The following is a 461373-nucleotide window of genomic DNA, read 5'->3' as shown; positions in this document are numbered from 1 at the left end:
TTACGACGGCCCGCGCGGCAACAACGAGCTGATCCAGCGCATGCGCGACACGCTGTGGCAGACGGTGCGCGAGAAGCTGCCCGCAGGCGCGCGGTTGATCGACCTGGGCTGCGGCACGGGCATCGATGCGATCGAGTTCGCCCGCAGCCGCTTCCACGTCACCGCGACCGACTGGTCGCCGCGCATGATCGAGCGCACGCGGGCACGCGCCGAGGAGGCCGGCGTGGCATCGCGGGTGGACGTGCATCACCTGGGCGTGCAGGAGCTCGACCGGCTCGAGGGCGAGTTCGACGGCGCGTATTCCAACTTCGGTCCGCTCAATTGCGCGCCCGACCTGCGCGAGACCGCCGCCCAGTGCGCGCGCCTGATCCGGCCCGGGGGCACCCTGGTGTTCTCCGTGATCGGGCGGATCTGTCCGTGGGAAGTGGCGCACTATACGTTGCGCGGACGCTTTCGCCGGGCCTGGGTGCGTGCCTCGCGCGGCGCGACGGCCGTGGGCATGAACCGCCACACGATCTGGACCTGGTACTACCTGCCGCGTGAGTTCTATGCCGCGTTCGCCGAACACTTCTCGCTGGTGGACTACCGGGCGCTGAGCCTGTTCATGCCGCCGCCGTACATGGTGGATCGCTATCGCAAGCGACCGTCGTGGTACGAGCGCCTGGGACGCATCGACGATCGGTTCGGGCACCTGCCCGTGCTGCGCGACATGGGCGACCATTTCCTGATCGTGATGCACCGGCGTTGAGGCCGCACGCATGGACGTGACGCTGCACGGTGCCGGTATCGTGCGACAGGAGCGCCCGGTGCGCGGGACGCTCCACCTGCGGGCCGGCCGTGTGGCGGACACGTCGGCGGGCGGTTTCGCCGTCGACCTGCGCGATCACCTGGTCTTTCCCGGGCTCATCAATGCCCACGAGCACCTGCATGTCAACACCGTGCCACCGTTGCCGATGGATCGGCCATTCGCGAACAGCTACGACTGGATGGCCGCGTTCCAGGCCCATTTCGACGAACCGGCGGTCAAGGCCGCGCTCGCGCGGCCCAAGGCGTGCCGCATGCGCCACGGCGCCCTGAAAAATCTGCTCGCCGGCACGACGGTGGTCGCGCACCACGATCCATGGGACACGTCGCTCGACGACGCGGACTTCCCGGTGGCCCTGCTGCGTGGACACGGCTGGGCTTACACGCTGAACGGTCCCGCGTTCGGCCCCGACGTGCGCGCGAGCTTTCTCGCCACGCCGCCGTCGCGTCCATGGATGATCCATCTGGCCGAAGGTACAGACGAGCGTGCCCGCCAGGAGTGGGCCCAACTCGACGCCATGGGCTGCCTGGCCGCCCATAGCGTGCTCGTGCATGGCGTGGGACTCGACGCCGAAGGCATCGATGCCGTGATCGCGCGTGGCGCGTCCGTCGTCTGGTGCCCGGCGAGTAATCGCCGCCTGCTCGGCCGCACGCTCGACCCTCGTCGGCTGCACGCTGCCGATCGCCTCGGGCTGGGCAGCGATTCGCGCGTGTCCGGGTCGCGCGACCTGCTCGACGAGCTTGGTGTCGCCGTCGACGCCGGGCTGACGCCTCACGAGGCCTGGGTGCTGGCCACCGCAGCAAACGCACGCATCCTGCGCATGCCGTGGCGGGGGCATCTTGGCGTGGGCGCGACGGCGGACCTGGTCATCGTCGCGGATCGCGGCGACGCGGCCCGATCGCTCGTCGGCCTGCGCCGAGCCGACCTGCGCGCCGTGGTGCGCGAGGGTCGTCCCTGCGTGGCCGACCCCGACTTCGCGCCGTGGTTCGAGGCGGCCGGGGTCGACGCCGTCGCGATCGAACTCGATGGCCGCCCGAAGCTGCTCGACCGCCGCTTCGCCGACCCGACGCTGTTCGCCCTCGAGCCGGGGCTTGTCGGGGAGCGCGTGCATTGATCGCCACGGAAGCCCCCGTGCTTGACCCGGTGCGGGCATACGCGCTGTGGGCCGCGTCGTATCCCGCCCACGCGCACAACCCGCTGATGCATGCGGAAGAACGCGCCATGCTCGCCGCGATGCCGTCCACGCTCACCGGCATGGCGGTGGTCGACGCCGGTTGCGGTAGCGGTCGCTACCTTCGGCACGTGCTGGCGCGGGGTGCCCGTCACGCGACCGGTGTCGACCTGTCGCCGGCGATGCTGCGCGGCGCGCACGGGTGGCTCGGCCAGAGCGATCGTCGTCGCATGGCGCTCGTCGAAGGCAGCGTGACGGCGCTGCCGCTGCGCGGCGACTGCGCCGACCTCACCGTCTGCGGCCTCGTGCTCGGGCACGTGCCGGACCTGGCGGCCGCGCTCGGCGAGTTGTGTCGTGTCACCCGGCCGGGCGGGACGATCCTGTGCAGCGATTTCCATCCGGTGGGGCAGGCGCTCGGATGGCGACGCGATTTCCGCGCGGACGGGCGCCGCTACGCCGTGCGCCACAGCACCCACACCTACAGCCACTGGCATGCCGCCTGCGCCCGGCTGGGCCTGCTCATCGACGCGGTCGAGGAGCCGATGCTCGATCCGGCCGACATACCGCCGGGGGCGCGCTTCGACCCGATCGCGCTGGAGGTGCCCGTCGCCCTCGTCTTCCGCCTGCGTCGTTCCGTCCTATCGCGGTCATGCCCATGAATACGTCGCCCCACACCCTGCTGGTCAATCCCACCATCACCTCGCGATCCAGCGCGCGTTTCCCGCTTTCGTTGCTGCATCTCGCGGCGGCGCTGGATCGCCACGGCCGAAGCACCGTGGTCGACGGCAACGTCGATCGTGACGTCGTCGACGCCACGCTGCGCGCGCTCGACGTCGATCGTTTCGATGCCGTCGGCATCAGCGTGATGGGCGGCCCGCAGATGGCCCCGGCGATCGCCGTGTCCCGCGCGGTCCGTGAACGTCATCCCGGCCTGCCGATCGTGTGGGGTGGCTACTTCCCCACGTTGTACACCGACACCGCGCTGGGCGCGTCCTACGTGGACTATGCGATCCGCGGCCAGGGCGAGGAGACCCTGCCCGAGCTGCTCGCCGCGCTCGCGCGACCGGATCGCGATGTCTCGCGAATCGCCGGGCTCTCGTGGAAAGACACCGACGGCCACCTCGTACACAACCCCAATCGCCGTTTCACGATGGACGATCCGGGCGTGGTGCTGCCGTACGACAAGCTCGGCGATCCGCGCCGCTATCTGGCGCGCACGTTCCTGGGCGAGCGCACCGTCGCCCACCAGGCGGCCATTGGCTGCCGTTTCCGCTGCACGTTCTGCGGCGTGGCGGCCATGTTCGGCGGAACGACCCGGTTGCCCGCCGTGGCTCGCCTGGATCGCGACCTGACTTATCTCAAGCACCACCTGGGCGCGGATTCGATCCAGTACGTTGACCACAACTTCTTCGATCGCGAAGAGGAGATGATCCCGCTGCTCGAGGTAATGGCCCGCCATGAGCTGCCGTGGTGGTGCTATGCGCGGTCCGACGCGCTGCTCAAGCTCCAGGAGAGCACCTGGAAGCAGGTGCGCAAGAGTCGCCTGCGCATGGCCTACATCGGCGCGGAGTCGCCCAGCGGCGCGATGCTCAAGGAGATCCGCAAAGGCACGCGGCCGGACCAGACCCTCGAAGTGGCGGAACTCTGCCGACGGCACGGGGTGATTCCCGAGCTGTCGTTCATGGTGGCACCGCCTGAGAACACCGAGGAGGAAACCGCACAGACCTTCGAGTTCATCCGCGAGTTGAAGAAGATCAATCCCGCGGCGGAGATCATCGTCTACGTCTACACGCCGTTACCCGAGACCAGCCGGCACGAGAAAGACCGGGGCAAGCGGCCCTCGACGCCGTTGCGCGATCGCCATGGCCAACCGGTGGTGTTCCCCACCACGCCCGAGGCGTGGACCGAAAAGCGTTGGGTCGACTACGCCTGCCATGCCGATGCACCGTGGGTGAGCGACGACCTGCGCCGGCGCATCCGCGATTTCGTCACGGTGCTGCGTTGCCGCTACCCGACGGTGCAGGACATGCGCTCTCCCGCCTGGGCCAAGCGAGGGCTCAGCGCCATGGCCTCGTGGCGCTACCGTCGCCGCCGCTACGACACGCCTTGGGAACTGAACCTCGCGAACCGGCTCGTGCGCCTGCGACTGCCGCAGGCGTCGGGACTCTAGGCATGCGTGCCGTGCAGCTGAACCTGCATCCCGCGCCAGCGGATGCCGCGCCGCGGGAGCTGTTCGCGCGCTGGCCCTCGCTGGCCGATATACCCGAGGCGGTAGCCTCGGGCAGTACCCGCGTGACGATGGTACAGGCCGCGGCGTGCGACGATCGCTTCCGGCAGCGCGGGGTCGATTATCGGTTCGTCGACCTGCGTGGTATGGATTCGGGCTCCGCCCGCGCGCGCCATCTCGTGCCCTTGCTGCGCGAACTGCGTGCCGACGTTCTGCATGTGCACAGCCTGGCGCGCGGCGAGGACGCCGCGGCGATCGCGCGACTGCTGCCGGCGATGCCGATCGTGGTGCAGGATCACGCCGACCGCGTACCGCACTGGTGGCAGCGTCCCGCGTGGCGGCGACATTACCTCGCCGTGGATGCGGTGGCGTTCACCGCCGCCGCGCTGGCCAACCGGTTTACGCGGACCCGCGCGTTCCCGTCTGGCATGCCCGTCGTGGCGGTGCCCGAAAGCAGCAGCCGCTTTACGCCGGGCGATCGCGACGAGGCACGGGCAGCGTGCGGTCTCGATGGTGACCCGGGCGTGCTCTGGGTTGGCCACCTGTGCTCGGGAAAGGACCCGCTCACCGTGCTGGAAGGGTTCGCCCGCTTCGTCGAGCGTGCGCCGGAGGCACGGCTGCATTGCGCGTTCGGCAGCGCGCCGTTACTGGACGCGGTGCGTGCGCGCATCGCGGGCGATCCCCGGTTGCGCGGTCGCGTGACGTTGCACGGCCGTGTGGATCACGCGCGGGTGCAGGTGCTGATGCGCGCGGCCGACCTCTTCGTCGCCGGCAGTCGCGCTGAGAGTTGCGGTTTCGCCTTGCTCGAAGCCATGGCCAGCGACCTCGTGCCGGTGGTTACCGATATCCCGTCGTTTCGAGAACTGACCGGCGCGGGCAGGGTGGGTGCGCTGTGGCCGGTCGGCGATGCCGGCGCGCTGGCGGAGGCGTTGCGGCGCGTCGTTTCGGCGCCACCGCCCCGGGGCCGCATTCGCGCGCACTTTCAGGTAGAGCTGTCGTTCGCCGCGCTCGGGCGCCGCTGGGCCTCGATCTACGCTGGCGTCGCGGCGGGACGGAGGCGGCGCGCATGAAGCTCGCCCTGGTGCTGCCGGGTGGGGTCGATCGCGGGGGCGAGCGACGGGTGATTCCCGCCTTTGTGGCGTTGATCGAGCGCCTCGCGGTGCGCCATGACGTGCACGTGTTCGTATTTCACCAGGAATCGCAGCCCGCGCGGTGGTCGCTGCGTGGTGCGACGATCCATAACATCGGCGAGGGCCGCACCCAGGCACGAGCGATCCGGGCGATTCGCGCGGAGCATCGCGTGGGTGGCTTCGACGTGGTCCAGGCCTTGTTTTCCGGATCGTGCGGCTGGGTGGCGGCGGTCGCCGGCCTGAGCCTGCGCGTACCGTATACGGTGCACATCGCCGGCGGCGAACTGGTCGCGCTGCATGGCATTGATTACGGCGGTCGCCGGCGCTGGCGCAGTCGTATGCGCGAAGCCTTCGTGCTGCGCGCCGCGGCGGCGGTCAGCGCGGCCAGCGCGCCGATCGTGGAGGCACTGGCCGGGCTGGGCATCCGGGCGCAACGTATTCCGCTTGGCGTGGACCTGGCTCGCTGGCCGGTGCGTCCGCCGTGTGTGCGACGGCACGGGACGCTGCGTCTGTTGCACGTGGCGAGCCTGAACCGAGTAAAGGACCTGCCGACCGCGTTGCGTGCGCTGGCGTTGTGCAGGCGGCGTGGGTTCGACTTCGTGCTGGACGTGGTCGGCGTCGATACGCTCGGCGGGGAAGCACAGGCGCTGGCGCACCAGCTCGATCTGGGCGATCGGGTGCGCTTCATGGGCTTTCGCACGCAGCAGGAACTGCGTCCGCTCATGGAGTCGGCGGATCTGCTGGTGATGTCGTCGTTGCACGAGGCCGGTCCGCTGGTCATTCTGGAAGCCGCGGTGGCCGGTGTTCCCGCGGTGGGCACGGCGGTGGGGCATTTCGTCGAGTGGTCGCCGCGCGCCGCGCTGGCGGTGCCGCCGGGCGATGCGGTGGCGCTGGCCGACGTGATCGAGCGCGTGGCGCGGGACGAGGCGCTGCGCATGCGCCTGGCGACCGAGGCACAGCGTCGGGCGGTCGAGGAGGATGCCGACCACACCGCCAGCGCGTTCGAGGATCTGTACGACGTCCATCGTCGTTGACGCGGACACGGTCCGCTCCCACCGGACCGAGGCGACGACCGTTTCTACGCGTCCCACGCACCGCGCACCACGTACAACGTGTCCATCCGCGGTACGGGCCGCGTCAGCGCCGTCATCACGCGTCGCAGATGCCCCTGCCGCACCCACGCCTGGCCCTGCAGCCATACCTGCGTGCGCACCATGTCGGCCCGCTCCTGGCGACTTTCGCGCGACGGGCGGATGCGCTGCATCAACAGCGTCGCCATATCGGTCGGCGAACGCACCCACTCGATGCCAGGCAACCGTTGCAGCCACAAATCCGAACACGACACGCGGACCAGGGTCTGGCGATCCGCCGCGCGTCGCAATCCGATCGGGCACTCGCGGCGAAGCCGATCGAGTACGGCACGCGGCACGCGTCCGGGCCAATGGCGTTCGACCCGCCGAAGCGGGCTATACGCCCACCACGGTGCCTCCTTGCCGTGCCACAGAACGGACCACTCCGCCTCCGGCATCCGCTGGGCGAGCTGTGCGATGTCGTGCAGGTGAAGCAACCGCAGGCTGCGGCCGCAGACATTTCCCGCCGCGTGCAGCAACAGGTGCGTCATGAGCGCCCCCAGCGAGGGATACGGGCACATACCCGGTGTCGCGTCGCGCGGCCACACCGACGCGGTCACGTCGACGGTCCGCACCGGCAAGCGCTCCTGGATGCAGGTATGCAACTCGATGTTGACCGGCGTATCCCGGTGCTCTCCGAAGCCGGCGAAGGGTCGCGCGCCGACGGGCTTGAACACGCCGTGTTTCCACTGTCGGAAACTCTCCTCGTATCCCAGTACCCGCAGCAACGCCGCCGCTGCCTCGACGTCACCCGGCCGCACGAGCAGGTCGATGTCGGCCATCGGCCGCTCGCCGGCCACGTAGAGGCCCAGCGCGTGGAGCGCGCTGCCCTTGAGCGCCATCATCGGCAGGCCGCGCTCGCGCGCCAGTGCATCCAGCCGCGAGAGCAAGGTCGCGATGCGTCCCTGGCGGGATGCCACATGGTCACGTTGCGCCGAGAGAAACGCCTGCCAGCGTCGCGACGGCCACGACGAACGATCGGCCAGCAGCGGCGCGACGCCATGGGCCACGGCGACGGCCGCCGCGATGCGCCATGTCCCCTCGTCCCATTCAGGCGTAGCGGTCGCGCCGTCGTGGGCCACCGCATCGGCCAATGCCTCCGTCGTGCGGTGCAGGTCGGTCCGGATCCGTTCCAGCGGCGGCAGCATCGGTCAGCTCGCGTTCGCGCGGCGGACCAGCGCGACCGGTTGCGCGTTGCGGTGATCGCGCTCGCGTGCCACCAATGCCTGCCACCCGGCATCCACCGATGCGTCGCCGTCCACCTGCCGATGCAGCAGGTCGCGCACCTCGCGATAGAACGCCGTGTCGTATGCGCCCTGGAACATCATCGCCAGGTCATCGCTTTCGTCCCAGTGGGTCTTGTGGCCCAGTTGGGCGCGCACCTCCTCGTAGAAGCGCGTGCCGGGCAGGGGATACGACACGCTTACGCCGACGTCGTCGGGCGCGGCTTCTTCCACCAGGGCGCGCGTGGCGAGGATGTCCTCCAGGGCTTCGCCGAGGTAGCCGAGCTGGATGAAGAAGCCCACGCGGATGCCCCGGTCGCCCAGGCGCCGTCGCGCCGCGATGAGGTCGGGCACCTTCGTGCCCTTGGTCATGCGATCGAGCACCCGCTGGCTGCCGCTTTCGGCGCCGATCCACGCTTCGCTGCAGCCGGCCGCGGCGAGCGCCTCGACCATGCGTTCGCTGGCCAGGTCGGCGCGGGTCTGGATCATGAAGGGAATCGAGCCGTCGCTCCGGGCCAGGTGTCCGGCCAGTTCGGTGACCCAGTCCACGTGGAAGCCGAAGATGTCGTCGGCCATCCATAGATGATCCGGCCGGTAGGTGCGTTTGAGGAAGGTCATTTCCGCGGCGACGTCCGCGGCCGGCCGTTGGTTGTAATGGTTGCCCCAGATCGGCTTGGCGCACCAGTTGCAACGGAACGGGCAACCGCGCGACGCGGCCATGTTCAGGCTGAAGTAGCCATGGCGCTCCAGCCAGAACGACCGGTACGCCTCGACATCCACGAGATCCCACGCGGGCAGGCCGGCGATGCGCGGGTCCGGCGGCACCGCGCCCAGCCGGACAAGGCGCGTGTCGTCCCGCGCCGAGGTCGCGACGCCGGGCAAGCCCTCCGTCCAAGCGTCGGCGTCGATCGACGGGTTGCGCGCGAGGCGGTCGACCAGCGCCATGAGGGCACCGATGCCCTCACCGGTGAGCACCGCGTGGGCCCCGGCGGCAAGGAACGGCGCGGGATGGTCGGACGCGTCCGAGCCCGCGACGAGCACCCGCGCACCACGTGCCCGTGCCTCGCCGATCATCCGGCACGCGGCCTCGCGCATGCGTCCCAGGCACATCTTGGTCAGGAAGTTGAAATTGTCTTCGTAGAAGACCACCAGCTCCGGCGAGGCCGCATGCAGACGCGGCGCGTAATCCTCGACGCCCTGGGCGAGCATGGCGTCGAACAGCGACACCACGTGGCCCATGCGTCGCAGCAGCGCGGCGATCTGGAGGGTGGCCAGCGGCGGATACGGTTTGCCCCGTTCCCACTGCTTGCGGTCGTAGCGCAGGAAGTAGCAATGACCGACCTGGATGTTGAGCATGTGACGGAGCCTTTCGCGTCGTACGGCTCTGGTAAGTGCCGATGAAGCGAAGCGAGGTTGCGCAACCTTTCGCTCGTCGCGCCGCACCCACGGCGCATGACAACGACGACGGACGCCACCGATCCCACCGCCGACCCGTTCGGCGAAGGCGCGCCGCTCGCGCACGCCGCGCGCTGGACCGTGCTCGGGGCGTGCTTCCACGTGGTGTCGGACAGCGCCGCCCTGCTGGCGCTGGCGGCGCAGGCCTGCGCGAGCCTGCCCGCGCACCGCTTCGGTGCCGTCGCGCCGATGTTCCACGTCGAGTTGCGCCTCGGCGCCCCGCGCGACACGGTGTACGCGTTGCCGCCACGGGTACGCACCCAGGCGGGCGCCGGGGTGCTCTGTGGCGTGATGGACGCGGCCAACCACGTGGTGGTGTCGCCCGGCCAGCGCCGCGCCCTGGTGAGCGTCTCGGCCGACATGCTCGAACGGCATCCCTACCATGTGCGTTACGAGATGATGGAATTCGCGCTCTACCTGCTCGCCGCGCGCGGACAGGATCTCGTGCCCCTGCATGGCGCGTGTTTCGGGTTCGGCGGACGCGGTGTTCTGGTGCTTGGGCCGACGGGCGCCGGCAAGTCGACGCTGGCCTTGCACGCCTTGCTGGAGGGCTTGGACTTCGTCGCCGAAGATGGCGTGTTCGTCGAGCCGAAAACGATGCGCGCGACGGGCCTGGCCAATTACCTGCACGTGCGCGACGACGCGCTCCACTGGGCCGAAGGCGCGCCGCATCGCTGGCTGGCGTCGTCGCCGGTCATCGTCCGGCGCAGCGGTGTCGCCAAACGCGAGGCCGATCTGCGCATCGGACCGGGCCGGCTCGCGACGGCACCGCTCGATCTCGCCGCCGTGGTGATGCTCAGCGACCAACCGGCCAGTGGCCCGGCACGACGTTCGCTTCCTCGCGATGAGGCCGTGGCGCGCTTGCATGCCGACCAGCCCTACGCGGCGGGCCAACCGCACTGGCAACGGTTCGTCGATGGCGCGGTCGAGCGCGGTGTCTACCGGCTCGACCGGCAGGCGCATCCGCGCGACGCGCTGCGGGCGTTGCGGCCGTTGCTGGACGCCGACGCGGCGGTCGCCTGATATGTCGGCCGCGCTCGGTCCGCGCGCGCTCTGGCGGATGATGCCGCGTGGCGAGGCGACCGCGTTCGCCGTCTACGTTGTGCTGTCGGTGGCCGCCGCGCTCGCCGGCAGCCTTTCGGCGGTGCTGCTCGTGCCCCTCATCCGTGACGGTGGCCTGCTCGCGCCTTCGGCGGACGCCAGCGCGGCGTGCTTCGCGCTCAGCGGCGTGATCTTCGCGCTCACCCGTTGGCAGGCGTCGCGGCTGGGCGCGCGCCAGGTCGCCCGGCTCGGCCACCACCTGCGCACGCAGGTGCATGCGCGCCTGCTGGGGGCACCGTTGCCCGCGCTGGCGCCGCTGCGTTCGGCGGAAATCGCCAACGTGCTCACCCACAACGGCGAAACCCTCGTGCAGGCGTTCAGCGCGATGCAGCAACTGGCGGTGGCGACGATCACCTCGCTGGTAAGCCTCGCCTTCGCGCTGTGGATCTCACCCCTGTTGATGCTCGCGATGCCTTTGCTGCTCGTCGTGATCGTGGTGACCTCCCGGCTCAGCGGTCGCGAACACGCCCGGGTGAGCCGCCGCTACGTGACTGACATGACCGGCCTGTTCTGGCACAGCGAAGACGTTCCCCGCCGTTTGCGTCACGTACGCTCGTTCGGTCGCGAGGCGGCGGAGCGCGACAGCTACGGCGACGTATCGGCGGGCCTCGCCGGCGGCTACCGCCGCCAACTGGAGCTGGTGGCCTCCAGCCGCCTCGTGCTCGAGCTGGTCGCGGCGACAGGGATTCCCGCGGCGTTCGTGCTCGCGCGACGCTGGCCGGCGATCGATGGGGCGTCGCTCGTCGCGGTGGGCCTGTTGCTGGGCCGCCTTCTCCCCTACCTGACCTCCACCCGCCAGGCGTTCCAGCAATGGCGCTCGGCCGCCCCGGCGTTTGCACTGTGGCAGCGCTACATGGCTTTACCCGTGCGCCCCGCCCCCGGGGTGGCGGGGGCGGGCGCGTCGAGGCTCGGCGTGCTGTTCATCCGGCGGCTGCATATCCGCCCGCCACGCGAGGGTCTTCGGGTGGAAGGCCTGCGCCTGGCTCCCGGCGAACTCGTGCTCGTTTGCGGCGATTCGGGCATCGGCAAGAGCAGCTTCGTCGATGTGCTGGCCGGGATGGCCCCGGCCGAATCCTTCGAGGTGGAGCACGACGGCGTACCCGTCGGCCTGGACGCCTACCGGCGGCTGATCGGTCGCGGCGCCTACGTCGGGCAGAACGTGCGCCCGTGGCAGCGCACGGTACGCGCTTGCCTGGCCTGGGCCGCGCCGGAAACGGACGACGCGACGATGTGGGCGGCCCTGGACGACGTGGGCCTCGCACCGCGCCTGACGGAGGGTGGGGCCGGCCTGGACACCTCCGTGGACGACGCGGCTGGGCGCCTCTCCGGCGGCGAGATGCAGCGGCTGCTCGTGGCGCAGGTGATCCTGCGGCGCCCGGTGCTCGCGATCCTCGACGAAGCTACCAGCGCGCTGGACGCCGCGGCGGAGATGGCCGTGCTCGGCGCGCTCCGCCGCCGCTTGCCCGGCAGCATCCTGCTGGTGGTCTCCCATCGCCCGGCGGTGGCCGCGCTCGCCGACCGCGTGGTGCGTCTGGACGCGGGCGACGTGACGATAGGCGAGGGCGTGCCGGCCGTGGCCTGAACGGGCGTACGATACGTCCATCGACGACGGCGGGCCGGGGGGCCGTGTGGAACTGGACGTGTGGGAACGCAAATACCATCTCGCGCTCGAACGCATGGAGCGCGACGAACGCGACTTCCGTCTCGTCGAAGACGCCCTACGCAAGCTGGCGACGCGTCTCGCCACCTTGGCGAGGGGGCAGGGCGAGGACGTCGACCGCTGGCTCGACCGCGTCGGCGAGCAACTCGGCGGCAACGTCGTGCCCGAGCGCGTGGACGTGCTGCTGGACCAGCTCTCGGCCATCGTGGCTGCGCTGGATACCCGCAGGGATATCGCCGGCGACGGCGTCGACACCGAAACCGTGGCCGCCTTGCGCGAGGACATCGCCCGCCTGCAAGGCCTTCTCGCCGATCTGGGGGCGCCCTTGCGGGACATGTTGCGCCTGGTCGCCGACGCCGACGCCGGCAGCGATGACGGCCGCGTCCTGGACGCGAGCGTCAGCGCCGAAGTGCGCGCCATCGGCGAACAGCTGGCCGCCGCGACCGACCTGGCCGAGCTGCGCGCACAGGTCAGCGAGCGGCTGACGATGATCGACCGCCACTTCGGCGAGCACCGCGAGCGTGAAGAGGCGCGGATGTCCGCCTACCGCGACCGTGCGCGTCGGATGCGCGACCGCGTGGAAGAACTGGAGGTGCAGGCGACGTCCCTGCAGGATTCGTTGCGTCGCGAGCACGCGCTCGCCCTCACCGATCCGCTCACCGGCCTGCCCAACCGCCTGGCCTGGGAGCGCCGCATGGCCGACGTCGAAGGCGACATCCGCGCCGGTGGCCGGGCCTGCATCGCCGCCTTCGACATCGACCATTTCAAGACGATCAACGATACCTTCGGCCACGCCGCGGGCGACGCCGTGCTGCGCATCGTCGGCGGCACGCTCGCGCGCGAGGTGGGCAAGGCTGCCTTTGTGGCCCGTTATGGCGGCGAGGAGTTCGTGGTGGCCTTTCCCGGCCTGTCGACCGACGCCGCGCTCGCACGCGCCCAGGCGCTTTGCGTCATCGTCGAGGGACTGGCCTTCCACGCCAGCGGGCGTCCGGTGAAGGTCACCATGTCCGGCGGCATCGCCTGCTTCGGTTTCGCGACCGAATCGGGCGGATCGGTGTTCGATCGGGCCGACCGGGCGCTGTACGCGGCCAAGCGCGAGGGCCGCAATCGCTGCGTGGTGCTCTGAGCCGCCGCGTCGCGCAAACGTGGACCCTTTCACCGCCCGCATGCGGCAACGCGTCATAATGAGGGCTTCGTCAGACCGCAGGTTCTCTCGTCATGGAATCCGCCGCCGCGCAGCCCGAAGCCACCATCGAGCGAGGCAACGTCCGTTTTACCGTGCTCAGTCCCCGGCTCATCCGCCTGGAGTGGAGCGCCGATGGCCGATTCCGCGACGGGCGCACCCAGGTCGTCGTGCATCGCGCGGTCGACGTCCCACCGTTCCGCCTCGTTGAAGACGCCACCACCCTGCACATCGACACCGGCACGCTGCACCTGCGCCACGTGAAAGGCACCGGCCGGTTCGATGCCGCCAACCTGGAGATCGCGGTGCGGCGCCATGGCGGCGGCGACATCGTGTGGCGTCCCGGCGACGTGCAGCTGGCGAACCTGGGCGGCACCTATCGCACGCTTGACCGCTACGACGGCGACACCTGGCAGGACGGCACCCGTTTGCCGCTGGAAGAAGGCCTCATCGCCCGCGACGGCTGGCACGTGGTGGACGACACGGACAGCTTCGGCCTCGACGACGAAGGCTGGGTGCTCGAACGGCCCGACGGCGAGCGGCAGGATCTCTATTTCTTCGGTTACGGTCTCGACTACCGCGCGGGCCTGGCCGACTTCGCGTCCATCGCCGGGCCGCAGCCGATGCCGCCGCGCTTCGTCTTTGGGTATTGGTGGTCGCGCTACTGGAACTACTCCGACGACGAGCTGCGCACCCTGGGCGCGCGCTTCGAGAAAGAACGCATCCCGCTCGACGTGCTCGTGCTCGACATGGACTGGCACACCACGCCCGGCCTGTCGTTGCGGCCGGGCCTGGAGCAATACGACGTTTTCGGCCAACAGAGCGGATGGACCGGCTACACCTTCAACCGCAGCCTGTTTCCCGATCCCGCCGCGTTCATGCGCTGGGCGCACGGCGAGAACCTGCGCATCACGCTCAACCTGCATCCGGCATCGGGCGTGCTGCCGCACGAGGCGAAGTACGACGCCATGGCACAGGCGCTGTCGTGGGATACCTCCACGCGTGCGCCCATTCCTTTCGAGGGCACCTCGCAGCCCTACATGCGCGCGCTGTTCGACACGATCCTGCATCCGCTCGAGCGCGACGGCGTCGACTTCTGGTGGCTCGACTGGCAGCAGTGGCCCGAGTCGAGATCGCATCCCGGACTGTCCAACACCTGGTGGCTCAACCACGTGTTCTTCACCGAGATGCAGCGCGACGACGACCGCCGCGGACTCATCTACCATCGCTGGGGCGGGCTGGGCAATCATCGTTATCCCATCGGTTTCTCCGGCGACAGCGTGATCTCGTGGACCTCGCTGGCCTACCAGCCGCATTTCACCGCGATGGCGTCGAACGTGCTCTACGGTTACTGGAGCCACGATATCGGCGGTCACACGTTCCACAAACATATCCCGCGGGCGGAGCGGCACCTCGAGCCGGAACTCTACGCGCGCTGGATGCAGTTGGGCGTGTTCAGTCCCGTGCTGCGCACCCACTCGGCAAAGGAGGCCAGCCTGCACAAGGAGCCCTGGCACTTCGGGCCGCCCTGGGGCGACGCGATCTTCGCGGCGATCCGCCTGCGTTATCAGCTGGCGCCGTACATCTATGGTGCCGCCCGGCAGGCCTACGACACCGGCACCTCGATCGTCCGTCCGATGTACTACCACTGGCCCGAACTCGACGAGGCCTACCTGCATCCGTCGCAGTACCTGTTCGGCGACGACATCCTCGTGGCGCCGGTGACCGAGCCGGTGGGCGAGGATGGCACCGTCGTCGCGCCGGTGTGGTTGCCGCCGGGCGTGTGGTACAGCCGCGACGGTGCGGAGGCTTTTGAAGGCGGGGGCATGCTCGAGCGTGCGTACGCGCTGGAGGAGATTCCGATTTTCGTCCGCCCCGGCAGCGTCGTGCCCTTGTATCCCGAGGGGCTGCGCGACCTGGCCAGTGTCCCCGACACGATCATCCTCCAGGTGTTCCCGGGCCACGAAGGCAGCACCACGCTTTACGACGACGACGGCACCAGCCAGGGCTACCAGCGCGGCGAATTCGCCCGTACCCGCGTACGCAGCCGCCGGGGCGATCGTGCCCATCGCGTGCACGTCGACGCGATGGACGGCGATTATCGCGGACGCCCCCGCACGCGCTCGTACATCGTGGAGCTGCTCGACGCCGGCATTCCGGAGCGGATCGAGGTCAACGGCGAGGCGCTGCCTTACAGCGCCTCGCCCGCGCCGCGAACGTGGTTGTTCGACACCTCGTCGCTCAGCATCCGCGTCGACCTCGGCACCGTGCAGCTCGACACGGCGCACGACGTGGTCGCGCGTTTCGCACCGGAGCACGCGCTGCCGAAGGGGCTGCTGCACCGTATGCGCCGCGCGGAGTTCGCCGTGCGTTACCTCAAGCAGGTGTGGGGCGACATCTCCGCCTTGCCGGAGGACGTGAACCTTGCCGGGCAGGCCGACCGCGTGCTCGCCTATGCGGTGGAACACGGCGGCGACGACGGGCGTGCGCAGCGTTTCACCGAGGCGGTGCAGGCGTTCGAATCGCGCTTCGCGGGCCTGGCTGCGAGCGTGGCCGCCACGCCGATCGACGACGCGTTCAAGCGCACGTTCGCCGACCTCGTGGGTCGTTGAGCGTTGCGCCGCGCACTGGCCGCCCTGCTGCTGGGCCTCGCGGCTTGCACGGGGCACGCGCAGGCCGTGCGCGTCGGCTCCAAGGCGGACAACGAGGGCGCGCTGCTCGGGCAGATCGTGGTGCAGGTGTTGCGCCACCAGGGCATCGACGTGGTCGATCGCACCCAGTTGGGGCCGACCTCGATCGTGCGGCGTGCGCTCGTCAACGGCGACCTCGACGTGTATCCGGAATACACCGGCAACGCCGCGTTCTTCTTTCATAGGGAGGGCGATCCCGCGTTCCGGGACGCCGCGCGGGCCTACGCCAGTGCCGCGGCTCTCGACCTGGCGGCGCACCGGTTGGTCTGGCTTTCGCCCGCACCCGCCGACAACCACTGGGCCATCGGCGTGCGCGGCGACGTCGCCCGCGCGGCGGGGCTGCGCACGCTCGACGACTTTGCCCGGTGGGTGCGCGCTGGCGCCACGGTGAAGCTCGCCGGGTCGGCCGAGTTCGTCGAAAGCGATGCCGCGTTGCCGGCGTTTCAGCGGGCATATGGCTTCACCCTCCGCGGCGACCAATTGCTCGTGCTGGCCGGCGGCGATACGTCGGCGACGATCAAGGCCGCCGCCGAAGGCATCTCCGGTGTCAACGCCAGCATGGTCTACTCCACCGATGGCGCGATCGCGGTGACGGGACTGGCGGTACTTGACGATCCCAGGCACATCGAGATGGTGTACCAGCCCGCGCCCGTGGTGCGCGACGCGGTGCTTCGCCGGTATCCCGCGATGCGTCCCGCGCTGGAGGCCGCCTTCCGCCCGCTCACCCTGCAACGGCTGCGTGCGCTCAACGCGCGCACGCAGATCGACGGCGAGGATGCCTCGTCCGTGGCTTCGGCGTACCTGCGCGAACAACGGCTGGTGCCGTGAGCCGGGCCCCCCTGCTGCCCGTGCTGGTGCTTTGCGCGATCGGCGCCATCGCCGCCGCGACCTTGCCGTTCGCGCATGTCGCACCGAACCGGCTGCTCAGCGGTATCGCGCAACGGCCGCATCCCTGGCTTTTCGCCGCGTTATGGGGCGCCCTTGCGGTAACGGCGTGGCCGCGCGCGCCTCGCGGGCTGGCGATCGGGTGCGTGGCCCTCGTCATCGTGGCACTGCCGTGGTGCCTCGCGCACGAGGCGACGACCTGGCTGGCCGGCGCACGGGCGACCACCCGGGTGCAGGCCGGTGCGGGCTTCTGGACGATGTGGCTGGCCGCCGGGCTGTTGCTGCTCGACCGGCTGCGCGAGGTGGGAAGGGGATGGCAGGTCGTCGTCTGGGTGGCGGTGACGGGCGCCGTGGTGGGCTACGCCGTCGCGGGCGGTTTCGACGGCATCGCCGTGGTGCGCGAATTCCACGCACAGCACGACGCGTTCGTCGAAGCGCTGTTCACGCACCTGCGCCTGTGTGTGCTGACGCTGTCGCTTGCCCTTCTCATCGGTGCGCCACTGGGGTTGCGCACGTGGCGGACGCGTCGCGGCGACGGCGTGCTGCTGGGCGTGCTGGCTTTTTTTCAGACCGTGCCGTCGCTGGCGTTGTTCGCCCTGCTCATCGGTCCGTTCGCATGGATCGCGACGCGTTGGCCGGTGCTGGGCGCGTGGGGTTTCGGCGGTACGGGTGCCGCGCCCGCCGTGTTTGCCCTGGTGCTGTATGCCTTGCTGCCGGTGGTCCGCTACACCATCGGCGGGCTGGAGGCCGTGCCGGCCGACGCGCGCGACGCCGCGCGGGGGTTGGGCATGAGCCGCTGGCAGGTGCTCGTGCGCGTACAGCTGCCGCTGGGCTGGCCCGTGCTGCTGGCGGGTCTGCGCATCGTTGCCGTGCAGACCATCGGGCTGGCGGCCGTCGCAGCGTTGATCGGTGCGGGCGGCCTGGGCCGTTTCGTGTTCCTCGGCATCGGGCAGGGCGCGACCGACATGGTGTTGCTGGGCACGCTGGCGATCATCGGCCTGGCGTTGCTCGTGGATCTCCTGTTCCAGGGGGTGTTGGCATTGACGGAGCGTCGCGCATGATCGTGTTCGAACACATCCGCAAGGAATTTGGCGGGCGTACCGTCATCGATGACGTGTCCCTGCGCGTGGAAGAGGGCGAGTTCTTCGTGCTGGTCGGACCGTCCGGGTCGGGCAAGTCGACGTTGCTGCGCATGGTCAATCGGCTGGTGACGCCGGATGGCGGAACCGTGCGCGTGGACGGTACGGATATCGCCACGCTTTCGGTCGAGCCGTTACGCCGCGGCATCGGCTACGCGATCCAGTCCGTGGGGTTGTTTCCTCACCGCACGGTGGGGGACAACATCGCCACCGTGCCGCGCCTGCTGGGCTGGACGAAGGCCGCTATCGACGAGCGCGTGGAGGCGCTGCTGGGGCTGCTTCATCTGGACGAGCCGGGGATGGCGTCGCGGTATCCACGCACGTTGTCGGGCGGCCAGCAGCAGCGCGTGGGCGTGGCGCGTGCGCTCGCCGCGCGGCCGCGCATCGTGCTGATGGACGAACCCTTCGGTGCGCTCGATCCGCTCACGCGGGAGTCCCTGCAGGTGAGCCTGAAGGCGATCCAGCGCGAGACGAAGACGACGATTCTCTTCGTGACGCACGACATGGACGAGGCCTTCGGGCTCGGCGACCGCGTCGGCCTGATGCTCGGCGGACGGCTGGTGCAGACCGGCACGCCGACGGAGTTGATTCGCGCGCCGGTCGACGACGTGGTGCGGGAATTCGTCGGCGGCGCGCGGGCGCGTCTGCGTGAACTGGCGTTGCACCCTGTGGCGGAGCGCGTTCGTCCGGGCGATACCTGCGACGGCGAGCCGGTCGATGCCGCGGCAAGCCTGCAGGATGCGCTCGGGGCGATGCTCAGCCAGGGGCGCGATCGTTTGCCGGTGATGCGCGATGGGCGTCGCGTCGGCACGATCGCGTTGTCGGACATGGTGGAGCGGGCCCCGTGAGAGCGCTGCTGCCGGCGGCCACGCTTGTTCTGCTGCTGCTCGGCTTGCCGCATGCGGCACCGTGGTTCCACGCGGGCTGGCCGTCGCTGTCGCATCCGTTGTACGTGCGCACCTCGTTCGTCGCGCTGACGGTGTCGCACCTGCTGCTTGTGGTGTCGGCGACCGCGTTGGCGACGGCCGTCGGTTTGGCACTGGGGATTCTCGCGACGCGTCCGGCGGGGCGCTCGCTGCTGCCGACGGTGCGCGCGGTGGCGGTCGTGGGGCAGACGTTTCCGCCGGTCGCGGTGCTGGCGATCGCGGTCCCGCTCCTGGGCTTCGGCGCGGCACCGACGTTCGTGGCCTTGGTGTTGTACGGCGTGTTGCCGGTGCTCGGGCAAACGGTGGCCGGCCTGGATGCGGTACCCGCCGCCGCGCTGCACGCGGCCGACGGGATGGGCTACGGCCGCTGGCGGCGGCTGATCGATGTCGAGCTTCCGCTGGCTGCCGGGCCGATCATGGCGGGCATCCGCCTGTCGGCGATCGTCAGCGTGGGCACCGCGACCATCGGCTCGGCCGTGGGCGCGACGACGCTAGGCTCGCCGATCGTCGAAGGCCTGGTCGGCAACAACACGGCGTACGTGGTCCAGGGCGCCCTGCTCGTGGGGGCGCTGGCGTTGACGGTGGATGGACTGCTGGCGATGGCGGCGCGTGGGGCGGGGCGGTAAGGATCGGGTCACCTCACCCCCGTCGTCCCGGCGCAGGCCGGGACCCACGGCGATGCCGTCGGTGGTCGCGAGAGCGCTGCATCGGAAGGGTGCTCGCGATAACCGACCACCGGGGCCGTGGGCACCGGCCTGCGCCGGTGCGACGTGCGATTACCAGATCCGGACGCGCTGTTTCGGGTCCAGGTAGAGCGTCTGCCCGGGCTGAGCCTTGAACGCGTCGTACCAGGGGTCGAGGTTACGCACGGTTTGCGCGCGGAACGCACCCGGTGCGTGGCCATCGCCGATCACCTGCTGCCGTAGCGCCGCGTCGCGCGTCTTTTCGCGCCAGCTCTGCGCGAAGGCGAGGAAGAAACGCTGGTCGCCGCTGAGGCCGTCGATGACTGGCGCCGGTTTGCCGCCGAGACTCTCCTTGTAAGCCGCGTAGGCGATGGTCAGGCCCGACAGGTCGGCGATGTTCTCGCCCAGCGTCTGCTGGCCGTTGATGTGCAGGCCGGGGAGCGGCTCGTACTGGTTGAACTGCTGGACGAGGCGTTGGCCCGCCTCTTTGAAGTGCTTTTGATCGGCCTGCGTCCACCAGTTGGCCAGGCGCCCCTGGGCGTCGAACTCGGCGCCGGTGTTGTCGAAGCTGTGGCTGATCTCGTGGCCGATCACGGCGCCGATGGAGCCGTAGTTGGAGGCGGCGTCCGCCTTCGGATCGAAGAACGGCGCTTCCAGGATGGCGGCGGGGAAGTTCAGCGCGTTCTGCAATGGCAGGTTCACCGCGTTGACCGTCTGTGGCGTCATCCACCACTCGTCGCGGTCGACCGGCTTGCCCAGCTTCGCGACCTGATGCCGATATTCGGCAAGTTCGGCGCGGTAGTGGTTGCCGAAGGCGTCGTCGGGGCGGACCTCCAGCCCCTTGTAGTCGCGCCAGGTGTCGGGGTAACCGACGCCCACCTTGATCGTGGCGATCTTGGCCTTGGCTTTCTGGCGGGTGGCGGGCGACATCCATTCCAGCGTGTCCACGCGCTCGTCGAAGGCCTTCAGGATGTTCTTCACCATGGCCTGCACTTCCGCCCGCGATGAGGCCGGGAAGTATTTCTTCACGTAGATCTGGCCCACCGCGTCGCCCAGGTCGGCGTTGGTCAGGCCCAGGGCGCGTTTCCAGCGGTCCCGCTGCTTCGGGGTGCCCGTGAGCGCCTTGCCGTGGAAGTCGAACGAGAGCTGGTCGAAGGCCTTGGGCAGCACGAACGCGCTTTCGTCCAGGGCGTGGAAGCGCAGCCAGGCCTTCCAGGTGTCCAGCGGCTCGCTTGCCACGAGGGCGGAGAACCGGGTCACCGTCGCGGGCTGCCAGACCATGAAGGTGGGCTGGTCGTCCAGGCCGGCGGCCTTGAAGTAGGCGTTCCAGTCGATGCCCGGCGCCTTGCTGGCGAACGCGGTGCGCGGCCAGGGGTTGTTGGCCTTGTGGATGTCCTCGCTCTCCACGATGGAAAGCTGCGCCTGGGCCAGCTTGGTCTCCAGCGCGAGGATGGCTTTGGCCTTGGCGGCGGCATCCGGCGTGCCGGCCTTTTCGAGCAGGGCCTGCACGTAGGTGGCGTACTGCGTGCGCGCCGCCACCATGTCCTTGTCGTTGTTCAGGTAGTAGTCGCGGTTGGGCATGCCCAGGCCGCCCTGCAACAGGTAGGGGTAGTTCTTCGACGGATCTTCCAGCCCCTGGGCCACGAACAGGCCCAGCAGGTGGCCGGTGTCCAGGCGGGTGGCGTTGATCGGGTCGACATCGGCACGCAGCTGCGCGCCCAGCGCGGTGGACAGCGCCTGGCGGTCGGCGATCGCGTCGATGGCCTTCAGCTGGGGTGCGATCGGGGCCAATCCTGCCTTTTCGATGCCCGCCTCGTCCATGAAGGCCTGGTAGTAATCGGCGATGAGGCGCTCCTGGGTACCGGGCGCGGCGTGGGCGGCGACGGCCGCCTTCACCAGCTCGGCGTTGCGGCGCTCGGCCTTTTCGAACACTTCGAGGAAAACGCCCGTGCTGGCGCGGTCCGCCGGGATCTGCGCGGTCTTTTCCCAGGCGCCGTTCGCGTAGCCGTTGAAGTCGTCGCCGGGCTTCACCGAGTGATCGATGCCCTTCAGATCGACACCGACGGGCGCGCCGGCGGCCAGGGTCAGGGAGGAAGCCAGCGAGCAGGCGATGGCCGAGGCGAGCAGCCGGTGGAGGGTGACCATGGAGACGGATTCCTTGACGAGGACGTGGGCGCCAACGATAGCCCCAGCCCATCCCCCTTTGTCCATGACCGATGGACTAGCCACCGTCTCGTCCGGCGCTTGGCGGGCGGTGTGCCCTAATGAGGGTCCGGCCCCGCAATGGGGCTGGCCAGAGCGGGCCGCGGGATGCCCCGGTCCGCCCGGACCCTCCCAACGCAGATCTTCAGGAGATCGCTTCTATGAACGCACGTTTCGAACTGACCGGCCCCCAGACCGACATCGCCAGCTACCCGCGCTGGACCCAGGACATGGTGGCCGACTGCGCCGACGCCCGGCAGGCCATCGTGAGCCACGCGATGTGGTCGGCCATGTGCGCGGCCACGCTGGACGCCGAGACCACCCGGCATTTCATGGTGGGCGTGTGGCCGGTGATCGAGCGTTTTCCCGGCTACATGTCGCACAGCCTGCTGAAAACCCGTTACGGCCGCAGCCCGGGCGACGACCTCGCCCGCCGCTGGCTGGTGCGCAACATCCGGGTGGAGCAGAATCACGCGGAGTACTGGCTCAACTGGGCCGAGAGCGCCGGGGTGTCGCGCGAGGAGGTGCTAGGCGGTGAGCCGCCCAAGGGCTCCCAGGCCCTGGCCGCCTGGTGCGAGGACGTGACCCGCAACGATTCGCTGGCCGCCGGGATCGCCGCCACCAACTATGCCGTGGAGGGCGCCACCGGAGACTGGTCGCAGATCGTGTACGACAGCCAGACCTACGCCGAAAGTCTGCCGATTACCGGCCGCAAAGCCGGACTGCGGTGGCTTCAGCTTCACGCGGCCTATGACGATACTCATCCTTGGGAGGCCCTGGAGATCGTTTGCACCCTGCTGGGCGGCAATCCTCCGGTGGACCAGGTGGAGCACATCCGGGAGTGCGTTCGCCGTAGTTACGTCAGCATGAGCATCACGCTGGACCGCTGCATGGACGGGCTGGCCTCGGTTCGCCGTTTGAGCGACCAGGCCGCCTGAGCCGGGACGGAAGACCACGTGGCGCATCACCATCAGGCAACCACTCACCGGGCTATCCATGCGATCCGCTGAAACCAGCCAATCCGTGCCCCTCGCAAGGCGACTGATGCCGCTGGCCTACGCGCTGGTGGCCGTGGTGGGACTGGTGCTGGCCCTTACCTGGGGTGCGCTGCAGATCCAGGTCACTCTCGCCGGTTTCCTCAACGGCGAGAGTCTGTGGTCGAAGGCCCAGAAGCAGGCGGTGATCGACCTGGACACCTACGCCTCGCATGGCCGGCCGGACGACCTCGCGTCGTTCCGGCGCAACTACGCCGTGGTGATGGCCGACCGGGAGGCTCGCGACGCGATCGCCAGCGGGCGCTTCTCCCATGCGGCGGTGGAAGACGCCTTCGCGCGGGGCGGCGTCATCCCGGAAGCCATCCCGGGCATGGTCTTCATCTTCGAATACTTCGACGGCATGCCCTTCGTGCGCGAAGCGGTGACCGAATGGCGTTCGGTGGACGGCAGCATCGCCGAGCTCAGGCAGATCGCCGACCGGCTTGAAGGCACCTACGCCCGTGACACCCCGTCACGCGAGCAGGTCGACGCGGAGCGTGCGCGCATCGGCGCGCTCAACGCCTATATCGAGCCGCGCGCGAAGGCGTTCTCGCTCTACATCGCCAATGGCGCGTCCTGGCTGGGCCGGGTGCTTTTCGTGATGGTGCTGGGCGTGGCCGCGCTCGCCTCGCTGCTCTGGCTGCGCATGGCCACGCGCATCCTCGCCGGCATCCGCGGCACGGAAGAACGCTACCGGCTGCTGTTCGACAGCGCGGCCGACGCGATCTTCATGGTCGACAACGCCTCCGGTCGCATCCTCGACGCCAACCGGCGAGCCGCGACATGGATCGGCTGTTCGCGGCACGAACTGGCCGGCATCCAGCTGTCCAGCCTGTTCGCGGAAGGCTCGGCCCATACCGGCGTAGGCACGCTGCGCGGTGCCGACGGGTCGCTGCGCCCGGTGGAAACCCAGAGCAGCCTCGTCGCCTGGGGATCGCGCCAGGTCTCGCAGGCCATCGTGCGCGACATTTCCGACCGCGTGGTGATGGAGCGCGAGCGCAAGATCGCGGCCGAGGCCCTCGCCAGCATCGCCGAGGGCGTCATCATCGCCGACGCCGATCGCCGCGTGACCACCACGAACGATGCCCACGCCAAGCTCACCGGCATCGCGCCGCACGAGTTGCGCCGTACGCGCCTGGACGCCACCCGCACGCTGCCCGACGGGCGCCCGCTGCCGGCATCGCTGTGGGAAGCCGTGGCGGCGGGCAACAACTGGCAGGGTGAAGTGGAAAGCCGCCGCGCCGACGGCACGACCTATCCGGAGCTGATGAGCATCAGCGCCATCCGCGACGCCGACGGACGGCCGCAACATTACGTGGCCGTGGTCACCGACATCACCGCGCGCAAGGCCGACCGCCAGCGCCTGCAGCACCTGGCCACGCACGACCCGCTGACGGGCCTGGCCACGCGTGCCGAATTCGAGCGGCTCTGCGCCGAAGCGATCACCCGCGCGGCACACACCCGCGGTGCCGCGGCCGTGCTGTTCGTCGACCTCGACGCGTTCAAGGTCATCAACGACAGCTACAGCCACGCCATCGGCGACGCGTTGCTCATCCGCGTGGCCGAGCGCATTCGTGCCCAGTTGTCGCCCAACGACGTCGCCGGCCGCATCGGTGGCGACGAATTCACGGTGCTGCTCGGCGAACTGCGTTCCCGCGAGGAGGCGCTGTTGGTGGCCGAGGCCCTGCTCGCCGCGCTGGCGCGGCCGTTCTCCCTGGACGACTACGAACTCTACGTGAGCGCGAGCATCGGCATCGCCGGCTACCCGCTGGACGGCAACGACCCCGTCACGCTGATCGCGAACGCCGACGCGGCCATGTACGTGGCCAAGACCGAAGAGCGCAACGCGCTGCGCTTTTATACGCCCAAGATGCACGCGGACGCGCGGCGTCGGCTCAAGCTCGCTTCCGAACTGCGCCAGGCGCTCACGCGCAACGAGTTCCAGCTGCTTTACCAGCCCAGCGTCGAGATGCGCACGGGGCGCATCGTGGCGGTAGAGGCACTGGTCCGCTGGCGCCACCCCGAGCGCGGCAGCGTGCCGCCGGACGAATTCATCCCCATCGCCGAGAGCCTCGGCCTGATCCGCCAGATCGACCAATGGGTCATGGAAACCGCCTGCGCCCAGATGGTGCTGTGGGATCAGATGCGCCTGCCGCCGCTACGCATGGCGGTGAACGTCTCGGCGGGCACGTTCGCCCATCCGGATTTCCTCCCTGGCATCAGCCAGGCCCTCGTGCAGGCCGGCGTGCCCGCGAACCGGCTGCTGGTGGAACTGACCGAGAGCGCGATCCTGCGCCTGGGCGAGGACACCGAGCGGGCGATGCAGTCCTTGCACAAGCTCGGCGTCGGCGTGGCGATCGACGACTTCGGCACCGGTTATTCATCACTGGCCTACCTGAAGCTTCCCGCGGTGGCTTACCTGAAAATCGACCGCTCGTTCATCGCCGGCCTGCCGTCCAACGGCAACGACGTGGCGATCACCGAAGCGATGCTGGCGATCGCCCGCAGCCTCGAACTGCACACCATCGCCGAAGGCATCGAGACCGAGGCGCAGCACGAGTTCCTGTTGCGCGCGGGGTGCCAGGAGGCGCAGGGGTATCTTTATTCCCGGCCGCTGCCGCCGGACGAGATCGAGCGTTTGCTCGCGCCCCGCGCGTCGCAGTCGGGCAAGCGCCTGTCGCTCGTGCCACCGCGACGGGCCTAGTGGACGCCGCCGCCCGACCCCCTATGATGTCCATCGCTTTTCGACGAAGGACTTCCTGCCTGTGGCTTCCCGTGATCCCCTCGTTTTTCTTTTCGACGTCGACAACACGCTGATCGACAACGACCGGTTCAGCGCCGACCTGGCGGAGCGACTCGAACGTGATTTCGGGGTGGAGGGGCGCGAACGCTACCAGGCGATCGACCGGCAAACCCGCGACGTGGTGGGCTACGCCGATTACCTGGGCGTGCTGCAACGCATGCGCGGCAAGGACAGCGACCGTCGGTTCATGGCGATGTCGTTCTTCCTGCTCGACTATCCGTTCGATGAGCGTCGTTTCCCGGGCGTGCCGGAAACCATCGCGCACCTGCGCGCGCTCGGCCGACCCGTGATCATGTCCGACGGCGACACCGTGTTCCAGCCGCGCAAGATCCGCCGCGCCGGATTGTGGGACCTGTTCGACGGCGAGGTGCTGATCTACGTGCACAAGGAAGACATGCTCGACGATATGCAGGCGCATTACCCCGCCGACCATTACGTGATGGTGGACGACAAGCCGCGCATCCTCGTGGCGATGAAACAGCGGTTGGGCGAGCGGGTGACGACGGTGTTCGTGCGCCAGGGCCACTACGCCGAACGCGCGGACGACGTCTTCGGCGACACGCCGCCGGACATCACCGTGAACGCCGTGGCCGAGCTGGCGACGATGCGGCGCGAGGCGTTCGTCTCCGGCCGTTGATCGGGTCGTACCGTCGTATGCCTACCGGTGGATGCCGGCCGGCTCGGCGGTTCATGGCTCGAACGCTCCCCGGATCCACTCGACCCGCTCGCCTTCGAACGCCATCACGTCGAACCGGCACGGCCGCCGCGCGTCGTGCGGCCGTGCGGATAGCCAGATGTGCGCCGCGCTCACGATCCGTCGCCGCTTGGCGGCCGTGATCGACGCCGCCGCACCGCCGAATGCCGCGCTGTGTCGGTAGCGCACCTCCACGAAGACCACGGTGTCGCCTTCGCGCATCACCAGGTCGATCTCGCCGTGGCGGCAGAGGAAGTTGCCGTGGACGAAGCGCAGCCCACGGACTTCCAGAAACGAACGCGCCGCGCCCTCGAAGCGATCTCCGGTGGCGCGGCGCGCGGTGGTGTGGCGGGGATTTTTCAACGCGGACTCCATGCCGCGCCGGGGTGGGGGAGGGATCAGGCCCCGCCGTTCTCGACGTTGGGGGCCGTGGCCGGCGCTTCGAGCTCGAGGCTACCCGCCACCGGGTGCGCGACGCCGTCGGTGAAACGCGCCCAGATGAGTACGCGACGCACCCGGCCGAACTCGTCGGCCACGAGCTGACCGGTGGCACCGGGCAGGTAGCTGCCCGGATGGCCGCGCATCCAATCGATGTAGGGCACCAGGCCCCAGGCGTCCATGCCGAACGCGAACAGTCGCGCGGCGACGCCCTTGGTCGCCGGGAACGCGGCGCCCAGGTCGGCGCGGCGGGCCAGGCCCGGCTGCGCGTCGAACAGCCACGGGGCATCGCAGAACTCCACGCCTTCGAGGTCGCGGTCGGCGGCGGGATCGTCGGTGCCCGCGTAGACATGCGAGGTCGCGAACACCGGCAGCGTGTTCTTCGCCAGGCGCAACTGCGGCAGCAGCAGGCGGGCCTGCTGCGGCTTCATGCTGATGAACACGCCGGCGTCGGTCTGGTCGTCGGGCGCATCGCCGACGTTGATGCCGGAGAGCTGCGACGCGAAATCGATGCTCGAGGCATCCAGCGTCACCTGACTCGACAACGTGCCCCCGCGGGCCTGCCATTCGGCCTTGAAGGCGTTGCCGGCACGGCGGGCGAAATCGTCGGTGGAGACGATGACCACGGCCTTGTGCAGGCCGCGATCGGCCATGTGGTCGGCGACCTGGGCGCCCTCGGTTTCCGGGAGCAGGCCGAACTCGTTGGCGCCGGAGGGCGGCAGGTTCTTGTTGTCGCTGGGATAATTGAGGGTGAGCATCGGGGCCGGGAGCGCACCCTTGGCGAAGATCGCCGAGACGCCCTCGCGGTTGAGCGGGCCCACCACGACATTCGCGCCGTCGGCCACGGCTTTCTCATACGCCGCCACGGCGTGCGCCGCATCGTTGCCCGAGTCGTACACCACCACCTTCGGGCGCGGCGCGTGCGTGCGCGCGGCATCGACATAATTGGTGATGAAGCCGTCGCGGATCGCGGCACCCGCGCCGGCCAGCGGACCGGTCAGCGGCAGCAGCAGCGCGACCTTGTCCGGCACTTTGTAGCCCTCACGCACGTTCTTTTCGCCGGTGACCGTGCCCACGGCCTGGTCGAGCACGGCGGGGCTGCGCGTCGCGCTGCCGAGCTGGGTCTGCGCCTCGACCACCCAGGGCCGCATCGGATCGTTGGCCGACATCGGCGCCAGGCGTTCGGCGAGCGGCTGCGCCCCCAGGCCAGTGAGCAGGGTGAGGATCTCGCGGCGATTTTCTTCGCGGTCGAGCCCGTGCAATTGGCCATCCATGTCCACGCGCGTCTGGGCCGCACTCCACGGGTCGCCGGACGCTGCCTGGGCACGGGCGCGCAATTCGGCGAGGCGCTGCGCGATCTGCGACGACACCCGGCCCGGCGGCTTGCCGGTCAGCGAGAGCGCGGTGGCCGGGTCGTTCTTCTTCAGGGCGATCTCGGCCCGCAGGGCGTCGAAGCGCAGCGCGTCCTCGCCTTCCAGCTTCGAGCGACGGATGTCGGCCACCACCGGCGCGGCGCGGTCGATGGCGCCTTCCTGTCGATAGGCTTCGGCGGCAAGCAGCCGGTAGTAGTCGCGATTGGCGTCGTCCTGGCTGGCGAGGGCGAGGTAAGCCTGCGCGGCCTGGTCGAACTGGCCCTTGGTGTAGAGCGCCTGCGCGGCCTGGGTGGCTTCGCCCGAGGGCGCCGCGCTGCGGGGCTGGCTGGTGCCGCCCGGCGTCACGCAGCCGGCGAGGCCAGCGGTCAGGAGAAGGCCAAGGGTGGTCACACGCATCGCTCGCATCGCGTTTTCCTTCGGTGGGGCGGTCGGACGCCCTCGCGGCGCCGAAACGTCCGGATCATAGCCGATCGATTCGCGAGGACGCCGTGAGCCGGTGCGGCGGCCCGGCTCAGGTACCGTAGAGGGCCTTGCGCGGCGCCCCGGTGATCGCCGCCGCCAGCTTCGCGGCTTTCGCCGGCGCAAGCTCGTCCTTGAGGATGGCGAACACGCGCCGTCCCTCGGCGAGGCGCTCGTCCTCACCGGCTGGACGGCCGGCCACCATCACCACGAACTCGCCCTTCTGCTGGTTCGGGTCGGCGCTCACCTGGCGCACCAGGTCGTCGAGCGGCGCGTCGAGCACGGTTTCGAAGAGTTTCGTCAGTTCGCGGGCCACCACCGCGGCGCGATCGGCACCGAAGATCTCGCGCATGTCCTGCAGGCACTCGACGATGCGATGCGACGACTCATAGAAGATGAGCGTGCGTGACTCGCCGGCCAGTTCGGTGAGGCGAGCGCGTCGCGCCCCGGCCTTCGCGGCGAGGAATCCCTCGAAGACGAAGCGATCGCTCGGCAGGCCCGCGACGGAAAGCGCGGCGATGACCGCGCTCGGCCCGGGTACGGGACTGACTTTGAGCCCCGCCGCGCGCGCGGCCCGCACGAGGCGGAAGCCGGGATCGCTGATGAGCGGCGTGCCCGCGTCCGACACCAGCGCCACGTCCGCGCCCTCGCGCATGCGTTCCACGAGCCCGTCCACGGCGGTGCGTTCGTTATGGTCGTGCAGCGCCACCAGCGGCGTATCGATGCCCAGGTGTTGCAGCAGTGGCCGGGTGTGGCGGGTGTCCTCTGCGGCGATGACCGCGACCTTGCGCAGCGTCTCGACGGCGCGCGCACCGATGTCGTCACGATGGCCGATCGGCGTGGCGACGACGTGGAGGGTGCCGGGGCGGGGAGAGGGCATGGGGTTGGGGTGTTTGGGCGGGGGGAAGGGGAGTGTAGTGGCTTGGGGTGGAGGTGGGGGTGGGGGACGGGAAGTGGGGGCGCGGGTTCGGCGGGCGGGTGAGGGGGCGGGGCGCGTCGCGCTGGCTTCGAGGCGCGCTGGGCGCTTCCGGTGCCCTCGGTCACTCGTCGTGCGCCCCCGCTTCCCATCCCCCATCCCCCGACCGGCTATACTCCCCAACGGAGTCGGCCGGACAGTCGCGTCGCGCCTCGTGCGCGTCGAGGAAAGTCCGGGCTCCACAGGGCAGGGTGCCAGGTAACGCCTGGGCAGCGTGAGCTGACGGCCAGTGCAACAGAGAGCAGACCGCCGATGGCCCCGCGAGGGGATCAGGTAAGGGTGAAAGGGTGCGGTAAGAGCGCACCGCGTGCGGGGCTAACGTCGCACGGCACGGTAAACCCCACCCGGAGCAAGACCAAATAAGGGAACCATGACGCGGCCCGCGTCGTTCCCGGGTAGGTTGCTGGAGCCTGGCGGTGACGCCAGGCCGAGAAGAATGACTGTCACGTCGCAAGACGCACAGAACCCGGCTTACAGGCCGACTCCATCTTTTCGGATCGTGACGGGGTGGCCGCGAGGTCGCCCCGTCGACGTTGGGGTACGGGGGTGCGGTCGGCCGCACGCGTAAGCGAGCGATCGGGTCGCGCCAGCCTGGCGCCAAGACCGGCGTGACGTAGCGGCCCCGTTGGCCGCTCACTGCGCGCCCCCAGTGCCCATCCGCCGGGGTCCCATTCAGGTTCACTCTCACCGTCCCGTCGCCGCGACGGCGACCTCCCGCAAAAAATCCCCGCGATTCAACCACCTTGCGTCAGTTCCTCATAAACGGCTGGAAATGATGATGAACCGCACCTTTCTCTTTGATTCACAAGAAAAAATTCCTTGACAGTCTCAGGGGGCGAGACTATCGTGGGTCCCGGTGTGAAATCGTGGGATTTAGTGGGGTAACCAGCCGAACATGTTCCAGGGCGAAACCGCCATCACGGTCGACGACAAAGGTCGTCTGACGATTCCGACCTCGTATCGGGATCTGGTGGCTAGTGCCTGCGGCAATCGTCTGGTGATCGCCTACAACCCCTTCGAGACGGGTTGCCTCTGGATTTTCCCGTATGCGGAGTGGGAGCAGGTCCGCGATCAGGTCAACGCGCTCCCCAGCGTCAAGGCCGTGCACCGCGCGCTGCAGATGAAGCTGGTCGGCGCCGCCGCCATCGTCGAGCCCGACGGTGCGGCGCGCGTGTTGCTGCCGGCGAGTCAACGCGCGGCCGCGGGTATCGAGAAAAAGGCCGTGCTTCTCGGCATGGGCAACAAGTTCGAGCTCTGGAGCGAACAGGCCCACCTCGCGAAGATCCGCCAGACGATCGGCGAGGACGAGATAAGCGACGACATGGCGGAGCTGCGGTTGTGACGACGAACTGAATTTTTCTTGGCTGGTGGACGGGAGCGGGATGTGGCGATGGCGGGGCGCGATGTGCACATCCCGGTGATGCTCGACGAAGTGGTGGAGGGCCTCGCCTTGCGCGAGAACGGGCGCTATCTGGATGGAACATTCGGCCGTGGCGGTCACGCCCGGGCCATCCTTTCGCGTCTCTCGGCCGACGGTCACCTTTTCCTCATGGACCGCGACCCCACCGCCATCGCCGTGGCCGAAGCCGGCCTCGCCACCGATCCGCGGGTGAGCCTGCGCCACGACAACTTCGCGACGATGGGTGACTGGTCCGCGCTCGACGGTGGCCTGGACGGCATCCTGCTCGACCTCGGCGTGTCCTCGCCCCAGCTCGACGACGCCAGTCGCGGTTTCAGCTTCATGGCCGATGCGCCGCTGGACATGCGCATGGACCCCACGCGCGGCATCAGCGCCGCCGACTTTCTCGCCCAGGCCGATGAGGCCGACATCGCCGACGTGCTGTGGACCTTCGGCGAAGAGCGCTTCAGCCGACGCATCGCCCGCGCCATCGTCGAGCGTCGCGCCACCGCGCCGATCGCCCGCACGGGTGAACTCGCTGAACTCGTCGCACGCTGCGTCGGTCGCCGGGAGCCGGGAAAGAACCCCGCCACACGCACGTTCCAGGCGTTGCGCATCCGCGTCAACGCGGAGCTGGAGTCGGTCGAGCGCGGGCTCGATGCCGCCCTCGAGCGCCTCAACGTCGGTGGTCGTCTCGCCGTGATCAGCTTCCACTCGCTGGAAGACCGCACGGTGAAGCAGTTCATCCGCTCCCACGAGGGGCGCGTGCAGGGCAATCGGCGCGCGCCGCCCGCCGAGGCGAAACCGGCGCGCCTGAAACCCGTGGGCAAGGCCATCTTTCCCTCCGCCGCCGAGATCGAGGCCAATCCGCGCTCGCGTTCGGCGGTGCTTCGCGTGGCGGAGAAGCTCGCATGAAGGCGGTCGGCGGCTTCTTCCTCACCCTGCTGCTGGTCGCCGTCATCGCCAGCGCGATCGGCGTGGTGTGGACGCGTCACGAAAGCCGGGTGTTGTTCGTGGAGCTCTCGCGCCTGCAGGGCCAGAAAGACGACCTCGGCGTCGAATACGGCCGCCTCGAGCTGGAGCAGGCCACGTACGCCGAACCCAGCCGCATCGACGCGGAAGCCCGCGCCCGCCTCGGCATGTTCACGCCGAAGCAGCAGGACATCCAGCTGGTGCGTCGATGAGGGCGCGCTACGGCAAAGCCATCGTCCCGAGCCGCCGCCGCGGCCAGGGCCCGAGCCCGCGCGGCCGCGTGACCGTGCTCGCGGTGATGCTCGTGCTGATCGCCACGGGCCTGGTGGTGCGCGCGTTCTACCTGCAGGTAGTGGGCAAGGCGTTCTACCAGGAGCAGGGCGATGCCCGCTTCCTGCGTGAAATGCCGATCGCCGTGTCACGCGGCACCATCTTCGACCGCAACGGCGAGCCGCTCGCGGTGTCCACCCCGGTCGCCTCGATCTGGGCCAACCCGCCCGAGGTGCTGGAAAACGCCGATCGCATTCCCGAGCTGGCGCATGCGCTGCACGTGGACGCCGACGATCTCAAGCAGAAGATCGAGGCGCGCGCCGACAAGGAATTCATGTATATCGCCCGGCAGATGCGCCCGGAAGACGCGCAGGCGGTGGTCGACCTCAAGATCCCCGGCATCGCCTCCCAGCGCGAATATCGCCGCTATTACCCATCGGGCGCGGTGAACAGCCACATCCTCGGCTTCACCAACATCGACGACCACGGCCAGGAAGGCCTCGAACTGGCGTTCGACGAATGGCTTGCCGGCAAGCCCGGGGCCAAGCGCGTGATCCGCGACCGCAAGGGCCACGTGGTGGAAGACGTCGAGCTGGTGCGCGAACCGCAGCCGGGTCGCGACCTCACGCTGTCGATCGACCGTCGCATCCAGTACCTCGCCTACAGCGCGCTGAAAGACGCCCTCGACAAGAACAAGGCCGACTCCGGCTCCATCGTGGTGATGGACGTCCACACCGGCGAAGTACTCGGCATGGCCAACCTGCCGTCGTTCAACCCGAACGCCGTGCGCGGCAGCACGCCGCAGGAGCGCCGCAACCGCGCCGTCACCGACGTGGTGGAGCCGGGTTCGACGATGAAGGCCTTCACCATGGCCGCCGCGCTCACCAGCGGCAAATACACCCCGACCTCGCCGTTGATCGAAACCTCGCCGGGAAGCTGGATGATCGGTGGCCATCCGGTGCGCGACACGCACAACTGGGGCACGCTGACGCCTACCGGCGTCATCACCAAGTCGTCCAACGTCGGCGCGGCCAAGATCGCGATGACGCTGGATACCGACTTCCTCTACACCATGTACAAGTCGTTCGGCCTGGGCAACAGCACCGGCAGCGGCTTTCCCGGCGAAGCCTCCGGCTACCTGCCGGTCGGTCGCACGTGGAAGCCGATCGAGAAGTCGCGCCTGGCCTACGGCTACAACCTCAACGTCACGCCGATGCAGCTTGCCGCCGGTTACGCGGCCATCGGCAATGGCGGGGCGTATCGTGCGCCGAGCTTCATCAAAGGCGCGGACAACCCGCCCAACCAGATCATCACCCCGGACGTGGCGCACGAACTGGTGCGCATGCTCGAGACGGTGCTCGCCCCGGGCGGCACGGGCTATGGCTTCGCTTCCGTCGCCAACTACAGCGTGGCGGGCAAGACGGGCACCTCCCACAAGAACTCCGCGGGCGGCTACTTCGCCAACAACTACATCTCGCTGTTCGTCGGCATGATCCCGGCCAGTGCGCCGCGCATCGTCACCGTGGTGGTCATCAACGATCCCAAGGGCGGACGCTACTACGGCGGCTCCGTCGCCGGCCCGGCGTTCGCCCAGGTGATGCAGGGCGCCGTGCGCCTGCTCGACATCCCGCCGGACAACGTCGGCCGCTGGTATGCCGGCGGCCCGAGTCAGGGCGGCATGATCAGCACCGGCAACGCGCCGCCGCAGGCGGACGACAGCGCGGCGGAAGAGGTGGTGCCATGACCCTGCGCCTGGCCGAACTGCTCGATGGATTCGCCGACGCCCAGGGTGCCGGCGATCTCGTCGTTTCCGGCCTCGCGATCGATTCGCGCGAGATCGAACCCGGGCAGGTATTCGTCGCGATGCGTGGCCTGAAGGGCCATGGCTTCGACTTCGCCGGTACGGCGGTCGAACGCGGTGCCGTGGCGATTCTCGCCGAGCCCCCCGTCGACGCGACCGACGTCGGGGTGCCGGTCGTCCGGGTGGACGGCCTGCGCGAACACGCCGGCGCCATCGCGGCGCGCCTGCACGGCGAGCCGTCGAAGGCGCTCGATCTCATCGGCGTCACCGGTACCAACGGCAAGACCTCCACGGTGCAATTGATCGCGCAGGCGCTGGCCTTCCTCGGGCGCAAGCCGGCCACGATCGGGACGCTGGGCGCGGGGTTGCATGGCGAACTCGTCGAAGGCGAACGAACCACGCCCGACGCCCTCAGCATGCAGGGCCTGCTCGCCGGTTTCCGCGACGCCGGCGCCACCCATGTGGCGATGGAAGTGTCCTCGCACGCGCTCGAACAGGGCCGGGTCAACGCGATCGCCTTCGACGTCGCCGTGTTCACCAACCTGACCCGCGACCACCTCGATTACCACGGCACCATGGAAGCCTACGGTGCGGCCAAGGCGAAGCTGTTCGCCTTTCCCGGCCTGCGCGCGGCAGTGATCAATGTCGATGACGCGTTCGGCGTGAAGCTCGCCAAGGGCCTGCCCGACGGGGTAACGAAGCTGCGCACGTCGATGGCCCACGATGCCACCGAAAAAGACGCCGAGATTCGCGCCGATATCGTGGTGACGTCCGCTCGCGGCCTGTCGTTCAACCTCACGACGCCCTGGGGCATGCGCACCGTGCGCAGCGCGCTGCTGGGCCGGTTCAACGTCGCCAACCTGCTGGCCGTCGCCGCCGTTCTCGGTGCGCTGGGCGAGCCGTTCGACCGCATCCATGCCGCCCTGGAATCGTTGCAGCCGGTGAACGGCCGCATGAGCCGGCTTGGCGGCGACGGCAAGAAGCCGCTGGTGGTGGTCGACTACTCGCACACGCCCGACGCGTTGAAGCAGGCGTTGCTGGCGCTCCGCTCGCACGCCAAGGGCCGCCTGGTCTGCGTGTTCGGTGCCGGTGGCGACCGCGACCAGGGCAAGCGTCCGATCATGGCGGGTATCGCCGAGCGCCTGGCCGACGCCGTTATCGTTACCGACGACAACCCGCGCAGCGAAGACGGCGACGCCATCGTCGCGCAGATCGTCGCGGGGTTTGCCCAGCCGCAGGACGTCACGATCGAACGCGACCGCGCACGTGCCATCGCCCTGGCCCTCGCCGACGCGAAAGCCGACGACGTCGTGCTCATCGCCGGCAAGGGCCACGAAACCTATCAGGAAGGTCCGCAGGGCAAGCAGCCCTTCGACGATCTGGTCGTCGCCAGTGAGGCGATGGCCACCCGCACCAAAGGAGTTCGCGCATGATGCGCCTTTCCGCCGTCGCCCTCTGGACACGCGGCCGCCTGCAAGGCGCCGATGCCGAGGTCACCGGCTTTTCCATCGATACCCGTTCGCTGAAGCCGGGTGAACTGTTCGTCGCCCTCCCGGGCGAGCGCGTCGACGGTCACGACTACGTGGCGCTGGCGACGCACAAAGGCGCCGCGGGCGCACTGGTCACCCGTCCCGTCGACGCGCCGATCGCCCAGGTAGTGGTCGACGACACGCAGCTCGCCCTCGGCGACCTCGCCAGCGCGGTCCGCGCGCAGCGGCCCGTGCGCGTCATCGGCATCACCGGCTCCAACGGCAAGACCACGGTGAAGACGCTCACCGCGTCGATCCTGTCGCGCCACGGCCGCACGCATGTCAACGCCGGCAACTTCAACAACGAGCTCGGCATGCCGCTGACGTTGCTGGCGATGCCCGCCGACACCCAATATGCGGTGCTGGAAATGGGCGCGGGAAAGCCCGGCGACATCGACTACCTCGCCGCCATCGCGCGGCCCGACATCGGCCTCATCACGTCCATCGCGCCCGCGCATCTTGAGCGCATGGGCAGCATCGAAGGCGTCGCTGAAACCAAGGGTGCGCTCTACCAGGCCCTGCCGTCGGACGGCGTGGCCATCGTCAACGCCGACGAGGAGCGTTTCCTGAGCTTCTTCCTGGGCCTGGCCGGCTCCCGTCACGTGTTGCGCTACGCGCTCGACCATCGGGCCGACGTCGGCGCCGACATCGTCGACGAGCGCATCGACGGTACGCATTTCGTGCTGACGACCCCGATCGGCGACGCCGACGTGCGGCTGCCTCTCGCGGGGCGGCACAACGTCGCCAACGCGCTGGCCGCGGCGTCCGTCGCCATCGCGCTCGACGTGCCCCTGGCGACGATCGTCGACGGCCTGGAGCAGGTGCCGCGCGTCGCCGGCCGGCTCAACCTCGAGCCCATGGCTGGCGGCTGGACGCTCATCGACGACAGCTACAACGCAAACCCGGGATCGGCCGCGGCCGCGATCGACACGTTGGCGCTCGCCACGGGCGAACGCTGGCTGGTGCTGGGCGACATGGCCGAACTCGGTACCGGCGCGATCGAGCTTCACGCCGGCATCGGCGCGCTGGCACGCGCCAAAGGCATCGATCGCCTGTTCGCCGTCGGTGCGAAGAGTGCCGCGGCGGCGAAGGCGTTCGGCGAAGGCGCCCTGCATTTTCCGACGCAGGAGGCGCTGGTGGAGGCCGCCTGCGCGCAGGTCCACGCGGGTGTGACCGTCCTCGTGAAGGGGTCGCGTTCCTCCGGCATGGAGCAGGTCGCGGCGGCGATGAAGAAATACGCTGAAGGAGCATCCCATGCTGCTTGAACTGGCGGAATGGATGGCTCGGCACTTCACGTCGCTGCATCTTTTCCAGTACATCACCTTCCGCGCGATCATGGCGGCGCTCACCGCGCTGGCCGTGTCGCTGCTGCTGGGCCCGGCGCTGATCCGCAAGCTGGCGGCGCTGAAAGCCGGGCAGGTGGTTCGCAGCGACGGTCCGCAGACGCACCTTTCCAAGGCCGGCACCCCGACCATGGGCGGCCTGCTCATCCTGTTCGCCATCGGCATCTCTACCCTGTTGTGGGCCGATCTCAACAACCGCTACGTGTGGGTGGTGCTGCTGGTCACGCTGCTGTTCGGCGTCATCGGCTTCTACGACGACTACCGCAAGCTGGTGCTGAAGGACAGCCGCGGCCTCGCCAGCCGCTGGAAGTACTTCTGGCAGTCGGTGTTTGGTCTGGGGGCCGCCGTGTTCCTCTACCACACCGCCCAGCTGCCGGCGGAGACCGCGCTCTACGTGCCGCTGTTCAAGCAGGTGGCGCTGCCCCTGGGCGCCCTGTTCGTGGTGATCGGCTATTTCATCATCGTTGGCTTCTCCAACGCGGTGAACCTCACCGACGGCCTCGATGGCCTGGCGATCATGCCAAGCGTGCTGGTCTCCGGCGCGCTCGGCATCTTCGCTTACCTCGCGGGCAACAAGCTGTTCTCCGAATACCTGGGCATCCCGTCGATCCCCGGCGCGGGCGAACTGGCCGTGTTCTGCAGCGCGCTCGCCGGTGCCGGGCTCGGCTTCCTCTGGTTCAACACGTATCCCGCACAGGTGTTCATGGGTGACGTCGGCGCGCTCGCCATCGGCGCGGCGCTGGGTTGCGTCGCCCTGATCGTGCGCCAGGAAATCGTGCTGCTCGTGATGGGCGGCGTCTTCGTGATGGAAACCGCCTCGGTGATGCTGCAGGTGGGCAGCTTCAAGCTGCGCGGCAAGCGGATATTCCGCATGGCGCCGATCCATCACCACTTCGAACTGAAGGGCTGGCCCGAACCGCGGGTCATCGTTCGTTTCTGGATCATCAGCGTGGTGCTGGTGCTCATCGGTCTGGCTACGTTGAAGGTGCGTTGACCCATCATGTTTGGCTTCGGCAACAAACAGGCACAGCGCCGCCAGGGCCCGCGGGGGAGCTTCGACGTGCCCCTGCTGCTCGCCGCGCTCGCCCTGGCCGCGATGGGCGTGGTGATGGTCACCTCCAGCTCCATTGCCGTGGCCGACGGTTCGCACGTGGGCGCCTTCTACTACCTGAAGAAGCACCTCGGCTTCCTCGCCATGGGATGCCTGCTGGCGGGCATCGCGATGCGCACCGAACTGAAGTTCGTCGAGAAGCACAGCACTACGCTTTTGCTGCTGGGCATCTTCCTTTTGCTGGTGGTGTTCGTGCCGGGCTTCGGCATGCGCATCAACGGTGCCCGCCGCTGGATCAACCTGGTGGTCACCGGCTTCCAGCCGGTGGAGGCCGTGAAGCTGATCCTGGTGGCCTATCTGTCGAGCTACCTCGTGCGCCACCGTGAGGGTGTCGAATACGAACTCGTCGGCGTGCTGAAGCCGCTGGGCATCGCCGCCATGATTGCCGCGCTGCTGCTGCTCCAGCCCGACTTCGGATCGGCCATGCTGATCCTGTCGACGTCGGCCGGCATGGTCTGGCTCGCCGGTGCCCGCAAGCGTTATCTCATCGGGCTGGCCTTCGTCGCCGTGATCGTGCTGGCCTATGTGCTGCTGTCGAAGGATTACCGCGTTCGCCGCCTCACGTCCTTCCTCGATCCGTTCGCCGACCCGTACAACGACGGCTTCCAGCTCAGCCAGGCCCTGATCGCGGTCGGTCGGGGCGAGTGGACCGGCGTCGGCCTGGGTTCGAGCGTGCAGAAGCTTTTCTATCTGCCCGAAGCCCACACCGACTTCATTCTCGCCGTGCTCGCCGAGGAGCTGGGCCTGGCCGGCATCGTGGGCGTGGTGGGCTTGTATATCGTCATGGTTGGCCGCGGCCTCTACCTGGGCCTGAAGGGCGTGGAACTGGGCCAGCGTTTCTCCGGTTACGTCGCCTATGGCATCTCGCTGATGCTCGGCCTGCAGGCCACGGTGTCGATCGGCGTGAACCTCGGCGTGCTGCCGACCAAGGGCCTGACGCTGCCGTTGATCAGCTCCGGCGGTTCGTCGGTGATGATGACCTGCGCCATGGTCGGCGTGCTGTTGCGCGCCACGTTCGAGATCAACCGCGCCGAAGACGCGCGACAGTCGGCCGTGCGCCAGCCGGCCGCGGCCGTGCCGACGTCCGCGCCGATCGGGGGCATCGCATGAGCGCTCCGGTCTTGATCATGGCGGGCGGTACCGGTGGCCACATCTTCCCTGGCCTGGCCGTGGCCGACGAACTGCGCTCGCGTGGCGTGCCGGTGGCGTGGCTCGGCGCCGAGGGCGGCATGGAAACCCGCGTCGTACCGGCGCACGGACTCGACCTGCATACCGTTGCCGTGCGCGGGTTGCGCGGCAAGGGCATGCGCACCCGCCTGATGGCACCCGTGATGCTGGTGCGCGCGCTGCTCGCGTCGCTCGCCCTGCTGCGCAAGATCAAGCCGCGCTGCGTGTTGTCGATGGGAGGCTACGTGGCCGGCCCCGCCGGCATCGCCGCGAGGCTTGCCGGCATTCCGCTCGTGGTGCACGAACAGAACGCCGTCGCCGGCTTCACCAACCGCAAGCTCGCATCGTTCGCCAAGCGGGTACTCACGGGTTTTCCCCACGTGCTGCCGAACGGCGAATGGGTGGGCAACCCGGTGCGCGCGCGCATCGCCGCGCTGCCGCCCCCGGCCGAACGCCTTGCCGGTCGCGCGGGGCGGCCGCGCCTGCTCGTGCTCGGCGGCAGCCTCGGTGCGCGCACGCTCAACCATGCCGTGCCCCGCGCGCTCGCCCGCCTTCAGGCGAAGGGCGGCCTCGCACCGGACGTGGTGCACCAGACCGGCGAACGTCACCTGCAAGACACCCTTGGCGCCTACGCGTCGGCCGGTGTCGCCGCCAACATCGTCGCCTTCATCGACGACATGGCCGGCGCCTACGAATGGGCCGACCTCGTGCTCTGCCGCGCCGGTGCGCTGACCGTGGCCGAACTGTGCGCCGCCGGCCAGGACGCCGTGCTGGTGCCGTTCCCGCACGCGGTCGACGACCACCAGACCGCCAACGCCCGGGCGATGGTCGAGGCCGGTGCGGCCCGCCTCGTCAGCGACGCCGCCCTCGCCGCCCACGATTCGCCGGATCTGCTCGCTTCGCTGCTCGACGACCTCCTGGGCGACCGTGCGCGGATCCTTTCCGCCGCCAATGCGTCGCGCACGCTGGCCAAACCCGACGCCGCATCCACGATTGCCCGTCACTGCATGGAGGTTTCCGCATGACGCCCGGTCGTTTGCGTGCCCACGACGATTTCATGACCTCGTTCCGCCGCGTCCACTTCATCGGCGTCGGCGGCGTCGGCATGAGCGGCATCGCCGAGGTGCTCGCCAACCTCGGCTATGACGTGTCCGGTTCCGACCGCGCGCCCTCGCCCACGACCGAGCGTCTCGCGGGCCTCGGCGTGGACGTGCGCATCGGCCACGATGCGTCGAACATCGACGGAGCCGACGTCGTGGTGACGTCCAGCGCGATTCGCCAGGACAACCCCGAGTTGGTCGCTGCCCGTGCGCAACGCATTCCCACCGTGCCGCGCGCCGAGATGCTCGGCGAGCTGATGCGTTTCCGCCGGGGCATCGCCATCGCGGGCACGCACGGCAAGACCACCACCACCAGCCTCGTCGCCAGCGTGCTGGCCGAGGCGGACTACGACCCGACCTTCGTGATCGGTGGCCAGCTCAATGCCGCGGGTGCCAACGCGCGCCTGGGCACGGGCCAGTACATCGTGGCCGAGGCGGACGAATCCGACGGGTCGTTCCTGATGCTGTCCCCGGTGATCGCGGTGGTGACCAACATCGACGCGGACCACCTCGAGAACTACAACAACGACTTCGCTCAGGTGAAGAAGGCGTTCCGCGACTTTCTCCATCGCCTGCCGTTCTACGGCATGGCGGTGCTGTGCATCGACGACGAGGAGACCGCCAGGCTCGCCGAAGACACCTCGCGGCGCATGGTTACCTACGGCATCGATCGCCCGGGTGCCGACGTCACCGCCTCGAACGTGCGTCAGGTCGGCTTCCAGATGCATTTCGACCTGCGCCTGCCCGGTCACGTCGGCGACCTTCCGGTGACGCTGAACCTGCCGGGCCGGCATAACGTGCAGAACGCGCTCGCCGCCGCCGCCGTCGGCTGGCAGCTCGGCGTGGAGCCGGAAGCCATCGCGCACGCGCTGGCCGGCTTCGAGGGCGTGGGTCGCCGCTTCCATCGTCGCGGCGATATCGCGCTGGACCAGGGCCACGCCTTGCTCGTCGACGACTACGGCCACCATCCGCGCGAGCTGGCCGCGGTGTTCGCGGCCGCGCGCGGCGGCTGGCCCGAACGGCGCCTGGTGGTGGCGTTCCAGCCGCATCGCTACAGCCGCACGCGCGACCTGCTCGACGACTTCGCCAACGTGCTGGCCGAGGTCGACGTGCTCGTGCTGACCGAGGTCTACCCGGCGGGCGAATCGCCGATCGCCGGTGCCGATGGCAAGGCGCTGGCCCGCGCGATCCGCGCGCGCGGCAAGACCGACCCGGTGCTGGTCGACCATCCGCGCGACCTGCGCGCGACGCTGTCCGCGCTGGCGCGCGACGGCGACCTGATCCTGCTGCTGGGCGCCGGTGACATCGGCGCCGCGGCCATCGAGCTGGCCCAGGCCGGCGACCTGAGGACCACGCACCGATGAGCACCACCCGTTTCCCCCGTCGCGTCAACGATCCCGCCGACTTCGGTCGCGTGGCCGTGGTGATGGGCGGCAGTTCCGCCGAACGCGACGTCTCGCTCAACTCGGGCCAGGGCGTACTCGCCGCGCTGCGCGCACGGGGTGTGGACGCTCACGCCATCGACGGCATCCCGGCGCTCCTCGACGCCGTCCGCGCGGGCCACTTCGCCCGGGTGTTCAACATCCTGCACGGTGCCGGCGGCGAAAACGGCGAGTTGCAGGGCGCGTTGCAGTCGCTTGGCATTCCTTACACCGGCTCGGGCGTGCTCGGCTCGGCGCTGTCGCTGGACAAGGTCCGCGCCAAGCAGGTGTGGCTCTCGCTCGGTCTGCCCACGCCCCGTTTCAAAGCGTTGCCGCGCGGCAGCGACGTCCACGCCGCGGCGCGCGAGATCGGCTTTCCGCTGATCGTGAAGCCGGTGTGGGAAGGTTCGAGCGTCGGCGTGACGCGCGTGTTCGAGTCCTCCGACCTCGACGCGGCCGTCGAACTCGCGCATCGCTCCCCCGGCGATCTGCTGATGGAAACCCTGATCGAAGGCGACGGCACCGAGGGCGGCGAATTCACCGTCGGCATCCTCGGCCGCGAGGTGCTGCCCACGATCAAGATCGTGCCGGCCAGCGCGTATTACGACTACAACGCCAAGTACATCGCCGACGACACCCAGTACATCTGCCCGGGCCTGGGCGGCACCGCCGAAGACGAGATGCGCGCGCTTGCGCTGCGCGCGTTCGATGCCCTGGACTGTTTCGGCTGGGGGCGCGTCGATATCATGCGCGACCGGCACGGCAAGAACTGGCTGCTCGAAGTGAACACGGCGCCGGGCATGACCTCGCACTCGCTGGTGCCGAAGGCCGCCGCGGTCGCCGGCCTCGACTACGAAGGCCTGTGCTGGCGCGTGCTGGAAACCTCGATGGAACGGGAGGGCGCCACGGCATGAAGGGAGCCGCCGCCACGCGGATCGTCGCCTGGGGCATCGCCATCACCCTGGTGGTGTTGCCCGTGGTCGGCGTGATGCAAGGCTGGTTCGCCGCCGGTCGCTGGCCGGTGACGCAACTCAAGGTCGAGGCCGAGTTCACCCACGTGAGCGCGGAACAGATCCGCAGCGCCGTGCTGCCTCGGCTGGGCAAGGGCTTTTTCGCCACGGACCTCGACGACGTGCGTCGCGCCATCGGTGCGCTTCCTTGGGTGGAGTCGGTGGAAGTGCGCAAGCGCTGGCCCGACACGCTGCTGGTGCGCATCTACGAGCGGCAGCCTTTCGCTCGCTGGAACGGCAATCGCCTGATCAGCCGCCAGGGCCAGGTGTTCGACGCGCCGGGCGCCGACCAGATGGGCGACCTGCCGCGGCTGTCCGGTCCGGATGCGCGGCTGGCCGAGGTCGTGAGTTTCTATGCGCAGGCGCGCAAGTCGTTCGAGGGCAGGGCGCAGATGTCCGTCGTGGGCGTGAGCCTGTCCGAGCGCGGCAGCTGGAGCGCGATCACCGACAGCGGGGCCGAGATCGTCATCGGCGACCGCGACCAGGCCGATCGGCGGCTCGCCCGGTTCCTCGACGTCTACCCGCAACTCATTGCGGGTCATCGTGGCGGTTTCGCCTACGCCGACCTGCGCTACACCAACGGATTCGCCATCCGGTGGCCGCAACAGGACACCACGGCCACCCCCAAGGTCGGAAGCTGAGCTATTACATGAGAAACAAGAACGACAAACAGCTCGTCGTCGGCCTCGACATCGGCACCTCCAAGGTTGTCGCGATCGTCGGCGAATACGAGCCCGGTGAGCCGATCGAAGTGATCGGCATCGGCACCCACGTGTCGCGCGGCATGAAGCGCGGCTCGGTGGTGGACATCGAATCCACCGTGCACTCGATCCAGCGCGCGGTGGAAGAAGCCGAGCTGATGGCCGGCTGCGACATCCGCTCGGTGTATGCCTCGATCTCGGGCAGCCACCTGGAAACCCGCAACTCGCACGGTACCGCGGCGATCCGCGACCGGGAGGTGACGGCCGGCGACCTCGAGCAGGTGCTTGAGGCGGCCAGCGCCGTGGCGATCCCGGCCGACCGCAAGGTGCTCTACAAGGAGTCGCAGGAATACCGCATCGACGGCCAGGACGGCATTCGTCATCCGGTCGGTATGAGCGGCGTGCGCCTGGAGGCCAGCGTGCACCTGGTGACGGGCGCCGCGAGCGCGGTGCAGAACATCTCCAAGTGCATCCAGCGGTGCGGCCTGTCGGTCGACGAGCTGGTGCCGGCCGCCGTGGCGAGCGCCAAGGCCGTGCTTACGGAAGACGAACTCGAACTGGGCGTGTGCCTGGTCGACATCGGTGCGGGCACCACCGACATCGCCATCTATACGCAGGGCGCGATTCGCTACACCAAGTCGCTGCCGGTCGGCGGCGACCAGGTGACGAACGACATCGCGTATGGCGTGCACACACCAACCGCTCACGCGGAAGAGATCAAAATCAAATACGCGTGTGCGCTTGCCCAGCTGGCTCATGCGGAAGAAACGATCCAGGTGCCGAGCGTGGGCGATCGCCCGCCGCGTCGCCTGGCCCGCCAGGCGCTCGCGCAGTCGGTGCAGGCACGCTACGAGGAAATCTTCGAAATGGTGCAGGACGAGTTGCGCCGCTCCGGCTACGAAAGCCTTGTGGCCGCGGGCATCGTGCTCACCGGTGGTGCCGCACGCATGGAAGGCGCGCTCGAACTGGCGGAAGAAATCTTCCACAAGATGGTGCGGGTCGGCGTGCCCCAGCACGTGTCGGGCCTGGGGGAAGTCGTATCCAGCGAATTGCATTCCACCGGCGTGGGCCTGCTGTTGCACGGGTCGCGCGCCAACGGCGGTAGCCGGTCGATGGGCTCGGCCGCGAGCAACGTCGGCAACGTGGTCGAGAAATTCCGCAGCTGGTTCACGAAGAACTTCTGACGGACGACGGACAGGTTTTATCGGTGCCCGACGGAAAAGGGGGGCGCCGGGGCAAGAGGATGGCCCGCCACCCATGGCCGGCAGGAGCCGGGTATGGGAATCAACCAAAAAAACTAAAAGTTCTGCGGAGGACGGGAAATGTTCGAACTGATTGAAAAGCTGGCACCCAATGCGGTCATCAAGGTCATCGGCGTGGGCGGTGGCGGCGGCAACGCCGTGGCCCACATGGTGAACTCCAACATCGAAGGCGTCGAATTCGTCGTCGCCAATACCGACGCCCAGGCGATGAAGACCTGCGGCGGTCGCACGCACCTGCAACTGGGCGGCAACGTCACCAAGGGCCTCGGCGCCGGCGCCAATCCGGAAGTGGGCCGCCAGGCCGCGCTCGAGGATCGCGAGCGCATCGAAGACATGCTCGAAGGCGCCGACATGGTGTTCATCACCGCCGGCATGGGCGGCGGCACCGGTACCGGCGCCGCGCCGGTGGTGGCGCAGCTGGCGAAGGAGAAGGGCATCCTGACCGTCGCCGTCGTCACCAAGCCGTTCCCCTTCGAAGGCCGCCGCCGCATGCAGGTGGCGCTCAAGGGCATCGAAGACCTGTCCCAGCACGTCGATTCGCTGATCACCGTGCCGAACGAGAAGCTTCTCTCGGTACTCGGTCGCGAAGTGACCCTGCTCAACGCGTTCAAGGCAGCCAACGACGTGCTGCTCGGCGCGGTGCAGGGCATCGCCGACCTGATCACGGCCCCGGGCCTGATCAACGTCGACTTCGCCGACGTGCGCACCGTGATGAGCGAGATGGGCATGGCGATGATGGGTTCGGGCACCGCCCGCGGCGACGACCGCGCGCAGGCTGCCGCCGAGGCCGCCATCAACAACCCGCTGCTGGAGGACGTCAACCTCGCCGGTGCCTGCGGCATCCTGGTCAACGTGACCGCCGGTCCGAACCTCACCATGCGCGAGTTCGACGAGATCGGCCGCGTGATCCACGACTTCGCGTCCGAGGATGCGACGGTGGTGATCGGCACCTCGCTCGATCCGGACATGCAGGACGACGTCCGCGTCACCGTGGTCGCCACCGGCCTCAACCGTGGCGTCGCCGCCAAGCAGCCGGTGCGCCAGCCGGTGCAGCAGCAGGTCGAGATGCGCCAGCGTCCGCGACCGGTGGTGCTGCGCACGGGCACGGGCAACGAAGTGGTGGACTACGCCCAGTCCGAGCCGGTACCGTCGGTCCGTTCGGAGCCGGCGCAGCCCGCCAAGAACGCCGAGCCGGCGATCGACTACCTGGACATCCCGGCGTTCCTGCGCCGCCAGGCCGACTGATCGCGTCTCGCCGCCACTGACACGTTAAGGACAACGTGGGGCAACGCCGGGCAGGACGCCCGGCTGCCCACCGCTCCGCCGCCGTTCCCGTCCGGGCGGCGGAGCGGGTTCGCGTCGACGAAGGAAAATGACCATTTTTCAGTGATTTGCGTGCGCCGCCGTGTCACGTGGCGCAGCCGGAACCTGAATGAGAATCGATGTCGACGATACTGAAGGGTTCGTGAAAGCCAATCTGGGCTGTACTACCCGGTTTGTTTATTCCGAGGTTAAGACTGTGTTAGCATGCGCGACACTCAAGGCTGCTGCCGGCAAGGTTTGACCCAACATGATTAAGCAGCGCACGCTCAAGAACATCATTCGCGCCACCGGCGTCGGCCTCCATACCGGCGACAAGGTCTACATGACGCTTCGTCCGGCGGCGCCGAACACGGGTATCGTGTTCCGTCGAGTCGACCTCCATCCCGTGGTCGAGCTGAAGTCGCGCCCCGAGAACGTCGGCGACACCCGTCTTTCCACCACGCTGATCGACGGCGAGGTTCGGGTCTCCACCGTGGAGCATCTGCTCTCGGCGATGGCCGGTCTCGGCATCGACAATGCCTATGTCGACCTCTCGGCGCCCGAAGTGCCGATCATGGACGGCAGCGCCGGTCCGTTCGTCTTCCTCATCCAGTCCGCCGGTATCGAAGAGCAGGACGCCGCCAAGCGCTTCATTCGCATCAAGAAGCCGGTGGTTGTCGAAGACGGCGACAAGTGGGCCCGCCTCGAGCCGTTCGACGGCTTCAAGGTCGGTTTCTCGGTCGAGTTCGACCACCCGCTGTTCAACAAGCGCAATTCGCAGGCCGAGATGGATTTCTCGACCACGTCGTTCGTCAAGGAAGTCAGCCGCGCCCGCACGTTCGGTTTCATGCGCGACATCGAAGCCCTGCGTGAGCGCAATCTCACCCTTGGCGGCTCGATGGACAACGCCGTGGTACTCGACGACTACCGCGTGCTCAACGAAGACGGTCTCCGTTACGACAACGAGTTCGTCAAGCACAAGATCCTCGACGCCATCGGCGACATCTACATGCTTGGCCATAGCCTGATCGGCGCCTATTCGGCGCACAAGTCCGGCCACGAGCTCAACAACAAGCTGCTCCGCCGCCTGATGGCCGATGCCACGGCGTGGGAAGAAGTCAGCTTCAAGGACCCGGCGAAGGCACCCATCTCTTACGCCCATCCGGCGCAGGCCGTGTAAGCCGCCCGGCGTCAGGCACTGCTGCTATAAAGGCCGCGAGCGATCGCGGCCTTTTTTGTGGTTCTTCGCGGAAGTCCGGCTACCAGGCAAAAAAAGGTTCATCGCGGAAGTGCGGGGATGCCGCAAGGATGCAGGCCTTGCCGCCGGCTCGGACGGTGAGGCCCGAGCCTTCGGCGTCCGCCCCCGCTGCTCGGGCAGTCCTCCGCGTCCGACAACGAAGGCCGCTGACGCGGCCCGTGTACCTGCTTGGCCTACGGCCGCTTCCTTGTGCTGAACTCGCCTCGAGGGTGGACACCGAAGGCTCTCCCCATGACTGGGGCGGCGTGTTGTGAGAGCCCATACGGCGCACCGCGGCAAACCAGTGAGCTTCACCTCGCCCCGCCCAACCGCGCCGGTTGGCTCGTCGCGACGTCAGATAGCCGTTGTCGGGTTGGCGTTTCACATATCGCGCAGCGCTTGCGCAGATCAGTCATCGAGCGCCTACCGCTCTCCTATCACCCGACCTCACCGCTCGGAAGAGACCTTGGTGTCCACCCTCGCGGCGAGTTCCGCACAAGAGAGCGGCCGCAGGCCAATGAAATACATGGGCCGCGTCAGCGGCCTTCCCTGTCGAACGCGAAGGACTGCCCGAGCAGCGAGGGTGGACACCAAGGTCTCCCTGCGACACCGCCCAGGTGCACCGCGCTCTGGCGCTGCCAGGTCGCAAGAGCGCCTCGATCGGGGCTCACGCCAGAGCGTGCGTGGGCGAAGCGCTACGTCGACGGTCTGCGTGTTCGGCCCGAAGATGCGGCTTTTCTGAACTCCATGGCGTGTCAAGGTGTTCGCGCCGCTTCAGTTAACTACCCGCCGGCCGTCAACTTTAGGTGTAATCGGCGTGTTCGCTCGCTTCATGCGTGCTATAAAGTTCGCCACCTTGGCCTGACCCCGACGTCTAAATGGGACAGGCACTGGGGTGTAAATAGCGGATAGTCATGGTTTTTCGGCCTTGGAGGCCAGTTCAAGGAAGAGCCCCCGCAACGCGGGGTCCGCAAGCGTCGCCGCGACCGTCCGGAGATGGCGCGCGGCGTCCGGCGAAAGTGGTTTGCGCAGATCGGGGACCGGCTCCTCGATCGGCAAAGGGGCTACTTTCACGGCGACGGTATGGGCTTGCGCGCCGAGGGCGCGGGCGGCCTCGAGGATCTGTGCCTGGTAAAGGCGCACCCGCGCGGCCCAGGCCGATGACGGCGCCAGGAAGACGAGACGGCCGTCGCGCAGGTCCGCGAAGCGGATCTGCTCACGCATCGACGCGGGAAACGCCGCGCGAAGCTGGCGGTCGAGCGCGGCGATGTCGTGTGCCTTCCGGGCCAGCGACGCGATCGACGTGACGTCCGTGATGGAGGTCAGTCCTCGGGTCGTGCGTCGGGGCGGTTGGGACGGCGGCGGCATGGACCGGCTTTGGCGATTCGAAGTGGAACGTATGCAGATCATACTCGTGTCACGCGGCCGCAAAGGGCCGACAACCCTGGACCTCAGCTGCCGGCGCCTGCGCTGCAAGCTGGCGGGGCTGGTGCTGGTGGGGCTCGTCGCCGTCGCGGGACTCGGTGCGGGCGTCGCCCTGGCCGTGGCGACGCCGCGGGGTGCCGTGGTATCGGCAACGGCGCCGACCCGCCTCGCCGCGGCGGATGCCGCCCGCCTCGACGCCCAGCGCCAACTCAATGCCCTGGCCGTGAAGCTGGGCCAGCTCCAGGCGCAGTCCGTGCGCCTCAACGCCCTTGGCGAGCGCCTCACCCAGGCGGGCAAGCTCGATGACGGGGAGTTCAATTTCGACGAAGATCCCGGCCAGGGCGGCCCCGAGGTGACCACGGGGACACCCGCCTACCTGAGGCCCGCCGCCCTGGGCCAGGACATCGACCAGTTGTCCGGGCAGTTCGACGTCCAGCAGGCCCAACTCGAGGCCCTCCGCGACATGCTCCTGGATCGCAAGATCGACTCCAGCCTGCGGCCGACCGGCATGCCGGTGAACGGCTATATCTCGTCGTTCTTCGGCGGCCGGCCGGACCCGTTCAGCGGGGAGGGCGCGCGCCACACCGGCATCGACATCGCCGCGCCGAAGGGCACGCCGGTGACGGCGGTCGCCGAGGGCATGGTCACTTTCGCAGGTCAGCGCAACGGCTATGGCGATGTCGTCGAAATCGACCACGGCAACGGCTACATGACCCGTTACGCACACAACAGCGCCCTTGAGGTGAAGCCCGGCCAGCGGGTCCACGTGGGCGACGTGATCGCCCGGGCGGGCTCCACGGGCCGTTCGACCGGATCCCACGTGCATTTCGAAGTCTGGTACCACGATCGTGTGGTCAATCCGCTGGCGTTCGTCCGCAGCCACCGCTGACCAGGCTTGAATCGGGCCCGGCGCGCCGCCATCCGGGAGGAAAGCCGGGGACGCACGTAGTATGATCGGTCCCTTCATGTGGGCGGCTTCCGCGTCGCTCGCACCCTTTCGTTTTCAGATCCGGATGATCGATGTTCAATCGTGCCCTGACGAGTATTTTCGGCAGCCGTAACGACCGCGTGCTGCGCGACCTCTCCAAGACGGTCAAGCGCATCAACGCCCTCGAGCCGGACTACGAGAAACTTTCCGACGACGCCCTGCGCGCCAAGACCGTCGAGTTCCGCGAGCGTCTCGCGGCTGGCGAGACGCTGGACAAGCTGCTGCCGGAAGCCTTCGCGACCACCCGCGAGGCGGCCCGGCGCGTGCTGGGCATGCGTCACTACGACGTCCAGATGATCGGCGGCATGGTGCTGCATTCGGGCCGCATCGCCGAAATGCGCACCGGCGAGGGCAAGACTCTCGTCGGCACGCTGCCGGTGTACCTCAACGCGCTCGAGGGCAAGGGCGTCCACGTCGTCACGGTCAACGACTACCTGGCCCGGCGCGACTCCGCGCAGATGGGCAAGCTGTATAACTTCCTCGGCCTCTCGGTCGGCGTGGTGTACCCGGGCATGGACCACGCGGATAAGCGCAGCGCCTATGCCGCGGACATCACCTACGGCACCAACAACGAATTCGGTTTCGACTACCTGCGCGACAACATGGCGCTCAGCAAGGAGCAGCGCCACCAGCGTGGCCTGCATTACGCCATCGTCGACGAGGTGGACTCCATCCTCATCGACGAGGCGCGCACCCCGCTGATCATTTCCGGCCCGGCCGAAGATTCCCCGCAACTCTACATCGCGGTGAACAAGGTCGTGCCGCACCTGGTCCGACAGGAGACCGAAGAGGGCGCCGGCGATTACTTCGTCGACGAAAAGCAGAAGCAGGTCCACATGTCCGAAGAGGGCATGGAACACGCCGAGCAGCTGCTGCGCCAGGCCGGCGTCATCGAACCGGACAGCGGGCTGTACGATTCGAAGAACCTGGCCGTCGTGCATCACCTCAACGCGGCCCTGCGCGCCAATGCCATCTACCAGCGCGACGTCGACTACATCGTCCGCGACGGCGAAGTGATCATCGTCGACGAATTCACCGGTCGCACGCTGGCCGGCCGTCGCTGGTCCGACGGCCTGCACCAGGCGGTCGAGGCGAAGGAGGGCGTGCCCATCCAGCGCGAAAACCAGACGCTGGCGACGGTCACGTTCCAGAACCTGTTCCGCATGTACAAGAAGCTGGCCGGCATGACCGGCACGGCCGACACCGAAGCCTACGAATTCCAGAGCGTCTACGGGCTCGAAGTGGTGGTGATTCCCACCCACAAGCCGATGGTGCGCGTCGACAACCCCGACGCGGTGTTTCTCGGCCCGGACGCCAAGTTCAAGGCCGTCATCGAGGATATCAAGGCCTGCCATGAGCGGGGTCAGCCGGTCCTCGTGGGCACGGCCTCCATCGACGTGTCCGAGCTCGTCTCGGGCCTTTTGAAGAAAGAGCGCATCCCGCACGAGGTGCTCAACGCCAAGCAGCATGAGCGGGAGGCGCACATCGTGGCCCAGGCCGGTGCGCCGGGCGCGGTGACCATCGCCACCAACATGGCCGGCCGCGGTACCGACATCGTGCTCGGCGGCAGCCTCGAAGCGGCCCTCGCCGCGCTGCCGCCTGACGCCTCCGACGCCGATCGCGCGAAGGTGAAGGCCGACTGGACCGTCCGTCACGACCAGGTGCTCGCGTCCGGTGGCCTGCACATCATCGGCACCGAGCGTCATGAGTCCCGCCGCATCGACAACCAGCTGCGTGGTCGCTCCGGCCGCCAGGGCGATCCGGGTTCGTCGCGGTTCTACCTGTCGCTGCAGGACAACCTCATGCGCATCTTCGGCGGCGAGCGCATCGGCCGCTGGATGCAGATGTTCGGCATGAAGGAAGACGAGGCGCTCGAGGATCGCCTCATCACGCGCCAGATCGAGAAGGTGCAGCGCAAGGTCGAGCAGCACAACTTCGATATCCGCAAGAACCTCCTCGACTTCGATGACGTCGCCAACGACCAGCGCAAGGTGATCTACGCCCAGCGCGACGAATTGCTCGACCTCGACGATATCTCGGACATGGTCGCCGACATCCGCGCCGACGTGGTGGATGGCCTCGTCCGTCGCTTCGTACCCGCGGAGAGTATCGACGACCAGTGGGATCTCCACGCGCTCGACCGCGAACTGGCGAGCGAATTCAATCTGCGCCTGGATATTCCCGCGTGGGTGGAGTCGCAGAAAGAAGTCGACGCCGAAGGCATCCTCGAACACGTGCGCGCGGCTGTCGACGCGTTGTTCGCCGAGAAGGAAGCCCAGATCGGCGCTGAAACCATGCGTTCCCTCGAGAAGCACGTGATGCTTTCGGTGGTCGACAACGCGTGGAAAGAACACCTCGCCAGCATGGATTACCTGCGCCAGGGCATCTACCTGCGCGGATACGCGCAGAAGCAGCCCAAGCAGGAGTTCAAGCGCGAGTCGTTCGAGCTGTTCTCGGAGATGCTCGACCGCATCAAGACCGAAGTGGTGCAGATGCTTGCCCGCATCCGTATCCGCAGCGAAGACGAAGTGCTCGCGATGGAAGCCGAACAGCAGCGCGCGGCGGAAGCGCAGCGCCTGCAGTTCCAGCACGCCGACGCCCAGGCGATGGGACAGGGCGGTGCGGAAGAGCCGACCCCTCTCGCGCCCGTGTTCGCCGAAGGCCCGAAGGTGGGCCGCAACGATCCGTGCCCCTGCGGCTCGGGCAAGAAGTACAAGCACTGCCACGGTCAGCTGACCTGATAAAAAAAACCGCCGAAATGAACTGACCCCCGGAAGTTGGGCAAGATCCCATCTTCGGGGTCAGTTCAAAAGGCGGTTTTTTTGGTTCATCGCGGAAGTGCGGGGATGCCGCATGGGTGCAGGCCGGCCGCCGGCTCGGACGCTGAGGCCCGAGCCTTCGGTGTCCATCCTCGCTGCTCGGATAGGTCCTCCGCGGTCGACAAGGACGGCCGCTGACGCGGCCCGTGTCCCTGCGTGGCCTACGGCCGCTCCCTTGTGCGGAACTCGCCTTGAGGGTGAACGCCGAAGACTCTCCCCATGACGGAGGCGGCGTGTTGTGAGAGCCCGTACGGCGCACCCCGGCGAGCCAGTGAGCGTCACGTCGCCCCGTCCGACCACGCCGGTCAGTTCGTCGCGACGTCGGATACCCGTTGTCGGGCTGGCGTTTCACAGCTCAAGCATGGCTTACGCAGCCCAGCCATCGAACGCCTTCCGCTCTCCCATCACCCGACCTCAGCGTCCGGAAGAGACCTTGGTGTCCACCCTCGAGGCGAGTTCCGCACAAGGGAGCGGCCGCAGGCCGATTAGCCCATGGGCCGCGTCAGCGGCCTTCCCTGTCGAACGCGGAGGACTGCCCGAGCAGCGGGGGTGGACACCAAGGTCTCCCCGCGACACCGCCCAGGTGCAACGCGCTCTGGCACTACAAGGTCACCACAGCACCACGACTCGCGGGTGGGCCACGTCAGTGGCCATCCCTGTCGAACGCGAAGGACTGCCCGAGCAGCGAGGGGGACACCAAGGTTTCCCTGCCAGACGCCCAGGTGCAACGCGCTCTGGCGCCACAAGGTCGCGACAGCCCCACGGCTCGCGGGATCGAACCATCCACCGGGCCATAAGATCGATCGCTGGGAGGGTCGCCGGAAATTCGTGAAAAACGTTTTTGGTGTGGCGTGGAAAACGCGTCGCATGGACGCGATGGGCGTGGCCCCTAGTCCCCGCCGCCCTTGGGTTTCTGTCGGTGCGACTCGGCTTGCACGGTGATGTACGAGGGCTCCTCGGCGTCGATGCGTAGCGCCGTGAGTTGCCCGCCCCAGACGCAGCCGGTGTCGATCGCATAGACGCCCAGCCCGGCGAAGCGGCCCAGCGCCGACCAGTGGCCGCAGACGATCTTCGTCTCGCGTCGACGCATGCCTGGCACTTCGAACCACGGATACATGCCCGGCTTCTGCGTGCCGGGCGTGCCCTTGCCTTCGAAGTCGATGCGGCCGTTGACGTCGCAATAACGCATGCGGGTGAGCGTGTTGATCGCGGCGCGATGCCGTTCCACGCCTTGCAGGCGCTGGGTCCAGCCGGGCGGTCGGTTGCCGAAAAGGTTCTTCAGCAGCCGCTGGTAGCGCGGGCCGCCGAGTTCGCGCTCGACCTCGAGGGCGGCACGCTGCGCCTGGCGAAGGGTCCAGCTCGGCGCCAGGCCGGCGTGGATCATGGTCCAGCCCAGGGTCTCGTCGTGGTGCAGCAGTTTCTGCATTCGCAGCCACTCGAGCAGCACCGGCGCGTCATCGGCGAACAGCACTTCGCGCAATTCCGGGTTTACCCGCGCCTGCGCGTCCTCACGGCGCTGACCGATGGCCAGCAGTGAGAGATCGTGGTTGCCCAGCGTGATGACGCTCTGCTCGCGCAGCGAGTGGATGAGCCTCAGGGTGGCGAGCGACTCGCCGCCACGGTTGACCAGATCGCCGCAGAACCAGAGGCGGTCGTTCGCGGGATCGAAGCGGATCTTCTCCAGCAGGCGCTGGAGTTCGGGGTAGCAACCCTGGACGTCGCCGATCGCGTAGACGGCCATCAGTCGAGTCGCTCCATGGCACCGTTGCCGGCGTGCGGGCTTTCCATAGGTTCGATCCTAGTGCAGCGTGCGTGGGATCGATAGCACGAAGGCGGGAATCTTCGCGTCGAAGTGAGTGCCGTCGTCGGCCACCATGCGGTAGCTGCCTTCCATCGTGCCGACGGAAGTCTCCAGGACGGCGCCTGACGTGTATTGATAGGTGTCGCCCGGACGCATCCACGGCTGCTCGCCGACGACGCCATCGCCGCGAACCTCTTCGACCTTGCCGTTCGCGTCGGTGATGATCCAGTGACGGGCCATCAGTTGCGCACCCGCGTCACCCGCGTTGCGCAGCGTGATCGTGTAGGCGAACACGTAGCGGTCGTCGTCGGGTTGCGACTGGTCCGGAACGAAGCGGGTTTCGACCTCCACGTCGATCGTGTAGGGAGCTTTGGAATTCATGCACCGATTGTCGGGGACGGAACGGGGGTGGGCAAGTACGACCGTGGCCGTCTTCACATGGCGTTGGCAAGGCGGACGAAATCGCCTGGCGCAAGTGTCTCGGCGCGCGCGCGAGGGTCGATGCCGAGCTCGCGGATGGTGGCCTCGTCGACGAGTCCCTTGAGCGTATTCGACAGCGTCTTTCGCCGCATCGCGAACGCGGCCTTCACGACCGCGTGAATCCGGCCGGGATCGCCGACCGGTCGCTTTTCGGGCGGTAGCGGTACCAGCCGGACCACCGCCGAATCCACCTTCGGCGGCGGACGGAACGCTCCGGGCGGCACCGTGAAGAGCGGCGTCACCGTGCACGCGAGTTGCAGCATGACGCTGAGGCGTCCGTACACCTTGCTGCCCGGCTCGGCCGCCATGCGATCGACGACTTCTTTCTGCAGCATGAAATGCATGTCCTGGATGGCCGGGGCATGCTCCACGCAATGGAAAAGAATGGGGCTGGAGATGTAGTAAGGCAGGTTGCCGGCGATGCGCAGGCGCTCGGCGCCGAGTTCGCGCGCGAGCGCCGTGAAATCGACCTTGAGTACGTCCGAGTGCACGATCCGCAACTCGCCGACGGACGCAGCGCGCGCTTGCAGGCCCGGGATGAGGTCGGTGTCCAGCTCGATGGCGGTCATCGTCTTCGCCACCGCCAGCAGCGGGAGTGTCATCGCCCCTTCGCCGGGACCGATCTCCACGACGGTGTCGCCGTCTTTCGGCGCGATGGACGACACGATGCGGTCGACATAGCGCCGCTCGTGCAGGAAGTGCTGGCCGAAGCTTTTCTTGGGACGTGCGTTCATGCGTGGTCCCCGCGCCGGGCGAGGTCGATGGCGAGGCGCGTCGCGGCGAACAGGCTCGCCGGATCGGCGCGGCCGGTGCCGGCGAGATCCAGCGCGGTGCCGTGGTCGACGGACGTGCGGATGAAGGGAAGGCCGAGCGTGACGTTGACGGTACGGTCGAATGCTTCGCTCTTGAGCACCGGCAGGGCCTGGTCGTGATACATCGCCAGCACGGCGTCGTAGCGAGGGCGCATCGCCGGTACAAAGGCGGTGTCGGCGGGCAGGGGGCCCAGCAGGTCCATCCCCTCGCCGCGCAGGCGCTCGAGCAGCGGGATGATCGTGTCGATCTCTTCGCGCCCCATGTGCCCGTGTTCGCCCGCGTGCGGGTTCAGCCCCAGCACGGCGATCCGGGGGGCGGCGATGCCGAAGCGCCGCACCAGGGCGTCGCGAACGATCCGCAGGGTGCGTTCGAGCAGGGGCGCGGTGATCGCCACGGGCACGGCCGCCAGGGCCAGGTGCGTGGTGGCGAGCGTAACGCGCAGCTCGGGACTGGCGAGCATCATCACCACGTCGGCACCGGCGCGCTCGGCGAAGAATTCGGTATGCCCGCGAAAGGGCATGCCGGCGTCGTTGATGACGGATTTCTGCACCGGACCCGTCACCATGGCGTCGAAGCGGCCCTCAAGGCAGCCATCGGCCGCCGCACCGAGCACGTCGAGCACGTGGCGCGCATTGGCGGGGTCGGGCGTGCCGGGCCGTTCGGTGGCGCCCAGCGGTACATGGCGCAGGCGGAGGCTACCTGGCGTCCGGTACGCTTGCCGGGTGCCGTCGTCCTCGAGGATCGTGAGGTGCAGGCGGCACGCGGCCGCGGCCCGCTCGAGCAAGCCGCGATCGGTGATCGCGACGAGGTCGGCGGGGAGGTCGCTCGCGGCGAGCCGGGCGAGCAGTTCGGGACCGACTCCCGCGGGCTCACCGGCGGTGACGGCGAGCCTCGGCAGGGTGGTCGCGTTCATCCGTCTTACGGCGCGGGCTGCGCCGTCGCCGGGGACTTGTCGTCCGGATCTTTCAGCTCGGGCACGCGAATATCGACGTACGAACTGGAACGCAGTTCGCGCAGATAGTTCTCGTAGGCCTCGTCGGCCTTGCGATTACCGATCGCCTGGCGAGCCTGGTCGCGCCTCAGCTGGTCGGTGAGGTCGCTCTGGCGGGTGCCGAGGCGCTGCAGCACGATCCAGCCAGCGTCGGTCTGGATGGGATGCGAGACCTCGTTGTCCTTAAGCTGATCGATGCTGTTGCCGATGGCGGCACCCCAGGCATCTTTGGCGAACCAGCCCATGTCGCCGCCGTTGTTCGCCGTGGTGTTGTCCTTGGACTCGTCCTTGGCGATCTTCGCGAAGTCTTCGTGCTTGTCGACAAGGCGGGTGTAGATGTCATCGGCCTTCTTCTCGGCCTGTTCCGGCGTGACGATTTCGGACGGCTTGATGAGGATCTGGCGAGCGTGGTATTCGGTGACGATCTGGCGGCCCGGGTCACGCGTTTCGACGAGCTTGAGGATGTGGAAACCCGTCGGGCCGCGCAGCGCCGCCGTGGTTTCGCCCGGCTTCAGCGACGACACGGCATCGGCGAACGCCGGCGGCACTTCGTCGAGGCGGCGCCAGCCGAGATCGCCGCCGTCGAGCGCGTCGGGCGCGTCGGAGAAGCGGATGGCCGCGGCGTTGAAATCCATGCCGCCCTTGATCGCCTTGATGGCGTCCTCGGCCTTGGCCTGGGCCTGGGCGATGTCGGACGCACTGCCGCCGGCCGGGGTGCTGATCTGGATGTGCGCCAGGTGCACCTCACCCGCCTTGTAGGTGGGGCTGGCCAGCAGGTTGTTGACCTCGGCGTCGGTCACGGTGACCTGGTCGCGCACCACGCTTTCGTGAAGCTTCTGGGCGATGATCTGGTCGGCCAGCTGCTGGCGGAACCCGGCATAGCTGTAGCCGTCCTGCTCCACGGCACCGCGAAGCTGGTCGAGCGACATCTTGTTCTGCTGGGCGACGTTGGCGGCCGCCTGGTCGATCTCCTGGTCGGAGACGTGGATGTTCTGATCGTTGGCGCGCTGGACCTGCAGCTTCATCAGGATGAGGCGGTCGAGCACCTGGCGGGCCAGGACGTCCTTGGGCGGCAGCTGGCCGGGGTTGGACGCGTACTGGCGCACGATGGCGTTGATGGCCTCGTCGAGTTCGCTCTGCAGGATGACGTCTTCTTCCACCACCGCGACGATGCGGTCGAGGGAGCCGTTGCTGACGCTCATGTCCTGCCCGGGCTGGGCGGACGGCAGCAGCTGGGCCTGGGCGGCCGGGACCACCGCGAGGATGGAAGCCGCGAGCAGGGAATAGGCGAGGATCTGCTTCATCGAGTAAGGATGCCCGGGGCCATTGCCCCTCTTATTGATAGCCAAGGATAGCACGGCGCAGGTAGGCGCCCGATTGCGGGTTCAAGGAGCCCAGGCCCTTGAATTCCACCTCGAACATGATGGCGTTGGCCGTGGAGCGGGTGTAGTCGTGCACGTAATGCCGGCCGAGCACACGGAACGCGACGCAGCAGCTGTCGTACTCCACGCCCACCGCCGCATCGAGGGTGCGATGCGAATAGGTGAAGGTGTTGAACGGATTGCCACCGTTGAAGCCGGCCACCGTGACCGGCAGCACGTCGCGACGGGCGAACACCCACCGCGCCAGGGCACGCCAGCGCTCGGACACCGGGTAGACCACCGAGGTGTCGAATTGTTCCATCACGTTGCGGCGGTAGCGGTACGAGAAATTGATGATGCCGTCGCCCTTGATCCGGCGCTGGATCTGCACCGTCGCCAGGTCGGTGTCACGCCCCTGGTCGAAGGGCTGGCCCTGGGGGTCGAGGTAGGGGCTGGCCTTCTTGTTCGGGTTCCACTGGTATGAACTGTTCAGGCGCCACTTGTCGTTGAACTGGATGCCCAGCTGAGCCACATAGTCGGACTTGTCGAACGTGGTCGCCGGGGTGAACGGCGAGGCCTGGACGCGCTGGTCGCTGAAATAATGGATCTGGCCGATGCTGGCCGACAGCCGCTCCACGCCGTTGTCATCGAGCAGGCGCGTGGTCAGCGCGGCGGTCAGGTTGTTGGCGTCCATCTGCCGGTCGGCGCCGGAGAAGCGGTTGGTGCTGAACAGCTGCCAGAAGTCGAACGACATTTCGCTGGTGTCGAACAGTGGCAGGTTGTTCTGGTTGCGATAGGGCACGTAGAGGTAATACAGGCGCGGCTCGAGCGTTTGTGTGTAGCCGTTGCCGAACAGGCTCGTCTGGCGATCGAAGATCAGGCCCGTATCGAGGCTGGCGATGGGCAGCGAGCGCGACGGCGTCTTCTGCGCGTAGTTGAAACGCTGGTAGTCGCTGTCGAGCTCGTAACCGGTGTAGCGGTATTCCACGCGCGGGCGCACGAACCACGATGAGCCGGAGAAATCGGCCGCCAGATAGGGCGCGATGTCGAGGCGGTTGCCGTCGACCTGGCCCGGCACGCCCGGCGACACCGGCGCGGTATCGATCTTGCGGAATGCCACGGCTTCGGTATCGAGGCCGACGTCGAGCCAGTTGTTGGCCGGCGCGTTGAAGTTGAACGTGGCACGCGGCCAGCGGCGGTACGGCACCACGTAGTTCGGCAGGCCCGCGTCGACGTTCTGGTAGTCGTCCACGCCCAGCGAGGCGCTCCAGTACTTGCCGCCCTTGGACACGTAGACGCTGGAGGAAAGCAGGCCGATGGCCGAGGAATACAAGTCGTTGCTGAAATCGCGGAAGTACTGGTTGTCCGACGCGTGGTTGATGTTCGCGCCGAGACTGAAGCCATCGCCCAGGTTGGTCGAATTGGTGATCTGCACCAGGTAGCGCTGCGTCGAACCGTCACGATCGCTCGTGCCGCTGATGTCGTCGTCCGGCCCCTTGTCGTGCGCCATGTACTCGAAATACACCCGGCCGTTCGTGCGCGGCTCGAGGTAGCGGAATTCACCGCCCAGCATGAAGCCGCGATCGGAGTAGTAGCGCGGATCGATCGTAGCGTCGTAGTTCGGCGCGAGGTTCAGGTAGTAAGGCGTGGACAGGTACGCGCCCGAGTGGCTCGACGAACCGAACGTCGGATAGAGGAAGCCCGACTTGCGCCGGTCGTCCAGCGGGAACGTGAAGTACGGCAGGTACATGAACGGCACGTTCTTGAAACGCATCGTCGCGTTGCGCGCCACGCCGACGCCGGTTTCCTTGTTGAGGTTCAGCGTTTTCGCGCGGAACTCCCACATGTGGCTACCCACGTCGCAGGTCGAGTACGAGGCCATGGTGAAGCGGCCGTGCTGCGGGTCCATCACCTTCGCGTGCGCGGCGACGCCGTTGCCGCGCGACTGCAGCAGCTGGTAGCGCACGTTGTCGGCGTCGCCCTGGTTGGGCGTGGTGGTGCCGGTCATGTGATCGGCGGAAACGAGCATGCCCGCTTCCTGGTAGCGCACGTGGCCACGCGCGTCGTAGGCCGTGGAGTCGGAGTTGTAGGTGACGTCGTCGGCGCGCATGACCTGGTCGGCGCGTTCCAGACGCACGCCACCGGTCATGTGGTAGAGGTCGGGCTCGGGGCTTTCCACCTTCACGCCGCTGGTGTTGCCGTCGTCAATGCCCGAGTGGATGTCGGTCACCGCCGTGTCGCGCAAGGTGGTGTCCTTGGTGATCCACGGCTCGTAGAAGTCGAGCATCGCGTTCGGGCGGCAGAGCGCATAGCTCAGCGGTCGCGGCGGACAGATGAACGAGCCCAGCGGGCAGGTTTCGGCGACGGCGGCGGGTGCCGTGGCGCCCGAGGCGCTGGCCGCGGTGGCGGTCACGGGAGACTGCGTGGGAGCCTGGGCGGCCCAGGCGGAGCCCGATACCACGAAGGCGATCGCGGTCGCCAGCAGGCGGCGTTTAGGCTGGATGCTGATGCGTGACGTCACGGGCGGGGGTCTTATCCGTTCAAAGGGCGCCAACTTAGCAGAATCCCCGTGCCCGCCGCACGAGGCGCCTTACGCCGGCGGACGGACCGAGCTTACCCTGCGCCGCGGGGGCGGCGCTCGTGCTGCCACAGCACTTCGCCATGGCCGCTGCGCCGGGCCAGCACGCGGGCCACCACGAAGAGCAGGTCCGAAAGCCGGTTGAGGTAGCGCTGGGCCTCGGGGCGGACGTCTTCGACCCGGCTCAGAGCGACCACCTCGCGCTCGGCGCGGCGGCAGATGGTGCGGGCGAGATGGCAGGTGGAGGCGGCCATGCCGCCGCCGGGAAGGATGAAATCCTTCAGCGGAGGGAGGTCGTCGTTGAACCGGTCGAGTACGGCCTCGAGGCGGTCGATGTCGCGCCCGTGGATCATGGCCATGCCGGGGATGCACAACTCGCCCCCGAGGTCGAACAGCTCGTGCTGCACCTGGACCAGGGCTTCGCGGACATCGTCGCCGACGCCGCCCGCCGCCAAGGTCATGCCGATCGCGCTGTTCAGTTCGTCGACGGTGCCGTACGCGGTGACGCGCAGGGAGTCTTTGCCGGTGCGGCTGCCGTCGCCCAGGCCGGTGCTGCCGTCATCGCCGGTGCGCGTGTAGATCTTGGAAAGTCGATTGCCCATGCGGCCGATTCTAGCCGGCGCGGCCCTCGACGCGGCAGGGGTTATCATCCGGACATGACGACCTCCTCCCCCATCCTCATCGCCGGTGGCGGCCTCGTCGGCGCCAGCCTGGCCATCGCCCTGGATGCCGCCGGCATCCCCGCCGTCCTGGTCGAAGCCGCCGCCCCCCGCGTGGGCGAGCAACCCAGCTACGACGAGCGCAACCTTGCCCTGGCCCGGGCGACCGTCAACGGTCTCAAGGCGATCGGCGTGTGGGATTTCGCCGCCGACCGGGCCACGCCGATCGTGCACATCCGCACCAGTCGCGCCGGCGACTTCGGCAGCGTGCGCATGGGTGCGGCCGACGAGGGCGTCGATGCCCTCGGCTGGACCCTGCCGGCCCGTGAGCTGGGCGAGGCCTTGCTCAGGCGGCTCGACCGCTGCCGCCTGCTGACCCGCATGGCGCCCGCCCGCGTCGACGCCATCGCGGCGGCGGACGGCGGATGGACGGTGACGGTGACCGGGTCGGACGGCATCGCCCGCGAGGTGTTCACGCCGCTGCTGGTCGGCGCCGACGGCACCGGCTCCGGTGTTCGCCGCCAATTGGGCATCCCGGTCCGTGAACACGACTACGGTCAGTCGCTCTTCGTCTGCACGATGACGCCCGAGCGCGATCCGCAGGGGCGCGCGTACGAGCGTTTCACCGACGCCGGCCCCGTCGCGGTACTGCCGTTGGCCGAGCGGCGCGTGGGCGTGGTGCTGACGGTGGACGCCGCACAGGCCGACACCGTCGCCACGATGGACGACGCGGCGTTCGCCGCGTTCGCCCAGGCGCGTTTCGGTTGGCGCCTGGGGCGGCTCTCCCGCCCCGGCAAGCGGTCGCCGTACCTCATTCGCCGTGTGGCCGCCGACTCGGTCGTCGGCGATCGCGCCGTGCTGGTCGGCAACGCCGCGCAGACCGTCCATCCCATCGGCGCCCAGGGCTTCAACCTCGGCCTGCGCGATGCCCTCACCCTCGCCGAACTGGTGACCGGGGCTACCGATCCGGGCGATGCCGCGCTGCTGCGGGAATACGCCCGTCGGCGCGCGCCCGATCGCGAAGGCACCATGGCCATGAGCCATGCACTCGTGCGCCTGGCTTGCCTGGAACAACCCCTGCTCGGTCCGCTGCGCTCGCTGGCGATGCTGACCCTCGATCGCGTGCCGCCCCTGCGCCATGCCCTCAGTCGCCGCGGCATGGGATTTCGTGCGCATGCCCCCCTTGCCGTTCGGGAGACAACGCCATGACCACGTCCTGGCATGAGATACCGCGCCGCCGCGGCGGCCTGCTCGATGTCGCGGTCGTCGGCGGCGGCATGGCCGGCGCCACCGCCGCGCTCGCCCTGGCGCGCGACGGCTTCGACGTCGCCCTCGTGGACACGCGTCCCCCCGCGTCCTGGTCGGCGGCGGACGACATCGACCTGCGCGTTGTCGGCCTTGCGCCGTCGTCCATCCGCCTGCTCGAGGCCATGGGCGTCTGGTCGCGCATCCGCGACGCGCGGGCCTCCGCGTACGAGCGCATGGTGGTGTGGGATGCCGAAAACGGCGCCACGATCCATTTCGACGCGGCCGACGAAGGCCGCGACGTGCTCGGCTACATCGTCGAGAACCACCTCGTGCAAGCCACCCTCTGGCAGGCGCTTGACGCCGCCGGTGTGCGCCGGGTGGTGCCGGGTGAGGTCGTGGGCTGCGAGACGCACGACGATCACGCCCGTCTCGCGCTGGCCGACGGGCAGGCCCTGTCGGCCCGGCTGGTGGTCGCCGCCGACGGGGTCGATTCGCCGTTGCGGGCGCTGGCCGGCATCGGTACCCACGGTCGCGATTACGGCCAGCGCGGCGTCGTCGCCCACGTGGAAACCACGCTGCCGCACCGGCGCACGGCCTGGCAGCGCTTCCTGCCCACCGGGCCCCTGGCGCTGCTGCCGCTGAGCGACGGGCGCTGCTCCATCGTGTGGTCCTTGCCCGACGCCGAGGCCGAGCGCGTATTGGCCCTCGACGACGACCCCTTTCGCGACGCGCTCGGTGTCGCCAGCGACTTCCGGCTCGGTCCGATCGGGGCCGTGACCCGGCGTGTCAGCTTTCCGCTGCGCCTGAAGCTGGCCGACCGCTACCAGTCCGGACGCATCGTGTTGCTGGGCGACGCCGCGCACACGGTGCACCCGCTGGCCGGCCAGGGCGTGAACCTCGGCCTGCGCGACGCCGCCGAGTTGCGCGACACGCTCGTGGCCGCCCGTGAGGCGGGCCGCGACATCGCCGCGCCGCACGTGCTGCGTCGCTACGCGCGTCGCCGGCGCAGTGCCGACGGGCTCGACGCCTGGTCGTTCGATGCGCTCGGCCGGGTCTACGCGTGGCAGGCGCCCCCGCTGGTGGCCGTGCGCGGCCTGGGCATTCGCCTGCTCGACGGCCTCGCGCCGCTCAAACGGCAACTGATGCGGCACGCTGCCGGCGGCTGAGCGGGTCGTGGCAAGCGATGGGGCGTTTCGTCTATCGGAACCGCCCCGTCGCACCTATGCTCTGCGCATCGTCCCAGGGAGTCACTCCGATGCGCCGTCCGTTGCTTGCCCTGTTCCTGCTCGTGTTCGGTTTCGCTGGCGCTACGCAGGCCGCCATGGTCGCCAAGCCGGTCCAGTGGACCGACAAGGGGGTCACGTTCAAGAGTTTCCTCGTCTACGACGACGCGGTTACCGCCCGGCGGCCGGGCCTGGTGATGGTGCCGAACTGGTTCGGCGTGAACGACATGGCCGTGGCCAAGGCCAAGGAGATCGCGGGCAAGGATTACGTGATCCTGCTCACCGACATGTACGGCGAGACCATTCGCCCGACCAACGAAAACGCCGCCATGGCGGCGGTCAAGCCGCTCTACGGCGATCGCCAGCTGATGCGCGACCGGGTCAGCCGCGCACTGGCGGAGCTGAAGGCCCAGGAAAAGACGGCGCCGATCGATCCGGCCCGACTGGCCGCGATCGGCTTCTGCTTCGGCGGCTCCAGCGTGCTCGACCTCGCCCGCGCCGGCGCCGACGTGGCGGCGGTGGTGAGCTTCCACGGACTGCTGGCGGACGACTCCCGGCTGCCGGTCACGATCCACGCCCGCGTGCTGGCGCTCAACGGCGCTGACGACCAGAACGTGCCGCCCGCGCAGCGCGAGGCGTTCGAGAAGGAGATGGACGGCGCGAAAGCCGATTGGGCGTCGGTCGATTTCGGTGGCGCGGTGCATTGCTTCACCGAGAAGGAGGCCACCACGCCCACCGGTAATTGCCGCTACGACGGCAAGGTGGCCAAGCGCGCCTATGCGTCGATGCGCGCGTGGCTGAACGAGGCATTCGCGGCCAAGGGCTGAGCCGGCGCGGGCAGCCCCCTGTAGGCGCTGGCCTGCCGGCGACGCCGACGAAGCGGTGCGCTAGAACCGCCGCTCCACCGCGTAATCGGCCAACGCCAGCAACGCGTCGCGATGCGCCGACGGCGCCAGCGCCGCCAGCGCGTCGCGCGCCGCCACCGCGTGGGCCGTGGCCTTGGCGTGGGTGCGCTCCAGCGCGCCCGAATCGCGGATCGAGGCGACGATCCGGTCCAGCGAATCCAGGCCGCCGTGTTCGATGGCGTGGCGCAACGACGCCAGCTGCTCGGCGTCGGCCGACTGCATCGCATAGATCAGGGGCAGGGTGGGCTTGCCCTCGGCCAGGTCGTCGCCGATGTTCTTGCCCAGGGTTTCCGCGTCCGAGACGTAGTCGAGCAGGTCGTCGGCGATCTGGAACGCGTAGCCCAGCTCCATGCCATAGCGCCGCAGTGCCGCCGTCTGGGTGTCGTCCAGGCCGCCCAGCACGCCGCCCAGTTCGGTGGCGGCGGCGAACAGCACCGCCGTCTTGCGCTCGATCACCGCCAGATAAGCTGCCTCGTCGACGTCGGCGTTGCCGATGTTCAGCAGCTGCAGCACCTCGCCCTCGGCGATGGTGTTGGTCGTGTCGGCGAGGATGCGCATGATGCGCATGTCGTCGAGCTCCACCATGAGCTGGAACGAACGCGAATAGAGGAAGTCGCCCACCAGCACGCTGGCGGCGTTGCCCCACAGCGCGTTGGCCGTCTTGCGACCACGGCGCATGTCCGATTCGTCCACCACGTCGTCGTGGAGCAGGGTGGAGGTATGGATGAACTCGATGATCGCGGCGAGCTTGGCGTGTTCCTTGCCGGCATAGCCGGCGGCGCCGGCCGCGAGCACGTGCAGCATCGGGCGCAGGCGCTTGCCGCCGCCAGCGATGATGTGGTCGGCGATGCGATTGATCAGCACCACGTCGGAGGCCAGGCGGCTGCGGATCAGCGCATCGACCTGGGCCATGTCATCGGCGGCGAGGGCGCGAACGCCGGCGAAATCGAGCGGGGTCTGGCTTTCGGCGATGGAGTGCATGGGGCCTTGGGATGGGAGACTCGGCGGATCGATCTGCATTATAGGGGTAGCCGGTTGGGGGAGCGTTCATGGGACCCGCCCCGGCAGGGTGCCGCCCTCCCCGTGACGACGGCGGGAGCCGGTTCGTCGACCTTGGGTGTTTACGGCAGGAGCCCCATCACCGAAACTAGCCGGTCCGACCCCGCCCCGCGGCACCTCGCTGCCGATACCATCGGGCGACGGCGCCGCCGGCCCCGCGGGCGGTCCAAGACACGCATCACGAGGGAATTCCATGGCACGCGGCATCAACAAGGTCATCATCGTCGGCAATCTCGGCGCGGATCCGGAAACCCGCTACACCGGCAGCGGCACGGCGATCACGTCCTTGCGCATCGCCACCTCCGAGGCCTGGACCGACAAGCAGTCCGGCGAAAAGCAGGAGCGCACTGAATGGCACCGCGTGAAGCTGTTCGGCAAGCTCGCCGAAATCGCGGGCGAATACCTGAAGAAAGGCCGCCAGGTCTACATCGAAGGGTCCCTGCGCACCGATAAGTACACCGACAAGGACGGCGTCGAACGCTACAGCACCGACATCATCGCCAACGAGATGCAGATGCTCGGCGGCCAGGGCGGCGGCGAAGGCGGCGGTTTCGGCGGCGGGCAGGGCGGCGGTCGCCCCCAGGCGTCGCGCGGCAACGCGGGCGGCGGCCAGGGCGGCGGTGGCGGCAACTGGGGCGGCGGCGGTGGCCAGCAGCGCGGCGGCGGCAACTTCGGCGGCGGCTCGCGCGGTGGCGACGATTACGGCCAGCAGCGTGGCGGCGGCGCGCCGCAGCGCTCGGCACCGCCGGTCAACGAAGGCTTCGACGACGACGATATTCCGTTCTGACGACGGCCTCGCCCGCGAGACACCCAAGGCGCCCCGCCATGCGGGGCTTCTTTTTGACCGCGCGCCGGTTGACGGCGGCAAACCCAGTCAAGACAATGCCCGCGCCTCGCGCCGCTGCGTGCGAGCCACGCTGTCCAACCACACGAAGGCCTATGGACGTTTACCCCAGTAGCCACGCCGGTTCCCGGATGCATCGGGCATCGGTCGTGCGACATCATCGGGCGTTTACCGGCGACCGCGCCGGGCCGGCTGGCGCTTTCCGCTCCTGAGGAAACCCGGCCCCTCCTCGCGGCCGTCGCGGACGCCGTCACCAGGAGATGGGCTGTGAAGCTCTTTCGTTATCGTTCGGCCCGGAGCGCGTCATGACCGGCGTGTTCAGCCTCCTCGATCTTTTCGGTTACGTGGCCCTGCTGCTGTGGGGCACGCACATGGTGACCAGCGGCGTGCTGCGCGGTTACGGCAGCGCGCTGCGCCGCTGGCTCGGCCGCTACCTCGCCCACCGTCCCGCCGCGTTCGCCTTCGGCGTCTGCATCACGGCGCTGTTGCAGAGCAGTACGGCGACCGGCCTGATGGCCACCTCGTTCGCCGCCAACGGCTTCCTCGGCCTCGCGCCGGGACTGGCGGTGATGCTCGGCGCCAACGTCGGCACGACGCTCATCGTGCAGGTGATGTCGTTCGACATCTCGGTCGTGGCACCGGTGCTGATCCTGCTGGGCTTCGCCGTGCATCGCCGCACCGACGACGCTCGCTACGAAAACCTCGGCCGCGTCGCCATCGGCCTGGGCCTGATGCTGCTCTCGCTGCACCTGCTCGTCGGCACGCTCGCGCCGGTGGAGAATGCGGCCTTCCTGCGGGTGATCGCGCAGAGCCTTGCGTCCGAGCCGGTGCTGGCGATGGGCGTGGCCGCGCTGCTGACGTGGATGTTCCATTCCAGCGTCGCCATGGTGCTGCTGGTCGCCTCGCTCGCCCACGCCGGCGTGGTGGATGCGCCCGGTGCACTCGCCCTCGTGCTGGGCGCCAATCTCGGCGGCACGCTGCCGGCGCTGGTCGAGGCGGACACGCCGGTGGCCCGTCGCCTGCCGCTGGGTAACCTGATCGTACGCGGGGTCGGCTGCGTGCTGTGCCTGCCGTTGCTCCATCCCATCGCCCAGCTGCTCGCACCGCTGGGCGACTCCGCCGCTCGCGTCGCCGTCAATTTCCATACCGCGTTCAACCTCGCGCTCGCGGTGATCTTCCTGCTGCCGGTGGAACGGATGGCCGCGCTGCTGGTACGCCTGCTGCCGGACCCGCCGCGGCCGGATGACCCGGGCGTGCCGCAGTACCTCGACGCGGGCGCGCTGGATTCGGCCAACGTGGCGTTGGCGAACGCGACCCGCGAGGCGATGCGCATGGCCGATATGGTCGAAGGCATGCTCAAGGGCGTGGTCGAGGTGTTCGGCAAGGACGACCGCTCGCGCGCCGCGGCGATCGGGCGCATGGACCCCTGGCTCGACCGCCTGGGCATGGCCATCCGCGACTACCTTACCGATCTCGGCGGCGAAGCGCTCAACGAGGAAGACGCGCGGCGCAGCCAGGACATCCTCGCCTTCGTGATCAACATCGAGCACATCGGCGACATCACGGCCAACAACCTGATGGAGTTCGCGGCGAAGAAAGCCCAGCGCGGCCAGGATTTCAGCGCCGACGACATTCAGGACCTCGCCCTGATGCACGGCCAGGTGATGGAAAGCCTGCGCCTGGGCTTTGCCGTGTTCATGCACGGTGACCTGCGCGCGGCGCAACGCCTTCTGTCGCGCAAGGAGGCGATCTGGCGGCTGGAGAATGAGGCCGCCGACCGCCACCTGCGCGCCCTGCGCGAGCATCGCGACGCCAACGCCGGCGGCGATGTCTACCTGCGCATCCTGCGCGACCTCAAGCGCATCCACTCGCACGTCGCCGCGTTCACCTACCTGCCGCTGGAGCGGGCGGGGATGTTGCAGGATCGACTGGTTCGCTAGTCGTCCGGGCATCCCGCACGAAATCGACGAACGCGCGCAGTGGCGAGGGCAGGTGCCGCCGGCCGGGGTAATACAGGAAGGGCCCGTTGAAGGCCTGCCACCACGGCTGCAGCACGGGCACCAGCGTCCCGTCGTCGAAGTACGGCTGCAGCCAGTCTTCGAAGAGGTGCACGATGCCCAGGCCGCCGACGGCGGCCTGCACCGCCAGGTCAGACGCCGATCCGGGGCGAACGAGCAACGGCCCGGTCGGGTCCACGCGGACGACCTCGCCCTCGCGCTCGTATTCCCACGGCGGCTTCGCGCCGCCGGCGAACTGCACGCGCAGGCACGCATGGTCGAGAAGGTCGCCGGGGTGGATCGGCATGCCGCGCCTGGCGAGATAGGACGGGGCGGCGGCGGTCACCAGGCGTTGCGAGCGCGGGCCGATCGGCAGCGCGACCATGTCCTGCTCGAGGCGCTCGTCGTAACGGATGCCCGCGTCGCAGCCCGAGGCGACGAGGTCGACGAAGCTGTCTTCGGTGACGACCTCCACCCGGACGTCGGGGTAGGCCGCCAGGAAGGCCACGAGGATCGGTGCGAGGACCGTGCGGGCGACGTTGGCCGGCACATTGAGGCGCAGGGTGCCCGTCGGTCGGTCGCGGTAGGCGTTCACCACGTCCAGCGCGGCCGCCATCTCGCCCAGCGCGGGCGCGAGGCGTTCGGCGAGGCGAGCGCCAACCTCGGTCGGTGCCACGCTGCGGGTCGTGCGGTTGAGCAGGCGTACGCCGAGGCGCGTCTCGAGCCGCCTCACCGCGTCGCTCAGACGCGACGCGGAGGCGTCGTTGGCGCGCGCCGCCTCGCGGAAGCCGCCCGCGCGCACCACGGCGACGAAGGCGATGAGATCGTGCGGATCGGCGTCCATTGTTCGGTATCCCGTACAGCCCGTGCCGATTCGAGCGGATTATCGGGCACCCGGTCAATCCCTATGCTTCCCACACCCTCTGACGGAGAAGCAACATGAGCCCTTCCGATACGTTCGTCCTCGGCGACCGCCGCGTCCGTCGCATGGGCTACGGCGCCATGCAACTGGCCGGACCCCAGGTGTTCGGCCCGCCGAAGGATCGCGCGGCTGCCGTGGCCGTGCTGCGCGAAGCGGTGGCCTCGGGCGTCGACCACATCGACACCAGCGACTTCTACGGGCCGCACGTCACCAACCAGATCATTCGCGAGGCGCTGGCGCCGTATCCCCGTGAGCTCACCCTGGTGACCAAGGTCGGGGCGGTGCGTGGCGACGACGCGTCGTGGAACGTGGCGGCGCGCCCCGACGCGTTGCGCCGCGCCGTCGAGGACAACCTGCGCCATCTTGGCGTCGACGTACTCGAGGTGGTGAACTTCCGCGAGATGGGCGACGTGCACGCACCGAAGGAAGGCTCCATTGCCGAGGCCTTCGGCACGCTCGCCCGGTTGCGCGAGGAGGGCAAGATCCGCCACCTCGGCCTGAGCAACGTCACGCTGGCGCAGGTCCGCGAAGCGCAGGACATCGCGCCGGTGGTCTGCGTGCAGAACCAGTACAACCTCGTGCAGCGCGACGACGACGCGCTGGTCGACACGCTGCGCGACATGGGCATCGCCTACGTGCCGTTCTTTCCGCTGGGTGGCTTTTCGCCGCTGCAGTCGGAGGCGCTTTCGGCCGTCGCGGCAAGGCTGGAGGCAACGCCGATGCAGGTCGCGCTGGCCTGGTTGCTACACCGCTCGCCGAACATCCTGCTGATTCCCGGCACCTCGTCGTTGGGTCACCTTCGCGAAAACCTCGCCGCGGCCAACCTCGCGCTCGACGAGGCGGTGAGGCGCGAACTGGACGCGATCGGCACCCGTTCCTGAGGGGCGCTGCCGATGACGCCACCGCCACGCAAGACCGCTTTGCATGGCGGTGGGTGTCGCATGAGGCGGCCGACCGATACAGTCCGTCGATGCATCGTCCGACCGCCACACCCTGGCTTCCCGCCCTCGCCCTGCTCGGCTCGATCACTGCGCTGTGCATCGGCACGTCGTTCGCGAAGCGGTTGTTTCCCCTCGTCGGCGCCGAAGGCACGTCGGCCCTTCGCGTGGGGTTTTCCGCCCTGGTGCTGCTCGCGCTCTGGCGGCCGTGGCGCTGGCCGTTGAGCCATCGCGACGCCGGCCACGTCATCCGCTACGGGCTCACCCTCGGCGTGATGAACCTGCTCTTCTACATGGCGTTGCGGACGATCCCTTTCGGTATCGCGGTGGCCATCGAGTTCAGCGGCCCCCTCGCCGTGGCGATGCTCGCGTCGCGCCGCGCGGTGGATGCCGTCTGGCTGGCCCTGGCCGTCGCGGGCCTCGTGATGCTGTTGCCGCTGGCCGCCGACGCGGCGCTCGACCGCACGGGCGTGCTGCTCGCGCTGGGTGCCGCCGTGTGCTGGGCGCTCTACATCCTGTTCGGCAAGCGGGCGGGCCATCTCCATGCCGGGCATGCCGTGTCGCTCGGGCTCGTCGCCGCGAGCGTGGTCGTGGTGCCGGTCGGGGTCGCCCACGCCGGCATGGCGTTGCTCGATCCGCGGGTGTTGCTGGCCGGCCTGGGCGTGGCCGTGGTGAGCAGCGCCTTGCCCATGTCCCTGGAGATGATGGCGCTCAAGCGCCTGCCGAGCGAAACCTTCGGCATCATGGTGAGCCTGGAACCGGCGGTGGCCTCGTTGCTCGCGCTGATCGTGCTCGGCGAGCGACTGGCGCCCTCCCAATGGCTGGCCATCGGCTTCATCGTGGCGGCCTCGGTCGGCAGCACGGTGACCGCCCGTCCTTCGCGTCCGCCCGGGGCAGACGCCCTTGGATAGACCGCGTCTGGCGCGGCCGGGGGTTTCTTGGCAACCAGGACGTGGCGAGTCTCATGACGATCTCATGGCGCTTACGTACCCCGGCCGGGGCCGTGAACCGCGCCTGTACGCGATTCGCCGCATCCGCCACGGCGGTCAACCTCGCACACGGGTCGGGTGTTTTTCACACGGGCGGCGCGGGTATCGCCTCTGCAGCGCCGGTACACGGGCCCGATCCTTGGCATGGCGGGGTATGAATTGCAACTTTTAAATGACAAAATAATCCGCGGGCCGCGTGCGCGACGGCGCGATTCCTCAGAAAATGTGCAGGAACGTGTCTTGCCCATTGGCCGGGCCCGCTTCACCGCTGTTTTGTCCTCCGCGTGACCGTCTCCGATGGACGCGCCCAGGGGTGTTACATTGATCCGCCGTCAGGCGCGGCGATTACGCCGTGGAAGGGTCTCGTCGTTTCGACGGGGTTCCGACGTCGCGCCTGCCTTCATACATAACAAATGAGGAGTCTCCCATCATGAAGCTCGCTTCGATCACCGTCCTTGCCTTCGCCGCCGCCGCCATGCTTTCGGGCTGCAACAAGAGCGACGATTCGGCCAACGCCCCGGCCGCCGCCTCCACCGCTCCGGCCGCCGCCTCGACCGCCGCCGCCGCCGCTCCGGTCGACACCACCCCGGCCGCCGCCTCGACCGCCGCTCCGGCTGCCGCCGGCACGGCTGCTCCGGCTGCCGCTTCGACCGCCGCCCAGCAGTAATCGCTTCATCCCAAGCCCGCCGCGCCCCCGGGTGCGGCGGGCTTTTTCATGCCTGCGGGCATGACCGATGGCCTAGGTGGCGCCGCGCGGGATAGGGCAGGCTGGGAGGGTTTTCTCTCCCTCAGGAAGGTCACCATGCCGGTTTCCCGCCGCCCCATGCTCGTTTCGCTCGCGCTTTCGCTGGCGATCGCCTCGTCCTTCGCCGCCGCGCAGACGGCGCCGATGACGCCGGACATCCCGGCGCGCTTCGACGCGCCGACCACGGCCAACGATTACGTCAAGCGTACCGTCGAGATCCCGATGCGCGACGGCGTCACGCTGCATACCGTCATCGTGGTGCCCAAGGGCGCAAAGCACGCGCCCATCCTGCTCACCCGCACGCCGTACAACGCCGATGCCCGCGCGGCACGCAGCGACGCGGCCCGCATGCGCGACGAGCTGCCCGAAGGCGACGAGGTCTTCGTCGACGCCGGCTACATCCGCGTGTTCCAGGACGTCCGCGGCAAGTACGGTTCGCAGGGCGATTACGTCATGACCCGCCCGCTGCGCGGTCCACTCAACGACACCAAGGTCGACCATTCTACCGACGCCTACGACACGATCGACTGGCTGGTGAAGAACGTGCCCGAATCCAACGGCAAGGTCGGCATGATCGGTTCGTCGTACGAAGGCTTCACCGTGGTCATGGCGCTGGTCAACCCGCATCCGGCGCTCAAGGTGGCCGCGCCCGAAAGCCCGATGGTGGATGGCTGGATGGGCGACGACTGGTTCCACTACGGGGCCTTCCGCCAGACCAACTTCGACTACATCGCCGGCCAGAACGCCAAACGAGGCAAGGGCGAGGCGATCACCCGCGAAGGCTACGACGATTACGCCAACTTCCTGCGCGCCGGCTCCGCCGCCGACTACGCGCGGGCGGCGGGGCTCGACCAGCTTCCGTTCTGGCGCAAGATCACCGAGCACCCCGCGTACGACGGGTTCTGGGAAGGACAGGCGCTCGACCGCGAGATGGCAAGGCAACCGCTGAAGGTGCCGACGATGTGGATCCAGGGCCTGTGGGACCAGGAAGACATGTGGGGTGCGATCCACAGCTACGAGGCGATGGAGCCGAAGGACCGGCACAACGACATGAACTACCTGGTGATGGGCCCGTGGCGGCACAGCCAGGTGAACTACAACGCGTCGTCGCTGGGTGCGCTGAACTGGAATGGCGACACGGCGTTGCAGTTCCGGCGCGACGTGCTGCTCCCGTTCTTCAACCAGTACCTCGTCGACGGCGCGCCCAAGGCGGACACGCCGCCGGTGTTCATCTACGACACGGGCGCCGACCGCTGGGACCGCTTCACCGCGTGGCCCCAGGCCAAAGCGACCCGTCCGCTCTACCTCGAGGCGAACGGCGGGCTGTCGTTCGACGCGCCCACCGACGGTGCGTCGACGTACGACGCTTACGTGTCCGATCCGGCCAAGCCGGTGCCTTACGTGCCGCGCCCGGTACATTTCGCCGACCGCCAGTCGTGGACGACGTGGCTGGTGCAGGACCAGCGTTTCGTCGATGGGCGGCCTGACGTGCTCACCTACGTTTCCGAGCCGCTCAAGGCACCGTTGCGCGTGGCCGGTGCGCCCCAGGTGAACCTTTTCGCGTCCACGAGCGGTACGGACAGCGACTGGGTGGTGAAACTGATCGACGTGTACCCCGATACGGATGCGTCGGCGCCGACCATGGGTGGCTATGAACTCAGCGTCTCGATGGATATCTTCCGCGGCCGCTATCGGGAGAGTTTTTCCACGCCCAAAGCCCTCACGCCCAACACGCCGTTGGCCTACCGCTTTGGCCTGCCGACAGTGAACCATACGTTCCAGCCCGGGCATCGGGTGATGGTGCAGGTGCAGTCGTCGTGGTTCCCGCTCTACGATCGCAATCCGCAAACGTTCGTGCCGAACATCTTCTTCGCGAAGCCGGGCGATTACGTCAAGGCGACGCAGCAGGTGTGGCATACCCCGGGGATGGCGAGTGCGATCGAGTTGCCGGTGGTGGAAGGGAAGTAGCGCCACGGCGCTCACCTTGTCGCTTTGCGAGGCGCTCGCGCAAGCCGTGTATCCGGGCGCGGTGCGACGCTCCGACGCGTCGTCCCGGCGCAGATCTGGATCGGTTGTCGCGCGGCGTCGCATTGAAGGCGTGACCGGTATTCCCGCGGATTTTGCATTACATCGACACCCGCGACGCCATGCTCGAATCCCAGTGACACCGAGGATCGTCCCATGGCTCGTCCCATCTGGACCGGAACGCTGTCGTTCGGCCTGCTCAACGTGCCGATCCGCCTGATGTCGGGCGAGCGCCGAAACGACCTGCACTTCCGCATGCTCGACCAGCGCAGCAATACGCCGGTCCGCTACGAGCGGGTTAATGCCGACACCGGCGAAGAGGTGCCCTGGAAGGAGATCGTCAAGGCCTTCGAATACCAGAAAGGCAGCTACGTGGTGCTGGAGGAAGAGGACATCCGCCATGCCTCCAGCGACGCGCACGAAACGGTGGAGATCGACGCCTTCGTGGACGGCAAGGACATCTCCCCCGCTTACTACGAGAAGCCCTACGTGCTCGTGCCGGCGAAAAAGGCCGAGAAGGGCTACGTTCTTTTGCGCGAAACGCTGAAGAAAACCGGCAAGGTCGGCATTGCCCGCGTGGTGATCCGCACCAGGGAGTACCTCGCTGCCGTCTATCCCCAAGGAGATGCGCTGCTGCTCAACCTGCTGCGCTACGCTGCCGAAATCGTCGACGTCGGCGAGTATGGGCTTCCCGACAAGGCCGCCGCCGATTACCGCATCTCGCCGCGCGAGATGGACATGGCGGTCGACCTCATCGAATCGATGTCGGGCAAATGGAAGCCCACCGACTACCGGGACGAGTTCCGGGACAAGTTGCGCAAGGCGATCGAGAAGCGCCTCAAGAGCAAGGGCGTCACCACGACGGTGGACGACGACGACGAGCACACGCCCGAGAACGCGACCACTAACGTGGTGGATTTCATGGCCCTGCTCAAGAAGAGCATCGGCGCCAAGGAGCGGACCCCGGCCACCAAGACCGTGACCGCCAAGGCACCCGCCAAGGCGTCCGCCAAGAAGAGCCCGGCGAAGAAGGTGGCGAAGAAAGCGGCCGCCAAGAAGACGACGTCGCGCAAGGCGCCCGCGAAGCGCCGTCGGGCGAGCTGACATGGCGACGCTTACCGTAGCCGGCGTGCGCGTGACTCACCCCGAACGCGAGGTGTTTGGCCCCGGCGGCCCCACCAAGGGCGAGGTGGCGGGCTATTACGAAGCCGTGGCGCCCTGGATGTTGCCCGAGTTGTCCCGGCGGCCGCTCTCGCTGGTGCGCTGTCCCGGTGGCCTCGGCAGCGCCTGCTTCTTCCAGAAGCACCACGCGGACACCCTTGGCGCCCACGTGAAGCCCGTGACGCTACTGGAAAAGGACGGCGACCAGGCGCGCTACATCTACGTGGAGGACGTGGCGGGCGTCGTCGAACTGGTGCAGATGAATACCCTCGAGTTCCATCCGTGGGGCGCCCGGATCGACGATCCGGACAAGCCCGACCGACTGATCTTCGACCTCGACCCGGCCCCGGGCCTGTCCTGGGAGGCCGTGGTCGCGGGCGCGCGCGACATTCGCGTGCGCTTGGGCGATGCCGGCCTGGACAGCTTCGTGCGCACCTCGGGCGGCAAGGGCCTGCACGTGGTCGCGCCGTTTCGCCGGGGGCCGTCGTGGGACGGGGTGAAGACCTTCTGCGAAGGCGTCGCCGACGCGATGGTGGCCGATGCGCCGGATCGCTACATCGCCCAGGCGAGCAAGTCCCGCCGCGAAGGGCTGATCTTCATCGACTGGCTGAGGAATACGCGGGGGGCGACGAGTGTCACCGGTTGGTCGTTGCGTGCCCGCGATGGCGCAACGGTGGCGATGCCCGTGCGCTGGGACGACATCGCCCGACTGGGGTCAGGCGCCGCGTTCGACTGGAAGAAAGCGCTCAAGCGCGCCAGGGCGTTGAGGGCGGATCCCTGGGCCGCGATGGCTACCCTCGACCAGACGCTGCCGCGCTGATCGAGGCTAGCCCGTGGGCATCGGCGCGGGCCTGGCCACGCCGATGGCAAGGGATCAACCCTTGCCCTGCATCCGGCGCAACGAAGCCATGACTTCGTAGCACGCGCCCATCGTGTGGTAGTCGGTCTTGCCGGCGGGGCTCTTCTGGTCGTCGTACTTCTCGTTCTTGCGCGTGAGGATGCGATACCAAGCGCCATAACGATGATCGACGAAGTGCTCCCAGCTATAGGCCCAGATGGTTTCGTACCACTGGTCGTACCGGGGATCGCCGGTGGTTTCGAACAGCAACTGCGCGGCCGCCAGCGATTCGGCCTGCACCCAGAAATACTTGTCGTCGTCGCAGACCTCGCCGTCGGGCGCGAAGCCGTAGGCGATGCCGCCATGGTCCTTGTCCCAGGCGAATGCGAGGGCCTGGTCGAACAGGTGGCGCGCCGTCGGTACCAGCCAGTCGCGGTGCCGCGGCGTGCCCTTCGTGTAGCGCTCGAGCATCATCAGCAGCTTGGCCCACTCGGTCTGGTGGCCGGGCTGGAAGCCCCAGGGGCGGAACAGGTGCTTGGGATTGTCGAGGTTGTATTCCCAGTCGATCGACCAGTCCGGGTGGTAGTGCTCCCAGATCAGCTTCTGCGGGGTGAGGCCCGCCTGGCGCTGGGTCATGTTCCCGGCCAGCAGCATGGCCCGATCGAGATAGCGATCGTCGTGGGTGGCTTCCCACGCGGCGATCATCGCCTCGGTCATGTGCATGTTCGCGTTCTGGCCGCGGTAACCGGTGAAGTTCCAGTCTTTGTCGGCCTCGTCACGGTACAGGCCGTGCGCCGGCTCCCAGTATCGCTGCTCGAGCAGGTTCCAGATCTCGTCCTGCCAGGCGCGGGCTTCGTCGAAACCCACCTTCACGCCGCACGAGTAGGCCAGCAGCATAAACGCCAGGCCGTAACAGTGGTTCATGCGGTCGTCGGGCTGGCCGTCGCGGATCGTCCACGCGTAGCCGCCGGTCTGCGGGTTGCGGTGCACGTCACGCAGGTAGCGCAGGCCGTGCATCGCCAGGGCCTTGTCGTCGTCCTTGTGGAACTCGAGGTAGGCCATCGCGTGGTTGAACACGAAACGCGTGCTCGACACGAGGTGGCGATGACTGCGGTCGTAGACCGAGCCGTCGTCCTTGAAATACTGGAAGAAGCCGCCGCTCGGGTCGACTTCGTTCGGCGCGTAGAACGCCATGGTGGTCGCCACGTGCTGGCGGAGCACGTCGACATCATGGAAATCGGGGAGGGGAACCTTCGTCATGCGTGCTTCTCCATGAAGGCCATGACCTCGGCCTGGTTGGGAATGGCGGTGAACGAGCCCTTGCGGGTGGCGGTGATCGCGCCGCAGGCGGCGGCATAGCGGATCAGGCCGACCAGGTGCGCTTCGTCGGCGGCCAGCGCGTCCAGCCCGGCGGGCGTGACGCCCGCCGCCGCGAGGCGGGCGAGCAGGCCGCCGACGAACGCGTCGCCCGCGGCGGTGGTGTCGACCGCGTCCACCCGATAGCCCTGGATGATGCCGTGGCCCGCACGGGTGTACCAGCGCATCGGCCCGGCACCATCGGTGACCAGGAGCAGGCGGGCGTGGCCTTCCCACAGCCGACGGAGCACCGTGGCGTCGTCGGCCATGCCCTCGTGCACCGCGGCGAATTCTTCCGCGCTGAGCTTGACGATGTCGGCCTCGCCAAGGGCTTCCCACAGCCGCGGGAGCGGATCTTCGCCCTGGGGCCAAAGCGCCGGACGCAGGTTCATGTCGAAGCTCACCAGGGCGCCGGCGGCACGCGCGCGGCGCATGCCTTCGACGGTGGTGGCCGCGATCGCCGATTCGGTCAGCGAGTTGGAGCAGACGTGGAAGACCGCCAGCCCGTCGAACGCGTTCGCCCGGAAGTGCTCCGGGCGGAACAGCAGGTCGGCCGCGGGCGGACGGTAGAAGCTGAAGCTGCGATCGCCCTTGTCGTCGTGCGCCACGAAGGCCAGCGCGGTGCGCGCCTCGTCCGTGCGGGCGACGTCCTCGGTGCCGACGCCCAGGTCGGTGAGGCTCTTGAGCAGGAAGTCGCCGAACATGTCCCGCGCGAGCATCCCGGCGAAGCGGGCCTGGCCGCCGAGCAGGGCCGCCGCGACGGCGACGTTGGCGGGCGCGCCGCCGGCGAACGGAACGAAGGCGGGAGGCTGACCGGCGCCGCCCTGGGGCTGTGCGTGGAAATCGATCAGCGCCTCGCCGAAGCAGAGGATGGAAGACATGCGAACGGCGTGTCCTTGGGGCGAGGGTGGAGAAAAGCGCGGCGGCCGGCAGGATGCCGGCCGCCGACGTGCGATGGGATCAGCGGGTGGCGACGGGCAGGTTGCGGATCTTCGAACCGCTCAGACCGTAGAACACGATGTAGGCGTAGCAGATGAGCGGGATGAAGAAGGCATGCTGCACGCCGATCGCGTCGGCGACGATGCCCTGCAGCCAGGGGATGATCGCGCCACCCACGATGGCCATGATCAGCAGCGACGAGGCCTTGCCGGTGAGCGGGCCCATGCGCTCGATACCGAGCGAGAAGATCGTGGGGAACATGATCGAGTTGAACAGGCCGATGGCGACGATGCTGTACACCGCGACGGTGCCGGTGGTGCTCATGGTGGTGATGACCAGCAGGCCGTTGACGACGGCGAACGCGGCCAGCAGCAGGCGCGGCGAGAACTTGGCCAGCAGCGCCGAGCCGATGAAGCGGCCGACCATCGCGCCGCCCCAGTAGAACGCCACGTGGCTGGCGGCGACTTCACCGCTCATGTTGCCGATGTCCGGCAACTGGAGGTAGTTGATCATGAAGCTGCCGATCGACACCTCGCCGCCCACGTAGAAGAAGATGCCGAGTACGCCGAAGAACACGTGCGGGGTCTTCAGGGCGTCCATCAGCGAGTGCTGGCTGTCGTCCGACTTCTCGGTGGTTTCTTCCAGCGCCGGGAGGTTGAACAGGTAGACGCCGACGGCCAGCAGCACGAGCACCACGGCCAGGCCGATGTAAGGGCCCTGCACGGCGGAGGCTTCCTGCGCGCGGTAAGTGATCTGTTCGGCCGCGCTCAGCTTGGCGATGTCGGCGCTGCTCTTGACCTGATTGGACAGGATCAGGAAACCGCCGAAGAAGGGCGCCAGGAAGGTGCCGAACGAATTCAGTGCCTGGGCCAGGGTGAGGCGGCTGGAGCTGGTCTTTTCCGGACCCAGCAGCGCGACGTAGGCGTTGGCGGCCACCTGCAGCACGGTGATGCCCGTGGCGAGGATGAACAGGGCGCCCAGGAAGAACGCGTAGACGCGCATGCCGGCGGCGGGCCAGAACAGCGCCGCGCCGATGCCGGCGATGATCAGGCCGGCCACGATGCCCTTCTTGTAGCCCAGCGCGGCGACGAGCTTGCCGGCGGGGAGCGACATGATGAAATACGCGCCGAAGAACGTGAACTGGATCAGCATCGCCTGGGCGTAGTTCAGTTCGAACACGGCCTTCAGGTGGGGGATGAGGATGTCGTTCAGGCAGGTCAGGAAGCCCCACATGAAGAAGATCGTGGTCATCACGCCGAGGGCGAGCGGGAAATAGGTGTAACGGGTATCACCCGTACCCGCGGAAGATGGCGTGCTGTGCGAAGGCAATGGGCCGGTGGCCATGGGGGCGCTCCTTTATCGGTTTTAGGGTGAGGCCGGGGGGCAGCTGCTTTCGCGAACCACCAGCCGGACCGGGGCGATCGTATAGGCCGTATCCGTATCGGGATTGCCCAATCGTTGCAGGATCAGTTCGGCGCTGCGCCGCCCCAGGCCCCGGGGATCCACCGCGACGGTGGTGAGGGGCGGAACGCAGACCGAGGCTTCGGCGACGTCGTCGAAGCCGGTGAGGGCAAAATCTTCGCCGGGGCGGCGTCCGCGCCGCGTGAGGCCGAGCATGAGGCCCAGCGCGACGGCGTCGTTGTAGCAGACCGCCGCCGTCGGCGCGGGGTCGCGCGCAAACAGGGCGCCGGTCTGGCGCGCGGCTTCCAGGCGGGTGGGTGCGCTTTCGATGAGCCAGCCCGGGTCCACCGCCAGGCCCGCGTCGCGCATCGCGCCCAGGTAGCCGCGACGGCGCTGTTCCACCGAACTCGAATCGCGGTGGCCGCCGAAGAAGGCGACGCGGCGGTGGCCGAGCCCGAGCAGGTGCTCGGTGGCCAGGCGCGCGCCGTGTTCGTTATCCATCTCCAGGGTGTCCCAGCGATGCGTGCCATCGTCGTCGGGCAATTCGCGGTTGAACACGAGCAGCGGCGTGTGCATGCCCACGGCGGCCAGCACGCGCTCGCCGTCGCTGCCCTCCGCGGGCGAGAGGATGATGCCGGCGGGGCCGTGCTCGACCAGCGAGGTGAGCACCGCCTGCTGCCGCTCGGGCGATTCGCCGGTGTTGCCCAACAGGGTGACGTAGCCAGCCCGGGCGAGGGCCTCGTCGGCGCCCGCGGCGAATTCGGCGAAGAACGGGTTGCCCAGGTCGTTGACCACCAGGCCGATGCTTGAGGACGTGCGGCGGCGAAGGTTGGCGGCGGCCCGGTTATAGACGTAGCCCTGGCGCTTCAACTCGGCTTCCACGCGGGCCCGGGTGGCGGAATTCACCAGCGGGCTGCCGCGCAGCACCAGCGAGACGGTGGCTCGCGACACATCGCAACCCTGGGCGATATCGGCGAGCGTCACCTTGCGGTGCTGTGGGGTGGTCCGGGGCATCGTTACTTTCCTTCAAACGATCTAAACCGCGTGATGATCGCGCGGCGGCGGGCTGGATACATCACGCAGTGCAACATGCGCCAGGCGCGCATCTTTGCTAGTTTCCGGGTGTTTGTCACGATCCAAACGACGGCGGCCGTCCGCGCCGCGTCCCATCCGGGGGAGCCCACCATGCCCAATTCGTCCCGCGCGCGCCGAGGCCTGCTCGCCGCCGCCTTGACCCTCGCCCTGCCGGCCCTTGCCCTGGCCGCGTCGCCGGACAAGGGCACCGCGGCCTTCGAGTCGGTCGATCCGATGATCGGCACCGGCGGCGACGGGCACACCTTTCCCGGCGCGACGGTGCCGTTCGGCATGATCCAGCTCTCGCCGGACACGGCCATGCCGGACGTCAAGCACGCCTACAAATGGGCCGCGGGCTACCAGTACGGCGACAAGAGCATCCTCGGGTTCTCCCATACGCATTTCTCCGGCAGCGGCCATTCCGACCTGGGCGACGTGCTGGTCATGCCCATTGCCGGCGACGTGAGACTGGACCCCGGTTCTCCCGATCAGCCCGGCAGCGGTTACCGTTCGCGTTTCGACCACGCGAGCGAAAAAGCGCAGGCAGGGTACTACGCCGTCACCCTGGCCGACTACGACGTCCGCGCCGAGTTGACCGCCGGCCGCCGCGTCGGCTGGCATCGCTATACCTTCCCCAAGGGCAAGCCGGCCCATCTGCTGCTCGACCTGCGCCCGAGCATCTACGACTACGACGGCAAGGTGCTCTGGTCGTCGCTGCGCGTACGAACGGACGGCACGGTGACCGGCGGTCGCACCACCCGGGGTTGGGCACCGGGTCGCCAGCTGTATTTCGCCATGCGCTTCAGCCAGCCGATGGTGTCGCGGCTGCTCAAGAATCGCGAAAAAGACGTGGCCTACAAGGGCTTCTCCGGTCCGGGCAACCGCGCCGACGACACCGACGGCATGAGCGGCCGTGCCCTGGAAGGTGTGTTCGATTTCGGCAACCTCGATCGGCCTCTGGTGGTGAAGGTCGCCATCTCGTCGGTCAGCGAGGACAACGCGATCGCCAACCTCGACGCCGACGGTGCCGGTTTCGACTTCGACGCCCGCCGGGCCGAGGCCCGCCAGGCCTGGGAGAAGACCCTCTCCGTCGTCGACCTCCAGGCGCCCGCGCCGGACCGGAAGACGTTCTACACGGCGCTTTACCACGCCATGCTGTCGCCCACCCTGTCGATGGACGTCGACGGCCGCTACCGCGGGCCCGACAACCAGGTGCACCAGGCGAAAGGGTTCGACTTCTACTCGACCTGGTCGTTGTGGGACGTCTATCGTGCCCAGCAACCCCTGATGACCCTGCTCGAGCCGGACAAGAGCAACGACTTCGTCAGTTCGTTGATCGCCGCGCGCGAGGCCAGCCCGTTCGGCATCCTGCCGGTGTGGGCGTACCAGGGCATGGAGACCTGGTGCATGATCGGCTACCACGCGGTGCCGGTGATCGCCGATGCCTATATGAAGGGCATCCGTGGCTACGACGCCGGCAAGGCGCTCCAGGCCATGGTCGCCAGCGCCACGTATGGGCCCTACGGTGGCCTCGGCGACTACATGAAGCTCGGCTACGTGCCGATCGACCGCCAGCCCGAAGCGGCGTCCAAGACCGTGGAATACGCCTTCGACGACTGGTCGCTCGCGCAGATGGCCAAGGCCATGGGCAAGGACGACGTGGCCGCCACCTTCATGAAGCGCGCGGGCAACTGGAAAAACAGCTTCGATACGAAGACCGGCTTCCTGCGGGCGCGCAAGAGCGATGGGTCTTACCGCGAGCCGTTCGATCCCTCGTCGGCCGCCTACGGCAGCGACTACACCGAAGGCAACGCCTGGCAGTACTCGTGGTACGTGCCGCAGGACGTCGCCGGCCTGATCGATGCGCTCGGCGGCCCCGATGCGTTCGTGAAAAAGCTCGACGAGGTGTTCGATGCGAAGGTCGACCCGAAGTCCTTCGCCCACGTGGAAGACATCACCGGGTTGATCGGCTGGTATGCCCACGGCAACGAGCCGAGCCATCACGTGGCGTACCTCTACGACTACGCCGGGCAGCCCTGGAAGACCCAGGAGCGCCTGACCGGGATCATGAAGAGCCAATACGCCCCGACGCCGACGGGGCTCGTTGGCAACGACGACCTCGGCCAGATGTCGGCGTGGTACATCTTTACCGCCCTGGGCTTCTACCCGGTGGCGCCGGGCAGCAACCAGTACGTCATCGGCCGCCCCTTCGTCGAGAAGGCCACGCTCAACCTCGCCAACGGCAAGCGTTTCACCGTCTCCGCCGATCACCTGGACGCGAAGCATCCGTACGTGGGCAAGGTCACCCTCGACGGCAAGCCGCTGGATCGGGTCTTCCTTCGCCACGAAGAAATCGTCGCCGGGGGCGAACTGCATTTCTCGATGCAGGCGACGCCGGCCCGGGATTGGGCCACGGGAGCGGACGCGATGCCGTATTCGATGAGTCGCCAGCCCTAGGGAAAACAGACGATCCGTCACGCGGTTTTCACGGACGTAAACCGCCGCGCGTCTACACTATCCGTCCTGGCTGGGACGGAGACGGAGACGTTGTGGGGATGACGAAAGCATGATCGAACGCATCGGATTGCGCTGGCGCCTCGTGGGCCTGCTAGCCGCCGTTCTCGTCATCGTCGCGCTGCCTTACGTGGTCACCCGGTCCAGCGTCGAGGACGCGCTGAATTCGCGCGACTGGGTCACGCACACCGCCGACGTCAAGGCGAGCGTCTATCGCCTGGACGCGATCCTTCGCAGCGGCGAGGCTGCCACGTATGCCCTCGTATCAGGCGCGGAAGACACCCCCGAGATCGACGAACGCGTGCGTTACCCGCGCGAGACGGTGCCGGGCATCCTGGCCTCGCTGCGGGTGATGCTGCACGACAATGCCGATCAGCTGACCCGGCTGGCCGCCATCGATGCCATCGCGAGCGGTCGTATGGCGCTTGCCGGGCAGGCGATTGAGCGGCTCAAGGCGGGCGATCGCCAGGGCGCGCTGGCGTCCATGCAGGACGCCCAGCGCATGTTCCCGATGCGCGCGAAGGTGAAAGAGCTGCTCGACGAGGAGTCGCAGCTGCTCAACCTGCGTCGTGAGCAGGCGCAGTCGCTTGCGTCCAACAACCGGCTGGTGCTGCTTGTCGCGGCGCTCGCGCAGATCGCCCTGCTCGGTATCGTGGTGATGGTCTCCGAACGGCAGATCGCCATCCGTCTGGCGGCAGAATCGCGGGTGGCCGAGGCGGTGGTGCGCTCGCAGCTGATCGTGCAGGCGGTGCGAGAGCCGATCGCGCTGCTCGACGGCGACCTTCGCACGCTTCTGGTCAACACCGCGTTCGCCGAGCTCTACGGCTTCGATCCCGACGACGGCGGCAACCGGCGCCTGGACGAGATCGGTCACGGCGCGTGGTCGGACACCGCGTTGCTCCAGCGCCTGACCGACGTGGTGGCGCGCGATCGCGAACTGTGGGATTACGAGCTCACCCAGCGCACCGTTGACGGCGTCGATCGCTTCGTGGTGATCAACGCACGCCGCATCCAGCAGCCCGACAGCGTGTCGCCGGCACTCCTGCTTACCGTGAGCGACATCACGGCGCGTGCGCTCGTGGAGCAGAAGGTCACCGAACTCAACCGCCAGCTCGAGGGCAAGGTGGAGCAGGTGTCCGACGTGAACCGCGAGCTGGAGGCGTTCAGCTATTCGGTGTCGCACGACCTGCGCGCCCCGCTGCGACATATTTCCGGCTTCGCCACCAAGCTGGAGAGCCACCTGGGCGATCGCGCCGACGATCGCGTGCGCCACTACGTCGACGTCATCGGCAGTTCGTCGCGCCGCATGGCCCAACTCATCGATGACCTGCTGGTGTTCTCTCGCCTGGGCCGCGGCGCCCTGCGCCTGCAACCGGTGGACATGCAGTCGCTGGTCGAGGAAGCGCGCTCGCTGGCCGAGCCGGACGTCGGCCAGCGGCACGTCGACTGGCGCATCGCGCCCCTGCCCATCGTGGTGGGCGACGAAAACATGCTGCGCACGGTGTGGCAGAACCTCATCGGCAACGCGGTGAAATACACCGCGCGCCGCGAACGCGCATCGATCGAGGTCGGCGTGGACCGGACCGCGGTGGGCGATTACGAGTTCTACGTGCGCGACAACGGCGCCGGCTTCGACATGCAGTACGCGAGCAAGCTGTTCGGCGTGTTCCAGCGCCTGCATCGCGCTTCCGAGTTTCCTGGCAACGGCATCGGCCTTGCCAACGTGCGCCGGATCATCGCCCGCCACGGCGGCCGTACCTGGGCCGAGGGCGAGATCGACCAAGGCGCCATCTTCCACTTTTCTCTGCCGGCGTCCGACCTTCCGGCCGCCCGAACAGGTGATGCATGAACAAGCGCGACCTTCGCACCATCCTCCTCGTCGAAGACTCGCTGGCCGATGCCGAAATGGCGATCGACGCCCTGCGCGAAGCGAAACTGGCCAACCCCGTCGTGCACGTCGAGGACGGCGTGGAATGCCTCGACTGGCTGCATCGGCGCGGGCGCTTCGCCGGCCGCGCCGAAGACGAGCCGGCGGTGATCCTGCTCGACATCAAGATGCCGCGCATGGACGGCCTGGAGGTGCTCCAGGAGCTGCGTAGCGAGGAAAAATGGAAACGGCTGCCCGTGGTCATCCTCTCCTCCTCGCGCGAAGAGAGCGACCTCGCCCGCAGCTGGAACCTCGGGGTCAACGCATACGTGCTCAAGCCCGTCGACGTGGATCAGTTCTTCAAGGCGGTGCAGACGCTCGGCCATTTCTGGGCCGTGCTCAACCAGCGTCCGGATGGCGAGTGACGGGCAGGGAACGGCGGACATCGGCATGAACGGCCAAGCGCAAAAAATCAGGATCCTCCAGGTCGAGGACAGTCCCCTCGACGCGGAACTGCTGTTGACGGAACTGGACCACGACGGCCTCGACTACGAAGTGCACCTGGTCGACGACGAAAAGGCCTACGTCGACGCACTGGATACGTTTCACCCCGATATCGTGCTCTCCGACCTGAGCGTGCCGGGCTTCGGCGGCGAACGCGCGCTGGAGATCCTTCGGCTTCGCGGGCCGGACACCCCTTTCATCTTCGTCTCCGCCACCCTGGGCGAAGAGGCGGCGATCGAAGCGCTGCGCAATGGCGCGACCGATTACATCCTCAAGCAGAATCCCGCGCGCCTGGCGTCCGCGGTCCGCCGCGCGCTGCGCGAGGCCGAGGAGCAGCGCGCCCGTGCCCGCGCGGAGCAGGAGCTCATCCGCGCGCAGCGCTTCGAAAGCCTCGCCCTGCTGGCCGGCGGGCTCAGCCACGACCTGCGCAACCTGCTGCAGCCGCTGCTGCTGGCAGGCGACACGCTCGAAGACTATGCCGACGACCCGCGACTGGCCCGTCTCGGCGCGCTGGTGCGCGACTGTGGCCGGCGTGGCCTGGAGATGGTCTCGTCGATGCTGTCGTTCGCGCGCGGCGCGCGCCGTGCCGAGCAGGTGCGACTGGGCGCCCTGCTCGACGCGCTGAAGCTGCTGATGCAGGGCAGCGTGCCGCGCAACGTGCGCATGGAGGTCGACGTGTTCGATCCCGACGTGTCGTTCGAGGGCAACCACACCGAGCTGCAGCAATGCCTGCTCAACCTTTGCCTCAATGCGATCCAGGCGATGCCCGACGGCGGCACGCTGCGCATCGAGACCGCGCAGGTCAACCTGGCCGACGATTTCTTCGCCGACAGCGAGGCCGTGCAGGCCGGCCGCTACCTGCGTCTGTCGGTGATCGATTCGGGCGCCGGGATGCCGTCCGCGGTGCTGCAGCGGCTGTTCGAACCGTTCTTCACCACCAAGGAAGGGGGCACGGGACTCGGCCTGCTGTCGTGCAAGCGCATTGTCGCCAGCCACGGTGGCCTGATGCGCGTACGCAGCCGGGAAGGGGAGGGCACCCAGTTCCACCTCTACCTGCCGCTGGCGCTGGAACACGACGACGCTGACGGCCTGCCGGCGATGGAGTCGACGCTGCAGGGCGAGGCCGAACGGGTGCTGGTGGTGGTCGAGGAGGCGATGCAGCTCTCGCTGCTCGTCGACACCCTCGATGCCTACGGCTACCAGGCGGGGGCGAGCCAGAGCGGCACGGCCGCGCTCCAGTGGATCGAGGCCCATGGCGTCCCCGACCTCGTCGTCATGGACGCCGACATGAACCTCTTCACCGGCGTGCGCACGCTCGCGGCGCTGCTCGACCACGGCTACGCCGGTGCGGTGCTGCTGCTCGCCCGCCCGGAGTCGCCGCCGAACCTCGACGAGCTTCCCCAGCTCGAACGCCTCTACGTGCTGGACAAGCCGATCCAGTCGCGGGCGTTGTTGCGCAAGGTCCGCGAGGCCCTGGGCTAGCGCCGCGGGCCCGCCCGGCTGGCCGGGGCCCACGGCGCCAGTGGTCGGTCTTCGCGAGCATGCTTCTGATGTAGCGCTCTCGCGACAACCGACCGCATCGCGGTGGGCCCGGCCTGCGCCGGGACGACGGTAGTTGGTGCCTTCCATCCGTACCCGCCAGCTCGTCCACATATCCTTCACGCCTAAAGATTCGTTTTGTGACGCCGATCACGTTTAAGAGTTAAAATGCCGAATCAGCGCACACCCCCGGGTGTGCGCTTTCAAGCGTGACGGGGGGTTCCATCGCTCTTCGCCCGGCCGACCGGCTGGGGCGCTCCCGTGCCTGCGCCCCATCGAAGAGGTCGACGAATGAACCGGATCTACCGTCTGTGCTGGAATGCCGCCACGTCCCAGTGGGTTGCCGCGAGCGAACTGGCCATGGGACGCCGCCCCGCCGCTCTCGTCTCGGGCGGCGCGCGCGCGCCACGCGCCGCCGCGGTCGCTGCCGCGATCGGGCTGGCGCTGGGCGCTCCGGGGGCTGCGCGGGCAGGGCAGACGGGCGGGCAGGTGGTCGGCGGTAGCGGCAACATCCAGGTCAACGGACCGGTCACCACCATCCATCAGGACAGCCAGCACCTTTCGCTGAACTGGTCGACGTTCGACATCGGCCCCAACGAGACGGTCAACTTCGTCCAGCCCGGTCGCAGCGCCATCGCCGTGAACCGCATCCTTGGCAACGAGGCGTCGGATATCCAGGGCCACCTCAACGCCAACGGCCAGGTCTGGCTGGTCAACCCCAACGGCGTGATCTTCGGCGAACACGCCCAGGTCAACGTGGGCGGTCTCGTGGCCTCCACGCTCGACACCCCGGACGCCAGCCTCGCCTCGGACACGCGGACCTTCAGCGGCCCGGGCAAGGGCCGCATCGTCAACAAGGGCCAGATCCACGCTGCCGACGGCGGCTACGTCGCCCTGCTCGGTAACCAGGTCTCCAACCAGGGCACCGTGACGGCACGGCTCGGCACCGTCGCCATGGGCGGTGGCAGCAGCGTCACGCTGAGCTTCGACGGCAACCAACTGGTCAATGTGCAGGTCGACCGCAGCACGCTCGACAACCTGGTGGAGAACCGCCAGCTGGTGCAGGCGGACGGTGGGCGGGTGATCATGACCGCTGGCGCCCGCGACTCGCTGCTGGCCAGCGCCGTGAACAACACCGGCGTGGTGCGCGCGCAGACCGTGGAGAACCGCGACGGCCAGATCGTGTTGCTGGGCGGCATGACGGCCGGGCACGTGAACGTGGAAGGCACGCTCGACGCCACCGCCCCCCACGGCGGCAACGGCGGCACCATCGAAACCTCGGCGGCCTTCGCCACCATCGGCAAGGCCCGGGTCGACGCCGGCGCGGCGCGGGGCAAGGCCGGCACGTGGATCGTCGATCCGTTCGACCTGACCATCGACAGCAATGCCGCCTCGACCATCTCGTCGTCGCTGGCCACCACCAGCGTGACCGAGCAGACCACGGCCAGCGGCACGAGCGGCCAGGGCACGGTCGCCAGCGGTAGCGGCACCATCACCGTCGCCGCGCCGATCAGCTGGTCCAACCCCAACACCACGCTGACCCTCGACGCCTACGCCAACATCGTGGTCAACGCCGGCATCACCGGCGCGGGTTCGGTGGTGATGAAAGCCGGCAGCAGCGGCACCGGCAACGTTACCCTCAACGCGGCCGTCAGCGGCAACGCGGGCGTCACCGCCAGCATGCCCGGCACGTTCACCAACAACGCGGGCGCCAACGCCCTTGCCGTCGGCAGCGGCGCGCGCTGGCTCGTCTACGCCGGCGCGCGATCGGCGAGCACCGGCGGCCTGACGCCGAACTTCATCCAGTACAACGCCACCAACGGCAGCACCGTGCAGGGCACGGGCAACGGGTTCCTCTACGCGCAGGCGCCGACGGTGGCGCTGGGCGCACTGCAGGGCACGGTGGAGAAGGCCTACGACGGCACCACGCAGGCCGCGCTGACCGGAGCCAACTTCAATGCCAGCGGCCTGGCCAACGGCGACAAGCTCGCCACGGGCACCGGCACCTACGCGAGCAAGGACGCCGCCAGCGGCATCGGCGTCACCGCCGCCAACAACGGCTATACGTTCACCGACAGCACCGGCCTGGTGCCGGTCTACGGCTACGTGGTCAGCGGCGGCGGGGTGTCGGCGAACATCGGCGTGATCGATCCGAAGCAGCTCGCGATCCAGATCGTCAATAACCCGACCAAGACCTACAACGGCACGACCACCGCCACGCTCACCTCCGGCAACTACCAGATGAGCGGCGTGGTTTCCGGCGAAGGCATCAGCTTCAGCCAGCCCAACTCGGTGGGCTACGACGCCAGCGACGCCGGCGCGCGGACCGTGACCGCCAACTTCGTACCGTCGAACTTCGTCGCCGCCAGCGGCACCAACCTCGCCAACTACGCGCTGCCGACCAGCGCGACGGGCGCGGGCACGATCAACAAGGCGCCGGTGCAGTTGTCGGGCCTGATCGGCAGCGACAAGACCTACGACGGCACCACCGCGGATGCGCTGGACAAGAGCCACGCGAGCATCTTCGGCGTGATCGCGGCGGACAACGGCAACGTCACGCTGGATACCAGCAACGGCTCGGGTCAGTTCGCGGACGCGAACGTCGGCAACGGAAAGTCCGTGACCGCGGTCGGCTTCCAGCTGCAGGGCACCAAGGCGAGCAACTACGCCCTCGTGCTCCAGGGTGACATCACCGGCTCGATCAACCCGAAGGCCCTCGGCATCACCGGCGTGAGCGCGCTGGGCAAGGTCTACGACGGCTCGACGCTCGCCCAGCTCGCCCTGTCCAATCCGCAGCTCACCGGCGTGGTGGGCGGCGACAACGTGTCGCTGTCGACCACCAACGCCACCGGCCAGTTCGCCACGCGCAATGTCGGCAACGGCATCGGCGTCACCGCCAGCGGTTTTGCCCTCACCGGCTCGGGCACGGGCAACTACACGCTCGTGCAGCCCACGGGCCTGAGCGCCAACATCACGCCGGCGACGCTGTCGCTGTCGATCACCGGCAACCCGACCCGCACCTACAACGGCGGCAACAACGCCAGCCTCGCGACGAGCGACGTCACCATCACCGGCTGGGCCCAGGGCGAGTCCGGTTCGCTCACGCAGAACGCCGGCGCCACCTACGACAGCGTCAACGCGGGATCGCACACGGTCACGGCGATGATCGAGGCCTCCGACTTCACCCTCGGCAACGGCACCTCGCTGTCCAACTACACCTTCCCCACCTCCATCGCCGGTGCCGGCACGATCGCCCGGGCGCCGCTGAAGTGGACGATCGTCGGTAACCCGAGCAAGACCTACGATGGCACCACCGGCGTCACCCTCGGCACGTCGAATTACCAGGTCTATGGCTTCGTCGGCGGCGAAGGCGCGAGCGTCAGCCAGACCCAGGGCACCTTCGCTTCGCCGAACGCGGGCATCCAGTCTGTCAGCGCCAACGTGAGCCCCGGCGACTTCGTGCCGCTCCAAGGCACCAACCTCAACAACTACGTGCTGCCCAGCGTCATCAGTGGCTTCGGTTACATCAGCAAGGCCGACGGCAGCAAAGTCTCGGTGGTGATCATCGGGCGTCCGACGCGCGCCTACGACGGCACGACCAACGCCACATTCACCTCCACCGATTTCCAGGTGATCGGTAACTTCCCCAACGGCGAAGGGTTCACCATCACCAAGACCACGGGCAGCTATGCGGGCAAGGACGTCGGGGCGCAGCCGGTATCGGTGCAGCTGGCGCAGAGCGACTACCAGCCGATCGGCAATACCAACCCGAACAACTACACGCCGTTCTCCACGATGGCGTACGGTACGGGCCAGATCAACCCGGCGCTGTTGACCACGTCGATCGTCGGTTCGCCGACCAAGGTCTACGACGGCAGCACGTATATCGCGCTCACGCCGTCCAACTACCAGATCAATGGTTTCGCCAGCGGCGAGGGTGCCGACATCGTGCCGTCCAAGTCGGTCGCGTTCGACGACTCGAACGTGGGCAACGGCAAGACCATCACTGCGCAGATGGCGATTACGTCCTATACCCCGCATTCGGGCACGGACCTGTCGAACTACACGCTCGACCTGCAGGCGACGGGCACCGGCTCGGTCACCCCCGCCCCGTTGACCATCGTCGGCGTGTCGGCGCAGAACAAGACCTATGACGCGACGACCAGCGCCACGCTCAACAGCGGCGGCGCACGACTGATCGGCCTGGTCAGCGGCGACGCGGGCAACGTGACCCTCACCACCAGCACCACCGGCACCTTCGATAGCGCGGATGCCGGCGTGCGCAACGTCGCGGCCAGCGGCTTCTCGATCAGCGGCGCGGCGGCGGCCAACTACGCGCTCCAGCCGCTCGCCGGTCTGACCGCGACCATTTTCCAGCGGACGCTGACGATCTCCGGCATCTCGGCGCTCGACAAGGTCTACGACGGCACCACGCAGATCGCCCTGAACACGAGCGGCGGCACGCTGGGTGGCGTGCTGTCGCCGGATAACGGCAACGTCTCGCTCGATGCTTCCTCGGCCACGGCCAGCGTCCGCGCGGCCAACGTGGCCAACGGTCTGGCCGTGACCACGCAGGGTTTTGCGCTGGGCGGTTCGCGTGCGTCCAACTATCGCGTCGATCCGGTGACCGGCCTGACCGCGTCGATCACGCCAAAGGCGATCACGGCGGTGATCACGGGTAACCCGACCAAGCCCTACGACGGCTCCAACTCGGTGACGCTGCTCGCCAGCGACTACTCGCTGAGCGGCTTCGTCAACGGCCAGGGTGCGTCGATCCCGCAGTCGTCCACCGCGAGCTATAACGGCGTCAACGCGGGCAACCATGTCGGCCTCCAGTCGACGCTCTCGGTGTCCGACTTTGTCGCCCAGGCAGGCACCAACCTCGCCAACTACACGCTGCCCACCTCGGCGTCCGGCACGCTGGGCACGATCACCCCCTTCGTGATCAACCTGCAGGCCTCGCGCGTCTACGACGGCACCACGGGCGCCGTGGCGTCGCTGTTTACCGATGGCAACGGGCTGGTGAAGGGCGTGAACGGCGAGCGCCTCACGCTGACCGGCACCGGCGACCTCACCACCAAGAACGTCGGCAGCCGCTGGTCGTTCGCCGACTTCGGCACCCTCGCCCTCGGCGGTTCTAACGGCTCCTCCGTGGCGAACTACACGCTGACCGGCGGCATCGACTGGGTGACGATCACGCCCAAGGCGCTCACCGCCTCCTTCAGCGCCAACGACAAGACCTACGACGCCACCACCGCCGCCACCCTGAGCGGCAACGCGACGCTGGTGGGCCTGATCGGTGGCGACGACGTGACGCTGCAGAACCCGTCCAGCGCCCGTTTCAGCGACAAGAACGTCGGCAGCGGCAAGACGGTGACCGGCGTGATGTCGGTCACCGGCAACGACGCAGGCAATTACAGCTTCACCCAAGGCACCGCCACCGCATCGATCACCGCCAAGCACGCGACACTGACCGCGACCGGTGCCAACAAACAGTACGACGGCGGCGTCAACGACGCGGGCGCCACCGTGCAGAGCAGCGATGTCATCGCGGGCGACGTCGTGACGTTCACGCCGGGCTCGGCCGTGTTCGGCGACAAGAACGTGGGCAACGGCAAGACCGTCACGGTTTCGTCGGTGACCAAGAGCGGAACCGATGCGGGCAACTACACGTTCGACAACACCAGCCTCAGCACCACGGCGAACATCACGCCGCGCCTGCTGAACCTGGTCGGTTCGCGCGTCTACGACAGCACCACGACTGCCGACGCCTCGTCGTTCACCAACGGAAGCATCGCCACCGGCGTCGGTAGCGAAACGCTGTCGCTGACCGGCAGCGGCACCACGGCCGACAAAAACGTGGGCACCAACAAGGCCGTGTCGCTCGGGTCGCTGGCGCTGCAGGACGGCACCAACGGCGGCGCCGCGTCGAACTACACGCTCAATACCGCAAAGTTCAACATCACGGCGCGCCTGCTCACGGCGACGTTCGCGGCCAACAACAAGACCTACGACGGTACCACCGCCGCCGTGCTGCAGAACGCGACGCTGGAGACCGCGAACGGTTCGCGTGGCTACATCGCGGGCGATGCCGTGTCGCTGACCAACCCGACCGCAGGCACGTTCGATACGAAAATGGTCGGTACCAACAAGACGGTGACCGGCACCATGGGCATCGCCGGCGCCGATGCAGGCAACTATGCGTTCACCAACGGCACGGCCCTGGCCAACATCAGCCAGGCCACGCTGACGGTCAACGCCCAGGGCAGCAACCGGGTGTATAACGGCGGCACCGGCGCGACCGTTACCCTGAGCGGCGGTGTGGCGGGCGACCGCCTGACCTTCGCCAGCGGTGGCGCCGCCTACGACGGCAAGGACGTCGGCCAGCACACCATCAACGTCACGGGCATCACGGTCGGCGGTGCCGATGCGGGCAACTACATCCAGGCGAACACGACGGCGGCCACCACCGGCAACATCACGCCGGTGGTGCTCAACCTCGCGGGCACCCGCGTCTACGACGGGACGGCGTCGGCGTCGGCTTCGCTGTTCGGCAGCGGCGGTACGCTGAGCGGCGTGAACGGCGAAACCGTGTTGCTGGGCGGCTCCGGCCAGGTGGCGAACAAGAACGTCGGCAGCAACAAAGCCTTCAGCAGCCTGGGCACGCTGGCGCTCCAGGACGGCAGCAACGGCGGCCTGGCGCAGAACTACACGCTCATCGGCGGCACCGACACGCTTACCATCACGCGGAAGGCGCTGACGGTACTCACCACGCCGCAGAGCCGCAACTACGACGGCACGCGCAACGTGACGCTCACCGGTTCGGCGCTGTCGGGCAACGTGGCGGGCGACGCGCTGACGCTGGGCAACGCCGGGATCGGCACGTTCGCGGACAAGACCGTGGGGGTCAACAAGGCCGTGACCACGGCGTTTACCCTCGGGGGTGCGGACGCCGGCAACTACCTGTTCACGCAGCCGACGGGCCTCATGGCGACGGTGAATCCGCTGGCGATCACGGTCACGGCGACCGCGGCGAACAAGGTCTACGACACCGGCACTGGCGCCACCCTGACGTCGCTGGGCAGCAGCGGCGTGCTGGCCGGCGACGTGGTGAGCTTCGGCGCGGGCGGGGCGACGTTCGGCGACGCCAATGCGGCCAACGGCAAGACGGTTACCGTCACCGGCATCACGGCATCCGGTGCCGACGCGGCCAACTACACGATCAACACGACGACGACCGCCTTCGCGAACATCACGCCGGTGGTGCTCAACCTCGCGGGCACCCGCGTCTACGACGGCACCACGTCGGCCTCGGCCTCGCTGTTCGGCAGCAACGGCCTGCTGAGCGGTATCGCCGGACAGACCGTGCAGTTGGCTGGCGCGGGCCAGGTGTCGGACAAGAACGTCGGCAGCAACAAGGCCTTCAGCAGCCTGGGCACGCTGGCGCTCCAGGACGGCGGCAACGGCGGCCTGGCGCAGAACTACACGCTCATCGGCGGCACCGACACGCTCACTATCTCCCGGAAGGCGCTGACGGTACTCACCACGCCGCAGAGCCGCGACTACGACGGCACGCGCAACGTGACGCTTAGCGGTTCGACGTTGTCGGGCAACGTGGCGGGCGACGCGCTGACGCTGGGCAATGCCGGTATCGGCACGTTCGCGGACAAGACCGTGGGCGTCAACAAGGCCGTGACCACGGCGTTCACCCTCGGGGGTGCGGACGCCGGCAATTACCTGTTCACGCAGCCGACGGGCCTCATGGCGACGGTGAATCCGCTGGCGATCACGGTCACGGCGACCGCGGCGAACAAGGTCTACGACACCGGCACTGGCGCCACCCTGACGTCGCTGGGCAGCAGCGGCGTGCTGGGCGGCGACGTGGTGAGCTTCGGCGCGGGCGGGGCGACGTTCGGCGACGCCAATGCGGCCAACGGCAAGACGGTTACCGTCACCGGCATCACGGCATTCGGTGCCGACGCGGCCAACTACACGATCAACACGACGACGACCGCCTTCGCGAACATCACGCCGGTGGTGCTCAACCTCGCGGGCACCCGCGTCTACGACGGCACCACGTCGGCCTCGGCCTCGCTGTTCGGCAGCAACGGCCTGCTGAGCGGTATCGCCGGACAGACCGTGCAGTTGGCTGGCGCGGGCCAGGTGTCGGACAAGAACGTCGGCAGCAACAAGGCCTTCAGCAGCCTGGGCACGCTGGCACTCCAGGATGGCGGCAGCGGCGGCCTCGCGCAGAACTACACGCTCATCGGCGGCGCCGATACGCTCACCATCACGCCCAAGGCCATCGGCCTTGCGGCCGTCGCGGCCGACAAGGTCTACGACGGCGGCACGGCGGCCGTGGCGACCGTCACCGGCGTGGGCGTGCTGGCGGGCGACGACCTGCGCTTTGCGCCGGGTGCCGCCGCGTTCGCATCGCCCAACGCCGGGCAGCAGGTCGGCGTGGGCGTGAGTGGTATCACCGCGAGCGGCCTGGATGTCGGCAACTACAGCTTCGGTAACGCCGCCACGACGTTCGCTGCGATCACGCCGGTCGTGCTGAACCTCGGCGGCGCCCGTGCCTACGACGGCACCACGGGTGCCGATGCGAGCCTGTTCGGCGCTAACGGGACCCTCTCGGGCATCGGCGGCGAGACCGTGCGACTGACCGGGCGTGGCCAGGTCGCGGACAAGAACGTCGGCACGAACAAGGCGTTCAGCAGCCTCGGTTCGCTGATCTTGCAGGACGGCGGCAACGGTGGCCTGGCGCAGAACTACACGCTACTCGGTGGCACCGATACGCTCAGCATCACGCCCAAGGCGATCGTCATCGGTGCCACGGGCAGCGACAAGACCTACGACGGCAACACGACCGCGTCGGTCACGGTGGCGGGGCAGGGTGTGGTGCAGGGCGACGACGTCCGTTTCGCGCCGGGCACGGCGACCTACGCCATGCCGAACGCGGCCACCGGCATCGCGATCGCCGTCGGCGGCATCACGGCGACGGGCGCCGATGCCACCAATTACGCGTTCGCGTCCACCGCCGCCACCCAAGGTGACATCACGCCGGTCGTGCTCAACCTCAGCGGCACGCGGGTCTACGATGCCACCACCCGCGCGGACGCCAGCCTCTTCGGCGATCGCGGTGTGCTCACCGGCGTGAACGGCGAAACGCTCACGCTGTCCGGTGCGGGCACGCTGACCGACAAGAACGTGGGCGTGCAGAAGGCGTTCGCCACGGGGGGCCTCTCGGGTCTCTCGCTCACGGGCAACGGATCGGCGCTCGCCGGCAACTACACCCTGGTGGGCGGGGTCGACTGGCTGACGGTGACGCCGGCGACGCTGGCGGTACTGGGCACGCAGGCCACGAGCCGCGCCTACGATGGCACGCGAGTGGACCCGCTCACCGGTGCCACGTTGTCGGGCGTGCTCGGCCAGGACGTGGTGGTGCTCGGTCACGCCGACACGGGCCTGTTCGCCGACAAGAACGTGGGCAGCGGCAAAACTGTCGCCACCGCCATGACGATCGACGGCGCGGACGTGGGCAACTACGTGCTGCGTCAGCCCGATCGCCTGGTCGCTGACATCACGCCGCGCCAGATAGCGGTCACGGCGGCGGGCAGCAACAAGTTCTACGACGGTAACCGCGCCGACGGGGTAACGCTCGCCTCGACGGGCGTCCTGGGCGGCGATGCGGTGGGCTTCACCGCCGGCAACGCGACCTTCGCCGATGCCGCCGCGGGCCTTGCCAAGCCGGTCACGGTGACGGGCATCCGCGCCACGGGTGCCGACGCGGGCAACTACGCCGTGAACGACGTGGCGATGACCTCGGCGGACATCATGCAGAACCCGTCGCAAGGCGCATCCGGTACGGCCGTCACGCAGATCGACGCGGTGCTCGCGCCCGAGTCGATCGCCACGCCGTACGGCGTGGCGCAGAACCTCAGCGTCGGCCAGTTCTCGGGCAACCACAAGAAGACGCGCAAGGCGGTCGAAAAGAACGTCCGGCGGGCCGACTTCACGTCCGGCCTCTCGCTGCAGGTCGTCGACGGTGGCGTACGTGCCCCGGCGGATGCGATGCAGTGAGGCATCGCATCCGCGTGGCAAACCCTTTCGTTTTCCCTTTCAAGACTTCGACGATGACTCCTTCGACCCCGCGCGCCACGCTGCTCGGCGCCTGCATCCTTCTCGCGCTGGTCCCTGCCGCGCACGCCCAGGTGCGGCCGCCGCAGTCCGGCGACCTGATCAACCAGTTGCCCCCTCCGCCGCAGCCGGAGAAATCCGACGAGCCGGCGCTCTCCATGCCGGCGGCCCCGGCGGAGGCGCAGGGTGACAGCGCGCCCTTCCACGTGGCGCGCATCGAGGTGACCGGGGCCACGGTGTTGTCCGCCGAGGACCTCCATGCGCTGGTGGCGCCCAGCGAAGGTCGCGACCTGACGTTGGCCCAGCTCAACGCCGTCGCGATGCGTATCACCGACGCCTATCGTGCCAAGGGGTATCCGCTGAGCATGGCGTACGTCCCCGCGCAGACGCTCTCCGGCGGCACGGTGCGGATCGCGGTGCAGGAAGCGCGCCTGGGCAAGGTGGTGCTGGAAAACCACTCCTCCACGCACGACCGTATCCTGCAGGCCACGCTCGATCCGCTGAAGTCCGGCGAGGCGGTGTCGCAGCACGCGTTCGACCGCAGCCTGCTCCTGCTGGGCGACGTGCCGGGCGTGGGCGAGACCTCGGTGCTGCGTCCGGGTGACACGCCGGGCACGTCCGACCTCGCCGTGCGTACCGACGATCGCCAGCGCTACACCGGTCTCGTCGCGCTCGACGATTTCGGCAACCGTTACACCGGCCGCGCCCGCGCCACCGGCAACTTCACCGTCAACAGCCCGTTCCACCAGGGCGACGCGCTCGACGCCACGGCGGTGACCGCGGGCGAGAACATGAACTACGGCCGCCTCGCGTACCGCTACCTGCTTAACGGGCAGGGCACCGTGGTCGGCGCGGCGGTGTCGTCGCTGCACTACAAGCTCAAGGGCGACCTTCGCGACCTGGACGCGCACGGTACCGCGTACGTCGCTAGCGCCTGGATCAGCCATCCGTTCATCCGCGCCACCAACGGCAATCTCTACGGTCAGCTGGGCTACGATCGCCGCCGCCTGGACGACGACATTGACATCGTGGGCATCCGCACGCGCCGTCACACCGACGCGTGGACGGGCACGCTGGCCGGCGATCAGCGCGACGCGCACGGTGTCACCAACGTCAACCTCGCCGTCACCTACGGCCGCCTCGGCTTCGACGACGAGTTCGCCCAGTTCGTCGATGACATCGGCGCGAAGACGAAGGGTCGCTATCTGAAATACACGCTCTCCGTGGCGCGCCTGCAGAAGCTGTCAGACAACAATGCGCTTTACCTCGGCTTCCAGGGCCAGTGGGCCAACAAGAACGTGGACACCGCCGAGCAGTTCTACCTGGGCGGCGCCAACAACCTGCGTGGCTACGACACCGGCGCGCTCGCCGGCGCGGTAGGCCAGATGGTGAACCTCGAATACCGCCGTACCCTCAACGTTGGCATGACCGGCACCTGGGTAGCGACCGCCTTCGCCGACGCCGGCCGCGTGGACGTCTACAAGGATCGCTTCGCGCCGGGCACCAACAGCGCGCACATGCAGGACGTCGGCGTGGGCCTGCGCTGGCAGGGCGACGACCAGTGGAGCGTGAGTGCCGACGTCGCCCACCCCGTGGGGGCGCGACCGCGAATCGTGGGCGAGACACACGACGTGCGCGCGTGGGTACAGGTGCAGAAGGGCTTCTGAGCCGCAGGTAAAAAAGGCGCGGCCCGCGGGCCGCGCCTTCATGGACGGTCGGCGACCGCCCGGGTCAGTCGATACCGAGTTTCTTCAGCTTGTAGCGCAACGCGCGGAAGGTGATGCCCAGCTTCTTGGCCGTGGCGGTCTTGTTGTAGCGGGATTCTTCCAGCGCCTTGATGATCGTGTCGCGCTCGATGTTCGAGATGAAGTCTTCGAGCGAGCCGTCGTGCCCGGCCGGCGCGACCGGGATACCCGCCGCCGCGGCGAGCACCGACTCGGGCGTGGCCTGGGCCGTCGCGGGGGGCATCGCCGTGGCGGGCGACCGCTGCGGCAGCATCAGGTCGTCCGCCTCGATGACGTCGCCGTCGCACATCGCCATGGCGCGCTCGAGGATGTTTTCCAGCTCGCGCACGTTGCCGGGGAACTGGTAGCCCTCCAGGGCCGCCATGGCCTCCGGGCGCAGACGATTGGGCGGCATGCCGGCCTCGGCGGCGAGCTGGCGGAGGATGAAATCGGCCAGCTTCGGCACGTCGCCGCGGCGTTCGCGCAGCGGCGGCACGCGCAGTTCGATGACGTTGATGCGGTAGAAAAGGTCCTGGCGGAACAACCCCTGCTCGACCAGCGCGGCGAGGTTCTTGTGCGTGGCCGAGAGGATGCGCACGTCGACCGGAATCTCGTCGCGGCCGCCGATCGGGCGCACGGCTTTCTCCTGTATCGCGCGCAACAGCTTCACCTGCATGTGCAGGGGCAGCTCGGCGACCTCGTCGAGAAACAGCGTGCCTCCCTGGGCGGCCTGGAACAGGCCCTCCTTGTCGGCGTGGGCGCCCGTGAAACTGCCCTTGCGATGGCCGAAGAACTCGCTTTCCATCAGCTCGGACGGGATGGCGCCGCAGTTGACCGGCACGAACGCGCCGGTGGCGCGCGGGCCCAGTTCGTGGATGAGCCGGGCGACGAGCTCCTTGCCCACGCCCGATTCGCCGGCGATGTAGACCGGGGCCTGGTTGCGCGAGAGCTTGACGATCTTGCCGCGCACCTCGGTCATCGCGGAGGAGTCGCCGATGAGACGGTCGGCCCCGGGCGCGGCGAGCTTCGCGCCGGCTTCGGCCTTGCGCTCCTCGGACAGGCGCAGGGCGGTACGCACGAGGCGGCGAAGCAGGTGGATGTCCACCGGCTTGGAGACGAAATCGAAGGCGCCGGCCTTCAGTGCGTTCACGGCGGCATCCACGTTGCCGTAGGCGGTGATCATCGCCACGGGCATGTCCGGGTGGCTGGCCGCGATCAGTTCGATGATCTCCTGGCCGCTGCCGTCGGGCAGGCGCATGTCGGTGAAACAAAGGTCGTAGCGCCGCGACGCCAACGCGCTGCGCGCCTCGTTGACGCTGCCCACCGCGTCGACGTCGAGTTCCATTCGACCGAGGGTGATGGTCAGTAACTCACGGATATCCCGCTCATCGTCGATGACCAGTACGGTCTGCTTGCTCATGGGGTCCGAAAGGTTCGGTAAAGGATCCCAATGTAACCGCCCCGGCCCGGCGCGCAAAGGGTGGACCTCATGCCTGGGCCACCGCGGGCAGGGCGGTCGCGCTACGGGCGGGCGGGGTGAGGCTCACCCGGAAGCAGCTGCCGCCGCCAGCCACGCGCACGTACTCCAGCGCCGCCTGGTTGGCCTCGCTCATCTGCCGGGCCAGGTAGAGGCCCAATCCCGTGCCGTATTCGTGCGTGGTGAAGAAGGGCTCGAAGATCTGCGCCGCCACCTTGGGCGGGATGCCCGGCCCGCGGTCGATCACCTCGACGATGGGCACCCCGGCCTCCGAATGGCGCGCCACGAGCATGACCCGCGCCGGCTCGCCCGGCAGCCGTCCGTAGCGCAGGGCGTTCTGCACGAGGTTCCAGATCACCTGCTGGAGGTGCTGGGGGTCGGCCACGGCGACCACCGGCTCGCCGCCGGAGACCGCGCGCAGCACGTCGGCGCCCAGGTCGTTACCCTGCTTGTACTCGGTCACGAAGTGGTGCACCCAGCGGCTGAGGTCGAGCGTCTCCGGGCGCGAACGCTCGCGCCGGGACAACTGGAGGATGTTCTCGATGATCTCGTTGAGGCGCGAGCAGTGGTTGTTGATGATCTCGACCATGCGCAGGTCGGCATCGTTCATGTCGGTGGATTCTGCCAGCAGCTGGGCCGAGTAGCGGATGGCCGCGAGCGGATTGCGGATCTCATGCGCGATCGAGGCGGAAAGCCGGCCGAGCGAGCTGAGGGTGAGTTCTTCGGCACGGCGCGACACCAGGGAGGTGTCGTCGAGGAAAATCAGCACGTGCGAGTCGTCGTTGGGGGCCAGCCGTGAAAACCGGGGCACCACCTCGGGCGTGCCGTCGGCGAGCATCGTGGCGCTCTCGTCGAGCTTGCCCGAGGTGCGCCAGTGGTAGAGACGGCGCGACAGCTCGGGCGCCAGCGTGCCGAGGTCGCGCTGGTCGGCCGACGGATTGCCCATCAGCATCCACGCCGATTCGTTGAGCTGGTGGATGCGATTGCTCTCGTCCACCAGCAGCACACCGGTCTTCATCCGGCGGATGATCAGCTCGTTGACCTGGGAGAGGTTGGCCAGGTCCAGGCCGCGTTGCTCGGCCAGCGCCTCGGAGGCGCGGATGTTGCGGCCGAGCACGTAGCAGAGCGAGGCGCAGGCGAAATACGCCGCCCCGAACAGGCCGTATTCGACCAGCTCGCGATCGGAACTGCCGGGTGTCTCGGTGAGGTCGAAGAACGAGTGGCCTAGCATGCCCAGGGTGGCCAGGGCCGCGAAGAACATCGACAGGCGAAGGGGCAGCAGCAGGGCGCCGGTGGCGATGTTCACCGCGAGCATCATCGAGATGCCCATGCGCACGTCGTGCATGAGCACGAGGGCGAACAGGGCGGCCACGATGTCCAGCACGAGGCCGGCGCAAACCACCAGCACCGGCCGGTGCTGCGACTGGCGTGTGCGGGCCACCATCACCAGGGCTGCGAGCAGGTAGGCCATGCCCAGCAGCCGGGCGAACAGGGGCTCGGGAAGGGCGGGCCAGACCATGTGCTCCGGACGGAAGGCCAGGGCCGTGTAGACCGCCGCCTGCCCGAGCCGGAAGTAGTTGAAAAAGAACAGTTCGTGACGCGGGACGGCCGGCGCTGCGCCGGCCCTGGCTACCTTGCTCGGCACGGGCTTGGACACCTGGCTGTTCTCCGCGGGCGGCCCGGGTGGGCCATCGGTGACCGCCAGTATAGGCGCGACCCGGCCCGCGGCAACCGGCGGTAGCGGCCCGTGACGACGGCGCCCGCCGCGCCATCCGCCCCCGTATGCGGCGGCGCCCCTTTCCTTCCGGGGCGCCATCCGGGAAAATACGCGGCCGTATTGCGTGAAAAAGGCGCAATCGCTCCACCTCCCCACTCCCGTGCGAGTCGTTCGCGGCCGCGCGCTTTTCTCACGAGTTTTTCCCGTTCGCTCGAGGTATCGAATGAATTTCCACGAGTACCAGGCCAAAGAACTGTTCGCGAAGTACGGCATCACCGTGCCCCCGGGCAAGGTCGCCAACTCTCCCGACGCCGCCGTCGACGCCGCCAAGCACCTGGGCGGTTCGCAGTGGATGGTCAAGGCCCAGATCCATGCCGGTGGTCGCGGCAAGGCCGGCGGCGTCAAGTTCTGCCGCAGCCTGGACGACGTCCATGCCGCCGCCAAGGGCATGCTCGGCACCCAGATGGAAACCTACCAGTCGGCCGGCCGCGCGCTGCCGGTGAACCTGGTGCTGGTGACCGACGCGACCGACATCGCGAAGGAACTCTACCTTTCGATCCTCACCGATCGCGACACCAAGGCCATCTCGTTCATCGCCTCCAAGCACGGCGGCGTCGACATCGAGCAGGTCGCCCACGACACGCCCGAAGACATCCACACCCTCGTGGTGGATTACGTCGAAGGCCTGCAGCCCTACCAGGCGCGTGAGCTCGCGTTCAAGATGGGCCTGGAAGGCAAGCAGGTGAACCAGCTGGTCAAGATCATGCTGGGCCTCTACAAGCTCTTCAACGAGAAGGACCTCGCCCTCGTCGAGCTGAACCCGCTGGCGATCCTCGCCGACGGCAACCTCGCCGCCCTCGACGGCAAGGTCAACTCCGACGACAACGCCGAGTTCCGCCACGCCGATCTCGCCGCGATGCGCGACCTCACGCAGGAAGACGCCGCCGAAGCGGCCGCCGTGCAGCACAACCTCAACTACGTCACGATGGACGGCTCCATCGGCTGCATGGTGAACGGCGCGGGCCTGGCCATGGCCACGATGGACGTCATCAAGCTGGCGGGCGGTGAGCCGGCCAACTTCCTCGACGTCGGCGGCGGTGCCACCAAGGAGCGCGTCACCGAGGCGTTCAAGCTCATCCTTTCCTCCGACAAGGTCAAGGCCATCCTGGTCAACATCTTCGGCGGCATCGTGCGTTGCGACCTCATCGCCGAGGGCATCATCGCGGCGGTGAAGGAAGTGGGCCTGCAGATTCCGGTGATCGTGCGCCTGCAGGGCACCAACGTCGACCAGGGCCGCGAACTGCTGGCCAACTCGGGACTGGCGATCACGCCGGCCGACGATCTCAACGATGCGGCCCAGAAGGCCGTGGCCGCCGCGGCCTGAGGAGCGAAGCACCCATGAGCGTCCTGATCAACAAGAACACCAAGGTCATCGTGCAAGGCTTCACTGGCCAGCAGGGTACCTTCCACGCCCAGCAGGCGATCGACTACGGCACCCAGATCGTCGGTGGCGTGACGCCGGGCAAGGGCGGCGCCGAGCACATCGGCAAGCCCGTCTTCAACACCGTGCGCGACGCCGTCGACCAGACCAAGGCCGACGCTTCGGTCATCTTCGTGCCGCCGCCGTTCGCGGCCGATTCGATCCTCGAAGCCATCAACGGTGGCATCAAGGTCATCGTCGCGATCACCGAGGGCATCCCGGTACTCGACATGATGCGCGTGAAGAACGTGCTCAAGTCGCACCCCGACGTCGTGCTCGTCGGTCCGAACTGCCCGGGCGTCATCACCCCGGGTGAGTGCAAGATCGGCATCATGCCAGGTCACATCCACAAGCCGGGCAAGGTCGGCATCGTTTCGCGTTCGGGCACGCTCACGTATGAAGCGGTGTTCCAGACCACGAACGAGGGTCTCGGCCAGTCCACCTGCATCGGCATCGGCGGCGACCCGATCAACGGCCTGAACTTCATCGACTGCCTGAAGCTCTTCCAGGACGATCCGCAGACCGAAGGCATCATCATGGTCGGCGAAATCGGCGGCAGCGCCGAAGAAGACGCGGCCGAGTTCATCGGCCAGTACGTCAAGAAGCCGGTCGTGTCGTTCATCGCCGGCGCGTCGGCCCCTCCGGGCAAGCGCATGGGCCATGCCGGTGCGATCATCTCCGGCGGCAAGGGCACGGCGGCGGCGAAGTTCGCCGCGCTGGAGAAGGCGGGCGTCACCACGGTGAAGTCCCCGGCCGACCTCGGCAAGACCCTCGCCGGTCTGATGAAGTAAGCCTCGCGCCATCCGCTCAGGAAAAGCCGCGGCCTTCGGGCCGCGGTTTTTTTTTGGGTTCGTTACGGATGACCCGGGGCGATCCCGGCGATCGACCTGAAGGCACGGCGGATGGTTCGATCGGGCGATCCGTGGTGGTGTTGGCGGCCTGGTACCGCCAGAGCGCGTTGCACTTGGGCGATGTCGCGCGGAGACCTTGGTGTCCACCCTCGCCGCTCGGGCAGTCCTCCGCGTTCGAGAGGGAAGGCCGCTAACGCGGCCCATGGGCTTGATTGGCCTACGGCCGCGCTCTTGTGCGGAACTCGCCTCGAGGGTGGACACCGAAGACTCTGGCCTCAACGCCCCACGACCCCACGGCCTCGCCGTCCGGGCCAACGACGGGCCCTGCCTCCATGCAGCACCCCCGACCTTACGAGAAGCGCCATTTTTCATGGCGCGGCGCGTGAGGCGATACGCTCAGTCTTCGATCGGCGTGGCGCCGGCGAAGACGGACTCCGGCCCGGCGATCGCGTAGTTGCGGATGCGTCGCTGGTTCTCCCGGGTGTACGCGTAGCATTTCGAACGCAGTTGGAAGACGACCGGGTACATGTTGCTCTCGCACCACCAGCCGCCGCGGTAGAGCACGGCACCGTCGTCGTGTTCCGCGCCGAACAGGTGCCCCAGTTCATGCGCGACCACGCGGTATGAGCCGTCGACGGAAGCGATCGCAGCTGCGCCCCGCTGGTAGGCCATGCCGTCGATGTTGCCTTTGAGTTCGCCGCCGACCAGCATCACGAGCTTGTTCAGGTGCGCATCCGCCGTACCGTCCACGCGTGCGAACATCACTTCGGCGGCGTCGGCAACCACCTGCAGTGCGTTGGCATTGCGCAGGTCCAGGCGCATGATGCCGCCGGGCATCATGTGGGACGGTGAGCCTTCGGCCTCGGGCATGTCCGACATGTGGTAGTGCACGACGATGCGCATGAAAGGCAGGATGGTTTTCGTCATGTCCTTCAGCCACCAGGCGACGTAGTCGTGGTGGATGTCGTCGGCCGTGAATCGCTCCCGCAGGTTCTCGTGAAGCAGGAAATGCACGTTCACCGTGCGTGGGCTGCCATCCTGGGCAAGAGCCTGCGCACGTCGGTTACGTGTCGCGTGCGGGGTGGGCGTCATGTCGGTCACGCGACGCGTGAGGTGGCGTTCGTCGTCGAGTTCGACGTGCCCGTCGTGACGCGTTGCGACGATGTCGTGCCCGTCGAGCGTGCCGGCGTACATCGAGCCCGTGGTGCCATCCGGAAAGGCCAGCTCGACGGGAAGCCGTTCGTCGATCGTCATCAGGGAGGATGTCCCTTCGTCGCCATCGACCGCGCGATGATGGATCGCGAACGTGGTGGGAAGGCCTTCGGCGACGATTCGTTCGAATCGGGTGGCCACGTCGTCGGCACGCGCGGTGGTCGTGAGTGACAGCGCGATGGCGATGCCCAGGCAACGCCGGGCGAGAGAGGTTGGGATGATCACGGGTATCACGTCCTTGTGGAGTGGGGGCGCGACTGTAGTCGAAGCGGTGGCGGCGTGCCTGGCGTCGCCCTCGTGCGCGACGCAGGACTACGCAAGCGGATGGCCGATTCCTAGGACGGACGCCTTTGGCCATCGATAAACGATCGGCATTGCGATGTCTTTCATTTGGACGCCTAAACGCTTGACACCCCGTGCCGCGTGTGTGCTAGCTTTGACGCAAAGCAGCATGTGACGAAGGGGTCCATCATGCGCCGTTCCGAATCGTCCCGCCTGCATCGCCGGGCCAGCGCGCAGCCCGCGCGATGTCCGTGGTTGTCTTGATGATCACCCGCGCCGGGTAGCGTCCTGCCCGGCGTCTCGCCGAACCGATTCCACGATCCACGCCTCGCCGGCGCGACGGGCGCTCATGCCCATCGCGAGCGTTGCCCGATGACCTGTCACGCCTCGCCGTGGCACGGGTGCGGCTGTCCTCACGTTCATGCATCCAGGAGTGCCATGGTGTCCCTTTCCCGCACGTTGCTCGTCACTGCCCTGCTTGGCGCGTTGTCTCCCGCGGCGATCGCGCAATCCACCACCGGATCGATCTACGGCCAGGTCGATGGTGCCGCCGGCGACATCGTTCGTGTCTCGAGCGATACCGGCGTCTCGCGCGACGTGCCGATCGATGCCCGCGGCCGCTACAGCGCCGCGCAGTTGCCGCTGGGCACGTATTCCGTGTCGGTGCTTCATGCCGGTGCGGTGACGCGGTCACGCGACAACGTGAGCCTGCGTGTCGGTTCGGGCGTGGAGGTGTCGTTCGCCGCCGCCGATGCCACCGATCTGGGAGGCGTGAACGTGCGGGCGAATGCCCTTCCGTCGATCGACGTGTCCACGGTGGATTCGCGCACGGTCGTGACCTCGCAGCAACTGGCGAAGCTGCCGCTGGGGCGTAACGCCGAAGCGATCGCCCTGTTGGCGCCGGGCGCGGTCAACAACAGCGGAAGCTTTACGAGCGCGACCGGTAATTCGCTCGTGTCGTTCGGCGGCTCCGCCGCCAGCGAGAATGCCTATTACGTCAACGGCTTCAACACGACCGATCCGTTGCGAGGCTTCGGTGGCATCTCGTTGCCGTACGGTGCGATCGAGCAGGAGGAGGTATATACCGGCGGCTACAGCGCCCAGTACGGCCGATCCGACGGCGGCGTGATCAACGTGGTGGGCAAGCGCGGCACCAACGCGTGGCATGGCGGGGCACAGCTTATCTGGGAGCCGAACGCGCTGCGCGCGAACGAGCGCAACAGCTACTACACCAACGGCCTGCCGCCGCAGCCGGTCGCCGGTTCGCTCTACCGGCTCAACGACGTCAACGCGCGAACCTCCACCACGGCGAGCCTCTACGGAGGCGGCCCGTTGGTGAAGGACACCCTCTATCTCTTCGCCGCCGCCGAAGTCGAGCGGCAGAGCGGCGCGCTCACCAGCGACGTGACGCAGTCGACGCCTTACCGCGCGTATCGCTACCAACTGCCGCGCTGGTACACCAAGCTGGACTGGAACATCGACGACAGCAACATCGTCGAAGTCACCGGTGCCTCCGACAAGACCGAGCGGTCCGGCACCATCTATGCCTACGACTATGCCGACGGTCATCGGGGCCCGCGGCTGTCGGGAGCAAACAACGAAAAGTTCGGTGGCGACGTCTACACGGCAAAATACACCGGCTACCTCACCGACCAGCTCACGGTGAGCGCGCAGTACGGCAAGATGCGCACGCAGAACTACGTGTCGCCCTCGGGCTACGACCCCAACGCGGTCTACATCGGCGACGCGCCCTCGCAGAACCCCGCGCTCACCGGAGGCACGCCACGCACGTCGGGGCAGACCGTCACGTCGTTGTCGGACCCCGGACGTGGCAACGAGACGACCAACACCCGCCTCGACCTGCATTACGCGCTTGGCGACCACGCGATCACCCTCGGCATCGACAACCAGCAGGCGCGTGCCCGCGACCAGGGCACGTCGACGTCCGGGCCGGGTTACTCATGGGACTACAAGCAGGGTGATCCCGACCTGCCCATCTCGACGGGATTGGGCGTGGCCGCGCCAGGCGGGTATCCGGGCGGCGAGCAGGGCTATTACGTGGTCCGTGGCGTGTCCTCCAGTCTCGCCACCGTGCGTTCTAGCCAGCGCGCCCAATATATCGAAGACGCATGGCAGGTCTCGGATCGCTGGCTGCTCACGCTCGGCCTTCGCAACGACCAATTCACCAACTACAACGCCAATGGCGAAGTCTATATCCGGCAGACGTCGCCGCAGTGGGCGCCCCGGCTCGGCTTCAGCTGGGACGTGAACGGTGACGCGAGTTTCAAGGTTTACGGCAACGCCGGGCGTTACTACCTCGCCTTGCCGCTCAACCCCGCGCTCAACGCGGCGGGTGGTGCGCTCAGCACCTCGCAGTACTTCACCTACCAGGGCATCGCGGCCGATGGCCAACCCACCGGCCTCACGGCCATCGCCCCGGGCGTGCCGGTTTCCCCCAACAACAACTTCGGTCAGCTGCCCGATCCCAAGACGGTCGCGGCGCGTGGCATGAAGCCGGAGAACCAGGACGAATACATCCTCGGCTTCACCAAGACGTTCGCCACGTCATGGATCTACGGCGCCAAGCTGACCTATCGCACGTTGCGCAACGCGATCGACGATTACTGCGACATCGGGCGCATCGTGGCCCAGGGCCGGGCGCTCGGGCTCGACATCGACACGGCGCAAGCGAACAGCTGCTACCTGTTCAATCCCGGCCAGGCCAATACGTTCGTGTTGCTGGATACGGCCGGCAACCACGTCGACGTGCCGGTGACGAACAAGGACCTCGGCTTCGACCGGCTCAAGCGGTCTTACTACAGCCTCGAACTGTTGCTGGAACATCCATTCGACGGTACGTGGTACGCCCGGGCCAACTACGTCTTCTCGCGTAGCTACGGCAACACCGAAGGCCAGCTCCGCTCGGACCTCAACCAGACCGCCGCGTCGACCAGCGAAGACTGGGACAACGCCTACATCATGGAGCACACCAACGGTCCGCAGAGCAACGACCACACGCATCAGTTCAAGCTCTTCGGGTATTGGCAGGTCGCGCCCGAATGGCTCGTGTCGGGTAACGTGAGCGTGGTATCCGGTACGCCGCGGCACTGCCTGGGCTATTACGGGCCCGACCGGGAAGATCCCGGTAGCTACGGCGGAAGCTACCACTACTGCAACGGCGAGCCGTCGCCGCCGGGCGCGCAGGGCCGCACGCCCTGGATCCGCCAGATCGACCTGGGGGTGAGCTGGCGGCCCGGCTTCGGCGAAGGTCGGCTGGCGTTCAACGCGAACGTGTTCAACCTGCTCAACGAGCAGCGCGCCCTGCAGCAGTATCCGTACTCCGAATCGGGTCCGGGCGTGCCCGAGCCGCGCTTCGGTGCGATCACCCAGCGCCAGGCACCGAGGTATGGACGGCTGAGCGTGACCTACGACCTCTGACCACGTGACTCAAGGCGCGGGAAGGTTCCAGGTGTCGCGCAGGCGCGCGTACTCGGCCCGGGGAAGGAGAACGAACACGGGGTGCTTCTTCGGGTCGAGCCAGGCGAGCAGGTGCTCCATCGTGGCGTCGGTCATCGCCGTGCACCCCGCCGTCGGTGACGTCGGCGAGGCCCACAGGTGGGCGAAGATGCAACTGCCCGCGCCACGCTCGCCGGCAGGGTTGTGCTCGATGACAAAACCGAGGCGGTAGGCGTGATCGCCGTGGAAGTGAAGGTCGCGGCGCATCGCTTCGGTGGCCCCCGCGACGGCCTGGGCGCCGACGGTCGCTTCGTCGACCAGCTGGTTGTAGTAGGGCGAGCGATCCACGTCGACGCAGTAATCCGAGGCGGTGAGCGCCATGTAGGGCATCGCGGTCGGCGTGCGTTCGGCGTAGCCGAACGCCTTGCCGACGCGGAAGACGCCGGCGGGGCTGCGGCCGTCGCCTTCGCGCTTCTGCGGGCCGTCATGCTGTGGTGGGTGCAGTCCCACGCCCCACGCACTGCCCTGGCGTCCGAGCGTGACATCGCTGGCCGTGCCTTCGGCCTTCCAGCCGGCGCCGTCGCGTACGTAGGTACGCAGGGTGCCGCGGTCGCTGTTCCAATCGGTCGTGGTCACCACGATCATCTGTCGCGACACCGACCACGCCGCGGGAGCTTCGAAGGCGGGGGCCGCGGCCGTCGCCAGGCAGGCGAGCATGGCCACGACCGCCCGTAGCGGCACCCATGGACGGTAGACGCGGTGGGATGTCGGCATCATCTAAAGGGCCTCCAGGCCATGAATCCGGCGAATGCCCAGTCCGGGCGCGTCGGACAGTGTGATCGTCGACGCATCGAAGCGGGCGCCGCCATCGACCGGATCGTCGACGCATAGCGACGGCGCGTCCAGGTCGACCCGGGTGATGACGTCGGCGCGGGCGACGGCGAGGTGCGCGGCCGCCGCGACGCCGATGCTGGATTCGAGCATGCAGCCGATCATGCACTCCACGCCATGCAGGGCGGCGAGGTCGGCGATACGCAGCGCGTTGGAGAGGCCACCGCTCTTGGTCAGCTTGATGTTGATGATATTGGCGGCCCGCCGCTGGATCAGCGCCAGCGCTTCGCGAGGGCCGAACACGCTCTCGTCGGCCATCACGGGTGTCGCTACCCGTTCGGTCACGTAGCGCAGGCCGTCGATGTCGTGGGCTTTCACCGGCTGCTCCACGAGGTCGAGCCGCACGCCGGTGTTCTCCAGCGCGTGCAGCGCTCGCACGGCCTCTTTCGCCGACCAGCCCTGGTTGGCGTCCAGGCGAAGGCTTGCGCGGTCGCCTACCGCGTCGTGGATGGCGCGCACGCGTTCGATGTCGACGTCGATGTCCTTGCCGACCTTGATCTTCAGCGCGTCGAAGCCGCGATCGATGGCGGTCAGCGCGTCGGCGACCATCGTCTCGATCGTGTCGACGCTGATCGTGAGGTCGGTGCGGATGACCGGGGTGCCGCCGCCGAGCAGGCGATACAGGGGCGCGTCGTAGTGCTGGGCCCACAGGTCGTGGACGGCGATCTCCACGGCCGCCTTCGCGTTGCCGTTGCGTTCGATCGCGCCCTGGATGCCGCCCAGGAGATGACGGAGGTCGGCGATGTCCTGACCGATCACGCGTGGCGCGATGTAGCGAGCGATTGCCTCTCGCATGGACCCGTGGGTGTCGCCGGTGATCACCGCCGTGGCGGGCGCGCTCCCGTAGCCGATGCGGCCATCGTCCGCGTGCAGCATGACGACGAGGTCTTCCACGGCATTTACCGTGCGCAGCGCGGTCTTGAACGGGGTGCGCAGGGGCGCGCGAAGCATCCCGAGGCGGAGGTCGACAATCTTCATGGCGTGGAGGCCGGGCGGATGCGGACGATGCTGGTCATGCGGTCGACGAACGACGTGCGCTCGTCGTACATCAACGGCAACAGCGGCGTGACCGACACGGCGTTGAGTTTCACATGGCGCAGCGTGCCATCCGGTCCACGGTAGCGGATGCCGCTCACGTCATGGATCACGTAGGGCTGGCCGTCGATCCGGCCGATCACCATCATCACGTGACCGGGGATGTAGACCAGGTCGCCCACGTCCAGCGCCATCGCGGCGGCGATCCGCGCGTCGTGGGTGTCGTTGGCCGTGTAGATCGTGTGGTCGAGACCGGGGCTCCTGGCCTGGTCGCCCGTGTTCCTGGGCATCTGCACGCCCATGCTGCGGTAGACGTCGGAGACGAACCCGCTGCAATCGCGCCCGTCGTAGGCGTGTCCCCAGCCGTAGCGTTCGCCCAGGAAACGGAAGGCCTGGCGGATCACGTTGGCCCGGGTCAACGGCAGATAGTCCGGCGCGGTCTCGGTGTTGCGCTGGAGCAGGGCCGGTTGGAACGCCAACGTACCGGCCGCGTCGCGCACGGGGAGGCTCAGCGTCCACGAGGTGTAGGCGGTCTGGCCGTTCACCGGCTGGTCGGGCGGCCGTGTCGTGTCCAGCGGCACGCGGGTGCCCATGTCCAGCGACAACTGCGACAACGTCGGCGCCTCGGGCGTAAACACCGTTTCCACACGTGCCCCGGTGACGACGCGGTAGGGCGTTGCGTCGACATGCGCGAAGATCGCCGCTGGATCGCCGTAGGCGATATCGTCGGCATGCACCCACGCCGCATAGCGGGGACTCACGACGAACACCCAGCGGCCATCGCGGCTCGTGTGCACCGCTACCAGGGGATCGCCCGGGAACAGCGTGCTCTCCTGGAAGCGGTCGATGTCCGTGTCGTCGGCATGGCTGAAGACGCGCAGGTCGCTGGGGTAGCCGCGAAGGGGCGCGCGACGCACGGCCATGCCATAGCGCGGCGTGACCTGCGCCGGCACGGCGTCGAGCGCCGCGTTCGCGAGGATGGCGTCGAGCGTCGTGCGTGGCACGGGTTGTCCATCGACGTCGAACAGCGCCGTCGACGGCGGGCGGGTGAGCGCCCGTATAACGCCGTCGACCGTGTCGTGCGACAGCGTGGTATCGAGGTGGCGGATGTCGTGCATCGACGGATCGCGTTGGGCCACCCGCGCGTTGAGTGCGTCGATGGCGGCCCGGTCTAGCACGACCGCGTCGGCCTGGGGCAGCCGCTTCACCCAGAAGGCGGGATCCAGCTGCGCGTCGGTCACGCCAGGCACGCCCGACGGCGCGATGGCCAGATCGTTGGCCGTTGCGTAGGGCGCCCAGGCGAGGGTCGCGGCGAGCAGGGCGGTGCGAAACAGGTTCATGCAAAGGTCCGGGTCAGGTGGCCATCGACGACAGCACGGCAGCGACGAGCAGGCCGAAGCCGGTGCCGAGGATGTAACCGAGCAAGGCCAGCAGCACGCCGACCGGCACCAGCGAGCGGGAATACGTGGCCGCCAGCACGGGCGTGGCCGCCACGCCGCCGATATGGGCGAGCGACGAAATGCCGCAAAGGTAGAGATCGAAGTGGAACAGGCGCGCGAAGAGGCACAGGAAGACGGCGTGCAGGGCGATCACGGTGACGCCGCAGAGGATGTACCTCGGCGCGGCGGCGATACCGTCGAAGCTGCCCTGCGACGCGAGTACGGCCACCACGGCGATGAGCAGCGCGCTGGACACGGCCTGGGCGCCAGGCAGGCGGGCGAGGGGCGTCTGGGCCGCGACGAGGCCTGCGACGGTCGCGATCAGGATCGTCCAGGTGGTCGCCGACACCATGCTGCCGACGGGCAGCGACGCGCCCAGCCGGGTCGACAGGGCCGCCACGCCGAGCGCGATGCCCAACCACAGCAATACGCTATCGCCGGTCGCCGGCGCGCGCGGTCCCGTGTCGGCCACGGTCATGCCTGCGCTGGACGTGGCGCGGGTCCAGCGGTTGAAGGCGGGGGCGAGGCGTCCCGCGGCGAACAGCACCACGACCCACATTGAGTAGCAGAGCGCGTCGGTGAGCAAGGACGTCGCCAGCGGCGCATCGGCCATGCCGATGGCCTGTTTCACGGCAATCATGTTTGCCGTGCCGCCCATCCAACTCCCCGACAGTGCGGCCAGCGGCTTCCATCCGTCGGCCGGCAACCCGGCACGGAACATCGCGAACGCGACGATGAACGCGGCGAACAGGCTGATTGCGGTGCAGGCGAACACGCCCAGCACGCGCGGCCCCAGGGCGACGATGGCGCGGAGGTCGCCGTTGATCATCAGCAGGAAAATCAGCGCGGGCACCAGGCGCGCCACGATGGTGTCCTGCACGGCGTGGATCGCGGGCGTGGCGGTCCACGCGCCCGCGACCGCCAACGCCGTTACGCTGAGGTAGGTGAGCACGATGGGCGGCAACACCTCGAACACCTTGCCGCCAACCCGGCGTTCGATGGCCGGCCAGAAACCCGCCGCTAGCAGCATTACGGCCAGGTAAGGCCAGACCGACTGGATCAAGCGTCGCCCTCCGCGGTGGTTGCGCCCGGCCGTGTCACCCGTGACCGGCGTCCACCGGCATGGTACACAGCACGAAGGCAAACCACGAAAGCAGCCAGGCCGGTGAAGATCGTTCTCCGGCGCCTCTGCGGCGCCATGCTCGTCGTCGCGACCGCCGCCACCGTCGCCGCAGTGCCCTCGCCCGACGCGGCGAGCGCGGGGCTGGTCGATGCGCGCACGCGCGTACCCGACCTCGACGAAGACATGCGTTACGCGGGTGCGGACAACTTCACCGGCGCGCCCGTCGATGGGTATCGCGCGCCGGTGTGCCTGCTGCGCCGCGCGGCCGCGGACGCGCTCGCCGCGGTGGAGGGCGAGTTGCGTGCGCAGGGCTATCGCCTGCGTGTGTGGGACTGCTACCGGCCCGCGCGGGCCGTGGCGGCGTTCGTGCGCTGGGCCGGCGACCTGGCCGACACCCGGACGAAGGCGGCGCACTACCCGCATCTGGAGAAACGCCAGTTGCTGGGCGAGTACATCGCGCCGGTCTCCGGGCACAGCCGCGGTGCCACCGTCGACCTCACGCTCGTGCGCTGCGATGGCGGCACGTGCGCGCCCGTGGACATGGGCACGGACTTCGACCTGTTCGATCCGCTCGCCCACACGGACGATCCCCGTATCACGCCCGCGCAACGCGCCAACCGCCAGCGCCTCGTGCGGGCGATGGCGGCCCACGGCTTCGTCAACTACCCGGCGGAGTGGTGGCACTACACGCTGCCGGCGGCCGCGGCGCCGACGATCCTCGACGTGCCGGTGCAGTGAGGCGGGCGCCGGGTCCGGCGCGGCACGGTATCATGGGCGATCCCCGCGACCGCACGGATTCCCCATGTCCCTCTTTCGCTTCGCCCTGGCCCAGTTCGATTTTCCAGTCGGGGCCACGGCCGGCAACGCGCTGAAGGTCAAGGCGCTGGCCGACGAGGCGCGCGACCGCCTCGGCGCTTCGCTCGTCGCCTTTCCCGAACTGACGCTGTCCGGCTACCCTCCCGAAGACCTGCTCCAGCGGCCGAGCTTTCTCGTGGCCTGCCTGAGCGAGCTCGACGCGCTCGCCCCGCGCATCGAAGGCATCTCGGCGGTGGTCGGCCACCCGGATACGCAGGGCGAGGTGTACAACGCCGCGTCGCTGATCCGCGAGCGGCGGATCGAGTGGACTTACCACAAGCAGGCGTTGCCCAATTACACGGTGTTCGACGAGAAGCGTTATTTCCGGCACGGTAGCGCGACCCGCGTCTTCACGGTCGACGGCGTGCGCGTCGGCATGCTCGTGTGCGAGGACATCTGGGAGGCCGAGCCGGCCGCCCTGGCCGCCCGCGCCGGGGCCGAACTGCTGCTGGTGATCAACGCCTCGCCTTACGACCGGCGCCAGGCCGCCACGCGCGAGGCGCTGCTGCGCGAGCGCGCCACCGAGAACGGCGTGGCCATCGCCTACGTCAACCTCGTCGGTGGCCAGGACGACCTGCTTTTCGACGGCCATTCGCTGCTGGTGCAGCCGGACGGCACGATCGCGGCGCGCGCGCCGTCGTTCGAAGAGATGCTGCTCGCGGTGGACTACGACACCCACACCCGTCGCCTCACGCCGGTGGACTGGCCGGTCGATCGACCGGCGGACGGCGAGGCCATCCTGTACGCCGGCCTGGTGCGCGGCGTGCGCGACTACGTGGGCAAGAACGGGTTTTCCGGCGTGCTGCTGGGGCTGTCCGGCGGCATCGACTCGGCGCTGACCCTCGCCATCGCGGTGGATGCGCTGGGCAAGGACAAAGTCACCGCGGTGATGATGCCCACCCAGTACACCTCCGAGCTCTCGCTGCGCGAGGCGAAGGCACAAGCCGAGCACCTGGGGGTGGAATACCACGTGCTGCCGATCGAGGGCATCTACCAGTCCTTTACCGACACGCTGTCCCCGGTGTTCGCCGGGCGCGCGCCGGATATCACCGAAGAAAACCTCCAGTCGCGTTCGCGTGGCGTGCTGCTGATGGCGCTGTCGAACAAGACCGGTCGCCTGTTGCTCTCCACGGGCAACAAGAGCGAGATGGCGGTGGGTTACGCCACGCTGTATGGCGACATGTGCGGTGCGTATGCGCCGCTGAAGGATCTCTACAAGACGGTGGTCTACGGTCTGTCGCGCTGGCGCGCGTCCATCGACGGGGCCATTCCCGAGGCGGTGATCGATCGGCCGCCGTCGGCCGAGCTGCGCCACGACCAGACCGACCAGGACTCGCTGCCGCCTTACGACGAACTCGATGCGATCCTCGAGCAGTTCATCGAGGGCGAGGCGTCCGCCGAGGACATCATCGCCGCAGGACACGACGACGCCACCGTGCGCCGGGTGATCCGCATGGTGTTCATCAACGAGTTCAAGCGCCGCCAGTCGGCCCCGGGACCGAGGGTCACCACGAAGGCCTTTGGCCGTGAGCGGCGCTATCCGATCACGTCCGGCTGGCGCTGAGGCGGCGGACCGTGTCCGCGAATCCTCGGGTTAGCTCGGGGGAATGAGGCCATGAACGCCATCGGAGCCATGCCGGCTGCCGCCGGATCGCCGATGCGATCGGCTCTTACCCCTTCGGTAGGACCTTAACCGCGTCCGGCGCCTGTCCCATAAAAAAACGCCAGCCGGCGGCCCGGCTGGCGTTTGGGTTCCACCCCGCGACGCGGGTGCGCTCGACTCAGTGATGCCCCGAGAAGGGGATCGCCTTGCGCAGCGTCGACGGGTGATGGGGCCAGTTCGGATCGGTGAGGTACGGGTGATCCGGGTAGTTCAGGGCCAGCACCGAGCGGGTCTGGTCGGCCAGCGGCTTGCGGCCCAGGGCCAGGTAGCTGCGGGTCAGCACCGCCAGCGCGTCGGCGGTTTCCGGCGACTGCTGGTAATGCTCGATCACGTACTGCGCGCGGTCCGCCGAGGCGATATAGGCCTTGGTGCGCAGGTAGTACTCGGCCACGTTCACCTCGAACCGGGCCAGCTGGTTGCGCAGGAAGATCATGCGCTGGCGGGCGTCGGTGGCGTAGGCGCTGTTCGGATAACGGCGGGTGAGCTGGCTGAAATCGTCGAACGAGGTCAGGTTGAAGCCCTGATCGCGACGCGTGGAGGCATCCGAGCCGCGGTTGAAATAGCGCTCGATGAAGCCGCCGGTGCGGTCGAAATTGATCAGGCCGCGCAGGTAATAGGCATAATCAGCGTGCTTGTGGGTCGGAAACGTCTTGATGAAGCGGTTGATCGTCGAGTACGCGTCGTCCGGCTTGTTGTCCTTGTACTGCGCGTAGGCCAGTTCGATCTGGGCCTGTTCGTTGATGTCGCCGGACGGGAAACGCGCGATCAGGCGCTGGTAGGCCTTTTCCGCCGCGGCGTAGTCGGCATGCTCTAGCGAGTCGTGGGCGTTGGCGTACAGCCGGTCGACCGGCATGGTATCGATCGTTTCCTTCTTGCTGCGAAACATCGAGCAGGCGCTCATCGACAGGGCGAGGAAGAGCAGAATGGTGATCTTGGTTGCACGCATTGAGAGAGTTCGGATGCTTGAGCGAAAGGGCATGATAGCCGAAACCGGCCGTGGGCCGGGTGAGGCGCTATGACGACGGTAAGACATGAGGCCACGGTGCCCGTGGCGGCGGCGGGACGGCGTTTCGACCAGTCCCTGGCCGAGATGTTCCCCGACTACTCCCGATCCCGCCTGACGGGCTGGATCAAGGAGGGCAAGGTGACGCTGGACGGCGCCGTGGTGGCCCCCCGGCACCTGGTCCGGGGCAACGAGCGGGTGGTCCTCGAGGCCGAGCTGGAGGCCGAGGTCGACGCCCAGCCCGAGGCCATCGCCCTGAGCATCCTCCACGAGGACGCCGACCTGATGGTCATCGACAAGCCCGTGGGGCTGGTGGTGCACCCGGGGGCGGGCAACCCGGCGGGTACCATGCTGAACGCGTTGCTGCATCACGACCCGGCGCTGGCCGAGATACCCCGAGGGGGTATCGTCCACCGCCTGGACAAGGACACCTCGGGCCTGATGGTGGTAGCAAAGACCCTGGCCGCCCAGACCGCCCTGGTCGGCATGCTGTCCCGCCATGAGGTGCATCGCCAGTACGAGGCCGTGGTCCTGGGCACCCTCGTGGCCGGCGGCACGGTGGACGAGGCCATCGGCCGCCACCAGCACGATCGGCTGAAGCAGGGCGTGCGCGACGTGGAAATGGGCGGCAAGGAGGCGGTCACGCACTACCGCGTGCGCGAGCGGTTTCGGGCGCACACGGTGCTCCAGTGCAACCTGGAAACCGGCCGCACGCACCAGATTCGCGTGCACCTGTCCCACATCGGCCACCCGTTGGTCGGCGATCCGCTCTACGGCAACGGCCTGCGCCTGCCCCGCGGGGCGAGCCAGTTGCTGATCGACGCCCTGCGCGGCTTCCGCCGCCAGGCGTTGCACGCCGAGAAGCTGGCGTTCGAGCACCCGGTGACGGGGAACTACCTGGCGTTTGAATCACCGCGCCCGGCCGACCAGGAGGCGCTGCTCGAGGCCTTGCGCGCGGACACGGCCGAGCACCCGATCGAGGATTGAGCATGTGGATCCGGCCCGACTGGGTCGCGCCCGTGGGCGCGGCCGTATCGACCCGCCACGGACCTGGCGTCTCCGAAGGCCCGTACGCCCGGTTCAACCTGGGCCAGCGTTCGGGTGACGACGCGGCGGCGGTGCGCACGAACCGGGCGGCGCTGGTCAGCGCCCTCGGCCTGCCATCCGAGCCGCGGTGGCTGCGCCAGGTGCATGGCACCGCGGTCGCGACCGACGACCTGCCCGACGGTCAGGAGCCCGAGGCGGACGCCGCCGTGGCCTCCGGGCCGGGCAGGGTGCTGGCGATACTCACGGCCGATTGCCTGCCGGTGCTGTTCGCATCCGCCGACGGCCAGACGGTCGGCGCCGCTCACGCTGGCTGGCGCGGCCTTGCGGCCGGCGTGCTCGAACGGACCGTGGAGCGCATGCCGGCCGACGGGTTGCAGGCGTGGCTGGGGCCGGCGATCGGTGCGGCCTCGTACGAAGTCGGCGAGGACGTGCGCGCGGCGTTCGTCGACGGCGACGCGGGAGCGGCCGATGCCTTTCGCGGCACGCGTCCCGGACACTGGCTCTGCGATCTTGAAACGCTCGCGCGTCGTCGGCTGGCGGCCGCAGGCGTCGGCCGGGTGTCGGGGGGGCGCTTCGACACCTTCACCGACGAGCGGCTGTATTCCTACCGCCGGGACGGCGCGAAAAGCGGGCGCTTCGCCTCGCTCATCTGGACGCGGTGACATCGTGACCCTGACGGCCCACCGTAGGAGCCGACAGGTGACGCGATCACCTGTCCCAGGGATCAGGGCATCACTGCCGGCGTCGGCACGTAGATTTCCGGCTTCACCCGCGGCGGCTCGGACAGCGCATGCAGGAACGCGTTGCGCCACGCCGTGATGTCGTTGCGCTCCAGCACGTCCATCATCGACTGCCAGCGCATGCGCCGCTCTTTCAGGGGCATCTCCAGTGCCCGCTTGAGCGCCTCGGAGACCTCGTCGAGGTCCGACGGGTTCACCAGCAGGGCCGCATCCAGCTCCTGGGCGGCGCCGGCGAAGCGCGAAAGCACCAGCACTCCGGGATCCTGGGGGTCCTGGCAGGCCACGTATTCCTTCGCGACGAGGTTCATGCCGTCGCGAAGGGGTGTCACCAGGCCCACCTTGGCCGTGCGGAAGTACCCCGCCAGCACCTTGTGACCGAATGACTTGTTGACGTAGCGGATCGGAACCCAGTCCGGCTCGGCGTACTGGCCGTTGATGTGCCCGGCGCTGCGTTCCAGCTCGCGACGCAGCGAACGATATTCCGGCACGTCCGAGCGGGATGGCGGAGCGATCTGCAGCAGGGACACCCGCCCGCGCAATTCCTTGTGGTCGCGCAACAACCGGGCGAAGCCCTCGAACCGCTCCGGAAGACCCTTGGAATAGTCGAGCCGGTCCACGCCGATGATCAGCGCACGATCGTCGATGGAGGCCTTGAGCTTCGCCACCGCGCCCGCGTCCTCCGCGCGATGGGCCAACTCCACCGCTTCGGCGGTGTCGATGCTGATCGGAAACACGCCGGCCCGGAAGATGCGCCCATTGGCCGCGCGGATACGACCGCCGGTCCGCATGGCCGCACCGAGCTCGTGGAGAAAATAGTCTTCCAGCGCGCGCAGGTCGCGCTGCGTGTGCAGGCCCACGAGATCGTAGGACGCCAGCGGTTCGAGGATTTCCTGATGGCGGGGCAGGGTGATCAGCAGCCCGGCGGCCGGAAGCGGCGTATGCAGGAAGAAGCCGATCCGGTTTTCGACGCCCAGTTCGCGCAGCATCGCGGCGAGCGGAATCAGGTGGTAGTCGTGCACCCAGACGATATCGTCCTTGCGCAGGAGCTTGGCCACGCGCTCGGCGAAGATCCGGTTGACCCGCAGGTAGCCTTCCAGATGATCGCGCCGGTAGTCGACGAGGTCACCGCGATAGTGGAACAGCGGCCAGAGCGCCCGGTTGGCGAAGCCGCTGTAGTAGTCGTCGTGATCCGCCTTCGACAGATCGATCGTGGCGTAGCTGATGTGCCCGTCTTCGACCTCGTGCAACTCGGTACCGGTCTGCGCGGCGAGGTTGCCGCTCCAGCCGAACCACAGGCCTCCCATCTCCTGCAGGGCGGCGTTCATCGCGGAGGCCAGCCCGCCGGTCTGCGTCTGCTTGGGCAGCGCGACGCGGTTCGATATGACGACTAGTCGGCTCATGTGGCGTTTGCGGCTCCCTGCATCAAATGGGTCTTCACGGCGTTCAGCCAATCGTGGACGGCGTTCGGGCTAGACAATGTGAATGTCGCGTGTGTCGGTGTTCTTTCACCCACGCGAATGGCGATGCCGCCGCGCTCGCGAACGGCGGCGAACGCATGTTCGTCGGTGAGGTCGTCGCCGAGGTAGATCGGCGTGCGACCGCGAAACGGCCGCTCGTCGAGGAACGCGCGCACCGCGACGCCTTTGTCCATGCCGCGCGGCTTGAACTCGAACACGCGGTTGCCCGGCTGCAACTCGAAACCCGGGAAGGCGGCAACCAGCGCCGGCGCGCGTCGCGCCAGTTCGGCTTCGTGCTCGGGGCGTTCGCGGCAGTGCAGGGCCACCGACCAGCTCTTGTCCTCCACGCGCACGCCAGCCAAGGCCTCGCCCGTGGCGTGCACGACGGCGCGGAGCCGGGCCAGTTCGTCCGGGTCGACCGGCACGGTGGCGAATCGGCCCGCGCCATCGCGGCGTTCGAGGCCGTGCTGTCCCGCGGCGGGCCACGCCGGTCGGCCGAAGATGCGATCAAGCCCCTCGACAGGACGGCCGCTGACGAGCGCAAGCGCGCCACCAAGCGCCTCATGCAGCCCATCCAGGGTGGCGATCATGCCCGCGGGAGGCGCCACGGCCTCCGGATCGTCCGCGAAATCGAGCAGCGTGCCGTCGGCATCGAGGAACAGCGCGCTCCCGGTCCCGACGAGTTCCGGTGGCGGTGGCGGCAGTGGGTCGGACACATCGATTCCTGGCAAGGTAACAGGCTGAGCATGGGTGGCGCGGGGTGAAGAAAGGGTGGGGGTATGCCGGCGGCATCCGTCGATGGCCCGAGGATGCGAGAGAGCCCGCCCGCTGGACTCGCCCCTGCCCTCAAGCGACCGTCCCTTGCGCCCCCACGTTCTATCCCCCATCCCCACGTCCGCAACCAATGACGACAACTCCCGCTAGCACCCGTTGAACCCACCCGCCCCCACCCGCATTTCCCGTGGCAGAGGCGGTCGCGGGGGAGGGCCCCGGGGGCGCCGGAATCTTTGGAGACATCACCATGCGAATGGACAGACTCACGTCGCGGTTCCAGCAGGCGCTGGCCGACGCACAGTCGCTGGCCGTCGGCCGCGACCACAACATGATCGAACCCGTGCACGTCATGGCCGCGCTGCTCGACCAGCAGGGCGGTTCGACCGCGCCGTTGCTCACCCAGGCCCAGGTCAACGTGCCGGCCCTGCGCCAGCGCGTGGGCGAGATCCTCGACCGCCTGCCCAAGGTGAGCGGCCAGGAAGGCAACGTGAGCATCGGTAACGACCTCAGCCGCGTGCTCAACCTCACCGACAAGCTCGCCCAGCAGCGTGGCGACCAGTTCATCGCCAGCGAGCTGTTCGTGCTGGCGGCGCTGGACGACCGCGGTGAACTTGGCGGCGCGATGAAGGCGGCCGGTGCCACGAAGCCGCGCCTGGAAGCGGCCGTGGATAAGCTGCGCGGCGGCGAGAAGGTGCAGTCGGAGAACGCCGAGGACCAGCGCCAGGCCCTGGAGAAATACACCATCGACCTGACCGAGCGTGCGGAGAGCGGCAAGCTCGATCCGGTGATCGGTCGCGACGAGGAGATCCGCCGTACGATCCAGGTGCTGCAGCGGCGCACCAAGAACAACCCCGTACTCATTGGCGAGCCCGGCGTCGGCAAGACCGCCATCGTCGAGGGCCTCGCCCAGCGCATCGTCAATGGCGAGGTGCCTGAAGGGTTGCGCGACAAGCGCGTGCTCTCGCTCGACATGGGGGCGTTGATCGCGGGAGCGAAGTTCCGCGGCGAGTTCGAGGAACGCCTCAAGGGCGTGCTCAATGACCTCTCCAAACAGGAAGGCCGGGTCATCCTCTTCATCGACGAACTGCACACGATGGTCGGTGCCGGCAAGGCCGATGGCGCGATGGACGCGGGCAACATGCTCAAGCCCGCGCTCGCCCGCGGCGAGCTGCATTGCATCGGCGCGACCACGCTCGACGAATACCGCAAGTATGTCGAAAAGGACGCCGCGCTCGAACGTCGCTTCCAGAAGGTGTTCGTCGGCGAGCCGAGCGTGGAAGACACCATCGCCATCCTGCGAGGGCTGAAGGAGCGCTACGCCGTACATCACGGCGTGGAGATCACCGACCCGGCGATCGTCGCCGCGGCCACGCTGTCGGCGCGCTACATCCCGGATCGCCAGCTGCCCGACAAGGCCATCGACCTGATGGACGAAGCGGCGTCGCGCATCCGCATGGAGATCGACTCCAAGCCCGAGGAACTCGACCGCCTCGAGCGCCGCCTCATCCAGCTCAAGATCCAGCGCGAGATGCTGAAGAAGGAGCATGACGACGAGTCGAAGCAGCGCCTGGCCGCGCTCGAGGCCGACATCGAAAAGCTCGACCGCGAATTCTCCGATCTCAACGAAGTCTGGAAGTCCGAAAAGGCCACCCTGCAAGGCGCCACGAAGATCAAGGAACAGATCGAACAGGCCCGTGTCGAGCTCGAGGCCGCGCAGCGCCGCCAGGATTACGGCGCGATGAGCGAGATCCAGTACGGCCGGCTGCCTGCGCTGGAGGCGCAACTGGCCGCGGCGCAGCAGGCGGAGAAGCAGGACTTCACCCTGCTCCAGGATCGCGTCACCGCCGAGGAGATCGCCGAGGTCGTCGCCCGCTGGACGGGCATCCCCGTGGCGAAGATGCTCGAGGGCGAGCGCGAAAAGCTGCTGCACATGGAAGACGCGCTGCACGCGCGGGTGGTCGGCCAGGAGGAGGCCGTGCGGGCCGTGTCCGACGCGATCCGTCGGGCGCGGGCCGGGCTGTCCGACCCCAACCGTCCGTACGGCTCGTTCCTGTTCCTCGGCCCGACCGGTGTCGGCAAGACCGAGCTGTGCAAGGCGCTGGCCGATTTCCTGTTCGATACCCAGGACGCGATGGTCCGCATCGACATGAGCGAGTTCATGGAGAAGCACTCCGTGAGCCGGCTGGTCGGCGCGCCCCCGGGCTACGTGGGCTATGAGGAGGGCGGCTACCTCACCGAGGCGGTGCGGCGCCGTCCTTACAGCGTGATCCTGCTCGACGAAGTCGAAAAGGCCCATCCGGATGTCTTCAACATCCTTTTGCAGGTGCTCGACGACGGTCGCCTCACCGATGGCCAGGGCCGCACGGTGGACTTCCGCAACACGGTCATCGTCATGACCTCCAACCTCGGCTCCAACCTGATCCAGGAACAGGCCGGCGACAGCGAGGCCGATTACCTCCAGATGAAGGCCTCGGTGCTGGGCGTGGTACAGGCGCACTTCCGCCCCGAGTTCATCAACCGTCTCGACGACCTCGTGGTGTTCCGCCCGCTGGACAAGACGCAGATCCGCGCCATCGCGCGCATCCAGCTCGATTACCTGCGCAAGCGCCTGGGCGACCGGCAGCTCGGTTTGCACGTCACCGACGCCGCCCTCGACCTGCTGGGCAGCGCGGGCTTCGATCCGGTGTACGGCGCCCGCCCGCTCAAGCGCGCGATCCAGCAGCAACTGGAAAACCCGCTGGCGCAGCGCATCCTGCAGGGGGCGTTCGCGCCCGGTCAGACGGTGACGGTCGACGCGGACGGCAGCCGCCTTCGCTTCGACGCCGCCTGACGAAACCCGGTGCGCCCTGCGTGCGGTCGGCGGCCCCGATCGCGCGCTGGGCGCGGTCCTACGGGATAATGTCCCGCTGACGCCTTTGCGAGATCCCTCCCATGCCCATCTACGAATTCCAGTGCCAGGCCTGTGGCCACCGCTTCGAGCGCCTGCAGAAGATCTCCGATGCCGATCCGTCCACGTGCCCGAGTTGCGGCGAACCGCGCGTGGGCCGCCTGCTGAGCGCGCCCCAGTTCCGCCTTGCCGGCGGCGGCTGGTACGAGACCGACTTCAAGAAAGACGGCGACAAAAAGCGCAACCTCGCCGACAGTCCGGGCAGTGCCGCCGCGCCGGCACCCGCGGCCGCCCCGGCGCCGGCACCCGCTCCCGTCCCATCAACGTCGTCCGCCGACTGAACGTCCGTTCGGACCGCAAGAAAGCGTTCAATCCGCGTTGCGTTTTCTTGCGATAGCTTACGCCCCGACGATCCGTCGCATCTGACATGGGAGTAGGGGTATGCGTGCTTTTCTGTATGGCCTTGCCGTCGCGGCGCTGGCCGTCGCGGCGGGTACGGCGTCCCCGGTGGCGCAGGCGCAGGGCTACGGGTATGGCGGCGATACGCGCGATTGCGGCAGCGGCGACAACCGTCCCGGCAGCTGCCGGGTAGGCTGGCGCGACGCCCGGCTGGTCCGGCAGGACTCCCGCGCGCCCTGCATCCGCGGGCAGACCTGGGATATCGAAGACGGCGTGATCTGGGTCAACCAGGGCTGCCGCGGCATTTTCGCCGCGGCCGGCGGCTGGGGTGGCGGTCGCCCCGGATGGGACGGCGGTCGCCCGGGTTGGGGCGGCGACCGGCCCGGCTGGGGTGGCGATCGACCGGGTTGGGGTGGAGGCCGTTACCAGGAAATCGATTGCGGCAGCCATGACAACGGTCGCGGTTTCTGCCCGGCCGATACCCGCGGTGGCGTGCGCCTGCTGAGGCAGAACTCCGACGCCCGCTGCGCCGAAGGCTACAGCTGGGGCGCGACGCGCGACGGCATCTGGGTCGATCGCGGTTGCCGTGGCATCTTCGGCGTGGGCGGTCGCTGAGGCACCCATGGGCGCGAGGAAAAGCCCCGGATCTGCTACGATCCGGGGTCTTTTCCCCACGCCATTCACCGCCTTGGGGCGGCCGGAGCTTCAAGCGCATGCGCACCCATTTTTGCGGCCTCATCGACGAGTCGCTGATCGGCAAGGACGTGACCCTCTGCGGCTGGGTCAACACCATTCGCCTCCAGAGCCATACCGCCTTCGTCGACCTGCGCGACCATGAGGGCATCGCCCAGGTCGTGATCGAGCGCGACAACGCCGCCGCCTTCGCCATCGCCGGGGAGCTGGGCTACGAATACGTGGTAAAGGTCACCGGCCAGATCCGCCGGCGCATCTCGGTCAACGACAAGCTCAAGACCGGCACGGTCGAGCTTCTCGCCGAGCGCGTGGAGATCCTCAATGCCGCGCGCGACCTGCCGTTCGCGCTGCACGAGACGCCCAACGACGACATGCGGATGACCTACCGCTACCTCGACCTGCGCCGTCCGGAGATGCAGCACATGATGCGCACGCGCACCGCGTTGGTGCGTGCCCTGCGCCGCTACCTCGACGCGGCCGGCTTCCAGGACATCGAAACGCCGATCCTCACCAAGGCCACGCCCGAGGGCGCACGCGACTACCTCGTGCCCAGCCGCGTGCATCCGGGCCAGTTCTACGCGCTGCCGCAGTCGCCGCAGCTGTTCAAGCAGATCCTGATGATGGCGGGCTTCGACCGCTACTACCAGATCGCCCGCTGCTTCCGCGACGAAGACCTGCGCGCCGATCGCCAGCCGGAATTCACCCAGCTCGACCTCGAGTTCGCCTTCGTCGAAGAGCATCATGTGCAGGATTTCGTCGAAGACCTCATCCGCCACGTGTTCCGGGAGGTGCGTGGCGTCGAGCTCGACGCCCGGTTCCCGCGCATGACCTATGAAGAGGCCATGCGCCGCTTCGGCTCCGACAAGCCCGACCTGCGCAACCCGCTCGAACTGGTCGACGTGGCCGAGGCCGTGAAGCACATCGACTTCAAGGTGTTCGCCGAGCCGGCGAACGACCCCGCCGGCCGCGTGGCCGCCCTGCGCGTGCCCGGCGGCGCCGAGCTGTCGCGCAAAGACATCGACGGCCTCGCCGAATTCGCCGGCAAGTACGGCGCCAAGGGCCTGGCCTGGCTCAAGGTCGACGACCTCGCCAAGGGCCGCGAAGGCATCAACTCGCCGGTGGCCAAGTTCCTCGACGACACGGCCCTGGCGCAGGTGCTGGCGCTGACCGGCGCCGCCAACGGCGACATCGTGTTCTTCGGCGCGGGCCGCTGGAAGACCGTCACCGACTTCATGGGCGCGGTGCGCCTGAAGGTCGGTCGCGATCGTGGATTCGTCGAAAACGCCTGGAAGCCGCTGTGGGTCACCGACTTCCCGATGTTCGAATACGACGACGAGGCGCAGCGTTTCGTCGCGCTCCACCACCCGTTCACCGCGCCCAAGGTCGATGACATCGCCGACCTGCGCGCCAACGCCGCCGTGGCGGTGAGCCGCGGCTACGACATGGTGCTCAACGGCAACGAGATCGGCGGCGGGTCGATCCGTATCCATCGCCCCGAGATGCAGAGCGCCGTGTTCGATCTGCTCGGCATCGGCGCGGACGAGGCCGAGGCCAAGTTCGGTTTCCTGCTCAAGGCGCTGCGCCTGGGCGCGCCGCCCCACGGCGGCCTGGCATTCGGCGTCGACCGCATCGCCGCCCTCATGGCGGGCACCGAATCGATCCGCGACGTCATCGCCTTCCCCAAGACCACCAGCGCGCAAGACCTGATGACCGACGCGCCCTCGGCGGTCTCCGAGCCGCAGCTGAAGGAACTGCACGTGCGGGTGGCCGCGGAGGCGCCGAAGGCCTGAACGGCCGGTCCCCGATGAATGCCCCGACGCCCATCGACGTACTCCTGCTCCACGGCCTGTGGATGCGCGGGTTCGCGATGGCGATGCTGCATCGCCGCCTGCGCGACGACGGCTTTCGCGTGCATCAGTTCGAATACATGAGCGTCGCGGCGCCCCCGGAGCAGGCGATCGAACGTCTGCGCCGGCGTATCCGCCAACTCGCGCCCGGCCCCGTGCACGTCGTGGGGCACAGCCTGGGCGGCATCCTCGCCCTGCTGGCGTGTCGCGACGACGACCTCCCCGTCGGCCGCATCGTCTGCCTCGGCTCTCCGCTCAACGGCAGCGGCGCCGCCCGCGGCCTCACCCATAGCTGGGGCGGCGACATGCTCCTGGGTCGTTCGCGCGAGCTGCTCGAGCACGGCCTCGAACGCTGGGATGGCCCACGCGAGGTGGGCATGATCGCGGGCCGTCAGCCCATGGGACTCGGCGCCCTGGTCGGCGAACTGGGCGACCAGCACGACGGCACCGTCGGCGTGGAAGAAACCCGCCTGCCGGGATTGGCCGCCCACTGCGTGCTCGAAACCAGCCACACGGGCATGCTCGTCTCGGCTGACGTGGCGCGCCAGGTAGCGGTGTTTCTGCGGGAAGGGCGGTTCGATGCGTGAGGTGGCGGGGGCAGTGCGGCGGCCAGCGTGAGCCGCGTCAAGGGCGCACCGAGGGCGCGTCCAGCGCCCGACGCCAGCCCCCCAGCGCTGGCGAACGTCGGGAGCGGTCGCCCCGCTTCGCTCCTCCCATCCCCATCCCATCACACACTTCCGCTAGAATCGCGCCCCTGTCCGTCCGGTATCGCCAGGAATCGAACATGGGTAGAGGCCCGTCCATCGAAGGTCGCAAGAACGCCGAAGACGCCAAGCGCGCCAAGGTGTTCACGAAGCTGATCCGTGAAATCACCATCGCCACGCGTGGCGGGGTGCCCGACCCTGCCGGCAACCCGCGCCTGCGCGCGGCCGTCGACAAGGCGCTGGCCGCCAACATGACCAAGGACACCATCGAGCGCGCCATCAAGCGTGGCTCCGGTGCCGACGGTGGTGCGGACATGCACGAGATCCGCTACGAGGGCTACGGCCCGGCCGGCACCGCGCTGATCATCGACTGCGTCACCGACAACCAGACCCGCACCGTCGCCGACGTGCGCGCGGCGCTGACCAAGCTCGGCGGCAACATGGGCACCACCAATTCGGTGGCGTTCCAGTTCACCCGCGTGGGCCAGGTGGTGGTGCATACCGGTGGCGACGCCGACGTCGAGGCCAGGCTCGAAGAAGCCGCCATCGAAAGCAACGCCGAAGACATCGTCATCGAGAACGGCATGGGCACGGTGCTGCTCGCGGCGGATCCGATCGCGGTGGAGGCCATGCGCAAGGCCCTGGCCGCGGCGGGTTTCGACGTCGACGGCTCCGACGTGGTGATGCGCCCCAACGGTCCCCTCGTCACGCCCACGGGCGAGGCGCTGGAGCAGTTCCTCAAGCTGCTCGCCCGCCTGGATAGCCTCGACGATGTCGACGAGGTCTACCACAACGCCGTGCTACCGCAGGACGCGGACGACGAGTGAGGCCGTCACGGCCTCCTTCGTACCCGCCCGTGTCACGCCCTTAAGTCATGACCCGCATCCTCGGCATCGACCCGGGCAGCCAGCGAACCGGCGTCGGCGTGATCGACGTGGCCGACAACGGCGCGCTCACCCACGTATGGCACGGCGCGCTGACGGTCACGGGGGAAGACACCTTTCCCCTGCGCCTGAAACGCATTTTCGACGAGCTCTGCGCGGTCATCGGCACGCACGGCCCGGCGGAAGCCGCGGTCGAGCGCGTGTTCATGTCGCGCAACGCCGACTCGGCCCTCAAGCTGGGCCAGGCCCGCGGCGCCGCCATCTGCGCGATCGTGAGTCAGGGCATCGGCGTGCATGAATACGCCGCGACCGAGGTCAAGCAAGCGGTGGTCGGCACCGGTCGCGCCGACAAAACCCAGGTCCAGCACATGATCGGGATGATCCTCGGCCTGAAGGGTCCGCTGCAGGCGGACGCAGCCGACGCGCTGGCGATCGCGATCGCCCATGCGCATACCCGTTCCAGCATCCAACGCGTGGGCATCCCGCGCACCGCATGGAGACGTCGCCGATGATCGGTCGCCTGCGCGGCATCCTTATCAGCAAGCAGCCGCCCTCGCTCCTCATCGAGGTGGGTGGCGTGGGTTACGACGTCGACGCGCCCATGTCGACCATCTACGACCTCCCGGCCACGGGCAAGGAAGTGACCCTGCTTACCCATTACGCGGTGAAGGAAGATGGCGTCGCGCTCTACGGTTTCCTGCGCGAAACCGAGCGGGCGATGTTCCGCAACCTGCTCAAGGTCAGTGGCATCGGCGCGAAGATCGCCCTGGCGGTGCTCTCCGGCGTCGCCACCGACGAGCTGTCGCGGCTGGTGCACGCCGGCGACGTGGTCGCGTTGACCAAGATCCCGGGCATCGGCAAGAAAACCGCCGAGCGCATGGTGGTGGAACTGCGCGATCGCGTCGATGCCGTGGGCGTGCGCCTGCCCGCGTCGACGGTCCACGGTGAGGCCTTGCCGGCCGATCCCGCGGGCGAGGCCACCGTCGCGCTGCAGCAACTGGGCTACAAGCCACCCGAAGCCGCACGCCTCGTCGCCAAGGTGGCGGCGGAAGGCGATTCGGCCGAAACCATCATCCGCAAGGCGCTTCGCGCCGCGCTGGGGAGTTGATTCCATGGGCATGACCCACCAGGACGAACTGCGCAACGCGCACGGCAAGAAGCTGGCCACGCTCGCGCTGGGCGCCATCGGCGTCGTGTTCGGCGACATCGGCACCAGCCCGCTCTACACCATGAAGGAAACCCTCGGCACGCATGGCATGACGCCGCACCCGACGGCGGTGCTGGGCGTGTTGTCGCTGATCTTCTGGTCGCTGCTGATCGTGATCTCGCTCAAGTACGTCACCTTCGTGATGCGTGCCGACAACAAGGGCGAGGGCGGCATCATGGCGCTCATGGCCCTGGCGCAGCGCAGCGTCGCCGGATCGGCGCGCGCCCGTTGGGTGCTGGCGGCCATTGGCATCTTCGGCGCCTCGCTGTTCTATGGCGACGGCGTGATCACGCCGGCCATGTCGGTGCTGTCGGCGGTGGAGGGCCTGGAGGTGGCGGCACCCGACCTCGACGCGTGGATCCTGCCCATCTGCCTGGTGATCCTCCTGGCCCTGTTCGCGATCCAGCGCCACGGCACGAACCTCGTGGGCAAGGCCTTCGCGCCGGTCATGTGCGTGTGGTTCGTGGTGCTGGCCGTGCTCGGCATCCACCAGATCGTCATGCACCCGCAGGTGCTGCTCGCGCTCAATCCGACCTACGGGGTGGCGTTCTTCATCGACCACGGCAAGCAGGCCTTCATCGCCCTGGGCGGCGTGGTGCTCGCCCTTACCGGCGGCGAAGCGCTGTACGCCGACATGGGTCACTTCGGCAAGCGGCCGATCCGCATCGCCTGGTTCGGCTTCGTGCTGCCCGCGCTGCTGATCAACTATTTCGGCCAGGGCGCGCTGCTTTTGCACGACCAGACCGCCATCGAAAACCCGTTCTACAAACTGGTGCCCGAAAACCTTCTCTACCCCATGGTGGCCCTGTCCACGGCCGCGGCGGTGATCGCCTCGCAGGCGGTGATTTCCGGGGCCTTCTCGATGACCCGCGAGGCCATGCAGCTCGGTTACTCGCCGCGCATGGCCGTGGTGCACACCTCGCGCGAGATGTCCGGGCAGATCTTCGTGCCCTGGATCAATCGCCTCCTGCTGGTGCTGGTGGTGCTTGCGGTGCTGGGCTTCCGTTCGTCGAACAACCTGGGCGCGGCCTACGGCATCGCGGTGACCGGTACGATGACGATGACCACGCTGCTCGCGCTGGTCGTGGCCAAGCGCCGCTGGAACTGGAACTGGCCCGCCGTGATCATCGTCGGGGCGATCTTCCTCGTCGTCGATCTCGCCTTCTTTGGCGCGAACGCCCTGAAGATCGCCCATGGTGGCTGGTTCCCGCTCGTGCTGGGCGTGGTGATCTTCGCGGTGATGACCACCTGGCGCCGCGGCCGCGACCTCGTGGTGCGCGAGATCAAGCAGTCCGGTCTCGCGCTGGAGCCGTTCGTGGCGAACATCGCCGACCATCCGCCGCTGCGCGTGCCCGGCACCGCGGTGTTCCTCACCGCGAACCAGAACGCGGTGCCGCACGCGATGCTGCATAATCTCAAGCACAACAAGGTGCTGCACGAGCGCAACGTGCTGCTCACGGTCGAGATGCTCGAAACCCCGGTGGCCGAGCACGACGAGCGCATGGAGCTGATCGACTACGGCGGCGAGTTCTACGGCCTGCAGCTGCGCTATGGCTTCGCCGAAGACCCGAACATCCCGCTCTCGCTGACCCGGGCCAGCGCGTTGGGAATGGATTTCGACATGATGGACACCACGTTCTTCCTGTCGCGCGAAAACATCGTGGCCGACGCCCGCCGGCCTGGCATGGCCCTGTGGCGCGACAAGCTGTTTGCCTTCCTGGCCCGCAATGCCTTGCCCGCGACGGCGTTCTTCCAGATTCCGGGAAACCGGCTGATCGAACTCGGGGCGCAGGTCGAGATCTGACCCAGGCGTGACGCGCCCGGGAGCGCGCCTTGCGCGCAACCGGGCGTGCCATAATCGCGCCATGTCCGAGCACCGCATCATCTCCGCCGCCGCCGCCATGGACGACGAGGCGCTGGAAGCCAGCATCCGCCCGAAACGGCTCGCCGAATACCTCGGCCAGCAGGCGGTGCGCGAACAGATGGCCATCTACATCGAGGCCGCCAAACGGCGGGGTGGGGCGCTCGACCACACGTTGATCTTCGGACCGCCGGGCCTGGGCAAGACCACACTCTCGCACGTCATCGCGAACGAACTCGGGGTCAACGTGCGCTCCACCTCGGGGCCGGTGCTCGAACGCGCGGGCGATCTTGCCGCGCTGCTGACCAACCTCGAGGCGCACGACGTGCTCTTCGTCGACGAGATTCATCGCCTGTCTCCCGTGGTGGAGGAGGTGCTGTATCCGGCGATGGAAGACTTCCAGATCGACATCATGATCGGTGAGGGCCCCGCCGCCCGCTCGATCAAGCTCGACCTTCCCCCCTTCACGCTGATCGGCGCCACCACCCGCGCCGGCCTGCTCACGGGGCCGCTGCGCGACCGTTTCGGCATCATCCAGCGCCTGGAGTTCTACAGCGTCGACGAACTGGCCGCGATCGTCCGCCGCGCGGCGCGCATCATCGGTGTGCCGTGCGACGTGGACGGCGCGATGGAAATAGCCCGCCGCTCGCGCGGCACGCCCCGCATCGCCAATCGCCTGCTGCGTCGCGTGCGCGACTACGCCGAGGTGCGCGGCGACGGCCGTGTCGACCACGCCACGGCGCGTGCCGCCACCGACATGCTCAAGGTCGACGCCCAGGGTTTCGACGACCTCGATCGCCGGCTCCTGGGCACCATCATCGAGAACTTCGACGGGGGGCCGGTCGGCGTCGAGTCGCTGGCCGCCGCACTCAGCGAAGACCGTGGCACGCTCGAGGATGTGGTCGAGCCCTACCTCATCCAGCAGGGATACCTGATCCGCACGGCGCGGGGTCGCATGGCGTCGGCCAAGGCCTGGCGCCACCTCGGCCTGACCCCGCCGCCACGGCAGGCCGCCACGCCCGACCTCTTCGCGGGCGATCCATGAGCCGCTTCACCTGGCCGGTGCGCATCTATTGGGAAGACACCGACGCGGGCGGCCTGGTCTATCACGCCAACTACGTGCGCTACATGGAGCGTGCCCGCACGGAATGGATGCGCGCCCAGGGCATGGACCAGCGGACCTTCCGCGAGACCACCGGCCTGGCCTTCGTCATCCGCGACATGCAGCTCGATTTCTTGCGGCCGGCCCGTCTGGATGATGAACTCCTGGTGAGCGTCGACGTCAAAGAGCGTCGTTCAGCCAGTATCCTTTTCGATCAGGCAGTCGTTCGCGGGGATGCGGTCCTGGTGCGCGCCACGGTGCGTGCGGCCTGCGTCAACCTCGACACGATGCGCCCGGCGCTGGTGCCGGACGGCCTGTTCCTGTCCTGATTTCCTGTTACCTAAGCCTTTGAATTACTGGCGGAGAGCCTTCTTGCGATGAACGGTGGACTCAATATTTTCAAGCTGGTCGCGGAAGCGAGCCTGCCTGTGCAGCTGGTCATGCTGCTCCTGCTGGTGTTCTCGTTCCTCTCGTGGGTGATCATCATCCGCAAGTACGCCCAGCTCAAGGAAGCCCACGCCAACGCCGAGGCCTTCGAGGACCGCTTCTGGTCCGGCGCCGACCTGGCCGCCCTGTTCCGCGAGGTGGGCAACCGTGACGGCCAGCACGGCATGGAAAACATCTTCGAGGCCGGCTTCCGCGAGTTCGCACGCCAGCGCCAGCGTCGCGTCACCGACGCGAACCGCATCATGGAAGGTTCCGAGCGCGCCATGCGCGTGGCCGGCACCCGTGAGATCGGCAAGCTCGAGCAGAACCTCGAATTCCTCGCCAACGTCGGTTCGATCAGCCCCTACGTGGGTCTGTTCGGCACGGTGTGGGGCATCATGGGCGCCTTCCAGGGCCTGGGCGAGATGAAGGACGTCACCATCTCGGTCGTCGCCCCGCACATCTCCGAAGCGCTCATCGCCACGGCCATGGGCCTGTTCGCCGCCATCCCGGCCGTGTGGGCCTACAACCGCTACGCCACCCGCGTCGAGCGCGTCGCCTCGCGCTACGAGGTCTTCCAGGAAGAATTCTCCTCGGTGCTGCAGCGCCAGATCCATACGGACGAGGCCTGAGCCCGGAGTTTCCCGATGCGTACTACCCACCGCAGGCATAAGCGGAAGCTCAAGTCCGAGATCAACGTCGTGCCGTACATCGACGTGATGCTCGTGCTGCTGATCATCTTCATGGTCACCACGCCGATGATGAATCTCGGCGTGGACATCCAGCTGCCCCAGACCAATGCCAAGTCCCTGCAGGACAAGAAAGACCCCGTCGTGGTCTCGGTCGACGCCGAGGGCCAGGTCTACCTGACCGCCAACGGCGCCAAGCGCGAGCAGGTCAGCATCGACGAGTTCAAGAAGAAGATCACCGCCTTCCACGACGCCAACCCCGAGCTGCAGGTGCTTCTGGCCGGCGACGACCGCGTGGGCTACGGCAAGGTCTACCAGATCCTCCCGATCCTCCAGGAAGCGGGCATTTCCAAGATCGGCCTCATGAGCCAGCCGCAGTCCGCGCAGAATGGAAAACCGTAACGGCACGTCCATCGCGGTCTTCTGGGCCGCGATCCTCCACATCGGCATCGCGGCCTTCCTCTGGCTCGCGGTGACCTCGTGCACGTTCTGGGAGGAGTGGGGCGACCGGCTGGGGATTCCGCGCGAGTGGAACCCGCTCAAGTGCGAGGCACCCATCCTGCTGCCGGGCCAGCCAATCGAGGCGACCCTCGTGGGGCCGACCGGCGCGCCGCCGCCCAAGCACACGCAGAAGCCGGTGCCTAACACGGTGCCTCCGCCGCCCGCCCAGCCCACGCCGACCCCGCCGCCGCCGGAGAAGCCCAAGGTCGAGACCTTGCCGCCGCCGCCGAAGAACCCGGCCCTGAAAGACCAGGAAAAAGTCGTCGACGACGCGGTGCAGAAGGCCGAGGACGCCAAGCGCCTGCAGGAAGAACAGCAGCGCCAGCGCCAGGCCGAGATCGACGCCCAGGAAGAAAAACGCAAGGAAAAACAAAAGCAGATCGACGACATCTTCAAGCAGCTGGACGCCGCCAAGTCGCAGACCAAACAGGCGGACACGAAGAAGAAGCAGGCCGAGCAGCAGCTTAAGGACCTCGCCAACGCTAAGGACGACGGGCGCGAGGACCTCCCCTTCGCCGAGAAGGCCCAGAGTGGCCAGAACGGCAAGGACGACAGCAAGCAGGCGGCGTACATCGCGGCGATCCAGAACGCGGTCACCCAGAACTGGCTGCGGCCGGAGAACATCGGCTCCGGTGCCTGCATCGTCCACGTGGTACAGATCCCGGGCGGCCAGGTGCTGAGCGCCAAGGTCGATCCGACCTGTCCGTTCGACGGCCCCGGCCGCGCCTCGCTCGAAAACGCGGTGCTCCGCGCCCAGCCCCTGCCGTACCAGGGCTTCGAGGATGTGTTCCAGCGCAACCTCACCTTCACGTTCAGGCCGTAATGATGCCCAGGCGCTCTCGCGACCCCGATCGGCGCGAGGGCATTCAGAAACAGGTCAGTCAGATGCATCGGAGCCCGCTTAACATTCGGGCGCCCCTTTCCCTACAGGTCGCAATGAATCAGCCCATGCGCAAGACGATCTTCCGCTTCGCCGCCGCCCTCGTGGCGCTGGCCGCCCTCGTGGCCGGTCCCGCCGTCGCCCAGTCGCTCAACGTGGAGATCGCCAAGGGCGTGGCCACGGCGACCCCGATCGCCGTGGTACCGTTCGCCCAGGCCGGCGGCGCACCGCTGCCCACCGACGTCGCCGACGTCATCCGGGCCGACTTCAACCGCTCGGGCAAGTTCCGCTCGCTCGACAAGAACGACATCGTCGAGACGCCCTCCAAGGGTGCGGACATCAAGTTCGCCACCTGGCGCCTGCTCAAGCAGGATTACCTCACCATCGGCCGCATCAGCGACGCCGGCGGCGGTATGGTCAAGGTCGAATACGAGCTGTGGGACGTGAACCGCCAGCAGAGCCTGCTGGCCCAGTCGTTCACCGCCCCCGTGGGCGACCTGCGAGGCGTGGCCCACCAGATCGCCGACCAGATCTACGAAAAGATCACCGGCGTGCGTGGCGCCTTCTGGACGCGCATCGCGTACGTCACCGCGGTGGGCACCGGCAACAACACCACCTATTCGCTGATCGTCGCCGACTCCGACGGCTACAACCCGCAGGTGGTCGCCCGTTCGCGCGAATCGCTGCTCTCGCCGGCCTGGTCGCCGGACGGCAGCAAGATCGCCTACGTGTCGTTCGAAAGCGGCAACTCGGCGGTGTACATCCAGAATATCTCGACCGGTTCGCGCAGCCTGATCGCGTCGCACCCCAAGGGCATCAACAGCGCCCCGGCGTGGTCGCCGGACGGCAGCAAGCTGGCGGTGAGCCTGTCGTACGTAGGTAACCCGGAGATCTTCGTGATCGACGTGGCGAGCAAGAAGGAAAGCCGCATCACCAACAACTTCGCGATCGATACCGAGCCCGTCTTCACCCCGGATGGCCAGAACATCATCTTCACCTCCGACCGTTCCGGCAAGCCGCAGCTCTACCAGACCTCGATCTCTGGCGGGAACGCCCAGCGCATCACCTTCCAGGGCGGATTCAACGCCAGCGCCGCCGTCAGCTTCGACGGCAAGCAGATTGCGATGGTGCAGGGCAACGGGAACGTGTATCGTATCGCCATCATGGACCGTAGCCTGGGCGATCAGGTGCGTTTCGTCTCCCCGGGTAACGTGGACGATTCGCCGAGTTTCGCGCCCAACGGCAGCATGCTGCTTTATGCGGCGTCGCAAGGTACGCGAGGCGTACTTTATGCGGTTTCGGCAGACGGTCTGGTACGCCAGCGTCTCGTGCTCTCGGACGGCGACGTCCGTGAGCCGGCATGGGGGCCCTATCGACAGCGCTGAGGGCGCGCCCGCAAGGGCAGCGACGTCGGCAACGTCCATGGAAGGGCGCGGTCCTACCGCGCCCTTTCTGCGGGCGTAAGGAATAATGGAACACCCGACGGTCACCTGTGGGCTGTCGGAGCGAAGGCGTAGGGTGCGGGACAGCGCCCCGTCGACGTGGAAGCAAGTAGAAAAACAGCCGGACAACCGGCGGTGCCTGTCCCGAAACCGTAATCGACTGTCGGAACTCAACTGTTGAAGGAACGTCCCATGAACAAGACCGTTACCATCACCCTGGCTGCCCTGCTCTGCGTGGGCGCGGCTGCTTGCTCCAAGAAGCAGGTCAAGACCCCGCCGCCGGCGGAGTCGGCCCCGGTCACCCAGACCCAGGCTCCCACCAACGATGGCAAGTATCAGCCGTCCGATCTCGACACCGACGCTTGCCTGCGTCAGCGCGTCGTGTACTTCGACTTCGACAAGAACGACGTCAAGCCGGAGTTCCAGCAGATCATCGCCTGCCACGCCAAGTACCTGCGTGACCGCCCGATGTCCGCCATGACCCTCGAAGGCAACACCGACGAGCGCGGCACCCGCGAGTACAACCTCGGCCTCGGCGAGCGCCGTGGCAATGCCGTCTCCAGCGCCCTCCAGGCCGCTGGCGGTTCGGCCGGCCAGATCAACGTGACCAGCTACGGCAAGGAAAAGCCGGTCTGCCGTGAGCACAACGAAGACTGCTGGGCCAAGAACCGTCGCGTTGAGATCGTCTACACCGCGAAGTAAGCAATGAAGAAGACACTGGCTAACAGTTTGACGGCCAGGCTTGGCGTGGCGGGCGCGATCGCGTCCGCCACGCTGTTTGCTCTGCCCGCCTCCGCCCAGGATCGCCTCAGCCTCGCCGACCGCGTGTCCCGGCTCGAGCAGCAGGCCCAGGCCAGCGCGGGCAGCACTTCCCTGGTCAACCAGGTGAGCGATCTTCAGCAGCAGGTCTCCCAGCTCCAGGGTCAGATCGAAGAGCTGCAACACCAGAACAAGCAACTCCAGGATTCCCAGAAGGCGCAGTATGCGGACGTCGATTCGCGTCTGAGCCGTCTCGAAAAAGCCGGCGCCTCAGCACCGGCAGCCGCCGCTGCTCCGGCAGCGGCCGCCGCTACGGCGTCGGCCCAGGGTGCCGCACCCGCCCCGACGGACAGCGCGCCCGCGGCCGCCCCGGCGTCCGCATCCAGCAGCCCCGGCCAGGCGTCGCCGGCCGAGCAGACCGCGTACGACGCCGCGTTCAAGTCGCTGCGTGGCGGCGACTACGTCACCGCGTCGCGCGGCTTCCGCGAATTCCTCACCAAGTACCCCGACAGCCCGCTGGCGCCCAACGCCTACTACTGGCTGGGCGAGTCGTACTACGTGACCATGAATTACCCGGTAGCGATCGAGGCGTTCCAGCGCCTGGTCAAAAACTACCCGCAGAGCGAAAAGGTCTCCGACGGCCTGCTCAAGGTTGGCTATTGCCAGATCGAGCTGAAGCAGCAGGATGCCGCGGTGGCCACGCTCAAGCAGGTCATCGCCAAGTATCCCTCCAGCAAGGCCGCCGGCCTCGCCCAGGAACGCCTGCGTCGCCTGCAGCGCCAGTCGGCCAACTGATCCGATGAACGGCAACACCGCAACGCCGGCGGCCGTTCCGCCGGTCGCTCCCGTCCCGGAGCGTCTGCGGATCACCGAGATATTCCACTCCGTGCAAGGCGAGGCCGATGCGATCGGCTGGCCCACCGTGTTCGTTCGCCTCACCGGCTGCCCGCTGCGCTGCGTGTGGTGCGATACGGAATACTCCTTCCACGGCGGCCAATGGCACGACATCGACGCCATCGTCGCCGAGGTGGCCCGCTACGGCGCGCGGCACGTCTGCGTCACGGGCGGTGAGCCGCTTTCGCAGAAGCGATGCCTGATCCTGTTGCGCAAGTTGTGCGACGCCGGCCACGAGGTGTCACTGGAGACCTCCGGTGCGCTAGACGTCGCCGCGGTCGATCCCCGCGTGCGCAAGGTGATGGACCTCAAGGCGCCAGACTCCGGTGAAAGCGCCCGCAACCTTTGGTCCAACCTCGACCACCTGCGTCCGCACGACCAGGTGAAGTTCGTCATCGCCAGTCGTGGCGACTTCGAATGGTCGCGCGACGTCGTGCGCGAACACGCGCTCGACACCAAGGCGATGGTGCTGTTCTCCCCCGTGTGGGGCAAGGTCGAGCCGCGCGAACTGGCCGAGTGGATTCTCGACGACCGTCTGCCGGTACGTTTCCAGTTGCAGCTGCACAAGCTGCTGTGGAACGACGCGGCCGGCCACTGACACAGGAAAGACACCCATGAATACCCCCAACGCGTCGCGCAAGGCCGTCATCCTCGTTTCCGGCGGCATGGATTCCGCGGTCACGATCGCGATGGCCCGCGAGCAGGGCTTCGAGGTGTATGCCCTGAGCGTTGCCTACGGCCAGCGGCACAGCTCTGAACTCGAAGCGTCCGCCCGGGTATCGCGCCTGCTCGGCGCGGTCACCCACAAGACCGTGCACGTCGACCTGCGCAGCATCGGCGGCTCCGCGCTCACCGCGGATATCGACGTACCCGAGGATGGTGGCGACGGCATCCCGGTGACCTACGTGCCGGCGCGCAACACGATCATGCTGTCCATCGCGCTGGGTTGGGCCGAAGTACTCGGCTCGTCCGACATCTTCTGCGGCGTCAACGCCGTCGACTACTCGGGGTATCCCGATTGCCGCCCCGCCTTCATCGAGGCATTCCAGACCCTGGCCAACGTCGCCACCAAAGCGGGTGTCGAAGGGGCGGGCTTGCGCATCCACGCACCGCTGATGCACATGGGCAAGGGTGACATCGTCCGCGAGGGCCTGCGCCTGGGCGTGGATTTCGCCGAGACGGTCAGTTGCTACCAGGCCGACGCACAAGGGCGTGCCTGCGGTCACTGCGACGCCTGTCGTCTTCGCGCCGAAGGTTTCGCCAAGGCGGGCGTGCCGGACCCCACGCGCTACGTCTGACGGCCCACGCCGCCGTCGCATGGGCGATGGCTGAACAGACTCCCGTGGAGTGATCGGCGGTCGGTCAACGACGTAGCACGTGCCTCGTTACCCGGCGAACATACCCACGCCGAGCGAGGCACCGATCCATGAAGCTGACGTCGAAGTCCACCCTGTTCGTGTTCGTCCTCGGTATCACGCTGGCCGCCGGGCAGGCAATGGCCCAGGCCGCCCCTCAGGCCAACGTGCCGGGACATCCCCGGGTCAACGAGGTCAACCAACGCCTGGACAACCAGCAGAACCGCATCGATCAGGGTGTGGCGAGCGGCACGATGACCCAGAAGCAGGCCGTCCGCGACGAAACGCAGGACGCCAATATCGCTCGCCGCGAAAGCGTGGACGAGGCCAGGCACGGCGGCCACCTGACCAAGGCCGAGCAGAAGCGCCTCAACCACTCGGAAAACCAGGACAGCAAGCGCATCTACCGCCAGAAGCACTGACGTCGACCTTCAAGCATGCCATTGCTGTCCTCCGCCACGTAACCGGGCGTCGGGTGTGGTCTGCTAGAACACCTGGGCGACCACGAGTGCGAAGAGCGCGGTCTTGCCTGCGACGGTGGGAAACCTGCGAACGTAATCGCAGGTTTCCTGTACGGATCGGGTAACGAAGGCATCCACGGTCTCCCCGACCGCGGGTTTGCAATACCACGTGGCGCAGGCCAGTTCGAATCCGTTGGCGGTGTTGTAGAACACGTCCCCACCTATCACCGCCACTCGTTCTCCGACGAGGGTCTGCGCCGCGGCGATCGCGTCGTCTGCTGTCAAAGCGATGTCTTCGGTATGAAAGGCTTCCATCATGGAAATGCCTTGCCCGGAAAGGATGCGCGAGTAAGCGGCAGGAAGGCTCATAACGAGTTAGTTGCGATGAATGGACCGTGTTTCGCCACGTTATACATGGGCGTTCGGCCTACGTGTTCGGTCGCGCGATGTCGTCCAAATATCGCGAGCGTACGAACCTATTTTGCGCAGCGGGAGGTGGTCGACGGGCACTACGCACGATGACCGCAGGCCACGGGCGCCTAGTTTGTGGAAAGGAGGATTTGTGTCGTCCGGGGAACCGTCTAGTCCGGGCGGAGCAGCCTTTTTCAGATCGGCACCTCCGAGCGCCGATGGTCCGGGCATGGAGAAGAGCCGGTATGAAAAACGCCCGCCAACGGGCGGGCTTCGCGTCGTTCACCAGAGGGCTTCACGCCTGACGGCGGAGGTCGCCAGCGAGAGAAGGTGTCTCGCTGAACTCCTTCTCACGCTGCTCGGCATACTCGAGCCGATCGGCCAGGATGGTCTTGATTTCTCCCGTGGCCCAGCGCTCCAACAGGTCGCGGATCATGGGCTGATATCCGACACCATGATACTTCGCGATTTCCTTCAGCACGCCCAGCAAGTGCTGCGGCAGGCGGATGGAGATGGGCTGCATATTGACGCCGGCAGCCTGGGCGATGGCCAGCGCGTCTTCACGACTGACCTGGTGGGCATGCTTCGCAACGTTGCCAAGCACGCCATTCTCCCAGTTCTCTGCGGATCCCGGGATTTTCTTACTCATCTTCTATTCCTCCAATGGCCAGCACGGCGGGAGCTTCCCGAGCTCCCTGTACAGGTCCAGATGCGATTGGCTGCTGGGTTCGAAAGCGGTCTTGATCTCGATATCGCCATTCTTCAGCATGAAACAGACCTTCAGCATTCGATCGCGGTTCGTGGGGGCCATGAACCACCGGGTGGGGGGATCGGTGCGGTGTTCTTCCCGATCATCCTCGAAGTACAGACCTTCGCCGTTGGCAAAGCACTCCATCACCTCTTTCTGGGTCACTCTGTGCTTATCGCGGAGCTTTTCGATCACGTCGGGGGAAAAGTGGAACCCCACGGGGCATGCCTCCTAGGTAGGTTGCTTATTGTATATACGCGACTTGACAGCTTCAACAGGTCAAATTGTGGAACGTATATACATCGTTTGCCCGTATATAGCGGTTGAGGTGCATCTTCACAATGGGGCTTGACCCTATCCATGTGTGCGTCTGGCCCTAAGTATCCGCGGGCGCGCCACCACCGATCTGTCCCAGGTGAGTACCGATGCTCGTTCCTGGCATCGACGGCGGCGGGGCGATCTAGGGAACACACGGGGCATCCCCTGGTCAGCACACTACGGCAAGGAAACGGTAGCTGCGCTTCGGCAGGCGGTTATCGGTACAGCCAGTGAACAAATCGAACTGAAATATCGCTGGCGCACGGGCACGCTTCCACGTGGAAGCCGCCCCTGCCGGATGGGAGCGGTCTCACCATGCGATGGGATGAATGGCGGGGTATATGCGGAATTTTGGCGCGAATAACGCTCGATATTCGGACGCAAGTGTTTGCATTGGTGGGTCGTGACGGACTCGAACCGTCGACCTACGGATTAAAAGTCCGCTGCTCTACCGACTGAGCTAACGACCCATGCGCATGTAGCCGGCTAGTTTAGTCGGCGGGGGGAGGGGGCACAAGTCGCGGCTCAGGTGGCGACGGCGATGGCTTGCACCGAGTGTCCCGAGGCACGCCAGGCGTCGATGCCGCCGGTGAGCGGGCGGACGTGTCCGAAGCCCAGCTTCGTGAGGCGTTCCGCCACCTTGGCGGCGGAGACCTCGTTCGGGCACGAGCAATAGATGACCACCGAGGTGTGGCGGGGCAGGGTGGCCAGGTCCGTGTCGGCGCTGGCGAAGTCGAACAGGCGGGCGCCGGGAATCACGAAGGGATCGTCGCGACGACTCGTCGCCGACCGCACGTCGACGATCAGGGCGCCGGGATCGCGCGCCAGGAGTCGCGACAGCTCGTCCACGGAAATGCGGCTGCGGCGCAGGCTGGCGATCAGCAGGGCACGGCGGACGAAGCGGAAGGCGATCCACAGCACGAGCCCCGTCACCGCGAGCGCGGCCAGGCCCACGCCGAACTGGCGCAGGAGGCCAAGCACCGCGTCGATCTGGCGGTAGAAGATCATCCCCGCCGACAAGCCCACGAGCACCCACAGCGCTGCTCCGGCCAGGTCATAGACCGTGAAGCGGGAAAACCGCGTATCGCCCGCGCCGGCGATCGGGATCGCGACCAGCGACAGGCCGGGCACGAAGCGGGAGATCAGGAGCAGCTTCACGCCGCGCTTCTCGAAGAAGCCGCTCGCGCGGCGCACGCACGTGTCTGGCGACAGGGACACCCGGCACAGCCCATCGAGCACGCGATAGCCGAAGCGCCGCCCCGCGAGAAACCAGGCCGCGTCGCCCGCGAAGGCGCCCAGGAGCGCGCCAAGGAAGGTGGGCACCACGAGCCACGGCGAGGGCGCGGCGGCGAGGCCGGCGCCGACGAGAATCAGGGTGGGCATCGCCGGCACGGGAAGACCGATCGCCGCCGCGAGCGTCCCCGCGAACGCCACCAGGGGCGCGGTATCCGACCAGTTGACGCTCACCACGACCTGAACCTCGACACATGCCCCTCGATCCGCGAACGATACCCCGGTCACGGTACTCCGCACAGGGGGCGCGATCCCCCGTCGGCGACGTGGGGTGGCGCGGCATGGCGTACTGGCCTTTCGGCCTAGGCCATCCGGATCGATCACTTACCCGAGAGGTAGGCAACCAGGCGTTCGTGTGCGTCGCGGAGCTTGCGCATCCGCGCCTGCCTCGCGGCGTCGCTCACCCATTGCGCGGTGCTGGCGCGGCGCATGTCCAGGCTGTACTCGATGTCGGCGAACGGCGTCAGCACGGTATCGGTGGCGGGGGCGAAGCCGCTGATGTCATGGATCCGCTTGAGGTTGGCCAACTCACGGGTCGCGTCCTTGCCCTTGCCGTACCGGGTGATGAAGGCGGCGATGCGATCCTGCCACGCCGGTGGAAGGTCACGGCGCACGACGATCACCGCATGTGGAATCAACGACGAGGTCCAGAGCACGTGCAGCCGTGCGTAGGGTTCGGGAAAACGCTGCTGGAACCGTTCGAGGTCGGCACTGTTGTTAGTCGCCACGTCGGCTTCGCCGTTGGCGACAGCCAGCGCGTTGTTCTGGTGGTTGTCCACGCGCACGCTCTTGAAGAACGTATCCGAGTCGAGGCCCCGCGCGGCGAACACTTGGGTCTCCGGCACGAGATAGCCCGACGCGGATAACGCCTCACCGCGCGCATAACGCCACTGGCCGGGATGCGCGAGCATCTGGTCGAGCGTGCGGATGCGTGAGTCGGCACCCGTCAGAAGCACCGCGCGATAGCCCAGCGAGCCGTCGCCCCGGGTGAGTTGCGCGATCACGCGCATGTTGTGCCGTGTGACCGCTTCCAGGGCGAGGCGCCCGGACAGAAACGCGATGTCCACGCGTTGTTCGCCGATCGCCTGGGCGATGCCCTCATACGACGACACCGACAACGGACGCACCGGACGCGCCAGCGAGGCGCTGAGGTCGTCGATCAAGGGCCGCCACGCTTCCAGCGACTCGGCCGGTCCGCCGATGGGCAGGATGCCGAAGGTCATCGGGGCGCCCGCGTCGTCATCGGCCAGAGCCGGTGTCGCCAGGGTGAAGGCGAGCTGCACCAGCACACTCCCGATGAGCGCACGCCATCCTCTGAAACCACGCATCGCCTGCCCCTGCCTCGGTCTAACCCCCGACCCCAGCGCGGGGTCGTGCGTGCTCAGTCGCCGAGGTTCTGCGCGGCGACCAGTGCTTCCAGGCGATTGCGCACATGCAGTGCGCGGAAGATCGCCGCAAGATGAATCTTCACCGTGCCCTCGCTGATGCCCAGGTCCCTGGCGATCAGCTTGTTCGGACGTCCCTTCGCCAGCAGCTTGAGCACGTCGATCTGACGGTCGGTCAGTACGCTCGCCAGGCGCTCCTTCGTGGAGAGGCCATCGCTGGCGGGCAGCGGAAACGGCGACGACGGCATCGCGCTTCCGGCGGGCTTCATGGCTTCGGGCGGCACGTAGACACCGCCGCCGACGACCAGCCGCACCGCGTTGAGGATCACGTCCGGCGGCGACGACTTGGGAATGTACCCTTGCACGCCCAGATCGAGCACGTGGCGGATCGCCGAGGAGTCTTCCGTACCGGACAGCACCACTACAGGTCGCGCGCGGGCCAGGCCCCGTTCGTCGCTGGCTTCCCGTAACCGCATCACGGCGTGCCGGATGTGCTCGGTGCCTTCGGCGCCCGGCATGGCCATGTCGATGAGCGCGATATCCGGCAGCGGCGATTCGGCGAGACGTTGATTCAACTGGGCCACGCTTTCGGCCTCGACGAATTCGACGTCGTCGCCGAGTTCGCGAAGCTTGAGCTTCACGCCCTCGATGATGAGCCGGTGATCGTCCGCGATCAGAATGCGCATTCCACTCCCCCCGCCCGCCATGCCACGGGCTCCCCGTAGCGCCCACCATAGTCGGCCCCCGGGACGTGGGCAACCCGGCCATAAGGCTCAGACGGCTGCATGATGGACAGACCAGACCGAAACCATTACGTCGAGCAGGCGCTCCGGGGAAACGGGTTTGTGCAGCACCGGCATGGTCGCCGTATCGACGTTGCGCAGGTAGTCGCTACGGGTCTCCCCGGTGATGAGCACCCGGGCGAAGGGAGGCGGGTCCCCCGGTCGGCGGCGGTAATAGCGATCGAGCAGGCCGATCACGTCCAGCCCGGTGCCTTCGCGCAGCCGCAGGTCGGAGATCACGACGTCGGGCGGCTGGATCCACTGGTGCACCGCCTCCATGGCCTGCTGGGCGTCTTCGGCGGTCATCACCTCGCAGCCCCAGCTGCCCAGCAGGTAGCTGATGCCGGCGAGGATGCTCGGTTCATCGTCGATCACCAGCACGCGCATGCCGGCCACGTCACGGCGCGGTGCCGGCTCGTCGGCTGCGGGGGGCGGTCGCGGTGCCTCGCCCGGCTGCACCCGGGGCAGCACGATGGAGAAGACGCTGCCACGCCCCGGCCGGGAGCGCACTGAGGCGTTCGTCTCCAGCAGGCCGGCGAGGCGCTGCACGGTCGACAGACCGAGCCCGAGGCCGCGCCGCGTGCTTTCCGGGCGGCCGGCCTCCGGCCCGTTCTCCACGCGATAGAACTCGTCGAAGATGTGCTTCTGGTGTTCCGGCGCGATGCCCCGGCCGGTGTCCCACACATCGATGCGCACCGTGCCGTCGCGGCGCCGCCGCGCACCCACGAGCACGCCGCCGCAGCGGGTGTAACGCAGGGCGTTGCTGACCAGGTTGTTGAGTATCCGGGCGACCATGGTGCGGTCGCTGCGCACCCAGAGGTCGGTGGTGCGTACCACCAGGCGCAGATCGTGCTGCTCCGCCACCATGCGGAAGTTGACGCTCACTTCTTCGAAGATCTCGTCCAGCGACAGGTCGGCGGGCACCGCGCGCATGGCGCCGGTCTCCAGCCGCGACAGATCGAGCAGTTCCCCGAAGAGGTGGTCCAGCGACTCGACGCACTCCTGGATGTGCGCGATCCGGTTGAGCCGGACCGGATCGAACTCGTCGACGGCCAGGCCCGAGGAAAACAGCGTCAGCGCGTAGAGCGGCTGGCGCAGGTCGTGGGAGGCGGCGGCGAGGAAACGTGCCTTCGCCACGCTGGCCGCCTCGAGCGCGGCGTTCTTGCGGGCCAGCTCCTCGGTGGCCTGGGCGATCTCGCGCTCCATGCCGATCTGCGCGTGCAGCAGCTTGGACGCGGCACCATTGAAGCCGCGTTGGAGATCGCCGATTTCGGTGTCGTCGGTCACCGGCACCACCACGGTCCGGTCGCCCAGTCCAAGCTGGCGCACGGCGATGGCGAGGTTGCGCAACGGCGCACTCAGCCAGCGTGCCGTCGACCAGCCGATCGCCACGGCGATCACCAGGCTGAGCGCGAGCCAGAGCAGGGCGTTCTGCACGCCGGCGCGCTGCGCGGCGACGGCGGCCTCGACGCTCACCTCGACCGTCACCGAGCCGATCGCGACGTGTTTCACCGGATCGAGCACGTCGCGGGTCACGGTCAGGCTCTCGTCGTCGTCCACGGCCCCGTTGACGCGATCGGCGAGGATCTCGCCGTCCGGATCGCTGATCCGCACACGGGCCACCTGGGGAAGCTGCACGATCGACTGCGCGATGCGCCCGAGGTCTCGACGCTGGCCCTCCCGGAGGGCCTCGCCGGACACCGACGCGGCCTGCTGGGCGATGGCATCCGCGGTGGCGCGGCCCATGTCGCGCAGGCTGTCCATCTGGTGGCGGGTCAGCAGGGTCACGAGCAGCACTGCGCTGATGGCGGTCGGCACGAGCGCGACACAGGTCAGGCGCTGCACCAGCGAGGTGCGGCGCCAGAACTTGTCCAGCCACGAAACGGGTACCTCTCGCATATGCCTCCCCCTGCCGACGCCCGTCCAGGGCGGCGTGACCGACAGCCTAGCGCAGACGGCACGGGGCGGGCAGGCCCGCCAACGGCTTCGGCCAAGTGGCCGATCAGTAGCGGACGCCGGCCTCGCCGTAGGCGCGCAGCACGTCGCGGGCCTGGTCGCGCAGGATGTCCCGGCGCACGGCGATGCCGCGACGCTCGAGTTCGCCCACCCAGTCGGCCGGCAGCGGGCCTTCGTCGAACGGGGTAAGGGCTTCGACGTCTTCTGCGCGGGCGCCGATGAGCAGCGTATCGATGCCCGCCCACACGGTGGCCCCGAAGCACTGGCAGCAGGGCTGCGAGCTGGTGGCGAGCGTGAAACTGCCGCTGCGGTGGCCGTCGTTGTCGGTGTTGAGGCGGAAGCGCTGCATGCGCTGCTGCGCGATCATGTAGGCCATCATTTCGGCGTGGGCGACCGAGCAGGTGTGCGGCACCACGCGGTTCACGCCCACCGACACGATGCGGTCGTGCTGGTCGAACACCACGGCGCCAAACGGGCCACCCGTGGCGCGCTCGACGTTGAGCGCGGAGAGTTCGACGGCGAGGCGTATCTTTGCCTCATCGCCTGCGTAGGGGAGGTCGTTCTTCACCGCCTGGTGGACCCAGGCCGGAAGGGTAAGGTGCACCTGCGCGTACATCATGCCTGCCTGGCCCACGAATCGCGCAAGGTCACCACGCGGTTGAACACCGGTGCCTCCGGCGTGTGGTCGTGCATGTCGGCCACGAAATACCCCAGGCGCTCGAACTGCACGCGGTCCTCGCGCGCCGCACCCGCCGCGGCCGGCTCGACATAGCCATGGACCACGCGCCGCGACTGCGGGTTGAGGTGATCCTTGTAGGTCTTGCCGTCGCTGTCGTCGTCGGGATCGGTCACGTCGAACAGGCGGTCGTACAGGCGCACGGTGGCGGGTACGGCGTCGCGCGCGCTGACCCAGTGGATCGTGCCCTTCACCTTGCGGTCGGCGCCGGGCATGCCCGAACGCGTGTCGAGGTCGAGGGTGCAGCGAAGCTCCACCACCTCGCCCGCGTCATTCTTCACCAGCTCGTCGCAGCGCACGATACCGACGCCGCGCAGGCGCACCTCGCCCTCGGGCTTGAGCCGGTGGAAGCCCTTGGGGGGCACTTCGGCGAAATCGTCCTTTTCGATCCAGAGCTCGCGCGAGAAGGGCACCTCGCGCATGCCGAAGCGCTCGTCCTTCGGGTGGTTGGGGAAGGTGAGCGTTTCGCGGTGGTCTTCGCCGAGGTTGGTGATGACCAGTTTGAGCGGGTCGATCACCGCGAGACGGCGCGCCGCGGTGCCATCGAGGTCTTCGCGGATGCAGCCTTCGAGCACGCCCATGTCGATCGTGCTGTTCTGCTTGCTGACGCCGATGCGCTCCCAGAACAGGCGGATGCCCGCCGGCGTGAAGCCACGACGGCGCACGCCGGCGATGGTCGGCAGGCGGGGATCGTCCCAGCCGTCGACCAGGTTTTCGGACACCAGCGTGATGAGCTTGCGCTTGCTCATGACCGTGAAGTTGAGGTTGCCGCGCGAGAACTCGATCTGCCGCGGCTTGCTCGGCGTCGTGGGCAGGCCCGCCTCAACCAGCGGCTGCCACAACGCGGGATCGTTGGCGAGGTCGACGTGGTCCACGCACCAGTCGTAGAGCGGACGGTGGTCTTCGAACTCCAGCGTACACAGCGAGTGCGTGATGCCCTCCACCGCGTCGGAGAGCGAGTGCGCGAAGTCGTACATCGGGTAGATCGGCCAGGCGTCGCCGGTGTTCTGGTGATGCACCTTGCGGATGCGATAGAGCGCCGGATCGCGCAGGTTGATGTTGCCCGAGGTCATGTCGATCTTCGCGCGCAGGGTCTTGCTGCCGTCGGCGAACTCGCCGGCGCGCATGCGCTGGAAGAGATCGAGGTTTTCCTCGATGGCGCGGTCGCGATAGGGCGAGTTGCGGCCCGGCTCGGTCAGCGTGCCGCGGTAGTCGCGCACCTCGTCGGCCGAGAGGTCGTCGACATAGGCCAGGCCCAGGCGGATCAGCTTCAGTGCCGAGCGGTAGAACACCTCGAAGTAGTCGGAGGCATGGCGCAGCTCGGCCCAGTCGAAGCCCAGCCACGTCACGTCGCGCTGGATGGCTTCCACGTACTCGACGTCTTCCTTCGAGGGATTGGTGTCGTCGAAACGCAGGTTGCAGGTGCCGGCGAATTCGGCGGCGAGGCCGAAGTTGAGGCAGATCGACTTGGCGTGGCCCAGGTGCAGGTAGCCATTGGGCTCCGGCGGGAACCGGGTGTGGACGGTCGCGTGCTTGCCGGAGGCCAGGTCGTCGCGGACGATCTGGCGGATGAAGTGCTGCTGCAGGACGGGCGTATCGGTCGACATCTCGAAGAACTCGAAGGTGGGGTCGCGGCAAACCTCCGAGTTTACCGTGCTTGCGTGTCCGGCGCTTGCCGCCCGGCCGGCTGGCGCGGTAGCGTGGCGTCCATGCGGATCGCTTACCACGCCGAAAGCCTGATCGACGCTCACCTGGTGAAGGACGCCCTCGAGCGTGCCGACATCCCGGCCTTCGTGTCGGGCGAGTTCCTCATCGGCGCGATGGGTCAGCTGCCCGCGCGCGACTTCATCGCCGTGATGGTGCCAGAAGCGGCCGGCGAGGCCGCCGACGCCATCGTGCGCGGGGTCGAGGCGCAATTGGCGCAGGCCCGCGCGTGGGCGGCGGCCGACGACGATATCGACGCGGTGACGTTCCCCGCCTGATCCGCGTTTTCCCCTCTTCCAGGATTCACCATGCAGGCTATCCACGACCTCGTCCGCGACGTGCCGGATTTTCCGACACCGGGCGTGCTCTTCAAGGACATCACGCCCCTCCTGGCCGACGCCGCCGCGTTTGCCCAATGCATCGATGCCTTGTGCGAGCCCTGGCGCGGCGCGCCGGTGGGTGCCGTGTGCGGTATCGAGTCGCGCGGTTTCATCTTCGGCGCCGCCATGGCCCGTGCCCTCGGCGCCGGTTTCGTCGCCCTGCGCAAGAAAGGCAAGCTCCCGCCGCCCGTGCACGGCGTGGACTACGGCCTGGAATACGGCCGCGATCGCCTGGAAATCGGCCAGCAGACCCTCGCGCCGGGCGAACGGGTGATCGTGGTCGATGACGTGTTGGCGACCGGCGGCACCCTCGAGGCCGGGCGCCAGTTGGTCGAACGCCTGGGCGCGACGGTCATCGGTGCGGGCGTGGTGATCGAACTGGACGCCCTGGGCGGGCGGGCCCGGTGGACAGGCACCGCGCCGCTGCACGCGCTCGTGCGCTACTGACGCTCTTCGAGCCGCTCGATCAGCACGATTTCGCTGGACCCGGGGCCTTCGTCGTCGCGGGCCAGCGAGGTCGCCAGGTGCCAGCCGTCGTCGCGGCGCACGTCCACGAGCATGCCTTCGACGTGGATCACCTCGCCCGGACGCACCTCGCGAAGACGGGCCGCCATGTTGTCGTTGGCGGGCACCATGTGCATGTTGGCGCTGGACGATTCGATGGCCTTGCGGGGAATCGGGTAATCGTCGGTGTACCAGTAATAGAGCCGGTTCGACTGGGAAATGCGGATTCGCCGCAGCACCTTCCCCTCCGCCATCGGGCCCCAGCCCAGCGCCAAGTCGGTCGGGGCGAGCGGGGCGAGGTCGTCGAGTTGGTAATCTTCGCGCGAAAGCACGCGGGCGGTCATCGAGAAGCTCGCCCGCGGTTGCAGGGTGAAGCGGCCCAGTGCCACGGGTTTGGCGTCGCCGAGCGCGTGCTGCGCCGGCGCAAAGGCGGCCTGGCGGTCGTTCGCGGCCCCCGCACCGGCGTGCGGCCACCAGGCGTAGGCCGCCCAGGCGCACAACGGAATGATGAAGGCGGACCAGAGGCGCATTCGGCTAATTCGTGACGTGGATGACACCGCAACGGACGAGCCGCCTTACGGTTGACTTAGACCGTGGCAACGCGGCATCCCTCGGTGGTGAGGAGGTCGTGCGGCAGGGCGCGGATCAGCTCGGCCACCGCCTCGAAGAAGGGCGTCATCGCCGAACTCTTGCGCCACAGCATCGCGATGCGGCGGCTGGGCGGCGGCGCATCGAATGCCACCAGGCTGACGTTCGGCGACTGGGGCACCGGGGGCTTCACCGCCAGCGCGGGGAGCAGGGTGATGCCCACGTTGGCCGAGACCATCTGGCGAAGCGTCTCCAGGCTGGTCGCCCGGAAACCCGACTTTTCGCCCGCGCCGGCCAGGTGGCAGACCTCCAGCGCCTGGTCGCGCAGGCAATGGCCGTCCTCAAGCAGGAGGAGGTCCTGCTCGGCGAGATCGTCCATGCGCAGGTGCGGGCGTCGCGCCAGTTCGTGCCCCGCGGGCACGGCCAGGACGAACGGCTCTTCGAACAGGTATTCGACGTGGAGCGAATCGTCATGGATGGGCAGGGCGAGAATGCCGGCATCCAGGGTGCCTTCGCGCAGCATGTGCAGTACCTGTTCGGTCTTTTCCTCGCGAAGCAGCAGTTCCAGGCGCGGAAAGCGCTCGCGCAGGCGCGGCACGACGTGCGGCAGCAGGTAAGGCCCCAGGGTGGGAAAGATGCCCAGGCGGATGGTGCCCGACTCCGGATCCCGGGTGCGCTGGGCGATCGACTTGATCTCGTCGACCTGCGAGAGCACCGCGCGGGCCCGCCGGGCGATTTCACGCCCTGTTTCCGTGAGCAGCACCTTCCGCGGCGTACGTTCCACCAAGGCGACACCCAGTTCGTCCTCCAGCTTGCGGATCTGGGTGGACAGAGTGGGCTGGCTCACGAAGCTCGCGTCGGCCGCGCGGCCGAAATGCCGGTGTTCGGCCAGCGCCACGAGGTAGTGCAGATCCCGGAGATTCATGGAAGGGGCTCGTAGGGATTTTGATAGCCGCAGCCTATCACATTCATGCTCACAATCGATTTGAGATATGCGACAGGGGTCGCTAACCTTGCAGTCTCAGTCGCGTCACCAAGCGCGCGGATAGTTCCACCCAAACCCTGACTGGAGAGTCGAAATGCTGACCATTGGCGACAAGTTCCCCGAGTTCAACCTGCTGGCCGTTGACGGCGGCCCCCTGGCCAACAAGATCGAAGACGCCTTCACGACCATCTCGGATAAGTCCTACGAGGGCAAGTGGAAGCTCGTGTTCTTCTATCCGAAGGACTTCACCTTCGTCTGCCCGACCGAGATCAAGGGCTTCAGCGACCTGAACGAGCAGTTCAAGGACCGTGACTGCCAGATCCTCGCCGTCTCGACCGACTCCGAGTTTGTCCACCGCGCCTGGCGCATGGACCATGCCGACCTCAAGAACCTCACGTTCCCGATGCTGGCCGACATCAAGAAAGAGCTGACCACCGCGCTCGGCATCCTGACCAACGATGGCGTCGCCCAGCGCGCGACCTTCCTGGTCGATCCGAACGGCGAGATCCAGTTCGCCTACGTCACCGCCGGTTCGGTCGGCCGCAACCCGGACGAAGTGCTTCGCGTCCTCGACGCGCTCCAGACGGACGAGCTGTGCGCCTGCAACTGGAAGGCCGGCGAAGAGACCCTCAAGGTCGCCTGATCCACCCGTCGCAAGCCCCGCGCCGTTCCCCCGCACGGCGCGGGCACTCCGAGGCGGTGAAGCCAGCTTCACCGCCTCTTTCTTGAACCGAACCCGGTTTTCGCGTGAACCGGCCCTCGCGGCCGAGCCATTCCGCGCCCCATTCCCCCGTTTCCTTAGAAGGTGCATCCATGAGCGTCGCCGATCTTCGCAGCCTGATTCCCGAATACGCCAAGGACCTTAAGCTCAACCTCGACACCGTGCTGAGCGAGGCGGGCGCGCCCGGCCTCAACAAGGCGCAGATCGCCATGGTCGCGCTGGGTTCGGCGATCGCCGCCCGGTACAAGCCGCTGACCGAGGCGCTGGCCGCCTTTGCCGCGGAAAACGCCGCCCCCGAGCAGGTCGCCGCCGCCAAGGGTTCGGCCGCGATCATGGGCATGAACAACATCTACTACCGCTTCCAGCACCTGGTCTCGCATCCGGAGTACGCCAGCATCCCGGCGAAGCTGCGCATGAACGTGATCGGCCAGTACAAGGGCGACGCGAAGAACGATTTCGAGCTCGTGTCGCTCGCGGTGTCGGCGGTGAACGGCTGCGGCATGTGCATCGACTCGCACGACAAGGTGCTGCGCGATGGCGGCGTGTCCGTGCAGGGGATCCAGAGCGCGGTGCGCATCGCCTCGGTGATCCACGCCGTGGCCGTCGTGCTCGACCAGGCCGACGCGGCGGGCTGAGGCCGGCCCGGGCGGCGCGTTCTGACGCGCCGCCGCAAAAGAGGGGGTGTCTTCTGGCACTGTGTCGGAGGTCACCCCTGTTCGCAGGATGGGGGATCGTCCACCAGGGGTTCCCCATATGCGCCGTCTCGTACGCCCTCTCCTCTTTACCGCGCTCGCGGCCGCTTGCGGCACCGCGCTCGCCGCCGGCACGGATGCGCCGCCTCTGGGTCATTTGCCCACCTGGGCCCAGCCGGAGAGCTACCGGCTCTCGTTCAAGGTCGATCCCAAGCAGGAGACCTACACCGGCAAGACCGTCGTCAAGGTGAAACTGGGCCAGCCGTCCGACTTCATCTGGCTGCACGGCAAGGACCTGACCGTCTCCAAGGTGGTCGTCACCGACGCCGCCGGCAAGACCCACACGGGCAAGTACACCGTGGCCGCCGAAAAGGAAGGCGTGGCACGCATCGACCTCGGCGCGACGCTGAGCGGCGAGATCACCCTCGCGATCGATTTCACCGCGCCCCTCAACAAGCAGCTCCAGGGTCTCTACAAGGTCTCGCACGAGGGTATCCCCTATGCGATGACGCAGATGGAGCCGGTGTCCGCGCGTTACGCGTTCCCGGGCTTCGACGAGCCGAGCTTCAAGACCCCGTACGACATCAGCCTGACCATCCCCGCGGACGACCAGGGCGTGGCGAACACCGCGCAGGTCAAGGAAGAAAAGGCCGGCGCCGGCTGGAAGACGCTGACCTTCTCCACCACCAAGCCGCTGCCGACCTACCTGGTCGCGTTCGCCGTGGGCCCATGGGACATCGTGAAGGGCCCGGACATCACCCCGACGGCCTATCGCGCCACGCCGACCCCGCTGCGCGGCATCGCCGCCAAGGGCGAAGGCCATCGCATGCAGCACGTGCTGGGCGAGACCAACGCGATCATCCACACGCTCGAGGACTACTACGGCTTCGGCTATCCCTTCGACAAGCTCGATCTGCTCGCCGCGCCGGACTTCAGCGCGGGTGCGATGGAGAACGCCGGCCTGGTCACGTTCCGCGACTGGCTGCTGCTGATCGATCCGGATTCGGCCGCCCAGTACGTGCGCGGCTCGTTCAACGTCAACGCGCATGAGCTGGCCCACCAGTGGACCGGCGATACGGTGACCATGGCCTGGTGGAACGACCTCTGGCTCAACGAGGCGTTCGCCACGTGGATGCAGCAGAAGGTCACGCAGAAGGTGCACCCGGAATACCGCGCCGATCTCGATCGCGTGCGCGGTGCGCAGGGTGCGATGAGCAACGACAGCCTGGTGAGCGCGCGCAAGATCCGCCAGGAAATCACCGGCAACGGCGATATCGAGACGGCCTTCGACGGCATTACCTACCAGAAGGGCGCCGCGGTGCTGGGCATGTTCGAGGGCTACGTGTCCGAGCCGGTCTTCCAGAAGGGCATGCGCGCCTATATCCAGAAGCACAAGTTCGCCAACGCGACCGCCGACGATCTCGTCGACGCGATCGCCGAAGCGGCCGGGCAGGGCGATCAGTTCAAGAAGGCGTTCAACAGCTTCCTCGACCAGTCCGGCGTGCCCTACGTGGCGACCGAAGTGAAGACCCAGGGCGGCAAGACCGTGCTCGAACTCAAGCAGAGCCGCTACCTGCCGTTGGGCAGCACCGGCGACGCCAACCGCGTGTGGGGCGTGCCGATGTGCGTGCGCTATGCCACGGGCAACGGTGCCAGCAAGGTCAAGTGCGAGATCCTCGACAAGGCCACCGGCACCATGGTGCTCGATGGTGCGGCGAAAAACGCGTGGGTGATGCCCAACGCCGACGGTCGCGGCTACTACCGGTTTGCCCAGAACAAGGCGGACCTCGCCGCGCTGACCAAGGTGGTCGGCACGCTGACCGACGCTGAGCAGCTGGCGTATGCCGACGCCGTGCGTGCCAGCTTCCAGCACGGCGACCTCAACGCGGGCGACGTGCTCGCCGCGTTCAAGCCGCTCACCGCCTCCAAGGTGCGTGAGGTGTCCACCTCGCCGATGGGGACGATCGCCTGGATCCTGCAGAACGAAGCCGTCACCGACGCGCAGCGCGCCCGCGTGCGCCAGTGGGCGACCGACGCCTACCTGCCGACGCTGCGCGAACTGGGCTATCGCAAGAAGGCCGGCGAGCAGGACAACGACACGCTCACCCGCAACACGCTTGCCGCGTTCCTCGCGGGCGACGACGTGGCCAACGCCGAAGTGCGCGCCGAACTGCTCAAGCAGGGCGACGCCGCGCTCAGGATGAAGGACGGCCACCTCGATCTGGACGCTGCCGATCCCGACCTGCTGGCGACGTCGCTCGGCGTGGCGGTGCAGGAGCGCGGCGCACCCGCCGTGGATGCGCTCATCGCCGAGATCCCGAAGACCTCCGACCCGGCCAAGCGCAACGCCATGCTCGACGCGTTGTCCGAGGCCAAGAGCCCGGCGCTGGCCGACAAGGCGCGCAATTTCGCCCTCGGCAAGGACGTGAAGGTCGGCGAGATGGCGATGGTGCTTAGCGGTTCGCGTGACAGCCAGGCAGCCCGCGACGACCTGTGGAAGTGGTTCACCACGAACTACGACAAGATCGTGGCCCGCACCGGTAGCTTCGCCGGCGGCCGCCTGCCGGCGCTGGGGGCCGGTGGCAGCTGCTCCAAGTCCGAGGCCGACCGTCTGTCGGCATTCTTCGACAAGGATCGTCTGTCGAAGGTCAGCGGCGCCGAGCGCGGCCTGGCCCAGACCCGCGAGTCGATCCTCCTGTGCGCGGCGTTGAAGGACAAGCAGGACCCGAACACGATCGTCCGCTGATCCGGCGGACCCTCGTGGCATGACGAGCCGGGCGAGCGATCGCCCGGCTTTTTCGTCTCAGCGGCCGGGCGTGGCGTGGATGAACCGCATCACGTCGTCCATCACCGGCGCCGACCGATGCAGCGGACCGAGGGCCATCAACAGCGTGCGGTGGCCGAGTGTCGGGTAGAGCTTCAGCGCCACCGGTTCGCCCATCTGCCGGTAGCGGGCGTCCATGGCGATCGCTTCGGAAGGGTAGACCTCGGTGTCCTTCTCGCCCTGCAGTAACAGGGCAGGCGGTTCGTTGCCGTCGACGAAATTTACCGGTTGCGAGAGCGCCTGCTCGGCGGCGGTCGTGCCGAACATATCGAGGTAGGGTTTCGCATCGAGGGGAAGGAAATCGTACGCGCCAGCGACGCCGATCCATCCCGACAGCTGCGCCGGGGTCATGCCGACGCTGGCCAGCCAGGCCTTGTCGGTGGCGAGCATGGCCGCGATGTGGCCGCCCGAGGAGTGGCCCATCAGGAACAGGTGGGAGGAATCGCCCCCGAACATCGCCGCATGGTCGTGCGCCCAGCGCACGGCGTCGGCGCCGTCGGTGAGAAAGCCGTCCATGCGCACGGCGGGCCATTGCCGGTAGTCGGGAAGCACGGCGACCACGCCGTCGCGCGCGAGGGTTTCGCCGAGCCAGCGGTACCACTGGCGTTTGCCGAACCGCCAGTCGCCGCCATAGAAATACACCACCACGGGCGCATGGTCGGCATGGACCGGCGCGTAGACGTCGAGCGCGAGGCCACGGTCCGGCGCGAACGGGATGTCGCGATGCGCCACGACGCCGGACGACGGCTGCGTGGCGTTGACCGCGGCGAAGAAGGTCGCGTGGCAACCGGCGAGGCCGAGCGCGACAAGGAGGAGGGCGGGCAGGCGCATCCGTCGATTGTAGGGCTGCCACTACAATGCGGCGCATGAACGACATTCGCACGATCCTGCGCCAGGCCAGCGAACGACTGGGTGACCGCCTCGACGCCGAGGTGCTGCTCGCCCACGTGCTCGACGTGAATCGCGCCTGGTTCTTCGCGCACGCTGACGACGCGCCCCCCGCCGACGCGCTGGTTCGCTTCCAGGCGCTCGTGGATCGCCGCGCGGCCGGTGAACCCGTGGCCTATCTCACTGGTCGCCGCGACTTCTGGTCGCTGTCGCTGGCGGTGACGCCCGGCACGCTCATTCCGCGTCCGGAAACCGAACGGCTCGTCGAGCAGGCCATCGAACGGCTGCCGAAACGCGGTCGCCTGCTCGACCTGGGCACCGGCAGCGGCGCCATCGCGCTGGCGATCGCGAAAGAACGCCCGGATGCGACCGTTCACGCGGTCGACGCCAGCGACGCCGCGCTCGCCGTCGCGCGGGGCAACGCCGGACGCCTCGGTTTGCCGGTGACCTTCCATCGGGGCGACTGGTTCATGCCGGTGAACGGCGAACGCTTCGACGTGGTGGCGAGCAACCCGCCCTACATCGAGGATGACGATCCGCACCTGGGGCAGGGCGACCTGCGTTTCGAGCCGCGCTCCGCGCTCGCGTCGGGTGCGGATGGCCTGGACGATATCCGGCGCATCGTTCGCGATGCGCCGCCTCATCTCCGGCCGGGGGGGTGGCTGCTGCTTGAGCACGGCTGGCAACAGGGCGCCGCGGTGCGGCGCCTGTTCGATGCCTCGGTTTGGGCGGACGTCTTCACCGCCGTCGACCTGGAAGACCGTGACCGGGTGAGCGGCGCCCGCGTGCGGTAGCGCGTTGCGCGGAGACCTTCAGCCCGCGCTGGCGACCGGCGCGTCCACGAACTGCGGGAACCGGGCGCGGATGGCCTGGCGGATCTGCGGCAGGTCGAGTCCCGCCATCGTCAGCACTTCCTCGCGGCTGCCGTGGTCCAGGTACACGTCGGGCAGGCCGAGATGGAGGATGGGCAGGGTGACGCCGTGCGCGGCGAGGCATTCGGCCACGCCGGCACCGGCACCGCCGGCGATGGCGTTGTCCTCGATGGTCACGAAGGCGCCGTGCGTGCGCGCCAGTTCGAGGATCAGTTCCTCGTCGAGCGGCTTCACGAAGCGCATGTTCACCAGGGTGGCGTCCACTTCCGCCGCGATGACCGCCGCCGGCGACAGCATGGTGCCGAAGGACAGGATCGCCAGCCCATGGTGACCGCGACGGCGCACCTCGGCCTTGCCGATGGGCAGCGTGCCCAGGTCGGGCGACAGTCGCGCCCCCGGGCCCGTACCGCGCGGGTAGCGCACGGCGGCCGGGCCGACATGCTGGAACCCCGTGCTCAGCATCATCCGGCACTCGTTTTCGTCGGCCGGCGCCATGATCACCATGTTGGGCAGGCAGCGCATGAATGAGAGATCGAAACTGCCCGAGTGCGTGGCGCCGTCGGGGCCGACCACCCCGGCACGGTCGATGGCGAACGTGACATCGAGGTTCTGCAGCGCCACGTCGTGGATGGCCTGGTCATAGGCTCGTTGCAGGAAGGTCGAATAGATCGCCACGACGGGTTTGGCACCTTCCACGGCCATGCCCGCGGCCAGCGTGACGGCATGCTGTTCGGCGATGGCCACGTCGAAATAACGCTGGGGGTATTCGCGCGAGAAGCGCACCAGGCCCGAGCCCTCGCGCATGGCGGGCGTGATACCCAGGAGGCGCTCGTCGGCGGCGGCCATGTCGCAGAGCCAGTCGCTGAAAATGTCGGTATAGGTCGGCTTGGCCGGCGCGCCTTTCTTGACCAGGCCGGCGACCGGATCGAACGGCCCCACGGCGTGGTATTCGATCTGGGCCTTTTCGGCCGGCTCGTAACCCTTGCCCTTGGTCGTCATGACGTGCATCAACTGCGGGCCGGGAAGGTCTTTCACCGTCTCCAGCGCGTTCACCAGTTGCGTCATGTTGTGGCCGTCGATCGGGCCGGTGTAATGGAAGCCAAGCTCCTCGAAGAGCGTCGATGGCACGAACATGCCCTTGGCGTGTTCTTCCCAGCGCTTGAAGAACCGCCCGAAGAACGACTCGCGCGGCATGGCCTTCTTGGCGCGCTCGCGCCAGGCGTTGAGCGTGCGGCTGGACATCGCGCGCGCCATCATCTTGGTCATCGCGCCGACGTTTTCGCTGATCGACATGCCGTTGTCGTTGAGGATCACCAGCATGTTCGGCTCGACGTCGCCGCCGTGGTTCAGGGCCTCGAAGGCCATGCCCGCGGTCATGGCGCCGTCGCCGATCACGGCGACGACCTTCCGCGGGTCACCCCGGCGCTGGAGGGCGATGGCCATGCCCAGCGCCGCTGAGATCGATGTCGACGAGTGCCCCACCCCGAAGGTGTCGTATTCGCTCTCGTCGCGGCTGGGGAACGGCGCGAGGCCGTCCTTCTTCTTGATCGACGTGATGCGGTCTCGGCGACCCGTGAGAATCTTATGGGGGTAGCACTGGTGCCCCACGTCCCAGACCAGGCGGTCCACCGGCGTGTCGAACACGTGGTGCAGCGCCACGGTCAGCTCCACCACGCCCAGGCCCGCACCGAAATGGCCGCCCGACGAGGCGACGGCCTCGATCAGGTAGCGGCGCAGTTCGTCGGCGATCGCCGGCAATTCGTCGACGGGAAAGCGGCGAAGGTCCTCCGGCGAGTCGATCTGCGCCAGATAGGGGTAGCGGGAAAGGTCGTTCATCCCCGTATTGTTGGCCTACGGGCGTGTCGGGGCAAGGGACGGGGTGTGAATGGTTGGGGATGGGGGGTGGGAAGCGGGGGCGGCACGGCCGGCGATCGCACAAGGGTCTCGGGACCTCTGCGCTGGCGTTACGGCCAGCGCAGCGTCTTTCGCTCCCTCAGACGATCGCCGGCCGTGCCGCCCCCGCTTCCCACCCCCCCATCCCCGCCCTTACGCCCCCCGCCGCCGATCCCTCGGCAAATGACTCACCAGGAACTCCATCTGGTCGGCCAGGATGTTTCGGTTGGACAGGATCAGGTGTTCCACCCAGCTCGGCCGGTAAGGCACGGCCAGGAGCGGCATGTTGGCTTGCTGTGGCGTGCGGTTGCTCTTGCGCAGGTTGCACGACAGGCAAGCGCTGACCACGTTTTCCCACTCGTCGAGGCCGCGCTTGGACAGCGGCACGACGTGGTCGCGGGTGAGATCGTGGCGGGTGAACTGCTGGCCGCAGTAGAGGCACAGGTGGCGGTCACGGGCGAACAGCGCGGTGTTGGTCAACGCCGGGGCCGGATCGATGGCGTGTTCGCGGCAGTGGCCCGTGCTGGCCACGATCGGATGGAGTTGCAGGGTGCTCTGGGCGCCGCTGGCGCGGCTGATGCCGCCGTGGACGGTGACGCAGGGGTCGCCGAGGGTCCAGGCGACCACGCCGCGCACATAGAGGCATACGGCATCCTGCCAGCTGATCCAGTCGAGGATCCGGCCGCCGGCATCGAGCGACAGCACGCGGGTGGCGTGTAGAGCCGTCACCTTCGGCAGATCGTCTTGGTGCACATCCATCGTCATCGTGTCTCGTCCTTCACATAAGCGAAAGAGCGTTCCAGCAAGCCGAACTCCGTGCGGATCGGGGAGCGATCCGGCCTCCCGAGGGAGGCCTTGCGTCGAGCATAGCCCATAATTGCTACAGAAAAGCGCGGCGAAGGTACGCTTCTTGCGGGGCTGTGGCGGCCTGCGGCCGCTGCTATAGTGGGCGTTCGCAGCGAGCCCGACGGGTTTGGAAGGGGGGCCGGGGTGGCTTCCCAGGTCGGTCGGGTCCAAGAGGGATACACAGTGGCAGAAGTGCTTTTCTACGAGCGTCCGGTTCCCCTGAACCGCACGACGCACCGCGAACTCCGCCTGAAGGCGGTGAACAACATCCATTTCGCCGCCAAGGCGCATTCGGTGCCGCTCACCGGCGTCGAGTTCGCGCCGGCTTCGCGTGACTTCCCTATCCTCTTCGCCGGCGAAACGATGGAAACGGCGGGTCCGATGGCCCTCCTCGGCCTGCGCCAGAACGAAAACCTGCTCGTGGGCGAGAACGGCTTCTGGGAACAGGGGCTCTACATCCCGGCGTTCGTGCGCCGCTATCCGTTCGTGCTCGCCGAGAAGCCGGCCGGCACCGAGGGCGACGATTTCACCGTGTTCCTCGACGAGGCCTACGAGGGCTTCAACGAAACCGAAGGCGAGCGCCTTTTCAACGAGGACGGCACCGACGCACCGGCCCTCACGAACGCCGTGAACTTCCTGGGCGAGTTCCAGGATCACGTCGCCCGCACGCAGTGGTTCATGGGCAAGCTGCGCGAGCACGACCTGCTCGAGCCGCGCACCATCACCCTGCAGAAAGAAGGCAAGGGCATCAATCTCAACGGCCTGTTCGTCATCAACGAAGAGAAGCTGCGCAACCTCGACGAGAAGACGGCGCACGAATTCCTCCGCGAGGGCGCGTTCGGCTGGATCTACGCCCACCTCGTGTCGCTGGCCAACATCGACCGCATGGCGGCGCGCCTCGACGCGCGTGAGCGCACCGAAGACGGCGCCACGCCCAACGCGTAAGCCCGTCGCACGGTGTCCAAAAAAGGCCGCGAGTGATCGCGGCCTTTTTTACGCCTACCTTCGGCCTATTTGACCGGACGGGCCATCCGGACGAGATCGGTGTCGAAGCCGTGCCTGGCGTAGAGTTCCCTGGCCTTCTCGTTGCCGGGGAACACCGCGAGCGTCACGAACTGGCAGCGATGGTCTTTCGCCCAGCCGTAGGCATGGTCGAGCAGGAACGTGCCCACGCCGTTGCCTTCGTATTTCTCGGCCACGGCGATGTCCGAGATATGGCAGTTGTCGCGATGGGTAAAGAAGTCGCGCGTCTTTTGCAGGTGGATGAAGCCCACCGCGTCGCCGTCGTCGTTCTCGGCGATGAAGATGTAACTGTTGGACGGCTGCTCGTCGAGGTGCTTCACCAGGTCGGACTCGATGCCTTTCAGGCAATCGGTACGCGTTCGGCCGTTGGGCAGCGGGAAATGAATGAAGCGGGGCACGAGGCCAAGGATGAAGTCGTCGTCGTCGCTCTCGGCGAGGCGGATCAGATACGGAGCGTCGCTCATCGGGTCGGGAACCGTGGGTTGGGTGTCCGGGCTGGTTCCCTTCTACACCCGAAGGGCGGGCGGGAAAAGTCCCGTCCGCCGTTCGGGTGGCATCCCCGGGTCCCGCCGGTTCAGTCGCCGGCGATCTCGGGAAGCGTCGCCACACCCGCGTCGATGCCGGCCTTGTGCAGGTGGATGCGCGGCAGGATCCGGGCCATGTAGAACGCCGCGGTGTCGCGTTTGGCCTGGCGGGCGGAGGCCGACAGACGGGAGCGGTCCAGCGCGGCGACGCTGCGCGCCCAGAAGTAGGCCAGGGTGACGTAGCCCGAGAAGTAGAGGTAGTCCATCGCGGCGGCGCCGAGTTCCTCGGGGTTGGCCTGTGCGCGGGCGGCGATACCGCGAGTCAGTTCACCCCACGCGGTGGCCGCCGTCGCGACGGGACCGACCAGCGCCTTGAGACTGTCGTCGCCGGCGTGCTCGCGGCAGAACGTGCCGATCTCGTCGAGGAAGCGTTTCAGCCCCGCGCCCTGCAACTGCATCACCTTGCGGCCGAGCAGGTCGAGGGCCTGGATCTGCGTGGTGCCCTCGTAGAGCGTGATGATGCGCGCGTCGCGCACCAGTTGCTCCATGCCGTGCTCGACGATGTAGCCGTGGCCGCCGAAGATCTGCAGGGCCTCTTTCGTGCACTCCTGGGCGCTTTCGGTCAGCAGGCCCTTGGCGATGGGGATGAGGAACGACAGCAGTTCGCCGGCCTGCTGGCGTGTCTGCGCATCGGGATGGCGGGCTTCGATGTCGCTCTGCAACGACGCATACGCGGCGAGTACGCGGCCGCCTTCCACGAAGGCGCGCTGGGTAAGCAGCATGCGACGCACGTCGGGATGCACCACGATCGGATCGGCGGGCTTCTCCGGCATGCGCGGACCCGACAGGGCGCGCATCTGCAGGCGATCGAGCGCGTAACGCAGGCTACCCTGCAGGGCGGCTTCGGACAGGCCGAGGCCCTGTACGCCCACGCCCAGGCGCGCGGAGTTCATCATCGTGAACATCGCCATCAGGCCCTTGTGCGGGGCGCCGATGAGCCAGCCTTCGGCCTCGTCGAAATTCATCACGCAGGTGGCGGCGCCGCGGATGCCCATCTTGTGTTCGATGGCGCCCGCGGCGGCGCTGTTGCGCTCACCGAGGCTGCCGTCCTTGTTCACCTTGAACTTGGGCACCACGAGCATCGAGATGCCGCGGCTGCCCGCCGGTGCGTCCGGCAGGCGGGCGAGCACGAGGTGCACGATGTTCTCGGCGAAGTCATGTTCGCCGGCGGAGATGAAGATCTTCGTGCCGCTGACCCGGTAGCTGCCATCGCCGTTCGGCTCGGCGCGCGTCTTCAGCAGGCCCAGGTCCGACCCCGCCTGGGGTTCGGTCAGGCACATGGTGCCGGTCCAGCTGCCGTCGACGATGCGCTTGAGGAACACCTCTTTCTGCCAGTCGTCGCCGTGGTGCGCGATCGCGTCGATGGCACCATGCGAAAGCAAGGGATAGATGCCCCATGCGGTGTTGGCCGAGTCGATCATTTCCTTGGTGAGCGTACCCACGGCGGCGGGGAGGCCCTGGCCGCCGGCCTCGACGCTGGCGGTAAGGCCGGCCCAACCGTCCTCCGCGTAGCGACGGTAGGCTTCCTTGAAGCCCTTGGGCGTGGTGACGGTGCGGGTGGCCTTGTCGAAGTGGCAGCCCTCGGCGTCGCCGGAGGCGTTGACGGGGGCGAGCACTTCTTCGGCGAAGCGCGCGAATTCGTCGATCACGGTGTCGATGAGTTCACGGCTGTGCTCTTCGCCACCTTCCAGGCCGGTGAGCACGGCTTCGCCGTCGAGCACGTCGAACAGCGCGAAGCGCATGTCGTCGAGGGGAGCTTTGTAAGTCGTCATGAGGGCATCCTGGCGAGGGGATCAGCGGTAGGTATCGGGAATGCCGGGCACGGGCGAGAGCCAGTCCTTGCCGTGCACCGGAAACGTGCGGGGCTTGTCTTCTTTCTCGGGCGTGGCGGTGATCCGCCCGTCGATGACGTAGGGCAGCGAACCCGCGCTGCCCTTGGCGGCCAGTTCGGTGAGCGCCCGGGACATCTCGGGCGTGGGAAGGATGTCGATGCGCGTGACGTCGGCGGCGAACGAGGGAATGTCCTGGTCGATGTTCGCGTCGAGCAGCACGCCGCCCAACTGCGCGACCTGCAACGTGCCCTGGAACCGGCCGAACGACATGCCGCCGTAGCTGTCGTTGCGCACCCGCAGCGTCACGTGCCAGACGCCGCCGGGCTTGGCCGTGACTTCCTGCAGCGTGATGGCGGGCGGGAACACGCTTTTTTTCGCCGGGCCGCAGGCGGCGAGCAGTGCGATCAGGGCGAGGGCAGCCGCGCGGGGCGCGAGGGTACGGAGGATCGGTGTCATCCAGGGCTTCCGGCGTGTGACGTCGAAACAGCGTCCGATGGTAGCTCCCGGGCCCGTCGGGCGCGAGACGGGCGTTTGAAACGCGGTTCCCAACACGCGGCCGAGCAGGCATCATGGCCGGATCGTCTCGCTGGACCCTCGATTCACATGACCCGACGCATCGCCGCCCGCCGCTCCCCCATCCACGGAAACGGCGTCTTCGCCACCGCGCCGATCAAGGCGGGGGAACACATCGTCGAATACAAGGGCGATCACATCACCCACGCGCAGGCCGACAAGCGCTACGGCGACGGCGGCGAGACCGGGCATACCTTCCTGTTCACGCTCAACGAGAAATACATCGTCGACGGCAACAGCAACGGCAACACCGCACGCTGGATCAACCACAGCTGCGATCCGAACTGCCAGGCGCTCATCGAAGAAGCCGTCGAAGGCAAGCCGACCAAGCGCGACCGCGTGCTCATCGAAGCCCTTCGCGACATCGCCCCCGGCGAAGAGCTCACCTACGACTACGGCATCACGCTCGACATGCCCCACACGGCACGCCTGAAGAAGATCTGGGCCTGCCGCTGCGGGTCGCCCAAGTGCATCGGCACGATGCTCAAGCCCAAGCGCAAAACCAAGAGCTGATCCGCTCCGCTTTACCGCCGCTTTCACGTTTGCCCACGGCGCGCCGACGTTCACACGACGCGCCGGTCATTCGCCGCTTTCCATCCTTGGGGCCACCTTCCCCCAAGGAGACTCCCCCATGGCGAACACCACGCTTTCCGGCCGCCGCATCGCGGTACTGGCCACCGACGGCTTCGAACAATCCGAGCTGACCGAGCCCAAGCGCCTGCTCGAGGAAGCCGGTGCGAAGGTCGACGTCATTTCGCCCGGTGACGCGAAGCAGATCAAGGGCTGGGACAAGAAAGACTGGGGCCAGGCCGTGCCGGTCGACGTCTCGCTCGACAAAGCCGATGCTGGCCAGTACGAGGCGCTGGTGCTTCCCGGTGGGGTGATCAACCCCGACCAGTTGCGCATCAACGAAAAGGCCGTCAGCCTGGTCAAACGCTTCGCCGAGGCGGGCAAGCCGGTCGCTGCGATCTGCCACGGTCCGTGGACGCTGATCAACGCCGGCCTCGTGGAAGGCAAGAAGGTCACGTCCTGGCCCTCGCTGCGCCAGGATCTCAGCAACGCAGGTGCCCAGTGGGAAGACAGCCAGGTCGTGACCGACGGCAACCTCATCACCAGTCGTAAGCCGGACGATATTCCCGCGTTCACCGAAACCTTGATCAAGGCGCTCGCCGCCTGATCGCACGCCCACGGCGCACACCGTGTCAGGCGGTGTGCGCCACGACGGGCGCCAGTGTCGGGGAATCTTCCGGCATGGGTGTGGTCTGTGCCCCGGGGCTTACGTTGCATTTATCGCGGCGCCGCTATTCTCGCCATCTTTCCCTGGGACTTCCTGACGCGTGCACTACCCCGGCAAGGCGCCACCGCCGTTGGACGAAACGCACCGGCTCGCGCCGGAGGGTGGGCTGCGTGCACACGGGCCGCAACCGATCGACGCCGGTTCGCTCGCCCTGTTGCAGGCGATCAAGCGTCGGCCCCCGCCCCGGGATCGCCTGCGTTTTACGCTGGCGCTCGCGGCGGCCCTGATATTCCATATCGCGATGATTTTCGTGGTTCGCTACGAAATGGAGCCTCGCCCGCTCGTCGGTTTCGCCCCGATGGACGATAAGCCTGACGTGCTGGAAGTGCGCTTCATCGATCCGGCACCGCGTTCGCCCAGCGCCGATGTCACGCCGCCTCCCCCCGCGGTCGAGCTGCCGCCGAAGGTCCGGTCGCGCGAAGCGACCCGTCCCCCGGCGCCGCCAAAGCCGGTGGAGCCCCCGCCCGCTACCGCGCCCGAACCGGCGCCGGCGCCTGCCCACCCGGCGATCTTCGGCGCCGACGGCAGCATCGCCATGCCGTCGCGGCCTGCCCAGGCAACCGCACCCACGCAGGCCGATTTCGTCGCCCACAAGCCCACGGACGACGCGCACATCATGTCGCGGAAGAACCCCGTCACCTACAAGGAAACCCGTTTCGAAAAGGACTGGGCGCCGCGCGACGAAAACGCGTTGAGCGGCGGGATGCGCAAGGCGATGGAAAACACCACGTTGAAGAAGACATTCGACCTGGGCCATGGCGTGCGCGTGAATTGCGCCACCGTGCTGTTCGTGCTCCCCGTCGGGTGCCGTGGCGAAGACCCCTCCAAGGCGTCGGCCAAGGACGGCGACGCCCGCCTCAACATGGCCCCCGCCCGATCCCTGGCTGACGATCCCACGGCGCCCCCGCCGCCCACCGAAGCCCAATGCGTCGCCGCCTACCGCCGCGACGAGCGGGTCATGCAGGGTTGCCCGACCGATACGCCGTTGAAGGCGATGGATGAGGAGAATGCGGAGAGGGGGCGGCGGGTTGGTGGGTGAGTGAGCTTGGTGTGGGAGTGCGGATGGGACGTGGGGGCGCGATCCGACGAACGCTTGAGGGGGCCGGGAGCGGCACATGGGCATCGACGGTCTCGTGAGGCCACCAGCCCCCTCGGGCGCACGCCGGATCGCGCCCCCACTTCCCATCCCCCACCTCCCGCAACACCTCCAATTGTCCCCACCCCCCAAAGCGTAGACACTAACGCCAATGCCCACGCTGCCCCCGGATAGCGATCGATCGATCGCCTCATCGTCGCTGCCCGTCTCGCCACGCGAGGCTGCCATGCAGGCGCTTGTCTATCGTCGCGTGTTGCGGCAGGAGCCACGCGACAGCGCGCGGCGCATCGCGGCCTGGGTCGGCACGATCCTGATCCACCTGATCTTCCTGTTTGGCATGGTGCTCGGGCCCGCCTACGAGACGCTTCCGCCGCCGCCGGAGCGCGATACCGCCGCCGATGCGTTGCAGGTGCGATTGATCGACAAACCGCCGCCACCGAAGCCCCCGGCGATCGGCACCCCGTCGCGCGCGCCGGTCGTGCAGACGCTATGGAAAACCCGCCATTCGAAGGCCAGCGAGGCGTCCGGCGGTTCGCGCGCCACCTCGGTCGCCAGCGCGGCAAAGTCGCGTCCGGCCGTGGCCACGCCGGCGGCACCGACGCCGAAGGTCAAGCCGGCGCCGCGGGTCGCCACCCCGCCGCCATCGGTCGAGGCGGTCGCGGACACCCCGCTCGTGCAGCCCAAGGCGCCGCCGAAGCAGCCCGATCTCGAGCGGGTGCCTTTGCCGGCGCAGGCACCGCCTGATCTGGCGATGGATACGCCCCGGCCGGTGGTGGTGCCACCCCGTTTCCAGCCCGAACCCGTGCGTAAGGCGCAGGTGGAGGGAACGGCCGCGATGCCGCCGCCAGCGTCGCTGGCGCTGCCGCCGACGCCTGCATCGCAGGTGGCCGTGACGCCCGACGCGCCGCGGATCACATCCGATCGCACGGCCCCGGTGCCGACCACGGCGATCTCGCTCGCTCCGGTGCCGCGCCCGGAGGTGGCGGTGTCGTCGGCGCCTCCTACGCCGCAGGACACCCCGCTTCCGGTGATCGCGCAGGAGCCCACGGCACCGCCCGCGCCCCAGGTCGCCGCACCCGACCGTCCGGTGCCGCCCAAGGTCGCGGTGGAAGCGATCCGAGCACCTGCCGTCGAGGCCGACACCGAACTGGCGGCCGTGCCGCTGCCTGATGCGGCCGTCCGGCCGACCGTTGGCGCGCCCGACACCTCGTCCGACCGGCCGATCGTCCAGGCCCCGTCCATCGCACCGTCGGACCTCCAGCGTCCGGTAGCGGGTGCCGATGCCAGCCCGACGCCACCCGGCGAAGCGCCGGGCGCGAATGCCGCGGGGGAATCCACGGCCCAGGCGCCGGGCCAGCAAGGCAAGAGCGGCGAGCGGTCCACGCCCTCGCCCGCGGGATCAAGCGTGCCGTCCACGCCAGGGGTCGCCAACGTCGCAGCCTCGGGCTCGAATACGCCAGGCGCTGCCGCGGAAAGCGGCAAGCCTGGCGCGGTCCACGGCGTCGAAGACAGCAACCGCCTCACGGGCGCGAACGGCACCGCCGATCGCGCCGACGGCGTCGCCGGGGGGCAGGGCGACAAGACCGGCCAGGTCGGCGCGTTTGTCGAGCTGAAGCCCCGTGGTGACGTCACGTTGCATCCGGGGGCGCGCGTGCGCGTGGATTACCAGGCGACGCGTTTCGACAAGGACTGGACGCCGAAAGGCGACAGCTCGGTCGATACGGCCCTGCGCCGGGCCGCCGACAAGGCCACCGCGCATGTCACCGTACGGCTGCCGCTCGGCCTGCGCCTGAATTGCGTGGCCGGTCCCGGCAACGCCGGCGGCAAGATGAACGCGATCGCGCTGCTCTCGTTCGGTTGCGGCGGCGATCCACCGCCCACCCCGGATGCCACCAACGCGACCAGGCTGGTGAAGAACCAGACCATGGCGCCCGCCCGGCCGCTCGCCCCGGACCTGCCGCCCGCCAACGCGGCCACGGTGGCCGCGGCGCCCGTCGCCGTGGACAACACGGCGTTCTGCGCCACCGCCCGTATCGCGGGCGGACCGTTGCCGGCGGCCTGTGCTCCGTCGATCAAGCTCAACGTGCAGGCGGCGCCGTCGTCCGCCGGCTCGTGGGTGCCGGCCAGCGATCAGTTCAAGTAGCGATCCGGCGGATTTCCGTGCCGGCGATCCGGTCGTGCACGCCGCGCGCGCGACGGTCGACGAACGCCGGCAACAGCAGCACGAGCCAGCCGACCAGCGGTGCGAGAAGCGCAATCTTCAGCGACGTGACCGGGTAGATCAGCAAGAGCAGCAGGGGCAGGGCGCCGACGGCGAGCCGTAGCAGCCCGCGTCGCCCGCCCACCGCGTGCCCTTGCGCGTCGGTCACGCGGATGCGCCAGGGCCGCATGCCGAGCGTCTGTCCGCCGCGCGTCCATGAGAAAAAGAAATAGGCGCCGATGACCAGCCCCTGCAAGGGCTGGTACCACCATGCCACCAGGCGGCCCTTGTCGTCCGCGATGTGTCCGCCGGTGGCGAGCTGGGCGAGGAGCCCCACCACCATCACGATGGCAACCACCGCGAGCAGGTCGTAGACGAGGGCGGCGAAGCGGCGCCAGGCGGGAGCGACATCGTGGGGCTGGTTCATGGGCGACGGTAGGGTCCAGTGTCCGGCCATTATGCGATGAGCGGAAGGCATGCCGTGGGTTGCGTATGTCATGGTACCGCCGCGTCTTTGAGCCGCGAGGCGTGGACATGCGACCATCGGTGCATGTCCATCGCCGATCCTTCTCCCACCCCAGCGGCCGTGCTCGCCGCCGGTGACGCCCGCCTGATCGAGCGCTTCATCGAGCGCGTGTGGTCCGAAGACGGCCTGGCCGAGCGTACGCTCGAGGCGTATCGCCGCGACCTCGAGCAGCTGGCGCGCTGGCTCGCCGGGCGGGGGCGCACGCTGGATACCGCCGGACGCGACGACCTGTCGGCGTACCACGGCAGCCAGCCGGTATCGGTGCGCAGCATGGCGCGGCGCCAGTCGGCCTTTCGCCGGTTCTACGCGCAGCTCGCACGCGATGACGGGGGGCGGGAGGATCCCACGCTGCTGATGCAGCGGCCGCGGATGCCTCGCGGGCTCCCGAAAGCCCTGGCCGAGCGCGAAATCGAAGCCCTCCTCCTGGCGCCGGACACCACCACGCCGCTCGGCCTGCGCGACCGCGCCATGCTGGAGCTGATGTATGCGTCGGGCCTGCGCGTCTCGGAGCTCGTCGACCTGCCGCTGTCGGGCCTCAACCCCCGTCAGGGTGTGCTCCGGGTCACCGGCAAGGGTGGCAAGGACCGCCTCGTGCCGGTGGGCGAGGAGGCGCTGGCGCACATCGACGCGTACCTGCGCGACGCGCGCCCCGCGCTCGCCCGGGGGCATGGGCAGCCCATGGCACTGTTCCTCTCCCGGCGCGGCGACGCGATGACGCGGCAGATGTTCTGGACGCTGGTCAAACGGTATGCCCTGGTCGTCGGCATCGCACCCAAGCGGGTGTCGCCGCACGTGCTGCGCCATTCGTTCGCCACCCACCTGCTCAACCACGGGGCCGACCTGCGCGCGTTGCAGATGCTGCTCGGTCACAGTGCGCTCAGCACGACGCAGATTTACACCCTGGTGGCGAAGGAGGGCCTCAAGCGCCTTCACGCCCAGCATCACCCGCGCGGTTGACCTGCCGTGCCACAATCGGGGGAACCGATGGCGCGCGGCGCGTTCAAACCAGCCCGCCCGCGCTTCCTCCCCCGGTTACACATGGAGTCGTACCGATGTTCAAGACGTTCATCCCCGCGCTGATGTTGGGCGCGTTCGCCGCCACCGCCAGCGCCGCCGACGATGGCGGCAAGGCCGCCCGCGAGGCGGTCGAAGCCCTGGCGCCCGGTATCAAGGTCGAAAGCGTCACGCCCGCGCCGATGCCCGGCTTCTACCAGGTGGTGGCCACGGGCCGCATGGTTTACGTGTCGGCCGATGGCCGTTACATGATCAACGGTAACCTGATCGACCTGAAGGACAAGACCGACCTCAGCGCCGCCGCGTGGGCGAAAACCCGCAAGGCCGCGCTGGCCAAGGTGCCCGAGGCGCAACGGCTGATCTACGCCCCGGCCAATCCCAAGCACACGGTGACGGTGTTCACCGACGTCGACTGCGGTTTCTGCCGTCAGTTGCATGCCCACATCGACGAATACAACAAGCAGGGCATCGCCGTCGAATACGTGTTCTGGCCGCGCGAGGGCGTCAAGACCACGGCGGGCAACGACACGCCCTCGTACACCAAGGCGGTGTCGGTGTGGTGCGCCTCCGATCGCAAGAACGCCTTCAACCAGGCGATGACCGGCGCCAGCGTCAAGGCGGCGACCTGCGCCAACCCGGTGAAGGACGAATTCGAGCTCGGCGAGCGCCTCGGTGTGAATGGCACGCCCACCATCGTTACCGAGAACGGCGACGTGGTCGGCGGTTACCTGACACCGGCCCAGCTCCTGCAGGTGCTCACCGCCAAGGGCGGCTGAGCTCCCCCGAATCGCCGACACGATCGCTTCCCACCCCTTCGGCAGAAACGCTGCCATCGAAGGGGCGGAAGGCGATCGTATTGGCGGAGGGGCCGCCGGGCCCCGAGACATGCTGCCCCGCAACATCATGTAGAATAGGCGAATTCTCCCTGCGCCTTTTCCCCAAGCATGATCGCTATCGATGGGCAGAGCGCCCTTTCTCCTTTTCGCCTCGAACGACTGAACGCCCACCTGGAAGCCCTGCACCATGGCGTGCGGGTGCAGGCGGCGTGGTTCACTTACTTCGTGGACGCCGCTTCGCCGCTCGAAGGCGAGGCCCGCGCCCGGCTCCTGGCCGTGCTCGAGGCGAAGGACGCCGCGCCCGAAGACGCCACCCTCTGGGTCGTGCCTCGCCTGGGCACCATCTCGCCGTGGTCCAGCAAGGCCACCGATATCCTCCACGGCGCCGGTTTCGACGTGCGCCGGGTCGAGCGCGGCATGGCCTGGCGCGTCACCGGCATGCCTGCCGCCACGCACCCCGCCCACGCCACGGTCATGGCCGCCTTCTGCGATCCCATGGTGCAGTCGCCACTGGCACGCCTCGACGAAGCGGCCGGCCTGTTCCTCGCCGGCGAGCCCGGCCCGCTGGGCCATGTCGTCCTGGATGGCGATGCCCGCGCCGCGCTGGCGCAGGCCAACGGCACGCTGGGCCTGGCCCTCGCCGACGACGAGATCGACTACCTCGCCGAGCGTTACGCCGAGATGGGCCGCGCGCCCACCGACGCCGAATTGATGATGTTCGCGCAGGCCAACTCCGAGCATTGCCGGCACAAGGTGTTCAACGCCACGTGGACCCTCGACGGCCAGGCGCAGGATGCCTCTCTGTTCGGCATGATCAAAAACACGCACAAGGTGTCGCCGAATTTCACTCTGTCGGCCTACCACGACAACGCCGCGGTGATCGAGGGTTACGAAGGCAGCCGTCTGTTCGTCGATCCGGACGACGGCGTGTTCCGCTCGGTGAAAGAAGCCGCGCCGTACGCGATCAAGGTCGAAACGCACAACCATCCCACCGCGATCGCGCCGTGGCCGGGCGCCGCCACCGGTGCCGGTGGCGAGATCCGCGACGAGGGCGCGACGGGCCGCGGCGGCAAGCCGAAGGCTGGTCTGACGGGTTTCTCCGTGTCGCACCTGCGCATCCCGGGCCTGCCGCGCCCGTGGGAAAAAGAACGTCCGCTGCCGCCGCGCATGGCCACCGCGTTCGAGATCATGCGTGACGGCCCGCTCGGCGCCGCCGCGTTCAACAACGAATTCGGCCGTCCCGCCCTGGGCGGCTATTTCCGCACGTTCGAACAGGAGACCGGCGAAAAGGGCCTTCGTCGCGGTTACGACAAGCCGATCATGATCGCCGGCGGCCTGGCCGCCATCCGCGAACAGCATGTGCAAAAGCGCGACGTGCGGCCGGGCGACAAGGTCATCGTGCTGGGCGGTCCGGCCATGCTCATCGGCCTGGGCGGCGGTGCCGCATCGTCGGTGGCGTCCGGTACGTCCAGCGCCGAGCTCGACTTCGCGTCCGTGCAGCGCGACAACGCCGAGATGGAACGCCGCTGCCAGCAGGTGATCGACGCGTGCTGGGCGCGCGGCGAACGCAATCCCGTCGTCAGCATCCACGACGTCGGTGCTGGCGGCCTGTCCAATGCGATTCCCGAAATCCTCAACGACGCCGGCGTCGGCGGCATCATCGATCTGTCGAAGGTGCCCTGCGACGACCCCACGCTGTCGCCGATGCAGGTGTGGAGCAATGAGTCCCAGGAGCGCTACGTACTCGCGATCGGCGCCGACGACCTTGCCCTGTTCGAGTCGTTCTGCGCACGCGAGCGGTGTCCGTTCGCCGTCGTCGGCGAGGCCACGGGCGAAGCGCGCCTGGTCGTGCGCGATCCGCGCCGCGACCTCACCGTGATCGACCTGGGCATGGATGTCCTCTTCGGCAAGCCGCCGCGGATGCATCGTGACGCCTCGCGTCTGAAACCGCGCGTGGACCTCGTGGCCGACCTCACCGGCATCGGCATGGACGAGGCGCTCATGCGCGTGCTTCGCCTGCCGGTGGTCGGTAGCAAGAACTTCCTCATCACTATCGGCGACCGTACCGTCGGCGGCCTCAACCATCGCGATCCGATGGTCGGCCCCTGGCAGGTACCCGTCGCCGACGTGGCGGTGACGCTGACCGGTTTCGACGGTTACACCGGCGAGGCGATGGCCATGGCCGAGCGCGCGCCCATCGCGCTGCTCTCGAGCGCCGACGCCGCGCGCATGGCGGTGGGTGAGGCGCTCACCAACCTCGCCGCGACCTCCATTCGGCTCGACGAAGTGCGCCTGTCCGCCAACTGGATGGCCGCGGTGAACCATCCCGGCGAGGACGCGGCGCTGTTCGACGCGGTGAAGGCCGTGGGCATGGAACTCTGCCCGAGCCTCGATATCTCCATTCCGGTGGGCAAGGATTCGCTCTCCATGCAGACGGTGTGGACCGACGACGACGGCAAGAAGCAGAAGACCGTGTCGCCGGTATCGCTGGTCATCACCGGGTTCGCCCGCGTCGACGACGTGCGCCGCACGCTCACGCCGCAGCTGCGCCTCGACCGCGGCGATACCGACCTGTGGCTGATCGACCTCGGCGCGGGACGCGACCGTCTCGGCGGCTCGGCGCTGACCCAGGTATTCAACCGCGCCGGCGGCGTGCCGCCCGACCTGGACGACCCCAAGCGCCTGCGCGCGATGTTCGAGCTGATCCAGGAGGCCAACCGCGCCGGCCTGCTGCTCGCCTATCACGACCGCTCCGACGGTGGCGTCATCGTCACGCTGCTGGAGATGGCCTTCGCCGGTCACTGCGGCCTCGACCTGCGCCTCGACGGCTGGGCCGAGGCGACGCTGCGCGCCCTGTTCAACGAAGAACTCGGTGCCGTCGTGCAGGTGGCCTCGGCCAACCGCGAGGCCTTCGAGCAGCTGCTGGTCAAGCACGGCCTCGCCGGCATGACGCACCACGTCGGCCGCCCCAAGGAAAAACTCGGCATCAAGCTGCACCTCGGTGGCGAAACGCCGTTCAAGTGGAACTGGACCGAACTCTTCCGCGCGTGGAACGAAACCAGCCATGCCATGCAGCGCCTGCGCGATAACCCGGTCAGCGCCGACCAGGAAAGCGAATGGCGCCTCGACGATGCCGACCCGGGCATCTCGCCGAAGCTCACCTTCGACCCGGCCGACGACATCGCCGCGCCCCACATCGGTAGCGGTGCGCGCCCGCGCGTGGCGATCCTGCGCGAGCAGGGCGTCAACGGGCAGGTCGAAATGGCCGCCGCGTTCACCCGGGCGGGGTTCGACGCGGTCGACGTGCACATGACCGACCTCGCCAGCGGCCGTTACCACCTGAAGGATTTCCGCGGACTGGCCGCATGCGGCGGGTTCTCCTACGGTGACGTGCTCGGTGCCGGACGCGGCTGGGCCACCTCGATCCTCTACAACGACGCGCTGCGCGAGCAGTTCGCCCGTTTCTTCGAGGACGGCGCGAAGTTCGGCCTGGGTGTCTGCAATGGTTGCCAGATGCTTTCGCAGCTCAAGGACATCATCCCGGATGCAAAGCACTGGCCGCAGTTCCTGCGCAACCAGTCCGAGCAGTACGAAGCCCGTCTGGCGACGCTGGAGATCCTCGACTCGGGAAGCATCTTCTTCCGCGGCATGACCGGCTCGCGCATCCCGGTGGTGGTGGCGCACGGCGAAGGCCGCGTGCATTTCCCGAATGCCTGCAGCCCGTCGAAGAGCCACGGTGCCGCCCGGTTCGTGGACAACCGCGGCCGGCCCACCGAGCACTATCCGATCAATCCGAACGGCTCGCCGGGCGGCCTCACCGCGTTCACCGCGGCCGACGGTCGCGTGACGATCATGATGCCGCACCCCGAGCGCGTCTTCCGCAGCGCGCAGATGAGCTGGCATCCCGATCACTGGGGCGAGGATTCACCGTGGATGCGCATGTTCCGTAACGCCCGCACCTGGGTGGGTTGATGCTCACCAGCGTCGTCGTCGTGCTCGCGAACAGCGGTCCGCTGACGCGCGAGTGCGTCGCGTGCGCCCTCGCGAGCGACGTACCGGTCGAGGTCATCCTGGTCGACAACGGCTCCGCCGATGGCGTGCCCGAGTCCATTGAGCGTGCCCATGCCGGGGACGATCGCGTACGGGTCATCTACAACCGCGCCAACCTCGGATTCGGTCCCGCGGTGAATCGGGGTGCCGCGAAAGCGCGTGGCGAGCGTCTGCTCGTGCTCAACCCCGATTGCCTGGTGGCGCCGGATACCATCGCTCGCATGGCGACGCACCTGGACAGGCAGACGGCGATCGTCGGTGCGGTGGTCTGCGACGACGCGGGTCACGCCGACCCCGCATCGCGCCGCTACGACCCGCTGCTGCGTCGCGCGATCAATACCAAGCTGGGACGTGCCGGCGGCATCGACATCGCCGGTCCGTTGCCGTCGGGTGCCGAGGACGTCGAGATCGTGTCCGGGGCCATCCTCCTCATGCCGCGTGCGGCGTTCGAGCGCCTGGGTGGTTTCGACGAAACGTTCTTCCTGCACTGCGAAGACATGGACCTCTGCCGCCGTGCGCGCGACCAGGGCTATCGCGTGGTGCTCGCGGGCGATGTCCGCGTCCTGCACGGCAAGGGCGTCTCCAGCCGGCGCCGGCCGGTGTTCGTAAGCTGGCATAAGCACCGCAGCATGTATCTGTGGTTTCGCCGGCACGACCCGTCGGCCCGGCATGCGCCCATGCGCGCGGCGGTGTGGGCGGGTATCTGGGCGCATTTCCTGCTCAAGCTTCCCGGCCTGTGGATGCGCAGGCGTCGATGAACGGCGAGCCGGTCAAGGGCGCCACACCGGCGACGCTGGGCCTGCTGGCGGTCACCGCCGTATGGGGTTCGACCTTCGTCATGATCAAGGACGTCGTCGGGCGGATGCTACCGATCGATTTTCTCGCCGTGCGGTTCCTCATCGCCGCCGCCGTCATGCTGGTGTGCTTCGCGCGGCCGGTGCGTCGCCTTGGGCGTGCCCAGGCCCTGCGTGCGCTGGCGCTGGGAACGTTATACGGGGCGGCACAGTGGCTGCAGACCGAAGGGCTGGCCCTGACCTCGCCCAGCGTAAGCGGATTCGTGACCGGCATGTATGTCGTCATCACACCGATCCTGGGCTGGCTGATCTTCCGCCAGCGTCTCCCTGTCACGCTGTGGATCGCGGTGTGCATGGCCCTTGTCGGACTCGGCGTGCTGGCCCTGAACGGGCTCTCCGTCGACCTGGGCGTGTGGCTGACGCTGGCGTCGGCCGCGTTGTACGCCTTGCACATCGTCGGCTTGGGGCATTGGTCGCGTCCGGGCGACGCGTTCGGCATGTCGGCCGTGCAGATGGTCGCCATCGCCGTGGTATGCCTTCTCGCGACGCTACCCCACCACGGTCCGACGCTGCCGCCGGACGGCAGGGCTTGGCTCTCGGTGATTTACATGGCGCTGGTGGCGGGTGCATTCGCCATGCTCGTGCAGACGTGGGCCCAGGCCCACATGCCGGCCACCCGTGCGGCCATCGTCATGACCACCGAGCCCGTGTTCGCCGCGGGATTCGCGGTCGCGCTCGGCGTTGACGCGCTGACCTGGCGGATGGTCGCCGGTGGTGCGCTGGTGCTGGGCGCGATGTACCTGGTGGAGCTGGCGCCGCGTTTCCGTCGCCGGCGCCCCGCGGAATCGCTGCACCACGAGGTCTGAGGCGCGCTGCCCACACCATCGGTTCGCGGAAACGGTCCGCTTCCCCCTGCGTCAATGCGCTTTCATGACCGAAAACCGATATGTCATCTCATTGCGATAGGTTTCGCCCGGCATGAGTCTGGCCGAGCCGAACGCAGGTTGGTTCGGTGTATCGGGAAAGCGCTGCGGTTCCAGCGCGAAGGCGTCGCCTTGTCGATAGATCCGATGCGACTTGCCTGACGTGGTGCCGTCCAGGAAGTTGCCCGAATAGAACTGCAGCCCTGGCTGGTTCGACCACAGCGACAGCACCCGGCCGCTTTTGGGATCGGTCACGCGCGCCACTTCGCGCGGCGCACGGGCGGTCTGCCGTGAAATGACCCAGTTGTGATCGTAGCCGCGTCCGAATACGAGCTGCTGGTCTCGCGCATCGCGGATGTCGCGGCCGATGGGCTTGGCCTTGCGGAAGTCGAAATCGGTGCCGGTCACCGCACGTACCTCGCCGGTGGGTATCGCCGTCGCGTCGGTCGGCAGGTAGGCGTCGCCCGCGATCATCAATTGTTGATCCATCACGCTGCCGGAACCCTCGCCCGCGAGGTTCCAGTACGTGTGATTGGTGATGTTGACGATGGTCGGCGCGTCGGTGGTGGCCGTGTAGGCGATGGTCAGCTCGTTACGGTCGTCGAGCGTGTAGGTCGCGGTGGCCGTAAGCTTGCCCGGGTAACCCTGGTCGCCATCGGGGCTCACGTAGGTAAGGGTGACGCTGGGGCGGTCGCCGGACTGCACGCGGGTCACGGTCCATAACACCTTGTCGAAACCGGTCGTGCCGCCGTGGAGCGAATTGGGGCCGTCGTTGACCGGCACCCGATAGGTCTTGCCGTCGAGGGTGAACGTGCCTTTCGCGATCCGATTGGCGTAGCGGCCGACGGTGTCCCCGAAATACTGCGGCTTGGCGAACGTGCCAGCGAGGTCGGGATAGCCCAGCACGATGTCGCCTGGCGTGCCCTCGCGGTCGGGCACTTCGAGGGCATAGAGCGCGGCGCCGAGGTTGAGCACCCGGGCCGTCATGCCATGGCCATTGCGCAGGGTGATCACCCGCACGTCGTGGCCGTCGGGCGTGACACCGAAGGATGCCTCGTTGGCATCGCCCGCCAGCGCCACGGCGGGCAGGGCCAGGAAGATCGCGACGGCCAGCGCCGCGTGTCGCTTGCTCATCGTCCGCTCCTTTCGCCTAGGGAAGGATGGACGACAGCATTTTGTCGGACAAATCACAAGGTGCGGCGCGTCATGGCCGCCCGATCGGGACGGGCGTCACGCCGTGGGCAGGCCCCGTGCCGTAAGGAACGCCCGCGCCTCTGCGGCGTCGCGTTCGAACCACGCGCGCGTCGATCCCAGGCGATAGGTATAGCCCCAGCGGTCCATGTCGTCCATGAGTCGCGCCGAGCCGACCGAGGGCAGGTGCCCGGCCAGCACGATCTGCAGGTAGCAGGTGGCGTCCTCTTCTTCGATCGAGTCGGTGGCGTCGGTGTGCACCTGGGCCCGCTTGTCCGGCGGCAGCACGAGGAGGTGGCAGGCTTCGTGCAGCAGGGAATGGACGGGGGTGTCCGGTCGTGCGTAGACGGTGCTGCCGATGATCCCGGCTTCGGTGTCGCCCCAGTAGCTGCCGGGGATGGGCTCGCCGTCGGCGACCGCCAGCAGCGTGAGCCCATGCCTGGCGAGCAGCTCGCGCGGCTCGTCGAATCCGATGGCGCCGACGCGAAGTACCGCGTCGGCGGGATCGGCGGCGGTCATGGGGCCGGCTTGCCGTCCGGCAGGGCGACGGAAAGCTCCAGCACCTCGTGGCCGCTGTCGCGCTCGAGGTTGATGTTCACGGCCTCGACGTCGACGTTGACGTACTTGCGGATGACTTCGAGCAGCTCGTTGCGCAGCAGCGGCAGGTAGTCGGGGCCGCCGCGCGTCGAGCGCTCCTGGGCGACGATGATGCGCAGGCGTTCCTTGGCGACGCCGGCGCTCGGTTCGGGCTTGCGCTTCAGGAAATCGAGGATGCCCATGCTTAACCTCCGAACACGCGCTTGAGGAAGCCCTTCTTCACCGGCTCGAGGAAGCGCAGCGGCCGGTCCTGGCCGAGGATGCGGGCGACGGTATCCTTGTACGCATGGCCGGCGTTGGAGTTGTCGTCGAGGATCACCGGCACGCCGGCGTTGGACGCGGCCAGCACGTTCTCGGATTCGGGGATCACGCCCACGACCGAGATGCCGAGGATGTCCTCGACGTCCTTCACGCTGAGCATCTCGCCCGCTTCGACGCGGTTGGGGTTGTAACGGGTGAGCAGCAGGTGCTGCTTGATCGGCGTCTCGCCCTTCTCGGCGCGGCGTGTCTTGCTCGAGAGCAGGCCCAGGATGCGATCGGAATCGCGCACCGACGATACCTCGGGGTTGACCACCACCACCGCGTGGTCGGCGAAGTACATCGCCAGGTGGGCGCCCTTTTCGATGCCGGCCGGGGAGTCGCAGACCACGTAGTCGAAGCCTTCGGCCTTCAGTTCGTCGAGCACCTTCTCGACGCCTTCCTGGGTGAGGGCGTCCTTGTCGCGCGTCTGCGACGCGGCGAGCACGTACAGGTTCTCGTGACGCTTGTCCTTGATGAGCGCCTGCTTGAGCGCGGCCTCGCCGTGCACGACGTTGACGAAGTCATACACCACGCGCCGCTCGCAACCCATGATGAGGTCGAGGTTGCGCAGGCCGACGTCAAAGTCGATGACCGCGACTTTCTTGCCCTCGAGGGCCAGGCCGGTGGCGAGGGAGGCGCTGGTGGTGGTCTTGCCGACCCCGCCCTTGCCGGAGGTGACGACGATGATTTCAGTCAAGGGATGTCTCCGCAAAATACGTTGGGATCGGCGTCAGAGGCGCGCGATCATGAGTTTTCCATCGTCGAGCCAGCATTGCACGGCCTGGCCCTCGAATTCCTTGGGAATGTCTTCGAACACGCGATAGTGGCCGGCGATAGCGACCAGCTCGGCACGGAAATCGGTGCAGAAGATGCGTGCCGACTCGTCGCCCTGCGCGCCGGCCATGGCGCGACCGCGCAGGCCGCCGTAGACGTGGATCGAGCCGTCGGCGATCACTTCGGCGCCGTTGGCCACGGCCGCCATCACCACGAGGTCGCGATCGCGCGCGTAGACCTGCTGCCCCGAACGCACCGCGCCGCCGATGTGCTGCTGCGCCGTGGACGGCGCGCCGCCCTCCTGGGGCGCGGCGGGCGGCGCCGCGTCGGCAGGCGCCTGTCGCGCCGGTGCCGGGGAGGGTTGCGCCGGCGGCGCCTCGCCCTGGCCGGGTTCGTACTGCGCGCGGAACTTCGCGATCAGCGGCAGGCCCATGCGCTCGGCGAGCGCTTCGGTCTCGCTGGTGCCGTAGGCCAGGCCAACGGGCAGCATGCCCGCCGAGCGGATCGCTTCGAGCAGGGCATCGACCATGCCGTCGTCGGGCAGGCGCTGAAGGTGTGACAGGTCGAGCACCACGGCGGTGCGCGCGAACATCTGCGGCGCGGAACGCACGCGGCGTTCGAGTTCTTCCACCAGCGCTGCGGCATCGACGCGGCGCACGCGTACGCAGGCGATGCCTACCTGGCCGAAGCGCAGGTCGCAGGCGGCTTCGAGGGACTCGGCGCGGGCGCTCATGCGCGCACCTCCGCATGCTGGCGGCCGCGCAGCCAGTCGACGTCGGGCAGTCCGCCGTGGTCGAGGTAGCGTTCGCGCACGAAGGGAAAGCTGGGCAGTTCACGGGCCAGCAGGCTCACTTTCGGACCGGACTCGCCCATCTGCTGTTGCCCGACTTCCTGGAAGCCCATGGTGCCGTGGAACAGCACGGTCTGGTCGTTACGGGGTTCGAGGAACACCTCGCAGGTCAGGAGCGGCACGCGTACCTCGGCAAAACTCTGGACATCGCAGTAAAAAACCCGGCCCAGCCCATGGCCCCGCGACTCGGGCGCGATCACGATGCGGTCGATGTACACGAAGCTCTCGTAATGGGACTGGAACCAGCGGAAATTGGGACTGTCGTACACGGCCGTCTCGCGCATGGCGATGAGGAAGCCGAGCAGACGGCCATCCTGTTCGGCCACGCGGAAATAATCGGCGATGTCGTACAGGTGGCGCAGCCGGCTGGGATCCGTGGCGAGGATGCTGGTGCCGCCGGCGTTGTTGAGCGCCAGCACGGCATCCAGATCGTGCTCGCGCACGTCGCGGATGGCAGGTGCCATTCGTTGCTCCGCAAGGATTCTGGGAAGAAGACGGCCCCGGGCCGCCGTGTGCCCGCATTATGACACGGTGGGCTGGGGCGTGGCGCGCGCCCTGTGGGTTGTAAAGGGGAGGTAAAAAACGGCCTTGGGGAGGGGAAGCGGGGGCGGCACGGCCGGCGTGCGCACGAGGGTGCGTGCAACGCCGTGCCGGCCCCGCGGCCGCCGTCGCGTTCCTCCCCTCAGACGCACGCCGGGAACAGGCCCCCACGTCCCGTCCCCCACCCCCGCCCCCGTGCCATCCGTCAGGTGGCGACGCCCCACCAAAGCCCTATGATGCCGGGCATGTCGACGATCCAGCTCAATCACGTCCGCCTGCTGAGGTACGCCACGTATTTCGTGTTCCTCTGCGTGGGCCTGCCCCTGTCGATCCAGCGGGTGGGCAACGGGCCCAACCAGATCGGCGACATGGCGCTGCTGATGTGGACCGCCTGTTACCTGGTGTTCGGGCTGGTCTACTGGTTGTTCACCCGTGATCTCGGCTTGCGCGTCGACGGGCTCACGCGCCTGACGGTGCTGCTGATCCTCACCGGCACGGCGCTCGCCGTGGGCGTGATCAGCAAGAGCGGCCTGGCCGCGTTGCTGCTCACGATCGTGGCGTCGGTGGTGCCCTGGCTGGTAAGCATGCCCATCGGCATGGCCTGGATGGTGGCCGCGCACCTCGCGCTGGTGCCGATGTTCATGAGTTTCCAGCTCACCTTTATCGCGGCGATGATGCAGTCGTGCCTGTATTTCGGTTTTTCGGCGCTGATGTTCATCACCTCGATGGTGGCGAACCAGCAGGCCGAGGAGCGCGAGGAGCTGCGCCGCCTGAATTCCGAACTGCGTGCCACCCGCGCGCTGCTCGCCGAATCCACCCGCATCGCCGAGCGCATGCGCATCGCGCGCGACCTGCACGATCTGGTCGGCCATCACCTCACCGCGCTCAGCCTCAACCTCGAGGTGGCGAGCCATCTCACCAACGACACCGCGCGCGAGCATGTGCTCAAGGCGCAGACCACGGCCAAGCAACTGCTCGCCGACGTACGCGAAGTGGTCAGCGAACTGCGCCAGGACGACGCCATCGACCTGACCCAGGCCTTGCGCAGCCTGACCGAGGGCGTGCCGGGGCTGGCCGTCCACCTGGGTATTCCGCAGCGCTTCGGGGTGGAAGACCCGCGTCGCGCGCAGATGCTGTTGCGCTGCGTGCAGGAAGTGCTCACCAACACCGTCCGCCACGCCAACGCCCGCCACCTGTGGCTGACCTTCCGCCACACCGGCCCTGACGAGCTGAGCCTCGAAGCGCGGGACGACGGGGTCGGGCCAGGCGAGGTGCGGCCCGGCAACGGCCTCAACGGCATGCGCGAGCGCCTGGCCGAGTTCGGCGGTACGCTCGAGATCGGTTCGACCGAAAGCGGCGGTTTCCGCCTCGTCGCGCGCCTGCCGCTGGGCCAGGAATCCACGCTGGCGCATGCGCCCGCCCGACCGCCCCTGGACACCCTGCACGCCGAAGGGCGCGACGGGCGACCTGCCACTCTTACCACCCACGTCGAGGGTCACCCATGATTTCCGTCTGCCTCGTTGACGACCAGAACCTGGTGCGCCAGGGCATCCGTTCGCTGCTCGACCTCGCCGGCGATATCCGGGTGGTGGCCGAGTGCGCCGACGGCGCCCAGGCCGTGCAGACGATTCCACAGGTGCGTCCCGACGTCGTGCTGCTCGACCTGCGCATGCCCAACATGAGCGGCCTGGAAGTGCTCCAGGCGCTGGGCGGCCGCAACGAGCTGCCGCCGACCATCATCCTCACCACCTTCGACGACGACCAGCTGGTGCTCTCCGGGCTGAAGGCCGGTGCCCGCGGCTATCTGCTCAAGGACGTCTCGCTCGACCAGCTGGTGGAAGCGGTGCGCACCGTCGCCGCCGGCGGCTCGCTGGTCGCCCCGATGGTCACCCAGCGTCTGCTCGCCGGGGTGGGGCGCATCCAGAACCAGTTCACCAGCCTCGAGCAGCCGGACCCCCTGACCGAGCGCGAGACGGAAATCCTCCGCCTGCTCTCCGGCGGCTACAGCAACAAGGAGATCGCCAACTCGCTGCGCGTGGCGGAGGGCACGGTGAAAAACCACGTGTCGAACATCCTTTCCAAGCTGGGCGTGCGCGACCGAACCCGGGCGGTGCTCAAGGCGCTGGAACTGGGCATCGTCTGACCCCGGGCTGACCGGCGGCGCCATCCGCCTATCTCCGGCCGAAAATCGGCTTGTGCCAGCTTGCAAAAAAGGGCAGGGGACCCAATGGCGTTCCCCGCCGGGAGCAAGTACCATCAAGCCTTTCGGCGCGGGCGAACCCCTGCCACGGGCCGATTCTTCAGGGGTGACCGCCGGTGGCCACAACCGCGCGGGGAGCCTGTTCAAAGACGTTCGGAGAACCGTGGAATGACGCGTCTGCTAGAATTCATTGTCGCCATCGTGATCGTCGCCGTGTTCGGCGTCATCGTTGGCGTCGCCATGCCCTCGACCGGACACGTCGAGCGTGAAATGCTCATCAGCAAGGATTTGCGCCAGGTCTACGACGTTTTCAGCAACTTCCGTCGTTTCCCTGATTACACCGTCCTTCGCTCGTTCGACCCCAAGGTCCAGTTCGAGATGTCGGGCAAGGCCTATGGCCCGGGCGCCAAGATCGCCTGGACCGCCGCCGACAAGAAGGTCGGTGACGGGTCCCTCGAAATCGCCTCCATCGATCCCTCGTTCGCCACCGTGACGGATGCCGGCAAGGGCACCATCGTGTGGAACCTCGAGAACGGCTGGCGCGGTCACGACAAGAAGTTCACCATCACCCTCGAGCGCACCGGTCGCAGCCAGAAGCTCGTGAAGGTGAACTGGGCCTACGACGTCACCTACGGCTGGAACCTGGTCGATCGCTTCTCGAACCTCTACATTCATGGGGATCCCGACGCGCTGATCCAGTTCAGCCTGTCGAACCTCCAGAACCTGATGGCTTCGATCCCGAACATCGACTACAGCAAGATGGTGCCGTCGATCGTCGAGCAGCCGGCCAAGCCGATCCTCTTCGTCTCCACCACGGCTCCGCGCACGCTCGACGACGTCGACACCGCGTCGGACAAGGCCATGGCCGAGATCCAGGCGGCTGCGAAGAAGCTTGGCGTGAACATCGTCAGCCCGCGCATCACGTTCACGACGAACTGGGGCGACCAGAACTACACCTTCGACGTCGCCGCCGAGATCGACAGCACCACGCTGAAGATCAACGGCCAGGATGTCGCGCTCACCGCCGCCCAGCGTCCTGCGCTCGACGCCGCCGCCCCGGCCGAGGCATCCACCGCCGCCGCGCCGGCCGCCGACGCCGCCGCCACCCCGGGCAGCAAGGACAAGCTCGGTCGCGTGATCGTCGATGGCAACGTCAAGGCCGTGCTGGCCTTCGGCGGCAAGGCCCTGATGACCGAGTGGAACGGCACCGGCGCTGGCCTGCCGCAGACCCGTCAGATGCTTGAAGCCTACTCGCAGACCCATGGCTACAAGTTCGACGACGTCACCTACCGTCCGTACGACATCCAGGTGAAGGCGCCGACGAACAACCACGGCACCGTCGAGGGTTACGACGAGCAGAAGTTCCAGATCTACCTGCCGCTGCAGGGCGACAACCTCCCGGACCAGACCCCGGAGCAGGAAGCCGGCATGAAGCAGCCTGGCCTGGACGCGGCGCCGGCCGGTTCGTCCTCGGCCCCGGCCCCGGCGGGCACCGCCCCGGCCCCGGCCAGCACGGCCGCCGCGCCGTAAGCTTCGGTTTGCCGATGTGATGAGAAGCCCCGCCGGCGACGGTGGGGCTTTTTCTTTATCGGGGTTGGGGGATGGGAAGTGGAGGCGGCGCAGCCGTCGTGCGCCTGGGGCAGCCGGCACCGCTGCGGTGGCCTCGAGGTCAGCGCAGGCTATCGGTCACCTCATGCGCGCGTCGGCCGCTTCGCCCCCACTTCCCATCTCCTGCACTGCCCACCCCGCCTGCTCCCGCCACTCCCCGTCCGCTACACTCCCTGCCAATGATCGAAGCCGACCGACTGACCCGCTGCTACGGCCCGCTGACCGCGGTCGATTCGCTGAGCCTTCGTGCCGAGCCCGGGCAAGTGCTGGGCCTGCTGGGGCCGAACGGTGCGGGTAAGTCGACGGCCATGCGGATGATCGCGGGGTTTCTCACCCCCACCTCGGGCACGGCCCGCGTCTGTGGGCACGACGTGCGCAGGGAACCCCTCGCGGCCAAGCGTGCGCTGGGCTACCTGCCCGAGGGCGCGCCGAGCTACGCCGAGATGACGGTGCGCGAGTTCCTCGTGTTCATGGCGCGGGTACGCGGCCTTGATCGCGACGTGGCCTACCGCCGTTTCGACGAGGTGGTGATGCGGCTGGAACTCGACGAGGTGCTGGAGCAGAGCATCGGCACGTTGTCGAAGGGCCTGCGCCGCCGCGTTGGCCTGGCCCAGGCGATCCTCCACGATCCGCCCGTGCTCATGCTCGATGAACCGACCGACGGCCTCGATCCTAACCAGAAGCATTCCGTGCGCATGCTCATCGATGCCATGGCGCGCGAGCGCACCATCCTGATCTCTACGCACCTGCTCGAAGAGGTGCACGCGCTGTGCAATCGCGTGGCGATCATCGCCAACGGCCGGTTGCTCGCCGACGCGACACCCGCCGAGCTCGAAGCCCGCTCGCGCTACCACGGGGCCGTCTCGTTCAGCGCCGCCGGTAGCGCCATTTCGCGCGAGATGCTCGCGCGCATTCCGGGCGTGTCGATGGTCGAGGTCGATCCGCTGGATGGCCGCGTCACCGTGTTTCCCAAGGCGGGTCAGCCGATCCTCGATGACGTGCAGAGCCTCTTGCGCACGCAGAACCTCGAAGTGTCTGAAATCCAGCTCGAACGTGGCCGCCTCGACGAGGTCTTCCGCCAGATCACCACCGCGCCACGGGGAGGCCAGGCATGAGCGCGGTCTCGGCCATCGCCCGGCGCGAACTGGGTAGCTACTTCGTCACCCCGGTGGCGTACGTGTTCATGGTCATCTTTCTGGTGATGGCGGGGCTGCTCACCTTCTACACCGGCGATTTCTACGGGCGCGGGCTTGCCGACCTGCAACCGTTCTTCGACATGCATCCCTGGCTCTACCTCGTGCTCGTGCCCGCCTCGACCATGTCGATGTGGGCCGAGGAGCGGGCCTCCGGCACGATGGAGCTGCTGCTCTCGTTGCCGGTGACGATCTCGCAGGCGGTGCTGGGCAAGTTCCTGGCCGCCTGGGTCTTCATCGGCATCTGCCTGGCCCTGACCTTTCCCATGTGGATCATCGTCAACTACCTCGGCGACCCCGACAACGGGGTGATCCTGGCGGGCTACGTGGGCAGCTGGCTCATGGCGGGCGCGTTTCTTTCGATCGGCGCGTGCATGTCGACCGTGACGCGCAGCCAGGTGGTGGCCTTCATCCTCACCGCGTCCGTGTGTTTCCTGCTCCTGCTCATCGGCCAGCCGCAGGTGCTCGATTTCCTCCAGGACACGGTGCCGCCCAAACTTATCGGCGCGATGGGCCAGCTCAGCATCTCGCGCCACGCGGCGTCGATCGCACGGGGCGTGCTGGACCTGCGTGACCTCGTGTACTTTTTCGCGACCATCGTCGCCTGGCTCACCGCCAGCGTGGTGATGATCGACCTCAAGAGGACGCGCTGACGCCATGCGTAAGCCGCACCTCACACGCTCGTTTCTCCTGCGGCTGTCGCTGGCCGGGGTTGCACTGTTGTTCCTGGTGGTGATCGGCGTCAGCTCGCTGTCGCTGCGCACGGCCCGGGTCGACCTCACGGCCGACCGCATCTACACGCTCACGCCCGGCACGGAAAAGATCGTCGATGGCCTGCGCGAGCCGGTGACACTCACGCTGTATTTTTCCGAGCACGCCACGCGCGACCTCCCGCAGCTGCGCAGCTACGAGCAGCGTGTGCAGGAGATGCTTCGCGAGATGGCCGTGCGGGCGCATGGGCGCATCCGCTTCCGGGTGATCGACCCGGTGCCGTACTCCGACGACGAGGACGCGGCGCAGAGCTATGGGCTCACGCCGGCCACGGGCGGCAGCAACGGCGAGCGCGTGTTCTTCGGCCTCGTGGGCACGGGCGGGCAGGGCGAGGTACCGCCGCAGTCCATCGCATTCTTCGACCCCGCCCGCGAAGCCTTCGTCGAATACGACATCGCCAAGTTGCTCTACGAACTGGGCATGCCGAAGAAGCCGCGCCTGGGCATCGTCAGTTCGCTCCCGGTCGAGGGCAACCTCGTGATCGGCGAGCCCGCCTGGGCGGCGGTGCACCAGCTCGACCAGCTCGCCGACGTCGTTTCCATCGATCCGCAGGGACTGACCCGCATCGATCCGTCGATCAAGCTGCTTTTGCTCATCCACCCGAAGAAACTCTCCGACGACGCGCTCTACGCGATCGACCAATATGTGCTGCGCGGCGGACGTCTCGCCGTGTTCGTCGACCCCGACGCGGAGATGGATCCCGCTCCCCTGGTGGATTCCCATGGCGTGGTCGACGACCATGACTCCGATCTGCGCCGCCTCTTCGAGGCGTGGGGCGTGGTCTACGATCCGGCGAAGGTCGTGCTCGACCGATCGCAGGCCCTCACCATCGAGCTCAACGGCAATACGGTCGCCCACCCGGCGATGCTCGGCCTGGGCACGCAAGACCTCAACCACGACGATGTCGTCACCGCCAGCCTGCAGCGGGTGAACGTCTCCACCGCCGGCTTCTTCGACCTGGCGCCCGACACGCGGGCGCGCCTGCTGCCGCTCGTGCAGACCTCGGACGACGCCATGGTCGTGCCCGCGCAGCGTGCGCGCGAGGCCGCGGCCGATCCTTCCAGTCTGCTTGAAAATTACCAACCCACCCACGACCGCTACGTGCTCGCGGCGCGCCTGCGCGACGTCTTCCACACGGCGTTTCCCGAACGCCACGAGGCCGGCCACCTCAACGTCGCCGCGGCGCCCGGCGACATCGTGCTGGTGGCCGACACCGACATGCTCTCCGACCGCCTGTGGATCGACGTGCAGCCCCTCCTGGGCCAGCAGCAGCTGACGCCATTCGCGAACAACGGCGACTTCGTCGCCAACATCGTCGACAACCTCGGCGGGTCGAGCGAATTGCTGTCGATCCGCGGTCGGGCCAACCTGCAGCGACCGTTCACCAAGGTGCGGGCGCTCCAGGCGGCCGCCGACCGCAAGTTCCTGGCGAAGAAACGCGAGCTCGAAAACGAGCTGTACGAAACGCAGCGTCGGCTGTCCGAACTGCAGCCGGCCAAGGGCAATACCGCGGGCGCGGCGACCGCCGAGCAGCGCCGCGAGGTCGAGAAATACCTCCAGCGCAAGCTCGCCATCGGCAAGGAACTGCGCGACGTGCAGCATCAGCTCAACGCGGAGATCGATGCACTGGGCCTTCGGCTGAAGTTCATCGGCATCGTGTTGGTGCCGGCGCTCGTCGCGCTCGGCGGCCTTATCTACGGTTGGCGACGCTCGCGTCGCGGCCGGCGCACGGTGTAGCGGTGACCGCCGACCTGCTGAAGTGGATCGTGCCCTGGGAGTTCTCCTGGGTGTTCCTCACATGCTTCGCCGTCGCGGCCTACCTCTACGCGATCGGGTCGCGTCGCCTGCGCGTGCCCCTTTGGCGGCGAGCGACCTTCTGGGCCGGCATGGCCATGGTCTATGTGTCGCTGCACACCTATTTCGACTACTACGCCGAGCATGAGTTCTTCATGCATCGCATCCAGCAGGTGCTGCTGCATCACCTCGCGCCCTTGCTGATCATCGCCGCCTACCCCGGCACCGCGCTGCGCGCGGGCCTTCCCCTGCGCTTTCGCATCGCGCTGCGCCGTGTGTGCCGCAGCCTTGCCGGACGCGTGGCCTCCCGCGTGCTGTTGCATCCGGCGCTGGTCACGGTGGCGTTCGTCGCCTTCATCGTCGTCTGGCTCATCCCCGACATGCAGACGCTGGCGATGCTCGACTGGCGCATCTATCGCGCCATGAACTGGTCGATGGTCGCGTCGGGCCTGGCCTACTGGTGGCTGGTGCTCGACCACCGTCCGAAGCCGCCGGGGCGCCTGTCGCCCGGCCTCCGCGTGCTGTCGCCCGCGATCACGATGACCCCGCAGATCCTCGCCGGTGCCATCGTCACGTTCTCGCGCACCGATCTTTACCCGATCTTCGAGATCTGCGGACGCGCGTTCACCTTGAACGTGCTGACCGGCCAGCTGATCGGCGGCGTCATCATGTGGGTGCCGGCCGCGATGATCGAGAGCGCGGGCGGCCTGCTCGCCCTTCGGCAGTGGTTGCGCCTGTCGCGACGGGGGCGCCTGCCCAAGCGGACACCCCCGCGCCGGATCGTCGTCGCGCCTCAGTAGGCCTTCGGCACCTTCAGCGCTTTCACCTCGACCTTGTCCTTCTTCGGCTTGCCGTCCAGCGGCGGCAGCTCGATCTCGGCCTGCGGGCACATCGTGTCCGGCAGCTGGTCGAGCAGGTGCCGGATGAGGTTGAGACGGCCGATCTTCTGGTCGTTGTAGTCGGCGATGAACCAGGGGGCGTGCTTGCTATGCGTGCGTTCGATCATCGTGTCGCGCAGCTCGCTCATCTGGCCGTATTTCTCGCGTCCCTTGAGATCGACGGGCGATAGCTTCCAGCGCTTGAGCGGATCGTCCGCGCGCTCGGCGAAGCGTTCTTCCTGGATGTCCTGGTCGACCGTCAGCCAATACTTGAACAGCAGGATGCCGTCGTCGGTGAGGAGTTTCTCGAACGTGGGGCAGGCGTCCATGAAGGCGTCGTATTGGTCCGGCGTGCAAAAGCCCATGGCCGGTTCCACCACCGCCCGGTTGTACCAGCTGCGGTCGAAAAGCACGAGTTCGCCGGCCGCGGGCAGATGCGGCACGTAGCGCTGGAAATACCACTGGCTCTCCTCGGCCTGCGAGGGCTTGCCCAGCGCCACCACGCGCGCGGCGCGGGTGTCGAGCTTGTCCGTGATGGCCTTGATCGTGCCGCCCTTGCCGGCGGCGTCGCGGCCTTCGAAGATCACCACCATGCGCTTGCCGGTGGCGCGCAACCATCGGGTGAGACCCACGAGTTCGATCTGGAGGTCTTCCAGCGCGTGCTCGTACTTCTTCTTTTTCTTGCCCATCGGACCACTCCTCGAAAGAGGCGGTCACTATGCCCCAGGTCGCGTCACGGCCGGGTGGTCTCCTCGCCGGGCAAGGAAGCGGCCGCGGCTCAGCCGCCCGCCGTCAGCGTCTGCAACTCGTCGGCCTGGTGCTCGCGTGTCAGCGTATCGACCAGTTCGTCGAGGTCGCCCTGCATGACCTCGGCCAGCCGATAGAGGGTGAGGTTGACGCGGTGGTCGGTGATCCGGCCCTGCGGAAAGTTGTAGGTGCGGATGCGCTGGCTGCGGTCGCCCGAACCCACCTGGAGACGGCGCGATTCGGCCTGCGCGGCGCTCTGCTTGCTGCGCTCGGCGTCCAGCAGGCGCGCCTTCAGCAGGCTCATGGCGCGGGCGCGGTTCTTGTGCTGGCTGCGCTCGTCCTGGCATTCCACCACGGTGCCGGTTGGCAGGTGGGTGATGCGGATGGCGGAGTCGGTCTTGTTGACGTGCTGGCCGCCCGCGCCGGAGGCGCGGAAGGTGTCCACCTTGAGGTCGCCGTCACGGATCTCGATGTCGTCCACCTCGTCCTGCTCGGGGAGGATCGCCACGGTGGCGGCCGAGGTGTGGATGCGGCCCTGCGATTCGGTTTCCGGCACGCGCTGCACGCGATGCGTGCCCGACTCGAACTTCAGCCGGGAATACGCGCCGCGCCCTTCGATGCGTGCCACGATTTCCTTGTAGCCGCCGTGCTCGCCGTCGTTCGCGTTGAGGATTTCCACGTGCCAGCGCTGGCGTTCGGCGTACCGCGCGTACATGCGGAACAGATCGCCGGCGAAGATCGCGGCCTCGTCGCCGCCGGTGCCCGCGCGCACTTCGAGGAACAGGTTGCCCTCGTCCCGCGGGTCTTTGGGCAGCAGCAGGATCTGCAACTCGCCGTCGAGCTCGGCGAGGCGCCGCTCGATGCGTTCGATGTCGTCGGCCGCCATCTCGCGCATGTCCGGATCGTCCAGCATGGCCCGGGTGTCCGCCAGTTCGCGCTCGGCGGCGTCGTGTTCCTTCAGCGAGGCGGCCACCGGCTCGAGCTGGGCGTACTCCCGCGACAACTCGCGGAAGCGGTTGCCGTCGGCGAGCACGTCGGGCTGGGCCAGCAGCAGGCCGACCTCCTCGTGGCGTTCGGCGAGGGCTTCGAGTTTGCGGCGGATCGACGGGGTCATGGGCTGCACGAGGGACGGCGGTAGCCGCACATCATGCGGAAACCTCGTCGTCCGGGTCCAGTCCGTAGAGTCGGCCGGCGGCGTGCAGGAGCTCGAGGTCGCCCGACAGGGCGGCGTCGCGCAGGCGCGCGCTGGGTCCGTGCAGCAGCTTGTTGGTCAGGGTGTTCGCCAGAAACGCCAGGGCCTCGTCGGCGGTACGGCCCCGGGCCAGCATGGCCTGGGCCTTGGCGAGCACCTCGTCGCGCTGGGCTTCGGCGGCCGTACGCATGTCCACCGCCGGATTGCGCAGGGTGAGCGCGCGGCGCCAGGCCATGTAACGATCGACCTGGAGATCGATGATGGCGTCGGCCTCGCGGGCGGCCAGCTCGCGGGAGCGGCGGTTCTCGTCGATCACCTGCTTGAGGTCGTCGATGCCGTAGAGGTAGACGTCGTCGAGCTGGGCCACGTCGGGCTCGATGTCGCGGGGCACCGCGATGTCCACCATGAACATCGGGCGGCGCCGGCGCTCGGCGATCGCGCCGGCGACCATGCTTCGGGTGACCACGGGTTGTCGCGACGCGGTGGAGCTGATGACGATGTCGGCCTCGGCCAGGTGGCGGGGCAGGTCGGCCAGGGCGATGGCATAGCCGCCGTAGCGACCGGCCAGGTCGTGGGCGTTCTCCAGCGTGCGGTTGGCCACGAGCAGGCGGCGTACGCGCTTGTCCGCGAGATGGCGCGCGGCCAGTTCGATGGTCTCGCCCGCGCCGATCAGCAGCACGCAGGCGTCGCGCAGGTCGGCGAACACCTGTTCGGCCAGGCGCACGGCCGTGTAGGCCACCGAAACCGTGTTCGCACCGATGCGCGTGTCCGTGCGCACTCGCTTGGCCACGGCGAAGGTGTGTTGCAGCAGGCGCTCCATCGGGGCGCGCAGCACCTGCGCGTTGCGCGCCTGCTGGTAGGCATCCTTTACCTGGCCGAGGATCTGCGGCTCGCCCAGCACCATGGAGTCGAGCCCCGTGGCGACGCGGAACATGTGCCGCACGGCGTCCTGTTCGTCGTGCCGGTAGAGGAACTCGTCCAGGCGTTGCGGAGTCAACCGGTGCTGACGGGAGAGCCATTGGCCCGGCACGCCTTCGGCACCCTCGGCCACGCTGCAGTACAGCTCGGTGCGATTGCAGGTGGAGAGGATCATCGCCTCTTCGATGCCGGGCTGGCGGGCGAGGTCGCCCAGCGCGTCGGGTGCCGCCGCGGCGTCGAACGCCACCTGTTCGCGCAGCGTGACCGGCGCGGTGAGGTGATTGAGCCCGAGGGCGATGAGTGGCATGACGGGCTTGGGTCGGTAGCGTCGGCTAAGCTAAGGGCGCATTGTGCGCACACGGGGCGACCGCATCTTCAGACGGCGCCTGTGGAAAAACGACGGAGACTAGTGTGCTGAGCGGTCGGTCCAAGTTCAAGCGAGTGCGGCATTTTGTGGCCCTGTGGGTGCTCGGCGCGGGCCTTGCCGGTTGCGCCGCCACGGCCACCCGGCCCGAAGCGCCCAAAACGCTGCGCACCGGCGCCCAGCCCCTGGATCGCCTCCAGGTGGCGATCGTGCCGCCCGAGCGTGACCTCGAGGCGCAGGTCATGGCCGGCGACTTCGCCATCGCCAACAACGATCTCAGCGCTGCCGCGACGGCCTACGGTCGGGCTGCCGAGCTCACCGACGACGCCACCGTGGCCGCCCGCGCCGCGGAACTCGCCCTTGCCGTGCACGACCAGGATCTCGCTGCCAAGGCGCTCGACCGGTGGGCGAGGCTCGGGGCGAAGCCGCTCGAACTCGCCGAGGGACGCGCCCGCATGGCCCTCGACCGGGGCGACACGCCCGAGGCGGAGCGCCAGCTCAACGCGATGATCGCCACCGGCGACCCCGACGCGTGGCGCGAGTTCGGCCGCACCCTGGCGATGGCCCGCGACGCCGCCCAGGCCGGCCAGTTGCTCGAACGCCTCGCCACACCGCAGCGCCTGCCCAACGACTCCGCGGCCTGGGTCGCGATGAGCGGACTGGGCGAGACGCTGGGCCGGCACGACTACGCCAGGACCCTCGGTGAAGCGGCCCTGGCCCGCTTCCATGACGGCAACACCTACGCCTGGGCCGCCCAGCAGAAGCTCGGCGCGGGCGATCGCGCGGGCGCGAAAAAGCTGCTTGCCAAGGCCGTGGCGAGCGACCGGACGAATCCCCGCCTGCGCCTGGCCTACGCCACCCTGATCGCGCAGGACGGCGACGACAAGGGCGCCGCCCGTGTGCTGGCGGCGGGGCCGCAGGATCCCGACACCTACACGATGCGCATGGGCCTCGCGGCCCGCGCCAACGATAAGCCGGCGCTCGCCCGCCTCTATGACGAGATCCAGAATCGTCCCGACGACGTGCAGACGGCCAACGCGTATACCCTTGGCCAGTTGGCCGAGATCCTCGGCAAGCTCGACGACGCGCTCGACTGGTACGCCGCCGTGGGCGATGACGATCCCCGCGATTTCGACGCATCGGTCCGCAGCGCCGTGGTGCTCCACCGGCAGGGCAAGGACGACGACGCCCACGCCGTCGTCGCCGACCTTGAAACCGCCTACGCCGATCGCCCCGACGCGCTGCGCAAGGCGTTCGGTGTGGACGCCGAACTCTACATGGACAGCGGCCGCTACGCGGATGCCGCCTCCGCCTACGACAAGGCGCTGCGGGTCAAGCCGGACGATCCCGACATGCTCTACGGACGCGGCCTGGCATACGCGGAGGCCGGACAGACCGAGCAGGCGGTGACCGACCTGCGCAAGGTGCTGGCGATCAAGCCCGGCGACGTCGAAGCCAGCAACGCGCTGGGCTACACGCTGGCCGATGCGGGGCGCGACCTGGTCGAGGCACAGGCACTCATCGAGGCGGCGCGCGCGGCCCGGCCCGACGATCCGTCGGTGGCCGATTCCTGGGGGTGGCTGAAATTCCGCCAGGGCCAGCTCGACCAGGCCGAGAGTACCCTGCGCGGCGCGTGGACCCAGCGCAAGGACGCCGATATCGGCGTGCACCTGGCCGAAGTGCTCTGGTCACGCGGCGAGCACGACGAAGCCCGCAAGGTGCTCGACGAGGTGCGTCGCATCGATCCGAAAAACGCCTCGCTCGAGAAGACCGAGCGCAAACTCAACCCGTAAGGTCCCCCACCGGGATGCGGTCCCGTGCGCCGGCCGGCAGATGCATCTTTCGCCCCAGGCCGCCCGGTCGGCGGCCTCGGTGGCCACCGTGAAGCGATGATCCGAATGAGCCACGTCCGACACCTCCTGGCGGCCCTGCCGCTCCTGTTCCTCGCCGCCTGCGCGACCACCCGGCCACCGGTGCGCCAGCCCGGCGACGCGGTCACCCTCGGCATGCAGGAAGCGCGTGAACGCGGCCTGGGCGACACCGACCACTGGACCCTGCAGGGCCGTCTCGGCGTATCCGACGGCAAGGACTCCGGCTCGGGTAGCCTGACATGGCAGCAGGACGGCGATCGCTACGACTTCACCGTCCGCGCGCCGGTCACCGGGCGCAGCTTCCGTCTCGTGGGCGGTCCGGGTGGCGCCGATCTCGAGGGCCTCGACGGGGGCACCCGGCACGGGCCCGACGCCGAGACACTGATGGCCACGGCGGTCGGTTGGCAGATTCCCATGGCTGAACTGCGCCGTTGGGTGCTCGGCCTCCGCGCCGACACGGGGCCCGCCGATATCGCCTTCGGCGCGGATCGTCTCCCCTCGCGGCTCGTCCAGGACGGCTGGACAGTCGACTACAAGGATTGGGACACCACCCGCCAGCCGGCCATGCCCACCCGGGTCTTCGCCGAAAAGCCGCCCTTCAAGGTCCGGCTCTCCATCGAAACGTGGCAGCTCGCCCGGTAGCCTCCCCGCCAGCGGTGGCTTCCCTTGTCCCGATGTGCCCGAGGTTCGCCGGCGCGCCCACGCCGACGCCTCGTGGTTCCCGTGGGTAGGAGCGGACGCTGTCCGCGAATCTCCGGTATGTCAAAGGCGAACGAAGCCAGGCATCCATCCGGGCGGCGACCCACCACGCCGCCGTACCCGCCCGACGGTCCCCCGCCGGCGCGTATAATCGATGGCTTTCGCGCAAGGCCCGTCCCGCGATGCAAGCGACCCTTATCCGTGCCCGGCCCGAACACGCCGAGCGCCTGTGCGCCATCGAGCGGGCCGCCGTCGAGCTCTTTCGCGGCCACGAGGCCTGGGCGTCGTATTCGTCGATGTCGCTCCCGGTTGAGGTCGTGCACGCGCTGATCGCCCGCGGGCTGGTCTGGGTGGCCCTTGTCGACGGCGACCCGGTCGGCTTCGTCTGCCTCGACGCCACGGGCCTGGCCCCCGGGGCTATCGGCATCGCCGAGATCGACGTGCTCCCCGCCTTCGGTGGCCGGGGCATCGGCGCGGCGCTGCTCGAACATGCCTGCGACTGGGCCCGCGAAGCGGGCTACCGCCGGGTTGACCTCGGCACGCTCAGCGACGTGCCCTGGAACGCGCCGTTCTACGCCAGGCACGGCTTCGCCCCGGTCGACAAGCATGCGCCCGAGTTCGCCGAGGCCCTGGCCCGCGACCGCGACAATGGCTTCCCCGACCATCTGCGCGTATTCATGAGCCGTACGCTGGCGCCGCCGGCCGCCGACGGCTGGACCGCCTGGCCGGCGCCGGCCAAGCTGAATCTCTTCCTGCGTATCGTGGGGCGTCGCCCCGACGGCTACCACGAGCTGCAGACGGTGTTCCGCCTGCTCGACTGGGGCGATGAGGTGCGCCTGCGGGTGCGCCCGGACGGCGTCATCGCCCGCCCCCAGGCCATTCCGGGGGTGCCCGAGCACACCGATCTCACCGTGCGCGCCGCGCGGCTGCTCGCCGAGGTCACGGGTACGCGGCTGGGCGCCGAGATTGCCATCGATAAGCGCATCCCCATGGGCGGCGGCCTGGGTGGGGGCAGTTCCGACGCGGCCAGCGTACTCGTGGGCCTCAACACGCTGTGGCGCACCGGGCTCGACGACGACGCCCTCGCGGCGCTGGGCCTGGGCCTGGGCGCCGACGTGCCGGTGTTCGTGCGTGGCCGCTCGGCCTGGGCCGAAGGGGTGGGGGAGGCGCTCACCGCGCTGCGCCTGCCCCGGCGCTGGTATGTGGTGGTCGATCCGCACGAGCACGTGCCCACGGCGGCCCTGTTCGCTGCCCCCGAATTGACACGAAATGCCCCTGCGGCGACAATTTCGGCCTTTGTTTCCGGGGATTCGACGGAAAACGCCTTCGAGCCCGTGGTTCGGGTGCGTCACCCGCGGGTGGCGGCGGCGCTGGACTGGCTGGCGGGCTTCGGTCGCGCCCGGTTGTCCGGCAGCGGCGGCTGCGTTTTCCTGGAAACGAAAACCCATGAGGCGGCGCTTGCGGTCGCCTCGCGCTGCCCCGAAGGCTTCACGGCCCACGTGGCGGCGGGAGTCGATCCCTCTCCGCTGCTCTCGGCGCGAGGTCGGATCGGCGCCCGGCTTGCCGGGTCGTAAGGACGGGAAGGGCCGCGGGCCGCGGCAAAGCCAAACATTGTTGGGGCGTCGCCAAGCTGGTTAAGGCACGGGATTTTGATTCCCGCATGCGCAGGTTCGAATCCTGCCGCCCCAGCCACCGTTTTGCGGTGGCAAGCCGATCCAACCCATCTCGCCAGGAGTCACCCTCGTGGATACGTCCACCCCGATGCTGTTCAGCGGCAACGCGCACCGCGCGCTCGCCGACGACGTCGCCGCCCGCCTGGGCATCCCGTTGGGCAAGGCCCTGGTGGGCCGCTTCAGTGACGGCGAAGCCCAGATCGAAATCGAGGAAAACGTCCGCAAGCAGGAGGTCTTCGTCATCCAGCCGACGGGCGCCCCCAGCGCCGAAAACCTGTTCGACCTGCTGGTGCTCGTGGACGCCCTCAAGCGTGCCTCGGCCGGCACGGTCACCGCGGTGATGCCGTACTTCGGCTACGCCCGCCAGGATCGCCGTCCGCGATCGGCCCGCGTGCCGATCACGGCCAAGCTGGCAGCCAAGATGATCGCGACGGCCGGTGCCGACCGCGTCCTCACCATCGATCTGCATGCCGACCAGATCCAGGGCTTCTTCGACATCCCGGTCGACAACGTCTACGCCTCGCCCGTGCTGCTGGCCGACATCTGGCGTCACCACAGCATGGACGACCTGATCGTAGTCAGCCCCGACGTCGGCGGCGTGGTGCGCGCCCGCGCGCTGGCCAAGCGCCTCGACGACGCCGACCTGGCGATCATCGACAAGCGCCGCCCCCGCGCCAACGTGGCCACCGTGATGAACATCATCGGTGACGTCGACGGCAAGACCTGCGTGCTGGTCGACGACATCGTCGACACCGCCGGCACCCTGTGCGCCGCCGCGGCGGCGCTGAAGGAAAAAGGCGCCCGCAAGGTAGTCGCCTATTGCGTGCATCCGGTGCTCTCGGGCGCCGCCATCGACAACCTCGAGCGTTCCTCGCTTGACGAGCTGGTGGTCACCAATACCCTGCCGTTGCGCGATAACGCCCGCAACTGTGCGAAAATCCGCCAGTTGTCGGTCGCGGAACTGCTCGCGGAGACGATCCGCCGCATCGCCTTCGGCGAGTCGGTGAGTTCGCTCTACATCGACTGATCCACCGTTTTTTCGGGCTCTCCTGGTCGCGGGGGAGCCCTTTACCCACCGCCGCGAGGCGGTTTCACTTGAGGCAATACCATGTCCACCAACCATAAGCTTTCGGCCACGAGCCGCACCGTCGAAGGGAAGGGTGCGAGCCGCCGCCTTCGCGCTGCGGGCTACGTGCCGGCGATCGTGTACGGCGCGGGCGAAGCCCCGCAGGCGATCCAGGTCCTGCATAACGACGTCCTGCTCGGCTCGCGTTTCGAGTCCTTTTACTCCTCGGTCATCGAACTGACCGTCGACGGCAAGAAGCAGAGCGTCCTCATCAAGGACTGGCAGAAGCATCCGTTCAAGCAGCTCATGCTGCACATGGACTTCCAGCGCGTGAACGAGAACGAAGTCGTCCGCGTCGCCGTCCCCGTGCACTTCCTCAACCAGGAAAAGAGCCCCGCCGGCAAGACGGCCGGTCTGGTCATCTCGCATAACCTGACCGAAGTCACCGTCTCGTGCCTGCCGAAGGATCTCCCCGAGTTCATCGAGCTCGACCTGGCCGACCTCAAGGGTGGCGACATCGTCCACCTGTCCGACCTCAAGCTGCCGTCCGGCGTTGAAATCCCGGAACTGGGCCTGGGCAAGGAACATGACGTCGCGGTCGTCACCGTGGCGGCGATCCAGGAAGAAGTCGACCCGGTCGCCGACGAAGGCGACGCCCAGGCCGAAGAGAAGAAGTAATCGTCGACGGCCCGCGCGCGTTCGCGTGGCGGGCCGTCCTCGTCTTCCATGGCGTCCATCCGTCTCATCGTCGGCCTCGGCAACCCCGGGGCCGAATACGTCAGGACCCGGCACAACGCCGGGTTCTGGTGTGTGGACGCGTTGGCCCTCGACCAGGGCGAACGCTGGTCGTTCGACGGCAAGCTGCACGGCGAAACGTGCAAGCTGCGCCTCGGCGGCGACACGGTCTGGCTGCTCAAGCCGGCCACCTTCATGAACAAGAGCGGCATCGCGGTGGCGTCGGCGTTGCGCTACTACAAGATCGCGCCGGACGAATGCCTCGTCGCCCACGACGAGCTCGATCTCCCGCCCGGCACCGTCCGCATGAAGTTCGACGGCGGCCACGGTGGCCAGAACGGACTGCGCGACATCATGGCCCATCTGGGACATGGCAAATTCCATCGTCTGCGGGTCGGCATCGGCCACCCGGGACACAAAGACAAAGTCACCCCGTGGGTGCTGGGCCGCCCCAGCGCCGCGGACGAGGACGCCATCATGATCGGCCTCGGACGGGCCTTTGACGTGCTGCCCTTGGCGCTGTCAGGCCAGTTCGAGGAAGCGATGAAGCGGTTGCATACGGCCGTGTGACGCGCGAACGGCAAGGGCGGCGCAGAGGTTTCGTGCGACGCCCTCGGTTCACAGGTCGCATAGCGGTCGACTTACAGGGCCTTCAGGCCCGACTTGCGGAAGCCCAGCTCCGCAGGCATCACGTATCACGACATCATCGAGAGCATCGCCCATGGGCATCAAATGCGGCATCGTCGGCCTGCCCAACGTCGGCAAGTCCACCCTGTTCAACGCGCTGACCAAGGCCGGCATCGCGGCGGCCAATTTCCCGTTCTGCACCATCGAGCCGAACACCGGCGTGGTGCCCGTGCCCGATCCGCGCCTGGGTGAACTGGCGGCCATCGTCAAGCCGCAGCGCGTCGTGCCGACCACCATGGAGTTCGTCGATATCGCCGGCCTCGTCGCGGGCGCGTCGAAGGGCGAGGGCCTGGGCAACAAGTTCCTCGCGCACATCCGCGAGACCGATGCCATCGCCCATGTGGTGCGCTGCTTCGAAGACGGCAACGTCATCCATGTCGCCAACAAGGTCGACCCGATCGCCGACATCGAAACCATCGATACCGAGTTGGCGCTGGCCGATCTGGAGGCCGTGCTGAAGGCACTCGACCGCGCCACGCGCGCCGCGAAGGCCAACGATAAGGACGCCCTGGCACGCAAGCCGGTGCTCGAGAAGCTGGCCAAGGTGCTCGACCAGGGCAAGTCCGCGCGCACCGCCGGCCTCGACGCCGAAGAAAAGGCACTCGTGCGCGACATGTTCCTGATCACGCTCAAGCCGATCATGTACATCGCCAACGTGGCCGAAGACGGTTTCGAGAACAACCCCCACCTCGACGCCGTGCGAGCCCGCGCGCAGGAAGAAGGTGCCGAGGTGGTGCCCGTCTGCGCGGCGATCGAAGAAGAGCTTGCCCAGATGGACGATGCCGACCGCGACGAGTTCCTCCAGGACCTCGGTTTCGACGAGCCCGGCCTCAACCGCGTGATCCGCGCCGGTTACAAACTGCTCGGCCTGCAGACCTACTTCACCGCCGGCGTGCAGGAAGTGCGCGCGTGGCAGGTTCGCGCCGGTTCCACCGCGCCGCAGGCGGCGGGCGTCATCCACACCGATTTCGAACGCGGCTTCATCCGGGCCGAGACCGTCGCCTACGACGACTACATCAAGTACAAGGGCGAGCAGGGTGCCAAGGAAGCCGGCCGGCTCCGTCTCGAAGGCAAGGACTACCTCGTCAAGGAAGGCGACATCCTGCACTTCCGCTTCAACGTCTGATCTGGAGGCCCGGCTCACGCCGGGCCTCTTGCCATATGGGCTCGTGGCGTTACGCCGATAGGGCGCTTGAACACGTGAGGCGCACATAGCATCCTTCGGACTCGTCCAGGGAAACGACCATGCCGTTCCTGCAGCTTTCGGATTTCGCCGCGCGCCTCAACGACACCTTCCGGGTCACGATCGAAGGACAGGACGCCGTGTTCACCCTCGTGGAGGCCACGCCCATGCCGCATCATCCGGTGGCGGGCATGGTGCGCGAGCCGTTCTCGCTGCTGTTCCACCACGAAGCGGCCGTCGTCTTCCCTCAGCGCATCTATCCGATGCGCAACGACGGCATGGGCGAGTTCGGTATCTTCCTGGTGCCCATCGCGCGCGACCGCAGCGGGTTCATCTACCAGGCGGTGTTCAACTGACCCAACGCATCGGCAGGTAGGCGGCGTCGCCGCCGGGCGCTTCGATGAAGCCGAGTCTACGATAGAGCGCGTGGGCGCACGGGTTGAATCGGCTGACCTGCAGCGTGACGCCTTTGCCACGCGCGGACGCCTGGCGCATGAGCACGCGCATCAGGGCGGATCCCCATCCGTGCCCCTGGTCGGCGAGCGTCAGGCTGATATCGATCACGTGCAGGTCGCGTTCGCGCTCATCGACATACAAGCGGCCGATGGGCCTGGTACCTTCCATCACGATCAGGAACGCCGCGCACGCGTAGTGCGAGAGGTAGTGCGCGTGCTGGAGCGCGAACTGCGACGCGAGAAAGGCCTCGCGCGCCGCGTCGGGCCAGGGCACCGCGGCCATCTCGTCGTGACGCGATGCCGCGTAAAGCTGGCGCAGGAATGCCATATCGTCGTCCGTCGCCGGACGCAGGGTCAATCCTGTCGGCGCGGCGTCGAGGATCGACGCCGCGCGCAGTGGAAACGACGCCATGGCGGGCGTCACGAAAAGCTCGGGAAGACACCTTCGAGCGCGATGCAGTAGTTCAGCACGAGGTACGGTTGGCGATTTTCATGCGGCAGGCTATTGCCGGCGACGCTCAATGTCATCGGATGGAACGTCGTATTGGGGGTGATCGATCCACCCAGGAAACTCGACGCCCTCATCGAACTGGCCAGCGACGCGCCGGTCGTCGGCGCGGTCAGGCGGTTGTCGGCCTGGAGATACGCGCTGACGGTATGATCGTGATAGGGCATCTGCACGGTGTTGAGCGCCACGGTTTCCGATCCGTTCGTGTCGCCGGTCACCGTGGGCGGCAGGCCAGAACCGGTTCCCTGGCCCATCGGCGCGCGGCCGTTATAGTTGGGCAGGGCGAACGTGTTGACGCCGTCGCCGCCGAACTGAACGCCCAGCAACGCGTAGAGCGCGCTGTATTGCCGGATGGGCAGCAACTGGCCGTTGCAAAGGGCCCAGCCGTTGGTGGGGTAATCAAAGCCAAACAGCCTGATCTCGCCGAAATATGGATCCATGGGATGTCTCTCTGGGTCGTGACCGGACGGTCAGGACTGGCTGGGGAACACGCCGACGGTGGCGATGCAGAAATTCGCCGTCAGGGTGGGCATCATGTTGTCGTGCGGCTGGTTGCCACCCTGGCCCTGCACGGTATGTTCGGCCATCGTCACCGCGGCGACCGTCGTCGGGTTAACGTAGAACTGGTCGGCCGGCGGCGGGGAGGGCGGCGGCGCCGCGTTGTTCACAATGGCCGCAGTCATCATCGAGACGTTCGGCCCGTTCGAGGTCGCCGCTGCGGTCACCGCCGACATGGTGTGGTTATGGGTGGGCATCTGCGCCACGGTGAGGGTGACGGTCGTGGTGCCACCGTTCGATCCGAGGGGACGGGGGGTGAGGCCGAGGCCGTTGCCCTGGTGGACCGGCACCTGTCCGCGCAGGTCGGGCAGGCCGAACGTGTTGACGCCGTCACCGCCATACGTGGTGCCGAGCAGCACGTAAAGCGTTTCGTATTGCGAAATGGGCTGCAGGCTGCCGTCACAGGCCAGCCAGCCTTGGGGGATCCTCGGAAAACCGAAAAGGCGGATTTCGCCAACGTATTGATCGCTCATGGAAGGGTCTCTGCGAGGTCAGGTGCGCGAGGGGAAGATGCCTTGCAGCGCGATGGCGAAGCTGATCGTGCGGAACGGCTGCATGTTCGGGTGGCTCTGGCTGAGCCCATTGTTGCCGATGGTGTTGCTTGCCAGCGGTACCTGCGCGCTGGTCGGGGTTCCGTAGAGAAGTTCCGTCGGGTTATTCGCGAAAAACGCGTTGGCCGGGCTTTTCGCCTTTGCGGCCTGCGTCGTGGCCATCACCATGTGGTTGTGCTGGGGAATCTGGGCAGCGGTCAACGCGACGTTTTCGGCACCCGCGGCCTGGCCGATGGGATAGGTGGAGCCGCCCTGGAGCGCGCCCTGTCCCACCGGCGTGCGTCCCTGCAGGTTCGGCAGCATGAAGGTGGTAGTGCCGTTGCCACCGTAGGTCGTGCCCAGCAGGCTGAAGAGCGCCACGTTCTGCTGAAGGGGCAGGGTTTGCCCGTTGCAGAGCGCGTAACCTCGCGGTGCGAAGTTGAAGCCGGCCATCATGATCTGGCCGAGATATGGATCTGACATCGTTCTCCCCTTGAGACGCGTCGCCGGTTGGGACGCGAGCCGAATCTCTTCCTCGACACCATCAATTTCAAGTGCCATGTGAGCCAGCGCAGGCTGATCTTGCGCGGGCACGATCCGGCGTGTTGGTGCTCCGACGATTCGTGCGTTTCACACAAGTGAAGGCCTAAAGGTTTGCCGGAACTGCTTAGGCTGTCGCGTCTATCGTGCCGATGCTGCCTTTGCATCTACGATATGCTGACTTCAGGGGAATACGTTTCCCGCGACGTTGCCGCCGTTGGGGCGAGCCGTCGTGGGGACCAGCAGGGGAAATCCATGTTCAATCGGTCGTCGCTCGGCGCGCATGCGCCGCGCCAGGGTGCGCTTACGGCGCGGGCGTGGTCGTGGGCGCTCTTTGTCTTGCTGTGGATCGGCGTGGCCCAAGGGGCGGTGGCGGCGTGTTCGAATCCGCAGCAGGCGACCATCGCCAGCGGCGGTACGGCCACCTTCAATTGTTCGCCGGGCGGATTCGACGACGCCCAGGGCGCGCAACACGGCGCGGTCGACACGCAATCGAGCTTTTCGCTGATCTATCGAAACAACGGCGACGGTGCCACGTCGGACACCTTCACCGCGCTGGAAGACGACGGCATCACGCGGATCACGTTCCAGATCACGATCAATCCGCCGCCGTTCAACATCTCCAACACCAGCCTGCCGGCGATGACGTATAACCAGTCGTATTCGCAGCAGATCCAGGTATCCGGTGGTACGCCGCCCTATACCTATTCGATCGTCAGCGGTGCGCCGCCTGGCATCACCATCAGCAGCAGTGGCGGCGTCATCAGTGGCACGCCGATCCAGGCCGGGTCCTACAGCATCGCCGTGCGCGTGGTGGATTCGGCCAGCCCGCAAAATACGGCGAACAAGACGTTCGCGGTAACGGTGGCGACGCCCACGCTCACCATGGGCCCGGCCTCGCTGGCCACGGCCAAGCAGGGTCTTGCCTACGCAGCTCAGCTCACCACCAGCGGCGGCACGCCCGCGTACACCTACACGTTGCCTTCCGGCGGCCTGCCCGCCGGCCTGACGATGGACACGAACGGTGCGATTTCCGGCACGCCGACCCAGTCGGGTACGTTTACCTTCGTCGTACAGGTGACTGACAGCACGCCGAGCAACAACAACACGCCCGCGACCGCCCAGCGCAACTACACCTTGCAGATCACGCCTGCGCCGACGATTACCGTCAGCCCCGCGTCGATTGCCAACGCGACGTACGGGCAAGCCTATTCGCAGACGTTCAGCGCGAGCGGGGGAACCGGTCCCTATACGTTCACCCCTTCCGGTTCGATCCCGCCGGGCCTCACGTTTTCGGGCAACCAGCTCAGCGGCACGCCGACGGCGACGGGGACGTTCAATGTCACGATCCGCGCGACCGATCAGGATGGCTACACCGGGCAGACGGCCTATACGCTCACCGTGAGCCCGTCGGTGCCCGGTGCGCCGACCGGCGTCAACGCCAGCGCCAGTCCGGGCGCGGCAAGCGTCAGTTTCGCCGCGCCGGCGAACAATGGCGGTGCGGCCATTACCAGCTACACCGTGACGTCCAATCCCGGCGGCATCACCGCGACGGGATCGGGCAGCCCGATCCAGGTGACTGGCCTGACCAACGGCGTGAGCTACACCTTTACCGTGGCGGCGACCAACACGGCCGGTACCGGCGCGTCGTCGTCGCCGTCTCCTGCGGTCACGCCGAAAGATACCCAGAGCATCACGTTCAACAACCCCGGCACGCAGCTCTACGGCACGTCACCGACGCTCCAGGCCACCAGTTCCTCGGGCTTGCCGGTGACGTTCGGCTCGAGCACGACCGGGGTCTGTACCATCACCTCGGGCGGCACACTCACGTTCGTTCGGGGCGGCAGCTGCACGATCGTCGCCGACCAGGCCGGTAACGGCAGCTACGACGCGGCCCCGTCGGTGACGCAGACCTTCGCGGTGTCGTCGGTGGCGCCCGGCGCGCCGGTCATGGGCTCGGCGACCACGCAGCCGGCGCCTGCCGGCCAGACGACCGGTAGCGCGTCGGTCAGTGTCAGTGCGCCCGCCAGCGACGGCGGTTCGACCGTCACCGGCTACACGGTGACGTCAAGCCCAGGTGGCATCACCGCCAGCGGCAGCGGCAGCCCGATCGTGGTGACCGGCCTCACGCTCGGCACGGCTTACACGTTCACCGCTACGGCGACCAACGCCTCCGGCACCGGCCCGGCATCCTCGGCGAGCAACAGTGTCACGCCGATGGCGCAACAGGCCATCACCTTCAACGCGCCGGGCGACCAGGACTTCGGCACGACGCGCACGCTCACCGCGAGCGCCTCGTCTGGCCTGACCGTTACCTACGACAGCAGCACGACGTCGACCGTGTGCGCCATCGTCAACGGCAACCAGGTGCAGGCGAGGGCGCCGGGTACGTGTACCGTCACCGCGAACCAGTCGGGCAACGGTGCCTACGTCGCGGCGCCGGCAGTCAGCCGGAGCTTCAACGTCGTGGTACCGGGCGGCGCGGTGTCCATCACCACCACCAGCCTGCCGGCGCCGACCCGCGGCGTGGCCTATAGCCAGACCATCGCGGCACAGGGCGGCGCGGCGCCTTATACCTTCTCGCTCACGGGCGCGCTGCCGGCTGGCCTGACGTTCGCGAACGGCGTGATTTCCGGCGTCGCCACGGCGTCGGGTACCTATAACTTCAGCGTGCAGGTGCTCGATCAGGCGGGCCAGACCGCCAGCCAGGCCTACGGCTTCACGGTGATCTCGCCGACCTTCACCTTCGCGCCGGCCACGCTGCCGGCAGGCAAGGTGGGCGACGCGTATGCGCCGTCGACGATCGCGGCCTCGGGCGGTATCGCGCCGTACACCTACGCGGTCACCGCGGGCACCCTGCCGGCGGGGCTGACCCTGTCGCCGTCGGGCACGTTCAGCGGCACGCCGACGGCGTCCGGCGCGCGCTCGTTCACCGTGACGGCGACGGACGCCTACAACGGCACCGGCAGCCAGAGCTTCACGATCAACGTGGGCGATCCCACGCCGGTCGCCGTCGACGATGCGGCGAACGTTGCCGCGAACGGCACGGTAACCGTGCCGGTCACGGCCAACGATTCGGGCCCGATCACGTCCATCGCCGTGACGCAGGCACCGGCCCACGGCACCGCCACCGTCAGTGGCCTGAACGTGGTCTATGCCCCGGCGCATGACTATTTCGGCGCCGACACGCTCAAGTACACCGCCACCGGTCCCGGCGGCACGTCCAACGCGGCGACCGTCACCCTGACCGTGGCCGCCGGCGCGGCGCCGACGATCGTCGCGCAGCGTGCGACCGTGCTCGCCGGCAAGGCGGTGACGATCCACGCCTCGACCGGTGCGGCCAACGGGCCGTTCACCGCCGCGGCGGTGGTCACGCAGCCGGCCAGCGGCAGCGTGGCCGTGCAGGGCACCGACCTGGTGTACACGGCCGCGGCCGACGCGTCGGGCGACGTGACATTCAGTTACACCCTGAGCAACGCGTTCGGCACGTCGCCGCCGGCGACGGTCACCGTCACCGTCGATCCGATGCCGGTCGCGATGCCGCTGTCGGCCAGTGCCGTGGCGGGCCGTCCGGTGCAGGTCGACCTGACCTCGGGCGCGCGTGGCGGTCCGTTCACCGCCGCGCAGGTGGTCTCGGTCACGCCGGCGAACGCGGGCAGCGCGTCCATCCAGTCGTCCGCAGGCGGCTTCACGCTTGAGTTCGTGCCCGCGGCGGCATTCGGCGGCACCGCCCAGGTGGCGTACACACTGACCAACGCCTATGCCACCTCTGCCCCGGGCATGGTCAGCATCGCGGTAGTGCCGCGTGCCGATCCCACCAAGGACCCGGACGTGATGGGCGTGTTGTCCGCGCAGGCCGACGCGACGCGGCGCATGGCGACCGGGCAGATCGACAACTTCCAGCGTCGCCTGGAAATGCTCCATAGCGGTGGCCCCAGCGGGTTCACCAACGGCATCACCATGGCCTCGGCCAGCTCGCAGCGCGGCAAGGACGCATACGCCTCATTGCGCCGCTCGCAGGACGACGCCAACCGTCGCTATCTCGTGCAGCCCGATCCCGATTCGGCCGATGCCCAGGCCAACGCCACGTCGCAGCACGGCAGCCTGCCGGGTGACGTCTCGGTGTGGACGGGCGGCGCGGTGAACTTCGGCAAGAGCCAGGTCGGTACCAGCGCCAACGGTACGGACTTCACCACGTCCGGCGTGAGCATGGGCGTGGACAAGCAGTTCAGCGATCGCTTCGCCGCTGGCGTGGGCGTCGGCTACGGCCATGACCGCTCCGACGTTGGCCAGCACGACAGCCACAGCGCCGTCGACAGCTACAACGTGGCGTTCTACGGCAGCTACCGGCCCGCGGCGGCGTTCTATACCGACGCCCTCATCGGCTACCAGTGGCTGTCGTTCGACACGCGCCGTTACCTGACCGATACCGGCGGTCATGTGCAGGGCAGCCGCGACGGCCGACAATGGTTCGCCTCGCTGTCGGCGGGCTACCAGATGCAGGGCGAGAACTCGCAGCTGACGCCTTATGCCCGGGTTGACGTGGCGCGCGCCCAACTGGACGCCTTCACCGAACACGGTGACGACACCCGCTCCCTGGCCTACCAGGGACAGACGGTGAAGACCACCACGGCAACGCTGGGCGTACTGGCGCAGTGGTCGGTCCGGCGTGACTACGGCATCTGGTCGCCGCAGCTGCGCGCGGAGTTCGGGCACGACATGCAGGGCTCCGGCGCGGCGTCGATCCGCTACGCCGACCTGCTCAACGGTCCGCTGTACCGTGCCACGCTGTTCCAGCAGTCGCGCAATCACACCCAGCTCGGTGCGGGCATCGCGTTGCAGACCAACAGCGGCTGGATCCTTCGCGCGGAGTATCAGAACCAGCTCGACAACACCAGTCGGGACAACCAGTCGATCCTGCTTGGCGTGGAGAAGAAGTTCGGGCCGTGATCCGGTCCGTGTCACCAGACCCCCGGTGTCTTGCCGGGGGTTTGTTCCGATTCGTTCGCATGGATGCAGGCCCTTCCGTCGGCGCGGACGACGGGACGGTGAGGCCGTGAGCCCGTGAAACGTTGGGGCCAGAGCCTCCGGTGTCCACCCTCGCTGCTCAGACAGGTCCTCTGCGTCCGACAACGAAGGCCGCTGCCTTGTGCGGAACTCGCCTCGAGGGTGGACACCAAGGTCTCCCCGCGATACCGCCCAGATGCAATGCGCTCTGGCGCCACAAGGTCGCAAGAGCCCCACGACTCGCCGGATCCATCCATCACGCTAGCCAGAAGGATTACCGGCCATCCGCGACGAAGGTTTTTCACGGCGCAGTACGCAATTGAATCGCTTGCAAAGCAATCGGGGCGACCCTACATTCCTGCCATGAGCAAGGCCTCCCTCCCGCCCGGCATCGAGCCGCCCCGCACGCTCGACGGGCAGCTCTGCTTCGCGCTGTATTCGACACAGCTTGCGATGGGCAAGCTCTATCGCCAGCTCCTGGCCAGGCTTGAGCTGACCTATCCGCAATACCTGGTGATGCTCGTGCTGTGGGAGGGCGACGGCATCACGGTGTCCGACCTGGGCGAGCGGTTGTTCCTGGATTCGGCCACGCTCACGCCGTTACTCAAGCGTCTGCAGGCGGCGGGTTTCGTGCAGCGTACCCGCGGCACGCGCGACGAACGGCAGGTGATCGTCACACTCACCGACCAGGGCAAGGCGTTGCGCGAAAAGGCCGGCGACGTGCCGGTCGAGGTGTTCTGCGCCACCGGTTGCGACGTCGACCAGTTGCGCGGCCTCAAGGCTCAGCTGGAGACGCTGCGTGCCAGCCTCATCGCCGGCAGCGTCGACGCCTAGCCGCCCGGTGCCGTCATCTGACGCTGGATGTGATCGAGATACTGGTCGAGTTCCGCGACGCTGGCGAATACCTCGGCCACCGGCACCGCCTTGACGATGTCGAATACCTTCTTTACCTGCGGCTGCGGGTTGAGCAGCAACGTGCGCCCGTCGCGGTCGCGCATCTGCTTGCGCAGCAACGCGAGGCTGCGCAGTCCCGCGCTGCTGATGTAGTCGAGCGCGGAGAGGTCGAGCACCAGGGTGCCCCCGCTATCCACCATCGGCGTGACATCGCGCATGGCGTCGTCGAACTCAAGGTAGGTGGCGGCGTCGAGCCGGCCTTCGAGCCAGACCGTGCTGCGCGACGGTTGGGGGCTCTCGCTGCGGATGCTGAGACTCATCAGGGGCTCTCGTCGAAGGCTTGCGGACAGAAGTGCAGGATCACGCGATTGCCCTTGGGCCCGCGCGAATAGGTGAATGTGTCGGCGATGCTGCGCGCCAGGTGAAGGCCCAGGCCGCCGGCGTCGCGATCGGCGAGGTCGCCGGGCAGGTCGGGTGGCGCATGGCCGCCCGGATCAAACGCCTGACCGTCGTCGTTGAGTTCGAGTTCGACCCGTTGCGTCAGGATGCGCAGGTCGATGTCGATGTGACCGTCGCGGCCGTCCGGGTAGCCGTGTCGCACCGTGTTGACCAGCAACTCCTCCAGTACGAGGCGCACGTCGGCGCGGCAACCTTCGTCGACGTGGCGTGCCCGGCGGAGGGTTTCCTCCGCGAGGTGGAGCGCCGAAAAAACGTCTTCCAGGCGATTAGGAATGCGCAACCGCATCGAGCCGGGCTCCTTCCGTGCCGCTGTCGTGCCACGTGAGTGCGAGCACGGCGATGTCGTCGTAGGCCAGTGCGCCCTCGACGTAGTTGTCCACGTCGCGCAGCACGCGTTCGACGTAGGTTTCCGGCATGGCGTCGTCTTCCACGCGCGCGACGCTTTCCAGCAGCGCGTCGGTGCCGTAGAGGCGCTGGTTGCCCGCGTGGGCTTCGCTGACGCCGTCGGTGTACATGAGCAAGGTATCGCCCCCGAGCAACGAGAGTACGCGCACAGGGTAGCGCGCTTCGGGGTCGAGGCCGAGGGCCGGGCCCGTTTCCACGTCCACGAGCACGGCGCTGTCCCCCGCGCGCAGCACCGGTTGTTCGTGGCCCGCGCTGGCCAGGGTGAGCAGGCCGGTGCCGGTCTCGACCACGCCGCAGAGCAGGGTCACGAACATGCAGGTGTCGTTGCCCTTGCACAGCTCGCGGTTGAGGGCCTGGAGGATGTCGCTCGGCGAGCGGGCGTGGGTGGCGAGCGTGCGGGCGAGGGTCACCGTGCGCGCCATGAAGAGCGCCGCGGGAATGCCCTTGTCGGACACGTCGCCGACCATGACGCAGACGTGCCGCGCGCCGAGCGCGAAATAGGTGTAGAGATCGCCGCCGACGGCCGAGGCCGGGCGCAGCGCGGCATGCAACTCGATGCGACCGTCACCGTCGAGCCAATGCGGGGCGGGGAGGAGGGCGAGCTGGATCTGCCGGGCGATCTCCAGTTCGCTGGCGATGCGCTCCTGTTCCCGCGCGGTACGCCGGGCCGTATCGATGTGACCGGCCAGCTGGTGCCGCATCTGGTCGAACGCCCGGGTCAGCCGCCCTACCTCGTCGTCGCGGCGCACCTCGGGCAGGGCGAAATCGAGGTCGCCCTGGGCGACGTTCTCGGCGCGGTCGGCCAGTACCGTGAGCGGTGCCATCAGCCGGCGGGTGATGGCCAGGGCGATCAACGACACGCCCATGAGCGCGAGCATGCCGAGCACGAGATCCACCAGATAGGTTCGGCGCAGGTCCGCGAGCACCTCGCGTTCGGGCATGGTCAGGCCGATGGTCCAGCGCGTGCCGCGGATGGGCACGAATGCGACCCACACCGGCTCGCTCACCCGGCCGCCTTCCTCCGGCGTGATCCGCACCGGGGTGCGGCCCTCGGTGACCGCGGAGAGGAGGGGGCGACTCGCCCGGGTCCCGACGTAGGATGTCCAGTCGTGGGCCAGGAATTCGCCGTCGCGGTCGAGCACGAAGGCCGAGGCGTGGGCGGGTTTGTCCAGCGATCCGAGCAGGGCCTGCAGCCAGTCCAGGCGGATCGTCGCATCGACCACGCCCTGGACCGGCACGGCCTGGCCGGGAATGGCCATGCTATATCGCACCTGCGCGTCGAGCGGGATGCCACGTCGTTCCGGCGGCTGCCAGCAGCCCTCGTCGCAATTGAGACCCTGAATGAACCAGGGCGAGGTCCAGTAGGGCTGCGGATCGGTGAGGTGGCTGCCCATCACCACGGCACCGCCGACCTTGCGCCGTGCCGTGGGCGCCTCTCCGTCGCGTGCCTGGCCGGCGCGGGGGACGAAGGCCACCCCGATTTCGGCGATCTCGGGATTGACGGTCAGGGCATCGCGGATGAGGGTGGCCGCCTGCGCATGCCGGGTGCCGACCTGTCCCGCCAGCACGCGGACGACCCGCGCCACGCCGTCGATGCGGCCGTGGATGCGGCTGGAGGCCGACTCGGCGATGGCCGCGGCCTCGCGCCGGGTCTGCTCGAGCATCTGCTCCCTGGTATGCGACAGCATCAAACCCCCGGTGACGATCAGTACGATCGCCGACCCCAGGAGCACCCCCAGGGCAAGCCGCGAGGCGACGCTGCGCAAGACCATCGAAATGCTCCAGGGAGGGTGACGGGCAATCTATGCCGGGCGGGGGCGGCGCGACAAGCGCGTCACCGCCATAATGGGCTATTCCCCAGCAAGGTCGATCCATGTCAGGCACCCAGCGCGACGTCGAATTCCGCTTTCTGGCCCAGCCCACCGACGTCAATTTCGGTGGCAAGGTGCACGGCGGCATGGCCATGAAGTGGCTTGACCAGGCCGGTTACGCCTGCGCCGTGGGCTGGAGCGGGGCGTATTGCGTCACGGTGTCGGTGAGCGGCATCCAGTTCCTCGCGCCCATCCTGATCGGTGACCTGGTGACGGTGCGGGCCCGCCTGATCCATACCGGTACGTCGAGCATGCACCTGGCGGTGGACATCCTGGCCCGTGACCTGCGCAGCGGCGAGGACCGCCTGGCGACGAGCTGTGTGATGGTCTTTGTGGCCATGGACAAGGCCGACGGTGGCAAGCCCACGCCCGTCCCGCCCTGGAGGCCGGTGTCCGATCGCGATCTGCGCCTGCAGCAATATGCTCTGAAGCTGATGGACATGTCCAAGGCGATGGAGCCTCTCGTAGCGGCGACGCGGGAGGCCTGACTGGCACGTCTTCCGCTTCCCAACGCGTCGGCGCGCCTGTACACTTCGCGGCCCACCCACCGGCCACCCGTACCGGTGGGGTGTCGTGGCAAGCCGGCATGTCGTGCGCGTCATCGAAACGTGCGGAAGATGTTGACAGTATCCGGGGCGCTCGCGACAATAGGCGTTCTTTGTTGGAGGAATACCCAAGCGGCCAACGGGGGCAGACTGTAAATCTGCTGGCTTACGCCTTCGGTGGTTCGAATCCACCTTCCTCCACCAGTACGAGTTCCGCGTAGTGCGGGAGTAGTTCAATGGTAGAACTTCAGCCTTCCAAGCTGATTGTGCGGGTTCGATTCCCGTCTCCCGCTCCATTGTTCTCGCGCGCGCTGCGTTTCGTGCTCATGTAGCTCAGTCGGTAGAGCACTTCCTTGGTAAGGAAGAGGTCGCTGGTTCGATTCCAGTCATGAGCACCATCTTCGTCGTCCGCGACGGTTCCTTTTTTTCTATCTCATTGGCTCCAGCGGAGTTTAGCGCTCATGGCAAAGGGTAAGTTCGAACGCACCAAGCCGCACGTCAACGTCGGCACCATTGGCCACGTCGATCACGGCAAGACCACGCTGACGGCTGCCCTGACGAAGGTCGGCGCCGAGCGTTTCGGTGGCGAGTTCAAGGATTACGGCTCGATCGACGCGGCGCCGGAAGAGAAGGCTCGCGGCATCACGATCTCGACCGCCCACGTCGAATACGAATCGCCGACCCGCCATTACGGTCACGTCGACTGCCCGGGTCACGCTGACTACGTCAAGAACATGATCACCGGCGCCGCCCAGATGGACGGTGCGATCCTGGTGTGCTCGGCCGCCGATGGCCCGATGCCGCAGACCCGTGAGCACATCCTGCTCTCGCGTCAGGTCGGCGTGCCGTACATCGTGGTCTTCCTGAACAAGGCCGACATGGTCGACGACGCCGAGCTCCTCGAGCTCGTCGAGATGGAAGTCCGCGAGCTGCTTTCGAAGTACGAGTTCCCGGGCGACGACACCCCGATCATCTCGGGTTCGGCGCGCCTCGCGCTCGATGGCGACCAGTCCGATATCGGCGTGCCGTCGATCATCAAGCTGGTCGATGCGCTGGATACCTGGATTCCCGAGCCGGAGCGTGAAATCGCCAAGCCGTTCCTGCTTCCGGTCGAAGACGTGTTCTCGATCTCGGGTCGCGGTACGGTGCTGACCGGTCGCGTTGAGCGCGGCATCGTCAAGGTGGGTGACCCGGCGGAAGTCGTGGGCCTGCGCAACACCCAGACCACCACGGTGACGGGCGTCGAAATGTTTCGCAAGCTGCTTGACCAGGGTCAGGCCGGTGACAACGTCGGCGTGCTGGTTCGCGGTCTGAAGCGTGAAGACGTCGAGCGTGGCCAGGTGCTGGCCAAGCCGGGTTCGGTGACCCCGCACACGGACTTCGAGGGCGAAATCTACGTCTTGTCGAAGGACGAGGGCGGTCGCCACACCCCGTTCTTCAGCAACTACCGTCCCCAGTTCTACTTCCGCACCACGGACGTGACGGGTTCCATCAAGCTGCCGGAAGGCACTGAGATGGTGATGCCGGGCGATAACGTGAGAATCACGGTGTCCCTTGGCTTCCCGATCGCCATGGACGAAGGTCTGCGCTTCGCGATCCGCGAAGGCGGCCGCACCGTGGGTGCCGGCGTCGTCTCGAAGATCATCAAGTAATGAGTGACGCCAGCCCTTAGGGCTGGCGCCCAGTCGCAGGGCGGTCGATCCTGGATCGTCCGTCCTTGCGGTTTAGCCGTTTTACCCGTACGCCAGTAGCTCAATTGGCAGAGCAGCGGTCTCCAAAACCGCAGGTTGGGGGTTCGAGTCCCTCCTGGCGTGCCACTCCTGAGCGCGCATGAACACGAAGGCACAAGAAGCCAAGGGTATGAGCCCGGCCGATATCGGCAAGCTGGCGCTTGCGCTGGTCGTGCTCGCCGCCGGTATCGCCGGTTTCTACTATTTCTCCGACAACCCGTCCGTGCCGACGTTCGCGCGTGTGGCCGGGGTGATCGTCGCCGTCGCCGCCGCCCTGGCGATCGGTTCTTTCACGGTCCCGGGCCGTAAGCTGCGCGGTTTTATCGCTGAGTCGCAGTTCGAGTTGCGCAAGGTCGTCTGGCCGACGCGCGACGAAACGCTGAAGACCACGGGCATCATCATCGTGGTCGTCATCATTCTTTCGCTGCTGATGGGGCTCATCGACTGGTTGTTGAAGTCGATCGTGCTCGATTGGCTGCTCAAGCTCGGACATTGAGGTAAGGCATGAGCAAACGTTGGTACGTCGTTCACGCCTATTCGGGGTTCGAGCAGCAGGTTCGCAAGGCCCTCGAAGAGCGCGTCAAGCGCGAGGGCATGGAAGAAAAATTCGGTGAAATCCTGGTTCCGACCGAGGAAGTCATCGAAATGCGCAACGGCCAGAAGCGCCGTAGTGAGCGCAAGTTCTTCCCGGGCTACGTTCTGGTGCAGATCGAGACCGATACCAGTGGCAAGACGCCACGTATCGACGACGAATGCTGGCACCTGGTCAAGGAAACCCCGAAGGTCATGGGGTTTATCGGCGGCACCGCCGACCGCCCGCATCCGATCCGCGATGCCGAGGCCGACAACATCCTGAGTCGCGTGCGCGAGGGTGTCGAAAAGCCCCGTCCCAAGGTGCTCTTCGAGCCGGGCGAAATGGTTCGCGTCACCGATGGTCCGTTCAACGACTTCAACGGCGTGGTCGAAGAAGTCAACTACGAAAAGAGCCGGCTGCGTGTGGCGGTGCTCATTTTCGGTCGTTCCACCCCGGTCGAGCTCGAGTTCGGCCAGGTCGAGAAGGCCTGAGGCGGCAACCACCGCTTCGTGGCCCGGGTTTGCTTAACCTGGGCCTAATGCCTATAATGCCCGGTCCACGCTGGAGCTTTGTGCTCCGGCGTGCCCGTGTTTAAGGGGTTCGCAAGCGCGACCCCATCACCCCCAGGGACGGTCTACAGCGAGGAGCCGCAAGGCGCCAGCACTCGCGAGGAATATCAAATGGCAAAGAAAGTCATTGGTTACATCAAGCTGCAGGTGAAGGCCGGTCAGGCCAATCCGTCGCCGCCGGTCGGCCCGGCGCTCGGTCAGCGCGGTCTGAACATCATGGAGTTCTGCAAGGCCTTCAACGCCGCCACGCAGAAGCTCGAGCCGGGTCTTCCGATCCCGGTCGTGATTACCGCCTACTCCGATCGTACCTTCACCTTCATCACGAAGACCCCTCCGGCCTCGATCCTCCTCAAGAAGATCACGGGCGTGGCGAAGGGCTCGCAGAAGCCGAACACCGACAAGGTGGGTAAGGTCACCCGCGCCCAGCTCGAGGAGATCGCGAAGCAGAAGGAGCCGGATCTCACGGCTGCCGATCTCGATGCCGCCGTGCGTACGATCGCCGGTAGCGCGCGTTCCATGGGTCTGGTGGTGGAGGGTTAAGACATGGCAAAGCTCACCAAGCGTATGAAGGCCGCCTCGGCCGCCGTCCAGCCGGGCAAGACCTACGCGCTCGACGAAGCGCTGAAGATCGTCAAGGACAACGCCAAGGCCAAGTTCGCCGAGTCCGTGGACGTCGCCGTCCGCCTCGGCATCGACGCGAAGAAGTCCGACCAGGGCGTCCGCGGCGCGTCGCTGCTGCCGCACGGCACCGGTAAGACCATCAAGGTCGCCGTGTTCGTTCCCCCGGGCGAAAAGGCCGAAGCCGCCCTCGCCGCCGGCGCCGACGCCGTGGGTATGGACGACCTCGCCGAGAAGATGCAGGCAGGTGATCTCGACTTCGGTCGCGTCATCGCCACGCCGGACGCCATGCGCGTCGTCGGTAAGCTCGGTCAGGTACTCGGTCCCCGCGGCCTGATGCCCAACCCGAAGGATGGCTCGGTCACCGCCGACGTCGCCACCGCCGTGAAGAACGCCAAGGCCGGTCAGGTCAAGTTCCGTAACGACAAGGGCGGCATCATCCACGCCACCATCGGCAAGGCCAGCTTCGACGCATCGCAGCTCGCCGACAACCTGAACGCGCTGCTCGGCGACCTGCTCAAGGCCAAGCCGGCGGCCGCCAAGGGCCAGTACATCCAGAAGGTGGCGCTGTCGAGCACCATGGGCGTAGGCGTGCCGGTCGATACCTCGACCGTGACCACCTCGGCCAAGTAAGACGTTTGAACGACCCTCGCCGGCTCGCCGGCGGGGGCGCGTTTTTGAGGGCGGCCCGGCCGAAACGCCGTGGCAGCCGTCAAAGACCGCAGGCGCGATCAGCGCGCGACGGCGACGAGCAGGGAGCTCGTGTTGGCATGGACACGCCGTCGTCGATAGCGGGATCGCTTAATCGGATGCCTTCACGGGTCCAGCCGGCGTAGATGGTGCAGCCCCTTCTGGTTTCGTTTCGAATCTGGAAAGGCCACCACCCGGGGCGGAACCCCGCCCCCGACGTCACGGACGATGTCGCCCAGGACCGCAAGCGGCAGGAGTCGCAAGCGGAGTTCAATTGGAGGAGTGCAATGGCTCTCAATCTGTCCCAGAAGCAAGAAGTAGTCGCCGAGCTGGCAGAAGTCGCCGCGAAGGCTCACTCCTTGGTCGCCGCGGAATACGCGGGCACCACGGTCTCCCAGATGACCGCGATGCGCAAGAAGGCGCGTGAATCGGGCGTGTTCCTCAAAGTCGTGAAGAACACCCTCGCCGCCCGCGCCGTGGCCGGCACCGAGTTCGAGGTCGTCGCCGACGCCCTCACCGGTCCGCTGCTGTACGCGTTCTCGACCGAGGAACCGGGCGCCGCTGGCCGCCTGATCAAGGAATTCGCGAAGACCAACGACAAGCTCAAGCCGAAGGTCGTGTCCATCGAGGGCAAGCTGTTCGATGCCAAGCACGTCGACGTGCTGGCCTCGCTGCCGACCCGCGAAGAGGCCCTGGCCATGCTGGCCCGCGTCCTGGCCGAACCGGTCACGATGTTCGCTCGCGCCGTCCAGGCCGTGGCGGACAAGCAGGGTGGTGGCGAAGTCGCCGCCGAAGCCCCGGCCGAAGCCTGATCTCGTTGACTTTTTCTCATCGAAACCCATTTCAAAGGTAAGAAACAATGTCCACCCTGACCACCGAACAGATCGTTGAAGCCATCAAGGCCAAGTCCCTGACGGAAATCATGGAACTGGTGAAGTCGATCGAAGACACCTTCGGCGTGTCGGCTGCCGCTCCGGTCGCCGTCGCTGCCGCCGGTGGCGCCGCTGCCCCGGCTGCCGAAGAGCAGACCGAGTTCGACGTGATCCTGAAGTCCGCCGGCGACAAGAAGGTCGACGTGATCAAGGCCGTCCGCGCCATCACCGGCCTGGGCCTGAAGGAAGCCAAGGACCTCACCGAAGCCGGTGGCGTCGTGAAGGAAGCTGCGTCGAAGGAAGACGCCGCGAAGTTCAAGAAGGATCTCGAAGCTGCCGGCGCCACGGTCGAACTCAAGTAATCGGCGCCTTGCGCGCCCTTTATTCGATCTAGCGTCACGCAAGCCTGGGGGCGAGAGCCCCCGGGCTTTGCCCGTTCCAGAAGCTTTACCCGTTCCATGCCGTCGTACATGGGACATCGCGATTCGAGAGCGGCCACCCCGGCGCTCCGCGGTTCGAATCCCGATCTCCGATGTTCGATTCACCTTAAACCGTCGCCCCGCGCGGCGGTACTACTGAGACCGAGGCGGTAACCACCATGACCTACTCGTTTACCGAGAAGAAGCGCATCCGTAAGGACTTCGGCAAGCGGCCCCCCGTGCTGGGCGTGCCCAACCTGCTGACGATCCAGACCGACTCGTACAAGGAATTCCTGCAGGAAAACGTGAACGCCAAGGCGCGCGAGGAGAAAGGTCTCCACGCCGCGCTGAAGTCGGTGTTCCCGATTGCCAGCTACTCCGGCAACGCCGCCCTCGAATACGTCGACTATCGCCTCGGCGAGCCGGCCTTCGACGAGCGCGAGTGCCGCAACCGCGGCATGACCTTCGGTGCGCCGCTGCGCGCCACCGTGCGCCTGGTCATCTACGACAAGGACAGCCCGGCCTCGAAGAAGGCCGTCAAGTACGTGAAGGAGCAGGAGGTCTACATGGGCGAGATCCCGCTCATGACCGACACCGGCACCTTCATCATCAACGGCACCGAGCGCGTCATCGTCTCGCAGCTGCACCGTTCGCCCGGCGTGTTCTTCGACCACGACCGCGGCAAGACGCATAGCTCGGGCAAGCTGCTGTTCTCGGCCCGCGTGATCCCCTATCGCGGCTCCTGGCTCGACTTCGAGTTCGACCCGAAGGACGCTCTGTTCACCCGCATCGACCGTCGCCGCAAGCTGCCGGTCACCGTGTTGCTGCGCGCGCTCGGCTACACCAACGAAGAGATGCTCAGCATCTTCTTCGAGCACAACGTGTTCCACCTGGGCAAGAAGGGCGGCGTCACGCTCGATCTCGTCGCCGAGCGCCTGCGTGGTGAGACCCTGACCTTCGACCTCGTGGTCGACGGCAAGGTGCTGGTCGAGGCCGGCAAGCGCATCACTGCGCGCCATGTCCGCCAGCTCGCCAACGAGAAAATCGCCACGCTCGAAGTGCCGGACGACTACCCGGTCGGCCGCATCGTGGCGATCGACATGGTCGACAAGGACACCGGCGAGATCATCGCCGCGGCCAATGACGAGCTTACCGCCGAGCACCTCGAGCGCTTCCGTAAGGGTGGCATTGAGACCGTGCCCACGCTCTACGTGAACGACCTCGATCGCGGCGCGTACATCTCGAACACGCTTCGCATCGACAACACGCGCACGCAGCTCGAGGCCCTGGTCGAAATCTATCGCATGATGCGTCCGGGCGAGCCGCCGACCAAGGATGCCGCGCAGAACCTGTTCTTCAATCTGTTCTTCACCTTCGACCGCTACGACCTCTCGGCCGTCGGCCGCATGAAGTTCAACCGTCGCGTCGGCCGCAAGGACATCCTCGGTCCGGGCGTGCTGTACGACCACAAGTACTTCAGCGAGCGCAAGGAAGAAGAATGCCAGCGCCTGCTCGGTGAGCTGGGCGAGACGTCGGACGTCCTCGACGTGCTGCGCGTACTGATCGACATCCGCAACGGCACCGGCACGGTCGATGACATCGACCACCTCGGTAACCGTCGCGTGCGTTCGGTCGGCGAAATGGCGGAAAACACCTTCCGCATCGGTCTCGTCCGCGTCGAGCGCGCGGTGCGCGAGCGCCTGTCGCTGGCCGAATCCGAGGGCCTGACCCCGCAGGAACTCATCAACGCCAAGCCCGTCGCGGCGGCGGTGAAGGAGTTCTTCGGCTCGTCGCAGCTCTCGCAGTTCATGGATCAGAACAATCCGCTGTCCGAAGTGACCCACAAGCGCCGCGTCTCGGCGCTCGGGCCGGGCGGCCTGACCCGTGAGCGCGCCGGCTTCGAAGTGCGCGACGTGCACCCGACCCATTACGGCCGCGTCTGCACCATCGAAACGCCGGAAGGCCCGAACATCGGCCTGATCAACTCGCTCGCCGTGTACGCCCGCACCAACACGTACGGCTTCCTCGAGACGCCGTACCGTAAGGTCGAGAACGGCAAGGTGACCGACAAGGTCGACTACCTCTCCGCGATCGAAGAGGGCGACCACGTCATCGCCCAGGCGAACTCGCCGCTGTCGAAGGATGGCCGCTTCCTCGAAGACTTCGTCTCCTGCCGTTTCCGCGGCGAGTCGGAGCTGCGTCCGTCGGCCGAAATCAACTACATGGACGTCTCGCCCATGCAGACGGTTTCGGTCGCGGCGGCGCTCGTGCCCTTCCTCGAGCACGACGATGCGAACCGCGCGCTCATGGGCGCGAACATGCAGCGCCAGGCCGTTCCGACCCTGCGCAGCCAGAAACCGCTCGTCGGCACGGGCATCGAGCGCGCGGTGGCGCGTGACTCGGGCGTCACCGTGTCCGCCAAGCGCGGCGGCGTCATCGACCAGGTCGATGCCGCGCGTATCGTCGTGCGCGTCAACGAAGCCGAAGTGGGCGATGACGACGCCGGCGTCGACATCTACACGCTGACCAAGTACACCCGCTCCAACCAGAACACCAACCTCAACCAGCGTCCGCTGGTGAACGTCGGTGACGTGGTGGCGGTAGGCGACACGCTGGCCGACGGTTCCTCGACCGACCTGGGCGAACTCGCGCTCGGCCAGAACATGCTCGTCGCGTTCATGCCGTGGAACGGCTACAACTTCGAAGACTCGATCCTCATCTCCGAGCGCGTCGTGCAGGAAGACCGCTACACCTCGATCCACATCGAGGAGCTGACCTGCATCGCCCGTGACACGAAGCTGGGTGCCGAGGAAATCACCGCGGACATCCCGAACGTCGGCGAGCAGGCCCTGGCCCGCCTCGACGAGTCCGGCATCGTCTACATCGGTGCCGAGGTGAAGGCCGGCGATATCCTGGTGGGCAAGGTCACGCCGAAGGGTGAAAGCCAGCTGACGCCGGAAGAAAAACTGCTCCGCGCGATCTTCGGCGAGAAGGCCTCCGACGTGAAGGACAGCTCGCTGCGCGTGCCGCCGGGCATGGACGGCAACGTCATCGACGTGCAGGTCTTCACCCGCGACGGCATCGAGAAGGACAAGCGTGCCCGCCAGATCGAAGAGACCGAGCTGAAGCGGATCCGCAAGGATCTCGACGATCAGTTCCGTATCCTCGAGGGTGCGATCTACGCCCGTATGCGTACGCAGCTCGTCGGCAAGACCGCGATGAGCGGTCCCGGCGGCCTCAAGCGCGGCGCCGTCATCGACGACGCCTACCTCGACGGCCTCAAGAAGGACGACTGGTTCAAGATCAACGTCAAGGAAGAAGACGTCTCCGAGTTCCTCGAGCGCGCGGCCGAGCAGGTCAAGCGTCACAAGGAGAACTTCGACAAGCGCTTCAAGGAGAAGCAGGGCAAGATCACCCAGGGCGACGACCTCGCGCCGGGCGTGCTCAAGATGGTCAAGGTCTACCTCGCCGTGAAGCGCCGCATCCAGCCGGGCGACAAGATGGCGGGCCGTCACGGCAACAAGGGTGTCGTGTCGATGATCGTGCCGGTGGAAGACATGCCGTTCTCCGCCGACGGCCGTCCGGTCGACATCGTGCTGAACCCGCTCGGCGTGCCGTCGCGCATGAACATCGGGCAGATCCTCGAGGTGCACCTGGGCTGGGCCGCGAAGGGCCTGGGCCACCGCATCGAGGCGATGCTCGAGGCGCAGGAGAAGCCAGCGAAGCTTCGCGAGTTCCTCAACGAGGTGTACAACCACGGTAACGCCGGCGCCGAAGGCGCGGTGCGTCACGTCGACCTCGCGTCGATGGACGACGGCGAAATCATGAACCTCGCCGACAACCTGCGTGACGGCGTGCCGATGGCCACCCCGGTGTTCGACGGTGCCGAAGAGCACGAGATCAAGCACATGCTCAAGCTTGCCGGCCTGCCCGAGTCGGGTCAGACCATACTGTTCGACGGCCGTACCGGCGAGGCGTTCGATCGCCCGGTCACCGTCGGCTACATGCACATGCTGAAGCTGAACCACCTGGTCGACGACAAGATGCACGCGCGGTCGACCGGCCCGTACTCGCTCGTCACCCAGCAGCCGCTGGGCGGCAAGGCGCAGTTCGGCGGCCAGCGCTTCGGCGAAATGGAAGTCTGGGCACTCGAGGCCTACGGCGCCGCCTACACGCTGCAGGAAATGCTCACCGTCAAGTCCGACGACGTGCAGGGCCGCAACCAGATGTACAAGAACATTGTCGACGGCAACCACGAGATGGCCGCGGGCATGCCGGAATCCTTCAACGTGCTCGTGAAGGAAATCCGCTCGCTCGCGATCGACATCGAGCTGGAAGAGATCAACAAGTGATCGTCGCGGCTACCGGAGATTACGCATGAAAGACCTGCTCAATCTGTTCAACCAGCAGCGACAGACGCTGGACTTCGACGCGATCAAGATCGCCCTGGCTTCGCCGGAGCTGATCCGTTCGTGGTCGTACGGCGAAGTGAAGAAGCCGGAAACCATCAACTACCGTACGTTCAAGCCCGAGCGTGACGGTCTGTTCTGCGCGGCCATCTTTGGCCCGATCAAGGACTACGAGTGCCTGTGCGGCAAGTACAAGCGCATGAAGCATCGTGGCGTGGTGTGCGAGAAGTGCGGCACCGAGGTCACCCTGGCCAAGGTCCGTCGCGAGCGCATGGGCCACATCGAGCTGGCCAGCCCGACCGCGCACATCTGGTTCCTGAAGTCGCTGCCGTCGCGTATCGGCCTGATGCTCGACATGACGCTGCGCGACATCGAGCGCATCCTCTACTTCGAGGCGTTCGTGGTGATCGATCCGGGCCTGACCGCGCTTGAGCGCGGCCAGCTGCTCAGCGAAGACCAGTACCTCGAGGCCACCGAGGAGCACGGCGACGAGTTCGACGCCCGCATGGGCGCCGAGGCCGTCTACGAGCTGCTCAAGAGCCTCGACCTGCCGGGCGAGGTCATCCGCCTCAAGGAAGAGATCGCCTCGACCAACTCCGAGACCAAGCTCAAGCGCCTCACCAAGCGCGTGAAGCTGATCGAGGCGTTCCTCGAGTCCGGCAACAAGCCGGAGTGGATGGTCATGACGGTGCTGCCGGTGCTTCCGCCGGATCTGCGTCCGCTCGTCCCGCTGGACGGCGGCCGTTTCGCCACGTCCGACCTCAACGACCTCTACCGTCGCGTCATCAACCGCAACAACCGCCTCAAGCGCCTGCTCGAACTCGCCGCGCCCGATATCATCGTGCGCAACGAGAAGCGCATGCTGCAGGAGTCGGTCGACGCGCTGCTCGACAACGGCCGCCGCGGTCGTGCCATCACCGGCACGAACAAGCGCGCGCTGAAGTCGCTCGCGGACATGATCAAGGGCAAGCAGGGCCGTTTCCGCCAGAACCTGCTCGGCAAGCGCGTCGACTACTCGGGTCGTTCGGTCATCGTGGTCGGCCCGACCCTGCGCCTGCACCAGTGCGGCCTGCCGAAGAAGATGGCGCTCGAGCTCTTCAAGCCCTTCATCTTCGCCAAGCTCCAGGCCCGCGGCGAAGCGACCACGATCAAGGCCGCCAAGAAGCTCGTCGAGCGCGAAGAGTCCCAGGTGTGGGACATCCTCGAAGAGGTGATCCGCGAACACCCGGTCATGCTAAACCGTGCGCCCACGCTGCACCGTCTCGGCATCCAGGCGTTCGAGCCGGTGCTGATCGAAGGCAAGGCGATCCAGCTGCATCCGCTGGTGTGTACCGCGTTCAACGCCGACTTCGACGGCGACCAGATGGCCGTGCACGTGCCGCTCTCGATCGAGGCGCAGCTCGAAGCCCGCGCGCTGATGATGTCGTCCAACAACATCCTCTCGCCCGCCAACGGCGAGCCGATCATCGTGCCGTCGCAGGACGTTGTGCTCGGTCTCTACTACATGACCCGCGAGCTGGTGAACGCGAAGGGCACCGGCATGGTGTTCGCGAACATCGGCGAGGTGCGTCGTGCCTACGACAACCGCGCCGTGCAGCTGCACGCGAAGGTGAAGGTGCGCGTGCGGGTGATCGAGCAGGGTGAAGCCGGCGAAGACGTCTTCCGCAACCAGCTGGTGGACACCACCGTGGGTCGTGCGCTGCTCGCCGAGATCATTCCCGAGCGCCTGCCGTTCGCGCTGGTCAACGTCGAGCTCACCAAGAAGAACATCTCGCGCCTGATCAACCAGAGCTACCGCCTGCTCGGCCTGAAAGAGACCGTGGTCTTCGCCGACAAGCTGATGTACACCGGCTTCCGTTTCGCGACGCGCGCCGGTATCTCCATCGGCATCGACGACATGAAGATCCCGGTCGAGAAGAAGGGCATCCTCGAAGAAGCCGAGAAGGAAGTCGTCGAAATCCAGGAGCAGTACCAGTCGGGCCTGGTGACCGCCGGCGAGCGTTACAACAAGGTGGTCGACATCTGGTCGCGCACCAACGAGCTCGTGGCCAAGGCGATGATCGACGGTATCGGTACCGAGAAGGTGCCCGATGCCGAAGGCAACCTGGTCAACCAGAAGTCGATGAACTCGCTCTACATCATGGCCGACTCGGGCGCGCGAGGCAGCGTGGCCCAGATCCGTCAGCTCGCCGGCATGCGCGGCCTCATGGCTCGCCCGGACGGCTCGATCATCGAGACGCCCATCAAGGCGAACTTCCGCGAGGGCCTGAACGTCCTGCAGTACTTCAACTCCACCCACGGTGCCCGTAAGGGCCTCGCGGACACGGCGCTGAAGACGGCGAACTCGGGTTACCTCACCCGTCGCCTCGTCGACGTGGCGCAGGACGTGGTCATCACCGAGCACGACTGCGGCACCGAGGACGGCGTCATCATGTCGCCGATCGTCGAAGGCGGCGACGTCGTCGAGCCGTTGCGCGAGCGCGTGCTGGGTCGCGTCGTGGTCGAGGACGTCTACGCCCCCGGCGACGACGACGAGCCGATCGTCACCCGCGACACGCTGCTCGACGAATATCTCGTCGACAAGCTCGACAAGGCCGGCGTGCAGATGCTCAAGGTGCGTTCGCCGATCACCTGCCGTGCCAGTCACGGCGTGTGCGCCCTGTGCTACGGCCGCGACCTGGCCCGTGGTCACCTGGTGAACATGGGTGAAGCGGTGGGTGTCGTCGCCGCGCAGTCCATCGGCGAGCCGGGCACGCAGCTGACGATGCGTACGTTCCACATCGGCGGCGCGGCCTCTCGTGCGGCGGCGGTCGACAACGTCACCGTGCGCACCACCGGCGCGTTGAAGTTCAACAACCTGAAGTCGGTCGAGCACTCGGCCGGTCACCTCGTGGCCGTGTCGCGTTCGGGCGAAGTGAGCGTCATCGACGCGAACGGCCGCGAGCGCGAGCGCTACAAGGTGCCCTACGGCGCCACGATCTCCGTCAAGGACGGCGATCCGGTCAAGGCTGGCCAGACCGTCGCCAACTGGGATCCGCACACCCACCCGATCGTCACGGAAGTGGCCGGTGTGGTCCGCTTCATCGACTTCATCGATGGCGTGACCGTGCAGTCCCAGACCGACGAACTGACCGGCCTCGAGTCGGCCGTGGTCACCGACCCGAAGCGTCGCGGTACCGCCGCGAAGGACCTGCGTCCGATCGTTCGCCTGGAAGACAGCAAGGGCCGCGAGCTCAAGCTGCCGGGTACCGACATCGCCGCGCAGTACTTCCTGCCGGCCGGGGCGATCGTGTCGATCCAGAACGGTGCCGAAGTGGGCGTGGGTGACGTTGTCGCCCGTATCCCGCAGGAAACCTCGAAGACCCGCGACATCACCGGTGGTCTGCCCCGCGTGGCCGATCTGTTCGAAGCGCGCAAGCCCAAGGAGCCGGCGATCCTCGCCGAGCGCTCGGGTATCGTCAGCTTCGGCAAGGACACCAAGGGCAAGCAGCGTCTCATCATCAAGGACGTGGACGGCAACGAGCACGAGGAGCTGATTCCGAAGTGGCGTCAGGTCATCGTGTTCGAAGGCGAGCACGTGGAGAAGGGCGAAACCGTCGTGGACGGCGAGCCGAATCCGCACGACATCCTGCGCCTGCTGGGTGTCGAGCCGCTGGCCGCCTACCTCGTCAAGGAAATCCAGGACGTCTACCGCCTCCAGGGCGTGAAGATCAACGACAAGCACATTGAGGCGATCATTCGCCAGATGCTGCGCAAGGTCGAGATCGTCGAGCCGGGCGACAGCACCTACCTCCGTGGCGAGCAGGTCGAGCGCGTGCGCATCAACGAGGAGAACGATCGTGCCGAGGCTCGTGGCGAGCGTCGGGCCGATTTCGAATCGGTGCTGCTGGGCATCACCAAGGCCTCGCTGGCCACCGAGTCGTTCATCTCGGCGGCGTCGTTCCAGGAGACCACCCGCGTCCTCACCGAGGCGGCGGTCCGTGGTACGCGCGACACGTTGCGTGGCCTGAAGGAAAATGTTATTGTTGGACGGCTAATCCCTGCGGGTACGGGTCTGGCCTACCACGCATCGCGTCGTAGCCAGGGCGGCCTGACGGCCTCGGAGCTCGAAACCCTTTCGGGTTCGGCACCGGCCGTCACGTTCGAAGAGGCTCCCGCCGGGTCCAACGATAGCGCCGAGTGAGGCCCCGTACGGGCTTCGCCCGTACATACGAAATGAGGCGCATGGACGCGCCTCGTGTTCGGATTCAGGGACGATGGGCGCCGGTCCGCCAACCGGGCGGCGCACGTCAACAACGCTTATATGGCGGGCCGATCTATCGGTCTGCCTTTATGTTTCTCAGGAATAGCTTCGCATGACGACAGTCAACCAGTTGGTGCGCAAATCCCGCAGCCCGAAGGCGTACAAGAGCGCCTCGCCGGCCCTGCAGAGCAGCCCGCAGCGCCGCGGTGTGTGCACGCGCGTTTACACGACCACCCCGAAGAAGCCGAACTCGGCCCTGCGTAAGGTTGCCAAGGTGCGCCTCACCAACGGTTTCGAAGTCATCAGCTACATCGGTGGCGAAGGTCACAATCTGCAGGAGCACTCGGTGGTCCTGATCCGCGGCGGTCGCGTCAAGGATCTCCCGGGTGTCCGTTACCACACCGTTCGCGGCAGCCTCGACTGCGCGGGCGTGACCAAGCGTCGCAAGTCGCGCTCGAAGTACGGCGCCAAGCGCCCGAAGGGCTAAGTTGAAGGACAACAAATATGTCGCGTAAAGGTTCCCATCCCGCCCGTGTCGTCCTCCCGGACCCGAAGCACGGAAGCCAGCTCATCGCCCGTTTCATCAACATGGTGATGAAGTCCGGCAAGAAGTCCGTCGCCGAGTCGATCGTCTACGGCGCCCTCCAGCACATCGGCGAAAAGCACGCCGAACCGGTGCAGCTCGTCGAGAAGGCCCTGGGTAACATTGCCCCGGCCGTCGAGGTGAAGTCGCGTCGCGTCGGTGGTGCCACCTACCAGGTGCCCGTCGAAGTGCGTCCGGGTCGCCGCATGGCACTGGCCATGCGCTGGGTGATCGAAGCCGCTCGCAAGCGCGGTGAGACGTCCATGCCGCGCAAGCTGGCCGCCGAACTCCTCGAGGCTTCCGAGTCCCGTGGCGGCGCCGTCAAGAAGCGCGAAGAAACGCACCGCATGGCGGAGGCCAACAAGGCCTTCTCGCATTACCGCTGGTAATCCCCTTCCAGCTACAAGATCTGAGGAAAGACCGTGGCACGCACCACTCCCATCGAGCGCTACCGCAACTTCGGCATCATGGCTCACATCGATGCCGGCAAGACCACGACCACGGAGCGTATCCTGTTCTACACCGGTGTCAGTCATAAGATTGGCGAGGTGCATGACGGTGCCGCGACGATGGACTGGATGGAGCAGGAGCAGGAGCGCGGCATCACCATCACTTCCGCCGCCACGACGGCGTTCTGGAAGGGCATGGATCGTTCGCTGCCCGAGCACCGCTTCAACATCATCGACACCCCGGGACACGTCGACTTCACCATCGAAGTGGAGCGTTCGCTCCGCGTGCTCGACGGTGCGGTGTTCGTGCTCTGCGCCGTGGGTGGTGTGCAGCCGCAGTCGGAAACCGTCTGGCGTCAGGCTAACCGGTACAAGGTGCCGCGCCTTGCGTTCGTCAACAAGATGGATCGCACGGGTGCCAACTTCTACAAGGTCGTCGACCAGCTGAAGGCCCGTCTTGCCGCCAATCCGGTGCCGATGCAGGTGCCGATCGGTGCGGAGGATAACTTCGAAGGCGTGGTCGATCTTCTCAAGATGAAGGCGATCAAGTGGGACATGGAGTCCCAGGGCATGAAGTTCGAGTACGTCGACATCCCGGCGAACCTCCAGGACAAGGCCGAGGAAGGCCGTACCGCCATGATCGAAGCCGCGGCGGAAGCCACGGAAGAGATGATGGACAAGTACCTGGGCGGCGACGAGCTGACCGAGGCCGAGATCATCGAGGGCCTGCGTCTGCGCACGCTCAAGAGCGAGATCATTCCGGTCTTCTGCGGCACCGCGTTCAAGAACAAGGGCGTCCAGGCGATGCTCGACGCCGTCGTCAACCTGCTCCCGTCGCCGATCGACCGTCCGCCGGTCGAGGGCATCAACGAAGACGAGCAGCCGGATACGCGTCCGGCCAAGGACGACGCGCCGTTCTCGGCCCTGGCGTTCAAGATCATGACCGATCCGTTCGTCGGCGCCCTGACGTTCTTCCGTGTCTATTCGGGCACGCTGAACGCCGGTGACCAGGTGTACAACCCGGTCAAGTCGAAGAAGGAGCGCATCGGCCGCATCCTCCAGATGCACGCCAACGAGCGTCACGAACTGAAGGAAGTCCGCGCGGGCGATATCGCCGCCGCGGTCGGCCTCAAGGACGTCACCACCGGTGACACGCTCTGCGCCCAGGACCACATCATCACGCTCGAGCGCATGTCGTTCCCCGAGCCGGTGATTTCGATGGCGGTCGAGCCGAAGACGAAGTCCGATCAGGAAAAGATGGGCATCGCCCTCGGCCGCCTGGCTGCGGAAGATCCGTCGTTCCGCGTCCGTACCGACGAAGAGTCGGGTCAGACGATCATCTCGGGCATGGGCGAGCTTCACCTGGACATCCTGGTGGATCGCATGAAGCGCGAGTTCAACGTCGAAGCCAACGTCGGCAAGCCGCAGGTGGCCTACCGCGAAACGATCCAGGCGTCGGACGTCAAGTCGGACTACAAGCACGCCAAGCAGTCGGGTGGTAAGGGCCAGTACGGTCACGTCGTGATCGAAATGTCCCCGATCTCGGATGCCGATCGTGCGGACGAGAAGATCGCCGCGAACATCAAGGACGACTTCCTGTTCATCAACGACATCACCGGTGGCGTGATTCCGAAGGAATTCATCCCGTCCGTCGAAAAGGGCCTGCGCGAGACGATCACGTCGGGTCCGTTGGCCGGCTTCCCGGTGGTGGGCGTCAAGGTGAAGCTCGTCTTCGGTTCGTACCATGACGTCGATTCGTCGGAAATGGCGTTCAAGCTTGCCGCCTCGATGGCGTTCAAGCAGGGCTTCTCGAAGGCTCAGCCGGTGCTGCTCGAGCCGATCATGAAGGTCGAGGTCGTGACGCCGGAAGACTACGTCGGTGACGTGATGGGCGATATCTCGCGTCGTCGCGGCATGCTGACCGGTCAGGAAGAAACGCCGTCGGGCAAGACCGTCAATGCGATGATCCCGCTGGGCGAAATGTTCGGTTACGCCACGTCGCTTCGTTCGCAGACCCAGGGTCGCGCGACGTTCACGATGGAATTCGACCATTACGAGCCGGCGCCGAAGAACATCGCCGACGAGGTCATGAAGAAGTCCTGATAAGGGCTTCTTCTTCACACTTATAACGTTCTTTTAGAGGTTCAGAGTCATGGCAAAGGGTAAGTTCGAGCGCAATAAGCCGCACGTCAACGTCGGCACCATCGGTCACGTCGACCACGGCAAGACCACGCTCACCGCGGCGCTGACGAAGGTTGGCGCGGACCGCTTCGGTGGCGAGTTCAAGGGCTACGATGCGATCGATGCGGCGCCGGAAGAGAAGGCTCGTGGCATCACGATTTCGACCGCGCACGTCGAATATGAATCGGCCACCCGTCACTACGCCCACGTCGATTGCCCGGGCCACGCTGACTACGTCAAGAACATGATCACCGGTGCCGCCCAGATGGACGGCGCGATCCTGGTGTGTTCGGCGGCCGACGGCCCGATGCCGCAGACCCGCGAGCATATCCTGCTCTCGCGCCAGGTCGGCGTGCCGTACATCGTCGTGTTCCTGAACAAGGCCGACATGGTGGACGACGCCGAGCTCATGGAGCTTGTAGAAATGGAAGTCCGCGAACTGCTCTCGAAGTACGAGTTCCCGGGCGACGACACCCCGATCGTCAAGGGCTCGGCCCGTCTCGCCCTCGAAGGCGACCAGTCGGAGATTGGCGTGCCGGCGATCATCAGCCTGGTTGATGCGCTCGACACCTGGATCCCGACGCCGGAGCGTGACGTCGACAAGACCTTCCTGATGCCCGTCGAAGACGTGTTTTCGATCTCCGGTCGCGGCACCGTCGTAACCGGTCGTATCGAGCGTGGCGTCATCAAGGTTGGCGAAGAAATCGAAGTCGTCGGTCTGCGCGACACCCAGAAGTCCACCGTGACGGGCGTTGAGATGTTCCGCAAGCTTCTCGACCAGGGCCAGGCGGGTGACAACGCCGGTCTGCTGCTCCGCGGCCTGAAGCGCGACGACGTCGAGCGCGGCCAGGTGCTGGCCAAGCCCGGCACGATCAAGCCGCACACCCAGTTCGACGCTGAGGTGTATGTGCTGTCGAAGGACGAGGGCGGTCGTCACACCCCGTTCTTCAACAACTATCGTCCGCAGTTCTACTTCCGCACCACCGACGTGACCGGCGCCTGCAAGCTGCCGGAAGGCACCGAAATGGTGATGCCGGGTGACAACGTGAAGATGTCGGTCACGTTGCTGAAGCCGATCGCCATGGATGAGGGCCTGCGCTTCGCCATCCGCGAAGGTGGTCGCACCGTCGGCGCCGGCGTGGTGTCAAAGATCCTGGCGTAAGTCAGGCGGTTCCGCGAGGAACGAAGAGCGGGGGCGAAAGCCCCCGCTTTTTTTATGTCTGAGTGTGGCGGGGCTTCCTTTTTCCTCTCAGACCCTATATAGTCGACGGGCTATATACACCGGTCGCCTTTTGGGTGGCTGGATACCGCGAAATGAGGTGCATGGAATGCGCTTCGAGTTCGCAGGCAAGGAAGCCGGGTAGGGTGCATCGGGCGACAGGGCGTATACGCTCTGTTGACGCCGTATTTTGCGCGTCCTATACTTTTCTGTCTAAGCAGACCCTTGTTGTGGTCTGCTTGGCTTTTTCGGGTCGTTCCAGGCGGTTTTGTCCGCTGCGGGGCGGCCCGTTGCGGTACCCGTAAGTAGCACTGGGTTGTGCGGCGTGGCGAGAAGCCCCGCCGAATCACAAGAACGTTCTTTCGATAACAGGACACGGTTTTATGGCGAACCAAAAGATTCGCATCCGGCTCAAGGCGTTCGATCATCGTCTGATCGACCGTTCGGCCAGCGAAATCGTCGAGACGGCCAAGCGCACTGGCGCCACGGTCCTCGGCCCGATCCCGCTGCCGACCAAGATTGAGCGCTACACCATTCTGGTGTCGCCGCACGTCGACAAAGATGCCCGCGACCAGTACGAGACTCGTACCCACAAGCGCGTTCTGGACATCGTCGACCCCAACGACAAGACCGTGGACGCGCTCATGAAGCTCGATCTCGCGGCCGGCGTCGACGTCCAGATCAAGCTCGGCTGAGCGGACTAAAGGATACGAAGATGAGTATCGGACTGGTTGGCCGCAAGTGCGGCATGAGCCGGCTCTTCACCGAAGACGGCCGCTCGATTCCGGTGACGCTGATTGAAGCGACCCCGAATCGCGTGACGCAGGTGAAGACCGAAGAAAACGACGGCTACAGCGCCGTGCAGGTCACGACGGGCGCGAAGCGCGCCTCGCTCCTGACGGCTCCGCTGAAGGGCCATTACGCTAACGCCAAGGTTGAGCCGGGTCGCGGCCTGTGGGAATTCCGCGTCGCCGCGGAAGACGCGGGCAAGTACGCGATCGGCACCGAGATCAAGGCGGATGACGTCTTTACCGTCGGTCAGACGGTCGACGTCTCTGGCGTCTCGAAGGGTAAGGGCTTCCAGGGCACCATCAAGCGTCACCACTTCAAGATGGGCGACGCCACGCACGGTAACTCGCTGTCGCATCGCGCCCCGGGCTCGATCGGCCAGCGCCAGACGCCGGGTCGCGTGTTCCCTGGTAAGAAGATGTCGGGCCACATGGGTGCGGTCAACCGTACGCAGCAGGGCCTGGAAGTTGTCAAGGTCGACGCCGAGCGCCACCTGATCGCGGTCAAGGGCGCAGTCCCGGGCGCGCCGGGCGGTGACGTCGTGATTCGTCCGACGACCAAGGGTTGAGGAGAGACGCCATGGAACTCAATGTTATTGGCGCCCAGTCGCTCACCGTTTCCGACGATGTGTTCGGCGGCGAGTACAAGAAGGCCCTCGTGCATCAGGTCGTGACCGCCTACCAGGCGGGCGGCCGTGCCGGCACCAAGGCGCAGCTGTCGCGCGGTGAACTGTCCGGTACCACGAAGAAGTTCAAGAAGCAGAAGGGCGGCGGCGCCCGCCACGGTGACTACCGCGCCCCGATCTTCGTCGGCGGTGGTGTCACGTTCGCGGCCAAGCCGCGCAGCTTCGAGCAGAAGGTCAATCGCAAGGCTTACCGCGTTGCGATCCGTTCGATCATTGCCGAGCTGACCCGTCAGGGTCGTCTGAAGGTGGTCCCGGCCCTGTCGATCGACAAGCCCAGCACCAAGGGCATGATCGCCAAGCTCGCCGAACTCGAAGTCAAGGGTCGTGTCCTGCTGGTGTCGGAAGACTCCACCGAGGCGCTGTACCTGTCCGCCCGCAACATTCCGTACATCCACGTCGTCGACGTGCTGGCCCTGAATCCGGTCAGCCTGGTCGGTAGCGACTTCGTCGTCATGACGGTGGACGCGGTCAAGAAGGTCGAGGAGTGGCTCGCATGACCACCGAACGCACGCTCAACACGCTTCGCGCGCCGCACATCTCCGAGAAGTCGGCGCGCCTGGCTGAGAACAACCAGTACGTCTTCGTCGTGGCGCCCGAGGCGACCAAGGCCGACGTCCGCGCCGCGGTGGAAAACCTCTTCGACGTCAAGGTCGTGGATGTGAACCTCGTGAACACGAAGGGCAAGGTCAAGTCGTTCCGCTTCCGCCAGGGCAACCGCCAGGGCAAGCGCAAGGCTTACGTGCGCCTCGCCGACGGCCACACGATCGACGTGTCGGCCAAGGCCTGAGCCAGGAGTTGAATTGAGATGGCACTGATCACTCACAAGCCGACCTCCCCGGGTCGCCGCGACGCAGTCAGCGTGCGGACCGAGGGTCTGCACAAGGGCGCCCCGTACGCGCCCCTGACCGAATCGCAGGCGAAGACCGGCGGCCGCAACCATTTCGGTCGCATCACCACGCGTCATCGCGGCGGCGGTCACAAGCAGGCATATCGCATCATCGACTTCAAGCGCGACAAGGAAGGCATTGCCGCCGTTGTCGAGCGTCTTGAATACGACCCGAACCGCACTGCGCACATCGCGCTGCTGTGCTACGCCGACGGCGAGCGCCGCTACATCATCGCGCCCAAGGGCGTGGCGGTGGGCGATCGCCTGGTGTCCGGTTCCGACTCGCCGATCAAGGCCGGCAACTGCCTGCCGCTGCGGTCGATCCCGGTCGGTTCCACCGTGCATTGCATCGAGATGAAGCCGGGCAAGGGCGCCCAGCTGGCCCGTTCGGCCGGCGCGTCCGTCCAGCTCGTCGCTCGCGAGCAGGGCTACGCCACGCTGCGTCTTCGCTCCGGCGAAATGCGTCGCGTGCCGGTCGAATGCCGCGCCACCATCGGTGAAGTCGGCAATTCGGAGCACAGCCTCCGCAAGCTCGGCAAGGCCGGTGCGAAGCGTTGGAAGGGCATCCGTCCGACCGTCCGCGGCGTCGTCATGAACCCGGTCGACCATCCGCATGGCGGTGGTGAAGGCCGTACCTCCGGTGGCCGTCACCCGGTCAGCCCGTGGGGCACGCCGACCAAGGGTTACAAGACGCGCAACAACAAGCGCACCCAGCAGTTCATCGTGCGTCGTCGCAAGTAATAGGAAACGATCATGCCGCGCTCTCTAAAGAAAGGTCCGTTCGTTGACCTGCACCTCGTAAAGAAGGTGGAAGCCGCCGTTTCCGCCAACAACAAGCGTCCGATCAAGACCTGGTCGCGTCGCTCGATGATCCTGCCGGAGATGGTCGGTCTGACCATCGCCATCCACAACGGCCGCCAGCACGTGCCGGTGCTCATCAACGAGAACATGGTCGGGCATAAGCTCGGCGAGTTCGCGGTGACCCGCACCTACAAGGGCCATGCCGGCGATAAGAAGGGCAAGTGATGAGCACTGAAGCCAAAGCGATCCTGCGCAGCGCCCGCATCTCGGCGCAGAAGGCACGCCTGGTGGCCGACCTGGTCCGCGGCATGCCCGTGGGCCGGGCGAGCGACGTGCTTGCCTATACCAACAAGAAGGCCGCTCACCTCGTTCGCAAGGTGCTGCTCTCGGCCGTCGCCAACGCCGAGAACAACCTCGGCGCCGATGTCGACGAGCTGAAGGTCTCGCGCATCTTCGTCGACGAAGGTCCGGCGATGAAGCGTATGTACGCCCGCGCCAAAGGCCGCGGTTCGCGCATCCTGAAGCGCACCAGCCACATCACTGTGGTTGTGGGCAACTGACTGGGGTAAGACACGATGGGTCACAAAGTTCATCCCACCGGTATCCGCCTCGGCATTGCCAAGGACTGGAACTCGAAGTGGTACGCCAACAAGGGTGAGTACGCCCTGTATCTCGCTGCCGACCTCAAGGTCCGCGAGATGCTGCGCAAGAAGCTCGCCGCCGCCGGTATCTCGAAGATTCAGATCGAGCGTCCGGCCAAGACCGCCCGCGTGACGATCCACACCGCCCGTCCGGGCGTGGTGATCGGCAAGAAGGGTGAGGACATCGAGAAGCTCCGCAAGGAAGTCACCGACATGATGGGCGTGCCGACGCACATCAACGTCAGCGAAGTCCGCAAGCCGGAACTCGACGCCCAGCTCGTGGCCGAGTCGATCGCGCAGCAGCTCGAGCGTCGCATCATGTTCCGTCGCGCGATGAAGCGCTCGGTCGGTAACGCCATGCGCCTCGGCGCCCTCGGCATCAAGATCAACGTCTCCGGTCGTCTGAACGGCGCCGAGATCGCGCGCTCCGAGTGGGCTCGCGAAGGTCGCGTGCCGCTTCACACCCTCCGTGCCGACATCGACTACGGCACCGCCGAAGCCAAGACGCAGTACGGCATCATCGGCGTGAAGGTGTGGGTCTACAAGGGCGAGATCTTCGACCTCGCGGCCGCCACGGCCGAGTCGAAGGAAGAACAGCAGCCTCAGCAGTCGTCGCGTCGCGAGGGTGGTGACAACCGCCGCGATCGTGATCGCGCTGCGAAGTAAGGAGCCGGTGCCATGTTGCAACCGAAGCGTACCAAGTACCGCAAGATGTTTAAGGGCCGCAACGACGGTCTGGCGTTTAACTCGAACCTTGTCAGCTTTGGCGAGTATGGCCTCAAGGCCACGACGCACGGTCAGCTGACCGCGCGCCAGATCGAGGCCGCCCGCCGTTGCATCACGCGCTACGTCAAGCGTGGCGGCAAGCTCTGGATCCGCGTGTTCCCGGACAAGCCGATCACCCGCAAGCCCATCGAAGTCCGAATGGGTGCCGGTAAGGGTGGCGTCGAGTTCTGGGTCGCTCTGATCCAGCCGGGCCGCATGCTTTATGAAATCGAAGGTGTCGACGAAGCGACCGCGCGCGAGGCCATGCGTCTCGCGGCCGCCAAGCTCTCGGTCCAGACCCAGTTCGTGTCCAGGGCGGTGATGTAATGGCCATCAAAGAAATCAAAGAGAAGTCGGCGGAAGAGCTGAAGCAGCATCTGCTGGACCTTCGCAAGGAGCAGTTCAATCTGCGCATGCAGAAGGGCTCCGGTCAGCTCACTCAGCCGCACCAGCTGCGCCGCGTCCGGCGCGACATCGCCCGCACGAAGTTCGTGCTCGGCGGCAAGAAGTGAAGGTGGCTGATATGAGCGATAACCAGAAGGCGGCGCGTACCCTCGAGGGCCGCGTCATCAGCAACAAGATGACCAACACGGTCACGGTCCTGATCGAGCGCCAGGTGCAGCATCCGCTGCTCGGCAAGATCATCCGCCGTTCCACGAAGCTCCACGCGCACGATGAAACCGGCGCGAACGAGGGCGACGTGGTCCGCATCGCGGAATGCCGTCCGCTGTCGAAGACCAAGCATCACCGCGTGGTCGCCATCGTCACTCGCGCTGAAGTCTGAGGAGGGTGCAGCCATGATCCAGATGCAAAGCACGCTTTCCGCAGCGGACAACAGCGGAGCGAAGGAACTGATGTGCATCAAGGTGCTGGGCGGCTCCAAGCGTCGCTACGCCGGCATCGGCGATGTCATCAAGGTGACCGTCAAGGACGCCATTCCTCGCGGCAAGGTGAAGAAGGGTGAGGTGTACAACGCCGTGGTGGTTCGTACCGCCAAGGGTGTGCGCCGTACCGACGGTTCGCTGATCCGTTTCGACGGTAACGCGGCCGTGCTCCTCAACAACAAGCTCGAGCCGATCGGCACCCGTATCTTCGGGCCGGTTACCCGCGAGCTGCGCAGCGAGAAGTTCATGAAGATCGTCTCGCTCGCGCCCGAAGTGCTCTGAGCGGAGGCCAGACCATGAACCGTATCCGCAAGGGTGACCACGTCGTCGTGATCACCGGTAAAAACAAGGGTCAGCGCGGCGACGTGCTGCGTGTCGACGGCGACCGCGTGGTCGTGTCGAACGTCAACGTCGTCAAGCGTCACACCAAGCCGAATCCCCAGGCCAACCAGCCGGGTGGAATCGTCGAGCGTGAAGCCGCGATCCATATCTCCAACGTCCAGCTCTTCAACTCCGCCCAGAACAAGGGCGAGCGCGTGGCCACCAAGACGCTCGAGGACGGGCGCAAGGTGCGCGTGTTCGTCTCGGGCGAAGTGGTCGACGCGTAAGGAACCGAAGTCATGACCCGCCTTGAAACGTTTTACAAAGAGTCGGTAATGCAGAAGCTCACTGAGCGCTTCGGTTACCAGAACGTCATGCAGGTGCCGCGTATCACCAAGGTCACGCTCAACATGGGTGTGGGCGAGGCGGCCGGCAACAAGAAGATCCTCGACAATGCCGTGGCCGACATGGCCAAGATCGCCGGCCAGAAGCCGGTGACCACCAAGGCTCGCGTCTCGGTCGCGTCGTTCAAGATCCGCGACGGCTGGCCGATCGGCTGCAAGGTGACGCTGCGTCGCGCCCAGATGTGGGAATTCCTCGATCGCCTGATCAACATCTCGCTGCCGCGTACGCGCGACTTCCGTGGTGTGTCCGGTCGCGCCTTCGATGGCCGGGGTAACTACAACTTCGGCATCAAGGAACAGATCATCTTCCCCGAAATCGACTTCGACCAGGTCGACGCGCTGCGTGGTATGGATATCTCCATCACCACCACCGCCAAGACCGACGAAGAAGCCAAGGCGCTGCTGGAAGCCTTCAGCTTCCCGTTCCGCAACTGATCGGCAGAGAGAACACATGGCAAAGACCTCGATGATCGAGCGCGACCTCAAGCGCGCCAAGCTCGCCAAGAAGTACGCCGCCAAGCGCGCCGAACTGAAGGCGATCGTCCTGAGCGCCACCGCCTCGTACGACGAGAAGATGGATGCCCAGACCAAGCTGCAGAAGCTTCCGCGTGACGCGAGCCCGTCCCGCCAGCGTAATCGCTGCGCGTTGACCGGTCGCCCCCGCGGCGTGTACAGCAAGTTCGGTCTCGGCCGCAACAAGCTGCGCGAAGCCACCATGCGTGGCGACGTGCCGGGCCTGCGCAAGGCCAGCTGGTAAAACGCCCGCTGTCTTGCCCGCCAGGGCGGGACAGCGTCACCTGGACATCCCTTGTCCGGGTGGACACAGCCTGATATGATCGTCGGTCTGCGCAATGCAGACCGACGACTTGTCGGCTTTACAATTTGAAGATCTCCGGTCATTCGGATATCGGTGCACACTCAAGGGTTTTTTTATGAGCATGACTGATCCCATCGCCGATCTGTTTACGCGCATCCGCAACGCCCAGGCCACGGGTAAAGCGGTTGTCCGTATTCCGTCGTCGAAGATGAAGCTGGCACTTGCCAAGCTTCTCCAGAACGAAGGCTACATTCTCGACGCCCGCGTCGCCGACGAAGACGGCAAGCCGGTTCTCGAAATCAAGCTGAAGTATTTCGAAGGCCGTCCGGCTATCGAATCCATCGCCCGTGTCAGCCGTTCCGGTCTCCGCGTCTATCGTGGCAAGGACGAGCTGCCGAAGGTCCTCGGCGGCCTGGGTATCTCGATCATCTCCACCTCCGCCGGTCTGCTGACCGACGCACAGGCCCGTTCGAAGGGTCTGGGTGGCGAAGTCATCGGCCAGGTGGCGTAAGGAGTCCCGACATGTCACGTGTAGCCAAGAAGCCCATCACCCTCCCGAAGGGTGTCGAAATCGCGGTCGCCAACGGCACCGTTTCCGTCAAGGGTCCGAAGGGCACCCTGACCACCCACGAACTGCCGGGCGTTTCGTTCGCGCAGGACAACGGCGTGGCCACCATCGTCCTCGCCGAGGGCGCTGACGACAAGTTCGGCGGCACCGCCCGCGCGATCGTCGCCAACATGGTGCATGGCGTGTCCAACGGCTTCGAGAAGAAGCTCGAGCTGGTCGGCGTGGGTTACCGCGCGCAGATGCAGGGCAAGGCGATCAACCTGTCGCTCGGTTTCTCGCACCCGGTCGTCTTCGAAGCGCCGGAAGGCATCACCATCGAAACCCCGACGCAGACGGAAATCCTCATCAAGGGTTCCGACAAGCAGCTCGTGGGCCAGGTGGCTGCGAAGATCCGCGCGTTCCGTTCGCCGGAGCCCTACAAGGGCAAGGGCGTCCGTTATGCCGGCGAGACGATCATCCTGAAGGAAGCCAAGAAGGCCTAATCGGCCTATCCGCTTCCTGGAGACGAGACGATGAACAAGAACGAATCCCGCCTGCGCCGCGCCAAGTCGACCCGCGCCCACATCCGTGAGCTTGGAGTCCACCGCCTGAGCGTGCATCGCACCGGTCAGCATCTGTACGCCCAGGTCTTCGCGCCGAACGGCACGGTCGTGGCGTCCGCCTCGACCGTGCAGAAGTCGGTCGCCGAAGGCCTCAAGAGCAAGAAGAACGTCGAAGCCGCCGGCACGGTCGGCCGCATTGTCGCCGAGCGCGCCAAGGCCGCCGGTGTCGAGTCCGTCGCGTTCGACCGCTCGGGTTTTCGTTACCACGGTCGCATCAAGGCGCTTGCCGAAGCGGCGCGTGAGGCCGGCCTCAAGTTCTAAGAGGCGTCAGGCCACGACACCGGTCCCATGGGGCCGGTGTCGCCCGATGTACCTACAACTCCAAGCGGCGACCAAGCCGTAAACAGAAGTCCCGGAGTATCCGGGCTATCAGGAATAAGAGATGTCCTCGACAGATCGCGAAAATTCGGACGGCATGCTTGAAAAGCTGATCGCCGTCAACCGCGTGGCCAAGACCGTCAAGGGTGGCCGCCAGATGAGCTTCACCGCGCTGACCGTGGTCGGCGACGGCGAGGGTCGCGTCGGTTTTGGTTATGGCAAGGCCCGTGAAGTGCCGGTCGCCATTTCCAAGGCCATGGAGCGCGCCCGTCGCAACATGGTCAACATCGAACTGAACAATGGCACGCTGTGGTACGCCGTCAAGGCCAACCATGGCGCGGCCCGCGTCTTCATGCAGCCCGCTTCCGAGGGTACCGGCGTCATCGCCGGCGGTGCCATGCGCGCCGTGCTCGAAGTGGTTGGCGTGAAGAACGTTCTCGCGAAGGCCGTCGGCTCGCGCAACCCGATCAACCTCGTCCGCGCGACGATCAAGGGTCTGCAGGCCGTCGCCTCGCCGAAGCGCATTGCCGCCAAGCGTGGCAAGACCATCGAAGAGGTGTTGGGCAATGGCTAAGAACAACGAAAGCGCCGGCACCGTCCGCGTGCGCCTGGTCAAGGGCCTGCGCGGCGTGCAGGGCCGTCATCGTCTGAGCGTGAAGGCCCTTGGCCTCAACAAGCTCAACGACGTGCGTGAACTGAAGGATTCCCCGCAGGTCCGTGGCCTCATCAACACGGTCTACTACCTGGTTCGGGTCGAGGAGTAAGCAATCATGCGTCTTAACGACATCAAGCCCGGCAAGGGCGCCCGCAAGACCCGCACCCGCGTGGCGCGTGGTATCGGCTCCGGCCTTGGCAAGACCGCCGGTCGCGGCCACAAGGGTCAGCACGCTCGCGCCGGCAACACGCACCGCGTCGGTTTCGAAGGCGGCCAGATGCCCTTGCAGCGTCGTCTTCCCAAGGTGGGCTTCCGCTCGCTGAAGAAGGCTGACACCGAGCAGGTCATGCTCTATCAGCTCGCCTCGGTCCAGGCCGAGACCATCGACCTGATCGCCCTCCACGCCGCCGGCCTCGTCTCGAGCCGCGCCAAGAAGGTGAAGGTCGTGCTCAAGGGCGAAATCAATCGCGCCATCAAGCTGCAGGGTGTGCTCGCGACGGCCGGTGCCAAGGCCGCCATCGAGGCAGCCGGCGGCAGCGTGGAGTAATCACGTGGCTGGAGCGCAGGGCAATAAGCTCGGCTCGCTGGGCAAACTGACGGAACTGCGTCAGCGCATCCTGTTCCTCATCGGTGCGCTGATCGTCTTCCGCCTTGGCTCGTTCATTCCCGTTCCGGGCGTGAACCCCGAGGCGATGACGAGCCTGGTCGAGGGCGGCGGCGGCCTGCTGAACATGGTCAACATGTTCTCGGGTGGTTCGCTGTCCCGCTTCTCGGTGTTCGCCCTGGGCGTCGTGCCGTACATTTCGGCGTCGATCGTGGTCCAGATGATGGGCTCGGTGGTGCCGTCGCTGATGGCGCTGCGCAAGGAAGGTGAGTCGGGTCGTCGCAAGATGACCATGTACACGCGCTTCGGCACCGTGGGGTTGGCGGCTTTCCAGGCGTTCGGCATCGCCGTGGCGCTGCAGAAGCAGGTCGCCGCAGGCGGCAATCCGGTGGTTTACATGCCGGGTGCCGGCTTTGTCATGGCGTCGGTGGTGGGCCTCACGGCTGGCACGATGTTCCTGATGTGGCTGGGTGAGCAGATCACCGAACGCGGTATCGGCAACGGCATCTCGATGCTGATCTTCGCCGGCATCGTCGCCGGCCTGCCCGCCGCCATCGCCCACACGCTGACCATGGCCAACAACGGTGAGCTGTCGGTGCTCAAGCTGCTGATGGTCACGGTGGTGATCCTCGCGGTGACGGCGTTCGTGGTGTTCATGGAGCGCGCCCAGCGGCGTATCACCGTGAACTACGCGAAGCAGGGTGGCCAGCGCCAGTTCCAGCAGCGCCAGGTGTCTCACCTGCCGTTGAAGATCAACATGGCGGGCGTCATTCCGCCGATCTTCGCGACCAGCCTCCTGCTTTTCCCTGCGACCGCCGCCACCTGGTTCGGTTCCGCCAATCAGTCGCGCTGGCTGCAGTGGCTGACCACGGCGCTGAGCCCGGGTGAGCCGATCCACGACATCGTGTTCGCGGTGCTGGTCATCGGGTTCGCGTTCTTCTATACGGCGATCGTGTTCAACTCGCAGGAAACGGCCGATAACCTCAAGCGTTCGGGGGCGTTGATTCCGGGTATTCGTCCGGGTCGCTCCACGGCGGACTACATCGATGGCGTCATGACCCGCCTGACGGGTGTGGGCGCGATTTACATCGTGCTGGTCTGCCTGGTGCCCACGTTCATGCAGAACGCCTGGCACGTCCCGTTCTATTTCGGCGGCACTTCGCTGCTGATCGTGGTGGTGGTGGTGATGGATTTCATCGCCCAGGTTCAGGCCCATCTCATGAGCCACCAGTACGAGAGTCTGCTCAAGAAGTCCAATCTCCGTCGCGGCTGAGACGGAGATCCCAAGTAGGGCAAGCCTTGGCGCCCCGCGCCGCAGGACTTCCCGTTTAGGTTAATTCAGGTTAAAATTGCGCGTTTACCGCGCACGAAGCACATCGGAGACAGTACATCATGGCGCGCATCGCGGGTGTCAATTTGCCGGTCCAGAAGCATGTCTGGGTTGGCCTGCAGAGCATTTACGGAATCGGCCGTTCGCGGGCGAAGAAGGTCTGTGTGGACGCTGGCGTGGTTCCCACCACCCAGATCAAGTCCCTCAGCGAAGGCGAGGTCGAGAAGATCCGCGCCGAGATTGCCAAGTACACGGTCGAGGGCGATCTTCGCCGTGAGATCGGTATGGCCGTCAAGCGTTTGATGGATCTCGGTTGCTACCGTGGCCTGCGCCACCGTCGCGGCCTGCCGGTGCGCGGCCAGCGCACGCGTACCAACGCCCGTACCCGCAAGGGTCCGCGTCGTCCGATCAAGAAGTAACGGATACCGAATATGGCTAAGCCGGTTAAGACCAAGAAGAAGATCAAGCGTGTTGTCACGGATGCCGTGGCCCACGTGCAGGCTTCTTTCAACAACACCATCGTCACGATCACCGACCGCCAGGGCAACGCCCTGTCGTGGGCGACGGCGGGTGGCGCGGGCTTCCGCGGTTCCCGTAAGTCGACGCCGTTCGCCGCTCAGGTGGCCGCCGAAAAGGCCGGTCGCGCTGCGGGCGACTACGGTGTGAAGACCGTGGAAGTTCGCATCAAGGGCCCTGGCCCGGGCCGCGAGTCGGCGGTGCGTTCCCTGAATGCGTTGGGCTACAAAGTGCTCAACATTATCGACGTCACGCCGATTCCGCATAACGGCTGCCGTCCCCCCAAGAAGCGTCGCGTCTAAGGAGCATAACCATGGCCCGTTATCGTGGAGCTACCTGCAAGCTGGCGCGTCGTGAAGGTGCCGACCTCGGTCTGAAGAGCCCGGCTCGCGCGCTTGATTCCAAGTGCAAGCTCGAAAACAAGCCCGGTCAGCATGGCGCCAACAAGCGCGCCCGCCTGTCCGACTACGCCGTCCAGCTGCGTGAGAAGCAGAAGGTCAAGCGTATCTACGGCGTACTCGAGCGTCAGTTCAGCAACTACTACACCAAGGCTTCGACCCAGAAGGGCAACACGGGTGAAAACCTGCTGCGCCTGCTGGAAAGCCGTCTCGACAATGTCGTCTATCGCATGGGTTTCGCGGTCACCCGCGCCCAGGCCCGTCAGCTCGTGGCTCACAAGTCCGTGACGGTGAACGGCAAGAAGGTCAACGTCCCTTCGTACCACGTCCGTCCGGGCGACGAAGTGTCCCTGACCGAAAAGGCTCGTACCCAGCTGCGCGTTCAGGAAGCTGCGACGATCTATGACACGATGGACCTGCGTCCGTCGTGGGTTGAAGTCGACAGCAAGAAGTTCGCGGGCACGTTTAAGGCCGTTCCGGATCGTGGCGATCTGCCGGCCGACATCAACGAAGCCCTGATCGTCGAGCTTTACTCGAAGTAATCCACCGGAGCCTTGCATGGCAGTATCGTCTACTAGTGTGCTGCGGCCTCGTGGCCTCAGCGTCGAGCAGCTTGGAGCGAACCGCGCGAAGGTGGTGGTCGAGCCGCTCGAGCGTGGCTTCGGTCACACCCTGGGCAACGCGCTGCGTCGCGTGCTGCTCTCTTCGATTCCGGGTAGCGCGATCGTCGAAGTCGAAATCGACGGCGTGCTGCACGAATACACCACCCTCGAAGGTTTGCAGGAAGACGTCATTGAAGTCCTGCTCAACCTCAAGGACGTTGCCATTCGCCAGCACAGCGGTGACGAAGTCACCCTGACGCTGTCGAAGAAGGGCAAGGGCGTGGTTACCGCCGGCGACATCGCGGTCGACCACTCCGTCGAAATCGTCAATCCCGAGCATGTGATTTGCCACCTCACCAAGGATGTGGCCCTTAACATGCGCCTGAAGGTTCGTCGCGGCGTCGGCTACCAGCCGGCCAGCGCGCGCCAGCATCCGGATGACGAGACGCGTCCGATCGGTCGTCTCCAGCTCGACGCGTCGTTCGCGCCGGTGCTGCGCGTGGCTTACGAAGTGGACGCCGCTCGTGTCGAGCAGCGCACCAACCTCGACAAGCTCGTGCTCGACATCGAGACGAACGGTACGATCGGTGCGGAAGACGCCGTCCGTAAGGCGGCTGAGATCATCAACGATCAGCTGTCGGTATTCGGTGATTTTTCGCGTCGCGAGAGCGATTCGACCAAGGCGGAGAAGGGCGGTTTCGATCCGCTTCTGCTCCGTCCGATCGACGACCTCGAACTCACCGTTCGTTCGGCCAACTGCCTCAAGGCAGAGAGCATTTACTACATCGGCGATCTGGTTCAGAAGACCGAAGTGGAACTGCTCAAGACGCCGAACCTCGGCAAGAAGTCGCTGACGGAAATCAAGGATGTGCTGGGTGGGCGTGGTCTCGCCCTCGGCATGAAGCTCGAGAACTGGCCGCCGCCGGGCTTGTCCCACGGTATGCAGCTCGGCTGATAGCACTCGGGGCGATCGATCATCGATCGCCCCGATCCTTTGCAAGGCCGGCGGATGCCTCGGCATTTCCGTCGGATCGTTCGAGCGGTCCACAGAGACCGTGCTCTTATAACGGGGCGTTCTGACAGCCTCGAAAAGCGGGTAACCGCGGGAAGTCGGCTCATCCTGACCGGCTTTTCATAACAACAGACAAGAGAGAGTCATCACCATGCGCCACCAGAAATCCGGTCGCAAGCTCAACCGTACGAGCAGCCACCGCGAAGCCATGTTCAAGAACATGGCGTCGTCGCTGATCAAGCACGAGCTTATCCGCACCACCCTGCCCAAGGCCAAGGAACTCCGCCGCGTCGCCGAGCCGCTCATCACGCTTGCCAAGACCGACGGTGTCGCCAATCGCCGCCTCGCGTTCTCGCGTCTGCGCGACAAGCAGGCCGTGGGCAAGCTGTTCGTCGAGCTGGGCCCCCGCTACCGCGAGCGTCCCGGCGGCTACCTGCGCATCCTTAAGTGCGGCTTCCGTCCGGGCGACAACGCCCCGATGGCTTATGTCGAGCTCGTGGATCGTCCGCAGGGCGAAGCCGTCGACGCCGAGTAAGCGTCAGCCGGTTCAGCGAGATCCGACCCCGGCAGGGCGACCTGCCGGGGTTTTTCGTTTTCAGCGCTTCCTATCGGGAGGTTCGGAAGATTTTCCTTGCAACTCATAGACATGGTTGCAGAGGAAACTTCAACGTCGCTCTGGCAAGTCCTTGCACAAAGCGTTAACGTGGATGTCCCGCATCGCAACAAGCGCTCCATGAACCCTCGCACCTGGTCGTTCCGTACCCGCTATGCCGCTGGCTTCGTCGTCTGCGCGGCGCTGATGGGTTTCGCGCTCTACGCGCAATACGTCATGTATCTCGATCCGTGCCCGCTGTGCATCTTCCAGCGCATCGCCGTGTGCTTCATGGGTGTGTTCTTCCTCGTGGGCGCCTTGCATAGTCCTCGCACGCGGGCCCCGCGCGTGGTCTACGCGAGCCTGGTCGGTCTGGGCGGCCTGTGGGGTATCGCCACGGCGGGTCGCCACCTGTGGTTGCAGAGTCTGCCGGCCGATCAGGTGCCCGCATGCGGCCCGGGTCTCGGCTACCTGTTCGATGCCTTCCCATTTATGAAAATGCTCAAGCTCGCGTTCACGGGCTCGGGCGAATGCGCCAAGATCGAACCGATCCTCGGCCTCCCCATGCCGGGCTGGACCCTCCTGTGGTTCGTCGTCCTCATCGTCTGGGCCTTCGTGGCCGTCCGTCGTTCCGTTCGTTGATTTCCCGCGCCCCCGGGGCGCTCTTACGCAGGCACCGCCGTCATGAAGCACAACCTCAAAACCGTGGCATCCCCGTCCTCCGACTGGACGCCGGATACCTGGCGATCGAGGACCGCGCTGCAGCAGCCGACGTACGAGGATGCCGGTGAACTCGACAGTGCCCTGGCGCAGCTCGGCGCGTTGCCGCCGCTGGTCACGTCGTGGGAAATCCTGAAGCTCAAGCAGGCCATCGCCGAGGCTCAGCTGGGTGAGCGATTCGTCTTGCAGGGCGGCGATTGCGCCGAGAGCTTCGCCGACTGCACCAGCCCGATCATCTCCAATCGTCTCAAGGTGCTGTTGCAGATGAGCCTCGTGCTCGTCCACGGGCTGAAGAAGCCCGTGTTGCGCGTGGGCCGCTTCGCCGGCCAGTACGCCAAGCCGCGCTCGGCCGACACCGAGACGCGCGACGGCGTTACCCTGCCGGCGTTTCGCGGCGACCTGGTCAACAGTCCCGAATTCACGCCCGCGGCCCGTCGCGCGGATCCCAGCCGCCTGATCAAGGCCCATGCGCGTTCGGCGATGACGATGAACTTCGTCCGTGCGCTGATCGACGGTGGCTTCGCGGACCTGCATCATCCCGAGTACTGGGACCTGGCCTGGGTGGATCACTCGCCCCTGGCGGCGGAATACAAGCGCATGGTCGCGAGCATCGGCGACTCCTTGCGCTTCATGGAAACCCTGGGTGGCGAGTCGATTTCCTACTCGCGCGTCGACTTCTACACCTCTCACGAAGCCCTGTTGCTGCACTACGAAGAAGCGCTCACCCGCCAGGTGCCGCGCCAGGACGGCTGGTTCAACCTGTCCACGCATTTCCCGTGGATCGGCATGCGGACGGCCGCGCTCGATGGCGCGCATACGGAGTACTTCCGTGGCATCCGGAATCCGATCGCCGTGAAGGTCGGTCCCACCGTCGAGCCCGACGACCTGATCCGCCTGATCGACGTGCTGAATCCGGACGAAGAACCCGGGCGTCTCACGTTGATCCACCGCATGGGCAACGACAAGATCGCCACGCGCCTGCGCCCGCTGCTCGAGGCCGTCAAGCGTGAAGGCCGCCGCGTTCTCTGGGTGGCCGATCCGATGCACGGCAACACCGAAAGCACCAGCAACGGTTACAAGACACGCCGCTTCACCAACGTCGCGGGCGAACTCGATCAGGCGTTCGATATCCATGCGGCCGTCGGCACCCGACTCGGTGGCGTCCACCTCGAGCTTACGGGCGAGAACGTCACCGAGTGCCTCGGTGGCGCGCGAGGCCTCGTGGAACAGGACCTCGACCGCGCCTACAAATCGATGGTCGACCCTCGCCTGAACTACGAGCAGTCGCTTGAGCTGGCCATGTTGATCACGCGAAAGTCCGCGGGCATGCGCTGACGTTATCCCTCACAGGCCTGGCCGGCACCGTTGATCGCCACGCGACGGTCAACGGTGTCGGCGGCGTGCTACGCGTGGCGCGCCAACGCCCAGGCCACGTGTTCACGTACCAGTGCCGACGGGTGATCCGCACGGGCGCGCAGCGCGTCGACGACGTCGCCCGAGGTCGGGGCGTTACCCAGGCCCACGGCGAGGTTGCGCAGCCACCCCTCGTAGCCGGTCCGCCGGATAGCCATGCCTTCGGTGCGGGCGAGGAATTCCGCTTCGCTCCAGCCAAACAGCTCCACGAGCTTAGGGCCATCGAGGCTGTGCCGCGGCGCGAAGTCGGGCTCGGTGGCATCCTGCGCGAATTTGTTCCACGGGCAGATCAACTGACAGTCATCGCAGCCGAACACCCGGTTGCCCATCGGCGCGCGCAGCGGTTCGGGAATACTGCCGCGCAGTTCGATGGTGAGATACGAAATGCATTTGCGTGCGTCGAGCCGATAGGGAGCCACGATCGCCTGGGTCGGGCAGATGTCGATACAGCGTCTACAGCTGCCGCAATGGGCCGAGGCGGGTTCGTCGACGGGTAAGGGCAGGTCGGTGTACAGCTCGCCGAGGAAAAAATACGATCCGGCGCGCTTGTTGATCACCACCGTATGCTTGCCGATCCATCCGAGCCCCGCGTTGCGAGCCAGCGCCTTCTCCAGCACGGGCGCCGAGTCGACATAGGCCCGGTAGGCGAAATCGCCGATGCGCTCGGTGATCTTCATAGCAAGCTTCTGCAGCCGATGACGCATCACCTTGTGGTAATCGCGGCCGAGCGCATAGCGAGCGATGTAGGCTTTGTCGCCGTCGTGGATCACGTCCCAGGCATTGGCGGTGCCGGGTGGGATGTAATCCATGCGCACCGATACCACGCGCAGGGTGCCGGGCTCGAGTTCAGCCGGGCGGCTGCGCCGCGTGCCGTGGCGCGCCATGTAATCCATCTCGCCATGGTGACCGTCAGCCAGCCACCGTTCCAGATAGGCTTCGTCATGCCCCAGGTCGGTGCCCGCGATGCCGGCGTCGGCAAAGCCCAGTTCGAGCGCCCAGCGCTTGATGTCGTGGGCGAGGGCGGCGTAGTCGATGTCGGCGGAGGCGGGCATGCGTCCATTTTACCGGTGACTTCTATAATCGGCCGATGACTGCCCCTTCGATCGACATCGCTCTCTTCACGTCCGACCAGGCCAGGGCCATCGACCGTCGCGCCACGGACGAGGCCGGCATGCCCGGTTACGAGTTGATGAACCGCGCTGCCGCATCGGCGTTCGCCATGCTGCGACGCCGTTGGCCGGCGGCGCGCCGCCTGCGCGTGGTGTGCGGCACGGGCAACAACGGCGGCGACGGTTACCTCGTGGCGCGGGATGCGCGGGCGTCGGGATGCGAGGTAGTGCTTTTCGCGCTCGGTGAGCCTCGCCCGGGCAGCGATGCCGAACGCGCCCGCCGCGACTTCGAAAAAGCCGGCGGCGTGGTCCATCCGTGGGGGCCGCCGACGGAGCCCGCCGACGTGATCGTCGACGCGATCTATGGCACCGGGCTCAACCGCGCCCCCGAAGGCGTGGCGAAGGCCGCCATCGAGGCCATGGGCACCGAAGGCGCGCCGATTCTCGCCCTCGACGTCCCCTCGGGCGTGTCCGCCGACACGGGCGCCTGCCCTGGCGTCGCGGTGCGCGCGGAGGCGACGGCGTGTTTCATCGTCCACAAGCGGGGGTTGCATACCCACCAGGGCGAGCGCGCCGGTGCGATCGAGCTGTTCGACCTGGGCGTTCCCGCGTCGCTGCGAGGGACGCCCGACGCCCACCTGCTGCAGCCGGCGACACTCCCGCCGCGCCCGCGCGACGCCCACAAGGGCACCAACGGCCATGTGCTGGTGATCGGCGGCGACCACGGGACCGGCGGCGCCGCGCGTATGGCGGCGGAAGCGGCGGCGCGCACGGGGGCCGGCCTGGTCAGCGTCGCGACGCGCGAGGAAAACGTGCTGGCGATGAACGCCGCGCGGCCCGAGCTCATGGCACGGGGTGTCGACGGGCCGCAGACCCTCGCGCCCCTGCTCGACAAGGCCTCGGTGCTGGCTCTCGGACCGGGACTGGGGCAGGCCGCGTGGGGGCATGCGCTGTGGACGACCGCGCTCGACGCCAACCTGCCGACGGTGCTCGACGCCGATGGACTCAACCTGTTGCATGCGGAACCCCGCGATCTCCCCGGGCGGCTCGTGATCACGCCGCATCCGGGGGAAGCCGGTCGCCTGCTCGATCGATCAACGGCCGACGTGCAGGACGATCGCTTCGCCGCCGCGCGCGAACTGGCTCGCCGCTTCCGTGCCACGGTGGTCCTCAAGGGCAACGGCAGCCTCGTCGCGACGCCCCAGGGTGCGGTTTTCGTCTGCCCGTGGGGTAACCCGGGCATGGCCAGCGGCGGCATGGGCGATACGCTCACTGGCATCATCGCGGGTCTGCTCGCCCAAGGCTGCGATGCCACGGAGGCCGCGTGCCTTGGCGTGGGACTTCATGCCCGGGCGGCCGACGTCGCCGCGAGAGCGGGGGAGCGGGGCCTGCTCGCGGGCGACCTGCTCGAACCGCTGCGTCGCCTGCTCAACGGTCGGGAGGACTGAACGATGGAGAGGATCCTTACGGGTGAAGCGGAGACGATCGACTTCGGCCGACGACTCGCTGCCGTGGTGCCAGGTGGCCTTGTCATCTACCTGCACGGTGATCTCGGTGCCGGCAAGACCACCTTCGCACGCGCGTTTCTGCAGGCGCTGGGCGTGGGGGAGCGGGTGAAGAGCCCCACCTACAGCCTCGTCGAGGGCTACGAGATCGGCACGCGCCGGGCATTTCACCTTGATCTCTACCGCATCGCCGATCCCGGCGAACTGGAATGGCTGGGATTGGATAGCCTTGCCGAACCGGGGGCGGTGGTGCTGGTGGAATGGCCCGAGCGTGGACAGGGTGCGTTGCCGCCGGTGGATCTGGACATCTACTTCCGGCACGACGCCCTGTCACGGGGCGTGCGGCTTGACGCCCGTTCGCCGTTGGGGCACCGGGTACTCGCCGCGCTCTAGCCGGCGAACCCCTGGCGTGGGGTCGTCTGTCGTCGTTTGGCGTACATTCCTGTACGAACGTTGACGAAGTGTATGCAGGTCGTGGATTATCAAGGGAAAAAATCTTGCAATCCGCTGACGCATACAGTTCAATCGGCCCGTATGAGGGGAATCACTAGCAAACTCGGCCTTCTCGCTTGCGTGACCGCCGTCGCGACGTGGGCGCCTGCCCCCGTCAGGGCGGCGGACGTGAAGGCGGCACGCGTCTGGGCGGGCCCGGAGTACACCCGTGTGGTGTTCGATCTGTCCGGCCCGGCCACCTACAAACTGTCCCAGGGCGACGTGCCCGGCACGGTGGTGCTCGACATCGCGGGAAGCGCCGTGGCCGGTGATTTCGCCGCGCCCGGGGCGCAGGGGCTGTTCAAGTCGCTGTCCGCGGGCAAGGAGGGCAACGCCGCGCGCCTGACCGCCCGCGTCGACGCCAGCGCCAAGCCGAAGAGTTTCCTGCTGAAGCCGGCAGGCGATTACGGTTACCGCCTCGTGCTCGATCTGTACCCCGGCGGCCAGAGCGACCCCGGCGACAACGCGCCCCATGACGAGACGCCGACCGTCGCCGCGGCACCCGATCCGGCGCCCGAGCCCGTCACGCGGTCGCGTGGGAAGACATCGTCCCGCGGCAAGCCTTTGCCGCCGGCACTGACCGGCGAGCGCAAGGTGATCGTGGCAATCGACGCCGGCCACGGCGGTGAAGATCCCGGTGCGCGTGGCGCCACCGGACTGCGCGAGAAGGACGTCACCCTCCAGGTGGCGCGCGAATTGGCCGACCAGATCAACGCGCAGCCGGGCATGCAGGCGTTCCTCACCCGTACGGGTGACTACTTCATTCCGCTGAAACGCCGCTACGAGATCGCCCGCGAACACAACGCGGACATGTTCGTTTCGATCCACGCCGATGCGTTCAAGAACAGTGACGCGAAGGGCTCGTCGGTGTGGGTGTTGTCCCCGCGCGGCAAGACCTCCGAAGCCGCGCGCTGGCTGGCCGACCGCGAGAACCGCGCCGACCTCGTGGGCGGCGTCTCGCTCGACGACAAGGACGATTCGCTGGCGGCGGTGCTCCTCGACCTGCAGCAGGGCTACGCCATGCAGGCCAGCGAATCGATCGCCGGCAACGTTCTCAAGGCGCTGGGACGCCTGGGGCCGACCCATCGCGGATATGTCGAGCGCGCCAACTTCGTGGTGCTGCGTTCGCCCGACGTGCCGTCGATCCTGGTCGAAACCGCTTTCATCACCAACCCCAGCGAAGAAACCCGCCTGCGTAACCCTGAGCATCGCCGTGAGCTGGCGATCGCGGTCCTGGGTGGCGTGCGCAATTACTTCGAATCCATGCCGCCGCCGGGCACCTGGTTCGCGGCGCAGGCCGCTCGCCGTAACGGCACGGCCGTGGCGAGCGTCACGGCGTCCGCGCCCGCGGCACCGGTGGCCGCGGATGCCGGCGCCGTCGCTTCCGATGCGGTGAAGGCGGCGACGAAGAAGACGGTCGCCCGCGCCGATACGGTGGCGAAAGCCGGCGCGCCGGCGCGCAAGGGACGTGCCGACGCGGATGTCCGCGACCTCCACCGGGTGAGCCGGGGCGAGACGCTCACGGGCATCGCCCAGCAATACGGCGTCTCGGTGGGCGCGTTGAAGATGGCCAACAAGATGACGGACAACAACGTCCGCATCGGCGCCGTCATGGTCATCCCGTCGAGCTGAACCCGGCGTCCGATAGCGTCGGGAAGCGGCCCACGGGCCGCATGGGCTATCCTTTCGACCTGAACGTCTGTCAGGTCCCGCCGTCATGCCCATTCGCGTCCTTCCGCCCGAGCTGATCAACCAGATCGCCGCCGGTGAGGTGATCGAGCGTCCCGCCTCGGTGGTGAAGGAGCTCGTCGAGAACAGCATCGATGCCGGTGCCCGCCGGATCGAAGTGGACATCGAGCAGGGTGGTACGCGGCTGATCCGTGTGCGCGACGACGGTGGCGGTATCCCGCGCGACGAACTGCCGCTGGCCGTGGCGTCGCACGCCACCAGCAAGATCGGCAGCTTCGACGACCTCGAGCGCGTGGCAAGCATGGGCTTCCGCGGCGAGGCGCTGGCGTCGGTGTCGTCCGTGGCGCGCTTCGCGCTCACCTCCCGCCATGGCGACGACGAGGCCGCCTGGCGCATCGAGGTCGACGGCGGACGTCTCCAGGAGACGCGTCCTGCCCAGCATCCACGCGGCACCACCATCGAAGTGCGCGACCTGTTCTACAACGTGCCGGCACGCCGCAAGTTTCTCCGCGCGGAACGCACCGAGTTCGCTCACATCGACGATCTGCTGAAGTCGCTGGCGCTGGCCCGCGAGGGCATCGACATCCGGTTGACCCATAACGGCAAGCCCGTGCGGCTGCTCAAACCCGCCCGCGACGAGAACGCCGCGCTGGCCCGCGTGGCCGAGGTGCTGGGGCCTGACTTCCCGGGGCAATCGCTGCGCGTGGAACACGAGGCCGCCGGGCTACGCTTGTCCGGCTGGGTCGGGCTGCCGACCGCGTCACGCGCCCAGGCCGACCAGCAGTACTTCTACGTCAACGGTCGCCTCGTGCGCGATCGCGTGGTGGCCCACGCGGTGCGTCAGGCGTACTCGGACGTGCTCTTCCATGGCCGCCATCCGGTCTTCGTGCTGTTTCTCCAGATCGATCCGGCCGGCGTCGACGTGAACGTGCATCCGGCCAAGAGCGAGGTGCGCTTCCGTGAGCAGCGCCTCATCCACGATTTCCTGTTCCGCACGTTGCACGAGGCGCTCGCGCAGACGCGTGCGGGCATCGCGGTAGCGAACAGTGGCGAGATGCCGCCGCCGATGACGCCCTCGTTCGGCGACCTGACGGCACCTGGCGCGCCGTCGACGGTTGCCGTGCCCGCGTGGCCGTCATCGGCGAGCCAGCCGCGGTTGAGCCTGGGCGTGCGCGACGAGCCGCTGGCCGGCTACGCGACCCTGTTCGGCAGCGCGTCCATCGCGCCGCGGGCGTTGCCGATGCCGCTGAACACGGACGATGGCGCGGACGCAGTGCCGCCCCTGGGCTATGCCATCGCCCAGTTGAAGCAGATCTACGTGCTGGCGGAAAACGAACACGGCCTCGTGCTGGTCGACATGCATGCCGCGCATGAGCGCATTACCTACGAGAAACTCAAGAACGGTCGGGTCACGGCCAACCTGCGTTCGCAGATGCTGCTCGTGCCACTGAGTATCGCGGTGAGCGCCAAGGAAGCCGCCGCGGCCGAAGAGCACGCCGACGCGCTGGCCGACTGGGGACTTGAGTTGTCGCGCAGCGGTCCGTCCGGCGTGGTGGTGCGTCGCATTCCGTCGCTGCTGGAAGGGGCCGACGTGGCGCAGCTCACCCGCGACGTCTTGGGCGAACTGGCCCAGCACGGCAGTTCGCGGCGGCTGGAAGAACTCGAAAACGAGCTGCTGTCGACGATGGCCTGCCACGGCTCCGTGCGCGCGGGGCGTCGACTGGGCCTTCCGGAAATGAACGCGCTGCTGCGCGAGATGGAAGCCACCGAACGTTCCGGGCAATGCAACCACGGTCGACCGACCTGGGTGCAGTTGTCGCTGGGCGAACTGGACAAACTCTTCCTGCGCGGTCGCTGACCCTACTTCAGAGCATCCGCATGAGCGTAAACATCGATTATGCCGCCGCCGTGGCGAAGGCCCGTGCCCACCGCCTCGACCTGCTCACCGCGCCTGGCGGCTGGCTGAGCCTGGTCGGCTTCGACTGGTTGGGCGAAGGCGACAACCGCGTCGGCCGGGCCCCGGACAACGACATCGTGCTGCAGACCGGCCCCGATCACCTGGGTACGATCACGCTTACCCCGGACGGCGCGACGTCGATCGCGTTCGCCCCGGGTGTCGACGCACAGGTCGATGGGCAACGCGTGCCCCGGGCGTCGCTGTCCGACGACGCGCCCGGGCATCGGCCCAGCGAGGTTCGCTTCGGCACCGCGCAGTTGTTCGTGATCGTGCGCGACGGGCGCAAGGCGATCCGCGTCAAGGATGCCGAGGCGCCGACACGCGTCGGCTTCGAGGGGTTGCGCTATTTTCCGGTCGATCCGTCATGGCGCGTCGTTGCCGAGTGGGTGCCGCTCGATCCGCCGTACGCCCTCCAACTGGGCACGGTGATCGGCACCATCGACACCGAGCGCGCACCCGGCAAGGCGGTGTTTACCCGCGAAGGGCGTACGTACGAGCTGTATCCGTACCACGAGACGCCCGATGCGCTGTTCTTCGTCTTCGGCGATCTCACCGGCGGAAAAGAGACCTACGGGGCGGGGCGTTTCCTCGACACCGGGTTGCCGGAGAACGGCCAGCTCGTGCTCGATTTCAACGAAGCGCGGAATCCGCCGTGCGCGTTCACGCCGTATGCCACCTGTCAGCTGGCACCGCCGGAGAACCGGCTCGACGTGCGTGTGGAGGCGGGAGAACTGACCTACCGCGCGGCGGCCCATTGATGCCGGTGTAGCGCGGTAGGGCGGCGCGACCCTCGTGCCGGTGGGCGTGGCGTGCGATGCCGGCTGGCGCCGGCATCGCCGATGCGATCGGCTCCCCCCTCCGTGGCAGAGCCGGCGCGGCCGCGACTGGAAACGCGTCAGCTGCCCTTGAAGCTCGGCTTGCGCCGCTCAAGGAACGCGCCGGTGCCCTCGCGCATGTCGTCGGTGGAAAACGCGATGGCGAAGCCCTGCGTCTCGAAGGCGAGGCCCTGGTCGATCGCGCATTCGGCGCCCTCGATCACGGCGTCGAGGATACCCTTCAGCGCCAGGGGCGCGGCCGCGGCGAGTTGATCGGCCATCCCGTCGACCGTGGCATCGAGTTCGTCGGCGGGCACCACGCGGGTCACCACGCCAAGGCGCTCCGCGCGGGCGGCGTCGATCTGATGGCCGAGCAGGCACAGCTCCAGCGCCGCCCCACGGCCAGCCAGCCGGGTCAGGCGCTGGGTGCCGCCGAAACCGGGGATCAGGCCCAGGCCGATCTCCGGCTGGCCGAACTTGGCCCTGTCGCTCGCGACGCGCAGGTGACAGGCCATCGCCAGCTCCATGCCGCCACCGAGCGCATAGCCCTGGATCTTCGCCAGCACCGGCTTGCCCAGGCGTTCGATGGTGAGCATGAGCTCCTGGCCGGCGCGCGAGGCGGCCTGCGCCCGGGTCGGCGACCAGGCGGTCATCTCAGAGATGTCGGCGCCGGCCACGAACGCCTTGTCGCCCGCGCCGGCCAGCACCACCACGCGCACCGCGTCGTCCTGCGCCGCCTGGCGGAAGGCCAGGGTCAGTTCACCGATGGTTTCGCGGTTGAGCGCGTTGAGCTTGTCCGGGCGGTTGACGGTGAGGGTGCGGACGGCGCCGCGATCGGACGTGGTGACGTTGCGGAAGGCCATGGTGTGCGTCCTGGCGTGGGATAAGGTCCGTGATGGTATCAGGGGAACCTTTACCCCTTGTCGGCGTCTGAGAGCCATTGGGCGGACGAGCGGCCGATGGACTATCCTCAGCCTCGCCAGAACGTCCGGATCCACGGAGAACGGGATGTCACGCTCGCGTTACCTCGCCATCGCCCTTGCGTCGCTCGTCCTGGGCGGCGGGGCCGCGCATGCGCAGTCGGCACCCGGCGCACCATCGTCCGGCGCGCCGGTCATCGACAAGTCCAAGCTGTCCTACGCCATCGGTTACCAGATCGGCACCCAGTTCGCCAACAGCGCCCAGCCCGATGTCGATATCGCCGTGCTTGTGAAGGCCCTGCAGGATGGCTACGCCAAGCGGCCTCCCGGCGTGCCCATCGAGGTCATGCAGCAGCAGCTGGTGAACTTCGACGCGAAGGTGCAGCGCGACTCCATGGTGGAATTCCGCCGCGTGGCCGCGGCCAACGCGAAGCGCAGCGCCGACTTCCTCGCCAGCAACCGCAAGCGTCCCGGCGTCGTCACGCTGCCGTCGGGCATCCAGTACGCGGTGATCAGCAAGGGCAACGGCGCCCAGGCCCAGCTCACCAGCACGGTCGTGGTGAATTATCGCGGTGCGCTCATCGACGGCACGGAATTCGACAGCTCCTACGCCCACGGCAAGCCCGTGACGTTCACCGTCAACCGGGTCATCCCCGGCTGGCAGGATGTCATCCCGCGCATGCGCGTGGGCGACAAGTGGAAGGTGGTGATCCCGCCGGCGCTGGCCTACGGCGAGCGAGGCGAACTGCCGCGTATCGGGCCGAACGAGGCTTTGGTGTTCGATATCGAGCTGGTCGACGTTCGTCCGTGAGACCGGCCGGCAGCGGCCCCGCCGCCGGCGCGCTAGAATGATGGGTGGCATGGTCACCGTCTCCTCCCAGCGTCCCCTGACTCCCTGCATCGGCGTATGCCGCATCAACGCGCGCGGTCTGTGCGAAGGGTGCCTTCGCACGCTCGACGAAATCGCCCGTTGGTCCACGCTCGACGACCGGCAGAAGCGGTGGATCATGGACGAGTTGCTGCCCCACCGGCAGGCCGGCTGATGGATGAGCTGCTCGCCCGGCTGCACGGTGCCTTGCTCCCGCTGGAGGCCCCACCGGGCCCCAGGGGCTGGAACCACGCCGACATGGCCCAGCTGATCGGCGACGGCCCCCGGCGTCGCGCGGCGGTGCTCATCGGCATCCGCGACGATCGCCAGCAGAACGTACTGCTCACCCTGCGCACCGACACCCTCCAGCAGCACGCAGGACAAGTGGCGTTTCCGGGCGGGCGCGTGGAGCCCGACGATCGCGACGCGGTGGCCACGGCCCTGCGCGAAAGCCACGAAGAGATCGGCCTGGCGGCCGATCACGTGACGCCATTGGGTTACCTCGACGCGTTCGAGACGATCAGCGGCTTCACGGTGACGCCCGTCGTTGCTCGCGTGGCGGCCGACGCGTCGCTCAAGCCCGATCCGGGCGAGGTGGCCGAAGTGTTCGAGGTGCCGTTCGCGTTCTTCCTCGACCCGGCGAACCTGCGCCGCTACACCATGGATTTCCGTGGCCATCGTCGCGACATGGTCGAGTTCCTGCACGCGGGGTACCGCATCTGGGGCGTTACCGCGGCGATTCTCCTAAACCTGATCAAGCGGATGGGTTCGTCATGCTGATATCGCACACGGTTATCGACGCGGCATCCGCCGCCAACCTCCGTCCGGCCGACGTGCTGTTCGTCGACTGCCGTTTCGACCTGGCCGATGCGGGCAAGGGGGATCGCGACTACGCGCTGTCCCATCTCCCCGGCGCGGTGCGCGCGGATCTGGATCGCGATCTGTCCGACATGCTGACGCCGCCGAACGGACGCGGGCGCCATCCCTTGCCCCAGCGCGCGGCGTTCGAGGCTTTCCTGTCGCGAATCGGATTCCGGCCCGATCTCCAGGTGATCGCTTACGACGCGGCGGGCGGTGCCTTGGCGGCCGCCCGCTTCTGGTGGCTGGCGCGATTGGCCGGCCTTGATAACGTCGCCGTGCTGGACGGTGGCTGGGCCGCGTGGAGCGCGGCGGGGTTACCGGTGAGCGACGAGGTGCCGTTGCGGACGCCGACTGCCGTACGCGCGTGTTTCGACACGGATGGCACCGTGACCACCGACATTCTCCTGCAGGAGGTGGGCGCACATCGCATCGTGTTGCTCGACGCCCGCGCCCCCGAGCGCTATCGCGGCGAGGTCGAGCCGCTCGATCCCGTCGCCGGGCACGTGCCCGGCGCGCGCAACCGTCCGTTCAGCGACAACCTCAAGGACGGCTTCTTTCGCTCGCCTGAAGCGCTGCGCCGCGACTTTACGGCGCTGCTCGGTACGCAGCCGGCGGACACCGTCGTGCACATGTGCGGTTCCGGCGTTACCGCCACCCACAACCTGCTCGCCATGGAATATGCCGGACTGTGCGGTTCGCGCCTTTACGCGCCCTCGTGGTCGGGATGGGTCAGCGACCGTGCGCGGCCCGTGGCCACGGGCTGATCAGAGCGCCACCGTGCGTCGTTCGCGCGCGGACACCTGTGCGGCCTCGATGACCCGGATCACGTCACGCGCCTCGCGCGGATCGACCGGCACCGGCGCGTCGTCGCGGATCGCCGCCGCCACGCCGCCGTAATACGCCGTGTAGCGGCCCGGCAGCGTGTCGATGATGCTTACGCTGCCGTCGATATCGGTGAAGCGACCGAAGCGTGCCGGGTCGTCCTCGCCCCAGCCTCTCCCGCCCGGACGACGTCCCTCGCGCAACGCGGCTTCCTGTCCGTCGATGCCGTATTTCACGAAGCTGCCGCCGTCGCCGTGCACCAGGTAGCGGGGGCCGGGATCGCGCACGAGCATGGCGGCGTGCAGCACCGCGCGGCGGCGTCCGTAATCGAGCACTAGATGCATGTAGTCATCGGCGCGAGCGACCGCGCGCTGGCGCGTCACGTCGGCGGTGACGGCCAACGGCATGCCGAACAGCACCAGCGCCTGGTCGATCAGGTGCGCGCCGAGGTCGTAGAGCAGGCCGGCACCGGGCGTCTCGCTTTCGCGCCAGCCAGGCTTGATCTCGGGACGGAAACGGTCGAAATGGGCCTCGTAATACGCCACCTCGCCGAGCCGCCCGTCGTCCACCAGGCGACGCACGGTAAGGAAATCGTTGTCCCATCGACGGTTCTGGAACACCGAGAGCGTTCGCCCGCGTCGTCGGGCGAGGTCGATCAAGGCATCGGCGCTGGCGGCGTCGAGCGTGAACGGCTTGTCGACCACCACGTGCTTGCCGGCCTCCAGCGCGGCGTGGGCGAGCGACGCGTGGCTGTCGTTCGGCGTCGCGATGACTACCAGTTCGATCGCGGGGTCAGCGATCAGGTCGCGCGGATCGTCATAGGCGCGCGCTTCGGGAAAGTCGCGGCGGATGTCGTCGCGGCGCCGGCTGCCGATGGCGGCCAGGCGAAGGCCCTCGGCCGCGGCGATGAGCGGCGCATGGAAGAAGGCACCGGCCGTGCCGTAGCCGATGAGGCCCGTGGGAATCGGTTGCATGGTGGCTCCACGGTGGGGTGGGATTATCCAGCCTAACGCGACGCGGCCCGTCCTGTCCCCGAGATGACGCCGCCTGCACGACGGGACGGGGACGATCGGGAGGACGCCCACCGAAGGACATGACCATGGTCGCTCCCAAGCACGCCTCGCCCGTTCCCGCCCCCGCCGCCAGCGAATGGCCCGGCAAGGTCGTGCTCATCACCGGAGGCGCGCAAGGCATCGGCAAAGGTATCGCGGAGGCCGTGCTGGCGGCCGGTGGCAGTGTCGCCATCGGCGATCTCGACGCGGAAGCGGGCAGGGCGTGCCTGGACGAATGGAACGTGGGCGAGCGCGCGACCTTCCTCGTGCTTGACGTCTCCAGGGAAGCCAGCGTGAAGCGCTTCGTCGATACCGCCCGCCATCGGCTCGGACGGATCGATGGCCTCGTGAACAACGCCGGTATCGCGGGGCCGGTCAACGGCCCCCTGGAAAAGCTCAGCTGGGCGGAGTGGAAGCGTCGCATCGACACCAATCTCGGCGGCGTGTTCCTGTGTTCGAAGCACGCGCTGCCGGAATTGAAGAAGACCGGCGGCGCCATCGTGAACATCGCCTCGTCGCGTGCCCATCAGTCCGAGCCGGATACCGAAGCCTATGCGGCGAGCAAAGGCGGCATCGTTGCCTTCACCCACGCGTTGGCGGTGAGCGCGGGCCCGGTGCGGGTCAACGCGATCAATCCGGGCTGGGTGGTGGTCGACGCGTGGCAGAAGCCCTCCCGTCGTCGCAAGCCGAAGCTATCGGCCGCCGACCACGCGCAGCACCCGGTCGGACGCGTGGGCTACCCGCCCGACATCGGCGCCCTGGCCGTATTCCTGCTCTCGTCGCAGGCCGGTTTCATCACCGGCGAGAACATCACCGTCGACGGCGGCGTCGCGCGGCGGATGCATTACGAATGACGTGCCGCATCGCGCCGTAACGGCACCACGGTATGCGCGGTCGCGGCGAAGGCCCGGGCGCCTTCCGCGTAGTCCCATTGCTCCACCTCGACACGCCGCGCCTGGTGGCGGATCACATGGAACGAGTTGCCGATGCCGTCGCGGATGCGCGTGGAGAGCGCCGTGCCTGCCTGCACCGACCATGTGCCGTCGCGCACCTCGCGTACGTACGGCAGGTGGATATGGCCGCCGAGGATCAGGTCCGCGCCGGCGGCGTGCCACGCGTCGACGGCGGCCTCGTGGTGGATCAGCAGGTTCGCATGATCCTTCTCGCGGATCACGTGCACGGGCTGGTGCGTCACCACGATGCGCAACTGGGTGTCGCGCGCCTGGCGGAGGCGCGCCGACACGCGCGCGATCTGCGATGGGGACACTTCGCCGTTCTTGTGCCGACGCGCACGCACGGTGTTGACGCCGATCGCCAGCAGGTCGCCCACGTCGTGGATGGGTTCAAGGTCGTGGCCAAACACGCGACGGAAGCCGCCGAACGGGTTCGTCGCCCGCGCGAACAGGTTGAACAGGGGCACGTCGTGGTTGCCCGGTACGACCAGCGTCGGTCGCTCGCATCCGTCGATGAAGCGGCGGGCCGCGTCGAACTGGCCTCGTCGCGCGCGCTGGGTGACGTCGCCGGACAAGATGACGAGATCGGGACGGACCCTTGCGATCGCCTCGTGCAGCGCCGCCACGACGTCGGCACGTTCGGTGCCGAAATGCGGGTCGGAGATCTGGACGACGACACTCAACCCGGATCCTCCCCGGGCTGGCGCTCGCCGTCGGAAATCAGCACGAGCGGACGGGGCGCGACGCGAAACACGATCGGAGGATCCTGCCAGAAGATCTCACCGTCCACCGCGACCTTCATGCGCCGGCGCGAGTGCTTCGGTCGCACGGTAATCTCCCGGAACGGAAAGCTCACCACGTTGTCCGCGTCGGAAAGCCGGCCCAGCGCGCCGCGCAGGACGATGCCGAGCATGGTGAGGCGGCCGATCGGACGCAACACGAGGCCGGCGAGCGTCCCGTCATTGCGATGGACGTCGGCGGCTTCGGGCAGGCCGATCTTCTCCAGCTGCAACGCGTTGTTGCCCACGAACAGGGTCGGCGTGCGCAGACGGCGCACCTGCGAGCCACCGCTGATCTCGATGCGCAGCGAGCGATAGCCGCGAAGCAGGGTGGACAGGCCCGACCACAGCGCGACGAGTCGGTGCCGCCCGAGCCGCTGTTTCCACGCCTCGCGATCCTCCAGCACCTGCGGGTAGAGCCCGAGGCTGGCGTTGACGAGAAACAGCCGGTCGTTGACCAGGCCCGCCTGCACGTGCCGGGGCGTGCCGCGGAGCAACGACTCGGTCGCCTCGCGTGTGTCCGCGGAGATGCCATGCGTGCGCCCAAAGAAATTGAACGTGCCCTGCGGAAGCACGCCCAACGGCAGCTCTTCGCGCCAGGCGGCGCCGGCGACGAGGTTGATCGTGCCATCGCCGCCAGCGGCCACCAGCGCCCCGCCAACCTGTCTGGCATAGGTGACCGCTTCGCGCACCACGTCGACCGGGGTGTCGTCCGGTCCGATGGGAAAGAACCGGTGCGCGCGTCCCGCGGCATCGAGCAGGGCGCTGATGGTCTCGCGGGCTTCGTCCGCGTCGCGGCGGCCCGAGCCCGCGTTCATGACGATAGCCAGGGGCAGGTCGTGGGTCATGCGTGTCCTCCGTCGGGGAAGCAGACCATCGCGCGCGTCGCGACGGCATGAATACCGGCACATCCGCGCGCGCCCTGTCCATGGCAGGATCGCACCATCGCCGCGATCGCGGCCGGGAGGGGGAAGACATGAAGCACGCTCGATCCGTCAGCATCGCCATCGCGCTTGCGTGGCTCGCCACGCCCTGTTTCGTCCAAGCCGACGACGCGCCGCTGGCGCATCGCATCGTGCGAGTGTCACTGGGGGCGTCGGCCAAGCCCACCTCCGGTCGCCTCCTGCTGTTCATCACGCAGGCCGATGCGGCACGCAAGGCGGCGAAGGACGGCAAGGTCGGTGCGGTCGACACCAACCCGTTCGAACCGCAGGCGGTATCCGTCGCGGCCCGCGACGTCAGCTGGATCGAGCCGGGCCAATCGGTGGACATCGATGCGGACGGCGAGACCTTTCCCGCCGGCTTCTCCACGTTGCCCGCCGGCGACTACCTGATGCAGGCGGTGCTCGACGTCGGCCACGACTACAATTATTTCGGCCGCCACGAGGGTGATCTGCTGAGTGGCGTCGTGCCGGTAAAGCTCGCCCCGGGCGGCACGATGCCCACCCTCACGCTGGACCAGCCGGTGCCCGCGCGCGATCCCTGGACGCTGCCGCCGGTCGTGCCGCAGCCCTTGCGCGATGCGCTTCCGCAGGCGCGTGAGCATACCCATGCGGAGGTCATGCAGAGCCCCGCGCTCACGGCCTTCGCCGGTCGGCCCTTGTCGATCCGCGCGTGGGTGATCACCCCGCCGGGTTACGACGCGAAGGCCACCACGCGTTATCCCACGGTCTATCTCACGCACGGTTTCTCCGGCGGTTTCGACCGCTACGCGGGCACCATCGCCGCGGTCTGGTCGGCGATGAAGGCCGGGCAGATGCCCCCGATGATCTGGGTGCTGCTGGACGAATCGGGCCCGACCGGCACGCACGAGTTCGCCGACTCGGTGAACAACGGGCCGTGGGGGCAGGCGCTGACGACCGAATACATCCCGTGGCTCGAAGGCCGCTATCGCATGGACGCCCGTGTGGGCGGACGCTTCCTCACCGGTCACTCGTCCGGCGGCTGGGCGACGCTCTGGCTGCAGACCCGCTATCCGAAGGTGTTCGGCGGCACGTGGTCGACCTCGCCCGATCCGAGCGACTTCCACGACTTCACGGGTATCGATCTGTATGCTCCCCGCGCGAACGCCTATCGCAAGCCGGATGGCAGCCCGAACCCGCTGGTGCGCGACAAGGGCAAGGTCATCGCCACCTTCGAGACCTTCGCGAAGCTCGAGCGCGTGATCGGCCCTTACGGCGGCCAGCTCGCGTCGTTCGAATGGGTGTTCTCGCCGCGCGGCAAGGACGGCCGTCCGCAGCCGATGTTCAACCGCGACACGGGTGCGGTGGATCCGGAGGTCGTGGCCTACTGGCGCGACCATTTCGACATCGCCCAGCGCCTGCGCACGCAATGGCCGGCGCTGAAACCCGATCTCGACGGCAAGATCCACCTGATCGTCGGCACGGCCGATACCTTCTACCTCGACGGCCCGGCCAGGCTGCTCAAGGACACGCTGGACGGGCTGCACGCGAAGAGCGATATCCGGTTCATTCCGGGTCGCACGCATTTCGACCTCTACGCCGAGGGCGACGATCGCCAGGCGCTGCTGAAGACGATTGCGTGGGAGATGTATAAGGTTGCCCGCCCCGACGCGCCGGCCCCCTCGCGCTAGGGCCAGCGAGCACTGGCCAGGAGGTCGCATGATCGTTGCACGCGCCCGACCGGCGGGCGCGCCGTTCGACCAAAGTGGCAAGGCACCCTGGCCTGCGGGTGCCCTACCCTCTGCGTATCCTTGAGGAGGTGCTCCATGGGCTACGAGGAAACCTGGCGCCGGTCGGTCGATGACCCTGAAGCGTTCTGGGGCGAACAGGCGGCGCTGATCGAGTGGCACGTGCCGCCGACGCGGATTCTCGATGCGTCGAACCCGCCGTTCCGGCAGTGGTTCGTCGGGGGCGAGACGAACCTCTGCCACAACGCCATCGATCGCCACCTCGCCACGCGCGGCGAGCAGCTCGCTATCGTCGCGGTGTCCACCGAGACGGGCGTCACCCGCGAGATCACCTACCGCGAGCTACATCGGGAGGTGAACGCCTTCGCGGCGACGATGACCGAACTCGGTGTCGGTCGCGGCGACCGCGTGGTCGTCTACCTGCCCAACATCGCCGAAGCCGTGTTCGCGATGCTGGCCTGCGCGCGCATCGGCGCCATCCATTCCGTGGTGTTCGGCGGGTTCGCCGCCCACAATCTCGCGCTGCGCATCGACGACGCCGAGCCGAGGTTGCTCATCTGCGCGGATGCGGGCATGCGCGGTGGCAAGGTCATCCCCTACAAACCGCTGGTGGATGCCGCGCTTCGTGAAAGCCGCTCGCCGCCGCCGCACGTGCTGGTCGTCGATCGTGGCCTCGACCCGGGCATGCCCCTCGTCGACGGTCGCGACGTCGACTACGCGACTCAGCGTGAGCGACACCTCGGCACCACCGTGCCGGTGGCGTGGCTCGAATCGAACGAACCCAGCTACCTGCTTTATACCTCCGGCACCACCGGCCGGCCCAAGGGCGTGCAGCGTGACGTGGGCGGCTACGCGGTGGCCCTGGCCCTTTCCATGACCGCGATCTTCGACCTGCGCCCCGGGCAGGCGATCCTGTGCACGTCTGACGTGGGCTGGGCCGTGGGGCATTCGTACAACGTCTACGGTCCGCTGATCGGCGGTTGCACGGCGATCCTCTACGAGGGCCTGCCGACCCACCCCGACCCGGGCATCTGGTGGCGGTTGTGCGACACCTACGGCGTGCGCACGATGTTCTCGTCGCCGACCGCGATACGCATCCTCAAGAAGCAGGATCCGGCCTGGCTGACCCGGCATGCGCTGTCGACCCTGCGCTGGATATTCCTCGCCGGTGAACCGCTCGACCAGCCCACCTACGACTGGCTCGCCCAGGGCACCGGCAAGACGGTGATCGACAATTACTGGCAGACCGAGACCGGCTGGCCGGCGCTGTCGCTGATGCCCGGGCTCGACCTGAAGCCGGTGAAACCCGGTTCACCCGGATTTCCCACGTTCGGCTATCGCATGCGGGTGATCGACGACGCGACCGGGCAGGACAAGGCGCCCGGCGAGAAGGGTGTGCTGGTGATCGAGCCGCCGCTGCCACCGGGCTGCCTGACCACCCTCTGGCGCGACGACGAGCGTTACGTGCGCAGCTACTTCGGCCACTTCCGCGAGGTGCTCTACAGCTCGCTCGACTGGGCGGTGCGCGACGCCGACGGCTATACCTTCATCCTGGGCCGAACCGACGACGTGATCAACGTCGCGGGCCATCGCCTGGGCACGCGTGAGATCGAGGAATCGGTCGCGACGCTCGGTGCCGTGGCCGAGGTGGCGGTGGTGGGCGTGGCGGACGAACTCAAAGGACAGGTACCGGCGGTGTTCGCCACCCTGAAGCAGGGCGTCACCGACGATCCGGGGGACGTCGCGCGGGCCATGGAGCGACGGGTGGTCGAGCTGCTCGGCGGCGTCGCGCGGCCCGGTTGCGTGTACGTCGTGTCGAGCCTGCCCAAGACGCGTTCGGGCAAGCTGTTGCGCCGCTCGCTGCAGGCCCTGATGCAGGGCGCCGATCCGGGCGATCTCTCGACCCTCGACGATCCCAACGCGCTGGAAGACGTCAAGCGGGCGATCCGGCGAGGCCCGCAAGGCGGCAGTCTTCGCGCGTGAGCCGGGGGTGGTACGGTTTAGCCGCACCGCAACAAGGCTTGAACATCTCCCCGCGCTAAAATGCCTCCCTTTACGCGGAGAGTTCCATGGCACAGCAACCCTCGGCCGGCGGCCGCTTCCGCGCCGCCCTGGCGGCGGAGACGCCGTTGCAAGTGATCGGCGCCATCAACGCCAACCACGCCCTGCTGGCCAAGCGCGCGGGGTTTCGTGCCATCTATCTCTCCGGCGGCGGCGTCGCCGCCGGTTCGCTGGGCCTGCCCGACCTGGGCATCAACACGCTCGACGACGTGCTCACCGACGTGCGCCGCATCACCGACGTGTGCGACCTGCCGCTGATGGTCGACATCGACACCGGTTTCGGTCCCAGTGCGTTCAACATCGCCCGCACCGTGAAGAGCCTGATCAAGTTCGGCGCGGCCGCGTGCCACATCGAAGACCAGGTCGGCGCCAAACGCTGCGGTCACCGCCCAGGCAAGGAAATCGTCACGGCCGGCGAGATGGCCGATCGCGTCAAGGCCGCCGCCGACGCGAAGACCGATCCGGACTTCTTCCTCATCGCGCGCACCGATGCCATCGCCGTCGACGGCGTGGATGCCGCGATCGAGCGCGCCATCGCCTGCGTCGAGGCCGGTGCCGACGCGATCTTCGCCGAAGCCGCCTACGATCTGCCCACCTACAAGCGCTTCACCGACGCGCTGACCGTGCCCGTGCTTGCCAACATCACCGAATTCGGCCAGACCCCGCTGTTCAGCACCGAAGAACTGGGTGGCGCGGGCGTGGGCATCGTGCTCTACCCGCTGTCCGCGTTCCGCGCCATGAACAAGGCGGCGGAAAACGTCTACACCGCCATTCGCCGCGACGGTCACCAGCGCAACGTCATCGACACGATGCAGACGCGCGAAGAACTTTACGACCGGATCGGCTACCACGACTACGAGCGTCGTCTCGACGCTCTTTTCTCGAAGAAGGGTTAAGGAGAGTCACGCAATGAGCGACACCACCACCCAGACCATGCCGAAGGCGAAGAAGTCGGTCGCGCTCTCCGGCGTCGCCGCGGGCAACACCGCGCTGTGCACGGTCGGCCGCAGCGGCAACGACCTGCATTACCGCGGCTACGACATCCACGACCTCGCCGCCAAGGGCTCCTTCGAAGAAGTCGCCTACCTGCTCGTCCACGGCGTGCTGCCCAACTGGATGGAGCTCAACGCCTACCGCGCGAAGCTCAAGCGCCTGCGCGGCCTGCCCGCGCCGGTGAAGGGCGCCCTCGAACTGCTGCCCGCCGCCACGCACCCGATGGACGTGCTGCGCACCGGCGCGTCGATGCTGGGCACCGTGCTGCCCGAGAAGGAAGACCACAACCCCACCGGCGCGCGCGATATCGCCGATCGCCTGATGGCGAGCTTCGGTTCGATGCTGCTGTACTGGTATCACTTCAGCCATAACGGCAAGCGCGTGGAAACGGAGACCGACGACGAATCCATCGCCGGGCATTTCCTCCACCTGCTCCACGGCAAGAAGCCGAGCGAGCTGCACTCGCATGCGCTCGACCGTTCGCTGGTGCTCTACGCCGAGCATGAATTCAACGCCAGCACCTTCACCGCGCGCGTCATCGCCGGTACCGGCTCGGACATGTACTCGTGCATCACCGGCGCCATCGGTGCGCTGCGCGGCCCGAAGCACGGCGGCGCCAACGAAGTGGCGATGGAGATCATCGCGCGCTACCGCGACGCGGCCGAGGCGGAAGCCGACATCCGCGCGCGCGTCGAACGCAAGGAAATCATCATCGGCTTCGGTCACCCGGTGTACACCGTATCCGACCCGCGCAACGAGATCATCAAGGAAATCGCGCGCAAGCTCTGCACCGAGGGCGGCAACCCACGCCTGTTCGAGGTGTCGGAGAAAATCGAGAAACTGATGTGGGAACTCAAGAAGATGTTCCCGAACCTCGACTGGTACTCCGCGTCGGCGTACCACATGATGGGCGTGCCCACGGCCATGTTCACGCCGCTGTTCGTCATCGCCCGCACGTCCGGCTGGAGCGCCCACGTGATCGAGCAGCGCCAGGACGGCAAGATCATTCGCCCGAGCGCGAACTACACCGGTCCGGAAGACCAGACCTACACGCCGATCGAGAAGCGCTGAGGCGCGTCGTCCGCATGGCGCGCTCCTGGATGCAGGAGCGCGCCATGCGCGATCAGATCGCCGCGGCCAGCCGCGTCGCCCGGTCGATCGCCCGCTTCGCGTCCAGTTCCGCCGCCACGTCGGCGCCGCCGACGAGGCGCACGTCCACGCCTTTGGCCTGAAGTGCCGCCTGCAGGTCGCGGTTGGGTTCCTGGCCGGCGCAGACGATCACATGGTCCACCGGCAGCACCTGCTTCTCACCGCCGACGGTGACATGCAGGCCGGCGTCGTCGATGCGTTCGTAGGTCACCCCGCCGAGCATCGCGACCTTCTTGTTCTTCAGCGTGGCGCGGTGCACCCAGCCCGAGGTCTTGTTGAGTCGCGCGCCTGGGCGTCCCTCCGAACGCTGCAGCAGCCACACCTGGCGTTCCGGCGGTTCTGGCCGGGCGGGCATGAGGCCGCCCGGCACCGTCATGTGCATGTCCACGCCCCATTCCTTCGTCCACCGGGCAATGTCGGTGGTGGGTGAGGGCACGTGCTCGGTGAGGAACTCGGCCACGTCGAACCCGATGCCGCCGGCTCCGATGATCGCGACACGCGGACCGACGGCGGCGTTGCCCTGGAGCACGTCGATGTAGGACAGCACCTTGGGATGGTCGGCACCGTCCAGGGCGATGCCGCGTGGCGTGACGCCGGTGGCGAGGATCACCGTGTCATAGCCCGACGCCAGGCTATCCGCCGTGGCGACCTGGCCCAGGCGCACATCGACGCCGGTGGCGTCCAGCCGATGCCGGAAGTAGCGCAGGGTTTCGTGGAATTCTTCCTTGCCCGGAATGCGCTTGGCCATGTTGAACTGCCCGCCGATCTCGCTGGCGCGATCGAAGAGGGTGACGGCATGGCCGCGTTCGGCGAGCGTGGTGGCGGCCGCCAGCCCTGCCGGTCCTGCGCCCACGACAGCCACGCGCTTCGTCGCGGCGGCGGGCGTGATGGCCAGTTCGGTCTCATGGCATGCCCGCGGGTTGACCAGGCAGGAGGCCCGGCGGTTTTCGAAGACATGATCGAGGCAGGCCTGGTTGCAGGCGATGCAGGTGTTGATCGCGGCGGGCGTGCCCGCACTCGCCTTGTTTACCCAGTCGGGATCGGCCAGCAGGGGACGGGCCATCGATACCATGTCGGCGTCGCCGTTGGCCAGGATACGCTCGGCCACGTCGGGCATGTTGATGCGATTGGTGGTGACCAGCGGGATGCCGACCTCGCCCTTCATCCGCCGCGTCACCCAGGTGAACGCGCCGCGCGGCACGCTGGTGACGATGGTGGGGACGCGCGCCTCGTGCCAGCCGATGCCGGTGTTGATCAGCGTTGCGCCGGCGGCTTCGATTTTCCTGGCCAGGGTCACGATGTCGGTCCACGCCTGGGCGTCGTCGACGAGATCGAGCATTGAAAGGCGGTAGACGATGATGAAGTCGCGGCCGACCGCTTCGCGCATGCGCCGCACGATCTCCACGGGGAAACGCATGCGGTGTTCGGCCGAGCCGCCCCAGCGGTCGGTGCGATGGTTGGTGCGTGCGGTGAGGAACTGATTGATCAGGTAGCCTTCTGAGCCCATCACCTCGACGCCGTCGTAACCGGCATCCCGGGCGAGCTTCGCGCTGCGTACGAAGGCATCGATGGTGCGCTCCACGCCGCGCGCCCCGAGCGCACGCGGCGTGAATGGCGTGATCGGCGACTTGATCGCCGACGGCGCGACCGACAGGGGGTGATAACCGTAGCGGCCCGCGTGGAGGATCTGCATGCAGATCTTCGCGCCCTCGGCGTGCACGGCCTGCGTCACCTTGCGGTGCCGGCCCACGTGCCAGGGCATCGACATCGTGCCGGACAGGGGTTTGAGCCAGCCACGCAGGTTGGGCGCGATGCCGCCGGTGACGATCAGGCCCACGCCCCCCCGCGCGCGCTCGGCATAGAAGGCCGCGAGCTTGTCGAAATCCGCGGCCTTGTCTTCCAGGCCCGTGTGCATGGAGCCCATGAGCACGCGGTTGCGCAGACGGGTGAAGCCGAGATCGAGCGGGGCGAGCAGATGCGGATAGGCCACGGGAAGCGTCCGGTTCAAACAGTCGTTCGAATGATCCGGGTAACGGCCAGCGGGGGCAAGGCCCGGCGCAGCACGGGCGAAACGCGTTGTATCGGTGCGGTTACAGGCCGGGCGTGAGCCCGGCGTGCAGGCGCGCGTGCCAGGCACGTCGTGGCGCGGTGCGCGGCACGTCCGGCCGGCGAGGCACGCTCCTTGCTCCACACCGGGAACCCGGCGCGTTGGCAGGGCGCGCCGGGCGTTCGAACACCGCGGTTTCGAATCCCAAAGGAGACTCTCCCATGCGTAAGACCCTCATCGCCTCGGCGATCTGCTTCGCCATCGGATTTGCCCTGCCGGCCATGGCCGACGACACCCAGACCGGCGCGGGCGGCGCCTCGGCGCAGCGCCGCTCCACCGCTATCCAGTACACGGACAGCTCGACTTACACCGATAGCTCGACGCATACCAACACGAACACGACGATGACGTCCGGGTCGTTCAACACCACCAACGCCATCGCCACCAGCACGCTCAACGGCGCGGTGACCGGCAACACCACGAACAGCTTCGGCAACGTCGCGACGAACATGGGCAACGCCGGTGGCGCCCGCGGCGGCGCGGGCGGCGACGCCTGGGGCGGCAACGGACGGGGTGGGGCCGGCGGCGACGGCGGTCAGGGCGGACGGGCCAGCGCGCGGGGCGCCGTGGGCGGCGATGCGTCTACCACCAGCGGTGACGCGATGGGCTCCTCGCTGGCCTACGGCGGTGATACCCAGGGTGACGGTGGCAGCGCCTCGGGCGATGGCGGCGCGGCCCGGTCGCGTGGCGCCGGTGGCGGCGCACCGACCGGCGGATCGACGGCCAGCACGGGCGGTGCTTCGACGAGCACCGGTGCCTCGTCCACGGCGGGCGACGCCTCGCCGACCTCGACCGGCGGCACGGCGACCGCAGGCGCGGGCGGCACGGCGACGGCGATGTCCGGCGCCGGCGGCGCCGGTGCGTCCGGTGGCGACGGCATGGGCGGTTCGGGCACGGCCGGTGCGGGCGGCAGCGGTGGCAACGGTGGTACGACCTCGGCCACCACCGGCAGCTTCAGCATGGCCAACAGCATGGGAAGCGCGGGCTCCGCGCTCGCCGGCATCGGCAGCTTCGCGCAGAGCTCCGGCGCCAACGCGCTCATCCAGCAGAGCGTCAACGTGCAGGCCAACCTGAGCGTCGGCGGCGCGCCGTAAGCCGTAACGCGATGACCTAACGACGGCCACGGGGCGCCCGCGCCCCGTGGTTCGCCAGGGGGCACCCGTCCCAGGAGAACACCATGTCGATGCTCCGTCCGCTCCACGCCTGTACCGCGATCGCGCTGTCGGTCGCCTCGGCGTCCACCGTCGCCCAGACGGTCGCGCCATCGTTTGGCCCGGCCATGCCGGTCGAACGCCTGCGAACGATGAGCGGCGGCACCGCCACGGCATGGGTCAACAACGTCAATGAGCAGGATATCCACGGCACGCTGAGCGACAACCGCGCGAACCAGACCTACAGCGGCGCCAACGTGGTCGGTGACACCGCCTTCGGCAACGCCGCCGGCCTGCCCACCGTGATCCAGAACTCGGGCAACAACGTGTTGATCCAGAACGCCACGATCGTCAACGTGCGGATGAACCCGTGAAGGCGGCGCTCGTTCTGGGCGCCCTCGGGTTGCTCGCCGCGCCGGTCGCCGCGGCCGGTCGGGCCGACGTGCAGACCGGACCCGGCACGTCGTACCCGTTGAAGATGACCAGCCTGAAAGAAGCGAGGTTCCGCAACACGATCCGCCAGGCCTACGACTTCAGTTGCGGGTCCGCGGCCGTGGCGACGCTGCTCACCTACCAGTACGCCTACCCGATGAACGAGCAGACCGCCTTCGACGTGATGTACGCCGGCGGGGACCGCGCCAAGATCGGACGCGATGGATTTTCGCTGCTGGACATCAAGCGTTTCCTCGCCTCGATCGGCTTCGAGGCCGACGGCTTCGACGTGCCGCTGGAAAAACTCGACGAGGAGGGCATCCCCGCGATCGTGCTGATCGACGAGCGCGGATATCACCACTTCGTGGTGGTGAAGGGCTATAAGCATGGACGCGTGCTTATCGGCGATCCCGCCCGCGGCACGCGCTCGATGTCCCGGCGTCGCTTCGACGACATGTGGAAGAACCACATCGTTTTCGTGATCCATAACGAACGCGAGCGCGCCATCTTCAACAGTCCACGCGACTGGGCCGTCGCGCCTGCGGCGCCGGTGTCCGAGGGTATCCAGCGCAACGGACTCGATCCGCTGGTGATCTCCAAGCGCGGACCGGGGGATGTATGAATCGACTAGTGCGTTTGGCCATGGTGATCGCCTGCGCGGCGAGTACGGCTGCGTACGCGATGGACTTCCCGGCCCCCACGCGGGTCAGCGACGCGCGCCTCGACGCCACCCGGGGTGGCTTCGACCTCGGCGACGACCTGCGCGCTTCGTTCGCACTCGAGCGCATGGTGCGGGTCAACGGCGTGGAGGCGATCCGCACGTCGGTGAGGATTCCGGACGTCGCCCGGATGAGCATCGACCAGGCCCGCGCGCTCTCCGACGCCCTCCGGACGACGGTCGTCACCAACGGCGCGGGTGGCGTGGGCACGGCTGCCCCGGCGATCGAGTCATCGGTCACGGTGTCGCCGGTCGTTACGACCGCGACGCTGCCCCTGTCGGGCGGGCCCGGTCTCATCGTGCAAAACGCGTTGGACAACCAGACCATCACGGCCACCACCACGATCGACGCGTCGGTGAATACCTCGCGCATGTTGCAGAACCTGCGCCTGGACGAATCGATCAAAGACGCGGTGATCACGTTCCGGGGGAATTGACGCATGGTTCGCAGGGGCAGGGGGATACAGACGACGGTTCGACGGGGCGCGCTCACGCTCGCGGTCCTGCCGATGTGGATCGGCACGTGCCTGGCGCAGGAGACAGCCGTCGATCCGGCGCTGCGTGAACGGATCGAGGCACAGGGGCGCCGCATCGACGCCATGCGCAGCCGCATGGCCGAGCAGCTAGCCGAACTGGACCAGATGAAGCGCGAGTTGGCGGCGCAAGAGATGCAATACGCCGACCTTCGTCGCGCCGTCGGACTCGATGTGCTCAATGACGCGCGCGGCACCGGTGCCCCCGACGTGGCGTCGTCGGCACAGGGGCCACAGGCATCGCCATCGTCCCCCGTGGCGGCGGCCCCGTCGGTCGGACGGCGTCCCGCGCAGGACGAACGCCCGCCCGAGGTCGCGCCGATCTTCGACCAGCCCGGCGTACTCACGCCGCCAGGCAAGCTCATCGTCGAGCCGTCGTACCAGTACGGCTATTCGTCGAGCGATCGCGTGGCGCTGGTGGGTTACACGGTGATTCCGGCGATCCTCATCGGCCTGGTCGATGTGCGCCAGGTAAAAACCACGACGCAGACCGGAGCGGTGGCGTTGCGTTATGGACTCACCCGTCGCATGGAGCTGGAAGTGCGCATTCCCTACGTGGATACGCACACCGACACGATCAGCCGCGAAATCTTCACGGGCACCGCGCAGGACCGGCTGTTTACCACCCGCGGCAAGGGCCTGGGCGATATCGAGGCCACGTTGCGCTACCAGCTCAACGAGGGCGGCGCCGACAGTCCGTATTACGTCGGTTGGTTCCGTGCGAAGTCCCGTACCGGCCGCGATCCGTTCGAGGTCACCAGCGACTGCGTCACGCGTTGCGTGGCGAACTACACCGGCACCGGGCTGCCTTTGCGCAGCCCGACGGGCTCGGGCTTCTACTCGGCGCAGGCCGGCCTGACCTGGTTGTATCCGTCGGACCCGGTGGTGTTCTTCGGCAACTTCAGCTATCTGCATAACTTCGAGCGCCACGGGGTCAGTCGCAACGTACTGGGCGCGGGACGTGAGTTTCTCGGCAGCGTCAAGGCCGGCGACATCGCCGACGTGAGCCTGGGCATGGGCTTGTCGCTCAACGAAAAGGCGTCCATCAGCATCGGCTACGACCAGGCGTTCGTGGGGCGCACGCAACAGGCGGGCAGGGCCTTGCCCGGCTCGGCACGCGTGACGCTGGGTTCGTTGCTGATCGGCGGCTCGTATCGATTCAACGAGAAGGAAACACTCAACGTGACGCTGGGCGTGGGCATTACGCGTGACACGCCTGACAGCACGGTGACGATGCGCTTGCCTGTAACGCTTTGACATTCACCGCCGTTTCACGACTGGCGCATGAACGCGTTTCAAACACGCGAGAGTTCCCCTGCACATCTCGCACACATAACCCTTCGTTAAGATTTCGCTCGGGGAGTGACATCACCGATCGAATTCTTAAAGCAGGGAGTCATCATGCGCTTTCATCCACAACGTTCCGGCAAGGTCGCCGCGGGTCTGGCCCTTGCATCTCTCGCCGTCTTCGGCGCCGCTGCGCACGCGCAGGACAGCTCCGACAAGAAGTCGCAGTCGCCGGCGCTCGACAATATCAGCCTGTGGGTGGGTGGTTACTACACCAATAACGACACCAACATCGGTGCGCGCACGGATTTCCTCAACAGCTCGGGCAACGTGAACCTCGAAGACGACCTCGACTTCAAGAAGCACAAGACCGTGCCGCGTGTTCGCCTGGATTTCCTTATCGGTGAGCACCAGGGCTTCACCTTCGACTACTACGAAGTGGATCGCTCGCACTCCAAGAGCCTGTCCGAGCAGATCAACTTTCTCGGCCAGCCGATCGCCGCCGACGCCTACGTCAAGGGCGACCTGAAGTTCACCTTCGGCAGCGCCGCCTACAAGTGGTGGTTCGGCACCGGTGACGACGTCTTCGGCCTGGGCATCGGCGCGGCGTACTACAAGGTGCACTACAGCATCAGCGGCACGGCCTCGGCCATGGGCCAGACCGTCTCCGACGGTGCCTCGGGCAGCACGAACGCATGGGCGCCCAACCTGCAGCTGGGCTGGCGCCACGCGTTCAACGAGCAGTGGCGCATGTACTTCAACGCGTCGGGCGTGAAGAAGAACGGCGGCCGTCTCAACGGCCACATCTGGGATGCCGCACTGGGCGTCGAATACTTCCCGTGGCAGAACGTCGGCTTCGGCGCCGAATACGCCTACACGAAGATCAAGCTCAACCAGGACAAGCGCAACTACGACCTCGACCTGGACATGAAGCTCAACGGTCCGGCAGCGTACGTGCGCTTCCGCTTCTAAGCGAGCCGATACCCTTCGAACGACCAGGCCCTGCCTCCCGCCGTGCGCGCGCTTCAACCGCCGCACGACGGGAGGCAGGGCCTTTTCGTCTGTCGCGGCGTCGCCCGCCGTGGTTCGACGCTCCGTGGACGTCGCACGGGTAAGGGCCGGTGATTGAGGCCGCAACGGCGCGAGCGACGCTGCGGCCGCCATGGCCAGGCGCGCCGCAGGCGCTTATGCCAGGCGGCGACGGCGGGCGGCGAGCCATCCGCCGCCGCACACGGCCAGCACGAGCACCGCGTCGAGCGCCCAGGCCGCCCACGGACGCGCGTCGAACCAGGGCGAGGTGAGCTGGTCGTGGGCGATCATCCGGGCCGCCGTCCAGGCGATGGCCCCGGCGCCGATGTAGACGATCACCGGGAAGCGCTCGATCAAGCGCAGAATCAGGGTCGAGCCCCACACCACGAGGGGCACGCTGATCGCCAGGCCCAGGATGACCAGGCCCATGTGTCCCTTCGCGGCGCCGGCGATCGCCAGCACGTTGTCCAGGCCCATCAGTGCATCGGCAACCACGATCGTGCGGATCGCCGACCAGAAGCCGGAGGCCGCGCTGACCGTGGGATCGCTCTCCTCGTGCTTGAGCAGCTTCCACGCGATGGGCAGCAGCAGCAGGCCGCCGACGAGCATGAGGCCCGGCAGGTTGAGTAGCCAGATCACCGCGAAGGTAAGGACGATGCGCAGCGCGATCGCCCCGAAGGTGCCCCAGAACACGGCTTTCTTCTGCAACTCGCGCGGTAGGTTGCGCGCCGCCAGGGCGATCACGATGGCGTTGTCGCCGGCCAGCACGAGGTCGAGCAGGATGATCGCCGCCAGGCCGGAGAGAAATTCGGGGGAGAGGAAATCCATGGGCATCCTTCGCGCGCCTTCGAGAACGGATGCGGCAGGCGACGGGGGTGCGCGCCCGTCGTCCCACCGCAAAAGTCTCGTTCCCGGCGCGAAGCCGCCGCGACGACCGGGACGCGGGTGGCGTCCGTATTGACGATCGGCGCGCACGGGGCGAGGGGCCCCGCGGAACTACTCCCCTTTGGGCTGTAGTGGGAGCATTGTCGGCTTTCAGCTGCGGCGCGGCAAGACGCCCCGGGGGTGAGCGGCTAAAATCGCCGGCTTTCCCAACCCCGCACGAGTGAAGTCCATGAGCGCACACGACATCCGTTCCGCCACGCGTCCCGACCCGGACCAGCCGCTGGTCGACATCGCCAACTACGTGGCCGACTACCGGATCGACTCGCAGGAGGCCTACGACACCGCGCGCTACATGCTCCTGGACTCGCTGGCCTGCTCCGCGCTGGCGATGAAGTTCCCCGACTGCGTCAAGCACCTCGGACCCGTGGTGCCGGGTGCGACCCTGGCCGGCGGCGTCCGCGTGCCGTTTACCTCGCACGAGCTCGATCCGGTGCAGGGCGCCTTTGCCATCGGCACCCAGATCCGCTATCTCGACTTCAACGACACCTGGCTTGCCGCCGAGTGGGGTCATCCCTCGGACAACCTGGGCGCCATCCTCGCCGTGGCCGACTACCTCTCGCGCAAGGCGGAAAAGGACGGCGGCAAGCCGCTCACCGTGCGCGACGTGCTGGGCTACGCGATCAAGGCCCATGAAATCCAGGGCTGCTATGCCCTGAAGAACAGCTTCAACCGCGTCGGCCAGGACCACGTGATCCTCGTGCGCCTCGCCTCCACCGCGGTCACCACCGCGATGCTGGGTGGCAGCAAGGACCAGATCACCACGGCCGTGTCGCACAGCTGGATCGACAACGGCGCGCTGCGCACCTACCGCCACGCCCCCAACACCGGCCCGCGCAAGAGCTGGGCCGCCGGCGACGCCTGCCGCCGCGCCGTCACCCACGCCATCAACGCCGTGTATCGCAACGTGGTGGGCTACCCGTCCGCGCTGTCGGCGAAGACCTGGGGCTACTACGACGTCGCCTTCAAGGGCAACGCGTTCGAGTTCGAGCGTCCGTTCGGCAGCTATGTGATGGAGAACGTTCTGTTCAAGATCAGCTTCCCGGCCGAATTCCACGCCCAGACGGCGGTGGAGTGCGCGATGAAGCTGCACGCCCAGGTCGGTTCGCGCATCGACGAGATCGAGAAGATCGTCATCGAGACCCAGGAAGCGGGTGTGCGCATCATCGACAAGACCGGCCCGCTGGCGAACTACGCCGACCGTGACCATTGCATCCAGTACATGGTGGCCGTGCCGCTGATTTTCGGTCGCCTCACGGCCGACGACTACAACGACGACGTCGCCGCCGATCCGCGTATCGACGCGCTGCGCGACAAAATGACGGTGGTCGAGAATCCGCAGTTCACCAAGGATTATTTCGATCCGGAAAAGCGCTACATCGGCAATTCGGTGCAGGTGTTCTTCAAGGACGGTTCCAGCAGCGAAAAGGTCTCCATCGACTACCCGATCGGCCATCGCAAGCGCCGCGCCGAAGGCATCCCCGTGCTGCTGAAGAAGTTCGAATCGGCCCTGCGCGCCGAGTGGCCGGCGGAGCGCGTCGAGAAGGTGCTGGAGGTGACGGAATCGGCCGAAACTCTCGACGCGATGCCCATTCACGAATTCATGACGCTCTTCACGGCTTGATAATACCTGTGACTCAAGTATGAACGGCTGGCGGCGGCAGCGCACCAAATGTTTGATTTTTGCTAAACTGCCGCCGCCCGTTGAAGGGGTATAAAAGCGAGGGACGGCCGAAGTCCCCGGATTCGACAGAGTTCTACGCGCGATTTCCGTCTGGGGTTGGAGCGCGGACGCGAATACCAATAATGAGGAGACACCGATGAAACGTAAGGGCTTGTTTTTGCTGATTGGTTTGGCCCTGGGCGGCGTGGGTGCCGTTCACGCGCAGGAATCCGCCGACACGGCGGGTAACGGCTACGACGGCCGCTGGTACATCGCCCCGACGGTTGGCGGTTACTACAACGACACCGATCGCAACACCAACAGCCGCCAGGTTTATTACGGCCTGGGCTTCGGCAAGTTCATCTCGAACAACGCGTCGATCGACATCTTCGCCGATCGTACCAAGCGCGATAACGATGGCACCGGCCACTGGGCCAACAACAGCTACGGCGTTGCCGCTCGCTTCTACGCCGGTGCGTGGGACAGCTGGCGTCCGTACCTGCTGGCGGGCGTGATGGGTTCGTACCACCACAACCCGTCGGACCGCGGCTGGTCCCCGGCCGCCGAGCTCGGCGTCGGCGTGTCCAAGACCATCACCGACAGCTCGGACTTCCGCGTGGAAGCCGGCTACCGCTACGACTGGGACGACAAGACCATCCGCAGCGAGAACGGCTACGGTGACTGGTTCCTCGGCTTCTCGATCGTGTCGCGCTTCGGCGAGCCGCCGGCCGCTCCGGCCCCGGTCGCCCCGGCCGCTCCGGCCCAGCCGGACTGCTCGACCCTCGACAGCGATGGCGACGGCGTGAACGATTGCGACGACAAGTGCCCGGGTACGCCGGCTGGCACGATCGTCGGTCCGGACGGTTGCCCGCAGAAGGTCGTCATCGACCTGCGCGGCGTCAACTTCAAGTTCGACCGTCCGAAGAAGGGCGAGACGAACATCGGCCCGACCCTGCAGGAGCCGACCAGCGAGTCGCTGGGCGTGCTTGACCAGGCCGTCGACACCCTGCAGCGCTACCCGCAGGTCAAGGTCATGGTTGCCGGCTACACCGACAGCGTCGGTAAGGATGCCTACAACCAGTCCCTGTCCGAGCGTCGCGCCAAGATCGTGTATGACTACCTCACCGCGCACGGCATCTCTGCCGATCGCCTGGAAGGTCCGGTCGGCCACGGCAAGAACAACCCGATCGACACGAACGACACGGCCGAAGGCCGCGCTCGCAACCGTCGCACGGAACTGCAGGTCCAGCAGTAATCCGAGCACGATCGGTAGCTACACAAAGGAGCCCGGCGCAAGCCGGGCTCTTTTTTTGGTTCTTCGCGGAAGGGCGGGGAATGCTGCATGGATGCAGGTCGTGCCGTTGGTGCGGACGATGGCGCCGTGAGGCCGTGAGGCGCTGAGGCCAGAGCCTTCGGTGTCCACCCTCGCTGCTCAGACAGGTCCTCCGCGTTCGACAGGGGGGGGCGCTGGCGCGGCCCGTGTACCTAAGTGGCCTTCGGCCGCTCACTTGTGCGGAACTCGCCTCGAGGGTGGACACCGAAGACTCTCCCCATGACTGAGGCGGCGTGTTGTGAGAGCCGGCACGGCCCAGCGGTTAGTCGCAGCGAGCGAGGCAATCACGTTGTCTCGTCTTGCATGTGCCGGTCAGCTCGTCGCGACGTCGGTTAGCCCGCGTCGGGCTGGTGTTTCATCCCTCAAGCATCGCTTGTGCAATCATCGAGCGCCTGCCGCTCTCCCATCAGCCGACCTCCCCGGCCGGAAGAGACCTTGGTGTCCACCCTCGAGGCGAGTTCCGCACAAGGGAGCGGCCGCAGGCCAATCAAGCCCATGGGCCGCGTCAGCGGCCTTCCTTGTCGAACGCGGAGGACTGCCCGAGCAGCGAGGGTGGACACCAAGGTCTCCCTGCGAAACGCCCAAGTGCAATGCGCTCTGGCGCCGAAAGGTCGCAACAGCCTCAAGACTCGCCTGATCGAGCCCTCAAGATAGCCATGATTGCCCGCCGGTTATCCTCGGCGCCCCCTCTTAGGCGCATCACCCGGACATGGCGATGGCCGCGCGCGCCGGTTAGGCTTGTGGCCGACTCCCGGGCGCCACGCCGTCCTTTCCAGGATCCGGAATGAACCCTGATCTTCCGCGTCGTCGCTTCACCGGCGGCGACCTCAACGGCGTGCTCGGTCTCGTCGTCGACAATCTCTCGATCCTCGCCTTCCTGGCGACCGCGCTCGTCGGCCTGTTCGGCGTGCCCGCCGACATCGTCTTCCGGCGGATGTTTCCCGGCACGGCCCTGGGCGTGCTCCTTGGCAACCTGGCCTATACGTGGATGGCCCATCGTCTTGCGACGCGGACGGGCAGGGACACCGTCACCGCGATGCCGCTGGGCCTGGATGCGCCGACCAGCATCGGCATGGCGCTGCTCGTGCTTGGCCCCGCCTTCGCGGGCTACCGGCAGGCCGGCATGGACGCGACCGCGGCCGGCGAAGCCACCTGGCGCCTGGGCATGGCGTCCCTGGTCGTGATGGGCGTGCTGAAAGTCGTGTTGTCGTTCTTCGGTGAGTGGGTGCAGCGATCGGTGCCGCGCGCCGGTCTGCTCGGCTCCATCGCCGGCATCGCGCTGATGCTGATGGGCTTCCTGCCGCTGGTCGAAATCATGCGCGTGCCGGTGGTGGGCTTTGCGGGGTTGGGTATCGTGCTCTACGCCCTGGTGGCGAAGCGACGGCTTCCGTTCGGCCTGCCCGGCGTGCTGGGCGCGTTTCTCGTTGGCGTGCTGTTGTATTACGGGCTGGGCCCGGCCGGCCTGTTGGGCACCGGCTACCACGCGCCGGGCCCCTGGCAATGGCGCTTCGGCATCCCGTGGCCCACGCTGCATTTCGTCGATGGACTGGCGGCGACCGTGCCCTACCTGCCGTTGATCCTGCCCTTCGGGTTGCTGATGGTGGTGGGCGGTATCAATGTCACCGAGAGCGCCCGCGCCGCGGGCGACGACTACCGCACGCGGGACATCCTCCTGGTCGAAGCCCTCGCGACCCTCGTGGCCGGGTTCTGCGGCGGCGTGGCGCAGACCACGCCGTATATCGGCCAGCCCGCCTACAAGGCCATGGGCGCGCGCCTGGGCTACACGCTCGTGACCGGTCTGGTGATCGGGCTCGGCGGCGTGCTGGGCTACCTTTCCAATCTCGTGGAGTGGCTGCCGGTGGCGGTGCTGGCACCGATCCTGATCTTCGTGTCCATCGGCATCACCACGCAGGCGTTCGAGGCGACGCCGGTACGCTACGCCAGCGCGGTGGTCTTCAGTTTCTTCCCGGCCATCGCGCGGATGCTGGCGATCAAGCTGAGCGATCCGTCCATCGTCGAACCGGCGCGATTCGCGGCGCTTTACGCCGACTGGGCGCACGGCGTGTCGGCCATGGCGGTGATCTCGATCCTCGGCAACGGGTTCATCATCACCTCGATGGTCTGGGCCAGTTTCGTGGTGGCCATGATCGACGGCCACGTGCGCAAGGCCGCGGGCATCGTGGCCCTCGGCGGGGCGTTGACCGCCTTCGGCGTCATTCATTCGGTCGACCCGGTGGGCACGGTGTACCTGCCCTGGATGCTCGACGCGGGTGCGCGTGCCATGGTGTGGCAGTTCGTCGCGGCCTACGCGGCGCTGGCGGCGGTGTTGCTGATGTTGTCGCTGACGCCCCGCCGCCGTTGAGGGTCATCCCGACGGCCTGCACGGGGACGACACGGCCGTTTGGCTTGAATTGAATCCGCCGCGCAGCCACGTTGGCAGATCGTTTCCCTGGAGTCTTTCATGTCCCTTGCCGACCTCACCTCGCTTCCCGGCGTCACCGCGACGCCAGACGCCGCCACGCACGGCTTCGTGTTCAACCACACGATGATCCGTGTGCGCGACCTCGACGTGTCGCTCGATTTCTACACCCGCGTGCTGGGCTTCACCCCGGTGTACAAGCACGTGTTCGACGAGGCGGCGTTCACCATCGTCTACCTCGTGCTCGTGGGCGACACCTCGGTGATTCCCGACGACGACGAGGCGCGCAAGGCGTGGGTGCTGCGTCAGCCGGGCGTGCTGGAGCTGACCCATAACCACGGCACCGAGAAAGAGGCTGCCACCCCGTATCACAACGGCAACAGCGAGCCCCGCGGCTTCGGTCACCTCTGCGTCAGCGTGCCGGATGTCACGGCCGCCTGTGCGCGCTTCGAGGCCCTCGGCGTTACCTTCCAGAAACGTCTGGCCGATGGCCGCATGCGCCACATCGCCTTCATCCGCGACCCGGACGACTACTGGATCGAGATCCTCCAGCCGACGCCCCTGGCCTGAGGAACGCGCCCATGTTCGGCCGCCTCCTGCCGGTCACGCGGAATCTCCTGATTGCCAACGTGCTGCTGTTCGCGTTGCAGATGCTCCTGGGCGACGACACCACCTTTGCCGTCACGCGATGGCTCGGCTTGTGGCCTTATGGGCACGACATGGTGGTCGACCTCGGCGACGGGCGCCCCGCGTCGATCGGTTTCCACGTGTGGCAGCTGGTCACCTACGGTTTCCTGCACGGCAGCGTGCTGCACATCGTGCTGAACATGTACGGTCTGTACATGTTCGGCAGCCTGATCGAGGGCGTGATGGGCGCGCGGCGTTTCGCGATCTATTACTTCACCTGCCTGGTCGCGGCGGCGGTCGCGCAGCTGGCCGTGCTCTACCTGTTCGAGCCGGAACGCATGTTTCCGACCGTGGGCGCGTCCGGGGCGATCTTCGGTCTCCTGGGCGCGTTCGCGATGCTGTTCCCGCGCGAGAAACTGATGCTGATCCCGATTCCCATCGGGATCCCCGCATGGCTGTTCGTCACGCTCTACGGCGTGGCGGAACTGATCTTCGGTATCACCGGCACCCTGGCCGGCGTGGCCCATTTCGCCCACCTGGGTGGGCTCGTCGCCGGTCTGGCGCTGCTCTGGGCGTGGGGCGTGCGACCGCCGCCACGCCCCTGGGCCGGTTGACCGTCAGCGCATCGCGAGAAAGTCGGGGCTGACCACGAAGCGCACGGCATCCAGGCGCACGCGCGCTTCGGGCAGGGCCGCGAGCAGGGCGTCGCGTTCGGCCGCCACCATGGCGACCTCGGCGGCCGTGATCGACGGGTTGACTGCCCGTAGCGCAAGCAGCCGGCTGTAGTCGGCGCCGAGTTCCTTCGTCGCCGCGTCGATCGCTTCGTACTTGATGACCTCCGCACGGCCTTCGGCCAGGTCACGGGCCTGCTCGAGCATCGGGGGCACCAGCTTGGACAGGAATTTCCGGTAGCGCGCCACGTCGATGTTGCGGTCGCCGGCACGGCGCACGGCGACGTCGCTCGGTCGATAGCCGGGGCGTTCGTTGAGCCGGGTGTCGACGGTGAGCACGAGCGGCGTGGCGGGCAGGAAGCGTTCGGCGTCCAGCGAGCGATCCGCCACCACTTCCACCACGAACACCGCCTGCAGGAGAACGGTGCGCACAGGCAACGCATCGTCGACGAGGAAGGCCGCATTGCCCGCCTCGCCCGAGACGAGCAGGTCGACCGCGGCGTGGACCATGGGGTGGTCCATCCGCAGCAGGGGGAGGTCCTCGCGGGCCAGGGCGACGTCCCGCGAGAAGGTGACCGAGGTCGGGCCATCCGCGAAGCCGGGCAGGCCGTCGGTGGAGAGGTATTGCGGGTCGAGCAGCACGATGTCCTGGCTGAGCTCTTCGGTGTGGACGCCGAAGTTTTCGAACAGGCGCTGGATGAAGGCATCACGCGCGGTGTCGCCGTCTTCGCGGGCGAAGCTCTGCGCCAGGTCGTCCGCGTGCGGATCGCGGCTGGCGGCCAGTTCGAGCAGATGGTCGCGCCCGGCGTGGATGAGCGAGGAGAGTTCCTGGTGCGCCGCGCGGGTTTCCGCCACGAGCGAGTCGAGCTCCTGGTCGCGGTCGTCGTCGCCGCGCGCGTGCTCGTCGGCGAGCGTGGCGAGCAGGTCGCCGAAGCGGCGCAACAGCTCGCGGCCATCGGCCGGACTGGCGCGGAACGCGTCGAGGCCTTCGTCGTACCAGCGGGCCAGCACGTGCTGCGCGCTCTGCGCCAGCACCGGTACATGGATGGTGATGTCATGCGTCTGGCCGATGCGGTCAAGGCGGCCGATGCGCTGTTCGAGCAAGTCAGGGTCCAGCGGCAGGTCCCACATGACCAGGCGATGGGCGAACTGGAAGTTGCGTCCTTCCGAACCGATCTCCGAACACAACAGCAGGCGCGCGCCGTCGGGCTGGGCGAAGAATGCCGCGTTGCGGTCGCGCTGCACGATGCCGAGGCCTTCGTGGAAGCGGGCCACGCCGACCCCGCTCTTCGTGCGCAGCGCGTCTTCGATGGCCAGCACCTTGGCCTGGCTGCGGCAGAGCAGCAGGAATTTGTCGGCCGGATGGGCCTCCAGCAGGCCGATGAGCGCGGTCAGGCGCGGATCGTCGGCGTAGTCGAATTCCAGCGGCGCGGGCGGTTGCTGGATATCGGAACGGAACTCGGCCAGCAGCGCCTCGCGGCGGCCGGGAGCGAGCGTATCCGGCGGGATCGCCAGGATCTCCGGGGCACGGCGTGGGAACCCGCCGATGCCGGCGCGGCGGTTGCGGAACATCGCACGGCCGGTACCGTGCCGGTCGATCAGGGCCGCCAGCAGGGCGTCGCCGGCGTTGCGTTCCAGCAGGTGGGCCAGTTCGCGGTCGCCCTTGAAGCGTTCGGCGAGCAGGGCCCGTTGGTCCGCGTCGAGCGTCTTGCCGTCCGCCAGGGCGCTGGCAAGGTCGGACAGCGGCGCGTAGCCCGTCGACTCGGCGAGGTAGGCGTCGAGGTCGGCATAGCGCTGCGGATCGAGCAGGCGAAGGCGGGCGAAGTGGCCGGCCCGGCCGAGCTGCTCGGGCGTGGCGGTGAGCAGGATCACCCCGGGCGTGGCGGCGGCCAGTGTTTCCACCAACTGGTAACGGGGGCTCGCGGCCTCGGGCGACCATGCCAGGTGGTGGGCCTCGTCGACCACGATGAGGTCCCAGCCCGCCTCGACCAGCTGGGCCGCCCGGCGCGGCATGGTTTCGAGGAAGGCGAAGTCGGCGATGACGAGTTGTTCGTCTTCGAAGGGGTTGCGCCCGTCGCTGGCTTGCTCGATCGCCTCGCAACGCTCTTCGTCGAAGATCGAGAACGACAGGTTGAAGCGGCGCAGCAGTTCGACGAACCACTGGTAGACGAGGGTTTCCGGCAGCAGCACGAGCACGCGGCCGGCGCGGCCGGTGGCGAGCTGCCGGGCCAGGATCATGCCCGCCTCGATCGTTTTGCCCAGGCCGACCTCGTCGGCCAGCAACACCCGCGGCGGCCGGCGCGCGGCGGCGATGCCGGCCACGCGAAGCTGGTGCGGTACCAGGCCGATGCGGGCCGACTCCAGGCCCCAGGCCGGCGACCGGCGCGCGTCGGCGCGTCGACGCAGGGCCTCCACGCGCAGGTCGAAGCGGTCGTTGGATTCGGTCCGCCCGCCGATCAGGCGGTCGTCGGCCTGCGACATGGCTTGTTCGTCGTCGAGCTGGCCTTCTTCGAGTTCGCGACCCTCGCCGCGATAGACGAACAGGCCTTCGCGTTCTTCCACCCGCTCGACGAGGAAGGCGATGCCCTTGCCCGACACGCGTTGTCCGGCGCGGAACTCGGCGCGCACCAGGGGGGCGCTGTCGGTGGCATAGGGGCGCAGGACGCCCGCCTTGGCGAACAGCACCTGCACGCCGCGTCCTTCGACGCGAAGAATGGTGCCGAGGCCGAGCTCGGGCTCGGCGGTGGAAATCCAGCGTTGACCGGGTTGGAACATGCGTGGGTAGGAGCCGACTTCAGGGGGCGTCGATTATCCCGCCCCCGGGGGCGTATGCCTACCTTTGCGTGTGTGGTGGCCCCGATGGGCCCTCCGGCCGGCCTGTCGCGGGCGGCGTCACCGGTCTTTGGAGGGGCGAGGGTTGGCCGACAGGGGCCGCTCCTACGGGATGCGTCAGGTGTCGGCCCAGCGGCGCAGGAGGTTGTGGTAGACCCCGGTCAGCGAGAGGATCGCCGCGGGGTCGGCGCCGTCGGTGGACAGCGTGCGGATGGCGGTGTCCATCTCCAGCAGCAGGCGCCGGGCGCCGTCGTCGCGGACCAGGCTCTGTACCCAGAAGAACGCCGCGATGCGTGTTCCCCGTGTCACCGGCGCGACCCGGTGCAGGCTGGAGGAGGGATACACGATGGCGTCGCCGGCAGGCAGCTTCACCTCGTGCTCGCCGTAGGTGTCGCTCACGATCAGTTCGCCGCCGTCGTACGTGTCCGGTTCGGCGAGAAACACGGTGACCGACACGTCGCTGCGCAGCTGTGCATCCCCGCCCGTGCCCATCACCGCGCCGTCGATATGGAAGCCGTATTCACCGCCGCCTTCGTAGCGGTTGAAGCGGGGCGGCAAGGTGCGTAGCGGCAGCACCGCGGCATGGTAAAGCGGGTGCACCCGCAACGCCTCGATCACGAGGTCGCCCAGTTCGCGGCGGACGGGCGACGCCTCCGGTAGCTGCCGGTTGCGTTTGACCCGGGCACCCTGGGGACCGACGGTCTCGCGACCGTCGGTCCAGTCGGCATCGTCCATGACACGGCGCATGCCCATGACCTGTTCCTTGCTCAGGACCTCGGGAATGTGCAGGAGCATGGCTACCTCGACGGATCAGAAGCGGACGTTGGCGCTGAGCATCGCCGATCGCGGCGTGCCCGGGGTGTAACGGTAGCCGCTCTTGTTGATCGCCGCGACGTAGCTCTTGTCGAACAGATTGTAGAGGTTGAGCTGGAGGTCGACGTGGCGATTGACCGGGTAGCTGGCCATCGCGTCTACCACCCAATAGGCCTTGGTGTAGGCCGGCGTCCCCACCGCGCCGTCGGTGCCACGCTTGAGCTCGCCCGAGTAGCGGGCGCCGCCGCCCAGGGTGAGGCCAAAGGGCAGGTGGTAGGTGGTCCATGCGGTGAACGCTTCTTTCGGGGTGTAGGCAAGGTCGGTGGAACCGTCCGCGGCCACCACCGTGCCCGTCTTCACCGTGGCGTCCATGGTGGTGAACCCGGCACTGATCGCCCAGGCGTCGGTGAGCTTGCCCACCGCGGTGATTTCCACGCCCTGCACCCGCTTCTTTCCGATCTGGTAGTACTGGAGGTCGGTCGGGTCCTGCACCACGTCGTTGGTCACCGTGGTGCGGTAGAGCGCGCCGGTGAGCATCAGCTTTTCGTCGAGGAGGTCCCACTTGGTGCCGACTTCGACCGTGCGCGCCTTCTGCGGGTCAAATAGCGGGTTGTCGGCACTGTTGGCCGCGCTGGAGAGCGTCAGGGTATTGCCGCCCGGTGGTTCCTGCGACTGCGCCACGTTGAGGTAGATGCTCCCGTTGGCGGAGGGCTTATAGAGCACGCCGAGCTTGTAGTTGACGAGGTTGTCGCTCTTGGAGGCGTTCACGCCCGGCACGATGGTGCCGGTGCGCCGCGTGCCGCAGGCAGGCGTGTTGCGCGCACCGCAGGCGACGAGGCTGTCGAAGTCGGTGGTGTAGTGATCCAGGCGCACACCGGCGTTCACCTGCCAGCGCTCGCCGAACTTCAGCGTGTCGAACACGTAGGCGCCGGCGGTGTTGGTCTTGCCGCTGGCGCGCGCGCCGGTCTGGCCGTAGACCAGGCCGCGTACGTGCGAGTTCGGCTGGTAGAGGTTCGCGGCGGGCCACGCGCTGCCGTTCAGCGCGGCGAAGCCGAGGGTGCGCGCGGTTTCCTGGGTCAGTTCGATGCCGGCGCTGATGTCCTGGATGACCGCGCCATCGCCGACGTGCGCCGTGAGGTTGGTCTGATTGGTCGCGATCCGGTTGGACTGGTGCTTGAACGTCGGCAGGCTGCGCGCGATCGTCCACGTGGAGGGATCGGCCGGGTTCGGGGTGAGCAGGTTGGCGGTGGAACCCATGAACGAGGTGAGCAGGTAGTCCTGCGTGGTTCGTCCCCAGCGCGAGGTGTTGTGCAGGGCCAGGTTCTCGTTGATATCGTGCTCGACGATCACCGTGAACAGGTCCTGGGTGTCGCGGTCGTGGTCCTGGTCGGTCCCGTACCAGTTGCTCGGGTCGACGGCCGAGGCGCTGGCGAGGAAGCTGCGCTTGTCCGGCGCGCTGTAACCGGGCAGGCCAAGGGTGGGCACGCCGCCGTCGGGCCGGTTGTTCTGCTTGATGTGCAGGTAATCGATGTAGACACGGGTGGGCGTGCCCAGGCCGAAGGCGAGCGACGGCGCGATGCCCCAGCGGTCGTTCTTGACGCGGTCACGGCCGTAGACGCCGCTGTCCTGGCTCATCACGTTCAGGCGCACCGCCTTGTCGCCGTCCAGGCTCTGGTTCCAGTCGGCGGTGGCACGCTGGCGCTGTCCGCTGCCGACCTGTACGGTGCCCGACACGCCGCTGCCGAGCACCGGCTGCTTGGTGACGAGGTTGACCGCGCCGGTCGGTGCGGTGCGCCCGTATTCGGTGCCGTCCGGCCCCTTCGTGACTTCGACCTGCTCGATGTTGAACACATCGCGCGAGATCGTGCCCAGGTCGCGCGCGCCGTCGACGAAGATGCTGCCCGACGTGTCGAAGCCGCGCATGTAGATGGCGTCGCCGGTGTTGGTCGCGCCGTTCTCGCCGACGTAGAACGTGCCCACGCCGGGGCTGTTGCGCAGGGCTTCGGTGAGCGTGGTGGCGCCCTGCTGCTGCATGAGTTCCTTGCCGATCACCTGGATCGTCTGCGTGGTATCCAGCAGCGACTGGGTGAACTTGGGCGAGGAGACTTTGTCCGCGCGGTAATCGGAGGAGCGGTCGGCCTCCACCTGCATGCCAGGGAGGGCCTGGGCGTCGTTGACCTTGGCCTGTTGCGGGGGCGCGTCGACGGCGGCGGCACCGTGGGCGAGGGTCAGCAGGACGGCGGCACTGACAGTGCGCGCGGCGGGAGCGGCATGCTTGCGGCTCTTGATGAAAGCCATGGAGCGATTTCCTTGGGTCACGGTTTCGTAGGGCGCACGACACCGCGCATGCCGTGAGGCTCGCGGGGTGATCAGCTCGGGTTGCCCCTGGCGGTGCTTATGGAAAGCTTATCGTAATGTTAATGAGAACGAGTTGCAATTGCTAACAGCGCGAGTATGGAGGTGGAAGTGACGGTGATGGCGGCCACTCTCCGATGACTCCGACCGCATCGCGGTGGGTCCTGCCCTGCGCCGGGACGACGGGTCTCCTCGGCACCTTGGACACCGCCTACGAGGCATCCGGAAAAGGCAACGGCGCTATGCGGCGAGTACGCTGCGGTTTTTTCCGCCCCGCTTGGCTTCGTACATCGCCTCGTCGGCCGCCGCGACGAGGCGATCGTAGCCGTCGCCGGGGTGGAAGAGGGTGACGCCGATGCTGGCGCCGATCTTCGCAGGCACGCGGGCGCCGCCGACGTCGAGCATGTAGGGTTCGGCGATGGCATCGCACAGCGAGCGGCAGCGGGCGAGCGCCTGCTCGCCGTCGGCGGTGCCGTCCAGGAGCAGCGCGAATTCGTCCCCGCCCAACCGGGCGACGGTGTCGCCCGCGCGCGTGCGCGCGCTGAGACGGGAGGCGATCGCCTTGAGCAGTTCGTCGCCCGCGGCGTGGCCGTGCCCGTCGTTGACGCCCTTGAAACCGTCGATGTCCAGGTACGCCAGGGCGAACCGGGCGCCTCCCCCCTCGGCCACGCCGATGGCCGCTTCCAGGCGCTCACGGAACAGCACCCGGTTGGGCAGGCCCGTCAGCGCATCGTGCATGGCCTGGTGGCGCACGAGTTGCTCCATGCGCGTGCGCTCGGTGACTTCGCGGGTGAGTTGCTCGTTCCGCGCAGAGAGTTCATCGAGCGCCTGCTGTAGCAGTGCGCGCGCCCGGTAAAGGTCGAGGAACACCTTCACCTTCGACTGCAGGATTACGTCGTTGATCGGCTTGGCGATGTAATCGACCGCACCCGCGGTATACCCGCGAATCCGGTTGATGTCGTCCGCGTAGGCCGCCGTGACGAAGATGATCGGCGTGTCGCCCATGTCGTCGTTGTCGGAGATGAATTGCGCTACCTCGAAGCCGTCCATCTCCGGCATGTTCACGTCCAGCAGCACGAGGGCGAACGCGTGGTCGAGGCACAGCGCCAGGGCATCGTTGCCGTTGGACGCTTCGTAGATATCCGCGTCGGCCTTGGCCAGCAGGCGGCGCATCGCGATGAGGTTGGCGGGCGTGTCGTCGACGACGAGGATCTTCGGCCGGAGGTTGTTCATGACAGGCACAGTCGGTTGAGCGCGTCCGCGATGGCGTCCAGGGCGACGCAGGCATCCGCGCCGGCGATGTCCAGTCCCGCGCGAGGCATGACGTCGACCTCGGCGGTGGCGGGATCCTGCACGATGGCATAGCCCCCGGCGTCGCGAATGGCCTTCAGGCCGAGCGCACCGTCGGAGTTGGCGCCGGTCATCAGCACGGCGACGAGCCGCTCGTGCCAGACCGCGGCAGCGGTTTCGAAAAGGACATCGATCGAGGGACGCGCGTAGGCGACTTTCGGATCGACACTGATGGCGAAGCGATGGCTGGCCTCGATTAGCAGATGATAGCCGCTGGGGGCGACGTGCACCGTGCCGGGCTGGAGACGCTCGCGTTCGCGCGCCTCCGTCACCGGCAGCCGGCTATGCCGGTGCAGCAGTTCGACGAGAAGGCTCACGTCGGGCGAGCCGGTGTGGCAGCACACCACGATGGGCTGCCGAAGCGCCGGATCGAGCCCGGCCAGCACGCGCTCGAGCGCCACCAGGCCACCGGCACTGCATCCCATCACGATGGCCTCGCATGGGGTCATCGTTGCAGGGCCTTGGTGCCGCTGCCACCCATCTGGTAGATGCGCAGCGCGCCGTCGACATGCGTGAACGACGCGGCCGACGGCGAGAAGTCGATGTTTTCGCGCGTGCCCAGGCAGAGGAAACCTCCCCGTACCAGGCTGTCGCGGAACAGGCCCAGCGTACGGTCCTGCAGTCCGTTGCTGAAGTAGATCAGCACGTTGCGGCAGAGGATCAGGTGCGCTTCGCAGAACACCTCGTCGGTGACCAGGTTGTGGTTGAAGAAGGTGACGTTACGGCGCAGGCGCTGGTCGAGCTTGATGAAGTCGTAGCGCGCGCTGTAGTAGTCGCTGAACGACTGCGAGCCGCCTGCCTCGATGTAATGGCGCGACCAGTCGCGCGCCTCGCGGGTGGGGTAGATGCCGTCGGTCGCGACGGCCAGCGCGGCGTCGTTGAAGTCGGTGGCGTAGATGCGCGTGCGGTCGTAGAGGCCGGCTTCCTCCAGCAGGATGGCGAGCGAGTACACCTCCTGGCCATAGGCGCAGCCGGCCTGCCAGATGTTGATCTCGGGGTACGAGGCCAGCACCGGCAGCACCTTGTCGCGCAGCGCGCGAAAGACCGGCGGGTCGCGGAACATTTCCGAGACCGGTACCGACAGCCCTTCGATCACCCTCGGCAGGAACCCCTCCTCGTGCAGCAGCCGTTCCACCAGCCGCGACACGGTGCCGCTGTCGTGCGTGCGCACCAACTGGTGCACGCGGCGTTTGAGCGAGGCGGGCGCGTAGTCGCTGAAGTCGTAGCCGTGGCGCAGGCGCATGGCCTGCACGAACAGCTGGATTTCGATGTCCTCCAGATCCACCTCAGTCCCTCGTCGGCAGCCAGACGCGGATCATCGACAGCAGGCGATCGATGTCGATCGGCTTGGAGAGGTAGTCGTTCGCACCGGCCTCCAGGCACTTCTCGCGGTCGCCGCGCATGGCCTTGGCCGTCAGGGCGATGATCGGCACCCGGGCGACCGCCGGCTTCGCGCGGATGGCGCGCATCGTGTCGTAGCCATCCATCACCGGCATCATGATGTCCATCAGAACCAGTTCCAGGCCCGGGTCGCGGTCGAGCGTGTCGAGCGCCTTCTGGCCGTCCTGTGCCATCACCACCTCGACGCCCTTCGCGCGCAGCACCTTGGACAGGGCGAACAGGTTGCGCATGTCGTCGTCCACCAGCAGCACGCGGCGGCCGCGAAGGTCGGCCTCGTCCACGCCTCCACCCTGCTGCGCCGCCTGCACCCGCGCGCCGCCGTGGCGGATCGAGTGAAGGAACAGGCTGACCTCGTCCATCAGGCGGTCGGGCGAGCGGGCGCCCTTGACCACGATGCTGTCGGTGTACTGGCGGATGCGCATGCTCTCCTCGCGGGAGAGATCGCGGCCCGAATAGACCACGACCGGCGGCGTGTGGTCCAGGCGCGACACGTGCTCGAGGAACGCCATGCCCGACATGCCGGGCAGACCCAGGTCGAGCACGATGCAGTCGTAGTTCTTGCCGGTCGCGAGCCCGAGCGCCTCTTCGCCGGAGCCGGCCTCGTCGATGACGATGGCGTCGTCCTTGAGCAGCGTGCGCACGGCGGTCCGCGCGTGGGGATCGTCGTCGACCACCAGGAGGTGGCGCGTGCGTCCCTCGGCGAAATGCAGCAGGCGATCGAACGCCGTGGCGATGGACTCGCGGCTCACCGGCTTGGTCAGGAATCCGACGGCGCCCAGTTCAAGGCCGCGGCTGGCATCGTCGGTGGCCGAGATGAAATGGACCGGGATGTGACGGGTGGCCGCATCGGCTTTCAATCGTTCGATGACGGTCCAGCCGTCCATGCCCGGCAGCATCACGTCCAGGAGGATACCGGTAGGCCGGAACTGCCTCGCCAGCGCGAGGCCCGATTCGCCATCCGCCGCCGCGAGCACGCGGTGGCCCTTGCGATGGATCATGTCGGCGAGGATGCGCGCGAACGCGGGATCGTCCTCGACGACGAGGATGGTGGTATCGCCGGGGCCGATGGCGTGGCGATCGTCGTCGATGGCGTCGGCGAGAAGTGCGGGCGAGAGCGGCAGGGTGGCCTCGGCGGCCGCGCGCTGCAAGGGCATGGGCGCCGGACGCTCGCCGGTGTCCGGCGCGTCCTCGGGCAGCACCAGCGTGAACGTACTGCCCTTGTCCGGCTCGCTGGTCAGCGAGATGTCGCCGCCGAGCAGGTTGGCGATGCGCCGCGAGATCGCCAGGCCCAGGCCGGTGCCGCCGTACTGGCGGCTCGTGCTGGCATCGACCTGCTCGAAGGCGTGGAAGACCCGGTCGCGTTTGTCGTCGGGGATGCCGATGCCGGTGTCGCTGACGGCGATGACCACGGCGTGGCTTGCCTCCACGCCCTCGGGCAGCGGGGTGTCGGGCCCGGGGCGCGACATGCGCAGCGTCACGCCGCCCTGGGCGGTGAACTTGAAGGCGTTGCTGAGCAGGTTGTTCACGACCTGCTCTAGCTTGCCGCCATCGGTGCGGATGGTCGTGGGGAGATCCGGCGACATCGTCACCTGGAAGGTGAGTTTCTTTTCCTGGGCGACGTGGTTGAAGGTGCGTCCGAGCATGCGCGAGAGGTCGGTCAGCGAGAAGGCATCGACCGCCAGCTCCATCTTGCCCGCTTCCACCTTCGACAGGTCGAGGATGTCGTTGATGAGGCGAAGCAGGTTGCTGCCGGCATCGTGGATGATGCGTGCCGACTCCACCTGCTCGGTGGTGAGGTTGTCTTCGTCGTTGTCGGCGAGGCTGCGCGAGAGGATGAGCAGGCTGTTGAGCGGCGTGCGCAGCTCATGCGACATGTTGGCGAGAAATTCGGACTTGTACTGGCTGGCCCGGGCCAGTTCCTCGGCCTTGTCCTGGGTTTCTTTCTGCAGCGCTTCGAGGGCGTCCTTCTGTTGGTTGAGCGTGGCGCCCTTCTCGCGCAGCTCCTCGTTGGAGGCGTGCAGCTCTTCGGTCTGTACCCGAAGTTCTTCCTCGGAGGCGACCAGGCGCTGGGACTGCTCCTCGAGCTCGGCGGTCTTGTTCTTGAGCTCGTCGTTGGTGGCGCGAAGGTCTTCCTGTTGGCGGCGCAGGGCTTCCTCGGACGCCCGCAGCTCGTCGGCCTGGCTCTGCGTGCGCTCAAGCAGCTCGCGGGTGCGCAGCGCCCGGGCGAGGTTTTCCAGCGAGAGCGCCACGATCGGCATCAGCTCGTCGAGCATGCGCTCCTGGATACCGCTGAGGTGGGTGAAACTCGCGATCTCGATGACGCCCAGCAGGCTGTCGCGCGAGGTCACGGGCAAGAGGACGACGTTGCGCGGCGAGGCCTCGCCCGTGCCGGAGTGGATGCGCGTGTAGTCGTCGGGCACGTCCTGCAGCACGATGGCGCGGCGTTCCACGGCGGCCTGGCCCACCAGACCCTCGCCGAGCGCGTAGTCGGTGGTCACGTGGCGGCGCTGGCGGAAGCCGTAGCTGCCGAGCAGTTCCAGTCGCGCCGTATCTTCGCGGAACACGTAGAACACGCCCACGCCGGCCTTGAGCGCGGGCACCAGTTCGGCGACCAGGGCTTCGGCGAAGTCGCGGTAGCTCGTGGCTTCCTGCAGACGGTTCGACACCGAGGTCACCGTGGACTTCATCCACGACTGGCCGGCGGTCTCGATCGCCATCTCCTTGAAGACCTGGAGCGCCCGGGCGATCTTGCCGATTTCGTCGCGACGGTCGAGCTGGTCCACCTCGATGTCGTGATCGTGGTTGGCCAGGCGCGTCATGAGCCCGGTCATTTCGACGATGGGCCGGGTGATGAGGCGGGCCGTCATCCAGATCACCACCGCACCGAGGCCCAGGCAGGCCAGCAGCGAGATCAGGTTGACGTACCGCGTGGCCTGGAGCGTGTCGTCCAGGGCGGCGTTGCGCTGGTCGAGCAGGTTGCGCTCGGTGGACGACATCGCCTCGAGCAGCTTGTAGACGTCGGTCATCAGCACGGTGCGACGGGCGAGGTATTCGTGCCGCGCGGTTTCGCGCTTGACCGCGAGTTCGGCCGTGTCGGCGTCGCCCACGGCGCGCAGGCGCTCCAGGCCCATGTCGCGAGCCTCGGTCTTCCAGCGTTCGAGCATGTCGCGCAGGCGGTCGATCCGCGACTGCTGCAGTGGATTGTCGTTGGTGAGCTGGCGCAGGTCGGCCAGGCTCTTGGTCAGTTCACGGTCGGCCGATTCGAAGTCGGCGTATTCGTTGGGCGACTGGTTGAGCAGGTAACCGCGCAGCGCCACCTGGCGCGCCTGCGCGTCGCTGCCCACGTCGGCCAGGGTCAACAGCACGACATAGGTATGCGTCGACCATCGTCTCGTGTCGGCTTCCCGCGAGAGGGCGACGAGGTTGGCGATGCAAGCGGTGACGAAAAGCGCCAGCAGGATGCCGATGGCCAGCCGGATCTTGCGCTGGAGCGGCTGATCGGCCAGCCAGGTGCGTTGCTTGGGAGACGACATGGGATGACCGGGGTGGGGTTGGACGAAACCGGAGCATGCCCGGCGCGGCGGCCTACGACGGTGTTATAGCGGAACGGCGGCCCCGTTCCATGGCGACGGCCACATTATCCGTGATCCACGTGACGCCGTCGCCAGAACGGGGGTACGAGGCTGCGCCGGGACACGGCCACGGCGAGGCAGGTCGCGGTGAGGGTGGAACCGAGCGCCAGGGTCACCACCGAGGCCTCGACGCCGAAGGCGCCTCCGGTCAGCCAGACCGGTCCCTGCAGGTGTGAGGCAAGCAGGCCATGCTGGTCGAAGCCGGACACCGGGATACCGTAGAGCGGGCCCTGCGCGACGTTCCATGCCGCGTGGGCCCCCATGCAGACCCACAGCGAGCGGGTCACGTGAAACAGCAGGCCGAAGAACAGACCCGCTTCCAGGGCGATGGCCAGGGCGCTCCATGCCGTGGCGTTCGGGTTCCACAGGTGCCCGCCGCCGAACACGATCGCCGAGACGAGCAACGCGGCCCAGGTGCCCAGGCCTTCCTCGACGAGGCGGAAGATCACCCCCCGGCTCACGATCTCCTCGCCGACGCCCGCGCCCACGCCAAGTACCAGAATCGGACCGAGCCAGTGCACGTCGTGGTTCACGCCGTCCACGACGTAGGCGCCCATGGCCCCTAAGGCACCCGTCACGAGGGACACCGCGGCGAGGCCGCCGGCCAGGCCCAGCAGCAGGTGCGGAACCGCCTTGCGAGGGGCGAGTTCGGTCAGGCGGCGCGATTCGATCGAGCGGACCAGCAGCACGTAGGCCAGCACGATCGGGAGCAGGCGCAGGGCTTCGATCAGCGGTGTCACCTCGTTGAAGGGGATGTCGCCGTGGGGCAGGCCCAGCCCGGCGTAGACGCGGCCCACGACGAGGCCGATCAGCGCCGCGCTGACGAAGAAGATCACCAGGCGGCCGGGTACCGAGCGGACGATGCGCGCGGGGAGGCCGGGAGAGGGGGCGGTCGGCGTCATGTCTGCCTCGTTCTGGGGTTGCGCGGGGAGTCTACGCAGGCATGATGATGGCGGATACATGCCTCGTCCCTTTCGCGCCGCGCCCTTCCGGACCCCCTCATGAGCCAGCTCCGCCCGAACGATCCGGCCAGCCCGACGAACCGCCGCGAACAGGTCTTCCCCCACCTGGACGCCGACATGGCGTCGCGCATCGTCGGGTACGGCATCGAAGAGCGCGTGCCGGCCGGCACGACCCTGTTCCGGCGCGGGCAACGCCACATCGATTGCTTCTTCGTCATCGAGGGGTCGATCGAGATCTTCGACCTGGACGAGCAGGGCGAGCCGAATATCTTCGTGGTGCACGGGCCGAACCAGTTCACCGGCGAAGTCGACCTGTTCGGCGATCGCCAGGCCCTGGTGAACGGGCGCACCGGAACGGACAGCCGCCTGATCCGCATGGATACGGCAAGCTTCCGTCGGCTGGTATCCACCGAGCCGGACATCGGTGAGGTGCTGATGCGAGCCTTCATACTGCGTCGCGTGGAGTTGATCCAGACCGGGACAGGCGGCGTGACGCTCGCCGGGTCCGCACACTCGGCCGATACCGTGCGCCTGCGCAGCTTCCTCATCCGCAATGGTTACCCCTACCGGCTGCTCGACACCGACGTCGACGATGACGCGCGGCGACTGATCGACGGCTGCGGCATCGACGCTGCGGAGTGCCCGGTGGTGATCCTGCCGGACCGCCGCGTGATGCGCTGCCCGACCACGGCTGAGCTGGCCGAGGAGCTGGGCATCACCATCGAGCTCGACCCCACGCATACCTACGACGTGGCCGTGATCGGCGCGGGGCCCGCCGGCCTCGCGGCGGCCGTCTACGCCGCCTCGGAGGGGCTGGATACCCTGGTGCTTGAGTCGCTGGCCCCCGGCGGGCAGGCAGGTACCAGCTCGAAGATCGAAAACTACCTGGGGTTCCCTACCGGCATCTCCGGCCAGGCGCTCGCCGGTCGCGCCCACGTGCAGGCGATGAAGTTCGGCGCGCACGTGGCCGTGGCCCGTTCGGTCGAGCGCATGGATTGCGCCGGGCGTCCCTATCGCCTGCACCTGGACAACGGCGACACGGTCGCCGCGCGTTCCGTGGTCATCGCCACCGGGGCCCGCTACCGCAAGCTCGACCAGGTGGATTACACGCGGTTCGAGGGGCAGGGCGTGCACTACGCGGCGACCGCGATGGAGGCGACCCTCTGCGGCGGCGAGGAGGTCGTGGTGGTGGGCGGCGGCAACAGCGCCGGCCAGGCGGCGGTGTTCCTCGCGCGCACGGCGGCCCATGTGCATGTGCTGGTGCGTGGCGAGGGGCTCGCGGCCACGATGTCCGATTACCTCGTGCAGCGCATCGAACAGTCGCCGCGCATCACCTTGCATCCGCATTGCCAGGTGGATCACGTCGACGGCGACACCTACCTGCGGGAGGTCGGCTGGTTCTGCACCCGCGGCGGTCCGCCGGTGCGCAAGAAGATCGGCAGCCTGTTCGTGATGATCGGCGCCGAGCCGAATACGGCCTGGCTGAAGGACTGCCTCGACCTCGACCGCAAGGGCTTCGTGCTGACAGGTCGCGACGCCGACGGTTTCGCCACCCCCTCGCCGTATGCCACCACCCTGCGCGGCGTCTTCGCCGTCGGCGACGTGCGTTCGGGTTCGGTCAAACGCGTGGCCTCGGGCGTGGGCGAGGGATCGGTGGTGGTGCAGGCGATCCACCGGTTCCTGAATCCGTCGCCGGTGTAACGGCGACGGTTCCCGCGGCTCGCCGGGTCTTACGGCCGCGGCCCCGTCCGCGAGCCCACGAGGCGGCCATGGCGAGTGTCGCCATGCGCCTGGCCAGGCGGGCTCAGACCTCGACCGACGCCGCGTGCTCGCGGGTGGCCGAGAAGCGCACCTGCGGCCAGCGCTCCTGCGCGAGCTGGAGATTGACCCGGGTGGGCGCGAGATAGACCAGTTCGCCCGCCGCGTCGATCGCAAGGTTGGCGGCGTTTTTTTCCTTGAATTCCTCGAGCTTCTTCGCGTCGTCGCAATGGATCCAGCGTGCCGTTGCGACGCCGACCTGCTCAAAGCTCGCATCGACGTTGTATTCGTCCTTGAGCCGGTAGGCCACCACGTCGAACTGCAGCACGCCGACCGCACCGAGGATGAGGTCGTTGGACATCAGCGGACGGAAGAACTGCGTGGCGCCTTCCTCGGACAGCTGCGCGAGACCCTTCTGCAGCGCCTTCATCTTCATCGGATCGCGCAGGCGGGCACGGCGGAAGAGCTCCGGCGCGAAGTTGGGGATGCCGGTGAACGACAGCGGCTCGCCCTCGGTGAAGGTGTCGCCGATGGTGATGGTGCCGTGGTTGTGCAGGCCGATCACGTCGCCCGGGTAGGCCTTCTCGACGATCTCGCGGTCAGAGGCCATGAAGGTGAGCGCGTTGGCGATGCGCACTTCCTTACCCGTGCGGGTCTGCTGCATCTTCATGCCCGCGGTGTAGGTGCCCGAGCAGATCCGCATGAACGCCACGCGGTCGCGATGGGCCGGATCCATGTTGGCCTGGATCTTGAAAACGAACCCGGAGAGTTTTTCTTCCTCGGGCGCCACCTCGCGCGTGAGCGTCTGTCGCGAACGCGGCGCGGGGGCGTGCTCGACGAAGAAGTCGAGCAGCAGCTGCACGCCGAAATTGTTGACCGCCGAGCCGAAGAACACCGGCGTCTGCTTGCCGGCCAGGTAGGCCTCGACGTCGAACGGATTGGACGCGCCCATCACCAGTTCGAGCTCGTCGCGCAGGTCGTTGAGGGCCTCGTCGCCCAGCCGCGCGGCGAGGTCAGGGTGGTCGAGGCCCTTGAAGATGGTGGAATCCTGGCGGGTGAAGTTCTTGCCCGGCTCGAACACGTGCACTTCGTCGAGCAGCACGTGGTAGACGCCCTTCAGGCGGGAACCCATGCCGATCGGCCAGGTCAGCGGGGCGCAGGCGATGCCCAGCACCGACTCGACCTCGTCGAGCAGCTCGATCGGCGAGCGGCCCTCGCGGTCGAGCTTGTTGATGAAGGTCATGATCGGCGTGTCGCGCAGGCGGCAGACCTCCATGAGCTTGATCGTGCGCTCCTCGACGCCCTTGGCGCAGTCGATCACCATCAGCGCCGAATCCACCGCGGTGAGCACGCGGTAGGTGTCTTCGGAGAAGTCCGCGTGGCCCGGGGTGTCGAGCAGGTTGACGATGGCGTCGTCGTAAGGGAATTGCATCACGGAGGAGGTGACCGAGATGCCGCGCTCTTTTTCCAGGGCCATCCAGTCGGAGGTGGCGTGGCGGGCCGCCTTACGGCTCTTCACCGAGCCGGCCATCTGGATCGCGCCGCCGAACAGCAACAGCTTTTCGGTCAGCGTGGTCTTGCCCGCGTCGGGGTGGCTGACGATCGCGAAGCTGCGCCGACGCCGGGTTTCGGTGAGATGTGAGGCCATGGATGCGAGGAGTGTCGATGGGGCTAACCGTCTATTCTAGCGCGGATTTGCCCCCGGCCGGCGTCCATCGGCGCCACGTGCCTGGGGGTGTCGGGCTTGGCCGCGGCGGCCCCGTGGGATAGTCTCCCGCGATTCGACCGTCGCGCCGCGAGGCGCGGCCGTTCCACGCCTTCGAACCGGTACCCAGACACATGCAGGACACCCACGACCAGGGAATGCGCGACCCGGGCGGCTACGCCCCCGACGCCGTCGAGACCGCCGCCCAGCGCTTCTGGCAGGACACCCGCGCCTTCGAAGTGACCGAAGACGCCGGCAAGCCGAAGTTTTACTGCCTCTCGATGCTGCCCTATCCGTCCGGTGCGCTGCACATGGGCCACGTGCGCAATTACACCATCGGCGACGTGATCAGCCGGTTCCAGCGCCAGCAGGGCAAGAACGTGTTGCAGCCGATGGGCTGGGACGCGTTCGGCCTGCCGGCCGAAAACGCGGCCATCAAGAACAAAACCGCGCCGGCGAAGTGGACCTACAAGAACATCGAACACATGCGCGAGCAGCTCAAGCGCATGGGTTTCGCCTACGACTGGACCCGCGAGGTCACCACCTGCCGCCCCGAGTATTACCGCTGGGAACAGCAGATGTTCACCCGGCTGATGAAGAAGGGCCTGGTCTACCGCAAGAACAGCGTGGTGAATTGGGACCCGGTCGACCAGACCGTGCTGGCCAACGAGCAGGTCATCGACGGCAAGGGCTGGCGCTCCGGCGCCACGGTCGAGAAGCGTGAAATCCCGCAGTGGTTCCTGAAGATCACCGCCTACGCGCAGGAACTGCTCGATGGCCTGGATACGCTTCCGGGTTGGCCGGACGCGGTCAAGACCATGCAGCGCAACTGGCTGGGTCGCTCGCAGGGTCTGGACATCACCTTCGACGTCGAAGGCCAGGCCGAACCGTTGACCGTGTTCACCACCCGGCCGGACACCCTGATGGGCGTCTCCTACGTGGCCGTGGCCGCCGAGCACCCCATCGCCGTTCGCGCGGCCGAAAGCGACGCCGGCCTCGCGGCCTTCATCGAAAGCTGCAAGTCCGGCGGGGTTTCCGAGGCCGAGCTGGAAACCCAGGAAAAGCGGGGTTACTACACCGGCGTGGACGCGATCCACCCGATCACCGGCGAGAAGGTGCCGGTGTGGGTGGCCAACTTCGTGCTGATGGGGTACGGCACCGGCGCCGTCATGGCCGTGCCCGGCCACGACCAGCGTGACTGGGAATTCGCCCAGGCGTATTCGTTGCCGATCCGCATGGTGGTCGTCGATCGCGGCGTGCTCGACGCGCTGGCCGAAATGGCGCGCGACCTCGGCAGGGGCGAGTCGGCCGACGCCACCCAGAACGCCCTGGACGGCGGCCAGACCGACGCCTATGCCACCTCCGCCGCGGTCGAGACCGTGCGCTCGTTCGAAAGCGACATCCAGCAGGTCGGCGCCTACACCGAGCACGGTTACCTGGTGAACTCAGGCGACTTCGATGGTCTGGATTTCGACGCGGCGTTCGAGGCGATCGCCTCGCGTCTGGAGGCCGCCGGCCGGGGCGCGCGCCGGGTCAACTGGCGCATCCGCGACTGGGGCGTCAGCCGCCAGCGTTACTGGGGCTGCCCCATCCCGGTCATCTACTGCCCCACCTGCGACGCGGTGCCCGTGCCGGAAGACCAGTTGCCGGTCGTGCTGCCCGAGGACGTCGCTTTCTCGGGCGTGCAGTCGCCGATCAAGGCCGACCCCGCGTGGCGCAAGACCACCTGTCCGTCATGCGGCGGTCCGGCCGAGCGCGAAACCGACACTTTCGACACCTTCATGGAATCGAGCTGGTATTACGCGCGCTACACCAGCCCCGGTGCCGACGCCCAGGTGGACGAACGCGCCAACTACTGGACGCCGGTCGATCAATACATCGGCGGCATCGAGCACGCGATCCTCCACCTGCTGTATTTCCGCTTCTACCACAAGCTCATGCGCGACGAAGGGCTGGTGAACAGCGACGAGCCGGCCACCAACCTGCTCTGCCAGGGCATGGTCATCGCCGAAACCTACTTCCGCAAGGAAGACGACGGCTCCAGCACGTGGTTCAACCCGGCCGATGTCGACGTGCAGCGCGACGAGCGCGGTCGCATCGTGGGCGCCACGTTGCGCGACGACGGCCGGCCGGTGGAGATCGGCGGCACCGAGAAGATGTCCAAGTCGAAGAACAACGGCGTGGATCCGCAGGCGATGATCGCCCGCTACGGCGCCGACACGGTGCGCCTGTTCTCGATGTTCGCCGCACCCGCCGACCAGTCGCTGGAGTGGAACGAGGCCGGCGTGGAAGGCATGGCGCGGTTCCTGCGCCGCCTGTGGCGCGACGTGGCCGCGCACGCCGAGAGCCGGCCCGAGGCGGGCGAGGGCGATGTCCTCGCGCGCAAGACGCTGCGGCGCCAGCTGCACGAGACCATCCAGAAGGTCACCGACGATATCGGTCGCCGCCAGTCGTTCAATACGGCGATCGCGGCGCTGATGGAACTGCTCAACGCGCTGGGACGCTTCGACGACGCCAGCGCCGACGGCCGGGCGCTGCGCCAGGAGGCGTTCACTGCCGTGGTGCAGCTGATCAATCCGTTCACCCCGCACATCGCGCATGCGCTGTGGCAGACGCTTGGCCACGGCGAAACGCTCGTGGAGGATGCCGGCTGGCCGGCGGTGGACACCACCGCGCTCGTGCGCGATTCGCTGACCTACGCCGTTCAGGTCAACGGCAAGCTTCGCGCTACCATCGAGGTGCCGGCGGCGGCGTCCAAGGACGAGGCCGAGGCGCTGGCCCGGTCGGTGCCACAGGTGGCCGCCCAGCTCGAGGGGCTGACCGTGCGCAAGGTCATCGTCGTGCCCGGCAAGATCGTCAACATCGTCGCAGGATAACCATGATCCCCAATCGTTTCCGCCCGCTGCGCGCCGTCCTGGTCGCCACCGCCGTCGCCCTGCTCGCCGGCTGCGGCTTCCATCTCCGGCAGTCGGCCTCGCTGCCGGCGGGGATGAAGAAGGTCCACCTGACGGTCTCGGGGGGCGGCATGCTCGAGCGCGACCTGACCCGGGCCCTGGAAAACTCCGGTGCCGAAATCGTCGACAAGCCGGGCGTGGACACGGCCGAGGTCGCCGTCACCAACAACGCGTTCCGTACCGACTCGCTGACGGTGAGCGGCACCGCCCGCGTCACCGAATACGCGGTGCGCTACCACGTCGATTTCAACGTGCGGGCCGGCGACGGCACGCCGATCGTGCCGTCGCAGTCGGTCGACATGTCGCGCGAGTTCAGCTACGACGCCACCAACACCATCGGCACGGCCAGTCAGACCGAGGAGCTGCAGCGCAGCCTGATCGGCGACATGGTGCAGTCGATCCTGTTCCGCCTCCAGGCGGCCGGTGCGCATTCGACCGTGGCCAAGCCCGCCGGCACGTAACGGGAGCGGCGTCGTGCCCATGAGCCCCGGTGCGTGGCAGAAGCACCTCGCCGGCGACCGAATGGCGCCGGTGTACCTGCTGGTGGGCGAAGAGCTGCTGGTGCTTGAGGCCGCGGACGCGGTGCGGGCGATGGCGCGCCGGCTGGGGTACGCCGAACGCGAAGTGCTCGAGGCGGACAGCCGGTTCGACTGGGACGACCTGGCCCGGGCCTCGGCCGGCCTCTCGCTATTCGCCACCCAGCGCCTGCTCGACCTGCGCCTGGCCGGTGGCCGGGCCGGCAAGGACGGTGGTGCCGCGATCACCGCCTTCGCCAGCCAGCCGCCGCCGGATACCACTCTGCTGATCACCGCGACGGAGTGGAGCAGCAAGCACGAAGCGGCCTGGACCAAGACCGTCGACCAGGCCGGCATCCAGATGGTGTTTCAGGCCCCACGTCCGCACGAATGGGCCTCGTGGGTGGGTTCGCGCCTTTCCTCGCGGGGCGTGCAGGCCGCGCCCGACGCGGTGGCCATGCTCGCCGAACGGGTGGAGGGCAACCTTCTCGCCGCCGCCCAGGAGATCGACAAGCTCGTGGTGCTCGCTGGCGATCGCCGGCTGGACGCCGCCACGCTCGAATCCCTCGTGGCCGACAGCGCCCGGTTCGATGCGTTCAAGCTCACCGACGCCGCGTTCGCCGGCGAGGGTGCCCGGGCCCTGCGCATCCTCGCCGGGCTGCACGCCGAAGGCGAGGAGCTCATTGCCCTCATGGGCTGGATGGTGAACCAGCTGCAGCTCGCGCTGCGCCTGGCGAACGCGCGCGACTTCGGCGCGCAGGCCAAGGCAGAGCGCCTGTGGCCGGCCCGCGAGCAGTTGTTCCGCAAAGCGCTGCGGCGTGCGCCACGCGAGCACTGGCTGGCGTGTCTGGCCCGTGCGGCGCGCATCGATCGCATGGCCAAGGGCCGGGAGCAGGGCGATGCCTGGCTCGAGGCCGAGCGGCTGGTGGCCGCCATCGCCGAGCCGCGTGCCGCGACCGCCCTCGCATGACCCGTCTTCGCCCGCTCGCCATCCTCGGCGGCACGTTCGACCCGGTCCACCACGGTCACCTGCGAGGTGCCTGGGAAGCGGCCGAAGCCCTCGATGCCGACGTACGCATGGTGCCGGCCCGCACGCCGCCGCATCGTCCCCCTCCGGTTGCCGACGCCGCGGAGCGGGTCGCGCTGTTGCGCGCCGCGCTCGCCGGGCAAGCCCGGCTCGCCATCGACACCCGCGAGCTTGACCGCGAAGGCCCCTCGTTTACCGTCGATACCCTGGCGTCGCTGCGTGCCGAGATCGGCCCCGACCGGCCGCTGGTCCTGCTGGTCGGTGCCGACGCGTTCGCTGGCCTTGCCTCCTGGCACCAGTGGCAGCGCCTGTTCGACCTCGCGCACGTCGGCGTGCTGACCCGGCCGGGCAGTGCCCACGCGATGGCCGACGAGCTGGCGGCATTCGTCCGGCATCGCCACGCGACCCGCGTCGACGGACCGGCGGGCACCGTGGTCGATATCGCCATCACCCCCCTGGACATCGCCGCCACCGCCATCCGCGAGTCGTTCGCGGCCGGGCATGAGCCCCGTTTCCTGATGCCCTCGGCATGCTTCGCCGACGAGGCGCTGCTGGCGCCCTACCGCGCCCTGGCCACTCCCGCGCCGTGAGTTATTGACGCGACGAGCGCCGGGGGCGGGTATAATCCGCCCCAACCGGCATTCCCGCCGCACGAGGTTTTCGCATCTTGAGTTCGTCCGCCCCCCGCAAGTCCAAGTCCGCCGCCAGCAACGAACACCTGCGCCAGCGCGTCGCGACCGCACTGGACGACCTCAAGGCAAAGGACGTCCGCGAAATCGACGTCCGTGGCAAGACCTCCATCGCCGATATCCTGTTCATCGCCTCGGGCACCTCCGCCCGCCACGTGAAGTCGATCGCCGACGAGGTGGTCAAGTTCGCGAAGGAAGCCGGCGTGATGCCGCTGGGCGTCGAGGGCCAGGCCGAGGCCGAATGGGTGCTGGTCGACCTGGGCGACATCATCGTCCACGTGATGCTGCCGCGCATCCGCGAGTTCTACGGCCTCGAGCGCCTTTGGACGGTCGGCGACGACGCCCCGCCCGAAGCCGCCAACGACTGACAGCGCCGTGAAGGCGCGTCTCATCGCCGTCGGTGAGCGCATGCCGGCCTGGGTGGCCGAGGGCTTTTCCGAGTACCGCAAGCGGCTTTCCCACGAGTTGCCGCTTGACCTGACCGAAATCCGGCCGGGCGTGCGCGGCAAGGGCCGCGACGATGCCCGCGCGATCCTCGACGAGGGCGCCGCCATCCTGGCGGCGCTGCCGCGTGATATCCACGTCGTCGCCCTCGACGGACGCGGCAAGACCTGGTCCAGCGAAGACCTCGCCCGCCAGCTTGAGCAATGGCGCATGGGCGGTCGCGATCTCGCCTTTCTCATCGGCGGCCCGGACGGGCACGCGCCCGAGGTGCTCGCTCGCGCCGACCAGCGCTGGTCGCTGGGGCCACTGACCTTGCCGCACATGCTGGTGCGGCTGGTGCTCGCCGAACAGCTCTACCGCGCCACCACGCTGGTGGCCGGGCATCCTTACCACCGCGCCTGAAGGATCCTCCCGTGCTCTACCTGGCCTCACAGTCACCGCGTCGTCGCGAACTCCTCGGTCAGATCGGCGTGGAACACCGCACGCTCGATGTCGAGGTGGCGGAAGTGCACCGGCCCGGCGAAGCGCCGGAGGCCTATGTATCGCGCGTGGCCCGCGACAAGGCCCGCGCCGGGTTCGCCGTCGTGGGCGCCGAGCCGATCGCGCGCGTACTCGGGGCCGATACCGAGGTGATCCTGGACGGCACCGTCTTTGGCAAGCCGCGCGACGCCGTCGATGCCGCCGCGATGCTTCGTCGGCTGTCAGGGGTCGAACACCGCGTGGTGTCGTCCGTGTGGCTGATCGACGCCGATCGCGAGCGCGAGGCGGTCGCCGTCTCCACAGTGCGCTTCGCGCGCCTGTCCGACGCCGTGATCGCCGCGTACGTCGAAAGCGGCGAATGCTTCGGCAAGGCCGGCGCGTACGCCATCCAGGGTCGCGCAGCGGCCTTCGTGGCCCATCTGTCCGGGTCATACTCGGGCGTGATGGGCCTGCCGCTCTACGAAACTTCCCAGCTCCTCGCGGGTCAGTGACAGGTCATCCTCGCGCGGGCTATAAAGCGGGGAATCGAAGGAGAGGGGCCGCGGTGAGCGAGGAGATCCTGATTAATGTCACGCCGCGTGAGACACGCGTGGCGATCGTCGAGAACGGCATGCTGCAAGAGGTCCACGTCGAGCGTGCCCAGAAACGCGGCTACGTCGGCAACGTGTACAAGGGCCGCGTCCAGCGCGTGATGCCCGGCATGCAGGCGGTGTTCGTCGAAATCGGTCTCGAACGGGCCGCGTTCCTGCACGCGTCCGACATCGTGAGGGCGCCGCTGCAGGCCACCGAGGGCGCCGAGGGCGGCAAATCCAGCGGCCACGGCCCGGTGCCGCCGATCAGCGAGCTTGTCCACGAAGGACAGGAAATCGTCGTCCAGGTGGTGAAGGATCCCATCGGCAGCAAGGGCGCACGGCTGTCCACGCACCTGTCGATTCCGTCGCGCTATCTCGTGCTGCTGCCGCATTCACGCACGTTGGGCGTGTCGGTGCGCATCGAGGACGATGCCGAGCGCCAGCGCCTGAAGGACGTCATCACGCCGCTCATCGGCGAAAATCCCCTGGGTTATATCGTCCGCACCAATGCCGAGGGCCAGTCGGAAGAATCCCTGGCCTTCGACGTCACCTACCTGGGCAAGGTGTGGCGCGTGGTGCAGGAGAACATCGCCAGGGCCAAGGTGGGCGAGCGCGTCTACGAGGAGCTGTCGCTGCCCCTGCGGTCGCTGCGCGACGCCTTGAACGAAGGCATCGAGAAGGTTCGCGTGGATTCACGCGAAACCTACGAGAAGACGGTCAAATTCGTGCAGAAGTTCATGCCGGTGCTGTCCGACCGCATCGAACATTATTCCGGCGAACGCCCGATCTTCGACCTCTACGGCGTGGAAGACGAGATCCAGCGTGCGCTGCGCAAGGAGGTGCCGCTGAAGTCGGGCGGTTACCTGATCGTCGACCAGACCGAAGCGATGACAACCATCGACGTGAACACGGGCGGCTACCTCGGCAGCCGCAACCTCGAGGAAACCGTCTACCGCACCAACCTGGAAGCGGCGCAGGCGGCCGCGCGACAGTTGCGGCTGCGCAACCTCGGCGGCATCGTGATCATCGACTTCATCGACATGATCGACGACGAACACAAGCGCCAGGTGCTGCGCATGCTCGAAAAGGGCCTGCAACGCGACCACGCCAAGACCACCGTCTATCCCATGTCGGCGCTGGGCCTGGTGGAGATGACGCGCAAGCGCACCACCGAAAGCCTCGAGCGCCAGCTGTGCGAACCGTGCCCGGCGTGCAGCGGCCGTGGCACGCTGAAGACCGCTGAGACGGTGATCTACGAGATCTTCCGCGAGATCACCCGTGCCGTGCGCCAGTTCAATGCGCAGAAGCTGCTGGTCATGGCGAGCCCGAAGGTGGTCGGCCGCATCCTGGAGGAGGAATCGGCCGCGGTCGCCGAACTGGAGGAATTCATCGCCAAGAGCATACGCTTCCAGGCCGAAGAGCATTATTCGCAGGAACAGTTCGATGTTGTTCTCCTCTGACCGCACATCCACCCGGCGCCGCCGGGACGGCGGCCGGTGAATCCGGCCTGGCGCCATCGCCTACGACGCCTGCGGTTTTTCCTCTTTGGATGGGTCGCGAGCGTGTTCATCGCGCTCGCGATCGTCATGGCCCTGGGCCAGCTGCTGCTGCCCCTGGCTGCGCGTTATCCCTCGCGTATCGCGGCGCTGCTGAGCGACAGGCTCGGCAGGCCGGTGACGTTCCGTTCGCTGGAGGGCTTCTGGCAGCCATCCGGTCCCCTGTTCACGATGCGCGACGTCAGCGTGGCGGGCGAGAACGGCGCCCCGCCGCTGCACCTGCCGACGGCTGCGCTCAAGCTCGATTTCGGCGGCCTCGTGCTGCCGTCGCGCCACCTGCTCAATCTTCGCCTGGCCGACCTGCACGTGGGCCTGCGCCGCGACGTCGACGGGCGCTGGAGCGTGGACGGTTTCAACGCCGGTGGCCGTTCGCAGACGATCTCGCTGGATCACCTTTCCGCCGACCTGTGGCTGAGCAACCTGCGCCTGGACGTCACCGATGATGCCTCGAAGCGCCACTATGGCGTCATCGCCGACCAGGTCCGCGTCAGCCTGCAGGGGCACACGGTGCGCGCGGGCGGCATCCTCCGCCGTGACAACGGCGGCGGGGTCCTGACCGCCGCCGCGCGTTTCGCCGAGGATGCGTCCTCGGGCACGCTCTACCTCAAGGGCAGTGACCTCGACTTCGCCGCGCTCACCGCGGACATCGATCTCGACGGCCGTTCGCTGGCGGCCGGCCGCGGCAGCTTCGAGACCTGGCTGCAGTGGCGCGACGCGCATGTGGTGCGAGCCACCTCGCGCGTCGATCTGGAGGGCCTGAAGGTTCGCGAGGCCGACCGCACGATCGCCACCTCGGGCCTGCATGGCCTTTTCGACATGCACCTGGATGCACGGCTCGGCCAGCGCCGGCTCGACTGGGCCGGCACCGACGGTAGCGACGTGGCCGTGCTGTTGAGCCGTGACAGCGACGCGCCACGGGCGACCGTCGTCGCGCGCCATCTTGAGCTGGCGCCCCTGGCGCCCTGGGCCGGGGTGCTGCCGCAACTGTCGCCGTCGCTCGCGCGGTGGCTCGGCGAGGGGCGACCCCGGGGTCGTCTTGACGACGTACGCGTGGAGTGGAACGGACAAACCGGCCTTCGTTTCGCGCATGCGTCATTCGCCGGCCTGGGCATCGACGCCAGCGGCACGTTGCCGGGCATCTCGTCGCTGCATGGCGAGATCTCGGGCGACCCCGAGGCCGTCGCCTTGCACCTGCCCACGCAGCCCACCACGATCGACGCCACGGGCGTGTTCGCCCACCCGTTGGCGATGTCCGGGCTGGGGGGCGACATCGCCGCCTACCAGGATGACGACGGGGCCTGGCACATCGGTGTCGATCCGCTCGACGTTCGCGGCCAGGGCTATGGCGGCCAGGTGCGCGGTGACCTCGTGTTGCCAGCGGGCGACGGCGGACCCTTCATGGACATGTACGTCGCGCTGGGAGAGGGCGAGGTGACGGCCGCGAAGCTTTTCTGGCCGGTGCACTCAATGTCCGAAGGGTCAAGGAACTGGCTCAACCGAGCCCTGGTGTCGGGCCATATCCGTAGCGGTTCGGCGCTGTTCCGAGGCAACCTGCGCGACTTCCCCTTCCGCAACCAGGAGGGGCGTTTCGAAGGCCACGTGGACATCGACGATACGGTGCTGGATTACGGCACGGGCTGGCCGCGTGCCGAAGGCATCGCGGCTAGCGCGAGTTTCGTCGACAACGGCATGTCCGTCGACGCGAGCGAAGGCCATGCGCTGGGCAACGCGATCAGTCACGCGACGGCGGACATCGCCGATTTCGGCGACGGGGTTCTCGACCTGCGCGTGAGCGGCGCCGGCACGGGGGCGAGCTACCTCGACTTCGTCAAGAACAGCCCGGTGGGCGCGAGCAGCCGCGACGCGCTCGACAAGATGCAACTGGGCGGTACGGGCGAGTTCGGCTTCAACCTGACGCTGCCGATGAAACATGCGCAGGATTTCACCCTCGACGGCAAGGCCACCATCCGCGACGCCGACCTCGTCGCCGACACCTGGAAGCTCCGCCTCGACAAGATCACCGGCGACATGGCATTCGACGGCAAGGGTTTCCGTGCGACAGGCCTCAAGACCGCGTTCCAGGGCCAGCCGGCGACCCTCGACGTGGCGATCGCCGGCGGCACGAGCGACCCTTCGAAGATCGTCGATGCGACGCTGACGGGCGGTTTTACCGTCGCCGAACTCGTTTCCGGTTACGACACGCTCAAGTGGCTGGGTGACATCGGGAGAGGGCGGGGCACGTTCCGCGTCGGCTTCGAACTCGACCGGGCCGACCAAGGCCCGGCGACGCAATGGCTCACGGTGAACTCCGACCTGCGCGGCGTGGAATTGCGCATGCCCACGCCCGTGAAGAAGCCGGCCGCGTCGCCGCAGCCGCTGTCGGTGCGCGTCGGCCTGCCCGTCGAGGGCGCCTCGCTGGACCTCGCCCTGGGTGACGTCGTGCGCGGTCGCCTGCGTCTTCCCGACGATTCGCGGCGCGTACCGATGGCGGCGGCCTTCAACCTCGGCAGCGCCGTGCCGTCGACGCTGCCGCCGGAAGGTTATCTCTTTGGCGGGCATGCCACGAACCTCGACGTGTCCGGCTGGGTCCAATACGTGGTCGGCATGGCGTCCGGCAACGGGGGGCCCGGTCTGTACGGGCTCGACCTCTCCGCCGACGACGGCGAGGTGTTCGGCCAGCATTTCGCCAACATGCACCTTGTCGCGAAACCGGGCCCAACCGAGCTCGCGCTACGTGTGGACAGCGACGGCATGGCAGGACAGCTGACGGTGCCCAACGACGACCTGCGCCGCCGCGGCATCACTGCGCGCATGGACCGGCTCTGGTGGCCGGCGGCGGACGATGCCGCCGACGCAGCCAGGAAGGGCAAGGTCGTGGCCGGTGCGGCCACGGCGACCGCGGCCACGGTCGCCCGGGCGGAGGATGCGGGCGCGAAGAAGCCCGCCGATTCGAACGAGGCCGGCGTAGCCCCGTCGAGCCTGCCGCCTCTCCACCTGCACGTCAGCGACATGCGGCTGGGCAAGGCGAAACTGGGCGAGGCCCGGCTGGAGACCTGGCCCACCGACGAAGGCCTGCACGTCGACCAGCTGCGCGCCCAGTCCAGACAGGTGCAGATCACGGCGACCGGCGACTGGATCGGCGACGACAAGCACAGCCGCACGCACCTGGCGATCGACTTCGCCGCCGAGGACGTCGCACGCATGCTCGATGCGCTGGGCTTCGTCGGTATTTTCCAGGGCGGGCGCACCTCCGCGCGGCTGGATGCCACCTGGCCGGGTGGCCCGTCGGCGCTCGCCCTGGCGAACATGAACGGCACGCTCCGCATCGACATCGCCAACGGCCGCATCCTCGAGGTCCAGCCCGGCGTGGGGCGGCTGTTCGGGCTGGTATCGGTCGCCGAATTGCCGCGCCGCCTTTCGCTGGATTTCGGCGACGTGCTGGGCAAGGGTTTCGGCTTCGATGCGATCACCGGCGATTTCCAGTTCGCCGACGGCACGGCCACCACGCACAACCTGAAAATCCGCGCGCCTGCGGCGGAAATCACGATCACCGGTCGCACGGGGTTGCGCACCCGCGATTACGACCAGCAGATGCTGGTCGTGCCGCACCTGGGCAACAGCCTGCCGGTGGTGGGGGCGTTGGCCGCCGGTCCCGTGGGTGCGGCGGCCGGCCTGGCTGTGCAGGGGCTCCTGGGCCATGGCCTCAATCAGGCGGCGCGCAAGCGATACCACATCGGCGGTTCGTGGGATAAGCCGGTGATCACGCCCGTCGACAAGGACACACCGGTGGGGGCGACGTCGACCCCGTAGGCTGGCCGCTGAGGTTCGCCCAGCGCCCTCAAGGGTTTAAGCTGGCGGCTTCGGGCCCCATGTCGTGGCCTGTCACCTTTTGCCCGGTACCCTCGATGGATTCCCTGATCGCCCTCGCCGAACGTCGCCTGCTTACCCCGGGCGGTCTCGCCGCTACCGACCTGGATCGCGTGTTTTCCCAACTGATGGGCCCCTCTATCGACGCAGCCGATCTGTATTTCCAGCATTCGCGCAGCGAGTCGTGGCTGCTGGAAGAGGGCATCGTGAAGGACGGCAACCACGCCATCGAACAGGGCGTGGGCGTGCGGGCGATCTCCGGCGAGAAGACCGGCTTCTCCTATTCCGACGAAATCGTGTTGCCGCAGCTGCTCGAAGCGTCGCGGGCCGCGCGAGCGATCGCCCAGGGCGGCGCTGGCGCGGGCAAGCCGCTCGCGGTGGCGACGGGGCGTGGGCTCTACCCCGCGATCGATCCGGTGGAGAGCCTTCCCAACGAAGACAAGATCGCCCTGCTGCGCGAGGTGGACGCCTACGCCCGCTCCCGCGACCCGCGCGTGAAGCAGGTGGTGGTCAGTCTTTCGGCCACGCTCGACACGATCCTGGTGGCCGCTTCGGACGGCACCCTCGCGGCGGACGTGCGGCCGCTGGTGCGCCTCAACGTGCAGGTGATCGCCGAGCAGAACGGTCGCCGCGAGCAGGGACATGCCGGCGGCGGTGGCCGCTATGGCTACCGTGAGCTGATCGACAACGGTCGCGCGCATGCCTTCGCGGAAGAAGCCGTGCGCCAGGCGCTGGTCAATCTCGAGGCGGTGGACGCGCCGGCCGGCACCATGACCGTGGTGCTGGGTCCGGGCTGGCCGGGCGTGCTGCTGCACGAGGCCATCGGCCACGGCCTGGAGGGCGACTTCAACCGCAAGGGCAGCTCGGCGTTCGCGGGCCGCATCGGCCAGCGCGTGGCCGCCGAAGGCGTCACCGTGGTGGACGACGGCACGCTGCCGGGCCGCCGCGGCTCGTTGAGCATCGACGACGAAGGCACGCCCACCGAGTGCACGACGCTCATCGAGAACGGCATTCTCAAGGGTTACATGCAGGACAAGCTCAACGCCCGCCTGATGGGCGTGAAGCCCACCGGCAACGGTCGCCGCGAGTCGTTCGCGCAGTTGCCCATGCCACGCATGACCAACACCTACATGCTCGCTGGCGATCGCGAGCCGGACGAAATCATCCGTTCGGTCAAGCGCGGCCTCTACGCCGTGAATTTCGGTGGCGGCCAGGTCGACATCACCAACGGCAAGTTTGTCTTTTCCGCGAGCGAGGCCTACCTCATCGAGGACGGCAAGATCACCGCCCCGGTGAAGGGCGCCACGCTGGTGGGCTCCGGCCCCGACGTGCTCACCCGCGTGTCGATGATCGGCAACGATCTCGCCCTCGATGAAGGCGTGGGCGTCTGCGGCAAGGATGGCCAGAGCGTACCCGTCGGCGTCGGCCAGCCCACCCTGCGCGTGGAAGGCATGACCGTGGGCGGCACCGCCGCCTGATCCACCGGCTGTAGGGCCGTACCCGGTCCGGGAAACCTCACCCATGAACCGTGCGAGTGAGGCCGTGCGTTGTCTGCGGGTTCGCGGACAGCGTCCGCTCCTACGCCGGGGCGAGGCGCGTCATTCCTTGGCTTCGAGTTCTTTCAGCAGGCGGTAGATCTCGCGGAACGCGTGCAGCGGCTTGTTGGCCTCGCGTTCGGCTCGTGCCTGGCGCACGAGCGAGCGCAGGTGCTGGCGGTCGAGATCGGGATGCCTGTCGAAGAGTTCGCCCAGCGCGGCATCGCCGCCGTCGAGAAGTTTTTCGCGCGCCGCTTCCAGGCGGTGCATGTGCGCGGCCTCCTGGCGCTGGCGGTCGCGGTCTTCGCCAAGGGCGGCGCGCGCGTCCACGAAGGCCTCGTCGCCGTGACGGCGCATCTGCTTGGCCAGGTACGCCATCTGCCGTTTGCGTGCGATGTGCGAGGTGACCTTACGTGTGCGGCCGATCTCGTCGACGATGTCGTCGGGGAGGTTAAGTTTGGGGATGCGGCTGGGCGGCAGCTCCACCAGCTGGTTGGCCAGCTTGAGGATATCCAGCGCGTTGCGGCGCTTTTCACTGCGGCTGGGGCCGACGTCGTCCTCGTCGTCGTGCGGGGTATCGTCGAAGGGGTTCACGAGATCTGCTCCAGGATCGGGCCCAGCACGTCGTCGGCCTCGCCGTCGAAGGCGAAGCGGGGCTGCGTGCGGCCGTCGTGTTCGATTGTCTCGGCGAACATGGCCGCCGGCCGCACCGTCAGGCCATAACCGCCATACAGCGGCTTGTAGAGGACCATCGCCTCCAGCGTTTCGCTGTGCTGTACGGTGCCGAGCACGCGATAGCGCATGCCCTTGTAGTGACGGTAGTAGCCGACACGGATGCTCATAGGGATTCCATGGCACCATGGCCGGTGCCTTGCTTTTGATCGGGCGACGCGCCCCCACCTGAGTGGGGCGGGCCGCGTGTGGCCCGACATTGTACCCACGAGCCCCCGGGAAGCCCACGTGAGCCACGTTTCCACCCTCGATACCAGCCAGAACGACCTCGACCGCCTCGCCCAACTGGCCGAGGACACCATTCGCCGCGCGAAAGCCGCCGGCGCGAGCCAGGCGGAGGTCTCGGCCAGCATCGACGTGGGCCTCAACGTCAACGTGCGCCTGGGCGAGGTGGAAACCGTCGAACACACCCGCGACCGCGGCTTCGCCCTCACGGTCTATTTCGGCCAGCGCAAAGGCTCGGCGAGCACCGCCGACCTCCAGCCGGAGTCCATCCAGGCCACGATCGAACAGGCTTGCGCGATCGCCCGTTTCACCGAGGAAGACCCTGCCGCGGGCCTCGCCGACGCCGAGCGCATGGCCACCGACTTCCCCGACCTCGATCTGTGGCATCCGTGGGATGTCGACGTCGATCGCGCGATCGACCTGGGCCGGGCGATCGAAGACGCCGGGCGCGCGGTGCAGGGCATCACCAACTCGGACGGTTCGAGCGTGAACGCGGGGCAGAGCCTGTCGGTGTATGCCAATTCGCATGGTTTCATCGGGCGCGAGCGGGGCACCCGTCACTCGCTATCGGTGGCCCTGATCGCCGGCGACGACGAAGGCATGCAGCGCGATTACTGGTACGACACCGTTCGCGACGCGAACGACTTCATGGATGCCGGCGAGCTCGGTCGCATGGCCGCCGAGCGCACGCTCTCGCGCCTGGGCGCGCGCCGGCTGGGCACCCGCCAGGCGCCCGTGCTGTTCACCCCCGACGTCTCCCGCTCGCTGCTCGGTCATCTGCTGGGCGCGGTGAGCGGCGGTTCGCTGTATCGCCGGTCGAGCTTCCTGGTCGACCACGTGGGCAAGCCCATCCTGCCGTCGTGGTTCCGCCTCGACGAGAAGCCGCGGGTGCCCCGCGGGTTGGGTTCGTCGGTCTTCGATGCCGAGGGTGTCGCCACGGTGGAGTCGCCGCTGGTGGTCGACGGCGTGCTCGCGCGCTATGTGCTGGGCAGCTACTCGGCCCGCAAGCTCGGCCTCACCAGTACCGGTAACGCCGGCGGCATCCACAACCTCTACGTTCGCACGGGCGACGACGATTTCGCCGGCATGCTGCGCAAGCTCGGCACCGGTTTGCTGGTGACCGAAGTGATGGGGCAGGGCGTGTCCATCGTCACCGGCGATTACTCCCGTGGCGCTTCGGGTTTCTGGGTGGAAAACGGGCAGATCGCCTACCCCGTCGAAGAAATCACCATCGCGGCCAACCTGCGCGACATGTACGCCAATCTCGTGGCCGTCGGCGCCGACGTGGATCGCCGCTCCCACGTGCTCACCGGCTCGTGGCTGATCGAGACGATGACCATCGCCGGGGAGTGACCTCTGGCCGGTTGACAGCGGCCGTGGGCGGATCGGACAGTGGGGCCGACCTTGCCCACGGAGCAGTGCATCATGAGTACGCCGTCCGATTCGTTTACGCCGCCCCCACCGTTCGAGCCCACACCGCCGCCGGTGTCGAACACCGACGACAAGAACCTCGCGATGCTCACGCATCTGTCGGGCATCATCTTCAGCATTCTCGTGCCGCTGATCGTCTGGCTGGTGCACAAGGATCGCGCCGACAAGACGTATCTCGTCAGCGAGGCGAAAGAGGCCCTGAACTTCCAGCTCACCGTGCTCATCGGCTACGTGATCTGCTGGATTCTCACGTTCCTCCTGATCGGTGCGCTGCTCACGCCGCTGCTCTGGATCGCTAACCTGGTGTTCTGCATCATCGCCGCCGTCAAGGTGAGCTCCGACGGCACCTACCGTTATCCGTTCGCGTTGCGCCTGGTGAGCTGAGGCGGCGTCGTTGCCTTCGGCGGTCGGACCGCCGAAGGGCGTCGGGCGATCAGTGCCCGCGCGCGGCCGAATACCGTGCCAGATCGGCCAGCCATTCACCGCGCTGGCCCAGCGGCGCGATCGCGTCGAGTGCGTCGGCCACCAGATCGTCGAGCCGGGCGCGTGAGGCGTCCAGGCCGATGATCGACGGAAACGTAGGCTTGTCAGCCGCGGCGTCCTTTCCCGCGGTCTTGCCGATGACCGACGACTCGCCTTCGATGTCGAGGATGTCATCGCGCACCTGGAACGCCAGGCCCACGGCGTGTCCGTAGCGGTCGAGGCGGGCCAGCAGGTCGCCGTCGTGATGGCCGGCGGCGAGGGCGCCGAGCCGTACGGCGGCACGGATCAACGCCCCGGTTTTGTAGGCGTGCATCCGCTCCAGTTCGCTGAGCGTCAGCCGCTTGCCCACGGCGGAGAGATCGAAGGCCTGGCCACCGGCCATGCCCTCCGCGCCGCAGGCGGCGCCCAGGGCGTGCAGCATGGCGAGGCGGCCTGGCGCGTCGATCTTCGGCTCATCGCGGGCCAGGAGTTCGAAGGCGAGCGCCTGCAGGGCGTCGCCCGCCAGGATCGCCATGGCTTCGCCGAAGACGATGTGGCAGGTGGGACGACCGCGACGCAGGTCGTCGTCGTCCATCGCCGGAAGGTCGTCGTGCACGAGCGAGTAGGCGTGGATGATTTCCACCGCGCAGGCGGGCGAGTCCAGGCGTTCGTCGTCCACGCCGAGGGCATGGCCGGCGGCGTAGACCAGCAAGGGGCGAATGCGCTTGCCCCCACCGAGCACGGCGTAGCGCATGGCGCGATGCAGTTCGACGGGCGGTGCGTCGTCGCCGGGAAGGGCGCGCGCGAGGGCATCGTCGGCGCGGCCGGCCAGCGCCTTCAGCGGCGCCGGCAGGTCAGTCGGTGCGGGAATCAAAGGGAGTGGCGTTTTCGGGGGATTCGGGGTCGAGCAGCAGGCGCACGCGCAGTTCGGCCTGCTCCAGCGCCGTCTGGCAGTGTCGGTAGAGGCCGATGCCGCGTTCGAACGATTTCAGCGATTCGTCGAGGCTGAGCTCGCCACCCTCCATGCGCGTGACCAGTTGTTCGAGTTCGTCGAGCGAATGCTCGAACTCTGCGATGGACGACGCGGGAACGGGGGTGTCGGAGGACTTCGGCATGCGCGCAAAGCTAGCTCACATGGCGCTTCCGATCAATCTCCCGTGACCTATGCAGTGCCCCAGGCGATTGAATGCAAACGCGAATGTCGATTAAGGGCCGGGCGTGACGGGTCGATCCGGCCGGCGTCAGCGCCGCCAGGCCGGGCGGGCGCCCGCTGCGTCGAACAAGGCCTCGGCCTCGGCAGTGAACCAGCGGTCGCCGACGGCGATCAGCCGGCCGTCGGGATCGTGGATCAGAGGGATGCGTGGTCGCTCCCATGGCGGGACGCCATCCCGCTGGAACAGGTCACGCAGTTCACGCGTGTGGCGGTCGCCGGCGGGCCGCAGCGTCTCGCCGCCGCGTCGGTAACGCACCGTCACCGGTTGCGGCAGGCGCGCCGCATCGAGGGTGAGCGTACCGCCGCCCGGCAGCGCGACGGGCTCGCCCCGCCAGGGGATCTCCCAGGCGGCGTCAAACGGTTCGGCGCGTGGCATGGCCCACAGGCGCCCGCGCCACAGCCGCACCTCGGTGCCGAGCCAGCCCATCTGCGGCAGGCGGTCGAGGGCCGCTTCGCGTATCTGGCGTTCCAGCGCTTCGCGCTGGGCGCTGGTGGGCGCGTCCCGCCCGGCATCGTGTAACCACCGGTCGAGCAAGGGGATGCGCAGGGCGGGAGGCAGCCCGAGCCAGCCGGCGGCGTCGAGGCTGCCGTCTGCACGGGTCAGCGCGGTGAGCCGGGGCGCCCAGGCGCCTTCCAGCGTGTCGGCGGCGTCACGGCACAGGCGCGCGCTGTGCACGATGCTGCGGGCGGCCTGCGGCCAGAGCCCGGCGAGCGCGGGCATCACGCGGGCGCGTAGCACGGCGCGCGCCACGCGCGGGTCGTCGTTGGACGGATCGTGCACCGTGTCCAGCGCATGTCGTGCCACGTGCGCGAGCAAGGCCTCGCGAGGCAGGTCGAGTACGGGGCGCCACTGCTCGCCCGCACCGAGCGACCGGCGTTCGCGCATGCCGCCGAGGCCCTCCGGCCCCGCACCGCGCAACAGCTTGAGCAGCACGGTTTCCATCTGGTCGTCGCGGTGATGGGCAAGCACGAGGCGCTCGCCCGGTCGCACGTGCCCGACGAACGCGGCGCGGCGCGCCCGTCGGGCCGCCGATTCGGTGCCGTCGCCGCGGCTCAGGTCGACGCTCACCCGCACGACCGCCAGGGGCACGTCGAGGTCCTCGCAGAACCGCCGACAATGGGCGGCCCACGACGCGCTCTCGGCCTGGAGTCCATGGTCCACGTGGAGGGCACGCAGCGGGGGGCGGCGGGGCAGGGTCGCGAGCGCGTGCAGCAGCGCGGTGGAATCCGGTCCGCCGCTGTAGGCCACGACCACCGGCGTGAGCGGGTCGTTTTCGAAGGTGGCGATCAGGTGCGCGGACAGCGTCTGGCTCATTTGCCCTTGCCGCGCAGGCGCACGTAGAGATGCTTGGCGTTGCCGAACTGGCGTTCCTCCACGTCGAAGAGGCCGATGCCGTGGATAAGCCCGCTCAGCTTGGGATACCCGTAGTTGCGTGAATCGAAGTCGGGCGCGCGTTTGCTCAGGATGCTGCCGACGCCGCCCAGCGCGGCCCATCCGTGTTCGTCGGAGGCGGCGGCGATCGCGTTGCGCAGCAGGTTGATGAGCCGCGTGTCGCCGCGCAGTTCGGTCGCCGGACGGGGCGCGGGCGCGGCCTGGGTTTCGTCCTCTTCCGTGCCGACCAGCACTTCGGTGTAGATGAACTTGTCGCAGGCGGACACGAATGCCTTGGGTGTCTTCGTTTCGCCGAACCCGTAGACGATCAGGCCGGCCTCGCGGATGCGCGAGGCGAGGCGGGTGAAGTCGCTGTCGCTGGAGACGATGCAGAACCCGTTGAAGCGCTCGGTGTAGAGCAGGTCCATGGCATCGATGATCATGGCCGAGTCGGTCGCGTTCTTGCCCGTGGTGTAGGCGAACTGCTGCATCGGCTGGATGGAGTGGTCGAGCAGGGCGCTCTTCCAGCCGTTGAGGTTGGGGCTGGTCCAGTCGCCATAGATGCGTTTGACGTGGGCCGTACCGTATTTCGCGACTTCCGCGAGCAGCCCGTCGACGATGGCCGGCCGGGCATTGTCCGCGTCGATGAGCACGGCGAGCTTGGCGGTGACATCGTTGGCCATGGCGACCTTCCTGGGGCGGGGGTGCCCCGATGGTAATCGCCGCCCGGTCCGGCTCCTACCCCCGTGGGCACCGGTCCGCTAGCGGCGACGGGCATCCCGGTCGCATCGACGGCCGGGACGGGTACGGTGGCCGCGCTTACTCGGTAAACGCCCCGTAGCCGCGCAGGCGCCGGTAGCGATTCTCGAGCAGGGTGTCGATGGACTGCGCCTGGAGTTGGTCGAGCTGGTTGAGCAGTACCGCCTTCAGGCGCACTGCCATCGAATTCGGGTTGCGATGGGCGCCGCCCAGCGGCTCGCGAACGATCTTGTCGATAAGACCGTTCTCCTGCAGCCGCGTGGCAGTGAGGCCCATGACGTCGGCGGCGTCCTTGGCCTTGTCGGCGCTCTTCCACAGGATGGACGCGCAGCCCTCCGGGGTAATGACCGAGTAGGTGGAATACTGCAGCATGAGCGTGCGGTCGCCGACGCCGATAGCCAACGCGCCGCCGGACCCGCCTTCGCCGGTCACCGTGCAGATGACTGGCACGCGCAGCTCGGCCATCTCGAGCAGGTTGCGCGCGATGGCCTCGGACTGGCCGCGTTCTTCGGCGTTGATGCCCGGCCAGGCCCCGGCCGTGTCGATGAAGGTGAACACGGGGATGCCGAAGCGCTCGGCCGTCTTGAACAGGCGCAGCGCCTTGCGATACCCCTCGGGGCGGGGCATGCCGAAGTTGCGCTTGACCTTTGACTTGGTGTCGCGGCCCTTCTGGTGGCCGACGATCATGATCGAGCGACCGTTGATGCGCGCCAGGCCGCCCACGATGGCCGGATCGTCGGCGAACATGCGATCGCCCTTGAGCTCATGGAACTCTTCGCACATGCCCTGGATGTAGTCGAGGGTGTACGGGCGGCCCGGGTGGCGCGACAGCTGGCTGATCTGCCACGGCGTGAGATTGCGGAAGATTTCCGCCGTCTTCAGCTTGAGCTTCTCGCGCAGCCGGCCCACTTCTTCGTCGATGTTGAACGCCTGCCCGCTGCTGGCATGGCGCAGCTCTTCGATCTTCGCTTCCAGTTCGGCGATGGGTTGTTCGAAATCGAGGAAGTTGGGATTCATGACGACGCGGTATCCGGACAAGACCGTTCATTATAGCGGGGCGGCCCGTTCGTGGGTGTGCGCCGCCGTATGGATCGAGGCGGCCATGTAAGCCTTTGAATTGGATGGATGTAGGTGATCATCCCGAGGTGTGAGGGCCGCGCCCTTGCCACGATTCCGATCTGCTTCAATGCGTGTCGGCGGCCGCGGCGCCGTTCCCCCTCACGCAAGGAAGCCTCATGAACGCAACAACGATCACCGCACGTTCCGCCCTCTGCCTGGGCCTCGCCTTCGCTTCCACCGCATCGGCCGACACCGTACCGGGTCACGCCGCGCTGGACGCGTTGCCCGATTGCGCCGACGTCTCCTTTCACGAACGCTGCCGGGTCACGCTGCCCAACGGTGACTTCGCGGGGGCGCCGGGCGACAACTTCTACCACGGCACCTTCAGCTGGGGACAACTGGTGCCGACCACGCACGCGATGCGTGCCCATCTGAAACCGTGGACCTACCTCACCGACGGCGACGACTCGCACCTGGACAAGCCCGCGCTGTCCGCCCATCTCGTGTTGCGTGCGCCGCGCGATCGCGTGTTCCAATGGCTGACGCTGACGCCCGGCCGTGACGTGGATGCCGTGTTCACCGTCCACGCGCACGTGGCCTCGACCGGCGGCACCGCCCATGTGGCCATCCATGCGGCCGTGCCGGAGCACGGCGACGAAGGCCTGGTTTCCACCCAGACCGTGCGCACCGCGGCTCGCGGGATGCCCCGTACCGAACTGGTCACGTCCCTCACCGTACCGGCCGGATCGATGGCCGGTCGCATCGGCTTCGCCATCGCGACGCTCGAGGGCAGCGCGGGTGCGGTGGTCGATGACGTGTTCGTGGTGCGTACCCCGGTGGGCGACACGCTGCCCGAACTGGTGCCCTCCCGCTGACGCGGGACGCGACGTTCAGTCCGCCGGCCGGACCAGACGCAGCTCGGTGCCCAGCACACCCGGCAGGCCGCGCAGCGTGCGCACCAGGTCGGGCAGGGCGCGCACGCGCCAGGCGTCGCCCAGTTCCATGCTGGCCTGGGCCACGCCGTTGCGATAGCCGGACAGCATCAACGGCGTGCGGCCACCGCGATAACCCATCAGCGCTTGCTTCAGGTGCTGCGGGAAGTCGGGTCCCACGCCATTGAGTCGCAGCGTGAGCAGCCGGGTGAAGTGTTCCATGGCGTCGGAGAGCGAATACGCCTTGCGCGCCCGCAACTGGTAGCCGCCGGCGAAATCGTCGATGCGCAGCCCGCCCTCCACCACGATCATGTTGCCGCGCGTGAGCAGGGGCGCGGCGTCGGTGAACACCTCGCGGAAGAAGCTGGTTTCCAGCAGGCCTGTGGCATCCTCGATCTGCACGAAGGCGTCGCTGTCGCCGCGCTTGCGCATGCCCACCACCATGCCGGCGACGGTCCACGGTGTCTCAGGACCCCGGCGGAAACGGCTGCCGTCCTCGTCGTCGTTGCGGCGCGGTTTTGGCGGCTGGTAGCGCTGGGGAATTTCACCGATGGGGCAGCTCGACAGCTGGGCGAGTTCGGTCTGCCACGGATCGGTCGGGTGGCCGGAGAGGTAGTGGCCGAGGGTGTCGTGCTCGCCCTGCAGCAACTGCTCGAGCGGCCATTCGGGCACCGACCCGGAGAGCTCGATGATGCTCGGCGCCTCGGCCGCGCCGAACGCGCTGCCGAAGATGTCGACCTGCCCGGATGCGCGGTTTTTCGCCTCCTGGTCGGCGGCACGCATCGCCTCGGGAATGTGCATCAGCAGCGTCGCGCGGTTGACCCCGAGCGCGTCGAGCGCGCCGGACTGCACCAGGGCTTCCATCACCCGCTTGTTGAGCTTGTTGGAACCGATGCGCTGGCAGAAATCGACCAGGCCGCGGAACGGCCCCTTCGCCTTGCGTTCGGCCGCGATTTCTTCGCAGATGCCCTGGCCCACGCCCTTGATCGCGCCGAGCCCGTAGCGTACGACGCGCGGCTCCACCGCTTCGAACATCCATGCCGATGCGTTGACGTCCGGTGGCAACACCTTGATGCCGATGGCGCGCGTCTCGTCGAGGAAGGTGACGACCTTCTCGGTGTTGTCCATGTCCGACGAGATCGTCGCGGCCATGAACTCGGCGGGGTAGTGCGCCTTCAGCCACGCGGTCTGGTAGGACACCAGGGCATAGGCTGCCGCGTGCGACTTGTTGAAGCCGTAGCCGGCGAACTTCTCCATGAGGTCGAAGATCGCGTCGGCCTTCTCGCCGTCGATGCCATCCTTGGCGGCACCCTCGCGGAAGGTCGCGCGGTGCTTGATCATTTCCTCGGGCTTCTTCTTGCCCATGGCGCGGCGAAGCAGGTCGGCGCCGCCGAGCGTGTAACCGCCGACGATCTGCGCCATCTGCATCACCTGCTCCTGGTAGACCATGATGCCGTAGGTCTCTTTCAGGATGGGCTCGACGCGCGGATCGGGGTATTCGACGGTTTCCTTGCCGTGCTTGCGCGCGCAGAAGCTGGGGATGAGGTCCATCGGGCCGGGGCGATACAGCGCCACCAGCGCGATGATGTCTTCGAAGCGGTCGGCCTGAGCATCCTTGAGCATGCCCTGCATGCCGCGCGATTCGAGCTGGAAGACGGCGACGGTCTGCGCCTTCTTGAGCAACTCGTAGACCTTGGGGTCGTCGAGCGGGATCGTGTCGATGTTGAGCGCTTCGACGCTTTCGACGGCGCGGCGCCGGTTGATCGCCTTCACCGCCCAGTCGATGATCGTGAGCGTGCGCAGGCCGAGGAAGTCGAACTTCACCAGGCCCACCGCTTCGACGTCGTCCTTGTCGTATTGCGTCACCACGCCTTCGCCGCTGGGTTCGCAGTACAGCGGGGCGAAGTCGGTCAGTGGCGTGGGCGCGATCACCACGCCGCCGGCGTGCTTGCCGGCGTTGCGGGTGAGGCCTTCGAGGCTGAGCGCGAGGTCGATCAGCGTGCGCGATTCTTCTTCGTTTTCGTACAGCTCGCAGAATTCGCGTACGACGCGGTCGGGTTCTTTCTTCGCCTTTTCCGAACGCCCCAGCGCGCAGGACAGCGTGAGGTCGAGCGGGCGCGCGGGGATCAGCTTGGCGATGCGGTCGACCTGGCCGTAGCCCATGCCGAGCACGCGGCCGGAGTCGCGCAGCACCGCCTTGGCCGCCATCGATCCGTAGGTGATGATCTGGCTGACGTGATCGCGGCCGTATTTGCGCGAGACGTAGTCGATCACCTCGTCGCGGCGGTCCATGCAGAAGTCGATGTCGAAGTCGGGCATCGACACGCGCTCGGGGTTGAGGAATCGCTCGAACAGCAGGTCGAACTTGAGCGGGTCCAGGTCGGTGATCTTCAGCACCCACGCCACGAGCGAACCCGCGCCCGAGCCTCGGCCGGGACCGACGGGGATGCCGTTCTGCTTACCCCAGTTGATGAAGTCCGCCACGATGAGGAAGTAGCCGGGAAAACCCATGCGGATGATGACGTCGACTTCGCGGTCGAGCCGGGCCTGGTATTCCTCCCGGGTCTTGCCGGGCGCCAGCGGGTTGCTGGCGAGGCGTTCTTCCAGGCCGTTCTGCGCCTGCTCGCGGATGAACGTGTCGAGGGTGTGTCCCTCGGGCACCGGGAAGTTCGGCAGGTAATAGGTGCCGAAATCCATCTCGAGGTTGCAGCGCCGTGCCAGTTCGACCGTGTTTTCCAGCGCTTCGGGGATGTCGGCGAACAGTTCGGCCATGTCGTCGGCCGACTTGAAGTATTGCTCTTCGCTGTATTCGCGCGGCCGCTTGGGGTCGGCGAGGACGCGTCCCTGGTTGATGCAGGTGCGGGCCTCGTGCGATTCGAAGCCGTCGCGATCGAGGAAGCGCACGTCGTTGCTGGCGATCACGGGCAGCATGTGCTCGCCGGACAGGGCCAGCGCGGCGCGTATCCAGGCTTCTTCGTTGTCGCGACGGGTGCGCGTCAGTTCGAGGTAGAGGCGATCGGGAAACAACCGGCGCAGCGAGCCCAGCCGTGCTCCGCCGGCGGCGATGCCCGAACCCAGGGCCACGCGGGCCACGTCGCTCTCGCGCCCGGCGATGGCGATCAGCCCGTGCACGGTGTCGGGAGTCATCCAGCTCGCGTCGACGAGCGGGCGCCCGTTGCCTTGTCCTTCGCGCCACGCGCGGGACACCAGGCGCGACAGGTTGAGGTACCCGTTGCGATTCTGGCAGATCAGGGTGAGCCGCCAGGGCCGGGGATCGTCGGGGCTGGACACCCAGATGTCGCAACCGCCGATCGGCTTGATGCCCGCCGCCGTGCACTGCTTGTAGAACTTCACCAGGCCGAACAGGTTGCTGTCGTCGGTGAGCGCGACGGCGGGCATGCCCGCGCGCGAACACGCCGCGATCAATTGCTTGATGCGGATGGTGGAGTCGACCAGCGAGTATTCGCTGTGCAGGTGGAGATGGGCGAAACGGACGGACATGCGGCGGTGCCTGATCAGGCCATGGGAAAGGCTAACCGGGAGGGGGTGCCGCGGCAAGAATTGACAGGGCGCAAAACCCGCTCGAACGGCGCGGCGACGCCGTTTGCGCGCTCCGGGCTTTTCGGCCCGGGGCGGTGCCGGTGTACCGCCCCGGGGCGTCTCAGCGCGCGTGCGCTTCGGGGTGGTCGATGAACCACAGGCCGGCGAACAGCTTCGGGTCGATCGAGAATCCCTCGGCGGCGCGGTCGAACAACCAGCGCCCCGCTTCGGCGCGCGGCACTTCGTGCACGATGATGTTTTCGGTGTCGTCGCCGCCACCGGCGCCGACCTTGCGCAGACCGGTCGCACGGGCAAAGGCGATCATCTCCGTGCTCATGCCCGCCGACGACGGGCCCTCGTGGACGAAACGCAGGTCGTCGCAGGCGTAGCCGGTTTCTTCCTCGAGCTCCCGCCGGGCCGCGACCAGCACGTCTTCGTCCGCCGCGTCGGCCAGGTCGCCGACCAGGCCGGCCGGCATCTCGATGGTGTTCTTCAGGATCGACACCCGGTACTGCTCGACGAAGATCACTTTGTCGTCGGGCGTCACCGCGAGGATGATCACCGCACCGCCGGTGTGGTTGCGCGCCACGTATTCCCAACGCCCGCGCTGCTTCAGCGTCAGCCACTTGCCCTGGTGCAGGGTCTGCTCGTCCATGTGGGCATCGTCGGGGATGATGGATGCGTGGGGCATGGTGGGCTCCTGGTCGAAACGGGGAAGTATCCGGCGAAGGGTAGCGTGCCGATGTGACGGCGAGCCACGGGTGCCGTGACGGTCAGATCAGCGCGCGCAGTCGGGCCCGCGTCAGCGGGCCGAAGCGGATGCGTTCGCAGAGGTCGTCCACGGCGGATGCGTCGCCCTGGCGCCGGCTGAGCGCGTCGGCGGTTTCGGCCACCGCCACGTCGAGCGCGATGCGGGTGAGGCGACGGCACAGCAGCGCCTGCCCCGCGTGTTCGCGCAGGCGGGCAGCGCATGATGCCGCGCCGCGAATGCGCAGGAAGGCCACCTCGTCGACCCGCTCGAGAATCGCGTCGAGGCTGCCGAAATGCGCCAGCAGCGCGGCCGCGGTCTTGGCGCCGATGCCGGGCACGCCAGGGATGTTGTCTACCGCGTCGCCGCACAGGGCAAGGTAGTCGGCCACCTGGTAAGGGTGCACGCCCATGCGTTCGAACACGCCGGTCGGCCCCCAGCGGAGGTTTTTCGCGAAATCCCACTGCTCGTCGTGTTCGCCGATCAGTTGGCCGAAGTCCTTGTCGGCCGAGACGATCACGCCGCGGAACCCATGGCTGCGCAGGCCCCAAAGGGCGCTGCCGATCAGGTCGTCGGCCTCGTAACGGTGGTCGTTGAGCACCGTGAGGCCGAGCGCCGCCGCGATCTCGCGGCACAGCGCGAACTGCCGCTCGAGCTGCGGCGGCGGCAGGTCGCGGTTGGCCTTGTAGGCCGGGTAGATCGCGTTCCGGAACGACGTGGTGAGCGAGGCGTCGAACGCCACGGCGATGTGCTCGGCACGGCTGCGCTCGAGCAGTTCGCAGAGGAAACGGGTGAAACCGTGCACCGCGTTGACCGGGTGGCCATCGTGCCCGTGGAACTCGTCCGGCATGGAGTGCCATGCGCGGAACACATAGAGGCTGCCGTCGACGAGATGGACGGTGTCGGCGGCGCTCACGGCACCCATTCGCTCACGATGCGGTCGTACGACGGCCGCTCGCGCTCGGGCGCGTCCATCGCGGCCGTACCCACGTGGATGAAGCCGATGATGTGTTCGCTCTTCTTCATGCCAAGCAGACGGGCGACGTCCCGATCGTAGGCGGCCCAGCCGGTGAGCCACTGCGCACCGAAGCCCAGGGCCTGGGCGCCGAGCAGCAGGTTATAGGCCACGCAGCCGGCGGTGAGGTCCTGCTCCAGCGCGGGTACCTTGCTGTCGCCGTCGATCTTCGCCGACACGACCAGCACCACGGGCGCGTGTTCGTAGCGGTTGCGCTCCTTCTCGCGGCGCGCTTCGGAGAGGTCGGGATCGGCCTCCAGGGCGATGCGGGCCAGCGTGCGGCCGAACGCCCGACGCGCGTCGCCCCGCAGGATGCGGATGCGGAACGGTTCGAGCTTGCCGTGGTCCGGCACGCGCATGGCGGCCTCGATGAGGCGGTGCAGGGTGCCGTCGTCGGGGCCGGGTTCGCCGAGCTGGCGCGAGGGCACCGAGCGGCGTGCTTCGAGGAAAGCGAGGTCGGATAGGCTCATCCGTCCATCTTACTCCCTGGGTCAACCCCCCGGGGGCGGGGGCGGCGGTACCGCGTCGTTGGGGCCGAGGTTGTCGACCCACTGACGGCGCTGCTCCGGCGTCTGGTCGCGCCACTTGTCCATCAAGGCGCGGCGCTGCTCGGGCGGCAGGTTGCGGAAGCGCTCGAACGCGTCGTGCAGCTTGAGTCGCTGTTCGGGGCTGAGGTCCCTGAACTTCTCCCGGTTGGCGCGGGCCTGGGCGCGCTCCTCGGGGGTCATCTTCTGCCACTGCTCGATGCGCTCGCGGATCTGCGCCCGGCGCTCGGGCGGCAGGCCCCGCCAGCGCTGGGCCTTTTCGAGCATGTGCGACTGGCGCGCGGGCGGAAAGCCGTCCCAGTCGTGGGCCAGCGGCGCCAGGATGTCCTGCTCGTCGGGCGTCAGCTGCTTCCATGGGCGGGGGGGCGGCAACGGCCCCTGTTCGCCCGGCGGAGGCGGACCCGGGTGATCCTGCGCGGTCGCGACCAGCGGTGCCGCGAGGGACAGCATCAGGGCAAGGAGGGCACGGTGGCGCATGCGGATCATGGGCGGGAGGTTCGCGTGTCGTTGTAGGCCAGCCAGCTATAGAACTGGAGGTCCTGGTAGAGGGCCGGATCGGCGCTGTCGGCGTCGGGCGGCAGGTCGTTGGGTTCGGTGTCGACCACGTGTTCGGTCATGCCCGTCGGTGCCGGGGGCGAACCGGCCGGCTGCCAGACCATGAGCGCGGCCAGCGCGATCATGGCGAACGCGCCGGCGGGGAGGACCAGGCGACGGGCCAGCGACTCGCGCGGCGACGCGAGCGCCGTCCGGCGCGCGGCACGCAGGCGGCCGGCGGTGGTGGGGTCGACGTCGCGGCTGGCGCGCAGGTAAAGGTCCCGGGCGCGACGTTCGAGGTGTCGATCGTGCTGGCTCATCGCCATGCCTCCAGTTGATTGCGCAGCGCATGCATCGCGCGCGAAAGGTGGGTCTTCACGCTGCCGTCGGAGCAGCCCATCGCGGCGGCCGTCTCGGCCACGTCGAGGCCTTCCATGATGCGAAGGGTGAACGCCTCGCGCTGGCGCCGCGGCAGCTTCCGAAGCGCCGCGACGATGTCGCCGTAGGCCTGGGAATCCTGCAGCCGGGCGGACGGATCCGGGGCGTCGTCGGCGGGATCCCAGCTGGGCAGTTCGTCGCCATCGTCGTCGCGGCCGCCGCCGAGCCAGCCGACGACGATCGAGCGCACCTTGCGGCGGCGCTGCAGGTCGACGATGCGGCGGCGAAGGATGCCCCAGAACAGCGGTGTCCATTCGGCGGCGGGTTTGTCGCCGTAGTGGCGCACCAGCCGCAGCATGGCGTCCTGCACCGCGTCGAGCGCGTCGTCGCGGTGGCCCAGGTGAAGCTCGGCCATGCGCCAGGCGCGGCGCTCGATGGTGGCCAGGAAGGCATCCATGCTCGCGGGCACGTCGCGGGCATCGTCCAGCGACGCGCTGTCGAGCGCGAGCGAGCCGTTCACGGCATCCTCCGCTTCGTCGTCGTTCGCATCCTCGTGCTCCATACGGCCTCAGGTCACTCCGCTAAACGCGATGGTCGGGCCCCGGTTGACGTCGAGAGGCCGCCGGAATGGTCGGATTTCCGGCATTTATGCACGATGAAGCCGACGCCCGAGCGGCCACGCCGTCAATGCGGCAAGCACCATGCCGGCCGCGTAAAACACCAGTTCGGCGGGCCCCTGGGCGAAGCGCGCCAGGACGAGCAGCATGTCGGTGCCTGCCGTGACGAGCGCCTGGGCGAAGCTCACGCCCATCGTCGCCGAGAGCATCGCGCCCGCCGTGAGGCAGGCCGCGTAAGTCGCGGCCAGGGCCGTGGCCAGCGCCGCCAGCAGGGCGCCCGTCCAACGATCAAAACGCAGCCAGCGCCGCACGGTAACGCCGAGCAGCCATCCCACGGGCAGGGCCAGGGCCGGCAGGGGGCGGGCCGTGAACAGCGTCGGCAGCACCCAGAAGGCGCCGGCGGCGAAACCGAACAGCACGGCGCAGAGCAGGCCGGACAGCAGGTTGAATAGGCGGCGTAGGCGCTCAGGCATGGGGGACCAGGGCTGACACAAAGCGTTCATGATAGCCGGTGGGGCCCTTGAGGCGCGTCGAGGCTGCCCCGACCTTGGGAAAAGACTTAACCGAGCGGCGCCGCGGGCGCATAATCGACGACTTTGCGGCCGCCCGCGGCCCTCCACAGGAACCCCATGAGCGGCTTCAGCCTCAGCAGCGAACCCTTCACCCTGGAACGCGACTGCGCGGCGGTCATGGTGCCGCAGGGCGAAACGGTGACGCTTCCGGCAGGGCAGATCGGCTACATCACCCAGGCGTTGGGCGGCAGTTTCACCGTCTACGTCGAGGGTAACCTGTTCCGCATCGCCGGCCATGACGCCGACGCCCTGGGCAAGGAGCCGCCCCGGCCCATCGAGCTGCCCGACGGCGCCTCGGACGACGACGTCGAGAAGCTGGTGTGGCAGCAGTTGCGCACGTGCTTCGATCCGGAGATCCCCATCAACGTGGTGGAGCTTGGCCTGGTCTACGACGTGAGCCTGGCCGCGGGCGACGACGGCCAGCGCAAGGTGTACGTCAAGATGACGCTGACCGCGCCCGGCTGCGGCATGGGCGACATCCTCGTCGACGACGTCCGCACCAAGCTGGAGATGATTCCCACCGTGCGCGAGGCGGACGTCGATCTGGTGTTCGATCCGCCCTGGAACCATTCCATGATGTCGGACGCGGCCAAGCTCGAAACGGGCATGCTCTGACGCGTCGCCGCGCGAGCGTGTCGAGGCGGTTCAGTCAGGGGTGGCCGTCGTGAAGGTCACGTTCAGCGAGGCGCCGTAGGACGCCATGGCGCCGATCGTCGCGGGGGTGCAGTGCATGGCCGGCAGCCGGCCCGCGTAGACCCGCACGTCCAGGCACATGTGCGCGTCCAGGTCGAGCGCGCGGATCGCCTGAAGGATCTCGTCACGCCGTGCCGCCAGGGCGAGGAGCAGCTCGGCCAGCGCGGTGTCCGCCGAATACGTCGGCCCTTCCGCCAGCGCCAGGCACCATCCATGGGTGCGCCGCGACTGCCCGGTCGCCGGATCGATGTCGCCTTTGTGCCAACTCGTCGCGCCCTCGATCGCCAGTTCGTGGCGAAGCGGATCGAGCAGGTGGCGTTCGGAGGTGAGCCGGAACGACGCGCTCACGCGCGGGGCGTGCAGGCCGACGCCCTCGACGTCGAGGACCGATGCGTCCGTCATGAATCTGAGCCCCCTTCCGGCAAGTTCGCGCCCTGGTTTCGTGCCTAGCATCGCTTTTTTCGCGCATCTAGGGAAATCCCTAGGTAGCCCGGCGCGATTTCTTGCGCTAGGTTCGATGTGGCTTGCGGCGGGGAGGCCGCGAGTCATTAAACACTACGGGCATCGCGCTGCGGCGCGACTTCATAACGATTGGGACTGTGGTCGCCGCGACCGCAACGGACTCGTGCGGCCCTTTCCGTGGAGGAGCAACGTCATGGCAAGTCATTTCCGCTTGAAACTCCTGGCCGCATCCCTGGCCATCGCGGCCACCTCGGTCGCGTCGGCGGCCACCGAACAGGCCCTGCGCGCGCAGAGCCTGGGCAACGTGCCGGTGGCGCAGTTGAGCACGCATTTGGGCCTGTCGGCCGACAACGGCTTCGTGGCCAAGGTCTCCGCGCCCACGGCGCACGGCACCACCACGGTGCGCCTGCAGCAGACCTACAAGGGCGTACCGGTGTTCGGCCACACCATCGCCGTCGAACAGGATGCCCAGGGCAATGCCCTCGTCGCGAACGGCGTGGTCTCCTCCGATCTCCAGGTGGACATCGCCTCGGTCACGCCGCGCCTGGACCAGGCCAAGGCCGTGGCCTTGCTCGCCAAGCAGTCGAGCTCGTTCGTCGCCGGCCTGGCCAAGCCGGAGAATCCGCAGGCCGATCTTTACGTCTACCCGCAGGAAAGCGCGCCGGCACGGCTCGTCTACCTGACGTCGTTCTTCTCCGGCGGCGATCACCCGAGTCGTCCCACCGCGATCATCGACGCCAACACGGGTGAGATCGTCGACCAGTGGGATGGCCTCGCCTACGCGAACGCCCAGGGTCCCGGCGGCAACCAGAAGACCGGCCAGTACAACTGGAACGGCAGTTCGGCGACGCGTCCGTACCTCAACGTGACCAAGTCGGGCAGCACCTGCACGATGCAGAACACCAACGTGCGCACCTACAACATGAACAAGGCGACCTCGGGCAGCGGCACGCTGTGGTCGTTCTCGTGCCCGAACAGTTCCGATCCGGTCGGCACCTCCAGCGGCGACGCCGTCAATGGTGCCTACGGCCCGATCAACGACGCCCACCACTTCGGTGGCGTGGTGCACGACATGTACCAGTCGTACATGGGCGCGCCGCCGCTGAACCAGGTGCTGATCATGAAGGTGCACTACGGCAGCAGCTACGAAAACGCTTTCTGGGATGGCACCTCGATGACGTTCGGCGACGGCGCGAGCACGTTCTATCCGCTCGTGGCGCTCGACGTGACGTCGCACGAAATCAGCCACGGCTATACCGAGCAGCACTCGAACCTGACCTACAGCGGCCAGTCCGGCGGTATGAACGAGGCGTTCTCGGACATGGCCGGCGAAGCGGCGGAGTACTACGACCGCGCCGGACAGAACGATTTCCTCGTCGGTTCGGAGATCTTCAAGGGCAATGGCGCGCTGCGTTACATGGCCAATCCGACCCAGGACGGCCGCTCGATCGACAACGCCGCCAACTACACGAGCAGCCTCGACGTGCATTACTCGTCGGGTGTGTACAACAAGGCGTTCTACCTGCTCGCCACCAAGAGCGGCTGGAACACCCAGAAGGCGTTCCAGGCGTTCGCCCGTGCCAACGCGCTCTACTGGCAGGCCAACTCCACGTTCAACAGCGGTGCCTGCGGCGTCGCGACGGCGGCGACCGATCTCGGCTACAGCGCGGCCGACGTCGTCTCGGCGTTCAGCGGCGTGGGCGTGAGCTGCTCGGGCGGCAGCGGCGGCACGGTGCTGCTCAACCAGACGGGGCTTTCGGGCGCCAGCGGCAGCACGCAGAACTTCACCGTCTCGGCCGCGGCCAACAAGACCCTCACCGTGACGATGAGCGGTGGCACCGGTGACGCCGACCTTTACGTGCGCAAAGGCTCCGCGCCGACCACCTCGGCCTACGACTGCCGTCCCTACCAGACCGGCAACAACGAGACCTGCACCATCAACGTCGGCACGGCGGGCACGTACTACGTGCAGGTGCGCGGCTACTCGTCGTATTCGGGCGTGAGCCTGAAGGTCACGCAGTAAGTTCCACGGCGTGTGCATGGCAGCCCGGGCGGCAAACGCCCGGGCTTTTTTTTGTTCTTCACGGATTCGTGGGGCCCATCCCGGCGATCGACCTATCGCCAGGTGGATGGTTCGATCACGCGAGTCGTGGTGGTCTTGGTGGTCGGGTCGCGCCAGAGCGCGTTGCACGTGGGCGGTGTCGCAGGGAGACCTTGGTGTCCAACCTCGTGCTCGGGCAGTCCTCCGCGTTCGACAACGACGCCCGCTGACGTGGCCCATGTATTTCATTGGCCTTCGGCCGCTTCCTTGTGCGGAACTCGCCTCGAGGGTGGACACCGAAGGCTCTGGCCTCAAAGCATCAAGGCCCCACGATCTCATCGTCCGCGCCGACGGCGACGCCCGTATCCACACAGCATCCGTCATTTCCGTCAATCATTTTTTGCAGCGCCGTCCGACGCGGATCGTCGGACGGCGCGGCTACCGATACCGGGCGTCGCTTCCTAACGTGCTTCGACCCGCGGCATCGCCGCGCCATCGAAGACCCTTGCATGCGTCGTTTCATTACGTTGCCGATCACCCTCGGCGTGTTCCTTTGTGCCACGACCGCCGAAGCCACCACCCGTTACATCGTTCGTCTTTCCCGCGGCGTTACCGGGGTTCACGGCACGTCGGTGCCCCTGACCATGCCGTCATCCGCCCGTATCGTGCGCACCCTCGGCACGGGCGACCTGCTCGTCGAGCTGGATTCCGCCGATCCAGCCGTCCTGGCGGCCCTTCCCGGCGTGACCGGTGTCGAACCGGACCAGCGCCTTCAGATCGCTTCGGTGTCGGATCCGCTCTGGCCGCGCCAGTGGAACATGCACGACCCACGCTACGGGACGGACGTCGAGGTCGCATGGGCCTACACGCGAGGTGCCGGTGCCGTGGTTGCCATCCTCGATACCGGCCTGGCTCCGCACAGCGAGTTCGACGGCCGGGTGCTGCCGGGATACGACTTCGTCAGCGACGCCGACACCGCCCGTGACGGCGACGAGCGCGACGGCGATCCCACCGATGAAGGCGACTGGGTCGACCCTGGCGAATGCGGGGCAAGGCCAGCGCGGCCCTCGTCGTGGCACGGTACGCACGTCGCGGGGCTTGCCGTGGCGGGCGCCGGCAACGGCAAGGGCATCGTCGGCGTCGCGCCGGAGGCGATGCTGCTCCCGGTGCGCGTGATCGGCCGGTGCGGGGCGTGGGACTCCGACGTCATCGACGCGATCGTCTGGGCGTCGGGTGGTACGGTGGCTGGTGTTCCGCCGCCGGATCGCCGCGCGGACGTGATCAACCTCAGCCTTGGCGGGCTCTCGATATGCAGCGCCGCCATGGCCGACGCGATCGCCGGCGCACGGGCTCGCGGCACGGCGGTGGTCGCCGCGGCCGGCAACCTGGGCATCAAGGCGTCCTCCATGTCTCCCGCCAACTGTCCGGGCGTGATCGCCGTCGGTGCGCTGGCGCGCGACGGCGCTCAGGCCGCCTATTCCAACCATGGGGACGGGCTGACGTTATCCGCGCCGGGTGGCTCCGGGCGGGGCGTCGACGCGGACGATATCCTCTCCAGCATCGATGCGGGCCGGCGGGGTCGCGAGCGCGAGGTGTTCGGTTACTCCGCTGGCACGTCGATGGCCGCGCCCCAGGTTGCCGGGCTCGTGGCCCTGATGCGTTCGGCCGACCCGGACATCGACGTCGACGAGATCACCCGTCAGCTCGTGGACAACGCACGACCCGTGCAGGGGCGCTGTCCGAAAGGGTGCGGCGCCGGCGTGATGGACGCAGGCGCCACCGTGGATGCCGTGGTCGACGAACTGACCCGCCGCAACGAGGTGCGTTAGGAGAGCGCTTCGAAGCGATTTGCGTCCCGATTCTTGCGAACGGCGGACGGATGCCACACGCGGCCATTCATGGCGATGTACACGCCGTCGGCGAGGGTCTGCACCGCGCCGACGGCGCAGCCGATGTTGAACACGGCGTCCGATCCGTGGAACCGAGCCGGGTTGAGCGCGCCGGTGAGTACGATCACCTTGCCGGCGATGCCGTCGAGCACGCGGGCGGTGTCCACCATGGTGTCGGTGCCGTGCGTCACCAGCACATGACGATGCGGCTGCGCCTCGATGGTGCTGCGGATCAGCGCGCGGTCGTCGTCGGTGACGTGGAGGCTGTCCTTGCGCAGGATGGGGATGACGTCGAAACGGAACGCTACCCCAAGCTGCTCGAGGATCTCGCCGATCTGCGGCGCGCCGATCTGGTAGTCCGACTTGTCGTCGAAGTAGACCTTGTCGATCGTGCCGCCGGTGGTGACGATGGTGAGGTTCTGCATGGGCGATCCGGTAGGGGGCGTAACGGGGGCGCCATTCTAACCGACGCCCAGCAGCGCGTCGTCGTCGCCCTCGGGCAGGCGCAGGCGATCCAGCCCGCGGGCAAGGAAGCGGCGGCACGCCGCGGTGGGACGCGGATCACCGCTGGCCTCGGCCCAACCGGCGGCCCGCACGAGCAGGGCCGCGGCCATCGTGCGCGCCAAGGTGAACGCGATGCCCCGGGCGGCGGCCTCCAGCGTCGTGCGGTCGGCCGACAGTTCGCCCAGCAGCGCTTCGGTCGCATCGAGCGCGGCGACGATCGCCGGGCGTTCCTTTGCGTTGGCCGGTAAGAGGGCGTCCAGTTCGGTCCGCAGCGGATCCACCCCGGTGGTGCCGAGCGCCCGCAGCATGTCGAGCGACAGCACATTGGTCGTGCCTTCCCAGATCGCGTAGACCTGCGCGTCACGCAACAACTGCGGCAGGCCGGTGTCTTCGATATAGCCCGCGCCGCCAAAGCACTCCAGCGCCTCGGATGTGACGCGTATCGACGCCTTCGCCGTCCACAGCTTGGCCAACGGGGTGAGCAGCCGCAACAGGGCGGCCTCGTGTGCCGTTGCGTCGCCCTGCTCGACGCGACCCAGCAGGCCGGCGACGTGAAAGGTGAGGGAGAACGCTCCCTCGAACTCCGCCTGCAGGTCGGCCAGGGTGCGCTGGTGCAGCGGCTGATCGATAAGGCGGGCGCCGAACGCGTGTCGCCGGGTGGCGTAGTCGCGCGCCAGGGCGATGGCCCGGGCCATGCTCGCCACGGCGCAGACGGCGTTCCAGGTGCGCGTGATGTTGAGCATCGGCGCGACCTGACGCACGCCATGGGCCAGTTCGCCCAGAGGGGTGGCGGGCAGGCCGTCGAGGTGGATCTCGGCCGTGGGCAGTTCGTGCGTGCCCAGCTTCTTTTTCAACCGGTCGATGGTCACGCCCTGCCAGCGCCCGTGCGCGTCCTTGGTCTCCACGTAGAACAGGGCGAGCGCGGCCGTGCCCGGGCCAGCGCCCTCGGGGCGGGCCAGGGCAAGCGCCGCTTCGCCGACCACCGCCGAACTGAACCACTTTCGTCCATAAAGGCGCCACGCACCGTCGTCGCCGCGACGGGCGACGGTTTCCGTGCGCCCCACGTCGGAGCCGCCGGGCGTTTCGGTCATCCATTGGCCCGACAGCCAGAAGGTGGCGGCGTCACGGCTCAGGAAACGGGGCAGCGCCCGTGCCATGAGCGCGGCGTTGCCGGATGCCCGGATCGCCGTGGCCGCGCCGTCGGTCATGGCCAGCGGGCAGCAATAGAACTCGCTGGCGAGGTGATAGAGGTAAACCCGGGCGAACTGGGCCGTGCGGGCAAACGGCGAGGCGTCGTGACCGGCCGCCAGGACGGCGTGCCGGGTGGTGACGTGCGGACCGTCTTCCCAGGCGGGGGTCAGCGCGATGCGGTCGACCCGGTCGCCCCAGGCATCCCACGAGGTCAGCACCGGCTCCATGCGCGGCGTACGCAGGCGCCGCTCCCAGGAGGCGACCGCGTAATCGCCCAGGGCGACGAGATCCGGCATGGCGGCGGCGACGTGGTCGCCCGGAAGGACGTTCGCCAGCCACGCGCCGAGTACGCGATCGGTGTGGAGTGGGTGCGCCAGTTGCGGCGCCTCCTGCAGGAATCCCATGGACGGTCTCGGTTTCGACGAGGTTTCCTAGCGTGCACCCATCGACCGGACAGGTCGAGACGCTGCGCAACATGTCGTGCGGATGCTCAACCTGCCCGGGGTTTGCGCACGCTCGCGCCCAGCGAGCCGATCAACAGCAGGGTGCAGACGATTTCGAGCCACGCCAGCCAGCGATCGCCGGTGGAACTCCATGCTTCGGCGACGCCGTGGCAGAAGTAGAACAGCGACAGGATGCCGACCCACAGCAGCGTGCGGCTGATGCGGGGCAGCGAGAGCAGGGGAAGCAGCAGCGGCGGTACGGTGAGGGCGAAGGCGACCCAGCGCGGGATGGAGACGGGTGCGTAGAGCGAATACCACAACACCTGCACCGCCAGCAGCGCCGCCCACGCGGCGATGCCGGTCCTCTGCATCGCGCTCACGCCGGGGTGCCGAGGCGGCGGGCCACGTCGGCGAGCCGTTTGCCGAGGGCGCGGGTCAGCTCGCGCTCGTGCTCGGTGATCGGCTGGTCGCCGCGGTGCCCGGTGACGTGGCTGGCGCCATACGGGGTGCCCCCGCTGGTGGTGATGCTGAGGGCGGGTTCGGTGAACGGAATGCCTACCAGGAGCATGCCGTGGTGGAGCAGGGGCAGCGCCATCGTCAGCAGGGTGGATTCCTGTCCCCCGTGCATCGAACTGGTGGAGGTGAACAGCGCCGCGGGTTTGCCTGCCAACGCGCCGGAGGCCCATTCGGCACCGGTGGTATCGAGGAAATATTTCAGCGGGGCGGCCATGTTGCCGAAGCGGGTGGGGCTGCCCAGGGCCAGGCCCACGCATTCGACCAGGTCGGCCCGGGACACATAGGGCGCGCCTTCGTCCGGTTCCGGCGGGGCGGCGGTTTCGGTCACCGGCGCCACGGGCGGCACCTGGCGCAACCGTGCGCGCATCCCGGGCACCTCCTCGATGCCGCGCGCGATGAGGCGGGCCAGCTGGGCCGTGTGGCCGTTGCGGCTGTAGTAGAGTACGAGAACGTCGTGGGACATGGAGGACCGCCGTATGCGAATGGCGCGTCAAGTCTCGCAGAACTACCTCGTGTTCCCAATCGTCCGGGAAAAAAGAAGGATGCCATGCCCCTGCGCTTCGACCGCGACCGCGCCCTGAGCTTCACCCGCTTCACCTGGCAACGCTTCGTCGACGACAAGTGCTTCGAGACCGCCGGCGCGCTGTCGTACACGACCCTGGTCTCGCTGGTGCCGCTCACCGTGGCGGTGTTCGCGATCCTTTCCGCGTTTCCCGTGTTCGCCGAGTGGCGCGGCAGCCTGGCGAACTACGCGTTCCAGAACTTCGTGCCGGCCACCGGCGCGAAGATCCAGGAATACATGCTCGCGTTCGCCGACAAGGCCAGCCAGCTCACGGGCATCTCGATCCTCGTCATGCTGTTCAGCGCCGTGTCGATGATGATCAGCATCGAGGATCGCCTGAACCGCATCTGGCGTGTGCGAAAGGCGCGCGGCTGGACCTCCCGCCTGCTGCTCTACTGGGCGGCGCTCACGTTGGGCCCGATCCTCGTCGTCGGCGGCCTGGTGGTGTCGTCCTACCTCACCGCGCTGCCGATGCTACAGCAGGCCGCCAACCAGATCGTCACGGGCTTCGGGTTGCTCAACGCGCTGCCGTTCGTCATTACCTTCGTGACCCTGGTGCTGATGTACACGATGGTGCCCAACCGTCGGGTGTCCTGGCGCCATGCGGCCATCGGCGCCTTGCTGGGCGCGATCCTCTTCGAGTTCGCCCGATGGGGATTCACCCAGTTCATCCGCCGCTCGCCGAACTACGAAGAGATCTATGGCGCGCTCGCCGCGATTCCGATCTTCCTCCTGTGGATCTACCTCTCCTGGATCATCGTGATACTCGGCGCGTCCATCGCCGCGTCGATTTCCGCCTTCGATTACGTCAAGCCGCACGACGCGCTGCCGGAGGGCGCCGAGTTCATCGGCCTGCTCGTGGTGCTGCGCCATTTCGTCGAGGCACAGCGCGCGGGCGGCGGCGTCGATCCGGCGGCCGTCCGCCTGGCCGAGCCTTACCTGCCGTCGAAGGACATCGCGACCTATTTCGAAAACCTGCAGAAGGCCGACATGATCCAGCGCGGCGAAACCGGCTGGTTGCTCAGCCGCAGCCTGGACACCACCGAACTGCTGCGACTCTACCGCTGCACGCACTATCGCCTGCCGTTGCGTCCGCGCGAGCAGGTCGAGCGGCTCGGCATCGACCTTCCGGACGACCTTCTGGCGCAGCTCGACCGCCTGGCCGAAGCCCTTGACGCGACGCTGGGCGCACGGCTGGATACACTTTTTCCCCCTCCCCATCCGCGCTTGCCCGCCGAGGATTCCCCCGCATGATCTCGCGCCTGCTGTTCGCCGTTTCCCTGGCCGTCGCCGCGCTGCCCGCCGTGGCATCCGACACCATGCCGGCATTGAAAGTCACGACCGTCGACGGCAAGCCGTTCGATCTCGCCGCGCAGCGCGGCAAGTGGGTCATCGTGAACTACTGGGCCACCTGGTGCGCGCCGTGCATCAAGGAAATGCCCGACATCTCGGCCTTCGTGAGTTCACGCAAGGACGTCACGGCCATCGGCCTCGCGTTCGAGGATACCGATCCGAAGGAGGTCAAGGCCTTCCTTGCCAAGCACGCGGTGGCCTACCCGATCGCGCAGCTGGATCCCACCGAACCGCCGAAGGATTTCGGCGAGCCGAAGGGCCTGCCGACCACCTTCCTGATCGCGCCCGACGGTCACCTCGCCAAGCGTTTCGTGGGGGGCGTGGACGGCAAGAAGCTGGGCGACGCGATCGCCGCGGGTAAATGACATGAAGGCCGCGCGCTTCATCGTCAGGGGGCGGGTACAGGGCGTGTTTTTTCGCGCTTCGACTCGCGAGCAGGCGGTATCTCTGAACATCACCGGTCACGCGCGCAACCTGCTCGACGGCAGCGTCGAGGTGCTGGCCTACGGCGACGCCGCCGACCTGGACATCCTCGAAGCCTGGTTGCACGACGGTCCGCCGCAGGCCACGGTCGACGAGCTTTTTCGCGAGGAGATCGGAGCGCACGACGCGCCCGGTGATTTCCTCGTCAAGTGACCCGCGTCAGTCCGCGGGTCCCGTCGCATTGGCCGGCCGGGCCAGCAATGTCGCTGGCACCGTTTCGCCGTCGGAAAGGCGGAACGTTACCGTGATCGTATCGCCCGGCTTCACCGGGTGCCGGGGTTGCATCAGCATCACGTGGTAGCCGCCGGGCGAGAAGGCCACCTTGCCGTTCGCCGGCAGAGGCACGCTGTCGACCATCTCCATGCGCCCCATGCCGCCTTCCGTGCTGCTGCGATGGATCATCGCGTCTGCGTAGTCGGCGCTGTGCGCGGAAACGATGGACAACGCCCGGTCGGAGGTGTTTTCGAAAGTGACGTAACCGCCTGCGGGCAGTGCGCCGGGCAACACCCGGAGCCAGCCGTCGGCGGTCTTCACGTGGGGGGTGTCCGCCGCGTGCGTCGCACCGGTGGCCAGGAGCAGGGCGAGGGCGAGGGCGAGGGCGAGCGAGCGCATCGTCACGGCGTTTTCTCCAGCGAGGTAAGCAGGGCGAGGTCGTGGACGATGTCGTCCTGCGAGGCCGACGGGGTGGCCAGCAGGCGCGCCTTGCCCTGCGCGTCGAACACGTAGATGGCCGAGCTGTGGCTCACGTCGTATTGCCCGTCGCCGCGGTCGGGTTCGCGGGTGAACGCCGAGCGATAGCGCTTGGCGAGGGTTTCCAGTTCGCCATCGGTGCCGCTCAGGCCCACGGCGCGTTTGTCGAAGGCGGTGACGTAGTCGTGCATCACGGCGGGCGTGTCCCGTTTCGGATCGACGCTCACGAAGAGGATGCGCACCTTGTCCGCCGCGGGTCCCATCCGGTCGAGCACGACGTGCAGGTGGGTAAGGGTGAGCGGGCAGACGTCAGGACAATGCGTGTAGCCGAAATAGAGCACCGCCACCTTGCCTTTGTAGTCGGCGCCGGTGACGGCCTTGCCGTGGTCGTCGACAAGGTGGAAGTCGAGGTCGGGCAGGTGCCCGGACACGTCGTTGAGCCGCCAGTCCGGTTGGGGCTCGCGCTGGCAGGCGGCCAGGCAGGCCGCGGCGACGAGGGCGAACAGCGCCAGCGTCACCCGGCGGAAAAAGAACGGCTTCATGCGACACTCCGCGTGATATCCACCAAAGCATACGCCCAACGGCGAGGATCCTTCCCGATGCGACAACGTGTCTCCCGCGCCACCGCCATGCTTGTCGCCGCCGCCGGTCTGTCGGCGGTCGCCCTGGGCGCGTTCGGCGCCCACGCGTTGCGCGGCACGATAGGCGTGGATGCGCTGTCGACGTGGCATATCGGGGTCGAGTACCACTTCTGGCATGCGCTCGCGCTGTTCGGTGCCGCCGCGGGACTGGCGCAGGGCGCGTGGCGACGCGCGGCACTGGCGCTCTTCCCGGTCGGCATCGTGCTGTTTTCCGGCAGTCTTTACGCGCTCGCCTTGGGCGCGCCCCGCTGGACCGGCGCGATCACCCCGCTGGGCGGCGTGTGTTTCATCGCCGGTTGGGTGGCGGTGGGGATGTCGCTTCTACGCGACGCGGAAGGCTGATCAGCGGCCGCCGCCGGCACCGGCCGCCCCGACGAAACCGCCTTCGGCCGACGCCGGAAGATCGACGATGCTCGAGGACGGCACCGCCTGGTCGACGCGGATGTGTCCCAGCGTCGTCATGGTCGCGAAGAATCGCCAGGGATCGCCGTTGCCGCTGCCCAGGGCGATGTGGGTCGAATCGAACCGACGCTGCGCGGAGTCGAAGCTGATCCAGCGCCCGTCGATGAAGGCCTGCGACCAGGCGTGCGGTACGAACACGCGCGATGCGCCGCCCAGGCGTTCGACGTAAACCACGCCGGTCACGACCCGGGCAGGGATGCCCAGCGACCGTGCCAGCGCGGTCAGCAGCACGGCGTGTTCCGTGCAGTCGCCAGCGCGCGTGTCGAGCGTCTCCAGCGCCGACGCATAGCCGATATCCAGCCCCTTGCGATCGATGAAGTCCGATACCCAGGCGCGCAGCCGACGCATGCGCTGGAGATCGCTGTGCGCGTCGCCGGCGATCGAACGCGCGAGCTCGCCGATACGCGGCGAGTCGGCCTGCAACCACGGACTGGGCGCGGTGTCGTCTGCCGCGGGCGCGGTCTCCTTGCCGCGTCGCGCGAATCCTACGTCGATCACGTAGACCCCGTCGCCCAGCGAGGTGACGTGTTGTTCGTCCGTCTCGATGAAGGGATGCGGCGTGCCACCCGCGACCCTGACGGTGTAGCGCATGGGTTGCACGCGAAAGTTCGGCGTCAGGGGGCGCGGCGCGTCGATCATCGCGGCCCGAAGCACGTCGACGTCCTGGTCCGGGGCCGTGGCGCAGGCCTCGCTGCACGAGATCATCTCAAGCCGGAAACCCAGCAGCGGCGAGATGCTCCGGCGGATCGCCCCCTCGTCGTCCACCCACACGTCCACCGGCGCGGCGCCGGGGACGCCGGGAAGGGACTGGCGCAGGTGGTGGAGCGTTTCACGCGTGCCGTCGGGCATGACCAGGGTGTCGTTGCCCACCACGTCGACCTTCACGTCGGCGACCTGCTGTTTCACGACGTCGAAGTTACGTACCGGGTAGGTGGTGCCTGCAACGAAGCCGCGCGCCACGGCGATCAGGCGCTGGCCCTCGACGAGCGACGCGCCGGTCGGCCAGATAAGCAGCCCCACGGTCGACTGTCCGCCGACGGTGCGGGTCACCTGGAACGCTCCTTCGGGCCGCGCCCGGCCCTCGACCCGGTTCTCCAGCGCCGACATGTTGCCGCTCGCATCGAAGGCCAGCGGCGCACCATCGCGCGATTCCACCGCCGTGACCGAGCTTCGCAGCAGCAGCGGACTGTTCGCCCGGGTGAGGCGCAGGTCCAGAGCCTGGGTCGTGGTGACGGCGCCGCCGTCCGCGTCCCGGTCGATGCGCAGGGTGCCGACCTTGCGCCCATCGAGCAGGACGGTCATCCAACGGCGCTCGGCCGACGCGGGCGCGACGAGGAGACACCACAGCGCGGCAAGAACGGCCAGGCGACATCGCATGAGCGTGGGCCCGTACGAGGGAGACACTCGCATCACATCACGTTCGCCAGGCCAGTCAAGTGCCGCGGCGCGCGGTTACAATGCGCGCTTACCCACAGGACGCCTCCTCCATGCATACCTTCGGCACGCCGCACTCGTCCCGCTCGCTCAAGGTGCTCCTGCTCGGATCGGGTGAACTGGGCAAGGAAGTCGCGATCGAGCTGCAGCGTTTCGCGGTGGAAGTCGTGGCGGTCGATCGCTACGCGAACGCGCCCGCCATGCAGGTGGCGCACCGCAGTCACGTCGTCGACATGCTCGACGGGGCGGCGTTGCGGGCGTTGATCGCCGAGGAGAAGCCCGACCTCGTGGTTCCCGAGATCGAGGCGATCCACACACCTACGCTGGTCGAACTCGAAGGGCAAGGCCTGAAGGTGATCCCGACCGCCCGCGCGGCGTGGCTTACGATGGATCGTGAGGGCATCCGCCGCCTGGCGGCCGAAGAGCTCCGCCTGCCGACGTCTCCCTACCGCTTCTGCGACACGCGGGAGGCGTTCCTTGAGGCCGTGGCCGAACTCGGCACACCGTGCGTGGTGAAGCCGGTGATGAGTTCGTCGGGCAAGGGCCAGAGCGTGGTGCGCCGTCCGGAAGACGCCGATGCCGCCTGGGACTACGCCCAGTCGGGCGGACGTGCCGGCCGTGGCCGGGTCATCGTCGAAGGCTTCATCGACTTCGATTACGAGATCACCCAGCTGACCGTGCGCCATCGCGACGGCGTGTCGTTCTGCGCGCCCATCGGTCACCGCCAGGAAGACGGCGACTACCGCGAATCGTGGCAGCCCCAGCGCATGAGCGAGGCGGCGCTCGAGGCGGCGCAGCGGCAGGCCGACGCCATTACCGCTGCGCTCGGCGGGTGGGGCGTGTTCGGCGTGGAGTTTTTCGTGCGGGGCGACGACGTGATCTTCTCCGAAGTCAGTCCCCGGCCCCACGACACGGGCCTGGTCACCCTTATCTCGCAGGATCTTTCGGAATTCGCCTTGCACGCGCGCGCCATCCTCGGCCTTCCCGTGCCGGAGATCCACGCGTTCGCGCCCGCCGCCTCGTGCGCGGTGCTGGTCGAGGGCGATGGTCAGGCGCCGACGTATCACGGCATCGCCGAGGCCCTCGAAGAACGCGGCACCATGCTTCGGATCTTCGGCAAGCCACAGGTCAAGGGGCGTCGGCGCATGGCCGTGACGCTGGCGCGCGGCGCGACGGTCGATGACGCCCTCGACAAGGCCAAGCGGGCGGCCAGCCGCATCCGCGTCGAGTTCTGAGCGGACCGAACGCTCTACAAGACCCGTTCACGACCGGCTTGTTAAGCTGCCGCGCTCCTATGGGCGACACATGGCCATGAGCGGACGCAGAGACTCGCACGATCACCACGGACGTACCGAGCCGACGCTCGGTCGCATCGACGACCTCGACAAGCCCGCCCCGGCGCCGGTCGACGACGGGCTGCCCCATGTCGTCGTCGACGAGCCGCGCCGCCGGTCCGCCGGGCCGCCCCCGCGTCCCCGTCACGACGCACCGCGCAAGCGCGGCTGGCTGATCCCTTTGCTGGTGCTCGTGCTTATCGGTGCGGTGACGGCGTTGTGGCTTCAGCAAGATCGCCTGCGCACCTTGCTCCCACGCACGGAGCTCAACGATCTCCTCACCCAGGCCAACCAGGCGCTGCAGGCCGGCCGCCTCGACGGGAGCAACGGCGACAGCGCGCGCGAGTTGTTTGAAAAGGCGCGGGACCAGCAGCCCGACAGCGACCAGGCCCGTGACGGCCTGCGGCGCGTGGGCCAGGCCGAAGTGGCCCGCGCCGACGCGGCGCTTTCGGCAGGGCGGCTCGACGACGCCGAAAGCGCGCTCAACGTCGCCCGCGAACTCCTCGGCGGTGGCAGCGATATCGAACAACTCGACCAGCGCCTGTCGCGCGCCCGCAATCCCCAGTCGCAGACCGATGCGCTGATCGGACGGGCCCAGGACGCGCTCGCCGCCGGCCGCCTCGACGGGGACGACGGCGCCGGTCCGTTGTTCCGCCGCGCGCTTGACGCGGACAAAGGCAACGCCGTGGCGGCGCGCGGCCTCGACAAGGTCGGCGAGGCGCTCGCGACGCAGGCGCGCCAGGCGATCGCCGCCAACGACAAGGCCCGGGCGAACGCGCTGGTCGACCGCATCGCCATCCTGGTGCCCACCTATGGCGACCTGCCGTCGTTGCGCGCGTCGCTGGCGGAAAGCCGCAAGCAGGATGACCAGGCCGTCGCCACGCTCATCCAGCAAGGCAACGACGCCATGCGTGCGGGCCGCTTCACCGGCGAGGGTGACGACACCGCGCTGGCCCGGTTCCGCGCCGCGCTGGCGGCCGATCCGGACAACCCCGATGCCAAGGCGGGGCTTGGCCAGGTGGCCCAGGCACTCATCGTGCAGGCCAACGCGGCCATCGACAGCGAAGATGACGACCACGCCGCGCGCCTCCTCGACGAGGCGGCGAAGCTGGCGCCGAAGTCCGCCGAACTGGCCGCCGCCCGGGCGCGTATCGCCGGGGTAGGCCCCGGTGCCGGTGCGCCCCGGGCCGGGCAGGCCGCGCCGGCCCAGGCGGGCGCCGCCGACAGCGACGACACGGCCCAGGCGTCGATGGCGGTTAGCCCCGAACAGAAGGCGCGCGTCGCCGACCTCGTCCGCCGCGCCAAGGCGGCCGTGGCGCGCGGCGACATCATGGATCCGCCCGGTGACAGCGCCTACGACCTCTACCGCAACGCACTGTCGATCGACGGCAACGATCCCGCGGCCCGGGCGGGCCTTCAGTCGCTCCCCGCGCAGGTCGAGAAGATGATGGTGCAGGCCGTGTCCAACGGTAACGTCAACCGCGCCGAGAACCTCTACGCGACCTTGTCCGACCTCGCCCCGGGCGACGCTTCGCAGGGTGACATGCGGCATCGCCTGGGCAGCGCATGGATCGACAACGCGCTGCAGCGCGCCTCGCAAGGCGACCGTCAGGGGGCGTTCCAGTCGCTGGACCGCGCGCGCCGTTACGTGCCGGACGACCCACGCCTGCAAAGCGCCTACGAACGCATCGCGACAGGGCATTGAGCGCGGCATGACGGTTCTGGTCATCGGCGCTACGAGCCAGATCGGGCACTTCCTGTTGCCGCGCCTGCGCGAGGCCGGTCGCGAGATGCTGATGCTCAGTCGGCAGCCGCCCGAAGGTGACCCGGCGTGGCGGCGCGGTCACCTGCCGGATGCCATGCCCGAGCTGCCCGCCCTCGACGCGATCCTTTGCTGTGGGCCATTGAACGGGCTGTCGGCGTGGCTCTCGGCGACGCATCTCAAAGGCACGCCTCACGTCATCGCGTTGTCGTCGATGAGTGCCGAAACCAAGCGCGATTCGGTCGTGCCGTCCGAGCGGGAGCTTTCGCAGCTGTTGCGCGAATCCGAAACCGTCTTGATGGCCACCTGCGCCTCCCGGGGCATGCCGTGGACCGTGTTCCGTCCCACGTTGGTCTACGGCGCCGGCCTGGATAACAGCCTGACCCCGGTGGTGCACGCCAGCCTTCGGCGGCGGATGTTCCCGCTGCCGGGCGGCAAGGGGCGCCGGCAACCGGTTCACGCCGACGACATCGCCATGGCGATGGTCGCCGCGTTGGGCTGCGCCAGAGCACGCGGCCACCTGTTTTCGATCGGCGGCGGCGAGCGCATCACGGCGGCGGAAATGTTCCGGCGGGCTCGCCGTAGCACTGGCCAGGCGACGCTGCCGGTGCCCGTGCCGCGGTGGGTACTGCGGCTGGGCGGGCTCGTCTGGCCGGGGCTCAAGGGCTCGGTGGGGCGTCTGGACGACGACCTGATTGCCGACAACACCGACCTGGAGGGCATCCTCTCGGTGCATCCGCGTCCTTTCCGGCCCGATCCGAGCAGCTGGAGGCGCCCGGCGTGACCGGGCCCACGCCTCGAATCCGCCAGCGTCCGTTCAGATGGACGGCTCCGGCACCCCCTATCATCGCCGCACGATTCCCTTTCCCCAGGATCCTCCCGCGTTGGCTTTCCTGACCCGTCTCCGTGACCTCCTGCGTACCGCGTGGCCGTGGCTGCGCATTCCCTTCTGGCTGGTGATGGGCCTGGTTTTCGGCTTCCTCCTGCCTTACACCCTGATTCTCAACGGCCGCCTCCAGGATCGCTTCAACGACCTCGTGTTCGCCGTGCCCACGCGCGTCTACGCGCGCCCGCTGCTGCTCGAACCGGGCCGGTCGATGACCCCGGCGACACTCGAGCTGGAACTCACCTTCGCGGGCTACACGCCCGAGGGCGGCGGCAAGGTACAGGGCAGCTACGCGAAGAACGGATCGCGCTTCCTCATCGCCTCGCATGGCTACGCCGGCCCCGACGGCGGCGAGTTGCCGCACCGCGTCCGCGTCGTGCTGGGCAATGGCCAGATCGCCTCGGTCGTCGATGACACCAACGGCAAGCCGATCCCGTCGATCCATCTCGACCCGGCGCGCATCGCGACGTTCTACGGCGCCGACCAGGAAGAACGCCGCATCGTCCGCCTCGACAACGTGCCACCCCTGCTGGTGCAAGGGCTGCAGGCGGTCGAGGACCGCGATTTCAAGAACCACATCGGCCTGGACTTCTCGGCGATCGTCCGCGCGTCCTTCGCCAACCTGCGCGCGGGCCATACGGTGCAGGGCGGATCGACGCTCACCCAGCAGCTGGTGCGCAACCTTTTCCTCGACCGCAGCCAGAACATGCTGCGCAAGGTCAACGAGGCGTTGCTCTCCCTGCTGATGGAGGCGCACTACTCGAAGGGGCGGATCCTCGAGGCCTACGTCAACGAAGTGTTCCTCGGACAGCAGGGCAACCAGGCCGTCCATGGCTTCGCGGCCGGCGCCGAGTTTTTCTTCGGCCGACGCCTCGAAGACCTCCGACCCCAAGACATCGCCTTGCTCGTCGGCCTGGTGAAGGGCCCGAGTTACTACGATCCCCGCCGTTACCCGGACCGGGCTCTCTCGCGCCGCAACCTCGTGTTGCAGCAGTTCAACGAGACCGGCCTGCTCGACGACGCGCAGACCAAGGCCGCCAAGGCCTCGCCGCTGGGCATCGCGACCAACGCCCAGTTGCCGCACAACCGTTTCCCCGCGTTCATGCAACTGGTGCGTGCGCAGATCACGGCCGATTTCGACGAGGCGGCCCTGCGCGACGGCAGCCTCAGCGTCTTCACCACGCTCGATCCGGCCGCCCAGCTCTACACCGAGCAGGCCATCCTCACCACCACCAAGGCGCTCGGCAAGCGGGGCGCCGCGGCGCAGGCCGCCGCCGTGGTCACCGACACCACCGACGGCAGCGTGCTGGCGATGGTGGGCTCGCGCGAGCCGGGCGACCAGGGCTTCAACCGTGCGCTGGACGCCCGTCGGCCGATCGGCTCGCTGGTGAAGCCGCTGGTCTATCTCGTGGCCCTGGCCCAGCCGTCGAAATGGTCGCTGGCGTCGCTCCTGGACGATTCGCCGATCAGCATGCGCCAACCCGACGGCACGCTGTGGACGCCGCAGAACGACGATCGCCAGATCCACGGCGAAGTGCCGATGCTCGACGCCCTCGTGCACTCGTGGAACCTCGCCACGGTGAACCTCGGTATGCGTCTGGGCGTACCGAAAGTGAAGGGCTTCCTGGAGTCGTTCGGCCTGAAGGATGTCAACCCGAGCCCGTCGCTGCTGCTGGGCGCCGTGGACCTGTCGCCCTTCCAGGTGGCGCAGCTCTACGAATACATCGCGGCTGACGGCCATGCGCTGCCTCTCGTGGCCGTGCGCGGCGTTGTCGATGCCAGGGGGCAGACGATCAAGCGCTACGAAGTCAAAGGTGGCGACGGCGAATACCAGGACGCCACGCGCCTGACCACCTGGGCGATGCAGCAGGTGGTCAACAGCGGCACGGCGGCCGCTATCGGCAACTCCAGCCTCGCGTCCCTGCACGCTGCCGGCAAGACCGGCACGAGCGACAGCCAGCGCGACAGCTGGTTCGCCGGCTTCACCGGCCAGCACCTGGCGATCGTCTGGATGGGCCGCGACGACAACAAGCCGACGGGCCTCTACGGCGCCACCGGCAGCATGCGCGTCTGGCAGGAGCTCTTCCGCAAGCTGCCCACCCGGGCCTTGTCGCCCAACCCTGGCGAGGGGTTGGAGATGGCATGGGTGAACCCGCAGACGGGCAAGCGCACCGATCCCTCCTGCGAGGGGGCGCGGCAGTTCCCCTTCGTGGCCGGTTATGTGCCGGAAAGTGAAGAGGGCTGTTTCTGGCAACGAATCAAGGGTATTTTCGGCAGCGGTGACGCGGAACCCGCGCCAGCCGCTCCCAGTAATCCTACGGATTGACCCATGCCTCGCCTTCGTTATTGCGTCATCGCCGCCGCCGCGCTCGTCACCGCCTGCAGCCAGCCCGCTCCGCCGCAGGCGACCCGCCCCACCCAGCCCACCTACGACATCGTCGCGCAGATCCGGGCCGCCGGTGAGCGCGAGAAGTCGGCCATCGAGGTGGCGCCGCTGCGCGATCCGGGCGTGCAGGGTCTCGAGCAGTCGGCCATGGCCGATGAGCGGGCGGGTAAGTACGATGACGCCGACGCCAAGCTCGCCCAGGCGCTGAAGATGGCGCCCGAAGCCCCCGAACTGATCCAGGACCGCGCGGAAATCGCCGTGCGCAAGCAGGACTACGCCACGGCCGAAAAACTGGCCAGGCAGTCGTTCGAGATGGGTCCGAAGTCCGGCAGCCTGTGCGCGCGCAACTGGCAGACCGTGTATGAAATGCGCATGGTCGCCAACGACCAGCCCGGCGCGATGGCGGCGCGTACCGAACTGGGCAAGTGCCACATCGCGGGCCCCAACCGCTTCTGATCGTCCCCGCGATGGGCCCGCCCCTCGGGAGCGGGCCCGTCGACGCACTCAGCCGCCGCGAATCGCCCGTCCGTGCGCATGCACGGTATCCACCAGCACTTTCACGCTCTCGGGATCCACTTCCGGCGTGATGCCGTGGCCGAGGTTGAACACGTGCCCGGGGTGATGGCCGAACGCATCCAGCACCGCGCGTGCCTCGTGCGCCACCACGTCCGGCGAGGCGCGCAGCACGGAGGGGTCGAGGTTGCCCTGCAGGGCCACGCGATCGCCGATGCGGCGCCGGGCCTCACCCACGTCGATCGTCCAGTCGAGGCCGACGCCGTCGCAGCCGGTGTCGGCGATGGCTTCGAGATGGCCGTTGGCGCCCTTCGAGAACAGGATCACCGGTAAGTCGCGACTGGCCGGATCGGCCTTCACGGCATCGACGACCTGCGCCATGTACCGCAGGGACCACTCGCGGAACGGCCCAGGCCCCAGCATGCCGCCCCAGGTATCGAACACCATGAGCGCCTGCGCCCCGGCGTGGGCCTGGGCGATGAGGTAGGCGCTGACCGAGCGGGCTACGATGTCGAGCAGGCGGTGGGCGAGGGCGGGCTCGTTCCACGCCAGGGCCTTGACCCGCGCGAAGTCACGCGAGCCTTCGCCTTCCACCATGTAGCACGCCAGCGTCCACGGGCTGCCCGAAAAGCCGATGAGCGGCACGCGGCCGTCCAGCGTGCGGCGGATAAGGCGAACGGCATCCATGACGTAGCGCAGTTCGCGATCCATGTCGGGCACCGCGAGCCGTTCGATCGCCGCGGCGTCGCGCACGGGCCGTTCGAAACGCGGGCCCTCGCCCTGGGCGAACGACAGGCCCAGGCCCATCGCATCGGGAATCGTGAGGATGTCCGAAAACAGGATCGCCGCGTCGAGGTCGAACCGCTCCAGCGGTTGCAGCGTCACTTCGCAGGCCCATTCCGGATGCGTGGCCAGGCCCATGAAGCTGCCCGCCTTCGCCCGCGTGGCGCGGTATTCGGGCAGGTAGCGTCCGGCCTGGCGCATGACCCAGATGGGCGTGGTGTCGGTGGGCTCCCGGCGGAGGGCGCGCAGGAACCGGTCGTTGCGGAGCGTGTCAACGGCCATGCGCGGACTCCTGGCCCTGGCTGAACATCACTTTGAACCCTTTCTTGATCTGCGCGTCGCGCGCCTTGGTGAAGGCGTCGAGGGCCTTGTCACGGTCGAGGAAGACATCGCGCTTGAGCGTCGTCTTGCCACCCTGCACGCCGCTTTCTCGATAGAGCGTCCAGCCGCCGAGCAGGTCCTGTTCGAGCGTGATCTGGACGAACCGGGGGGATTCGTTCCCCGCCTCGGGCATGGTTTGCAGGTAAATCCGCATCGGGTGTTCCGCGCTGACGCAGGGCCGGCCATTGTAGGGCATTTCCACGCGCCGACCGTCGGCGCGCAGGGGCGGTCATCACGCGCCGCCGAGCACGCCAAGCACGTCGTCGTCCTTCACGCCCGACACGATGTCCGCGCGACCGATGCCGCGCCACAGGATCAGGCGCAGCGTGCCGGCGGTGTTTTTCTTGTCGAGCCGCATCAGGTCGAGCAGCCGGCTTGCCTGATGCGCGCGGGACGGTGCCACCGGCAGGCCGAGGCGTTCGAGCAGCGCGACCAGGCGCCGGGTGTCGTCCGCCGCCGCCATGCCGAGTCGCTCGGAAAGGCGGGCGGCGAGCACCATGCCGATGGCGACGCCTTCGCCGTGGAGGATCTCGCTGTAGTTGCCGGCGGTTTCCAGGGCATGACCGAAGGTGTGGCCAAGGTTGAGCAGGGCGCGCTCGCCCTGCTCGGTTTCGTCGCGGGCGACGACGCCGGCCTTGTAGCGGCACTTACGGGCGATGGCTTCGATGAGCGGTGCGCTGTCGCGCCGGGCGATGGCGTCGGCGTGCGCTTCGAGCCAGGCGAAAAATGCCGGGTCGCCGATCGCGGCGCCCTTGACGATCTCGGCCACGCCAGCGAGGTATTCGCGTTGCGGCAGCGACGCGAGCACGTCGGTGTCGGCCACCACGGCGCGCGGCTGGTGGAAGGCGCCGGCGAGGTTCTTGCCGACCGGCAGGTTCACGCCGGTCTTGCCGCCCACCGACGAGTCGACCATGGCCAGCAGGGTGGTCGGCACCTGGATGAAATCGATGCCGCGCATCCAGCATGCCGCCGCGAATCCGGCCAGGTCGCCGACCACGCCGCCGCCCAGGGCGATCACGCAGGCGTCGCGGGTGGCGCCGAGCTGGCCGAGCGCGTCGAGTACCTTGCCGACGTTGGCGAAGGTCTTGTGCATCTCGCCGTCATCGAGCAGGAACGACGACCAGTGCAGGCCTTCGAGGCCCCGGGTGAGTGCGCCGAGATAGAGTGGGGCGACGGTGGTGTTGCTGACGACCAGCACGTGCCGCCCGCGGATGCGCGCGCGCCAGCGAGCGCTGTCGGCCAGCAGGCCCGGGCCGATCCACACGGGATAGCCGCGTCCGGCCAGTTCGACGTCGACGGTATCCATCAGCAGCGTTTCCAGTGGCGTTCGAGGAGAGCGATGGCGCGGGGCAGGGCGCTGTCCACGCCTTCGTGCCGGCCATGGAAGATGAGGTCGGCGATGTCTTCGTAGAGGTGGTTGCGGTTGTCGGCGAGCGATTGCAGGCGGCCGCGGCGGTCGTCGCCCGCGAGCATCGGTCGCGTGCCGTCGTCGCGGAGCCGGTCGAGTTGTTCGTCCACGTCGACACCGAGCATCAGCACCGTGCCGCGCGAGATTAGCGCGTCGCGGTTCAGGGGATCGAGCACGGCGCCCGCGCCCGTCGCGAGCACGATGCCCTGGTGGCGGCTAAACTCGTCCAGGTGCGCGCTTTCGCGCGAGCGAAACCCCGCTTCGCCCTCGCGCTTGAAGATCGCGGTCACCGTATCGCCGTAGCGCGATGCGATTTCCACGTCGAGGTCGACGAACGGCAAGCCGAAGTGCGCCGCGAGGCGCTGTCCGATCGTGGTCTTGCCGGCGCCGGTAGGGCCCACGAGAAACAGGTTAGGCGAAGGATTCATCGCTCCCATGCTAACAACAAGCCCGCTGTCGAGGTATGCCACCGTCCTGGTCGCCGGTGCCGGTGATGTCGGCCAGCGGGTGGCGCGTCAGCTCGCCGGTCGCGGGCATCGCGTGCTTGCCCTGCGTCGCAGCGAGGTGGCGCAGGGCGATGACGGGGTCCATTGGCTGCGCGGCGACCTCACCCGTCCGGAAACGCTTGCGAACCTGCCGGCGGTGGATGCGCTGGTGTTCGCGGCCACGCCGGACCGCCGCGACGAGGCCGCGTACAGGGCGGTGTTCGTCGACGGGCTGCGCCATCTCCTGGCCGCCCTGCCGTCGCGGCCCGCGCGCACGGTCTTCGTGTCCTCGTCGGCCGTCTATGGAGAGCACGGGGAGGGATGGGTCGACGAAAGGACGCCGACCGCGCCACCCGGATTCAACGGGCGTGTGTTGCTGGAGGCCGAACGGCTGCTCGGGGAGGGCGATGTCGTCGTCCGGCTCGCGGGGTTGTACGGGCCGGGACGCACGCAGCTGTTCGAACGCCTGCGCGAGGGAAAGGCGGTGGTGCCGCGAGGCAAGGGTGTCTATGCCAACCGTATCCACGTGGACGATGCCGCGGCGGCGCTCGTGCACGTGCTGACGCTCGATGCACCCGAACGGGTGTATGTCGGCGTCGACGACACACCGTTGCCGATCGACGCGCTTTACGACCATCTCGCCGGTCTGCTCGGTGCGCCGCTGCCGGGCGATGGTCCCTCGCCGGCGGGCGTGGGGAGCAAGCGGTTGTCGAACGCGCGCCTGCGGGCGAGCGGCTTTCGTTGCCGGTGGCCGGATGCGCGGGAGGGGTATGCCGCGTTGCTCGTGTGATCGTCTATCGGCGATCGCCTGACAGCGCGGTGACGCCGCGTTCGGCATCGAGGTCGACGACGAGGTCGGCGTGCGGCCCCAGCGTCGCCAGCGCGTGTCGGCTCCATCGTTCGTAATGCTGAAGGAATCGCGATAACGCCGCGTGATCCATCGCCCGCGGTTCACCGCGCTGGCGCAAAGGCCGCTCGGCGTCGTCCCGCCAGCGCGGGATGATCTCCCACGACGGGGCCCGGAGCACCACGAGCGCATCGAGTCGCCGCCAGACGGCCGCATAGTCAGCGAGCCGCTCATTCACCCAGCGACGCCACCGGCCGTCGGCATCCTCGTCGCGTTCGAGGGCGTTGACCGCCGTGTGCAGCGCCGCGTCGTCCTGCGGCGCCAGGCCCAGGCACCAGCCTTCCAGGATCACCAGGCGCGGTGGATGGGTTACCACGGACCACCGGTCCGTCGGGGCCCGGTCATCGACGCCCTTGTCGAAACGCGGCACTCTCACCGGCCGGTCGGCGCCTGCGTGTTCCAGCGCATCGAGTGTGCCGATAAGGCGGGCCAGGTCATGCGTGCCGGGCACGCCTCGGGTGATCAGCAACGGATGCACGTCACGCGCCAGGGCTTCGCGTTCCGCGCGGGTCAGGTAGAAGTCGTCGAGGGAGATGGCCAGGGCGTTCCAGCCCAGCCTCTGCGCGTGTGCCACGAGACCGGCGGCGAGCGTGCTCTTTCCGCTCCCCTGCAGCCCCGAAAGGCCCAGGACGACCGCCCGCCCCGAGGGTGCGTCCCCTGCGACGATACGGCCAAAGACGGCCTCAACCAGCGTGCTAGCATCGTGGGCTTCCATGGCTGCCAAGCATAGCCCGTCATGCTCACTTCCGAGATCCTGGACACCTTCCGCGGCCTGCTCGACGAAGCCAAGGCCAGCGGCGACCGCGAACCCACGGCGATGAATCTCGCCACCTTCAGCGAGGGGCGTCTGCATTCGCGCATCGTGCTGCTCAAGGGCGTGGACGAAAAGGGGTTGCGCTTCTTCACCAATTACGAGAGCGCCAAGGCGAACGAGATTGCCACGCACCCCCAGGTGGCCGTCTGCTTCCACTGGAAGCAGATCCGCGAGGGCATCCAGGTGCGCTTCGAAGGACGCATCTCGAAAACCGGCGCCGAGGAATCCGACGCGTACTTCGCCACCCGCCCGCGCGGCAGCCAGATCGGCGCCTGGGCATCGAAGCAGAGCCGCGAGTTGCCCGACCGGCAGACCTTCGAAGAACGCGTGGCCCACTACGAAAAGACGTTCGACGGTCGCGACGTGCCTCGTCCGCCGCACTGGGGCGGTTACCTCGTGGAACCGGATCGGGTCGAGTTCTGGTACGGCGCGCGGTTCCGCCTGCACGAACGCATCGTCCACGCGGAACAGGGGACACAGTGGACCTCCTGCATGCTCTATCCGTGAGGTCGCCATGAGCCGCGCCCAACCCGTCCAGCACGTCGCACAGTCCACCGTCACCGTGCACACGCGCGGGCGCTCGCTCACCGACGTCACCGACCGCGTCGCCGACGCGGTCGTCGCCAGCGGCGTGGAGACGGGCATCGCCCACCTTTTTCTCGAACACACCAGCGCCTCGCTGCTGATCGGCGAAAACGCCGATCCCACCGTGCTGGGCGATCTGGAGCGCTTTTTCGCCCGCCTCGTGCCCGACGGCGATCCGTTGTTCCGGCACCGCGACGAGGGCCCCGACGACATGCCGGCCCACGTGCGTTCGGTGCTCACGGGCGTGTCGATCTCGGTGCCGGTGCATCGCGGCCGGCCGTTGCTCGGTACCTGGCAGGGCGTGTTCCTCTACGAACACCGTCACGAGGCGCACCAGCGCAAGCTCGTGATCACCGTTTCGGGGCACTGATGCAGGACGCTTACCCGCAACGCATCGTATGCCTCACCGAGGAGCCGACCGAAGTGCTCTATGCCCTCGGCGAGGCGCATCGCATCGTCGGCATTTCCGGTTTCACGGTGCGGCCGCCCCGGGCGCGCAAGGAGAAGCCGAAGGTGTCGGCGTTCACCAGCGCGAAGATCGACCAGATCCTCGACCTGAAGCCCGACCTGGCGATCGGTTTTTCCGACATCCAGGCGGATATCGCGCGCGAGCTCATTCGCGCGGGCGTCGAGGTGTGGATCAGCAACCACCGCAGCGTCGAAGGCATCGTCGCTTACATTCGCCGACTGGGTGCGATGGTCGGCGCAACGACCCGTGCGAACGCCTTCGCCGATCGGGCCGAGGCCAACCTCGCGCGTGTCGCGGCGCTGGCGGCCGCCCTGCCGCGCCGCCCGCGGGTGTATTTCGAGGAATGGGACGAGCCGCTCATCACGGGTATCCGCTGGGTGGGCGAACTGGTGCGTGTCGCCGGCGGCGACGATGTGTTTCCCGAGTTGCTGGAAGAGCCGCTGGCGAAGCAGCGTATCCTCGCCGATCCGCTGGAGGTGGTGCGCCGCGCGCCCGACATCGTGCTGGGTTCGTGGTGCGGCAAGCGGTTTCGCCCCGAGCGGGTGGCGGCGCGGCCCGGCTGGGCGACGATGCCTGCCGTGCGCGACGGTGAATTGCACGAGATCAAGTCACCCTTGATCCTCCAGCCGGGGCCGGCGGCCCTCTTCGACGGCGTGGAGGCCATCCACGCGGTGATCGCGCGCTGGGCGCGGCGGCAAGGTTAAGCGGCAGCGTCAATCGGGCAAGGCGACCCAGCGACCGTGTTGGCGTATCTCGAGCGCGCGGAAGCGGCGCTTGTAGTCCATCTTCGGGTGCCCTTCGATCCAGAAGCCGAGGTAGAGGTAAGGGATGCCCCGGCGGGCGGCGAGCGCCAGTTGCTGAAGGATGCCGAAGGTGCCAAGGCTGCGCGCCGTTTCGTCCGGATCGAAAAACGTGTAGACGGCCGACACCCCCGAGATCAGCACGTCGGTGACCGCCACGCCTACCAGGCGACCGTCCTTGCGGCATTCGAGGAACACCGTGGGGCTCCACGGGGCCGTAAGGAATCGCTGGAAATCCTCGGCGTCGGCTGCGTCCATGCCGCCACCGCTATGCCGTGCGGCGAGGTAGCGCCGATAGAGCGCGTGCCGCTCCGGCGTGAATCCGGGGGCCGCTTCGATCACCGACAGATCGGCGTTTCGTTTCAGGCAGCGTTGCTGGGTGCGGCCCGGCGAGAACCGCTCGACATCGATGCGGCAGGGGATGCAGGCCTGGCAGCCGGCGCACTGGGGCAGGTAGAGGTGACCGCCGGCCCGGCGGAAGCCCTTGGACAGGGCGGAGCCGTAGAGCCGGTCCAGGTTCGGTGCGCCCGGGTCGACCACGAGGTTCTGCGCCATCCGCTCGGCGTAATAGCCGCACGTGTGCGGCAGGGTCTGGAACAGGCGGACGCGATCGGTCATGGCGCCATGTTATAGCGCCCCGGCAAAACCCATGTCACCGCGACCGCTAAGCGTGGGTGTCGTTCGCGGACATCCGTTCGATGAGCACGCGCATCGCCCGGGCGGAATCCAGGTGCTGGCGCGACCAGGGGCGCGAGCGACCCTGCACGGTTTCCTGCCATGCGGCGAAGCTCTGCCGCGGCGACAGGCGCGCCCCGGGGATGGCCTCGAGCTTCGCCAATTGCGGATTGCCGGCCCAGCGCACCTGCCGCACCTGCTCGGTGCGGGTCCACATCACTGCGGCCGGAACGCCCAGGGCCAGGGGCATGTAGACGATGCCGGCCGCCGCGCTCGCGATGGTGGGCTCGTCCAGCGCGGGAAAGCTCTCGACCAGGCGATCGGTGTGGAACACGCCGATGACCCCGTCGGCACCGGTGAGCGGCGCGTCGGCGACCGCGTCGCGGATGCGCCATAACGCCTCGGGGCCGGGCAGGGTGCCATGGCGGGACACCCCGTCGGCGGTGAAGACGGCCACGCCGTCCGCATCGACGACATCCAGCAATTCGGGTGCGAGCGACGTGAGCAACGCCGCCTCGATGCGATGGCTGCCGCTGAAGGCGGTGATGAGCTTTTCGCGCACCGTGAGCAGCGCACTTTCGAGTTCGATATGGTCGAGTTCTTCGATGGCCAGCACGCGTGCCGCGAACGCACGCGCCACGGCGTCGGCCGTTTCCCGCATCGTGTGATCGGCGAAGAAGGGGCTGTAATGATGGCAGGCGATGAGGCCCCACAGACGGCCGCGCGTGAGGATGGAGGCGACCAGCGTGCCGGTGACGCCCATGTTGCCCAGGTATTCCAGATGCACGGGCGACACGCTGCGCAGCGACACGTCGGAGAGGTCGGCGGGTTCGTTCGTGAGCGGATCGCAAGGGGGCACGATCGGCGATGGCACATAGGTGCAGTCGCTGATCTGCCTTACGCGGTTGCGCAGATAGAGCGCGCGCGCCTGCGGGGGAATGTCGGTGGCCGGGTAGTGCAGGCCGAGATAGGCTTCCAGGTCGTTGCGGCGCGCTTCGGAGACCACCTCGCCGTTCCACGCTTCGTCGAAGCGGTAGACCATTACGCGGTCATAGCCGAGCACGTCGCGCAGGCTGCGCGCGACGCGAGTCGCCGCGCGTTCCACGGTCAGGTCGTTGTCGAGCCTGAGCGCCAGGTCGTAGGCGAAGCGGATCGGGTCTTCGTCGAAACGCGATTCGCGCGGTTCGATCTCGATCATCCAGCGCGTGGGATACGCATGCACACACGCATACCAACCCGTAGTCGCGGGCGCCTGAGGGAATCCGACCGGCACCCACGCGCTGTGTCCCGGACGCGCGTCGTCGTCGAAGAGATCCGCCGGCAGGGTTAGCAGGTCGGCCAGCGGCGCGTCCGGCAGGGTGCCGGGCTCCACGCCGAGTCGATGGGCCGCGTTGCCGCTGGCCTGGCGAACCGTCGCCGTCGCGGCGTCCACGACGAGCAACACGCCGTGCGGCTGGATCGAGCCGGGGATGTGGATCGGCTCGCGATCGCAGGCGGTCAGGTCGGGCAGGTCAGGCATGGGCGGCGGGATCCTCTAACGCCTGGCGGAAGCGCGCGAACATGCGCCGCGCGCCTTCGACGGCGAGACGCTGGGTCTCCTCGTCGACCAGCGCGGCGTCGAGCACGGACTGGAAATGGCGCCAGCGCGACGGGGTGTCTTCGCCCAGGGCGTAGTAGCGATGGGCGTGCAACGGGAATCGCGCGCGTAGGTGGCCGACGATCACGCGGCCACCGAGCGTCGAGCCTTCGATGACGTAGAGCTCGCCCCAGTAACACGCCTCGTCGTCGCCCGACGGCACGTCCGTCGTCCATGCGGCGGCTCCGAGCGGGCCGGGCGTGGGCGCGTCGCCGACGTCCGTCGCCAACGGGGCGAGACGCGAGGTGTAGGCCCAGCGCGGCTGGATGCGGTCCAGCCACCCCGCGCGCGCGCGTTCCCAATGGGTGAACAGGCCCAGCTGCGCCGCCAGCAACTGGCGATAGCCGGCTTCGTCCATCCGCCCGTCCATGAGCCGACGCATGCCCTCGGTGGCTTCGGTGGCCTCGTGCGCGTCCCGGGTCCGTTCGCGCAAGGCCCGGTGGGCTGGCATCGGTGCGTGGCCGCCGTCCATCAGAGCACCTGGGTGGCCTTGAGCACGATCATCAGCATCACTCCCGCAACGATCGCGAGCACCATCAGACGGATACGCGCGGCCGTGCGCTGCGCGGGCGGCTGGAAGCGGGGATGGCGATGGACGCGGAGTTCTTCCTGGAAGCGCACCGCCGGCTCGATGCCGATGTCCTTGAGCAGGGCGCGTGCCTTGGGGAAATCGTCGGGGCGCTTGACCCACACCTGCGGCCACGCATCGCGGTTGTCGTTGCGTTGGGAGTAGCTGAATCGCTGGTAGGTGGGGCGGTTCCAGTTCGACCGGTTCGTCACCGTGGTCTCGACGTCGTTGTCGGCGAGAAGGGCGACGATCCGGTCGATGTTGTCCTGGCGGGGGGAGGTATAGATCTGGCGCATCGGCCGATTCTACGGGATTCCCCCCGCAGGGTCGTCAGTGGGCGAGCAGGCCCTTCACATCGTCCAGGTGGCCGTCGTTCGGCTGGGGCGGCACGCCCAGCAGGTGCATCAGCAGCGGATAGACGTCCACGTTGGGAAACGGCGCAATGGTGGCACCGCGGACGAAGTCGGGGCCGTGGGCTACGAACAACGCGCGCATGGTCGGATCGAGGTTGTCGTAGCCGTGTTCCCCGAACGACATCGGCGTGGTGCGCCGGTCCATGGCCGCGTGGCTGATGATCGCCCAGCCGGTATCGGCCAGGCAGAGGATCGCGGGCACCCGGCGATGGGTACCGTAGTCCAGGCGCTTGGGCAGGTCTTCGCGCCGGTAACACGTCATGTGGTCGTGCGGGCCCAGCAGGCGTGCGATCGCGTGGGTAGCGTCGTGGCCGGGCCGGGGGTTGAACGTGGCCATCACGCCGTAGGAGACCGGATCGAGGTCGTCGAGGTCGGTTTCGTCGTCGGCGAACACCGTGTTGCCCTTCGGCACGCTGGCCATGCCATGGTCGGACACGACGACGATGTCGGTCTGGTCGTAAAGACCACGGCGGCGCAGTTCGGCGACCAGGTAACCCAGGGCGTCGTCCACCTCACGCATCGCCGCGTTGACCTCGGGCGAATCCGGCCCGTGGTCGTGCCCGGCATGGTCGACGCCTTCGAAATAAAGCGTGTCGAACATCGGCCGGGGACCCGGCTCGTCGATCCAGGACAGCAGCTTATCCACGCGCTGGCGCGGCGTGATGGCGCCGTCGTAGGGAATCCAGTGATCCGGGCGCACGCCGTGGATCTGAGCTTCGGTGCCCGGCCAGAACATCGTGGCGGTCCGCAGGCCGTGCTTCTGCGCCGTGACCCAGATGGGCTCGGCGTCGGACCACCAGCGGCCGTCGCTGGTCGCCGCGTGGTTGGAGAGATCGAACTCGCCCAACACGGGGTCGCGCATCGTGTTGTTGACGATGCCGTGGTGGTCGGGCACCAGGCCGGTCACCAGGGTGTAGTGGTTGGGGAAGGTCAGCGACGGAAACGACGGGAGCATGTACGGCGCCTGCGCGCCATCGGCGGCCATCGCTTCGAGGTTCGGGGTGATCTTGCGATCCCGGTAATCGGCCCGGAACGCGTCGATCGAGATCAGCAGCACCGGGTGGCGGGTGGCGGGAGCGGAGGGCGGTTGCTGGGCGCAACCGGCCAGCAGGACGAGCAAAAACGCGGTGACGGCACGCCACCGGGATGGCAACACGAGGTTCATGCGGGGAAACGTAGGCTGGGGACAGTCCCTCGCATTCTGGACCAGGACGATGACCAAATCATCTCGCCGTACCCTTCTGGTGTTCGCCGCCCTCGCGCTCCCCGCGATCGCGGTGGCGCAAACCGACCCCCGTGCGACGACCGCCCGGCCTGCCGGGCAGCCCGCCCGCACGACGACCCCCGCCCCGTCGACGGCCCAACGCGACTGGCAGCGCGCGGTCGACCAGTCGCGGGTACAGAGCCAGCAGCGCCAGAATGCCGTCCAGCAGCAACTGCGCCAGGACAACATGAATCGCCAGATGAACGCGACGACCGATCCGGCGCTGCGCAGCCAGCTCGACAACGCCAACCGCACCGACCAGTCGCTCTACCGCTCGCGACAGGATGACGCCCGCAAACGCTACGACGCCAGTCACCCGGGCCAGCCCGCGCCGCCGGCCGGCACGTCCTCTACCGGGCGCTGATTGCTGCAACGCATCTGGCGGGCGGCGAAGGCCGCCGCCCATAATGGGGTTTTCCCGCATCCCGGAGCCCCCGATGACGGCCGTTACCCGCATCGACACCACCCGTACCGTCCGTGCGCCGCGCGGTACGGAACTCAGCTGCAAGAGCTGGCTCACCGAAGCGCCGTTCCGCATGCTGCAGAACAACCTCGACCCGGAGGTGGCGGAGAACCCGGCGGAGCTGGTCGTCTACGGTGGCATCGGCCGCGCTGCGCGCAACTGGGAGTGCTTCGACGCCATCCTGCGCGCCCTGCGCGAACTGCGCGACGACCAGACCCTCCTGGTCCAGTCCGGCAAGCCGGTGGGCGTGTTCCCGTCCCACCCGGACGCCCCTCGCGTGCTCATCGCCAATTCCAACCTGGTGCCGGCCTGGGCGAACTGGGACCACTTCAACGAGCTCGACCGCAAGGACCTCATGATGTACGGCCAGATGACGGCCGGCTCCTGGATCTACATCGGCTCCCAGGGCATCGTCCAGGGCACCTATGAGACGTTCGTCGAGATGGGGCGCCAGCACTACGGCGGCAGCCTTGCCGGCCGTTGGATCCTCACCGCCGGCCTGGGCGGCATGGGTGGGGCGCAGCCCCTCGCGGCCAGCCTGGCCGGCGCCTCGTCGCTCACCATCGAGTGCCAGCAGAGCCGCATCGATTTCCGCCTGAAGACGCGCTACGTCGACGAGCAGGCCCGTGACCTGGACGACGCCCTCATGCGGCTGGATCGCTACGCCAAGGAGGGTCGCGCGGTATCGGTGGCCTTGCTGGGCAACGCGGCCGACGTGCTGCCCGAACTCGTGCGTCGCGGCGTGCGCCCGGACGCGGTCACCGACCAGACCAGCGCGCATGACCCGGTCAACGGCTACCTGCCGTCCGGCTGGACCGTCGACGAATGGCTGGAGCGCCGCCGCACCGACCCGACCGGCACCGCCCGGGCCGCCAAGGCGTCGATGCGCCGCCACGTCGAGGCGATGCTCGCCTTCCACGCGCAGGGCGTGCCGACCTTCGACTACGGCAACAACATCCGCCAGGTGGCGAAAGACGAAGGACAGGCCGATGCCTTCGCCTTCCCCGGTTTCGTGCCTGCTTTCGTGCGACCGCTGTTCTGCCGCGGCGTGGGCCCGTTCCGCTGGGTGGCGCTGTCGGGCGATCCGGAGGACATCTACCGCACCGACGCCAAGGTGAAGGAGCTGATCCCCGACGATCCGCACCTGCATCGCTGGCTGGACATGGCGCGCGAGCGCATCAGCTTCCAGGGCCTGCCGGCGCGCATCTGCTGGGTCGGCCTGGGCCAGCGCCATCGCCTGGGCCTCGCGTTCAACGAGATGGTGCGCAACGGCGAGCTGAAGGCGCCCGTGGTGATCGGCCGCGACCACCTGGATTCCGGCTCGGTCGCCAGCCCCAACCGCGAGACCGAAGCCATGCGCGACGGCAGCGACGCGGTCAGCGACTGGCCGTTGCTCAACGCGATGCTCAACGTGGCCGGCGGCGCGACGTGGGTGAGCCTGCATCATGGTGGCGGCGTGGGCATGGGTTACAGCCAGCACAGCGGCGTGGTGATCGTGTGCGACGGCAGCGAAGCGGCGGATCGGCGAATCGCGCGCGTGCTGTGGAACGATCCCGGCACGGGCGTGATGCGCCATGCCGATGCCGGTTACGACGAGGCCGTGGCCTGCGCGAAGGCGCAGGGCCTGAACCTGCCCATGCTGAAGGGATGATGTCGCCGCGGCCATCCCCGGGGCGGCCATGAGCCCGGGGAGGGTCCGGAAAACCGCCCTCTACCGGCCGTTGGCCCATTGCGGGGTGTAGCGCTCCGGGTAGAGCCGGGCCAGCGCCAGCACCTTCGGCCGGTCATTGATCACGATGTAAGGCGTATCCGGGTTCAGGCGCATGTAGTCCTGATGCTCGTCTTCGGCAGGATAGAACCCCTTCAGTGGCACCACCTGGGTCACGATGGGGGCGGAAAACGCGTGGGCCGCCGTGAGCTGCGCCACGTAGGCGTCGGCGATCGCCTTCTGCTCGGGCGACCCGTAAAAAATCGCGGACCGATACTGGGTGCCGCGATCGGGCCCTTGGCGATTGAGCAGGGTGGGATCCTGCGCTACCGAGAAGAACACCTGGAGCAGCTGCCCGTAGCTCACCTGGGTGGGGTCGTACACGACTTTCACCGACTCGGCGTGGCCCGTGTCGCCCTCGCTCACATCGTCGTAGTTGGCATGCGCCGCGTCACCGCCCGCGTAGCCGGTACGCACGCTGCGCACGCCGCGCACGTGCTGGAAAACCCCTTCGACACCCCAGAAGCAACCGCCGGCGAAGACCGCCGTGGCATCGCCCTGCGTCGGGCGGGCGTCCCGTGCGGGAGGCGGCAGGCGAAGGCCTTCGTCGCGGGCGGACGCGGTGCAGGCGGTGAGGGCGAGCAGCAGCAACGGAAGCAGGCGGGGCATGGGCGTTTCCTCGACAGGACTTCTCCATGAGACCGGCGATCGGCGGGTTTGCTGACAGGCGCTTCAAGTTCCGCCGTCATCGGCCGATAAGGCCGGGTCGACCGTGGGTAGCTCCCGGAAACGTCGATTCGGCATGCTGTGTGGCTGACGGCGGCCTTTCGCGTCTGGGATACTCGATACGTCGCGCCGGGAGGGGGCGTGGCGTCGCGGACGGTGTTGCGTTCGAAACGAGGAGCAGTGGCAAGTGGCGTACGATCTGGTAGAGAGGCGCGTGTTCGTGTACGACCTGGAGGTCGGCATGTACGTGAGCCGTCTCGATTGCGAGTGGTCCGACACCCCGTTTCCGATGGCGGGCGTGCCGATCACCTCGCGCGACGACATCGACAAGCTCAGCCGCTTCTGCAAATACGTGTTCGTCGACATGGCGCGCCGGGTGGTGCCCGCCCGCGTGGTGCCCACGCCCGCCCCGCGCGCCGCGCTCAATCTGCGCCTGGTGCCCAGGCAGGCCTATGCCGATACCGCCACCTTCGACGAGGAACTCCCCCGGGCGACGACGGCGTTCGAAACGGTGCGCACCTTCACCGGTCGCCTGATCGGCGACCTGCGCCAGGACAGGACGTTTGATCCGGAGGCGCTCGACGAGGCCGTGCGCCCCATGGTGGACAGCCTGCTGCGTAGCGCCGACACGTTTGCCTGGGTGGAAAGCCTGCGTCGCCGCGATGGCTACGGCCATCGCCGGCCGGTGGGTTGCGGCATGCTCGCGGCCGCCTTCGGGCGGCACATGGGGTACGACGAAGACGCGGTCGTCAGCCTTGCCAAGGGAGGGCTGTTGCTCGACGTGGGCATGTGCCGGCTGCCGGCCGAGGTGCTGGAGCGCGAGGGCCCGCTGGATGACGCTGAGTGGGTCCAGGCACGTCGGCACGTGGAAGAAGGTCTGGCCATCCTCGACCGGGCCGGCATCGCCGACGCGGAGGTGCGCGACATGGTCGCCACCCACCACGAACGCTTCGACGGCAGCGGCTATCCCGACGGACTCGCGGGCACGGCCATCCCCCTCGCCGGACGCATCGCCGGGATCATCGACACATACCACGCGATGTCGGCCGAGCGTCCCTACCGCGCCCCGGTGTCGCAGCACAACGCCGTCAGGCAGATCTACGCCGGGCGCGACCGCGACTTCCAGGGCGAACTGGTCGAACAGTTCCAGGCCTGCGTGGGCGTCTACCCCACCGGCTCGCTGGTGGAACTGGGCACGGGCGAGGTCGCGGTGGTGGTGATGCAGAACCCGTCGCGGCGTTTGCAGCCGAAAGTCGCCGTGCTCAGCCGGCCGGACAAGCAGCCGCTCGGCCGCCCCCTGCTGGTGGACCTCGTGCAGCAGGAGGGCGGCGTGCGCCGCGACATCCAGCGCACCCTGCCGGCCGGCAGCCACGGCATCGATCCAAGGAACATCATCAGGCCATGAACGATCGGTCCCATATCCTCGCCGCGGTGCAGGTCATGCTCGACCGTGCGGTTCCCGATACCGGCTTGTGTGCCGTGCTGGTGGTGCGTCTGAAGGGCATGCGCGAACTGCAACTGCGCTTCGGCTACGGCTTCGGTAGCGACATCATGCTCGCGGCCCGGGATCGCATCGTCGAGGCGGTGCGGCATGTCGACAAGGTATTCGTCGCCGGCGACGACAGCGTGGTGATCGTGCTCCCCGCGATCCGCAACCGTACTCACGCCATGCTTGCCGCCACCCGCATCGTGGGCGCGTTCGATTCGCCACTGCCGCATCCGGAACGGCCCTGGCATGGGCGCATCGCCATCGGGGTGGCCATGCATCCCGATCACGGCACCACCGCGGAGTGGCTCTACCGCCGCGCGGAAATGGCCCACGACGATGCCGTGCGCCTCGCTGAGCCGTTCGCCATCTACGAGCCGGACGTAACGCCCGTGGATATCCTCTACGGCGAGCTGCGCGAAGACATCGAGGGCAACCGTCTCCACGTGGCCTTCCAGCCCCTGCGCGACCTGCGCAGCGGCGAGATGGTGCGCGTGGAGTCGCTGGCGCGCTGGAGCACGCCCATGCACGGGGACGTGGCGCCCGCGGACTTCATCCCCTTCGCCGAGCGCAGCGACCTGATCGTGCCGCTCACGCGCTGGAGCATCAACGCCTCGTTGCGCCACGTGGCCTCGCTTCATCGGGGCCACTGCCCGCTCGACGTGGCGATCAATCTCTCGCCGCGGGTGTTCGTCGAGCACGGCTTCGCCGAGCAGATCCTCGGTGCGCTGGAGATCTGGGGCGTGCCGGCGAGTTCCGCCATCCTCGAAGTCACCGAAACCGCGTTGCTGACCGATCTCGACGTGAGCGTCCGCGGCTTGCGCCGCCTGCGCGATTGCGGGGTGCGGGTCGCCATCGATGACTTCGGCACGGGCTACGCCTCGTTCGCCTACCTGCGCCACTTCCCGGCGACGGAGCTCAAGATCGACCGTTCGTTCGTGAGCGCCATGACGTCGGACCGGCGTACCGAGCAGCTCGTGCGCGCCATGGTCGAGGTGGCGCATCGCCTGGGCATGGAGGCGGTGGCCGAAGGCGTCGAGAACGAAGAAACCCTGTTGCGGCTGGTCGAGATGGACTGCGACGTGGTGCAGGGATATCACATCGGTCGCCCGGTGCCCGCCGAGGCATTCGTGGCGGAGCGCCTGGCGGCGGCGTCGCTCGTCTAGCCTGGCGCGAATCGGGCCAGGTAGCGCTCGTGGAGCGCCTGCACCTGGCGATCGAGCTGGCCTTCGTCCCCGTCGTTGACGATGACGTCATCGGCGATGGCCAGGCGCCGTTCGCGCGGGGCCTGTGCCGCGATCATCTTCCGCGCCAGGGCCTCATCGATGCCGTCGCGCCGTGTCAGTCGGGCGACGCGAAGGTCTTCGGGCGCATCCACCACCAGCACGCGATCGACCCAGGCGTAATGGGCGTGGTTTTCCGCCAGCAGTGGGATGGAGAGGATGCAGTAGAGGCCCCTGTCCGCGTTCGCCGCCTCGCGCAGCCAGTCGCGGATGCGCGGGTGGAGGATGCCTTCCAGCGTCGTCCGCGCGGCAGGATCGTCGAACACGCGCTGGCGCATCGCCGGGCGGTCGAGGCGGCCCTCGGCGTCGAGGGTGCCCGGTCCGAACACCCGGGCGACCTCCGCCAGCGCGGGCGAGCCCGGCTCGACCACGGCGCGTGCGGCCGCGTCGGCGTCGTAGGCGCGAACGCCCCGCGCCTCGAAGCGACGCTCGACCGCGCTTTTTCCCGACGCGATGCCGCCGGTCAGGGCGACGACGCGACTCACGAGAGACCCGTGAAACGCATGTAGCCGTCGAGCAGGCGATCGCCCACCAGGAGCCAGACCCACCCGGCGGCCGCGATGTAAGGCCCGAAGGGCATCGGTACGTCGCGATCGTGGCGACGCAAGGCCATGAGGGTGCCGCCCACGATCGCGCCGATGAGCGAGGACAGCAAAACGATCGGCAGCAGCGCCGACGGTCCCATCCAGGCACCGAGCGCGGCCAGCAGCTTGAAATCGCCGTGGCCCATGCCTTCCTTGCCCGTGAGCAGCTTGAACAGCCAGTAGATGCTCCACAGGCTGAGGTAGCCGATCAGGGCCGCGAGGATCGCCGATGAGGGCGATACCGGCAGCGGTTGCCATCCCGGGATGAGGGTCAGGCCCAGCCCGATCCATAGCAAGGGGTAGTTGAGTTCGTCGGGCAGCAGCTGCGTGCGCGCGTCGATGCCCGACAGCGCGATGAGCAGGTAGGTGCAGAGCAAGGCCGCGAGGGTGCCGGCCCCGACGCCGAAGCGCCAGACGACGATCGCACTGGCCGCGCCGGCGAGGCATTCCACCAAGGGGTATTGCGCGGAGATCCGCTCGCCGCAGTAGCGGCAGCGGCCACGCAGCAGGAGCCAGCCGACCAGCGGCAGGTTATCCCGCGCGGCCAGCCGGTGCTTGCAGTGCGGGCAATGGGACGGTTCGAGGGCGATACCCGGCGGCTTCGGCTCGTCGACCTCGGGCAATTCGAGTACGTCGCGGGCCTGCCGGCGCCATTCCCACTGCATGCGCAGGGGCGTGCGCAGGATCACGACGTTGAGGAAACTGCCGACGAGCAGGCCGAAGATCGCGGCGAAGGTGATCCAGAGAGAGAGCGGGAGGTCCGGCATGGGGGTTCCGTGGACATGAAAAGGCCCTCCGCGAAGGCGCGAGAGGGCCGTCGGGCTACCCGGCGGGGGCCGTTACGTCGTACCGGCGATCTTGAAGATCGGGAGGTAGAGCGAGATGACCATGCCGCCGACGAGGCCGCCGAGGATCACCATGATGAACGGCTCGAGCAGGCTGCTCAAGGTATCGACCGCGTTGTTCACTTCTTCTTCGTAGAACTCCGCCACCTTGAACAGCATCGAGTCGAGCGAGCCGGACTCTTCGCCGATGGCGGTCATCTGCACCACCATGTTGGGAAACAGGTTGGTCTGGCGCATCGCCAGCTGCAGCTGATGGCCGACCGAGACGTCGTCGCGCATGCGCAACACCGCCTCGCCGTAGACGATGCTGCCCGTAGCGCCCGAGACCGCCTCGAGCGCCTCGACCAGGGGGACGCCCGCCTGGAAGGTGACGCCGAGCGTGCGCGCGAAACGGGCGAGGGCCGATTGCCTCAGCACGTTGCCGATCACCGGGATGCGCAGGGAGAGGCGGTCCAGGAAGTGGGCGAATTTCGCCGAGCGCTTCTTCGCCATGACGAAGCTCACGCCGGCACCGGCGATGATGAGGATCATCAACCACCAGTAGGACTGGGCGAATTCCGAGGCCTTCACGACCACGAGGGTCGGCACGGGCAGGTCGGCGCCGGCATCCTTGAAGGTCTGCTGGAAGACGGGTACGACGAAGAGCAGCAGGATCATGGTGACCAGGAAGGCCACCACCATCACCATGGCGGGATAGAAAAGCGCCTTCTTGATCTTGCCCTTGATGGCCTCGACGCGCTCCTTGTAGGTGGCGACGGTATCGAGGATCGTGTCGAGCACGCCCGCCGATTCACCGGCATGCACCAGGTTGCGGTACAGCTCGTCGAACTGCACCGGGTACTGGCCCAGCGCCTCGTGCAGCGAGGCGCCGCCCTCGATGTTGGTCTTGACGTCGTTGAGGATGTTCTTGAAGCGAACGTTCTTCTGGCCGTTCGCGATGATGTCGAAGGCCTGGACCATGGGCACGCCCGACGCCATCATCGTGGCGATCTGGCGGCTGAAGATGGCGACGTCACGCGGCTTTACCGCCTTGCCGCTGCCGCCGAACAGCGGCTTGGACCGCTCGCGCACGGTCTGCGGGTTCATGCCCTGGCGGCGCAGTTCGGCCTTTACCAGCGCGGCGTTCTTGGCCTGCATCTCGCCGGTCATGCGCTTGCCGCGCTTGTCCAGGGCGGTCCAGTCGTACATGGACAGCTTCGCCACGTCCGCTCGCGCGGCACCCACGGCCCGTGTGTTCTTGTTGGCGGTGGCGAGAGCCATGCGCGGTGTTCCCCCTGGTCAATCCGTCGCGAAGACGCCCTCGGGCGTCCCGCACCAGCGGAGAGTCTGAACGACTTTCCGCTTATTTTTCTGCCATATGGCGCACATCCTGACGGGACCGCCGCGGAACATCAATCCTTGGTGACGCGGTTGATCTCGGCCAGACTGGTCACGCCGTTCCTTACCTTGAGCAGGGCCGACGCACGCAGGTCGTTGATGCCCGCCTTGCGGGCGACTTCCGCGATCTGGAGGGCGTTGCCGCCCTCCAGGACGATCTTCTGGATCTCTTCGACCATGGGCATCACCTGGTAGATGCCCACGCGGCCCTTGTAGCCCTCATTGCACCCGTCGCACCCCACCGGCTCACAGAGGGTGATACCTGCATCGATTTCTTCCTGGGTAAAACCTTCGGCCAGCAGGGCGGCGGCGGGCAGGTGCACCTCGCGCTTGCAGTCGTGGAGCCGTCGCGCCAGGCGCTGGGCGATGATCAGGGTGACCGACGAGGTGATGTTGTAGGGCGCGATGCCCATGTTCATCAGGCGCGAAATGGTCTGCGGCGCGTCGTTGGTGTGCAGGGTGGACAACACCATGTGACCGGTCTGGGCGGCCTTGATGGCGATCTCGGCGGTTTCCAGGTCGCGGATCTCGCCGACCATGATGACGTCCGGATCCTGGCGCAGGAACGAACGCAGCGCGGCGGCGAACGTCATGCCGCGCTTGGTGTTCTGCTGCACTTGGTTGATGCCCTCGACGCGGATTTCCACCGGGTCTTCGACGGTGGAGATGTTGCGGCCCTCGACATTGAGGATGTTCAGTGCCGTGTAGAGCGACACGGTCTTACCCGAGCCGGTGGGGCCGGTGACCAGCACCATGCCGTAGGGCTTTTCGATGGCGTCGAGGTACAGCTGCTTCTGCACTTCCTCGTAGCCCAGCTTGTCGATGCCGAGCTTGGCCGACGAGCCGTCCAGGATACGCAGCACGATCTTTTCGCCGAACAGCGTGGGCAGGGTGCTGACGCGGAAGTCGATGGCGCGGGTCTTGGTCAGGTTGAGCTTGATGCGGCCGTCCTGCGGCACGCGGCGCTCGGCGATGTCCAGGCCGCTCATCACCTTCAGGCGCGAGGCGATGCGGGTGCCGAGCTTGATCGGCGCCGTCGCGACGACGCGCAGGATGCCGTCCATGCGCAGGCGGACCCGGTAGACCGTCTCGAACGGCTCGAAGTGGATGTCGGACGCGCCCCGCTTGATGGCGTCCACGAGGATCTTGTTGACGAACTTGACGACGGGCGCGTCGTCGTTGGCCGTGGCGTCGATGCCGGTGGTGGTGCCCTCGCCGTCGTCGTCGCCGGTTTCGAGCGAGAGCTCGTCCAGCCCCCCGTCCTCGAAGCCAGGGACCGAGCTGTTCATGGTGGCGAGCGCGTTGTCGATCACCCGGCGCAGCTGGGCCCGCTCGACCAGCACCGGCTCCACCATATGGTTGGAGTGGAACTTGATCTCGTCCAGGGCGTGCGACTGCATGGGATCGGCGATGCCGACGAACAGGCGCTTGCCACGCTTGAACAGGGGCAGGGCCTGGTGCTTGGTGATGAGCGCTTCGGTGACCAGGTCCAGCGGCATGCCGGTGGTGGGCATGGCGCTCAGATCCATCAGCGGCATGCCGAATTCCGCCGAGGCCACCTGGGACAGCCGGTTGCTGTCCACGAGGTTGTGGTCGACCAGCCAGGCGGATAGCGAGGCACGCTTTTCGGCGGCGTCCTGCACGGCCTTGCGGACGTCCGCCTCGGGCAGCACGCCTTCGGTGACCAGTCGCCGCGCCATGCCCGTGAGGCCAGCCAGCATGGGTTGGTGCATGTTCGAAACCATATGGCGTCCGCTACCCCGAGACTGGGGAGAAATCTACTCCAGAACATCAGGCGGGTCACGCCGTGGTCGCGTGAAGACCGGGCCACGCCCACGCGCGTCGGGCCTTTCCCTTATCATCGACGCTCCACCGGGGATACCCTCTTGAGCCATATCAGCATCATCCTTCCCGCCAAGAACGAAGCCGCCGCGCTGCGTGACCTCCTGCCACGCCTGAAAGCGGCCCAGCCGGGGGCCGAAGTGATCGTGGTGGACGACGGCTCCACCGATGGCACCCCCGGGCTTTGCGCCGAACTGGACGTGATCTGCCTTTCGTCCCCTTACTCGATGGGCAATGGGGCCGCGATCAAACGCGGCGCCCGGGCCGCCCATGGCGAAATCCTCGTATTTATGGACGGCGACGGCCAGCACGACCCGGCGGACATCGACCGCCTCGTCGCCCGCCTGGGACAGGGCTACGACATGGTCGTGGGCGCCCGCGACTGGGAAAGCCAGGCCGGTGTCGGCCGTGGCGTGGCCAACACGCTCTATAACTGGCTGGCCAGCCGCATGACCGGCCACGAGGTCGCCGACCTGACGTCCGGTTTCCGGGTGGTCCGGGCCAGCCGTTTCCGCGAGTTCCTGCACCTGCTCCCCAATGGGTTTTCGTACCCCACCACCAGCACGATGGCGTTCTTCCGCAGCGCCTATGGCGTGGCCTACGAGCCGATCAAGGCCGGGCAGCGGGTGGGCAAGAGCCATATCAAGCCGTTGAAAGACGGCATCCGGTTTCTCCTGATCATCTTCAAGATCGCCACGCTGTATTCGCCGCTGAAGCTGTTCGCGCCCGTCAGCGCGATGTTCTTCCTGCTCGGCTGCATCAATTACGCCTGGACCTTCTGGTCGGTCGGCCGCCTGACCAATGGCAGTTCCCTTATGTGGAGCGCGGCGGTCGTGGTGTTTCTCATCGGGCTGGTCTCCGAGCAGATCACCTCGCTGACCTATCGTCGCGATGACTGACCCCGGTCGTCCGCGACTGATCGTGCTGGCGACGACGTATCCGCGGTGGCACGGCGATCACGAACCGGGGTTCGTTCACGAGCTCGCGCGGCGGCTCACCGGGCGATTCGACGTGGTAGCGGTGGTGCCGCACGCGAAGGGCGCCAAGCGCCGCGAGATCCTCGATGGGGTGAGCGTGGTGCGTTACCGCTACGGAGCGGATCGCTGGGAGACGCTGGTGCAGGACGGCGGCATCACCACGCACCTGCGGCGTTCGCCGTGGAAGTGGTTGCTCGTGCCGGGCTTTTTCCTGATGCAGTGGCTGACGGCACGGCGTTTCGCCGACGACCGCACGGTCGTCCATGCGCACTGGATCGTGCTGCCCGGTATCGTGGCGAGGCTCCTGCGTCGTCCCTACCTGGTGACGTCCCACGGGGCCGATCTGTTCGCCTTGCGGGGGCGCTGGCCGGTTCGCCTCAAGCGATGGGTCATGGCGCGGGCGAGTGCCACCACGGTGGTCAGCCGAAGCATGCTTCCGCTCGCCACCGCGCTCGGCGGCCGAGCGGTGCCCGTCGTGGCGCCGATGGGTGTCGATCTCGCCACACGTTTCACGCCGGATGCAGCCGCTGCGCGGGAGCCCGATCACCTGCTTTTCGTGGGGCGCCTGGTCGAGAAGAAGGGGATCGACATCCTGATCGATGCGCTGCCGGCCATCCGGGCGTCGCGCCCGTCCGTCCGTCTTTCCATCGTCGGCCACGGCCCCTTGCTGCCTTCGCTGCAAGCGCGGGTGGCGCAGCGGGGCCTGTCGTCGGCGGTGACCTTCGTCGGGCCGGTACCGTCGGCGAGCCTCCCGGCATGGTACCGGCGCGCATCGCTTTTCGTGGCGCCGTTTCGTCCCGCTGACTCGGGCGATCAGGAAGGCTTGGGATTGGTGCTCGTGGAGGCGCTTGGCTGCGGTTGCCCGGTGGTGACGACGGATGTGCCCGCCGTCGGCGACGTCGCCGACGATATGGCCGGCGTGACCCGTGTAGCCGCCGGACAGGCCGACGCGCTGGCCCAGGCCGTGCTGGCACGGCTGGAGGCGGGGCCGTCGATGGGTCCCCTCGCGACCCGCGACCTGTTGCTCGAACGATTTGACTGGGATCGGGTGGCCTCTCGCTATACCGGGCTTCTGGACAGCGTAGGGAGCGCCCCGCCATGACCTCGAACCCTCGACGGCAAGGCCATGCCACGCTCGACCTGTCGTCGAGGGCGGCTAAAGGTCTCAAGATCGAACGGCTGCTCGAACCGTCGCCGCCGCGCGGCGGGCGACTCCTGGAGGTCGGTACGGGAGCCGGTGGGATCGCGCATTATTTCGCCACGCGGTCGTCCTACGCGTTTGAGGTGGATGCCGTCGACGTGGACGATCGCCGGCAGGTGCGCGACGGGTATCGCTTCACGCCGGTCCACTCGACGGCGCTACCGTTCGACGCGGACACGTTCGACGTTGTCATCTCCAACCACGTCATCGAACATGTGGGCCTGCAGGACGACCAGCTTCACCACCTTCAGGAGATACGGCGCGTGCTGAAGCCGGGCGGGATCGCCTATCTGGCGGTACCGAATCGCTGGATGCCGGTCGAACCGCATTTCAGGGTGCCGCTGCTCAGCTGGTGGCCTCGTGCCCTGCGTTCTCCCTGGTTGCGACTGTGGCGACGCGGCCGCGTCTATGATTGCGAACCGCTGACCCTCACGGCATTGCTCGACCTGATTGCCCGCGCGAACCTCCACGGGGACGTGGCGTCTGTCAAGGCCTTTCGTGCCTGGGTTGCGATCGAGTCGCCGGGCGGGATCCTCATACGGGCGCTGGCGCGCCTGCCCGATCGCTGGCTTGAGCACCTGCGGGCGCTCATTCCCACGCATGTGTGCGTGTTACACAAGCGGCCGACGTAACGTCTCGCCTGTCGCCTCTGCGGTCCCTCGCGCGAACGAGGCGGCGGAACCCAGCTTGACGATCATTGCCGCCACGGGGAACGGCAGCACGCCGCTCGTCGCGAGGCGGTCGAGCCATGGCGCCGCCATCTCAGCCAGGCGCCCGGCCAGTATCGCCGCGGACCGCCGGAGAAGGCGACCGCTTGCGTCGATGCGACCGTAGCCCAAGGCGCGATACGCGTCGGGGTAGGCGAGGTGAAAACGTGCCGCCCCGAACCTGCCTGCTTCCCTCAGCTTTCGAAACACCGATGGAAGGCTAAGGATATCCCTATGGATGACGCAGGCGTCCTCGACCCACCCGATCGTGCCCAGCCGTCCCATTCGGATGAGCAGGTCACGATCTTCGAATCCGTACTGCCGGTAGGCGCTATCGAACCCCCCTGCGGCGAAGAACGTCGCCCGCCTCACGGCGAGATTCTGTGAGGTACCCGCGTAGTGCCTGCCCGCGGCAAACGCGTGCCGACGTCGTACCGATGCTTGCGCTTGATACCGGGACCAGAACGCGTCGTCAAAGCCCTTTACGTCACCGCACGTTGCGACATGCCCCGCATCGATGGCATCGAGATGACGTTGCACGAAGTGGGCATCGGCAGGTAGGCAATCGCAGTCCATGAAGACCAGGACGTCTCCCTGCGCTTCTTCGGCGCCGCGATTGCGTGCGGCCGACCGTCCGGCGTTCTGAGCGAGCCTGACGACACGGATCGACGTGTCGTCAGGCAGCGCGTCGAGCTCCCTGACAGTGCGCTCGCGTGAGCCATCGTCCACGATGACGACCTCAAGCGTCGCTCCGGACACGCGCTGCGCATGAAGCGCGAGTACGGCGTCGAGCGCCCGGGCGCCGTCTTCGAATACGGGAACGATGACGGATACCTTTCGCTCAGCCGAGGTCATCGGATGGTCCGGAACGTCGTTGGATGAGCGTATCGAATAACCCGAGATAACGCTTCGCCACGAGGGTCATTTCGAATCGATCTTTCACCATCGCCCGGTTGGCCGCTCCCATGGCCATGAGCACCTCCGGCGTGGCATCCAGGGCGTTCGACAGGGCGGTCGCCAATGACTCGACGTCCTCCGGTTCCGCAACCCAGCCGTTCCCCTCGCCGATATATTCGTCCAATCCGCCGCATCGGGTAATAAGAAGGGGCTTACCGCGCTCCATGGCTTCCAGTCCGGCGTTGGACATGCCCTCGTAGCGTGAGGCAAGCAGGAAGACATCGGCGTGCTCCAGTTCCCTCTGCACGTCGGCGGGTGACAATTCGCCCAACCAGTCGATGGCATGGTCCACGCCCAGCTCCCGTGCCAACGACGCGAGCCTCGGGTGCTCAGGGCCGTCGCCCGCGACGCGGACCTGCCCGGGCGACAGCCGCGTGCGATGTAACGCCAGGGACCGGATCAAAAGATCCAGGCCTTTCTGCGGGGCCAACCGTCCCACCGTAAGAAACGTGGGCGGATGACGCGGCACGCGCGGTGTCGCGTCGCGCAGCGGTATGCCGTTGGGAATCCTCGTGTAGCGCGAGGCATCGAATCCTGCCTGGTCGAGTTCATCGACCATGGCTCCGGCGATGAGGTTGATCGCGTCACACTCCCGCGATAGGAGATCGATCACCTGGTTCGACATCGGCAGTCGCTGCAACGCATGGACGTCGCCCGTGCCGCGCACGTTCGCGGGCACGGCGACGAGCGGGCGTGACAGCCATCCCCACCGCTTCAGCAACGCCGTGACGGCCGCGCCCTCGTTGAGAAAACGGGCGTAGACGATATCGAATCGTTTTCGGTGCCGAATCAGAAGCAACCCAAGCGACAAGGCATACGTCACCGCACGAAGGGCACGGCCCCCTCGGCTCCAGGTGCGAATGCGCAAGGTGCGAAGCATTGCGCCGTTCTCCAGCGGCAGGTAACCCGGCCGCATCCGCCGACCGGCGACCGTGACTTCATGTCCCTCGGCGATCCACGCCGTAGCCAGGCGATAGGCCTGCATTTCAGCGCCACCGGTCACGAACTGGGGTAGGTCCGATATCACGAAAATATGCATCAGGGATCCACCCCGTGAGCCTGCATCCATGCGGTAAGCAAGGCGACAGGCCACAACTCGCGGCTGAAGTCGGCCCGGCCCATACTGTGGTCTCGCCACATGCGGCGCACGTGTTGTGCATCGACGCCTTCGATGGCGTCAAGGCAGGGCGCCCCGATCGCGGCGTCCGTCCATGCGCCAAGAGGCCCTCTGAGCCAATCGCACATGGGCACGTCGAAGCCCTGCTTGGGCCGGTCGATCAAGTCGTCGGGCACATAACGCCGGAGGATGTCCCTCAACAACGGTTTGGACGGGCCATTCAAAGGAAGTGCCTGATCGGGCAGCTTCCAGGAAAACGACACCACGCGGTGGTCGAGAAACGGCGTGCGCGATTCCAGGCCGTATCGCATGGTCGCGCGATCGACCTTCTGCAGGATGTCGTCGGGGAGGAAGTCCTGTTGGTCCGCGAGCATGACCTGGCGTTGCGGCGAGAGTCCTCGTACCGTAGTGGAACGACCCGCGTCACCCTTGAGATGGAAGCGCGTATCGGCGCCGACAAACGCTTTGCGCATCGTGCCCAGCGACACCGCCTCGGCACGCGATGCCCAGCGGGCAGCACGCCCCCCGACGCCCGCTTTACCGGCAAACCCATGAAGGGCGCCGGTCATCCATCGCCGTGGCCCGACGGGAAGTCCCCCGACCTGGCCCCACATGTCGACGATCGCACGATACCGACCGTACCCTGCGAACAGTTCGTCGGCACCGTCGCCCGAAAGCGCGACGGTGACCTTCGAGCGGGCCATGCGAGCCAGCAACAGCGTGGGTATCTGAGACGCATCGGCGATCGGTTCATCGAGCAGTAGAGGCAGCTCGCACGCCACCTCGAGCGCATCCTGGGCCCTGACCCTGAATTCGGTGTGTTCGGTGCCCAGGTGACGAGCCACCGCGCGCGCATGGGCGGACTCGTCGAAGCGTGCATCAGTGAACCCGATGCAGAACGTGTGCACCTGGACCGGCGACGATGCCTGCATCAAGGCCGTGACCAGGCTGGAATCGACGCCTCCCGAGAGGAAGGTCCCCACCGGCACGTCGGCCGTCATGCGGGACCGGACCGCCTGGCCCAGGAGTGACTCGAGCGCCTCCGCGGGGCGAACGATCGGTTCCGGGGACGGTGCCTCCTCGGTCGCCACGTCGCTGAGTCGCCAATAGGTGCGTTGCATGCGGTCCAGGGCGGCCGCATCGACCGGCCTCGTCGTCATGTCCGCGGGCGACAGACGCATGATCGTGCCCGGCGGGAGCCGGTAGATCCCTTTGACCAGGGATGGCGATCCCGAAACGAAACCATGTCGCAGGAAGTCGACGGCGACGCCTTGATCCAGGCGGGGGTGCCATCCGGGCAGGGATGCAAACGCTGTCAGTTCGGAGGCGAAAGCGAACGCGTCGCCAAGCCAACCGAAGTAGAGCGGCTTTTCACCCATGCGATCGCGCACGAGCGTCAGGCTGGCGTCCCCTTCATCCCAAAGCGCGAAAGCGAACATGCCATCCGCCCTGCGCAAGGTCGTTTCAAGCCCCCAGGCAGCGATGGCGGCCAGGAGGACCTCCGTGTCTGAGGATCCATGCCAGGTGCGGCACAGGCCTTCTCTTTCGAGTCGTGACCTTAGCTCGGCGTGGTTGTAGATTTCACCGTTGTAGGTGATGACCAGCGTGCCATGGCGCATCGGTTGTCGGCCGGTCTCGCCCAACCCCACGATCGCGAGACGCCGATGCCCGAAGGTGGCGTGCCCGGACAATTCGACGACGTTCTCGCCGTCCGGCCCGCGGTGGCGCAACCGCTCGAGCATGGACTGCACGATCGCGGTACCCGCATGGTGAGGATCGATCAGTCCGGCGATGCCGCACATCGTTTGACGACTCCAGGCTTAGCGGGCGGCGACGGCCGCGCCCCGCAGGCGCCGGGCCACGACGCCCCAGGTGATCAGGGCAAGGCAGGCTTCGGTCGTGACGATCATGCGGGCCGCCCCGGCGAGCCCGGCATGGGGTACGAACCACCCGCCGAACACGCAAAGCATCATGATACCTGCGGATTCGATGCCTAGCCTCAGCCATTGTCCGTCCAGCCCAAGCAGGACATTTCCCCCGAGCATGCGCAGCGCATAGGCGGGCAGCAACCACGCAAGCATGCGCGCGGCGGAGACGGCACCGACGAACGAGGGCCCCAGGAGCCACGGTAACGCTGGCGCGGCGGCATGAACCAGCAGCATCGCCATGGCGCTGAACGCCAGGCTGCCCAGAAAGACGACGAGGATCAGCCGCTGACGGTGCGCCGGCTCCGCGTGGTGCCGGAAAACCCGGGGCAGGACGGACATGGCCAATGCATCGACCGGGAGCGAGAAAATCGTGATGAGCCGATAGGCGGACGCATACAGCCCGGCGACGGCGTCGCCAGCCAGGTGCAGCACGAGGCTCTTGTCCAGCGACGTGAGCGCATTGGTGGCGGCCCAAACGGAGCAATAGCCCAGTCCGTCGCCGAGATCGCGCCGTGTCAGAGTCTCGATGACGCGGCGGGGGCGAAGCACGCCACGGGCCATCGCCACCGCGCCGACGGCCGCCAACAGCGTCGCCCCCAGATGAATCACGCTGTATGTCGCGATGGTGGAAGGCAAGGGGAGCACCAGAAACGCCAGGGCACCCGCAAGGCGTACCAGGGCGGTGAGCGCGGGAAGCGCGGCCGCGAAACCGAGGCGTTCGTGCGCGTTGAACGCAAACGAGCAAAACGAGACCACCGGGAAAAGCATCGTCTCGGACAATCCGATGGCGATGACGGAGAGCGCGTCGGCGTGCGAGCGGTCGATCATCCGGCTCGCGACGATGAAGGCAAGCGCCATGCCTGCCCCGCTGAGCAGGGTCCAACGAAGACCCTTGTGCCAATAGGCGTCGAAGCGTTCAGGCTCCCTTGCCACGACCCGCAGCAAGAGCACGCCCAACCCTAGCCCGCTGAACGCGCCGAGAAACGTCGCCAGCCCGGCGACGCCGGCGAAGATGCCGTAACCCGGCGCGTCGAGCTTGCGGGCGATCGCCAGTAGCCAGAGTGCTTGCGAGCCGACCCGCGCCAGTTGCCAGAAAAGCGCAAGACTGGTGTTGATCGCCAACCGCCCCCGCAGCAAGCGCCTGAACCCGATCATGGTTGGGCATCGCCTTTGTGGGATAGCGATTCGCGGAGGGATGCAATGTCGTCGTCCAATCGTCCGCCGAAGTTCAACCGCTCGAGGACCGGAATCTGGTCGCGGGCGATCGCTGGCTGGCCGGTCGCTAGGGCGCGGCGGGCGAGGTTGATGCGGTAGACCGGCTCATCGGGCGCTTTCTCGACGGCCCTTTTGGATAACCGCAGGGCCAGCGCATCGTCATCGAGCGTCACGGCGGCAAAGTCCGCGTAGGCGGAGCAGAGTCGGGCCGAAGGCGCCGGATGGTCCATCGCGGCATCGAATGCCTGGTGCAGGTCGTTCGGCTCGAAGTGGCAGCCACCCTGGCGAAGGCAGCCCGCGAGCGCAATGAGTGCGCTTTCATCCTGTACGGTGGCTGGGCGTGCATGGAGCTTGGACCGCATTGACGACCACCATGCCTGTTTTATGGGCAGGCCGGCCCGTGCGTACAGAAAGATGAGCGCCTGTTCCGCGAGGACCGACGCCCCCGGCATGGCAGCGGCCGATTCGAGTGGCGGCACGGCCTTGGCGATATAGGGCGACGACGTTTCATAGCGGGACGCGATGATATAGGCGCGCCCGAGTTCGTATTGCGCACGGTGGGAGGACGGGCCGCGGTGTCCCACTTCTTCGGCGAGCGTCAGGGGGGTGCCCCATGCGTTTGCCGTAGCGTACGTGACCGCCATGGACCCGCCGATCAGGATGACCGATAGCGTGAGAGCGACCGTGCTTCCTGCCCAGCGTGTCCGTGCCGACGCCACCAGCCGGCAGACCTCGCCGACGGCGAGCACGACGCCCAGGCTCGCGAAATAGTTCCGGTGTTCGTATACCAGTTCGAGCGGGAGCACGGTGCCGGTCAGCGTTTGGCACGCCAGGAAAAACAGGATGCCCAGGGCCAGCAGCGGCGCCTTGGCCCGACTGCGCCAGGCCAGCGCCAGCAAGACGAGGATCCCGATCATGCTCGGCAGCGTCGTCCATGGACTGAACAGCGCGGTGCTCTGTACGAAATCGTCGTGATAGAAGGACAGGGCGGATGGGATCGGGACGATCGTCCACGCCAAATAGTCGAGGATGACCCTCGGCTCGGTCATCAGCCGCGTCGCGAGCGTGAAGTCGCGCGTGGCCCAGGCGCCTGGTTGGAACAGGGTCGGCACGATCCATGCCGCACCGATGACCAGGGGGAGGCCGAGGATCGCCACATAGACCGTGGTCAATGCCTTGCGTGCGCGGCTTCCAGGCTCGCCAAAGCCTAGAACCGTGGTTTCGAGACACAGCGCGTACAACGGCAAAAGCACCGCCGTCTCTTTCGCGAGCACGCCGATGCCGGTGCACGCGACCAGCCAGGCGGCGGCAAATACCGCATCACGCACCCGGAACCTCGCACGGGTCCGCAGGCGCAGGTAGCCGATGAGACCTGCCAGCACGAAGAGGTTGGCCAGGCTTTCCATGCGCTGGACGACGTAAAGCACCGCCGTGAGATTGATGGGTGCCACCAGCCACGCGAGGCTGAGCGCAAAGGCGATCGCCAGCCGCGTGCGCGGTAGATCCCCTGGGTGAGTCCTGCGCAGCAATCCCACACAGAGGGCGAACACCAGCCACCCGTTGAGGATGTGGATCGCGATGTTGGTGGCCTTCATGGCCGAGGCATCGAGTCCGGACGTAAGCACGTTCGCGGCGAAGCTGAGGGAGGACAGGGGCCGTTTCAGTTCACTGGAGGGCGACGACAACGCCGCTGCCGTCAGTTCGGCCACGGTGGCGTGCCTGGGCTGCACCAGGGGGTTGTCGACGATATTGGGGTAGTCGTCGAACACGAAGCCGCCGCCCAGGCCGGGGACGTAGAGCAGCCAGGTCACAAGGGCCAGCATCGCCATGCAAAGGATGGTGGTCAGGTAGCCGGACGAAAAGCGTTTCATGCCGTGGCGGGGCATCGCGGCGTCCGTCTGCCCGATGCGGGGCGACGGGGCAGGGCTGGAAATCAAGGCGGCCTCGGGTCAGCGATTCGCCCGGCATGCTAGCACCATTGGCCCGCATCAAGCCGTGGCTGAGGTCCGCCACTCCGTTAGTTGCGGCAATTGGCGGGAACGTAAGCCTTAGGCACGCCGGAGGCGCCGACGCCACAGGTCCACTGGTAGACCTGGTTCGAGACCCTGGAGGTTGGCGAGAGCGTGATGGACTTGCCATCGATATCGCTGCCGATGTTGCGATAGGTGATGGTGACGACACCCGTACCCGCCGGCGCGATGGCGATCTGGCTGACGTATGTGCTGATACCTGTCGTGTATCCTGCTTCGACGTTACCGGACGGATATTTTCCGTTGGCTTGCAATGATTCGCTGACGGCAAGTTTCGCCGCATCGGCAAGCACGAGCCCCTCGGATATCCGGGCCCGCTTGGCGTAATTCTGGTACTGAGGAACGGCAATGGCCGCCAGGATGGCGATGATGGCCACGACGATCATCAGTTCGATGAGCGTGAAGCCGCGAAGTCTGGTAATCACGGTGTCCCCTGTCGAAAGAAAGCGTCGCCTTGGCGACGAATCGCTTTATTTTTCGATGCAGGTAACGTGCCAGCGGTTAGGGCGTGCCACGGCCGATCCGACCCTGATCCATAGCTTGCTGGAACAGCTCGATGGCATCACGAAGGTCCTTGTTACCCATGTCGGCGTCTTTCCGAAGCCGCGCGAGTATCTGCGTGCAGGCGTCGCGGCGGCCGAGCGTCGCGTTGAGCTGGAAGAGATACACGCCGATACCGACGTTGTATCCGCTGTCGATCCACGCCTGGCGAACGGCCGCCTCGGCCTCGTCCAGATGGCCCGACACCGCTTCGACCCGGCCGAGGTTATAGCGTGTCCTCCACACGCTGGGCTGACCCGGCGGGGAGCGATCGTTAGCGAGCCAGGTCTTGCCAATCGCGACGAGGCGCGTGGTGTCCAGCCCCGGGCACCGGTCGGCGAGCGCCGCCAGCTTTTCCCAATAGACCATGCCATACGTCGTAATACCGAGGCCTTCGCGTTCGACCATCTGCGAGTAAAGCGTGGCAGGCGGCGTCGTGCTGCCCTCGCAATAGGCGATCATCCGCCAGATGGTGGCTGTCATCGCCTCGGATGGGGGCCCATAACGCTCGGCCATGTCGATATGTTCGAGTGCCCGTGGCGTGTCATGGGCTTCGATCGCCCTCGCCGCCAGCACGGACTGCAAACGAGGCGATGTGGGGCGATAGGTCTCCTGCATCGCAAACAGGGTGGCCTGATCGGACCAGCTCCCCGCCTGCACCCAGGTGCCGGCGGCATAGATCAGGGGAAGCGCGACGACCAACGATGCCGAGGCGCGCCGGAAGCCGGCCGTGGCCGCAGGGAGGCGCTCGCGCATCGCGAGGCCAGCGCCGACCAGTGCCATCGGAAGCCCGAACGCGGGCAGGTAGTTGCGGTGCTCGAAATACAGCTCCAGGGGGATGATCGTCGACTCGAGTAGATGCCCGACGAGGAAGAAGCCTATCCCCAGGCTCACCAGCGGATACCGTCGGCGGCCTAGCACGGCAACGCCGAGCACGGCGATCCAGGCGAGCAGCGCGGCCAGCGTGGACGGTGGCGCGAACAATCCGGTGGACACGCGATAGTCGTCGTGAAACAGACTCATGTCAGGGCCGACCGGCAGGAGCAGCGTGCGCACGTAATCCCAGAGGATCCGAGGCTCGGTGAGCATCCGCTCCGAAAGCGTGAAGGAGCGCACGGCATAGCCCCCCGCCAGATACGACGGGTGCAGGACGAGATACGCCGTGGCGGCGCTGACGGGGACGGCCACCAGCGAAATGAAGAACAGCTTGACGGCCAGCGGCCTGTTGGACGCCGGGGAAGGATGGAACAGAGTGAATTCGAGGACGGCCGCGAGGAGCGGTACGAGGATCGCGTTTTCCTTGGAAAGAAGGCCCAGCAAGGTGAGGGTCGGCACCCCGAGCCAGAGGGCGGCAAGCGCGCCAGGCGATCGCCCGCCCTCGAGTCGTGAGCGGGCCGCCATGAATACGCACAGCGCCAATAGACTGAAAAGCGCCGCCAGCTGCGCCATGCGCTGCACGACGTAGAGTACCGTGCTGACCTGAAGTGGCATCCAGAGCCATAGGGCCGCGACGAATAACGCCCAGGTGGTGGCGCGCGGAGACGATGCGTCGACCCGGCGGAAAATCTGGCGGGCGAGCGCAAAGACGGCTCCCCCCGATAGCAGGTGAATCACCAGATTGGTGGTCTTGAATGCGAACGCATCCATCGAATGCGAGCGCCACGCGTCGAAAAGGAACGTGAGCATCGGCAGCACGCGCCCCCCTGGCCCCGCACGGTTGTCGATGGCCGAGCGCCAGTCCAGTCGCCCCTGGAACCACCGGTTGATCGTATCGAGATTGTTGCCGTCGTCGAGCAGGAACGGGCCGTGCAGGCCGTTCACGTAGATCAGCACCGTGATCGCGGCCAAGCCGGCAAAAGCGAGCCAGCCGTAGCGGGAAGACCGTTCAAGGACGTTGGACATAGGCATGCCAAAAAAAGAAAGCCCCGCGACGCGGGGCTTTCTAGACGCTGATCGAAAAGCGTATCAGTTGCGGCAAGTAGCCGGAACGAACTGCTTCGCCACGCCGCTACCGCCCACGGCGCACGTCCACTGGATGGACGTGCCCGACTTCGTGTTAGGCGTCAGGGTGATCGACTTACCGTCGATGTTCGTATCACCAATGTGCTGATAAGTGATCGTCACGACACCGGTGCCGCTGGTGATGCCAATGCCCGACACATAGGTGCTGACGCCCGTGACATAGCCTGCGTCCGCATTACCGCTCGGGTAGGTACCCTTCGACTGAAAGGTCTCAGCCACGGCCAGCTTGGCCGCATCGGCGAGCACGAGGCCTTCCGACACCTTGGCGCGCTTGGTGTAGTTCTGGTACTGCGGGATGGCGATGGCGGCCAGGATGGCGATGATCGCGACCACGATCATCAGTTCGATGAGCGTGAAACCCTTCTGGATGGTCTTCATGAAGCTTCCTCGATATTGGAAATGGGTGGACCGCATGGTGTGATGCCCCTGAGCTCTAGTGCCGGATGGTCCCCCTTCGGTTCGATCCAGCTCCCCCTCATCACGAATACGAGGACTGACCAGGACGCTCGGTTTCCCGGAAGCACGGAGTGTGCCATTCAGGAACGACGGCCAGCCTACACGATGGGCGACCTGATTTTGCATAGGGCGGGGAAATTCACAAGCATCGGCCACTCACATTTGCCGATTCGATCACAGGCGGCCTTTATGGGGTGACGCAATACGTCAAACTATGACGCAATGCGTCCGTTCTGGAGCTGCTTTCGGTGGTACAGCCGTGTTATCACGACATGCACGGCGAAAGCAGCCAGCATCATTTCAAGGCCACGAAAGGGCGTCGAATATCGTGCGTCCGACTGCAGCACCCCATAGACCACCGTCACCCATAGGGCCAGCGCCGCAGCGAGCCGCATCCCTGGCGCGTCGCGGCCTGGCGAGGCTACTGCCATCACGGCGCCCGTCGCCGCCAGCAAGAGAATAAAAGGCGACAGGAAATACAGCGCTCCCACGATGCCAGCGAGCAGTGGCTGCATCAGCAGGGGGGATCGGTAGGTGGGATAGACGTAGATGTCGCCTGCGCCGATGCCGATATCCCAACCCCAGAGTTCGAGGGGCTTGGAAAGGTACCAGCCGATGTACCGGACGGGCTCGCGGCCGAGGCGATCCACGATGCGACCGATACCTGCCGGGGTGTCGGAGCGCAGCAATCGATACTCCACGTCGATCGTCTTCATGATGGCTGCGGCATTCGCATTTTCCTGCGAAAACAGGTAGGCCGCATGGTATTCGGGCCAACTGCCCTGCACCAGATTCATTTTTACCCGGTCGCCGGCTGACTCGCCCGTGCCGGAAACGGCCATAGCCCGCAGCGACCACGCGGCGAGAGGTACGATGGCCGCCAGTAACACCAGCATCCAGAGCCGGCGTTGCGAATGAACGCGCCAAAGCATCACTGCAGCCAGAATCGGACCGAAAGGTGCCATTACGGCGTTCGTCAGCCCGGCAAGGGCGAAGCCAAGGCCTGCGGCAAGCGGCCGCCATGTTCCTCCCCGGCGCCATGCCTGGTCCGTCAACACGAGCGCGATCGCCACGAGGAAGCCCAGCAATGTCTCGCTCAACACATAATCGGCCAGCGTGATCGTGTGGGGCCAGATCGCGAGCAGGACCGAGGCGCCGATGGCTGCGGGAAAGCCGATCCAACGCCTTGCAAGCACGGCGTAGATCCATACCGTCGTGGCCGAGAGCAGGCACTGTACGTCGATCACTCGATCAACAAAGGTATCCGGCGACGACGCGCTTAGCAGTGCGGCCAGAAAGACGGGATAGCCGGGATCACGAAAACTGTCCGGTGAGGCCGTCGTCGCGTCAGGAAGCGCCCCGGAGAACATCCCGTGGTGCACGAGGTTCCACGCATAGGCGTAATACTGGATCGCGTCGCCGCGAATGGGGTGGTCGACGATGGCGGTATGCGCGTAGTAGAGGCGAAGCATCAGCGCACCCAGCGCGACCAGCGCCAACACGGGCCCTTCCAGGCGATGACGCCGAAATGATGGTAAAGCCACGTTGTCGTCCCTATCCCCGATGCATTAGCCCACGAGTCTACCCTTTCCTCGCGACATTGATGACGACATCGCTCCCACGCTTGCGTCGGCGGTCCACGCCCCTTACCGTGCCCGCACTCACCGCAAGGAGTTCCCCATGAAACCACTGTTCGCCGCGCTGGCCCTCGCGCTGGCTACCGGCCCGGCCCTGGCCGCGGGCGCGGAAGACGGCGCCAAGCACGCCTTCTCCATCCGCGATCTGGTGATGATGGATCGCGTTGGCGACCCGCAGCTCTCGCCGGATGGCCGCTATGCGCTCTTCTCGGTGCGCTCGACGGACTACGCGGCGAACAAGGGCTCCACGGCGCTCTACGTGCTCGACCTCAACGGCTCGGCGTCGCCGGTGAAGGTCGTCGAGAAGGGCTCATCGCCGCGTTGGGCGCCGGATGGCCGGTCGATCTATTACACCGCCGCGAAAGACGGGGTGACGCAGGTGTTCCACCGCGCCTTCGAGGCCGGTAACGGTGGCAAGGGTCTTGCCCTGGCGCTGGGCGAGGGCGAGGCCGTGACCGACGCCCCGCTGGACGTCAATGCCTTCAAGCTGTCGCCCGACGGGGCGCGGCTGCTCCTGAGCTACGACGTCTTCACCGACTGCGCCGACCTGGCCTGCACCAAGGAGCGCCTCGACGGCCGCGAAAAGGACAAATCCACCGGCACCGTCTACGACAAGCTCTTCGTCCGCCACTGGGACACCTGGGCCGACGGACGCCGCTCGCAGCTCTACATCGCCGACGCCCGCGCCCCGTCGGCGCCGGTGCTGCTCAGCCGGGGCATCGATGGCGACGTGCCGAGCAAGCCGTTCGGCGGTGACGACGAGTTCACCTTCTCGCCTGACGGCAAGACGGTGTACTTCGACGTGCGCATCGCCGGCAAGACCGAGCCGTGGTCGACCAATTTCGACATCTACAGCGTGCCCGCCGACGGTTCGGCGGCGCCCGCCAACCTCACGGCCCAGAACCTCGCCTGGGATGCGAACCCCCTGGTGTCGCCGGACGGCAAGACGCTCTTCTACACGGCGATGAAGGAGCCGGGCTCGGAGGCCGATCGCTTCGGCATCATGGCGCTCGACCTCGCCTCCGGCACGCGCCGCGAGATCGATCCGTCGTGGGATCGCTCGGCCGGCGCGCTGCAGGTGTCGTCCGATGGCAAGACCCTCTACACCACCACCGACGACAACGGCCAACATCCGCTGTTCGCCATCGACGTGGCCTCCGGCAAGGCCACGCCGTTGGTCTCCGACGGTGCGGTGACCGCCTTCGCCGTCGGGGCGTCGAAGATCCTGCTCGCGCGCGACGACCTCAAGCACCCGGCCGACCTTTACACCGTCGATCCCCGGGGCAAGGGACTCAGGCAGGTCACGCACTTCAACGCCACGCGCCTGAAGAACGTGCTGATGGGCGACCCCGAGTTCTTCACCTTCAAGGGCTGGAACAACGAGCCGGTGCAGGGCTATGTGGTGAAGCCCGTCGGCTTCAAGAAGGGCCAGACCTACCCGGTGGCCTTCATCATCCATGGCGGCCCGCAGGGCGCCATGACCAACAGCTGGAGCTATCGCTGGAACCCGCAGACCTACGCGGGACAGGGATTTGCCGTGGTCACGGTCAACTTCCATGGCTCGACCGGCTACGGCCAGGCGTTTACCGAATCCATCTCGGGCGACTGGGGCGGCAAACCGCTGGAAGACCTCAAGCTCGGCTGGAGCGCCGCCTTGTCGAAATACCGCTTCCTCGACGGTAACCGGGCCTGCGCGCTCGGCGCCAGCTACGGTGGCTACATGGTCTACTGGATGGCCGGTGTGTGGAACCAGCCGTGGAAGTGCCTGGTCGATCACGACGGCGTCTTCGACGCCCGGGCGATGTACTACGACACCGACGAACTCTGGTTCGAAGAGAAGGAAAACGGCGGCACGCCGTTCGATCATCCGGACAACTACGAGCGCTTCAATCCGATCGACCACGTCAAGGACTGGCGCGTGCCGATGCTGGTCATCCACGGCGGCCATGACTTCCGGATCCCCGACACGCAGGGCCTGGGGGCGTTCACCGCGCTCCAGCGTCGCGGCATTCCCAGCAAGTTGCTGCATTTCCCGGATGAAAACCACTGGGTGCTGAAACCGCAGAACAGCGTGCAATGGCACGAGACGGTGAACGCGTGGCTCAAGGAGTGGACGGCGAAATAAGCCGCTCCCTGGCGTGATCCATCGACGACGGCGGCCCATCGAGGCCGCCGTTCTTTTGACTTGCGCGAAGAGCCTTCTTCCAGCGTCAGAACCAGCGATTCTTCTTCAACGCGATGAAGATCCCGCCCACGATGCACGCGACCACGCAGATGATCGCCGGATACGCCCACGGCTGGTTGAGTTCAGGCATGTGTGCGAAGTTCATGCCATACCAGCTGGTGATGAGCGTCGGCGCGGCGAGCATCGCGGCCCAGCCGGCGAGTTTTTTCATGACTTCGTTCTGGCCGAAAGTCACCAGCGAAAGGTTCACGCTGATCGCCGCGCCCAGCATTTCGCGCATCGCGGCGATCGATTCGTTCACGCGGAAGACGTGGTCGTAGATATCGCGGAAATACGCGCGCAGTTCGTCCTGGATGAGGTGGGGATGCAGGCGGACCAGCTGCGCGACGATATCCTGCAGGGGCACGACGGCCAGGCGAAGCGTCATCAGTTCGCGCTGCATGTCATACAGGCGCTTGATCGTCTGCCGGTTGTAGGTCTCGGCGAAGATGTCGTTTTCCAGTTCGTGCAGCTCTTCGCGGAAGTCGCGCACGATGGGCAGGAAATTATCGACGATGAAATCCAGCACGCCGTAGAGCGCATAGCTCGGACCCAGTGCCAGCAGCTCCGGCGACATCTCGCAGCTGCGGCGGGCGGGCGCGTAGGATAGCGAGGCACCGTGGCGCACGGTGACGAAATAACGGCGGCCCAAAAAGATCTGCGTTTCGCCAAAGGCGATGTTGCCGCCGACCAGCTGCGCGGTCTGCACCACGATGAACAGCGAGTCGCCGTACGCCTCGATCTTGGTGCGCTGGTGGGCGTGCTGGGCATCCTCGATGGCGAGGTCGTGAAGGTTGAACTCCTCCTGCAGCTTCAGCAGAAGGGCTTCGTCCGGCTCGTGCAGGCCGACCCATACGAAGGTGTCCGGCTGCTGCAGGATATCGCTGATGGCATCGAGCGTGATGTCGCCGATGCGCTCGCCGGTGTTCCGGTAGGCGACGCAATTGACGACCATTCCGTTGCCGGCGGGCGGGGAGGCGGGTTCAGCGACAAAAGGAGGCAGGGTCATGCGTCGAATCATGCCGGGCGAGCCAGGGCAGGGCAACGGCGGCGCATCGTCATAGGCAGGATAAAAAATGACGGGCGTGGCGATTTGGCCGAGCTATCGTGCGCGCCGTATGTGACGGCGCTCGTGCCTGGAGGGATCACGCGAGCCGATCCCTGATATCGGGAGGAACGATTTCTCCCGCGGCGGTGGTGTCGTCCATGATCGAGCCATCGGTTAGTCCGACACCGAAAGGCCGTGTCGGCCATTGCCTGCGGAGCAGATAGGAAATCGCCATGGAAAGCAGTCAGAAGCGCATTGCGCGACATCGCCCACCCCGGGTGCAGATCGAATACGACGTCGAGCTCAATGGCGCGCAGAAAAAGGTGAGCATTCCCTTCACCGTCGGCGTGATGGCCGATCTCTCCGGTAGCGCCGCCGCGGACCTTCCTGGCCTCGACGAGCGCAAGGCGGTGGAATACGACGTCGACAACTTCAATGACCGGATGGCTTCCGTGGCGCCGGCGGTGTCGTTCGACGTGCCTAATGCGCTGGGCGGGGAAGGGCAGCTGAAGGTCGAGATGGCGTTCCGCCATATGGATGATTTTTCCCCCGAGGCGATCGCCCGCTCGGTGGCGCCGCTGGCCCGCCTGCTCGAGGCGCGTACCCGTCTGGCCAACCTCGACACCTACCTCGACGGAAAGGTCGACGCGGAGCGTCTCCTCGCGCGGGCCTTGCGGGACCCCTCGCTGCTGGCGGAGCTCGCGCCGGCCGCCCCGTCCGATGGCGAGGAGGGCTGAGCCATGGCCAACGAGTCGCAGAGGGCGAAATCCGCGCCGCAGGGCACCGTCGACGAAGGCACGGACGATTTCGGCGCGCTTCTTGCGAAGGCATTCCGGCCACGCAACGAGCGGGCGCGTGAAGAGGTGGCCTCGGCCGTGCAGACGCTCGTGGCGCAGGTCGTCGAAGGCGGCGACGTCGTCTCGGACGATGTCGCCGAGACCATCCGGGCCTGCATCGCCGAGATCGACCGCAAGCTGTCCGAGCAGGTGAACCTCATCCTGCACCATCCGGACTTCCAGCGGGTCGAAGGAACCTGGCGCGGCCTCCACCACCTGGTCAGCCAGAGCGAGACGGGCACCGAGCTGAAGATCCGTGTGATGAACCTGTCCAAAGCCGAACTCGGCCGCACGCTCAAACGATACAAGGGCGCGGCGTGGGACCAGAGCCCGATCTTCAAGAAGATCTACGAAGAGGAATACGGGCAGCTCGGCGGTGAACCGTACGGTTGCCTGATCGGCGACTACTATTTCGACCATGGCCCGCAGGATGTCGAGCTGTTGCGGGGCATGGCCCAGATCGCCGCAACGGCCCACGCGCCGTTCATCGCGGCCGCCGCACCGGCACTGCTCGGCCTGGAACACTGGGGCGAGCTGGCGAACCCCCGCGACCTCGCCAAGGTGTTTTCGACCCCCGATTACGCCGGGTGGCGGGCGCTGCGCGACAGCGAGGATGCAAAGTACGTCGCGCTCACGATGCCGCGTACGTTGGCCCGCCGGCCGTATGGGGCTAAAACCGATCCCGTCGACGGCTTCGACTTCGAGGAAGACACCGCCGCTGGCGACGCGAGCCGCTACACCTGGCAGAACGCGGCCTTCGCGCTGGGTGCGAACATCAATCGCTCTTTCGCACGGTACGGATGGTGCACGCGTATTCGTGGCGTCGAGTCGGGTGGGGCGGTGGACAACCTGCCGACCCACGCGTTTCCGACCGACGACGGTGGCTTGGACATGACATGCCCCACCGAAATCGCGATCACCGATCGTCGTTCCGCCGAACTGGACACCTTGGGGCTGATGCCGCTGGTGCACCGGAAGCACTCCGGCATGGCCGCGTTCATCGGCGCCCAGTCGCTGGCTCGCCCGGAGGAATACGACGATCCGAATGCTACCGCCAACGCGGCGTTGAGCGCCCGCTTGCCGTACATGTTCGCGTGCTCCCGCTTCGCCCATTACCTCAAGTGCATCGTGCGTGACAAAGTGGGCTCGTTCAGCACGCGCGAGCAGCTGGAGCGCTGGCTCGTCGTCTTCGAGCCGCGGATGCACGTGCTCCCAATGCCGTTCGAGCAGGCCGCGAAGCAGCGCCAGGCCCTGCAACCACCCGGCGAGACCGTCGGTCTTGAGCCAGGCCGTGCATAGGTGCATCGCCACGCGCAGGTCGCGCGTTCGCGCGGCCAGTCGAAGGGCCTGGTCGGCGACCTGGCGCCAGTCGGGCTCCTCGGCGTCTCGCCGCGTGTCGCCTACGCCGCGTTCACCGCAAGGCGCCGCGAGGATCTCCAGCGCCAGGAAGTCGGCGTCGTATTCGAGAAGGGGGCCACACGGCAGGGCGCCGTCCAGCGGGAGGAGAAGCGATTCGATGTCAGGCATGGGACGGGATCGGCGAAGGGTGCATGGGCGGTTGGCGCGAAGCCGGGGATACGAAGCGTGCGACCTGCTCGCGCAGCCAACGATGGGACGACTGTTTGTCGAGTCGGGCGTGCCAAGCCATCGTTAGTGTCACGGGTGGTACGCGAAACCCAAGCGGTCGGGTACGTAGTGCATCGCCCAATCCCGTGGCCATGCTCGACGGGACGCAGCAGACCAGGTCGGTCCCGGCGAGCATGCCGCGGAGCGCATGGCTGCTCGCGGCCGAGGCCACCACGTCGCGGTGGCGTCCCATCTCGCGCAGGTGTCGATCCATGTCGTCGCAGAGCTTTCCCGCGGGAGAGACGACCGCATGGCGAAGGGCGCAGTACGTGTCGAGGTCGATCGCCGGATGGGTCGCGCAGTCGTGGCCGGCACGGTGAACGAGCATCACCGGTTCGCTGATCAGTTCGCGCACCTTGAGCGACGGGGGGACGCGCGTGGAGGGCACCAGGGCGAGGTCGAGTTCGCCGCTCTCAAAGAGGGCCAGCATGTCCCCGCTGTCGTCGTCGACCTGCAGCACCACGCGCAGGCTTGGGTTGTCGCAGCGTTCGATGGCGGTGAATAGCGGCGGCGTGAGCAGGTCGACCGCGCCGCACGAACCGCGCAGGCGGAACGTGGCCGCGTCGACGTGGGGGTCGAAGGCGACTTCCGCGTGGCCGACCGCGTCCAGGCGCCTGAGCGCTTCCCGCAAGGGACGTCCGATTTCTTCGGCCTTCGGCGTGGCGACCATCCCCCGGCCGGTTTCCGACGGAACGAGCAGCGGGTCCTTGAACAGGCGGCGCAGGCGCGCGAGTTGGCCGGAGAGGGCCGGTTGGCTCACATGCAGTCGTGCCGCAGCGCGGGTGACGTTGCGTTCTTCAAGCAAAACGTCCAGCGAGACGAGCAGGGGCAGTTCGCTTGGCTTGAAGCTCATCGTCCGGACCGCGCATGCCGAAAAGGTGCATTTTTCGGCCGGCGCGGGACGCTGGCAATCGGAGCAGCGCCTAGCCCAGTGGCAGGCGAGCGCCTAGGACGTCAGTCGTGGCGACGGCCGAAGCAGGCCAGCAGGGCCATCCAGCAGGGCAGCGCCAGCAGCAGCCAGGGCACGTTCCGCTGCGGGAAATCAGGCCACAGGTGCAGCGCGAGGGCGACGCCGCAGGCGACGGCCGAGACCACCGCCACCCGGGGCGCGAAGCGACCCATGGGCCGCCCGGCGTGGCGAAGGCGCCATACGGCCGGCACCAGCAGCAAGGCGAGCGGCTGGTAAGCGAGCAGGTTGAAGTTGCCCCACGCCGAACGATGGAGGGTGAGCGTCCACAACCCGAGCATGACGATGCCGGCAAGACCGGCGAACAGCAGGAAGACCGTCGAGACGATGGCCGCGAGGGTGCGCGCGCCACGGCGACGGGTGACGGCGGGAAGTGCCATGGGCGTCGCCCAGAGCACGCCGACGCCGAGCAGTAGCCAGCGCAGCTCGGGTGGCGTGGCCGGCGGGGGCACGAGCCGGGCGGGGACGACCGTGGTGTCGTCGGCGACGAGGGCGCGTTCGCTACCCGGCGCACCGATGCGCACCTGGCGGATTTCGTTCTCCAGCACCATCGGCAGGAAGGCTTCTTTCCACGCGTTCATCGGCTGATCGGCGAACGGCCCCAGGCCAAGGTCCATCCCGAGCATGAGCCAGGGCTGGTTGCTCATCAGGCGTGCGGTCTGCTCACGGTAGGTCATGCCACCCGGCCGGGCGCGCAGCTGTCGCGAAAGGGCGCCGTCGAGGGCATCGTCCAGCGCGTCGCGCACGCGGGTCGTGCAGTTGTCGACGTAGTAGTCGTAGCGGTAGCCGGCGTTCGCGGGCTGCACATTCCACAGGAGAAAACGCCGGAGGCGGTCTTTCTGGGCGTCGTCCAGGGCCAGCCGCTGGCGTTGCACGTATCGGCCTTCGCTGGCGTAGAACGCGACGTCGGATGCCGTCGGCTCCGCATCCATGCGGTAGGCCATGATGCCGCGCGCGAAATTGAGGATGAAGTTCGCCTGGTCGAAATCGAACACGCCGTAATTGAAGGCGATGGACTCACCACTCACGGTGTCACGTACTTCGATGGCGTCGTGGCCGAAACGCTCCCAGTAGATGTCGCCCGGGCCGTAGGTCATCAGCGACACCTCCAGCTGCGAGGCGGGTGCATCCACGACGCCGGCATGGGTCAGCGGCGATAGACACAGGATCAGGAGCAGGAGCAGGGTGGGTCGCATCGGATGCACGCAGGGTCGTGGGCGCCGTGGAACGGCAGAGCGCGTGATCGCCGCCCAGGGGCGGCGCCCACGAGAGGATCAGCTTTCGCCTGGCGCGCGGCTGACGTGGAATTGCTGCACGCGACGATCGTCGGCCAGGGTGACACGAAACAGGAAGCCGCCCACGGCGATTTCCTCGCCCGCGCTGGGCAAGTGACCGAATTCGGAGGTCACCATGCCGCCGATCGTGTCGAACTCCTCGTCGGAGAAATGTGCACCGGCCACGTCGTTGAAATCGGCGATCGGGGTGAGCGCGCTGACGGAGAAATCGCCGTCGGCGAGCGTCTGCACGAGCACCGGTTCTTCCTCGTCGTCGTGTTCGTCATCGATCTCGCCGACGATCTGCTCGAGCACGTCTTCGATCGTGATGAGGCCGGCCACACCGCCGTATTCGTCGACCACCAGCGCCATGTGGTTACGCGTGAGGCGGAACTCCGCCAGCAGCACGTTGAGTCGCATCGATTCGGGGATGAGCACGGCGGGACGCAGCAGGGCGCGCAGGTCGAAGGCCTCATTCTTGCCGAAGTACTTCAGGAGGTCTTTCGCCAGCAGGATGCCCAGCACTTCGTCCTTGTCTTCGCCGTGCACGGGGAAGCGCGAGTGGCCGGACTCGACCACGGTGGCGAGCAGGTCGTGCAGGGGCGCCTCGACAGGGAGGCTGACGATCTGAGCGCGCGGCACCATGACGTCGTCGACGCTGAGTTCGGTGACCTTGATCGCGCCCTCGACCATGGTGAGGGTGTCGTTGGAGAGCAGCCCGTTGACCTGGGCGGTGCGGAGCTCCTCGATCAGTTCGTCGCGGTTGCGCGGCTCACCGGAAAACAGATGGCCCAGTCTGTCCCACCACGATCGGTGAGCCGGGCCGTTGGTACTACCAGGGTCCTCGTTCATTACTCTTTGGTGTTCGGCCCATGGACGGGCGGAAAGGGCAGTCTACTGGAATTCTCATGACGGTTCAGGCGGCGGCCTGCTCCCGCTCCTACGCCAGATAGGGATCGGCAATACCCAGGCCGGCGAGGATGCGGGTTTCCAGGGCCTCCATCGCCTCGGCCTCGGTCTCGTCGACGTGGTCGTAGCCGAGCAGGTGAAGCGTGCCGTGCACGGTCAGGTGGGCCCAGTGGTCGGCCGTCTTCTTGCCCTGCTCGGACGCCTCGCGACTCACCACCGGCGCACAGATGACCAGGTCACCCAGCAGCGGCAGGTCGATGCCCGGCGGCAGTTCGGCGGGGAAGGACAGCACGTTGGTGGCGTAGTCGCGGCCACGGTACTGCCGGTTGAGCGCCTGAGCTTCGTCGGCGTCCACGATGCGGATCGCCACCTCGCTCGCCTTGCGGCGACGTGCGCCCTTGAGCGCGGACTCGACCCAGCGGCGAAAGCTCGCCGGCGCGGGCACCCCCTTGCGTGAGGCGAGCGCGTAGCCCACGGCGACATCAACCCCGCTCACGGGGCGTCGTCCTGTTTCTGCTCGAAGGCCTCGTAGGCACGCACGATCTTCGCCACCAGCGGATGGCGCACCACGTCGCGCGAGGTGAAGAACGTGAAACTGATGCCCTCCACGCCACGCAGCACCTCGATCGCGTGTCGCAGCCCCGAGCGGACGTTGCGGGGGAGGTCGACCTGGGAGACGTCGCCGGTGATCACTGCCACCGAGCCGAAGCCGATGCGGGTGAGGAACATCTTCATCTGCTCGACGGTGGTGTTCTGTGCCTCGTCGAGGATGACGTACGAATCGTTGAGCGTGCGCCCGCGCATGTACGCCAGCGGCGCGATCTCGATGACGTTGCGCTCGATGAGCTTGGCCACTTTCTCGAAACCGACCATCTCGTAGAGCGCATCGTAGAGCGGGCGCAGGTAAGGGTCGATCTTCTGGCTGAGGTCGCCGGGCAGGAAGCCGAGCTTCTCGCCGGCTTCCACCGCCGGTCGCACCAGCAGCACGCGCTGGACGCGATTGGCCTCGAGCGCCTCGATGGCGCTGGCCACGGCCAGGTAGGTCTTTCCGGTGCCGGCCGGGCCGACGCCGAAGTTGATGTCGTGCGAGGTGATCGCGTGCAGGTAGCGGGCCTGGTTCGGACCACGGCCTTTGATGACGCCGCGCTTGACCTTGATGACCACTTCCTGTGCCGACTCGGCGGCCTGCGCGTTCAGCGCGTCGATGCCGGAGTCGGCCAGGCGCAGGTTGATCGCCTGCCCGTTGAGGGTCTCGGTTTCCGTGGCCGTGTAGAGCGCACGCAGCACGTGCTCGCCGGCCTTGGCCGACGGCTCGTCGCCGATCACGCGGAACAGGTTGCCGCGGTGGTCGATCTCGATGCCCAGGCGCAGCTCGATCTGGCGGATGTGCTCGTCCAGCGGGCCGCACAGGTTGGCAAGGCGTGCGTTGTCTTCGGGGTCGAGGGCGAAATCGCGTTGGGACAGCGGACTCATGGCGTTCACGAGGCGAGCGCGACCTCGTCGTCGAGATGGACGCGGCCGCGAAGGGAATTGGCCATCGCCTCGGTGATGGTCACGTCGATGAAGTGACCGATCATCCGCGGATGACCGGGGAAGTTGACATAGCGCATGTTCTCGGTGCGTCCGGTCATCTCGTGGGGATTCTTGCGGCTGGGCTTCTCGACCAGCACGCGCTGCACCGTGCCGACCATGGCTTCGTTGATGCGGCGCGCGTTGTCGTTGAGCACGGCCTGCAGGCGCGACAGGCGCGCGTGCTTGGCCTCGCCGGTGGTGTCGTCGGGCAGGTTGGCCGCGGGCGTGCCCGGGCGCGAGGAGAAGATGAAGGAAAAGCTCTGGTCGAAGCCGACGTCGTCGATCAGCTTCATGGTCTTCTCGAAGTCGTCGTCGGTTTCGCCGGGGAAGCCCACGATGAAATCCGACGAGATGCAGATGTCCGGCCGCACCGCGCGCAGCTTGCGGATCTTCTGCTTGAACTCCAGCGCAGTGTAGCCCCGCTTCATCGCCGCCAGGATGCGGTCGGAACCGGCCTGCACCGGCAGGTGCAGGTAGTTGGCCAGCTGCGGCACGTTGGCGTACGCCTCGATCAGCGAGTCGGAAAACTCCAGCGGATGCGAGGTGGTGAAGCGGATGCGGCCGATGCCGTCGATCTGCGCGATGGCGTGGATCAGCACAGCCAGGTCGGCGATGCCGCCGTCGTGCATCGGGCCGCGGTAGGCGTTGACGTTCTGGCCGAGCAGGTTGACCTCGCGCACGCCCTGGGCTGCCAGCTGGGCGACTTCGACGATCACGTCGTCGAAGGGCCGGCTGATTTCCTCGCCGCGGGTGTAGGGCACCACGCAGTAGGAGCAGTACTTCGAGCAGCCTTCCATGATCGAGACGAAGGCCGTGGGGCCCTCGGCACGCGGTTCTGGCAGGCGATCAAACTTTTCGATCTCGGGGAAGCTGATGTCCACCTGCGGCTTGCCGCTCGCGCGCTTGGCTTCGATCATGTCGGGCAGGCGGTGGAGGGTCTGCGGGCCGAACACCAGGTCGACGAAGGGCGCGCGCTTGAGGATGGCATCGCCCTCCTGCGAGGCCACGCATCCGCCCACGCCGATAAGCACGGGCTTGCCGTTCTTCTTGTGTTCGCGCCACTTGCCGAGCTGGCTGAATACCTTCTCCTGCGCCTTCTCGCGGATGGAGCAGGTATTGACCAGGATGACGTCGGCCTCGTTTTCGTCCTGGGTGAGCTCCAGCCCGTGCGACGCGCGCAGCACGTCGGCCATCTTGGCCGAGTCGTACTCGTTCATCTGACAGCCGTGGGTCTTGATGAAAAGCTTGCCGCTCATGGGGCTGGATACCGTGGTTCGTGGGTGATTACCGAACCGCGCAGTTTACTCCGCAGGCCCCCTCGATGCCACATGGTGGCGACGGATCAATGACTTGCGTGAAGGCCGTCGTGCGCGGGCCTTGGCTGGGGCACGCGCTGGAGGCACACTGGCGGCCATGCGCGACGAGGTGTCGACAGGGGAGGGCACGGGGCGAGCCGCGTGCCCTGTCTCCGCCATGGGGCCGGTCCTGAAAGGGGCCGCGCTGGCCTGCGTCCTCGGCCTGGTGTTCTGGTCGGTGCCGGGCTGGTCGAGCGCGCTCTATCGCTGCATCGGCAGCACCGGTGAAACCGTGTTCGCGGGGACGACGACGGGGTATCGCCAGTGCAAGCGCATCGGCGGTATCGAGCCCGAACGTCCCCCGCGCGTGGCGGCCCCCGCGGCCCCCGCCCCTGCCAGCCCAGCTCCCGTTCCCGTGGCCTCGCTCGAGGGCGTGGTGGGTTCGGTCATCCGGGTGCCGGGCCAGGCCGCCGACGTGCCGCCCACAGCGGTGAAGCGGGGCTGGGATTACCGTGAGTCGGCCTCGACGGATCTGGCGAGCGTGCCCGCGCCCGAGGCGCCCAAGGGCTCGCGCGTCTTGCGTGGGGCTGTCTATCGGATCACCCGCGCCGACGGCGGGGTGGAGTACACCAACGTGGCGCCCGGCGGCACGGCGAAAGGCGAGAGTATCAAGACACTCTTTACCTATATCGCCACGTGCGTCGCCTGCGACGTGCATTCGAAGATCGACTGGAACAGCGTCGCGCTCAACCTGAACGCCTATGGGGACGCGGTCCAGGCGGCCAGCGCGGAATTCGGGGTCGACGAAGCCCTGCTTCGCGCGGTAATCCACGCCGAGAGCGCGTTCAATCCGCGCGCCCTGTCGGTGGCCGGCGCACAGGGCCTGATGCAGCTGGTGCCGGGCACCGCGCGGGACATGGGAGTGGCCGACGCCTTCGACGCCCAGCAGAACATTCGGGGTGGCGCGCGTTACCTGGCCCTTCTGCTGCGCAACTTCAACGGCAACGAGCGCCTGGCCGCCGCGGCCTACAACGCCGGCCCTGGCGCCGTGCAGAAATACAACGGGGTGCCGCCTTACGACGAGACGCAGGTCTATGTCGAGCGCGTGGGCATCCTGCGCAAGCGCTATGGCGAGAGCCTGCGCCGGAGCCGTACGCCGCTGGCCGACCGGGGCGGCTGAACGCGGGCGCGTGGTGGCCGTCCGGCCTGGGCCGGAGCGCTAGGGCGTGGTCCGCAGGGCCTGCAGGGTGGCGTTCGACGGCCGCTGCACGGGCGTGACCGACACGCTGAACGGGGCGCCATAGCGCAGTCCCGAAACCTCGACCGGTACGCCGGGCTTCAACGAGGCTTCGTGCCGCCGCAGGTCGGAGGGATCGAGGATGTCTTCCTTGCCGATGCGCAGCAGCACGTCGCGTTGCTGGATGCCGGCGATGGCGGCGGGGCCGCCCGGCGAGACATCGTTGACCACCACGCCCCGTGCCGCCGAGGGCAGGCCGCTGTCGGCCGACACGGGCACGGCGCCGTAGTCGGCGCCGATCCAGCCGCGCACGACATGCCCGGTCCGGATGATCTGTTCGAGCACGTCGCGTGCGCTCTGCACGGGGATAGCGAAGCCGATGCCCTCGGCACCCACGGCCTGGCCGATGAGCGAGGTATTGATGCCGACCAGCTCGCCATGGGCGTTGACCAGCGCACCGCCGGAATTGCCGAAATTGATCGCGGCATCGGTCTGGATGAAGTTCTCCAGGCTCGACAGGTTGAGCTGTCGGCCGATAGCGCTGACGATGCCCATGGTCACGGTCTGGCCGATGCCGAACGGGTTGCCGATGGCGAGCACCACGTCGCCCACCCGCGGACGGCTGCCGGCGTCGGTCATGTGGATCGCCGGGAGGTTGCCGGCATCCACCTTCAGCACCGCCAGGTCGGTTTCGTCGTCCGAACCCACCACGCGTGCCTTGGCGACGCGGCCGTCGTAGAGCAGTAGCTGGATGTCGTCGGCGCTGGCGATGACATGGTTGTTGGTGAGCACGTAGCCGTCGTCGCTGACGATGACCCCGGAGCCGAGGTTCTGCTGGCGCCGGGTGCGCACCGGCCCGGTCGGCACGGCGAAGATCCGTTGCAGCACAGGGTCGGAGTAGAGCTCGCGGGGCTGCTCGGTGACGAGCTTGTTCGCGTAGATGTTGACCACCGACGGGGCCGCCTTGGCGACGGCATCGGCGTAGGAGACGGGGGCCTGGGCGGCCTCGACGACGGGGGCGGTGGCGGTGGGCGCGGTGCCCAGTCGCTGTCGCAACAGGGTGCCCGCCCGCGGCCATAGCAGGCCCACGACGAAGGCCACGGCGAGGCCGAGCACGACGAAACGGGCGACGAAGGCGAGCGTGCGGGCGGCGTGTTTCATCGAAAAACGAAGGATCCTGTCGTCGCCGCCTTGCCGACGGGGCGAGGTGGAGGGGGGTGTGACGCCCGGGTTTCCGCATCCTGGCGGGTGGTGGCAGCCCTCTCCGGCGCGCGGGACAGGGATCGGTTCATTTTATTGTACGTGGCTGATGCTGACGTTACACTGCCATGATTTGCGGAAGCCGATTTCCAGTAAACCGGCGATGGGGTCCGCATCCTCAATGGCATGAGTTCCGGAGAGCCTGATGGCGAACGAAGAAGTCGTCGATCACGGCCGCCGTCGCTTCCTGACCGCAACGACGGCTGTCGTCGGCGGGGCAGGGGTGATAGCGGCAGTCGTCCCCTTCATCAAGTCGTGGGAGCCGAGTGCGAGGGCGAAGGCGGCGGGGGCGCCGGTCACGGTCGATATCAGCGCCATCGAGGCCGGCCAGAAAGTGACGTTCGCCTGGCGCAGCCTTCCCGTCTTCGTCGTCAACCGCACCACGGATCAGCTGGCCCAGCTCAAGGGGCTGGATCCCCGGTTGCTCGACCCGTCCTCGTCGGACACCGGCCAGCAACCCAAGTACGCCACCAATCCGACCCGTTCCATCAAGCCTGAGTGGCTCGTCGTCATCGGCCTGTGCACCCACCTGGGTTGCGTTCCGGACTTCGTTCCCGACATCAAGCCCGAGCCCTTCGACGCCAACTGGAAGGGCGGCTTCTTCTGCCCCTGCCATAAGTCGCGCTACGACCTCGCCGGGCGTGTGTTCAGCGGCGTGCCCGCCCCGAAGAACCTGGCGGTCCCCCCGTACCACTTCATCGACGACAGCCATATCCAGATCGGCGTCGATCCGAAGGAGGCAGGCTGATGGCTAACGCATTCTCCCGCATCGGCGACTGGTTCAACGAGCGGGCGCCCGGCCTGATGCCGGCGTACCGCAAGCACATGACCGAGTATTACGCGCCGAAGAACTTCAACCTCTGGTATTACTTCGGCTCGCTGGCGCTCCTGGTCCTGGTCAACCAGATCGTGACCGGCATCTTCCTCACCATGAACTACAAGACGAGTGCGGCGGAAGCCTTCAACTCGGTCGAGTACATCATGCGCGACGTGGAGTGGGGCTGGCTGATCCGCTACATGCACTCCACCGGCGCCTCGCTGTTCTTCGTGGTGGTGTTCCTGCATATGTTCCGCGGCATCATGTACGGCTCGTTCAAGAAACCGCGCGAGCTGGTCTGGATTCTCGGCATGCTGATCTTCCTCGTGCTGATGGCCGAGGCGTTCATGGGCTACGTGCTGCCCTGGGGCAACATGTCGTTCTGGGGCGCGAAGGTCATCATCTCGCTGTTCGGCACGATCCCGTTCATCGGCAGCACCCTGGTCGAGTGGATCATGGGCGACTTCCTTCCTGCCGACGCCACGCTCAACCGCTTCTTCGCCCTGCACGTGATTGCGCTGCCCCTGGTGCTTTTGCTGCTCGTGGTGCTGCACCTGTTCGCGCTGCATGAAGTCGGCTCGAATAACCCGGACGGCGTGGACGTGAAGCATGGCCCCAAGGGCAACCGCTGGAATCCAGAAAAGCCCATCGATGCCATCCCGTTCCATCCCTACTACACGGTGAAGGATCTCTTCGGCGTCGGCTTCTTCATCACCATCGCCGCCTTCATCATTTTCTTTGCGCCCACGTTCGGCGGCTGGTTCCTGGAGCACGACAACTTCACGCCCGCCAACAACCTCGTGACGCCCAGCCACATCAAGCCGTCGTGGTACTTCACGCCGTTCTACGCGATCCTGCGCATGATTCCGTCGTTCTTCGGCACGGCGATCTGGGGCGTGATCGGCATGTTCGGCGCCATCCTCCTGCTGGCCCTGCTGCCGTGGATCGACAAGGGCGAAGTGCGCTCGGTACGGTTCCGCGGGCTGGGTTTCCGCATCGCGCTGGGCGTGCTCGTGTTCTCGTTCCTCGCCCTGGGCATGGTGGGCGCCGGCGTCACCTCGGAACTGATCCCCGCCTGGTTCCCGGGCGCCGACGTCACGACCTGGGAAAACGCCTTCGGCCGCCTGATGGTGCTGGGCTATTTCGGCTTCTTCGTGTTCGTATGGATCTACACGCGCTTCGGTTTCGAGAAGACCAAGCCGGTTCCGGAACGGGTGACGATGCATGATTAAGCGCTATCTTTCCTCCCTCGCGCTCGCCCTCGGCCTTGCGGCCGTCGTCGCCCCGGCGTTCGCCGAAGAAGGCGAATCGCTGCCGTCGGCGGGCACCAACGTCGCCGACCAGGCTTCGTTGCAGCGCGGCGCCAAGCTGTTCTTCAACTACTGCGTGGGCTGCCATTCGCTCAAATACGTGCGCTATTCGCGCATGGCCTCCGACCTGGGCCTGTCCGAAGAAGAGGTGATGACCAACCTCAACTTCACCGGGGCCAAGTTCGGCGAGCCGGTGATCTCGCACATGCCCGAGGCCTCGGCCAAGGCGTGGTTCGGCAAGGCGCCGCCCGACCTCTCGCTCGAGGCCCGTGCCAAGGGCGTCGATTTCATCTTCAATTACCTCAATGCGTTCTACCTCGACCCGACCCGCCCGGTGGGCTGGAACAATACCGTCTTCCCCAACGCGTCCATGCCTAACCCGCTGTGGGAGTTGCAGGGCCTGCAGGTGGCGGTGTACGGGGCGGCCAAGCCGGGCGAAGAGGCCGCGGTCGAGAAGCTTACGATCGCCCAGCCCGGGCGGATGACCCCGGAGCAGTTCCGTGGTGCCACCCGCGACCTGACGGCCTTTCTCGAATACGCGGCGGAGCCGGCGGCGCTGGAGCGTCGGTCGGTCGGCATCTGGGTGATCCTGTTCTTGGCGGGCCTGACTTTCCTGCTGTACCTTCTCAAGCACGAGTACTGGAAGGACGTCCACGACAGTCACTGATGGACGTCCTGGCGGGGGCGGCCCTGGGTCGCCCCTTTTGTATACCGGCAGGCAGGGAGGGAGATCGAGACGATGGTCCAGAATGCACGCTCGCGCACGGCGTTGACGCTCTACACGAGCGCCGACGATATCCACAGCCATCGCACGCGGCTCGTGCTGGCGGCCAAGGGCGTCGCCTACGACAGGATCCTCCTCCGGCCCGACCAGCCCACGTCGGACCTGCTCGAACTCAACCCGTACGGCACGCTGCCGACGCTGGTCGACCGTGACCTCACGGTCTATGACACGGCCGTGGTCGTCGAATACCTCGATGAGCGTTACCCGCATCCCCCGTTGATGCCGATCGATCCGCTCTCGCGCGCGCGCCTGCGCCTGGCCACCTGGCGTATCGAGAACGACTGGTTGCCCGAGATCGAGACCATCCTGGAAGGCGGGCGTGACGCGGCGGGCGCCCGCAGGCGCCTGCGCGAGCACCTGTTGGTCTCGGTCGACCTGTTCAGGGCGTCGCGGTTTTTCCTGAATCCGGAAATGAGCCTGATCGACTGCCTCGTGGCACCGGTGGTGTGGCGCCTGCCTTACCTTGGGGTCGACCTGGGCAAAGACGGCAAGCCGATCGTCGATTACGGCGAGCGCCTCTTCCACAGCCAGGGCTTCGCCCGCAGCCTCACGGCCGAAGAGCGCGCGATGCGTCCCGACTTCGATTTCACGCCGGGTTAGCCCTGGCGTCGTGTATCCCTTAAACTGTCTGCTGACCTTGCCCTGCCGGGGCTGTGGGGCACTCCCGACCGACCGGCGGGTACGACGAGGACGGTTTCATGGATACCAACGAAAGCTCGGGCATGACTTCCAATCGGCCCTATCTCCTGCGCGCGATCTACGACTGGATCAGCGACAACGGCCTGACCCCCTACGTGCTCGTGGACGCCGCCCAGCCGGGCGTGAAGGTGCCCCCGCACGTCATCAAGAATGGCCAGGTCGTGCTCAATCTTGCGATGCGTGCGGTTGCCAATCTCGATCTGGGTAACGACCGCATCGCGTTCCAGGCCCGTTTTTCGGGCGTGAGTCAGTCGATCGTCATCCCCCTCGGGGCGGTGCTCGCGCTCTACGCGCAGGAAAACGGCCAGGGCATGATGTTTCCCGCGGACGAAAGCGACACGGCGCCGGCGGCGAACGGCCTGGAGGCCGTCGAAGGTTCCGGTGAGGCGCCTGCCACGGGCGGCGACGACGAAAACCGGCCCAAGCGCGGCGCCCCGCATCTGCGCGTCGTCAAGTAAGCCTACCGGTGGGGTGAGGCCCTGCGCCGCATCCGCGGGTGTCGCCGCCTCAGTTCAGGCGGCGACGATCCGCCAGCGACACGACGTTGCCGCCGTACACGCCCGGGTCTGTCGCCACGACGGTTTCCAGCTCAGGCGCCCCGGACAGGGGTAGGGAAAAACTCGCGATCTCGTTGCCGGCCATCCACAGGCGCGCCGCATGACGCGACGTGCCGTCGTGGCTTACGTCGAAGCCGTAGCATCGCTCCAGCCTTCGTCCGCCGTCGACGCCCTGGAGACGGATCGCGCGCAGGCCCACCGACTGATCGAGCAATTGCAGGCCATGCCGCTTGCACAGGCCGGTCGCGGCGCGTGCCGCGATCTCCCGTGCGCGGGTGAGCTTGTACCAGGCGCCGATGCCGGCACCGAGCACGAAAAGCCAGAAAAGATCAGTGAAAGAGGACATGTCCGGAGTGTGTGGCCGACGCATGCCCAGGGCAAGCCCCCGGAATAGCGCCGAACGGTTCGTCAGAGATCGAGCCGCAGCGAAAGATCGATGGCCCGCACGTGCTTGGTCAACGCGCCACTTGAGATGAAGTTGACACCGGTTTCGGCGATCGCGCGGATCGTGTCGATCTCCACGTTGCCTGACACTTCCAGCGGCAAGCGCCCCGCCGACAAGGTGACCGCCTCACGCATCATCGGCAGCGTGAAGTTGTCGATCAGGGCGCGGTCGGCGCCGGCATCGATGGCCTGGTGCAATTCGTAGAGCGTTTCGACCTCCACGATCAGCGGCAGGGCGGGGTGCATCGAGCGTGCCGCCGCCACGGCGCCGGGGATCCCGCCAGCGGCGATGATGTGGTTTTCCTTGAGCATCATCGCGTCGAAAAGGCCGATGCGGTGATTGACCCCGCCGCCGCAGCGAACGGCGTATTTCTGGGCGAGGCGGAGACCGGGAATCGTCTTTCGCGTGTCGAGCAGGCGGGCGCCGGTGCCGGCGATGGCATCGACGTAGCGGGCGGTGACGGTCGCGGTGCCGGAGAGCAACTGAAGGAAGTTGAGCGCCGACCGCTCCGCCGTCACCAGCGCGCGCGCTTTGCCGTGGAGGTCGCAGACGATCGAGCCGGCGGCGATACGCTCGCCGTCCCGCGCGTGCCAGCGAATACCGACATCGGGGTCCAGCGCCCGAAAACAGGCGTCGAACCAGGGCGTTCCGCTGAGCACGGCATCTTCGCGGCAGGTGAGGGTAGCGGTGGCCCGGGCCGAGGCGTCGAGCATGTCGGCGGTGGCGTCGCCGGGACCGATGTCCTCGTCGAGCGCCCGACGCACGTCGGCAAGGATCGCCTCGGCGGGCGGCAGCGCGGCGGCGAGGTCACGTGGATCGGCGTCGGTCATCGGTAGTCGGGCTCAGCCGGTGGATGTATCGGTGCGCAGCTTCCCGACGATGGCGTCCATCGCGCGGTCGAACAGCAGGGCCGAATCCAGCACGCGCGCGTTGCCTTGGGCAAACGCCTGGGCGAGCGCCGCCTGGCTGTGGTCGGCCACCTTGAGGCCGCGGCGGTTGACGAAGAGGTAGCGTCCGCTGATCGGGCTCACCCACGACAGCTTCGCGCGTTCGCTGGTGCCGTCGTCGGCCAGGAATTCGAGCCACTGGCCCACCTTCAATTCGCGGACCATCGCCAGGAAGGCTTCGTCGAAGGCCTCGTCGGCGAGATTCTCTAACTCGTCGTCCGGTTCGGGCGGCGCGGGCTCTTCGATGGCCTGGATGGCCTGCGGCAGCGGCAGGTCGCCAGTGACGACGTCCGGTGCCACGGGCGATTCGCCCAGCTGCGAGCGGTAGTAAGCCAGCAGTTGCGCAAGCAACTGCTCGGTGTCGGCTTCCTGGAACGCGACCGACGCGAGGCCGCGGCGGAGCGATCGCTCGATGCCCGGCAGCAGCGTACGCAGGGCTCGCCTGCTTTCGACGTCATGCGTCGGGCGGGCGCTGGCGATGAACTCGTCGATGAAGCGGAGCGACTCGCGGAACTCGTGCGAATCGTCGCCCTGGCGCAGCAGGGTGAGTACGACGTAGTTCGCCCAGGCCCGGGTGAGCACGCCATGGATCAGCGGTGGCAACGACGCCCCGTCGATCCGGCCGACGATCTCCTGGGCGGCGCGGCGGCGAGCTTGCTCGAGCTTTTCGCGCCCCCGGGTCGATTCGGCCACGCGCTGCTCGGCCAGTTCGGCCCGCTTGCGGCTGACGTCGAGGAACTCCTGCAGTTCGACGGCGAGGCGATCGAAGATGCCCACGTCATCGTCGAAGTCATGCAGCAGGCGCTCGACGATCGACTTCACCTTGTCGAAGAGCCTGCCGTCGCGGTCGGCGTCCGCCGACCAGCCCTTCGCCGCATCGGCCAGGGCATCGAGCAGTTGGCGCGCCGGATGCGAACCGTGGGCGAACATCCGGCGGTCGAGCAGGGCGACCTTGAGGTAGGGAATCTGCAGGCGCGCGAGCAACACCTGCATCTCGGCCGGCAGGTTGTGGTCTTCGAGGATGAACTCGAACAGCATGCCGACGAGGTCGATGGTGTCCTCGTCGATGCCCGTTACGTGCGCGGTTTGCTGCCCCCGCAACTGGCCGATCTGGGCCAGTAGCTGGGCCTTGAGCTGGGCGACGTCGCGGGTGACGTCCGCGGGGGATTCCAACGGCGCCGTCGCGACGCTCGGCAGCGCGATCTGGCTTTGCAGGAGCGTCAGTGCGCCGAGCAGTTCGGCCGCGCTGGGCAGCGGGCCCGGCGGTGCCGTGGCGGCGGCGGGCCCCCGCCGCGCACTGAACAGCGTGTGCAGCGACTGCATGAACTCGGCCGCCGCAGCATCGGTCACCGGGGCCGAGGGCGAAGGAGCGGTGGGCGCCGAGGCGCCCGGGGCAACGGGCCCGATAGGGGCCGGTGCGTCGCTGCGGCGCGTGGATATCTCGTGGCGCAGCTGGGGCAGTACGCCCGCCGCGGCCAGTTCGTTGTTGATGTCGTCGTAGAGTTCGTCCACGCCCGCGAGCACGTAGCGGTCGAACAGCTTGTAGATGATGAGCTTGACCTTCACCTCGACCAGCAGCTCGCGCATCGCCTGGCGAAACGCAGAGGCCAGCGAGGCGGGGCCGACCGGATTGGTCGCGTCGTCCATGCGCGCGCCGCCGCAGATCACCGAGAGTCGCTGGTTGACGGCGAAAAGAGCGCGCGCCAGCCGTTGCTCGTTCTTGCCGACCATGCTGGTGATGGCGAGGGACTCTTCCAGCTCGTTCTCACCGACCAGGCTGAGTTCGATGTTGGCCAGGGGCCGGGCGCCCGTCTCGGCCTCCGGCGCGCGAGCGCGGCCGGCGGAGAAATCGGCCAGATCGCGGGCCACCTGGCCAAGAAAGGTGCGCTCGACGATCGCGCGCTTCTTGCGCACTTCGCGCATGCCATCGAAGAACTGGGTCTGCGCCGCGTTGTTCTCGGCCTTTTCGGCCAGGTCGAAAAGCGCGTCGTCGATGTTCTCGAACATGTTGCTTGCCAGCGCATGGAGGCGCTTGGTAGCCAGCCCCCGGACGCTTACCAGAAGCGCGCCCACGCGGTCGCTGCGCGGATCGAGCCGCTGGCTCAGGTCGACCACGTTGGATGGCTCACTCGCGTTCGTCATCGCGCATCTCTGGATTCACAGGCCCCCGCCCGTCATGCATTGTGCGGGAGTCGGGTTATCTCATTGTGACGTGCGTCACGGATTTTGCGCGCGACCCGTATCAGGCGTAAAGCCGTTCAACTGGGTGGTGCCGATGCCTGCCTCGGGCAGCATGACGGGGATGCCGTCGTCGACCCGGTAGACGACCTGGCCGTCGGTGGTGACGAGGCCTTCGGTTAGCGGTTGGGCCACGTTTTCGCCGGCCACGGTGGCGACCCCGCCGGCACGGATGGCGGCGTTGAGGCTGTCGCGCTCCCCGGCGGTGAGCGGGCGCACGGGGCGTTTGCTGACGGGGCAGCAGAGGATGTCGATGAGGCGCTTGTCCATGGGGCGTGGCCGCGCGGGCCAACCTGTAAAACGGGAATGCCCTTACAATAGCGACTTTTGGGTGCCGCGGCCATGATTGAAGGCAACGAGGCGACCGCCCCCCGCGTCGGCGTGGTGATGGGGTCGCGTTCGGACTGGGAAACGATGGAACACGCGTCATCGATGCTGACCCGCCTTGGCGTGGTGCACGAGGTGAGGGTGGTATCCGCCCATCGCACGCCCGACCTGCTTTTCGACTACGCAGCCAGCGCGCGCGACCGTGGCGTCCAGGTGATCATCGCCGGTGCCGGCGGGGCCGCCCACCTGCCGGGCATGATCGCCGCCAAGACACCGCTGCCGGTGTTTGGCGTGCCGGTGCAGTCCAAGGCCCTGAACGGCATGGATTCCCTTCTCTCGATCGCGCAGATGCCGGCCGGCATCCCGGTCGGTACGCTCGCCATCGGCCGTGCCGGCGCCACCAACGCGGCGCTGCTCGCCGCCTCGGTGCTGGCCCTGCACGACCCCGCTATCGCCGCCGCGCTCGACGCGTTCCGCGCCGAGCAGACACAGACCGTCCTCGACAACCCGGATCCCCGCGCGTGAACCGAACGCTTCCCTGCCTTGGCATTCTCGGTGGCGGCCAACTCGCCCGGATGCTCGCCCTGTCCGCCGCCCCCCTGGGCGTGCGCAGCCTGGTGGTCGACACCGAGGCCGATGCGTGCGCCGGCCAGGTCGCCGAACTGGTGGTGGCCGACTGGAACGACGAAGCCGCCCTGGCGACGTTCGCCCGCCGCGTCGACGTGGTCACCTTCGATTTCGAGAACGTGCCCGCCGCCGCGGCCGAGCGCCTAGCCGGACGGGTCGACGTGTTTCCCAACCCGCGCGCCCTGGCCCTTGCCCAGGATCGCCTCAGCGAGAAGACCCTGTTCGGCGAGTGCGGTCTCGCCACGCCCGCGTTCGAGCCGGTCGACACGCGCGACGATCTCCGGCGGGCGGTGTCTCACATCGGGCTCCCCGCCGTGCTCAAGACCCGCCGACTGGGCTACGACGGCAAGGGCCAGTTCCGCCTGAAGACCGAGGCCGACGTCGAGGCCGCCTGGGAGGCATTGGGCGACGCCGCTTCGCGCGTCGGGCTGATTCTCGAAGCGTTCGTGCCGTTCGACTACGAGGTATCCGTCGTGGCCGTGCGCGGCCGCGACGGCGAGTTCCGGAGTTGGCCGCTCACCCGTAACTGGCATGTGGACGGCGTGCTGTCGCTCAGCCTCGCGCCCGCGCCGGGCTGTACCGACGAACTGGAAACCGCGGCCAGGGCCCACGCGAAGAAGATCGCCGAGGCCATGGACTACGTGGGTGTGTTCGCCCTCGAACTGTTCGTACAGGGCGGCAGGCTGCTCGGCAACGAGATGGCGCCTCGCGTGCACAACTCCGGTCACTGGACCATCGAAGGCGCGCACACCAGCCAGTTCGAGAACCACGTGCGCGCCGTGCTGGGCATGCCGCTGGGCGACACCGGTGTGCGCGGCCCCAGCGCCATGCTCAACTGGATCGGCGAGATGCCCGATCCCGCACCGGTACTGTCCGCCGTCGACGGCCATTGGCACGACTACGGCAAGGCGCCGCGTTCGGGACGCAAGGTGGGGCACGCGACGATATGCGCGCCGGATGCCGGGAGCTTGCGTGAACGCCTGACCGTGGTCGGCGAACGGCTCGGTCGCGTCGCGCAGGTCGAGCCGGGGATACTCGCCCTGGGCTGATCCGCCGTCGGCGTTTTACCGATACCTCCGACGGTTTGTCCTTCGTACGATAGTCAAGCGCGCTGCCACGACATCGCGTGGCGGCTCCGATGACATCGACGAAAGGAATCCCAGTGAGCAAGAGAACGGAAAAAAACCTCATCCTCGGCGTGAGCACGTACGCGGAGGGAAGGGCATGACCGGAACGCCCGCGATGGTGAGGGGGCCGGCCGCCGTGGCAGGCGCTCCCCGCCTGGACTACGTCTATCGGGCCGACACCCGCTCGATGGACAGCCTGAAAAACGGCTTCGTACCTCGCTATGACCTCATGTCGGTCGACGACCTTCGCGAACTGGTACGGGTCTTCGCCGGCGTCAAGACGCTGGCAGACTCCGCGCTCGGCAGCCATATCCGCCTCAGGCCGACGGGTCCCTTCAACGGCCCCCTGATGGACGCGCTGGGCAAGGAAAACAGCGGCGCATCGTTGAACGCGCTCGATCTGCACCGGCACATCATCCAGGCCAATCCCCGCGGTCCCTGGGTGTCGGCCGATCCCGACAAGGCGTGCGGTGGCTATGCCGGCGGTCGATCGATTTACCGGATCGACATGCGGTATATGCGTGTCGTGCCATGGAGGGAGGCGGTGCCCGGCGCCAAGGGCGGGCGCATGTGGCCCCACCTGCTGATCGATGGACGGACCGTCGATGACGCCAAGCACTTCGCATTGCACGCGAGCATCGGTGCCACCAGGGAAGTGACGTTTCTGGGGACCATCCCCGCCGAGTGGATCACGCTCGTCGCGTGAAAAAAGAAGCCGGGTTGCCCCGGCTTCCTTGATGTCGCCTTCAGGCCATGTTCTTGGCCGCGAACTCCCAGTTGACGATCGCCCAGAAGTTCTCGAGGTACTTCGGACGCGCGTTGCGGTAGTCGATGTAGTAGGCATGCTCCCACACGTCGGCGGTGAACAGCGGCTTGTCGCTGCCGGTGATCGGCGTGGCGGCGTTGGAGGTGTTGACGATGGCCAGCGACCCGTCCGGACGCTGCACCAGCCAGGTCCAGCCCGAGCCGAAATTGCCGGCGGCCTGCTTGTTGAATTCTTCCTTGAACTTCTCGACCGAGCCGAAGGCCTTGGTCAGCGCGTCGGCCAGCTTGGCCGGCGGTTCGGCCTGCTGCGAGGCCGGGCGCATCGAGTGCCAGTAGAAGGTGTGGTTCCAGATCTGCGCGGCGTTGTTGAAGATGCCGCCCGACGAGGACTTCACCACGTCTTCCAGGCTCTTGCCTTCGAATTCGGTGCCCTTGGCGAGATTGTTGAGGTTCGTCACGTAGGCCTGGTGATGTTTGCCGTAGTGGAACTCCAGGGTTTCGGCCGAGATGTGCGGCTCGAGGGCATTCTTCTCGTAGGGAAGCGGGGGCAGTTCGAACGCCATGGGCAGGCTCCTTAGCGGTGGCTGGGGGAAAGGGGACGCGACGGGGCCGGGGGCCCCACGCTGTTACACTACGCAACTGTCAGCATTCTAATGATGAAATCCGACCTATGGACGTCGTAGACGAGATCAAGGCCATCGTGGGGACCCATCCGATCGTGCTCTTCATGAAGGGCACCACGGCGTACCCCACCTGTGGCTTCTCCGACCGGGCCGTCAAGGCGCTCCAGGCGGCCGGGGCATCGTTCCATGCCGTGAACGTGCTGGCCGATCCCCGCATCCGGGCCGGCCTGCCGCATTACTCCAACTGGCCCACGTTCCCCCAGTTGTTCCTCCTGGGGGAATTCATCGGGGGGTGCGATATCGTCGAAGACCTCCACGCGGCCGGTGAGCTCAAGCGGATGGCGGCCGACGTGGCCGAGGCCGATTCGTGAGCGCGTTGCCGTCCATGCGGTTGCCCGATCGCTGGGCGCCGTCACCGGGGGTGCTGGCCGACCGCGTGGTGCTCGTCACGGGCGCCACTGGCGGCCTCGGCGGCGAGACGGTCCGTGCGCTGGTGCGCGGCGGGGCGACGGTGGTCATCACCGGGCGCAAGGTGCGGGCGTTGGAAGCGCTCTACGACGAGCTGGTGGCGCTTGGCGGCCCCCAGCCGGTCATCCATCCCCTCGACCTCGAAAGCGCCACGCCGACCGACTACGCGGCCCTGGCCGATGGCATCGAGGCCGAGCTGGGTCGTCTCGATGGCGTGGTCCATGCCGCGGCGCACTTCCACGAGCTGACGCCGATCGCGATGCACAAGCCGGACGACTGGCTGCGCGCCTTGCAAGTGAACGTGTCGGCTCCTTTCGCGCTCACCCAGGCCTGCATGCCCTTGCTCGGGCGGGCCTCCGACAGCGCGGTGGTCTTTGTTTTCGACGATCCCGAGCGGGTGTCGCGGGCGCATTGGGGAGGCTACGGCGTGTCGAAAGCCGCGCTCGAACGCATGGCCGCCGTGCTGCATGCCGAAAACGCCCGGGGTACGATGCGCGTGCACGCGCTGCTGCCGCCGCCGATGCGCACCGCCCTGCGCCGGGCCGCCTACTACGGCGAAAACACCCTCGACAGGCCGCTGCCCAGCGCCGCCGCCGAGGCCATCGTCTATCTTCTCTCCGGAGCCGGCGTCGACGCGCGCGGCACCGTGCTCGACCTTCGTCCTACCCATTGATCCACCGCGCCACCGGCCGCGCCGGCGCGCAACAAGGAGTTCTCTCATGGAAACGCAGATGACGACGTTGTCCGCGGGCATCCTGCTGTTCCTCATCATGGATCCGCTGGGCAATATCCCGCTGTTCCTGGCCCTGCTCAAGGACGTGCCCCCGCAGCGCCGGCGCAAGGTCATGGTGCGCGAACTGCTCATCGCGCTGGCCGTGCTCGTGGCTTTCCTGCTGGGTGGACAGGTCATCCTCAAGCTGCTGCAGCTGCGCCAGGAGTCGGTCAGCATCGGCGGCGGCATCGTGCTGTTCCTGATCGGTATCCGCATGGTGTTTCCCCCGGTCGAAGGCGGGGTCTTCGGCAAGCAGGGGGAGGGCGAGCCGTTCATCGTGCCCATGGCCATTCCCGGCGTGGCCGGCCCGTCGGCCATGGCCGCCCTGCTGCTGCTCACCAATTCCCAGCCCGGTCGCACGGCCGAGTGGGGCATCGCTCTGTTCCTGGCCTGGCTGACCACCTCGGTGATCCTGCTCAGCTCCACGTTCCTCTTCAAATGGCTCGGCGAGAGCGTGCTGACGGCCCTGGAACGCCTGATGGGCATGCTGCTCATCGCGTTGTCGGTGCAGATGGCCCTGGGCGGCATTTCGTCCTACCTGCACATCGCGGTATAGGGCGATCGTCCCGTTGCCGCATGAACATACGTGGCGGTAGGGTAGCTGTCATAATTGCCCGCGAGCATGACCGGGCGGGCGAGGCCCGCACCGGACATGGGTAGACCTCCGTCGCGGAGGTCGCAGAGGACGTTCGAAGGCGCTATGACACATCACGACTCCGTACAGGCCCCGTTCGGTCACCACCGTTCGACGTCAAGGGGAGCCTTATCATGCTGAGCATCGACCAGACCCTCATTGAGCGGATGCCATGGCTGGCCCAGCATCCGAAGCTGCGCAAGCCCCTTGCGGGCATGCTGGGCAGCCTGGCCCACGAAGAACGCTTCAACCGCCTCCTCACCCTGGCGGGTAACCGGCAGGGGTTCGAATTCTGCGAAATGATGCTCGACCACCTCGGCGTGAGTTGCCGGGTGACCGAACGCGAGCGCGAGAACATCCCGGTCGAAGGCCCCTTGCTGGTGGTGGCGAACCATCCCCTGGGCATGGTCGACGCCCTGGCGCTCATCCAGCTCATCGGCTCGGTGCGCCGCGACGTACGCATCCTGGGCAACGACGTGCTGGCCGCCGTGCCGCAGCTCAACAGCGTGCTGCTGCCGGTCGACATCTTCGGCAAAGGCGCGTCCTCGCGCATGCGCGCGATCTTCCGGTCCATCGACGCGGGGGAGGTGCTGATCCTCTTCCCGGCGGGTGAGGTCTCGCGCGTGGGGCCCGCCGGCGTGCGCGACGGCAAGTGGTCCGACGGGTTCGCCCGCATCGCGATGCGCACCGGGGTGCCGGTGCTGCCGGTCCACATCCATGCGCGTAACTCGGTGGCGTTCTACGGCCTGTCGATGCTCGCCAAGCCGCTGAGTACCGCGATGCTCCCGCGCGAAGCGACCTCGGGCAAGCAGCGCATCGGTTTCCGCATCGGCAAGCTGGTCGACGCCGACGAACTCAAGCAAGTGAGCGACGGTTCGACGGAGCAGGCCGCGAAGCTGATGCGCCGTCACGTCTATCGCGTCGGCCGACAGCGCGGTCTGGTGTTCGGTGGGCAAACGCCCCTGGCGCATCCGGAGCCGATCGAGCGCGTGGTGGCGGAGCTCGACAAGGCCGAGCTCCTCGCCGAACTGCCCGACGGCAAGAAGATCCTGCTCATGCAGGGCTCCGACGACAGCGCGGCCCTGCGGGAGATCGGCCGCCTTCGCGAGCTGACCTTCCGCCGCGTGGGCGAAGGCACCGGCAAGCGGCGTGACCTCGACGCCTACGATCCTTACTACGAACACCTCGTGCTGTGGGACGCCAAAGCCCTGCGCATCGTGGGCGCCTATCGTTTCGGCCATGGCGGCCGGCTCATCGCCGAGCGGGGTATGAGCTCGCTCTACACCTCGACGCTCTTCGACTACTCGCCCGCGCTGGAATCGCGCCTGGCGCAGGGGCTCGAACTCGGTCGCAGCTTCATCGTGCCCGCGTACTGGCGCTCGCGTTCGCTCGATCACCTGTGGCAGGGCATTGGCCTCTACCTGCAGCGCCATCGCGACCTGCGTTACCTCTTCGGCCCGGTCAGCATGTCGGTGAGCATGCCGCGCGAAGCTCGCGAGTGGATCGCCGCCGCGCACCAGCACTTCTTCGGCGTGCCGGGCCTGGCCGCGGCCCGTCAGCCGTTCGTGATTCCCGAGTCCACCATCGACCTCGTTCGCGCCGAACTGGAGGGCCTGGACCCCATCCAGGGCCTGGGCAAGCTCAAGCATCGACTCGACGCCCTCGGCGTCACCCTGCCGGTGCTCTATCGCCAGTACGTCGATCTGGTCGAGCCGGAGGGCGTGCAGTTCCTCGGTTTCAACGAGGATCCGGACTTCGCCGGATGCATCGACGGCCTCGTGATGCTCGACCTGGCTTCCCTCAAGCCTGCGAAGCGTTCGCGTTATCTCGGAAAAAATATCTGATTTTCATGGGGATGCGCGGGAAGGGCGCATCCGTAGGAAAAAGTGGTATTTATCAAACCAGCGTGAATTCGTTACAAATCTGTCATACAATGCCGTTAAAGTGGTCTTAACAACTGTCGCCGCCGGCTCCAAGGAACTGAGCCGCCTACGTCACACGCAGAGCTGACACGCCACCTTTTTGGGGAACCGCCAAGACGAATACCACACACCCGGCTCGCCGCCGGGCGTCCTTTCGTCTGGCCCGAATTTTTCCGTTGCACGCCACAGGGTCGACCATTAGATGAATAGCCGAATCCGCGCCAAACTCTTGCCGCTCGCGATCGCTTCGCTGCTCGCGGCGCCTGCCTTCGCGCAGGACACTTCGTCCGCCATCAGCGGCCGCGTCCTCGACGCCAGCGGCCAGCCGGTCGCGAATGCCGACGTCAAGCTCGTCCACGAGCCGTCGGGCACCACCAAGATCGTGCAGACCGATGCCGAAGGCCGTTATTCGGCGCAGGGCCTGCGCGTGGGCGGTCCGTTTGACGTGGTGGTCAGCAAGGGCGGCCAGCCGGTCGTCGAGCAGGACAACGTGTTCCTGGCCCTGGGCCAGGTCACCGCCGTGAACCTGAGCGCGGCGCCGGCCGCCGCCGCCACGAGCGCGCAGTCGCTGGAAGGCGTCTCGGTCACGGCCACCTCGGTCAACCAGACCTTCACCCCGGACAACAAGGGGCTGTCGACCAACATCTCCCGCAAGGAACTGGAAACGATCCCGACCCCGGGTCGCTCGATCCAGAACGTCGTGCGCATGGATCCGCGCGTGGTCATCACCGACCGCGCCCGTGGCGAAATCTCGGCCGTTGGCCAGAACAGCCGCTACAACAACATCACGGTCGACTCCGTGTCGGCCAACGATCCGTTCGGCCTGAACGCGAACGGCCTGCCGACCCTGGGCACGCCGATCTCGCAGGACGCGATCGAGTCGTACCAGATCTCGACCGCCAACTACGACGTGGCCACCCGCCGCGGCGTCGGCGCCAACATCAACGCCGTCACCAAGAGCGGTACGAACGACTTCCACGGGTCGGTCTACTACGCCTTCCAGAACAAGGACATGATCGGCGACAACGAGATCGGCAAGGAATACGCCGGCTTCGATCGTCAGTTCACCGCGGGCGGCACGCTCGGCGGCCCGATCATCAAGGACAAGCTGTTCTTCTTTGGCCTCGTCGAGAAGAGCAAGCAGATCGGCTCGGGCAGCCCGTACGGTCCGTCGGATTCCGGTGCGGCCACGCCGGTGAAGGGCCTGACGACCGCGCAGCTGAATCAAGTGCGTAGCATCGCTTCGCAGCTCGGCTTCGGCGACATCGGCTCGGTCGGTGGCGGCAATTCCAATCTCGAGGACAAGCGCTACCTCGGTAAGCTCGACTGGAACATCACGGACAACCACCGCGCCAGCTTCACCTTCAGCCAGACGAAGGAAAACAAGCCGGTGATCACCGGTTCGGACACCAAGCTCGTCCTGTCGAGCGGCTGGTACAAGACGGCGGCCGACAATAAGTCGTACGCGCTGCACTTCTACGATGACTGGTCCGACATCTTCTCGACCGACACCACCGTGTCGTACGCCAAGTTCCACCAGGACCGCAGCCCGTACAATGGCGTGGACATGCCGGACGTGACCGTCTACCCGACCACCTTCGCCAACGGCGGCGGTGTCGAGTTCGGTACGGAGTTCTCCTCGCAGGCCAACGTGCTCGACGTGAAGTCGTGGAACGCCGCATGGGCAGGCAGCCTGTATCTGGGCGACCACACCATCAAGGGTGGTTTCGACTACGAGAAAGACAAGTACTACAACCTGTTCCTCCAGGGCGCCTTCGGTAGCTACACGTTCGAAGAACTGCCGGCCGCCAACGGCGCCAATAACGGTCTGGCCAATTTCGCCGCCGGCAAGTACTGGAAATACAGCTATAACCGTCCGGCTAACGGCCTTGGCCTGAATGACGTTGCCGCGGCGTACAGCCTGCAGCAGTGGGGCGTGTTCCTGCAGGATACCTGGCAGGCGACCCCGAACCTGTCGATCCAGTACGGCTTCCGTGTCGACATCCCGCTGATGAACGACAAGCCGCTGTACAACGCCAAGTACGTTGCCGCTTACGGCCAGACCAACCAGTACACGATCGACGGTCATCGCGTCGTTCAGCCGCGCATGTCGTTCAACTACATGTTCGACACCGAGCACATGACGCAGCTGCGTGGTGGCGCCGGCCTGTTCGTGACCAACCAGCCGGCCGTGTGGCTGGGCAACATCTTCTCGAACTCCGGTGTGACGCAGACGCAGTTCACCTGCGGCCCGACGCAAAGCGCGCCCTGCAACGCCGCCGGCGGTCCGCTGCCGCCGTTCAGCACGAACCCCGCCGCCCAGAACGATGGTGCGGCCGGCGGTCAGCAGACGGTCAACGTTGTTACCAAGGACTGGAACATTCCGACCGCATGGAAGCTCAGCCTGGGCTTCGACAAGGAGCTGCCGTGGTGGGGCCTGGTGGCCTCGGTCGATTACGAGCACATCGACCAGCGCGACGCGATCTACTTCAAGAACCTCAACCTCGGTGCGCCGACCCTCGTCGGTCCGGATGGTCGTAACTTGTACTGGAGCAAGTTCGGCGATCCCAGCAAGGGTGGTGGCACGGCGCGCGCGAATGCCAACAAGGCCTTCTCGGGTTCGACCATCGAACTGGGCAACACCAGCAAGGGCAAGGCCGAGAGCCTGGCCATGACCCTGAAGAAGAACTTCTCCGACGACTGGTCGGCGATGGTCGGCTTCACCTGGAGCCGTTCGACCGAAGTCAACCCCGGCACCTCGAGCGTCGCCAGCTCGAACTACAACAACAACTACGTCTACAACGCGAACGAAGACAAGGCCAGCACCTCGAACTATTCGGTGCCGCGCCGCGTGATCGCCGCGTTGACCTGGCAGCATGCGTTCTTCGGTGACTACAAGACCACCGCGAGCATGTTCTACGACGGCCACTCGGCCTACCCGTACACGTGGTCGTTCGGCAACGACGCCAATGGCGACGGCATCACGAACAACGACGTTGCCTTCATTCCGCGCCAGGGCCAGGTCGAGTTCACGCCGGGCACCAGCCAGGCGCTGATCAACTCGTTCTACGATTACATCCAGCACAACGATTACCTGAAGGACCACCAGGGCCAGCCGGCGCAGCGCAACGGCGACCGCGCGGGCTGGATCAACCAGGTCGACCTGAGCTTCCAGCAGGAAATCCCGGGCCTGTTCGGCAAGGATCGCGGTGTCGTCAAGCTCGACATCTACAACTTCGGCAACCTGCTGAACAAGCACTGGGGTATCGAGAAGCGCGTGAACTTCCCGGGCGGTCGTGGTCTGGCGGATTACGCGGGCGTCGACCAGGCGACCGGCAAGTACATCTACAACATCACCGGCAGCAAGTACTCCAACGGCAACAGCTACCAGCCGCTGGCGATCCCCACCTACATCAACAACAACGACGACCTCGCTCAGCGCTGGTCGGTGCTGCTGACCGTCAAGTACACGTTCTAATCGGTTACCCCGACGATCGATGCACACAGCCGGCCCCGCGAGGGGCCGGCTTTTTTCGTGGCCGCGGGCTTGACCCCCGCCGCCGCGCCGCGTGATCCTAGGCGGTCCGCCCCAGTTCCCGGGGCGGGGTTCGCCGCTAATTCGCGGTCAGAAGGACAGGTCACACCATGAATGCCATCCAGTTCGGGGAGCCGGTTTCCGGCAAGACGGTCAGCGCCCGCGTTTCGCCGGCAGGCGGCCTCGATATCCTCTCCCGCAACGAGGTCGCGCGCTTGCGCGACGCGAGCGGGTCCGGGCTGCACCAGTTGCTGCGCCGTTGCGCGCTGGCCGTGCTCACGTCGGGCAACCTGTCCGACGAGCCGGGTACCATTTTCGAGCAATACCCCGACTTCGATATCCAGGTGCTGCAGGAAGACCGCGGCATCAAGATCGAGCTGAAGAACGCGCCGGAGCAGGCGTTCGTCGACGGCCGCATCATCCGCGGCATCAACGAACTGCTCGTGGCCGTGGTGCGCGACATCGTCTACATCTCCACCCAGTTGGAGAGCGGCGGCTTCGATCTGGACGAGACGGTGGGTATCACCCATGCGGTGTTCGAGATCCTGCGCAATTCGCGCATCCTGCGTCCGCAGGTCGATCCCAACCTGGTGGTTTGCTGGGGTGGCCACTCGATCTCGCGCGACGAATACGAATACACCAAGCGGGTGGGCTATCAGCTCGGCTTGCGCGGCATGGACATCTGCACGGGCTGCGGTCCCGGCGCGATGAAGGGGCCGATGAAGGGCGCCACCATTGCCCACGCCAAGCAGCGTCGCAAAGGCAATCGCTACATCGGCATCACCGAGCCAGGCATCATCGCCGCCGAATCGCCGAACCCGATCGTCAACAACCTGGTGATCATGCCGGACATCGAGAAGCGTCTGGAGGCGTTCGTGCGCCTCGGGCACGGCATCATCGTGTTCCCGGGCGGCGTGGGCACGGCCGAGGAAATCCTCTACATGCTCGGCCTCCTGTTGTTGCCGCAGAACCAGGAGATTCCGTTCCCGCTGATTTTCACAGGGCCCCAGCAGTCGGCCGCCTATTTCGAGCAGATTGATCGCTTCCTGCGCCTGTGCCTGGGCGACGAGGTGTCGCGCCACTACCGCATCATCATCGACGATCCGGCCGCCGTGGCCCACGCGATGGTGTCGGGCATCGACAAGGTGCGCAACCACCGCCTCGACAACAAGGACGCCTTCTTCTTCAACTGGGCACTGGATATCCCGCTGCCGTTCCAGCAGCCGTTCCGTCCCACCCACGAGGCTATGGCCTCGCTGGCGCTGCACCGCGATCGTCCGCGTCACGAGCTGGCGGCGGATCTGCGTCGGGCGTTCTCGGGTATCGTGGCCGGCAACGTCAAGGAAGACGGCGTTCGCGCCATCGCCGAACACGGTCCGTTCGTGATCGATGGCGAGGCCGACGTGATGCGCGCGCTCGACGACCTGCTCAAGGCCTTCGTCGCACAGCATCGCATGAAGCTTCCGGGCGGCACCGCCTATGAGCCCTGCTATGTGGTGCGGACCTGACCCATCCGACCCTTGGCTGAACGTGACGTCGGGGCATGGCCCCGCGTCACACGGTCTAGACGGCCAAGCGCGCGACGATGCGACCGCCTATTTCGGCGGAGGGAAGTCCCATGCTCGTCACTATTCTGCTCATCGTGTTGCTGATCGCGTTGGTCGGCGGCCTGCCCACCTGGGGTTATTCGCGTTCGTGGGGCTACGGCCCCAGCGGCGGTATCGGCGTGGTGCTGGCCATCATCCTGGTGTGCTGGCTGCTCGGCGTGTTCTGATCGCTATGCGTTCGCGGCCGGGTTCGCCCGGCTGCGACGTGCGCACGTTGCGAACGGCGCCATTCCGGTCACGATGACCGCCATGGAAGCCTGCTACGAACTCATGCCGCCCTGGGCGGTCACTCGCGGGACCCGCGGTGCGCTGCGCGTGCTCGGTATCGACGCGGAAACCGCGTTGGGTGCGTACGGCGTGTTTCCCCGCATCGAACCCGGCAGCTACGCGCCGGTGGTGTGTTCGGTGGACGGGTGTGTGTCTCTCCACGGAAAACGCTGGGGCATGCTCCCCGGGTGGTCCACGCGCCCCGAGCTGGCTTACCGCACCGCGTTTGTCGAGGCTCGGCTGGCGCCGTCTCGACCGGCCTACCGGGAGGCTTTCGTCGCGCGTCGCTGCCTCATCCCGGCGACCGGGATGTACGTTATGGGAATGAAGGGCGAGGTGTCCGAATCGCTACTGGCCCGGCCCGTGCGTGACCGCCTGCTATGTATGGCGGGGCTCTGGAACCTGTCGGGCGACGGGGTTTTCTCCTACTCGGTGCTCGTCCGCCACCTCACCACGTCGCGTGAGCCCGTCATCGTGTCGCCTACCTCATGGGAGGCGTGGCTGCACGGCGATGTCGATGTCGCGCAGGCCATCGTCGACCAGGCGCTGACACCGGAACTCCGATACTACGCGTCGTCCTATCGCGTGCCCGTGCCGTCCCGAATCTGGGCCAACGACCACGCCTGACCCTGGAGTGGCTATGTCGCGTCCCCATCATCCCGGCCCGGACACGGGCCGCATCCCCCCGGGTACGCCGGCGCCGCCGGCGGACGACATGCCTGTCAAGCGGCCGGGCCCCGACCCGGATACGGATGGCGAGTGGCCGGCGTCCGCATGACTCAGGCGAGGATTCGCTGGCCGGGCACACCGCTGCCGCGTTCGTTTTTCCGCCGCGACGCACGGACAGTCGGTCCGGAACTGCTGAACAAGGTCCTGGCTTCGGCGGACGGAAGGGCGGGACGCATCGTCGAGGTAGAGGCTTACGTCGGGGCGATCGACCCGGCGGCGCACACCTTTCGCGGCAAGACCCCTCGCAATGCCACGATGTTCGGTCCGCCCGGTCACCTGTATGTCTACTTCACCTATGGGATGCACTGGTGCAGCAATGCCGTCTGCGGTGACCGCGACGGCTCCGGCGTGCTCATCCGTGCGCTTGAGCCGCTCAAGGGCATCGAACGCATGCGCGAGGCCCGGCCGAAAGCACGAAAGGAGCGCGAACTGTGCAGTGGGCCGGCGCGCCTGACGCAAGCGATGGGCATAACGGGTCAGCACGACGGCATCGACCTCGTTCGGGCGCGTGACGGCTTTACGATTCTTGACGACGGCATGCTGGCGCCGGAGAGCGTGCCCGGCTGCGCCCGCATCGGCATCCGCGAGGGCACCGACCTGCTCTGGCGATGGTTCGTGGCCGGCAACGCGCACGTCTCCCGTCCATGATGGCCCGTGCCGCGGACGCTTGACAGGCCCTCCCGATATCCACAAAATACGTGGCTCCCCGCCCGAATAGCTCAGCCGGTTAGAGCACTTGACTGTTAATCAGGGGGTCGTTGGTTCGAGTCCAACTTCGGGCGCCAGATTCGAAAAAGCCGTGCAGCGATGCACGGCTTTTTTCGTGGTAAGTCCGGCGAATTGCCGCGTTTTCAGCGAGGGCAATCGCCGGTCGTGCGCACGGTCGTCGTCTCGACCCGCGCACGCCCCGCCGAGGCGATCACCAGTCGCATCGGGGGCACCCGTCGCCCGCTGACGCAGAAGGTGATCGTGCGATTGCCGCCCGTGGTGCCTTCCGCCGTGAAGGCGATACCTCCGTCCCTGTTGGCGTAGCCGTACAGGGTCGCGTGCAGCGCTTCGTGGCTGGCTTCCGGGCGTACCCGTCCGCCATGCGTCGTCAGCCAGCCCTGGGCCCAGCCCCCCGATCCCGGGCGTGGCGTGACGGCCACCGGCGAGCCTGCGGCCACGGCAAGCATTCGGGCGCGACCCAGGTCGTCGCGAAGTGCGCCCACTGCGTGTCGGAGCCGCCGTCGGGCCAGGGCATCGTCGAAGCGGGGGAGGGCCAGGGCGATCGTCAGCCCGACGATGGCCAGCACCACGAGCAACTCGGGCAGGGTGAAGCCGCCTGGGCGGAAGCGCATCGAGGGATACCCAAACCCTTGATCGTCGGCGACTTGCCGGGACCGTCCCATCGGGTGCCGGCGTCACGTCGCGTAGGCGCCGGCGCTTTAAACTCAGGCTCCGGACCCGCATATCGTCAGCCATGACCGATCGCTTCCAGCTCGTCTCTCCCTATAAGCCTTCCGGCGACCAGCCTGACGCCATCCGTAAGCTCGTCGACGGTTTCGAGGCCGGCCTGGCCGCCCAGACCCTGCTTGGCGTTACGGGCTCCGGCAAGACGTTCACGATCGCCAATGTGATCGAGCAGGTGCAGAAGCCCACCATCGTGCTGGCACCGAACAAGACATTAGCGGCGCAGCTGTACGGCGAATTCAAGGAGTTTTTTCCCCATAACGCGGTGGAATACTTCGTCAGCTACTACGACTACTACCAGCCGGAAGCCTACGTGGTGGCCTCGGACACCTTCATCGAGAAGGATTCGAGCATCAACGACCATATCGAGCAGATGCGGCTGGCGGCGACCAAGGCGCTCCTGTCCCGCAAGGACGCCTTGATCGTGGCGACCGTGTCGGCGATCTACGGCCTGGGTGATCCCGAAGACTACATGAGCCTTCGCCTCATCCTGTCTCGCGGCGAACACATCGACCAGCGGGCCCTCATTCGTCAGCTGACCGAGCTGCAGTACGTGCGCAACGAGATGGAGCTGCGTCGCGGCACCTATCGCGTGCGTGGCGAAATCATCGACGTCTTCCCCGCGGAATCGGAAAGCGAGGCCCTGCGCATCGAGCTGTTCGACGGCGACGTCGAGAACCTGTCGCTGTTCGATCCGCTTACCGGCGAGGTGCTACGCAAGGTGCCGCGCTACACGGTGTATCCGAAGACGCACTACGCGACCACGCGCCAGAGCGTGCTGAACGCGATGGAGACGATCAAGATCGAGCTCTCCGAGCGACTGGAGCAGCTCTATCGCGACAACAAGCTCGTGGAGGCCCAGCGCCTCGAGCAGCGCACGCGGTTCGATCTGGAGATGATGGCGGAGGTGGGCTTCTGCCAGGGCATCGAGAACTACTCGCGGCACATGACGCGGCGTGGACCGGGCGAGCCGCCGCCGACGCTGTTCGACTACCTGCCGCCGGATGCCCTCATGGTGGTGGACGAATCCCACGTGACCGTGCCCCAGCTGGGCGCGATGTACAAGGGGGATCGCTCCCGCAAGGAGACCCTGGTCGAGTTCGGTTTCCGCTTGCCATCCGCCATGGATAACCGTCCGCTGCGGTTCGAGGAGTGGGAACGCCGCAAGCCACGCGCGATCTACGTGTCGGCGACGCCAGCGAAATACGAGCTCGACCACGCCGACGGCAACATCGTTGAACTGGTGGTGCGTCCTACCGGCCTGATCGATCCGGAGGTCGAGGTACGTCCGGTGCGCACGCAGGTCGACGACCTGCTGGGCCAGATCCGCGAGCGCGTGGCGATGGGCGACCGCGTGCTGGTCACCACCCTGACCAAGCGCATGTCGGAAAATCTCACCGACTATCTCTCCGAGCACGACGTGAAGGTGCGTTACCTCCATTCGGATATCGATACGGTCGAGCGCACCGAAATCATTCGCGACCTGCGCCTGGGCGAGTTTGACGTATTGGTGGGCATCAACCTGCTGCGCGAGGGCCTGGACATGCCCGAGGTGTCGCTGGTGGCTATCCTCGACGCCGATAAGGAGGGGTTCCTGCGTTCGACCCGGTCGCTCATCCAGACGATCGGCCGCGCGGCGCGTAACGTGCGCGGCAAGGCCATCCTGTACGCCGATGAGATCACGGGCTCGATGAAGGATGCGATGGACGAGACGGCCCGTCGTCGCGAAAAGCAGATCGAATACAACGCCGCCCACGGCATCACGCCGAAGACGGTGGTCCGCCGTATCGCCGATATCATGGAAGGCGCGCGGGCGGACGTCGGATCGCGGGGCAAGGGCAAGAAGGGCAAGGACAGCCGCAAGGTCACCGAGGAGGTCGCCGATTACTCGGCGCTCACGCCGGAGCAGGCGGGCGTCACGATCAAGAAGCTCGAGGCCCGCATGTACAAGCACGCGCAGAACCTGGAATTCGAGGAGGCGGGCAAACTGCGCGACGAGATCCACCGCCTCCGGGAGAAGGCCCTTCGTTGACCCGCTGCAGACCCCTTGCGCGCGGCACCGACTGCCAGTAAACTGCGCAGCTCTTCGGGCGGTTAGCTCAGCGGTAGAGCACTACCTTGACATGGTAGGGGTCACAAGTTCGATCCTTGTACCGCCCACCACTTTCCTCAGTCGGCAAGTGGCATGAAGAAAGAACAGAAGGAGCCGATTGGCTCCTTTTTCTTTGCCTGCGACTTGCTTGTTTGTGGGGACCTGTTCGTCAGGTGCCGCGGGCGGCGTCCAGCGCATCCGCGGCCACCGTATGTCCCATCGTCCGCAGAAGCACCCCGATGACGGCGATTGTGCCACCCAAAAAGGCGACGAGCACGCCGCCCGCCCACAGGGCCAGTTGGAGCTTGGTCGGTACGTGATCGAGCCGCGCCATGACGGCCTCGAATGCCGCGTCGAATCGGTTCTCCAACCCTTCGAAGCGTGCATCGGACTGGTTTTCCAGGCCTTTGAAGCGCGCATCAAACTGGTTTTCCAGGCCTTTGAAGCGTGCATCAAACTGGTTTTCCAGGCCTTTGAAGCGTGCATCAAACTGGTTTTCCAGGCCTTTGAAGCGTGCATCGAGCTGGTTTTCCAGGCCTTTGAAGCGTGCATCGAACCTGTTCTCCAAGCCTTCGAGGCGTGCATCGAACCTGTTCTCCGAGCCTTCGAAACGTGCATCGAACCTGTTCTCCAAGCCTTCGAAGCGTGCATCGAACTGGTTTTCCAAGCCTTCGAAGCGTGCATCGAACCGGCCTTCGAGACCGTTGAAACGTGCATCGAACTGGCCGCCCATCCCGTCGAAGCGTACATCAAAGCGGCCCTCCGCTCCGTCGAAGCGGATGTCGAACCGACCTCCCACGCCCTCCAGTTGGGAGGCCAGGCCCGTCAGCGTCGATTCAACGCGACCCAGACGGTCGCGGATCAGGCGGACGTCGTCGCGCACCTCGTCGAGGTCACGGCGCACGTAGGTCATGTCGACTTCGAGGGCGGCGAGGCGGGGTTCCATCTCTGGATGTTGCGGCGGCTCACCCGGCGGCACAACGCCTTTCCTCGGATGATCCCATTTTCGCTTGGTGACGGCCATGATCGTTGTTTCCCACCGGTGGCATCGTCTTGAGTATTCCCTGACGCGGTCCCGCCATATGTCGGCCGTGCCCGCGACCGTCACGGTCGTTTTGTCGGCCGTGGCATCCGGGGACGGCCGACCGGCTAAACTGGCGCTTTCCCGGCGGAGTGCCAGACGGTGGCCTACCTGATCGTCAAGTCGCTGCATATCGTGTTCGTCATCGCCTGGATGGCTACGGTGTTCTACCTCCCGCGCATCCTCGTGAACGTGGCCGAAGCCGCTGAGGATCCCGTCGTCGTGCGCGACCGCCTTCACCTCATGGGGCGGCGCCTCTACCGGTTCGGTCACAGCATGTTCGGCCTGGCGTTCGTGTTCGGCCTCGTGCTCTGGCTGTATTTCCATATCGCGGGCGGTTGGCTGCACGCGAAGATCGCGCTGGTCGTGGTGATGCTGGGCTACTACCTGTGGTCCGGGCGCCTGCTCAAGCGGAGCATGGCCGGGGGGGCATTGCCCACGGCCAAGACGTTGCGCCTGCTCAACGAACTGCCGGTATTCGTGTTGCTCGCGATCGTGTACCTGGTCGTCGCCAAACCGTTCTGACGCGTGAGCGACGACGGCACCATCGTTCCGGGGCTCATGGTCCTTCACGGCAACCGCCTGGAGGAATTGCGCGACGTGCTCGCCGACTGGTTGCGCCGGACGCCCCTGACGCCCCTGGAAGACGAGCGGGTGCTGGTGCAGTCCAACGGTATTGCCCAGTGGTTCCGCATGGCCCTGGCGCGGGGCCTCGACGACGGCGGCCTCGGCATAGCCGCCGCCGTGGACGTCGAACTGCCGGGTCGGTTCCTTTGGGAGGCCTACCGCGCCGTGCTGGGGCGCGACGCGGTGCCACCGGAATCGCCGTTCGACAAGTCGCGCCTGGTCTGGCGCCTGATGCGCCTCGTGCCCTCGCTGTCGCGCGAGCCGGCGTTCGAACCGCTGGCGGCGTTTCTCGGCGATGGCAGCGATGCGCGCAAGTGTCATCAACTGGCCGAGCGCCTGGCCGATCTCTACGACCAATACCAGGTGTATCGCGCGGACTGGCTGACCGACTGGGCCACGGGCCGCGACATCCTCCGCGACGCCCGCGGTGGCGCGGCGACGATGACGCCGGCCGACCGTTGGCAGGCGGCGCTCTGGCGCCGGCTCCTGGACGACGTCGGGCCCGGCGAGGCGGAAAGCCACCGTGCCGCCGTCCACGCGCGCTTTCTCGCGGCGGTGGCCGGGGACGGGGAGCGTCCCTCGACGCTGCCGCGCCGCATCGTGGTGTTCGGTATGTCGTCGTTGCCCCGGCAGACGCTGGAAGCCCTTTCTGCCTTGGCACGGTGGTCGCAGGTGTTGCTGGTGGTGATGAATCCGTGCCGTCACTACTGGGCCGACATCGTCGACGATCGCGAGTTGCTCCGGGCCGAGCGACGGCGCCAGCAGGCCAAGCCGGGCATGCCGGTCACGCCGTCCGTGGAGGACATGCATCTCTACGCCCATCCGTTGCTGGCATCCTGGGGCAAGCAGGGTCGCGACTACATCCGCTTGCTGGACGAGTTCGATCACCCCGACACGTACCGCGAACGTTTCACCGCGTGGGACCAGCGCATCGATCTCTTCGTGGAGCCGACCCAGGACACGCTCCTGGGCCAGGTGCAACGGGCGATCCTCGACCTGGAGCCACTTCCGCCGGAAAAGCACCCCCTGACGGACGGCGACACGTCCATCGCCTTTCACGTCGCGCATTCGCCGCAGCGCGAGGTGGATATCCTGCACGACCAGTTGCTGGCGCGTTTCGACGCGGCGCAAAGCGCGGGTGACCCGATCCATCCGCGCGACGTGATCGTGATGGTGCCGGACATCGAAACCTACGGTCCGCACATTGAGGCCGTGTTCGGGCGCGTGCCGCGCGACGATCCCCGTTACATCCCTTACAGCATTGCCGACCGCGCCTCGCGAGGCAGTGTTCCCCTGGTGATGGCGCTCGACATGCTGCTCGGCCTGGGTGAGTCGCGATTCGGCGCCGGCGAGCTGGCCGACCTGCTCGACGTGCCGGCGGTGCGCCACCGGTTCGGTCTTGGCGACGACGATCTGCCCCTGCTCCATCGTTGGGTGGAGGGCGCGGGGATCCGTTGGGGCCTCGACGCCCGGCAACGCGCCTCGCTGGGACTGCCCGCGCTGGAGCAGAACACCTGGGCGTTCGGCCTGCGCCGGATGCTGCTCGGTTACGCGGTCGGCAACGGCGAGGCCTGGGGCGGCATCGAGCCCTATGGCGAGGTGGGCGGGCTCGACGCCGGCCTGGTCGGCCCGCTCGCCGACCTCCTCGAAGCCCTCGGACGGTATGGCCGACTGTTCGCCGAGCCGGCCACGCCGGACGCATGGGCGCCGCGTCTGCGTGAGCTGCTGCGCGATGTCTTCGAGCCTGTCGACGCAGACGACCGCATGCGTCTCCAGCGCCTGCATGAATCGCTCGATGCCTGGGAGTCCGCCTGCGCAGGTGCGTCGTTCGCGGAGCCGCTGCCCGTCGACGTGGTGCGTGAGGCCTGGCTCGGACAGCTGGACGACGGCGGGTTGTCCAAGCGATTCCTCGCTGGCGCGGTGAGCTTCGGCACGCTCATGCCGATGCGCGCGATTCCGTTCCGGCTCGTGTGCCTGCTCGGGATGAACGACGGCGACTATCCGCGCGTGCGCCCCGCGATGGACTTCGACCTCATGTCCCGCCCGGGTGCGTGGCGTCCCGGCGATCGCTCTCGTCGGGAAGACGATCGCTATCTGTTCCTCGAGGCGCTCCTGTCGGCACGTGACGCGTTGCACATCGGTTGGGTCGGGCGCAGCGTCCGCGACAACGGCGAACGCGCGCCCTCGGTGCTGGTCGGGCAACTGCGCGATTACCTTGACGCGGGCTGGCGAGCGGCCGATGGGGGCAGCGCCATCGACGCGCTGACCGTCGTCCATCCGTTGCAACCGTTCGGCAGGGCCTATTTCCAGGCGGGCGATCCTCGTCTTTTCACCTACGCCGGCGAATGGCGCGAGGTGCACGACGAGCGCGCGCGCGAAGCGGACACGGTGCTGACACCGCCCATCGTGGAGCGCCCCTTGTCGCTGGCCGTGCTCCGGCGTTTCCTGCGTCATCCGGTGCGCGAGTTCTTCCAGGCGCGGCTTGGCGTTCGCTTCGAACGCCCCGACGTGGCCAGCGACGACGTCGAACCGTTCGCGCTCGACGGACTCGACCGCTTCGCCATGACCGACGTCCTGCTGCGGGCCGCGCTGCGCGACGAGGCGAACGCAGACCTGTCGATCGCCGCTGCGGCGTTGCGACTTCAACGGGCCGGTGCCCTTCCGATGGGAGGGTTCGCCGCGTCCGCCCGTCGTGAGCTCACCGCCCTGGCGGAGGCGGTGCACCGACGTGTCGTCGACGAACGTCGCGCCTGGCCCCACGACGCGGGAAAGCGCGAACTGCGGCTGGTGGTGGGTGACCTCGTCATCGAGGACTGGCTCTCCGACCTGCGCGCGGACGACCAGGGGCGGCTCGCCGCCCTGCTGCCTTCCCCGGCGCCCGTGCTTGACGTCGACGGCGTCCCTCGCGCGCACCGGCTCGTCATGCCCTGGATCGACCACCTGGCCGCGCAGGCGGCGGGCTTCTCGCTCGAAACGCGGTATGTCGGGCCCGACGCGACGGTCGTCATGACGCCGCTCGATCCCGGTACCGCGAACGCGATGCTTGGCGTGCTCGTCGGCCTCTGGCGACAGGGCATGACCGGTCCGCTGCCGGTGGCCCTGAAAACGGCGTTGGCCTGGCTGGCGGGCGATGCGGACGACGCCGCCCGGCGCGCCCGTGCCACCTACGACGGTGCGGGTGATCGCTCGCGCGGCGAAGTGGATGGCGATCCTTACCTCCTGCGTGCCTGGCCAGACTTCGACACGATGCTGGATGCGGGCTTTATGGACGTGCTGGCGCCGTATCGTGATTTTCTGGCCGCACTGCGGGTGGAAACGACATGAACGCGCCGGTCGAAACGTTGCGTCCGCTCGACATGCCGCTGGAGGGCATCCGGCTGATCGAAGCCAGCGCAGGCACGGGCAAGACGTGGACGATCGCGGCGCTCTACGTGCGGGCGATGCTCGGTCACCACCTTCCGCAGCCGCTCCTGCCGCCACAGGTTTTGGTGGTGACCTTCACCGAGGCGGCCACGCAGGAGCTGCGCGAGCGCATCCGGGCACGACTGGTCGAGGCCGCCGCCGCGTTTCGCGCGGGGCAGGGCGGCGACGCGTTTCTCGCCGGGCTGGTGGGCGAGTTTGCTCCGGATACGCATGCGGCCTGCGCACGCCGGCTCGAGATGGCCGCCCAGTGGATGGACGAAGCCGCGATCTTCACCATCCACGGCTGGAGCCAGCGCATGCTGATCCAGCACGCCTTCGGCAGCGGCCACGCATTCGCGCAGACGCTCGAGCCCGACGAGACGGCGTTGCTTGCCGATTGCGTACGCGATTACTGGCGCCAGGCGTTCTATCCGATGGATGAAGCCGCGCTCGCCCCGGTGCTGGAAGCCTGGCGCACGCCCGATGCCCTTCTGGCGGACCTGCGTCCGCTGCTGTTGGGGGGTGAGGCTGTTTTACGCGTCAATGGCGACGTGCTCGCCGACGACGTCGCCCTCGATGACCTCCTCGCGCGACGATGCGCCTGGGACGACGAGAACCGGCGGCGGCTCGAGGCGGCGGCGCAGGCATGGCTTGCCGACGCGGCGTGCATCGAAGCGATCGTACTCGAGGCGGTGCACGACAAGGTGCTACACAACGGCTGGTACAAACCCGATCGCGTGCCCGCCGACATGGCCGCGATGCGACGCTGGGCCGCCACACGCGACGCGAGTGGTTTCGACGTCTCCCGTTATGCCGCTTCCCGACTGGCCAAGGCGACCGGCAAGGGCAAGGCGCGGCCGGAACACCCGGCGTTTGCCGCCCTGGAGCACTGGCACGCGTGGCAGGCGGGCAAGGTGTCCGTGCAGCACGCGATCCTGGCCGACGCCCTCGTGAAAGTGCGCGAGCGGCTCGCCGCGCAGAAGCGCCGGCGGTCGCAGATCGGTTTCGACGACCTGCTGCTTCGCCTCGACGCGGCCCTGGCGTCGCCAGGCGGGCACACGCTCGCCACGACGATTCGCCAGCAGTATCCCCTGGCGTTGATCGACGAGTTCCAGGACACCGATCCCCTGCAATACCGCATCTTCCGCGCGATCTACCGAGAGGCGCCGGACGCTGGGCTGTTGCTCATCGGCGATCCGAAGCAGGCGATCTACGCGTTCCGTGGCGCCGATATCCACACCTACCTGTCGGCGCGTTCGGAGGCCCAGGCACCGCACTACAGCCTCGACACCAACCATCGCTCCAGCGCGGGGATGGTCGACGCGGTGAACGCGCTGTTCTCGCACGCCGAATCCCATGCCACCGGCGCGTTCCACTTCCCCGACCGCGGCCTGCCGTTTTCACCCGTGAGCGCGCGGGGACGGGCCGAGCGGTTCGTGCTCGACGGCGAAACCCAGGCTGCCTTGCACCTGTGGTTGCTCGACGACGAGGTGCCCATTGGCGTGCGCAGCTACCGCGAGCAGATGTCGGCCGCGTTCGCCACCGGCATCGTGCGGTTGCTCGACGCGGCCCGGGTGGGACGTTGCGGGTTTCTCCGGGACGACGGGTCGCTACAGCCGCTGGTTCCCGCAGATATCGCCATTCTCGTGCGCAGCCATAACGAGGCTCGGGACGTACGCGCGGCATTGGATGCACGTGACGTGCGCAGCGTGTTCCTGTCCGACCGTGATTCCGTGCTCGATAGCGACGAGGCGGCCGACGTGCTTTTCTGGCTCCGCGCGGTGGCCGAGCCGTCGTCGGATGTCGCGATGCGCGCCGCCCTCGCCACACGCACGCTGGACCTGGGCTACGGTGAGCTGGAGCGCCTCAATACCGACGAAGCGCACTGGGAACGGCGCGGCCAGCAGTTTTTCGCCTGGCGCGAGGTCTGGCGTCGCGCGGGCGTGCTGGCGATGCTGCATCGGCTGCTGCATGACTTCGACTTGCCGGGGCGCCTGCTCGGCACCAAGGGCGGCGAACGTCGCCTGACCAACCTGCTGCACCTGGCCGAACTGCTACAGCAGGCTGCCGCGACGATCGAGGGCGAACAGGCGCTGATCCGCCACCTCGCCGAACGCATCGCCGATCGCTCCGGGCACACCGGCGACGAGCAGATCGTGCGCCTGGAGAGCGACGACGACCTGGTGAAGGTGGTCACCATCCACAAATCCAAGGGCCTGGAATATCCGCTGGTGTTCCTGCCCTTCATCTGCGCGGCGGGCGGCACACGGGCAGGGCAGGGCTATCGCTACCACGATGGCCACGGTGCGCAGGTCGAGTTGCTGTCTGCCAGCAGCGACGCGGCGGGCGATGCCGTGCGCGATGCGAAAGACGCGGCCGAGCGCGCCGCGCTACAGGAAGACCTGCGCCTGGTGTATGTCGCCCTGACACGCGCGCGGCACGCCTGCTGGTTGGGCGTCGCCCCGGTCTGCTATAACGCCGCGCGCAAGCCGCAACTGCACCGGTCCGCGTTTGGGCACCTGCTCACCGGCGGCACCGAGATCGACAATGGCATGCTCGAAGGACTCTTGAGGGTCTTGGCCCGCGCGAGCGAGTCGATCGCGGTTGACTACATGCCGGCGCCCTCGGACGAACGCTATCGGCCGCCTCGCGAGGCGGTGCGCCCGTTGCCGGCGAGGATGCCGGTCGCGAGGTCCGCCGACGCCTGGCGCATCGCGAGCTACAGCGCGCTGCGTTACGACGAAAGCGAGGTACCCGAAACACCGGCGGACGACGTCATCGTGGAATACCAGGCCGAAGCGGTCGCCGAGCCGCTGCGCGCGGCGACCATCCACGGCTTTCCCCGGGGCGCGGATGCCGGCACCTTCCTGCACGACCTGCTCGAATGGGTGGCTGAGGAAGGGTTTGCCGCGATCGCCGCCGACCCGCCCCGCTTGCGCGACATGATCGCCCGGCGTTGCGAGCGGCAAGGTTGGACGCACTGGATCGACGTGCTTCTGGAATGGATGCTTGGTTTGCTGCGCATGCCCTTGGCGCTGCCCGGCGGTGGCACGCTCGCGATGGCATCGCTCGACGACCCGCGCCGCTACCGTGCCGAGATGGAGTTTCTCTTCGAGGCGCGTGGCGTGGACACGTTGGCCCTGGATCGTATCGTCCGCGACGACACGCTTGGGGGCGAGGCACGGCTGCCGCTGTCGTCGGATCGGGTCAACGGCATGCTCAAGGGCTTTATCGACCTCATCGTGGAACACGACGGGTGCTGGTACGTCGTCGACTACAAGTCCAACTGGCTCGGCGTCGACGAGCGCGCGTATACGGTCGCGGCGATGCGCCGGTCGATCCTCGGCTCGCGCTATGAGCTTCAATATGCGTTGTACCTCCTCGCGCTGCATCGCTTGCTGCGTGCCCGGCTGGGCCAGGCCTACGATTACGAGCGCCACGTCGGTGGCGCGATCTACCTCTACCTGCGCGGCGTCGATGGCGATGGCCACGGCGTGCATGCGGAGCGTCCACCGAAAGCCATGATCGATGCGCTCGACGCCTTGTTCGCCGGGGTGGGCGCATGACGACAGACATCCATGCGTGGCTCGATCTCGCCGTGCACGAAGGGCGCCTGCGCTCGGTGGATCGCGCCTTCGCACGGTTTCTCGCCACCCTCGATGCATCGGCGGACCCGCGCGTACTGGCCGCCGCGGCGATCGCGAGCCGTGAGCTGGGCGAGGGGCATATCTGCGTCGGCGTGGAGACGATCGCGTCGATCGAGCCATGGCTTTCCGGCGTCGTCGACGGCCTGAAGGGTTCGCCCCTCGTGGCGGGTCCGAACGGCGATCCGGCCACGCCGCTCGTGCTCGACGAGGCGCTGCTTTACCTTCGCCGGTTCTGGCGCCATGAAGTGCAGGTCGCCGAGGCGATCGTCCACCGACTCGCGCCGGTGGAGACACCCGACGAATTGAGCGGCGAGATCGCGCGTTTGTTCCCCACGGGCGACGCCGGGCCGGACTGGCAGAAGATCGCCTGCGCGATCGCCGCGCGTGGCACGTTCACCGTGATCACCGGCGGTCCCGGCACGGGAAAAACCACCACCGTGGTGCGCCTGCTCGGCCTGCTGCAGACGCTGGCGTATCGGCGCGGCGAGCCACGCCTGCGCATTCGCCTCGCTGCGCCCACGGGCAAGGCGGCCGCACGCCTGAATGCGTCCATCGCGGCGCAGATCGAACAGCTCGACGTCGAACCGGCAGTGAAGCAGGCGATTCCCGCCGAGGTGGCGACGCTGCACCGATTGCTCGGCAGCCGTCCGGATAGCCGGGCGTTTCGTCACGACCGCGACAACCCCTTGCACCTGGACGTGCTGGTGATCGATGAGGCGTCGATGATCGATCTCGAACTCATGGCGGCCACGCTCGACGCGCTGCCGCGGGGCGCACGCGTGGTGCTGCTGGGCGACAAGGATCAGCTGTCCTCGGTCGAGGCCGGCGCGGTGCTCGGCGATCTCTGCGCGCGTGCCGACGGCGGGCACTACGACAAAGCAACGCGCGACTGGCTTTGGATAACGTGTGGCGACGACGTGTCGCCGTGGAGCGACGGCGATGCGCGGGCGCTCGACCAGCGCGTGGTCATGCTCCGCCACAGCCGCCGTTTCGGTATGCACAGTGGCATCGGTGAACTCGCCGCGGGGATCCACCGAGGCGACATGGACGCGGCGCGGCAGGCTTTCGCAGGGGCTGGCGGCGATATCGCGCTGCTCGCGCCCTCTTCTGCCGCCGTCGCGACGCTGGCGATCGACGGGCGTGGTGGCGCGCCCGGCTATCGCGCGTGGTTTGACTGGATCGAGCGCGAACGGCCAGCGGCCGATGCGCCGTTCGGTGACTTCGAGGCCTGGGGCACCGGCGCGCTACGGGCCTACGCACGGTTTCAGCTGCTGTGCGCGTCGCGCCACGGCGACACTGGCGTACCCGAACAGAACGCGCGAATCGAGCAGGGTCTGGTCGATCGGGGCTACATCGATGCCGGGCGCGACTGGTATGAAGGGCGACCGGTGATGGTCACGCGCAACGACTACGCCATCGGCCTCATGAATGGCGATGTGGGCGTCACGCTGTGGGTGCCGGATGGACAGGGCGGCATGGCGTTGCGGGTCGCATTCGGCGTGCTGGATGACCAGGGGCGCGAGCGGACCCGTTTCGTCGTCCCCAGCCGGTTGTCGGCCATCGAAACGGTTTATGCGATGACGGTGCACAAGTCGCAGGGTTCGGAGTTTGAACATGCCGCGCTGGCCTTGCCGTCGGAGCCATCGCCGGTGCTGACGCGGGAATTGCTTTATACCGGCGTGACGCGTGCCCGCACGCATTTCACGCTGCTGGCGTCTGACGACATCGTGGCGTACGCCATGGGGCGGAAAACGAACCGGGCTTCCGGATTGCTTCGTCGTCTTCTCTGATGGGCGTCAGCGCGGGTGGGAGGGGACCCTGTCCGCGAACCCTCAAGGGGGCGGCGACGGCGCGAGTGACGCCGTGGCCGCCCTGGTTCTAAACCCCGTAAAAATCCACGTACCACCGTGCGAACCGGGCGACGCCTTCATCGACGGCGGTCGACGGGGCGTAACCCACGTCCCGCCGCAGCGCCGACACGTCGGCCCAGGTGTCAGGCACGTCGCCCGGCTGCATCGGTAGCAGGTTTTTCTCGACGCGACGGCCGAGATGCTTTTCGAGCAGGGCGATGAAGTCGAGCAGTTGCACCGGCTCGTCGTTGCCGATGTTGTAGACGCGGTAGGGCGCCGACGAGGTGCCGGGGTTGGGCGCCACGGGATCGTACGCGGGATCGGGCTGGGCGGGATGGTCGAGCGTGCGGATCACGCCTTCGACGATGTCGTCGATATAGGTGAAATCGCGGCTGTGCTGGCCATGGTTGAACACGTCGATGGGCTCGCCGCGCACGATGCGCTTGGCGAACAGGATCGGCGACATGTCCGGGCGGCCCCAGGGCCCATAGACGGTGAAAAAGCGCAACCCGGTCGTCGGCAGGTTGAACAGGTGACTGTAGGTGTGCGCCATCAGTTCGTTGGATTTCTTGGTCGCCGCGTAGAGGCTCACCGGGTGGTCCACAGCGTCTTCCACCGCGAAGGGCATCTTGCGGTTCGCGCCGTATACCGAACTGGAGGACGCGTAGACCAGATGCCCCACGGCATGGCGGCGGCAGGCTTCCAGCACGTTGACGAAGCCCACCAGGTTGCTCTGAACGTAGGTGTGCGGATGCGTCAGGGAATAGCGCACGCCGGCCTGGGCGGCCAGGTTGACGACACGTTCGGGCTGGAACCCGGCGAAGGCCGCGTCCACCGCGGCCTGCTCCGCCAGGTCGGCGCGCCGGTGCGTGTAGCCGGGGTGCGTCGCGAAGCGGGCGAGGCGGGCTTCCTTGAGCGCCGGGTCGTAGTAATCGTTGTGGTTGTCGAGGCCGAAGACCGTATCGCCGCGTGCGAGCAGGCGTTCGGTCAGGGCCGCGCCGACGAAACCGGCACTGCCGGTAACCAGGATGCGCATGGGCTCGCCCAGGAAGAAGAGAAGACGCCCCATTGTAGCGGAGCCCGGCGTTGACACGGCGCGAGGCCTGAACTAGCTTTCCCGGTATTCACGAGACGAAGGTGGCCCGCGGCAACGCCGGCCGAGTGTGCGACATGCGGACTACCAGCGCCCCAACCTGAGCCCCTCGCCACGTCTTCGACACCACCGAAGGGCGCCTGGCGCCCTTTTTGTTTGTCCGGAAAACCGTTCCCATGATCCAGATCACGCTCCCCGACGGCAGCCAGCGTCCGTTCGACCATCCCGTGTCCGTGCAGGACGTCGCCGCCTCGATCGGCGCCGGTCTCGCCAAGGCAACGCTCGCCGGCAAGGTCGACGGCACGCTGGTGGATGCCAGCTTCACCATCGACCGCGACGCCGCGCTCGAGATCGTCACCGACAAGAGCCCCGAGGCGCTGGATATCCTGCGCCATTCCACGGCCCATCTGCTCGGCCAGGCCGTGCAGCGCCTCTTCCCGGGTGCCCAGGTCACCATCGGCCCGGTGATCGACAACGGGTTCTATTACGACTTCGCGTACGAGCGGCCCTTCACCCCCGACGATCTCGCTGCCATCGAGGCCGAGATGGAAAAGATCGTCAAGGAGCAGATTCCGGTCACCCGCTCGGTGAAAGATCGCGACGACGCGATCCGCTTCTTCCGCGGGCTGGGCGAGGAGTACAAGGCGCAGATCATCGAGTCGATCCCCGCCGGCGAAACGCTCTCGCTCTATACCCAGGGCGAGTTCACCGACCTGTGCCGCGGCCCGCACGTGCCGAATACGGGCAAACTGCGCGCGTTCAAGCTCATGAAGGTCGCCGGCGCCTACTGGCGCGGCGATTCCAACAACGAGATGCTCAGCCGCATCTACGGTACCGCCTGGCTCAACGACAAAGACCTCAAAGCCTACCTGGTGCAGCTGGAGGAGGCGGAAAAGCGCGACCATCGCCGCATCGCCAAGGAACTCGACCTGTTCCACCAACAGGAAGAAGCCCCGGGCATGGTGTTCTGGCACCCCAAGGGCTGGGCCATCTGGCAGACGGTGGAGCAGTACGTGCGCGGCGTGTACCGCAAGAGCGGCTACCAGGAAGTGCGCGGTCCGCAGATCATGGACGTCAGCTTGTGGAAGAAGTCCGGCCACTGGGACAACTACCACGAGAACATGTTCTTTACCGAGTCGGAAAAGCGCACCTATGCGCTCAAGCCGATGAACTGCCCGGGCCACGTGCAGATCTTCAACGCCAACCTTCATAGCTACCGCGACCTGCCTATCCGATACGGCGAATTCGGCGGCTGCCACCGCAACGAGCCGTCGGGCGCCCTGCACGGCATCATGCGCGTGCGCGCCTTCACCCAGGACGACGGCCACATCTTCTGCACCCCGGCGCAGATCGAAGCCGAGGTGGCGGCGTTCCACCAGCAGGCCATGCAGGTCTATGCCGACTTCGGGTTCGAAGACATCGCCATGAAAATCGCCCTGCGCCCGGAGAAGCGCATCGGCGCCGAAGAGGTCTGGGACAAGGCCGAGGATGCCCTGCGCAAGGCGCTGTCGACGGCCGGCGTGACCTGGGAGGAACTGCCGGGCGAGGGCGCGTTCTACGGCCCCAAGATCGAATACCACATGAAGGACTCGATCGGCCGCACCTGGCAGGTGGGCACGATGCAGGTCGATTTCATGATGCCCGAGCGTCTCGGGGCGGAATACGTCGACGAAAACAGCCAGCGCCAGCACCCGGTGATGCTGCACCGGGCCATCGTGGGTTCGATGGAGCGGTTCATCGGCATCCTCATCGAGCACCACGCGGGCTTGCTTCCGCCCTGGCTCGCCCCCATCCAGGCGGTGGTGTTCGGCATTACCGACGCCCAGGCCGATTACGTTCGCGAGGTAGCGCAAGCCCTTGTCGGGCAAGGCTTCCGGGTGGACGCCGATTTGCGCAACGAGAAGGTCGGATATAAAATCCGGCAGCATACGATGCAGAAGGTGCCTTACCTGATCGTGGTCGGTGACCGCGAGAAGGAGCAGGGTACCGTTTCCATACGTACACGCGGCGGTGAAGACCTCGGCAGCATGCCGTTGGCCGACTTCGCGGCGAAACTGGAGGCCGAGGTCCGTCGCTGACGCGCGGGCCCGGCATTAGGGTTCATTCTTCTGGAGGATAGCGTTATCGCTACGACCGATAACAAGGGCAATCGCAAGAACAACGAGATCCGCGTGCCCAAAGTGCGCGTGCTGGGTCCCGAAGGCGAGCAGTTGGGCATCATGGACACCCGTGACGCCATTCGCCGCGCCGAGGAGGACGGTCTCGACCTCGTCGAAATCCAGCCGAACGGCGACCCGCCGGTCTGCAAGATCATGGATTTCGGCAAGTTCAAGTTCGAAGCCCAGAAGAAGGCCCAGGCCGCCAAGAAGAAGCAGAAGCAGGTCGAAATCAAGGAAGTCAAATTCCGGCCCGTGACCGATGTCGGCGACTACGACATCAAGCTTCGCAAGATGCGCGCTTTCCTCGAAGAGGGCGACAAGGTGAAGGTCACGATCCGTTTCCGCGGCCGTGAAATGTCCCATCAGGATCTGGGCCAGAACCTCGCCAAGAAGATCCAGCTCGACATCGGCGAAGAGGGCGTGGTGGAGTCTTTCCCTCGCCTTGAGGGTCGTCAGATGGTCATGATGATCGGCCCGAAGAAGAAGGTCTGATCGTTTTGAACGGCGCCGTATGGCGCCGTTCTCATTTGCCTGCGAGATTCCTCGTCCCGGCGCCGTCGTTGACGCGCTTCGCGATGTAGGCAAGCTCCCGGATTCCATGTAGAATGCCCGGCTCGGCCCGCATGGATGGGCCGATCACCGTACCCGGCAGGATGGAAAGCGCAGGCGCTCAGGTGCCCGCCGCCGGCTCAGTCAGCAACCGAAGATACGGAGCATTCCGATGCCCAAGATCAAGACCAACCGGGCGGCCGCGAAGCGTTTTCGCAAGACCGCGTCGGGCAAGTTCAAGGCCGGTCACGCCTTCAAGTCGCACATCCTGACCAAGAAGTCGACCAAGCGTAAGCGCGGCCTGCGCGCTCCCAACCACGTCAAGGCGTGCGACACCAAGGGTGTGGCTCGCATGTTGCCGTATCTCTAAGGGAGGCCTGAATCATGGCTCGTGTTAAGCGTGGTGTTACCGCCCGTCGTCGTCACAAGAAAATCATCGGCCGTGCCAAGGGCTACTACAACGCCCGTCGCAAGGTCTTCCGCGTAGCGAACCAGGCCGTCATCAAGGCCGGCCAGTACGCCTATATCGGCCGCAAGCAGCGCAAGCGTCAGTTCCGCGCCCTGTGGATCGTCCGTATCAACGCCGCCGCCCGTCAGTTCGGTCTGTCCTACAGCCGTCTGATCAACGGTCTGGCCAAGGCCAATATCTCGGTCGACCGCAAGGTCCTCGCCGACCTCGCCGTGCACGATATCAAGGCATTTGGCGCGATCGCAGAGAAGGCTAAGGCCAGTCTGGCTGCGTAATCCGCTTTACCACGCGCGGTAACACCTGCCGCGCGATGATGGATGACGTGGGGAGAAGGCCTTGCCTTCTCCCCACGTTTTTTTGTGGGCCTGAAAAGTCAGGAAAACCGATGGAATCGATCGAGCATATCGACGCCTCCCTGCGCGACATCGAGTCCGCCGCCTCGCTTGAGGCCCTGGATGCCGTCCGTGTCGCCCTGCTGGGCAAGAATGGCGCGGTCACCGCCGCTCTCAAGGCCCTGGGCCAGCTCTCCGCCGATGAGCGCAAGGCGCGTGGCGCCGAGGTCAATCGCGCCAAGGAGCGCCTGGCCGATGCGATCGCCGTGCGCAAGCAGGCCCTGGAGCAGGCCGAACTCGACCGCCGCCTCGCGTCCGAGCGCGTCGACGTGACCCTGCCGGGGCGCGACGGCGACTTCGGCGGCATCCATCCGATCACGCGTGCCCTGGAGCGCATCGCCAACATCTTCGGCCGGCTCGGCTACCAGCGTGCCGACGGTCCGGAAATCGAAGACGACTGGCACAACTTCGAGGCGCTCAATTTTCCGCCGCACCATCCGGCGCGTGCCATGCACGACACCTTCTACTTCGGTGACGGTCGTCTCCTGCGTACGCACACCTCGCCCGTGCAGATCCGCTCGATGCAGGGGCGCCAGCCGCCAATCCGCATCATCGCGCCGGGCAAGGTCTATCGCAGCGATTCGGACCAGACCCATTCGCCGATGTTCCACCAGATCGAAGGCCTGCTGGTGGACGAAACCTCCAGCTTCGCCGACCTCAAGGGCACGCTGGCCGAGTTCGTCCGCGCCTTCTTCGAGCGCGACTTCGAGATGCGCTTCCGGCCGAGCTATTTCCCTTTCACCGAGCCCTCGGCCGAGGTGGATATCCGCTGGGACGCCGACGACGGCACCACCCGCTGGCTCGAGGTGCTCGGGTGCGGCATGGTCCATCCGAACGTGCTGAAAAACTGCGGGATCGATCCGGAGCGCTACAGCGGCTTCGCCTTCGGTCTTGGCGTGGAGCGCTTTGCGATGCTGCGTTATGGCGTGGGTGACCTGCGCGCGTTCTTCGAGAACGACCTGCGCTTCCTCCGCCAGTTCGCCTGATCCGCCCACCCTGTTCAACGAGTCGCTCCCATGAAATTCTCCGAAAACTGGCTGCGTGAACTGGTGACGGTCGACGCCGACCGTGCGTCGCTCGTGCATGCGCTGACCATGGCTGGCCTTGAGGTCGAAGAGGTCACGCCGTTGGGCGACCAGCTCGATGGCGTGGTCGTCGCCGAGATCGTCGACGCCGTGAAGCATCCCGAAGCCGATCGTTTGCAGGTCTGCAAGGTGAGTACGGGGCAGGGTGAGCCGCTGCAGATCGTCTGCGGTGCCCCGAACGCCCGCGTCGGCCTTCGCGTGCCCCTTGCCACCGTCGGTGCGGTCCTGCCTGGCGGTATCCAGATCAAGGCGGCAAAGCTGCGTGGCGTCGAGTCGTCCGGCATGCTGTGTTCCGCGAAGGAACTCGGCATCGACGCCGATGCGTCCGGACTGCTCGAACTGCCGCCGGACGCGCCGCTGGGCGAGTCGCTGGCAACCTATCTGGGCCTGCCCGACGCCAGCATCGAACTCAAGGTCACGCCGAACCGGCCTGACGTGCTCGGTCTCAACGGCCTCGCGCACGACGTGGCGGCTCTTTTCGGCAGCCGCGTCCTATCGATCGGCGTGGACGAGGCGCCCGTTGCTTCCGATGCTACTCGTGCGGTACGGCTCGACGCCGGTGCCGATGCCCCGCGTTACCTGGGGCGCGTGATCGAAGGCATCGACGCCAGCGCGCGGTCGCCGTTGTGGATGGCCGAGCGCCTGCGGCGCGCGGGCATTCGCCCCATCAGCGCCATCGTCGACATCACGCAATACGTGATGCTCGAACTGGGCCACCCGATGCACGCGTTCGACAACGACACGTTGTCCGGCGCCATCGTCGTGCGCCACGCTGCGCAAGGCGAAACGCTCACGCTGCTCGACGGCAACAAGGCGACCCTCGACCCTTCCTTCGTCGTCATCGCCGACGAGACCCGGCCGTTGGCCGTGGCCGGCGTGATGGGCGGCCTGGACTCGCGTGTTACCGACACCACGCGCAACGTGTTTCTCGAGGCCGCTCATTTCGCGCCGTCGGCGATCATGGGGCGTGCCCGCAAGCTCGGTCTGCACACCGATGCATCGCACCGATTCGAGCGCGGCGTCGATCCGGCCCTGCCGCGCCGCGCGCTGGAGCGTGCCACCGAGCTGCTGCTGTCCATCGCGGGCGGCAAGGCCGGCCCCGTGACCGTGGCCGAGCGCGCCGAGGACCTGCGTAAGCACGCGCCGGTCCTGCTGCGCCATGCGCGCCTGCGTCGCATCCTGGGCATCGACGTCGCGGCCGCCGAGGTCTCGCGCATCTTCACCGCGCTGGGCATGGCGGTGGAGGAGGTGGCCGACGGCTGGCGGATCACGCCGCCGAGCAGCCGCTTCGACATCGAGCGCGAGGAAGACCTCATCGAAGAGGTAGCGCGCATCCACGGCTATGAGCGTATCCCCACCACCACTCCGGCCGGCAAGATCGCGCTCGCCCCGGAGCCGGAGGCCCGCCTGTCCGAGATGCAACTGCGCGACCAGCTCGCCGCACGCGGCTATTTCGAGGCGGTGACGCTGTCGTTCGTCAATGCCGATCTGCTGACGACCTGGGGCGTCGCGTCGGGCTGGGTGCCGCTGGCCAACCCGCTGTCGGCCGACCTGGCGGTGATGCGCACCTCGCTGTTGCCTGGCCTCGTCGAGGCGCTGCGCTACAACCGTGACCGCCAGCAGGAGCGCGTGCGCCTGTTCGAGGTGGCGCGCAGTTTCCACGCTACCGGCGGTGCGCCAGATGAAGTCGCTCGCGTGGCGGTGGTGGCCTCCGGCGCAGCGCGCGCGGAGCAGTGGGGCGAGGTGTCGCGCCCGGTCGACTTCTTCGACCTCAAGGGCGACCTCGACGCGCTGATCGCCCGTACCGGCGAGCCGGCACGCTGGTCGATCGACACGACCGACCTGCCGTCGTGGCTGCATCCGGGCCGGGGCGCCCGGGTGCTGCGCGATGGCCACGTGGCCGGTTTCATCGGTGCGTTGCATCCGGCGCTCGCCAAGGCGCTCGACCTGGGGGCCGACGTGCACGTCATGGAACTGGCGCTCGAGCCCCTTCTGGCACGGCGCCTGCCGAGCGCGACACGCGTGGCGCGCTTCCCCGCGGTGCGTCGCGACATCGCCGTGGAACTGCCCGAGGACGTGACCTGGGCCAGCGTCGAGGCGGCCGTGCGCGGCGCCCTTGGCGACACGCTCAAGGCGGTCCGCCTGTTCGATCGTTACGCCGGAAAGGGAATCGAGGAAGGGCGAAAGAGTCTCGCTATGGGCTTGATTTTACAGGACGCTTCACGCACCCTTACCGACGACGATGCCGACGCTCGCGTGGCAGAAGCGGTGGGGGCATTGGAGAAAACATGCAAGGCAAGAATGCGAGGATGAGATGGCGCTGACCAAGGCGGAAATGGCCGAGCGGCTTTTCCTCGACGTAGGCCTCAACAAGCGCGAGGCCAAGGAATTCGTGGACGCGTATTTCGAGGTCGTGCGCGAGGCGCTCGAGAAGGGTGAGCAGGTCAAGTTGTCGGGCTTCGGTAACTTCGACCTTCGCCAGAAAAACCAGCGGCCCGGTCGCAATCCCAAGACCGGCGAAGAAATCCCCATCTCGGCCCGGCGGGTGGTCACCTTCCGCCCCGGTCAGAAACTCAAGGTAAGAGTCGAAGGCTATGCTGGATCCAGGGAATAACACCGAGCTTCCGGCGATACCGGCGAAGCGCTACTTCACCATCGGTGAGGTGAGCGAACTGTGCGGCGTCAAGCCGCACGTGCTTCGCTACTGGGAGCAGGAGTTTCCCGCGCTCAAGCCCGTGAAGCGTCGCGGCAACCGTCGCTATTACCAGCGCCACGACGTCCTGATGATCCGCCAGATCCGTTCGTTGCTGTACGACGAGGGGTTCACCATCACCGGCGCGCGCGCCCGCCTGGAGGGGCCCCAGGCCCGCATGGAGGCGAGCATGTCGCACCAGATCGTGCGACAGGTGCGCCTGGAACTGGAAGAAGTGCTTACGTTGCTTCGACGTTGATCGGCGCTTCCGCTGGCCACATCGAAGCTGCTACAATCGTCAGCTCGTCGGGGTGTAGCGCAGCCTGGTAGCGCACTACGCTGGGGGTGTAGTGGTCGCGAGTTCGAATCTCGCCACCCCGACCATTATTCGAAAACGCCTCCGCAAGGAGGCGTTTTTTTTGGTTGTTCGCGGATAACCGGAGTTATCGACCTGGCGACCGGGTGGATGGTTCGATCGCGTGAGCCGTGACCGTGTTGGAGCCTTGTAGCGCCAGAGCGCGTTGCACCTGGGCGTTTGGCAGGGACACCGAAGGCTCTGGCCTCAACGCCTCATCGCCCGGGCCGGCGGCAAAGCACGTATTCCGTACCGCGTCCACGGACGTCCGCGAAGAACCTTTTTTGGGTCCATAGGCGTGCGTCGTGGCGGTGCCTCGTCCTCAGATCCGACCGTATACGTTCTCCAGCTCCTGCACTGCCGCGTTCACCCGTTCGATGCCCTCCGCCTGCCGCCCGGCGCTCTCGCCGATGGCACCGGTGACCTCCGTGACATGGTCCACCGCGCCCAGGATTTCGTCCATCGCCGTGCCGGCGTTGCCGACCATGCGCGCGCCGGTGTCCACGCGATCGCGTGCCTCGGCGATCAGCGCGTGGATCTGTCGCGACGCCGCGCCGCTGCGCGTCGCCAGCTGACGCACCTCATCGGCCACCACCGCAAAACCCTTGCCGGTCTCGCCCGCGTGAGCCGCCTCGATGGCGGCGTTGAGCGAAAGCAGGTTGGTCTGGAACGCGATGGAATCGATCAGGTCGAGGATATCTTCGATTGAGCGGGTGCTGTCCTGGATGGCGTCCATCGTACGCACCACGTCGGACACCACGCCGCCGCCGCGCTGCGCCGCGGCGCGAGCGCCCCCTACCAGTTCGCCGGCGCGATCGGCCTTGCGGGCGTTATCCATCACGGCCTGCGAGAGGGAGACGACCTCGCGCTGCAGGGTCTGCGCGGCCATGGTCTGCGCCGTGATGTCCGTGGCGTACTTCACCACGCGCACGGGTCGGCCCTGGGCGTCCAGGATCGGGTTGTAGGTCGCCTGGATCCACACGATGCGCCCGCCGCGTCCGAAGCGGCGATACATGCCCGCGTCGTGGCGGCCTTCGCGCAGGCGGCCCCAGAAGCTCGCGTAGGCATTCGAGGCCGCTTCGTCGGGGGATACGAACATGCGGTGGTGGCGTCCGATGATTTCGTCGCGTTCGTACCCGAGCGCGGCCAGGAAGTTGGCGTTGGCGTCGACGATGGTGCCGTCCAGCTCGAACTCGATGACGGCCTGGGCGCGGTCGATCGCCCGCAGGCGGCCGTCCATGTCGGCTTCGGCCCGGCGCCGCGCCGTGACGTCGGTCGCGTACTTCACGATGCCGGTAACGCGACCCGACGCGTCGTAGATCGGGTTGTAAGACGACTGGAGCCACACCTCGCCGCCGTCGCGGTTGACGCGGCGGTAAAGCCCCGTGTCGGCCTGTCCCTCGCCCAGCCTTGCCCAGAATTCGGCGTAAGCGGTGGAGGCCGCTTCCGTCGGATCGACGAACTGCCGGTGGTGCTTGCCTATGATCTCGTCGAGCCGGTAACCCATGGTCTGAAGAAACAGGGGGTTGGCATCCACGACCACGCCGTCTGGCGTGAACTCGATGATGGCCTGGACCTTCTCCAGGGCGGCGAGCTTGCCACGCATGGCGCGTTGGCGACGGAACCACTGCCTGATCATGGACTGACCTTGAATGTGATGGACGTCTCACAATATCGGCGAACACTTCGTGGACTGGAGTGGTTTTGTCCAAGACGCCCGGGGCAGTTCAGCTGGCAGCCGGATCGTCGAAAGCCCACGGAAAGCACTGATTCCAGGGATACAAGAATAAGCGGATTCGGCAAAGCCTTGGGCGGGTGTCGGTGGCGGCGTGTGGCCCTCCCGACCAGGCCGCGTCGCAGGCCCTCAAGACAGCCGGCGCCCTGCCGATAGCCCCGCGAAAGGTATCCGGGGTGGATACCCGATCCAGGGGACACGACGATGGCTTCAAAGGACGCCCGGGACCGCGCGCGCGCGGTGCTGAAGGACGCGCGCAAGAAGGTCGAAAAGCTGGCCGGCATCAAGCCGTTCCTGATCGATATCTCATTGCGCGAGAACCCGGTGGGCTCGCGCGTCGGCCAGACCATCGAGGAAAAGATGGCCATCCTGCCGCGACTGCGTGAGTTCGGTTTCGAGAATATCTCGCTCGGCACCCTCGATTACGCCATGCCGGACGAACCCGAGGTCGACGATGACTTCATGCGTCGCCTGCGTGACACGGGGGCGGATCTCCGCGGCTGCTACGCGTTCACCGCCATCGGCCTCAAGGACGCGCATGGCGTGTTCACGCCCGACCCCTCGCAGATCAAGCTGCGCGACTACGGCGTGCCGAATACGGTGCACGAAATCTATCTCAGCCGCTTCGGCATGCAGGGCATGTACGACCTGGAGACGCTCAAGCGCAGCATCCCGGCGAGCGTGCAGTGGCTGATCGACCACGTGAAGGGCGAAAACGGTGGCCCGCCGCGCATCTTCATCAACATCGTCGATGGCTGCGATGCCTTTGCCGAGCGACCGGAAGAGACCTTCGACGTGCTTGAGCTGATCGGCGGGCTGCCCGTCGAAGGCATCACCATGGAGGACGATCGCGGCACGTACATGCCTTTCCAGGTGGGGGCCTACGTCGCTGCCGCACGGGCGATCCTGCCCGCGCCGAAAAAGATCCTGGTGCACCTGCATGCGGGCGGCGGCTTCGAGAACGCGTCGCTGATCGAGGCCCTGCTCAACGGCGCCGACGGTGCCTGGGGTGGCCTGCCCAAGCAGGCGGCGGTGATCGGCCACGCCTCACTGGGCGAGTTGCTCGCCAACCTGGCCCGGGTGAAGAACCACGAGATAGAGCGCATGTTCCGCCTGAAAGAACTGTTGCCCCTGGCGACCCGGCTGCAGGTGCTCGACGAACGCGGCCCCGTACCGGACGACGTGCCGGTGCTCGGCAACAACGCCTACCGGCTTTCGCTGAGCTCGTTCCGCCAGCGGGACGACCGCTTCATGGATCTGCCGCCGGAGCGGATCGGCGGGCGTTACCGCTACCGTATCTGTCCGGTGGTGAGCGACGCCGAACCGGTGCGTGGGCGGTTGGCCGAGGTGACGGGCAAGGCGCCGGAAACCTACAGCGACGCCGTCGTGGAGCGGATGATCCGGCTCATGCGCCGCGACCTGCGCGAGGGACGGCGCATCGACTACGACGAGCCGCTCCACCTCCTGCGGTTACACTATCGGGCGACGCATCCGCACGATGCACCTCCGATGGAAAGGCAGGCTGCCCATGAGCATTGACGACGCGATCCTCGGCGAGGAAGTGGGGCTCTACAAGACCCTTCTCGAATCCACCCGGGCGATTCCCTGGAAGATCGACTGGGCGACACTGCGTTTCGCCTACATCGGCCCGCAGATCGAAGCGCTGCTCGGCTGGTCGCCGCAGTCGTGGGCGACCGTGCAGGACTGGTGTGACCGCATCCACCCCGAAGATCGCGAGTGGGTGTTCAATTTCTGCGTGTCGCAGTCGCAGGCGGGCATCGACCACGAAGCGGATTACCGCGCGCTGCGCAAGGATGGCCAATTCGTCTGGATCCGCGACGTGGTGCACGTGGTGCGCAATCCCGACGGTAGCCCGAACGCGCTGATCGGCTTCATGTTCGACATCAGCGAGCGCAAGCGCACCGAAGAGAAGCTGCTCGACATGCAGCGCGAACTCGAAGAGCTCTCCTACAAGGATGGCCTGACCGGCGTGGCCAACCGCCGACGCTTCGACAAGGTGATGGACGTGGAGTGGCGCGAAGCGCGTCGCCTGCGTCAGCCGTTGTCGGTGGTCGTGCTCGATATCGACTACTTCAAGCAATACAACGACCACTACGGTCACTTGCAGGGCGATGAATGCCTCAAGCGCGTGGCGGGCGCGCTCTCCGGTGCCCTGCGTGGCCCCCGCGATCTCCTGTGCCGCTTCGGCGGCGAGGAGTTCGTGCTGGTGCTGCCGGATACCGACGAAGGCGTGGCGCTTTCGCTGGCCTGGCGCTGTCTGGATCTCGTCGACAAGGCGCTGATTCCTCACGCCGGGGCGGCCAACGGCAACCGTCTCACCCTCAGCGCCGGCGTCAATACGATCGTGCCGAAGGAGCACGACGAGCTCAATCCGTTCATCGCCGTGGCCGACCGCCGCCTTTATGCCGCCAAGGAGCGCGGGCGGGCCCGTGTGGTGTCCGACGATATGGTCAGTAGAGAACCCGAGCCCTGAGCGTGCCATCGATGGCGGCGAGCTCGTTGCGCAGGGCCGCCGCGCGTTCTTCCGTGGCGGTGACGTCGATAACCACGTAGCCGACCTGCGCCGAGGTCTGCAGGTACTGGCCATCGATGTTTACCGCCGCGCGCGAGAACACCTCGTTGACCTGCGACAGCACGCCGGGAATGTTGCGGTGGATATGCAGCAGGCGGCGGCTGGTCGGGTGGCCCGGCAGGGACACCTCGGGGAAATTCACGGCCGAGAGCGTGCTGCCGTTGTCGCTGTAGCGCACCAATTTCGAGGCGACCTCGATGCCGATGTTCTCCTGTGCCTCGGCGGTACTCCCGCCCACGTGGGGCGTGAGGATGACGTTGTCCATGCCGACCAGGGGCGACACGAAGGGATCGCCGTTACCCTTGGGTTCCACCGGGAAGACGTCGACGGCGGCGCCGGCCAGGTGTTTCGCGCGCAGCGCGGTGGCGAGCGCATCGATATCGACCACCGTGCCGCGCGAGGCGTTCACCAGCATGCTGCCCGCTCGCATGCGGCCCAGCTCGGCCCCGCCGATCATGTTCCGGGTCTGCGGGGTTTCCGGCACGTGCAGGGTCACTACGTCCGCGCGCTCCAGCAGGTCGTCGAGGCTGGCGGCGGGGCGGGCGTTGCCCAGCGAGAGCTTGGGCTCGATGTCGTGGAAAATCACCCGCATGCCCAGCGACTCGGCGAGTACGCCCACCTGGGTGCCGATGTGGCCGTAGCCGACGATGCCCAGCACTTTGTCGCGCACCTCGAAGCTGCCGGCCGCGGACTTCGACCAGCCCCCGCGATGGCACTGCGCGTTCTTCTCGGGGATGCGCCGCACCAGCATGATGGTTTCGGCGATCACCAGTTCGGCGACGCTGCGCGTGTTGGAATAGGGCGCGTTGAACACCGGCACCCCCAGCCGCTCGGCGGCCTGGGCGTCGACCTGGTTGGTGCCGATGCAGAAGCAGCCCACGGCGATGAGACGGCGGGCCTCGGCGAGCACGTCCGCGCTGAGGTGGGTGCGGGAACGGATGCCGACGATATGCGCGTCGGCGATGCGCTCGCGAAGTTCATCGTCGGGCAGCGACTTCTCGTGGAACTCGATCTGCGAGTACCCCGCCTGCCGGAAGGTCTCCAGCGCGCTTCGGCTCACGCCCTCCAGCAGCAGCACCTTGATGTCTTCTTTCGGATACGACGTGCGCTTCATGGGGCGTGACCGGTCCTGGGAAAGGGAAACCCACTATGCCAGATGCCCCACCCCAATAGCGCCGGTGGACGCGCACCGGCCGACGCTGGCACGCTGGGCGCCCCTTCGTTCCGGCACCGCCATGACCGATACCCGTCTGTCCGAGCTTATCCGTCTGCTGCCTGGCCTCCGGCTGTCCACCGATCCGGGCGACCTTGAACACTATGGCCGCGACTGGACGCGACGCTGGACGCCGGCGCCGCTCGCCATCGCCTTTCCGGCCGATATCGCCCAGGTGCAGGCGATCGTGCGCTGGGCCAACGGCGCCAGCGTGGCCATCGTGCCTTCGGGCGGCCGCACGGGGCTCTCCGGCGGCGCCGTCGCCGCGCACGGCGAATTGGTGGTCAGCCTGGACCGGATGAACCGCATCCTCGGCTTCGACCCGATCGATCGCACCCTCACCGTGCAGCCCGGCATCGCCCTGGAGGCCGTGCAGAAGGCCGCCCGCGAACACCGGCTGACGTACCCGGTGGACTTCGCCGCGCGAGGCTCGTGCCAGATCGGCGGTAACATCGCCACCAACGCGGGCGGCATCCGGGTGATCCGCTACGGCAACACCCGGCAGTGGGTGGCGGGGCTCAAGGTGGTGACCGGGCAGGGCGATCTGCTCGACCTCAATCGCGGGCTCGTCAAGAACGCCTCCGGCTACGACCTGCGCCACCTGGTGATCGGCTCGGAGGGTACCTTGGGCATCGTCGTCGAGGCGACGTTGTGGCTGACCTCGCCGCCCCCCGAGACCCAGGTGATGCTGCTGGCGGTGCCTGCCATGGACGCCCTGATGAAGGTCTTCGCCGAGGCGCGCCACCGGCTTCGCGTGGAGGCCTTCGAGTTCTTTACCGACCGGGCGCTGTCCCACGTCACGGCCCACGGTGGACAGGACCCCTTCGACACGGTGCACCCGTATTACGTGGTGACCGAGTTCGAGGCGCCCGACGAGGCGGCGAAGGGTGAGGCCCTCGCGTTCTTCGAACGTTGCGTGGCCGAGGGATGGGTAGTCGATGGCGTGATCGCGTCCAGCGACGCGCAGGCGGCGGCCTTGTGGCGCCTGCGCGAAGCCATCACCGAGAGCCTGGCGACCCACAAACCCTACAAAAACGACGTGTCGGTGCGCATTTCCGCCGTACCGGCCTTCATGGACGACATGCATCGGCTGCTCACGGCCTCTTACCCCGACTTCGACGTGGTCTGGTTTGGTCACATCGGCGACGGCAACCTCCATATCAACGTGCTCAAGCCGGCGGCGCTCGACAACGAGGCCTTCGTGGCCCAGTGCGAGCACGTGACCGCCATGCTCGTGGATACCCTGCGCCGGCATGGCGGCAGCATTTCGGCCGAGCACGGCATCGGCCTGGTCAAGAAGCCCTGGCTGGGCAGCGTGCGGTCGCCCGAAGAGATCGCCCTGATGCGCGGTATCAAGGCGGTGTGGGACCCCAACGGCATCATGAATCCGGGCAAGTTGCTGTAGCCTTCGTGCTCTCTTCCGCCCCCCGAGTACGCCCCATGGCCCAGGATTCCACCGCCCTTTATCCGCCGATCGAGCCCTACCGAAGCGGCACGCTGCCGGTCTCGTCGCTGCATACCCTGTATTTCGAGGAGAGCGGCAACCCGAATGGCAAGCCGGTGGTGTTCCTGCACGGTGGTCCCGGTGGCGGCACCAACGCCCGTTGCCGTCAGTTCTTCGATCCCGCGGCTTATCGCATCGTGCTGTTCGACCAACGCGGCTGCGGCCGTTCCACACCGCACGCCGAGCTCACCGACAACACCACCTGGGATCTCGTCGCCGACATCGAACGCCTGCGCGAGCACCTGGGCATCGACCGCTGGCAGGTCTTCGGCGGTTCATGGGGCTCCACGCTCGCGCTCGCCTACGCGCAGACCCACCCGGACAAGGTGACCGAACTCGTGCTGCGCGGCATCTTCATGCTGCGTCGGTCGGAGCTGGAATGGTTCTACCAATCGGGCTGCAGCGACCTCTACCCCGATGCGTGGGAGACATACCTCTCGGCCATTCCGCCGGCCGAGCACGGTGACCTGATCAGCGCCTACCATCGCCGCCTCACCAGCACCGACACGGCCGTGCGGGTGGCCGCGGCGCGCGCCTGGTCGGTATGGGAAGGCGCCACCAGCTACCTCTACCAGGACGAAGTGCACATCGCATCCAGCGGCGAAGACGAGTTCGCCCTTGCGTTCGCCCGCATCGAGTGCCATTACTTCGTCAACGCCGGTTTCTTCGAGGTCGACGGGCAGCTGCTGCGCGACGTGCATCGCATCCGCCATATCCCCACCACGATCGTGCAGGGCCGCTACGACGTCGTCTGCCCGATGCGCAGTGCATGGGACCTGCATCGGGCCTTTCCCGAGGCCGAGCTGAAGATCGTGCAGGATGCCGGCCATTCGGCCTTCGAACCGGGTATCACCCGCGAACTCGTGCGCGCGACCGACCGTTTCGCCGTCTGATCGATCCACCCTGCGCGCGATGGCTTAGCCATCGCGCGCAGGATGCGCTCCGGGCTGTTTAGAACAGGATCGTGGGCAGTGCGAGCATGTCCACCACGAAGCCGTCGTGATCGGACGAACCCATGGCCTTCTTTACGCCGGTGTCCGTCGCGGCGTCGTCGAGTGTCTGCACGGGCGCATCGAGGTTGCCGCGACCGTAGCGCATGTCGATGAACAGGCCACGGGCCACGGTGTTGAGCAGCGCGTGGTCGAGCACCTGGTGCGTGGGCACCGAGCGCGGTGACTGGCCCTGGACATTACCGAAGTTCTCGGTGAACAGGAACGAATAGCGATCGTTCTCCGGCACCGAATCCACCGCGTTCCACAGCGCCGGCTTCACGATGTTCTTGCCGAGCTTGAGCAGGTTCTGGTTATCGTCGTACTTGCCCGAGACCAGGCCCACCACGTCGGCGAAGCCGTCGCTGAACTGATACGCGTTGAAATCGCCGACCACGAGCAGGGGCGTAAGGAGGTTCTTGCGGTCGGTCTGCAAGGCCTGCACCTGGTGGGCGAGCGAGACAGCCTGGAGGAAACGCTTCTGCCGATCGCGTTCGGCGGCACTGCCGGTCTTGTCGACGTTCTGGCGAGCCTTCGGATGCACGGCGATCACGTTGACGCGCATGCGGCCCACGATGGACGGCACGTCGGCGGTGAGCAGCAGGGGCGGGTGGTCATGCAGGAACGAGGTGCTGCCCTGGTCGACCCAGGTAGCGTCCGCGTCGAGCTGGCGCACGTTCACCACGCGCACGCGGTCGGTACGCACGAGAAAGCCCACGTTGATGCCGCTCGGGTCGTGGCCGGGTTGCAGGAACGCTTCGTACTGCACCGGGTAGTCGTCGCCGAGCTGTTTGGCCAGGCCCTGCAGCACGGTGAGGCTCTTGACCTCTTCCACCGAGAGGATGTCCGGCAGCCTGAGCACGCCGCCGATGTACGCGGACAGGCGTCGCGTCTTCAGCGCGACCTGGTCGGCGGTGGGTTCGGTGCTGCCGCCGGAGCAGGTAAAGGTCGTGTTGAACTCCGTGTCGCAGAAGCGTTCGGTGTTCAGCGCGCCGACGCGCACGGCATAGAAGGGGCGGGTGTTCACCGGACGCGGCAGCTCCGCTGCCTTCTTGACGGTGATTTTCGTCGGAATGAAGGTGTAGGCGCCGAACGCGTAGGAGATCACGCCTTCGGCACGGAACGTGGTGCCGGCGTTGAACGGCGTGTCGGCGGCCACCGCGCCGAAATCGGCCGTATTCATTTTCAGCACCTGCGGGTTGCCGCTCCAGTTGGGCAGGTTTACGCCCTCGGGCACCGGTACGGTGAAACGCACGCCGGGCTGGCGTAGCGAGCGCTTGCCGTCGGTGGTGATGTAGACCTCGGCAAAGGGTTCGTTGCTGAAGCGCAGGTTGCCGGTGGTGATCATCCCGTTGTCGATCGCGACGCGCATGCCGACGAAGCATTGGAAGTTCGTCGGGCCGCACGACAGATGGCCTGGATCGTGCGAGGGCACCTTATCGTCGAAGACGACCGCGGTCGGCAGGCGGGCGCCGCGCAGGGTGGTCGTTATCGTCGCGTTCTTGAGTTCGGGGAGATTGAAGTAGTTGTCGACGGTGCCTTCCACGTTCACTAGGTCGCCGGCCTTCACCGTAGGCGCGGCGCCGGTGAACACGTAGATGCCGTTGGAGGTGAGCGGGTCGGCGTCGGCACGGTTGTCGGGCGTCTGGATCGTGAACCCCGCCGGGCCCACCGCGGTCACCACGTTGCCGGTGGTCGACACGCGCTTGCCCAGCAGCGGCGACACCGCGTCGCGACCGGTGATCTGCCAGATCTCCGCCGTGACGGGAATCTCGTTGAGGATCGCACCGATGGCCGTGGCCTTCGCCAGCGTCACGGTGCCCGAGGCGTCGCTCAGGTTCACCTTGAACGCCTTGTCCGGACCGGCCGCCTTGGCGCCGTGCACGTTCACGCTGACGCTCGCGTGGGTCTGGCCGGCGGGGACGGTGACCGTCGTATCCACGGGGTCGTAGTCGCCCGCGGCCACCGTCGCCGTGTCGTCGGCCGTGGTCGCATGCACCGACACATCGGCCGGCTGCGCCTGGCTCAGCGTCACGGTAAAGGGCATCGCCACGTCGTCGGCATTGCGAAGGCTGACGGAGGCGTCGGCGATCGACAGGCTCGGGCCCTGGGCCACGCAGGTCGAGGTGGCGTTGCGCGGCGCGGTCGGTGCAACCTTCACCCAGTCGGCCGAATTGTCCCCGGTCGTCTGGGGCAGGCCGCCCCCGGTGGTCTTGCGCTGGTAGCCCTGGTCGGCGTTGGCGCTGCCCAGGCTCGGCAGGGGCGTGCCCAGCTTGTAGGCCGACCCGGTGCTCATGCCGACTTGATCGAGCAGGTTGCCCGAGGTGTCGAGCAGGGCGAGCCCGCCGTCGTCGGTGAAGCCGGTGCCATAGGTGTAATCGGCTACGACGCTGCCCGAGTAACCCGCGCTGCCCTTGTTGCCCAAAAGCAGGAAGCAGCCCGGGGCGATGCTCACGCCGTTGGGAAACGTGAACCGGGTACCGGTGGTGCCGCTGGCGTTGGAGCCGTTGAGCCTGACGCCGGAGACGTCAAGCGGTGTGCTGCCGCCGTTGTGTACTTCGACGAATTCGTCGTTGCCGCCCGCGGGGCCGCGCACACGGAACTGGGTGATCGAGAGGTCGGCCGCCTGCAGCGGCACGACGGTGGCAAAGCCGGCCAGCGCCGCCCACAGGGCGCGCCGTGACAAGGTCGAACGCATCGTTTTCCCCTTCGCGTATCGTAGGTTGTACGCGACCCGAAGCGTCCGCCCTGCTGGCGCGACGTTCCCCCTGTCAGGTCCGCCCGCCGAGTGTGCCTGAGCTATGTGACAGGGGGATGTGACCCAGGGCTCAGGATGCCTTCTGCTTGGTGCCGAAGATCTTGTCGCCCGCGTCGCCCAGGCCGGGGAGGATGTAACCCAGTTCATTGAGGCGTTCGTCGATGGACGCGACGTAGATTTCGACGTCCGGATGGGCGGCTTCGATGCGCTTGAGTCCTTCGGGGGCGGCGACGAGGAACAAACCCTTGATGCGTCGCGCGCCCGCGGCCTTGAGCATATCGACGGTGGCGACCAGGGTGCCGGCCGTCGCCAGCATGGGGTCGACGATGATCGCGGTGCGCTCGTCCATGCCGCCGGTGAGTTTTTCGTAGTACGCGATCGGTTCGAGGGTGTCTTCGTCGCGTTGCAGGCCGACCACGCTCACGCGGGCCGCCGGAATCATTTCAAGCACGCCAGTGAGCATGCCTAGCCCGGCGCGAAGGATCGGCACGATGGTGACCTTCTTGCCCTTGATGTGGGTGACCTCGACCGGGCCGGCCCAGCCGTCGATGGACTTGGTCTCGGTCTCCAGGTCGGCGGTGGCTTCGTAGGTAAGCAGCGCGGCGACTTCGGAGGCCAGTTCACGGAACTCCTTGGTGCTGATGCCGGCGCGACGCATCAGGCCGAGCTTGTGCTGGATGAGGGGGTGGCGGACTTCAACGATTTTCATGGCGTGACTCGACTGGCGGACAGGCCATTGTAGGAGCGCGCCCTGCGCACGAACATGGCCGCAGCGGCCCTGTTCGTGCGCAGGACGCGCTCATGCGAGTCGTTCAGCCTTTCAGGCAGGTACTCATGAACGCCTTGCGCTCGTCGCCTTTCTTGCCGGCGGCGTCCGCGTTGCATTTCTTCATTTTGTCCTGCTGGGTCATCTTCGCCGGCTGCTCGCCTTTCAGGCAGCTGCTCATGAAGGCTTTGCGCTCATCCCCTTTCTTGCCGGCCGCCTGGCTGTTGCAGGTGCTCATGCGTTGCTGTTGCGGCGTGAGTGCTTTTTTCGCTGGGGCATCCTGGGCGGCAAGGACGGGCCCGGCGAGGGCGAGAAGGGCGGAAACGGCAAGGACGCGAATCGGCAGACGCATGACGAACCCCTAAGGTAAGGCCGGCGAACCCGGCGAGGGGCAGCTTACGCCGTTCCGGCGGGCCCCGGCGTGTGCCGGCGCCCGCTGCTGAAACGCCGGGCGGATCAGGCGGCCTTCGATTCGCTCCGACGCGGGCCCTCGGTGAGGGCGTGGCGCACCTCGTCGATAATCAGGTCGACCTCCGCGCTGGTCACCCGGAAGTGCGGCGTGAAGCGCAGCGAGTTGGCACCGCCGTGGATCACGCCGACGCCGCGCTCGCGCATGTATTCCTCGGTGGACCCTTCGCCGTAGCACTTGAACTCCGGCGCCAGTTCGCAGGAGAACAGCAGGCCCGTGCCCTGTACCTTGGTGATCAGCCCGCCGAGCTCGCCCTTGAGCGTCTCGAGTTTCTGCACGAATTCCTTGCCGCGTTCGCGAATGTTGCGGCGGACCTCGTCGGTGAGTTCGTGCATCGTCGCCACCGCCACGTCGAGCGCGCGCGGGTTGGCGGTCATCGTGTTGCCGTAGATGCCCTTGCGATACAGCCCGGCAACGCGTTCGGACACCGCGAGCACCGACAGCGGATACTGGCCGGCGTTGAGCGCCTTGGAGAAGGTTTCCAGATCCGGCGCCTCGAGCGATTCGAAACCGGGGTAATCCACGATCGACAGCACGCCGTGGGCACGCAGGCCCGCCTGGATCGAATCGACGAGCAGCAGCGTGCCGTGGTCGCGGGTCAGTTCACGCGCCGCGGCGTAGAACTCGGGGGTGAGGGCGCGACCGGGATCGCCTTCGCCCATCACCGGTTCCAGGAACATCGCTTCGATGAACCAGCCGTTACGGTCGGCCTCGTCGAACACCGCCTTCAGCTGGGCGACGTTGTACGGCTCGACCGTCAGCAGGGTGTCTTCGTTGCGGAAGCTCGCCAGGTGCTGCTGGTAGTTGCGGCGCGACGAGTCGGAGTAGAGCGCGGGCCGCTCGGTACGACCGTGGAAGGCCCCCTTCACTGCAAGCCGCTTGATGGTGCGACCGGCATGTCGCGCACCGGGATCGGTCATCAGGCGTGCGTTGACGTCGGCGATGCGTCCGGCGAGCGTGACCGACTCCGACCCGGAATTCAGGCACAGGAAACGGGAATACGGGTTGCCGCCGCGGCTGCGACCGATCTCGCGATGGAGCGCGTCGGACAGACGGTGCTGCGCGACGTTGGCGGTCATCACGTTGGCCATGACCTGCGGACGCGACATCGCTTCGATGATGGCTTCAGGGTTGTGACCGAAGCCCAGCATCCCGTAGCCGCCGTTGTCGTGCAGCACCGCGCCCTTGAGGGTCACGATCCATGGGCCGCGCGCGGCCGCCGGCACATAGGGATTCACGCCGTCGTCGGGATAGAAGTTGACCAGGCCCGCCTGCAAGCGGTGGATCTGCTCGGCTTCGTCGAGCCGGAGAAAGTCGGCCATGTCGGCACGCAGGGCGCGATGGTAGGTCACGGCGTCTTCGATGGCGCGCACGAGCGAGGCGTCGTCGCGGGCGAAACGCTCGACGGTGGCGTCGGGCAGGCCACGGGTACGCGGCTTGCCGCCGAAGTCGCGCAGTTCGCGCAGATGACCGATGACGTCCATAACCACTCCTCGTATTCGAAAGCCGCGAAGCCGCGAGATGAAGTCTAAGTGCATATAAATAAAAGAATTATCCACGCAGCATAACACGCGGTTTTTACCCGCGTAACCCCGGGGTGACGCTTGTCACATCCGCACAATGACGCAAACGACTGCCGCCAAGGGGTTGCACGGGAATATGTTGCATCGCAAGGAGGCGACCATGACCCAAGACACCCGCATTGCCCGGCTCGAACAGGTTTCCAAGCGCTACGGCGCGATCACCGCGCTCGAGCGGATCGATCTCGATATCCACCGCGGCGAGCTCCTCGCGCTGCTCGGGCCCAACGGCGCCGGCAAGAGCACCAGCATCGGCCTGCTGCTGGGCCTGATGCCGGCGGACGAAGGCCACGTCAGCCTGTTCGGTCGTGACCCGCACGATATCGAGGCGCACCGGCGCATCGGCGTGATGCTTCAGTCGGCGAATTTGCCCGCCACGCTGAAGGTGGCCGAATTGCTTCGCCTCACGGCCAGCTACTACCCGGCACCCCGGTCGGTGGCCGAATGCGCGGCCCTGGCGGGCATCGACGATCTCCTGGCACGCCGCTACGAGGCGTTGTCCGGCGGACAGCAGCGCCGCGTGCAATTCGCCATGGCGATGATCGGCCGACCGGAACTGCTCTTTCTCGACGAGCCGACCGTGGGCATGGACCTTCCCGCCCGCCAGGCACTCTGGGCGGCGGTGCGCCGCCTGGTCGGCGAGGGATGTGCCGTGGTGCTGACCACGCATTACCTGGAAGAAGCCGAGGCCCTCGCCGACCGCGTCTGCGTCATCGCGCGGGGCGCCGTCGTCTCCGAAGGCACGGTGGACGCGCTTCGTGCGCGCATCGCCACCAGCCGCGTGCGCTGCGTCACCACGGTGGGCGCCGAGATCGCCTGGCGGTGGCCGGGCGTGGTGTCCGCCGTGCTCAAGGACGATCACCTGGAGATCGCGACCACCGAGCCCGAAGCCACGGTCCGCCGGCTGCTCGACGCCGACGTGGCGCTCGCCGGCCTGGAAGTACAGCGCGCCAGCCTGGCCGAAGCCTTCGTCGACATCACCCGCGACGATGTCGCGCACATCCACCAGGAGGCCGCATGAGCGCCGTGATCGAAAGCACCGCCGTTCCCGCGATGAGCGCGGGCCGCGTGTTCAACGCCTACCTCGAAGAAGCCCGTGCGGAGTGCCTGCGCTACCTGCGCAACCCCGGGTTTCTCCTGCCCACGCTGTTGTTCCCGGCGGCGTTCTACGTGATGTTCGGCATCGTCGTGGCCCAGCCGGACCGCGCCGAGGCGGCGCGCTACCTGCTTGCCTCCTACGGCACGTTCGGCGTGATGTCGCCGGGCTTGTTCGGCTTTGGCGTGTCGCTGGCCCTGGAGCGGGACACCGGCCTGCTCACGCTCAAGCGCGCGCTGCCGATGCCGCCCGGCGCGTATCTCGCCGGCAAGATGTGCATGGCCCTGCTGGTGGCCGCGATGGTGGCCACCCTGCTGTTGGGACTGGCGACGTTCGCCGCCCACGTCGATCTGCCGCCATCCCGGATCGCTGCGTTCTACCTGGTGGAAGTCGTCGGTGCCCTGCCGTTCTGCGCCCTGGGCCTGATGCTGGGCACGGTGGTGAAGGGACAGGGTGCGCCCGGCGTGGTGAACCTCGTCTACCTGCCCATGGCGTTCCTCGCTGGCCTGTGGTTTCCCTTGTCGATGATGCCCGGGGTGCTGCGTGACATCGCGCCGCTGTGGCCTGCCTATCACCTGGACCAGCTCGCGCTGGCGGCGGTGGGGCTGGGCGAGGGAGGCATCGGCATCCATGTGCTCGTGCTGGCCGGATACACCGCGGTGTTCGTCATGATCGCCGCCCGTCGCCTGCGTCGCCACGGTTGAAGTAGCATGCGTCCACGTCTCTCATCGGATACGCCCATGGCCCGCTCGTGGTTCCAACCGACGCCGGATTCGCTGTGGATACGGTTCGGCGAGACCCCCCGGCAGCGCGTCGCCAACCTGTTCCATCTGATCTGGACGATCTATTTCTTCATCGACCTCATGGACGGCGATCCGCTGCCGCCGCGGTGGCTGGCGATTACCCTGCTGGCGTTCCCGACCTTCCTGTTCCTTTACGCGTGCGTGCTGTTCCGGCCCATCCGGCAGGCGCCCTGGTTCGGCGTGGCCATCGCGCTGCTGGGCCTGGATTGCCTTTACGCGGGACACGGCGGCGGCGCCTGTTTCATCGTCTACGCGGCGAGTTTCGTCGGCCTGAACGCCTCGTTGCGCATCGCCTACCTGCGCATGGCCCTGGTGCTGGCGGCGTTCTGCGCGACGGCCCGGCTGGCGGCCGGCTGGCCCTGGCAGGCCATGGCGTTTCTGGCGCTCATCTCGGTGTCCGTGGGCACGCTGAACCTTTTCTACCGCGCCAACGCGAAGCACAACGCGGCGCTTAAACTCTCCCAGGACGAGGTGCGGCGCCTGGCGGCCACGGCCGAGCGCGAACGCATCGGTCGCGACCTGCACGACCTGCTGGGCCATACCCTGTCGCTGATCACGCTGAAACTGGAACTGTCGCGCCGGCTGATCGATCGCGATCCCGCGGCGGCACGCCACGAAATCGAGGAAACCGAGCGCATCGCCCG

General features: G+C 67.4%; 404 protein-coding genes, 9 tRNA genes, 1 other RNA gene and 2 pseudogenes (2 of these 416 running past the window's edge). 265 read left to right on the top strand and 151 right to left on the bottom strand.

The window, feature by feature from the left end; all coding sequences use genetic code 11:
* The 6 genes in view from PI246_RS09205 to PI246_RS09180 are tightly spaced (at most 10 nt apart) and all read left to right on the top strand, a layout consistent with a single transcriptional unit that may run on beyond the window.
* Window positions 1-748: the 3' portion of a class I SAM-dependent methyltransferase gene (locus PI246_RS09205; protein WP_320550964.1), read on the top strand. Its footprint begins 89 nt before the window's first position; the window shows 748 of its 837 coding nt (coding positions 90-837); its start codon lies off the left edge, out of view; its stop codon occupies window positions 746-748.
* A 10-nt stretch (window positions 749-758) separates the two neighbouring features.
* Complete coding sequence (locus PI246_RS09200) at window positions 759-1919, top strand: amidohydrolase family protein (RefSeq protein WP_320550963.1); 1161 nt, start codon at window positions 759-761, stop codon at window positions 1917-1919.
* On the top strand, window positions 1919-2635 hold the full coding sequence (locus tag PI246_RS09195) for a class I SAM-dependent methyltransferase (RefSeq protein ID WP_320551222.1): 717 nt from the start codon (window positions 1919-1921) through the stop codon (window positions 2633-2635). The genes PI246_RS09200 and PI246_RS09195 overlap by 1 nt, the downstream gene beginning before the upstream one ends.
* A complete protein-coding gene (locus PI246_RS09190) occupies window positions 2632-4146 on the top strand; it encodes a B12-binding domain-containing radical SAM protein (protein ID WP_320550962.1) in 1515 nt (504 codons plus the stop codon). Before PI246_RS09195 ends, PI246_RS09190 begins: the two co-directional genes overlap by 4 nt.
* A 2-nt stretch (window positions 4147-4148) precedes the next feature.
* Window positions 4149-5273 (top strand): glycosyltransferase family 4 protein, encoded by a 1125-nt coding sequence (locus PI246_RS09185; protein WP_320550961.1) that lies wholly within the window; start codon window positions 4149-4151, stop codon window positions 5271-5273.
* Window positions 5270-6367 (top strand): glycosyltransferase family 4 protein, encoded by a 1098-nt coding sequence (locus tag PI246_RS09180; RefSeq protein ID WP_320550960.1) that lies wholly within the window; start codon window positions 5270-5272, stop codon window positions 6365-6367. Before PI246_RS09185 ends, PI246_RS09180 begins: the two co-directional genes overlap by 4 nt.
* A gap of 44 nt (window positions 6368-6411) precedes the next feature.
* Here PI246_RS09180 and PI246_RS09175 read toward each other — a convergent pair whose 3' ends face one another.
* Both PI246_RS09175 and PI246_RS09170 read right to left on the bottom strand, forming a co-directional pair.
* On the bottom strand, window positions 6412-7611 hold the full coding sequence (locus tag PI246_RS09175; protein WP_320550959.1) for a nucleotidyltransferase family protein: 1200 nt from the start codon (window positions 7609-7611) through the stop codon (window positions 6412-6414).
* Window positions 7612-7614: 3 nt separating this feature from the next.
* On the bottom strand, window positions 7615-9042 hold the full coding sequence (locus tag PI246_RS09170; protein WP_320550958.1) for a B12-binding domain-containing radical SAM protein: 1428 nt from the start codon (window positions 9040-9042) through the stop codon (window positions 7615-7617).
* 96 nt (window positions 9043-9138) lie between these two features.
* Between PI246_RS09170 and PI246_RS09165 the strand changes: the two genes are divergently transcribed.
* From PI246_RS09165 to PI246_RS09130, 8 genes are all read left to right on the top strand, one after another.
* A complete protein-coding gene (locus tag PI246_RS09165; protein WP_320550957.1) occupies window positions 9139-10164 on the top strand; it encodes a serine kinase in 1026 nt (341 codons plus the stop codon).
* Window position 10165: 1 nt separating this feature from the next.
* Window positions 10166-11824, top strand: coding sequence for an ABC transporter ATP-binding protein (locus PI246_RS09160; RefSeq protein WP_320550956.1), 1659 nt, complete (start codon window positions 10166-10168; stop codon window positions 11822-11824).
* 58 nt (window positions 11825-11882) lie between these two features.
* Complete coding sequence (locus PI246_RS09155; protein WP_320550955.1) at window positions 11883-13028, top strand: GGDEF domain-containing protein; 1146 nt, start codon at window positions 11883-11885, stop codon at window positions 13026-13028.
* A 92-nt stretch (window positions 13029-13120) separates the two neighbouring features.
* The gene (locus PI246_RS09150) at window positions 13121-15697 is read left to right on the top strand and encodes a TIM-barrel domain-containing protein (RefSeq protein WP_320550954.1); all 2577 of its coding nucleotides are present in this window, start codon (window positions 13121-13123) and stop codon (window positions 15695-15697) included.
* A gap of 3 nt (window positions 15698-15700) precedes the next feature.
* Window positions 15701-16603 carry a glycine betaine ABC transporter substrate-binding protein gene (locus tag PI246_RS09145; RefSeq protein WP_320550953.1) on the top strand — a complete coding sequence of 301 codons (903 nt, stop codon included), beginning with the start codon at window positions 15701-15703 and terminating at the stop codon, window positions 16601-16603.
* Window positions 16600-17721, top strand: coding sequence for an ABC transporter permease (locus PI246_RS09140; RefSeq protein ID WP_320550952.1), 1122 nt, complete (start codon window positions 16600-16602; stop codon window positions 17719-17721). Before PI246_RS09145 ends, PI246_RS09140 begins: the two co-directional genes overlap by 4 nt.
* Window positions 17718-18647 (top strand): ABC transporter ATP-binding protein, encoded by a 930-nt coding sequence (locus PI246_RS09135; protein ID WP_320550951.1) that lies wholly within the window; start codon window positions 17718-17720, stop codon window positions 18645-18647. The genes PI246_RS09140 and PI246_RS09135 overlap by 4 nt, the downstream gene beginning before the upstream one ends.
* Window positions 18644-19351: an ABC transporter permease gene (locus PI246_RS09130; RefSeq protein ID WP_320550950.1), complete on the top strand. Its 708-nt coding sequence runs from the start codon at window positions 18644-18646 to the stop codon at window positions 19349-19351. The genes PI246_RS09135 and PI246_RS09130 overlap by 4 nt, the downstream gene beginning before the upstream one ends.
* A 150-nt stretch (window positions 19352-19501) precedes the next feature.
* Here PI246_RS09130 and PI246_RS09125 read toward each other — a convergent pair whose 3' ends face one another.
* On the bottom strand, window positions 19502-21553 hold the full coding sequence (locus PI246_RS09125; RefSeq protein ID WP_320550949.1) for a M13 family metallopeptidase: 2052 nt from the start codon (window positions 21551-21553) through the stop codon (window positions 19502-19504).
* Window positions 21554-21771: 218 nt separating this feature from the next.
* On the opposite strand from PI246_RS09125, the gene PI246_RS09120 reads away from it, so the two are divergent.
* The 3 genes from PI246_RS09120 to PI246_RS09110 all read left to right on the top strand — a co-directional run bounded on the left by PI246_RS09120 (window position 21772) and on the right by PI246_RS09110 (window position 26084).
* Entirely contained in the window at window positions 21772-22548 is a 777-nt protein-coding gene (locus PI246_RS09120; RefSeq protein ID WP_320550948.1) for a TenA family transcriptional regulator, read from the top strand.
* 85 nt (window positions 22549-22633) lie between these two features.
* Entirely contained in the window at window positions 22634-25348 is a 2715-nt protein-coding gene (locus PI246_RS09115) for a putative bifunctional diguanylate cyclase/phosphodiesterase (RefSeq protein ID WP_320550947.1), read from the top strand.
* Between the two features lie 61 nt (window positions 25349-25409).
* Window positions 25410-26084, top strand: a complete 675-nt coding sequence (locus PI246_RS09110) for an HAD family hydrolase (protein WP_320550946.1) — start codon at window positions 25410-25412, stop codon at window positions 26082-26084.
* 51 nt (window positions 26085-26135) lie between these two features.
* Here PI246_RS09110 and PI246_RS09105 read toward each other — a convergent pair whose 3' ends face one another.
* The 3 genes from PI246_RS09105 to rsmI form a co-directional block, all read right to left on the bottom strand.
* A complete protein-coding gene (locus PI246_RS09105) occupies window positions 26136-26504 on the bottom strand; it encodes a YraN family protein (protein ID WP_320550945.1) in 369 nt (122 codons plus the stop codon).
* 35 nt (window positions 26505-26539) lie between these two features.
* The gene (locus tag PI246_RS09100; RefSeq protein WP_320550944.1) at window positions 26540-28357 is read right to left on the bottom strand and encodes a penicillin-binding protein activator; all 1818 of its coding nucleotides are present in this window, start codon (window positions 28355-28357) and stop codon (window positions 26540-26542) included.
* 106 nt (window positions 28358-28463) lie between these two features.
* Window positions 28464-29291 (bottom strand): 16S rRNA (cytidine(1402)-2'-O)-methyltransferase, encoded by an 828-nt coding sequence (rsmI, locus tag PI246_RS09095; RefSeq protein ID WP_320550943.1) that lies wholly within the window; start codon window positions 29289-29291, stop codon window positions 28464-28466.
* A 220-nt stretch (window positions 29292-29511) separates the two neighbouring features.
* Here rsmI and rnpB point away from each other — a divergent pair.
* The 16 genes from rnpB (at window position 29512) to lpxC (ending at window position 46955) form a co-directional block, all read left to right on the top strand.
* Window positions 29512-29877, top strand: an RNA gene (rnpB, locus tag PI246_RS09090) — RNase P RNA component class A.
* Between the two features lie 405 nt (window positions 29878-30282).
* Window positions 30283-30729, top strand: a complete 447-nt coding sequence (mraZ, locus tag PI246_RS09085) for a division/cell wall cluster transcriptional repressor MraZ (protein ID WP_320550942.1) — start codon at window positions 30283-30285, stop codon at window positions 30727-30729.
* A 48-nt stretch (window positions 30730-30777) separates the two neighbouring features.
* Entirely contained in the window at window positions 30778-31701 is a 924-nt protein-coding gene (rsmH, locus tag PI246_RS09080; protein WP_320550941.1) for a 16S rRNA (cytosine(1402)-N(4))-methyltransferase RsmH, read from the top strand.
* Window positions 31698-31970 carry a cell division protein FtsL gene (gene ftsL, locus PI246_RS09075; protein WP_320550940.1) on the top strand — a complete coding sequence of 91 codons (273 nt, stop codon included), beginning with the start codon at window positions 31698-31700 and terminating at the stop codon, window positions 31968-31970. Before rsmH ends, ftsL begins: the two co-directional genes overlap by 4 nt.
* A complete protein-coding gene (locus PI246_RS09070) occupies window positions 31967-33772 on the top strand; it encodes a peptidoglycan D,D-transpeptidase FtsI family protein (RefSeq protein WP_320550939.1) in 1806 nt (601 codons plus the stop codon). Before ftsL ends, PI246_RS09070 begins: the two co-directional genes overlap by 4 nt.
* Window positions 33769-35262 carry a UDP-N-acetylmuramoyl-L-alanyl-D-glutamate--2,6-diaminopimelate ligase gene (locus tag PI246_RS09065; RefSeq protein WP_320550938.1) on the top strand — a complete coding sequence of 498 codons (1494 nt, stop codon included), beginning with the start codon at window positions 33769-33771 and terminating at the stop codon, window positions 35260-35262. Before PI246_RS09070 ends, PI246_RS09065 begins: the two co-directional genes overlap by 4 nt.
* Complete coding sequence (locus PI246_RS09060) at window positions 35259-36623, top strand: UDP-N-acetylmuramoyl-tripeptide--D-alanyl-D-alanine ligase (protein ID WP_320550937.1); 1365 nt, start codon at window positions 35259-35261, stop codon at window positions 36621-36623. The genes PI246_RS09065 and PI246_RS09060 overlap by 4 nt, the downstream gene beginning before the upstream one ends.
* On the top strand, window positions 36613-37695 hold the full coding sequence (gene mraY / locus PI246_RS09055) for a phospho-N-acetylmuramoyl-pentapeptide-transferase (RefSeq protein WP_320550936.1): 1083 nt from the start codon (window positions 36613-36615) through the stop codon (window positions 37693-37695). The genes PI246_RS09060 and mraY overlap by 11 nt, the downstream gene beginning before the upstream one ends.
* 6 nt (window positions 37696-37701) lie before the next feature.
* A complete protein-coding gene (gene ftsW, locus PI246_RS09050) occupies window positions 37702-38922 on the top strand; it encodes a putative lipid II flippase FtsW (RefSeq protein WP_320550935.1) in 1221 nt (406 codons plus the stop codon).
* Window positions 38919-40004: an undecaprenyldiphospho-muramoylpentapeptide beta-N-acetylglucosaminyltransferase gene (murG, locus tag PI246_RS09045; RefSeq protein WP_320550934.1), complete on the top strand. Its 1086-nt coding sequence runs from the start codon at window positions 38919-38921 to the stop codon at window positions 40002-40004. Before ftsW ends, murG begins: the two co-directional genes overlap by 4 nt.
* Window positions 40001-41443 carry a UDP-N-acetylmuramate--L-alanine ligase gene (murC, locus tag PI246_RS09040; protein ID WP_320550933.1) on the top strand — a complete coding sequence of 481 codons (1443 nt, stop codon included), beginning with the start codon at window positions 40001-40003 and terminating at the stop codon, window positions 41441-41443. Before murG ends, murC begins: the two co-directional genes overlap by 4 nt.
* The gene (locus PI246_RS09035; RefSeq protein ID WP_320550932.1) at window positions 41440-42414 is read left to right on the top strand and encodes a D-alanine--D-alanine ligase; all 975 of its coding nucleotides are present in this window, start codon (window positions 41440-41442) and stop codon (window positions 42412-42414) included. The genes murC and PI246_RS09035 overlap by 4 nt, the downstream gene beginning before the upstream one ends.
* Complete coding sequence (locus PI246_RS09030; RefSeq protein WP_320550931.1) at window positions 42411-43151, top strand: cell division protein FtsQ/DivIB; 741 nt, start codon at window positions 42411-42413, stop codon at window positions 43149-43151. Before PI246_RS09035 ends, PI246_RS09030 begins: the two co-directional genes overlap by 4 nt.
* A gap of 8 nt (window positions 43152-43159) precedes the next feature.
* Window positions 43160-44395 (top strand): cell division protein FtsA, encoded by a 1236-nt coding sequence (gene ftsA, locus PI246_RS09025; protein WP_320550930.1) that lies wholly within the window; start codon window positions 43160-43162, stop codon window positions 44393-44395.
* Between the two features lie 138 nt (window positions 44396-44533).
* Entirely contained in the window at window positions 44534-45718 is a 1185-nt protein-coding gene (gene ftsZ / locus PI246_RS09020; protein ID WP_320550929.1) for a cell division protein FtsZ, read from the top strand.
* A gap of 325 nt (window positions 45719-46043) precedes the next feature.
* Window positions 46044-46955: a UDP-3-O-acyl-N-acetylglucosamine deacetylase gene (gene lpxC / locus PI246_RS09015; protein ID WP_320550928.1), complete on the top strand. Its 912-nt coding sequence runs from the start codon at window positions 46044-46046 to the stop codon at window positions 46953-46955.
* Window positions 46956-47924: 969 nt separating this feature from the next.
* Here lpxC and PI246_RS09010 read toward each other — a convergent pair.
* The gene (locus PI246_RS09010; protein ID WP_320550927.1) at window positions 47925-48380 is read right to left on the bottom strand and encodes a DciA family protein; all 456 of its coding nucleotides are present in this window, start codon (window positions 48378-48380) and stop codon (window positions 47925-47927) included.
* Window positions 48381-48411: 31 nt separating this feature from the next.
* Between PI246_RS09010 and PI246_RS09005 the strand changes: the two genes are divergently transcribed.
* Window positions 48412-49326 (top strand): M23 family metallopeptidase, encoded by a 915-nt coding sequence (locus PI246_RS09005; protein WP_320550926.1) that lies wholly within the window; start codon window positions 48412-48414, stop codon window positions 49324-49326.
* A 131-nt stretch (window positions 49327-49457) separates the two neighbouring features.
* Window positions 49458-52166: a preprotein translocase subunit SecA gene (secA, locus tag PI246_RS09000; protein WP_320550925.1), complete on the top strand. Its 2709-nt coding sequence runs from the start codon at window positions 49458-49460 to the stop codon at window positions 52164-52166.
* 967 nt (window positions 52167-53133) lie between these two features.
* Here secA and PI246_RS08995 read toward each other — a convergent pair.
* The 7 genes from PI246_RS08995 to PI246_RS08965 form a co-directional block, all read right to left on the bottom strand.
* Window positions 53134-53985, bottom strand: coding sequence for a symmetrical bis(5'-nucleosyl)-tetraphosphatase (locus PI246_RS08995; RefSeq protein ID WP_320550924.1), 852 nt, complete (start codon window positions 53983-53985; stop codon window positions 53134-53136).
* A 57-nt stretch (window positions 53986-54042) separates the two neighbouring features.
* On the bottom strand, window positions 54043-54426 hold the full coding sequence (apaG, locus tag PI246_RS08990; RefSeq protein WP_320550923.1) for a Co2+/Mg2+ efflux protein ApaG: 384 nt from the start codon (window positions 54424-54426) through the stop codon (window positions 54043-54045).
* Between the two features lie 53 nt (window positions 54427-54479).
* Window positions 54480-55259, bottom strand: a complete 780-nt coding sequence (gene rsmA, locus PI246_RS08985; protein ID WP_320550922.1) for a 16S rRNA (adenine(1518)-N(6)/adenine(1519)-N(6))-dimethyltransferase RsmA — start codon at window positions 55257-55259, stop codon at window positions 54480-54482.
* A complete protein-coding gene (pdxA, locus tag PI246_RS08980; protein WP_320550921.1) occupies window positions 55256-56251 on the bottom strand; it encodes a 4-hydroxythreonine-4-phosphate dehydrogenase PdxA in 996 nt (331 codons plus the stop codon). Before pdxA ends, rsmA begins: the two co-directional genes overlap by 4 nt.
* A gap of 5 nt (window positions 56252-56256) precedes the next feature.
* On the bottom strand, window positions 56257-57633 hold the full coding sequence (locus PI246_RS08975; protein ID WP_320550920.1) for a peptidylprolyl isomerase: 1377 nt from the start codon (window positions 57631-57633) through the stop codon (window positions 56257-56259).
* A gap of 31 nt (window positions 57634-57664) precedes the next feature.
* Complete coding sequence (locus tag PI246_RS08970; RefSeq protein ID WP_320550919.1) at window positions 57665-60211, bottom strand: LPS-assembly protein LptD; 2547 nt, start codon at window positions 60209-60211, stop codon at window positions 57665-57667.
* 92 nt (window positions 60212-60303) lie between these two features.
* The gene (locus PI246_RS08965) at window positions 60304-60870 is read right to left on the bottom strand and encodes a cob(I)yrinic acid a,c-diamide adenosyltransferase (RefSeq protein ID WP_320550918.1); all 567 of its coding nucleotides are present in this window, start codon (window positions 60868-60870) and stop codon (window positions 60304-60306) included.
* 54 nt (window positions 60871-60924) lie between these two features.
* Between PI246_RS08965 and ubiH the strand changes: the two genes are divergently transcribed.
* The 3 genes from ubiH (at window position 60925) to PI246_RS08950 (ending at window position 64225) form a co-directional block, all read left to right on the top strand.
* A complete protein-coding gene (gene ubiH, locus PI246_RS08960) occupies window positions 60925-62136 on the top strand; it encodes a 2-octaprenyl-6-methoxyphenyl hydroxylase (protein ID WP_320550917.1) in 1212 nt (403 codons plus the stop codon).
* Entirely contained in the window at window positions 62133-63341 is a 1209-nt protein-coding gene (locus PI246_RS08955) for a UbiH/UbiF/VisC/COQ6 family ubiquinone biosynthesis hydroxylase (RefSeq protein WP_320550916.1), read from the top strand. The genes ubiH and PI246_RS08955 overlap by 4 nt, the downstream gene beginning before the upstream one ends.
* 89 nt (window positions 63342-63430) lie before the next feature.
* The gene (locus PI246_RS08950; protein ID WP_320550915.1) at window positions 63431-64225 is read left to right on the top strand and encodes a dienelactone hydrolase family protein; all 795 of its coding nucleotides are present in this window, start codon (window positions 63431-63433) and stop codon (window positions 64223-64225) included.
* Window positions 64226-64285: 60 nt separating this feature from the next.
* On the opposite strand, the gene PI246_RS08945 is transcribed toward PI246_RS08950, so the two are convergent.
* Complete coding sequence (locus PI246_RS08945; protein WP_320550914.1) at window positions 64286-65284, bottom strand: polyprenyl synthetase family protein; 999 nt, start codon at window positions 65282-65284, stop codon at window positions 64286-64288.
* Window positions 65285-65555: 271 nt separating this feature from the next.
* Between PI246_RS08945 and ssb the strand changes: the two genes are divergently transcribed.
* Window positions 65556-66149 carry a single-stranded DNA-binding protein gene (gene ssb / locus PI246_RS08940; RefSeq protein WP_320550913.1) on the top strand — a complete coding sequence of 198 codons (594 nt, stop codon included), beginning with the start codon at window positions 65556-65558 and terminating at the stop codon, window positions 66147-66149.
* A gap of 362 nt (window positions 66150-66511) precedes the next feature.
* The gene (locus PI246_RS08935) at window positions 66512-68146 is read left to right on the top strand and encodes a Na/Pi cotransporter family protein (protein WP_320550912.1); all 1635 of its coding nucleotides are present in this window, start codon (window positions 66512-66514) and stop codon (window positions 68144-68146) included.
* Here the strand turns inward: PI246_RS08935 and PI246_RS08930 are convergent.
* On the bottom strand, window positions 68091-69047 hold the full coding sequence (locus tag PI246_RS08930; RefSeq protein ID WP_320550911.1) for a LysR family transcriptional regulator: 957 nt from the start codon (window positions 69045-69047) through the stop codon (window positions 68091-68093). The two genes, PI246_RS08935 and PI246_RS08930, sit on opposite strands and share 56 nt — an antisense overlap.
* 95 nt (window positions 69048-69142) lie before the next feature.
* On the opposite strand from PI246_RS08930, the gene PI246_RS08925 reads away from it, so the two are divergent.
* From PI246_RS08925 to ligD, 6 genes are all read left to right on the top strand, one after another.
* Window positions 69143-70006 (top strand): aldo/keto reductase family oxidoreductase, encoded by an 864-nt coding sequence (locus tag PI246_RS08925; RefSeq protein ID WP_320550910.1) that lies wholly within the window; start codon window positions 69143-69145, stop codon window positions 70004-70006.
* Between the two features lie 89 nt (window positions 70007-70095).
* Window positions 70096-70974 carry an EamA family transporter gene (locus tag PI246_RS08920; protein ID WP_320550909.1) on the top strand — a complete coding sequence of 293 codons (879 nt, stop codon included), beginning with the start codon at window positions 70096-70098 and terminating at the stop codon, window positions 70972-70974.
* A gap of 508 nt (window positions 70975-71482) precedes the next feature.
* The gene (locus tag PI246_RS08915) at window positions 71483-71719 is read left to right on the top strand and encodes a hypothetical protein (RefSeq protein ID WP_320550908.1); all 237 of its coding nucleotides are present in this window, start codon (window positions 71483-71485) and stop codon (window positions 71717-71719) included.
* A 135-nt stretch (window positions 71720-71854) separates the two neighbouring features.
* Window positions 71855-73765, top strand: coding sequence for a CocE/NonD family hydrolase (locus PI246_RS08910; RefSeq protein ID WP_320550907.1), 1911 nt, complete (start codon window positions 71855-71857; stop codon window positions 73763-73765).
* 213 nt (window positions 73766-73978) lie between these two features.
* Complete coding sequence (ku, locus tag PI246_RS08905) at window positions 73979-74926, top strand: non-homologous end joining protein Ku (protein WP_320550906.1); 948 nt, start codon at window positions 73979-73981, stop codon at window positions 74924-74926.
* Between the two features lies 1 nt (window position 74927).
* Complete coding sequence (ligD, locus tag PI246_RS08900; RefSeq protein WP_320550905.1) at window positions 74928-75803, top strand: non-homologous end-joining DNA ligase; 876 nt, start codon at window positions 74928-74930, stop codon at window positions 75801-75803.
* A gap of 54 nt (window positions 75804-75857) precedes the next feature.
* Here ligD and PI246_RS08895 read toward each other — a convergent pair whose 3' ends face one another.
* The 4 genes from PI246_RS08895 to PI246_RS08880 form a co-directional block, all read right to left on the bottom strand.
* Entirely contained in the window at window positions 75858-77081 is a 1224-nt protein-coding gene (locus tag PI246_RS08895) for an AGE family epimerase/isomerase (RefSeq protein WP_320550904.1), read from the bottom strand.
* A complete protein-coding gene (locus PI246_RS08890; protein WP_320550903.1) occupies window positions 77078-78058 on the bottom strand; it encodes a carbohydrate kinase family protein in 981 nt (326 codons plus the stop codon). Before PI246_RS08890 ends, PI246_RS08895 begins: the two co-directional genes overlap by 4 nt.
* Window positions 78059-78137: 79 nt before the next feature.
* Window positions 78138-79445 (bottom strand): L-fucose:H+ symporter permease, encoded by a 1308-nt coding sequence (gene fucP, locus PI246_RS08885; protein ID WP_369335410.1) that lies wholly within the window; start codon window positions 79443-79445, stop codon window positions 78138-78140.
* A gap of 36 nt (window positions 79446-79481) precedes the next feature.
* Complete coding sequence (locus PI246_RS08880; protein ID WP_320550902.1) at window positions 79482-80531, bottom strand: LacI family DNA-binding transcriptional regulator; 1050 nt, start codon at window positions 80529-80531, stop codon at window positions 79482-79484.
* Between the two features lie 171 nt (window positions 80532-80702).
* Here PI246_RS08880 and PI246_RS08875 point away from each other — a divergent pair, with 171 nt between their 5' ends.
* From PI246_RS08875 to PI246_RS08850, 6 genes are all read left to right on the top strand, one after another.
* Window positions 80703-83048 (top strand): GH92 family glycosyl hydrolase, encoded by a 2346-nt coding sequence (locus tag PI246_RS08875; RefSeq protein ID WP_320550901.1) that lies wholly within the window; start codon window positions 80703-80705, stop codon window positions 83046-83048.
* Window positions 83049-83157: 109 nt separating this feature from the next.
* On the top strand, window positions 83158-84954 hold the full coding sequence (locus PI246_RS08870; protein ID WP_320550900.1) for a sensor histidine kinase: 1797 nt from the start codon (window positions 83158-83160) through the stop codon (window positions 84952-84954).
* On the top strand, window positions 84951-85397 hold the full coding sequence (locus PI246_RS08865) for a response regulator (RefSeq protein ID WP_320550899.1): 447 nt from the start codon (window positions 84951-84953) through the stop codon (window positions 85395-85397). Before PI246_RS08870 ends, PI246_RS08865 begins: the two co-directional genes overlap by 4 nt.
* 25 nt (window positions 85398-85422) lie before the next feature.
* A complete protein-coding gene (locus PI246_RS08860; RefSeq protein ID WP_320550898.1) occupies window positions 85423-86958 on the top strand; it encodes a response regulator in 1536 nt (511 codons plus the stop codon).
* Window positions 86959-87306: 348 nt separating this feature from the next.
* The gene (locus PI246_RS08855; RefSeq protein WP_320550897.1) at window positions 87307-97098 is read left to right on the top strand and encodes a YDG domain-containing protein; all 9792 of its coding nucleotides are present in this window, start codon (window positions 87307-87309) and stop codon (window positions 97096-97098) included.
* Between the two features lie 53 nt (window positions 97099-97151).
* Complete coding sequence (locus tag PI246_RS08850) at window positions 97152-98822, top strand: ShlB/FhaC/HecB family hemolysin secretion/activation protein (protein WP_320550896.1); 1671 nt, start codon at window positions 97152-97154, stop codon at window positions 98820-98822.
* 64 nt (window positions 98823-98886) lie between these two features.
* Here the strand turns inward: PI246_RS08850 and PI246_RS08845 are convergent, their stop codons facing one another.
* Together PI246_RS08845 and PI246_RS08840 are read right to left on the bottom strand one after the other, a co-directional pair.
* A complete protein-coding gene (locus PI246_RS08845; RefSeq protein WP_320550895.1) occupies window positions 98887-100299 on the bottom strand; it encodes a sigma-54-dependent transcriptional regulator in 1413 nt (470 codons plus the stop codon).
* Between the two features lie 67 nt (window positions 100300-100366).
* A complete protein-coding gene (locus tag PI246_RS08840) occupies window positions 100367-102013 on the bottom strand; it encodes a sensor histidine kinase (RefSeq protein ID WP_320550894.1) in 1647 nt (548 codons plus the stop codon).
* Between the two features lie 283 nt (window positions 102014-102296).
* Between PI246_RS08840 and sucC the strand changes: the two genes are divergently transcribed.
* Both sucC and sucD read left to right on the top strand, forming a co-directional pair.
* The gene (gene sucC, locus PI246_RS08835) at window positions 102297-103457 is read left to right on the top strand and encodes an ADP-forming succinate--CoA ligase subunit beta (protein ID WP_343218470.1); all 1161 of its coding nucleotides are present in this window, start codon (window positions 102297-102299) and stop codon (window positions 103455-103457) included.
* Between the two features lie 14 nt (window positions 103458-103471).
* Window positions 103472-104344, top strand: a complete 873-nt coding sequence (gene sucD / locus PI246_RS08830; protein WP_320550892.1) for a succinate--CoA ligase subunit alpha — start codon at window positions 103472-103474, stop codon at window positions 104342-104344.
* 456 nt (window positions 104345-104800) lie between these two features.
* Here the strand turns inward: sucD and PI246_RS08825 are convergent, their stop codons facing one another.
* Window positions 104801-105841, bottom strand: coding sequence for a M12 family metallo-peptidase (locus PI246_RS08825; RefSeq protein ID WP_320550891.1), 1041 nt, complete (start codon window positions 105839-105841; stop codon window positions 104801-104803).
* A gap of 495 nt (window positions 105842-106336) precedes the next feature.
* Here PI246_RS08825 and PI246_RS08820 point away from each other — a divergent pair, with 495 nt between their 5' ends.
* Window positions 106337-109336: a TonB-dependent receptor gene (locus tag PI246_RS08820; protein ID WP_320550890.1), complete on the top strand. Its 3000-nt coding sequence runs from the start codon at window positions 106337-106339 to the stop codon at window positions 109334-109336.
* Window positions 109337-109345: 9 nt separating this feature from the next.
* On the opposite strand, the gene PI246_RS08815 is transcribed toward PI246_RS08820, so the two are convergent.
* From PI246_RS08815 to PI246_RS08800, 4 genes are read right to left on the bottom strand one after another with little or no spacing between them, the layout of a single operon-like run.
* Window positions 109346-110131, bottom strand: a complete 786-nt coding sequence (locus PI246_RS08815; protein ID WP_320550889.1) for a L,D-transpeptidase family protein — start codon at window positions 110129-110131, stop codon at window positions 109346-109348.
* Entirely contained in the window at window positions 110132-111223 is a 1092-nt protein-coding gene (locus PI246_RS08810; RefSeq protein ID WP_320550888.1) for a dipeptide epimerase, read from the bottom strand.
* Window positions 111220-112620, bottom strand: a complete 1401-nt coding sequence (locus tag PI246_RS08805) for a C40 family peptidase (RefSeq protein ID WP_320550887.1) — start codon at window positions 112618-112620, stop codon at window positions 111220-111222. The genes PI246_RS08810 and PI246_RS08805 overlap by 4 nt, the downstream gene beginning before the upstream one ends.
* Before the next feature lie 13 nt (window positions 112621-112633).
* Window positions 112634-113782, bottom strand: a complete 1149-nt coding sequence (locus PI246_RS08800) for a DUF819 family protein (protein ID WP_320550886.1) — start codon at window positions 113780-113782, stop codon at window positions 112634-112636.
* A 135-nt stretch (window positions 113783-113917) separates the two neighbouring features.
* Between PI246_RS08800 and PI246_RS08795 the strand changes: the two genes are divergently transcribed.
* Window positions 113918-114580: a M15 family metallopeptidase gene (locus tag PI246_RS08795; protein ID WP_320551220.1), complete on the top strand. Its 663-nt coding sequence runs from the start codon at window positions 113918-113920 to the stop codon at window positions 114578-114580.
* A gap of 64 nt (window positions 114581-114644) precedes the next feature.
* A complete protein-coding gene (locus PI246_RS08790; RefSeq protein ID WP_320550885.1) occupies window positions 114645-116261 on the top strand; it encodes an NAD+ synthase in 1617 nt (538 codons plus the stop codon).
* A 217-nt stretch (window positions 116262-116478) separates the two neighbouring features.
* Here the strand turns inward: PI246_RS08790 and PI246_RS08785 are convergent, their stop codons facing one another.
* Window positions 116479-117306, bottom strand: coding sequence for an outer membrane protein assembly factor BamD (locus PI246_RS08785; protein ID WP_320550884.1), 828 nt, complete (start codon window positions 117304-117306; stop codon window positions 116479-116481).
* A 69-nt stretch (window positions 117307-117375) separates the two neighbouring features.
* On the opposite strand from PI246_RS08785, the gene rluD reads away from it, so the two are divergent.
* Together rluD and pgeF are read left to right on the top strand one after the other, a co-directional pair.
* Window positions 117376-118350, top strand: coding sequence for a 23S rRNA pseudouridine(1911/1915/1917) synthase RluD (rluD, locus tag PI246_RS08780; RefSeq protein ID WP_320550883.1), 975 nt, complete (start codon window positions 117376-117378; stop codon window positions 118348-118350).
* Window positions 118351-118352: 2 nt separating this feature from the next.
* Complete coding sequence (gene pgeF / locus PI246_RS08775) at window positions 118353-119072, top strand: peptidoglycan editing factor PgeF (protein ID WP_320550882.1); 720 nt, start codon at window positions 118353-118355, stop codon at window positions 119070-119072.
* A 62-nt stretch (window positions 119073-119134) separates the two neighbouring features.
* On the opposite strand, the gene otsA is transcribed toward pgeF, so the two are convergent.
* The gene (otsA, locus tag PI246_RS08770; protein ID WP_320550881.1) at window positions 119135-120550 is read right to left on the bottom strand and encodes an alpha,alpha-trehalose-phosphate synthase (UDP-forming); all 1416 of its coding nucleotides are present in this window, start codon (window positions 120548-120550) and stop codon (window positions 119135-119137) included.
* Window positions 120547-121323: a trehalose-phosphatase gene (gene otsB / locus PI246_RS08765; RefSeq protein ID WP_320550880.1), complete on the bottom strand. Its 777-nt coding sequence runs from the start codon at window positions 121321-121323 to the stop codon at window positions 120547-120549. Before otsB ends, otsA begins: the two co-directional genes overlap by 4 nt.
* A 305-nt stretch (window positions 121324-121628) precedes the next feature.
* On the opposite strand from otsB, the gene clpB reads away from it, so the two are divergent.
* From clpB to PI246_RS08665, 20 genes are all read left to right on the top strand, one after another.
* On the top strand, window positions 121629-124211 hold the full coding sequence (gene clpB, locus PI246_RS08760; RefSeq protein ID WP_320550879.1) for an ATP-dependent chaperone ClpB: 2583 nt from the start codon (window positions 121629-121631) through the stop codon (window positions 124209-124211).
* A 101-nt stretch (window positions 124212-124312) separates the two neighbouring features.
* The gene (locus tag PI246_RS08755) at window positions 124313-124609 is read left to right on the top strand and encodes an FmdB family zinc ribbon protein (protein WP_320550878.1); all 297 of its coding nucleotides are present in this window, start codon (window positions 124313-124315) and stop codon (window positions 124607-124609) included.
* A gap of 100 nt (window positions 124610-124709) precedes the next feature.
* Complete coding sequence (locus PI246_RS08750; protein WP_320550877.1) at window positions 124710-125282, top strand: DUF3011 domain-containing protein; 573 nt, start codon at window positions 124710-124712, stop codon at window positions 125280-125282.
* 98 nt (window positions 125283-125380) lie between these two features.
* A complete protein-coding gene (aspS, locus tag PI246_RS08745; RefSeq protein ID WP_320550876.1) occupies window positions 125381-127150 on the top strand; it encodes an aspartate--tRNA ligase in 1770 nt (589 codons plus the stop codon).
* A gap of 14 nt (window positions 127151-127164) precedes the next feature.
* Entirely contained in the window at window positions 127165-127794 is a 630-nt protein-coding gene (locus PI246_RS08740) for an esterase/lipase family protein (RefSeq protein WP_320550875.1), read from the top strand.
* Window positions 127795-127991: 197 nt separating this feature from the next.
* Window positions 127992-128738: a YebC/PmpR family DNA-binding transcriptional regulator gene (locus PI246_RS08735; protein WP_320550874.1), complete on the top strand. Its 747-nt coding sequence runs from the start codon at window positions 127992-127994 to the stop codon at window positions 128736-128738.
* 47 nt (window positions 128739-128785) lie between these two features.
* Entirely contained in the window at window positions 128786-129307 is a 522-nt protein-coding gene (gene ruvC / locus PI246_RS08730) for a crossover junction endodeoxyribonuclease RuvC (RefSeq protein ID WP_320550873.1), read from the top strand.
* Entirely contained in the window at window positions 129304-129903 is a 600-nt protein-coding gene (gene ruvA / locus PI246_RS08725; RefSeq protein WP_320550872.1) for a Holliday junction branch migration protein RuvA, read from the top strand. The genes ruvC and ruvA overlap by 4 nt, the downstream gene beginning before the upstream one ends.
* Before the next feature lie 4 nt (window positions 129904-129907).
* Window positions 129908-131806, top strand: a complete 1899-nt coding sequence (locus PI246_RS08720) for a potassium transporter Kup (protein ID WP_320550871.1) — start codon at window positions 129908-129910, stop codon at window positions 131804-131806.
* Between the two features lie 61 nt (window positions 131807-131867).
* The gene (gene ruvB / locus PI246_RS08715) at window positions 131868-132908 is read left to right on the top strand and encodes a Holliday junction branch migration DNA helicase RuvB (protein WP_320550870.1); all 1041 of its coding nucleotides are present in this window, start codon (window positions 131868-131870) and stop codon (window positions 132906-132908) included.
* Window positions 132905-133294 (top strand): tol-pal system-associated acyl-CoA thioesterase, encoded by a 390-nt coding sequence (gene ybgC, locus PI246_RS08710; RefSeq protein WP_320550869.1) that lies wholly within the window; start codon window positions 132905-132907, stop codon window positions 133292-133294. The genes ruvB and ybgC overlap by 4 nt, the downstream gene beginning before the upstream one ends.
* 48 nt (window positions 133295-133342) lie before the next feature.
* Entirely contained in the window at window positions 133343-134023 is a 681-nt protein-coding gene (gene tolQ / locus PI246_RS08705; RefSeq protein WP_320550868.1) for a protein TolQ, read from the top strand.
* A 15-nt stretch (window positions 134024-134038) separates the two neighbouring features.
* Entirely contained in the window at window positions 134039-134482 is a 444-nt protein-coding gene (gene tolR / locus PI246_RS08700; RefSeq protein WP_320550867.1) for a protein TolR, read from the top strand.
* Window positions 134469-135404 carry a cell envelope integrity protein TolA gene (locus PI246_RS08695; RefSeq protein WP_320550866.1) on the top strand — a complete coding sequence of 312 codons (936 nt, stop codon included), beginning with the start codon at window positions 134469-134471 and terminating at the stop codon, window positions 135402-135404. The genes tolR and PI246_RS08695 overlap by 14 nt, the downstream gene beginning before the upstream one ends.
* A gap of 125 nt (window positions 135405-135529) precedes the next feature.
* Window positions 135530-136846 carry a Tol-Pal system beta propeller repeat protein TolB gene (gene tolB, locus PI246_RS08690; protein WP_320550865.1) on the top strand — a complete coding sequence of 439 codons (1317 nt, stop codon included), beginning with the start codon at window positions 135530-135532 and terminating at the stop codon, window positions 136844-136846.
* A 249-nt stretch (window positions 136847-137095) separates the two neighbouring features.
* On the top strand, window positions 137096-137605 hold the full coding sequence (gene pal / locus PI246_RS08685; RefSeq protein WP_320550864.1) for a peptidoglycan-associated lipoprotein Pal: 510 nt from the start codon (window positions 137096-137098) through the stop codon (window positions 137603-137605).
* 3 nt (window positions 137606-137608) lie between these two features.
* Complete coding sequence (gene ybgF / locus PI246_RS08680; RefSeq protein WP_320550863.1) at window positions 137609-138457, top strand: tol-pal system protein YbgF; 849 nt, start codon at window positions 137609-137611, stop codon at window positions 138455-138457.
* A gap of 4 nt (window positions 138458-138461) precedes the next feature.
* Window positions 138462-139154 (top strand): 7-carboxy-7-deazaguanine synthase QueE, encoded by a 693-nt coding sequence (gene queE / locus PI246_RS08675; RefSeq protein WP_320550862.1) that lies wholly within the window; start codon window positions 138462-138464, stop codon window positions 139152-139154.
* 16 nt (window positions 139155-139170) lie between these two features.
* Window positions 139171-139854 (top strand): 7-cyano-7-deazaguanine synthase QueC, encoded by a 684-nt coding sequence (gene queC / locus PI246_RS08670; RefSeq protein WP_320550861.1) that lies wholly within the window; start codon window positions 139171-139173, stop codon window positions 139852-139854.
* A 128-nt stretch (window positions 139855-139982) separates the two neighbouring features.
* Window positions 139983-140333, top strand: a complete 351-nt coding sequence (locus PI246_RS08665) for a hypothetical protein (RefSeq protein WP_320550860.1) — start codon at window positions 139983-139985, stop codon at window positions 140331-140333.
* Window positions 140334-140396: 63 nt separating this feature from the next.
* On the opposite strand, the gene PI246_RS08660 is transcribed toward PI246_RS08665, so the two are convergent.
* From PI246_RS08660 to PI246_RS08615, 10 genes are all read right to left on the bottom strand, one after another.
* Window positions 140397-140741: an Imm40 family immunity protein gene (locus tag PI246_RS08660; RefSeq protein WP_320550859.1), complete on the bottom strand. Its 345-nt coding sequence runs from the start codon at window positions 140739-140741 to the stop codon at window positions 140397-140399.
* A gap of 337 nt (window positions 140742-141078) precedes the next feature.
* Window positions 141079-141432 carry a hypothetical protein gene (locus tag PI246_RS08655; RefSeq protein ID WP_320550858.1) on the bottom strand — a complete coding sequence of 118 codons (354 nt, stop codon included), beginning with the start codon at window positions 141430-141432 and terminating at the stop codon, window positions 141079-141081.
* A 3-nt stretch (window positions 141433-141435) separates the two neighbouring features.
* Window positions 141436-141750 carry a BrnT family toxin gene (locus PI246_RS08650; protein ID WP_320550857.1) on the bottom strand — a complete coding sequence of 105 codons (315 nt, stop codon included), beginning with the start codon at window positions 141748-141750 and terminating at the stop codon, window positions 141436-141438.
* A 493-nt stretch (window positions 141751-142243) separates the two neighbouring features.
* Window positions 142244-142319: transfer RNA gene (locus PI246_RS08645), tRNA-Lys, on the bottom strand.
* A gap of 55 nt (window positions 142320-142374) precedes the next feature.
* Window positions 142375-143316, bottom strand: coding sequence for a DedA family protein/thiosulfate sulfurtransferase GlpE (locus tag PI246_RS08640; protein ID WP_320550856.1), 942 nt, complete (start codon window positions 143314-143316; stop codon window positions 142375-142377).
* A gap of 146 nt (window positions 143317-143462) precedes the next feature.
* Window positions 143463-144470, bottom strand: a complete 1008-nt coding sequence (gene phnD, locus PI246_RS08635; protein ID WP_320550855.1) for a phosphate/phosphite/phosphonate ABC transporter substrate-binding protein — start codon at window positions 144468-144470, stop codon at window positions 143463-143465.
* A gap of 53 nt (window positions 144471-144523) precedes the next feature.
* Complete coding sequence (locus PI246_RS08630) at window positions 144524-145213, bottom strand: response regulator transcription factor (RefSeq protein WP_320550854.1); 690 nt, start codon at window positions 145211-145213, stop codon at window positions 144524-144526.
* Window positions 145214-145300: 87 nt separating this feature from the next.
* The gene (locus tag PI246_RS08625; RefSeq protein ID WP_320550853.1) at window positions 145301-147208 is read right to left on the bottom strand and encodes an ATP-binding response regulator; all 1908 of its coding nucleotides are present in this window, start codon (window positions 147206-147208) and stop codon (window positions 145301-145303) included.
* Between the two features lie 103 nt (window positions 147209-147311).
* Window positions 147312-147884, bottom strand: coding sequence for a nucleoside deaminase (locus tag PI246_RS08620; protein ID WP_320550852.1), 573 nt, complete (start codon window positions 147882-147884; stop codon window positions 147312-147314).
* Window positions 147881-149608, bottom strand: coding sequence for a glutamine--tRNA ligase/YqeY domain fusion protein (locus PI246_RS08615; protein ID WP_320550851.1), 1728 nt, complete (start codon window positions 149606-149608; stop codon window positions 147881-147883). Before PI246_RS08615 ends, PI246_RS08620 begins: the two co-directional genes overlap by 4 nt.
* Here PI246_RS08615 and PI246_RS08610 point away from each other — a divergent pair.
* Window positions 149576-149983, top strand: a complete 408-nt coding sequence (locus PI246_RS08610; protein ID WP_407069794.1) for a putative signal transducing protein — start codon at window positions 149576-149578, stop codon at window positions 149981-149983. The genes PI246_RS08615 and PI246_RS08610 overlap by 33 nt on opposite strands.
* Before the next feature lie 30 nt (window positions 149984-150013).
* Complete coding sequence (locus PI246_RS08605; RefSeq protein WP_320550850.1) at window positions 150014-150532, top strand: adenine phosphoribosyltransferase; 519 nt, start codon at window positions 150014-150016, stop codon at window positions 150530-150532.
* Here the strand turns inward: PI246_RS08605 and PI246_RS08600 are convergent.
* Window positions 150526-151119, bottom strand: a complete 594-nt coding sequence (locus tag PI246_RS08600; RefSeq protein ID WP_320550849.1) for a hypothetical protein — start codon at window positions 151117-151119, stop codon at window positions 150526-150528. The genes PI246_RS08605 and PI246_RS08600 overlap by 7 nt on opposite strands.
* 56 nt (window positions 151120-151175) lie before the next feature.
* Window positions 151176-152102 (bottom strand): DNA-binding transcriptional regulator OxyR, encoded by a 927-nt coding sequence (oxyR, locus tag PI246_RS08595; RefSeq protein WP_320550848.1) that lies wholly within the window; start codon window positions 152100-152102, stop codon window positions 151176-151178.
* Between the two features lie 154 nt (window positions 152103-152256).
* On the opposite strand from oxyR, the gene PI246_RS08590 reads away from it, so the two are divergent.
* From PI246_RS08590 to PI246_RS08580, 3 genes are all read left to right on the top strand, one after another.
* Window positions 152257-152805: a peroxiredoxin gene (locus PI246_RS08590; protein WP_320550847.1), complete on the top strand. Its 549-nt coding sequence runs from the start codon at window positions 152257-152259 to the stop codon at window positions 152803-152805.
* A gap of 170 nt (window positions 152806-152975) precedes the next feature.
* Window positions 152976-153518 (top strand): carboxymuconolactone decarboxylase family protein, encoded by a 543-nt coding sequence (locus PI246_RS08585; protein ID WP_320550846.1) that lies wholly within the window; start codon window positions 152976-152978, stop codon window positions 153516-153518.
* Between the two features lie 118 nt (window positions 153519-153636).
* Window positions 153637-156321 carry a M1 family metallopeptidase gene (locus tag PI246_RS08580; protein ID WP_320550845.1) on the top strand — a complete coding sequence of 895 codons (2685 nt, stop codon included), beginning with the start codon at window positions 153637-153639 and terminating at the stop codon, window positions 156319-156321.
* Window positions 156322-156378: 57 nt separating this feature from the next.
* On the opposite strand, the gene PI246_RS08575 is transcribed toward PI246_RS08580, so the two are convergent.
* Window positions 156379-157230, bottom strand: a complete 852-nt coding sequence (locus tag PI246_RS08575; protein WP_320550844.1) for an alpha/beta hydrolase — start codon at window positions 157228-157230, stop codon at window positions 156379-156381.
* A gap of 35 nt (window positions 157231-157265) precedes the next feature.
* On the opposite strand from PI246_RS08575, the gene prmC reads away from it, so the two are divergent.
* A complete protein-coding gene (gene prmC / locus PI246_RS08570) occupies window positions 157266-158081 on the top strand; it encodes a peptide chain release factor N(5)-glutamine methyltransferase (RefSeq protein ID WP_320550843.1) in 816 nt (271 codons plus the stop codon).
* An 18-nt stretch (window positions 158082-158099) separates the two neighbouring features.
* On the opposite strand, the gene dxs is transcribed toward prmC, so the two are convergent.
* Both dxs and PI246_RS08560 read right to left on the bottom strand, forming a co-directional pair.
* Window positions 158100-159995 (bottom strand): 1-deoxy-D-xylulose-5-phosphate synthase, encoded by a 1896-nt coding sequence (gene dxs, locus PI246_RS08565; RefSeq protein WP_320550842.1) that lies wholly within the window; start codon window positions 159993-159995, stop codon window positions 158100-158102.
* A 210-nt stretch (window positions 159996-160205) separates the two neighbouring features.
* Window positions 160206-160811 carry an HNH endonuclease gene (locus tag PI246_RS08560; protein WP_320550841.1) on the bottom strand — a complete coding sequence of 202 codons (606 nt, stop codon included), beginning with the start codon at window positions 160809-160811 and terminating at the stop codon, window positions 160206-160208.
* Window positions 160812-161081: 270 nt separating this feature from the next.
* Here PI246_RS08560 and PI246_RS08555 point away from each other — a divergent pair, with 270 nt between their 5' ends.
* Window positions 161082-161843: a SapC family protein gene (locus PI246_RS08555; RefSeq protein WP_320550840.1), complete on the top strand. Its 762-nt coding sequence runs from the start codon at window positions 161082-161084 to the stop codon at window positions 161841-161843.
* Between the two features lie 65 nt (window positions 161844-161908).
* On the opposite strand, the gene PI246_RS08550 is transcribed toward PI246_RS08555, so the two are convergent.
* From PI246_RS08550 to PI246_RS08540, 3 genes are all read right to left on the bottom strand, one after another.
* Window positions 161909-162385: a GNAT family N-acetyltransferase gene (locus tag PI246_RS08550; RefSeq protein ID WP_320550839.1), complete on the bottom strand. Its 477-nt coding sequence runs from the start codon at window positions 162383-162385 to the stop codon at window positions 161909-161911.
* A gap of 110 nt (window positions 162386-162495) precedes the next feature.
* Complete coding sequence (locus PI246_RS08545) at window positions 162496-164277, bottom strand: acyl-CoA dehydrogenase C-terminal domain-containing protein (protein ID WP_320550838.1); 1782 nt, start codon at window positions 164275-164277, stop codon at window positions 162496-162498.
* 21 nt (window positions 164278-164298) lie between these two features.
* Window positions 164299-164793, bottom strand: a complete 495-nt coding sequence (locus PI246_RS08540) for a hypothetical protein (protein WP_320550837.1) — start codon at window positions 164791-164793, stop codon at window positions 164299-164301.
* Window positions 164794-164940: 147 nt separating this feature from the next.
* On the opposite strand from PI246_RS08540, the gene PI246_RS08535 reads away from it, so the two are divergent.
* The 4 genes from PI246_RS08535 (at window position 164941) to PI246_RS08520 (ending at window position 169446) form a co-directional block, all read left to right on the top strand.
* Window positions 164941-165423, top strand: coding sequence for an SET domain-containing protein (locus tag PI246_RS08535; RefSeq protein WP_320550836.1), 483 nt, complete (start codon window positions 164941-164943; stop codon window positions 165421-165423).
* 118 nt (window positions 165424-165541) lie between these two features.
* Window positions 165542-166087, top strand: a complete 546-nt coding sequence (locus tag PI246_RS08530) for a type 1 glutamine amidotransferase domain-containing protein (protein ID WP_320550835.1) — start codon at window positions 165542-165544, stop codon at window positions 166085-166087.
* Between the two features lie 190 nt (window positions 166088-166277).
* Window positions 166278-167246, top strand: a complete 969-nt coding sequence (locus PI246_RS08525; protein ID WP_320550834.1) for a hypothetical protein — start codon at window positions 166278-166280, stop codon at window positions 167244-167246.
* 283 nt (window positions 167247-167529) lie between these two features.
* On the top strand, window positions 167530-169446 hold the full coding sequence (locus PI246_RS08520; protein ID WP_320550833.1) for a hypothetical protein: 1917 nt from the start codon (window positions 167530-167532) through the stop codon (window positions 169444-169446).
* On the opposite strand, the gene PI246_RS08515 is transcribed toward PI246_RS08520, so the two are convergent.
* The gene (locus tag PI246_RS08515; protein ID WP_320550832.1) at window positions 169439-169930 is read right to left on the bottom strand and encodes an RDD family protein; all 492 of its coding nucleotides are present in this window, start codon (window positions 169928-169930) and stop codon (window positions 169439-169441) included. The genes PI246_RS08520 and PI246_RS08515 overlap by 8 nt on opposite strands.
* Before the next feature lie 123 nt (window positions 169931-170053).
* Between PI246_RS08515 and xerD the strand changes: the two genes are divergently transcribed.
* From xerD to PI246_RS08490, 5 genes are all read left to right on the top strand, one after another.
* Entirely contained in the window at window positions 170054-170986 is a 933-nt protein-coding gene (gene xerD, locus PI246_RS08510) for a site-specific tyrosine recombinase XerD (protein ID WP_320550831.1), read from the top strand.
* 95 nt (window positions 170987-171081) lie between these two features.
* Window positions 171082-171819: a DsbC family protein gene (locus PI246_RS08505; RefSeq protein ID WP_320550830.1), complete on the top strand. Its 738-nt coding sequence runs from the start codon at window positions 171082-171084 to the stop codon at window positions 171817-171819.
* A gap of 168 nt (window positions 171820-171987) precedes the next feature.
* Window positions 171988-175851 carry a phosphoribosylformylglycinamidine synthase gene (purL, locus tag PI246_RS08500; RefSeq protein ID WP_320550829.1) on the top strand — a complete coding sequence of 1288 codons (3864 nt, stop codon included), beginning with the start codon at window positions 171988-171990 and terminating at the stop codon, window positions 175849-175851.
* Window positions 175851-176687, top strand: a complete 837-nt coding sequence (locus PI246_RS08495) for a glycosyltransferase family 2 protein (RefSeq protein WP_320550828.1) — start codon at window positions 175851-175853, stop codon at window positions 176685-176687. Before purL ends, PI246_RS08495 begins: the two co-directional genes overlap by 1 nt.
* Window positions 176684-177589, top strand: coding sequence for a DMT family transporter (locus PI246_RS08490; protein WP_320550827.1), 906 nt, complete (start codon window positions 176684-176686; stop codon window positions 177587-177589). The genes PI246_RS08495 and PI246_RS08490 overlap by 4 nt, the downstream gene beginning before the upstream one ends.
* Before the next feature lie 51 nt (window positions 177590-177640).
* Here the strand turns inward: PI246_RS08490 and PI246_RS08485 are convergent, their stop codons facing one another.
* The 6 genes from PI246_RS08485 to PI246_RS08460 all read right to left on the bottom strand — a co-directional run bounded on the left by PI246_RS08485 (window position 177641) and on the right by PI246_RS08460 (window position 181822).
* Window positions 177641-178780, bottom strand: coding sequence for an aldose epimerase family protein (locus PI246_RS08485; RefSeq protein WP_320550826.1), 1140 nt, complete (start codon window positions 178778-178780; stop codon window positions 177641-177643).
* Window positions 178781-178876: 96 nt separating this feature from the next.
* Window positions 178877-179356 (bottom strand): hypothetical protein, encoded by a 480-nt coding sequence (locus PI246_RS08480; RefSeq protein WP_320550825.1) that lies wholly within the window; start codon window positions 179354-179356, stop codon window positions 178877-178879.
* A complete protein-coding gene (gene minE / locus PI246_RS08475; protein ID WP_320550824.1) occupies window positions 179353-179616 on the bottom strand; it encodes a cell division topological specificity factor MinE in 264 nt (87 codons plus the stop codon). The genes PI246_RS08480 and minE overlap by 4 nt, the downstream gene beginning before the upstream one ends.
* Window positions 179617-179618: 2 nt before the next feature.
* A complete protein-coding gene (gene minD / locus PI246_RS08470; RefSeq protein ID WP_320550823.1) occupies window positions 179619-180431 on the bottom strand; it encodes a septum site-determining protein MinD in 813 nt (270 codons plus the stop codon).
* 33 nt (window positions 180432-180464) lie between these two features.
* A complete protein-coding gene (minC, locus tag PI246_RS08465; RefSeq protein ID WP_320550822.1) occupies window positions 180465-181241 on the bottom strand; it encodes a septum site-determining protein MinC in 777 nt (258 codons plus the stop codon).
* Window positions 181238-181822: a GNAT family N-acetyltransferase gene (locus PI246_RS08460; protein ID WP_320550821.1), complete on the bottom strand. Its 585-nt coding sequence runs from the start codon at window positions 181820-181822 to the stop codon at window positions 181238-181240. Before PI246_RS08460 ends, minC begins: the two co-directional genes overlap by 4 nt.
* A 321-nt stretch (window positions 181823-182143) precedes the next feature.
* On the opposite strand from PI246_RS08460, the gene PI246_RS08455 reads away from it, so the two are divergent.
* From PI246_RS08455 to PI246_RS08425, 7 genes are all read left to right on the top strand, one after another.
* Entirely contained in the window at window positions 182144-183403 is a 1260-nt protein-coding gene (locus PI246_RS08455) for a sensor histidine kinase (RefSeq protein ID WP_407069793.1), read from the top strand.
* On the top strand, window positions 183400-184041 hold the full coding sequence (locus PI246_RS08450; RefSeq protein ID WP_144915358.1) for a response regulator: 642 nt from the start codon (window positions 183400-183402) through the stop codon (window positions 184039-184041). The genes PI246_RS08455 and PI246_RS08450 overlap by 4 nt, the downstream gene beginning before the upstream one ends.
* 225 nt (window positions 184042-184266) lie before the next feature.
* Window positions 184267-185628, top strand: coding sequence for an SRPBCC family protein (locus PI246_RS08445; protein WP_320550820.1), 1362 nt, complete (start codon window positions 184267-184269; stop codon window positions 185626-185628).
* A gap of 257 nt (window positions 185629-185885) precedes the next feature.
* Complete coding sequence (locus PI246_RS08440; protein ID WP_320550819.1) at window positions 185886-186821, top strand: ABC transporter ATP-binding protein; 936 nt, start codon at window positions 185886-185888, stop codon at window positions 186819-186821.
* Window positions 186818-187552, top strand: coding sequence for an ABC transporter permease subunit (locus PI246_RS08435; RefSeq protein WP_320550818.1), 735 nt, complete (start codon window positions 186818-186820; stop codon window positions 187550-187552). Before PI246_RS08440 ends, PI246_RS08435 begins: the two co-directional genes overlap by 4 nt.
* A gap of 4 nt (window positions 187553-187556) precedes the next feature.
* The gene (locus PI246_RS08430) at window positions 187557-189407 is read left to right on the top strand and encodes a GldG family protein (RefSeq protein ID WP_320550817.1); all 1851 of its coding nucleotides are present in this window, start codon (window positions 187557-187559) and stop codon (window positions 189405-189407) included.
* A gap of 2 nt (window positions 189408-189409) precedes the next feature.
* Window positions 189410-190264, top strand: a complete 855-nt coding sequence (locus PI246_RS08425; protein WP_320550816.1) for a cytochrome c oxidase assembly protein — start codon at window positions 189410-189412, stop codon at window positions 190262-190264.
* On the opposite strand, the gene ppk2 is transcribed toward PI246_RS08425, so the two are convergent.
* The 3 genes from ppk2 to hemA form a co-directional block, all read right to left on the bottom strand.
* On the bottom strand, window positions 190258-191031 hold the full coding sequence (gene ppk2 / locus PI246_RS08420; protein ID WP_320550815.1) for a polyphosphate kinase 2: 774 nt from the start codon (window positions 191029-191031) through the stop codon (window positions 190258-190260). The two genes, PI246_RS08425 and ppk2, sit on opposite strands and share 7 nt — an antisense overlap.
* A gap of 89 nt (window positions 191032-191120) precedes the next feature.
* Entirely contained in the window at window positions 191121-192203 is a 1083-nt protein-coding gene (gene prfA / locus PI246_RS08415; RefSeq protein WP_320550814.1) for a peptide chain release factor 1, read from the bottom strand.
* Window positions 192204-192234: 31 nt separating this feature from the next.
* Window positions 192235-193506, bottom strand: a complete 1272-nt coding sequence (hemA, locus tag PI246_RS08410; RefSeq protein ID WP_320550813.1) for a glutamyl-tRNA reductase — start codon at window positions 193504-193506, stop codon at window positions 192235-192237.
* A gap of 104 nt (window positions 193507-193610) precedes the next feature.
* Here hemA and PI246_RS08405 point away from each other — a divergent pair, with 104 nt between their 5' ends.
* The 9 genes from PI246_RS08405 to PI246_RS08365 all read left to right on the top strand — a co-directional run bounded on the left by PI246_RS08405 (window position 193611) and on the right by PI246_RS08365 (window position 201833).
* Complete coding sequence (locus tag PI246_RS08405) at window positions 193611-195356, top strand: tetratricopeptide repeat protein (RefSeq protein WP_320550812.1); 1746 nt, start codon at window positions 193611-193613, stop codon at window positions 195354-195356.
* A 105-nt stretch (window positions 195357-195461) separates the two neighbouring features.
* Complete coding sequence (lolB, locus tag PI246_RS08400; protein ID WP_320550811.1) at window positions 195462-196076, top strand: lipoprotein insertase outer membrane protein LolB; 615 nt, start codon at window positions 195462-195464, stop codon at window positions 196074-196076.
* Window positions 196077-196315: 239 nt separating this feature from the next.
* Entirely contained in the window at window positions 196316-197707 is a 1392-nt protein-coding gene (gene ispE, locus PI246_RS08395; RefSeq protein WP_343218469.1) for a 4-(cytidine 5'-diphospho)-2-C-methyl-D-erythritol kinase, read from the top strand.
* 41 nt (window positions 197708-197748) lie between these two features.
* Window positions 197749-197825 (top strand) — tRNA-Gln (locus PI246_RS08390).
* A gap of 51 nt (window positions 197826-197876) precedes the next feature.
* Window positions 197877-198833 (top strand): ribose-phosphate diphosphokinase, encoded by a 957-nt coding sequence (locus tag PI246_RS08385; RefSeq protein WP_320550810.1) that lies wholly within the window; start codon window positions 197877-197879, stop codon window positions 198831-198833.
* Between the two features lie 81 nt (window positions 198834-198914).
* Window positions 198915-199550: a 50S ribosomal protein L25/general stress protein Ctc gene (locus PI246_RS08380; RefSeq protein ID WP_320550809.1), complete on the top strand. Its 636-nt coding sequence runs from the start codon at window positions 198915-198917 to the stop codon at window positions 199548-199550.
* 48 nt (window positions 199551-199598) lie between these two features.
* A complete protein-coding gene (pth, locus tag PI246_RS08375) occupies window positions 199599-200177 on the top strand; it encodes an aminoacyl-tRNA hydrolase (protein WP_320550808.1) in 579 nt (192 codons plus the stop codon).
* A 151-nt stretch (window positions 200178-200328) separates the two neighbouring features.
* On the top strand, window positions 200329-201420 hold the full coding sequence (ychF, locus tag PI246_RS08370) for a redox-regulated ATPase YchF (RefSeq protein ID WP_320550807.1): 1092 nt from the start codon (window positions 200329-200331) through the stop codon (window positions 201418-201420).
* A 119-nt stretch (window positions 201421-201539) separates the two neighbouring features.
* Complete coding sequence (locus PI246_RS08365; RefSeq protein ID WP_320550806.1) at window positions 201540-201833, top strand: DUF6916 family protein; 294 nt, start codon at window positions 201540-201542, stop codon at window positions 201831-201833.
* On the opposite strand, the gene PI246_RS08360 is transcribed toward PI246_RS08365, so the two are convergent.
* From PI246_RS08360 to PI246_RS08345, 4 genes are read right to left on the bottom strand one after another with little or no spacing between them, the layout of a single operon-like run.
* A complete protein-coding gene (locus tag PI246_RS08360; RefSeq protein WP_320550805.1) occupies window positions 201826-202356 on the bottom strand; it encodes a GNAT family N-acetyltransferase in 531 nt (176 codons plus the stop codon). The genes PI246_RS08365 and PI246_RS08360 overlap by 8 nt on opposite strands.
* Window positions 202353-202880, bottom strand: a complete 528-nt coding sequence (locus tag PI246_RS08355) for a phage tail protein (protein WP_320550804.1) — start codon at window positions 202878-202880, stop codon at window positions 202353-202355. Before PI246_RS08355 ends, PI246_RS08360 begins: the two co-directional genes overlap by 4 nt.
* Before the next feature lie 30 nt (window positions 202881-202910).
* Complete coding sequence (locus PI246_RS08350; protein WP_320550803.1) at window positions 202911-203471, bottom strand: phage tail protein; 561 nt, start codon at window positions 203469-203471, stop codon at window positions 202911-202913.
* Between the two features lie 18 nt (window positions 203472-203489).
* Window positions 203490-204011: a phage tail protein gene (locus PI246_RS08345; RefSeq protein ID WP_320550802.1), complete on the bottom strand. Its 522-nt coding sequence runs from the start codon at window positions 204009-204011 to the stop codon at window positions 203490-203492.
* Window positions 204012-204323: 312 nt separating this feature from the next.
* On the opposite strand from PI246_RS08345, the gene PI246_RS08340 reads away from it, so the two are divergent.
* Together PI246_RS08340 and PI246_RS08335 are read left to right on the top strand one after the other, a co-directional pair.
* Window positions 204324-209018 (top strand): putative Ig domain-containing protein, encoded by a 4695-nt coding sequence (locus PI246_RS08340; RefSeq protein WP_320550801.1) that lies wholly within the window; start codon window positions 204324-204326, stop codon window positions 209016-209018.
* A gap of 420 nt (window positions 209019-209438) precedes the next feature.
* A complete protein-coding gene (locus PI246_RS08335; RefSeq protein ID WP_320550800.1) occupies window positions 209439-209909 on the top strand; it encodes a MarR family winged helix-turn-helix transcriptional regulator in 471 nt (156 codons plus the stop codon).
* Here the strand turns inward: PI246_RS08335 and PI246_RS08330 are convergent.
* The 3 genes from PI246_RS08330 to PI246_RS08320 are packed head-to-tail and all read right to left on the bottom strand — an operon-like array spanning window position 209906 to window position 212605.
* A complete protein-coding gene (locus PI246_RS08330; protein ID WP_320551216.1) occupies window positions 209906-210292 on the bottom strand; it encodes an STAS domain-containing protein in 387 nt (128 codons plus the stop codon). The genes PI246_RS08335 and PI246_RS08330 overlap by 4 nt on opposite strands.
* A complete protein-coding gene (locus PI246_RS08325; RefSeq protein WP_320550799.1) occupies window positions 210289-210714 on the bottom strand; it encodes an ATP-binding protein in 426 nt (141 codons plus the stop codon). Before PI246_RS08325 ends, PI246_RS08330 begins: the two co-directional genes overlap by 4 nt.
* Window positions 210695-212605, bottom strand: coding sequence for a SpoIIE family protein phosphatase (locus PI246_RS08320; protein WP_320550798.1), 1911 nt, complete (start codon window positions 212603-212605; stop codon window positions 210695-210697). The genes PI246_RS08325 and PI246_RS08320 overlap by 20 nt, the downstream gene beginning before the upstream one ends.
* 101 nt (window positions 212606-212706) lie before the next feature.
* Here PI246_RS08320 and PI246_RS08315 point away from each other — a divergent pair, with 101 nt between their 5' ends.
* The 47 genes from PI246_RS08315 (at window position 212707) to PI246_RS08085 (ending at window position 248050) form a co-directional block, all read left to right on the top strand.
* Window positions 212707-213192, top strand: coding sequence for an acyl-CoA thioesterase (locus PI246_RS08315; protein ID WP_320550797.1), 486 nt, complete (start codon window positions 212707-212709; stop codon window positions 213190-213192).
* Between the two features lie 175 nt (window positions 213193-213367).
* Window positions 213368-213453, top strand: a tRNA-Tyr gene (locus PI246_RS08310).
* 18 nt (window positions 213454-213471) lie between these two features.
* Window positions 213472-213545, top strand: a tRNA-Gly gene (locus PI246_RS08305).
* A gap of 26 nt (window positions 213546-213571) precedes the next feature.
* Window positions 213572-213647: transfer RNA gene (locus PI246_RS08300), tRNA-Thr, on the top strand.
* Between the two features lie 63 nt (window positions 213648-213710).
* On the top strand, window positions 213711-214901 hold the full coding sequence (gene tuf, locus PI246_RS08295) for an elongation factor Tu (protein WP_320550796.1): 1191 nt from the start codon (window positions 213711-213713) through the stop codon (window positions 214899-214901).
* Window positions 214902-214990: 89 nt separating this feature from the next.
* Window positions 214991-215066: transfer RNA gene (locus PI246_RS08290), tRNA-Trp, on the top strand.
* A gap of 13 nt (window positions 215067-215079) precedes the next feature.
* Complete coding sequence (gene secE / locus PI246_RS08285; protein ID WP_407069792.1) at window positions 215080-215475, top strand: preprotein translocase subunit SecE; 396 nt, start codon at window positions 215080-215082, stop codon at window positions 215473-215475.
* An 8-nt stretch (window positions 215476-215483) separates the two neighbouring features.
* Window positions 215484-216044, top strand: a complete 561-nt coding sequence (gene nusG, locus PI246_RS08280; protein ID WP_320550794.1) for a transcription termination/antitermination protein NusG — start codon at window positions 215484-215486, stop codon at window positions 216042-216044.
* A gap of 189 nt (window positions 216045-216233) precedes the next feature.
* The gene (gene rplK, locus PI246_RS08275) at window positions 216234-216662 is read left to right on the top strand and encodes a 50S ribosomal protein L11 (RefSeq protein WP_045829444.1); all 429 of its coding nucleotides are present in this window, start codon (window positions 216234-216236) and stop codon (window positions 216660-216662) included.
* A 3-nt stretch (window positions 216663-216665) separates the two neighbouring features.
* Window positions 216666-217373, top strand: coding sequence for a 50S ribosomal protein L1 (gene rplA / locus PI246_RS08270; RefSeq protein ID WP_320550793.1), 708 nt, complete (start codon window positions 216666-216668; stop codon window positions 217371-217373).
* 344 nt (window positions 217374-217717) lie between these two features.
* A complete protein-coding gene (gene rplJ, locus PI246_RS08265; RefSeq protein WP_320551215.1) occupies window positions 217718-218242 on the top strand; it encodes a 50S ribosomal protein L10 in 525 nt (174 codons plus the stop codon).
* A 47-nt stretch (window positions 218243-218289) separates the two neighbouring features.
* Window positions 218290-218664: a 50S ribosomal protein L7/L12 gene (gene rplL / locus PI246_RS08260; RefSeq protein ID WP_320550792.1), complete on the top strand. Its 375-nt coding sequence runs from the start codon at window positions 218290-218292 to the stop codon at window positions 218662-218664.
* Between the two features lie 236 nt (window positions 218665-218900).
* Entirely contained in the window at window positions 218901-223073 is a 4173-nt protein-coding gene (gene rpoB / locus PI246_RS08255) for a DNA-directed RNA polymerase subunit beta (RefSeq protein ID WP_320550791.1), read from the top strand.
* Window positions 223074-223098: 25 nt separating this feature from the next.
* Window positions 223099-227313: a DNA-directed RNA polymerase subunit beta' gene (gene rpoC, locus PI246_RS08250; RefSeq protein ID WP_320550790.1), complete on the top strand. Its 4215-nt coding sequence runs from the start codon at window positions 223099-223101 to the stop codon at window positions 227311-227313.
* 172 nt (window positions 227314-227485) lie between these two features.
* Window positions 227486-227860, top strand: a complete 375-nt coding sequence (gene rpsL, locus PI246_RS08245) for a 30S ribosomal protein S12 (protein WP_045829438.1) — start codon at window positions 227486-227488, stop codon at window positions 227858-227860.
* Window positions 227861-227877: 17 nt separating this feature from the next.
* Window positions 227878-228345 carry a 30S ribosomal protein S7 gene (gene rpsG / locus PI246_RS08240; RefSeq protein WP_320550789.1) on the top strand — a complete coding sequence of 156 codons (468 nt, stop codon included), beginning with the start codon at window positions 227878-227880 and terminating at the stop codon, window positions 228343-228345.
* A 33-nt stretch (window positions 228346-228378) separates the two neighbouring features.
* The gene (fusA, locus tag PI246_RS08235) at window positions 228379-230508 is read left to right on the top strand and encodes an elongation factor G (protein WP_320550788.1); all 2130 of its coding nucleotides are present in this window, start codon (window positions 228379-228381) and stop codon (window positions 230506-230508) included.
* 49 nt (window positions 230509-230557) lie between these two features.
* Window positions 230558-231748 carry an elongation factor Tu gene (tuf, locus tag PI246_RS08230; RefSeq protein WP_320550787.1) on the top strand — a complete coding sequence of 397 codons (1191 nt, stop codon included), beginning with the start codon at window positions 230558-230560 and terminating at the stop codon, window positions 231746-231748.
* Window positions 231749-232188: 440 nt separating this feature from the next.
* Window positions 232189-232500: a 30S ribosomal protein S10 gene (gene rpsJ, locus PI246_RS08225; RefSeq protein WP_014402136.1), complete on the top strand. Its 312-nt coding sequence runs from the start codon at window positions 232189-232191 to the stop codon at window positions 232498-232500.
* Between the two features lie 20 nt (window positions 232501-232520).
* Window positions 232521-233162 carry a 50S ribosomal protein L3 gene (gene rplC, locus PI246_RS08220; protein ID WP_320550786.1) on the top strand — a complete coding sequence of 214 codons (642 nt, stop codon included), beginning with the start codon at window positions 232521-232523 and terminating at the stop codon, window positions 233160-233162.
* Between the two features lie 11 nt (window positions 233163-233173).
* Window positions 233174-233776 carry a 50S ribosomal protein L4 gene (rplD, locus tag PI246_RS08215; protein WP_144916957.1) on the top strand — a complete coding sequence of 201 codons (603 nt, stop codon included), beginning with the start codon at window positions 233174-233176 and terminating at the stop codon, window positions 233774-233776.
* The gene (gene rplW, locus PI246_RS08210) at window positions 233773-234066 is read left to right on the top strand and encodes a 50S ribosomal protein L23 (RefSeq protein WP_320550785.1); all 294 of its coding nucleotides are present in this window, start codon (window positions 233773-233775) and stop codon (window positions 234064-234066) included. Before rplD ends, rplW begins: the two co-directional genes overlap by 4 nt.
* 18 nt (window positions 234067-234084) lie before the next feature.
* Window positions 234085-234906: a 50S ribosomal protein L2 gene (rplB, locus tag PI246_RS08205; RefSeq protein WP_320550784.1), complete on the top strand. Its 822-nt coding sequence runs from the start codon at window positions 234085-234087 to the stop codon at window positions 234904-234906.
* A 12-nt stretch (window positions 234907-234918) separates the two neighbouring features.
* Window positions 234919-235191, top strand: a complete 273-nt coding sequence (gene rpsS / locus PI246_RS08200; RefSeq protein WP_029213892.1) for a 30S ribosomal protein S19 — start codon at window positions 234919-234921, stop codon at window positions 235189-235191.
* On the top strand, window positions 235191-235526 hold the full coding sequence (gene rplV / locus PI246_RS08195) for a 50S ribosomal protein L22 (protein ID WP_144916960.1): 336 nt from the start codon (window positions 235191-235193) through the stop codon (window positions 235524-235526). The genes rpsS and rplV overlap by 1 nt, the downstream gene beginning before the upstream one ends.
* Window positions 235527-235541: 15 nt before the next feature.
* Entirely contained in the window at window positions 235542-236273 is a 732-nt protein-coding gene (rpsC, locus tag PI246_RS08190) for a 30S ribosomal protein S3 (protein WP_320550783.1), read from the top strand.
* Between the two features lie 12 nt (window positions 236274-236285).
* Complete coding sequence (rplP, locus tag PI246_RS08185) at window positions 236286-236699, top strand: 50S ribosomal protein L16 (RefSeq protein ID WP_144916962.1); 414 nt, start codon at window positions 236286-236288, stop codon at window positions 236697-236699.
* The gene (gene rpmC / locus PI246_RS08180) at window positions 236699-236884 is read left to right on the top strand and encodes a 50S ribosomal protein L29 (protein ID WP_320550782.1); all 186 of its coding nucleotides are present in this window, start codon (window positions 236699-236701) and stop codon (window positions 236882-236884) included. Before rplP ends, rpmC begins: the two co-directional genes overlap by 1 nt.
* 11 nt (window positions 236885-236895) lie before the next feature.
* The gene (gene rpsQ / locus PI246_RS08175; protein ID WP_144916964.1) at window positions 236896-237156 is read left to right on the top strand and encodes a 30S ribosomal protein S17; all 261 of its coding nucleotides are present in this window, start codon (window positions 236896-236898) and stop codon (window positions 237154-237156) included.
* A 13-nt stretch (window positions 237157-237169) separates the two neighbouring features.
* Window positions 237170-237538 carry a 50S ribosomal protein L14 gene (rplN, locus tag PI246_RS08170; protein WP_144916965.1) on the top strand — a complete coding sequence of 123 codons (369 nt, stop codon included), beginning with the start codon at window positions 237170-237172 and terminating at the stop codon, window positions 237536-237538.
* A gap of 14 nt (window positions 237539-237552) precedes the next feature.
* Entirely contained in the window at window positions 237553-237864 is a 312-nt protein-coding gene (gene rplX, locus PI246_RS08165) for a 50S ribosomal protein L24 (RefSeq protein ID WP_320550781.1), read from the top strand.
* A gap of 12 nt (window positions 237865-237876) precedes the next feature.
* A complete protein-coding gene (gene rplE, locus PI246_RS08160; RefSeq protein ID WP_320550780.1) occupies window positions 237877-238416 on the top strand; it encodes a 50S ribosomal protein L5 in 540 nt (179 codons plus the stop codon).
* A gap of 16 nt (window positions 238417-238432) precedes the next feature.
* On the top strand, window positions 238433-238738 hold the full coding sequence (rpsN, locus tag PI246_RS08155) for a 30S ribosomal protein S14 (protein ID WP_144916968.1): 306 nt from the start codon (window positions 238433-238435) through the stop codon (window positions 238736-238738).
* Between the two features lie 175 nt (window positions 238739-238913).
* The gene (rpsH, locus tag PI246_RS08150) at window positions 238914-239309 is read left to right on the top strand and encodes a 30S ribosomal protein S8 (RefSeq protein ID WP_320551214.1); all 396 of its coding nucleotides are present in this window, start codon (window positions 238914-238916) and stop codon (window positions 239307-239309) included.
* Window positions 239310-239320: 11 nt separating this feature from the next.
* Window positions 239321-239848 (top strand): 50S ribosomal protein L6, encoded by a 528-nt coding sequence (gene rplF / locus PI246_RS08145; protein WP_320550779.1) that lies wholly within the window; start codon window positions 239321-239323, stop codon window positions 239846-239848.
* A 30-nt stretch (window positions 239849-239878) separates the two neighbouring features.
* Entirely contained in the window at window positions 239879-240229 is a 351-nt protein-coding gene (rplR, locus tag PI246_RS08140) for a 50S ribosomal protein L18 (RefSeq protein WP_144916970.1), read from the top strand.
* Window positions 240230-240350: 121 nt separating this feature from the next.
* A complete protein-coding gene (gene rpsE, locus PI246_RS08135; RefSeq protein ID WP_144916971.1) occupies window positions 240351-240860 on the top strand; it encodes a 30S ribosomal protein S5 in 510 nt (169 codons plus the stop codon).
* A complete protein-coding gene (rpmD, locus tag PI246_RS08130) occupies window positions 240853-241050 on the top strand; it encodes a 50S ribosomal protein L30 (RefSeq protein WP_320550778.1) in 198 nt (65 codons plus the stop codon). The genes rpsE and rpmD overlap by 8 nt, the downstream gene beginning before the upstream one ends.
* Before the next feature lie 6 nt (window positions 241051-241056).
* The gene (gene rplO / locus PI246_RS08125; RefSeq protein ID WP_320550777.1) at window positions 241057-241488 is read left to right on the top strand and encodes a 50S ribosomal protein L15; all 432 of its coding nucleotides are present in this window, start codon (window positions 241057-241059) and stop codon (window positions 241486-241488) included.
* Window positions 241489-241492: 4 nt separating this feature from the next.
* Window positions 241493-242818, top strand: coding sequence for a preprotein translocase subunit SecY (gene secY / locus PI246_RS08120; RefSeq protein WP_320550776.1), 1326 nt, complete (start codon window positions 241493-241495; stop codon window positions 242816-242818).
* Between the two features lie 119 nt (window positions 242819-242937).
* Window positions 242938-243294 (top strand): 30S ribosomal protein S13, encoded by a 357-nt coding sequence (gene rpsM, locus PI246_RS08115; RefSeq protein WP_144916975.1) that lies wholly within the window; start codon window positions 242938-242940, stop codon window positions 243292-243294.
* Window positions 243295-243306: 12 nt separating this feature from the next.
* On the top strand, window positions 243307-243693 hold the full coding sequence (gene rpsK / locus PI246_RS08110; RefSeq protein WP_007513384.1) for a 30S ribosomal protein S11: 387 nt from the start codon (window positions 243307-243309) through the stop codon (window positions 243691-243693).
* Between the two features lie 11 nt (window positions 243694-243704).
* Complete coding sequence (gene rpsD, locus PI246_RS08105) at window positions 243705-244331, top strand: 30S ribosomal protein S4 (protein WP_029213873.1); 627 nt, start codon at window positions 243705-243707, stop codon at window positions 244329-244331.
* A 16-nt stretch (window positions 244332-244347) separates the two neighbouring features.
* Window positions 244348-245346, top strand: a complete 999-nt coding sequence (locus tag PI246_RS08100; protein ID WP_046967234.1) for a DNA-directed RNA polymerase subunit alpha — start codon at window positions 244348-244350, stop codon at window positions 245344-245346.
* Window positions 245347-245554: 208 nt separating this feature from the next.
* Window positions 245555-245938, top strand: coding sequence for a 50S ribosomal protein L17 (rplQ, locus tag PI246_RS08095; protein ID WP_320550775.1), 384 nt, complete (start codon window positions 245555-245557; stop codon window positions 245936-245938).
* Window positions 245939-246136: 198 nt separating this feature from the next.
* Window positions 246137-246637 carry a disulfide bond formation protein B gene (locus PI246_RS08090; protein WP_320550774.1) on the top strand — a complete coding sequence of 167 codons (501 nt, stop codon included), beginning with the start codon at window positions 246137-246139 and terminating at the stop codon, window positions 246635-246637.
* Between the two features lie 42 nt (window positions 246638-246679).
* On the top strand, window positions 246680-248050 hold the full coding sequence (locus PI246_RS08085) for a class II 3-deoxy-7-phosphoheptulonate synthase (protein ID WP_320550773.1): 1371 nt from the start codon (window positions 246680-246682) through the stop codon (window positions 248048-248050).
* Between the two features lie 68 nt (window positions 248051-248118).
* On the opposite strand, the gene queG is transcribed toward PI246_RS08085, so the two are convergent.
* Window positions 248119-249180: a tRNA epoxyqueuosine(34) reductase QueG gene (gene queG, locus PI246_RS08080; RefSeq protein WP_320550772.1), complete on the bottom strand. Its 1062-nt coding sequence runs from the start codon at window positions 249178-249180 to the stop codon at window positions 248119-248121.
* 35 nt (window positions 249181-249215) lie between these two features.
* On the opposite strand from queG, the gene PI246_RS08075 reads away from it, so the two are divergent.
* From PI246_RS08075 to PI246_RS08055, 5 genes are all read left to right on the top strand, one after another.
* Window positions 249216-250685 (top strand): NAD(P)H-hydrate dehydratase, encoded by a 1470-nt coding sequence (locus PI246_RS08075; RefSeq protein ID WP_320550771.1) that lies wholly within the window; start codon window positions 249216-249218, stop codon window positions 250683-250685.
* A 3-nt stretch (window positions 250686-250688) separates the two neighbouring features.
* Entirely contained in the window at window positions 250689-251135 is a 447-nt protein-coding gene (tsaE, locus tag PI246_RS08070; RefSeq protein ID WP_320550770.1) for a tRNA (adenosine(37)-N6)-threonylcarbamoyltransferase complex ATPase subunit type 1 TsaE, read from the top strand.
* A 141-nt stretch (window positions 251136-251276) separates the two neighbouring features.
* Entirely contained in the window at window positions 251277-252866 is a 1590-nt protein-coding gene (locus PI246_RS08065; protein ID WP_320550769.1) for an N-acetylmuramoyl-L-alanine amidase, read from the top strand.
* Between the two features lie 85 nt (window positions 252867-252951).
* Window positions 252952-254781, top strand: a complete 1830-nt coding sequence (gene mutL, locus PI246_RS08060; protein WP_320550768.1) for a DNA mismatch repair endonuclease MutL — start codon at window positions 252952-252954, stop codon at window positions 254779-254781.
* Window positions 254782-254801: 20 nt separating this feature from the next.
* Window positions 254802-255638 (top strand): DUF1684 domain-containing protein, encoded by an 837-nt coding sequence (locus PI246_RS08055; protein WP_320550767.1) that lies wholly within the window; start codon window positions 254802-254804, stop codon window positions 255636-255638.
* 137 nt (window positions 255639-255775) lie between these two features.
* Here the strand turns inward: PI246_RS08055 and PI246_RS08050 are convergent, their stop codons facing one another.
* On the bottom strand, window positions 255776-256558 hold the full coding sequence (locus PI246_RS08050; protein WP_320550766.1) for an enoyl-CoA hydratase/isomerase family protein: 783 nt from the start codon (window positions 256556-256558) through the stop codon (window positions 255776-255778).
* 145 nt (window positions 256559-256703) lie between these two features.
* On the opposite strand from PI246_RS08050, the gene PI246_RS08045 reads away from it, so the two are divergent.
* The 3 genes and pseudogenes from PI246_RS08045 to PI246_RS08035 all read left to right on the top strand — a co-directional run bounded on the left by PI246_RS08045 (window position 256704) and on the right by PI246_RS08035 (window position 259108).
* Window positions 256704-257426 (top strand): FKBP-type peptidyl-prolyl cis-trans isomerase, encoded by a 723-nt coding sequence (locus PI246_RS08045; protein ID WP_320550765.1) that lies wholly within the window; start codon window positions 256704-256706, stop codon window positions 257424-257426.
* 40 nt (window positions 257427-257466) lie between these two features.
* Window positions 257467-258263 (top strand): annotated as a pseudogene (locus PI246_RS08040) (CoA pyrophosphatase).
* A complete protein-coding gene (locus tag PI246_RS08035) occupies window positions 258257-259108 on the top strand; it encodes a sulfurtransferase (protein ID WP_320550764.1) in 852 nt (283 codons plus the stop codon). The pseudogene PI246_RS08040 and the gene PI246_RS08035 overlap by 7 nt, the downstream one beginning before the upstream one ends.
* Here the strand turns inward: PI246_RS08035 and PI246_RS08030 are convergent, their stop codons facing one another.
* Window positions 259109-260140, bottom strand: coding sequence for an oxidoreductase (locus tag PI246_RS08030; protein WP_320550763.1), 1032 nt, complete (start codon window positions 260138-260140; stop codon window positions 259109-259111). It abuts the gene before it with no gap.
* Between the two features lie 125 nt (window positions 260141-260265).
* On the opposite strand from PI246_RS08030, the gene PI246_RS08025 reads away from it, so the two are divergent.
* Complete coding sequence (locus PI246_RS08025) at window positions 260266-261072, top strand: SDR family oxidoreductase (RefSeq protein WP_320550762.1); 807 nt, start codon at window positions 260266-260268, stop codon at window positions 261070-261072.
* Here the strand turns inward: PI246_RS08025 and PI246_RS08020 are convergent.
* A complete protein-coding gene (locus PI246_RS08020; RefSeq protein ID WP_320550761.1) occupies window positions 261063-261854 on the bottom strand; it encodes a metallophosphoesterase family protein in 792 nt (263 codons plus the stop codon). The genes PI246_RS08025 and PI246_RS08020 overlap by 10 nt on opposite strands.
* Window positions 261851-262798: a diacylglycerol/lipid kinase family protein gene (locus PI246_RS08015; protein ID WP_320550760.1), complete on the bottom strand. Its 948-nt coding sequence runs from the start codon at window positions 262796-262798 to the stop codon at window positions 261851-261853. Before PI246_RS08015 ends, PI246_RS08020 begins: the two co-directional genes overlap by 4 nt.
* A 128-nt stretch (window positions 262799-262926) precedes the next feature.
* Here PI246_RS08015 and PI246_RS08010 point away from each other — a divergent pair, with 128 nt between their 5' ends.
* The 4 genes from PI246_RS08010 to prpC all read left to right on the top strand — a co-directional run bounded on the left by PI246_RS08010 (window position 262927) and on the right by prpC (window position 268725).
* Complete coding sequence (locus tag PI246_RS08010) at window positions 262927-264543, top strand: alpha/beta hydrolase (RefSeq protein ID WP_320550759.1); 1617 nt, start codon at window positions 262927-262929, stop codon at window positions 264541-264543.
* Window positions 264544-264678: 135 nt separating this feature from the next.
* The gene (prpE, locus tag PI246_RS08005; RefSeq protein WP_320550758.1) at window positions 264679-266583 is read left to right on the top strand and encodes a propionate--CoA ligase; all 1905 of its coding nucleotides are present in this window, start codon (window positions 264679-264681) and stop codon (window positions 266581-266583) included.
* An 86-nt stretch (window positions 266584-266669) separates the two neighbouring features.
* Window positions 266670-267557, top strand: coding sequence for a methylisocitrate lyase (gene prpB / locus PI246_RS08000; protein ID WP_320550757.1), 888 nt, complete (start codon window positions 266670-266672; stop codon window positions 267555-267557).
* A gap of 13 nt (window positions 267558-267570) precedes the next feature.
* The gene (prpC, locus tag PI246_RS07995) at window positions 267571-268725 is read left to right on the top strand and encodes a bifunctional 2-methylcitrate synthase/citrate synthase (RefSeq protein WP_320550756.1); all 1155 of its coding nucleotides are present in this window, start codon (window positions 267571-267573) and stop codon (window positions 268723-268725) included.
* Between the two features lie 52 nt (window positions 268726-268777).
* Here the strand turns inward: prpC and PI246_RS07990 are convergent, their stop codons facing one another.
* Window positions 268778-270793 (bottom strand): NADPH-dependent 2,4-dienoyl-CoA reductase, encoded by a 2016-nt coding sequence (locus PI246_RS07990; RefSeq protein ID WP_320550755.1) that lies wholly within the window; start codon window positions 270791-270793, stop codon window positions 268778-268780.
* 278 nt (window positions 270794-271071) lie between these two features.
* On the opposite strand from PI246_RS07990, the gene PI246_RS07985 reads away from it, so the two are divergent.
* The 6 genes from PI246_RS07985 to PI246_RS07960 all read left to right on the top strand — a co-directional run bounded on the left by PI246_RS07985 (window position 271072) and on the right by PI246_RS07960 (window position 276003).
* The gene (locus PI246_RS07985) at window positions 271072-272004 is read left to right on the top strand and encodes a hypothetical protein (RefSeq protein WP_320550754.1); all 933 of its coding nucleotides are present in this window, start codon (window positions 271072-271074) and stop codon (window positions 272002-272004) included.
* An 83-nt stretch (window positions 272005-272087) separates the two neighbouring features.
* Complete coding sequence (locus tag PI246_RS07980; RefSeq protein ID WP_320550753.1) at window positions 272088-272435, top strand: hypothetical protein; 348 nt, start codon at window positions 272088-272090, stop codon at window positions 272433-272435.
* Window positions 272432-273115 carry a C39 family peptidase gene (locus PI246_RS07975; RefSeq protein ID WP_320550752.1) on the top strand — a complete coding sequence of 228 codons (684 nt, stop codon included), beginning with the start codon at window positions 272432-272434 and terminating at the stop codon, window positions 273113-273115. The genes PI246_RS07980 and PI246_RS07975 overlap by 4 nt, the downstream gene beginning before the upstream one ends.
* On the top strand, window positions 273112-273648 hold the full coding sequence (locus PI246_RS07970) for a hypothetical protein (protein ID WP_320550751.1): 537 nt from the start codon (window positions 273112-273114) through the stop codon (window positions 273646-273648). Before PI246_RS07975 ends, PI246_RS07970 begins: the two co-directional genes overlap by 4 nt.
* Window positions 273649-273651: 3 nt before the next feature.
* Window positions 273652-275001: a coiled-coil domain-containing protein gene (locus PI246_RS07965; protein WP_320550750.1), complete on the top strand. Its 1350-nt coding sequence runs from the start codon at window positions 273652-273654 to the stop codon at window positions 274999-275001.
* A 144-nt stretch (window positions 275002-275145) separates the two neighbouring features.
* Window positions 275146-276003: a hypothetical protein gene (locus PI246_RS07960; RefSeq protein WP_320550749.1), complete on the top strand. Its 858-nt coding sequence runs from the start codon at window positions 275146-275148 to the stop codon at window positions 276001-276003.
* Between the two features lie 213 nt (window positions 276004-276216).
* Here PI246_RS07960 and PI246_RS07955 read toward each other — a convergent pair whose 3' ends face one another.
* Window positions 276217-276888, bottom strand: coding sequence for a TerC family protein (locus PI246_RS07955; protein WP_320550748.1), 672 nt, complete (start codon window positions 276886-276888; stop codon window positions 276217-276219).
* 286 nt (window positions 276889-277174) lie between these two features.
* Between PI246_RS07955 and PI246_RS07950 the strand changes: the two genes are divergently transcribed.
* The 5 genes from PI246_RS07950 to PI246_RS07930 all read left to right on the top strand — a co-directional run bounded on the left by PI246_RS07950 (window position 277175) and on the right by PI246_RS07930 (window position 283658).
* Window positions 277175-278626 (top strand): bifunctional 2-methylcitrate dehydratase/aconitate hydratase, encoded by a 1452-nt coding sequence (locus tag PI246_RS07950; RefSeq protein ID WP_320550747.1) that lies wholly within the window; start codon window positions 277175-277177, stop codon window positions 278624-278626.
* Between the two features lie 196 nt (window positions 278627-278822).
* A complete protein-coding gene (locus PI246_RS07945) occupies window positions 278823-279920 on the top strand; it encodes an OmpA family protein (protein ID WP_320550746.1) in 1098 nt (365 codons plus the stop codon).
* 862 nt (window positions 279921-280782) lie between these two features.
* The gene (locus PI246_RS07940) at window positions 280783-282360 is read left to right on the top strand and encodes a hypothetical protein (RefSeq protein WP_320550745.1); all 1578 of its coding nucleotides are present in this window, start codon (window positions 280783-280785) and stop codon (window positions 282358-282360) included.
* 99 nt (window positions 282361-282459) lie between these two features.
* Window positions 282460-282987: a lactoylglutathione lyase gene (gene gloA, locus PI246_RS07935; protein ID WP_320550744.1), complete on the top strand. Its 528-nt coding sequence runs from the start codon at window positions 282460-282462 to the stop codon at window positions 282985-282987.
* Between the two features lie 11 nt (window positions 282988-282998).
* The gene (locus PI246_RS07930) at window positions 282999-283658 is read left to right on the top strand and encodes a rhomboid family intramembrane serine protease (RefSeq protein WP_320550743.1); all 660 of its coding nucleotides are present in this window, start codon (window positions 282999-283001) and stop codon (window positions 283656-283658) included.
* A gap of 3 nt (window positions 283659-283661) precedes the next feature.
* On the opposite strand, the gene rapA is transcribed toward PI246_RS07930, so the two are convergent.
* The 8 genes from rapA to PI246_RS07890 all read right to left on the bottom strand — a co-directional run bounded on the left by rapA (window position 283662) and on the right by PI246_RS07890 (window position 297000).
* Complete coding sequence (rapA, locus tag PI246_RS07925) at window positions 283662-286490, bottom strand: RNA polymerase-associated protein RapA (protein ID WP_320550742.1); 2829 nt, start codon at window positions 286488-286490, stop codon at window positions 283662-283664.
* A 174-nt stretch (window positions 286491-286664) separates the two neighbouring features.
* Window positions 286665-287342, bottom strand: coding sequence for a Fe2+-dependent dioxygenase (locus tag PI246_RS07920; RefSeq protein ID WP_320550741.1), 678 nt, complete (start codon window positions 287340-287342; stop codon window positions 286665-286667).
* 15 nt (window positions 287343-287357) lie between these two features.
* Window positions 287358-289658 (bottom strand): catecholate siderophore receptor Fiu, encoded by a 2301-nt coding sequence (locus tag PI246_RS07915; RefSeq protein WP_320550740.1) that lies wholly within the window; start codon window positions 289656-289658, stop codon window positions 287358-287360.
* Window positions 289659-289955: 297 nt separating this feature from the next.
* On the bottom strand, window positions 289956-290948 hold the full coding sequence (locus PI246_RS07910) for a two-component system response regulator (protein ID WP_320550739.1): 993 nt from the start codon (window positions 290946-290948) through the stop codon (window positions 289956-289958).
* A complete protein-coding gene (locus PI246_RS07905; protein WP_320550738.1) occupies window positions 290945-291514 on the bottom strand; it encodes a chemotaxis protein CheB in 570 nt (189 codons plus the stop codon). Before PI246_RS07905 ends, PI246_RS07910 begins: the two co-directional genes overlap by 4 nt.
* Window positions 291511-292350, bottom strand: coding sequence for a CheR family methyltransferase (locus tag PI246_RS07900; protein ID WP_320550737.1), 840 nt, complete (start codon window positions 292348-292350; stop codon window positions 291511-291513). The genes PI246_RS07905 and PI246_RS07900 overlap by 4 nt, the downstream gene beginning before the upstream one ends.
* 1 nt (window position 292351) lies before the next feature.
* Complete coding sequence (locus tag PI246_RS07895) at window positions 292352-295999, bottom strand: response regulator (protein WP_320550736.1); 3648 nt, start codon at window positions 295997-295999, stop codon at window positions 292352-292354.
* Window positions 296000-296103: 104 nt separating this feature from the next.
* Complete coding sequence (locus PI246_RS07890) at window positions 296104-297000, bottom strand: CPBP family intramembrane glutamic endopeptidase (protein ID WP_320550735.1); 897 nt, start codon at window positions 296998-297000, stop codon at window positions 296104-296106.
* A 99-nt stretch (window positions 297001-297099) separates the two neighbouring features.
* Here PI246_RS07890 and PI246_RS07885 point away from each other — a divergent pair, with 99 nt between their 5' ends.
* The gene (locus PI246_RS07885) at window positions 297100-298761 is read left to right on the top strand and encodes an FAD-dependent oxidoreductase (protein WP_320550734.1); all 1662 of its coding nucleotides are present in this window, start codon (window positions 297100-297102) and stop codon (window positions 298759-298761) included.
* Window positions 298762-298864: 103 nt separating this feature from the next.
* On the opposite strand, the gene PI246_RS07880 is transcribed toward PI246_RS07885, so the two are convergent.
* Window positions 298865-300466: a peptide chain release factor 3 gene (locus PI246_RS07880; RefSeq protein WP_320550733.1), complete on the bottom strand. Its 1602-nt coding sequence runs from the start codon at window positions 300464-300466 to the stop codon at window positions 298865-298867.
* Between the two features lie 191 nt (window positions 300467-300657).
* Here PI246_RS07880 and leuS point away from each other — a divergent pair, with 191 nt between their 5' ends.
* The 10 genes from leuS to tldD all read left to right on the top strand — a co-directional run bounded on the left by leuS (window position 300658) and on the right by tldD (window position 314105).
* Window positions 300658-303399: a leucine--tRNA ligase gene (leuS, locus tag PI246_RS07875; RefSeq protein ID WP_320550732.1), complete on the top strand. Its 2742-nt coding sequence runs from the start codon at window positions 300658-300660 to the stop codon at window positions 303397-303399.
* Window positions 303400-303401: 2 nt separating this feature from the next.
* Window positions 303402-303938 (top strand): LPS-assembly lipoprotein LptE, encoded by a 537-nt coding sequence (locus PI246_RS07870; RefSeq protein WP_320550731.1) that lies wholly within the window; start codon window positions 303402-303404, stop codon window positions 303936-303938.
* A gap of 19 nt (window positions 303939-303957) precedes the next feature.
* Window positions 303958-304962 (top strand): DNA polymerase III subunit delta, encoded by a 1005-nt coding sequence (gene holA, locus PI246_RS07865; protein ID WP_320550730.1) that lies wholly within the window; start codon window positions 303958-303960, stop codon window positions 304960-304962.
* Window positions 304959-305609 carry a nicotinate-nucleotide adenylyltransferase gene (gene nadD / locus PI246_RS07860; protein WP_320550729.1) on the top strand — a complete coding sequence of 217 codons (651 nt, stop codon included), beginning with the start codon at window positions 304959-304961 and terminating at the stop codon, window positions 305607-305609. The genes holA and nadD overlap by 4 nt, the downstream gene beginning before the upstream one ends.
* A 77-nt stretch (window positions 305610-305686) precedes the next feature.
* Entirely contained in the window at window positions 305687-306076 is a 390-nt protein-coding gene (gene rsfS, locus PI246_RS07855; protein ID WP_407069791.1) for a ribosome silencing factor, read from the top strand.
* Window positions 306077-306083: 7 nt separating this feature from the next.
* Window positions 306084-306554, top strand: coding sequence for a 23S rRNA (pseudouridine(1915)-N(3))-methyltransferase RlmH (rlmH, locus tag PI246_RS07850; RefSeq protein WP_320550728.1), 471 nt, complete (start codon window positions 306084-306086; stop codon window positions 306552-306554).
* Window positions 306555-306565: 11 nt separating this feature from the next.
* Complete coding sequence (locus PI246_RS07845) at window positions 306566-307123, top strand: Maf family protein (RefSeq protein WP_320550727.1); 558 nt, start codon at window positions 306566-306568, stop codon at window positions 307121-307123.
* 53 nt (window positions 307124-307176) lie between these two features.
* A complete protein-coding gene (rng, locus tag PI246_RS07840) occupies window positions 307177-308664 on the top strand; it encodes a ribonuclease G (RefSeq protein ID WP_320550726.1) in 1488 nt (495 codons plus the stop codon).
* Window positions 308665-308700: 36 nt separating this feature from the next.
* Complete coding sequence (locus tag PI246_RS07835) at window positions 308701-312570, top strand: YhdP family protein (RefSeq protein ID WP_320550725.1); 3870 nt, start codon at window positions 308701-308703, stop codon at window positions 312568-312570.
* A 95-nt stretch (window positions 312571-312665) separates the two neighbouring features.
* Window positions 312666-314105, top strand: a complete 1440-nt coding sequence (gene tldD, locus PI246_RS07830; protein WP_320550724.1) for a metalloprotease TldD — start codon at window positions 312666-312668, stop codon at window positions 314103-314105.
* 120 nt (window positions 314106-314225) lie between these two features.
* Here the strand turns inward: tldD and yjgA are convergent, their stop codons facing one another.
* Window positions 314226-314756, bottom strand: a complete 531-nt coding sequence (yjgA, locus tag PI246_RS07825; protein ID WP_320550723.1) for a ribosome biogenesis factor YjgA — start codon at window positions 314754-314756, stop codon at window positions 314226-314228.
* Window positions 314753-315004 (bottom strand): DUF1653 domain-containing protein, encoded by a 252-nt coding sequence (locus PI246_RS07820; protein WP_320550722.1) that lies wholly within the window; start codon window positions 315002-315004, stop codon window positions 314753-314755. Before PI246_RS07820 ends, yjgA begins: the two co-directional genes overlap by 4 nt.
* A 118-nt stretch (window positions 315005-315122) precedes the next feature.
* Here PI246_RS07820 and pmbA point away from each other — a divergent pair, with 118 nt between their 5' ends.
* Window positions 315123-316472: a metalloprotease PmbA gene (pmbA, locus tag PI246_RS07815; RefSeq protein WP_320550721.1), complete on the top strand. Its 1350-nt coding sequence runs from the start codon at window positions 315123-315125 to the stop codon at window positions 316470-316472.
* 72 nt (window positions 316473-316544) lie between these two features.
* Window positions 316545-316934, top strand: coding sequence for a DUF4870 domain-containing protein (locus tag PI246_RS07810; protein ID WP_320550720.1), 390 nt, complete (start codon window positions 316545-316547; stop codon window positions 316932-316934).
* A 49-nt stretch (window positions 316935-316983) separates the two neighbouring features.
* Here the strand turns inward: PI246_RS07810 and ispA are convergent, their stop codons facing one another.
* From ispA to PI246_RS07785, 5 genes are all read right to left on the bottom strand, one after another.
* Complete coding sequence (ispA, locus tag PI246_RS07805; RefSeq protein ID WP_320551212.1) at window positions 316984-317883, bottom strand: (2E,6E)-farnesyl diphosphate synthase; 900 nt, start codon at window positions 317881-317883, stop codon at window positions 316984-316986.
* Window positions 317867-318127: an exodeoxyribonuclease VII small subunit gene (locus tag PI246_RS07800; protein WP_320550719.1), complete on the bottom strand. Its 261-nt coding sequence runs from the start codon at window positions 318125-318127 to the stop codon at window positions 317867-317869. Before PI246_RS07800 ends, ispA begins: the two co-directional genes overlap by 17 nt.
* A 126-nt stretch (window positions 318128-318253) precedes the next feature.
* On the bottom strand, window positions 318254-319540 hold the full coding sequence (tilS, locus tag PI246_RS07795; protein ID WP_320550718.1) for a tRNA lysidine(34) synthetase TilS: 1287 nt from the start codon (window positions 319538-319540) through the stop codon (window positions 318254-318256).
* Window positions 319537-320280, bottom strand: a complete 744-nt coding sequence (locus PI246_RS07790) for an NYN domain-containing protein (protein WP_320550717.1) — start codon at window positions 320278-320280, stop codon at window positions 319537-319539. The genes tilS and PI246_RS07790 overlap by 4 nt, the downstream gene beginning before the upstream one ends.
* Before the next feature lie 136 nt (window positions 320281-320416).
* Window positions 320417-321373, bottom strand: coding sequence for an acetyl-CoA carboxylase carboxyltransferase subunit alpha (locus tag PI246_RS07785; RefSeq protein WP_320550716.1), 957 nt, complete (start codon window positions 321371-321373; stop codon window positions 320417-320419).
* Window positions 321374-321591: 218 nt separating this feature from the next.
* Between PI246_RS07785 and PI246_RS07780 the strand changes: the two genes are divergently transcribed.
* Entirely contained in the window at window positions 321592-322290 is a 699-nt protein-coding gene (locus tag PI246_RS07780; protein WP_320550715.1) for a hypothetical protein, read from the top strand.
* A 15-nt stretch (window positions 322291-322305) separates the two neighbouring features.
* On the opposite strand, the gene dnaE is transcribed toward PI246_RS07780, so the two are convergent.
* From dnaE to PI246_RS07740, 8 genes are all read right to left on the bottom strand, one after another.
* A complete protein-coding gene (gene dnaE / locus PI246_RS07775) occupies window positions 322306-325848 on the bottom strand; it encodes a DNA polymerase III subunit alpha (protein ID WP_320550714.1) in 3543 nt (1180 codons plus the stop codon).
* A 160-nt stretch (window positions 325849-326008) separates the two neighbouring features.
* On the bottom strand, window positions 326009-326578 hold the full coding sequence (locus PI246_RS07770; protein WP_320550713.1) for an NUDIX hydrolase: 570 nt from the start codon (window positions 326576-326578) through the stop codon (window positions 326009-326011).
* 82 nt (window positions 326579-326660) lie between these two features.
* A complete protein-coding gene (locus PI246_RS07765) occupies window positions 326661-327560 on the bottom strand; it encodes a 5'-3' exonuclease (RefSeq protein WP_320550712.1) in 900 nt (299 codons plus the stop codon).
* Window positions 327548-328120, bottom strand: a complete 573-nt coding sequence (locus PI246_RS07760) for a nitroreductase family protein (protein WP_320550711.1) — start codon at window positions 328118-328120, stop codon at window positions 327548-327550. The genes PI246_RS07765 and PI246_RS07760 overlap by 13 nt, the downstream gene beginning before the upstream one ends.
* Before the next feature lie 21 nt (window positions 328121-328141).
* Window positions 328142-328672, bottom strand: coding sequence for a DUF3106 domain-containing protein (locus PI246_RS07755; RefSeq protein ID WP_320550710.1), 531 nt, complete (start codon window positions 328670-328672; stop codon window positions 328142-328144).
* 5 nt (window positions 328673-328677) lie between these two features.
* A complete protein-coding gene (locus PI246_RS07750; RefSeq protein ID WP_320550709.1) occupies window positions 328678-329049 on the bottom strand; it encodes a hypothetical protein in 372 nt (123 codons plus the stop codon).
* Entirely contained in the window at window positions 329046-329669 is a 624-nt protein-coding gene (locus tag PI246_RS07745) for an RNA polymerase sigma factor (protein WP_320550708.1), read from the bottom strand. Before PI246_RS07745 ends, PI246_RS07750 begins: the two co-directional genes overlap by 4 nt.
* 84 nt (window positions 329670-329753) lie before the next feature.
* Window positions 329754-330197, bottom strand: coding sequence for a hypothetical protein (locus PI246_RS07740; RefSeq protein ID WP_320550707.1), 444 nt, complete (start codon window positions 330195-330197; stop codon window positions 329754-329756).
* A gap of 156 nt (window positions 330198-330353) precedes the next feature.
* On the opposite strand from PI246_RS07740, the gene sufT reads away from it, so the two are divergent.
* Entirely contained in the window at window positions 330354-330911 is a 558-nt protein-coding gene (gene sufT, locus PI246_RS07735) for a putative Fe-S cluster assembly protein SufT (protein ID WP_320550706.1), read from the top strand.
* A 30-nt stretch (window positions 330912-330941) separates the two neighbouring features.
* On the opposite strand, the gene PI246_RS07730 is transcribed toward sufT, so the two are convergent.
* Window positions 330942-331391 carry a DUF4279 domain-containing protein gene (locus PI246_RS07730; RefSeq protein WP_320550705.1) on the bottom strand — a complete coding sequence of 150 codons (450 nt, stop codon included), beginning with the start codon at window positions 331389-331391 and terminating at the stop codon, window positions 330942-330944.
* A 253-nt stretch (window positions 331392-331644) separates the two neighbouring features.
* Between PI246_RS07730 and PI246_RS07725 the strand changes: the two genes are divergently transcribed.
* A complete protein-coding gene (locus PI246_RS07725) occupies window positions 331645-333474 on the top strand; it encodes a M4 family metallopeptidase (RefSeq protein WP_320550704.1) in 1830 nt (609 codons plus the stop codon).
* A 527-nt stretch (window positions 333475-334001) separates the two neighbouring features.
* A complete protein-coding gene (locus PI246_RS07720) occupies window positions 334002-335321 on the top strand; it encodes a S8 family peptidase (RefSeq protein WP_320550703.1) in 1320 nt (439 codons plus the stop codon).
* Here the strand turns inward: PI246_RS07720 and PI246_RS07715 are convergent.
* The 4 genes from PI246_RS07715 to wrbA all read right to left on the bottom strand — a co-directional run bounded on the left by PI246_RS07715 (window position 335318) and on the right by wrbA (window position 338498).
* Window positions 335318-335806 (bottom strand): asparaginase domain-containing protein, encoded by a 489-nt coding sequence (locus PI246_RS07715; protein WP_320550702.1) that lies wholly within the window; start codon window positions 335804-335806, stop codon window positions 335318-335320. The genes PI246_RS07720 and PI246_RS07715 overlap by 4 nt on opposite strands.
* 36 nt (window positions 335807-335842) lie before the next feature.
* Window positions 335843-337480, bottom strand: a complete 1638-nt coding sequence (locus PI246_RS07710; protein ID WP_320550701.1) for an acyl-CoA dehydrogenase family protein — start codon at window positions 337478-337480, stop codon at window positions 335843-335845.
* 86 nt (window positions 337481-337566) lie between these two features.
* Window positions 337567-337890, bottom strand: coding sequence for a DUF2069 domain-containing protein (locus PI246_RS07705; protein WP_320550700.1), 324 nt, complete (start codon window positions 337888-337890; stop codon window positions 337567-337569).
* Between the two features lie 5 nt (window positions 337891-337895).
* A complete protein-coding gene (wrbA, locus tag PI246_RS07700; RefSeq protein ID WP_320550699.1) occupies window positions 337896-338498 on the bottom strand; it encodes an NAD(P)H:quinone oxidoreductase in 603 nt (200 codons plus the stop codon).
* A gap of 84 nt (window positions 338499-338582) precedes the next feature.
* On the opposite strand from wrbA, the gene PI246_RS07695 reads away from it, so the two are divergent.
* The 3 genes from PI246_RS07695 to PI246_RS07685 are packed head-to-tail and all read left to right on the top strand — an operon-like array spanning window position 338583 to window position 340586.
* On the top strand, window positions 338583-339851 hold the full coding sequence (locus PI246_RS07695; RefSeq protein ID WP_320550698.1) for a YihY family inner membrane protein: 1269 nt from the start codon (window positions 338583-338585) through the stop codon (window positions 339849-339851).
* Window positions 339848-340315 carry a TlpA family protein disulfide reductase gene (locus tag PI246_RS07690; RefSeq protein WP_320550697.1) on the top strand — a complete coding sequence of 156 codons (468 nt, stop codon included), beginning with the start codon at window positions 339848-339850 and terminating at the stop codon, window positions 340313-340315. Before PI246_RS07695 ends, PI246_RS07690 begins: the two co-directional genes overlap by 4 nt.
* Before the next feature lies 1 nt (window position 340316).
* The gene (locus tag PI246_RS07685; RefSeq protein WP_320550696.1) at window positions 340317-340586 is read left to right on the top strand and encodes an acylphosphatase; all 270 of its coding nucleotides are present in this window, start codon (window positions 340317-340319) and stop codon (window positions 340584-340586) included.
* 6 nt (window positions 340587-340592) lie between these two features.
* On the opposite strand, the gene PI246_RS07680 is transcribed toward PI246_RS07685, so the two are convergent.
* Window positions 340593-341045, bottom strand: coding sequence for a copper chaperone PCu(A)C (locus PI246_RS07680; RefSeq protein ID WP_320551211.1), 453 nt, complete (start codon window positions 341043-341045; stop codon window positions 340593-340595).
* A 2-nt stretch (window positions 341046-341047) separates the two neighbouring features.
* Window positions 341048-341665, bottom strand: a complete 618-nt coding sequence (locus PI246_RS07675; protein WP_320550695.1) for an SCO family protein — start codon at window positions 341663-341665, stop codon at window positions 341048-341050.
* A 57-nt stretch (window positions 341666-341722) separates the two neighbouring features.
* Between PI246_RS07675 and PI246_RS07670 the strand changes: the two genes are divergently transcribed.
* Window positions 341723-342106, top strand: coding sequence for a DUF423 domain-containing protein (locus PI246_RS07670; RefSeq protein WP_320550694.1), 384 nt, complete (start codon window positions 341723-341725; stop codon window positions 342104-342106).
* Here PI246_RS07670 and PI246_RS07665 read toward each other — a convergent pair whose 3' ends face one another.
* The gene (locus PI246_RS07665; protein ID WP_320550693.1) at window positions 342107-343603 is read right to left on the bottom strand and encodes a transglutaminase-like domain-containing protein; all 1497 of its coding nucleotides are present in this window, start codon (window positions 343601-343603) and stop codon (window positions 342107-342109) included.
* Window positions 343604-343713: 110 nt separating this feature from the next.
* On the opposite strand from PI246_RS07665, the gene purT reads away from it, so the two are divergent.
* The 5 genes from purT to PI246_RS07640 all read left to right on the top strand — a co-directional run bounded on the left by purT (window position 343714) and on the right by PI246_RS07640 (window position 350484).
* Window positions 343714-344895, top strand: coding sequence for a formate-dependent phosphoribosylglycinamide formyltransferase (gene purT, locus PI246_RS07660; RefSeq protein ID WP_320550692.1), 1182 nt, complete (start codon window positions 343714-343716; stop codon window positions 344893-344895).
* Window positions 344896-344971: 76 nt separating this feature from the next.
* Window positions 344972-346699, top strand: coding sequence for a hypothetical protein (locus tag PI246_RS07655; RefSeq protein WP_320550691.1), 1728 nt, complete (start codon window positions 344972-344974; stop codon window positions 346697-346699).
* 7 nt (window positions 346700-346706) lie between these two features.
* Window positions 346707-347540, top strand: a complete 834-nt coding sequence (locus tag PI246_RS07650) for an SDR family oxidoreductase (RefSeq protein WP_320550690.1) — start codon at window positions 346707-346709, stop codon at window positions 347538-347540.
* A gap of 100 nt (window positions 347541-347640) precedes the next feature.
* Window positions 347641-349968 (top strand): penicillin-binding protein 1B, encoded by a 2328-nt coding sequence (mrcB, locus tag PI246_RS07645; RefSeq protein ID WP_320550689.1) that lies wholly within the window; start codon window positions 347641-347643, stop codon window positions 349966-349968.
* A gap of 3 nt (window positions 349969-349971) precedes the next feature.
* Window positions 349972-350484 carry a tetratricopeptide repeat protein gene (locus PI246_RS07640; protein WP_320550688.1) on the top strand — a complete coding sequence of 171 codons (513 nt, stop codon included), beginning with the start codon at window positions 349972-349974 and terminating at the stop codon, window positions 350482-350484.
* A gap of 48 nt (window positions 350485-350532) precedes the next feature.
* Here PI246_RS07640 and hemE read toward each other — a convergent pair whose 3' ends face one another.
* From hemE to PI246_RS07620, 4 genes are all read right to left on the bottom strand, one after another.
* Complete coding sequence (hemE, locus tag PI246_RS07635) at window positions 350533-351606, bottom strand: uroporphyrinogen decarboxylase (RefSeq protein WP_320550687.1); 1074 nt, start codon at window positions 351604-351606, stop codon at window positions 350533-350535.
* Entirely contained in the window at window positions 351596-351859 is a 264-nt protein-coding gene (locus PI246_RS07630) for a WGR domain-containing protein (protein WP_320550686.1), read from the bottom strand. The genes hemE and PI246_RS07630 overlap by 11 nt, the downstream gene beginning before the upstream one ends.
* 78 nt (window positions 351860-351937) lie before the next feature.
* Complete coding sequence (aroB, locus tag PI246_RS07625; protein WP_320550685.1) at window positions 351938-353011, bottom strand: 3-dehydroquinate synthase; 1074 nt, start codon at window positions 353009-353011, stop codon at window positions 351938-351940.
* On the bottom strand, window positions 353011-353541 hold the full coding sequence (locus PI246_RS07620) for a shikimate kinase (RefSeq protein ID WP_320550684.1): 531 nt from the start codon (window positions 353539-353541) through the stop codon (window positions 353011-353013). Before PI246_RS07620 ends, aroB begins: the two co-directional genes overlap by 1 nt.
* A gap of 7 nt (window positions 353542-353548) precedes the next feature.
* On the opposite strand from PI246_RS07620, the gene PI246_RS07615 reads away from it, so the two are divergent.
* A complete protein-coding gene (locus PI246_RS07615) occupies window positions 353549-354388 on the top strand; it encodes an NAD-dependent epimerase/dehydratase family protein (RefSeq protein WP_320550683.1) in 840 nt (279 codons plus the stop codon).
* 4 nt (window positions 354389-354392) lie between these two features.
* Here the strand turns inward: PI246_RS07615 and PI246_RS07610 are convergent, their stop codons facing one another.
* Window positions 354393-355220: a kinase gene (locus tag PI246_RS07610; protein ID WP_320550682.1), complete on the bottom strand. Its 828-nt coding sequence runs from the start codon at window positions 355218-355220 to the stop codon at window positions 354393-354395.
* A 21-nt stretch (window positions 355221-355241) separates the two neighbouring features.
* Here PI246_RS07610 and pdxH point away from each other — a divergent pair, with 21 nt between their 5' ends.
* Genes pdxH through PI246_RS07595 form a run of 3 tightly spaced genes read left to right on the top strand, consistent with a single transcriptional unit; the run spans window position 355242 to window position 357077 of the window.
* Window positions 355242-355826: a pyridoxamine 5'-phosphate oxidase gene (gene pdxH, locus PI246_RS07605; RefSeq protein WP_320550681.1), complete on the top strand. Its 585-nt coding sequence runs from the start codon at window positions 355242-355244 to the stop codon at window positions 355824-355826.
* Window positions 355827-355833: 7 nt separating this feature from the next.
* Window positions 355834-356274 carry a secondary thiamine-phosphate synthase enzyme YjbQ gene (locus tag PI246_RS07600; protein ID WP_320550680.1) on the top strand — a complete coding sequence of 147 codons (441 nt, stop codon included), beginning with the start codon at window positions 355834-355836 and terminating at the stop codon, window positions 356272-356274.
* A complete protein-coding gene (locus PI246_RS07595) occupies window positions 356274-357077 on the top strand; it encodes an ABC transporter substrate-binding protein (RefSeq protein ID WP_320550679.1) in 804 nt (267 codons plus the stop codon). Before PI246_RS07600 ends, PI246_RS07595 begins: the two co-directional genes overlap by 1 nt.
* 9 nt (window positions 357078-357086) lie before the next feature.
* Here the strand turns inward: PI246_RS07595 and PI246_RS07590 are convergent, their stop codons facing one another.
* The 5 genes from PI246_RS07590 to PI246_RS07570 are packed head-to-tail and all read right to left on the bottom strand — an operon-like array spanning window position 357087 to window position 361630.
* Entirely contained in the window at window positions 357087-357791 is a 705-nt protein-coding gene (locus tag PI246_RS07590) for an arginyltransferase (protein ID WP_320550678.1), read from the bottom strand.
* Between the two features lie 46 nt (window positions 357792-357837).
* Window positions 357838-359367, bottom strand: coding sequence for a GAF domain-containing protein (locus tag PI246_RS07585; protein WP_320550677.1), 1530 nt, complete (start codon window positions 359365-359367; stop codon window positions 357838-357840).
* Window positions 359360-359956, bottom strand: a complete 597-nt coding sequence (locus PI246_RS07580; RefSeq protein ID WP_320550676.1) for a biliverdin-producing heme oxygenase — start codon at window positions 359954-359956, stop codon at window positions 359360-359362. The genes PI246_RS07585 and PI246_RS07580 overlap by 8 nt, the downstream gene beginning before the upstream one ends.
* The gene (locus PI246_RS07575; protein ID WP_320550675.1) at window positions 359956-360348 is read right to left on the bottom strand and encodes a hypothetical protein; all 393 of its coding nucleotides are present in this window, start codon (window positions 360346-360348) and stop codon (window positions 359956-359958) included. The genes PI246_RS07580 and PI246_RS07575 overlap by 1 nt, the downstream gene beginning before the upstream one ends.
* Before the next feature lie 34 nt (window positions 360349-360382).
* On the bottom strand, window positions 360383-361630 hold the full coding sequence (locus PI246_RS07570) for an alkaline phosphatase family protein (RefSeq protein ID WP_320550674.1): 1248 nt from the start codon (window positions 361628-361630) through the stop codon (window positions 360383-360385).
* 49 nt (window positions 361631-361679) lie between these two features.
* Here PI246_RS07570 and PI246_RS07565 point away from each other — a divergent pair, with 49 nt between their 5' ends.
* Together PI246_RS07565 and hutU are read left to right on the top strand one after the other, a co-directional pair.
* Window positions 361680-362093, top strand: coding sequence for a hypothetical protein (locus tag PI246_RS07565; RefSeq protein WP_320550673.1), 414 nt, complete (start codon window positions 361680-361682; stop codon window positions 362091-362093).
* A 73-nt stretch (window positions 362094-362166) separates the two neighbouring features.
* Window positions 362167-363843 (top strand): urocanate hydratase, encoded by a 1677-nt coding sequence (hutU, locus tag PI246_RS07560; protein ID WP_320550672.1) that lies wholly within the window; start codon window positions 362167-362169, stop codon window positions 363841-363843.
* Window positions 363844-363903: 60 nt separating this feature from the next.
* Here hutU and msrA read toward each other — a convergent pair whose 3' ends face one another.
* Entirely contained in the window at window positions 363904-364569 is a 666-nt protein-coding gene (gene msrA, locus PI246_RS07555) for a peptide-methionine (S)-S-oxide reductase MsrA (RefSeq protein ID WP_320550671.1), read from the bottom strand.
* Window positions 364570-364840: 271 nt separating this feature from the next.
* On the opposite strand from msrA, the gene PI246_RS07550 reads away from it, so the two are divergent.
* Together PI246_RS07550 and PI246_RS07545 are read left to right on the top strand one after the other, a co-directional pair.
* Window positions 364841-366031, top strand: a complete 1191-nt coding sequence (locus PI246_RS07550; protein ID WP_320550670.1) for an HD-GYP domain-containing protein — start codon at window positions 364841-364843, stop codon at window positions 366029-366031.
* A complete protein-coding gene (locus PI246_RS07545) occupies window positions 366028-367278 on the top strand; it encodes a putative bifunctional diguanylate cyclase/phosphodiesterase (protein WP_320550669.1) in 1251 nt (416 codons plus the stop codon). Before PI246_RS07550 ends, PI246_RS07545 begins: the two co-directional genes overlap by 4 nt.
* Here PI246_RS07545 and coaE read toward each other — a convergent pair.
* The 4 genes from coaE to pilB form a co-directional block, all read right to left on the bottom strand.
* Window positions 367275-367880, bottom strand: coding sequence for a dephospho-CoA kinase (coaE, locus tag PI246_RS07540; RefSeq protein WP_320550668.1), 606 nt, complete (start codon window positions 367878-367880; stop codon window positions 367275-367277). The two genes, PI246_RS07545 and coaE, sit on opposite strands and share 4 nt — an antisense overlap.
* Window positions 367877-368746 carry a prepilin peptidase gene (locus PI246_RS07535; RefSeq protein ID WP_320550667.1) on the bottom strand — a complete coding sequence of 290 codons (870 nt, stop codon included), beginning with the start codon at window positions 368744-368746 and terminating at the stop codon, window positions 367877-367879. The genes coaE and PI246_RS07535 overlap by 4 nt, the downstream gene beginning before the upstream one ends.
* Before the next feature lie 72 nt (window positions 368747-368818).
* Entirely contained in the window at window positions 368819-370084 is a 1266-nt protein-coding gene (locus PI246_RS07530; RefSeq protein ID WP_320550666.1) for a type II secretion system F family protein, read from the bottom strand.
* 131 nt (window positions 370085-370215) lie between these two features.
* Window positions 370216-371934 carry a type IV-A pilus assembly ATPase PilB gene (pilB, locus tag PI246_RS07525; protein ID WP_320550665.1) on the bottom strand — a complete coding sequence of 573 codons (1719 nt, stop codon included), beginning with the start codon at window positions 371932-371934 and terminating at the stop codon, window positions 370216-370218.
* A 153-nt stretch (window positions 371935-372087) separates the two neighbouring features.
* Between pilB and PI246_RS07520 the strand changes: the two genes are divergently transcribed.
* From PI246_RS07520 to PI246_RS07510, 3 genes are read left to right on the top strand one after another with little or no spacing between them, the layout of a single operon-like run.
* Window positions 372088-372942 carry a glycosyltransferase family 2 protein gene (locus PI246_RS07520; protein WP_320550664.1) on the top strand — a complete coding sequence of 285 codons (855 nt, stop codon included), beginning with the start codon at window positions 372088-372090 and terminating at the stop codon, window positions 372940-372942.
* Window positions 372935-374122, top strand: a complete 1188-nt coding sequence (locus PI246_RS07515) for a glycosyltransferase (RefSeq protein ID WP_320550663.1) — start codon at window positions 372935-372937, stop codon at window positions 374120-374122. The genes PI246_RS07520 and PI246_RS07515 overlap by 8 nt, the downstream gene beginning before the upstream one ends.
* Window positions 374119-374853, top strand: a complete 735-nt coding sequence (locus PI246_RS07510) for a class I SAM-dependent methyltransferase (RefSeq protein WP_320550662.1) — start codon at window positions 374119-374121, stop codon at window positions 374851-374853. Before PI246_RS07515 ends, PI246_RS07510 begins: the two co-directional genes overlap by 4 nt.
* Here PI246_RS07510 and PI246_RS07505 read toward each other — a convergent pair.
* The 9 genes from PI246_RS07505 to PI246_RS07465 all read right to left on the bottom strand — a co-directional run bounded on the left by PI246_RS07505 (window position 374833) and on the right by PI246_RS07465 (window position 386695).
* Window positions 374833-375783 (bottom strand): glycosyltransferase, encoded by a 951-nt coding sequence (locus PI246_RS07505; protein WP_320550661.1) that lies wholly within the window; start codon window positions 375781-375783, stop codon window positions 374833-374835. The genes PI246_RS07510 and PI246_RS07505 overlap by 21 nt on opposite strands.
* A complete protein-coding gene (locus PI246_RS07500) occupies window positions 375770-376924 on the bottom strand; it encodes a glycosyltransferase family 4 protein (protein WP_320550660.1) in 1155 nt (384 codons plus the stop codon). The genes PI246_RS07505 and PI246_RS07500 overlap by 14 nt, the downstream gene beginning before the upstream one ends.
* Window positions 376924-378744 (bottom strand): asparagine synthase (glutamine-hydrolyzing), encoded by a 1821-nt coding sequence (asnB, locus tag PI246_RS07495; RefSeq protein WP_320551210.1) that lies wholly within the window; start codon window positions 378742-378744, stop codon window positions 376924-376926. Before asnB ends, PI246_RS07500 begins: the two co-directional genes overlap by 1 nt.
* Window positions 378745-378822: 78 nt before the next feature.
* Window positions 378823-380085: an oligosaccharide flippase family protein gene (locus PI246_RS07490; protein ID WP_320550659.1), complete on the bottom strand. Its 1263-nt coding sequence runs from the start codon at window positions 380083-380085 to the stop codon at window positions 378823-378825.
* Window positions 380082-382031, bottom strand: coding sequence for a hypothetical protein (locus tag PI246_RS07485; protein ID WP_320550658.1), 1950 nt, complete (start codon window positions 382029-382031; stop codon window positions 380082-380084). The genes PI246_RS07490 and PI246_RS07485 overlap by 4 nt, the downstream gene beginning before the upstream one ends.
* Before the next feature lie 131 nt (window positions 382032-382162).
* Window positions 382163-382600: a pilin gene (locus tag PI246_RS07480; protein WP_320550657.1), complete on the bottom strand. Its 438-nt coding sequence runs from the start codon at window positions 382598-382600 to the stop codon at window positions 382163-382165.
* Window positions 382601-382676: 76 nt separating this feature from the next.
* Window positions 382677-384617, bottom strand: a complete 1941-nt coding sequence (locus PI246_RS07475; RefSeq protein WP_320550656.1) for a hypothetical protein — start codon at window positions 384615-384617, stop codon at window positions 382677-382679.
* Between the two features lie 63 nt (window positions 384618-384680).
* Window positions 384681-385115 carry a pilin gene (locus PI246_RS07470; protein WP_320550655.1) on the bottom strand — a complete coding sequence of 145 codons (435 nt, stop codon included), beginning with the start codon at window positions 385113-385115 and terminating at the stop codon, window positions 384681-384683.
* 290 nt (window positions 385116-385405) lie between these two features.
* The gene (locus PI246_RS07465) at window positions 385406-386695 is read right to left on the bottom strand and encodes an ArnT family glycosyltransferase (protein ID WP_320550654.1); all 1290 of its coding nucleotides are present in this window, start codon (window positions 386693-386695) and stop codon (window positions 385406-385408) included.
* A gap of 178 nt (window positions 386696-386873) precedes the next feature.
* Here PI246_RS07465 and PI246_RS07460 point away from each other — a divergent pair, with 178 nt between their 5' ends.
* Window positions 386874-388955, top strand: coding sequence for a dipeptidyl-peptidase 5 (locus PI246_RS07460; protein WP_320550653.1), 2082 nt, complete (start codon window positions 386874-386876; stop codon window positions 388953-388955).
* Window positions 388956-389040: 85 nt separating this feature from the next.
* Here PI246_RS07460 and corA read toward each other — a convergent pair whose 3' ends face one another.
* On the bottom strand, window positions 389041-390063 hold the full coding sequence (corA, locus tag PI246_RS07455; RefSeq protein WP_320550652.1) for a magnesium/cobalt transporter CorA: 1023 nt from the start codon (window positions 390061-390063) through the stop codon (window positions 389041-389043).
* 272 nt (window positions 390064-390335) lie between these two features.
* Between corA and tssB the strand changes: the two genes are divergently transcribed.
* Together tssB and tssC are read left to right on the top strand one after the other, a co-directional pair.
* Window positions 390336-390839, top strand: coding sequence for a type VI secretion system contractile sheath small subunit (tssB, locus tag PI246_RS07450; RefSeq protein ID WP_320550651.1), 504 nt, complete (start codon window positions 390336-390338; stop codon window positions 390837-390839).
* Window positions 390840-390842: 3 nt separating this feature from the next.
* The gene (gene tssC / locus PI246_RS07445; RefSeq protein ID WP_320550650.1) at window positions 390843-392237 is read left to right on the top strand and encodes a type VI secretion system contractile sheath large subunit; all 1395 of its coding nucleotides are present in this window, start codon (window positions 390843-390845) and stop codon (window positions 392235-392237) included.
* Here tssC and PI246_RS18480 read toward each other — a convergent pair.
* The 7 genes and pseudogenes from PI246_RS18480 to miaB all read right to left on the bottom strand — a co-directional run.
* A pseudogene (locus PI246_RS18480) lies at window positions 392172-392465 on the bottom strand (type VI secretion system protein TssA); the annotation flags it as partial. The gene tssC and the pseudogene PI246_RS18480 sit on opposite strands and share 66 nt — an antisense overlap.
* Window positions 392458-393417 (bottom strand): LysR family transcriptional regulator, encoded by a 960-nt coding sequence (locus tag PI246_RS07440; RefSeq protein WP_320550649.1) that lies wholly within the window; start codon window positions 393415-393417, stop codon window positions 392458-392460. The gene PI246_RS07440 and the pseudogene PI246_RS18480, both read right to left, overlap by 8 nt.
* Before the next feature lie 101 nt (window positions 393418-393518).
* Window positions 393519-394727, bottom strand: a complete 1209-nt coding sequence (locus PI246_RS07435) for a lipoprotein N-acyltransferase Lnb domain-containing protein (protein ID WP_320550648.1) — start codon at window positions 394725-394727, stop codon at window positions 393519-393521.
* Window positions 394728-394805: 78 nt separating this feature from the next.
* Window positions 394806-395657, bottom strand: a complete 852-nt coding sequence (locus tag PI246_RS07430; protein ID WP_320550647.1) for an HlyC/CorC family transporter — start codon at window positions 395655-395657, stop codon at window positions 394806-394808.
* Between the two features lie 88 nt (window positions 395658-395745).
* A complete protein-coding gene (ybeY, locus tag PI246_RS07425; protein ID WP_320550646.1) occupies window positions 395746-396210 on the bottom strand; it encodes an rRNA maturation RNase YbeY in 465 nt (154 codons plus the stop codon).
* Window positions 396207-397187, bottom strand: a complete 981-nt coding sequence (locus PI246_RS07420; protein WP_320550645.1) for a PhoH family protein — start codon at window positions 397185-397187, stop codon at window positions 396207-396209. The genes ybeY and PI246_RS07420 overlap by 4 nt, the downstream gene beginning before the upstream one ends.
* 5 nt (window positions 397188-397192) lie before the next feature.
* Entirely contained in the window at window positions 397193-398542 is a 1350-nt protein-coding gene (gene miaB / locus PI246_RS07415) for a tRNA (N6-isopentenyl adenosine(37)-C2)-methylthiotransferase MiaB (RefSeq protein ID WP_320550644.1), read from the bottom strand.
* A 217-nt stretch (window positions 398543-398759) separates the two neighbouring features.
* Between miaB and PI246_RS07410 the strand changes: the two genes are divergently transcribed.
* Window positions 398760-399761 (top strand): lytic transglycosylase domain-containing protein, encoded by a 1002-nt coding sequence (locus tag PI246_RS07410; RefSeq protein ID WP_320550643.1) that lies wholly within the window; start codon window positions 398760-398762, stop codon window positions 399759-399761.
* A 39-nt stretch (window positions 399762-399800) separates the two neighbouring features.
* On the opposite strand, the gene PI246_RS07405 is transcribed toward PI246_RS07410, so the two are convergent.
* Window positions 399801-400979, bottom strand: a complete 1179-nt coding sequence (locus PI246_RS07405) for a S1C family serine protease (protein WP_320550642.1) — start codon at window positions 400977-400979, stop codon at window positions 399801-399803.
* A gap of 244 nt (window positions 400980-401223) precedes the next feature.
* Between PI246_RS07405 and petA the strand changes: the two genes are divergently transcribed.
* From petA to PI246_RS07380, 5 genes are all read left to right on the top strand, one after another.
* Window positions 401224-401826 carry a ubiquinol-cytochrome c reductase iron-sulfur subunit gene (gene petA, locus PI246_RS07400; RefSeq protein ID WP_320550641.1) on the top strand — a complete coding sequence of 201 codons (603 nt, stop codon included), beginning with the start codon at window positions 401224-401226 and terminating at the stop codon, window positions 401824-401826.
* A complete protein-coding gene (locus tag PI246_RS07395) occupies window positions 401826-403127 on the top strand; it encodes a cytochrome b (protein ID WP_320550640.1) in 1302 nt (433 codons plus the stop codon). Before petA ends, PI246_RS07395 begins: the two co-directional genes overlap by 1 nt.
* Entirely contained in the window at window positions 403120-403872 is a 753-nt protein-coding gene (locus PI246_RS07390) for a cytochrome c1 (protein ID WP_407069790.1), read from the top strand. Before PI246_RS07395 ends, PI246_RS07390 begins: the two co-directional genes overlap by 8 nt.
* A 72-nt stretch (window positions 403873-403944) precedes the next feature.
* A complete protein-coding gene (locus tag PI246_RS07385; protein WP_320550639.1) occupies window positions 403945-404589 on the top strand; it encodes a glutathione S-transferase N-terminal domain-containing protein in 645 nt (214 codons plus the stop codon).
* Between the two features lie 122 nt (window positions 404590-404711).
* On the top strand, window positions 404712-405146 hold the full coding sequence (locus PI246_RS07380; RefSeq protein WP_407069803.1) for a ClpXP protease specificity-enhancing factor: 435 nt from the start codon (window positions 404712-404714) through the stop codon (window positions 405144-405146).
* 49 nt (window positions 405147-405195) lie between these two features.
* Here PI246_RS07380 and PI246_RS07375 read toward each other — a convergent pair whose 3' ends face one another.
* From PI246_RS07375 to PI246_RS07360, 4 genes are all read right to left on the bottom strand, one after another.
* The gene (locus PI246_RS07375; protein ID WP_320550637.1) at window positions 405196-405591 is read right to left on the bottom strand and encodes a DUF3301 domain-containing protein; all 396 of its coding nucleotides are present in this window, start codon (window positions 405589-405591) and stop codon (window positions 405196-405198) included.
* A gap of 62 nt (window positions 405592-405653) precedes the next feature.
* Entirely contained in the window at window positions 405654-406520 is an 867-nt protein-coding gene (nadC, locus tag PI246_RS07370; protein ID WP_320550636.1) for a carboxylating nicotinate-nucleotide diphosphorylase, read from the bottom strand.
* Between the two features lie 12 nt (window positions 406521-406532).
* Window positions 406533-408779, bottom strand: coding sequence for a DUF1631 domain-containing protein (locus PI246_RS07365; RefSeq protein ID WP_320550635.1), 2247 nt, complete (start codon window positions 408777-408779; stop codon window positions 406533-406535).
* 75 nt (window positions 408780-408854) lie between these two features.
* The gene (locus tag PI246_RS07360; protein ID WP_320550634.1) at window positions 408855-409145 is read right to left on the bottom strand and encodes a Trm112 family protein; all 291 of its coding nucleotides are present in this window, start codon (window positions 409143-409145) and stop codon (window positions 408855-408857) included.
* Between the two features lie 72 nt (window positions 409146-409217).
* Between PI246_RS07360 and purE the strand changes: the two genes are divergently transcribed.
* From purE to PI246_RS07345, 3 genes are all read left to right on the top strand, one after another.
* Window positions 409218-409727: a 5-(carboxyamino)imidazole ribonucleotide mutase gene (gene purE, locus PI246_RS07355; protein ID WP_320550633.1), complete on the top strand. Its 510-nt coding sequence runs from the start codon at window positions 409218-409220 to the stop codon at window positions 409725-409727.
* Window positions 409724-410878, top strand: a complete 1155-nt coding sequence (locus PI246_RS07350; protein ID WP_320550632.1) for a 5-(carboxyamino)imidazole ribonucleotide synthase — start codon at window positions 409724-409726, stop codon at window positions 410876-410878. The genes purE and PI246_RS07350 overlap by 4 nt, the downstream gene beginning before the upstream one ends.
* A gap of 175 nt (window positions 410879-411053) precedes the next feature.
* The gene (locus PI246_RS07345) at window positions 411054-411662 is read left to right on the top strand and encodes a hypothetical protein (RefSeq protein ID WP_320550631.1); all 609 of its coding nucleotides are present in this window, start codon (window positions 411054-411056) and stop codon (window positions 411660-411662) included.
* A 40-nt stretch (window positions 411663-411702) separates the two neighbouring features.
* Here the strand turns inward: PI246_RS07345 and PI246_RS07340 are convergent, their stop codons facing one another.
* Complete coding sequence (locus PI246_RS07340) at window positions 411703-412284, bottom strand: Fe-Mn family superoxide dismutase (protein WP_320550630.1); 582 nt, start codon at window positions 412282-412284, stop codon at window positions 411703-411705.
* Window positions 412285-412391: 107 nt separating this feature from the next.
* Between PI246_RS07340 and grxD the strand changes: the two genes are divergently transcribed.
* The 10 genes from grxD to PI246_RS07290 all read left to right on the top strand — a co-directional run bounded on the left by grxD (window position 412392) and on the right by PI246_RS07290 (window position 423063).
* Window positions 412392-412715 carry a Grx4 family monothiol glutaredoxin gene (grxD, locus tag PI246_RS07335; RefSeq protein ID WP_320550629.1) on the top strand — a complete coding sequence of 108 codons (324 nt, stop codon included), beginning with the start codon at window positions 412392-412394 and terminating at the stop codon, window positions 412713-412715.
* Window positions 412712-413485, top strand: a complete 774-nt coding sequence (locus PI246_RS07330) for an SDR family NAD(P)-dependent oxidoreductase (protein ID WP_320550628.1) — start codon at window positions 412712-412714, stop codon at window positions 413483-413485. The genes grxD and PI246_RS07330 overlap by 4 nt, the downstream gene beginning before the upstream one ends.
* 58 nt (window positions 413486-413543) lie before the next feature.
* Window positions 413544-414140 carry a YhgN family NAAT transporter gene (locus PI246_RS07325; RefSeq protein ID WP_320551208.1) on the top strand — a complete coding sequence of 199 codons (597 nt, stop codon included), beginning with the start codon at window positions 413544-413546 and terminating at the stop codon, window positions 414138-414140.
* Window positions 414141-414352: 212 nt separating this feature from the next.
* On the top strand, window positions 414353-416062 hold the full coding sequence (locus tag PI246_RS07320) for a lysophospholipid acyltransferase family protein (protein WP_320550627.1): 1710 nt from the start codon (window positions 414353-414355) through the stop codon (window positions 416060-416062).
* Window positions 416063-416342: 280 nt separating this feature from the next.
* Entirely contained in the window at window positions 416343-419618 is a 3276-nt protein-coding gene (locus tag PI246_RS07315) for a TonB-dependent receptor (RefSeq protein WP_320550626.1), read from the top strand.
* A gap of 167 nt (window positions 419619-419785) precedes the next feature.
* Window positions 419786-421183: a nucleotide 5'-monophosphate nucleosidase PpnN gene (ppnN, locus tag PI246_RS07310; protein WP_320550625.1), complete on the top strand. Its 1398-nt coding sequence runs from the start codon at window positions 419786-419788 to the stop codon at window positions 421181-421183.
* 110 nt (window positions 421184-421293) lie between these two features.
* Window positions 421294-421449 (top strand): DUF3309 family protein, encoded by a 156-nt coding sequence (locus tag PI246_RS07305; RefSeq protein ID WP_320550624.1) that lies wholly within the window; start codon window positions 421294-421296, stop codon window positions 421447-421449.
* 82 nt (window positions 421450-421531) lie between these two features.
* Window positions 421532-422176 (top strand): SOS response-associated peptidase family protein, encoded by a 645-nt coding sequence (locus tag PI246_RS07300; RefSeq protein ID WP_320550623.1) that lies wholly within the window; start codon window positions 421532-421534, stop codon window positions 422174-422176.
* Between the two features lie 147 nt (window positions 422177-422323).
* Complete coding sequence (locus PI246_RS07295) at window positions 422324-422926, top strand: DNA-3-methyladenine glycosylase (RefSeq protein ID WP_320550622.1); 603 nt, start codon at window positions 422324-422326, stop codon at window positions 422924-422926.
* A 60-nt stretch (window positions 422927-422986) separates the two neighbouring features.
* Window positions 422987-423063 (top strand) — tRNA-Asn (locus tag PI246_RS07290).
* Between the two features lie 66 nt (window positions 423064-423129).
* Here PI246_RS07290 and PI246_RS07285 read toward each other — a convergent pair.
* On the bottom strand, window positions 423130-423618 hold the full coding sequence (locus tag PI246_RS07285) for a GspH/FimT family pseudopilin (RefSeq protein WP_320550621.1): 489 nt from the start codon (window positions 423616-423618) through the stop codon (window positions 423130-423132).
* A 122-nt stretch (window positions 423619-423740) separates the two neighbouring features.
* Between PI246_RS07285 and uvrB the strand changes: the two genes are divergently transcribed.
* Entirely contained in the window at window positions 423741-425762 is a 2022-nt protein-coding gene (gene uvrB / locus PI246_RS07280) for an excinuclease ABC subunit UvrB (RefSeq protein ID WP_320550620.1), read from the top strand.
* A gap of 56 nt (window positions 425763-425818) precedes the next feature.
* A tRNA-Val gene (locus PI246_RS07275) sits at window positions 425819-425893 on the top strand.
* 98 nt (window positions 425894-425991) lie between these two features.
* On the opposite strand, the gene PI246_RS07270 is transcribed toward PI246_RS07275, so the two are convergent.
* A complete protein-coding gene (locus PI246_RS07270; RefSeq protein WP_320550619.1) occupies window positions 425992-426846 on the bottom strand; it encodes a hypothetical protein in 855 nt (284 codons plus the stop codon).
* 159 nt (window positions 426847-427005) lie between these two features.
* Here PI246_RS07270 and PI246_RS07265 point away from each other — a divergent pair, with 159 nt between their 5' ends.
* The 4 genes from PI246_RS07265 to recD are packed head-to-tail and all read left to right on the top strand — an operon-like array spanning window position 427006 to window position 436369.
* Complete coding sequence (locus PI246_RS07265; protein WP_320550618.1) at window positions 427006-427428, top strand: CopD family protein; 423 nt, start codon at window positions 427006-427008, stop codon at window positions 427426-427428.
* A gap of 3 nt (window positions 427429-427431) precedes the next feature.
* Window positions 427432-430854, top strand: coding sequence for an exodeoxyribonuclease V subunit gamma (gene recC, locus PI246_RS07260; protein ID WP_320550617.1), 3423 nt, complete (start codon window positions 427432-427434; stop codon window positions 430852-430854).
* Window positions 430851-434498, top strand: a complete 3648-nt coding sequence (gene recB, locus PI246_RS07255; RefSeq protein ID WP_320550616.1) for an exodeoxyribonuclease V subunit beta — start codon at window positions 430851-430853, stop codon at window positions 434496-434498. Before recC ends, recB begins: the two co-directional genes overlap by 4 nt.
* Window positions 434495-436369, top strand: a complete 1875-nt coding sequence (gene recD / locus PI246_RS07250) for an exodeoxyribonuclease V subunit alpha (protein WP_320550615.1) — start codon at window positions 434495-434497, stop codon at window positions 436367-436369. Before recB ends, recD begins: the two co-directional genes overlap by 4 nt.
* 88 nt (window positions 436370-436457) lie before the next feature.
* Here the strand turns inward: recD and PI246_RS07245 are convergent, their stop codons facing one another.
* Window positions 436458-437465: an NAD-dependent epimerase gene (locus PI246_RS07245; protein WP_320550614.1), complete on the bottom strand. Its 1008-nt coding sequence runs from the start codon at window positions 437463-437465 to the stop codon at window positions 436458-436460.
* A gap of 233 nt (window positions 437466-437698) precedes the next feature.
* Here PI246_RS07245 and thrS point away from each other — a divergent pair, with 233 nt between their 5' ends.
* The 9 genes from thrS (at window position 437699) to PI246_RS07200 (ending at window position 445252) form a co-directional block, all read left to right on the top strand.
* Window positions 437699-439600: a threonine--tRNA ligase gene (gene thrS / locus PI246_RS07240; protein ID WP_320550613.1), complete on the top strand. Its 1902-nt coding sequence runs from the start codon at window positions 437699-437701 to the stop codon at window positions 439598-439600.
* 30 nt (window positions 439601-439630) lie between these two features.
* Window positions 439631-440173 (top strand): translation initiation factor IF-3, encoded by a 543-nt coding sequence (infC, locus tag PI246_RS07235; RefSeq protein ID WP_407069802.1) that lies wholly within the window; start codon window positions 439631-439633, stop codon window positions 440171-440173.
* Between the two features lie 229 nt (window positions 440174-440402).
* A complete protein-coding gene (rpmI, locus tag PI246_RS07230; RefSeq protein WP_036114929.1) occupies window positions 440403-440600 on the top strand; it encodes a 50S ribosomal protein L35 in 198 nt (65 codons plus the stop codon).
* Between the two features lie 14 nt (window positions 440601-440614).
* Window positions 440615-440974 (top strand): 50S ribosomal protein L20, encoded by a 360-nt coding sequence (gene rplT / locus PI246_RS07225; RefSeq protein ID WP_072322974.1) that lies wholly within the window; start codon window positions 440615-440617, stop codon window positions 440972-440974.
* Window positions 440975-441084: 110 nt separating this feature from the next.
* Window positions 441085-442077, top strand: a complete 993-nt coding sequence (gene pheS, locus PI246_RS07220; RefSeq protein ID WP_320550612.1) for a phenylalanine--tRNA ligase subunit alpha — start codon at window positions 441085-441087, stop codon at window positions 442075-442077.
* A 30-nt stretch (window positions 442078-442107) separates the two neighbouring features.
* Window positions 442108-444489 (top strand): phenylalanine--tRNA ligase subunit beta, encoded by a 2382-nt coding sequence (gene pheT / locus PI246_RS07215; RefSeq protein ID WP_320550611.1) that lies wholly within the window; start codon window positions 442108-442110, stop codon window positions 444487-444489.
* Window position 444490: 1 nt separating this feature from the next.
* Window positions 444491-444790 (top strand): integration host factor subunit alpha, encoded by a 300-nt coding sequence (ihfA, locus tag PI246_RS07210; protein WP_144909793.1) that lies wholly within the window; start codon window positions 444491-444493, stop codon window positions 444788-444790.
* Window positions 444771-445127, top strand: coding sequence for a MerR family transcriptional regulator (locus PI246_RS07205; protein WP_036114913.1), 357 nt, complete (start codon window positions 444771-444773; stop codon window positions 445125-445127). Before ihfA ends, PI246_RS07205 begins: the two co-directional genes overlap by 20 nt.
* Before the next feature lie 48 nt (window positions 445128-445175).
* A tRNA-Pro gene (locus tag PI246_RS07200) sits at window positions 445176-445252 on the top strand.
* Between the two features lie 293 nt (window positions 445253-445545).
* Here the strand turns inward: PI246_RS07200 and PI246_RS07195 are convergent.
* Window positions 445546-446862, bottom strand: a complete 1317-nt coding sequence (locus PI246_RS07195) for a methyl-accepting chemotaxis protein (protein ID WP_320550610.1) — start codon at window positions 446860-446862, stop codon at window positions 445546-445548.
* Between the two features lie 300 nt (window positions 446863-447162).
* Between PI246_RS07195 and PI246_RS07190 the strand changes: the two genes are divergently transcribed.
* Both PI246_RS07190 and PI246_RS07185 read left to right on the top strand, forming a co-directional pair.
* Window positions 447163-448497, top strand: coding sequence for a beta/alpha barrel domain-containing protein (locus tag PI246_RS07190; RefSeq protein ID WP_320550609.1), 1335 nt, complete (start codon window positions 447163-447165; stop codon window positions 448495-448497).
* A complete protein-coding gene (locus PI246_RS07185) occupies window positions 448487-449452 on the top strand; it encodes a GGDEF domain-containing protein (protein ID WP_320550608.1) in 966 nt (321 codons plus the stop codon). Before PI246_RS07190 ends, PI246_RS07185 begins: the two co-directional genes overlap by 11 nt.
* Here PI246_RS07185 and serA read toward each other — a convergent pair.
* The gene (gene serA, locus PI246_RS07180) at window positions 449430-450665 is read right to left on the bottom strand and encodes a phosphoglycerate dehydrogenase (protein ID WP_320550607.1); all 1236 of its coding nucleotides are present in this window, start codon (window positions 450663-450665) and stop codon (window positions 449430-449432) included. The two genes, PI246_RS07185 and serA, sit on opposite strands and share 23 nt — an antisense overlap.
* A gap of 121 nt (window positions 450666-450786) precedes the next feature.
* Here serA and PI246_RS07175 point away from each other — a divergent pair, with 121 nt between their 5' ends.
* Together PI246_RS07175 and pip are read left to right on the top strand one after the other, a co-directional pair.
* Window positions 450787-452169 (top strand): FAD-binding oxidoreductase, encoded by a 1383-nt coding sequence (locus PI246_RS07175; RefSeq protein WP_320550606.1) that lies wholly within the window; start codon window positions 450787-450789, stop codon window positions 452167-452169.
* Window positions 452170-452204: 35 nt separating this feature from the next.
* Window positions 452205-453161, top strand: coding sequence for a prolyl aminopeptidase (pip, locus tag PI246_RS07170; RefSeq protein ID WP_320550605.1), 957 nt, complete (start codon window positions 452205-452207; stop codon window positions 453159-453161).
* A 58-nt stretch (window positions 453162-453219) separates the two neighbouring features.
* Here the strand turns inward: pip and PI246_RS07165 are convergent, their stop codons facing one another.
* The 4 genes from PI246_RS07165 to PI246_RS07150 all read right to left on the bottom strand — a co-directional run bounded on the left by PI246_RS07165 (window position 453220) and on the right by PI246_RS07150 (window position 458734).
* Window positions 453220-455955 carry a lamin tail domain-containing protein gene (locus PI246_RS07165; RefSeq protein ID WP_320550604.1) on the bottom strand — a complete coding sequence of 912 codons (2736 nt, stop codon included), beginning with the start codon at window positions 455953-455955 and terminating at the stop codon, window positions 453220-453222.
* 130 nt (window positions 455956-456085) lie between these two features.
* On the bottom strand, window positions 456086-456724 hold the full coding sequence (upp, locus tag PI246_RS07160; protein ID WP_320550603.1) for a uracil phosphoribosyltransferase: 639 nt from the start codon (window positions 456722-456724) through the stop codon (window positions 456086-456088).
* Between the two features lie 103 nt (window positions 456725-456827).
* On the bottom strand, window positions 456828-457133 hold the full coding sequence (locus PI246_RS07155) for a PsiF family protein (protein WP_320550602.1): 306 nt from the start codon (window positions 457131-457133) through the stop codon (window positions 456828-456830).
* 104 nt (window positions 457134-457237) lie between these two features.
* Window positions 457238-458734: an aminotransferase class III-fold pyridoxal phosphate-dependent enzyme gene (locus tag PI246_RS07150; protein ID WP_320550601.1), complete on the bottom strand. Its 1497-nt coding sequence runs from the start codon at window positions 458732-458734 to the stop codon at window positions 457238-457240.
* A gap of 199 nt (window positions 458735-458933) precedes the next feature.
* Between PI246_RS07150 and PI246_RS07145 the strand changes: the two genes are divergently transcribed.
* The 3 genes in view from PI246_RS07145 to PI246_RS07135 are tightly spaced (at most 6 nt apart) and all read left to right on the top strand, a layout consistent with a single transcriptional unit that may run on beyond the window.
* Window positions 458934-459851 (top strand): ABC transporter ATP-binding protein, encoded by a 918-nt coding sequence (locus PI246_RS07145; RefSeq protein WP_320550600.1) that lies wholly within the window; start codon window positions 458934-458936, stop codon window positions 459849-459851.
* Window positions 459848-460630 (top strand): ABC transporter permease, encoded by a 783-nt coding sequence (locus PI246_RS07140; RefSeq protein WP_320550599.1) that lies wholly within the window; start codon window positions 459848-459850, stop codon window positions 460628-460630. The genes PI246_RS07145 and PI246_RS07140 overlap by 4 nt, the downstream gene beginning before the upstream one ends.
* A gap of 6 nt (window positions 460631-460636) precedes the next feature.
* A protein-coding gene (locus PI246_RS07135; RefSeq protein WP_320550598.1) for a sensor histidine kinase crosses the window boundary here: on the top strand, window positions 460637-461373 show its 5' portion. Its footprint extends 469 nt past the window's final position; only the first 737 of its 1206 coding nucleotides appear in the window; the start codon lies at window positions 460637-460639; its stop codon lies beyond the right edge, outside the window.

This window comes from Luteibacter sahnii (genome assembly GCF_034063545.1).
In the GTDB taxonomy this organism is placed as follows: Bacteria; Pseudomonadota; Gammaproteobacteria; order Xanthomonadales; family Rhodanobacteraceae; genus Luteibacter; species Luteibacter sahnii.
Note: the sequence above shows the minus strand (reverse complement) of the source record. Positions and strands in the feature narration are given on the sequence as shown.

Excerpts from the sequence above, each read along its gene's own strand:
- PI246_RS09200 (WP_320550963.1), top strand. The coding sequence starts at position 759 with ATGGACGTGACGCTGCACGGTGCCGGTATCGTGCGACAGGAGCGCCCG.
- PI246_RS09190 (WP_320550962.1), top strand. The coding sequence starts at position 2,632 with ATGAATACGTCGCCCCACACCCTGCTGGTCAATCCCACCATCACCTCG.
- PI246_RS09185 (WP_320550961.1), top strand. The coding sequence starts at position 4,149 with ATGCGTGCCGTGCAGCTGAACCTGCATCCCGCGCCAGCGGATGCCGCG.
- PI246_RS09180 (WP_320550960.1), top strand. The coding sequence starts at position 5,270 with ATGAAGCTCGCCCTGGTGCTGCCGGGTGGGGTCGATCGCGGGGGCGAG.
- PI246_RS09175 (WP_320550959.1), bottom strand. The coding sequence starts at position 7,611 with ATGCTGCCGCCGCTGGAACGGATCCGGACCGACCTGCACCGCACGACG.
- PI246_RS09170 (WP_320550958.1), bottom strand. The coding sequence starts at position 9,042 with ATGCTCAACATCCAGGTCGGTCATTGCTACTTCCTGCGCTACGACCGC.
- PI246_RS09165 (WP_320550957.1), top strand. The coding sequence starts at position 9,139 with ATGACAACGACGACGGACGCCACCGATCCCACCGCCGACCCGTTCGGC.
- PI246_RS09160 (WP_320550956.1), top strand. The coding sequence starts at position 10,166 with ATGTCGGCCGCGCTCGGTCCGCGCGCGCTCTGGCGGATGATGCCGCGT.
- PI246_RS09150 (WP_320550954.1), top strand. The coding sequence starts at position 13,121 with ATGGAATCCGCCGCCGCGCAGCCCGAAGCCACCATCGAGCGAGGCAAC.
- PI246_RS09135 (WP_320550951.1), top strand. The coding sequence starts at position 17,718 with ATGATCGTGTTCGAACACATCCGCAAGGAATTTGGCGGGCGTACCGTC.
- PI246_RS09125 (WP_320550949.1), bottom strand. The coding sequence starts at position 21,553 with ATGGTCACCCTCCACCGGCTGCTCGCCTCGGCCATCGCCTGCTCGCTG.
- PI246_RS09120 (WP_320550948.1), top strand. The coding sequence starts at position 21,772 with ATGAACGCACGTTTCGAACTGACCGGCCCCCAGACCGACATCGCCAGC.
- PI246_RS09100 (WP_320550944.1), bottom strand. The coding sequence starts at position 28,357 with ATGCGAGCGATGCGTGTGACCACCCTTGGCCTTCTCCTGACCGCTGGC.
- rsmI (WP_320550943.1), bottom strand. The coding sequence starts at position 29,291 with ATGCCCTCTCCCCGCCCCGGCACCCTCCACGTCGTCGCCACGCCGATC.
- mraZ (WP_320550942.1), top strand. The coding sequence starts at position 30,283 with ATGTTCCAGGGCGAAACCGCCATCACGGTCGACGACAAAGGTCGTCTG.
- rsmH (WP_320550941.1), top strand. The coding sequence starts at position 30,778 with ATGGCGGGGCGCGATGTGCACATCCCGGTGATGCTCGACGAAGTGGTG.
- ftsL (WP_320550940.1), top strand. The coding sequence starts at position 31,698 with ATGAAGGCGGTCGGCGGCTTCTTCCTCACCCTGCTGCTGGTCGCCGTC.
- PI246_RS09070 (WP_320550939.1), top strand. The coding sequence starts at position 31,967 with ATGAGGGCGCGCTACGGCAAAGCCATCGTCCCGAGCCGCCGCCGCGGC.
- PI246_RS09065 (WP_320550938.1), top strand. The coding sequence starts at position 33,769 with ATGACCCTGCGCCTGGCCGAACTGCTCGATGGATTCGCCGACGCCCAG.
- PI246_RS09060 (WP_320550937.1), top strand. The coding sequence starts at position 35,259 with ATGATGCGCCTTTCCGCCGTCGCCCTCTGGACACGCGGCCGCCTGCAA.
- mraY (WP_320550936.1), top strand. The coding sequence starts at position 36,613 with ATGCTGCTTGAACTGGCGGAATGGATGGCTCGGCACTTCACGTCGCTG.
- ftsW (WP_320550935.1), top strand. The coding sequence starts at position 37,702 with ATGTTTGGCTTCGGCAACAAACAGGCACAGCGCCGCCAGGGCCCGCGG.
- murG (WP_320550934.1), top strand. The coding sequence starts at position 38,919 with ATGAGCGCTCCGGTCTTGATCATGGCGGGCGGTACCGGTGGCCACATC.
- murC (WP_320550933.1), top strand. The coding sequence starts at position 40,001 with ATGACGCCCGGTCGTTTGCGTGCCCACGACGATTTCATGACCTCGTTC.
- PI246_RS09035 (WP_320550932.1), top strand. The coding sequence starts at position 41,440 with ATGAGCACCACCCGTTTCCCCCGTCGCGTCAACGATCCCGCCGACTTC.
- PI246_RS09030 (WP_320550931.1), top strand. The coding sequence starts at position 42,411 with ATGAAGGGAGCCGCCGCCACGCGGATCGTCGCCTGGGGCATCGCCATC.
- ftsA (WP_320550930.1), top strand. The coding sequence starts at position 43,160 with ATGAGAAACAAGAACGACAAACAGCTCGTCGTCGGCCTCGACATCGGC.
- ftsZ (WP_320550929.1), top strand. The coding sequence starts at position 44,534 with ATGTTCGAACTGATTGAAAAGCTGGCACCCAATGCGGTCATCAAGGTC.
- lpxC (WP_320550928.1), top strand. The coding sequence starts at position 46,044 with ATGATTAAGCAGCGCACGCTCAAGAACATCATTCGCGCCACCGGCGTC.
- PI246_RS09010 (WP_320550927.1), bottom strand. The coding sequence starts at position 48,380 with ATGCCGCCGCCGTCCCAACCGCCCCGACGCACGACCCGAGGACTGACC.
- PI246_RS09005 (WP_320550926.1), top strand. The coding sequence starts at position 48,412 with ATGCAGATCATACTCGTGTCACGCGGCCGCAAAGGGCCGACAACCCTG.
- secA (WP_320550925.1), top strand. The coding sequence starts at position 49,458 with ATGTTCAATCGTGCCCTGACGAGTATTTTCGGCAGCCGTAACGACCGC.
- PI246_RS08995 (WP_320550924.1), bottom strand. The coding sequence starts at position 53,985 with ATGGCCGTCTACGCGATCGGCGACGTCCAGGGTTGCTACCCCGAACTC.
- apaG (WP_320550923.1), bottom strand. The coding sequence starts at position 54,426 with ATGAATTCCAAAGCTCCCTACACGATCGACGTGGAGGTCGAAACCCGC.
- rsmA (WP_320550922.1), bottom strand. The coding sequence starts at position 55,259 with ATGAACGCACGTCCCAAGAAAAGCTTCGGCCAGCACTTCCTGCACGAG.
- pdxA (WP_320550921.1), bottom strand. The coding sequence starts at position 56,251 with ATGAACGCGACCACCCTGCCGAGGCTCGCCGTCACCGCCGGTGAGCCC.
- PI246_RS08975 (WP_320550920.1), bottom strand. The coding sequence starts at position 57,633 with ATGAAGCAGATCCTCGCCTATTCCCTGCTCGCGGCTTCCATCCTCGCG.
- PI246_RS08965 (WP_320550918.1), bottom strand. The coding sequence starts at position 60,870 with ATGGGCAATCGACTTTCCAAGATCTACACGCGCACCGGCGATGACGGC.
- ubiH (WP_320550917.1), top strand. The coding sequence starts at position 60,925 with ATGACGACCTCCTCCCCCATCCTCATCGCCGGTGGCGGCCTCGTCGGC.
- PI246_RS08955 (WP_320550916.1), top strand. The coding sequence starts at position 62,133 with ATGACCACGTCCTGGCATGAGATACCGCGCCGCCGCGGCGGCCTGCTC.
- PI246_RS08950 (WP_320550915.1), top strand. The coding sequence starts at position 63,431 with ATGCGCCGTCCGTTGCTTGCCCTGTTCCTGCTCGTGTTCGGTTTCGCT.
- PI246_RS08945 (WP_320550914.1), bottom strand. The coding sequence starts at position 65,284 with ATGCACTCCATCGCCGAAAGCCAGACCCCGCTCGATTTCGCCGGCGTT.
- ssb (WP_320550913.1), top strand. The coding sequence starts at position 65,556 with ATGGCACGCGGCATCAACAAGGTCATCATCGTCGGCAATCTCGGCGCG.
- PI246_RS08935 (WP_320550912.1), top strand. The coding sequence starts at position 66,512 with ATGACCGGCGTGTTCAGCCTCCTCGATCTTTTCGGTTACGTGGCCCTG.
- PI246_RS08930 (WP_320550911.1), bottom strand. The coding sequence starts at position 69,047 with ATGGACGCCGATCCGCACGATCTCATCGCCTTCGTCGCCGTGGTGCGC.
- PI246_RS08925 (WP_320550910.1), top strand. The coding sequence starts at position 69,143 with ATGAGCCCTTCCGATACGTTCGTCCTCGGCGACCGCCGCGTCCGTCGC.
- PI246_RS08920 (WP_320550909.1), top strand. The coding sequence starts at position 70,096 with ATGCATCGTCCGACCGCCACACCCTGGCTTCCCGCCCTCGCCCTGCTC.
- PI246_RS08915 (WP_320550908.1), top strand. The coding sequence starts at position 71,483 with ATGAAGCTCGCTTCGATCACCGTCCTTGCCTTCGCCGCCGCCGCCATG.
- PI246_RS08910 (WP_320550907.1), top strand. The coding sequence starts at position 71,855 with ATGCCGGTTTCCCGCCGCCCCATGCTCGTTTCGCTCGCGCTTTCGCTG.
- ku (WP_320550906.1), top strand. The coding sequence starts at position 73,979 with ATGGCTCGTCCCATCTGGACCGGAACGCTGTCGTTCGGCCTGCTCAAC.
- ligD (WP_320550905.1), top strand. The coding sequence starts at position 74,928 with ATGGCGACGCTTACCGTAGCCGGCGTGCGCGTGACTCACCCCGAACGC.
- PI246_RS08895 (WP_320550904.1), bottom strand. The coding sequence starts at position 77,081 with ATGACGAAGGTTCCCCTCCCCGATTTCCATGATGTCGACGTGCTCCGC.
- PI246_RS08890 (WP_320550903.1), bottom strand. The coding sequence starts at position 78,058 with ATGTCTTCCATCCTCTGCTTCGGCGAGGCGCTGATCGATTTCCACGCA.
- PI246_RS08880 (WP_320550902.1), bottom strand. The coding sequence starts at position 80,531 with ATGCCCCGGACCACCCCACAGCACCGCAAGGTGACGCTCGCCGATATC.
- PI246_RS08875 (WP_320550901.1), top strand. The coding sequence starts at position 80,703 with ATGCCCAATTCGTCCCGCGCGCGCCGAGGCCTGCTCGCCGCCGCCTTG.
- PI246_RS08870 (WP_320550900.1), top strand. The coding sequence starts at position 83,158 with ATGATCGAACGCATCGGATTGCGCTGGCGCCTCGTGGGCCTGCTAGCC.
- PI246_RS08865 (WP_320550899.1), top strand. The coding sequence starts at position 84,951 with ATGAACAAGCGCGACCTTCGCACCATCCTCCTCGTCGAAGACTCGCTG.
- PI246_RS08860 (WP_320550898.1), top strand. The coding sequence starts at position 85,423 with ATGAACGGCCAAGCGCAAAAAATCAGGATCCTCCAGGTCGAGGACAGT.
- PI246_RS08855 (WP_320550897.1), top strand. The coding sequence starts at position 87,307 with ATGAACCGGATCTACCGTCTGTGCTGGAATGCCGCCACGTCCCAGTGG.
- PI246_RS08850 (WP_320550896.1), top strand. The coding sequence starts at position 97,152 with ATGACTCCTTCGACCCCGCGCGCCACGCTGCTCGGCGCCTGCATCCTT.
- PI246_RS08845 (WP_320550895.1), bottom strand. The coding sequence starts at position 100,299 with ATGAGCAAGCAGACCGTACTGGTCATCGACGATGAGCGGGATATCCGT.
- sucC (WP_343218470.1), top strand. The coding sequence starts at position 102,297 with ATGAATTTCCACGAGTACCAGGCCAAAGAACTGTTCGCGAAGTACGGC.
- sucD (WP_320550892.1), top strand. The coding sequence starts at position 103,472 with ATGAGCGTCCTGATCAACAAGAACACCAAGGTCATCGTGCAAGGCTTC.
- PI246_RS08820 (WP_320550890.1), top strand. The coding sequence starts at position 106,337 with ATGGTGTCCCTTTCCCGCACGTTGCTCGTCACTGCCCTGCTTGGCGCG.
- PI246_RS08815 (WP_320550889.1), bottom strand. The coding sequence starts at position 110,131 with ATGATGCCGACATCCCACCGCGTCTACCGTCCATGGGTGCCGCTACGG.
- PI246_RS08810 (WP_320550888.1), bottom strand. The coding sequence starts at position 111,223 with ATGAAGATTGTCGACCTCCGCCTCGGGATGCTTCGCGCGCCCCTGCGC.
- PI246_RS08805 (WP_320550887.1), bottom strand. The coding sequence starts at position 112,620 with ATGAACCTGTTTCGCACCGCCCTGCTCGCCGCGACCCTCGCCTGGGCG.
- PI246_RS08795 (WP_320551220.1), top strand. The coding sequence starts at position 113,918 with ATGCTCGTCGTCGCGACCGCCGCCACCGTCGCCGCAGTGCCCTCGCCC.
- PI246_RS08790 (WP_320550885.1), top strand. The coding sequence starts at position 114,645 with ATGTCCCTCTTTCGCTTCGCCCTGGCCCAGTTCGATTTTCCAGTCGGG.
- PI246_RS08785 (WP_320550884.1), bottom strand. The coding sequence starts at position 117,306 with ATGCGTGCAACCAAGATCACCATTCTGCTCTTCCTCGCCCTGTCGATG.
- rluD (WP_320550883.1), top strand. The coding sequence starts at position 117,376 with ATGACGACGGTAAGACATGAGGCCACGGTGCCCGTGGCGGCGGCGGGA.
- pgeF (WP_320550882.1), top strand. The coding sequence starts at position 118,353 with ATGTGGATCCGGCCCGACTGGGTCGCGCCCGTGGGCGCGGCCGTATCG.
- otsA (WP_320550881.1), bottom strand. The coding sequence starts at position 120,550 with ATGAGCCGACTAGTCGTCATATCGAACCGCGTCGCGCTGCCCAAGCAG.
- clpB (WP_320550879.1), top strand. The coding sequence starts at position 121,629 with ATGCGAATGGACAGACTCACGTCGCGGTTCCAGCAGGCGCTGGCCGAC.
- PI246_RS08755 (WP_320550878.1), top strand. The coding sequence starts at position 124,313 with ATGCCCATCTACGAATTCCAGTGCCAGGCCTGTGGCCACCGCTTCGAG.
- PI246_RS08750 (WP_320550877.1), top strand. The coding sequence starts at position 124,710 with ATGCGTGCTTTTCTGTATGGCCTTGCCGTCGCGGCGCTGGCCGTCGCG.
- aspS (WP_320550876.1), top strand. The coding sequence starts at position 125,381 with ATGCGCACCCATTTTTGCGGCCTCATCGACGAGTCGCTGATCGGCAAG.
- PI246_RS08740 (WP_320550875.1), top strand. The coding sequence starts at position 127,165 with ATGAATGCCCCGACGCCCATCGACGTACTCCTGCTCCACGGCCTGTGG.
- PI246_RS08735 (WP_320550874.1), top strand. The coding sequence starts at position 127,992 with ATGGGTAGAGGCCCGTCCATCGAAGGTCGCAAGAACGCCGAAGACGCC.
- ruvC (WP_320550873.1), top strand. The coding sequence starts at position 128,786 with ATGACCCGCATCCTCGGCATCGACCCGGGCAGCCAGCGAACCGGCGTC.
- ruvA (WP_320550872.1), top strand. The coding sequence starts at position 129,304 with ATGATCGGTCGCCTGCGCGGCATCCTTATCAGCAAGCAGCCGCCCTCG.
- PI246_RS08720 (WP_320550871.1), top strand. The coding sequence starts at position 129,908 with ATGGGCATGACCCACCAGGACGAACTGCGCAACGCGCACGGCAAGAAG.
- ruvB (WP_320550870.1), top strand. The coding sequence starts at position 131,868 with ATGTCCGAGCACCGCATCATCTCCGCCGCCGCCGCCATGGACGACGAG.
- ybgC (WP_320550869.1), top strand. The coding sequence starts at position 132,905 with ATGAGCCGCTTCACCTGGCCGGTGCGCATCTATTGGGAAGACACCGAC.
- tolQ (WP_320550868.1), top strand. The coding sequence starts at position 133,343 with ATGAACGGTGGACTCAATATTTTCAAGCTGGTCGCGGAAGCGAGCCTG.
- tolR (WP_320550867.1), top strand. The coding sequence starts at position 134,039 with ATGCGTACTACCCACCGCAGGCATAAGCGGAAGCTCAAGTCCGAGATC.
- PI246_RS08695 (WP_320550866.1), top strand. The coding sequence starts at position 134,469 with ATGGAAAACCGTAACGGCACGTCCATCGCGGTCTTCTGGGCCGCGATC.
- tolB (WP_320550865.1), top strand. The coding sequence starts at position 135,530 with ATGCGCAAGACGATCTTCCGCTTCGCCGCCGCCCTCGTGGCGCTGGCC.
- pal (WP_320550864.1), top strand. The coding sequence starts at position 137,096 with ATGAACAAGACCGTTACCATCACCCTGGCTGCCCTGCTCTGCGTGGGC.
- ybgF (WP_320550863.1), top strand. The coding sequence starts at position 137,609 with ATGAAGAAGACACTGGCTAACAGTTTGACGGCCAGGCTTGGCGTGGCG.
- queE (WP_320550862.1), top strand. The coding sequence starts at position 138,462 with ATGAACGGCAACACCGCAACGCCGGCGGCCGTTCCGCCGGTCGCTCCC.
- queC (WP_320550861.1), top strand. The coding sequence starts at position 139,171 with ATGAATACCCCCAACGCGTCGCGCAAGGCCGTCATCCTCGTTTCCGGC.
- PI246_RS08665 (WP_320550860.1), top strand. The coding sequence starts at position 139,983 with ATGAAGCTGACGTCGAAGTCCACCCTGTTCGTGTTCGTCCTCGGTATC.
- PI246_RS08660 (WP_320550859.1), bottom strand. The coding sequence starts at position 140,741 with ATGAGCCTTCCTGCCGCTTACTCGCGCATCCTTTCCGGGCAAGGCATT.
- PI246_RS08655 (WP_320550858.1), bottom strand. The coding sequence starts at position 141,432 with ATGAGTAAGAAAATCCCGGGATCCGCAGAGAACTGGGAGAATGGCGTG.
- phnD (WP_320550855.1), bottom strand. The coding sequence starts at position 144,470 with ATGCGTGGTTTCAGAGGATGGCGTGCGCTCATCGGGAGTGTGCTGGTG.
- PI246_RS08630 (WP_320550854.1), bottom strand. The coding sequence starts at position 145,213 with ATGCGCATTCTGATCGCGGACGATCACCGGCTCATCATCGAGGGCGTG.
- PI246_RS08625 (WP_320550853.1), bottom strand. The coding sequence starts at position 147,208 with ATGCGAGAGGTACCCGTTTCGTGGCTGGACAAGTTCTGGCGCCGCACC.
- PI246_RS08620 (WP_320550852.1), bottom strand. The coding sequence starts at position 147,884 with ATGATGTACGCGCAGGTGCACCTTACCCTTCCGGCCTGGGTCCACCAG.
- PI246_RS08615 (WP_320550851.1), bottom strand. The coding sequence starts at position 149,608 with ATGTCGACCGATACGCCCGTCCTGCAGCAGCACTTCATCCGCCAGATC.
- PI246_RS08605 (WP_320550850.1), top strand. The coding sequence starts at position 150,014 with ATGCAGGCTATCCACGACCTCGTCCGCGACGTGCCGGATTTTCCGACA.
- PI246_RS08600 (WP_320550849.1), bottom strand. The coding sequence starts at position 151,119 with ATGCGCCTCTGGTCCGCCTTCATCATTCCGTTGTGCGCCTGGGCGGCC.
- oxyR (WP_320550848.1), bottom strand. The coding sequence starts at position 152,102 with ATGAATCTCCGGGATCTGCACTACCTCGTGGCGCTGGCCGAACACCGG.
- PI246_RS08590 (WP_320550847.1), top strand. The coding sequence starts at position 152,257 with ATGCTGACCATTGGCGACAAGTTCCCCGAGTTCAACCTGCTGGCCGTT.
- PI246_RS08585 (WP_320550846.1), top strand. The coding sequence starts at position 152,976 with ATGAGCGTCGCCGATCTTCGCAGCCTGATTCCCGAATACGCCAAGGAC.
- PI246_RS08580 (WP_320550845.1), top strand. The coding sequence starts at position 153,637 with ATGCGCCGTCTCGTACGCCCTCTCCTCTTTACCGCGCTCGCGGCCGCT.
- PI246_RS08575 (WP_320550844.1), bottom strand. The coding sequence starts at position 157,230 with ATGCGCCTGCCCGCCCTCCTCCTTGTCGCGCTCGGCCTCGCCGGTTGC.
- prmC (WP_320550843.1), top strand. The coding sequence starts at position 157,266 with ATGAACGACATTCGCACGATCCTGCGCCAGGCCAGCGAACGACTGGGT.
- dxs (WP_320550842.1), bottom strand. The coding sequence starts at position 159,995 with ATGAACGACCTTTCCCGCTACCCCTATCTGGCGCAGATCGACTCGCCG.
- PI246_RS08560 (WP_320550841.1), bottom strand. The coding sequence starts at position 160,811 with ATGGATGTGCACCAAGACGATCTGCCGAAGGTGACGGCTCTACACGCC.
- PI246_RS08550 (WP_320550839.1), bottom strand. The coding sequence starts at position 162,385 with ATGAGCGACGCTCCGTATCTGATCCGCCTCGCCGAGAGCGACGACGAC.
- PI246_RS08545 (WP_320550838.1), bottom strand. The coding sequence starts at position 164,277 with ATGACGACTTACAAAGCTCCCCTCGACGACATGCGCTTCGCGCTGTTC.
- PI246_RS08540 (WP_320550837.1), bottom strand. The coding sequence starts at position 164,793 with ATGACACCGATCCTCCGTACCCTCGCGCCCCGCGCGGCTGCCCTCGCC.
- PI246_RS08535 (WP_320550836.1), top strand. The coding sequence starts at position 164,941 with ATGACCCGACGCATCGCCGCCCGCCGCTCCCCCATCCACGGAAACGGC.
- PI246_RS08530 (WP_320550835.1), top strand. The coding sequence starts at position 165,542 with ATGGCGAACACCACGCTTTCCGGCCGCCGCATCGCGGTACTGGCCACC.
- PI246_RS08520 (WP_320550833.1), top strand. The coding sequence starts at position 167,530 with ATGCAGGCGCTTGTCTATCGTCGCGTGTTGCGGCAGGAGCCACGCGAC.
- PI246_RS08515 (WP_320550832.1), bottom strand. The coding sequence starts at position 169,930 with ATGAACCAGCCCCACGATGTCGCTCCCGCCTGGCGCCGCTTCGCCGCC.
- xerD (WP_320550831.1), top strand. The coding sequence starts at position 170,054 with ATGTCCATCGCCGATCCTTCTCCCACCCCAGCGGCCGTGCTCGCCGCC.
- PI246_RS08505 (WP_320550830.1), top strand. The coding sequence starts at position 171,082 with ATGTTCAAGACGTTCATCCCCGCGCTGATGTTGGGCGCGTTCGCCGCC.
- purL (WP_320550829.1), top strand. The coding sequence starts at position 171,988 with ATGATCGCTATCGATGGGCAGAGCGCCCTTTCTCCTTTTCGCCTCGAA.
- PI246_RS08495 (WP_320550828.1), top strand. The coding sequence starts at position 175,851 with ATGCTCACCAGCGTCGTCGTCGTGCTCGCGAACAGCGGTCCGCTGACG.
- PI246_RS08490 (WP_320550827.1), top strand. The coding sequence starts at position 176,684 with ATGAACGGCGAGCCGGTCAAGGGCGCCACACCGGCGACGCTGGGCCTG.
- PI246_RS08485 (WP_320550826.1), bottom strand. The coding sequence starts at position 178,780 with ATGAGCAAGCGACACGCGGCGCTGGCCGTCGCGATCTTCCTGGCCCTG.
- PI246_RS08480 (WP_320550825.1), bottom strand. The coding sequence starts at position 179,356 with ATGACCGCCGCCGATCCCGCCGACGCGGTACTTCGCGTCGGCGCCATC.
- minE (WP_320550824.1), bottom strand. The coding sequence starts at position 179,616 with ATGGGCATCCTCGATTTCCTGAAGCGCAAGCCCGAACCGAGCGCCGGC.
- minC (WP_320550822.1), bottom strand. The coding sequence starts at position 181,241 with ATGAGCGCCCGCGCCGAGTCCCTCGAAGCCGCCTGCGACCTGCGCTTC.
- PI246_RS08460 (WP_320550821.1), bottom strand. The coding sequence starts at position 181,822 with ATGGCACCTGCCATCCGCGACGTGCGCGAGCACGATCTGGATGCCGTG.
- PI246_RS08455 (WP_407069793.1), top strand. The coding sequence starts at position 182,144 with ATGTCGACGATCCAGCTCAATCACGTCCGCCTGCTGAGGTACGCCACG.
- PI246_RS08450 (WP_144915358.1), top strand. The coding sequence starts at position 183,400 with ATGATTTCCGTCTGCCTCGTTGACGACCAGAACCTGGTGCGCCAGGGC.
- PI246_RS08445 (WP_320550820.1), top strand. The coding sequence starts at position 184,267 with ATGACGCGTCTGCTAGAATTCATTGTCGCCATCGTGATCGTCGCCGTG.
- PI246_RS08440 (WP_320550819.1), top strand. The coding sequence starts at position 185,886 with ATGATCGAAGCCGACCGACTGACCCGCTGCTACGGCCCGCTGACCGCG.
- PI246_RS08435 (WP_320550818.1), top strand. The coding sequence starts at position 186,818 with ATGAGCGCGGTCTCGGCCATCGCCCGGCGCGAACTGGGTAGCTACTTC.
- PI246_RS08430 (WP_320550817.1), top strand. The coding sequence starts at position 187,557 with ATGCGTAAGCCGCACCTCACACGCTCGTTTCTCCTGCGGCTGTCGCTG.
- ppk2 (WP_320550815.1), bottom strand. The coding sequence starts at position 191,031 with ATGGGCAAGAAAAAGAAGAAGTACGAGCACGCGCTGGAAGACCTCCAG.
- prfA (WP_320550814.1), bottom strand. The coding sequence starts at position 192,203 with ATGACCCCGTCGATCCGCCGCAAACTCGAAGCCCTCGCCGAACGCCAC.
- hemA (WP_320550813.1), bottom strand. The coding sequence starts at position 193,506 with ATGCCACTCATCGCCCTCGGGCTCAATCACCTCACCGCGCCGGTCACG.
- lolB (WP_320550811.1), top strand. The coding sequence starts at position 195,462 with ATGAGCCACGTCCGACACCTCCTGGCGGCCCTGCCGCTCCTGTTCCTC.
- ispE (WP_343218469.1), top strand. The coding sequence starts at position 196,316 with ATGCAAGCGACCCTTATCCGTGCCCGGCCCGAACACGCCGAGCGCCTG.
- PI246_RS08380 (WP_320550809.1), top strand. The coding sequence starts at position 198,915 with ATGTCCACCAACCATAAGCTTTCGGCCACGAGCCGCACCGTCGAAGGG.
- pth (WP_320550808.1), top strand. The coding sequence starts at position 199,599 with ATGGCGTCCATCCGTCTCATCGTCGGCCTCGGCAACCCCGGGGCCGAA.
- ychF (WP_320550807.1), top strand. The coding sequence starts at position 200,329 with ATGGGCATCAAATGCGGCATCGTCGGCCTGCCCAACGTCGGCAAGTCC.
- PI246_RS08365 (WP_320550806.1), top strand. The coding sequence starts at position 201,540 with ATGCCGTTCCTGCAGCTTTCGGATTTCGCCGCGCGCCTCAACGACACC.
- PI246_RS08355 (WP_320550804.1), bottom strand. The coding sequence starts at position 202,880 with ATGGATCCATATTTCGGCGAGATCAGGCTGTTTGGCTTTGATTACCCC.
- PI246_RS08350 (WP_320550803.1), bottom strand. The coding sequence starts at position 203,471 with ATGAGCGATCAATACGTTGGCGAAATCCGCCTTTTCGGTTTTCCGAGG.
- PI246_RS08345 (WP_320550802.1), bottom strand. The coding sequence starts at position 204,011 with ATGTCAGATCCATATCTCGGCCAGATCATGATGGCCGGCTTCAACTTC.
- PI246_RS08340 (WP_320550801.1), top strand. The coding sequence starts at position 204,324 with ATGTTCAATCGGTCGTCGCTCGGCGCGCATGCGCCGCGCCAGGGTGCG.
- PI246_RS08335 (WP_320550800.1), top strand. The coding sequence starts at position 209,439 with ATGAGCAAGGCCTCCCTCCCGCCCGGCATCGAGCCGCCCCGCACGCTC.
- PI246_RS08325 (WP_320550799.1), bottom strand. The coding sequence starts at position 210,714 with ATGCGGTTGCGCATTCCTAATCGCCTGGAAGACGTTTTTTCGGCGCTC.
- PI246_RS08320 (WP_320550798.1), bottom strand. The coding sequence starts at position 212,605 with ATGGTCTTGCGCAGCGTCGCCTCGCGGCTTGCCCTGGGGGTGCTCCTG.
- PI246_RS08315 (WP_320550797.1), top strand. The coding sequence starts at position 212,707 with ATGTCAGGCACCCAGCGCGACGTCGAATTCCGCTTTCTGGCCCAGCCC.
- tuf (WP_320550796.1), top strand. The coding sequence starts at position 213,711 with ATGGCAAAGGGTAAGTTCGAACGCACCAAGCCGCACGTCAACGTCGGC.
- secE (WP_407069792.1), top strand. The coding sequence starts at position 215,080 with ATGAACACGAAGGCACAAGAAGCCAAGGGTATGAGCCCGGCCGATATC.
- nusG (WP_320550794.1), top strand. The coding sequence starts at position 215,484 with ATGAGCAAACGTTGGTACGTCGTTCACGCCTATTCGGGGTTCGAGCAG.
- rplK (WP_045829444.1), top strand. The coding sequence starts at position 216,234 with ATGGCAAAGAAAGTCATTGGTTACATCAAGCTGCAGGTGAAGGCCGGT.
- rplA (WP_320550793.1), top strand. The coding sequence starts at position 216,666 with ATGGCAAAGCTCACCAAGCGTATGAAGGCCGCCTCGGCCGCCGTCCAG.
- rplJ (WP_320551215.1), top strand. The coding sequence starts at position 217,718 with ATGGCTCTCAATCTGTCCCAGAAGCAAGAAGTAGTCGCCGAGCTGGCA.
- rplL (WP_320550792.1), top strand. The coding sequence starts at position 218,290 with ATGTCCACCCTGACCACCGAACAGATCGTTGAAGCCATCAAGGCCAAG.
- rpoB (WP_320550791.1), top strand. The coding sequence starts at position 218,901 with ATGACCTACTCGTTTACCGAGAAGAAGCGCATCCGTAAGGACTTCGGC.
- rpoC (WP_320550790.1), top strand. The coding sequence starts at position 223,099 with ATGAAAGACCTGCTCAATCTGTTCAACCAGCAGCGACAGACGCTGGAC.
- rpsL (WP_045829438.1), top strand. The coding sequence starts at position 227,486 with ATGACGACAGTCAACCAGTTGGTGCGCAAATCCCGCAGCCCGAAGGCG.
- rpsG (WP_320550789.1), top strand. The coding sequence starts at position 227,878 with ATGTCGCGTAAAGGTTCCCATCCCGCCCGTGTCGTCCTCCCGGACCCG.
- tuf (WP_320550787.1), top strand. The coding sequence starts at position 230,558 with ATGGCAAAGGGTAAGTTCGAGCGCAATAAGCCGCACGTCAACGTCGGC.
- rpsJ (WP_014402136.1), top strand. The coding sequence starts at position 232,189 with ATGGCGAACCAAAAGATTCGCATCCGGCTCAAGGCGTTCGATCATCGT.
- rplC (WP_320550786.1), top strand. The coding sequence starts at position 232,521 with ATGAGTATCGGACTGGTTGGCCGCAAGTGCGGCATGAGCCGGCTCTTC.
- rplD (WP_144916957.1), top strand. The coding sequence starts at position 233,174 with ATGGAACTCAATGTTATTGGCGCCCAGTCGCTCACCGTTTCCGACGAT.
- rplW (WP_320550785.1), top strand. The coding sequence starts at position 233,773 with ATGACCACCGAACGCACGCTCAACACGCTTCGCGCGCCGCACATCTCC.
- rplB (WP_320550784.1), top strand. The coding sequence starts at position 234,085 with ATGGCACTGATCACTCACAAGCCGACCTCCCCGGGTCGCCGCGACGCA.
- rpsS (WP_029213892.1), top strand. The coding sequence starts at position 234,919 with ATGCCGCGCTCTCTAAAGAAAGGTCCGTTCGTTGACCTGCACCTCGTA.
- rplV (WP_144916960.1), top strand. The coding sequence starts at position 235,191 with ATGAGCACTGAAGCCAAAGCGATCCTGCGCAGCGCCCGCATCTCGGCG.
- rpsC (WP_320550783.1), top strand. The coding sequence starts at position 235,542 with ATGGGTCACAAAGTTCATCCCACCGGTATCCGCCTCGGCATTGCCAAG.
- rplP (WP_144916962.1), top strand. The coding sequence starts at position 236,286 with ATGTTGCAACCGAAGCGTACCAAGTACCGCAAGATGTTTAAGGGCCGC.
- rpmC (WP_320550782.1), top strand. The coding sequence starts at position 236,699 with ATGGCCATCAAAGAAATCAAAGAGAAGTCGGCGGAAGAGCTGAAGCAG.
- rpsQ (WP_144916964.1), top strand. The coding sequence starts at position 236,896 with ATGAGCGATAACCAGAAGGCGGCGCGTACCCTCGAGGGCCGCGTCATC.
- rplN (WP_144916965.1), top strand. The coding sequence starts at position 237,170 with ATGATCCAGATGCAAAGCACGCTTTCCGCAGCGGACAACAGCGGAGCG.
- rplX (WP_320550781.1), top strand. The coding sequence starts at position 237,553 with ATGAACCGTATCCGCAAGGGTGACCACGTCGTCGTGATCACCGGTAAA.
- rplE (WP_320550780.1), top strand. The coding sequence starts at position 237,877 with ATGACCCGCCTTGAAACGTTTTACAAAGAGTCGGTAATGCAGAAGCTC.
- rpsN (WP_144916968.1), top strand. The coding sequence starts at position 238,433 with ATGGCAAAGACCTCGATGATCGAGCGCGACCTCAAGCGCGCCAAGCTC.
- rpsH (WP_320551214.1), top strand. The coding sequence starts at position 238,914 with ATGAGCATGACTGATCCCATCGCCGATCTGTTTACGCGCATCCGCAAC.
- rplF (WP_320550779.1), top strand. The coding sequence starts at position 239,321 with ATGTCACGTGTAGCCAAGAAGCCCATCACCCTCCCGAAGGGTGTCGAA.
- rplR (WP_144916970.1), top strand. The coding sequence starts at position 239,879 with ATGAACAAGAACGAATCCCGCCTGCGCCGCGCCAAGTCGACCCGCGCC.
- rpsE (WP_144916971.1), top strand. The coding sequence starts at position 240,351 with ATGTCCTCGACAGATCGCGAAAATTCGGACGGCATGCTTGAAAAGCTG.
- rpmD (WP_320550778.1), top strand. The coding sequence starts at position 240,853 with ATGGCTAAGAACAACGAAAGCGCCGGCACCGTCCGCGTGCGCCTGGTC.
- rplO (WP_320550777.1), top strand. The coding sequence starts at position 241,057 with ATGCGTCTTAACGACATCAAGCCCGGCAAGGGCGCCCGCAAGACCCGC.
- rpsM (WP_144916975.1), top strand. The coding sequence starts at position 242,938 with ATGGCGCGCATCGCGGGTGTCAATTTGCCGGTCCAGAAGCATGTCTGG.
- rpsK (WP_007513384.1), top strand. The coding sequence starts at position 243,307 with ATGGCTAAGCCGGTTAAGACCAAGAAGAAGATCAAGCGTGTTGTCACG.
- rpsD (WP_029213873.1), top strand. The coding sequence starts at position 243,705 with ATGGCCCGTTATCGTGGAGCTACCTGCAAGCTGGCGCGTCGTGAAGGT.
- PI246_RS08100 (WP_046967234.1), top strand. The coding sequence starts at position 244,348 with ATGGCAGTATCGTCTACTAGTGTGCTGCGGCCTCGTGGCCTCAGCGTC.
- rplQ (WP_320550775.1), top strand. The coding sequence starts at position 245,555 with ATGCGCCACCAGAAATCCGGTCGCAAGCTCAACCGTACGAGCAGCCAC.
- PI246_RS08090 (WP_320550774.1), top strand. The coding sequence starts at position 246,137 with ATGAACCCTCGCACCTGGTCGTTCCGTACCCGCTATGCCGCTGGCTTC.
- PI246_RS08085 (WP_320550773.1), top strand. The coding sequence starts at position 246,680 with ATGAAGCACAACCTCAAAACCGTGGCATCCCCGTCCTCCGACTGGACG.
- queG (WP_320550772.1), bottom strand. The coding sequence starts at position 249,180 with ATGCCCGCCTCCGCCGACATCGACTACGCCGCCCTCGCCCACGACATC.
- PI246_RS08075 (WP_320550771.1), top strand. The coding sequence starts at position 249,216 with ATGACTGCCCCTTCGATCGACATCGCTCTCTTCACGTCCGACCAGGCC.
- tsaE (WP_320550770.1), top strand. The coding sequence starts at position 250,689 with ATGGAGAGGATCCTTACGGGTGAAGCGGAGACGATCGACTTCGGCCGA.
- PI246_RS08065 (WP_320550769.1), top strand. The coding sequence starts at position 251,277 with ATGAGGGGAATCACTAGCAAACTCGGCCTTCTCGCTTGCGTGACCGCC.
- mutL (WP_320550768.1), top strand. The coding sequence starts at position 252,952 with ATGCCCATTCGCGTCCTTCCGCCCGAGCTGATCAACCAGATCGCCGCC.
- PI246_RS08055 (WP_320550767.1), top strand. The coding sequence starts at position 254,802 with ATGAGCGTAAACATCGATTATGCCGCCGCCGTGGCGAAGGCCCGTGCC.
- PI246_RS08050 (WP_320550766.1), bottom strand. The coding sequence starts at position 256,558 with ATGGCCTTCCGCAACGTCACCACGTCCGATCGCGGCGCCGTCCGCACC.
- PI246_RS08045 (WP_320550765.1), top strand. The coding sequence starts at position 256,704 with ATGTCACGCTCGCGTTACCTCGCCATCGCCCTTGCGTCGCTCGTCCTG.
- PI246_RS08035 (WP_320550764.1), top strand. The coding sequence starts at position 258,257 with ATGCTGATATCGCACACGGTTATCGACGCGGCATCCGCCGCCAACCTC.
- PI246_RS08030 (WP_320550763.1), bottom strand. The coding sequence starts at position 260,140 with ATGCAACCGATTCCCACGGGCCTCATCGGCTACGGCACGGCCGGTGCC.
- PI246_RS08025 (WP_320550762.1), top strand. The coding sequence starts at position 260,266 with ATGGTCGCTCCCAAGCACGCCTCGCCCGTTCCCGCCCCCGCCGCCAGC.
- PI246_RS08015 (WP_320550760.1), bottom strand. The coding sequence starts at position 262,798 with ATGACCCACGACCTGCCCCTGGCTATCGTCATGAACGCGGGCTCGGGC.
- PI246_RS08010 (WP_320550759.1), top strand. The coding sequence starts at position 262,927 with ATGAAGCACGCTCGATCCGTCAGCATCGCCATCGCGCTTGCGTGGCTC.
- prpE (WP_320550758.1), top strand. The coding sequence starts at position 264,679 with ATGGGCTACGAGGAAACCTGGCGCCGGTCGGTCGATGACCCTGAAGCG.
- prpB (WP_320550757.1), top strand. The coding sequence starts at position 266,670 with ATGGCACAGCAACCCTCGGCCGGCGGCCGCTTCCGCGCCGCCCTGGCG.
- prpC (WP_320550756.1), top strand. The coding sequence starts at position 267,571 with ATGAGCGACACCACCACCCAGACCATGCCGAAGGCGAAGAAGTCGGTC.
- PI246_RS07985 (WP_320550754.1), top strand. The coding sequence starts at position 271,072 with ATGCGTAAGACCCTCATCGCCTCGGCGATCTGCTTCGCCATCGGATTT.
- PI246_RS07980 (WP_320550753.1), top strand. The coding sequence starts at position 272,088 with ATGTCGATGCTCCGTCCGCTCCACGCCTGTACCGCGATCGCGCTGTCG.
- PI246_RS07970 (WP_320550751.1), top strand. The coding sequence starts at position 273,112 with ATGAATCGACTAGTGCGTTTGGCCATGGTGATCGCCTGCGCGGCGAGT.
- PI246_RS07965 (WP_320550750.1), top strand. The coding sequence starts at position 273,652 with ATGGTTCGCAGGGGCAGGGGGATACAGACGACGGTTCGACGGGGCGCG.
- PI246_RS07960 (WP_320550749.1), top strand. The coding sequence starts at position 275,146 with ATGCGCTTTCATCCACAACGTTCCGGCAAGGTCGCCGCGGGTCTGGCC.
- PI246_RS07955 (WP_320550748.1), bottom strand. The coding sequence starts at position 276,888 with ATGGATTTCCTCTCCCCCGAATTTCTCTCCGGCCTGGCGGCGATCATC.
- PI246_RS07950 (WP_320550747.1), top strand. The coding sequence starts at position 277,175 with ATGAGCGCACACGACATCCGTTCCGCCACGCGTCCCGACCCGGACCAG.
- PI246_RS07945 (WP_320550746.1), top strand. The coding sequence starts at position 278,823 with ATGAAACGTAAGGGCTTGTTTTTGCTGATTGGTTTGGCCCTGGGCGGC.
- PI246_RS07940 (WP_320550745.1), top strand. The coding sequence starts at position 280,783 with ATGAACCCTGATCTTCCGCGTCGTCGCTTCACCGGCGGCGACCTCAAC.
- gloA (WP_320550744.1), top strand. The coding sequence starts at position 282,460 with ATGTCCCTTGCCGACCTCACCTCGCTTCCCGGCGTCACCGCGACGCCA.
- PI246_RS07930 (WP_320550743.1), top strand. The coding sequence starts at position 282,999 with ATGTTCGGCCGCCTCCTGCCGGTCACGCGGAATCTCCTGATTGCCAAC.
- rapA (WP_320550742.1), bottom strand. The coding sequence starts at position 286,490 with ATGTTCCAACCCGGTCAACGCTGGATTTCCACCGCCGAGCCCGAGCTC.
- PI246_RS07920 (WP_320550741.1), bottom strand. The coding sequence starts at position 287,342 with ATGCTCCTGCACATTCCCGAGGTCCTGAGCAAGGAACAGGTCATGGGC.
- PI246_RS07915 (WP_320550740.1), bottom strand. The coding sequence starts at position 289,658 with ATGGCTTTCATCAAGAGCCGCAAGCATGCCGCTCCCGCCGCGCGCACT.
- PI246_RS07910 (WP_320550739.1), bottom strand. The coding sequence starts at position 290,948 with ATGAACAACCTCCGGCCGAAGATCCTCGTCGTCGACGACACGCCCGCC.
- PI246_RS07905 (WP_320550738.1), bottom strand. The coding sequence starts at position 291,514 with ATGACCCCATGCGAGGCCATCGTGATGGGATGCAGTGCCGGTGGCCTG.
- PI246_RS07895 (WP_320550736.1), bottom strand. The coding sequence starts at position 295,999 with ATGTCGTCTCCCAAGCAACGCACCTGGCTGGCCGATCAGCCGCTCCAG.
- PI246_RS07890 (WP_320550735.1), bottom strand. The coding sequence starts at position 297,000 with ATGACGCCGACCGCCCCCTCTCCCGGCCTCCCCGCGCGCATCGTCCGC.
- PI246_RS07885 (WP_320550734.1), top strand. The coding sequence starts at position 297,100 with ATGAGCCAGCTCCGCCCGAACGATCCGGCCAGCCCGACGAACCGCCGC.
- PI246_RS07880 (WP_320550733.1), bottom strand. The coding sequence starts at position 300,466 with ATGGCCTCACATCTCACCGAAACCCGGCGTCGGCGCAGCTTCGCGATC.
- leuS (WP_320550732.1), top strand. The coding sequence starts at position 300,658 with ATGCAGGACACCCACGACCAGGGAATGCGCGACCCGGGCGGCTACGCC.
- PI246_RS07870 (WP_320550731.1), top strand. The coding sequence starts at position 303,402 with ATGATCCCCAATCGTTTCCGCCCGCTGCGCGCCGTCCTGGTCGCCACC.
- holA (WP_320550730.1), top strand. The coding sequence starts at position 303,958 with ATGAGCCCCGGTGCGTGGCAGAAGCACCTCGCCGGCGACCGAATGGCG.
- nadD (WP_320550729.1), top strand. The coding sequence starts at position 304,959 with ATGACCCGTCTTCGCCCGCTCGCCATCCTCGGCGGCACGTTCGACCCG.
- tldD (WP_320550724.1), top strand. The coding sequence starts at position 312,666 with ATGGATTCCCTGATCGCCCTCGCCGAACGTCGCCTGCTTACCCCGGGC.
- PI246_RS07820 (WP_320550722.1), bottom strand. The coding sequence starts at position 315,004 with ATGAGCATCCGTGTCGGCTACTACCGTCACTACAAGGGCATGCGCTAT.
- PI246_RS07810 (WP_320550720.1), top strand. The coding sequence starts at position 316,545 with ATGAGTACGCCGTCCGATTCGTTTACGCCGCCCCCACCGTTCGAGCCC.
- PI246_RS07800 (WP_320550719.1), bottom strand. The coding sequence starts at position 318,127 with ATGCCGAAGTCCTCCGACACCCCCGTTCCCGCGTCGTCCATCGCAGAG.
- tilS (WP_320550718.1), bottom strand. The coding sequence starts at position 319,540 with ATGAGCCAGACGCTGTCCGCGCACCTGATCGCCACCTTCGAAAACGAC.
- PI246_RS07790 (WP_320550717.1), bottom strand. The coding sequence starts at position 320,280 with ATGGCCAACGATGTCACCGCCAAGCTCGCCGTGCTCATCGACGCGGAC.
- PI246_RS07785 (WP_320550716.1), bottom strand. The coding sequence starts at position 321,373 with ATGAATCCCAACTTCCTCGATTTCGAACAACCCATCGCCGAACTGGAA.
- PI246_RS07780 (WP_320550715.1), top strand. The coding sequence starts at position 321,592 with ATGAACGCAACAACGATCACCGCACGTTCCGCCCTCTGCCTGGGCCTC.
- dnaE (WP_320550714.1), bottom strand. The coding sequence starts at position 325,848 with ATGTCCGTCCGTTTCGCCCATCTCCACCTGCACAGCGAATACTCGCTG.
- PI246_RS07770 (WP_320550713.1), bottom strand. The coding sequence starts at position 326,578 with ATGCCCCACGCATCCATCATCCCCGACGATGCCCACATGGACGAGCAG.
- PI246_RS07765 (WP_320550712.1), bottom strand. The coding sequence starts at position 327,560 with ATGGGTGCCGTGAGCGCCGCCGACACCGTCCATCTCGTCGACGGCAGC.
- PI246_RS07760 (WP_320550711.1), bottom strand. The coding sequence starts at position 328,120 with ATGAGCCTATCCGACCTCGCTTTCCTCGAAGCACGCCGCTCGGTGCCC.
- PI246_RS07755 (WP_320550710.1), bottom strand. The coding sequence starts at position 328,672 with ATGCGCCACCGTGCCCTCCTTGCCCTGATGCTGTCCCTCGCGGCACCG.
- PI246_RS07750 (WP_320550709.1), bottom strand. The coding sequence starts at position 329,049 with ATGAGCCAGCACGATCGACACCTCGAACGTCGCGCCCGGGACCTTTAC.
- PI246_RS07745 (WP_320550708.1), bottom strand. The coding sequence starts at position 329,669 with ATGGAGCACGAGGATGCGAACGACGACGAAGCGGAGGATGCCGTGAAC.
- PI246_RS07740 (WP_320550707.1), bottom strand. The coding sequence starts at position 330,197 with ATGCCTGAGCGCCTACGCCGCCTATTCAACCTGCTGTCCGGCCTGCTC.
- sufT (WP_320550706.1), top strand. The coding sequence starts at position 330,354 with ATGAGCGGCTTCAGCCTCAGCAGCGAACCCTTCACCCTGGAACGCGAC.
- PI246_RS07730 (WP_320550705.1), bottom strand. The coding sequence starts at position 331,391 with ATGACGGACGCATCGGTCCTCGACGTCGAGGGCGTCGGCCTGCACGCC.
- PI246_RS07725 (WP_320550704.1), top strand. The coding sequence starts at position 331,645 with ATGGCAAGTCATTTCCGCTTGAAACTCCTGGCCGCATCCCTGGCCATC.
- PI246_RS07720 (WP_320550703.1), top strand. The coding sequence starts at position 334,002 with ATGCGTCGTTTCATTACGTTGCCGATCACCCTCGGCGTGTTCCTTTGT.
- PI246_RS07715 (WP_320550702.1), bottom strand. The coding sequence starts at position 335,806 with ATGCAGAACCTCACCATCGTCACCACCGGCGGCACGATCGACAAGGTC.
- PI246_RS07710 (WP_320550701.1), bottom strand. The coding sequence starts at position 337,480 with ATGGGATTCCTGCAGGAGGCGCCGCAACTGGCGCACCCACTCCACACC.
- PI246_RS07705 (WP_320550700.1), bottom strand. The coding sequence starts at position 337,890 with ATGCAGAGGACCGGCATCGCCGCGTGGGCGGCGCTGCTGGCGGTGCAG.
- wrbA (WP_320550699.1), bottom strand. The coding sequence starts at position 338,498 with ATGTCCCACGACGTTCTCGTACTCTACTACAGCCGCAACGGCCACACG.
- PI246_RS07695 (WP_320550698.1), top strand. The coding sequence starts at position 338,583 with ATGCCCCTGCGCTTCGACCGCGACCGCGCCCTGAGCTTCACCCGCTTC.
- PI246_RS07690 (WP_320550697.1), top strand. The coding sequence starts at position 339,848 with ATGATCTCGCGCCTGCTGTTCGCCGTTTCCCTGGCCGTCGCCGCGCTG.
- PI246_RS07685 (WP_320550696.1), top strand. The coding sequence starts at position 340,317 with ATGAAGGCCGCGCGCTTCATCGTCAGGGGGCGGGTACAGGGCGTGTTT.
- PI246_RS07680 (WP_320551211.1), bottom strand. The coding sequence starts at position 341,045 with ATGCGCTCGCTCGCCCTCGCCCTCGCCCTCGCCCTGCTCCTGGCCACC.
- PI246_RS07675 (WP_320550695.1), bottom strand. The coding sequence starts at position 341,665 with ATGAAGCCGTTCTTTTTCCGCCGGGTGACGCTGGCGCTGTTCGCCCTC.
- PI246_RS07670 (WP_320550694.1), top strand. The coding sequence starts at position 341,723 with ATGCGACAACGTGTCTCCCGCGCCACCGCCATGCTTGTCGCCGCCGCC.
- PI246_RS07665 (WP_320550693.1), bottom strand. The coding sequence starts at position 343,603 with ATGCGATGTCGCCTGGCCGTTCTTGCCGCGCTGTGGTGTCTCCTCGTC.
- purT (WP_320550692.1), top strand. The coding sequence starts at position 343,714 with ATGCATACCTTCGGCACGCCGCACTCGTCCCGCTCGCTCAAGGTGCTC.
- PI246_RS07655 (WP_320550691.1), top strand. The coding sequence starts at position 344,972 with ATGAGCGGACGCAGAGACTCGCACGATCACCACGGACGTACCGAGCCG.
- PI246_RS07650 (WP_320550690.1), top strand. The coding sequence starts at position 346,707 with ATGACGGTTCTGGTCATCGGCGCTACGAGCCAGATCGGGCACTTCCTG.
- PI246_RS07640 (WP_320550688.1), top strand. The coding sequence starts at position 349,972 with ATGCCTCGCCTTCGTTATTGCGTCATCGCCGCCGCCGCGCTCGTCACC.
- hemE (WP_320550687.1), bottom strand. The coding sequence starts at position 351,606 with ATGGCCGTTGACACGCTCCGCAACGACCGGTTCCTGCGCGCCCTCCGC.
- PI246_RS07630 (WP_320550686.1), bottom strand. The coding sequence starts at position 351,859 with ATGCGGATTTACCTGCAAACCATGCCCGAGGCGGGGAACGAATCCCCC.
- aroB (WP_320550685.1), bottom strand. The coding sequence starts at position 353,011 with ATGGATACCGTCGACGTCGAACTGGCCGGACGCGGCTATCCCGTGTGG.
- PI246_RS07620 (WP_320550684.1), bottom strand. The coding sequence starts at position 353,541 with ATGAATCCTTCGCCTAACCTGTTTCTCGTGGGCCCTACCGGCGCCGGC.
- PI246_RS07615 (WP_320550683.1), top strand. The coding sequence starts at position 353,549 with ATGCTAACAACAAGCCCGCTGTCGAGGTATGCCACCGTCCTGGTCGCC.
- PI246_RS07610 (WP_320550682.1), bottom strand. The coding sequence starts at position 355,220 with ATGGAAGCCCACGATGCTAGCACGCTGGTTGAGGCCGTCTTTGGCCGT.
- pdxH (WP_320550681.1), top strand. The coding sequence starts at position 355,242 with ATGCTCACTTCCGAGATCCTGGACACCTTCCGCGGCCTGCTCGACGAA.
- PI246_RS07600 (WP_320550680.1), top strand. The coding sequence starts at position 355,834 with ATGAGCCGCGCCCAACCCGTCCAGCACGTCGCACAGTCCACCGTCACC.
- PI246_RS07595 (WP_320550679.1), top strand. The coding sequence starts at position 356,274 with ATGCAGGACGCTTACCCGCAACGCATCGTATGCCTCACCGAGGAGCCG.
- PI246_RS07590 (WP_320550678.1), bottom strand. The coding sequence starts at position 357,791 with ATGACCGATCGCGTCCGCCTGTTCCAGACCCTGCCGCACACGTGCGGC.
- PI246_RS07585 (WP_320550677.1), bottom strand. The coding sequence starts at position 359,367 with ATGCCTGACCTGCCCGACCTGACCGCCTGCGATCGCGAGCCGATCCAC.
- PI246_RS07580 (WP_320550676.1), bottom strand. The coding sequence starts at position 359,956 with ATGGACGGCGGCCACGCACCGATGCCAGCCCACCGGGCCTTGCGCGAA.
- PI246_RS07575 (WP_320550675.1), bottom strand. The coding sequence starts at position 360,348 with ATGCGCCAGATCTATACCTCCCCCCGCCAGGACAACATCGACCGGATC.
- PI246_RS07570 (WP_320550674.1), bottom strand. The coding sequence starts at position 361,630 with ATGAACCTCGTGTTGCCATCCCGGTGGCGTGCCGTCACCGCGTTTTTG.
- PI246_RS07565 (WP_320550673.1), top strand. The coding sequence starts at position 361,680 with ATGACCAAATCATCTCGCCGTACCCTTCTGGTGTTCGCCGCCCTCGCG.
- hutU (WP_320550672.1), top strand. The coding sequence starts at position 362,167 with ATGACGGCCGTTACCCGCATCGACACCACCCGTACCGTCCGTGCGCCG.
- msrA (WP_320550671.1), bottom strand. The coding sequence starts at position 364,569 with ATGCCCCGCCTGCTTCCGTTGCTGCTGCTCGCCCTCACCGCCTGCACC.
- PI246_RS07545 (WP_320550669.1), top strand. The coding sequence starts at position 366,028 with ATGAACGATCGGTCCCATATCCTCGCCGCGGTGCAGGTCATGCTCGAC.
- PI246_RS07535 (WP_320550667.1), bottom strand. The coding sequence starts at position 368,746 with ATGCCGGACCTCCCGCTCTCTCTCTGGATCACCTTCGCCGCGATCTTC.
- PI246_RS07530 (WP_320550666.1), bottom strand. The coding sequence starts at position 370,084 with ATGGCTCTCGCCACCGCCAACAAGAACACACGGGCCGTGGGTGCCGCG.
- pilB (WP_320550665.1), bottom strand. The coding sequence starts at position 371,934 with ATGCACCAACCCATGCTGGCTGGCCTCACGGGCATGGCGCGGCGACTG.
- PI246_RS07515 (WP_320550663.1), top strand. The coding sequence starts at position 372,935 with ATGACTGACCCCGGTCGTCCGCGACTGATCGTGCTGGCGACGACGTAT.
- PI246_RS07510 (WP_320550662.1), top strand. The coding sequence starts at position 374,119 with ATGACCTCGAACCCTCGACGGCAAGGCCATGCCACGCTCGACCTGTCG.
- PI246_RS07505 (WP_320550661.1), bottom strand. The coding sequence starts at position 375,783 with ATGACCTCGGCTGAGCGAAAGGTATCCGTCATCGTTCCCGTATTCGAA.
- PI246_RS07500 (WP_320550660.1), bottom strand. The coding sequence starts at position 376,924 with ATGCATATTTTCGTGATATCGGACCTACCCCAGTTCGTGACCGGTGGC.
- asnB (WP_320551210.1), bottom strand. The coding sequence starts at position 378,744 with ATGCTCGAGCGGTTGCGCCACCGCGGGCCGGACGGCGAGAACGTCGTC.
- PI246_RS07490 (WP_320550659.1), bottom strand. The coding sequence starts at position 380,085 with ATGATCGGGTTCAGGCGCTTGCTGCGGGGGCGGTTGGCGATCAACACC.
- PI246_RS07485 (WP_320550658.1), bottom strand. The coding sequence starts at position 382,031 with ATGCCCCGCCACGGCATGAAACGCTTTTCGTCCGGCTACCTGACCACC.
- PI246_RS07475 (WP_320550656.1), bottom strand. The coding sequence starts at position 384,617 with ATGTCCAACGTCCTTGAACGGTCTTCCCGCTACGGCTGGCTCGCTTTT.
- PI246_RS07470 (WP_320550655.1), bottom strand. The coding sequence starts at position 385,115 with ATGAAGACCATCCAGAAGGGTTTCACGCTCATCGAACTGATGATCGTG.
- PI246_RS07460 (WP_320550653.1), top strand. The coding sequence starts at position 386,874 with ATGAAACCACTGTTCGCCGCGCTGGCCCTCGCGCTGGCTACCGGCCCG.
- corA (WP_320550652.1), bottom strand. The coding sequence starts at position 390,063 with ATGACCCTGCCTCCTTTTGTCGCTGAACCCGCCTCCCCGCCCGCCGGC.
- tssB (WP_320550651.1), top strand. The coding sequence starts at position 390,336 with ATGGAAAGCAGTCAGAAGCGCATTGCGCGACATCGCCCACCCCGGGTG.
- tssC (WP_320550650.1), top strand. The coding sequence starts at position 390,843 with ATGGCCAACGAGTCGCAGAGGGCGAAATCCGCGCCGCAGGGCACCGTC.
- PI246_RS07440 (WP_320550649.1), bottom strand. The coding sequence starts at position 393,417 with ATGAGCTTCAAGCCAAGCGAACTGCCCCTGCTCGTCTCGCTGGACGTT.
- PI246_RS07435 (WP_320550648.1), bottom strand. The coding sequence starts at position 394,727 with ATGCGACCCACCCTGCTCCTGCTCCTGATCCTGTGTCTATCGCCGCTG.
- PI246_RS07430 (WP_320550647.1), bottom strand. The coding sequence starts at position 395,657 with ATGAACGAGGACCCTGGTAGTACCAACGGCCCGGCTCACCGATCGTGG.
- PI246_RS07420 (WP_320550645.1), bottom strand. The coding sequence starts at position 397,187 with ATGAGTCCGCTGTCCCAACGCGATTTCGCCCTCGACCCCGAAGACAAC.
- miaB (WP_320550644.1), bottom strand. The coding sequence starts at position 398,542 with ATGAGCGGCAAGCTTTTCATCAAGACCCACGGCTGTCAGATGAACGAG.
- PI246_RS07410 (WP_320550643.1), top strand. The coding sequence starts at position 398,760 with ATGGGGCCGGTCCTGAAAGGGGCCGCGCTGGCCTGCGTCCTCGGCCTG.
- PI246_RS07405 (WP_320550642.1), bottom strand. The coding sequence starts at position 400,979 with ATGAAACACGCCGCCCGCACGCTCGCCTTCGTCGCCCGTTTCGTCGTG.
- petA (WP_320550641.1), top strand. The coding sequence starts at position 401,224 with ATGGCGAACGAAGAAGTCGTCGATCACGGCCGCCGTCGCTTCCTGACC.
- PI246_RS07395 (WP_320550640.1), top strand. The coding sequence starts at position 401,826 with ATGGCTAACGCATTCTCCCGCATCGGCGACTGGTTCAACGAGCGGGCG.
- PI246_RS07390 (WP_407069790.1), top strand. The coding sequence starts at position 403,120 with ATGATTAAGCGCTATCTTTCCTCCCTCGCGCTCGCCCTCGGCCTTGCG.
- PI246_RS07385 (WP_320550639.1), top strand. The coding sequence starts at position 403,945 with ATGGTCCAGAATGCACGCTCGCGCACGGCGTTGACGCTCTACACGAGC.
- PI246_RS07380 (WP_407069803.1), top strand. The coding sequence starts at position 404,712 with ATGACTTCCAATCGGCCCTATCTCCTGCGCGCGATCTACGACTGGATC.
- PI246_RS07375 (WP_320550637.1), bottom strand. The coding sequence starts at position 405,591 with ATGTCCTCTTTCACTGATCTTTTCTGGCTTTTCGTGCTCGGTGCCGGC.
- nadC (WP_320550636.1), bottom strand. The coding sequence starts at position 406,520 with ATGACCGACGCCGATCCACGTGACCTCGCCGCCGCGCTGCCGCCCGCC.
- PI246_RS07365 (WP_320550635.1), bottom strand. The coding sequence starts at position 408,779 with ATGACGAACGCGAGTGAGCCATCCAACGTGGTCGACCTGAGCCAGCGG.
- PI246_RS07360 (WP_320550634.1), bottom strand. The coding sequence starts at position 409,145 with ATGGACAAGCGCCTCATCGACATCCTCTGCTGCCCCGTCAGCAAACGC.
- purE (WP_320550633.1), top strand. The coding sequence starts at position 409,218 with ATGATTGAAGGCAACGAGGCGACCGCCCCCCGCGTCGGCGTGGTGATG.
- PI246_RS07345 (WP_320550631.1), top strand. The coding sequence starts at position 411,054 with ATGACCGGAACGCCCGCGATGGTGAGGGGGCCGGCCGCCGTGGCAGGC.
- PI246_RS07340 (WP_320550630.1), bottom strand. The coding sequence starts at position 412,284 with ATGGCGTTCGAACTGCCCCCGCTTCCCTACGAGAAGAATGCCCTCGAG.
- grxD (WP_320550629.1), top strand. The coding sequence starts at position 412,392 with ATGGACGTCGTAGACGAGATCAAGGCCATCGTGGGGACCCATCCGATC.
- PI246_RS07325 (WP_320551208.1), top strand. The coding sequence starts at position 413,544 with ATGACGACGTTGTCCGCGGGCATCCTGCTGTTCCTCATCATGGATCCG.
- PI246_RS07320 (WP_320550627.1), top strand. The coding sequence starts at position 414,353 with ATGCTGAGCATCGACCAGACCCTCATTGAGCGGATGCCATGGCTGGCC.
- PI246_RS07315 (WP_320550626.1), top strand. The coding sequence starts at position 416,343 with ATGAATAGCCGAATCCGCGCCAAACTCTTGCCGCTCGCGATCGCTTCG.
- ppnN (WP_320550625.1), top strand. The coding sequence starts at position 419,786 with ATGAATGCCATCCAGTTCGGGGAGCCGGTTTCCGGCAAGACGGTCAGC.
- PI246_RS07305 (WP_320550624.1), top strand. The coding sequence starts at position 421,294 with ATGCTCGTCACTATTCTGCTCATCGTGTTGCTGATCGCGTTGGTCGGC.
- PI246_RS07300 (WP_320550623.1), top strand. The coding sequence starts at position 421,532 with ATGGAAGCCTGCTACGAACTCATGCCGCCCTGGGCGGTCACTCGCGGG.
- PI246_RS07295 (WP_320550622.1), top strand. The coding sequence starts at position 422,324 with ATGACTCAGGCGAGGATTCGCTGGCCGGGCACACCGCTGCCGCGTTCG.
- PI246_RS07285 (WP_320550621.1), bottom strand. The coding sequence starts at position 423,618 with ATGCGCTTCCGCCCAGGCGGCTTCACCCTGCCCGAGTTGCTCGTGGTG.
- uvrB (WP_320550620.1), top strand. The coding sequence starts at position 423,741 with ATGACCGATCGCTTCCAGCTCGTCTCTCCCTATAAGCCTTCCGGCGAC.
- PI246_RS07270 (WP_320550619.1), bottom strand. The coding sequence starts at position 426,846 with ATGGCCGTCACCAAGCGAAAATGGGATCATCCGAGGAAAGGCGTTGTG.
- recB (WP_320550616.1), top strand. The coding sequence starts at position 430,851 with ATGAACGCGCCGGTCGAAACGTTGCGTCCGCTCGACATGCCGCTGGAG.
- recD (WP_320550615.1), top strand. The coding sequence starts at position 434,495 with ATGACGACAGACATCCATGCGTGGCTCGATCTCGCCGTGCACGAAGGG.
- PI246_RS07245 (WP_320550614.1), bottom strand. The coding sequence starts at position 437,465 with ATGCGCATCCTGGTTACCGGCAGTGCCGGTTTCGTCGGCGCGGCCCTG.
- thrS (WP_320550613.1), top strand. The coding sequence starts at position 437,699 with ATGATCCAGATCACGCTCCCCGACGGCAGCCAGCGTCCGTTCGACCAT.
- rpmI (WP_036114929.1), top strand. The coding sequence starts at position 440,403 with ATGCCCAAGATCAAGACCAACCGGGCGGCCGCGAAGCGTTTTCGCAAG.
- rplT (WP_072322974.1), top strand. The coding sequence starts at position 440,615 with ATGGCTCGTGTTAAGCGTGGTGTTACCGCCCGTCGTCGTCACAAGAAA.
- pheS (WP_320550612.1), top strand. The coding sequence starts at position 441,085 with ATGGAATCGATCGAGCATATCGACGCCTCCCTGCGCGACATCGAGTCC.
- pheT (WP_320550611.1), top strand. The coding sequence starts at position 442,108 with ATGAAATTCTCCGAAAACTGGCTGCGTGAACTGGTGACGGTCGACGCC.
- ihfA (WP_144909793.1), top strand. The coding sequence starts at position 444,491 with ATGGCGCTGACCAAGGCGGAAATGGCCGAGCGGCTTTTCCTCGACGTA.
- PI246_RS07205 (WP_036114913.1), top strand. The coding sequence starts at position 444,771 with ATGCTGGATCCAGGGAATAACACCGAGCTTCCGGCGATACCGGCGAAG.
- PI246_RS07195 (WP_320550610.1), bottom strand. The coding sequence starts at position 446,862 with ATGATCAGGCAGTGGTTCCGTCGCCAACGCGCCATGCGTGGCAAGCTC.
- PI246_RS07190 (WP_320550609.1), top strand. The coding sequence starts at position 447,163 with ATGGCTTCAAAGGACGCCCGGGACCGCGCGCGCGCGGTGCTGAAGGAC.
- PI246_RS07185 (WP_320550608.1), top strand. The coding sequence starts at position 448,487 with ATGAGCATTGACGACGCGATCCTCGGCGAGGAAGTGGGGCTCTACAAG.
- serA (WP_320550607.1), bottom strand. The coding sequence starts at position 450,665 with ATGAAGCGCACGTCGTATCCGAAAGAAGACATCAAGGTGCTGCTGCTG.
- PI246_RS07175 (WP_320550606.1), top strand. The coding sequence starts at position 450,787 with ATGACCGATACCCGTCTGTCCGAGCTTATCCGTCTGCTGCCTGGCCTC.
- pip (WP_320550605.1), top strand. The coding sequence starts at position 452,205 with ATGGCCCAGGATTCCACCGCCCTTTATCCGCCGATCGAGCCCTACCGA.
- PI246_RS07165 (WP_320550604.1), bottom strand. The coding sequence starts at position 455,955 with ATGCGTTCGACCTTGTCACGGCGCGCCCTGTGGGCGGCGCTGGCCGGC.
- upp (WP_320550603.1), bottom strand. The coding sequence starts at position 456,724 with ATGAAAATCGTTGAAGTCCGCCACCCCCTCATCCAGCACAAGCTCGGC.
- PI246_RS07155 (WP_320550602.1), bottom strand. The coding sequence starts at position 457,133 with ATGCGTCTGCCGATTCGCGTCCTTGCCGTTTCCGCCCTTCTCGCCCTC.
- PI246_RS07150 (WP_320550601.1), bottom strand. The coding sequence starts at position 458,734 with ATGGACGTCATCGGTCATCTGCGCGAACTGCGCGACTTCGGCGGCAAG.
- PI246_RS07145 (WP_320550600.1), top strand. The coding sequence starts at position 458,934 with ATGACCCAAGACACCCGCATTGCCCGGCTCGAACAGGTTTCCAAGCGC.
- PI246_RS07140 (WP_320550599.1), top strand. The coding sequence starts at position 459,848 with ATGAGCGCCGTGATCGAAAGCACCGCCGTTCCCGCGATGAGCGCGGGC.